At 43.7% G+C, this 347,207-nt stretch carries 312 protein-coding genes, 2 tRNA genes and 11 pseudogenes (1 of these 325 running past the window's edge); 130 read left to right on the top strand and 195 right to left on the bottom strand.

Going from position 1 to position 347,207, the window contains the following annotated elements; translation table 11 throughout:
• Positions 1-265 (top strand): integrase core domain-containing protein (locus L4C44_RS03115; RefSeq protein ID WP_428804342.1); only part of this gene is annotated, 265 nt, incomplete at its 5' end.
• A 36-nt stretch (positions 266-301) separates the two neighbouring features.
• On the opposite strand, the gene L4C44_RS03110 is transcribed toward L4C44_RS03115, so the two are convergent.
• The gene (locus L4C44_RS03110; RefSeq protein ID WP_146489770.1) at positions 302-910 is read right to left on the bottom strand and encodes a riboflavin synthase subunit alpha; all 609 of its coding nucleotides are present in this window, start codon (positions 908-910) and stop codon (positions 302-304) included.
• A 440-nt stretch (positions 911-1,350) separates the two neighbouring features.
• Between L4C44_RS03110 and L4C44_RS03105 the strand changes: the two genes are divergently transcribed.
• Complete coding sequence (locus L4C44_RS03105) at positions 1,351-2,721, top strand: MATE family efflux transporter (RefSeq protein ID WP_061017956.1); 1,371 nt, start codon at positions 1,351-1,353, stop codon at positions 2,719-2,721.
• A 133-nt stretch (positions 2,722-2,854) separates the two neighbouring features.
• Here the strand turns inward: L4C44_RS03105 and L4C44_RS03100 are convergent, their stop codons facing one another.
• A complete protein-coding gene (locus L4C44_RS03100; protein ID WP_146491565.1) occupies positions 2,855-3,697 on the bottom strand; it encodes a DNA ligase in 843 nt (280 codons plus the stop codon).
• 294 nt (positions 3,698-3,991) lie between these two features.
• Here L4C44_RS03100 and L4C44_RS03095 point away from each other — a divergent pair, with 294 nt between their 5' ends.
• The 24 genes and pseudogenes from L4C44_RS03095 (at position 3,992) to L4C44_RS02980 (ending at position 34,017) form a co-directional block, all read left to right on the top strand.
• Complete coding sequence (locus L4C44_RS03095) at positions 3,992-4,321, top strand: STAS domain-containing protein (RefSeq protein WP_086711361.1); 330 nt, start codon at positions 3,992-3,994, stop codon at positions 4,319-4,321.
• Positions 4,322-4,384: 63 nt separating this feature from the next.
• The gene (locus tag L4C44_RS03090; RefSeq protein WP_146491564.1) at positions 4,385-5,218 is read left to right on the top strand and encodes an OmpA family protein; all 834 of its coding nucleotides are present in this window, start codon (positions 4,385-4,387) and stop codon (positions 5,216-5,218) included.
• Positions 5,215-7,314, top strand: a complete 2,100-nt coding sequence (locus L4C44_RS03085) for an SLBB domain-containing protein (RefSeq protein WP_428804341.1) — start codon at positions 5,215-5,217, stop codon at positions 7,312-7,314. Before L4C44_RS03090 ends, L4C44_RS03085 begins: the two co-directional genes overlap by 4 nt.
• Positions 7,314-8,003, top strand: coding sequence for a P-loop NTPase family protein (locus tag L4C44_RS03080; protein ID WP_428804340.1), 690 nt, complete (start codon positions 7,314-7,316; stop codon positions 8,001-8,003). The genes L4C44_RS03085 and L4C44_RS03080 overlap by 1 nt, the downstream gene beginning before the upstream one ends.
• A gap of 46 nt (positions 8,004-8,049) precedes the next feature.
• Positions 8,050-8,877 carry a phosphate/phosphite/phosphonate ABC transporter substrate-binding protein gene (locus L4C44_RS03075; protein WP_428804339.1) on the top strand — a complete coding sequence of 276 codons (828 nt, stop codon included), beginning with the start codon at positions 8,050-8,052 and terminating at the stop codon, positions 8,875-8,877.
• A gap of 42 nt (positions 8,878-8,919) precedes the next feature.
• Positions 8,920-11,292: a response regulator gene (locus L4C44_RS03070; protein ID WP_146491560.1), complete on the top strand. Its 2,373-nt coding sequence runs from the start codon at positions 8,920-8,922 to the stop codon at positions 11,290-11,292.
• A 486-nt stretch (positions 11,293-11,778) separates the two neighbouring features.
• A complete protein-coding gene (locus L4C44_RS03065; protein ID WP_146491559.1) occupies positions 11,779-12,771 on the top strand; it encodes an ABC transporter substrate-binding protein in 993 nt (330 codons plus the stop codon).
• A 179-nt stretch (positions 12,772-12,950) separates the two neighbouring features.
• Positions 12,951-13,850 (top strand): ABC transporter permease, encoded by a 900-nt coding sequence (locus L4C44_RS03060; protein WP_086711345.1) that lies wholly within the window; start codon positions 12,951-12,953, stop codon positions 13,848-13,850.
• Positions 13,843-15,078, top strand: a complete 1,236-nt coding sequence (locus L4C44_RS03055) for a quaternary amine ABC transporter ATP-binding protein (protein WP_146491558.1) — start codon at positions 13,843-13,845, stop codon at positions 15,076-15,078. The genes L4C44_RS03060 and L4C44_RS03055 overlap by 8 nt, the downstream gene beginning before the upstream one ends.
• 346 nt (positions 15,079-15,424) lie before the next feature.
• Positions 15,425-15,847 carry an Hpt domain-containing protein gene (locus L4C44_RS03050; protein WP_409994450.1) on the top strand — a complete coding sequence of 141 codons (423 nt, stop codon included), beginning with the start codon at positions 15,425-15,427 and terminating at the stop codon, positions 15,845-15,847.
• A gap of 213 nt (positions 15,848-16,060) precedes the next feature.
• Positions 16,061-17,351, top strand: a pseudogene (locus L4C44_RS03045) (sigma-54-dependent transcriptional regulator); the annotation flags it as partial.
• Between the two features lie 68 nt (positions 17,352-17,419).
• Positions 17,420-17,611: pseudogene (locus L4C44_RS03040) on the top strand (helix-turn-helix domain-containing protein); the annotation flags it as partial.
• Complete coding sequence (locus tag L4C44_RS03035; protein ID WP_146491556.1) at positions 17,592-18,698, top strand: glycosyltransferase family 4 protein; 1,107 nt, start codon at positions 17,592-17,594, stop codon at positions 18,696-18,698. The pseudogene L4C44_RS03040 and the gene L4C44_RS03035, both read left to right, overlap by 20 nt.
• Before the next feature lie 250 nt (positions 18,699-18,948).
• Complete coding sequence (locus L4C44_RS03030; protein ID WP_146491555.1) at positions 18,949-20,325, top strand: O-antigen ligase family protein; 1,377 nt, start codon at positions 18,949-18,951, stop codon at positions 20,323-20,325.
• Positions 20,326-20,417: 92 nt separating this feature from the next.
• Entirely contained in the window at positions 20,418-21,203 is a 786-nt protein-coding gene (locus L4C44_RS03025) for an acyltransferase (RefSeq protein ID WP_428804338.1), read from the top strand.
• The gene (locus tag L4C44_RS03020) at positions 21,196-22,332 is read left to right on the top strand and encodes a glycosyltransferase (RefSeq protein ID WP_428804337.1); all 1,137 of its coding nucleotides are present in this window, start codon (positions 21,196-21,198) and stop codon (positions 22,330-22,332) included. Before L4C44_RS03025 ends, L4C44_RS03020 begins: the two co-directional genes overlap by 8 nt.
• The gene (locus tag L4C44_RS03015) at positions 22,329-23,753 is read left to right on the top strand and encodes a GumC family protein (RefSeq protein ID WP_146491552.1); all 1,425 of its coding nucleotides are present in this window, start codon (positions 22,329-22,331) and stop codon (positions 23,751-23,753) included. The genes L4C44_RS03020 and L4C44_RS03015 overlap by 4 nt, the downstream gene beginning before the upstream one ends.
• 375 nt (positions 23,754-24,128) lie before the next feature.
• Positions 24,129-25,229 carry a glycosyltransferase gene (locus L4C44_RS03010; RefSeq protein ID WP_428804336.1) on the top strand — a complete coding sequence of 367 codons (1,101 nt, stop codon included), beginning with the start codon at positions 24,129-24,131 and terminating at the stop codon, positions 25,227-25,229.
• Entirely contained in the window at positions 25,226-26,413 is a 1,188-nt protein-coding gene (locus tag L4C44_RS03005) for a glycosyltransferase family 2 protein (protein ID WP_146491550.1), read from the top strand. Before L4C44_RS03010 ends, L4C44_RS03005 begins: the two co-directional genes overlap by 4 nt.
• A 9-nt stretch (positions 26,414-26,422) precedes the next feature.
• The gene (locus L4C44_RS03000) at positions 26,423-27,082 is read left to right on the top strand and encodes a sugar transferase (protein WP_060982013.1); all 660 of its coding nucleotides are present in this window, start codon (positions 26,423-26,425) and stop codon (positions 27,080-27,082) included.
• Between the two features lie 215 nt (positions 27,083-27,297).
• A complete protein-coding gene (locus L4C44_RS02995) occupies positions 27,298-28,176 on the top strand; it encodes a LysR family transcriptional regulator (protein ID WP_428804335.1) in 879 nt (292 codons plus the stop codon).
• Between the two features lie 99 nt (positions 28,177-28,275).
• A complete protein-coding gene (locus L4C44_RS02990; RefSeq protein WP_428804334.1) occupies positions 28,276-29,391 on the top strand; it encodes an efflux RND transporter periplasmic adaptor subunit in 1,116 nt (371 codons plus the stop codon).
• A gap of 7 nt (positions 29,392-29,398) precedes the next feature.
• Positions 29,399-32,521 (top strand): efflux RND transporter permease subunit, encoded by a 3,123-nt coding sequence (locus tag L4C44_RS02985; RefSeq protein WP_428804333.1) that lies wholly within the window; start codon positions 29,399-29,401, stop codon positions 32,519-32,521.
• Between the two features lie 2 nt (positions 32,522-32,523).
• A complete protein-coding gene (locus tag L4C44_RS02980) occupies positions 32,524-34,017 on the top strand; it encodes an efflux transporter outer membrane subunit (protein ID WP_428804332.1) in 1,494 nt (497 codons plus the stop codon).
• Positions 34,018-34,099: 82 nt separating this feature from the next.
• On the opposite strand, the gene L4C44_RS02975 is transcribed toward L4C44_RS02980, so the two are convergent.
• The 17 genes and pseudogenes from L4C44_RS02975 to artP form a co-directional block, all read right to left on the bottom strand.
• Positions 34,100-34,432, bottom strand: coding sequence for a YnfA family protein (locus tag L4C44_RS02975; protein ID WP_004733816.1), 333 nt, complete (start codon positions 34,430-34,432; stop codon positions 34,100-34,102).
• Between the two features lie 71 nt (positions 34,433-34,503).
• A complete protein-coding gene (locus tag L4C44_RS02970) occupies positions 34,504-34,800 on the bottom strand; it encodes a hypothetical protein (RefSeq protein ID WP_146491544.1) in 297 nt (98 codons plus the stop codon).
• A 103-nt stretch (positions 34,801-34,903) separates the two neighbouring features.
• Complete coding sequence (locus L4C44_RS02965; RefSeq protein ID WP_428804331.1) at positions 34,904-35,353, bottom strand: DUF3291 domain-containing protein; 450 nt, start codon at positions 35,351-35,353, stop codon at positions 34,904-34,906.
• 63 nt (positions 35,354-35,416) lie between these two features.
• Entirely contained in the window at positions 35,417-35,698 is a 282-nt protein-coding gene (locus L4C44_RS02960; protein ID WP_146491543.1) for a hypothetical protein, read from the bottom strand.
• A 59-nt stretch (positions 35,699-35,757) separates the two neighbouring features.
• Positions 35,758-36,090, bottom strand: coding sequence for a hypothetical protein (locus L4C44_RS02955; protein ID WP_146491542.1), 333 nt, complete (start codon positions 36,088-36,090; stop codon positions 35,758-35,760).
• Positions 36,091-36,264: 174 nt separating this feature from the next.
• Positions 36,265-36,333, bottom strand: a pseudogene (locus tag L4C44_RS02950) (DUF1801 domain-containing protein); the annotation flags it as partial.
• A 59-nt stretch (positions 36,334-36,392) separates the two neighbouring features.
• The gene (locus tag L4C44_RS02945) at positions 36,393-36,875 is read right to left on the bottom strand and encodes a P-loop nucleotide/nucleoside kinase family protein (protein WP_428804330.1); all 483 of its coding nucleotides are present in this window, start codon (positions 36,873-36,875) and stop codon (positions 36,393-36,395) included.
• Between the two features lie 112 nt (positions 36,876-36,987).
• Complete coding sequence (locus L4C44_RS02940) at positions 36,988-37,533, bottom strand: GNAT family N-acetyltransferase (RefSeq protein ID WP_428804329.1); 546 nt, start codon at positions 37,531-37,533, stop codon at positions 36,988-36,990.
• Positions 37,530-37,727 (bottom strand): hypothetical protein, encoded by a 198-nt coding sequence (locus L4C44_RS02935; protein WP_146491538.1) that lies wholly within the window; start codon positions 37,725-37,727, stop codon positions 37,530-37,532. Before L4C44_RS02935 ends, L4C44_RS02940 begins: the two co-directional genes overlap by 4 nt.
• A 105-nt stretch (positions 37,728-37,832) precedes the next feature.
• Entirely contained in the window at positions 37,833-38,312 is a 480-nt protein-coding gene (locus L4C44_RS02930; protein WP_253656744.1) for a GNAT family N-acetyltransferase, read from the bottom strand.
• A 120-nt stretch (positions 38,313-38,432) separates the two neighbouring features.
• Entirely contained in the window at positions 38,433-38,834 is a 402-nt protein-coding gene (locus L4C44_RS02925; RefSeq protein WP_146491537.1) for a YunG family protein, read from the bottom strand.
• 148 nt (positions 38,835-38,982) lie between these two features.
• Positions 38,983-39,396 carry a hypothetical protein gene (locus L4C44_RS02920; protein ID WP_428804328.1) on the bottom strand — a complete coding sequence of 138 codons (414 nt, stop codon included), beginning with the start codon at positions 39,394-39,396 and terminating at the stop codon, positions 38,983-38,985.
• A 106-nt stretch (positions 39,397-39,502) separates the two neighbouring features.
• On the bottom strand, positions 39,503-40,072 hold the full coding sequence (locus tag L4C44_RS02915) for a hypothetical protein (protein WP_428804327.1): 570 nt from the start codon (positions 40,070-40,072) through the stop codon (positions 39,503-39,505).
• Between the two features lie 312 nt (positions 40,073-40,384).
• Positions 40,385-41,053, bottom strand: a complete 669-nt coding sequence (gene artM, locus L4C44_RS02910; protein WP_428804326.1) for an arginine ABC transporter permease ArtM — start codon at positions 41,051-41,053, stop codon at positions 40,385-40,387.
• The gene (gene artQ / locus L4C44_RS02905; RefSeq protein ID WP_428804325.1) at positions 41,050-41,736 is read right to left on the bottom strand and encodes an arginine ABC transporter permease ArtQ; all 687 of its coding nucleotides are present in this window, start codon (positions 41,734-41,736) and stop codon (positions 41,050-41,052) included. Before artQ ends, artM begins: the two co-directional genes overlap by 4 nt.
• Positions 41,737-41,739: 3 nt before the next feature.
• Positions 41,740-42,471 (bottom strand): lysine/arginine/ornithine ABC transporter substrate-binding protein, encoded by a 732-nt coding sequence (locus L4C44_RS02900; protein WP_123305080.1) that lies wholly within the window; start codon positions 42,469-42,471, stop codon positions 41,740-41,742.
• Between the two features lie 106 nt (positions 42,472-42,577).
• The gene (artP, locus tag L4C44_RS02895) at positions 42,578-43,306 is read right to left on the bottom strand and encodes an arginine ABC transporter ATP-binding protein ArtP (RefSeq protein ID WP_146491526.1); all 729 of its coding nucleotides are present in this window, start codon (positions 43,304-43,306) and stop codon (positions 42,578-42,580) included.
• 548 nt (positions 43,307-43,854) lie between these two features.
• Here artP and L4C44_RS02890 point away from each other — a divergent pair.
• Both L4C44_RS02890 and L4C44_RS02885 read left to right on the top strand, forming a co-directional pair.
• Positions 43,855-45,678, top strand: coding sequence for an ABC transporter ATP-binding protein/permease (locus L4C44_RS02890; protein ID WP_428804324.1), 1,824 nt, complete (start codon positions 43,855-43,857; stop codon positions 45,676-45,678).
• Between the two features lie 131 nt (positions 45,679-45,809).
• Positions 45,810-46,274 (top strand): acyl-CoA thioesterase, encoded by a 465-nt coding sequence (locus L4C44_RS02885; RefSeq protein WP_048658683.1) that lies wholly within the window; start codon positions 45,810-45,812, stop codon positions 46,272-46,274.
• Between the two features lie 159 nt (positions 46,275-46,433).
• On the opposite strand, the gene L4C44_RS02880 is transcribed toward L4C44_RS02885, so the two are convergent.
• Positions 46,434-48,689, bottom strand: a complete 2,256-nt coding sequence (locus L4C44_RS02880) for a peptidase U32 family protein (RefSeq protein WP_146491524.1) — start codon at positions 48,687-48,689, stop codon at positions 46,434-46,436.
• Positions 48,690-48,862: 173 nt separating this feature from the next.
• On the opposite strand from L4C44_RS02880, the gene L4C44_RS02875 reads away from it, so the two are divergent.
• Entirely contained in the window at positions 48,863-49,453 is a 591-nt protein-coding gene (locus tag L4C44_RS02875) for a glutathione S-transferase (protein ID WP_261383460.1), read from the top strand.
• A gap of 203 nt (positions 49,454-49,656) precedes the next feature.
• Here the strand turns inward: L4C44_RS02875 and L4C44_RS02870 are convergent, their stop codons facing one another.
• From L4C44_RS02870 to L4C44_RS02860, 3 genes are read right to left on the bottom strand one after another with little or no spacing between them, the layout of a single operon-like run.
• Positions 49,657-50,106 carry a GyrI-like domain-containing protein gene (locus L4C44_RS02870; protein ID WP_146491522.1) on the bottom strand — a complete coding sequence of 150 codons (450 nt, stop codon included), beginning with the start codon at positions 50,104-50,106 and terminating at the stop codon, positions 49,657-49,659.
• Positions 50,107-50,152: 46 nt separating this feature from the next.
• Positions 50,153-50,386, bottom strand: coding sequence for a hypothetical protein (locus L4C44_RS02865; RefSeq protein ID WP_136980905.1), 234 nt, complete (start codon positions 50,384-50,386; stop codon positions 50,153-50,155).
• Between the two features lie 8 nt (positions 50,387-50,394).
• Positions 50,395-50,646, bottom strand: coding sequence for a Rho-binding antiterminator (locus tag L4C44_RS02860; protein ID WP_146491521.1), 252 nt, complete (start codon positions 50,644-50,646; stop codon positions 50,395-50,397).
• A gap of 205 nt (positions 50,647-50,851) precedes the next feature.
• Here L4C44_RS02860 and L4C44_RS02855 point away from each other — a divergent pair, with 205 nt between their 5' ends.
• Positions 50,852-51,220 (top strand): c-type cytochrome, encoded by a 369-nt coding sequence (locus tag L4C44_RS02855; protein ID WP_285954189.1) that lies wholly within the window; start codon positions 50,852-50,854, stop codon positions 51,218-51,220.
• A gap of 115 nt (positions 51,221-51,335) precedes the next feature.
• The gene (locus L4C44_RS02850; protein ID WP_428804323.1) at positions 51,336-52,514 is read left to right on the top strand and encodes a BamA/TamA family outer membrane protein; all 1,179 of its coding nucleotides are present in this window, start codon (positions 51,336-51,338) and stop codon (positions 52,512-52,514) included.
• Positions 52,515-52,596: 82 nt separating this feature from the next.
• On the opposite strand, the gene catB is transcribed toward L4C44_RS02850, so the two are convergent.
• The 4 genes from catB to L4C44_RS02830 all read right to left on the bottom strand — a co-directional run bounded on the left by catB (position 52,597) and on the right by L4C44_RS02830 (position 55,299).
• Positions 52,597-53,223 (bottom strand): type B chloramphenicol O-acetyltransferase, encoded by a 627-nt coding sequence (catB, locus tag L4C44_RS02845; RefSeq protein WP_428804322.1) that lies wholly within the window; start codon positions 53,221-53,223, stop codon positions 52,597-52,599.
• Positions 53,224-53,344: 121 nt separating this feature from the next.
• A complete protein-coding gene (locus tag L4C44_RS02840; RefSeq protein ID WP_428804321.1) occupies positions 53,345-54,076 on the bottom strand; it encodes a glucose 1-dehydrogenase in 732 nt (243 codons plus the stop codon).
• A 16-nt stretch (positions 54,077-54,092) separates the two neighbouring features.
• Positions 54,093-54,512 (bottom strand): nuclear transport factor 2 family protein, encoded by a 420-nt coding sequence (locus L4C44_RS02835; RefSeq protein WP_428804320.1) that lies wholly within the window; start codon positions 54,510-54,512, stop codon positions 54,093-54,095.
• Between the two features lie 70 nt (positions 54,513-54,582).
• Complete coding sequence (locus L4C44_RS02830; protein ID WP_428804319.1) at positions 54,583-55,299, bottom strand: HAD family hydrolase; 717 nt, start codon at positions 55,297-55,299, stop codon at positions 54,583-54,585.
• Positions 55,300-55,554: 255 nt separating this feature from the next.
• Between L4C44_RS02830 and L4C44_RS02825 the strand changes: the two genes are divergently transcribed.
• On the top strand, positions 55,555-55,887 hold the full coding sequence (locus L4C44_RS02825; RefSeq protein ID WP_017068336.1) for a PBPRA1643 family SWIM/SEC-C metal-binding motif protein: 333 nt from the start codon (positions 55,555-55,557) through the stop codon (positions 55,885-55,887).
• A gap of 104 nt (positions 55,888-55,991) precedes the next feature.
• Here L4C44_RS02825 and L4C44_RS02820 read toward each other — a convergent pair whose 3' ends face one another.
• The 18 genes and pseudogenes from L4C44_RS02820 to L4C44_RS02735 all read right to left on the bottom strand — a co-directional run bounded on the left by L4C44_RS02820 (position 55,992) and on the right by L4C44_RS02735 (position 64,718).
• Positions 55,992-56,234: a hypothetical protein gene (locus L4C44_RS02820; protein ID WP_029235167.1), complete on the bottom strand. Its 243-nt coding sequence runs from the start codon at positions 56,232-56,234 to the stop codon at positions 55,992-55,994.
• Positions 56,235-56,366: 132 nt separating this feature from the next.
• Positions 56,367-56,882, bottom strand: coding sequence for a P-loop NTPase family protein (locus L4C44_RS02815; RefSeq protein WP_428804318.1), 516 nt, complete (start codon positions 56,880-56,882; stop codon positions 56,367-56,369).
• Between the two features lie 259 nt (positions 56,883-57,141).
• Positions 57,142-57,600 carry a DUF302 domain-containing protein gene (locus L4C44_RS02810; protein WP_146491513.1) on the bottom strand — a complete coding sequence of 153 codons (459 nt, stop codon included), beginning with the start codon at positions 57,598-57,600 and terminating at the stop codon, positions 57,142-57,144.
• A gap of 172 nt (positions 57,601-57,772) precedes the next feature.
• Positions 57,773-58,354, bottom strand: coding sequence for an HD domain-containing protein (locus L4C44_RS02805; RefSeq protein WP_146491512.1), 582 nt, complete (start codon positions 58,352-58,354; stop codon positions 57,773-57,775).
• A 73-nt stretch (positions 58,355-58,427) separates the two neighbouring features.
• Positions 58,428-58,550 (bottom strand): annotated as a pseudogene (locus L4C44_RS02800) (GNAT family N-acetyltransferase); the annotation flags it as partial.
• A 1-nt stretch (position 58,551) separates the two neighbouring features.
• On the bottom strand, positions 58,552-58,968 hold the full coding sequence (locus tag L4C44_RS02795; protein ID WP_146491511.1) for a VOC family protein: 417 nt from the start codon (positions 58,966-58,968) through the stop codon (positions 58,552-58,554).
• Between the two features lie 47 nt (positions 58,969-59,015).
• Positions 59,016-59,486, bottom strand: coding sequence for a GNAT family N-acetyltransferase (locus L4C44_RS02790; RefSeq protein WP_146491510.1), 471 nt, complete (start codon positions 59,484-59,486; stop codon positions 59,016-59,018).
• Between the two features lie 35 nt (positions 59,487-59,521).
• The gene (locus L4C44_RS02785; RefSeq protein WP_428804317.1) at positions 59,522-59,878 is read right to left on the bottom strand and encodes a hypothetical protein; all 357 of its coding nucleotides are present in this window, start codon (positions 59,876-59,878) and stop codon (positions 59,522-59,524) included.
• A gap of 89 nt (positions 59,879-59,967) precedes the next feature.
• Positions 59,968-60,387, bottom strand: a complete 420-nt coding sequence (locus tag L4C44_RS02780; RefSeq protein ID WP_146491508.1) for a GNAT family N-acetyltransferase — start codon at positions 60,385-60,387, stop codon at positions 59,968-59,970.
• 32 nt (positions 60,388-60,419) lie between these two features.
• The gene (locus L4C44_RS02775; RefSeq protein ID WP_146491507.1) at positions 60,420-60,827 is read right to left on the bottom strand and encodes a bleomycin resistance protein; all 408 of its coding nucleotides are present in this window, start codon (positions 60,825-60,827) and stop codon (positions 60,420-60,422) included.
• 49 nt (positions 60,828-60,876) lie between these two features.
• Entirely contained in the window at positions 60,877-61,290 is a 414-nt protein-coding gene (locus L4C44_RS02770; protein WP_146491506.1) for a nucleotide triphosphate diphosphatase NUDT15, read from the bottom strand.
• Between the two features lie 25 nt (positions 61,291-61,315).
• Positions 61,316-61,873 (bottom strand): nucleotidyltransferase family protein, encoded by a 558-nt coding sequence (locus tag L4C44_RS02765; protein ID WP_428804316.1) that lies wholly within the window; start codon positions 61,871-61,873, stop codon positions 61,316-61,318.
• Positions 61,874-61,881: 8 nt separating this feature from the next.
• Positions 61,882-61,988 (bottom strand): annotated as a pseudogene (locus L4C44_RS02760) (MBL fold metallo-hydrolase); the annotation flags it as partial.
• Positions 61,985-62,398: a GFA family protein gene (locus L4C44_RS02755; RefSeq protein ID WP_327783856.1), complete on the bottom strand. Its 414-nt coding sequence runs from the start codon at positions 62,396-62,398 to the stop codon at positions 61,985-61,987. The pseudogene L4C44_RS02760 and the gene L4C44_RS02755, both read right to left, overlap by 4 nt.
• A gap of 315 nt (positions 62,399-62,713) precedes the next feature.
• Positions 62,714-63,322 (bottom strand): sugar O-acetyltransferase, encoded by a 609-nt coding sequence (locus L4C44_RS02750; RefSeq protein ID WP_146491503.1) that lies wholly within the window; start codon positions 63,320-63,322, stop codon positions 62,714-62,716.
• A gap of 96 nt (positions 63,323-63,418) precedes the next feature.
• Positions 63,419-63,793 carry a VOC family protein gene (locus L4C44_RS02745; protein ID WP_327783857.1) on the bottom strand — a complete coding sequence of 125 codons (375 nt, stop codon included), beginning with the start codon at positions 63,791-63,793 and terminating at the stop codon, positions 63,419-63,421.
• Between the two features lie 65 nt (positions 63,794-63,858).
• Complete coding sequence (locus tag L4C44_RS02740; protein ID WP_146491501.1) at positions 63,859-64,557, bottom strand: pseudouridine synthase; 699 nt, start codon at positions 64,555-64,557, stop codon at positions 63,859-63,861.
• On the bottom strand, positions 64,557-64,718 hold the full coding sequence (locus L4C44_RS02735) for a hypothetical protein (RefSeq protein ID WP_017059212.1): 162 nt from the start codon (positions 64,716-64,718) through the stop codon (positions 64,557-64,559). The genes L4C44_RS02740 and L4C44_RS02735 overlap by 1 nt, the downstream gene beginning before the upstream one ends.
• A gap of 212 nt (positions 64,719-64,930) precedes the next feature.
• Between L4C44_RS02735 and L4C44_RS02730 the strand changes: the two genes are divergently transcribed.
• Complete coding sequence (locus L4C44_RS02730) at positions 64,931-65,332, top strand: YkgJ family cysteine cluster protein (RefSeq protein ID WP_146491500.1); 402 nt, start codon at positions 64,931-64,933, stop codon at positions 65,330-65,332.
• Between the two features lie 53 nt (positions 65,333-65,385).
• On the opposite strand, the gene L4C44_RS02725 is transcribed toward L4C44_RS02730, so the two are convergent.
• The 12 genes and pseudogenes from L4C44_RS02725 to L4C44_RS02670 form a co-directional block, all read right to left on the bottom strand.
• Positions 65,386-65,787 carry an NUDIX hydrolase gene (locus tag L4C44_RS02725; RefSeq protein ID WP_428804315.1) on the bottom strand — a complete coding sequence of 134 codons (402 nt, stop codon included), beginning with the start codon at positions 65,785-65,787 and terminating at the stop codon, positions 65,386-65,388.
• A gap of 228 nt (positions 65,788-66,015) precedes the next feature.
• Positions 66,016-66,396, bottom strand: a complete 381-nt coding sequence (locus L4C44_RS02720) for a SpoIIAA family protein (protein ID WP_017057365.1) — start codon at positions 66,394-66,396, stop codon at positions 66,016-66,018.
• Between the two features lie 112 nt (positions 66,397-66,508).
• Positions 66,509-67,012 (bottom strand): HAD family hydrolase, encoded by a 504-nt coding sequence (locus tag L4C44_RS02715; protein ID WP_428804314.1) that lies wholly within the window; start codon positions 67,010-67,012, stop codon positions 66,509-66,511.
• Between the two features lie 43 nt (positions 67,013-67,055).
• Positions 67,056-67,556 carry a GNAT family N-acetyltransferase gene (locus tag L4C44_RS02710; RefSeq protein WP_371714967.1) on the bottom strand — a complete coding sequence of 167 codons (501 nt, stop codon included), beginning with the start codon at positions 67,554-67,556 and terminating at the stop codon, positions 67,056-67,058.
• Positions 67,557-67,595: 39 nt separating this feature from the next.
• A pseudogene (locus L4C44_RS02705) lies at positions 67,596-67,730 on the bottom strand (D-2-hydroxyacid dehydrogenase family protein); the annotation flags it as partial.
• A gap of 75 nt (positions 67,731-67,805) precedes the next feature.
• A complete protein-coding gene (locus L4C44_RS02700; RefSeq protein WP_428804353.1) occupies positions 67,806-68,270 on the bottom strand; it encodes an ASCH domain-containing protein in 465 nt (154 codons plus the stop codon).
• A 225-nt stretch (positions 68,271-68,495) separates the two neighbouring features.
• Positions 68,496-69,551: a glycerophosphodiester phosphodiesterase gene (gene glpQ / locus L4C44_RS02695; protein ID WP_428804313.1), complete on the bottom strand. Its 1,056-nt coding sequence runs from the start codon at positions 69,549-69,551 to the stop codon at positions 68,496-68,498.
• A 78-nt stretch (positions 69,552-69,629) separates the two neighbouring features.
• Positions 69,630-71,003: a glycerol-3-phosphate transporter gene (gene glpT, locus L4C44_RS02690; RefSeq protein WP_428804312.1), complete on the bottom strand. Its 1,374-nt coding sequence runs from the start codon at positions 71,001-71,003 to the stop codon at positions 69,630-69,632.
• Positions 71,004-71,508: 505 nt separating this feature from the next.
• Positions 71,509-71,763: a DUF3297 family protein gene (locus L4C44_RS02685; protein WP_017059204.1), complete on the bottom strand. Its 255-nt coding sequence runs from the start codon at positions 71,761-71,763 to the stop codon at positions 71,509-71,511.
• Positions 71,764-72,005: 242 nt separating this feature from the next.
• A pseudogene (locus L4C44_RS02680) lies at positions 72,006-72,077 on the bottom strand (GNAT family N-acetyltransferase); the annotation flags it as partial.
• Positions 72,078-72,104: 27 nt separating this feature from the next.
• Positions 72,105-72,239 (bottom strand): hypothetical protein, encoded by a 135-nt coding sequence (locus tag L4C44_RS02675; protein ID WP_017107965.1) that lies wholly within the window; start codon positions 72,237-72,239, stop codon positions 72,105-72,107.
• A gap of 23 nt (positions 72,240-72,262) precedes the next feature.
• Positions 72,263-73,393: a PcfJ domain-containing protein gene (locus tag L4C44_RS02670; RefSeq protein ID WP_146491494.1), complete on the bottom strand. Its 1,131-nt coding sequence runs from the start codon at positions 73,391-73,393 to the stop codon at positions 72,263-72,265.
• A gap of 235 nt (positions 73,394-73,628) precedes the next feature.
• Here L4C44_RS02670 and L4C44_RS02665 point away from each other — a divergent pair, with 235 nt between their 5' ends.
• From L4C44_RS02665 to L4C44_RS02650, 4 genes are all read left to right on the top strand, one after another.
• Entirely contained in the window at positions 73,629-74,051 is a 423-nt protein-coding gene (locus tag L4C44_RS02665) for a universal stress protein (protein WP_285954168.1), read from the top strand.
• 171 nt (positions 74,052-74,222) lie between these two features.
• Positions 74,223-75,581 (top strand): DASH family cryptochrome, encoded by a 1,359-nt coding sequence (locus L4C44_RS02660; protein WP_428804311.1) that lies wholly within the window; start codon positions 74,223-74,225, stop codon positions 75,579-75,581.
• On the top strand, positions 75,578-77,137 hold the full coding sequence (locus tag L4C44_RS02655; protein ID WP_428804310.1) for a cryptochrome/photolyase family protein: 1,560 nt from the start codon (positions 75,578-75,580) through the stop codon (positions 77,135-77,137). The genes L4C44_RS02660 and L4C44_RS02655 overlap by 4 nt, the downstream gene beginning before the upstream one ends.
• Positions 77,137-77,877, top strand: coding sequence for an SDR family oxidoreductase (locus L4C44_RS02650; protein WP_428804309.1), 741 nt, complete (start codon positions 77,137-77,139; stop codon positions 77,875-77,877). The genes L4C44_RS02655 and L4C44_RS02650 overlap by 1 nt, the downstream gene beginning before the upstream one ends.
• A gap of 166 nt (positions 77,878-78,043) precedes the next feature.
• On the opposite strand, the gene L4C44_RS02645 is transcribed toward L4C44_RS02650, so the two are convergent.
• From L4C44_RS02645 to L4C44_RS02615, 7 genes are all read right to left on the bottom strand, one after another.
• Positions 78,044-78,928: a PA4780 family RIO1-like protein kinase gene (locus L4C44_RS02645; RefSeq protein WP_146491489.1), complete on the bottom strand. Its 885-nt coding sequence runs from the start codon at positions 78,926-78,928 to the stop codon at positions 78,044-78,046.
• Between the two features lie 93 nt (positions 78,929-79,021).
• The gene (locus L4C44_RS02640; RefSeq protein ID WP_004733920.1) at positions 79,022-79,165 is read right to left on the bottom strand and encodes a DUF2256 domain-containing protein; all 144 of its coding nucleotides are present in this window, start codon (positions 79,163-79,165) and stop codon (positions 79,022-79,024) included.
• Between the two features lie 274 nt (positions 79,166-79,439).
• The gene (locus L4C44_RS02635; RefSeq protein WP_428804308.1) at positions 79,440-83,156 is read right to left on the bottom strand and encodes an SbcC/MukB-like Walker B domain-containing protein; all 3,717 of its coding nucleotides are present in this window, start codon (positions 83,154-83,156) and stop codon (positions 79,440-79,442) included.
• A gap of 5 nt (positions 83,157-83,161) precedes the next feature.
• Entirely contained in the window at positions 83,162-84,415 is a 1,254-nt protein-coding gene (sbcD, locus tag L4C44_RS02630) for an exonuclease subunit SbcD (protein ID WP_146491487.1), read from the bottom strand.
• A 213-nt stretch (positions 84,416-84,628) separates the two neighbouring features.
• Positions 84,629-85,198, bottom strand: a complete 570-nt coding sequence (locus L4C44_RS02625) for a porin family protein (RefSeq protein WP_146491486.1) — start codon at positions 85,196-85,198, stop codon at positions 84,629-84,631.
• Positions 85,199-85,658: 460 nt separating this feature from the next.
• A complete protein-coding gene (locus L4C44_RS02620; RefSeq protein WP_146491485.1) occupies positions 85,659-86,315 on the bottom strand; it encodes a glutathione S-transferase family protein in 657 nt (218 codons plus the stop codon).
• A gap of 175 nt (positions 86,316-86,490) precedes the next feature.
• Positions 86,491-87,087: a LysE/ArgO family amino acid transporter gene (locus L4C44_RS02615; protein ID WP_428804307.1), complete on the bottom strand. Its 597-nt coding sequence runs from the start codon at positions 87,085-87,087 to the stop codon at positions 86,491-86,493.
• A gap of 186 nt (positions 87,088-87,273) precedes the next feature.
• On the opposite strand from L4C44_RS02615, the gene L4C44_RS02610 reads away from it, so the two are divergent.
• Both L4C44_RS02610 and L4C44_RS02605 read left to right on the top strand, forming a co-directional pair.
• Positions 87,274-88,629, top strand: coding sequence for a sphingomyelin phosphodiesterase (locus L4C44_RS02610; protein ID WP_428804306.1), 1,356 nt, complete (start codon positions 87,274-87,276; stop codon positions 88,627-88,629).
• A 370-nt stretch (positions 88,630-88,999) separates the two neighbouring features.
• A complete protein-coding gene (locus L4C44_RS02605) occupies positions 89,000-90,718 on the top strand; it encodes a S8 family peptidase (RefSeq protein WP_146491483.1) in 1,719 nt (572 codons plus the stop codon).
• A gap of 174 nt (positions 90,719-90,892) precedes the next feature.
• Here the strand turns inward: L4C44_RS02605 and L4C44_RS02600 are convergent, their stop codons facing one another.
• Positions 90,893-91,417: a GNAT family N-acetyltransferase gene (locus L4C44_RS02600; RefSeq protein ID WP_285954157.1), complete on the bottom strand. Its 525-nt coding sequence runs from the start codon at positions 91,415-91,417 to the stop codon at positions 90,893-90,895.
• Positions 91,418-91,692: 275 nt separating this feature from the next.
• On the opposite strand from L4C44_RS02600, the gene L4C44_RS02595 reads away from it, so the two are divergent.
• Together L4C44_RS02595 and L4C44_RS02590 are read left to right on the top strand one after the other, a co-directional pair.
• The gene (locus L4C44_RS02595; RefSeq protein ID WP_146491481.1) at positions 91,693-92,988 is read left to right on the top strand and encodes a sensor domain-containing diguanylate cyclase; all 1,296 of its coding nucleotides are present in this window, start codon (positions 91,693-91,695) and stop codon (positions 92,986-92,988) included.
• 211 nt (positions 92,989-93,199) lie between these two features.
• Positions 93,200-93,943 (top strand): class I SAM-dependent DNA methyltransferase, encoded by a 744-nt coding sequence (locus L4C44_RS02590; protein ID WP_029235856.1) that lies wholly within the window; start codon positions 93,200-93,202, stop codon positions 93,941-93,943.
• Between the two features lie 247 nt (positions 93,944-94,190).
• Here the strand turns inward: L4C44_RS02590 and L4C44_RS02585 are convergent, their stop codons facing one another.
• The 6 genes from L4C44_RS02585 to L4C44_RS02560 all read right to left on the bottom strand — a co-directional run bounded on the left by L4C44_RS02585 (position 94,191) and on the right by L4C44_RS02560 (position 103,038).
• The gene (locus L4C44_RS02585) at positions 94,191-96,380 is read right to left on the bottom strand and encodes an immunoglobulin-like domain-containing protein (protein WP_428804305.1); all 2,190 of its coding nucleotides are present in this window, start codon (positions 96,378-96,380) and stop codon (positions 94,191-94,193) included.
• A gap of 487 nt (positions 96,381-96,867) precedes the next feature.
• Positions 96,868-97,866, bottom strand: a complete 999-nt coding sequence (locus L4C44_RS02580; protein WP_428804304.1) for a DHH family phosphoesterase — start codon at positions 97,864-97,866, stop codon at positions 96,868-96,870.
• Positions 97,867-98,108: 242 nt separating this feature from the next.
• Positions 98,109-99,833, bottom strand: coding sequence for a methyl-accepting chemotaxis protein (locus tag L4C44_RS02575; RefSeq protein WP_428804352.1), 1,725 nt, complete (start codon positions 99,831-99,833; stop codon positions 98,109-98,111).
• 635 nt (positions 99,834-100,468) lie between these two features.
• Positions 100,469-100,885: a MarR family winged helix-turn-helix transcriptional regulator gene (locus tag L4C44_RS02570; protein ID WP_428804351.1), complete on the bottom strand. Its 417-nt coding sequence runs from the start codon at positions 100,883-100,885 to the stop codon at positions 100,469-100,471.
• Positions 100,863-101,888: a cation diffusion facilitator family transporter gene (locus L4C44_RS02565; RefSeq protein WP_428804303.1), complete on the bottom strand. Its 1,026-nt coding sequence runs from the start codon at positions 101,886-101,888 to the stop codon at positions 100,863-100,865. The genes L4C44_RS02570 and L4C44_RS02565 overlap by 23 nt, the downstream gene beginning before the upstream one ends.
• A gap of 277 nt (positions 101,889-102,165) precedes the next feature.
• Positions 102,166-103,038 carry a LysR family transcriptional regulator gene (locus tag L4C44_RS02560; RefSeq protein ID WP_428804302.1) on the bottom strand — a complete coding sequence of 291 codons (873 nt, stop codon included), beginning with the start codon at positions 103,036-103,038 and terminating at the stop codon, positions 102,166-102,168.
• Positions 103,039-103,253: 215 nt separating this feature from the next.
• Between L4C44_RS02560 and L4C44_RS02555 the strand changes: the two genes are divergently transcribed.
• Positions 103,254-104,513, top strand: a complete 1,260-nt coding sequence (locus L4C44_RS02555; RefSeq protein WP_019826682.1) for an adenylosuccinate synthase — start codon at positions 103,254-103,256, stop codon at positions 104,511-104,513.
• A gap of 70 nt (positions 104,514-104,583) precedes the next feature.
• Here L4C44_RS02555 and L4C44_RS02550 read toward each other — a convergent pair whose 3' ends face one another.
• The 15 genes from L4C44_RS02550 to L4C44_RS02480 form a co-directional block, all read right to left on the bottom strand.
• Complete coding sequence (locus L4C44_RS02550) at positions 104,584-105,525, bottom strand: GGDEF domain-containing protein (protein ID WP_428804301.1); 942 nt, start codon at positions 105,523-105,525, stop codon at positions 104,584-104,586.
• A 130-nt stretch (positions 105,526-105,655) separates the two neighbouring features.
• Positions 105,656-106,294 carry an OmpA family protein gene (locus tag L4C44_RS02545; protein WP_372384246.1) on the bottom strand — a complete coding sequence of 213 codons (639 nt, stop codon included), beginning with the start codon at positions 106,292-106,294 and terminating at the stop codon, positions 105,656-105,658.
• 8 nt (positions 106,295-106,302) lie between these two features.
• The gene (locus tag L4C44_RS02540; protein ID WP_428804350.1) at positions 106,303-107,859 is read right to left on the bottom strand and encodes a TadE/TadG family type IV pilus assembly protein; all 1,557 of its coding nucleotides are present in this window, start codon (positions 107,857-107,859) and stop codon (positions 106,303-106,305) included.
• Between the two features lie 10 nt (positions 107,860-107,869).
• Positions 107,870-108,430 carry a tight adherence pilus pseudopilin TadF gene (gene tadF, locus L4C44_RS02535; protein ID WP_428804300.1) on the bottom strand — a complete coding sequence of 187 codons (561 nt, stop codon included), beginning with the start codon at positions 108,428-108,430 and terminating at the stop codon, positions 107,870-107,872.
• Entirely contained in the window at positions 108,417-108,899 is a 483-nt protein-coding gene (locus L4C44_RS02530) for a TadE family protein (protein ID WP_428804299.1), read from the bottom strand. The genes tadF and L4C44_RS02530 overlap by 14 nt, the downstream gene beginning before the upstream one ends.
• Positions 108,886-109,623, bottom strand: a complete 738-nt coding sequence (locus L4C44_RS02525) for a tetratricopeptide repeat protein (RefSeq protein ID WP_428804298.1) — start codon at positions 109,621-109,623, stop codon at positions 108,886-108,888. The genes L4C44_RS02530 and L4C44_RS02525 overlap by 14 nt, the downstream gene beginning before the upstream one ends.
• A gap of 12 nt (positions 109,624-109,635) precedes the next feature.
• Complete coding sequence (locus L4C44_RS02520) at positions 109,636-110,478, bottom strand: type II secretion system F family protein (protein WP_176681342.1); 843 nt, start codon at positions 110,476-110,478, stop codon at positions 109,636-109,638.
• Entirely contained in the window at positions 110,475-111,377 is a 903-nt protein-coding gene (locus L4C44_RS02515) for a type II secretion system F family protein (RefSeq protein ID WP_327783887.1), read from the bottom strand. The genes L4C44_RS02520 and L4C44_RS02515 overlap by 4 nt, the downstream gene beginning before the upstream one ends.
• Position 111,378: 1 nt before the next feature.
• Positions 111,379-112,650 (bottom strand): TadA family conjugal transfer-associated ATPase, encoded by a 1,272-nt coding sequence (locus tag L4C44_RS02510; RefSeq protein WP_428804297.1) that lies wholly within the window; start codon positions 112,648-112,650, stop codon positions 111,379-111,381.
• Positions 112,647-113,888, bottom strand: a complete 1,242-nt coding sequence (locus L4C44_RS02505) for a CpaE/TadZ family protein (protein WP_428804296.1) — start codon at positions 113,886-113,888, stop codon at positions 112,647-112,649. Before L4C44_RS02505 ends, L4C44_RS02510 begins: the two co-directional genes overlap by 4 nt.
• Positions 113,888-114,367, bottom strand: a complete 480-nt coding sequence (locus L4C44_RS02500; protein ID WP_428804295.1) for a hypothetical protein — start codon at positions 114,365-114,367, stop codon at positions 113,888-113,890. Before L4C44_RS02500 ends, L4C44_RS02505 begins: the two co-directional genes overlap by 1 nt.
• Positions 114,364-115,734: a type II and III secretion system protein family protein gene (locus L4C44_RS02495; protein ID WP_428804349.1), complete on the bottom strand. Its 1,371-nt coding sequence runs from the start codon at positions 115,732-115,734 to the stop codon at positions 114,364-114,366. The genes L4C44_RS02500 and L4C44_RS02495 overlap by 4 nt, the downstream gene beginning before the upstream one ends.
• On the bottom strand, positions 115,734-116,558 hold the full coding sequence (cpaB, locus tag L4C44_RS02490) for a Flp pilus assembly protein CpaB (RefSeq protein WP_428804294.1): 825 nt from the start codon (positions 116,556-116,558) through the stop codon (positions 115,734-115,736). The genes L4C44_RS02495 and cpaB overlap by 1 nt, the downstream gene beginning before the upstream one ends.
• Positions 116,559-116,579: 21 nt before the next feature.
• Positions 116,580-117,032 (bottom strand): A24 family peptidase, encoded by a 453-nt coding sequence (locus L4C44_RS02485; protein ID WP_428804293.1) that lies wholly within the window; start codon positions 117,030-117,032, stop codon positions 116,580-116,582.
• A gap of 144 nt (positions 117,033-117,176) precedes the next feature.
• Entirely contained in the window at positions 117,177-117,383 is a 207-nt protein-coding gene (locus L4C44_RS02480; RefSeq protein ID WP_017080668.1) for a Flp family type IVb pilin, read from the bottom strand.
• A 419-nt stretch (positions 117,384-117,802) separates the two neighbouring features.
• Here L4C44_RS02480 and L4C44_RS02475 point away from each other — a divergent pair, with 419 nt between their 5' ends.
• Complete coding sequence (locus tag L4C44_RS02475; protein ID WP_146491461.1) at positions 117,803-118,696, top strand: LysR family transcriptional regulator; 894 nt, start codon at positions 117,803-117,805, stop codon at positions 118,694-118,696.
• Positions 118,697-119,052: 356 nt separating this feature from the next.
• Here the strand turns inward: L4C44_RS02475 and L4C44_RS02470 are convergent, their stop codons facing one another.
• Complete coding sequence (locus tag L4C44_RS02470) at positions 119,053-119,376, bottom strand: winged helix-turn-helix transcriptional regulator (protein WP_146491460.1); 324 nt, start codon at positions 119,374-119,376, stop codon at positions 119,053-119,055.
• A gap of 150 nt (positions 119,377-119,526) precedes the next feature.
• On the opposite strand from L4C44_RS02470, the gene L4C44_RS02465 reads away from it, so the two are divergent.
• A complete protein-coding gene (locus tag L4C44_RS02465) occupies positions 119,527-119,940 on the top strand; it encodes a YybH family protein (RefSeq protein ID WP_146491459.1) in 414 nt (137 codons plus the stop codon).
• Between the two features lie 119 nt (positions 119,941-120,059).
• Here the strand turns inward: L4C44_RS02465 and L4C44_RS02460 are convergent.
• The 3 genes from L4C44_RS02460 to L4C44_RS02450 form a co-directional block, all read right to left on the bottom strand.
• Positions 120,060-120,136, bottom strand: a tRNA-Val gene (locus L4C44_RS02460).
• Positions 120,137-120,206: 70 nt separating this feature from the next.
• Positions 120,207-120,283, bottom strand: a tRNA-Val gene (locus L4C44_RS02455).
• A 168-nt stretch (positions 120,284-120,451) separates the two neighbouring features.
• On the bottom strand, positions 120,452-121,114 hold the full coding sequence (locus L4C44_RS02450; protein WP_048658548.1) for a DUF2726 domain-containing protein: 663 nt from the start codon (positions 121,112-121,114) through the stop codon (positions 120,452-120,454).
• A gap of 273 nt (positions 121,115-121,387) precedes the next feature.
• On the opposite strand from L4C44_RS02450, the gene L4C44_RS02445 reads away from it, so the two are divergent.
• Positions 121,388-121,573 carry a hypothetical protein gene (locus tag L4C44_RS02445; RefSeq protein WP_048658547.1) on the top strand — a complete coding sequence of 62 codons (186 nt, stop codon included), beginning with the start codon at positions 121,388-121,390 and terminating at the stop codon, positions 121,571-121,573.
• Between the two features lie 129 nt (positions 121,574-121,702).
• Here L4C44_RS02445 and L4C44_RS02440 read toward each other — a convergent pair whose 3' ends face one another.
• On the bottom strand, positions 121,703-123,661 hold the full coding sequence (locus tag L4C44_RS02440; protein ID WP_428804292.1) for a GGDEF domain-containing protein: 1,959 nt from the start codon (positions 123,659-123,661) through the stop codon (positions 121,703-121,705).
• A gap of 258 nt (positions 123,662-123,919) precedes the next feature.
• On the opposite strand from L4C44_RS02440, the gene L4C44_RS02435 reads away from it, so the two are divergent.
• Positions 123,920-125,026, top strand: a complete 1,107-nt coding sequence (locus L4C44_RS02435) for a M20/M25/M40 family metallo-hydrolase (RefSeq protein WP_428804291.1) — start codon at positions 123,920-123,922, stop codon at positions 125,024-125,026.
• A gap of 105 nt (positions 125,027-125,131) precedes the next feature.
• Here L4C44_RS02435 and L4C44_RS02430 read toward each other — a convergent pair whose 3' ends face one another.
• Both L4C44_RS02430 and L4C44_RS02425 read right to left on the bottom strand, forming a co-directional pair.
• Complete coding sequence (locus L4C44_RS02430) at positions 125,132-125,554, bottom strand: DUF3859 domain-containing protein (protein ID WP_428804290.1); 423 nt, start codon at positions 125,552-125,554, stop codon at positions 125,132-125,134.
• A gap of 69 nt (positions 125,555-125,623) precedes the next feature.
• Entirely contained in the window at positions 125,624-125,992 is a 369-nt protein-coding gene (locus tag L4C44_RS02425) for an ATP-binding protein (RefSeq protein WP_428804289.1), read from the bottom strand.
• Positions 125,993-126,267: 275 nt separating this feature from the next.
• On the opposite strand from L4C44_RS02425, the gene metA reads away from it, so the two are divergent.
• Both metA and pilW read left to right on the top strand, forming a co-directional pair.
• On the top strand, positions 126,268-127,209 hold the full coding sequence (metA, locus tag L4C44_RS02420; RefSeq protein WP_060981869.1) for a homoserine O-acetyltransferase MetA: 942 nt from the start codon (positions 126,268-126,270) through the stop codon (positions 127,207-127,209).
• Positions 127,210-127,378: 169 nt separating this feature from the next.
• The gene (gene pilW, locus L4C44_RS02415) at positions 127,379-128,146 is read left to right on the top strand and encodes a type IV pilus biogenesis/stability protein PilW (protein ID WP_428804288.1); all 768 of its coding nucleotides are present in this window, start codon (positions 127,379-127,381) and stop codon (positions 128,144-128,146) included.
• An 89-nt stretch (positions 128,147-128,235) separates the two neighbouring features.
• On the opposite strand, the gene rlmF is transcribed toward pilW, so the two are convergent.
• Both rlmF and L4C44_RS02405 read right to left on the bottom strand, forming a co-directional pair.
• Entirely contained in the window at positions 128,236-129,537 is a 1,302-nt protein-coding gene (gene rlmF, locus L4C44_RS02410) for a 23S rRNA (adenine(1618)-N(6))-methyltransferase RlmF (RefSeq protein WP_428804287.1), read from the bottom strand.
• A 4-nt stretch (positions 129,538-129,541) separates the two neighbouring features.
• On the bottom strand, positions 129,542-130,039 hold the full coding sequence (locus L4C44_RS02405) for a YgjP-like metallopeptidase domain-containing protein (RefSeq protein WP_004734935.1): 498 nt from the start codon (positions 130,037-130,039) through the stop codon (positions 129,542-129,544).
• 153 nt (positions 130,040-130,192) lie between these two features.
• On the opposite strand from L4C44_RS02405, the gene L4C44_RS02400 reads away from it, so the two are divergent.
• On the top strand, positions 130,193-130,429 hold the full coding sequence (locus L4C44_RS02400; RefSeq protein ID WP_016786183.1) for a glutaredoxin family protein: 237 nt from the start codon (positions 130,193-130,195) through the stop codon (positions 130,427-130,429).
• A gap of 89 nt (positions 130,430-130,518) precedes the next feature.
• Here the strand turns inward: L4C44_RS02400 and L4C44_RS02395 are convergent, their stop codons facing one another.
• Positions 130,519-131,391 (bottom strand): LysR family transcriptional regulator, encoded by an 873-nt coding sequence (locus tag L4C44_RS02395; protein ID WP_285954118.1) that lies wholly within the window; start codon positions 131,389-131,391, stop codon positions 130,519-130,521.
• Between the two features lie 110 nt (positions 131,392-131,501).
• On the opposite strand from L4C44_RS02395, the gene L4C44_RS02390 reads away from it, so the two are divergent.
• Together L4C44_RS02390 and L4C44_RS02385 are read left to right on the top strand one after the other, a co-directional pair.
• Positions 131,502-132,701 (top strand): MFS transporter, encoded by a 1,200-nt coding sequence (locus tag L4C44_RS02390; protein ID WP_146491207.1) that lies wholly within the window; start codon positions 131,502-131,504, stop codon positions 132,699-132,701.
• Positions 132,702-132,786: 85 nt separating this feature from the next.
• On the top strand, positions 132,787-133,353 hold the full coding sequence (locus L4C44_RS02385; protein ID WP_372384294.1) for a DUF1415 domain-containing protein: 567 nt from the start codon (positions 132,787-132,789) through the stop codon (positions 133,351-133,353).
• Between the two features lie 16 nt (positions 133,354-133,369).
• Here the strand turns inward: L4C44_RS02385 and L4C44_RS02380 are convergent, their stop codons facing one another.
• The gene (locus tag L4C44_RS02380) at positions 133,370-134,440 is read right to left on the bottom strand and encodes a sensor domain-containing diguanylate cyclase (protein WP_428804286.1); all 1,071 of its coding nucleotides are present in this window, start codon (positions 134,438-134,440) and stop codon (positions 133,370-133,372) included.
• Between the two features lie 213 nt (positions 134,441-134,653).
• Between L4C44_RS02380 and L4C44_RS02375 the strand changes: the two genes are divergently transcribed.
• Positions 134,654-135,229: a nucleoside triphosphate pyrophosphohydrolase family protein gene (locus L4C44_RS02375; RefSeq protein WP_017059167.1), complete on the top strand. Its 576-nt coding sequence runs from the start codon at positions 134,654-134,656 to the stop codon at positions 135,227-135,229.
• Positions 135,230-135,364: 135 nt separating this feature from the next.
• Here the strand turns inward: L4C44_RS02375 and L4C44_RS02370 are convergent, their stop codons facing one another.
• From L4C44_RS02370 to L4C44_RS02315, 12 genes are all read right to left on the bottom strand, one after another.
• Positions 135,365-135,853: a GNAT family N-acetyltransferase gene (locus tag L4C44_RS02370; RefSeq protein ID WP_048658534.1), complete on the bottom strand. Its 489-nt coding sequence runs from the start codon at positions 135,851-135,853 to the stop codon at positions 135,365-135,367.
• Positions 135,854-136,163: 310 nt separating this feature from the next.
• Complete coding sequence (locus L4C44_RS02365) at positions 136,164-136,343, bottom strand: hypothetical protein (protein WP_017095358.1); 180 nt, start codon at positions 136,341-136,343, stop codon at positions 136,164-136,166.
• 370 nt (positions 136,344-136,713) lie between these two features.
• The gene (locus L4C44_RS02360; RefSeq protein ID WP_428804285.1) at positions 136,714-137,073 is read right to left on the bottom strand and encodes a DUF6559 family protein; all 360 of its coding nucleotides are present in this window, start codon (positions 137,071-137,073) and stop codon (positions 136,714-136,716) included.
• A gap of 92 nt (positions 137,074-137,165) precedes the next feature.
• Positions 137,166-137,924 (bottom strand): vitamin B12 ABC transporter ATP-binding protein BtuD, encoded by a 759-nt coding sequence (gene btuD, locus L4C44_RS02355; RefSeq protein ID WP_428804284.1) that lies wholly within the window; start codon positions 137,922-137,924, stop codon positions 137,166-137,168.
• Positions 137,911-138,906, bottom strand: a complete 996-nt coding sequence (gene btuC / locus L4C44_RS02350) for a vitamin B12 ABC transporter permease BtuC (protein ID WP_019824084.1) — start codon at positions 138,904-138,906, stop codon at positions 137,911-137,913. Before btuC ends, btuD begins: the two co-directional genes overlap by 14 nt.
• Before the next feature lie 135 nt (positions 138,907-139,041).
• Positions 139,042-140,070 carry a succinylglutamate desuccinylase gene (locus L4C44_RS02345; protein WP_285954112.1) on the bottom strand — a complete coding sequence of 343 codons (1,029 nt, stop codon included), beginning with the start codon at positions 140,068-140,070 and terminating at the stop codon, positions 139,042-139,044.
• A 278-nt stretch (positions 140,071-140,348) separates the two neighbouring features.
• Positions 140,349-142,145, bottom strand: coding sequence for a M3 family oligoendopeptidase (locus L4C44_RS02340; RefSeq protein ID WP_428804283.1), 1,797 nt, complete (start codon positions 142,143-142,145; stop codon positions 140,349-140,351).
• 152 nt (positions 142,146-142,297) lie between these two features.
• Positions 142,298-142,915 carry an alpha-ribazole phosphatase family protein gene (gene cobC / locus L4C44_RS02335; protein ID WP_327783912.1) on the bottom strand — a complete coding sequence of 206 codons (618 nt, stop codon included), beginning with the start codon at positions 142,913-142,915 and terminating at the stop codon, positions 142,298-142,300.
• Between the two features lie 9 nt (positions 142,916-142,924).
• Positions 142,925-143,518 (bottom strand): bifunctional adenosylcobinamide kinase/adenosylcobinamide-phosphate guanylyltransferase, encoded by a 594-nt coding sequence (cobU, locus tag L4C44_RS02330; RefSeq protein WP_428804282.1) that lies wholly within the window; start codon positions 143,516-143,518, stop codon positions 142,925-142,927.
• A 26-nt stretch (positions 143,519-143,544) separates the two neighbouring features.
• Complete coding sequence (locus tag L4C44_RS02325; protein ID WP_428804281.1) at positions 143,545-144,351, bottom strand: adenosylcobinamide-GDP ribazoletransferase; 807 nt, start codon at positions 144,349-144,351, stop codon at positions 143,545-143,547.
• Positions 144,351-145,397: a nicotinate-nucleotide--dimethylbenzimidazole phosphoribosyltransferase gene (gene cobT / locus L4C44_RS02320; RefSeq protein ID WP_428804280.1), complete on the bottom strand. Its 1,047-nt coding sequence runs from the start codon at positions 145,395-145,397 to the stop codon at positions 144,351-144,353. Before cobT ends, L4C44_RS02325 begins: the two co-directional genes overlap by 1 nt.
• 58 nt (positions 145,398-145,455) lie before the next feature.
• On the bottom strand, positions 145,456-146,067 hold the full coding sequence (locus L4C44_RS02315) for a flavin reductase family protein (RefSeq protein ID WP_428804279.1): 612 nt from the start codon (positions 146,065-146,067) through the stop codon (positions 145,456-145,458).
• Between the two features lie 782 nt (positions 146,068-146,849).
• On the opposite strand from L4C44_RS02315, the gene L4C44_RS02310 reads away from it, so the two are divergent.
• The 3 genes from L4C44_RS02310 (at position 146,850) to L4C44_RS02300 (ending at position 149,817) form a co-directional block, all read left to right on the top strand.
• Complete coding sequence (locus L4C44_RS02310; RefSeq protein WP_428804278.1) at positions 146,850-147,335, top strand: pilus assembly FimT family protein; 486 nt, start codon at positions 146,850-146,852, stop codon at positions 147,333-147,335.
• 227 nt (positions 147,336-147,562) lie between these two features.
• Positions 147,563-148,258, top strand: a complete 696-nt coding sequence (locus L4C44_RS02305) for an NAD-dependent epimerase/dehydratase family protein (protein WP_428804277.1) — start codon at positions 147,563-147,565, stop codon at positions 148,256-148,258.
• 185 nt (positions 148,259-148,443) lie between these two features.
• Positions 148,444-149,817: an L-cystine transporter gene (locus L4C44_RS02300; RefSeq protein ID WP_428804276.1), complete on the top strand. Its 1,374-nt coding sequence runs from the start codon at positions 148,444-148,446 to the stop codon at positions 149,815-149,817.
• Between the two features lie 98 nt (positions 149,818-149,915).
• On the opposite strand, the pseudogene L4C44_RS02295 reads toward L4C44_RS02300, so the two are convergent.
• Positions 149,916-150,017 (bottom strand): annotated as a pseudogene (locus L4C44_RS02295) (heme-binding protein); the annotation flags it as partial.
• Positions 150,018-150,395: 378 nt separating this feature from the next.
• On the opposite strand from L4C44_RS02295, the gene L4C44_RS02290 reads away from it, so the two are divergent.
• From L4C44_RS02290 to L4C44_RS02270, 5 genes are all read left to right on the top strand, one after another.
• Entirely contained in the window at positions 150,396-151,157 is a 762-nt protein-coding gene (locus L4C44_RS02290; protein WP_428804275.1) for a YdcF family protein, read from the top strand.
• Positions 151,158-151,640: 483 nt separating this feature from the next.
• Entirely contained in the window at positions 151,641-153,113 is a 1,473-nt protein-coding gene (locus tag L4C44_RS02285; protein WP_428804274.1) for an aerolysin family beta-barrel pore-forming toxin, read from the top strand.
• Positions 153,114-153,290: 177 nt separating this feature from the next.
• The gene (locus L4C44_RS02280; RefSeq protein WP_428804273.1) at positions 153,291-155,585 is read left to right on the top strand and encodes a hypothetical protein; all 2,295 of its coding nucleotides are present in this window, start codon (positions 153,291-153,293) and stop codon (positions 155,583-155,585) included.
• Complete coding sequence (locus L4C44_RS02275; RefSeq protein WP_428804272.1) at positions 155,575-157,194, top strand: M91 family zinc metallopeptidase; 1,620 nt, start codon at positions 155,575-155,577, stop codon at positions 157,192-157,194. Before L4C44_RS02280 ends, L4C44_RS02275 begins: the two co-directional genes overlap by 11 nt.
• A 167-nt stretch (positions 157,195-157,361) precedes the next feature.
• A complete protein-coding gene (locus L4C44_RS02270; RefSeq protein ID WP_428804271.1) occupies positions 157,362-157,544 on the top strand; it encodes a hypothetical protein in 183 nt (60 codons plus the stop codon).
• A gap of 227 nt (positions 157,545-157,771) precedes the next feature.
• Here L4C44_RS02270 and L4C44_RS02265 read toward each other — a convergent pair whose 3' ends face one another.
• Positions 157,772-158,293, bottom strand: a complete 522-nt coding sequence (locus tag L4C44_RS02265; RefSeq protein WP_048611459.1) for a DUF2058 domain-containing protein — start codon at positions 158,291-158,293, stop codon at positions 157,772-157,774.
• A 402-nt stretch (positions 158,294-158,695) separates the two neighbouring features.
• Between L4C44_RS02265 and L4C44_RS02260 the strand changes: the two genes are divergently transcribed.
• Both L4C44_RS02260 and L4C44_RS02255 read left to right on the top strand, forming a co-directional pair.
• Entirely contained in the window at positions 158,696-160,030 is a 1,335-nt protein-coding gene (locus L4C44_RS02260; RefSeq protein ID WP_428804270.1) for a sphingomyelin phosphodiesterase, read from the top strand.
• A 39-nt stretch (positions 160,031-160,069) separates the two neighbouring features.
• A complete protein-coding gene (locus L4C44_RS02255) occupies positions 160,070-161,020 on the top strand; it encodes a chromosome partitioning protein ParA (protein ID WP_428804348.1) in 951 nt (316 codons plus the stop codon).
• A gap of 4 nt (positions 161,021-161,024) precedes the next feature.
• Here the strand turns inward: L4C44_RS02255 and L4C44_RS02250 are convergent, their stop codons facing one another.
• Positions 161,025-162,059 carry an AraC family transcriptional regulator gene (locus tag L4C44_RS02250; protein WP_428804269.1) on the bottom strand — a complete coding sequence of 345 codons (1,035 nt, stop codon included), beginning with the start codon at positions 162,057-162,059 and terminating at the stop codon, positions 161,025-161,027.
• A gap of 170 nt (positions 162,060-162,229) precedes the next feature.
• Here L4C44_RS02250 and L4C44_RS02245 point away from each other — a divergent pair, with 170 nt between their 5' ends.
• On the top strand, positions 162,230-163,243 hold the full coding sequence (locus tag L4C44_RS02245) for a DUF2804 domain-containing protein (protein ID WP_428804268.1): 1,014 nt from the start codon (positions 162,230-162,232) through the stop codon (positions 163,241-163,243).
• Positions 163,244-163,283: 40 nt separating this feature from the next.
• Positions 163,284-164,132 carry a sterol desaturase family protein gene (locus L4C44_RS02240; protein WP_428804267.1) on the top strand — a complete coding sequence of 283 codons (849 nt, stop codon included), beginning with the start codon at positions 163,284-163,286 and terminating at the stop codon, positions 164,130-164,132.
• A gap of 15 nt (positions 164,133-164,147) precedes the next feature.
• Here the strand turns inward: L4C44_RS02240 and L4C44_RS02235 are convergent, their stop codons facing one another.
• The 4 genes from L4C44_RS02235 to L4C44_RS02220 are packed head-to-tail and all read right to left on the bottom strand — an operon-like array spanning position 164,148 to position 168,261.
• Positions 164,148-166,586: a carboxypeptidase-like regulatory domain-containing protein gene (locus L4C44_RS02235; protein WP_428804266.1), complete on the bottom strand. Its 2,439-nt coding sequence runs from the start codon at positions 166,584-166,586 to the stop codon at positions 164,148-164,150.
• A 47-nt stretch (positions 166,587-166,633) separates the two neighbouring features.
• Positions 166,634-167,344, bottom strand: coding sequence for a fimbrial biogenesis chaperone (locus L4C44_RS02230; protein ID WP_146491234.1), 711 nt, complete (start codon positions 167,342-167,344; stop codon positions 166,634-166,636).
• Complete coding sequence (locus tag L4C44_RS02225; RefSeq protein WP_428804265.1) at positions 167,341-167,778, bottom strand: DUF4402 domain-containing protein; 438 nt, start codon at positions 167,776-167,778, stop codon at positions 167,341-167,343. Before L4C44_RS02225 ends, L4C44_RS02230 begins: the two co-directional genes overlap by 4 nt.
• A gap of 48 nt (positions 167,779-167,826) precedes the next feature.
• Positions 167,827-168,261 (bottom strand): DUF4402 domain-containing protein, encoded by a 435-nt coding sequence (locus L4C44_RS02220; protein ID WP_146491236.1) that lies wholly within the window; start codon positions 168,259-168,261, stop codon positions 167,827-167,829.
• Positions 168,262-169,216: 955 nt separating this feature from the next.
• On the opposite strand from L4C44_RS02220, the gene sbcB reads away from it, so the two are divergent.
• From sbcB to purT, 5 genes are all read left to right on the top strand, one after another.
• Positions 169,217-170,641 carry an exodeoxyribonuclease I gene (gene sbcB / locus L4C44_RS02215; protein WP_146491237.1) on the top strand — a complete coding sequence of 475 codons (1,425 nt, stop codon included), beginning with the start codon at positions 169,217-169,219 and terminating at the stop codon, positions 170,639-170,641.
• Positions 170,642-170,666: 25 nt separating this feature from the next.
• Complete coding sequence (locus L4C44_RS02210; RefSeq protein WP_004734867.1) at positions 170,667-171,038, top strand: CidA/LrgA family protein; 372 nt, start codon at positions 170,667-170,669, stop codon at positions 171,036-171,038.
• 2 nt (positions 171,039-171,040) lie between these two features.
• Complete coding sequence (locus tag L4C44_RS02205; protein WP_004734865.1) at positions 171,041-171,718, top strand: LrgB family protein; 678 nt, start codon at positions 171,041-171,043, stop codon at positions 171,716-171,718.
• A gap of 350 nt (positions 171,719-172,068) precedes the next feature.
• Complete coding sequence (gene cdd, locus L4C44_RS02200; protein ID WP_428804264.1) at positions 172,069-172,956, top strand: cytidine deaminase; 888 nt, start codon at positions 172,069-172,071, stop codon at positions 172,954-172,956.
• 167 nt (positions 172,957-173,123) lie between these two features.
• A complete protein-coding gene (gene purT / locus L4C44_RS02195; RefSeq protein ID WP_428804263.1) occupies positions 173,124-174,299 on the top strand; it encodes a formate-dependent phosphoribosylglycinamide formyltransferase in 1,176 nt (391 codons plus the stop codon).
• A gap of 116 nt (positions 174,300-174,415) precedes the next feature.
• Here purT and L4C44_RS02190 read toward each other — a convergent pair whose 3' ends face one another.
• Entirely contained in the window at positions 174,416-175,069 is a 654-nt protein-coding gene (locus tag L4C44_RS02190; RefSeq protein ID WP_146491239.1) for a thiopurine S-methyltransferase, read from the bottom strand.
• Between the two features lie 324 nt (positions 175,070-175,393).
• On the opposite strand from L4C44_RS02190, the gene L4C44_RS02185 reads away from it, so the two are divergent.
• Positions 175,394-176,173 (top strand): RelA/SpoT domain-containing protein, encoded by a 780-nt coding sequence (locus tag L4C44_RS02185; protein WP_012604146.1) that lies wholly within the window; start codon positions 175,394-175,396, stop codon positions 176,171-176,173.
• Between the two features lie 97 nt (positions 176,174-176,270).
• On the opposite strand, the gene L4C44_RS02180 is transcribed toward L4C44_RS02185, so the two are convergent.
• The 3 genes from L4C44_RS02180 to L4C44_RS02170 form a co-directional block, all read right to left on the bottom strand.
• Positions 176,271-176,651 carry a c-type cytochrome gene (locus L4C44_RS02180; protein ID WP_371714800.1) on the bottom strand — a complete coding sequence of 127 codons (381 nt, stop codon included), beginning with the start codon at positions 176,649-176,651 and terminating at the stop codon, positions 176,271-176,273.
• A gap of 170 nt (positions 176,652-176,821) precedes the next feature.
• Positions 176,822-177,118, bottom strand: a complete 297-nt coding sequence (gene ihfA / locus L4C44_RS02175) for an integration host factor subunit alpha (RefSeq protein WP_004734853.1) — start codon at positions 177,116-177,118, stop codon at positions 176,822-176,824.
• A 447-nt stretch (positions 177,119-177,565) separates the two neighbouring features.
• Positions 177,566-178,297 carry an SDR family NAD(P)-dependent oxidoreductase gene (locus L4C44_RS02170; RefSeq protein WP_146491241.1) on the bottom strand — a complete coding sequence of 244 codons (732 nt, stop codon included), beginning with the start codon at positions 178,295-178,297 and terminating at the stop codon, positions 177,566-177,568.
• 128 nt (positions 178,298-178,425) lie between these two features.
• Here L4C44_RS02170 and L4C44_RS02165 point away from each other — a divergent pair, with 128 nt between their 5' ends.
• Positions 178,426-179,190 (top strand): helix-turn-helix domain-containing protein, encoded by a 765-nt coding sequence (locus L4C44_RS02165; protein ID WP_239717911.1) that lies wholly within the window; start codon positions 178,426-178,428, stop codon positions 179,188-179,190.
• A gap of 42 nt (positions 179,191-179,232) precedes the next feature.
• Here L4C44_RS02165 and L4C44_RS02160 read toward each other — a convergent pair whose 3' ends face one another.
• Complete coding sequence (locus tag L4C44_RS02160) at positions 179,233-180,126, bottom strand: EamA family transporter (protein ID WP_428804262.1); 894 nt, start codon at positions 180,124-180,126, stop codon at positions 179,233-179,235.
• A gap of 103 nt (positions 180,127-180,229) precedes the next feature.
• Here L4C44_RS02160 and L4C44_RS02155 point away from each other — a divergent pair, with 103 nt between their 5' ends.
• Together L4C44_RS02155 and cqsA are read left to right on the top strand one after the other, a co-directional pair.
• Entirely contained in the window at positions 180,230-181,612 is a 1,383-nt protein-coding gene (locus L4C44_RS02155; RefSeq protein ID WP_428804261.1) for an aminotransferase-like domain-containing protein, read from the top strand.
• 268 nt (positions 181,613-181,880) lie between these two features.
• Positions 181,881-183,062, top strand: coding sequence for an alpha-hydroxyketone-type quorum-sensing autoinducer synthase (gene cqsA, locus L4C44_RS02150; protein WP_428804260.1), 1,182 nt, complete (start codon positions 181,881-181,883; stop codon positions 183,060-183,062).
• A 153-nt stretch (positions 183,063-183,215) separates the two neighbouring features.
• Here cqsA and L4C44_RS02145 read toward each other — a convergent pair whose 3' ends face one another.
• From L4C44_RS02145 to L4C44_RS02135, 3 genes are all read right to left on the bottom strand, one after another.
• Positions 183,216-185,264: an ATP-binding response regulator gene (locus L4C44_RS02145; protein ID WP_428804259.1), complete on the bottom strand. Its 2,049-nt coding sequence runs from the start codon at positions 185,262-185,264 to the stop codon at positions 183,216-183,218.
• 257 nt (positions 185,265-185,521) lie between these two features.
• Complete coding sequence (locus tag L4C44_RS02140) at positions 185,522-186,337, bottom strand: TauD/TfdA dioxygenase family protein (protein ID WP_428804347.1); 816 nt, start codon at positions 186,335-186,337, stop codon at positions 185,522-185,524.
• A 464-nt stretch (positions 186,338-186,801) separates the two neighbouring features.
• The gene (locus L4C44_RS02135) at positions 186,802-188,394 is read right to left on the bottom strand and encodes a S8 family peptidase (RefSeq protein WP_428804258.1); all 1,593 of its coding nucleotides are present in this window, start codon (positions 188,392-188,394) and stop codon (positions 186,802-186,804) included.
• A 475-nt stretch (positions 188,395-188,869) separates the two neighbouring features.
• On the opposite strand from L4C44_RS02135, the gene L4C44_RS02130 reads away from it, so the two are divergent.
• The gene (locus L4C44_RS02130; RefSeq protein WP_428804257.1) at positions 188,870-189,271 is read left to right on the top strand and encodes an ACT domain-containing protein; all 402 of its coding nucleotides are present in this window, start codon (positions 188,870-188,872) and stop codon (positions 189,269-189,271) included.
• A 106-nt stretch (positions 189,272-189,377) separates the two neighbouring features.
• Here the strand turns inward: L4C44_RS02130 and L4C44_RS02125 are convergent, their stop codons facing one another.
• Together L4C44_RS02125 and L4C44_RS02120 are read right to left on the bottom strand one after the other, a co-directional pair.
• A complete protein-coding gene (locus L4C44_RS02125; protein ID WP_428804256.1) occupies positions 189,378-191,264 on the bottom strand; it encodes a methyl-accepting chemotaxis protein in 1,887 nt (628 codons plus the stop codon).
• A gap of 589 nt (positions 191,265-191,853) precedes the next feature.
• Positions 191,854-192,315, bottom strand: a complete 462-nt coding sequence (locus tag L4C44_RS02120; RefSeq protein WP_146491252.1) for a cytochrome c — start codon at positions 192,313-192,315, stop codon at positions 191,854-191,856.
• A gap of 178 nt (positions 192,316-192,493) precedes the next feature.
• Here L4C44_RS02120 and L4C44_RS02115 point away from each other — a divergent pair, with 178 nt between their 5' ends.
• The 6 genes and pseudogenes from L4C44_RS02115 to L4C44_RS02090 all read left to right on the top strand — a co-directional run bounded on the left by L4C44_RS02115 (position 192,494) and on the right by L4C44_RS02090 (position 196,471).
• Positions 192,494-193,117, top strand: coding sequence for a cytochrome b/b6 domain-containing protein (locus tag L4C44_RS02115; protein WP_428804255.1), 624 nt, complete (start codon positions 192,494-192,496; stop codon positions 193,115-193,117).
• A gap of 38 nt (positions 193,118-193,155) precedes the next feature.
• Positions 193,156-193,514 (top strand): annotated as a pseudogene (locus L4C44_RS02110) (MarR family winged helix-turn-helix transcriptional regulator).
• 215 nt (positions 193,515-193,729) lie between these two features.
• Complete coding sequence (locus L4C44_RS02105; protein ID WP_428804254.1) at positions 193,730-194,425, top strand: VC0807 family protein; 696 nt, start codon at positions 193,730-193,732, stop codon at positions 194,423-194,425.
• 357 nt (positions 194,426-194,782) lie between these two features.
• Positions 194,783-195,058 carry an HU family DNA-binding protein gene (locus tag L4C44_RS02100; protein WP_017059113.1) on the top strand — a complete coding sequence of 92 codons (276 nt, stop codon included), beginning with the start codon at positions 194,783-194,785 and terminating at the stop codon, positions 195,056-195,058.
• 25 nt (positions 195,059-195,083) lie between these two features.
• A complete protein-coding gene (locus L4C44_RS02095) occupies positions 195,084-195,227 on the top strand; it encodes a hypothetical protein (RefSeq protein ID WP_017059112.1) in 144 nt (47 codons plus the stop codon).
• Positions 195,228-195,571: 344 nt separating this feature from the next.
• The gene (locus L4C44_RS02090) at positions 195,572-196,471 is read left to right on the top strand and encodes a VirK/YbjX family protein (RefSeq protein ID WP_428804253.1); all 900 of its coding nucleotides are present in this window, start codon (positions 195,572-195,574) and stop codon (positions 196,469-196,471) included.
• Positions 196,472-196,681: 210 nt separating this feature from the next.
• On the opposite strand, the gene L4C44_RS02085 is transcribed toward L4C44_RS02090, so the two are convergent.
• On the bottom strand, positions 196,682-198,232 hold the full coding sequence (locus L4C44_RS02085; RefSeq protein WP_146491256.1) for a methyl-accepting chemotaxis protein: 1,551 nt from the start codon (positions 198,230-198,232) through the stop codon (positions 196,682-196,684).
• Positions 198,233-199,401: 1,169 nt separating this feature from the next.
• Here L4C44_RS02085 and L4C44_RS02080 point away from each other — a divergent pair.
• Positions 199,402-199,605 (top strand): hypothetical protein, encoded by a 204-nt coding sequence (locus L4C44_RS02080; protein WP_102530138.1) that lies wholly within the window; start codon positions 199,402-199,404, stop codon positions 199,603-199,605.
• Between the two features lie 42 nt (positions 199,606-199,647).
• Here the strand turns inward: L4C44_RS02080 and L4C44_RS02075 are convergent, their stop codons facing one another.
• Positions 199,648-200,739, bottom strand: coding sequence for a transporter substrate-binding domain-containing protein (locus L4C44_RS02075; protein WP_146491258.1), 1,092 nt, complete (start codon positions 200,737-200,739; stop codon positions 199,648-199,650).
• Positions 200,740-201,275: 536 nt separating this feature from the next.
• On the opposite strand from L4C44_RS02075, the gene L4C44_RS02070 reads away from it, so the two are divergent.
• From L4C44_RS02070 to L4C44_RS02055, 4 genes are all read left to right on the top strand, one after another.
• Complete coding sequence (locus L4C44_RS02070; protein ID WP_146491259.1) at positions 201,276-201,770, top strand: YcxB family protein; 495 nt, start codon at positions 201,276-201,278, stop codon at positions 201,768-201,770.
• A gap of 78 nt (positions 201,771-201,848) precedes the next feature.
• Positions 201,849-202,574 carry a metallophosphoesterase family protein gene (locus L4C44_RS02065; RefSeq protein ID WP_428804252.1) on the top strand — a complete coding sequence of 242 codons (726 nt, stop codon included), beginning with the start codon at positions 201,849-201,851 and terminating at the stop codon, positions 202,572-202,574.
• Between the two features lie 270 nt (positions 202,575-202,844).
• A complete protein-coding gene (locus L4C44_RS02060) occupies positions 202,845-203,933 on the top strand; it encodes an acyltransferase family protein (RefSeq protein WP_285954075.1) in 1,089 nt (362 codons plus the stop codon).
• Positions 203,934-204,110: 177 nt separating this feature from the next.
• Positions 204,111-204,353 carry a hypothetical protein gene (locus L4C44_RS02055; protein ID WP_065205428.1) on the top strand — a complete coding sequence of 81 codons (243 nt, stop codon included), beginning with the start codon at positions 204,111-204,113 and terminating at the stop codon, positions 204,351-204,353.
• A 436-nt stretch (positions 204,354-204,789) separates the two neighbouring features.
• Here the strand turns inward: L4C44_RS02055 and L4C44_RS02050 are convergent, their stop codons facing one another.
• The gene (locus tag L4C44_RS02050; RefSeq protein ID WP_146491263.1) at positions 204,790-205,152 is read right to left on the bottom strand and encodes a NirD/YgiW/YdeI family stress tolerance protein; all 363 of its coding nucleotides are present in this window, start codon (positions 205,150-205,152) and stop codon (positions 204,790-204,792) included.
• A 463-nt stretch (positions 205,153-205,615) separates the two neighbouring features.
• Entirely contained in the window at positions 205,616-207,427 is a 1,812-nt protein-coding gene (locus L4C44_RS02045; protein ID WP_428804251.1) for a PLP-dependent transferase, read from the bottom strand.
• 142 nt (positions 207,428-207,569) lie between these two features.
• On the opposite strand from L4C44_RS02045, the gene L4C44_RS02040 reads away from it, so the two are divergent.
• Positions 207,570-208,025, top strand: coding sequence for an Lrp/AsnC family transcriptional regulator (locus L4C44_RS02040; RefSeq protein WP_060981796.1), 456 nt, complete (start codon positions 207,570-207,572; stop codon positions 208,023-208,025).
• Between the two features lie 497 nt (positions 208,026-208,522).
• Positions 208,523-209,380, top strand: coding sequence for an endo alpha-1,4 polygalactosaminidase (locus L4C44_RS02035; RefSeq protein ID WP_428804250.1), 858 nt, complete (start codon positions 208,523-208,525; stop codon positions 209,378-209,380).
• Between the two features lie 178 nt (positions 209,381-209,558).
• Here the strand turns inward: L4C44_RS02035 and L4C44_RS02030 are convergent, their stop codons facing one another.
• The 4 genes from L4C44_RS02030 to L4C44_RS02015 are packed head-to-tail and all read right to left on the bottom strand — an operon-like array spanning position 209,559 to position 215,560.
• Positions 209,559-211,556: an acetyl/propionyl/methylcrotonyl-CoA carboxylase subunit alpha gene (locus L4C44_RS02030; protein ID WP_428804249.1), complete on the bottom strand. Its 1,998-nt coding sequence runs from the start codon at positions 211,554-211,556 to the stop codon at positions 209,559-209,561.
• Between the two features lie 2 nt (positions 211,557-211,558).
• Positions 211,559-213,163 carry a carboxyl transferase domain-containing protein gene (locus tag L4C44_RS02025; protein WP_060981793.1) on the bottom strand — a complete coding sequence of 535 codons (1,605 nt, stop codon included), beginning with the start codon at positions 213,161-213,163 and terminating at the stop codon, positions 211,559-211,561.
• The gene (locus tag L4C44_RS02020) at positions 213,151-214,344 is read right to left on the bottom strand and encodes an MFS transporter (protein ID WP_060982169.1); all 1,194 of its coding nucleotides are present in this window, start codon (positions 214,342-214,344) and stop codon (positions 213,151-213,153) included. The genes L4C44_RS02025 and L4C44_RS02020 overlap by 13 nt, the downstream gene beginning before the upstream one ends.
• Entirely contained in the window at positions 214,337-215,560 is a 1,224-nt protein-coding gene (locus L4C44_RS02015; RefSeq protein WP_428804248.1) for an aminotransferase class I/II-fold pyridoxal phosphate-dependent enzyme, read from the bottom strand. Before L4C44_RS02015 ends, L4C44_RS02020 begins: the two co-directional genes overlap by 8 nt.
• A gap of 102 nt (positions 215,561-215,662) precedes the next feature.
• Here L4C44_RS02015 and L4C44_RS02010 point away from each other — a divergent pair, with 102 nt between their 5' ends.
• Positions 215,663-216,547: a LysR substrate-binding domain-containing protein gene (locus tag L4C44_RS02010; RefSeq protein WP_060981791.1), complete on the top strand. Its 885-nt coding sequence runs from the start codon at positions 215,663-215,665 to the stop codon at positions 216,545-216,547.
• A gap of 178 nt (positions 216,548-216,725) precedes the next feature.
• On the opposite strand, the gene L4C44_RS02005 is transcribed toward L4C44_RS02010, so the two are convergent.
• The 3 genes from L4C44_RS02005 to L4C44_RS01995 form a co-directional block, all read right to left on the bottom strand.
• Entirely contained in the window at positions 216,726-217,082 is a 357-nt protein-coding gene (locus tag L4C44_RS02005; RefSeq protein ID WP_428804247.1) for a hypothetical protein, read from the bottom strand.
• Positions 217,083-217,138: 56 nt separating this feature from the next.
• A complete protein-coding gene (locus L4C44_RS02000) occupies positions 217,139-218,011 on the bottom strand; it encodes a patatin-like phospholipase family protein (RefSeq protein WP_428804246.1) in 873 nt (290 codons plus the stop codon).
• Between the two features lie 96 nt (positions 218,012-218,107).
• A complete protein-coding gene (locus L4C44_RS01995; RefSeq protein WP_428804245.1) occupies positions 218,108-218,446 on the bottom strand; it encodes a cytosolic protein in 339 nt (112 codons plus the stop codon).
• A gap of 315 nt (positions 218,447-218,761) precedes the next feature.
• Between L4C44_RS01995 and L4C44_RS01990 the strand changes: the two genes are divergently transcribed.
• The 3 genes from L4C44_RS01990 (at position 218,762) to L4C44_RS01980 (ending at position 222,564) form a co-directional block, all read left to right on the top strand.
• Positions 218,762-220,270, top strand: a complete 1,509-nt coding sequence (locus tag L4C44_RS01990) for a DUF3360 domain-containing protein (protein ID WP_016789509.1) — start codon at positions 218,762-218,764, stop codon at positions 220,268-220,270.
• Positions 220,271-220,714: 444 nt separating this feature from the next.
• Positions 220,715-221,917: a YbfB/YjiJ family MFS transporter gene (locus tag L4C44_RS01985; protein ID WP_428804244.1), complete on the top strand. Its 1,203-nt coding sequence runs from the start codon at positions 220,715-220,717 to the stop codon at positions 221,915-221,917.
• Positions 221,918-221,931: 14 nt separating this feature from the next.
• The gene (locus L4C44_RS01980) at positions 221,932-222,564 is read left to right on the top strand and encodes a glutathione S-transferase family protein (protein WP_428804243.1); all 633 of its coding nucleotides are present in this window, start codon (positions 221,932-221,934) and stop codon (positions 222,562-222,564) included.
• Between the two features lie 115 nt (positions 222,565-222,679).
• Here the strand turns inward: L4C44_RS01980 and L4C44_RS01975 are convergent.
• Positions 222,680-223,606: pseudogene (locus L4C44_RS01975) on the bottom strand (hypothetical protein).
• A gap of 300 nt (positions 223,607-223,906) precedes the next feature.
• Positions 223,907-224,038, bottom strand: a pseudogene (locus L4C44_RS01970) (alpha/beta fold hydrolase); the annotation flags it as partial.
• A 73-nt stretch (positions 224,039-224,111) separates the two neighbouring features.
• On the opposite strand from L4C44_RS01970, the gene L4C44_RS01965 reads away from it, so the two are divergent.
• Both L4C44_RS01965 and L4C44_RS01960 read left to right on the top strand, forming a co-directional pair.
• The gene (locus L4C44_RS01965; protein ID WP_428804242.1) at positions 224,112-224,369 is read left to right on the top strand and encodes a hypothetical protein; all 258 of its coding nucleotides are present in this window, start codon (positions 224,112-224,114) and stop codon (positions 224,367-224,369) included.
• 65 nt (positions 224,370-224,434) lie between these two features.
• On the top strand, positions 224,435-224,557 hold the full coding sequence (locus L4C44_RS01960) for a hypothetical protein (RefSeq protein ID WP_261890851.1): 123 nt from the start codon (positions 224,435-224,437) through the stop codon (positions 224,555-224,557).
• A 244-nt stretch (positions 224,558-224,801) separates the two neighbouring features.
• Here L4C44_RS01960 and L4C44_RS01955 read toward each other — a convergent pair whose 3' ends face one another.
• Positions 224,802-225,674 (bottom strand): alpha/beta fold hydrolase, encoded by an 873-nt coding sequence (locus L4C44_RS01955; RefSeq protein WP_428804241.1) that lies wholly within the window; start codon positions 225,672-225,674, stop codon positions 224,802-224,804.
• Between the two features lie 231 nt (positions 225,675-225,905).
• Here L4C44_RS01955 and L4C44_RS01950 point away from each other — a divergent pair, with 231 nt between their 5' ends.
• The 3 genes from L4C44_RS01950 to L4C44_RS01940 are packed head-to-tail and all read left to right on the top strand — an operon-like array spanning position 225,906 to position 228,609.
• The gene (locus tag L4C44_RS01950; protein WP_428804240.1) at positions 225,906-226,388 is read left to right on the top strand and encodes a hypothetical protein; all 483 of its coding nucleotides are present in this window, start codon (positions 225,906-225,908) and stop codon (positions 226,386-226,388) included.
• Positions 226,389-226,391: 3 nt separating this feature from the next.
• Positions 226,392-227,975 carry an AAA family ATPase gene (locus tag L4C44_RS01945; protein WP_428804239.1) on the top strand — a complete coding sequence of 528 codons (1,584 nt, stop codon included), beginning with the start codon at positions 226,392-226,394 and terminating at the stop codon, positions 227,973-227,975.
• Positions 227,968-228,609 (top strand): HNH endonuclease, encoded by a 642-nt coding sequence (locus tag L4C44_RS01940; protein WP_428804238.1) that lies wholly within the window; start codon positions 227,968-227,970, stop codon positions 228,607-228,609. Before L4C44_RS01945 ends, L4C44_RS01940 begins: the two co-directional genes overlap by 8 nt.
• A gap of 104 nt (positions 228,610-228,713) precedes the next feature.
• On the opposite strand, the gene pheT is transcribed toward L4C44_RS01940, so the two are convergent.
• The 7 genes from pheT to L4C44_RS01905 form a co-directional block, all read right to left on the bottom strand.
• Positions 228,714-231,119 carry a phenylalanine--tRNA ligase subunit beta gene (gene pheT, locus L4C44_RS01935; protein ID WP_428804237.1) on the bottom strand — a complete coding sequence of 802 codons (2,406 nt, stop codon included), beginning with the start codon at positions 231,117-231,119 and terminating at the stop codon, positions 228,714-228,716.
• Positions 231,120-231,137: 18 nt separating this feature from the next.
• Complete coding sequence (gene pheS, locus L4C44_RS01930; RefSeq protein ID WP_004734764.1) at positions 231,138-232,121, bottom strand: phenylalanine--tRNA ligase subunit alpha; 984 nt, start codon at positions 232,119-232,121, stop codon at positions 231,138-231,140.
• A gap of 382 nt (positions 232,122-232,503) precedes the next feature.
• Positions 232,504-233,655, bottom strand: a complete 1,152-nt coding sequence (locus tag L4C44_RS01925) for a GGDEF domain-containing protein (RefSeq protein WP_428804236.1) — start codon at positions 233,653-233,655, stop codon at positions 232,504-232,506.
• Positions 233,656-233,814: 159 nt separating this feature from the next.
• Positions 233,815-235,047 carry a hypothetical protein gene (locus tag L4C44_RS01920; RefSeq protein ID WP_428804235.1) on the bottom strand — a complete coding sequence of 411 codons (1,233 nt, stop codon included), beginning with the start codon at positions 235,045-235,047 and terminating at the stop codon, positions 233,815-233,817.
• Between the two features lie 9 nt (positions 235,048-235,056).
• The gene (locus L4C44_RS01915; RefSeq protein ID WP_428804234.1) at positions 235,057-235,878 is read right to left on the bottom strand and encodes an outer membrane lipoprotein-sorting protein; all 822 of its coding nucleotides are present in this window, start codon (positions 235,876-235,878) and stop codon (positions 235,057-235,059) included.
• 44 nt (positions 235,879-235,922) lie between these two features.
• On the bottom strand, positions 235,923-238,397 hold the full coding sequence (locus L4C44_RS01910) for an efflux RND transporter permease subunit (RefSeq protein WP_428804233.1): 2,475 nt from the start codon (positions 238,395-238,397) through the stop codon (positions 235,923-235,925).
• Between the two features lie 170 nt (positions 238,398-238,567).
• Complete coding sequence (locus L4C44_RS01905; protein WP_146491284.1) at positions 238,568-239,353, bottom strand: TetR/AcrR family transcriptional regulator; 786 nt, start codon at positions 239,351-239,353, stop codon at positions 238,568-238,570.
• A 529-nt stretch (positions 239,354-239,882) separates the two neighbouring features.
• Here L4C44_RS01905 and L4C44_RS01900 point away from each other — a divergent pair.
• Positions 239,883-240,674 (top strand): hypothetical protein, encoded by a 792-nt coding sequence (locus L4C44_RS01900; RefSeq protein WP_428804232.1) that lies wholly within the window; start codon positions 239,883-239,885, stop codon positions 240,672-240,674.
• Complete coding sequence (locus L4C44_RS01895) at positions 240,595-241,371, top strand: hypothetical protein (RefSeq protein ID WP_285954220.1); 777 nt, start codon at positions 240,595-240,597, stop codon at positions 241,369-241,371. The genes L4C44_RS01900 and L4C44_RS01895 overlap by 80 nt, the downstream gene beginning before the upstream one ends.
• Before the next feature lie 153 nt (positions 241,372-241,524).
• Here L4C44_RS01895 and L4C44_RS01890 read toward each other — a convergent pair whose 3' ends face one another.
• The 15 genes from L4C44_RS01890 to L4C44_RS01820 form a co-directional block, all read right to left on the bottom strand.
• A complete protein-coding gene (locus L4C44_RS01890) occupies positions 241,525-242,019 on the bottom strand; it encodes an outer membrane beta-barrel protein (RefSeq protein ID WP_146491286.1) in 495 nt (164 codons plus the stop codon).
• Positions 242,020-242,162: 143 nt separating this feature from the next.
• Complete coding sequence (gene hrpA / locus L4C44_RS01885) at positions 242,163-246,197, bottom strand: ATP-dependent RNA helicase HrpA (RefSeq protein WP_428804231.1); 4,035 nt, start codon at positions 246,195-246,197, stop codon at positions 242,163-242,165.
• A 222-nt stretch (positions 246,198-246,419) separates the two neighbouring features.
• A complete protein-coding gene (locus L4C44_RS01880) occupies positions 246,420-248,576 on the bottom strand; it encodes a glycoside hydrolase family 3 N-terminal domain-containing protein (RefSeq protein ID WP_428804230.1) in 2,157 nt (718 codons plus the stop codon).
• A gap of 3 nt (positions 248,577-248,579) precedes the next feature.
• Complete coding sequence (locus L4C44_RS01875) at positions 248,580-249,065, bottom strand: hypothetical protein (RefSeq protein ID WP_428804229.1); 486 nt, start codon at positions 249,063-249,065, stop codon at positions 248,580-248,582.
• Complete coding sequence (locus L4C44_RS01870; RefSeq protein ID WP_102553179.1) at positions 249,065-249,886, bottom strand: carbohydrate ABC transporter permease; 822 nt, start codon at positions 249,884-249,886, stop codon at positions 249,065-249,067. The genes L4C44_RS01875 and L4C44_RS01870 overlap by 1 nt, the downstream gene beginning before the upstream one ends.
• Before the next feature lie 2 nt (positions 249,887-249,888).
• Positions 249,889-250,764, bottom strand: a complete 876-nt coding sequence (locus L4C44_RS01865) for a carbohydrate ABC transporter permease (RefSeq protein ID WP_146491290.1) — start codon at positions 250,762-250,764, stop codon at positions 249,889-249,891.
• A 22-nt stretch (positions 250,765-250,786) separates the two neighbouring features.
• Positions 250,787-252,034: an extracellular solute-binding protein gene (locus L4C44_RS01860; RefSeq protein WP_285954046.1), complete on the bottom strand. Its 1,248-nt coding sequence runs from the start codon at positions 252,032-252,034 to the stop codon at positions 250,787-250,789.
• 7 nt (positions 252,035-252,041) lie between these two features.
• On the bottom strand, positions 252,042-253,031 hold the full coding sequence (locus tag L4C44_RS01855) for a LacI family DNA-binding transcriptional regulator (RefSeq protein ID WP_146491292.1): 990 nt from the start codon (positions 253,029-253,031) through the stop codon (positions 252,042-252,044).
• Between the two features lie 95 nt (positions 253,032-253,126).
• Positions 253,127-256,498 carry a GH36-type glycosyl hydrolase domain-containing protein gene (locus tag L4C44_RS01850; protein WP_428804228.1) on the bottom strand — a complete coding sequence of 1,124 codons (3,372 nt, stop codon included), beginning with the start codon at positions 256,496-256,498 and terminating at the stop codon, positions 253,127-253,129.
• A gap of 17 nt (positions 256,499-256,515) precedes the next feature.
• Complete coding sequence (locus L4C44_RS01845; protein ID WP_428804227.1) at positions 256,516-257,640, bottom strand: ABC transporter ATP-binding protein; 1,125 nt, start codon at positions 257,638-257,640, stop codon at positions 256,516-256,518.
• A 155-nt stretch (positions 257,641-257,795) separates the two neighbouring features.
• The gene (locus L4C44_RS01840; RefSeq protein WP_146491295.1) at positions 257,796-258,776 is read right to left on the bottom strand and encodes a hypothetical protein; all 981 of its coding nucleotides are present in this window, start codon (positions 258,774-258,776) and stop codon (positions 257,796-257,798) included.
• Between the two features lie 15 nt (positions 258,777-258,791).
• The gene (locus tag L4C44_RS01835; RefSeq protein WP_428804226.1) at positions 258,792-260,129 is read right to left on the bottom strand and encodes a hypothetical protein; all 1,338 of its coding nucleotides are present in this window, start codon (positions 260,127-260,129) and stop codon (positions 258,792-258,794) included.
• A gap of 407 nt (positions 260,130-260,536) precedes the next feature.
• Complete coding sequence (locus L4C44_RS01830) at positions 260,537-261,748, bottom strand: L-lactate MFS transporter (RefSeq protein WP_428804225.1); 1,212 nt, start codon at positions 261,746-261,748, stop codon at positions 260,537-260,539.
• Between the two features lie 22 nt (positions 261,749-261,770).
• A complete protein-coding gene (locus L4C44_RS01825) occupies positions 261,771-262,817 on the bottom strand; it encodes an alcohol dehydrogenase catalytic domain-containing protein (RefSeq protein ID WP_008222112.1) in 1,047 nt (348 codons plus the stop codon).
• Positions 262,818-263,246: 429 nt separating this feature from the next.
• A complete protein-coding gene (locus L4C44_RS01820) occupies positions 263,247-264,563 on the bottom strand; it encodes a MipA/OmpV family protein (RefSeq protein WP_428804224.1) in 1,317 nt (438 codons plus the stop codon).
• An 81-nt stretch (positions 264,564-264,644) separates the two neighbouring features.
• Between L4C44_RS01820 and L4C44_RS01815 the strand changes: the two genes are divergently transcribed.
• The 3 genes from L4C44_RS01815 to L4C44_RS01805 all read left to right on the top strand — a co-directional run bounded on the left by L4C44_RS01815 (position 264,645) and on the right by L4C44_RS01805 (position 267,819).
• Positions 264,645-265,205 carry a VC1380 family protein gene (locus L4C44_RS01815; RefSeq protein WP_428804223.1) on the top strand — a complete coding sequence of 187 codons (561 nt, stop codon included), beginning with the start codon at positions 264,645-264,647 and terminating at the stop codon, positions 265,203-265,205.
• A gap of 24 nt (positions 265,206-265,229) precedes the next feature.
• Positions 265,230-267,257, top strand: coding sequence for a metallophosphoesterase family protein (locus L4C44_RS01810; protein WP_428804222.1), 2,028 nt, complete (start codon positions 265,230-265,232; stop codon positions 267,255-267,257).
• Between the two features lie 112 nt (positions 267,258-267,369).
• Positions 267,370-267,819: a tellurite resistance TerB family protein gene (locus L4C44_RS01805; protein WP_008222106.1), complete on the top strand. Its 450-nt coding sequence runs from the start codon at positions 267,370-267,372 to the stop codon at positions 267,817-267,819.
• 116 nt (positions 267,820-267,935) lie between these two features.
• Here the strand turns inward: L4C44_RS01805 and L4C44_RS01800 are convergent, their stop codons facing one another.
• From L4C44_RS01800 to L4C44_RS01785, 4 genes are all read right to left on the bottom strand, one after another.
• Complete coding sequence (locus L4C44_RS01800) at positions 267,936-268,373, bottom strand: hypothetical protein (RefSeq protein WP_146491302.1); 438 nt, start codon at positions 268,371-268,373, stop codon at positions 267,936-267,938.
• Positions 268,363-269,247: a winged helix-turn-helix domain-containing protein gene (locus tag L4C44_RS01795; RefSeq protein ID WP_327783958.1), complete on the bottom strand. Its 885-nt coding sequence runs from the start codon at positions 269,245-269,247 to the stop codon at positions 268,363-268,365. The genes L4C44_RS01800 and L4C44_RS01795 overlap by 11 nt, the downstream gene beginning before the upstream one ends.
• A gap of 65 nt (positions 269,248-269,312) precedes the next feature.
• Entirely contained in the window at positions 269,313-270,008 is a 696-nt protein-coding gene (locus L4C44_RS01790) for a hypothetical protein (RefSeq protein WP_146491304.1), read from the bottom strand.
• A gap of 15 nt (positions 270,009-270,023) precedes the next feature.
• A complete protein-coding gene (locus L4C44_RS01785; RefSeq protein WP_428804221.1) occupies positions 270,024-270,380 on the bottom strand; it encodes an antibiotic biosynthesis monooxygenase family protein in 357 nt (118 codons plus the stop codon).
• A 472-nt stretch (positions 270,381-270,852) separates the two neighbouring features.
• On the opposite strand from L4C44_RS01785, the gene L4C44_RS01780 reads away from it, so the two are divergent.
• Complete coding sequence (locus L4C44_RS01780; protein WP_428804220.1) at positions 270,853-271,386, top strand: hypothetical protein; 534 nt, start codon at positions 270,853-270,855, stop codon at positions 271,384-271,386.
• Positions 271,387-271,396: 10 nt separating this feature from the next.
• Positions 271,397-273,088 (top strand): LruC domain-containing protein, encoded by a 1,692-nt coding sequence (locus tag L4C44_RS01775; RefSeq protein ID WP_428804219.1) that lies wholly within the window; start codon positions 271,397-271,399, stop codon positions 273,086-273,088.
• Positions 273,089-273,231: 143 nt separating this feature from the next.
• Here the strand turns inward: L4C44_RS01775 and L4C44_RS01770 are convergent, their stop codons facing one another.
• Both L4C44_RS01770 and L4C44_RS01765 read right to left on the bottom strand, forming a co-directional pair.
• Positions 273,232-273,762 (bottom strand): 3'-5' exonuclease, encoded by a 531-nt coding sequence (locus L4C44_RS01770; protein ID WP_102321043.1) that lies wholly within the window; start codon positions 273,760-273,762, stop codon positions 273,232-273,234.
• 87 nt (positions 273,763-273,849) lie between these two features.
• Positions 273,850-275,388 (bottom strand): sensor domain-containing diguanylate cyclase, encoded by a 1,539-nt coding sequence (locus L4C44_RS01765; protein ID WP_327783960.1) that lies wholly within the window; start codon positions 275,386-275,388, stop codon positions 273,850-273,852.
• A 348-nt stretch (positions 275,389-275,736) separates the two neighbouring features.
• Between L4C44_RS01765 and L4C44_RS01760 the strand changes: the two genes are divergently transcribed.
• The 3 genes from L4C44_RS01760 to L4C44_RS01750 all read left to right on the top strand — a co-directional run bounded on the left by L4C44_RS01760 (position 275,737) and on the right by L4C44_RS01750 (position 281,338).
• Positions 275,737-276,369 (top strand): DUF2760 domain-containing protein, encoded by a 633-nt coding sequence (locus L4C44_RS01760; protein ID WP_146491307.1) that lies wholly within the window; start codon positions 275,737-275,739, stop codon positions 276,367-276,369.
• Positions 276,369-278,345 (top strand): Hsp70 family protein, encoded by a 1,977-nt coding sequence (locus L4C44_RS01755; RefSeq protein ID WP_428804218.1) that lies wholly within the window; start codon positions 276,369-276,371, stop codon positions 278,343-278,345. The genes L4C44_RS01760 and L4C44_RS01755 overlap by 1 nt, the downstream gene beginning before the upstream one ends.
• A gap of 152 nt (positions 278,346-278,497) precedes the next feature.
• On the top strand, positions 278,498-281,338 hold the full coding sequence (locus tag L4C44_RS01750) for an Hsp70 family protein (RefSeq protein ID WP_428804217.1): 2,841 nt from the start codon (positions 278,498-278,500) through the stop codon (positions 281,336-281,338).
• 155 nt (positions 281,339-281,493) lie between these two features.
• On the opposite strand, the gene L4C44_RS01745 is transcribed toward L4C44_RS01750, so the two are convergent.
• From L4C44_RS01745 to L4C44_RS01710, 8 genes are all read right to left on the bottom strand, one after another.
• Positions 281,494-281,709: a hypothetical protein gene (locus L4C44_RS01745; protein ID WP_012604204.1), complete on the bottom strand. Its 216-nt coding sequence runs from the start codon at positions 281,707-281,709 to the stop codon at positions 281,494-281,496.
• 236 nt (positions 281,710-281,945) lie between these two features.
• On the bottom strand, positions 281,946-282,419 hold the full coding sequence (locus L4C44_RS01740; RefSeq protein WP_048664809.1) for a DUF2947 domain-containing protein: 474 nt from the start codon (positions 282,417-282,419) through the stop codon (positions 281,946-281,948).
• 140 nt (positions 282,420-282,559) lie between these two features.
• Complete coding sequence (rimJ, locus tag L4C44_RS01735; protein WP_428804216.1) at positions 282,560-283,147, bottom strand: ribosomal protein S5-alanine N-acetyltransferase; 588 nt, start codon at positions 283,145-283,147, stop codon at positions 282,560-282,562.
• Between the two features lie 18 nt (positions 283,148-283,165).
• Positions 283,166-284,710: a transcriptional regulator TyrR gene (gene tyrR / locus L4C44_RS01730; RefSeq protein WP_019822554.1), complete on the bottom strand. Its 1,545-nt coding sequence runs from the start codon at positions 284,708-284,710 to the stop codon at positions 283,166-283,168.
• Positions 284,711-284,833: 123 nt separating this feature from the next.
• Positions 284,834-285,886: a YcjF family protein gene (locus L4C44_RS01725; protein ID WP_285954029.1), complete on the bottom strand. Its 1,053-nt coding sequence runs from the start codon at positions 285,884-285,886 to the stop codon at positions 284,834-284,836.
• Between the two features lie 14 nt (positions 285,887-285,900).
• Entirely contained in the window at positions 285,901-287,274 is a 1,374-nt protein-coding gene (locus tag L4C44_RS01720; RefSeq protein ID WP_285954028.1) for a YcjX family GTP-binding protein, read from the bottom strand.
• 211 nt (positions 287,275-287,485) lie between these two features.
• The gene (locus tag L4C44_RS01715) at positions 287,486-287,671 is read right to left on the bottom strand and encodes a hypothetical protein (protein WP_004734731.1); all 186 of its coding nucleotides are present in this window, start codon (positions 287,669-287,671) and stop codon (positions 287,486-287,488) included.
• A gap of 164 nt (positions 287,672-287,835) precedes the next feature.
• Positions 287,836-289,353, bottom strand: a complete 1,518-nt coding sequence (locus L4C44_RS01710; protein WP_428804215.1) for a fumarate hydratase — start codon at positions 289,351-289,353, stop codon at positions 287,836-287,838.
• 254 nt (positions 289,354-289,607) lie between these two features.
• On the opposite strand from L4C44_RS01710, the gene pabB reads away from it, so the two are divergent.
• Entirely contained in the window at positions 289,608-290,987 is a 1,380-nt protein-coding gene (gene pabB / locus L4C44_RS01705) for an aminodeoxychorismate synthase component I (protein ID WP_428804214.1), read from the top strand.
• A gap of 146 nt (positions 290,988-291,133) precedes the next feature.
• Here pabB and L4C44_RS01700 read toward each other — a convergent pair whose 3' ends face one another.
• The gene (locus L4C44_RS01700) at positions 291,134-292,852 is read right to left on the bottom strand and encodes an ATP-binding protein (protein ID WP_428804213.1); all 1,719 of its coding nucleotides are present in this window, start codon (positions 292,850-292,852) and stop codon (positions 291,134-291,136) included.
• A gap of 1 nt (position 292,853) precedes the next feature.
• Positions 292,854-293,396, bottom strand: a complete 543-nt coding sequence (locus tag L4C44_RS01695; RefSeq protein ID WP_146491313.1) for a heme NO-binding domain-containing protein — start codon at positions 293,394-293,396, stop codon at positions 292,854-292,856.
• A 302-nt stretch (positions 293,397-293,698) separates the two neighbouring features.
• Here L4C44_RS01695 and L4C44_RS01690 point away from each other — a divergent pair, with 302 nt between their 5' ends.
• The 3 genes from L4C44_RS01690 to L4C44_RS01680 all read left to right on the top strand — a co-directional run bounded on the left by L4C44_RS01690 (position 293,699) and on the right by L4C44_RS01680 (position 297,343).
• Positions 293,699-294,298 (top strand): CoA pyrophosphatase, encoded by a 600-nt coding sequence (locus tag L4C44_RS01690; protein ID WP_428804212.1) that lies wholly within the window; start codon positions 293,699-293,701, stop codon positions 294,296-294,298.
• 309 nt (positions 294,299-294,607) lie between these two features.
• A complete protein-coding gene (locus L4C44_RS01685; RefSeq protein WP_076652937.1) occupies positions 294,608-295,861 on the top strand; it encodes an aromatic amino acid transport family protein in 1,254 nt (417 codons plus the stop codon).
• Positions 295,862-295,981: 120 nt separating this feature from the next.
• On the top strand, positions 295,982-297,343 hold the full coding sequence (locus L4C44_RS01680) for an L-serine ammonia-lyase (protein WP_060981746.1): 1,362 nt from the start codon (positions 295,982-295,984) through the stop codon (positions 297,341-297,343).
• A 208-nt stretch (positions 297,344-297,551) separates the two neighbouring features.
• On the opposite strand, the gene L4C44_RS01675 is transcribed toward L4C44_RS01680, so the two are convergent.
• Positions 297,552-298,694, bottom strand: a complete 1,143-nt coding sequence (locus L4C44_RS01675; RefSeq protein WP_146491325.1) for an amino acid permease — start codon at positions 298,692-298,694, stop codon at positions 297,552-297,554.
• 717 nt (positions 298,695-299,411) lie between these two features.
• Here L4C44_RS01675 and L4C44_RS01670 point away from each other — a divergent pair.
• Entirely contained in the window at positions 299,412-301,034 is a 1,623-nt protein-coding gene (locus tag L4C44_RS01670) for a methyl-accepting chemotaxis protein (protein ID WP_428804211.1), read from the top strand.
• Positions 301,035-301,164: 130 nt separating this feature from the next.
• On the opposite strand, the gene L4C44_RS01665 is transcribed toward L4C44_RS01670, so the two are convergent.
• Positions 301,165-302,655, bottom strand: a complete 1,491-nt coding sequence (locus tag L4C44_RS01665; RefSeq protein WP_428804210.1) for a SulP family inorganic anion transporter — start codon at positions 302,653-302,655, stop codon at positions 301,165-301,167.
• A 559-nt stretch (positions 302,656-303,214) separates the two neighbouring features.
• Between L4C44_RS01665 and asnS the strand changes: the two genes are divergently transcribed.
• Positions 303,215-304,615: an asparagine--tRNA ligase gene (gene asnS, locus L4C44_RS01660; protein ID WP_017060416.1), complete on the top strand. Its 1,401-nt coding sequence runs from the start codon at positions 303,215-303,217 to the stop codon at positions 304,613-304,615.
• A gap of 134 nt (positions 304,616-304,749) precedes the next feature.
• On the opposite strand, the gene L4C44_RS01655 is transcribed toward asnS, so the two are convergent.
• Both L4C44_RS01655 and L4C44_RS01650 read right to left on the bottom strand, forming a co-directional pair.
• Positions 304,750-304,956 (bottom strand): hypothetical protein, encoded by a 207-nt coding sequence (locus tag L4C44_RS01655; protein ID WP_048668648.1) that lies wholly within the window; start codon positions 304,954-304,956, stop codon positions 304,750-304,752.
• A gap of 127 nt (positions 304,957-305,083) precedes the next feature.
• Positions 305,084-306,487, bottom strand: coding sequence for an aminotransferase-like domain-containing protein (locus L4C44_RS01650; RefSeq protein WP_428804209.1), 1,404 nt, complete (start codon positions 306,485-306,487; stop codon positions 305,084-305,086).
• A 218-nt stretch (positions 306,488-306,705) separates the two neighbouring features.
• Between L4C44_RS01650 and L4C44_RS01645 the strand changes: the two genes are divergently transcribed.
• The 3 genes from L4C44_RS01645 (at position 306,706) to L4C44_RS01635 (ending at position 310,192) form a co-directional block, all read left to right on the top strand.
• Positions 306,706-307,005: a hypothetical protein gene (locus L4C44_RS01645; protein ID WP_017060414.1), complete on the top strand. Its 300-nt coding sequence runs from the start codon at positions 306,706-306,708 to the stop codon at positions 307,003-307,005.
• Between the two features lie 291 nt (positions 307,006-307,296).
• The gene (locus tag L4C44_RS01640) at positions 307,297-308,799 is read left to right on the top strand and encodes an HD-GYP domain-containing protein (RefSeq protein ID WP_428804208.1); all 1,503 of its coding nucleotides are present in this window, start codon (positions 307,297-307,299) and stop codon (positions 308,797-308,799) included.
• 202 nt (positions 308,800-309,001) lie between these two features.
• On the top strand, positions 309,002-310,192 hold the full coding sequence (locus tag L4C44_RS01635) for an amino acid aminotransferase (protein WP_428804207.1): 1,191 nt from the start codon (positions 309,002-309,004) through the stop codon (positions 310,190-310,192).
• Positions 310,193-310,314: 122 nt separating this feature from the next.
• Here L4C44_RS01635 and L4C44_RS01630 read toward each other — a convergent pair whose 3' ends face one another.
• Complete coding sequence (locus L4C44_RS01630) at positions 310,315-310,956, bottom strand: outer membrane beta-barrel protein (protein ID WP_428804206.1); 642 nt, start codon at positions 310,954-310,956, stop codon at positions 310,315-310,317.
• Positions 310,957-311,106: 150 nt separating this feature from the next.
• Between L4C44_RS01630 and L4C44_RS01625 the strand changes: the two genes are divergently transcribed.
• Positions 311,107-312,996, top strand: a complete 1,890-nt coding sequence (locus tag L4C44_RS01625) for a DUF294 nucleotidyltransferase-like domain-containing protein (protein WP_086713110.1) — start codon at positions 311,107-311,109, stop codon at positions 312,994-312,996.
• A 5-nt stretch (positions 312,997-313,001) separates the two neighbouring features.
• A complete protein-coding gene (locus L4C44_RS01620) occupies positions 313,002-313,718 on the top strand; it encodes a 3'-5' exonuclease (protein ID WP_123325961.1) in 717 nt (238 codons plus the stop codon).
• A gap of 81 nt (positions 313,719-313,799) precedes the next feature.
• Here the strand turns inward: L4C44_RS01620 and L4C44_RS01615 are convergent, their stop codons facing one another.
• Complete coding sequence (locus tag L4C44_RS01615; protein ID WP_285954018.1) at positions 313,800-314,492, bottom strand: MOSC domain-containing protein; 693 nt, start codon at positions 314,490-314,492, stop codon at positions 313,800-313,802.
• Positions 314,493-314,628: 136 nt separating this feature from the next.
• On the opposite strand from L4C44_RS01615, the gene L4C44_RS01610 reads away from it, so the two are divergent.
• Entirely contained in the window at positions 314,629-315,438 is an 810-nt protein-coding gene (locus L4C44_RS01610) for an AraC family transcriptional regulator (RefSeq protein WP_428804346.1), read from the top strand.
• A 90-nt stretch (positions 315,439-315,528) separates the two neighbouring features.
• On the opposite strand, the gene serC is transcribed toward L4C44_RS01610, so the two are convergent.
• Together serC and L4C44_RS01600 are read right to left on the bottom strand one after the other, a co-directional pair.
• Complete coding sequence (gene serC, locus L4C44_RS01605) at positions 315,529-316,623, bottom strand: 3-phosphoserine/phosphohydroxythreonine transaminase (protein WP_285954017.1); 1,095 nt, start codon at positions 316,621-316,623, stop codon at positions 315,529-315,531.
• 163 nt (positions 316,624-316,786) lie between these two features.
• Complete coding sequence (locus tag L4C44_RS01600; protein WP_146492357.1) at positions 316,787-318,049, bottom strand: DUF945 family protein; 1,263 nt, start codon at positions 318,047-318,049, stop codon at positions 316,787-316,789.
• A 183-nt stretch (positions 318,050-318,232) separates the two neighbouring features.
• Between L4C44_RS01600 and L4C44_RS01595 the strand changes: the two genes are divergently transcribed.
• From L4C44_RS01595 to L4C44_RS01585, 3 genes are all read left to right on the top strand, one after another.
• Positions 318,233-320,176, top strand: a complete 1,944-nt coding sequence (locus tag L4C44_RS01595) for an ATP-binding protein (RefSeq protein ID WP_372384361.1) — start codon at positions 318,233-318,235, stop codon at positions 320,174-320,176.
• Entirely contained in the window at positions 320,169-320,666 is a 498-nt protein-coding gene (locus tag L4C44_RS01590; RefSeq protein WP_285954015.1) for a response regulator, read from the top strand. Before L4C44_RS01595 ends, L4C44_RS01590 begins: the two co-directional genes overlap by 8 nt.
• Positions 320,667-320,958: 292 nt before the next feature.
• Positions 320,959-321,501: a hypothetical protein gene (locus L4C44_RS01585; RefSeq protein WP_060982739.1), complete on the top strand. Its 543-nt coding sequence runs from the start codon at positions 320,959-320,961 to the stop codon at positions 321,499-321,501.
• A 130-nt stretch (positions 321,502-321,631) separates the two neighbouring features.
• On the opposite strand, the gene L4C44_RS01580 is transcribed toward L4C44_RS01585, so the two are convergent.
• Positions 321,632-322,213, bottom strand: coding sequence for a TfoX/Sxy family DNA transformation protein (locus L4C44_RS01580; protein WP_060982740.1), 582 nt, complete (start codon positions 322,211-322,213; stop codon positions 321,632-321,634).
• A gap of 353 nt (positions 322,214-322,566) precedes the next feature.
• On the opposite strand from L4C44_RS01580, the gene L4C44_RS01575 reads away from it, so the two are divergent.
• The 5 genes from L4C44_RS01575 (at position 322,567) to L4C44_RS01555 (ending at position 328,124) form a co-directional block, all read left to right on the top strand.
• Entirely contained in the window at positions 322,567-323,487 is a 921-nt protein-coding gene (locus tag L4C44_RS01575; RefSeq protein ID WP_285954014.1) for an HDOD domain-containing protein, read from the top strand.
• 54 nt (positions 323,488-323,541) lie between these two features.
• Positions 323,542-324,447 (top strand): LysO family transporter, encoded by a 906-nt coding sequence (locus L4C44_RS01570; RefSeq protein ID WP_146492361.1) that lies wholly within the window; start codon positions 323,542-323,544, stop codon positions 324,445-324,447.
• Positions 324,448-324,621: 174 nt separating this feature from the next.
• Positions 324,622-325,149, top strand: coding sequence for a hypothetical protein (locus L4C44_RS01565; protein WP_428804205.1), 528 nt, complete (start codon positions 324,622-324,624; stop codon positions 325,147-325,149).
• 118 nt (positions 325,150-325,267) lie between these two features.
• The gene (gene panP, locus L4C44_RS01560) at positions 325,268-326,911 is read left to right on the top strand and encodes a pyridoxal-dependent aspartate 1-decarboxylase PanP (RefSeq protein WP_146492363.1); all 1,644 of its coding nucleotides are present in this window, start codon (positions 325,268-325,270) and stop codon (positions 326,909-326,911) included.
• A gap of 358 nt (positions 326,912-327,269) precedes the next feature.
• Positions 327,270-328,124, top strand: a complete 855-nt coding sequence (locus tag L4C44_RS01555; protein WP_004734686.1) for a MurR/RpiR family transcriptional regulator — start codon at positions 327,270-327,272, stop codon at positions 328,122-328,124.
• 109 nt (positions 328,125-328,233) lie between these two features.
• Here L4C44_RS01555 and L4C44_RS01550 read toward each other — a convergent pair whose 3' ends face one another.
• Positions 328,234-329,535 (bottom strand): iron-containing alcohol dehydrogenase, encoded by a 1,302-nt coding sequence (locus tag L4C44_RS01550; protein ID WP_146492364.1) that lies wholly within the window; start codon positions 329,533-329,535, stop codon positions 328,234-328,236.
• 406 nt (positions 329,536-329,941) lie between these two features.
• Between L4C44_RS01550 and L4C44_RS01545 the strand changes: the two genes are divergently transcribed.
• Positions 329,942-330,205 (top strand): GrxA family glutaredoxin, encoded by a 264-nt coding sequence (locus tag L4C44_RS01545; RefSeq protein ID WP_009847069.1) that lies wholly within the window; start codon positions 329,942-329,944, stop codon positions 330,203-330,205.
• A 250-nt stretch (positions 330,206-330,455) separates the two neighbouring features.
• Positions 330,456-332,138, top strand: a complete 1,683-nt coding sequence (locus tag L4C44_RS01540; RefSeq protein ID WP_017630384.1) for an aspartate:alanine antiporter — start codon at positions 330,456-330,458, stop codon at positions 332,136-332,138.
• Positions 332,139-332,421: 283 nt separating this feature from the next.
• Here the strand turns inward: L4C44_RS01540 and fabV are convergent, their stop codons facing one another.
• The 4 genes from fabV to L4C44_RS01520 all read right to left on the bottom strand — a co-directional run bounded on the left by fabV (position 332,422) and on the right by L4C44_RS01520 (position 340,698).
• Positions 332,422-333,624, bottom strand: coding sequence for an enoyl-ACP reductase FabV (fabV, locus tag L4C44_RS01535; RefSeq protein ID WP_132763719.1), 1,203 nt, complete (start codon positions 333,622-333,624; stop codon positions 332,422-332,424).
• Positions 333,625-333,833: 209 nt separating this feature from the next.
• Positions 333,834-336,116 carry an acyl-CoA dehydrogenase gene (locus L4C44_RS01530; RefSeq protein WP_327783967.1) on the bottom strand — a complete coding sequence of 761 codons (2,283 nt, stop codon included), beginning with the start codon at positions 336,114-336,116 and terminating at the stop codon, positions 333,834-333,836.
• A gap of 55 nt (positions 336,117-336,171) precedes the next feature.
• The gene (gene psrA, locus L4C44_RS01525; protein WP_428804204.1) at positions 336,172-336,801 is read right to left on the bottom strand and encodes a TetR family transcriptional repressor PsrA; all 630 of its coding nucleotides are present in this window, start codon (positions 336,799-336,801) and stop codon (positions 336,172-336,174) included.
• 444 nt (positions 336,802-337,245) lie between these two features.
• Positions 337,246-340,698: a VCBS domain-containing protein gene (locus L4C44_RS01520; protein WP_428804203.1), complete on the bottom strand. Its 3,453-nt coding sequence runs from the start codon at positions 340,696-340,698 to the stop codon at positions 337,246-337,248.
• A 301-nt stretch (positions 340,699-340,999) separates the two neighbouring features.
• Between L4C44_RS01520 and L4C44_RS01515 the strand changes: the two genes are divergently transcribed.
• Positions 341,000-342,307 (top strand): TolC family outer membrane protein, encoded by a 1,308-nt coding sequence (locus L4C44_RS01515; RefSeq protein ID WP_060982749.1) that lies wholly within the window; start codon positions 341,000-341,002, stop codon positions 342,305-342,307.
• Positions 342,307-342,918, top strand: coding sequence for an OmpA family protein (locus L4C44_RS01510; RefSeq protein ID WP_060982750.1), 612 nt, complete (start codon positions 342,307-342,309; stop codon positions 342,916-342,918). Before L4C44_RS01515 ends, L4C44_RS01510 begins: the two co-directional genes overlap by 1 nt.
• A gap of 212 nt (positions 342,919-343,130) precedes the next feature.
• On the opposite strand, the gene nhaA is transcribed toward L4C44_RS01510, so the two are convergent.
• From nhaA to L4C44_RS01495, 3 genes are all read right to left on the bottom strand, one after another.
• Positions 343,131-344,294 (bottom strand): Na+/H+ antiporter NhaA, encoded by a 1,164-nt coding sequence (gene nhaA / locus L4C44_RS01505; protein WP_060982751.1) that lies wholly within the window; start codon positions 344,292-344,294, stop codon positions 343,131-343,133.
• 275 nt (positions 344,295-344,569) lie between these two features.
• Complete coding sequence (locus tag L4C44_RS01500) at positions 344,570-345,718, bottom strand: lipocalin-like domain-containing protein (RefSeq protein ID WP_060982752.1); 1,149 nt, start codon at positions 345,716-345,718, stop codon at positions 344,570-344,572.
• A protein-coding gene (locus tag L4C44_RS01495; protein WP_146492368.1) for an ABC transporter permease crosses the window boundary here: on the bottom strand, positions 345,708-347,207 show its 3' portion. It continues 954 nt past the right edge of the window; the window shows 1,500 of its 2,454 coding nt (coding positions 955-2,454); its start codon lies beyond the right edge, outside the window — the gene reads right to left on this strand; it ends in the stop codon at positions 345,708-345,710. The genes L4C44_RS01500 and L4C44_RS01495 overlap by 11 nt, the downstream gene beginning before the upstream one ends.

The raw sequence follows: 347,207 nt of genomic DNA, 5'->3' as shown, positions 1-347,207 counted from the left end.
TGTTCAATACTGCTCTGTGGAATACCAAGAGTTGCATCGGCAGTATGATGTATCTTGCTCAATGACTGATGGCTATGACTGTTATCAGAATGCGTTGGCAGAGAGGATCAACGGAATATTGAAGATGGAGTATCTGTTGAATAAACCGAATGATTTAGATGAAGCAAAGAAAATGGTCGCTGAATCAGTAAAAATCTATAATGAATATAGGCCTCACACAGCTCTAAAATACAAAACGCCCGATGAAATACATCGAGCGTTTTAGTCAATCAAGTGTCAACCCATATCAGGACGGGTCACGTTACTTCTGGTTTGCTAGTACGCGTTCAACGGTATCAACAATAGCCTGTGTTTGAGGATCAAACTCAATGTTTACTTGGTCACCTACTTCACGGCCGCCAAACAGAGTACGATTCAGCGTTTCTGGAATCAGGTGAACAGAGAAACGGTTCTCTTCCACTTCACCGATCGTCAATGAACAACCATCAACGCCGATGTAGCCCTTGCTTAACACATACTTCATTGATTCTTGAGGTAGTTCAAACCAGAGCGTGCGGTTGTTTTCTGTCTTAATCACATCAACCAAGTTAGCCATCAACGTAATGTGACCAGACATGCTATGCCCGCCAATTTCATCACCAAACTTTGCTGCACGCTCAATATTCACTTTGTCACCAACATTCAGTTGGCCCAAGTTCGTCAATCTTAATGTGGCTTGCATTAAATCAAAGGCGATCTGGTTACCTGAAATTTCCGTTACCGTTAAGCAACAACCGTTATGAGCTACTGAAGCACCAATTGCTAATCCCTCAACCATTTCGTCGCTTAGCTCAATGGTATGAGTTTGAAACAACTCTTTTTTATTTATAGCAACCAGTGTTGCCATGCCTTGAACGATACCTGTAAACATAAGATTCCTATTTAGCATTCTAGGGCGTGTTGACCTTTCGTGGTTAAATTTTGTTCGGATGGGGACGCCTAGTCAAAAGCGTTTTAATCGCGGCGAGGGGGAAGTAGCCTAGTCATTCTAAGTAAATCTCCCTCAACAAAGAGTAAAACGCTTTTAGCCGAACCCTTCGGGCAGCGTTTGCTGGTCATTTTTACTACGTTATCGGCTTCTCATGTAGGCTAGCTACACATCGACGCCTCTGCCTTGTATAAATACCCAGCAACTCGCTGCAAAAATCAGCTCGAAAGATCAATACGCCCTAATAACAGTTTTTCATAGCAGTTATTGTGACATTTCTTTATGATTCGTCCAGTGGAAGCTTAAGATCATTGTCTCTGATTCCTTCAGAATGTCCTTTCCTACACTATTATTCTAATTTTCCCTCTTATTTGGAGTTGTTTGTGCATCGTTACAAAGAAGAATCCTCGAATCTAATCAAACTTGCGACTCCTGTATTGATTGCATCTGTCGCACAAACTGGAATGGGTTTTGTTGATACCGTGATGGCAGGTGGCGTAAGTGCTATCGATATGGCGGCGGTTTCTATTGCAGCAAGTATCTGGCTACCATCCATTTTATTTGGTGTCGGTCTATTGATGGCGTTGGTTCCTGTCGTTGCACAACTGAATGGTTCTGGTCGACAAGTCAAAATTCCATTCGAGATTCAACAAGGTGCGTTTTTAGCGCTCGTCATCTCCCTTCCTATCATTGGCGTACTGTTTCAGACACAATTGATATTGGAGTGGATGGACATTGAACAACTCATGGCGGAAAAGACCATCGGCTATATGAATGCGGTGATGTTTGCTGTACCTGCATTTTTGTTGTTCCAAACATTACGAAGCTTTACGGATGGTATGTCTTTAACTAAGCCTGCGATGGTGATTGGTTTTATTGGCTTGCTATTAAACATCCCGCTTAACTGGATGTTCGTATACGGAAAACTTGGAGCTCCTGCTCTGGGTGGTGTTGGCTGTGGCGTTGCAACGGCTATCGTATATTGGGTGATGTTTGCACTGCTGTTTGCTTACGTTTTAACATCAAAGCGTTTGGCGAAAATCAATATCTTCGGTACGTTCCATAAGCCTCAGCTCAAAGCACAAATTCGTCTGTTTAGACTTGGCTTCCCAGTAGCGGCCGCTATCTTCTTCGAGGTAACTCTGTTTGCGGTGGTTTCTCTGTTGGTTGCCCCATTAGGTTCATTGATTGTTGCTGCGCACCAAGTCGCGATCAACTTCTCTTCGCTGGTTTTCATGATTCCAATGAGTATCGGTGCTGCTGTGAGTATTCGTGTTGGCCATAAGTTAGGCGAAAACAACACCGAAGGCGCGAAGATTGCGACACACGTTGGTATCATTGTTGGCTTGGTCACAGCCTTAATGACAGCTGCATTAACTGTATTGTTCAGAGAGCAAGTTTCATTGCTCTATACAGAGAACACGGCGGTAATTACTGTTGCAATGCAATTGCTTTTATTCGCGGCGGTTTATCAATGCACCGACGCCATCCAAGTTATCGCTGCAGGTGCTCTGCGTGGCTACAAAGATATGCGTTCAATCTTCAACATTACCTTTGTTGCTTACTGGTTGCTTGGCCTTCCTATCGGCTACATCTTAGGAATGAAAGATTGGATTGTTGAACCTATGGGCGCGCACGGCTTCTGGATTGGTTTCATTGTTGGTCTAACGTCAGCAGCGATTATGCTGGGTATGCGCTTACACTGGATGCACAAGCAGGACGACGACGTACAGTTAGAATTTAGTTCTCGCTAGATTCGTACTCGTTAAACCGGTGTGTCTGATATCGAATACGAAAAAGAGCGCTGATCTTCAGGGCTCTTTTTCGTTTATTGGCGGGCGTATTATTTAGTCATACTAACTACTGGTCAGATAGATTGTATTTGTCTTAATAGTCACTTTTCTCTCTAACAAAGCGCGCAAACTTGGGTTTCCCATTTTGAGTAAAACCATTGTAGCGAAACGTAATACGACTGCCGATTTCAGGTGGTGCGAGTCTCATTTCGTCACTGAACCCGCTACCAATATAGAACTCAATCCCCTCCTCCGTGTGGACCAATATAGAACCCATCATTCCTTTATACTTTCCTGTCCCGCCTTTATAGCCAATAACCGTAGCTTCAGCATCATGATGCCTTTTAAGCTTTAACAGGTCATTACTTCGCCCTGCTTGATAACGGCTTGTGATCTTTCTTAGCATCAAACCTTCGCCATTACGTTCGTCGATATTATCTAACTGATGGAACAGTGCATCTTCACTATGAATAGGGAAATGCTCTATGTAACTGACATGAGGTTCACCAATCATACTGACCCAGTGCAAAATGTTGTAATAGCGCTTTTGATAATCTCCTGCAGCCCCTGGCATATCAAACAGCATGAAGTCTATTTGGCGCCAAGCTGTATCACTAGGTGTGTGATCGAGAACAGTAGATTGAACTAAGTGAAACTTGCCTCTTCCTGCCCACAACTCTCCTTCAAGATGTACCTTAGGCAAGTTTTCCGTAAACCACTTCGGTGAATAAATGCGATTCCCATTACGAGTATAGAGATGTTTACCATCCCACAGAGCCCGAATCCCATCGAGCTTCTCACTCTTCCAGTATTCAGAAACATCAATGCCTTGTTTATATGTGTTTGCCAGCACCAAGTGATCCGGAGGTAAATAGGATGAATGAGAAGAAAGCGAACACGCCCATAGAGTTGCTATAGCCAGTTTGGTTAGTCTCATCACTTGCTCCGTATTAATAACTCCCTTAATCCTAAGCGTTTCAACGTACAGTTAGACAATCTATGCCAGAAGATGCGACCCACACACCAACCTTATTCATCTTTAGCTTTCATTCACAAAATTAATGGCTTGTAGGTCTCAAAAGTACATCCAATTTTAGTTCTCATATTGAGAAACGACCTTTCTCAATATGAGATAGAGATTAAGAATTGCGTTAACTTGTTGAAAAGTAAGAACATAAAAGTTGGCACATTCAGTGCAATTATTCATACATACTTTAAAGGAGATAACGCTATGGAACTACGTAAGATTGATTTGAATACAACGACGCTAACGCTTTCTATCTTCGGTGATTTAGACGCAGCAGGCAGTCGTGATGCGCAAACTGACATTGATGATGTAATTTCGAACGACGGCCATCAAGAAATCGAAGTCGATTTTAGTCAAGTAGAGTTTTTGGATTCGTCTGGTGTTGGCGCAATAGTCTACATGTTTAAGCGCTTGACCGAGCGTGAACGCAACATGCGACTTGAGAATGTAACCGGGCAGCCACTTGAAATTATGAACCTATTACGAATAGGCCACGCTATCCCGGTAAACTCAAAAAGTCCTACTAATTCATGATGATCCACTAAGCTAGAAGTAACGAAAATAATAATTATAAAAATAAAAACAAAGGACGTTGGCATGAAATTATTCAAAAACTACATAGCCCTCTCTCTGTCTGCTCTGGTTCTGGGGTGTACTAGCTACCCAGAGTCAGGAACAGGAGGTCTCGCTGAAAGTTATGATTCAATAAATTATTTGAATTCCGACTTCTCTCCTGTCATGCCTGATGAGCCACTTGGCCCTGAACACGGTTTACGTTTTGATTGGCAATTAGCAAAACTTCATTTAGATGCGTTAATCCAAGAAGGTGCGCGTTGGTGTTTTCCCGCTGCGGTAGTCCAAGCTATTGAAAAGCAAAATCGTATTGCACGTGAACTACAAGGCGGTTTACTGCTAGATGCAGCCAACGACCTAGTCATCCAAAGAAAACGCCTAAACGAACTTGAAGTCCAGCTAGACTATGTGACATCACAAGCCCGTTGTGAGCCACCAAAAAATGAAAATCAATTTAGAATACAATTGTCGGTTATCGAACAGTTGTATGACCTACTTAATGTTGATAACCAATTCGCAGAAGACTCTATTGAAGTCAATCCCAAGTATATGGGAAGACTTGCCGAAGCGACAGCGCTACTCAAAGAACACAAGTCTTTAGACCTAGTTGTTACAGGCCATGCTGATGCGACTGGGACCGAAGAATATAACGACAAGTTAGCACTTGGACGAGCTAAACAAGTCGAACGCTACCTGACTATTTTTGGCTTGGGTGCTCAACGAATCAAAGCCGTCTCTGTCGGCGAAACCGTTCCTCTTTTTGAGGGCGAATCAGACGGTACGCGTTTAACTAACCGTCGAGTCAGCATAGAAGTTATCTCACCTAAAAACGCCGAGAAAATGGGAGGTGGGCTATGAAATCATTGATCGCTTTTTTCATCACCCTATCGCTATGCTTTGCGAATATCGTGAATGCAAGAGACGAGTTTTCAGAGGCGGTTCAAGTCGGTGATCTTATCCAAGTCAACGTACCCGGAGAAAGTACCTTAAATACTGGGTTCCAAGTTGATAAACGTGGCCGTATTACTCTTCCTGAAGTGGGTACTGTATTTGTGGCAGGTTATGACAGTGAGCAGCTTAACAAGGTCGTTTTAGAATCACTGGCTACCGCTTATAAAGATCTTTCAAACGCTTCCGTATACGTAAAAGAACAGCAAATCATTATTTACGTTCAAGGTTATGTACAACAACCTGGCGAATACACACTCGCATTGGGTTCTAGTATCCAAATGGCGCTTTACGCTGCGGGCGGCTTACGTTCAGGGGCACAACTCGATAAGCTTATTCTTAAGCGAGGCGCTGATAAAATAGAATTCAACTACAAACGTTTCCTAGATTCAGGTGACGAATCAACGCTCCCCGCTTTGCAATCATTGGATTCACTGTTTGTACCTGCTTCCCCATTAGTCGGTAACATCGAGCAAGAGTTTGACGCTGCAAAGCTTGCTAACTCCGGTGACAGTGCTGACTCTCGTAATTCAATCAAAGTGTTTGGTGAAGTAAACGCACCGGGCTCATTCACTTATAAAGAAAACACCGACCTCGTCGACGTATTAATGCGTTCTGGCGGCGTGACTCGTTATGCCAGTGTTGAGCAGATCCGTGTGATCTCAAACAACACCCCAACGCTATTCAACCTTAAACGTTACTTAGATTCTGGTGACGAAAGTTTGCTTCCAATTTTGCGTCCAGGCGCGACGATTTTTGTACCCAAGCAAGAAGAAGAGATCAAGTCTGGTGCTAATATGGTTTACGTAATGGGCGAAGTAGCCTCTCCAGGTGCCTTTGAAGGTAAGAGAGGTGCGACGTTTATGGATATCTTAGCGAACGCTGGCGGCCCGACCCGATTTGCGGAGTCTAGACAAATCCGCGTACTCAAAGCCGACGGCAGAGTAGTTAAATTTGATTTAGCGGCATACACAGAAGGTTTACCTAATTCTAACCCTCCTAGCATCAAAGCGGGAGACGCGATTTTCGTCCCAGAGAAAACAGACATGAACGAGAAATCATGGCTAAAGATCTCACCGGATAGAGCTGTAAATGTTATTGGTGAAGTTGTTCGACCGGGACGTATTGAATGGTCAGATGAAATGGATTTCATGGGCTTACTTGCTCATGTTGGAGGGCCAACACTGCGTGCCGACACCACAAAAATAGAAGTGGTTACAGGTAGAAAGCTAGTGGTTTTCGACTTAGACGAATTTATTAGATCTGGAGCTCCGCGTGACCAACTGCCCTTTATCCGTGCAGGCTCAATTGTGCGCGTACACGACTTACCTCAAGACCCTTCAGACAACAAATCTCAATGGGTGCGTCAAAGCTCAGATGCATCAATTTACGTGTTTGGCCAAGTTCGTTCACCAGGCCGGTACCGATTTACAAAAGACATGCACTTTCTAGACATATTGTCAGCGTCAGATGGACCAACGAAAGACGCCGACATTCACAATATTCGCGTAACCCACAGAGATAAGACCTACTCTAAAGTGAGCAAATTAAACTTATCTCTCTATTTCGAAACTGGTGATGAATCGATCCTACCAAACGTAACTGCCGGCGATACTATTTATATCCCGGAAAAAGATAAAAATTGGTTGGACACACCAAAAGAAAAAACAGTTCGTGTGCTTGGCGCAATTAATAATCCGGGTCGATATGTGTTTAACGACAACATGACGATTTTAGATATCTTGGCAGAGGCATCAGGCCCTACTGAAAATGCTTATGTAGAGAAAATTACCATTGTGAACATGTCTTGCTGCCAAGGCCAAGCTCGTACCTTCGACCTTGTTGAGTTCAGCAAAACGGCCAACATCTACAACTTACCAGTGCTACGTGCCGGTGACACTATTTACATCCCAGATCGACGCGAGAGCTTTATGGAAAAAGCTCGAGTGGGCTTAGAAGACATACTTCGCCTAACGACAACCATTGTCCTAATAGGAGCTTTGTAATGACTATTTCAGCAATTCAAGCAGAAGTAGAACAACTGTATCTAGCTTCTGAACTTAATGGCCAAAAATCAATATGCGTGACCGCCTGCCATTCAGGTGACGGTGTAACATCCATTGCAACGGCATTGGCCGAACGTTTCCTATTGGCGGGTCACTCTACGCTGTATGTTGACCTCAATTTATTTAATCCGGCATTCAAAGATTTACATATGTTGGAAGAAAAGCAACAAGGAAGACTCATTGAACATGTTGAGTCTCAACGCCTTTTTATGGGGGTTCCAGCCCCTCAAGTTACTTCAACTCAACTGGCTTACAAAGACCCAGAAACGCTGACTAAAGTGGTAAGCCAATGGTTAGAAACATACGAAAGAGTGGTTGTCGACACCTCGCCTCTGCTGAATGTTAATAAAGGCAATATACCCGCCCAATCGGTAGCGAGTGCTTGTGATTGCACGTTACTTGTTGTCGCCTATGGAGAAACTTCGACGCACAACTTAACTCAAGCGAAAAAGTTACTTGATGCACAAAATATCTCGCTCCTTGGATGTGTGATGAATATGAAATACACGCCAAGTTTCGCTAATGAATTGATACGCCAAGTAAATAAACTGAAGCTCCTTCCTCGCTCACTACAGGAGAAAATTAAAAGTTGGATATCTAGAAATGAGTTTCTCAATTTAACTCTATAAGCTTCACTAAAAAATTACGATGTCTCTAAGAGAAGGAAGGGAATCTATGAAAAATCTAACGTTGTTAATCTTGGCTTTGCTACCGACATTAACTTATGCAGATACCTTCACATTCGGTATTGTTCCTCAGCAATCTGCAAGTAGACTCGCGCAGCAATGGACCCCAATACTCGCGAAAATAAGTCAAGAAACGGGTCACACCATCATCTTTGAAACCGCGAAAGATATCCCTATGTTTGAGCAGCGTCTTGCTAGCGGTGACTATGATTTTGCGTATATGAATCCATTCCACTTCGTTACTTTCAACAATAGTGTTGGCTATAGTGCGATGGCCAAAGCTAAAGACAAACGCCTAAAAGGCATAATGGTAGTGCGTAAAGATAGCGGGATTACAAGCTTGGAGGAGTTAGACAACACTACCCTTGCCTTCCCCGCTCCTGCAGCGTTTGCGGCAACGTTACTAACACAAGCTGGCCTGAAACAAAGAAACGTTCATTTTGAACCTAACTATGTCTCTTCACATGATTCGGTATACCTTTCTGTGGCCAAGGGCTTTTATCCGTCTGGGGGTGGTATTATCCGAACCTTCAACGCACTAGACCCGGATGTTAGAGACCAGCTTACTCCTATCTACACCTCTAAGGGTTTCACTCCTCATGCTATCGCCAACCACCCGAGAGTTGACTCAGAGGTGGTACAAAAAGTTCAAACCTCCTTTGTTCAATTAGCCCAGAACGAAGAAGGAAAAACGTTACTTTCCCCGCTAAGGATTAAAGCTTTTGAAACTGCGGTTGATGTCGACTGGGATGATGTTCGTGCACTGAATATTAAACAGAAAGACACCATGCCCATGACCGTAAATAAGGATCAATAGTTACGGTAGGTTTGGATAAAGCGCTACGGTAAGGATACGCTGATGACTTTTAGAACAAAAACGATCATTGGGATTGCCTCTATAGAAATAGTGATGCTTATGGCTCTTGTCATAAGTGCAATGTCATTTCTGTCGGATTCTAATGAACAGCAGCTTATCAAACGTGCGCAGGCAACTTCTCAACTGTTTGCTCGTGCAACCAAAGACGCAGTGCTATCCACTGATATCGCAACATTAGATGATATCGTAAAGGAGATCATGACGATCGAAGATATCGTCTATGTCAAAGTAGAGCGTAATGAAGTCTTGCTGAGTAGCGCCGGGTCTACAGACTATTTCAGTAAAGATATTCAGGTTGATACGAACTTATCCAACGTAGATGATGGAATATTCGATACGTATTACCCAATTGAAAGTGATGGACTAAAGTACGGCTCAATTTCAATTGGGTTCACAACCTCTTCGATCAATTCGATGCTTACAGATGCTAAGAAAACCATCAGTTCAATTGCCTTGATAGAGGTTATTCTTGTTGCCATCTGCTCCTTCATTTTAGGTACTTATCTAACTAAACATTTGTATCAGCTTTCGTTTGCGGTAAAAAAAGTGAGAACGCAAGGACCAGGTTTTCAGCTGAAAATAAAAAGTGACGATGAACTTGGTGATGTAGTCAACGCATTTAACGACATGTCTACCTCTTTGTCTAAAAACTACACGGACATCAAACAAGCGAGAGAACAAGCCGAGCAAGCGTCTGAGTCTAAAAGTCGATTTTTGGCCTCTATGTCTCATGAGATTCGAACCCCTATGAACGGTGTTCTTGGCATTTTATCGTTACTTAAAGAGACCAAATTAACAAAGGATCAAAGTCATTTAGTTAATACCGCTTCAACATCGGGCGAACTACTTTTATCTATCATTAATGACATATTGGACTTCTCTCGCATGGAAGCCAATACGCTCATTCTTGAACAAAAAACCTTCTCTCTCCAAGAGTGTATCCATAGCACCATTGATAGCTTTGAGCCGAGTGCCAACGCGAAAAATATCCAGCTTGTTACTCCTTATCAACCTGACCAACCCGTGATGGTGGTCGGCGACGTTCACCGCTTTCAACAAATCTTATTGAATTTGATCGGTAATGCGATCAAGTTTACTTCCGAAGGCAGTGTCATCGTTAATGTTGAGACTAATGAAACAGAAGATAATATGGTAGAGATTACATGCCAAGTTGCCGATTCTGGGATCGGCATTGAATCTAACGCAATGAGCTACCTATTTGAAGAGTTCACCATGGTGGATCAAGGATATTCAAGACGTCGTGACGGTTCAGGGCTCGGCCTCGCCATTTGTAAACACCTAGCAAAACTCATGGATGGCAACATATCAGCAAGCAGTGAGGAAGGTGTAGGCAGTACCTTTACCTTTTCGGTAATGTTGGAAAAAGCATCAAATTCTGGAGAAGACAATCGTTCTGGTTCTTCTTCGGTGACGTTAAATCCTAAAATTTTAAGCAGCCGTATTCTAGTGGCCGAAGATAACAAAGCGAATCAACTCGTTATCGTTAATATGTTTAAAAATGCTGGGATGACTATTGATATCGCGAACGATGGGAATCAAGCTGTCGAAATGGTAAAAAACAATGATTATGACTTCATCTTTATGGATATCTCTATGCCAGAAAAAGATGGCCTGCAAGCATGTTCCGAAATAAGAAGCTTACCTAACACTCAAAAAGCGTCTGTGCCAATCGTTGCGCTGACTGCGCACGCACTTGCCGGAGATAGAGAGCAGTTTTTAAATCAAGGTATGGATGACTACCTTGCAAAACCTATAAGAATGTCACAGATCGCTGATATGTTGCACCTTCACCTTGTTACCAAGCAGGAGCATGCTATTGAGTGCAAACCTAATACAGTGAAGGTATCTGAAAATAGCGAGCCTACAACTTCAGATATTCAGGCAAGCGGTACTTCTGACGAACCATATGCAACAGAGGATTGTGAGGCTCTGGACGATCACAAAAATCAAATAGCCAATCAGGCACTAACGGAAATTCAAGAATCTGATCTGGTTGATGAGCAAATCCTTGAACAAATGGTTGAAGATACCTGTGCCGAAGTGATGCCAATGTTGATCGAACACTATATTGTAGAGTCTGGAAACCGCATAAAACTGATTCAAAAAGCTGTTGTGGAACAAGACCTATCGAACCTAGAGTTTGAAACTCACACCTTGGGCAGTTCCTCGCTCGCACTTGGGAACCGTCGCTTATCTGTGTTAGCGAGGAAAGTCGAAAAACTGTGTTCTGAGCAACAATCTGAGCTGGCGTTTTCTAAAGTCGATGAGCTAGTAGTTCTTGCTAAAGAATCTATGAATGCTATCGAGAAACGAAGAGAGCGAGGTTTCAATTAGGCTATGCGCTGCGGCTTATTGCTCACTACCCCAATCTCTTCTTTCACTCCTCTGCTTACTCCAACCACATACCTGACTATTGCCTCTTTCATTAAGCAGGCAAGGTTTAGTCAATGACGTTCATTACTATTCAATGCATTTTACATGCAAATTGTAGGGTTTAGTGACTTTTCAAAACAAGTAGCACACAAAATAATCACGTTATGTGACTCAGTCTAATAAAGCACATTGTAGATTGAGTCAAAGGTGGAATTCACAAGAATATTCCCTAAGATTATATACAGAGGTGATTTTTGACGAATTTGTAATAGTTTGACAATGTTATCTGATGATTCTGTGTAACACCTTATTTACTGTTATTTAGACTCATCCTCCCCTTTGCTCAAATGGTTTAAATTCAACGGAAAGGATCGCCAAAGAGCAATTTAGATAGTCAACTTACCTTGACTAGCTCAGTTGTATTATTAAAGAGAAAGGAACCTCAATATGAAATACAAGTTAAGCTCCCTATTTTTGTTAGTTGCAGCAGCCAGTGGTAATGCTAACGCAGGAGAATGTGGCAGCGTAACAATCGCAGATATGAACTGGAACTCTGCAACTTTAATCGCCAACATTGACCAATTCATCTTAGAACATGGTTATGGATGTGATGCCGAACTTATCCCTGGCGACACTATGCCAACCGGCACTTCAATGATAGAAAAAGGCCAACCTGATGTTGCTCCAGAACTTTGGAGTAATAGCCTAAAAGACGCTCTCGACAAAGGTGTGCAAGAAAAGCGCCTTCGCTACGCGGGTAAAGCACTTGTTAACGGTGGTGAAGAAGGCTTCTGGGTACCAGCTTACCTAGTGAAGCAATACCCCGAGATGGCGACCATCGAAGGCGTGCGTAAAAACGCAAGTATGTTTAAACACCCTGAAGACCCTGATACATCCGCATTCTACAGCTGCCCAGCAGGTTGGAACTGTCAAATCAGCGCCGGTAACTTGTTTGAAGCACTTAATCTAGAAGACAGCGGTTTCACCATTGTAGATCCTGGTTCGAGTGCCGGTTTATCTGGATCTATCGCGAAAGCTTACGAACGCGAAGAAGCTTGGTTTGGTTATTACTGGGCGCCAACCGCGGTGTTAGGTAAATACGATATGGTCAAAGTTGACTTTGGTAGTGGCGTGAATGAACAGGAGTTTTTGAACTGTACCACTAAGGAAGACTGTGAATCCCCTAAAGCGACCATGTACCCACCTTCACCTGTCCACACAATCACCACTGAAAGTTTTGCATCACGCGCACCTGAAGCGTACGACTACTTCACTAAGCGTGGTTTCACCAACGACAAAATGAATTCTCTGCTTGCATGGATGGAAGACAACCAAGCAGACGGCGAAGAAGCAAGCCTGCATTTCTTGAGTGAATTCCCTGAAGTATGGCACCCATGGGTTTCTCAAGAAGTGGCTAAGAAAGTTGAAGCACAACTGTAACCATTTGGCTTTCAAAGTACTCACGTTTAACAAGTACTTCCGCTTAATAAGTAAGTACGCTTCAACAATAGAACAGAAATAACGTCGCTATACTTGATGTTATTCATGATTCGGTGCCCTTTTTCATTCGCGGTCATCTCATCGCATGAAAATGTGGCTCCGAACTATAAGGATATAAAATGGCTGACAGCAATTGGTTATCAAGCTTTCCAGAAATGGAACGTGCTGATTTACGAACCATAAAAAAGACGCTAGATGGCGCATACCGTGAATTTTCCCGTGAATACGGTGAAATGATTGAATCTCTCTTTGACCCTCTTCTTTCATTCCTTGTCTGGTTTGAAAAGCTCCTTATTTCAACACCTTGGATTATCGTCCTTGCTGTGTGTACAAGCCTTGTTTATGCCGCGAGCCGTTCTTGGAAGCTGGCTTTGGGTTGTGTGGTTTCGTTGCTTCTCATTGGTTACTTTGGCATGTGGGAAGACACTATGCGAACGCTCAGTATCATCACTGTGTGTACCTTGGTTTCAATATTATTAGGCATTCCGATTGGCATTGCGATGGCTCGCTCAAATCGAGCTCAATCTATCGTTACACCGATGCTCGATATCATGCAAACCATGCCAGCGTTCGTTTACTTAATCCCAGTGGTAATGCTACTCGGCATCGGTAAGATTCCGGGGCTGATCGCCGTAGTTATCTACGCTATTCCGCCAGTAATTCGTTTAACCAACCTAGGTATACGCTTAGTCGATAAAGAAGTCCTTGAAGCCGCTACCGCATTTGGTGCCAGCAAGAAACAACGCTTATGGGGTGTTCAACTTCCTCTAGCGATGCCTACAATCATGGCAGGTATCAATCAAACCATCATGATGGCACTGTCTATGGTTGTTATCGCATCAATGATCGGTGTTAAAGGCTTAGGACAACCGGTTCTTAAATCCATCACAAACCAATACTTCACGTTAGGCTTAATGAATGGTTTCGCCATCGTTGCCCTCGCAATTCTTTTTGACCGCGCTTCACAAGCTTACGCGAAAAGAACGAATGCACATTTAGGAGGATTCAAGCATGACTAAACCATTGATTGAGATTAGTGGCCTGTACAAAGTGTTTGGACCAAAACCTTTATCTGTGATGAACCGAGTTCAGAACGGTGAACACAAAGATGACATTCTCGCTGATACCGGGCATACCGTTGGTTTGAAAGAGATTAACCTTGAGATCAACCGTGGTGAGATCTTCGTTATCATGGGGCTTTCTGGTTCGGGTAAATCGACCTTGATTCGACATTTCAACCGTTTGATTGACCCGACACAAGGTAAGATCATGGTTGAAGGCATTGACGTCATGAGCCTCAACACCAAACAGTTGGAAGAATTCCGTCGCCATAAAATGTCGATGGTATTTCAACGCTTTGGATTAATGCCTCACCGCACCGTCGTAGAAAACGTAGCATACGGGTTGGAAGTTCAAGGCATTAAAAAAGAAGACCGTTTAGCGAAAGCCAACGAATGGTTAGAAACGGTGGGTTTGAAAGGTTACGGCAAGCAATACCCTGCCCAACTTTCAGGAGGTCAGCAACAACGTGTCGGCCTTTCTCGCGCTCTGTGTACTAACGCTGAAATATTGTTAATGGATGAAGCCTTTTCTGCGCTTGACCCTTTGATCCGGAGTGAAATGCAAGACCAGCTTATCGAGCTTCAAGAGAAGCTTCATAAGACAATTGTTTTCATCACTCACGATCTGGACGAAGCACTCCGTCTAGGCGATCGAATCGCTATTTTGAAAGACGGCGAGTTAGTACAACAAGGCACACCACACGAGATTCTACTTAACCCTGCAGATGACTACGTAGAAGCCTTCGTTAAAGATGTAAACCGCGCTCGTGCATTGACCGTTGAAACGGTTATGCAGCCTCCTCTCTATCGAATCACCTCAGAAACGATTGAAGGTGCTTTGGCACAAATGAAGATGCTGAAAAATGATTACGCTTATCACGTAACCGATGATGGCTATCAAGGCTTAGTGACTCAAGAGAGCCTGCAAGACGCTGTTGAAGATGCATCGGTACATGACTTCAGCGAAGAGATATACGAAGAGGTTCCTGCCATTTTACCTGATGCCGTGATTGAAGAAGTATTGCCAGAGACTATGTCTTGTGACTACTCCCTTCCTGTTGTCGATGAAGACGGTAATCTAAAAGGTGAACTTGAAAGAAGTGCCGTTGCAGATATCTTCTCTGAGAATAGTGAGGAGGAAGAAGTTAGCGACGACCCAAAGCTAAAAGTTGACAAGGCATCATAGCCAAAGGCGGCTTTTGCGCGTAAGGCTTTTTATAGACAAATTTGAGCCAGTAAGATTCGAGCTAGAAAAAACCGTTGTGAGACTTAGTCACAACGGTTTTTTTGTGCCCTTTTGTGCATCAAAACACATAGCTGGATAATGAAAGCTCCTTTAAATCAGTGAGTTAAATTCCAAACTTCACTCGTTCATTTATAGCTTCACATCTAATTATGTTTTGTATTTTAAGGCAAGCAGTTGAAATTATTCTAAAAAATGACTAAAACTAAATAATAAAGTTAAAGCATTGGTTATAAATATTAGCATCGAGCTAACGTACTCTCCTAACGAGACAATAAAAGGATTTAGTGTGACGAATTCAGCCTTACCCTCAAACACTCCTATAATTGCGAGTACACCAAACAACAGCAAGCAATTTGAAATAGCTCTAGTTGATGAAAGCATCTTAGAACAAATGATTATAGACACGAGTGTCGAGGTCATGCCGATTTTAATTGATCACTATGTGCAAGAGTCACAAAGACGCATTGCTGCAATTAAACAAGCCGCGCTTAGCCAAGATTCTGAAGCACTTGAATTTGAATTGCACATATTAGGAAGTACGGCACTTGCGCTAGGGAACCGACCTCTATCAGATCTATCTCGCGCGCTAGAAAGACAGTGTTTAGAGAGCCAATACGATGCTGCATTTAGCCAAGTTGATGGTTTACTCGTATTAAGCAACCGTTCAATCCAAGCACTGATAGACAGAAAGAACAAAGGGTTTGGCTAGGCCCTTCTATATTTTCTGTGCTGTCTTGATTTACACGTTCAGTATCGGCGGTAGCAATACTCAAAGAGACACCCGAGATGCAACATGAAGACACCAAGCTAGTTTGATAATGGTTGCATGCGGTAGGTAACAATTAAATACAATGAGTATTGATGCAATTTTACCTCCATGCTATTGATTAGTTAGGATAAAGTTTCAAAAAGGAATTTTACAATGCGCCCTAAAGTATTGTTAGTTGAAGACTCCACCTCACTTGCTGTTCTCTACAAACAGTACGTCAAAGATGAACCCTACGATATTTTCCACGTTGAAACCGGCGCGGAAGCTAAGACCTTCATTGAAAGGCATTCACCACAGCTTGTTATTCTCGACCTTAAGCTACCTGACATGCCAGGCGAAGAAGTCTTAGATTGGATTAGTGCGAACGAAATACCAACCGCCGTCATCATTGCAACTGCACATGGCTCTGTAAACATCGCGGTAGACCTAATCCAACGCGGTGCGGAAGACTTCTTAGAAAAACCCATTCAAGCCGATCGACTCAAAACCTCTGTTCGCTTGCATCTAAAAAGAGCGAAACTTGAAAATATTGTCGATAACATGCAAAGCAAGTTCGATCGTGATCGCTTTCATAACTTCATCGGCTCTTGTCTACCCATGCAGGCGGTTTACAAGATCATTGATTCGGTAGCACCAACCACTGCTAGCGTGTTTATTAACGGTGAAAGTGGTACGGGTAAAGAAGTATGTGCAGAGGCTATTCATCAGGAGAGCCAGCGTAACGGCAAGCCCTTCGTTGCCATTAACTGTGGCGCTATCCCTCGAGACCTAATGGAGAGTGAAATCTTCGGTCATGTTAAAGGGGCGTTTACCGGTGCGACAACCGACCGTAAAGGTGCTGCAATGCAAGCGCATGGTGGCACCCTCTTTCTCGATGAGCTTTGTGAAATGGAGCTGGAGATGCAGAAGAAGCTCCTACGATTTTTGCAAACTGGTACGTTTACACCACTCGGTGGTAATCGTGAGATTAAAGTTGATGTCAGAATTATCTGCGCAACCAACCGCGATCCACTAGTTGAAGTAGAAGAAGGACGTTTTAGAGAAGACCTTTACTATCGTGTTCACGTCGTGCCTATTGAGATGCCACCACTTCGTGAAAGAGGAGGTGACATTGTCACTCTATCTAATCACTTCTTAAAGCTCTACGCGAAACAAGACAAAAAGAAGTTCAAATCAATAGACAAAGAAACGCAAAACCTACTTAAACGTTATGCGTGGCCAGGAAACGTGCGTCAGTTGCAGAACATCATCCGTAATATCGTAGTGTTGAATAATGAAACGAGCGTAACCATAGATATGTTGCCCCCTCCGATTAATAAGGTGGATGCAACAATAGATTCGAAATCAGTAACGCCAATTCGAGTACCAACGCCCCAACCTGCTGTAGTAGAAACACCAAAAACTAAGTTGCCACCAATAACCCCAGAAGAGCTTGAGCAAGCTACTACGCCAAACGAGCAATCTGTTACGTTAAATGACCAAGCTGCTTTTTCAGATGGACAAGAGTTAACGACACCGGCCTTCACTACTAGTAACGGTAGTATTCGCCCAATGTGGCAAATAGAGCGCGAAGCCATTCAACACGCCATCAATTATTGCGATGGGAATGTGTTAAACGCTGCTGTGCTGTTAGAGCTTAGCCCTTCTACGGTTTATCGTAAGAAACAGGCTTGGGAATCGGAAGATGAGTACAATCAAGCCTAACCTAGGTGTACTCAACGTAAACCTTCACGAGATTTGGCTGTTAATCGACAGCCAAACTTTTGGAGGTATAGAAACGCATGTTTTAGAACTAGCACAAGGCCTGATATGTGAAAGCACTCAGTATTCAGATGCTGTTCGAATCGTTCTTTTGACTAAATTTGCCCCTGAAGCGATCATTGTTGAAAAGTTGAATGCACTGAACATCCCTTTTAGTTACCTCTCCGATTTAGCCTCATGCTCTGCAGATTTAAGCGGCAATAGCGCGACACAACTTAAACGTGCAGTTCAACATTTTCAGCCAAGACTTATACATGCTCATGGTTACAAAGCCAGTTTAGTCAGCAAGCTAATAAAGCTCCCACCTCGTTTTAACAACACCAAACAAATCACCACTTATCACGCAGGTGAAACCCCAACAGGCAAAGTATGGCTTTATGACTGGCTCGACCGTTACAGCAGCTTTCTTTCTGATCAGTCGCTCGTGGTCAGTGAGAAGATTAAAGCGAAAGTACCGAGTAAGACCTATCAATTGAATAACTTTGTTAAAGTTCCAAACGGATTAACAAGCTCCCCTTCATCAAGCCCATTCCATGTTGGCTTTGTGGGTCGATTAAGCCATGAAAAAGCGCCGGATCGATTTGTCGCATTAGCCAAACAGTTTCCCGATGTTCGGTTTGAGCTTTTTGGTGACGGACCAGAAATGGACGCCTTAACTAAATCACAGCCTGATAATGTTACCTTTCACGGTCATCAAACCAATATGGACGACGTCTGGAGCCAAATCGATCTGTTAATCATCCCTTCACGCTTTGAAGGCTTACCTATGGCGGCATTAGAAGCCATGATTCGTGGCATTCCCGTTCTCGCCAACTCAGTTGGCAACTTACCGCAACTCATCGAGCATCAAGTTAACGGCTACCTTGCCAATTCAAAAGCCGAGCTAGAACAGTTTTTATCTTTGTGGATATCATTGACGAGCGAACAACGTGACTCTCTCAAGAGTAACGCGATAAAAACCGTCAAAAGCCAATACTCACCGCAAGCTGTTGTCCCGCAGTTGTTGGAGATCTATCAACTCGACCGCTAAAACGAGTCGTAGTCAGGAATTGGTCACTTTGGCTTAACGATTTGGGCATCCGAGTCAGTTTTATAGTGATTCTCAAAATGAAAAACCTCAACTCAAAACTAACACCCCTCTGTAATGTAGCTTTAAATCAGTAACTTAAATAAAATGCATAACTGGCACTCGCTTTGCAATATTTAACATCAGGCGTCGCTACGCCTTAAAAAGTTTGCGAGCCGAGTCATGAAGAGTTTATTTGCGAATAGAGGTAACAATGATTAACCCTGAAGCCAATAGATTGCCAGTCATCATTACGATCAGTGCCTTGTGTGTTGGCCTTGGTGTTGTTTGGTACTTTGTGCCTCATCCTGCTGTAATTGTAGCGCTAGCTCTTGTGCCATTAGCCGGATTATTCGTTTTAAACAAGACATTTTGGTTAGTGTTACTGTTCGTTGTCTTTTCATTTTTCCGAATTCACGAAGCCATACCTCAACTCTATTCACTAAAAATACCGCTTATGCTCTCACTAGGCGCTCTATCAGCCCTACTTTGGCATGCATTAATCAGTAAAGAGCTTAAAATTTTCTGGCACCCTTGTTTAAATTGGCTCGCGATATTCTGGGGTTTGGTCTTCATCGGTATTATCTTCGCGTCTAACAGACCTATTGCTTTGGCAGAATTCAAAGGTGTGTATTGGAAAATAATGGTGATGACCCTTGCTATTGTTTGGCTAGTTAACAGCGCAGAGTATTTGGTCAAGACTTCGACCGCTATTATTTGTGCAGGATCATTAGTCGCCGGCATCGCGATTAACAATTCAATCCATGGTATTGGCCTAGTTGAAGGTAGCCGCGTAACAATAGGTCGTGATTTTGGCTCAATGTTAGGCGACCCGAATGACCTCTCTCTAGTTCTTATGTTCCCACTCGCCTTTGCTATCAGCCAAGTGGTCACGACGGGAATTCCACTTTCAAAACGTATCATCAGTGTCGGTGTAACGGTACTTTTACTTGCTGCAGTCATTGCCACACAAAGCCGTGGTGGCCTGCTTGGCTCGCTTGCTGTTATCGGGATATTTGCATTTAAAGTGATTCGTTCAAAATCACTGCTGATTACTTTGGGGGCAATAGGAGCGATTGGTCTTTACTTTGTCGCAGGGATTTCAGATCGAGCATCAGGCGGCGCGGCTGAGCAAGGAGTCGACGAGTCTGCGATGGGGCGGATTTACGCGTGGGAAGCTGCTTTCAAAATGGCACTAGACAACCCATTAACCGGAGTCGGTTTAGATAACTTCTTTTCCAACTACTTCTTCTACAGTCCTCACTGGGATGGTTTAAATCACGCAGTTCACAGTACTTGGTTCGGCGTACTCGCTGAAACTGGATTTCTAGGACTGATCATATTTGTGATACTGATTACCTCGCTGATCAAAACGATACGCTTAACACTCAAACAACTTTCAGAAACCACCAACACAGTAGACCCAAATCTTAATGCTGCTGCTTACGCTGTATATGCAGGGTTAATCGGCACCATCGTCTCTGGTACTTTCCTGACACAAGGCTTCAATTGGCCTATTTATATACTCTCAGCACTGGTTGTTGCTATTGCGAACATCTCTCAAACTGCCTGTCAAAAAGAGAAAATCTAAAGACACATTCGTAACCAATTGAAAATTAGAAACTTATTAAATGGCACAGTATATGAAAGTACTTCTATATAACAAAATTGAGGAGTTTCATTATGACGTCAGTATCTATACATCAATTCAAACATTGGCTTAAGTTTCACCCCAATTCTCGAATTAGAAATGTGTTTTTCATTTTGAAAAATATAAGAAGCGCAGAACTACCAACTCCAAAAGTCTTTAATCGCTGCCTGTACCAAGGTCACAAGCTTGTCGTGAATATGGTGTCTGGCTTTACTCGATTCTTCTACTGGACACCAGCTTTCAAAGGTCGTGTCGCTCAATGTGGCAAACGTCTCTATTTGTATGGAGGCCTCCCTTTCGTTAGCGGCCCAGTACAAATTTCGATTGGCGACAACTGCCGTATCTCAGGCCACACGACATTTTCGGGCTGTACACAGCCACTTGAAGGCTTGGAACATCCATTACTGTCTATCGGTAATAATGTGGACATTGGCTGGCAATCCACGATTGCAGTCGGAGGTAAAGTCATTATCTCTGACAATGTACGTATCGCAGGCGGCGCTTTCTTATTTGGATATTCTGGCCACCCACTTGATGCAAAACGTCGAGCACAAGGTGAAGGCGATGACCCTCAGCAAATAGGCGATATTATTCTTGAACCCGATGTTTGGCTAGGCACCAATGTCACCGTTAAAGGCGGAGTGACCATAGCCGAAGGAACGGTTGTTGCAGCCGGAAGCGTTGTTACCAAAAGCATTCCACCGTTTTCAATCGCTGCAGGTAACCCTGCACGAGTCGTCGGTCACATTAAGTCCGTAGAAATTACCGAATCTGATGTATTCGATTCATTTGAAACTCGCGGAGGTGACCATGCGTGATTTAATCGTATTTGGTGAAGACTTTGGTGGCCTACCTTCATCGACTCAACATTTAGTACGTCACCTAGCTAAACAGCACAAAGTATTATGGGTGAACTCTATCGGCCTAAGACAGCCAAAACTATCATTTAAAGACATCACTCGCGCCTTTAACAAACTGATTGGTAGAAGTAATGCGGTTACTCAAAACATGTTAGATTCCCAAAATACCATTGATACTTCCAACCACGGAAACATCACGGTCATCAATTTAAAGACCATACCTGCGCCTGCTTCTAAGTTATCGAGAAAGCTAGCTCAGCAAATGATGTTACGCCAGTTGAAGCCAATTATTTCTGAATTGAACCTTCATGCCCCCATCTTATGGACTTCGCTTCCGACCGCTGTCGATTTGTGCGGACATTTAGGCGAGTCATCTGTGGTTTACTACTGCGGTGATGATTTTAGCGCCTTGGCTGGTGTCGACCATGACACTGTAGCGCAACACGAATCTAAGTTGATCGATAAAGCGTCTCTTATATTCGCGGCTAGCAAAAAATTGATGGATAAATTTCCAAAACATAAAGCACACTTGCTACCACATGGTGTAGACGTCAACCTATTTTCGACACCAGTACCAAGAGCAAAAGATTTACCAAGCAGCCATCGTCCCATAGCTGGTTTTTATGGAAGCCTATCTAAGTGGCTTGATTACGACATGATTGAGCATGTTGCCACAGCAATGCCGGAATGGGACTTCGTATTCATAGGCCCCAATGAACTTGATACATTATCACTGCCTAAGCTTGAGAACGTTCACTACTTAGGTCCTCGTCCACACCACACGTTGCCAAGTTATTCTCAGCACTGGGATGTTAGCCTATTACCTTTTGTTGATAATGAACAAATCCGCGCATGTAGCCCATTGAAGTTGATGGAATATCTCGCAGCAGGAACGCCAATTGTCACGACCCCTTTCCCTGCAATAGCACCTTATAAAAGTTACGTAACATCAGTAGAGAGCGCTAGGCAGATGATTGAGGCTCTCGATCAAGCTCGTCATTTTGAAAACTCGCCAGTCTCTGTCGTCGCGAAAGACAGCTGGCAGAACCGCGGTAACTTCGTTCATTGGATGCTGGAGCTATTATGAATAATCTGAAATTGCGGTTATTGTCCATCTTGAATGCAATGTGGCGCCAGCGCTACGTAATCGTACTGCCTATTCTAATTTTGCCTTTTGTAGGGTTTGGGGTCAGTAAATTAGCCCCGACCAAGTATGACGCGCATACGAGTATGTTGATTCAAGAAACGGCCAAAATGAATCCATTTTTGGAAGACCTTGCCGTTTCAACCATGCTTAAAGACCGACTCAACGCATTAAGAACACTGCTTCACAGTCGACATGTTCTTTATTCTGTGGCTGACGAACTGCAATTGACCAGGTCAGATATGTCAGAGTTAGAAAAAGAAGAGATTATCACTGACTTATCGCAACGTTTATCTGTGATTCAGCTTGGAAAAGACTTTTTGAAGATCAGTTTAACCTCTCATACTCCAGTTGGTATGGAACAAACCCTTCGCTCGGTTAGTGAGCATTTCATTGAGCAATTGTTGGCGCCTGAGCGTTCTTCGATTGAAGACTCAAGTAACTTTTTGAAAATTCACATCGATAAACGTCATATCGATCTTGAAAAAGCAGAAGAAGCATTGGCTTTATACATGAACGAAAACATGCAATCGACACCAGAGGTACAAAGCCAAAGTCTAAACCGCTTAGCATCACTCAAACAGAATCTCGCTGAAAAAGAGGCTGAATTATCCGGTGTTGAAAAAAGCTTAGGGTCTATCGATCAACAGCTTTCTAAAACCAACCCAGTAATAGGTCGAATAGAAGACCAAATCATAGACATTCGTAGTGAATTGACATTACTGCAAGCAAAATACACAAATAAACACAGTGCTGTACAGGCTAAAGTTCGCGAATTAGACAGGCTTGAGAAAGAGAGAACGACTTTATTAGAAGTGACGCAACCTGCCATGAACAGCGACCAACTTTGGGACATCGCGAGTAGCGCTACACTGAACAAACTATCCAATACTCAACCACTTTTGGTCACCCAGCTACATAGTCTACAGCTGGTTCGTGCTCGCTTCGAATCGTTAACTGAAGAGACAAAAAGCCTTCGTACTATGATCTTTGAGTTAGAACACAAAGCCAATAACTTCGGTGAAAATGCAAAAGAGATGTATCGTCTTAAACGACAAGTTGAAATCAAGCGCCAACTATACGATGAACTGACTGAGCGTTATGAAATGGCTCAATTAACGGGCTCATTGGGCGTGTTCGAACAAAACAAGCGTGTAAAGATTATCGATTTGCCCTTCACTCCGAGTATGAAATCAAACATGCCTACATTTATCTTCATTCTGGCTGGATTCGCTGCAGGTATAGGATTGGGGATTGGCTTAGCTATAGTGTTTGAGCTGTTCGATTCTTCAATCAAGCGCAAAGACGAAATTGAAGATATCTTGGGTGTCCCGGTGATAACAGTGATCCCTAAAATGAGTTAATCAGCCTTTAAAGTAAGACTCTTGCTTAGGTTTACTTCCTAACAACAAACGCTAACACTCGCTTGGCATTTTTCTTTTCTAAAGCTCAGTTACTTCCTGAAATCGGGCCAAACCTGCTCGTTATATGCCATCAATTCTCGATTGTTATTTCCATTTTTATTTTTCCAATACCTAATCATTCATATTTTGTTTTGATTCCCATTTTGAGAAATCAAATACACACATCACAAAATCAAACTAAGCCATTGATAAATAGTGCATATTTAATTGGCACGACTCCTGCTATCTAACTGTGTAGATAAGCGCTTTAACCGAATAGCTTAAAGCGAGGCGTCAGAAAGGAAAAAGAATAGTAACTAAGGCAGGGACCAAATTATGAATAACCAGTTAACGAAGCATGGCAAAAAGATCATACACGTTGTTCAGCACCTTGCTCCAGGAGGCTTAGAAACTTTGACGTTAGATTTGTTGCGCCTTGCTAAACCAACAGACCAAGTGTTGATTGTGAGTTTAGAAGGCACAAAACAAGAGTCGATAAACAACTGGCCTAAATTGGAACAGTACAAAAATCAAATCGTCTTCTTAGATAAAGCTCCAGGCGTACAATTCAATATCATCATCAAACTGATTAAAGCATTTAATGGGATTCGACCTGATGTGGTTCATACCCACCACATTGGCCCTCTACTTTATGCAGGCTATGCAGCTCGCATTACCGGAGTTCCAACTCGAATTCATACTGAACATGATGCTTGGCATTTAAAGAATACCAAACGTCGTCGCTTACAAGCACTAGCGTTACAGGCTGCCCAACCAACATTGGTTGCCGATGCAACACGTGTTTACAATCAACTGCGTTGTGCCTTTTCGTATAAGAACATCATCACAATTAAAAACGGTGTGGATTGTGAGAGGTTCAAACCGATGTCAAAAGCAGACGCGAGAGCAAAGCTCAACCTGCCTACTGACAAACACATCGTAGGTTGTGCTGGGCGTTTAGAGCATGTGAAAGGTCAAGACCAACTGATTAAGGCACTTTCCCTACTTCCGACTAACACCGTTGTCGTATTGGCTGGTGATGGTTCAAAACGCGTTCAACTGGAACAGCTTACTCACCGTTTGAATCTTAGTGATCGTGTGATCTTCCTAGGGCTAGTTGAGGACATGACCTCCTTTTACGGCGCATTAGATACTTTCTGCTTACCTTCTCGTCACGAAGGGTTACCACTTTCAACACTAGAAGCCCAAGCGTGCAATATTCCTACCGTCGCGATGAACGTCGGTGCTGTCGATGAAACCATATGCCCACTCAGTGGCACGCTCGTTAAAAGTGGCAGCGTTGCGGGATTAGCGAGTGCGCTATTAGAAAAACAAAATGAACGCTTTTTGTCACCTCGTCGTTACGTACTCAACAACTTCGACATTGTAAAAATGGTTGCCTCTTATAATGACATATCAAAAGGAGCTTACGCATGATCGATTGGTTGCTAGCGGGACTTTGCTTATTTTCTGGAGCGTTGATTGTATACCATCACGCAGCCTACCCTCTATTGCTGCGTTGGTACGCTAAAAGCCACCCAGCGCGCCACGTTGAAGAGAGCCATCGTTGTTACAAAGACGAACAACAAGATTGCACACTACCAACCATTACCATTCTTATTCCGGCATTTAATGAAGAGCAATGGATAGCGGACAAGGTTCGTAACCTTGCATCATTAGATTACCCAAAAAAGAAACTGCAAGTCATTATCGCTTGTGATGGTTGTACTGATAACACGGTGGAGATTGCACAAATGACCATTCAAGAAGCGATGTGCAGTGATATCCACTTTGAGATACATGACCACAAAGTAAATCGAGGTAAAGTCGCGACTCTCAATGACGAAGTGACACAGATTGCCAGTGACATTACAGCACTAAGTGATGTATCAGCCCTTATTTCACTAGATGCATTACTTATTGCAGCTGCTCATTTTGAAAGTGACAAGGTCGGTGTAGTGAATGCAACTTATCAACTGTGCCCAACAGGAAACGAAGGAGAGAACACTTACTGGCAGTATCAAACCGCAGTTAAAGAGTCAGAGGCTTCATTAGGCTCTAGCTTAGGGTCTCATGGCGCATTCTACTTGTTCAGAACACATCTGTTTGAACCGCTTCCCCTAAACACCATCAACGATGACTTCATACTGCCTATGAAAATTGTCAAACAAGGTTACGTCGCTGAATACGAAACCCAAATGGTGGCATTAGAGTTAGAAGAATCAAACCTAGAAACAGACTTCAAAAGAAGACTCCGTATCTCAGCTGGCAACATGCAACAAGCGATTCGATTATTTGGCTTATTTAGCCCTAAATTCAAAGGTATCGCATTTGCCTTCTTCTCAGGGAAAGGGCTACGCCTACTGACCCCATATCTAATGATCGTGTGCTTAGTGTGCTCAATCTTACTTAGCCACTACCTGGTATTTAAGGGATTACTTTTGGCACAAATTTCCGTTTACACCATTGGCGTACTTGGCTGCATATTGCCAAAACGTTTAGTGAACAAACCTATTTCATTAATCTCATACTTGATTGTTGGACACTACGCCAACTTCATTGGTGGCATTCGTTACCTAGTTGGGCTAGAAAATTCACCTTGGACACGAGCGAATCATTGAGGACTTATTATGATGAACATTGAACAGCTATCTAACCAAAAGCTATACCAATACAAAATCTCAAGAGCTAAACGTACGTTCGATTTCGTAAGTGCTCTGTTAGCTCTAATTCTATTGGCGCCTGTATTTCCTCTAATTGCGATGGCGATTGCACTCACGTCTCGTGGTCCTATTTTCTACCGCCAACTTCGCGTTGGTAAATCAACACCACAGAAAATGGAACTATTTGAAATCATGAAGTTTCGTAGCATGTACGAAGACGCAGAAACTCGCTCAGGTGCAGTTTGGGCAACCGCGAATGACCCACGAATCACACCGGTTGGTCGATTCTTGAGAAAGACTCGTCTCGATGAACTTCCACAACTGTTTAATGTATTAAAAGGTGAAATGTCTCTTATTGGTCCACGCCCTGAGCGCCCTACTTTTTACACCAAACTAGAGAACGAAATCCCTTACTTTGCGGACCGCACTTATGGCGTAATGCCCGGTATTACAGGGCTTGCACAAGTGAACCAAGGTTATGACACCTGCATCGATGATGTACGTCGTAAAGTAGGTTTTGATCACAGCTACGCACTGAGTCTATGTTCTATGAAATCTTGGATTGCCGCTGACCTCGCCATCATTTCTAAAACTATCATCGTAATGGTCGACGGACGAGGCCGCTAAAAAATATGGTCTAAGGTGAAATTACAATCAATCTCGTCCAAGGTGATAAATAGAGCAGTCTGTCCACTGTGAACAAAAAGCCAGCTTTGATAATGAATTATCGGCCGGCTTTTCTCTGTTTGATAACAAGCCAACTAAAAGAACGCTTCGATTTTAAAATCCAATTGATATACGATGCCAACATACTGTTCTAAAAACGATTAAATGCCGTTGTTATGAAAATCGAAGATCTTAAGCTGTTCACCACCGTTGTCGAGCTAGGTAGTTTCACTGCTGCAGCCAATGCTCTTGACCTTCCGCGAGCTAACGTTAGCCGTAGAATTAACGACCTTGAGAAGTCTCTCGGCATTCAATTATTCTTTAGAACGACTCGAAGCCTTTCCTTAACTAAAGCTGGCGAGCTCTATTACAAAGAACTGCTCAATGCATTAAGAGCACTCGACAAAGCAAACCATATTGCTTCCAACCTATCAGAAGTTGCACACGGACAAGTGAAAATAGGCCTGCTGCCTGAAACCAGCGACATCATGCAATCAACTCTATTTAAATTTCAAGATATGTACCCTAAGGTTGAGCTAGATATTCGCAATATTAGCAACGGTTTTGTCGACATGTACCGCCAAGGATTAGACCTGGCCATGCATGGCGGCACATTGAGTGACGCTAACGTAGTTGCACGTAAAGTCATGGATCTCCAACGTATTTTTGTCGCAAGTCCTGAATTTTTAGAGAAAGAAGGCAAGCCTTCAAGCTTAAGAGAACTCGCCAATTACCCATTTGTTTGCTTTAGGTGGCCAAGTGGTGACATCGACAAGCAATGGGACATCAAAGATCACATCATCAAAGTCGAACCTTCGGTGGTGAGTGACAGCATAGGCTTCGTAATCGGCGGTGTAATACGTCACAGAGGCATAGCATTGCTGCCAGAACTCTTGGTACGACAACAACTCAAAGGTGGAGCCTTAATCAACCTATTCCCCAACGAGGAGCTTCAAAAAGAAGAAGCATGGCTACTCTACCCTCAACGCAAAGCGTTAAGTCACTCTGCTCAACTTTTGATTGATTTTCTATTACAAGAGCTTCCAAATCTATAGATATTGTAATGAATATTATGACAGTGTTTCGCGAATAGACTAGATTATCTAAACCTAACTGAAAGATAGAATTACTCCATAAATTGACAGGAGTAATCCATGAAGCCTATTTCTCAACGTTTGTCTATCTTTGAACAGACACCTATCCTTAAACATACGGTCATCGCACTAAGCCTGATCTCTCTTTTTGGCTGTAATGACTCTGAGGCGACGCTCCCTCAGAAGCAAACGCGACCAATTCAAGTGATTCAACTTGAGCTTCTTTCTCATCAGATCGAAAAATCATTCACGGGCAAATTGCAATCATCAGAAACGGCAGGAGTGGCGTTTCGTGTACCTGGTACTATTCAAAATATGATGGTCTCGGTTGGCGATTCAGTAAAGAAAGGCCAACCGTTAGCACAACTCGACCCGCATGATTACCAAGTGGCATTGGAAGAGTTACAAGCTCGTTCTCTTGAAGCAAAATCTGCACACAAGCTAGCTAAGGCTGAACTTGGTCGAGTGAAACAAGCGATTGATGACAACGCGATTGCCGATGTTAATCTGGATCGTGCTATCAGCGGCTATGAAAGAAGTGAAGCCGCGGTTAAAGTGGTTGAACAGAACATACGCCGCGCAAAAGATTCGATTCGTTATACACAACTGCTTGCGCCATTCGACGGCGTTGTAGCGGCATCTAACTTCGATCAGTTCGAACAAGTCCTGCCGGGTATTTCAGTATTCACCATCCACAACCCTGATCAGCTTGAAGTTAAAATCCAAGTCCCAGAAAACTTAATTCATAAATTCCAACCGAATCAGACCGCTGGTATCAACTGGTATGGCTCAGAGGAAAAACTGATTGGGTACGCCACTGAAATTGCCACATCTCCTCACCCTATTAAGCAGACCTACGCAGTGACTTACCATCTAGAGTCAGCCGACAAATCTGTGTTGCCTGGCAAAGCCGTCACACTCACGACTCAACTTGGCGAACCAACCAATAATTTCTGCTTACCGTATTCAGCGATCGTGAATCCATCGGGTATCGAGCAAGTGTTCACCATTCAAAATGAACAAGCTCATGGCGTGACTGTAGACGTGGTTTCAATGTCTCAAAATACCGTGTGTGTAGAATCTATGCTCAACGATGGCGATTTCGTCGTGGTGAGTGGTGCTCAATACGTCATGGAAGGCCAACACTTCTCCGACATTCAAGTTAAGAGTCTATAGGTCAATCATGATAAATCTAGCTGATTTTGCGATCAAACAACGCACCTTTATCCTGTTTTTCACTGCATTGAGTATTATCGCAGGCCTATTTTCTTACTTTGATCTTGGCAAGCTCGAAGATCCAAGTTTCACAATAAAAACGGCTGTCGTAGTAACACTCTATCCTGGCGCTTCAGCGAAAGAAGTGGAACAGCAAGTTACTGATACCGTCGAGACCAAACTGCAAGAAATGGGATCATTAAACCGACTTCGTTCACTGTCTCGCCCTGGCATGTCGATGGTGTTTGTCGACCTCAAAGAGTCGCTTAATTCAAAAGCACTGCCACAAGAATGGGACTTGTTGCGTCGTAAAGTATCTGACATGAAGCTGTTGCTGCCTTCGACGGCACAGATCAGTGTCGTGCAGGATGAGTTTTCTGAAGTCTACGGCATGCTTTTCTCTATCCACAGTAAGGATGCTTCGCCTGCTGAATTACGACGTTACGCAGAAGAATTGCAACGTCGAATCAAAACCGTCGATGGTATCAAGAAGATTGAGTTACACGGTGTTCAACCACGCGTTGTTCACATCGATATCCCAGATGAAAGGCTGGCGCAATACGGTCTATCTATCACACAAGTTTGGTCGCAGCTGAATACGCAAAACATGGCCTTTGATGCCGGTAAGTTTTCAGCAGGAACTGAGCGAATCCGAGTTCAACAGTCGAGTGAGTTTGGTTCATTAGACGACATCAAAAACTTGATGATTAAAGGCGGAGTGAGTGAATTAGGCACCAGCTTAATCCGCTTAGGCGATATTGCAGACGTCACAATGGGCTACCAAGAGCCAATGATGACAGAGAACCGCTTCAACGGCGTGCCTGCAGTCACATTAGCGATGAGCCCAGTCACCGGCGTCAACGTGGTATCACTTGGCGATGAAATCAATCAGATCGTCAGCGATTTTCAATCGACCCTGCCGTTAGGTGTTGATATTGCGACAGTTGCTAACCAGCCGGAAGAAGTTCAGAAATCGATCGACAACTTCGTAAGCAACTTGCTAGAAAGTGTCGCGATTGTATTCATCGTCCTATCGATATTCATGGGACTAAAAAGCGCAACCATTGTCGGCTCAAGCTTGTTGCTGACTATCTTGCTGACGCTTATCTACATGAACATCGCGTCAATTGATTTACACCGAGTTTCGCTAGGTACCTTCATTCTTGCGCTTGGCATGTTGGTGGATAACGCCATTGTCATCACCGATATGATGATTGTGAAAATCAACAAAGGCGTCGACCGAACCAAAGCTGCAATTGATTCTGTTAAAGAGACCGCTACACCACTCTTTGGCGCGACAGTCATTGCTATCATGGGTGCGAGCCCTGTTATCTTTTCAAAAACCGATGCCGCTGAGTTCGCAAGCTCAGTATTCCTAATTATCGCCTCTTCACTGTTGTTGTCATGGTTTGTCGCAATGACGTTCACAGCTTTGATGTGTTGGTTCTTCATCAAGCCAACTAAGCAAGCTGACAACACCAAAGTAAGCTTATATCGTAAGAGCGTAAACTGGACGGTAGATAATCCACTCAAAGCACTGACGGGGCTTATTCCGCTGATCTTGGTCACTGCATTGGCTATCCCGAATATTGCCGTTAACTTTATTCCACAAGCCGACAGACCCATTCTGTTCTTAGATTACTGGTTGCCAAATGGCGCCAAGGTTGAACAGACCTCAGAAGACATGAAGCGTATCGAACAATGGTTGTTAGAGCAGCCGGAAGTCGAGAGTATTTCAACGTACATTGGTGCTGGCGCTCCGCGCTTCTCAGTGACCATTGAGCCAGAACCGTTAGACCCTGCTTACGGTCAGATTTTGATTAATGCGACTGATTTTCCATCACTCAGCCCGCTGATTGCGCGTGGTGACAAATGGTTAATGGAAGAGTTTCCGAATGCCGATCCTCGCTTTAGAAGCTTAAAGCTTGCGACTTCGGATAAATTCAGTGTCGAAGCGCGTTTTTCAGGCCCAGATATCGAGGTACTGCACGGCTTATCTGAACAAGCGAAAGCGATCTTTGCTCGACACCCAGACACCAAGTACGTTCGTGACGACTGGCGTCAAAAGAGCAAAGTGCTAGAACCCGTCATCAACCAAGACAAGATGCGCCTTGCGGGTATTAACCGTGCCGACATTGCATTCGCGATGAAACGCGCGTCAGAAGGCATGCCGCTAGGTCGTATGAACTTAAACGACGAACTGGTGACGATTCAACTGCGTGGTACAGAAAGCTCTATTCAATCGCTAGAAACTTTGCCGGTACGTTCTTTATTGGGCATCCACAGCGTTCCACTAGGTCAAGTCATTGATGGCTTTGAGCTGACCAGTGAAGAGACCATGATTTGGCGTCGTGACCGAGTAAAAACCATCACAGCACAAGCTGGCGTTGGTCGCTACACCACACCTGCAGCAGTGAGAGACTCAGTTAAAGAACAAATAGAATCCATTCACCTTCCACACGGTTACCACTTGGAATGGGGTGGCGAATATTACGACGAGCATAAAGCGGTCAGCGATATTCTTAAACAGCTACCTAAAGCGATGCTGTTGATGGTGATCATCCTAGTTGCGATGTTTAACGGCTTCAAACAGCCAGTGATCATCTTCACCACCCTACCGCTTGCGGCGACGGGTGCAACGTTCAGCTTGTTGCTGTTGGATAAACCATTCGGCTTCATGGCGTTGATTGGCGCGGTAACCTTGACAGGTATGATCATCAAGAACGGCATCGTGTTGATGGACCAGATCGAGCTTGAACGTAAAGACGGTCGTTCACTGTCAGACGCAATTAAAGAAGCCACCGTGAACCGTACTATGGCGATCTCGATGGGAGCACTCACCACAGCACTTGGTATGATCCCGTTGCTTAGTGACCTGCTGTTTGATCAGATGGCGGCGACCATTATCGGTGGCTTGGCTGCGGCAACCGTGTTGTCTCTGTTTGTAATGCCTGCGCTGTACAAGCTTTTCTATCGAACTGAAGAGAAAAAGACTGTGGCTGAAGCCATTGAAGATGCTGTAGTTATGCTCGATGCGACGCCTCAATCTACAAACAGCAGCACTCCAACCTCATTCAACAAGGAGCAATAAACATGTATCCATTAACTAAGTTTAAAGTGGCTCCTATTGCTCTCGCCTTGTTGCTGAGCGGCTGTGCCGTTGGCCCAGATTACGAAGAACCACAAACGACCATGGCTGAGACATTTCTATACAGCCAAGAAGGGGTGAACCAAGACGAACAGCACAATCATTGGTGGGCACAGTTCAATGATCCAACGCTCAATCAATTAGTGGCCGATGTTCAAAACCAGAACATCCCACTTAAACTGGCCGCCGAGCGAATCAACATGGCGAACTCATACAAAAGCGTGGTTGAATCATTCAAGGTTCCGACCATCAATGTCGGCGGCGGTTATTACAACTACCAACTGAGTGAGAACGACTCCCTACTCGGCCCGGTATTTGGCGCCTCTGATGCGGTTGAATCAGCAACGGGGATGTCGTTGCTGGAAGCGCAACACGATGGCGGGTTCTTAGGTGCTAGCATCGCCTGGGAAATGGACTTGTTTGGACGTATCGATAAGCAATCCAACGCGGCGACGATTCGAGTTGAACAAGCCGAGATATTCCAATCCGGTTTGAACACCTTGATCACTGCCGATGTCATTCACAACTACCTGCAATATCGTGGCGCTCAAGAGCGAAAAGCGATCGCACTAGAGAACATTTCCGACCAAAAGCAGACTTTAGAACTGGTCACCAAAGTGGTTCGTAGCGGCTATGGCTCGGAGTTAGATCTTGCTCAAGCCAAAGCCATGCTTGCCGCGACTGAATCCATTGTTCCTCAACTTGAAATCGCAGAGCAAGTTCACAAACAACGTATGGCAGTGTTGTTAGGCGAATCACTTACGAGCGTGAACCAACGTTTAGCGGGTGAATTTACGTTACCGAGAATGAACGATGTTATTCCGACAGGCTTACCTTCTGACTTGTTAGAACAGCGCCCAGACATCCGAATTGCAGAACGAGAAATGGCAGCCATTAACGAAGAACTCGGCGCAAGCATTGCCAATCGCTATCCAAAATTCTTCCTAACGGGTACGCCAGGAGTAACTGCAGGAAGTTTTGATGACTTATTCAGTAGCGATTCATTCGGTTGGGCGGCATCTGCTGGCATAAGTTGGAATGTATTCGATGGTGGTCGAGGCGAAGCCATGGTTGAAATGAACGAAGCAAGGTTCCGTTCTGCAGCGCTAAACTATCAACACTCAGTTGATAGCGCCTTTGCGGAAGTCGATTCAAGCTTGTTTGCCTATGGCCGTAGCCAAGAGAACCAAAAGCGCATCGATGAAGCCACCCTTGCCGTCGATAACGCAGTGAGTAAAGCAAAGTCGCTATACAAAGCGGGCCTAGTCGATTACTTGTCGGTGTTAGACGCACAAAGACAACAAAAAGCGATGCAAGATCGCCAAGTGGCCGCCAAGCTTCAAACCGCCAATACGACGATTGCGGTGTATAAAGCGTTAGGTGGCGATTGGAAAGTCGCTAATGAAACACAGAGTGTCGAATTAGCCCACGTTAACTAATCTTTCTGTTCTCAGCTGAACGATGCAATAAGCCTAATAAAAATACCGCCGTTGATTACGGCGGTATTTTTGTGTAAGCACGTTATGCGTTTCGAGGGCCAAACATAATAATCGCCATACCGAGTAGTGCCACTGAACCACCGACCAAATCCCACGTTGTCGGCTTTTCGCCATCAACAAGCCACAGCCATATTAGGGCAACAGAAATATACACACCGCCATAGGCTGCATAAACACGCCCTGTCGCGGTAGGATGAAGCGTCAATAACCAAGCAAACAACGCGAGGCTTATCGCAGCTGGAATCAATAACCAAATACTCTTATCTTCTCTCAACCAAAGATAAGGTAGATAACACCCTACAATCTCGGCGACCGCCGTAAGTACAAAAAGACCGACCGTTTTAAATTCAATCACAACTTACCTTTATCTGTTTAAATGCAGAATACCCTCTGGCGTCTAGGGCCGACAAACGCAACAACCAGTGACTAGGAATTAGACGCATCGTTGCTGTCTGTATCTACGGTTTTGATCAGAGGACCTGCGCACTCGACAAAATCACCGATATCAAAAGTATCTGGCGCATCCGCTCCCCCCGTCACACCAAAACTGCCTTTCACCGTTGGATCCTTCTCAGTCTTATCTACGTCTAAAATGATCTCTACTTTATACGTGTGACCGTCAGGAAGAAGTTTGGCACACTCTTCCAGTGTTGAAGCGGTAGCACTCATGCTGAAACCGAATAAACACATCGCAAGTACACTACTTTTCATTTTCAACATCATAAAACCTCTCGAATACTATAGATACATCATACCAATAACCGGCTCATCTTCACGGGAATTACCATAAAACGTCTAAAAACATAATGTTGGTTATCTATGAACGCTATTTTGGCGCTTCTGACTCTGTAAAATTGGTTTTGAAAGTGAAGGCATACGGTGTATCACTGATTTCTCTGAGGTGTTCAAGTCGCTCTATTGCTTCTTCGAGTGTGGGAATATGGTCTTCTTCAATCCACCAAAGCACATAAGTATCTTCAGGTAAACGATGAAACCAGTCCCCCTTTCGGCGCATGAAATCACGATGATGCGTGCGGAACATGAAGTTCTTTAACGAATCCACAGAGTCCCACACCGACATGTTCACAATCATATTAGGATCATCGAAAGCTTGGATCTTGGTGGCGTCACCAGATTCATCTTTCAGACGCCAAACGAACCCTTCACTGCTTTCTGCAATTCCATTGACCAACTCTAAGTTATCGACAAACTCTTTTATTTCCGGCGCATCTAACGGGTATTTTGCCAGAGCTATATTTAACTGAGCTAATTTCATAACGTTTCTTCCTTGATAAATTATGAGTAAATTTTCCTAGCAAGCCAACTGACTCTTATAAAACTAAAGAACAGCCACGCCTTCAACTTCAATCACTGAGTTCACATTAGCGCGCTCGATTATCTTGAGCAGCGTCGTTTGGATTAGCTCATTATCTCGGATTTCGCTTTCACAAGAAAAACGTTCTTCTTGAACACCATCGCTCTCACCCAGCATAAATTGAACTGCGACTTCCGTTGCGAGATCTTTGGTCGTTCCGTAATACGCTAACGTGATTTTTGGATATCCGTTGTCGCCTTTTTTAACCTGCTTTGCGATACGTTTTTTAGCTTTATCTAAATTCATACAACTTCCTTTTAAGGCTGAAACTAAAATGAACAAACGTCTGATATTTATTAGCTTTACTATAAAGCATTACCACATTCACGACATGATTTAATGGATGACAATCCACTTTTTCTTCCGTTAGTTTTTCCACAAGAACCACAAAATTTCAAAGAGTGGACATTGTAAATAGACATTAAAGTAACCAGCGGAATCCAGACCAACAATTCTGGCCCATTACCACCAGAGCAATAGATAAAACCAATCGAAAAGATACCGAACATAACAGACTGCAAAGTCCACAATGTTTGTTTGTACTTTGCATCTTTGATAATAAAAAATGTAAAAAGGCCGATTAAACTACTGATAACCCCATAAACCGCAAATCCTATAAAGGCTTCTTGTTGATTCATAACTTTCCCTGTCCACATACCACTTTACGGTCCGAGCAACGTCACTAACCTAAACCATAAGACGTTAAACACTAACCTACATTAAACGAGAAGTGCCAAGCCTTGTAAATCAGTGGCAGGCGTACTTTTTAAATTCTAACCACATTCAGTTAAGCAGCTGACAACACGTAAGAATTACGCGCCAAGAAGCGGTAGATGCTTCCGTTGCTGATAAGTTAAGGCTAGCTCTAAGCACTGCTTGATTGGTCCATTGAACCTCCGATTAAGGAGCTGCTAACTTAAACTATGTTTGACTACATACCTTATTGAGCTTCCTGTTGAACCCAAATAATATTTTCATTTGCAGTTGGAACCTCAAACCAAGACCAAAACAAATCTAACATTGCAGGTGTCATTTCATAAGACTTACCATTCAATTCCGAGTTGCGGCTAAATGCTCTTTGCTTACAAGTCTCAAACGGAACATCAAGGTAGTGAACTTCGCTGTCCACACCTAGGTTTGATGCCCAGCTTGTAAAAGAATCCCGGTCTGATTTACGCCAAAAACCGAAGTCAAAAATCACCGGAACACCCAAGGAAAACAGCTGCATTGTAGAGTCTTTGAATAACCCTTGTAGCGTAGCTAGCCGGCGATCAAAAACTTCACGCTCCATATGCTCGCCATACAAAGGAATCATCCACTCATCGATCGAGAAACGAAAGGCGCCATACTTTTCTGCAAGCGCTTTAGAGTAAGTCGTCTTACCCGAGCCAATAAAGCCACACACGAAATAGATTTTTGTCATGATTCCTCTTTTGCTTCTAGGTAGAGTTGCCGTGTAAAAGCGCTGACACCAAGCTTAAGCACTAACATAAGCTTAGGATGCCAAGTGTCATAATTCATTCTTAAAAGCGTTCTTACTCGGAACTTCTCGTGCATAGTGTCATCATTGTTTCAGACACAGACTGTCCTTCTATAAGATAACAACCTGGGACATCTCCAATCACTTCGAAACCACATTTCAAATACAAATTTTTTGCAGGAAGATTATTCGAGAGAACATTGAGATCTAACCAATCGATACTTGGGCTCTCGTTACAAAACTCAGTCACGCACTTAATCAGTTCTACACCCAACCCTTGCTTTCTTAGACTTGAATCAACACCCATTCCGAGAAGCACACGATGAAACTTATACTCTTCACCGTAATGACGTAGGTCTACATGACCAAACACTCGTTCCTTAGAGTCTTTGATTACCCATAGCTTTCTCCAGCCATTTTCACCAAGGCTTGCCTCAAAACCATTTCGAAACTTGTCTTTAAATTGTTCTGAAACTACACAATTCTCTTTAGAGAGCGGTTGGAAAAGTGGAGAATCATCATCCGCATTTTCAAGAAGCTGCGCTCCTATATACTCGAAGAAAGACTCTAGATCAGACCGACTTGCTTCCACTATTCTCACGCAGTCTCCTTTTTACGCATGATTATCTCTTTTAGAACGGTACCAATACTGCTAACTACAAACGTAAAAGCAGACACCACAATTGACCCATAACAATCAAACGCACCGTCTGTCATAAAAAAGTACTGATAGATCGCAAAACCAGATCCAATACTTACAGCTAACTGCATATTTCTGAATATTAGTTGTTTCATGTTTATTTCCTCGCAGCAAACAACCGAGTAAGTAACGCGACCCTCTACCTAAACTAAAAACACTTAAACTGAAATCAAGCGTTGAGCACCGTTTTAATTGCTTCGTTATGTTAGTACTCTCGACATGATGACAATATCTATTAATTCATCTTCGACGAGTACAGCTTTACGCTTTGTACCTTCGATTTCAAAACCAAAGGATTTGTACAACGCCAGTGCCGCTTTGTTGTTAGCGTGAACTTCTAGTTCAAGGCGAGCTAAATCGAGTTCATTCTCACAATAAGATAACAAGTGCCCCATTAAGAAACGACCAACACCTTTACCTCGTGACGCTTTGGCAACAACAATACCAAAAGACGCTGAATGCTTGAGCCTTGGTTTTTCAGTCGTGATAATAGCCAAGTGCCCAAACACTTCTCCACCGGTTTCAACAGCCACGAAATTGTGCTGGCTACCATTGAACATTAAGTCGAATTCTTCCCGTTTTATATCGGGTGAATAGCGATTGTTGTTAACTACTTCCTTCTCAATATAAATATCATACAAGGCTGATAAATCAGCTGGACTCATTGCTCTAACTTTCATAAACCACCAGAATTATAAACAGAATAAACGCCCTACCAGATAACGAACAACGTTACCAACGCACTCAAACTTACCACCAAAAACAACTGCCAAGCGTTAGAAGTCCATTTGAGCAATTTGTTAGGTAACGACTTCTGCTTCTGCCCGGTAGTTTTCCAACTTACTACGAACCAAGTTTGATAAGTTCAAATACCGGTCAGCTCCATTCTTTGGTGGTTTCTCTGGTCTCTCAAATGAAGAAGGGTCTTTCAGTTCTTCACTTTCCCAGAATTGATCGCCAGTTGAATCAAATGGGGTACCATTAGGTAACTCGTTTGAGTAATGAAAGCCAACTTGTTCTCCACGCAAGAACACCTTCCATAGCACTAGCTTTCCACCAAAATAGTCGTTAATTATTAGTGAAGATATTCCACATTGTCCGCGGCTTGGATTGGATGGAGTCCAGTTTTCAGGTTCCTCAGTGCTTTCTAAGGACCAGCTTTCCTGAAGAGCTTTTAGTACATCATCTATACTTGGTTTCATATGTTCGACTTGCCATTCCTTAGCTACCTAACGCCCGCTTAACTTGCTGCCAACTGCACCGCACTCAAACAGACCACCGTAGCCACATAAGCCTAACCGAACCAAAAATGCCATAGGTTGGCAGTCAGGTTGAAGCGATTGTTATACATCAGCGACGGTACCAGCATTTTTCTGGCTTTTGCCCCAACTGCCAATCAACATAGTCTTTTGGTGGTCGGTCAATGTCTATGACATGTTCAACTCCAAAAGGAATTTCCACACCAAAGCCTAAATAAACATCAACCTCCTCGGGGTCAATGCAAGATGGTTGAAAATCTAAGATACCTATAAACTTGTCCATCACTATTTCTGAAACGATGACATAGCCTCGTTCTGATTCAATATGGACACTACCATTGTCATCTTTACACTCGATTTCTAAGATAACTTTTGCTGCATCACCAACTTGTAGGTCTTTTCGGTTATCGAGTGATGGAATCCAAAATGTTTTAGGATTGTCACGATGACAAATCTCACCGTTTCTTAGCTGCCAATAGTCTTCAGTAAAATTAGCTAGTTGCATGATTATCCTTTTGATGCATAACGCCGCATTAAGGTGTGAGCGGCGCTTGCCTATACTTGAGCGAAGCGAAACTGCCAAGCGTTGCGAATCACTCTTAAATGCTTTGTTATGCTTTGACCCCAATATATTCGGCTAGCAAAGATTCGAAGCCTCTCACAGCAGAAACAATTGTGATTACTTCACTTGGTTCTATATCGAGATCTTCTGGGCTGCGAGGATGCATCAGTCTGTCTCGGACTTTGATTGCCTTCCTCAAGTCACTCCACCAAGTAAGCCCCGCATCAAATGACTTGTCTAGCCGATGAGATTTAGAATATAAATTAAACGCAAATTTGATATTTCTCGTTAAGTTGATGTGCGCACTAACTTCAACAATATTACCCTTATCGTTTAACTGGTGAGAAACTTCAAACGCAAAGTCGATTTCAGCTTGAGATAGTTCAATACCATTTTCAATTGCATCATCAATTGCAGCAACTTTTAGAGAAAAGCTGACTCCTTCGATGTATGCGAAGCCAGCCCTAACAAGTTGGCGAGCGTTAAACTCGTGATCAGCGATAGTGGAACCATCTTCTTGCTTTTCACCTTCATCAATATCTTTTAAGACGTTGGTATAACAGCGCTCAAAATCCTCATTTAAGGTTAAAATTAGTTCACCAGTACTTCTTTCATTCATATTTTCCTCTTAAAAGCATAACAGTTCTTAGACAGAAAAATTCTGCATTTAAATACAGAATCATTCTATCTAGTTTCATATGAGCGGAACTCTACCACAATTAATCACAGTATTTCAGTGACTTAAAACATAGATAGGCTCATTGAATGACAAAATGCAGAATATTTCCATATAGTATGAATTTCGCAAAAAAACCGAGCTACTGGATATAAAACAGTACCCGTGCGCATACCCCAAACACAAAAAAGCCTGCCATCTATGTAAACATAAATGGCAGGCTTTATACGTTAATTAAACTTGTGAGTTACTAGCTTACGCCGCTTCGAATGCGAGGGCTTTCTTCTCTACTTGGCGGAAGATCAGCGTTAGTATGCCGTTTACTGCTAAGTAGAATGCGCCAGCAATGCCGAACACGGTGAGCGTGTCGTAGGTTTGGCCGTTGATACGCTGAGCGTAGCCCATCAAATCCATGATGGTGATGGTGCTTGCCAGTGACGTGCCTTTGAAGACTAAAATCACTTCGTTCGAGTAAGCTGGAACGGCGCGGCGTAGAGCGTATGGCAGTAACACTTTCAGCGTTGCGATTTTGTCCATGCCAAGTGCGCGACATGCTTCCCACTGCCCTGCTGGAATCGCGTTGAATGCGCCTCTGAACAGTAGCGTGCTGTATGCTGCAGTGTTCAACGCTAATGCTAACATTGCACAGAACCAAGGTTGGCTTAACCAAGTCCACATGAAGCTTTCACGAATCCAATCAAACTGACCCGGGCCGTAATACACCAAGAAGATCTGGACCAGTAATGGTGTGCCGGTGAACAGCGTAATGATGCCACGTGTTAACCAGTGAATCGCAGGTATTCTTAGGATTAGCGTTACCGTCATCAGCAGTGACAAGATACAACCAACCAGCAATGAAGCGCCTGTGAGTTGCAGACTGGTCACTAAGCCTTCAAGCATTTGAGAGAGGTGTTGTTGATTCATGCCATTGCCCCTTTGTTACCCAAACCTTGAATAGAGAACTTACCATCAATCACTTTTACTGCTCTTTGCGTAATCAATGTGATGATTAGGTATATAGCTGCTGCCGTTGCGTACCAAGTAAATGCTTCGTGCGTTGCTGCTGATGTTAGTTGTGCTTGTTTCAACAAATCCGTTACGCCAATCAGCGATACTAGCGCGGTGTCTTTCAGTAACACTAACCATTGGTTGGTTAACCCTGGTAGTGCGTGTCTTACCGCTTGAGGTAACACGATACGAAAGAATGCACGAGACTGAGGAATACCAAGCGCGCTTGCTGCTTCTCTCTGCCCTTTGCTTACTGCTTTTAGCGCGCCACGCAAGGTTTGCGAAGCGTAAGAAGCAAAAATAAGTGACAGTGCAACAACACCAGATAAGAACGGGCTCACTTCTATGAAGTCGCCAGTGATCATGAACAGAACTTGTGTCGAACCAAAGTAGATAAACAGTACGACCAGAATTTCTGGTAAACCACGAACAATCGTCACAAATGCAGTCGTTGGCCATTTGATTGCAATACGACGAGACATCTCACCACTCGCAAACAAAACTGCTAGAACCAATCCAACCAATAGGCTTACGAACGCAAGCTGAACAGTTATCCAGCTTGCTTCGACGAGCCCTAAAGAGTAACCCGTTAATTCCATAAATTACTTACCGAAGTACTTGTTGAAGATCTTGTCGTATTCGCCGTTCGCTTTCACCGCTGCAAGTGCAACGTTAAGCTGGTCTACAAGTTCTTGGTTGCTCTTGTTTACTGCGATACCAAAGCCGTTACCGAAGTACTCTTGGTTTGTTACTTGGTCGCCAACGTACGTTAAGTTGTCTTCTTTCTTGAACCATTCAGCTACAACAGCTGTGTCACCAAATACAGAATCGATACGACCGTTTTTCATGTCGATGAATGCATCTTGGTAGCTTGAGTAAGGTACCGCTGTTACGCCAGTCATTTGCTCAAGTAGGAAGCTCTGGTGAGTAGAACCGTTTTGAACACCAACACGCTTACCTTCTAGTGCTGTTTGGTCTGCTACTTTGCCTTCAAAAGAGATGAATGCTGCAGAGTTATCGTAGTAAGCGTTAGAGAAGTTCACTTGTTGAAGACGCGCTTCAGTAATGTCCATTGCTGAGATCGCTGCATCGTAACGTTTGAATTTAAGAGCTGGGATCAAGCTATCGAATGCTTGGTTGTGGAAAGTACATGTCGCTTTCATCTCTTCACAAAGTGCGTTTGCTAGGTCTACGTCAAAACCTTGGATTTGGTTGTTCTCATCCATGTATTCGAACGGTGCGTAAGTCGCTTCCATTGCGAATTTGATTTCTTCTTGAGCTGCTGCATTGAAAGAAGCAAGGCCGATAAGTGAAGCTAGTAGAATCTTTTTCATTTTGTTACTCCGAATACTGTGTAATTGCGGCCTGTGGCCATTCTTATAATTTGAGTGATGTTGTGTTTAGCTAAATCTAGTGAGTTAACTTGTTTTTATGAGTGACTTAGTGAGTCAAATACTCAGCAAACTCAGGTGTCTTAGGATTAACGAATGAATCGCTGGTACCGTGTTCAACTATGTACCCTTTCTCTAGGTACAGAACATGGCTAGCAATCTTCTTCGCGAAATCAACTTCGTGCGTCACTACCACTTGGGTAATGCCCGTCCCGCTCAATTCTTTAATAATGCTCACGACTTGGTTGGTAATTTCAGGATCAAGCGCTGCTGTTGGCTCATCAAACAACAACACATCCGGTTTCATCATCAGCGCACGTGCAATTGCAACACGTTGTTGTTGACCACCAGACAGTTGAAGTGGCCAAGCGTCTGCTTTGTCGGCAAGTTGAAGTGTCTTTAGTACTTCTTGAGCTTGTTTAATCGCTTCTTGCTTATCCAAACCCGCAACTTTTGTTGGTGCTTCAATCAAGTTTTCTATCACTGTCATGTGTGGCCATAAGTTGTATTGCTGGAACACCATGCCGACTTTACGACGAAGTTTAAGCCCCTGCTTCTCTTGGATTTGGCTTGAAAAGTCGAATTGCTCGTTCGCAATGTCTAACTCGCCGTTGTCCGCGATTTCTAGCAGGTTCAATACACGCAGTAATGAACTCTTGCCCGCGCCGCTTGGGCCAAGCAATACCAAGGTTTCGCCACTTTCACAGTCGAAACTGATGTCGTGAAGAACTTGGGTATCACCGTATGATTTGTTGATGCTCTTTACTTGAATACTCATGCCACAATACTGCATTAATTGTCATTTGTTGGTTATTCTATTCAATCCGAGGTYTTATGCAAGAAAAATGTATAAAAAACTACTTTGTTGAATTTTTGTAACAAATATTGCACAAAAAACAGTCGCTATAACTGGTCTTACAACCAAAAGTTGCAAGTCATTGATAAAGTTAATGTCGAGACAAAAAGCAAACGTTTTTCCATCAATTTATAAATCCTAACTCGATTGATAACTTATGAGCACACTCTCCTATCAATGCCAATTTACTTGCATAAAAATTAGAGTTAAATGCCCTATTCCCCTCTCACAATGACTGGATCAGAATGCTTAGTTTTCCTTTAAGGTCGTTTCGAATTATTCACTTAGTGGTGAAGAAATATTGGAAATTGAGTTTCCTAGTGAGCGTCACAGCGCAATAAATGCTTTAATGGGTTCTATTCTCAACAACAATTACTTCCCAGCGAACAACTCGCAGTACAGGTAATAAGTAATAAGTAGTAAGTCACAAGCCATCTATTTTTAAAGCGACAACACATTAAGGCAGTCATATGCAAAACGATGTCTCTTCTACGCTCGACTCAAACCAGCGACAGACTCAAAAAGATCCCGGTGCCAAACCTGAGAAAAAAAGCCTCCGTATTTTGTTTGAGCTGAGTAAATTCATTCAGCCTTATAAAGGTCGTGTTATTGCTGCGTTGATCGCGTTGATCTTCACAGCGAGCTTAACCCTTTCAGTCGGACACGGTATTCGCCTTCTCATCGACCAAGGTTTTAGCCAACAATCACTCTCAGATTTAGGCAGCGCAATTCAGTTCATCATGGTCGTGGTCGTATTGATCTCGATTGGTACTTTCTTCCGCTTCTATTTGGTTTCTTCCGTTGGGGAGCGTGTGAGTGCAGACATTCGCTTATCGGTTTTCAATCATGTTGTGACACTGCATCCAAGTTACTTCGAAACCAATGGCAGTGGCGACATCATGTCACGTATCACCACAGACACGACGCTATTGCAAAGTATCATTGGTTCATCGTTCTCGATGGCGATGCGCAGTGCGTTGATGTGTATTGGTGCAATCATCATGCTGTTTGCGACCAATATTAAGCTGACGCTGATTGTATTGGCCTCGGTGCCGTTTATCTTGATTCCTATTCTTGTGTACGGGCGTCGTGTGAGGGCCCTCTCTCGTCAAAGCCAAGATTCGATGTCTGATGTGGGTTCCTATGCAGGTGAAGCAATTGAGCATATTAAAACGGTTCAAAGCTACAGCCGAGAAGAGCAAGAGAAAGCGTCATTCGCGGTAGAAGTGGAAAAGGCTTACGAGATCGGTCGCCAGCGTGTAAAACAGCGCGCGATTCTTATCTCCGGCGTTATCGTGATTGTATTCAGTGCTATCGCAGGCATGCTTTGGGTTGGCGGCAGTGATGTCATCAACGGCACCATGTCGGCGGGAGATCTGGCTGCGTTTGTGTTCTACGCAATCATGGTTGCCTCGTCATTAGGTACGATTTCAGAAGTGATGGGCGAGCTGCAACGTGCGGCAGGCGCTACCGAACGATTAATCGAGATTCTACAAGTCGAAAGCCACATTGTTGCGCCTGTAGAAAATCCAACATCACTAGATAACGTGACACCAGAAGTCGCTTTTGAAGATGTGACCTTCTGTTACCCATCCAGACCCGACCAACCCGCAACAAGTAACCTCACGTTAACTGCGCATGAAGGCAAAGTGTTGGCGTTAGTTGGTCCATCTGGTGCAGGTAAAACTACCCTGTTCGAACTATTGCAACGTTTCTACGACCCGCAAGTGGGTAAAGTGACGTTAGGCGGTGTTGAACTGAATCAGTTTGATCCTAACGAGCTAAGAAAGCAGATGGCGTTGGTGCCGCAGCAACCCGCACTGTTCAGTAACGATGTGTTCCATAATATTCGCTACGGCAACCCGCAGGCAACAGACGAACAAGTTATCGAGGCGGCTAAAAAAGCACACGCGCACGAGTTTATTCAAAACCTACCTGATGGCTACAACAGTTTTCTTGGTGAACGCGGTGTTAGGCTTTCTGGCGGGCAAAGACAACGCATTGCCATCGCTCGTGCCATCCTAAAAGATCCGAATATTCTATTGTTAGATGAAGCAACCAGTGCGCTAGACAGCGAAAGTGAACATCATGTTCAACAAGCTTTAGAAGAATTAATGCGTGGCAGAACAACCATCATTATCGCGCACCGATTATCAACAATTAAACACGCCGACCAGATTGCAGTGCTCGATAAAGGACAGCTAGTAGACATCGGCGACCACCAGTCTCTCATCAATAGCTGCGAATTGTACCAACGCTTAGTTGAGCTGCAATTCAAACACCTTAATGCCTAGCCATCGAGTGCATGTGTAACTAAGTGACTGACACTGTGTGATTTCAGGCTTCAAAAACTTGAATTACACATGTTGCAGTTTTGTTAAATTAGCGGTAGGGTTTTTATTCCAATAACAATAAGAGAGTTCGCATGGAAGCACTATTATCTGACTATCCGGTAGTAACAGAAATCCCTGTCGCTTGGGGAGAAATGGACGCACTCAATCACGTTAACAACGCCGTATATTTTCGCTATTTCGAAACCGCTCGCTTAGATTTTTTCAAGCACGTTGAGTTGATGGAAGAGATGGCGATTACCAAAGTTGGGCCTGTTCTTGGCGACACTTACTGTAAGTATTTCCGCCCAGTCACGTATCCAGATACGTTGATGATAGGCTCTCGTGTCACCGACATTCAAGACGACCGGTTTACCATGGAATACGCGATTGTCAGTAAGACTCAGCAGAAACTGACGACAATCGGTACCGCGACCATCGTTATGTTTGATTTTGCTTCGAACCAAAAAGCCCTGCTCTCACTCCGCTTAACCAACGAAATCGAAAAGATGAACACGTTGAAAAGCCCATGCTTCAAACAAGAAACAGTCACGGAATAACATATTCACTGATTCAGAATACTCAGATACAAAAAGGCCACTCGATTGAGTGGCCTTTTGTTTATTGGTTCAAAGTGCTTATAAGCGTTTAAGTCTTATAGACCATGAACGATCTTTGTCTTAAAAGCTATAGACCATGAACCCTATAAACCTTGCAGCTTATAGGCCTTGAACGTACTGCGCATTAGTACGAATCTCGACCATCTGCTCCAGGTTCTGTTGTGAACCTTCAACGCCGTTCAGTAGCGCTTCGAAGTGCTTGATAAGCTCTACTTTGTCTTGTACTTCTTTTGAACCTGCACCGATGTTGGTTAGGTCAATAAAGAACTCGTCGAACAGACCTGAGAAGTCAGTTACTGCGTCATGGTTTAAGAACTGCTCGTGGTTGTAAATACTTGGGTAGCCGCCCTTCTGTTTATCAACCGCGAAAGAGATGCCTTTCACGTTGGTAATCGTGGTCGCTTTCTCACACTTCAACATACAACCCGCTTCAATGCTTGGCTTATTACAACCTACAGTTCTTTGGAAGAAACACTGACGGCTGGTCATCATCAAGATTGGGTGGTAGATGCTGTAGAACAGTTTGAAGTTCTCTGGGCGACGAATATGACGAATCTGACCTTTATTGATCTCGTTCGAAATGAATGCGCCAGCACAGTTAAGCTCTTCTTTCAGAGTAACCAATGCGTGAGAGTTGGTTGTGTTCATGAACGGGCCAGCAACCCACTCGATACCCATCTCGTAAGCTTTGTAAGCAATACCCGTGTTGTTTGTCACGATGCGAGCAGGCTTAATTTCTTCAAGAATACGAACGGCTTCGTCGTAATCTTTACCGATCAATACCGCTGGGAACCAAGGAATCAAACGTGGGTTTGCTGCCAAGATGTCGATGTACTTGTTACAACGCTTCTTGAAACTTTCAGGCAGTTTGAAGTACACATCCGCGTCAGTCACATCACATAGGTGTAAGTCTTCTACATCAGCGATAAGCATAGACATAGTCGGCTTCTCGTTCACTTTAGGGTGCTCAGGCAATGCTGGCACTTCAACATGCTTAATCACTTCCACAGAGCCGTTCAGAATGAAGTCGATCTCGTCTTTCAGGTCTGACACTTCTTTTAGAGGAATCAACAAGCCCGCATCCACTTTACTGAAGTCGTGGCTTTCTAGCGTATGAACTGCACTCTTAACATTTTTGAATCGCTTCTCAAGTAGCTCTTGAGTAATAGCCTTCTCTTCAACCGCTTTCAATAGCGATTTAGATTGAAGGGTAAAGTTTTCTTTTGGCGTGTTCACGGTCACCGTAAATGGTTGACCCAATTTTGCGCTGAACGACAGTGCTACTGGTGTCTTGCGAATATCAAGGAACTCGATCTTTTCACGCATCTCGTTACCAAGAACGTCTTTCGCTTGGTGAAGTTCGTTGGTCACCTCTTGAATCTGTACCACTGAGATTTCGTTGTTCTGCTCCGTCGCTTTCTCAACAGCGTAGTTCATGCTGTTGTCGCGCGGGTTATCGATGAACATGTCTTTCGTTAGGTTGCCCTTTAGAAAAGAGTTGGTGAAATCACGGTTGAATACTTTGTGCAGGTTCGAATCGTCTTCGATCAACAAACCACTTTCTACAAAGCTATCAATCTGTTTACGCCATGTGTCTACCACGGTGTAAACGTAGTGTGCGCCTTTAATACGGCCTTCTACTTTCAATGAGTCAACTTTCGCATCAACCAATTCAGGTAGGTCGTAGTAAGCTGAGTTATCTTTCAGGTTGAGTGGGAACTTGTTGCCCGCGTTGGTGATTTCATATTCATCACGACACGCTTGGCTACAACGACCACGGTTACCTGAGTTACCCACACTTACTGAGCTTGAGTAACATTGACCTGAGAATGCGATACACAGAGCACCGTGTACGAACACTTCGGTTAATACATCGTGATCGTGTGCCACTTCCGTCAGCATCTTGATTTCAGGCAGGTTCAACTCACGAGATAAGTTAACGCGTGTTGCGCCAATCTTAGACAAAAACTTAATCTGGCCTTCGTTGTGCGTTGTTAACTGAGTCGACGCGTGAACGTCTAATGATGGGAAATGCTTCTTAACCAGGTTGAATAAACCCAAGTCTTGAACAATGATGCCATCCACTTTGGTGTTCACAAGCTGGTTCAGCAGTTTGGTGATGCTCTTAGTCTCGTGCTCCAGTAGCACAACGTTAAGAGTCAGGAACACTTCACAGCCGTATTCATGAGCAAGGCGAATCACACCATTCAATTCGTCTAACGATAGGTTAGAGGCTCTGTTACGAGCGTTGAATGTGTCTAAACCACAATAAACTGCATTAGCACCCGCTACGATGGCGGCTTTTATCGCTTCTACATCGCCACCTGGGGCTAATAACTCAATTTTTCTGCTCATTTTTGAAGTCGCTCACTTACTTATAATTTTTAAGCCGCGTATTCTACCCACATCACGATCTCTTTACCACCGTACAACACTTTTCAAACTAAATGACCTCAATAATGCCGAACGAATCCGACCTACCTATCCTCTACTCTTTGCGCCGCTGCCCTTATGCAATGCGCGGACGAATGGGCATCGCACTATCACAGCAAAAAGTGTTACTTCGAGAAATCGTTACCAAAGACAAACCTAGCGAACTATTGGCCAGTTCGCCAAAAGGCACTGTTCCTGTATTGGTTTTACCGAATGGACAAATCATTGAACAAAGCATAGAAGTGATGAACTGGGCACTTCAACAAAATGATCCTCAAGATCTTCTACGCTCCAACAATCCAACACTTAGCGAGCAAGTCCAACAGCTGATTAAAACCAACGATGATGACTTTATTGGTCACTTAGAAAAGTACCGTGCGTCTGTTCGTTACCGAAACATCGATGTAGAGCAACGTCGACACGCTTGCGAAGTGTTTATCTCAGAACTAGAAAGTAAACTCGCTCAACACGAGTACCTGTTTGGCGATACACCTAGCCTAGCCGACTTTGCTGTTATGCCGTTTGTTAGCCAGTTCGTACGAGTCGAAAAAAAATGGTTTGTGCAATCTGAATATCAAAACGTAGGACATTGGTTAAGAGCCCACCTAGACAGCAAGCTCTACACCCAAGTTATGAAGCAATACCCTTTGTGGAATGAAACTAAGCAAGATTGTGTTTTTGGGTGACTTAAGGGTATTTGGGGTGCTCTAGGGGAATTCAGGGTTAGATAAAGCGTAAGTATTAAGGTAATTACGTGACACTGTATCTTCTTTGTAATGAACAGATATTCAAAGGCTTAACTGGGTCTCCTCTGTCTCTCTACCGGTAACTACTGTCTCTTAACTAGCCACCACAGTCTAAGCTAAGCCTTTTGTTCATTTTAAATTGATCACTGAATCGCAATCGAAATTTCTACTTCAGTTTCACCTTTGTAAAATTCGAAATCTGTTGTGTAAGTTCGAACATGTGGGCAGTCTGCAGCATTGAAATACGCCCACACTTCACCCCATAGGTCGATCACAGCTTGTGGTAATTGACCCTCAGCAGAAAACGTTAAGTACTTGCCCGCCTCTATTTCGGTTTCTACAAGCGCATCTAAATTCTGATCTGCAAGTGCGTTGGTACACGCGATAACATCAAACTCGCCCGTAAAGTCAGACTGGTAATTGGTGTAGACGCCATACACTTTTGAATCCGGCGTTAATTTCGGAAACGCTTGGTCAAAGAAGCCCTGCCACAATTGGCCTATCTTGGCTGTTGCTGGTTCCATCTCATTGGTATTGGTGGTTCTTACTGAAAAACCATATGCCTTTACGGCTTCAATCATTTGTACTTTCATTTGTTTTTCCTAAGCCAATTGACGCTGTAATTCTGTTAGATCTTAACTAATCTTGTATCTCTTTATGACCACACTTTTCGCAGACAAGATGACGAGAAAACTCATCCATTGACGCGATAAACGGACCGAGGAACCAACCTTTAATCACGCCTGCCCAAAACTCGCTGCGCTTTTGGTTGGGTTTGTCTGCAAATGCACTCGTCTTTCTAACCAACACAACAACGTGTTGTGTGTCTTCTCGGCACGCGGTGCAATAGCATTGCTCTATCGTGTTATTCATTTGACAACCTATGACGTTTTGAATGAAATCTGCTGAAAATGAGGATTATCGACACAGACTTCTAGTGTGGAAAGATCAGTGAGTACGACGAGTTGTTCCGAACCGTGAATACTGACCTTAATACACTCTTCACGGCTGTCATTGCGTTGAGTATCTAACCCGACGCATTCAATCTGCTCGCCAGATTTCAGAGTTAACTTGATTGGGTATCGGTGCATACACACAATCTCAATATAATCGTAATCGTTGCAACTAATCATAATACCCCTCCAATTCATCCACCACGCTAATGCGACACGCCATACTATGCAATATGCATATAATCAATCATTTACCTAAATCACATGATGGTCACCCGTAACCAAACCTGCTTTGAATTCGGGATAATCAAGCTATCTCATTCACGTTTCTTCTACTCACACCTGCTTATTCTTTCATTGTTAAATAATAATCGAGAATAGAACAATGAAAACCATGAACCATATACACGTGTTAGCTTTCTTGGGTTTAGTCGCTTCAATGATAGCCTTTAATGCGAGTGCAGCCTCAGAAGTCGACGCGAGTCACTTCGCCAATGGCAAAACCAAGTATCGACAGCTTTGTCAGGTGTGTCATGGCGACAAAGGTCACGGAAACGGGCCTACTGCCGCTTCGTTACCACACAAGCCCGCTAACATCGCTAATAAACTAAGCGGCTTTTTTACCAGTCCAAGTTCTTTGGCGGATGACATTTTAGAAGGCGATGTAGAACAAGGTATGCCAGCATGGCAAGGCGTTATCACAAAGCAAGATGCTCTGGATATTCTGACGTACGTAGAGCTAATCCAAAAGTAAACGGTGTTCCAATCGCCTTTTGAACAGATATCTCGGTTAATACTCCCCGTTCTATTGCGCTAACTATTTGATTGATTACACTCAATTTAATAGATAGTGAATAATACGGAATGTTATGACCTTTAAACCCCTAGCACTAAGTAGCCTGATACTTGTTTCTACGACGACCCACGCCGTCAGCTTTATCGATGAAATTGATGGTCAACTCGATATGGGAGAATACCTCGCAGAAAATGCCTATGGTTTTCTTCCTGTCCCAATTCTCATTACAGAGCCTGCGGTAGGATATGGTGGCGGCTTCACCGGCATCTTCATGCACGAATCTGACGAACAAAAAAACACGCGTAAACAACTCGCCGAAAAATCCATCGATGGCGGCGCGCAGCTTCTTACCCCTGCAATCACTGCGGTTGGCGGTTTTGCAACAGAGAATGGCACTTGGATGGCGTTTGTTGGTCACAAGCGCAGTTGGAAGGAAGATTCAATACGCTACCTTGGTGGCTTAGGTTATGGCGATATCAACATGACCTTCTATCGACAAAGCTCATCGAATGCTCTGCTTCCACTCGATCCAAACGAAGGTGTTGAGCTAGGACTCAAGGGCATGGGCGGGATACAGAAACTCCAATTTAGAGTACCCGACTCCCAATGGTTACTGGGGTTTTCTCAGCAGTTTTTTGCACCCACTCTTTCACTTAATAACCACCCCAAAGCACAAGAAATCTTAAACAACATTGGCAACACGTCACCGACCTCTTCCGGTTTGGGTCTAATCGCTGAATACGACAGCAAGAACAGCTTCTTGAATCCGACGCAAGGCTACAACTATGTCGCGGAATACCTTTGGTTTGGTGATGCGATTGGCAGTGACTACACCTACCAAACGTTTAATGTGGAAGGGCTGAACTATTGGGAGTTAAACAAGGAGTGGAACCTAGCATTGCGAGGACAGTACAAATCATTGTCGACCAATGAACGAGTGCTTTCTCCTCAATATTACCCAGACATTGAACTGAGAGGTATCGCCCGTAATCGTTATCAAGGTGAACACACCGTCGCGGCAGAAGTTCAAGTAAGCAAACAATGGACACCACGTTGGTCAACCGCGGTGTTTACGGGAATTGGCTATGCAGGTGACAGCGATAAAAACATGTTTGATCAAAGCTCTCACGCGGCTTACGGCGTCGGTTTCCGTTACCTTATCGCAAGACGCTATGGTCTTATTTCAGGCATTGATATTGCGTTCAGTGAAGAAGATACCGCCCTCTACTTCCAAGTCGGTGCGGGTATCTAATTCATTACGCTGTGCTTACCCGATAAATCAAAGCGATAAACCAAAGCAGTAACGATGAGACAAAGCGCTCCGGTCACAATAATTACTTGAATGCTTTCCAATATTGGTAAAGCCCATTGATATCTGAAGAACACATCAACGACATTGCGCCTTTGATCTGTTCTTCGCTCCACGCCCACCATTTCATTGCTAGTAACTGAGCGATTTCAGTTTCATTGAAACGATAACGGATGTGACGCGCTGGGTTTGAACCAACAATCGAGTATGGTGCGACGTCTTTAGTCACAACCGCTCGACTTGCGATGATGGCTCCGTCACCGACCTTAACACCACTCATGATCATGGCTTCTGTGCCAATCCAAACATCGTTACCAATCACGGTATCACCAGAGTGTTCATAGCCGTCTATCGCACCTTCAAACTTCTCGTCGTCTTGATAGAAGAATGGGAAAGTACTCACCCACTGGTTTTGGTGACCTTGGTTGCCGGCCATCATAAACACGGCGCCAGAGCCAATCGAGCAATAACTGCCAATGATCAGTTTATCGATGTCTGATCTATCCGGTAATAGGTAGCGCGCACAGTCATCAAAGCTGTGGTTATGGTAGTAACCCGAGTAATAGCTGTGCTCGCCCACAATAATGTTTGGGTTGGTCACTTGTTCTTTGAGTGACTTACCAACAAACGGACTTTCAAAATAGTTTTTCATGTTTGTACTCTTAGTTTCGTTCTTTTAGTTAGGTACTTTTGTTGCGTATTGCGTATTGCGTATTGCGTATTGCGTATTGCGTATTGTAACTGATTTACCTTAATTTGAAGACCAATACGCCCTATCGACCGCCAGCAATATCAATAAACGAGCCGGTTACATACGAAGCTTCATCAGATAATAACCAAACGATAGAGTTCGCTACTTCTTCTGGTGTGCCACCTCGTTGTAATGGTAGCTGCGAAGCTAGTCTGTCTACGCGATCTGGCTCTCCGCCGTCTGCGTGCATCTCAGTGTAAATACAACCCGGCCTTACACCGTTAACGCGAATATTACGTGCAGCCAGTTCAAGAGATAAGCCTTTGGTCAGTGAATCCATCGCGCCTTTCGATGCTGCGTAATCCACATACTCAAACGGTGCGCCTGTGCGAGAAGCGGCAGACGATACATTCACAATCGAACCTGCACCATCAGCTTGTTTGATAAAGGCTTTACTGCACAGAAAGCAGCTTGATACGTTGGACTTCATCACCTTTTCAAAGCGATCCAATTCGATGTCAACTAATGGTGACTGGGTAAACAAAATCCCGGCATTATTGACCAAGTGGGTCACTGGGCCTAGCTTGTTACGAGCAATCTCGAATAAGGATTTCACATCCGATTCAACAGACACATCCGCACGCACGCTTATCGCGGTTCCGCCCTGCTCACGAATCTCATTCACTAGGTCTTCAGCTCGCGACTCATTGTGTATGAAGTTAACGCATACGGCATAGCCTTTAGTGGCCAACAATCTAGACGTCGCTGCGCCAATGCCTCGGCTTCCGCCGGTTACAATCACTACCTTGCTCAATGAAACCTCCTAATACTTACTTATTCGATGCAACCTGATTATTCGATATAAGCTGATTGCTCGATACTACCTTAACCCACTGCGATCGCCACGCCGGCGCTTCGAATGGGTCTGGCCAAAACTCAGTTTGCTTTTGAATTAAACCATCAACGACCGTGTGAAAGGTGATCACTCGGTCTTTCAATACACTATCTGTAACTGAAACGTCCGTTACTACGGTATCACCTTCACAGACAATCGAATTGAGCGTGAACTCCCAAACACCATTGGCTGGGTATTCAGAGTTGATTGCCTTGAAGTTGGCACGCCCTACCGTCAATTCAGACGACTGGGGCCAATAGCCTTCAAAATCTGCGGCTAGCCATTCACTTGCCTTTGCAAAATCATTACTGCGCATTGCATCCCAAAATCCTAATACCACTTGTTTTGGTGTCATCACTCTTCCTTAAAGTCATTCACGTTTGGTGATTTTTAAGTTTACTGCTTCGTTATGCATACTTGGCTTTCTATGCGTACTTGCTAATGATCGTTAAAAGATCATCGACACTGTTCGCAATGTAATCGGGCTTGGTTTGCCAATTTTCAGGCTCAGATCGGCTATAACCTGCGGCCACGGCAATCACTTTTGCGCTCTTACCCAGTGCAGATTCAATGTTACGAGCAAATTGTGTGTCCGCTTCATGGTCACCGATATACATCAAACAAAGCTCATTAGCTTGTTCTGCTCCAAATATGTTCTCAACACATTTCACACCACCAAACGGGTGTGGTTTTTGGTTGCCATTAGAGACATCGTCATAACCCACTACCGATTTAAACAAATCGCCAATGCCATAACTGTCGAGCACGGCGCGAATGTTCAATTGAGAGTTTTGAGAGCAGATTCCATGAGGAAGATGAGCAAACTGATTGACCACCGTTTCCATGCCGTCAAACAAAGCTACGGCTGTTTGGTTTTTCTCTTGATACTCTGCCCACATTCCACCAGCGATCAACATTTCGTCATGGGATAAGCCGTAGTAGTCGACATATAAGGCTTGCCAGTTTTTAGCGCCGTGGTTGGCTTCATGATAAAGCGCTTCGCTGAGCAGATATTTAGGTAAGTTATCACCTGACAAGTGTGGTGCGACCAAAGAGATAATGTCTTTTGTGATTGCAATATTTTTGGGAACAGAATTGACTAAGGTTCCATCGTAATCCCACAGGATGGCATCTAACTTCATACACTATCTCTTTGTTTAAATTGACGATTTGAATTTATCACTCAAAACCCTATTGAGGGAAACCTTATTGTCTTAAATTTCAAAATTTGTCTAATAGGAACAGAGCTAGAGAACAAATCGTTGCTAGAAAACAAAAACCAAACAGCCTTTACTCACATCACTGCTTTATCAATTGCAATATATGCGTATAATCCCCGCTCCATTGCGCTATCGCCGTTAAAAATAGCGCCATTCAACATTTTTAATGAGTACCCAATGTCGAAACTATTTTTCAAAGGCCGTATCGAAACAAGACAGAACCACGTTCTTGCTGGCTACAACGTAAACCGCGATGTAAAAGCGGGTACTGAAGAATCTCCAATCGCAGTAATGGTTCAAACTGAAGCGCGCAAAGCAGAAGTTGAAGCACTAGCCGCTGAAAATACTATCTTCGTTACCGTTACAGTCGACGCAGACAAAGAAGAGAACACCATCGAGCTTGATACTCTACTAAACAAGCCAAAAACGATGACGTTTGAAAAGACCCCTAACCGTAACGACCCGTGTTCTTGCGGTAGCGGTAAGAAATACAAGAAGTGTTGTGCATAAGGCTTCTTACTCAAACTGCCAATAGCACGATGAGTTAAGCAATACCTAACGGGAAGATCATTGAGGTCTTCCCGTTTTTATTTGCCTAAGCCAAACTCACAAACTCAGTCTAGGTTGTCTGGTGTATTCAGATATGTTCCACACTGGGTACATTTGTAATCACCTGTCGCGCCCGAACCTGTTACACCAAAAGATAGAAACTCCGATAAAATTCGTTGGAGTAAGCTCGGTTCTTTATCTTCAGCTTGTGGTGCCTTTTGCACTTGGCTACTGAACATCGTGTACCTATGCAGTGTAAGTTCCTTACAGTTACAGCAGAACGCTCTCGTCTTCTCACTTCCATACATAATATCTATAGCCTTAACTCAAAGCACAAATTCAACATATGGCAAATATGCCATATGTTGAATTAAATCTAAATATTTTCATGAAGTTATGAGCAAATTAAAGCGTTTCAAAGAAAGGTAAGCTCTCACCTGTTAAGTGACGTTTTGGCGGACAAAGTTATTCAATTCACTCACGCTTCTGATGATGTGAACCTCTTTCTCTTTTGCGCGTAATTCTAACCGTAGTCTAAAGTCGTCATTCCAAAATTTCGGGCACAATTTTAGTGTCTTATAACTTTGTATCGTGCCTTTTATCACTGAACTTCCATCAGGCCAGCCTTCAGGTTTAATGAGCAACCCTTTGAGCATTCTCTTGGTAACAAACCAGTAGCTAATTGGATAAGGAAGGTCGATATAAACCAAAGTATCTGCCGCGTCTAAGCGCTTGTTAAACGAGTCTAGCGGGCCAAAGCCATCGATGATCCAGCTGTCGGAACGCAGTATGCTCTCGTGTGCTTGTTCAAACTCAGCACTGTCAACGAACTCACCATTCGCCTTGTAAACGATGGAGTCTAGCTCGTGAAGCTCTAAGCCAGTCGCAGCTGCGAGTGCCTTACTTACGGTAGATTTGCCACTACCAGGCTTACCAAATACCGCTACTTTCTTCATATAACTTCCTTCTTTGAGATAAAACCCATAAGGCAGATACGAAAAACCCACCTCACGGGTGGGTTCGATAAATAAAACGCATCCAAAAACCCACCATTCCTAAGGAATGATGATAATTCGTTGGTTAGATGGCGCTAAATTCAGTTTCATATAACTACTTTTATATATTGTTGTTTAGTTGTCAACACACTGACTAGTAAGCAATATCATCGTCATATTGCACCCATTAATAAGCTTAATGAGTACTTATTGGACTTTGCTATTTCGCTTTCGCCACTGTCGCTTCTGATAGCTTGCTTAGTACACCAGATATTTTCTTAACTACCTCGTCACAGCCATTAATCGCGTGACGCTCTACCAAGTAATTAGGATCGTTGTAAGACAACCATACTTTCTTATTAGAATCCTCTGTGACTAGCACCTTCTGCGGTAAATCTATCGCGACTTCTTGAGCACATTGCATTAATGGTGTGCCTACTTTTGGATTACCGAAAATAATAACCTCGGTTGGTCTAAGTTCGAGATCAACGTTACTCGCGTTTTTCTGATGGTCAATTCTCGCAAACAATGTCAGGCCTTTGCTTTTCGCTATCTCTTCAAAGCGGTCGGCTGTCTCTTTCACTGAATAATTACTTTGGTACTTTATCAAACCGTCAGAAGCGGCGACTGAAAAGGATGCCGAAAGTAAAATAGCGCATAGGGGTAGTAGTTTTTTCATTGTTACCTCTGAGATTTAACCTAGTAAAGCTTACATTCATAGCGCCACTTATAGAGGAAGCGACGTAACCAACCTCAGTATAGACATGTTCCCATTCTCAGTTTGCAGAGAGGATCACTTTTCTAATGCGTCTTATTATCGCTATGTGTTCTTATTTTATCTCCGAGCAGCTCTACTTGAGTAATCCCTGCTCCGCAGCCCCTTCAAGTTGCACTTCTAGCTCTTTCCATAGAGCACGACTGCCTTTAAAAATACGCTCGCCATTAAAGGTCATTACCTTATCTTTGGATATGTTGTGCTTCTTCCAGCTGTGACCGCCTCCATGGATGTTATGAAGTAAAGGGGGCACTCTATCAATCGCTTTACCAAATCGAGCTTCTGGTGACTCTCCCGCTTCGAATTCAAGCCATAGTTCTAAATACTCGGTTCTTAAATGGCTAGGTAATGACTTAAGCAAGCGCTCAACGCAGCTTCTCTCTTTGAGTTTGTTTTCTTCGGTCTCACTGGCGTAAATGATCGTGTCGCCTGCGTCGATTTCCCCTAGGTCATGAATCAAAAGCATCTTCATCACTCGCGTAATATCGATTTCTTCGTTGGCATAGTCTTTCAACATAAGCGCGCTTAAACAGACGTGCCAACTGTGCTCAGCCGAATTTTCATATCGATCCAATCCAACCGGTTTTGTTTGTCGATAAACATCCTTTAGCTTTTCGATTTCAGCCATGAATTGAAGAATGCCTTTAATGTCTTCCACGATGGTCTTCCTTGAGTTGAGTTGAGTTGATGAGTTTAGATAGGTAAATGGTTAGCGCAATCAGCCAGAGTCATTAACCCCATTGAACCGCCATTTTGTAATAAGAGACACCCGATTTTTCGAATTCACTTCCCTCAATCGCCATCCCAAACCTTCGATAAAAACCTAGAGCAGAGGTTCGAGCGTCACACCAAAATCTACCTGTTAGCCATTGGATGCTCAGGGTTTAACTGAAGTAGATCCCATAAGTTACCGTAAAGGTCTTCAAACACAGCAACGGTACCATAGTCTTGCTCTTTAGGCTCTCGGACAAAGTTAATGCCCAAAGACGTCATACGTTCGTAATCACGCCAGAAATCATCGGTGTTTAAGAAGAGGAATACTCGTCCACCAGCTTGGTTACCAATAAAATCGAGTTGTTCTGGCTTGGATGCTCTAGCAAGTAACAAGCTCACACCGCTTGAATTTGGTGGAGCAACGACAACCCAGCGCTTATCTTCTTCCGGTAGGTAGGTGTCTTCGATGAGATCAAACTTAAGCTTGGTAACATAGAAATCGAGGGCTTCGTCGTAGTCTTTTACGACCAGCGCAATATGGACAATATTCTGTTTCATAACATACCTTGTTGGGGTTTTAACTCAGTGGAAACTGTTTCATGTTACTAAGCAATTCGCCCACACATGATAAATTGCGGACCTGCTGCGCCACCTAAATACTGTTCATTAGTATCTTCGAAGCCACCTTTCTTATAACAGTGAAATGCTGCGGGATTTTTGCAATTCACAGTTAAGTAAATCGACTCATACGCTGAGTAGTTCGCTTTTAAATATGGAAACAAAGCTTTGACCGTGCCTGTTCCTAAACCTTTACCTTGCTGGTTTTTATCAAGCACAAAAGCTCTTAACCCAATGCTTCCTTCAGGGCAAAATTCATAGTGATCCGCGTAAGCGATATCCAGCTTAAAGAAACCAACAACTTCGTTATCAAACTTAATCACATGTAAGTGCGTAGTTTCACTGCCGTCTAATAAAAACTCTGCTGCTGTGCCAGCGAACTTGACCTGTTCATCGGCTAATTGGATGGCCTGAACTAACGCCACATGTGACTCTTCAAGCCTTTCGATAGTTATCATTGTTCTTTCCTCTATATAACACGCACAAAAACCGACTAGAGCTCATCGCTAGTATCTCGAGAACCGTAGTTTGGGAAGTTGATATTAAGAACGTTATCGTCCTCAAGTGTGAATAGAACACTTCCATTCTCTGCGCCAGTTTCGTTCCTATCCGAACAACCTAGAAACAGCTCCCAGTCAAACGAATATTGAAGTCGGTATTGATTCGCATTGATATGTAGAACGTCTTTGATTTTAATACCGTTCACCACATGTGCCATATCATCGATGTATGACAGGTCTGGGATTAACTTTCCTTCGAAATCACTTTTATGCTTGGTCAAGAAGTTGAGCAGAACAGAACATAACTCAGAGCCATGAACCAATGGTTTAGACAGACTAGAAAACAACATTTCTAAATACTCCAAGGATTGTTTTGATATTGGAGTGTACTCGAATGTTTACCATTCTACTCTCCTTGTATATACGGGGTCTTTAATTGCTACTTTTTGACAAGCGACTTGGTAAGAAACGATAGCGAGGAATCTACAGGGTAATTTTCTAACACCATCTGACATTCATACCCTCGTTTCTCATAGAAAGGCTTCGCTTGGAAACTTAATGTATCGACCAGTGACAACGTACAGCCTTGAGACTGTGCGTACTCTTCAATACGTTCAAGCAGCTCACTGCCGACTTGCTTTCCTCTCATCGAATCATCGACCCAGAGGAACTTAATCAGTAACCAGTTTCCCCAAAGGTCAGCGATAATGCCACCGACTTTGTTGCCTTCCTCCATCGCGTAGTACGCAGCTTGAGACTTGGGGATCCCTTCCAGAAACGGTGTGTTGTGTTTGATTAATCCACCTCTGACTTCATTAATGTCGTCATCAGAAGGCTCGATATCTAATTTATATTTCATTGACTTCCTATCTTTGGATTAACAGCTTATATCTAACTAATATCTTGGCAGAACCTAAAGAGATAACCGTCTGGGGTTTGAACAATGAATTGCTTCTGAGTCGCGATCGAGTCTCCACATTGATAAGACTTCGACTCTAACGCTAAGTAAATAGAATCAGCGCCGCTTTCGTTTACTCTCTGATAAAGAGGTTCGATGTCGATAACATCCCATTGAAAGTTAACACCACGCCCTAAAGGTAACTCCAGATCACCCGATAGCCATTTTCGACTTTTGCCCGCAATCCCTTCAAGCATCACATCAACACCATCAAGCGTTAGATACACAAACTCCTCATCTGGGCGCTCATATTTCACTTCAAACCCTAACACATCGACAAAGAAGTATTTGCTCACATTAATATCGAAACAATAAAGCTCTGGAACTATTCGTAACGTCATCATTGATCCTTTAGTCATTCAATTAGAGATATGAGAAGAATCTGTTTTACTAAGCTAGCTTCCCAAGGATGGCCGGATCGCTCAACAGATTCGTCAGAGGAAGAAACAATGGCTCAGGTAACTCATTTAACTTAAACCATTTCCATTGCTTGCATTTATCAGGTTCTGTTATCTGCGGTTCGCCGCTAGCGTCAGAAGCAACAACAAACAGCGTTATATAATGCTTGTTCTCTTTCTCAAAAATATCATTGGTGAAAGACAGCTTCTCAAATGTACTAACAACTAAGCCAGTCTCTTCGAGTGTTTCGCGTTTTGCACACTCTTCAATGCTCTCACCCCATTCAAGGTGTCCGCCCGGGGTTGCCCAAGTATGAGCCCCATGAGAACCAATTCGTTCTCCAAGTAGCACTCGTCCTTCACGTAGAATAACCGCAGCGACACCTACTCTTACTTCCTGACTCACTTAAAACTCCTTAATACTCTATCGTTTAATCCCAAGTGAGCACTTTGACTTGCTGCCATCGAGCCTTATAACCAGCGGTCATTTTGTTATAGTTCACTTCTGTCATTGCTCGCTTATTCGGTTTAATCAACATATCAAACGCATCCTCTACACCGTATGGTGTAAACAACTTGATATCTCCTGAATCATCCAAAGTAAACCCGATAGCAAACGCAGAAAGCCAAGACTCGATACCTTGTTCAACACAATCGTAGGGGTGAATTAAGCAACCGAACTTCTTAGCGTAACGCTCGTGAATGGTCGCTTGGTTCTTTACGTCCACGTCGACACAATGACTTAACCGTGAACGAATGCGGATTTTGAACTCATCTTCAGTAATTACTGAGGCATTATTGAAATAGACTACATCGAAGTCTTTAACTTGCTCTAGAAGCGGTTTGTTTTCGATATCATTCCAGATCATTTGAGTGATAGCGCCGCCTGCAATATAGAAGTTTGGCAAACCCACTCCACGACATACATTGGCTGTTTCAATTAACTCAGGAACTTGTTGAATGAGGTTCTTTAGTTTTTGTTTATTCATCGTGAACTATCAACGTCCAGTAATGGCGCACTTTTACAAGCGTATCGCCACTTCCCATATCGAATGAGATCTTTAGCGCCTCAGTTTCAATATGAAGTGACAGCCCAGTGCTTACTCTCCACTTTCAAAGTGGGCAAATACTTCCGCACCAGTCATATTTTGTGTTTCATTTTTAAATTCGTAGTATTCAGGCTTTTCATCGATGAATATCTGATGTGTTAGCTTGTAGTCATCCTCTGACATCAATAACCCGATAGGAAGGTGGTACTGATTATTTGGTACCAAATAGTAGAACAAATGAGTGCCACATTTGCCGCAGAAGCCTCTTTCCGCCCAATCTGATGACTTATATCTCACTACATTTGACTCACCTGATATTTTAACTGAATCAGCACAATCAATGACTAACATCGGACCGCCAGACCAATTTCTACACATACTACAATGACAAGCCCCTAATTCATTACTGGCGTATTCTACTTCCAACTCAACCGAGCCACATAGACACTTTCCTTTACCTTTCATGAGTCCTCCAATCTTTGCAATGTGTGTAAAATTAATAGCGGATAACGCTTTTTATACCGATGACTTAATAAGAAAGGCTATTTTTTGTTTCCCTTCTCCGACAGATACGCGGCATACTTTTTAGAGATCCATTTATGTATATGAAGCCCTGTTTTACGAACAAGATACCAATCTATAGCAGCTAGAATCACCAGACCGATTACAGTTCCCATTATAAAACCTCCATGCTCATTGAACTGTCACTCTACCAAATTGTTCAAGCCATTGCATAACAATGGCTTATGTCACAGCTAATTTCAGGCGTGTCAAAATTGCTTACTTTAGTTCATCTGGAATGCGGCGTTCTTTGTGATAATACTCTCGGTCGCGTTCGTTGATTTCGCGTACCACACGGCATGGATTACCGACTGCTACTACATTGGCTGGGATGTCTTTAGTGACAATGCTGCCCGCACCTATTACTGAGTTTTCACCGATGGTGACGCCAGGAAGTACAACCGTGTGCGCACCAAGCCATACGTTGTTGCCGATGCGAACAGGAACATTGAACTGCGCGGCTTTTAGCCTGAGTTCCGGGCTGATAGGATGCGTGCCAGTGGCAATGGTCACGTTAGGCGCAATCATCACGTTATCGCCGATGAATACGTCTGTGTCGTCAACAAGAGTGAGGTTGAAGTTCACGTATACGTTGTTGCCTAGGTGCGTGTGACGCCCCCAGTTCGCATGTAACGGTGGTTCTATGTAGCAGCCCTCACCGACTTCGGCGAACAGCTGCTTCATGATTTGTTGGCGTTTGTCACCTTCACTCGGGCGAGTGTGGTTGAAATCGTAAAGCACTTCTAAGCATTGTGTTTGCTCAGCGACCAGATCAACGTCGTCACAATAGTAAACGTCTTGGCTGTGCATTTTAGCCTTTATATCCATGTTTGAACCTATTTGATCATTGCCTTATGTCGGCATAAATAAAGAAACAGATGGATAATTTGAAGTTTTCACTGGCCTTAATACAAGTTGGATGAATTAGTGCGGCCTGATGTTTTCAGCCACACGCCATAGCACACCACTTGGGTCAGTGATACAAAACTCAAGCATTCCCCAAGGCTGCTCAACTACCTCGGAAACGGTAACTTCAAATTCCGACACTACATTAGAGTTTTGGATGTGTTGATACCAACTTTTTACGTCTTCGACCAGCAAGTGCATCATGTAATTGTGACAGTGCGCAGGTTCATAAAAATTTTGTAGAAGGAATGCACAACTGCCGTGTCGCAGATAGGCGATGTCGTGAAATTCAGACATCACTTCAAAGCCAATTGATTGGTAAAATCGCTTAGATAGTTCGAAGTCTTTAGCGGGCACGAAAGACTTAATTTCTGAGACTTTGAGGTTTTCCATCTTACATCCTTATAGTGTTGATGTTCTGGTGCTGACACGCTTAACGCTTTAAGTGGTTACGGCGTTTATTCAGAGCCTTGCTGAAATGAGTCGACTTCGGCTTGGGTTAAATAACGCCACTGACCTGCTTCAACATCTAAACGCACATCACCAATCTGTTCACGGTGAAGACCAACAACTCGGTTACCTACCGCAGCAAACATTCGTTTCACTTGATGAAACTTGCCTTCAGTTATGGTCAACAGCACTTCTTTACTGGTAATCACTTCAAGCTCTGCCGGACGCGTCAGATTTTGTTCGCCCTGCAATTTAACGCCCGCTTTGAACTTGTCAGCGACATCGTCTTTGATATCTCGTGACAATGTCACGCGGTATACCTTCTTACATGACTTGGTTGGCAGCGTGATATTGAATGACCATCGCCCATCATCGGTAATCAAAACTAAGCCTGTAGTGTCTGCATCTAAGCGCCCTGCGATGTGCAGTTCTGATGCTTTGTCTATCTCGATGTAGTTGAACAATGAAGGATAAACTTCATCGATATTAGAGCAGATAGTACCCGCAGGCTTGTGCATTAAGAGGTATCGAAATTCTCGCAACTTAAGCGGAGTGCCATTTAACAAGATGGTGTTGCTTTCATGAACCTGAGTCGATTCATCGGTAACCGTCTCGCTGTTTACGTCGACCTCACCATTTTGTATGCGTTCAATCGCTTCAGGCTTAGTTAGGTCAGTGCTTTTACATAGGTATTTATCAAGGCGCATTAATCGTCGGCACCACATTTAGCACAAGGCTTGTACGTTCGTTCACCTTGTTCGATAACCACATAATCACCAACGCACTTGTCACATAAAGCGAGCTTTGGGTAAGCCTCTTTTTGTTTCTTTGCGTTGATGTTGCCTTCGGTGGTATATACGGTTCTCATTTTGACGCCTTTGTTTGAATAACGTGAGAGGCACAAATTGTATCACCATTTACAGGTTCGATTGGAGTGGTGGTGTATAGATAAATGGATTTTAGTCGCCGCAATTCCTCCAAGTTCCCGCCCCGTAATGACTTAACCATGAACAACAAAGTCAACGTGCCATGCCCAACAGTGGTAAAATGGTAAAAGATCACCAACTTATGAAATCGATAATGAAAGATTGTAATCAATGTGGAAAATGCTGTATCAAATACGGAGATGGTGACCTTGCCGCGACTCAAGAAGAGATCGATTTGTGGGAGCTGTTCAACCCCGACATCTTTGAATATGTTCGCGGAAGCGAGATATGGTTTGACCCAGAAACTGGCGAACGTTTAACTCGATGCCCTTTTCTAGAGCTGGTTACGACAAAAGATACCAAGGCTCAAGCCAAGTACACATGTAGCATTTACTTAGATCGACCAGAAGATTGCCGACACTATCCAAGCCTGATTAATGAGATGGTGCGAGATGAATGTGAAATGATTGAAGTGGTGGACTTGCAAGACACGAAGAAAGCTCAAAGGAAACTCGACCTGTTGATGAAAGACAGTCGCCCTTCAAGCTATTCATAAGCGATGAGCTTTTGAAGATCACTCTTCAGCATTAGCTAATAGTAGCTAAAACCTTAGGCCAAATACTGGTTCGCTTCTAACCAATCAAGCGCAACCAGTGCTGCCAATGAGCATACCGATCTGTCGTTACCATCAACAAACTTAAGTTCTTCGATTTCAGCATCCGGAGACAGTTCTCCATTATAATCAGCAATGTAGCAAGTCAATTGCACCGATACGCCTTCCGCTTTACCATCAGCTTGGCCAGTGAACGTCTCAACGTATTTGATTGAATCCGGCACTAAATCGACTGAGATCTCTTCTTTGATTTCGCGAACCAGTGCTTGTTCATCACTTTCGCCAGCTTCACGTTTACCACCCGGTAGATAGAACAGTTCTTTGCCTTTTGATCTCACCATCAACAACTTGCCATCTTTAATGAATATCCAAGCGAGCTTATCAATTACCTTATTCATGTCGTTAGACCTTATTTCTGTTTTAGTTCTCGTTATTACTGAATCTGGCCACACTATTACTCACGACCAAACAAAGCCTGAGTATGTTACACGCTGGAATGAATATACTCTATTGAATCGAATTGGAAATATCATCGCCAAAACGAAAAATGACAGCGTTTGAGACAATGCTCGTCAACTGTCATTGGCGTTGTTTACGGATTGCTTTCTAGTTGTTCGTAGATAGAATCAATCGACTAACCACTTAAGCGCAGAGTCGTGGTCTTCGAATGACTTAATCTCACCAGACACAAACCAGCTCCCTACTTTTGAAGCGAACTCTTGCCAGCTTTTATCACCATAAATCGCGATTTTGTCTATCTTCGAATTGAGCTCTAATCCCAGTTTGAAATCATCCCAAGCAGCACGTAACTCCCAACCCGTTAAGGTGGAGATGTCGACCAGCATCTTGAGTTTAGATGAATCGAGTTCTTCTAGCGTGGTATTTAGAATTGGCATCATTGCTTGATAGTCATCGTGTGTGAGTTTGCCTTTCGCTTTAAACACAACGATGGTTTCACCGCTAACACGTTCAATTCCAACTGATATTCCGTGACGTTCGATACTCATAACCTAGCCCTCATAGTGGAAACTAGAGTTAGCTTAGAGGATTAAACAACAAAGAGATGAGAGGTCGGCGTCAAAACAGACAAGCGCTTGATCTGGGCTTAATATCAGAGAATTAATTGTGTTTTTTCAACAGTTCGCTTAGAGATTGAACTTGAATGATGCTCGGATGCTCGGACTTGAGCTCAACTCCTTCCGCGTTCAACCACACCGCTTGCAAACCCGCTTCAAGTGCTGGGTAAATGTCTTTCTCTAAAGTGTCGCCTACCATGGTGACGTCTTGTGGTGAAACACCGAGCTTAGAAATAATGGCAGGATAGAACCCCGACTCGAACTTAGAAAAGCCAATACTCGCCTTACAAAAGTAACCCAAGATATATTGAGACAGGCCAACGCGCTCAAAGGCACGAATGATGTCCTCTTTACTGGAGTCGCCTGCGTTGGTGGCAACATAAACTTGATGAGTTTTCGACAATTCCGCTAATAATGCACGAGCACCACTCACTTCTTGTACGGTTTCCCAGTCACACATCTTCCCTTGTGCGTCTGGGAAATCAACCATCAGCGTATTGCCCCAGTCGAATAAGACTATTTCTGTTAATTCGATTAGCTTTTTCATCTTGCCTCCTGCATACGATGAGTTACCTAGCGTTTAAGTGATCCTATAAAAATTTCTCGATAAGGATTTCGTCAAAGTACTGATCGCCAATCTTACCGTGTTTCTTAGCCGTTCCGACGATGTCAAAACCTTGCTTAAGATAAACCGCTAAAGCACGCTCGTTGTCTGCTCGTACATAGGCAAACAGCTTTTCATAACCTTTGGCTTCTGCCGCTTTGAATGTGTAATCAAACAACTGTTTTGCAACGCCCTGTCCACGGCTATTAGCATCAACATAAGTACCAATAATACCAACATGATCAAATGCTTTGGTGTAACTAGCAAATGGTTCTACATTCTGAAAACCAAGCAGCTGGTTTGTCGTTTCGTTGACGGCAACACTAAACACACCGCGCTCAGGGAACGACTCAATAAATGCCTTTTCTTCATTAACAGTAAAAGTCTGATCCAAGATCGTATAACGCGCTTCGATGATGATTGGATTCAATACATCAATAATGCCTTGCGCATCATCTATCGCGACTGCTCTGATTTTTAAGCTCATACTTCTCTACCTTTTTATAACTTGGGGCAGATTCTATCTCTATATGCCATCCCTTTGATAGGACAGAATGTTGTCGAAAGCGATATCAAAGTAGAGTTCGTAGCTATTTTGTTCAACATAGCCTAAATGCGGGGTCGCAGTGACGTTTGCCAAGGACAATTGCGGTTCGGCGTCTAGCTATCTTGCTTTAGTCAGAGATAGCCAAAGTGCCATGTCTCGAGATTCAATATGACACTCAAGGTGGCTTTACTATTGATAAACCACTTTGAAGCGTTCAAGTACGAGTAACATGTCTTCAGTTGGCGCAATTTTGAGCTCTTCACATTCTCGTGAAAAGAAGTTCCAGTGAGCATCTCTCCACCATTCTAGTGTTTTATCACCCTCACCTTCTGCGGCAGCAAACTCAGCGGTCACTTCGTTGTATTTGCACAGCGACACCGAGGTTACCTCGACAAGGCAAACTGGTTTGCCATTCCAATCAGTGACGACTTGCAAATGTCCCACGACAGGCATAACTTCTCCTTCATGGCTGTACCAATATTCAAGGCTGCAAGACGCCTGTTTTTCACCTTTGAGAATTAACTGGGCACATAGGTTGGCATTGTATTCGTCAGCACAGTAATAGTCGGAACTAAAAGAGGTGTATTGCGAAGCAATGTCCGCTGGTAATGTGTTGAGGTAGCTATCGAGGTAAGCTTTGCTTCTTTCTTCCATGATGTGTCCATTTTCAATATTCGTTTCAGCCAGAAGCGCTACATATTGAGCACCTGACTGCATTGCGCGTAACCTATCAAGGAGTGTAAACGGTGTAAACCAAGTAACGATTAAAGTGTGTGCTAAGAGTGTAGATTTAATGCAGGATTGTTAGATCAAAAAAAGAGCTAAAAACACCTTCAGGCAGTGCTTTTAACTCTTTGTATTTTATTGTGGATTAACCAATTAACGGTTTAAGAAGTCGACCGCTTTGTCTGGGAAATCGGTAAACACCCCGTCGACTTTCACTTGGTTATAAAACACATCCAACATGCCATCGAAGTTATCGACATAACCTGGAATTCGGCCTGGATCAGCGCGGAATGTGTATGGGTGAACATCTAAGCCTGCATCTTTGGCAGATTTCATTAATGGTTTAATGATGATGTTCTCTTTGGTCGATGCATCGTCCACCAACATTGGCTTCCAAGGGCCTATTCCTTCTGCATAAGTCGCAACTTTTTCCATACCACCCGCTTCAAACATCCAGTCATAACTGTATGGCGTTGCTTTATCGCCCTTGTAAGTCATGGTTTCGTTCCAGTCTGTATAGGCCATCAACTGAACAAGCTTAAGATCCATCTCCATCGCCGGCATGAGTTCATCATTTATGCGCTGAAGTTCATTAGCATCGAAACACTGTAAATACACTTTGTCATCTTTCGATAGGTAACCATATTGCTGTAATGTGGCTAGTACCGCTTTAGATATGTCTTTGCCTTCATGGCGATGGAACCAAGGTGCTTTAATTTCAGGATAGATACCTACGTCATAACCTAAGGTCTTATTTAACCCTTGGATCAGTTCGATTTCTTCTGCAAAGGTAGCGACACGGAAATCAGACTGCCACATTGGGAAGCGCGTTGGGTACCCTACCACTCTGTTACCTTGTTCATCTAGGTTAAAGCCTTCGGTCACTTTCAGGGATTTGATCTCTGCAAGCGTAAAATCAATTGCGTAGAAGCGACCGTCTGCACGAGCGCGTGTTGGAAAGCGGTCAGCGACATCTGTTACTCGATCTAGATAGTGATCATGTAACACCACCAATTGGTCGTCTTTGGTCATTACGACATCTTGTTCGATGTAATCGGGTTTCATCGCATAAGCCAGCGCTTTGGCGGGTAATGTGTGTTCAGGTAAATAACCAGAAGCACCGCGATGAGCAATCACTAAAGGCTCAGCGAACGCTTGTGCAGATAAGCTTAGTGCTAATAAGGTCAGAGACAGTGACGTTGTTTTCATTATTGTTTCCCTTGATAAAACAGAAGCAGGATATACCTGCCTCTGTCGTTTATTAGTCGATGTGGTTTTGTGAATACACTATTGAGTTAGCGCTTCTTTTTCACGTTCGAGGCTTTTCTCTTTATGGTGCTTACGCTCACCAATAAATGCGTATACCAAACAGATGATTGAAGCGACACAAGCGCCAACCAAGATAGTGAAACCACCATCCCATCCATAATGGTCAACCATGAAGCCAAGTACTGCGTTTGCTGCAACTGCACCACCTAAGTAACCGAATAGACCGGTTAGGCCAGCCGCTGTACCCGCAGCTTTCTTAGGAGCAAGCTCAAGTGCGTAAAGGCCGATTAGCATTACAGGGCCGTAAATTAAGAAACCAATCGCAATTAGAGCCAACATATCAACCGTTGGGTTACCTGCTGGGTTAAACCAGTAAACCAATACTGCGACAGTCACTAGCACCATGAACAAGATACCTGCAGGCGCACGGCGACCTTTGAATAACTTATCTGAGATCCAACCACACAATAGCGTGCCCGGAATACCTGCCCACTCGTATAAGAAGTAAGCCCAAGATGATTTATCTACAGAGAAGTCTTTCGCTTCTTTTAGATAAACAGGAGCCCAATCAAGTACACCATAACGAATCAGGTAAACGAACGCGTTTGCGATAGCGATTGACCACAACAGCTTGTTATTAAAGACATACTTAAAGAAGATCTCTTTTGCTGTCATCTCAGTTTCGTGAGACTTGTCGTAATCATCTGGGTAGTCATTTTTGTGCTCTTCAATTGGAGGTAGACCACAAGACTGAGGCGTATCTCTTACTGTGAACCAAACAAAAATAGCAACGAGAGTGGCAAAAAATGCAGGAACATAAAAAGCGGTTCGCCAATCGTCATTGAAAGCCCATAGACCCAACAGGAACATTGGACCAATTAATCCACCGCCCACGTTGTGAGCAACGTTCCATACTGACACTATCTCGCCACGCTCTTTACGTGACCACCAGTGCACCATGGTTCGTCCACAAGCCGGCCAGCCCATACCTTGGAACCAACCATTCAAGAACAACAGAATAAACATCGCAGTAATGCTGCCTGTAGCCCATGGCATAAAGCCAAAGCAGAACATCACTAGCGCCGACATTAACAAGCCACCGCTGAGGAAATAACGAGGGTTAGAACGGTCAGAAACACTGCCCATTAAGAACTTAGATAAGCCGTAAGCGATAGAAACCGCCGCTAATGCAACCCCTAGTTCTCCGCGGCTAAAACCTTGTTCAATGAGATAAGGCATCGCCAAACTAAAGTTTTTTCGGACTAAGTAGTACCCCGCATAGCCAACGAAGATGCCGAGAAACAGCTGCCATCGTAGTCGTGTGTAGGTGCTATCGATCTTATCTGATGACAAGCGATCGATATGCGCCATAGGTTTGAATATTCCAAACATAGGAACCTCATAATTATTGGGCGAAGGAAGAATTAAAATGCTCGAACGAAAAAATTTAGCGCTCATTCGAAATCAAGGGAATTGTATGTGCTTCAGGATTAATTTCTGTGATAGAGGTAGTCATTAACAAAAAATAACTTTAAATACAGCATATTAGTTTCATTTAATTAGACTACGCTTCATATTTTTGTTTGTATCTGCTTGATTAAACATCAGAACTTTCGAGAGTGAACAAACCAAAAAAGAGCGAGCGAACACAAATCAACCAACAACAAATTTATTATTCCTGCGAATGCATAGTGAATACCGAAAATTTTGGTTAAATCTGTGGAGTTAAAAGGGTGATTTGGGCTATTGGTTAAAGAAATTCACCAAAATCAACGCAAACAAAAAGGGTCTAGATTTCTCTAGACCCTTTTAGGTAATAACACTTGGTGACTTAATGTTGACTGATTAGACAAACATTAGCTAATTACATGAAGTATTAACTAGCCACACGAAGTGATTATGCGTCGATGTAAAAAGCTTCTACAGTGCCTTTTAGAGTAATAAGCATTGGCTGACCAAAACGATCTAGCGCTTTTGGAGAAGGGATCTTAACCCAACCTTCGCTGATGCAGTATTCTTCAACATCAGTACGCTCTTTACCATTTAGACGAATGCCGATTGGGTATTCGAAACACTCAGCAACGTGGTGTGGGCTGCGTGGGTTACCTGCAAGATGATCTGGTAAAGCTGGTCTTGAATTAGTATCGCTCATGTTCATTACCTGTATGTACGTAAATAAAAAAAGTGCGTCATTCTAGTCAATATAGGCTTTGTGCTCAACAACTGCTGCAATAAATCGTATTGATAGGTCTAATCAACAGCTAGTTGTTTGATTTAAAGGCGATATCGGCATGAGTTTCAACGAAAATTTAACAGTTTTATGCGTTATGGATGAAAGGGAGAGCTTCATTACTCGAACGGCAGATAACCTAATATCAGGCTTTTATTCCGAGCTTATCGATTAAGCTCAATACTCATCACTTTATGGTTAGGTTCTGATTCGATATCGACGACTGACCAACCTAGCCTTGGTTTATATCAGTGCAGATAAAGCTACTCTTCTTCTTCGTAACTGTCTGCTGGGTCTTCATTGATTTCTTCGCCACAGCCTAAGCACTCCGCTTGCAAATCCGTTGGCATGACAATAATCAAACCACAATGCGGGCAAAGATCACCTTGTTGAAACATCCTGTATTCCTTCTACTTCATGGCTATTGCTTAGGATACTTTTGCTTACTCGCTTCTAACCAATCATGAATAACTTGGCGAGCGGACTCCGATGGCGGAGCATTTCGCTTTCCGCAGATTTGATCAATTTCAAACGGAAATACTTTGCTCGGAACGCGGCGTAAACCTATGGTTAAACGCTGAGGTTTAAGCATGCGGAACACCACATAACGATCGCTCATGATTCGGTTGTGATACACGCCAATACAGTGCTTCTGCTCTATGCCTTCGTGTTCAAGGTCGTAATAATCCGTGAGCGGGTGAATGTTGCCATTACCGAGTAAAGGAACTGGATAAGGGATGTCTTTATCCATTGGGCGATTCCCCTCCAAACGACGTAATTGTCGTTGCTCCGTCCAGCGATCATGGAGTTGTTCAAACATAGCAAAAGAGTTCTGACTGGTAATGGCTCGCAGTGGGTCATCCATTTCCAAATCTTGCCCTAGCAATATCGCATCTTGGAACATCGCCATCTTCGACGGTGCATTAAGTCTGCCCTCTTCCACCATTGCAATTCCTAATCGACTGCCGGTTAGAAATGGATGAACTTGGTCCAAACGCAGGGCTGTGTATCCAACTTTTGAGTAATGCTTAAATTTAAGAACTCGTCTTTGCAACGGTTCGAGAATACGAACAATGTGGTCAAGCTCATCACCAACATTGTAATGCAATTCTAGCTTGTCGATGAATTTGAGTGTCGCTTTGCTGCTGTCTAAGCCCAACTTGGCAAGGATCTTCTTCTGCCCTAAGCGACTTAGTGCCAATGCTTTCTTGTTGTCGACGCTGTATTTCATGCAGATAAGAGCCAAAATAACAGGCCTTAGTTCAAGTAGCTGTGCAGCTTCGTAAGTGTTCGCAGCTAACCACAACATTTGGTATTGATATTCAGGAAAGTCATCGGTGATTTCACGATAACGAGCAGGCAACGAATCTAGCCAACGACCATTCACATCAAACTGCTCAACGAGGTTTAGGCTAAGTCCAATCCCCCCATCAAGCGGTCGTCTACCATCTTCGAACACATGAAAGCCGACGAGCTTTTGAGACCAATCTAGGATCTCAATATCGTAGTCAAAACCTAATGTTCGAGTGGGAATGGTTAGTAGTGCTGTCATTGATGCCTCTTCGTTATTGGCGCATTGAACTATCAAGCCTATCTAAAAGCATAAGCTAACGCTTCAACAACTATATCAACCTTTTGTAAATTTCTTATCAATCAAAGCGATATAAATACGATGGTCCTTAGAAGAACATTGAATGATGATTTTACGCAATATGAGATCTCTTCGATATCATTTGTGTTAACACGAACTATGCTTGTTACATAACTCACAACAAGAGGCTTTAATTATGGATTACCGACATATTCTGGTCGCACTTGAATTGTCTGACGACACCAAGATTCTCATTGATAGAGCGACCTTCTTCGCTGATAAACTGGAGGCTGGCATTTCATTTGTTTATATCGATGGAACGCATGGGGAGATTTATCCTGAACTCGTTGATATTCAAGGAAATGACGGTGATTTACCCATCAATGAAGATGCCGTTAAGCATTTGAAAGAGTTTGAGGCCTACGCTAAACACCCAATCAAACACATTTTCGTGGGTACCGGCGATTTGAACGATAAGCTCAAAAATGTCATCGAAGCAAACGGCATCGACCTATTGCTATGTGGTCATCACCATGATTTCTGGCATAAGCTCATATCCCATTCTAAACAAATCATCGATACGTCTCCTATCGATATTCTCGTTGTTCCTATGGAATAGCTGCTGCAGCTCGACTCCTAAAATCATCATGCATTGCCAACCTCTATCGGTATTAGTGGTTGGCTTGATATCCCCTTATCCCTGCTATTGTCCACTCAGAGTATCCATTTGTGATCTTGTCAACCTATCAACTCGTAAGCGTCTAATAATTAACAATTCACGAGTGTAAGCATGAAAAAGGTTGGTCTCTATCTTTTTACAAATGACTTAAGAATCAACGACAACACACTACTTCATCGGGCATCGCAGCTCGTCGATGATCTACTATGCGTCGCCATTGAACCAAAGCTTTCTACTTATTCTGTTCGACTTTCACAAGAACAGGAAATCGGAGCGCATCGTCACCTTTTCATTAAGCAAGCTATAGATGATTTAGCCTTGAGTTTGGCGCGTCTTGGACAGCGCCTTTTTGTGTTAGACCAAAATACTAATGAGAACTTAGTTCAAATCATCAAAACTCAGCACGTGACACACGTTTTTGTCAGTTCACATTGTGCCCATGACGAGCGAGAGCTAGTAAAGGATACGCTAACGCAGTGCCCTGATTTACTCATCTCTCAGCAGCATCACACTACTCTGTTTGAGAGTGATATGTTCCCCTTCGAACTTGCCAAGCTACCTCGTTCGTTCACTAAGTTCCGCCTTCAAGTTGAACGGCTAGAGATTGAGATAAAAGAGAGCGTGATAACGTACCTGCCACCATTACCTCAAACCGCGACTGACTCTTATAGAGAGCCGATACTTGAATTGGATGATTCAATAACAGGCGACTATGTAGGCGGCGAAACGGCAGCGTTAACCCACTTAGAAAACTACTTTTCACATGACTATGCTGGAACCTACAAACAGACGCGAAACGCATTAGATGGCATAGAGAACTCAACTAAGTTTTCGCCATGGCTAGCATTAGGGTGTGTTTCGCCAAAAACCATTTACCGCCACTTAAAGCAATTCGAAGCGCATCGTGGCGCGAACGATTCTACCTACTGGATTTATTTTGAGTTGTTGTGGCGTGAATATTTCTACTGGAAGTGTTTAACGCTGGGGACGTCACGTTTTGGTCGAGAATCTAGTGATCTGTCCAATGAACAATTGCTCGATACCACTGCGGGATCAAGCTTCGCCAAATGGAAAAGCGGCAACACCAATTATCCCATCGTTGATGCCTGCATGCGCCAGCTTAACGCAACGGGTTATATGTCTAACAGAGGCAGACAGCTGGTCGCGAGTTGCTTGATTTATGAGCTAGATATTGATTGGCGCCACGGTGCTGCTTATTTCGAAAGCCAACTCATCGATTACGATGTGGCGTCGAATTGGGGTAATTGGGCTTATATCGCTGGAACGTTGAATCCACAGGCTCCCCAGAACGCCAACAAACAATGTGTAACCCACCAATCACAATCTAAATCCCGCCATTTCGATCTCGTTAAGCAGACAGAGATGTATGACCCGGAACATACATTTATCAAAAAATGGCACCGAGAAGACGAGGCTTCAGCGTCAATTCGATATCAGGACGTAATATGAAATACAAAACTGTACGCCTAATTTTAGGTGACCAACTCAATATCCAGCACTCTTGGTTTCAACAGGTTGATGACGAGGTCATTTATATCATCGCTGAACTTGAGCAAGAGACTGACTACGTTACATCGCACATCCAAAAGGTGGCAGCTTTTTTCTGTGCGATGGGTTACTTCGCTGACGAACTGACACAACAAGGTCATCAAGTACTCCACCTTACTCTTGACGATACCACGCAATTTGAAAACCTAGATGCACTCCTAAAGCATTATGTACACGAATGCAGCGCAGAAAAATTCGAATATCAAAGGCCAGATGAATATCGCCTTTTAGAGCAGATGAACAAGCTAAAGCTCACTAATGCGACTAAAGGTTGTTGTGATACGGAACACTTCCTCTTTCCATTCGAAGAGATAGAACAACAGTTTCCGAAAGACAAACACATCATGATGGAACACTTCTATCGCCGAATGAGAAAGCGCTTCGACATTTTGCTAGAAGACGGAAAGCCAGTTGGCGGCAAATGGAATTACGATGCGAGCAATCGAAAGAAACTCAAGAAACAAGACATTGAAATCCTGCCTCAAACTCTGATGTTTACCAATGACATAACAGACATTTTGCAGCGAATAGAACGCCACCAAGTGCAAACCATTGGTCAAGTCGGTAACAAGTTACTATGGCCGGTGAACCGAGCACAAAGCTTGTCTCTGCTCGCTCATTTCTGCCAAGTCTGTTTACCGTTATTTGGGCAGTTTCAAGATGCGATGACTACAGAACACGACTCTAAGTGGAGCCTGTATCACAGTCGCATTTCGTTCTCACTAAATAGCAAACTGCTCAGCCCTAGAGAAGTCATTGATGCGACACTCTCCGCTTATCACGCCTCTTCAAAGCAAGGCGCTACCACTATCGATATCGCACAGGTCGAAGGGTTCGTTCGTCAAATATTGGGTTGGCGAGAGTACATACGCGCCGTCTATTGGGCGAACATGCCTACTTACGCCAACAAAAACCATTATTCAGCAAACAACAACTTGCCCCATTACTTTTGGGACGGACAGACCAAGATGAACTGCATGAAGCATGCGATTGACCAGTCTCTTGAGTTTGCTTACGCGCACCACATACAAAGGTTAATGATCACTGGCAACTTCTGCTTAATCACAGGCATCGACCCTGACCAAGTAGACAGTTGGTACCTTGGTATTTACGTCGACGCGATTGAGTGGGTTGAAATGCCAAATACGCGAGGTATGGCACTGTTTGCGGATGGCGGGATCGTCGGAACCAAACCATACTCTGCCAGCGGTTCTTACATCAACCGCATGAGCGACTACTGCAAAGGCTGTCACTACAAGATAAAAGAACGCAGCGGAGAGCAATCTTGCCCTTTCAATAGCTTGTACTGGCGCTTTATGAACCAGCACCGCGATGCGTTAAACCGTAACCCACGCATGGGCATGTTATATCGCTCTTGGGACAACATGAATGAACAAGACCAACAAGCGATACTCGAGATCGCAGAACAACGAATCACAAACTTGGAGAATTTATAATGGTTGAGCAACTCAGATTACACATTTTGGTGGTCGGTGGGAGTGGCGGCATCGGTTTCGCTGTGGTTAAACACCTATTATCTGAGCTGTCTCGGTTTGATTTTCTTGATGTGCATGTAGACGCGACTTACCACTCTCAACAGCCGGAACTTGAAAACACTCGCTTGAAGTGGCACAAAGTCGACGCCACCAACGAAGCTGATATCAAGTGTTTGAGTTCTGAGTTTGAACAACTTGATTGGTTGATAAACTGCGTGGGTATGCTTCACACTCCAGAGCTTGGTCCGGAAAAGAACCTTGCGTCCATTGACCCTGAGTTTTTCCTAAAAAACATCTCGGTGAATACTCTGCCCAGCTTATTATTGGCAAAACACTTCACGCCGATTCTTAAAACGAGCGACAACCCAAAGTTTGCCGTGGTTTCCGCAAAGGTGGGGAGTATTTCAGATAACCGATTAGGCGGCTGGTATAGCTATCGCTCATCGAAAGCTGCCCTCAACATGTTCATCAAAACCATGTCGATCGAATGGCAACGCACCATTAAGAAAGGTACTGTGTTAGCGCTACACCCAGGCACAACAGATACTGCTCTGTCGAAGCCTTTTCAGACCAATGTCCCTGAAGATAAGTTGTTTGAGTCGAGCTACGTCGCCCATCAATTAGTCGATATCATTCGCACTGCGACACCCGATAAAAGTGGGCACTTCTACGCGTACGATGGCGAGCAGTTGAGTTGGTAGTGAGGAATGCCAATCGCTTGCTTTGATGAATGGTAAAATTTGATGAGTGCTAAAAAAGAAAACCCAACAGAGTGGTGCTCTATTGGGTTATTTTTTAGAAAGAAGGCATCAGTTATTTAAGACGTATGGCTGCTATTTAGCTAACGATCAAAACTGATCATCACGATTACTCAGCCCAGTTGAACTTGCTGTCGTCGACGCCTTCTTTTTCTTCTTTAGCTCGCTCGCGTCGGTGTTGTTCTTCAACTCGCGCAGCGTCAATCTCTTGCATGATTGCATTGATGTCGGCCAAATCGTCGCTTTCTGTAAACTCACCCGTTAGTTTGCTATCGGGCTTTAAGTCGCCTTTCTCGTAAAGCGCCCACATTTCCTTGGCATACTCGGTTTTCGCCAATTCAGGAGCAAACTGAGCGTAATAATCACGGATATTATTGATATCACGAGCCAGCATCCACTCGGCATTGTTGTTCGCCGAAGCATCAACCGCTTGAGGTAAATCTATGATCACCGGACCGTACTCATCGACCAATACGTTGAACTCAGACAAGTCACCATGGATCAAACCAACACACAGCATTTTAACCACATAGGTCATCATCACTGCGTGATCTTCGATCGCTTGCTCTGCCGACATCACGACATCGTTCAAACGTGGTGCTACATAGCCTTCGTCATCAGTAACCAGCTCCATAAGCAGTACGCCATCAAAGCAACCATAAGGCACAGGTACACGAACGCCCGCTTCTGCCAGTTTATACAAGGCATCCACTTCAGCGCTTTGCCAAACCTTTTCTTGTTGCTCACGACCAAAGCCAGAGCCTTTTTCCATCGCTCGAGCACGGCGACTATTTCGGACTTTTCGGCCTTCACGATACGCGGTCGCTTTTTTGAAGCTGCGCTGGCTTATTTCCTTATATACCTTGGCACAGCGGATCGTATCGCCGCAGCGCACAATGTACACTGATGCTTCTTTGCCACTCATTAATTGGCTTGTCACCTCGTCGACTAAACCATCGTCAACTAAGGGCTGTATTCTTTTAGGTATCTTCATGCCGCCTTTATACATTAGTTGTCTTACAGATAGAAATATTAACTTAAGAAATGAATGACGAAACTATTAACGTGTTGTAAAAACGAACAGAAATTACGCCAAAGTTGTCTTATGACGACGGCAACGTTCAGAACAGTAAATCACGTCATCCCAACAACGTTGCCACTTTTTACGCCATGAGAAAGACTTTTGGCAAATAGGACATGTCTTAGTTGGTAAATGAGGCTTCTTGTGCATGGCCGTTTCCTTTTTGACGAGTTCACTTCCCGCGTCTACTAGTGATTCCCTATTACGTTCGTTCCTCACTCTAGGGAATGACGAAGGTAATAAGAACAAATCTAAAGTCCCTACTACGTTCGTAACTCACTTTAGGGAATAGCGGCAGTTACTCTAATCATTCTTTACTGCAGAACGTGACGGCGGAGTGATTGATAACAGCCCCGAAACTCCGTCATCCTCGAGAAGGAAACACGACTGAGTCAGGGGCTGTTTATCCGCATCTATATCAAGACTAAGCAACAACCTTGTACTGCTTCTCCATCTCACTCACACCTAAGCCAGAGTGTTTTGTTACTTTAAGCTGAACAGGCACTCGCTCTTTCAGTGCTTCAACGTGACTAATGACGCCAATCATCTTGCCTGATGCATTCAAATTATCGAGCGCGTTTAGGGCAATGTCCAATGTGTCGCTATCAAGCGTGCCGAAACCTTCATCCAAGAACAAAGAATCAATACTGGTTTTGTAGCTCACAAGATCAGAAAGCGCTAATGCCAACGCCAAGCTCACCAAGAAGCTTTCGCCACCTGATAACGTTTTAGTGTCACGCATAACATCACCCTGCCATGTGTCCAGCACTTGCAGTTCTAAGCCATCATCGGCTTTACGTTTTAGTTCGTAACGACCATGCAAACGCTGCAGCTGCTTGTTCGCAAGGTACACCAAATTTTCCAGCGTTAGACCTTGGGCAAACTTACGGAATTTGTCGCCGTTCTTAGAACCAATAAGTGAATTCAGGCGTGAAATATCATCAAAGTCGACCTGTTGCTCGTCTATTTGCTTGAACAGATCTTGCTGGTTGCTGCGGTTCTGGTTATCCGTTTCAAGATTGGCAGAAATCGCGCCGATCTTTGTCGCATGGCTTTGTTGTGCGTTTTGGCATTCAGTTGTCGCAAGTTCAACTTGCTGTTGGTCTTGCTCTTGCCATGCTTTAGCATTTGCGTGGTTTTGTAGTTCCACTTGCGTCGCTTTAGCTGTATTCAACCTAGCTTGCGCACTGACAATCGCTTCGTCTAAAGACTTCTTCAGGCTTTGAAGTTGAGTTCTAACCTCTTCGTCTAACAACGCTGCTTCAAAATTAGCTTCATCTTCGAATGGGCTCGTTTTCAGCGATTCTAACCAGGCATTCGACGTTTGTGTGTAACTTGACTGCTTGCTGGTCAACTCTTCAGAGAAGCTAATGTGTTTGGTTTGCTCAGTTCGATGTTCAAGTTCGCAACGGTTAAGCACTAACTGCGAGGCATCAAATGCATTTACCGCTTCAGTAACTTTTTGCTTCATCGCATTGCTGGTGGCGTGAATGTCTTTGTCACCAAACAACTCTGCCCTTTCAGCACCAATACGAGTCAGTTCTGACACTAGAGACTCGCTCTCTTGCGTCAGTGTCGCGAGCTCTTTCTCAACACTGTTTAGCTTGTCATCTAAGGTTTTCAATTCGGCGTGTTGAGTGATTAGTTGCTTCTCAATATCGGCCTGTTGCTGTTTAGTTTGCTGCCATGTGCTTGATGCTTGCAATTTCGCAGTAAACCAATCATCGATATATTCCAGCTCAGGCGCTTCGATAGCCGTTTGAACAATATTCTCTTTCAAAGAGCTCCATTGCTGCTCTTTCGCTTGAGCTATCTGAGCCACTTGCTCGTTAGTGCTGTGATTTTGCTTATTCAGATCCGCTAAGCGTTGCTCGGCCAACTCAAGGTTAGATTGCGCTTTGTCAGCCATAACACTCACCGATAAGCGTTGTTTCTCAGCTTCGGCATAGTGCGTTTTAGCATTAGCCAACGCTTTGAGTTGCTGCGATCTCTGATTCAGTTGAAGTTCACACTGCTGAGCAAAGGTCGCAACCGTAGCTTCATTGCCTAAATCGTTAATCGTTAGTATCGCTAGTTCTGGAACCGTGCCAACGAAATCCGATAAGCTCTGTTGAAGTTTGTCGACAACGCCTTGCCAATTCATTTGAGCTTGCTGAATATCCGCTTGCGCACGTTGAATGTCATCGTTAAGTGCCGCAATCATAGGGGCAAGAGAATCTAACTGCTGACGATGCTCTTGGCCTTCTTTTTTGATGGCCGTTAACTCTAGGTTTTCCGTTTCTTTTTGAGCAACCAAATTTGCAATATCTTGCGACTGCTCAATCGAATGGTCTGTTGAACCACACAGTGGGCACTCAGAGCCTGATTCTAGAGCTGCACGGTATTTCGCCAACTCGCCTTCTTGATCAATCAAACGTGTTAATCGCTCAAGCGAAGTCTCTTTCTCTTTATATCGCTCCACCAACACTTCACGTTCTTTCGAAAGCTTGTCGACCAACTGAGTGTTAGTTTGATGTGCCTGCGTTTTTGCATGCAGCTGTTGCTGGGCATTTAGGAAACCACGATTGATCTCAAGTAATGAGTGCGTATGGCGATTCCAAAACTCCAATATATCTTTTTGCGAATTCAACACTTGTTCGCTGGTGTTGCCTTGCAATGCTTCCCACTGTTGCTTTGCACTACTCTCTAGCACAACCAATTCAGCTAAAGTTTTATCTTGCGTTGCTTTAGCTTCTTGCGCAGATTTGATGATCGTTTGCTGTGCATCAACCGCTGACAAAGCTTGCTTCGCTGAGTTCAACTGTTCTGCATGCTGACGCTCTAGAGTACGAACTTGCTCTACCTTTGCTTGCCACTGACCTAGGTATTTTTCCAGATGTTGGTCAGCTTGATGCGTATTTAGGTACTCAGTGCTAAGTTGATCTTGTTGCTTCAGTGCATCTAGTTTTTGGACCAAAACGACCGGTTGATTACGCAGCTGCGCGTGTTGTTCATTCAGCGTATTCGCGGCGTTAACCGCCGAAGCTTTCTTGTCTTTAAGTACCGACATTTGATTGTCGAGTGGGCGGACTTGTTCAATGATCTTCTCTTGATCTTGTTGCTCGGCTTTAACGTTTTCAACCGCTTCGCTACTTTGAGCCAGCTTAGTTTGGGCATCTAACTTCTCGGCCTCGCGTACTGCAAGCAACTTAGTACTGTTATCTAGGTTAATTTGCGTAAGATTGAGCTCATGCTCGCAGCGTTTTAGGTCTTTGTGCAGCGGTCGCAATTTCTCAGCCGGTTCGCTGTTTGCCAAACGCTCTAGTGAAGGTTGATTACGGTCTAGTTCATCTTGAGCTGTTTTGAGATCGTGCTCACTGGTAGCAATAGTTTGCTCAGCTTTAGTCACGTCTTTCCACCAGCTTAGATGCGCTTGCCACTCTTTTAACTGCTCGGCTAAACGTTTCTGTTCAGTTTCTAACGTGTCACGCTCTGTTGTCAGCTCTTGAATCTGCTCATCAGACAATAAACTTACACCTTCGGCTTTCGCTTTCAGGTGGTTAAGTGACTCTTCACTTGACTTAAAATGATCGTATATACGCTCAGAGATCAGGCTATAAACTTCGGTTCCAGTCAGCTCTTCAAGTAGCTCTGCACGGTCGTTAGCATTGGCATTTAAGAAGGCCGCAAACTCACCCTGAGACAACATTATGGATTTAGTGAAACGTGAAAAGTCTAAACCTGTTACCTGCTCCACCAACTTGGTTTTCTTGGTCAACATGGTCTCTAAGACTTTGTCGGTATCAGCATCGGCAAATTCACACGTTGGCGTCTGTAATGCGCCATCGTGTTTTCCGCGCGCTCGCTTTTGATGGAAGTTAGAACGGTACGTTTTGCCCTGCACTTCAAATTCAAGCTCGGCGAAACACTCACCCGTACCGCGAGTCATCAGCTCGTTATTGCCCTTCGCTATGCTTTTCAAACGAGGCGTGCGGTGGAATAGCGCTAAACAAATCGCATCCAGAATTGTGGTCTTACCCGCACCTGTTGGACCCGTAATAGCAAACAGGCCGTTTTCTGCGAACGGCGATTGAGTAAAATCGAGCTTCCAACGCCCTTTCAAAGAGTTCAGGTTTTCAAATTCTAGGCTTAAAATCTTCATACTGGTTACTCTTCTACTTTGTTCGGCGCTTGAGCGCTATCAGACACTTCAACCATCACTTGTTTAAACTTCACCGTCATGCGCTCTAAACGCGCTTTTTCAGAATCGGTTTCAAACTCTTCTAAGGCAATACGCTTGCTAAATACGTCCATCGGGCTCAGTTCAGATAAGGTTTCTGCCGACTCTTGCTCTAATGCTTGATTGCGACGTTCTCTTGCTCGGCGTAATTGAAGTACTTCCACATTCAAACCTTCGGTTAATGCGCGCACACGCTCTTGTAGATCCGACAAGTAATCTTGCGCTTGCACTTCTATCGATAACCACACGTTTTGTTCGCTATCTAAACCTATGTATTGGTTCAGCTGAGATTCAACCTCGCTCAAGTCACCTTTGATTTCGGCTAGGGGTTGGAACGTTGGAACTGGCAATTGAGAAATCGTGCGCTCACCTTCAACAAACTCAACTAGACATACCTGCTTTTGAGATTTAAGTTCATCAAAGCTTAATGGGATTGGAGAGCCTGAATAACGAATGTATTCACGCTTTGCCACCACTTGTGGGCGGTGGATATGACCAAGTGCAATATAATCGGCATCTGGGAAGCCATCAGCGGCGAAACCATCAAGGTTGCCGACATAGATGTCGCGTACCGAGTCCGATTGTTGAACCCCCATCGCCGTTAAATGACCAGTAGCGATGATCGGCATGTGCTCGCTGTTTTCAAACGTCGCACGTTTAGCAACCGCCGCATCATAAACACTTTGGTAGTGCTGTTTGATCGCATCGCCGAGTTGTTTTTGGCGCTCAACGCCGGTGACACCCGCCTGACTGGTCAACACATCGCGTGGGCGAATAAAAGGAATGGCGCAAACCAGCGCTTCTACATCGCCGTTTTTACCTTTTAGTTCGACAACCTGAGTCGCATGATCTTGGTTGGTATTAGGAATCACGTCTGCGCCCATATATTTGAGCAGCTGTTGTGTCTCTTTAAGCACAGACACCGAATCGTGATTTCCACCTAACAACACCAATTGACAGCCGATCTTGTTCGAATCGACCACGAACTTGTTATACATCTCACGAGCGTAACTCGGCGGTGTGCTGGTATCAAAAATATCGCCAGCAACAATGATCGCGTCGATGTCGTTCTCTGTAACTTGCTCAAGTAACCATTGTAAAAACCGTTCATGTTCATTCTTACGGCTTTTATTGTAGAAGTTTTGGCCAAGGTGCCAATCGGACGTGTGAAGAATCTTCATTGCTGCTCACTGGAAGTCTGTAATACCTTTAATCTACCAAAATAGTCGAGATAATTCCCTTTTATAAGCTTGTGAAAACCAACTAATTTCAGGCTTTAGAGCAACTCCGCCCATAGCGTGACCAATCGTTATTTTTGACATAAAAAAACCGCTCAACGTTAGAGCGGTTATAGGTGTCCATGACATTAGCTGTAAGTTATTTCACAGGGGTCATTAAAAATTGTACGAAGCACCCAGAGTTACAGTGCTAAACGCGACATCACGACTTGCCAGTCTATTACCATTAGGGCCGAAGAATTCGATATTTACAGCGTCTGCTTGTGAGATCAAACGTAATGTTAGGTTTTCTACTGGCGTGTATTCAACACCAATACCGAAATGAAAGCCGGCACCAGAATCATCATCAAAAGAGCTAGCGTTGTTTGAGTTCAAATCTACGTAGCTCAAGCCCGCTAGTACAAATGGACGAATTGAGTTATCAAAGGTGTAGCCTAGGTTTGCTGCAACAGAAAGCGATGTTGGTGAAAACACCTTAGTACCAAATGATTCATAGTCAGCATAATCCGTGTAGCCAAGTTCGATACCTACAATGCGGTTAAATTGGTAGCCACCGTAAAGGCTGTACCCCATGCTTTCAGCATCTAGACTGCCTGCGCCGTCAGTGTCTGAGTCTTGATACACACCAAGGCCTGCGCCAATGTATGGACCGCCCTCGATACCAGCAGCAAGTGTAGGAAGTGAAACTAAGCCAATTAGGCCCAATAGAAATGATGATTTAAGCATGAAAATACCCTTTTTAGTTTGTTCCACAGTACCGTTCATCAACTATCAATAGGTTTCCGACACTATTCCAACGGTTGCGATACTGTTTAAAATAAATTATTCAAGCGACTCCTAACAAACAATAAAACACTGTTCATTTGTGAGGTGACAGAGAAATTAACACGATACTTTTTATTCACCAAGCGAATAGTTAAATAATTTATCAGCATCTTATTTATGAGACACAATAAGAAAAACAGATGTAAAACGAAGCGCACCCACTATATTACGACCATTAAAGTCGATTTAAATCAACAGGTTAGAAAGCTATCAATCTTAAAAGTAGCGTTTATATACATCAGCTATACCTTCCTCATAAATAAAAAACTCACGCTATCGATTAATAGGGTGAGTTTTATTTTCCAGAAGACTTATTTAGAACAACCTGCTATTAAAATATATTTAAATTTATTCCATGTTATTAACAAACTTCTGTAAGACTAGCCAAATAGTTATTCGTTAAATAGAAGCCACTGAACTTCTCAATAAAGTCCGCAGGAACAGTTTTATCGGTCAAGCCAGATTCAATCAGCGCCGCTTGCCACTTCTGTACTTTCGGGAAGCCTTCAAGCATGTCAAAACCTGAGCCCTCTTTGATTACTGATGCTCGGTGTAACAGTGGTAGCCAAGCGATGTCAACGTTAGAGATGTAATCGCCTTTAAAGAAGACGCTATCACCCAATTTATTCTCGGCTTTTTGGAAGGATTTTTGAAGAATCGCTAAACGCGTCTCAAAGGTTTCTTTATCTTTACTACCCATCGTTCCGCATTGTGGCATGTAATGTTTGCTTGCCTGATAAGACCAAGCGCGATCTAGTGCTTTTTGCTCGGCAGACACCTCTTCTATTGGCGCATACTTATCATCTAAGTATTCAACAATTGCATCTGATTCAAAAATAACTGTGTCATTTTCTGTAATCAATACTGGCACTTGTCCGTTTGGCGAAATATCTAGGAACCATTGAGGTTTATTATTTAGCTCAATGTATTCAATTTCAAATGGGACATTTTTCATTACTAAAGCACCCATTACACGTTGAACGAATGGGCAGTTTTTAAAGCTAACAAGTTTAATCATGGTTGACTCCGAATTAGGTCATTATTTTCTATTCATACCCCTAAGACGAACGCCAAAACCGAAAGACGAAAAATAATTCCATTTTTGTGGAAATAATTAAATACGAAGGCAACTAAAGGCAGTCACTTTAGGTAGGAACTTTAGATAATATGTTTGAATGCCTAATTACTAGCGGCTAAACGATCAAAGATATTGCAATAGACGCCATGATCATGCCAACGAAAAATTCCAACACCTTCCACGCTCTAGGGTTCTTAAACATTGGAGCCAAGAAACGTGCGCCATATCCAAGTGAAAAGAAGAACACAAACGACGCCGATACTGCACCAGCGCCAAACAACATTTGATTAGGTTGATATTGCGTTGAGATAGAACCCAGCAATACCACAGTATCCAAATACACATGCGGATTAAGCCAAGTAAACGCCAAACACATCGCAATCGCTTTGGTTAACGAGTCTTTGGTTTCAGTAGTGGCTTCTAAGGCGTGGTTTTCGGTAAATGCAGAGCGGAAGCTTAAGAATGAGTAGACACCCAAAAAGATAGCGCCGCCATAACGAGCGAGCTGCTCAATTTGTGGGAACTGTTTAACGATTGCGCCAAAGCCTGTAACGCCGAAGCTAATTAGTAAGGCATCAGAAATGGCACATACAGCACAAACTGCCAATACGTGTTGATTCTTAAGCCCTTGCTTTAAAACAAATGCATTTTGAGAACCGATTGCAAGAATCAGCGAAAGCCCAAGGGAAAAACCAGCAAAATAAGTCGTCATAGAATGTACTTCGAATCGGTTAGAATAATCATAAGTTACTATAAAATAGCGTAATTTTTCATAAAATATACAATATGATCACATACGTGTTACACAGCACAAAACCAAAACCCTCAAATTGCAACTGAGTGCATATCAAGGCTATTTTCTGATTTCGATTTTAGGAATGTAATCAAAGGAAGAAACATGATCAAAAAGCTGTGTTCAACACTGATACTTTGGGCAATAGCCAGCCAAGCACTCGCAACATCACTTTACTATATAAACCGTACCGACAAACCCATATTAATAAACTTTTCTATAGATTCCAGTACGCCCGTAAGTAACGGTTACCAATATAGGCTTACTACAAATAACTTAGTTATTTGGCCTTATCAAAAAGCTAAAGTAGCTGATTTTAATCGATACTATGGGCTTGTTAATGGCGCAACGTATGACTACTTCCTAACAATTTCACGATTAACAAACGAAGGTACTTGGGCACGTAAGCCACAAGAACCTGTAAGTCAACTTAAGTTGGTTGGTCACGGTTCAGGCTCAACGTTGTCTTATGGGTACAAAGATCAAGGGATGGTGACCGACTACAACCCATATATTCTTCATCGATATAACCAAGATGGATATCACTCTGAGTTCGGTGTTAAGGCTATATACACGTCAGGCTTTGACGACGTTGAATTTGTAGTCTCAGAACATACGATCAATGATTTTGATCAAGACCCAAATACCTTGAACGTTGGCTCATATAATCTATGGATGCTCCCCGGTGTATCATCAAACATTACAAGTCGTGCAAGTGTCTTGGACCACACTCTCTCCGGATATGACGTACTCACACTTCAAGAAGCTTTTTCTTCAGACCGAGAGGTCCTATTCAACGCTCTAGCAGAGGAATATGCATTTAGAACAGAGGTGGTAGGAGGTGGCACTAGTGCGATGTACGACGGAGGCGTGGTCACTTTTAGTCGCCATCCAATTATTGAAACCGACAGTATAGTTTTTGAACACTGCTCTGGGACGGATTGTTACGCAGATAAAGGCGTCGTCTATACCAAAATCGACAAAGATGGTCAGATATATCATATATTTAACACGCACCTAGCATCATTCAATACGCCTGCTGCCAAAAGACTAAGACGCTTGCAGCTAGGGCTGATGCGAACCTTTATGCTGACTAAAGGCATACCTTCCAACGAAGCAGTTATCTATGCTGGAGACTTCAATATCGATAAAAATAGCGACTTCGTGGAATACCTGCTAATGCTAGCTACGTTGGATGTTGATCCTCCAGAATTCAAAGGCTACACCAATGCAACCTTTGATCCGACGATTAACCCGTATGCCGCTTATAAGTATTCAGGTGGTGCTGATGTAGAGTATCTGGATTACGTTTTTGTTAGCAGAATGCATAGACGAGCAACAAGTAATAATAATACGGTCAAGCTTCATCAAAGGTTGAGCTCTGACACTTGGGGAAGTTGGCACCTTTCAGACCATTTTGCCGTCAACGGAAACTTTGAATTTGGCTCTCACGACGACTAACGTCCTTGATCTTGGCTCTTTCAAAAGCACTTCAATGCTGAATGAGAGCCAAAACCACCCCCTGCAATTAACAAACTAATCATTTGATTTTAAACGTTTTTAATTCCAACTCTTAATTTTATAAATATTGCTTTTATTAATAGAATTTAGCTCAAACTTTGAGACTTTAAAATCAATCACAGTGAGATCTTCCTACCATTTCATTGATCAAACGAATGATACAAGTCTGATTGCATATTACCTTTTGACTGCTTTTTGAGCGGGCATTTCCCTCTCACAGAACTGACTGCGTGTTTTCATAAAGCTTCGCTGAAGAGTCAGTTCTAGTGGCACAACTATTTAGTCGCACAATGATAAGGATGCAACACACATGAATCACGGACAAAGACTCACCACGCTTGCTTTGGCTATTATGGCTTCGGCTCACGTATCAGCTACAACTCTGAATGAGAGTAGCCCAGAGCCACAACCTGCCAACTCACCTTTCATCCAAGATGTAAAAGGGACAATTGTTGAGGATTACTCGCGAGAAACTATCCAGCCTTCATTTTTCTCGATGAGAATGATGAGCAACGCTGATGAACAACGCGGTGATTGGTTTAACTTAACAGCAAGCTACACAAGAATTCAGGGTGTGGGTTCTGATGTGGTATATGACTACTTGATGCCTCCTCTTCAACCACAACCTGTCATCGTTGCCGTTCTTGATTCGGGTGTCGACGTTGAACACGAAGACCTCAAAAACAAGCTTTGGACCAATGAAGGAGAGATCCCAGACAACGGTATCGATGATGATGGCAATGGCTACATCGATGATGTTCATGGTTGGAATTTTCTTGGTAACTCATTAGGCATTAACGTTGACCAGGACACGCTAGAAGTCACTAGAGAATACAAAAAGTACCTTGAGTTAAAAGAGAACGGACATTGGATTCCGCGTAAGAAACGTAAGTACTATCAAGGTGTTGAATCCGATTACTTGTCATCTCTAAAAGATGACCAAGATGCGTTGAATCGTGTAACAACAGCAACTGACCAAGCCAATGAGTTCAAAGAACAGATTCTTCAGTTCGTCGATCAAAAAGACTTTTCTACTAACGGTTTAAAAACACTATTGGATAGCGAGAACGCTAGCGTTGTAACCGCTGCTGAAGGGCTTTTGAGTCTGTTTGATTCATGGTATTCATTTGAATATCTGGAATCACGTCGTAGCCGTTACCAAGACTCTCTGGATTTCCATCTCAACCTAGATCTCGATACGCGTGCTGACATTGTTTGGGACGACATCAACAATCCTTGGGAAAAAGGCTACGGCAACAACGATGTAAAAGGCCCTGTCGGTTCGCACGGTACACACGTTGCTGGAATCATCGCTGCTGAACGCGGCAATTTTATTGGTATTGATGGTGTGGCGGATCATGCTCAGATCATGGCGGTACGTATGGTGCCAAATGGCGATGAGCGAGACAAAGACATTGCTAACGCAGTGCGCTATGCCGTCGATAATGGTGCTAAGGTCATTAACATGAGCTTCGGTAAAAGCTACTCGCCACGTAAGTACATCGTCGACCACGCGTTTCGCTATGCTGCGCGTAAAGGTGTGCTAATTGTTCACTCTGCGGGGAACAGCCGCAACGATAATGACATCAAACCAAGCTTTCCAAACCGCTACGCTAAGCACTACCGCTCAAAGCCTATTTCAACATGGTTAGATGTGGGTGCATCAGCGAAATACGCCGACGAAACATTAGTGGCGAGCTTCAGTAACTTCGGTCAGAAATCGGTTGATGTATTCGCACCTGGGTACCGCATTTTATCAACCACTCCGGGGAACACTTACGGTTCGAAAAGTGGCACAAGTATGGCTGCACCAGTGGTTTCCGGTGTCGCGGCCTTGGTTTGGTCACGCTACCCTGATTTGTCAGTCAAAGAGCTCAAGGCAATGTTGATGGGCGAATCGAAAGTCTACCCTGAGCTGCTTGTTAACAAACCATCTAGCCCTGAAGATTTGGTTCCGTTCAGTACCCTTTCTATCTCAGGAAGTGTTGTGGATGCTGAAGCCATTTTCGCGGAGCTAGAAACTCGCTAACGCTTTAGCCATTATCGTTACCTATTAAAAAGGTTGCTCAGAGCAACCTTTTTTTTACAACAGCAAAACAGAAGTACAAGTCATCGAGATACACCCCGCCCGTCATTCCCTACAGTGAGGAACGAACGTGATAGGGAATCTTTCTTTTACTCCGATCTACAATTTCGATCGCATCTAACGCAACTCAATACTCATGAACTGGCTGTGCGGGTCCAACACATAATCAGCAAAGGGTTCACAGTATCCAAAGCCAAACTTTTCATACAGGTTACGTGCGGCCTTAAAGTAGTCTTCTGAACCTGTCTCTAAACTGATTGTTTGATACTGGCGAATGGCTGCGGTATCCAATACGTGTTGTAAGAGTTGGCTGGCAACGCCTGACTTTCGAGCAAACTGCGAGGTTCTCATTGATTTGAGTTCAGCGTGTTGTGTATTTAGCTCTTTAATGGCAACACACCCAAGCAGTTGGCTGTCTTTCCAAGCACTGAAAAAGGTAATATCTGGCGACTTCAGCCCTTCCAGATCCAATGCATGAACGCTTTCGGCTGGCGAAGTTGCATACATATCAGCGAGGTGCTCTTCAAGCAACTCAACGACTTCCCCGCCCGATAAGTCATCAAGCTTAATTTCTATCGATGTGCTGCTTTTCAATGCTGTTCCATTTTCCATTGAATCCTGTGCATTTGTTGCTGGCTTCATTGCCTCAACTCTCCTTGTTTGGTTCGCTTATTTAATTTGAGTGATTTGGCGTTAATTACTGGCCTACTTTCCTGAATTGTTTCCTTTTCAAGAACTCGGTTTGAATCAGTAAAATTACTGATTAATCATAAAATTATAAATGTCACACTGGGTTTACCTAGATACCATATTTTTCCTATCTAGTCTCGTCATAAAAGCGTGCCGCAAAGCCCGTAGGTCGCAGCAGCGAGGGAGCAACAGCTGTTTCAGTTTAACGAATAAGTAGTCCGGTCGATATGAGCATTCAAGTAGATTTAACCACCACAACACCCTGCCAGAACTTCGATTCCGCGCAAGGGCATATGACTCTACAAAATCACCGAATTATTGATGTCGACAATGAGATCGCCCGAATCTTTGGTTACCGAAGCCGGGAAGAACTTTTACTGAACGTAGAATTTGTTTATGCATTGGTCCCTGAGAATTACCAAAACCTAGCAAAAAAGCGTTATTTAGAAGCAATAAAAGGTAAGCTCAACAAAGGTAAGTTGTATACAGATATTCCAGCCAATGACCGCAACATCTCTATCTTCTGCCTATCACATATTATTGAACTCAATGGCAAACCCGCGCTCAAAGTGACTATCATTGACATTACATCCGTAGTCGAAGCTCAGCGCAAACGTAACGAAACCGATCGTATGTACCGCAAGCTACTCAGCACATCAAAACAAGGGATCTTGATCCATAGAAACTTCAAGCCTTTAATGGTCAACCAAACATGGGTTGAGCAGCAAGGTGCAGGATCTATAGAACAAGTGCTTGCTATGGACTCTATCATATCCATTGTACCTGAAGATCAGCGCGAAGCTGCGATAAGACGCTGTGGCAATATTCTCGACGGCCATACACCGAACTTTAGTTCCGTGGTATCTAACCAGTGTTTCGATGGCTCCTATAAATACTTCAACCTCTATGACAACGTGATTAACTGGGAAGGTGAAGACGCCATTCAAGTTATCCTTGAGGAAGTCACTGATAAGGTGTTGCTAGAGAAGGAGTTACTGCATCGTGCGATGCATGACGATTTAACACATGTGCTCAATCGACGTGCTATTTACGATTGGTTAAAAAAACCGGTTAATCAGCATATGGTGATGTCATGTATGTTGATTGATATTGATGACTTCAAATCGATTAACGACAGGTTTGGGCACACAGTCGGTGACACGGTCATTAAGCACTTAGCAGACACCATTAAAACTCACGTTGAATTGTTAGGGGGTGTAGTAGGACGATGGGGTGGCGAGGAGTTTATTGTGTTCATTCCAAAAGCGAAGTCCGCGCATACCAAAATCATTGGCGAACGAATCTGCCACACCTTCAATCAACATATCTTTTTTGGATTTAATCGCCACCAATTTACATCGAGCGTGAGTATTGGCGTCACCAACCAGTGCGAGTGCCACTCATCCAACACAATTAACACATTGATTCGCGTGACTGATGAGGCGCTTTATCTTGCGAAAACAAGGGGGAAAAACCAAGTCTCAGTTAACGGCGACACGGTGTGCTATGAAGCACTTTCGTAATCATAGCGACCTCCTCTCATTCATAATCCGGAGATAGTTTAAATATACGTAAAGTCAGTCGACTAACTGCACGAATTGAACTCCACCGTCCACAATTAAAGTACAACCACCAACAATTAAAGCGCTTATATTGATCGATATTTGATTGCGTTCTCTGCATTTCGGTATATGATGCGCCACCCTAATTTTTCAGCTTATGCTGCAGGCAAACATGTCCGCTAACGCACTCTATACCGACCTATCCGGTTACTATGACTTAATGTGTGTAGATATTGACTACCAAGCGCAAAGTAACTGCGTCCGTAGACTCCATCAAATCTTTGGAAATGAAGGAAAAACACACCTCGACTTAGCTTGTGGCACTGGCCCACACGTTCGTCATTTTATTGATTTTGGTTACCAAAGCGGTGGCCTAGATCTTAACAAGCCGATGTTAGACATCGCAGAAGTTCGCTGCCCAGAAGCCAAGTTCTCAGTACAAAACATGAGTAACTTTGAGGTCACTGAACCACTCGATCTTATCACTTGTTTCTTGTATTCCATCCATTACAACGATGGCCTAGAGAAACTTAAAGAGTGTATTGAAAGTGTACATCGCGCATTAAAGCCTGAAGGCATTTTCTGTTTTAACGTGGTGGATAAAGACAAGATCAGTAACGACCTATTTGTTAGACACACAACAAACCAAGACAAAGACGATTTCACGTTCCGTTCTGGTTGGTATTACTCTGGTCAGGGTGATAAGCAAGCGCTAAAGCTTAGTATTGAAAAGACGACCGCGGGTGAAACTCAAGTGTGGAATGATGAACACCCGATGGTGGCATTCTCGTTTAAGGAATTAATCGAAATATTGAAGCCCTACTTCGAGGTTAATATATTCGAGCACGATTACGACAAACTGATACCTTGGGATACTCAATCCGGCAATGCGCTGATCACGTGTGTGAAAATCTAGAGAAGTCGATACGCAGCAAATTAGTCTAAACACATAGATCAACAAAGAACCCATATTTGCCTTTATTTTTATCGCGTATCCAATATCACATTGCGTCATAGTGTTATCTAAGGTGATATAAAGTACCGAGTTTGAGATCAAGACGGTTATCAAAGTTCTAAATCAGAAATGTTTAAACATAAAAAAGAGAGGCACAATGGCCTCTCTTTGATCGTCTACTTTATATTGCTATCGTTAAACTATAAGACTAAAGCTTTGTCCAAGCGTCCTGCCAGTACTGGCTGTCACCAGGAGCATAAGATGCGCTTGCACACCAAGCCGTGTATGGCCAAGGCTTACATTCGTATAGACCATTGTCGCTGCCTACCACAATGTCACCTGCTGCGTAGTTTGTGCCGGCTTCATATGGCGGGTAATCACCTGGAGGTGGCGTTGTACCGCCCTCTTCTTTGATAGCGAATGAATTATCGACCATCACCATTTCACCGTCTGTCGCAGTACCAACCACTTCAAGCTGGTACTGACCTTCTGCAACATCACTCAGCTCCATAGTAATCGTGCGGCTATCAGTTAGATTCACGTTAGTCTGTTCAACAACAGTATCCGAGCTATTGCTCACCGTTGCGGTGACATCAAGCGCTTCGTTTGACGCTAGTGTGAACTGTAAACGTACATTGCCATTATCTAGAATGTATTCCGACTGAAGACCAGATACACTTAGCTCTAAATCACCACCTGGATCAGGGTTGCCGCCACATGAACTGTCTGACGCTTTTTTCCAAACGCCCCACTCACCTGTCGTTCCCGGCTCTTCGCCACGAGTATACCAACCTGCAACCCACGTTGCTCCATCATGCGATACTTGGTCACCTTCAACATAAACGGTGTCGGCATCCCATGCAGCAGCACAGTTAGAACCATCCGTCACAGACACTTTACGGTCAGCGGTTACAGTTTGGTTCGCGCTATCTGTTACGCTATACACAAGCGTGTAGTTACCTATCTCATTCACATCGACACTACCAGTGTGTGTTATTGAACTTGTTAGGTCACCGTCTTCAGCATCATTTGCTGTAACACCCGCCATTGGGTCAAATGAGTTACCAAGCACTACAGTAGTATCCGACACGCCATCGAAAACAGGTTTTTGGCTGTAAACTTCTATCGTTCTTGCCTTGGTTGTTTCATTGTTGTCGCTGTCTTTTACGCGGTAAGTCAGCACATAAGTTCCAATAACACTGGTCTCAACATAGCCTTCAACATCGATAGATGAAGTTAAATCGCCATCTTCTTTATCTGTTGCTGTCACGCCTTCCATTGGGTCAAAAACAGTGCCGTGAAGAACACGTGTATTCTCAACACCTTTCAATACAGGCTCACCTTCAACCGGTGGCGGTGTCACTTGCCCGTGAACAAATGGACCGTAGTCTTTGATGAATTGTTCGTTGTATGCTTGTCCGGCTTTGTTGGTGCCCATATCCCAGTTGATAGACCAAGTCATTACGCCGCGTAAAGGCTGCCCCTGCGCCGTTAGGCTATCAAACGCGTCGTATAAGTCTTGTGGCTCTTGCACAAAACCCGTCGCTGCAGCATCGATACTTGAAGGAATACCGAACACGAGCTTGTCATGTGGGATCTTATGGAAACCACGAGTACCGTTGATTAGAGAATCAGAGATGTAGTAAATGAACTCTTCTTTCAGCTCATCGTTGTTTTGAGCAATCCAGCCTACGCCGTCAACCCAGATGCCGTCGCCACCTTGGTTATAAAACTGCGGGTTGATCCAATCGTAGTAACCTTCCAAGTTATCGATGTAAGGAACATACTTACCACCCGTCGTTAGGTACGGGAACTCTGGCGCCATAGTAATAAGGAAGTTTTTGCCTTCAGCACGGTAGTGATCTTTCACAAGCTTCAGCGCATCTGGAATCACAGTTTGGTTGTTTGCAGCGGTAACGGCCGCTTGCTCGAGGTCGATATCTAGACCATCAAAGCCATAGCGCTCCGTGAGACGAATGATCTCATCAGCAAAGGCTCTTTCATCACCTGTTTCTAACTCTACGTGTGCATCTGCACCACCCAAAGCCAACAGTACAGAGCGACCTTGCTTGTTGAGTTCAGAGATTTGGTCAATAAATTGTTCTTCTGAAAGCCCAACCGTTGGGTCCAGTTTAAAAGTTGGGATTCGACCATCCGCTACATCGTACACTTTCATGAATGATACATTCACGATGTTGTACATTGGGTTCACTTCATCTAGCGTCACACACGGCGCATTACCACCTTGGTAGCCGCCACCGTCACACCAGTTATGCCAATAGCCAACTACGACGCCTGAATCTGGATTCGTCATATCTGAACCATTCGCATAAACAGCGCCAGACATAGCCGCCATGCCGACCGATACTGCTAATTGTAGAGCTTTACGTTTTAACATTAGTCCCACTTCCTTACTTAACAGCTGTGCCAATCACAACCGAACCAATTCATTTTAATCATGAATATTTATAGAGAAGTAATGGAATTTATAGGAAAAGATGACCTTTGATTTAACTTGTGATTTTAAGTCACAGATTGAATATCAGAATCAATATGATTTTGACTTTTCATTCAAATTGAAATGCTAAAATCTGTTATTTTCAACCAAATACATTGACTGAGCAAATATTTAATCAACCTTAATTCACTAAGATAATTAACCAAAAACATAAAAAATAACCAATAGGAAAAAACGAACTTTAAATCGGCAAAAATCACCCCAAACATGCCGTAATCACTGACCTAAGACCAGATACCATTGCGAGTGACATCACTAAAATAGCTTGGATATAATCGTCATACATGTGCTAGAAATACACACGTATAACGGAATATAGGAGTGAAAATTTGTGGAATTTTGGATGTATACCTCAGGAATTTTTCAGTTAACCCTCAGCACAAGATGAATAATATGCGTCCAATAGTGAAATAAAATTCACCTTATCAAGTTCATTAAGTTGATTAATTCCAGCCGCTGCTTTTCTTCCTCCACCAGTTGCAAAACTTGAGCAAATTTCGTCCGCGCCTATTCTGTTTGATAATGGTGCCCGTAAACTCACCGTGTAAGACTTTCCATCTTTGTTTTTCGTTAATACTGCTTGCGCTCGGTTTGGATCTTGATTGACGATTTCATTACCAAATACGCCACTGATGCGCCTTGCCCAAGTCTCACCTGGCAGTTCAAACACACGTGCGACTTCACTTTCATAAACAGGAACAAGGTTTGATAGCTGCTGGCGATCATTTTGATAGGCAGTTCGTAGTCGATAAAACACAGAGTTTTTATCATCCAAAAGATCAAACGGATTCGGGTATTGATAAAGGGTTTGGTAGACCTCAGCTGGCGTGAAATGCAAATCACTGAGTGACGAACCGTAACCGTTGTAGTTAACTAAGGTACCTAGCTCTTCTAAAAACTCTGTTTGCGATTGATCGAATCCATTTTCATCCGCTAGCCGTGTGGCCACAGTTTTTAGATTATCACCAAAGGCAGCCGCGATTGCCCAAGCCACATGCGCACCATTCAGCTTCTGGTTGATCAGCAAGCTCGTGCAGCTCTCTGGCGCGGTATCAATCAGAGTATCCAAATAGCTAGAGTCAGGTACCTCACCAGTTCGATGATGATCGCAATAAAATACATTAATATTGGCGTCTAGCAGTGAGTGCAATGCAGATAAGTTTTTCTCCATCGACACATCTAAAACGGTAACGGATGAAACGTCACCTTGTTTGCCCGGCTCCGTAATTTGAGTAACAACTTGAGAGACCAACTTAATATCACGCTTTACACCAGTAATGAGCACGCTCTCTCTCGGCTCACTTAATCGCAGTTGTAACAACGCGATTATGCCATCTGCATCTCCATTAAATACGTCGTAGTGCATGTTGTTCCTCTTCCTATAGATTTAACCGTTTGCCAGAAACGCGCCAATACGTTCGTTTATTCGATAGTCTGTCATTATTTTAGTTATATTTCACAGATACTTAAGTCTATTTTGGAATGCCTTATTCTTATTTATACCTGTCCATGAACTTGCCTATCCATCAGGTACAAAAAAGGCGCAGATAACCCGCGCCTTTCTATTAAGTTGTTTGGCTGCTCTTCCTTAATGCAACTAGGTTGCTTCTAAGAGGTCTTGAACTGCGCCACCGCTTTATCCATCTCATGGGCTTGCTCTGCGACTTTATCCACTTCAACTAAGCAATGTTGCGCCGAAGCGTTGTTATCACTTGAAATGGTGTTTAACTCGGTGATTGAGTCGCTCACTTGTGCCATAACAGCACCCTGCTCTTCAATCGCTGATGCAATACGCTCAGAGTTGCCCTGGATGCTTTCCATGTCGCTTAAGATAAGCTGCAGGCTTGCATCAAGTTCTTCTGAATCTTTTAGTGTTAATTGACCTTGTTGATTGCACTCACCAATTTCTGTCATCGAAGCATTCATTTGGCTCTGAATTGCCGTTACTACACTGGTAATTTCAGTCGTTGATTGGTGCGTTCTGCTTGCCAGCGCTCGAACTTCATCGGCAACCACCGCAAAACCACGACCTTGTTCACCGGCACGTGCTGCTTCAATTGCAGCGTTCAGTGCCAATAGGTTGGTTTGTTCTGCAATACCTTGGATGATGTTTACTGCATCGCCGATTTGATCAACATGATGGTTCAGTGAACTGATCGAATCTTGGCTGCTTGAAAGGCGTTCAGATAACTGGGTGATGTTGCTGATGGTTTCAACCACCACTTCACGTCCTTTATCGGCATTCACTTTCGCTTGATGTACACCTTCCGCTGCAACCGATGTACTTTCAGAGATCTCGCCAATGGTGAGTACCATCTCTTGCACTGAGGTTGTCATGGTTGAGGTATGGTTAGCTTGCACTTCAAACTGTTTGATTACTGACTCTAGCTCGTCATGCATGTTCGACGTGCTTTGTGTCAGTTGCTGTGACTTAGATTGAGATGCCGCGATCAAGCCTTCTAGCTGATCAAGCAATTGGTTGAAGTATTGGCCTAAAGTGCCGAGTTCGTCTTTGCCATCAAGGTGCGAACGAATAGACACGTCGTTAGAATCAACGATGTTGCGAATCACCGAAAGCAGTGACTCAATCTTGCCGATAATAGAACGGACAATTAACCAACTGAACAGAATGATCGACACGAGTAGCGTGACGCAAAGGATGTTGTTGATCAGCGATAGTTTGTCCATCTCTTGTTGGGTTTCTTGGTCTAATACAGCGGAAAACTCTTTAAACTGAGTTTCGATAGCGTGTGAACCAGAGCGGGCTTCGCCTAGCAGACCTTCGTTGTGCTTCAAGCCAATCACTCGCTTCTGTTCAACCACTTGACGAGCAGCATCTATCAAAGCAGCTGAGCTAATCATATTCGAAGTTATAGAAAGAACACTCGGGTCAAACTTCCCCTTCTCAATTAAGTCATTAAACAGGTAAAGCTCGATTTTTTGTTCAGCACTGGCTGTCGCGCTAATGCTATCGAGCAAAACATGAAACTCGCCTAGCAAGCCTTTGTCTCGCGCTAACCCATAGACTTCACTTGCTTTTACTAAGTTAACAAAGCTTGTGTGGTAGGTTTCGATGTCTTCACGTAGGTGTGTACTGTTGGCTAAACCTAAATCACTGAGCACCGCATTAAGCTCAGATTCAGACGCTAAGAATTTATTGTAGTTTACGTCGAACTTGGCGAGGTACTTCATATCACTACGTAATAGGAAATCTTTCTCGTTACGGCGAAGATTGAGTAGTCGCACTTCAAGTTCTTTGGTGATTTGTTTGGCTTCGCTCATTTGAGCGGTGGTGTCTGCAAATTGCGATGTGGTAAACAACAGTGAAATCATGCCGAAGATGGAGAACATCCCCAACGAATAGAGCTTTTTCTTTATATTCATATACGTGGCTCGTCTTTACTAAATTAACTATGAGTATCTAATTGATCGCATCGAAGCATGGAATACAACTCGTGCGACCTGGTTATTGTTATGGTTATGGTTATGGTTATGGTTATGGTTTTTGTATCAGTAATGAGCACTAAACCTAGCGACTGTTTAGTCCACCAGCAGTGACATTCTCAATGGTATTCAAACAGAGAATGATTCTTCCCACTAAAGATAAATGCATCAATAACACAAATTGAATACATGTACATTAGTTGAATGATAAAAGTGAGAGACAGCTATTTGACGGAGCGTGAAGGCCTGAACACCCCGCTATATAAGACTTTGAATTAAAACACTTTGGACCATTATTGACCGAAGGGTTAGAAATGACGTTTTTTTGGCTCATAAAAGGAGCAAGAGCGAAGCGCAATATTGGAGATTTTGACTTGTTTTTTTAAACTGTGAATCCATCGATTGGTGATTGTACTGTCGAGCGTAAACGACGAGAAAAATGGACCGACTTAATTCGAGTCAGGTCCATTTTTGGATTTCTTAATCAATCGCTTTGCCGCTAATAAGTTAGGGTGCGAACTTAACTAAAACGCTTTTACCATCTTGGTTAGGCACTTCAATAACACCACTTTCTCGTCTTCTTCGATGTCTTGCGTCAACTCATTAACCAAATTCAAGTGGAGTTGGTTATGATGAACGTGGATTTTTTGGCCTTCATTAGTTAAAGCAACCACAATTGCTCGGCGGTCGGTTGGGTGTTGATGGCGTTCAATCAATTCTGCTTTAACCAACTTTTCGATTTGAACGGTAAGTGTACCCGTGGTGATACCCAACTTTTCAGCGAGCTCTTTCATTCTTAACGCGCCATGCATACCAAGTACTTCAATGGTGTGTACTTGAGCCAGGGAGTAACCCGTCTCTTTGACAACAGACTGCTCCCACGAAGACATTTTATCGTAGAACTCAGTCAGTATTTGGTTAAGCTGTTCTATATTTCGCATGGTCATTTGAATGTACTTCAAGAGTAAGATGATTAATCTTATCAAACTTGGCGAGCATTTGTTTATATTCAGAGACGCTTCTGTCGCTGTTTGATTCAAGAGTAATCGCCGCTGAGTAGTGATGCCCACTCACCTTCCACATATGTAAGTCGGTTACGGCTGCATAAGGAGCTAAAGCTTCAGTTATGCCGTTACGGTACTCATCGTCAATATTCTGATCGAGTAAGATTGGACTTGTCTGTTTCATGAGGTTCATTGTCCATTTGGCAATCACAACCGCACCAACCATACCCATTGCGGCATCCAACCAGTTCCAACCGTAAAACTTACCAAATAGCAGAGCAACAATCGCCAACAGAGAAGTCAATGTATCGGCCAAGACGTGCATGTAGGCCGCACGCAAGTTGTGATCGTGATGGTGCCCTTTGTGCTCAGTGTGTTCTTGATGCCCATCATGTTGATGATTGTGGTTGTGTCCCTTATGTTCAGAATGAGAGTGTTCGTGTCCCTTATGTTCAGAATGAGAGTGTTCGTGTCCATGATCATGTCCGTGGTCATGATGATGATCCCCTAGCAAAAACATACTCACGACATTCACTGTCAAACCAATACACGCAACAATAATCGCTTCATTAAACTGAATAGCCTGTGGGTTGAACAAGCGATGTACTGACTCCACCAGCATCAACAACGCCACAATACCCAATGCAATCGCGCTGGTGTACCCGCCTAATACGCTGACTTTGCCCGTACCGAAAGAGAAACGTTCACTGTCAGCATGCTTCTTCGCATAACGGTAGGCGAACAAGGTGATACCAAACGCTGCAGCATGCGTTCCCATGTGCCAACCATCAGCAAGTAACGCCATAGAACCGTAAATAGTACCTGCAATAATCTCGACAACCATGGTGATGATGGTTAACAAGAGAACGTAGAAAGTGCGTTTTTCACCTTGTTGATTGTGTGAAGAGAAGTTGTGTTGATGACGTGTTGGAAAACTCAAAATGGCGTCCTTAGATTGTGTTAGTAGTTAGACGATCTTTCTTATTAAGATAACTTTGATTAACAAGTAATTTGATCATCAAAGTAATTCTTTGAAATTTAGTTTGATAGTCAAACTTTGTCAACGATGAGTTTTGAGGCTCTGATTTACGGAAGGAATGGATGATGAGAGCTTTAAGTTATCTCTATAGCCTACTGCTCTGAGCAAGAACGGTACTTTACCGACACACAAAAGCCCACACGCGGCGGGCCTAGATAGATCTAATTGAGATATGGAATTATTGGTTTTGCAACAGGGTAATCTCATCATTCACCCAGCCTAACAACTGCTTGGTCGCTTTAGATAAGACTTGATTCTGCCTCACGATGTAACCAAGGCTAGTGCTCGAGAAGTTGGTTAATGGTGTCACTTTCGAATTCAAGTGCTGCTTCGTTGAAATCGCAAACTCGGGGACAATAGCCACACCAAAACCCGCTTCTGCCCAGTCGATTTGAGCGTCAACACTCCCTACTTCCATCACCCTATAACTTGGTAGATTAAGGCTTGGTAAACCCTCATCAATGAAATCACGCGTTCTCGTATCGTGGCCAAGTAAAATCAAAGAGAGCTCTGCACCTGAGTCTTGGATATCAAACCCATCGCCAAGCGCACACCAAGAAAGCTCTTGCAGCTTAGTGAAATAGAGTGACTCGTTGTGCTGTTCTTTGGCGATAACAAAACCAATATCCGCTTGTGCATTTTTAACTAAACTCGATGCCTGAGATGAGGTGGTATTCAATAGCGTAAGGTCAATACCGGGATACTGCGCTTTGAACTTCTGGAACGGACGAATCAACAAGAATCGAGAAATGATGTCACTCACAGCAATGGTTAACGTCCCTATTTTAAGGTCGTTGATGGCATTGAGATCGGCCTGACAAATCTGCAGTTCGAGTAGCGTTCTTTGGCTTGTTTCCAATAGCCGCTCACCCGCTTGAGTCAATTGAAATGGGCTTCTCTCTATTAACTTTATACGTGTTTGTTGCTCTAATTGTTTCAGGTGCAAACTCACATTGGGCTGTGTCATATGAAGCGCATTGGCCGCTTTCCCAAAATGCTTGTACTCCGCAAGCGTCACAAACGTCTTCAACAAATTAATATCGAGCATCATGTCCTCTCTCTCGTGTCACTTATATCATTCCCTAAAAATGAAGAATGCCCCTTCCGTCATTCCCTACAGTGAGGGACGAACGTGATAGGGAATCTCGCTTGTCGGTTTAGACTTTAGAGCTATATGAAATCCTTATCAAGATAATAAAGATAATTAATTTCTCTTATCCACCTTGTAGGCCTAACATGATTTCTCAATCAGTCAGGAGAAAAGTTATGCCATCTATCGTTGTTGTGGGCGCAAACTGGGGTGATGAAGGCAAAGGCCGCATCGTCGATTTTTTAGCAGACCAAGCTTCTGCTAGCATTCGCTTTCAAGGCGGAAACAATGCTGGCCATACCGTAGTAAATGACTTCGGTACATTCAAACTGCACCAGCTACCAAGTGGTATTTTTAATCCTGATTGTACGGCGGTTCTTGGCCCAGGTATGGTGATCAGCCCTGCTGCGCTAACTGAAGAGATTGCAGAAGTACAAGCGGCTGGCATCAAAGTGAAAATGGCGATTTCAGACCGTGCGACACTGTGTCTACCTTTACACGCCCTTGAAGATACGCTTGAAGAAGAACGTTTAGGCGATGGTGCTTACGGTTCAACACGTCAAGGTATTGCGCCAGCGTACGGCGACCGTGTAATGAAGAAAGGCATTCTTGTGGGTTGGTTGAATCAACCTGAGATTTTAGAGCAGCGCATTCAGTTCCTGCTTGATTGGAAGATGCCTCAGCTCAAAGCGCTATACCCTCAATGTGACTTCACTCAAACCGCTTCTGAAATGACAGAGTGGCTGCTTGAAGTGACTAAAGCTTGGCGTCCGTTCATTTGCAACGTGACTGAGCCGCTTAAAGCACTTCAATCACAAGACGCAAACTTACTATTTGAAGCTCAATTAGGTGCAGGTCGTGACCTTGTCTACGGTGAATACCCATGGACGACCTCTTCTAATGTAACTGCAGCTTACGCAGGTATCGGTAGTGGCTTACCAGCCCTTCGTCCTGAGCGCGTTATTGCCGTTGCTAAGTCATTCAGCTCATCAGTGGGTACTGGCACGCTTGTTACGGCAATGGAAGAGCAAGACAGCTTCCGCGAAAGCTCTAACGAATACGGTGCAACAACAGGTCGTCCACGTGATATGGGTTACTTCGACGCAGTAGCAACTCGCAACGGTGTTGACCTGCAAGCCGCGACTGAGATCGCACTGACTAAGATTGATTGCTTGTCTGGTTTATCTGAACTTAAGATCTGTACGGCTTACTCAGGTGAACATACAGAGAACCCAATTTGGCCGCAAACTGCCGAGCTAAAACCTGTTTATGAAGATATGGCAGGTTGGGATGAAGACATCACGGGTTGCCGCACGTTTGAGAGCCTTCCTCAAGCAGCACAAGATTACGTAACTCGTATCGAAGAGTTGATGGGCGTGCCAATTGTAATGGTATCGGTAGGTCCTGAACGCGAGCAAATGATCATTCGAGCTTAGTTAAGAAGACGGTACAACATCTACATCAAAGCCCACATTCAGTGGGCTTTTTTACGTCTGTCACAAACGGCTAAATCTTATTTTTTTTATTGAGGTACATGTTTTCATCGGACGACTTTATTAAATTAATGATATTGAAGTTCCGAGAGTCAGCGATACCACAACCATATGAAAAACCGAGTGGCACCTCATCATCACAATGAAAACTTTTAATGAAATCATGAAATTCAGCGTGAATTTTTTTGACCAACTCAGAAGCATAACCCGTCTCTTCTGAGTGTATGACGACGATGAATTCATCACCACCGACTCTGGCCGATATAGTGTTGTACTTTGAATTGTTTTTAATACATGACGCAAAGCCAGATATGTAATCATCACCTTTGAAGTGGCCATACGTATCATTGATATATTTCAGGTTATCCAAATCAAAATACAAACAAACGATCTCTCCATCGCTGATGTTTGCTTTGTTGAATTCATGGAAAAAGCCCCTTCGATTAAGCAGCGTCGTCATGATATCAAAGTGACTGTTTTTGTATAAAATCCTGCTCTCTTCTTTTAACAAAATTTCAGAACGCAATAGAGTAGATATGTTCTCAATCAAGTTAACTTGGCTTTCGGTATACCTTGTTGGGCTTAAATCAAACACCAAGAGCACCGCAAACACTTCTTCATCAATATCCCTAACAGGAACCCCGCAAAAAGACTTATAGGCATCCTTACCATTCGCAGAAACGGAATCACCACCAGCGTGACCACTCAAATAGACCGTGCGATTTTCGTTATGCACATACTCACAAAAGAGGCTAATTTTGCTCTTATGTTGGTTACACGATATGTTTGAGGAGCTCCACACGCTCTCAGAACCAGAGCAACTCAAATCAGAGATCATGATGATGCCCGCATTCGATGCGTCCATTATGTCTCGTATGTTATCCAATATAGATACCCAAGTATCGACATCGATATTTCTTTGCATCCCTTCAGAAGAGAACTTATCAAAAAGCATTTATATTTCTTTAGTATCAGACAGTTAAACTTAATCGAACATTCATTAGTATACGTTGTAACAAAAATCCCGAGAGCTATCATCTAGGGCGGTTATTGCCTACCACTCAGCAACAACCAAGCCCTACATCCTAATTTTCTAATTCAGAAGCATCATTCGTAGAGGCCCAAATTTCTGAGCGTCGATTCTTCGCTCTACCCTCTGGCGTTGCGTTAGACGCGATCGGTTCACTTTCACCAAACGAACGAATCACAAGGCGATTTTTCTCGACACCATCCGCGATTAAACCGTCCGACGTAGTCAGCGCTCTTTGAAGCCCTAACGCTTGGTTGTAACCTGCTTCGCCAGTGCTGTCAGTGTGGCCATCCACCGTAATCGCGCTGCCGTTAGTCTTTAACTCGCCTGCGAGTTGGCTCAATGCTTTACTGCCCATCGGCGTTAAGTTGTGTTGGTCAAAACCAAAATGAAGGCGAGCCAATAAGCCTTGACGCTCTTGGTTACTGATCCAAGTCTTACATCCTGACTGGTTCATACCTAGATTGGATTGACCAGCTAACGCTTGTTTTAGCTCACTGCTGTCAGACGACTGCTCTATTTGTAGAAAGCCCTGCCTGTGTTGTGCGATACCAACGACATCATCAACCGTGACACTGTGTTGATACTCACTGAACAAAGTATCGCAATAAACACTGATGCCTTCTTTTGCATTGGCGATAAGGCTAAATTGCAATGTCGATATGACGATTGAACCGATCATTAACTTTTTCATATTTTCCTCTAGTACAACTTAGTTATTCCGCTTGTTTTTGAGCCTTTACGGATGAGTTCTTCTATCTTTTCAATCAATTCATCTAAGTTAGATACATCGATAATGTCTTCATTTGGGTCGACAACGCAGTCTTGAAAACCACTTTGCTGAGATGCTCGAAAATCAATTCCGATAACACCTATGTATAAGCCTGGTATCTCTTCTCTTGCTTTGTCACACATGCCTCTATCGACTAACCCTTTGAGAATGCCGTTATTTGGGCTTTCCTGCCCATCACTTAAGATCAGCAGCATCTTGATTTTCTTGTTGTAGACTTGCTGCTCTTCTTGATCGGAACTGTTCGGGTCACCGTCATGGAGCACCTGAGAACCTCTCAAAATGCCTTGAAAAGCAGCCGTACCACCATCTGCCCACATCGAATTAATCGGATTCAAATCTGAAAGCTTGTTCGATAAGCGAATGTTGGAAAACTGCGATGAATCGGAAGAGCCATGCGCATTAAATAGCTCTGTTCCACTCACACCATAGAAATCAGGCTTTAACCCCGACTTATCAGTAAACATCGTCGACACTGATGTCGGTAAATCTACATAGTTGTATACGTCAGCAACTCGGTAATTATCTTGATTAATCACATCCTTAATACGTTTGGCGTACTTTTGATTGTCCGCCTTTGGATTATTGCAACGTGACTGTCGATCAGCACATCTGATTACGTCATTTTGAGAGTACGTACGCCAGTAATTCCAGTTAACATCGTTATAGGAATAAGGTGATACGTAGGTTTTATAGTTATCTTTGTAGCTTAATTGGCTGGTTGCGTTGGCTCTATTACCCGAGACGATTTCCCTCGTTCGAACGTTAAATGGCACAAAGCCAACTCGGTTAAGCAGCTTGTCTCCGGTGGTATCTTCTCCGGGCTCATCACAAACGTATTTCCACTCTCCATCGACATAGTCCTGTTTAATCGATGTGCAAAGAATTTTACTGGATATTTCATCGATGGCGGTTTTCAAATCGTCGATTTTTCTGTTTCGATTTGAACCCCATCTGTCGTTCATTGAACCGGAAAAGTCCGACACAAAAACAATGTCGATGTTGTTATCACCAAGATACACCGGATACTTTCTCGCTAACGAACGGCCCGCCAGGTCTTGCTGCTGATCAAAAGACGGGATAAAGCTACTCGCAAACCAAGAGTCGTGTGTCGTCTTGGCATTCACTGTGTATTGGATGTATTCAAGAACCCCAGCACCCTCGTCTTCCGCTTGGTGGAAACGGTCTGCAGAAAGGTTGGTTGATTTGATATCACGCACATAGTTTTCGACATACTTGGTCGCAAGCGCTCGAGCCTGATCCGGTTGATCTTCAATAGTCACTGCGATGGCTGCAGCCTCTGCGGAGTCTCTTAATCGACTGGTCTCTTGAACATAACGTGTGCCTTCCACCGCCCAAAAAGTCATGCCCATGATTGGAACAAGCAATAAGCCCATCCACACTGCGGCAACCCCTTGTTGCCTTTGGAGACTGATATGCTGGCGATTGATATGACGCCCATGCTGCATTTTCATTTCACTATCTCCCTGGCATTGTTGAAGATGAGCCAACCTTGACCGTGGTACTCGTACCACCGTTGAAGAAGGGTTTGAACCAAGAGCTCTCCTCTTCACAAAGACTGATGCGGTACAATGGATACACGACTCCCTTCTCTACGGGCGTCAAATCTGCATGATCTAGAATCGAATCGGTTTGGCAATTTAAGCTTCGATACTTGCTGGTTGAGAATTCAGCGACATTCGTTTTATTGGTCAGTGACTCTATCTTGATGGCCACGTTATCGACTGGTGTATTGAGCATTCGACTTGCCACTTTCGCCATCTCTTCTAACTCTGTATTGGTTACGGGTAGGTTTTGTCCTGCCAACACGTCGGCTTCAAAGTAGCGAGTACGCTCTTTAATGACATTCACCAAAGCAAAGCTGGATCGATCGAGCTTGGCACGCACGAGCAGCTGATAACTCAGGTCTGCAGCAAACAGGTAAACGCCCCATAAGGCCACAAGAATGAAAACTAACTCAATGGTGTAAGAGCCTTGTTGACTACGTTTCGCATACACACCTTGATTACGGAGAATCATCTTCCCACCCCTCGTGTTCTAAGTTCAAAACCATGGTGCTTGAAATATCTCTATCCGCAGCACCGGCCAGCTTAATGACTGTGGTATAGCGGTAGGTCACGGTGATCTCAGCCAAGTCGTAATTGAAGTTCAAGCCTTGATCAGAGTGCCCCCTGTTCGCGATGAAATCGTCATAGGTTTTGAAGTACTGACCTGCGATAGAAAAACGTGAGCTATCAATTAAGAAACTCCAAAGATTGTCATCGTCTTCAATTAACGACCTAAACTTATTCTCGTATTGCTCGTTGATCCCTTTACCTTCATATATTTTGGTGTTCCTGATGGTTTCTCTCAGCGAATACTCGGTCATGTTCACAACGTAAATTTGATAACTCGATTCGAAGATCGCAAAGGTGGCAAAAAACAGAACAAGCGCACCTAGTACAAACTCAATCGCCGTCACGCCCTTCTGCTTATTAAGACGCTTCATCATTAACTCCCAATTGAGTTAGTTCAGCAGCGATGTTCTGGATCTCTTCTGCAGAGAAGTCGCCTTTAAGCAACTTTTTCGCCGAGTCGATTTGCTGGGTTTTCATCAGGGCAATCGCCAGATTCGCTTTAACGGTTTTATTCGCAGGATCTTCTTTTAACACAGGGGCTAATGTTTGAATCGCTTGTTGATACTCACCATTGGCCATTTGAATCATTGCGATATTGTTCTTAACAACGACATCGTCATAACCGCGTAAACGAGCTTGGTTGAGCTCTTTCTGTGCTTCGTCGTATTTCCCAACTTTGGTGTAAGACACACCGAGCAAGACGTGAATTTGCCCTGTTCTGTTTCCAGCATCGATAGAGGCTAAGTAAGCAGAAATGGCACTTTCAATGTCATTTTTTGCATCAAACACTTGGCCTTCTAATTGGTACAAGTTGGGATTTTCGAACCCCTGTTTTTGCAAGTGTTGGACATAAAAGTCAGCCGATTCAATATCCCCTTTGTAGAAATAAGCCCATGCCAATTTTTCTTTAACTTCTGGGGCTTCGGAGCCTTGCTCTAATTCAGCTTTGTAATAGCTAATCAAGCCATCATAGTTGTTCACTTTTTCCATGCTAGTCACGTCGCCAAGCTGCTGGTCTTGTGGTGAAGGGGCCGATTGACAGCCCGCCAACACACTCAACGTGAGCAAAATGAAACCGATGCGTTTTCCAACCATTCGTAGTTCTCCCTAGATGCTCAATGTCATTTGCATGATGCTCGGCGCGAGAATCAGGATAACGATCGGGAACATGATGAAGAGGATCAAAGGCACACTCATCTTCGCAGAAAGCTTGCCCACCTTTTCTTCGACCGTAAGAATCTGGACCTTTCGCATATCTTCTGCGAGATCACTTAACACATGCGCCACGGATGTCCCGTATTGCAAGTTTTGGATTATAGTCAGTACGAAGCTTCGTACTGGTGGCGTCGGGATACGTTCACTCAGATCATTGAGCGCTTTTTCAAGTCCGTGTATTTTCGCAGAATCCGATGTGCGCTTAATTTGGTAACAAAGGTCTGAGTCAAATTCAGCTAACTCTTTGCCCAAATAAACCAGCGCGGCTTCAATCGTCATACCGGTTTGCACACATACCGACATCATGTCGAGCAAATACGGCAGTTGAGCCGAGGTTCTACTGATCAACATCTTGCGTCGCATTTGCAGCAAGGTATCTGGCACAACGATGACAGCAATCAACGAGAAAATAACCACGAGCAGTTTGTTGGTTGATGTCATATCCCCTAATAACACCAACCCTGAAATCAACGCCAATACCAATAACTTGGCTGGGAAGTAGAATTTAGCCCACTCAGTGTTGTAATAGCCGGCCTCAATCATTTTTTGCTCGAGTTCGTGTCGATGTTCTTTACCAAAACGAACAAAAAATCGGTTTACACGTGAAGGTGCACGAACAGCATCGTCTCCAATGTAGAGTGCAACTTTCTTGTGTCGTTGCTCTTTACGAATCGAATCGACGATTAAAAACAATAAAGAGAAAAACAGCACAATAAGGGAAGCCAGTAACATCATGCACGTACTCCTCTTACTAATAACCAAACAATGAACAAGCCAAACAGCTCACTACCCAGTACATAAAACAATACGATTCTTCCCTCAGGGTCATAGAGAACGAAATCCACATTCGCAGGGTTAACGTAGTTAAGAATAATCATAAAAATCAGAGGAATAGCTGCAACGATTTTGGCGGAGATTCGAGCTTCCGAAGTCATCGCCATCTTCTTTTTCTCTAGTGTACGAGAGTCAACCAAAACCCTAATCAATCGTGCTAACACGCCCTTAAGTTGGCCACCTCGAGCAATATTCGCCCGGATAGTCACGGTAAAAAACAGAAACTCTGGATAAGGGTAGTTTTTACACGATCGTTGAAGTACTACTTCTGGAGATTCGCCTAACTTCAGTCGCTCTCCCATTAGCTTAAACTCGCGGCCAATCGGGTTGTGCATGACATCGCCTACATAACTGATAGCTTGCATTAAGCTGTCACCCGCGGTGACGGCACTCATTAGAATATTCAACGCGTCAGGGAACGTATTCTCAAAATCTCGACGCCTTCTTGTTACCAGAAAACGATAGCCGAAGAAGGTAAACATCAAAGAAGAGCCAAGCACCAACCAAAAGTTGGTGATGGAGAGTAGATCGGTAACGATGTACCAAGATGCAATCAGGCTGCCCGTAATATAGAGCGCGATGTATAACGTCGAACGTGGACCCAACACCATTAATGTTGGTGAGATGGAATCTTTGAACTTTTGCCAGCCCTGCTTACGCACTAATGACTTCACGTTAATCGCATTAAAGTTTTCAGCCTCCGCTTCTTCGATATTGAAAAACTGGTAGACCTTTTTGACCTTTGAATCTCGGATCAAAAGCAGCACAAACGCGAACAGGATTAATGAAACCCAAAGCATATTATGCCCCCTTAAACGCGGCGATGAGCTCGTCATAGAGCCCGAAAAATTGCGCTTTTTTGACTAGCTCAGAACGTTGCATGATGCCGTCAGTAACAAATTCGCCTTTAACGTTTTCCCCGTAATGCGCATCGTCATAACGAAAGCGATAGATCTCTTCCATCACTACACTCTCACCTTCAAGGCCGACAATTTCAGAAATGCTCGTGATCTTACGAGACCCATCGCGCATTCTGTTAACCTGAACAATCATTTGAACGGCACTGACGATCGTTCTACGAATCGCATCTAGAGGTTGATTCAAGTTCGCCATCATCACCATGGATTCAACACGAGCAATCGCATCGCGCGGTGTGTTGGCGTGCAATGTAGACATTGAGCCATCGTGTCCCGTATTCATGGCTTGCAGCATTTCAAACGCTTCAGAGCCACGACACTCACCCAGAATAATGCGGTCTGGACGCATACGAAGCGCGTTGATCACCAACTCTCGCTGGGTAACTGCTCCGGTCTGTTCAACACTTGAAGTACGTGTTTCCAGTCGAACTAAGTTGGGTTGCTGGAGACGCAGCTCGGCCGCATCTTCAATCGTGACGATACGTTCATCTTCAGCGATGTATTGAGACAAAGCGTTGAGCAAAGTGGTTTTACCTGAGCCAGTACCGCCAGAGATCAATACATTGATGCGGCAGCGCGAAGCGATCATCAGCACTCGCGCCATGTCAGGAGACATCGACCCAAAGCCAATCAAATCTTCAAAGCCGATGTTCTGCTCTCTGAACTTACGAATAGAAATCGCTGTGCCATCTAAAGCAATCGGAGGGATCACGATGTTCACACGGCTGCCGTCTTCCAACCTGGCATCGACCGTAGGAGAGAGTTCATCGACACGCCTCCCAACGCGTGATGCGATACGCTTGGCAATAGCGAGCAACTGCTCTTCGTTCACAAACGAGACTTCGGATTTTTTGACCTTGCCATGTCGTTCGAAAAAGATGTTGTTTGGCCCGTTCACCATGATGTCGGAGATAGACTGGTCTTCAACCAAAGGCTGTAAAGGACCCAAACCAAATAGCTCATCGATAAGGCTTTTCACCAAGCCTGACTTCATCATCGAAGTGATCGGCCTTTGGTAACTGTTCGCTAGTAGATCAACCGCTGCTTGAATCTGAGATTCGAGGTCTCGGCGGCTCATTTTCTGAACCGCTTCTGCATCTAGGGCTTCAAATATTTGGCCACGAAACGCGAGGTATAAGTCTTTATTAGAACTCATTTAGCACGCACCTTTTTCAGCCAAGAATTCATGCCTTTCTGATCCATAGGTTGACCATTAATCAGCTTCACCAATTGCTCCATAGAACGGCTGATATGGCGGTCATGCTTGTGCCCGCGTTTACCATCAATAATGATGTGCGCTAGCGCTTTACAGTAATCCACTTCTAGATCGACATTGGCACCTAAATACTTAGTCAGGTCGGGCTTTTGTAAAACGTAAGCATTTTCCGGACGGTGATAATTCACCACAGTGATCACGCGCGTACGAGAGGATAACGTAAGCTGCAAGCTAGAGATCTTTTCAAACAGTCGCTTCGCACTTCTTACTGAAGATACCGAAGCATCTAAAATCAGAACCACCACATCAAAGTTTTCTACCAAGAGTTGAGGTTCAACTTTGAAGTCCACACCACCTGAAAAATCTTCAATAATGAAGTTGGCGTTGCGCGCTAACAACTCACACAAAGTTTGGTTGTAATTAAGAACATCGGTTTGGCTCATGTCGCCATCAATAGCCAACAGACGTAAGTTTTTTCGTGCGTTAATTAAGTAACTCAACGCCCCTTCTTCATCCATTTCATGCAATGGCGCAGTAAACTCATCAATGGTTCGCGGTTTAAAGTCTTTGAGGCCGAGCAAGACATCAATATTGGTATCGGCATATTGATGGTCGACAAGAATCGTGTCCGAGCCTTGCGTTGATAACAGTGATCCCAACTCAGTGGTGATAAACGACGCGCCAACGCCGCCTTTGGCACCAACAATTGCTACGCGCTTCGCTTTGCGTTTCTGGCTTACACCAGAGAAAGTTTTAAGGTTCTTGCTAACGTGGTTCAAGAAGTCCGCAAATTCTTGTTTGTTCACTGGCCAGAAAACGTAATAAAAGCCCATGTCTTTAAGCGAACGAAGCGTAGAAATGGCGTCTTCTTTACCAATCACGACCACACCTTTGTGGGTAGGCAGTTTGCTGGCAAAAGATTTAGCGTCTTCAACAACATTGGTCGATTCATTAAGTTCCAGAATAACGATATGGCTACTCTGTTGCTCTGTCAGTTTGGTCAATCCCGCTTTGGCTTTGACGCAAGCTGGATCATTCCACCCTTCAAATCGAAAGACTTCTTGAACAAGGTCTAAACACTCTTGAGATTGATAAAACAAAGTGCACCCCGCAACACCTGTTGTTGCGGTCGGAGTTGGCTTGGCCTTTGTTGTTAATGCTTTAGTCAGGTCAAACATTATTGTTCTCCTACCAATCGAGACTTGTAAGCCACTTGCTTCAAACGCATCGATTCAACAAAACAATCTTGCTGTCTCAACCGAGCGTGAATCTGTGCTGGCTTGCACTCTTGAGTCTTCAAACGCGTTAACGTCACCTGAATATTTAGATCGCTAGGCAACAATTGAGCGTTTCGATACGTCACTCTTTGTGGTGCAATAAGGTGTGAAGGATATTGTTCGAAGATCGCCTGCAACATCTGTTTGCTGCGAGATGATTTGTAATCCACAACATAGGTCGCTTCTTTGTCCATCGACTCAATATCTTGAATCAAGGCTGTAATCTGTTTAGTCGTTTCAGAACGGTTTTTCATCGCAAACTCAAAACTGTGGTGCTCTTTGTACACAAAAGCTTCAGAACCCTGTCCGACAAAATATTGCTCAGAGGCGCAGCCAAAAAGTGACGTGGTAAATAACGCCATCAGTAATAATTTCTTCATTGGATAAACCCTCCTTGCGACAACAGACGAATCGTTGCATCGGAAGACGTCACCGACTTACCATCCCACTTAATGTTTAGCCAACGCGCTAATGTAGAAGTCTTTTTGATGTAAGGCAGTTGAATGTCTTTCGGCTTGATCGGTTCCACAAGATTCACGGTCGCAACGATGATCAATTCAGTTCGTTTTCTTTCTGTGGTCGCTTTTCGGAATGCGGCACCGAGTACTGGTATGTCGCCAACAAAAGGGATTTTTTGCATTTTTTCCAGATCGGCACTGCTCATCAAACCACCAAGGACGAAACTATCGCCATCGGCTAGCTCAACAGTTGTCATGGCGCGTCGTGAAGCCAGTTGCGGAACTTTGATGCCTGCTGCTTCAACATAACCTTCTACTTCACTCACTTCAGGCGCTAGCTGCATTCGAATCTTGTCTTGGCTAAGCACTTTTGCTGTAAGGTCGAGTTTGATGCCGAACTCTTTGAATGAAATGTTTACGTTGCTACTGGTAGAGACGATAACCGGCACTTCGCCACCAACGAGAAAGCTTGCCGACTCACCGGATAACACGGTTAAGTTAGGCTCAGCCAGAACCTCTGCAATCTGGTCATTGCCTAATGCAGTGATTAACGTGCTTAGGTTTGCAGCGTCGAACTGGTCGAAAACAAATTCACCAACACTTGAACCGACGGAACTCCAATCTACACCAACAGTTTGTCCAAATGATTCGGTGACTTGCGCTACTGATATTTTGACGTTCACTTGCTGAGTCGTTGCAACTTCAATGCGTTCGATGATCCCTTCCCACGTCATATTGCGGGCAAACACCATGCTTTCGGGCTCTTCATAATTTGAGCTATCGGACTTAAACTCCAGCTTCACCGTTTTGTCCCATTTCTCTGTTTTTTCTCGTCCAAGCAGAGTGGCAACCAAACGATAGATGTCGTCACGAGTCGCTTCGGAATCAACGAGACCACTCACGGCGACTTGCTCCCCCACAGACTGAACCTTGACTTTGGCATCAGGGAAATGAAATTTGAGTTGTCTTCTAATATCCGTTAAATCCAAATCAACAATAATGCGGTCGGAAAGCAGAACATCACCATCAATGCCGTAGACGATCAGTCGTGCTTGCCCAATAGCATTGGCGAACACAACGATCGTGTTGTCGTTGATTATTTTGTAGTCGACGATGTCAGGGTTATTAATAAACACTTGGCCAATCGGATTTTTTAACTGGATGTGCTGACCATCGTTGAGCGTGATGGAGCGATCGGCGGCAAAAGCGTTTGTTATAGAAAGTAAGCCAATCAGTGGCGCTAGAATGGAAGCAAACAGTACTTGTTTGATTCGATGGTGAATCATCATCACAAAGCCTCTCTCGGATTGTTCTCGTTACCACGTAACTCAGCAATCCCTGTATAGTTATCGATAATATTGCGCACCTCCGCGAACTCGGGTTGCGTGTAGGTTTGGCTTCGGTAAATTTCGATGTGCATTGTTCGTTGTGCTAGCGCAAGTTTTGGTAACTCGTCGGGGCTAACTTCGATGACCACCGTAGTCAGTCCATCCTCTTTACTCGGAGCGCGAGCGGTAATAGAACTGTCGCCAGTGGCGTCATTGCCAATGTTGAGTACTTTGACGTTTTTAAGGAACATTGACGCCTTCACACCTCTAAAGCGCTTCGGCTTATCGATAATTCCGGCTAAGTTATCGTTTGGAGAACTCACAGTGAGGATATCGATGGACGTTCCAGGGCGGATGTAATCGTTGATTAGGTTTTTGTCACTGACTTTAAGTGGGTATAACGTCATGCCTTCCGTGACCAAAAGGTCGATGTATCCGGGCTGGCCTGGCGTCACTTGATATTCAGGCAGTACAACCTCACCTGCGTTAAGGCTGCGATTGAGCAAAATGGAGGGCGAAAAGCTGATTTGTGCATCTTCTCTAACACCCATCGTTAATGCTTCACTAAGAGGGAGTTGTTGTTTTACGACACCTTGCGCATCAATCGCACGTCCTTTTTCATAAGGTTCCGTGGTCATCCAAACGGCAACATGCTCTTCATTTTTTTCTTCCACCACTTCAGTGGTCGTTGTCGGCTGAGGTTCACTCTTCAACAAATCGACAACGCCTAGTGCGCCCACAATTAAGGCAGCAATGGCAACAAATAATACCAGTCGAGATCTCATAATGTTCTCATTCTTGGAGGTTTAAATATGTGGCGTGTTTTGAGTTAAAATTACCAAGTAGAATCCAACGCTAATTGCTATCCCATATGGAATACCTTGTTGGTCGTTCGACGTTTTTCTTGTTAGCTTTTTACTTATCAGCTTGTTCTTTACGAGATAAATAACGGCTACAAAACCGCCAGCAAAAGCCGTCATAACAAACACCCAAAGTAAATCGTTGAGAGGTATAGTAAGTGATAGAACTGCGGCATATTTAATATCACCGGCTCCAATCCAAATCAGGGCGTAAAGAATCAGCCCTCCCCCAAACACCAGTAAAAAACTCATAATTTGAATGTCTAACGGTGACAGAAAACATTGCAAAAAGAGTAATATCAGCAATGCGTGATTTTGTATCTTGCGAAAGAGAAAATCGGTAACCGATACATAGACACACACGATTGCTAAAAGCAGTAAATATACTTCAAAACTCAAAATTGGAAATATTGCCTAAATTTATATGGATTGACGTAAACATGTATTAATTGGTATTTCCAATTAACTGAGCCAGACCAATGAAAACATAGGTCTGGCACAAATATCTTTCGATATATTCTACATTAGCCAATAGGCTTGATGTTAGCTGCTTGCAGTATCGATAGCAGTAGCTACATCTTCAAAAGCACCTTCAAGTTTGCCAATGAAACCATCAGCGCCTACTGCAGTAGTTACTAATACAGCCATTGCTACTGCAATAAGACCATATTCAATTGCAGTTACTCCGCGCTCATCGTTCTTGAATTGTGATAGAAACATGCTTGTTTTAACGTATAGCTTAGTAATCATTATTATGTCTTCCTATAAGGGCTGTTTAAAATTCGTCGCTATTATAATTAGCACCACCAATCTATGGAAAATACCCCCTATCGATTCAATCTATAGGTCGTGTAAAAAATGATCAAAACAAACACCTTAAAAAATACCAACAGAAACACAAAGTCCATATATGACAAACACTTAGATTAATAATCAGCTAAAAAACAAAATGAATATTTAAATTTATAAACTTGAAAAAATAAGACATACGTCAATGTTTAACTTAATCCAAATTTATATAAGCTTTGGAACTAGCTTAATAGATAATTCATCGATCTTTATTACCCCTTATAAAACATGTTGAAATACAATTATCATCACGCTATTGTTCTTCGAATCAACAAACCATAAAAAATATAATTTCTTTGTGTCAAAAGGTTAGTCGAATCATGAAACTACATTTCGAAAATATTGTTTCGTTCATAGCAGTAGTTGAAGAAGGTTCATTTAGCTCTGCTGCACGTAAGCTTGGCAAGTCTCAGTCAACGGTTAGTACCGCTGTGCAAAACCTAGAGTCAGACTTGGGTTTCAATTTATTTAATAGAGAACACTCTAAAGTCTGGTTAACTGAGAAAGGAAAACGCCTATTCCAATTATCTTTACCTGTGGTATCAAAATATCGTGAGTTAATCACTATTGCAGAACAAATGAATCTATCCGACCAGATAGTTTACCGCGTGGGCATCGATCCATTAGTTTTCAACAAAAACGTAAAAAAGGCATTGTTGGCATTTTCAGAGGCTTTTCCTAATGTCGACCTACTTGTTGTGACTAAACCAAGTTTCGTTTTAGGTAATTACGTTAATGAAGGAAAGATAGACTTAGCGTTAGGTAACCCCTATCACAAGACAAATTACGACTTCAACATCGAGGAACTATTCCACGTTAACTGTTGGTGGGTGGCCCATGAAGACTTAGTAACCTTAAAGTCCCAAGCACCATCACAGCGAGTTCTATTAATGGATGGTTGTGAAGAGCTACTTAACTTGTCAAACATCGCAACATATAACCTATGGCGACTCGATGATTTAGGAACCATCATCGATTTATGTAAAGCTCAAAAAGGCATCGCCTTTCTGCCAGGGTTTCTCATCGAAGGTAACATCAAAGAACATAAGCTTAAGGTTATTACCGATCACCCTGACTTTTTTGGTAAACGAGTTATCGCATCACTTTTCTGGCAAATACATTCTGACTTTAGCTTGTTTAACCAATGGATAAAAAAAGAGCTACAAACCACAACTAATTACAAACAAACATTTGTTGCTGATCTAGCTCAATAACGTTCTATTAAAATCATGACGATCACACTCTATTGCACTCTCCAGCTTTGAGTGTGATATTTCAATCCTGATATTTATCCGAATATAAACGCCAAGCAAAGCATATAAAATATATATATTTATTATCAGATGCATCGGCTAATATATGCATTATCATTTACTTCGAGTCTTTCATTACCTACCCGTTCATAAATCTGTAATAAAACCTAGATAGAAACCAGCCTTTAAGATTATTCAGCACTTAACTAATACTTAGTGCGTCACCAAATCTCGAACAACATCTCTCAAGCTATGAACTCAGAAAACCCACAAAAGATAATGGCATTGGTTAAGAGCCTTTCTTTAGATACATCAAACTAATCCCAGCTTTCAGATTTTTTTACTATAATATCAACAATATTCGCAAGTTCTTTTCCTTTTTCTGTCAGACCATAATATACAGTCACAGGAACGGTTTCTTCTTGCCTGCGCCAGATAAAACCTTCTTTGCTAAGTAACTTCAGCCTCTCACTAAGTACTTTACTAGACACTAAAGCCAGTTGCTTTTGAATTTGTCCAAAGCGTATCTCGCTACTCTGACCTAATAACCAAACGATGTGAGCAGTCCACTTCGTAGAGATCAAGGTCAAATATTTATCAGCGTTACAGTAACCTTCAGGTTGCTTACCCTGTTCACTCATATTTACCTCTCAGATTATCAAGATTGTAAAGTTACTCAAAGATAGTTAGTTACCTTAAGGTAATTAGTTACTTTTAGGTAGCTAATTTCTTTTAGTAAGCATCCTATCTATTATGGCCTCAACCCAAAACACAAACAAGCAGGTGGTTCCATGAAGATATTTCTATTCCTAGCTTTAAACTTTATAACTTTCTATTCTTACGCATCAACAGATTACAAAAAACCGCAGTCGCCAACTGAACTGCACCAATTTTTCGCGGAATACTTTTCAAAACAAGACATAGAAGGACTAAGTACTCTGTTCCATGAAGACGCCATATTCGTCCTGGATGCTCAAGGGAACCTTGCTAGAGGACCAAAGGCTATCAAGCCGATATTGAAAGGTTACCTTCAAGGTGACGTTGAAATGCTAACCCATGATGTATCCATCCATATTAACGGCGATACGGCTCTTATAAGGTCTGAATGGGAGATAGTTGGAGGCCCTAAAGGAACCGCTCTGGAAGTGATGAGATATGTAGATGGAGGCTGGTTATACGTAATTGATAACCCGAACGGGTTTTAAATGACCATCGCACTTTAGATCATTGAAGGACGAAGTCTGAAAGCTTTGCTGGCAATAAATTTCAGACACAAAAAAGCCCACACTAGGTGGGCTTTTTGCTTGTTCATGAAGAACGAATTTGGTGCCCGCTACTGGACTCGAACCAGTGACACCTTGCATGTCATGCAAGTACTCTAACCAACTGAGCTAAGCGGGCGATGTTCTAATTTCTTATTACTACCATTGTGACAAACTCAATAGTTATGCAATAAAAACTAAAGAAGGAATGGTGCGTCCGAGTGAACTCGAATCACCGACCCCCGCCATGTCAAGGCGGTACTCTAACCAACTGAGCTACGGACGCATTCCTTTAGAACGAGGAAGATATTAACGACTGATTTATTGCGGCGCAAGTAGAAATTACACTTGAATCAACCGTTTGCTCTTATTCGCACCAATACGTTGAATTTTTAGACGTGAAACGCAAATAAAGTTGAGTTACATCACACTAAGTATTGAGTGTTACTTTACGTTATTCCTCATCTACATCGAACACGACGTTGTAATTCTCGGTATACGTACAGTTAGGCTGGCGGCTACAAGTGAAGAATCGTCGACCTTTGTAATCACCTTGGCTTGCCAGTTTGATGATCATCGGGCTGCCACATTTCTTACAGAATCGAACTTCTTTTGATGGCTCGATCAAATCGATGTGGGCTGCCAGTAGCCTCTTCAAACGGCTCACTTGATAGCTGTGTTTAATAGATGCACCAATCAGTGGCAAGCCTGCTGATTTACAAACGTGAATCAGTAGCTTTTCGCGGTCGACTTTCCCTTTATTGAGCTCTTTACCGTTATCGAGTTCGATGATCACACGGGGTTCTAACGTTCGTGGGTCGCAGACGACAAAATCAAAGTAACTACGTGAGATCTTGTTGTTGGCGATAAACCAATTCTTCTTGTTATTCGTCTTAGCTGGAACAAGCACGTTCGACATGCTGACTTTAGCAAACACTTCCCCATGGTTACCCACAGCAGATTTTAGCGCATTATAGAATGTCGCCTGTTGCGCCGACATCAACGCCCCTTTCTTCTGGTAAGCATGGTCTTTGGTGTCATCGTGTTTCACTACATACTTTTGAATAAAGTAAAAGAACACTACCAGAACAATCACAACGATAAAGATATTAGTCATTTTCCAACACAATCAAGTCTGTATAGGGATTAAGAGAGTGGCTAGCGTATGTAGAAATACATCACCTGGCAAGCAAAAGAGCGAGAGTTACCAACCAAAATCACGACCTTTGAGCGCTGTAATCACCAAGAGCTCGCTCCCGCGCTAGACACATCTCTCCTATTTTGATAATCAAATCATCAATTACACTCTAGATTGATTTAGATCAATTTACTTGAATTTGTGATCAACTAGTCTGAAAAACGTTAGGCAAATGTTAATAAGGAAGTTGATATGGAACTTAAACAAGACCCAAGATGTTATACCGACGTATGTGTAGATGGCAAATGGTTCCACTATGACCACTGCGGAACTCGAGCTTACATGTTAAAAGGTGGCGCTTCCGCTGTGATTGAACTAGCAAGAGAACCTTCTACAGAAGGCGAACTGGTTGAAATGCTTCAAGGTGTCGCTAAATAATTCACCAAATCAAAGTCTGAATTAAGCGAATAAGAGTAGATAGCTGTATTATTTCAGATAAGCACTCTTATCGCTTAGTTATGGAAGTTCAGGTTTCCTGATTACAGGGGATTAACCAAGTTTGGGTTCTCAAACGATAACGACTTTATTACGCCCTGACTGCTTAGCTTGATACAAAGCGTCGTCTGCCGATTTTAAGTGTTTCTTATAGGTACGACTATTTAACTGTTGTTCCGTTAGATGAGTCGTCGCACCAATCGATGTAGTTAATTCTAGTGAGCCAGAATGCGTTTCAATCGGTTGGTCAGCGATCGCTTGCCTTATCAGCTCAAGTTCTTTATCAGGTTCTTGATTCCCAGCAAGCAACAAAACAAACTCTTCCCCACCCCATCTTGCCACAACATCATTTGTTGATAATATTTTCTCCAAACGCTTAGCGACTTCCACCAGCACTTGGTCGCCGATATCATGCCCATAAGTGTCATTAACTTGTTTGAAGCGGTCCAAATCAAGAATAGCGAGCGTATACCCGAATGGCGACAAATGGTGTGGTATTGGCTGAGTTAACAGTTGTTCCAAGTAACGCCTATTGTATAAGCCTGTCAGTTCGCATCTTGTTGATTGCTTGAGTAACTCTTTGTTGGTCTTCTGGATGGAGCGCAACCTTATCAAAAGTAACGCGGCGCTGAACATCACCATGATACCCAACGCGACAACAATTCGATTTCGTAACTGCTGCTTATCTAAGGTCAGCTCACCCAATTCTTTCTCTGCATTTAGCAGTTCATTCTCTTTAGCTAATGATGCCGTAGCAAAATCTTGTTCGAGCAAGAAAATATCGCTCTGACGCTTGTCAAACAACAGTGCCTTGTTACCCTTGTAGTAGAGTTTGAAGTAGCGAAGTGCGTTCTCGCTGTCGCCTCTCGAGTCATAGTATTCTGCAAGTGTTCTTAAACCGAGAACCTTCCAACTTCGAGAGCCAACAATGTCGAACATTGCATACGACCGCTTAAGATCTGCAAAGACAAAATTGTCTCGATTCAGACCAATATTAGCTAAGGCTCTGTTTAAATAACACTGACCCAGTTGAAGTGTGTATCTGTCCACTCTCGGATATCTAAGGCACAGGTTTGCGACTTGCCGTGCTGACTCAAAGTTCTTTTCCGCCAACAACACATCACTCTCTGCTTTTAACAAGATGATTTTGTATCGCTCACTCACGTTATCGCCATTGAGTTTGGCAGCACTTTGATACGCCTCTCGGCCTTTCACTAACTCACCACTGCGCAGATAGGCAAAAGACTCATTCACATGCAACACACCTATGGTAGACGCTTCTAGTAGCCCGCTCTTGTAATAGAGTTTTTTGGCTCTTTGAATCAGCTCTAGCGCTTTAGGCCAATCTTCCAAATAGATATAAAGCAGTGCCATGTTAGACACTAACTTGCTGTTGTAGATGTGATGAGGATACTTCTTGCCCAGATCCAAGCCTTTATGGAAAAAGTATTGAGCTTCAGGAAAGTCATTGCGGATATTGTTGATGACACCAGCCGTGTTATAGGCCTTAATCAACAACTCTTCATAGTGGAGCGATTCTGCGATATCTATCGCTGCTCTGATTTGGATTTCAGACTGCGCTAACTCACCCTTACTGATGTATTCGATCGCCAACTCAACTAGAGATTGGGCCTTTAGCCAACCCATATGTTCGTGTTGTGCGAGTGCTTTAATCTGTCTGACGTATTCGGAAACCGCTTCGGTATCCAGTTTGTGTTGGGCGAGGTTCGACAAAATCATCAATTCGTAAGCACGATAGATGGCTTTATCTTGGTTTGGGAACTTGACTTGCAGAGCTTCGAGTTGTTTGGAAGCTAGATTAGGATCACCACGGGATATATCGAGAATATCAATCAATGCAGATCCATATTGAGAGAGTAATAACTCTTTCTCTGGACTATAAACACTCGGGTTTTCAGGGCGGATATGCTTTAAATCGTCGTCATAAGTTGGATAGAGCAAATACAGCCCAAGCACAACACTCATCAGAATGACGAGAAGGAATGAACCTAACACATTGTTTCTATTCATTTATCTGTGCCATTATTGATTGTATTCCAATTTCATCGAAGTTTTTCAAAGCGGCTAAACATTATACCCGACAGATATACAGATTAAAATCCTGTGCACTGGTAGATCTGAGTAGTGTTTTTCTCATTAAATAGAATAATCAGGTAACTTTCTTGATTTAACTCAGACAATCATCTACCACATTGGCGTTATAGTAATTTTCCTGTTCCTACCTCCGCGGCTTCTTTAGAACAAGCGGAAGCATAATGAGAATTAACAATGACCCAAATTAATGAACAACGTCTTGTAGAACATTTCTGCGATCTAGTGAAAATTGATAGTGAATCTCGTAACGAAAAAGCGATTGCTGAAGCTTTAGCTGAGCAACTCGGTGAACTAGGTTTTGAAGTTCACAAACTGGCGGTTCCTGAAGAAGTGTCTAATGGTTTCAACATTTACGCTCGTCTTGATGGCACTCTTCCAGGCAGCACAGTGTTCAGCTGCCACATGGACACTGTAACGCCAGGCATCGGCATTGAGCCAATCATCGAAGACGGCATCATTCGTTCAAAAGGCAACACAATTCTAGGTGGTGATGATAAGTCTGGTATTGCGGCTATCATGGAAGCAATTCGCGTAATCAAAGCTGAAGGCCAAGCACACAAAACCATTGAAATTGCATTCACAGTATTCGAAGAAGGTGGTCTATTTGGTTCTTTGAACTTCGATATGTCTTACATTAAATCTGAGCACGCTATTGTACTAGATACGGGCGGTCCGATCGGCACTATCGTAAATGCAGCACCTGGCCAACAGAAAATCGTTGCTAAGATTAAAGGTCGCCCTGCTCATGCTGGTCTAGCACCAGAAGAAGGCATCAGCGCGATTCAAGTGGCAGCAGACGCTATCACTAAGATGAACCTGCTTCGTATTGATGAAGAAACAACAGCAAACGTTGGTATTATTGAAGGCGGTCAAGCGACTAACATCGTAATGCCAGAGCTTAAAGTGGTTGCGGAAGCTCGTTCCCTAAACGGCGAAAAGCTAACAGCGCAAGTCGAACACATGATCTCGACATTCGAAGAGAGCGCAAAGCAGTTCGGCGCTGAAGTTGAAATAGAATCGACTCGTGCTTACGATGCATTCGTTATTGCAGACGATCACCCGCATATTCTTTCGATCAAATCAGCGTTCGAAAAGCTTGGCGTAACGGCAAACACCAAACGCACTGGTGGCGGTAGCGATGCAAACAACTTCAATGCTAAAGGTCTAACAACGGTTAACCTTTCTACTGGTATGGCGAAAGTTCACACCACTGAAGAGTACATCGCAGTGAAAGACATGGTTGCTATCACTGAGTTTGTTGTGGCTTACGTAACACAATAATCTTACTTGTGAGCTAGATGGAGACTACCATTTAGCTCATAACGAAAAGCCGAGTCCACATATGACTCGGCTTTTTTGTGTCTGTACTTAGTTGAAAGTTCGAACCTAGAAACCTCTACGTTTCCAAAACTGCCCTTCATCTTTTGCCACTAAGTCGAATGTCTTATCTGCGATGATGCTGCCTTTTAGCTCGACCGTCATACGCCATTTACCGAGTTTGTTCGAGACAGGCGCCCAGATAGTGTCGCCTAAGTAGAAATCCCAATCGTTGTTGCCGACATACTCTTCACCATCAAACGGCTCTAAGACTTCACCTTTGTCTGTCGTGATATCTGGGTGGTAGATGCAGTAACGGATCTTTTCACCCTTGGCCTTTTTGATATTCAAGATATAGCCAAACTCGACGTCAATTTCTGCGTCGACAATAGTGGTGAACTCTTGGATTTTTGGTAGGTCTTTAGATTTTGAATCCCATGTGGAGTAGATACCATAAGAGGTCATGTCGACCACAACAGAGCGCTTTGCCATTTCAATCTTTACCTTGGAGTTATTCTATTAACTTTATGTTATTTGCCATTCAGCCAATCAAGCTCGAGGCTATTCTTGCCAATCTTTCGCCATTCGCTTGCTCACTGAAGGTTCAATATTGTGAATAGTGCCATAGTTCTCTCGGCAAACTTCAATCACCAAGTCAGCGTTGTATTTAAGTGCAAGTTGACGATAAGCCTTCATTTCCCATTGTTTGATGAAGGTATTTGAGACCACGACATCAAGGCCTTGCTTTAGACCATTTTCAGCCGTGTTCTGACACCACTCATGTGCTTGTTGCAGCTGTCTAGGGTCAAAATGGTACTCACCTTGCTCATTCACATAATACATATCGGCTTCAACATGAAATGCATCGTAGGTTTTTGCTTTTGTTGATTTGCCAGAACCGGGCAACCCTCGAATGAGTATTAACTTCATCTGTCACTTTACAGGCTAATTCGAAAACATGAGTTTATCGTAAATAATAAAGAGTTTCTCTGATAACTGCCTTTACTCTGCGTCCGAAAACCAAGTCCTTACACTAGAGTCAGGTAATCACTGAATACTACGAGACTCCCCTCGAAGCCCGTGGATTGCTTCTGATAGAAAACACAAATAATTTACATCTATCCATTTTGCATATCGACAAGCGTATCAAACTACTATAGATTTAGATGTATAGACGTCTACATATCTAGCTTAGGGAGAAAGCTGTGCCTATTCGCATTCCAGACCAATTGCCAGCATCTGATGTTCTTCGTGAAGAAAACATCTTCGTTATGCCGTTATCAAGAGCATCGACACAGGAAATTCGTCCACTTCGAGTCTTGATCCTCAACCTAATGCCGAAAAAGATTGAAACTGAAACTCAATTTTTACGCCTACTATCAAACAGCCCATTGCAAGTGGACGTAGAGCTGCTGCGCATTGATGACCGACCAAGTAAAAACACACCGACTGAACACCTTGATAACTTCTACCGCCAATTTGAAATGGTCAAAGGAAGAAACTTTGATGGATTGATCATCACTGGTGCGCCGCTTGGCTTGGTTCAATTTGAAGATGTTATCTACTGGGATCATTTAAAAACCATCATGGAATGGGCAAACAAACACGTGACTTCAACTCTATACGTATGTTGGGCGGCTCAGGCTGGTTTGAAGTTATTGTATGATTTGCCTAAACGTACTCGTAAAGAGAAGCTGTCTGGTGTTTATAACCACGAGATACATAACCCATACCACCCTATTTTACGTGGCTTCGACGATACATTCTTGGCACCGCACTCTCGCTATGCTGACTTCTCTCAGGAGTACTTAGCTGAGCATACCGACCTTGATGTTCTTGCGACTTCTGATGTTGCGGGTGTATATCTAGCGGCGACCAAAGATAAGCGAAACGTGTTTGTAACAGGTCACCCTGAATACGACTCCCATACACTTCACAATGAATACATTCGTGATTTAGGTGAAGGCATGGAGCCTGTTATACCGATCAACTACTACCCGAACAACAATCCAGACAACAAGCCTGTTGCAAGCTGGCGTAGCCACGGGCACTTGTTGTTCTCTAACTGGCTAAACTACTGCGTTTACCAACAAACGCCTTACGACCTGGATCATTTCAGCGAAGAGAATTTCACTAAAGACGATTAAGTTCTTTGTTCCGATTCAAAAACACATAAAGCCGTGTTCAGTAGATTGTTGATAAAACGACAAATTGGACGCGGTTTTTTTATGGTGGTTGAGTCGCATTCCATAATAGATTTAACACTTCAATGGGTTTGATTTCATATGATGGGTTGGTGTTCATAAGGAGCTTCACATGCCTGCCAAGCCGTCATTCTCAAACCCGATTTCGTCATCCCGACTCCGTCCATTATCAAGCGTGGTTCTACTCGCCTTGATTTCGTTGGTCGGTTGCGTCTCTGTTACTGAGGGGCCACCAAAAATTGAAAGTGACCCTATTGCGATGTCTGAATCTCGAATCGAATTAGGTTTGGGCTATATGGGACAAGGCAATATGGTAAGAGCGCGTGAAAATCTTGAGCTCGCAATTAAACACGCACCTAGCTACTACCGTGCTCGGCTTTCAATGGCGCATTACTACGAACAAGTGGGCGAAGTAGACGAAGCGAGAACCACTTACCGCAAAGCGCTCAGTCTCGATTCAAGAAACGGCAATGTATTGAACAACTACGGTACATTCTTGTGTAAACAAGGCGAATACGAACAAGCCGATAAATACTTTAATCGTGCTATCGACCAGCCCTACTACTACTTGGTGTCTGCAAGTTATGAAAATGCCGCGTTTTGCGCATTTAAGGCTGGCAATACCGACCAAGCGAAGTACTACTTCAGCAGAGCGATTGACCACGATCCAAACCGCGTAAAATCGATACTACAGTTATCAAAAATTGAAGTGAGTGACGCCAATTACAATGACGCTCGACTCCGTTTATTCAAATTCCACCAGCGTTATGGCTATCAAATTCCATCGCTTAAAATCTTGGTCGATCTCGAAAACAAAGCAGGTAACAGAGCTCTAGAACAGAAATATCAGAGTAAGTTAGATGAGTTGCTTTCTGCGTAGATTATATGCAAAATTCAAAAAACGGGCTTGTTGCGTTAACAACAAGCCCGTACGTAATTTCAGCTAAATGTCTTAACTAAGTGCAGCCGTTATTTTAGCGCAATCCACTCTTGTCTTTGTTCATCGTCCATAAAGGTCCATGCGATAAAGCGGCTTACCTTCTGCCCTTGCGACATCTCCACGACTTTTACTTGTTTAGCTCGTAGCTTACCCAGCTCTGAACGAACCATATCAACGTTATCTTTCTTAGAAATCAATGTCGTAAACCACAAGACTTGAGTAGCAAAAAGTTGACTCTCTCTTGCCATCTTCATAATGAAAGCGGCTTCGCCACCCGGGCACCAAAGCTCGGCTTTTTGACCACCAAAGTTTAAGGTTGGTTTATCTTGCTTTGTTGATTTATCTAACTTAACTGGCTTCTTGTTCGTTTCTGGCTTGAATGACTGACCTGCTTTCTTAGCACGGTTTGCCGCTAGATTATCCAGTTTACGTTGTGACCCCTTTTCCGCTTCTTCAAGAGAGCTGTGGAATGGAGGGTTACAAATAGTGACATCGTAACGTTCATTATCTTTAATCACGCCCTTAAAGATAGATTCAGAATCCGCTTGTAGGCGAGCCCGGATCTTACCTTTTAGATTAGGGTTACTTTCCGCAATGAAGTTCGCTGTTTTGATAGAGACTGAGTCGACATCAGTTCCCGTGCAGCGCCACTTATACTCTGTCGCACCAATGATTGGGTAAATACAGTTTGCACCAACACCAATATCTAGCGCTTTCACAGACACGTGGTTATAAGGTTCGCCTTGGCCATCGCTATTAAGGATGTCAGCTACTCTGTGAATGTAGTCTGCACGACCAGGAATTGGCGGACACAAGTAACCTGCAGGAATATCCCAATGTTTAACGCCATAGTGATGCGCCAACAAAGCTTTGTTGAGTAGCTTAACGGCTAATGGATCAGAGAAATTAATGGTGTCTTCACCCACTGGGTTCTTTATCAGATGCTCTTTTAGCTCGGGCAAGGCTGCAACCAACAACTCAAAGTCATAACGACCAGTGTGCTGGTTTCTTGGGTGTAACCCACCTTGAGGTTTTTCAGCCGAACGTCTTTTCTGGGCAGCGTTCTTGTTAAAAGCCGTTTGATTGAAAGAACCCTTGTTCGATGATCCTTTATTTGAACCCGGTTTGCCTTTGCTATCTTTTGCAAAAGGTCGCTTTGCTTTGTTATTGCCCGCACCTTTCGGTGCACTATTCTTGCGGCTTTTATCAGATGTGTTCTTTGTAGAAATACGCTTGTCGCTACCTTCTTTATTTTTATTGTCTTTTGTTTTTACTGATGAAGTGCTGTTTTTCGACAGGCTTAGCGTCGTTCTATTTTGTGATTGGCTCATTGGGCTACTTCTTTAAATCTAAATACATCATGAATAAACGGGCATCCAGCTCAAGTTGATGATATTCCGGCTCCATGTGACAGCATAGTTGGTAAAAGGCTTTGTCGTGCTCTTTCTCTTTGATATGCGCCAGTTCGTGTACCACCAGCATTCTCAGCAAAGGTTCTGGTGCATTTTTAAAAACACTGGCGATACGAATCTCATTCTTTGATTTGATTTTTCCACCATGATTCTTGGCAACGTAAGAATGCAGACCCAACGCATTGTTGATTAGGTGTATCTTACCGTCGTAAATCACTTTGCTGATCGGTGGTGTTTTTTTCATGTAGCGATTTTTTATCTCAATCGCATAGTCAAACAGGGCTTTCTCGCTTTTTATTTCATGATTCTTTGGGTAGCGAGCTTCAAACCACGGCACTAATTTTCCCGACTCAACAAGTTGCGTCACAGGATCAAGTATGTGCTTTGGATAGCCTTGAATATAGCGTAAAGAAGGATGCATGCTGAAAGACCGTACAAGTTACACCACGACAATACGTTGTGGTCTTGAAAATTGAGCCGCATAGTGTAACTGATCACACTTTGCTAATCACCTAGGATTCGTTACACTTTAGTGAGATTCACCAAGAGCTAGACTCAAAAAGAGATTGTAAAAATGAAACGTGTTGTATTGTACGTCGCAGACAAGTGCCCGCACTGTAAAGATGCCCAAAGGTATTTAGACTCTAAGAAAATTGTTTACCGCCTGACGAATGCAAAGATGCAGCGTGGTCGTAAAGAATTACAAGCGATGGGTGCTCGTTCTATCCCCGTGCTTAAGATCGGCGATCAAGTGATGGTCGGCTGGAATCAGAAGAACTTCGATAAGATGTATAACTCAAAGAACACTTAACGTGATTTAAGAGACTTATATTTCTACAAACAAAGCCCGAATGTCCAACCTAGGATGTTCGGGCTTTGTTTTGTCTATGACATTCTAAATCACACATACCGCTTAACGAAATCGATAAAGGTTCGGTCTGCTTTTGACAGATACCCTTCTTTTCTCCACGCCAAAGATAGATTCAGCTTCACAGGGTCTTTAAATGGCACGCCTACTACGTCTTCCTCGTATTCTGTAACCAAACTGAGCAAAGCGGTGATGGCAAACTCTCGCTTCACGATAGAAAGAATCATCGGCAATAAATTGGTTTCGAACGCGATGGTCATATCGAGGTTGTACTTCTTGCAAGTAGCATCGATAAAATCACGGTGGAAGTAGCCTGATTTGAACATGATGAGTTCTTGAGCAAAAAACTCTTCAAAGGTGATGGATGGTTGTGTTGCCAATGGGTGATCTTTGCCAACGACCGCTAGCATTTCTGAGCTTAACAGGTGGTCAGTTTCAAGATCATCAGGGACATTCTCATGGTTGATTACGCCGATATCGAGTTCGCCGTTTAACAACATTTCTCGAATCGATGCGGTGCCGGCATCAATCAAGGTCAACTTTAGGTTTGGGTATTGGCTTTTAAATGCCATCACAACTTGCGGGAAAAAATAACTCCCCATCATGCTTGGAGCGCCTAACCGCACCTCGCCTTTCTCCAACCCCTTTAACTCATTCATCGCAAGCTGCGCATCATCAAACTGCTGGGCGATTCGCTTTGCATGCTCAAACAGTACCTTTCCCTCTTCCGTTAAGGTGACGGATTTATCTCCACGACGAAACAGAATCAACTCAAGCATTTGTTCGAGTTTTTTTATGGAGATACTCAATGCGGGTTGAGCGATATGCAGCGCTTTGGCGGCCTGAGTGAAATTACCAAACTGCGCAACAGCCAGAAAATGTCGAAGTGGTTTTGATTCAAGCATGACGATATATTTAATATATAGAGGTGATATTTTTAATATATTTCTTTAATCACACTTGTGCTGATAACTTGTTCACAAATAGCTTACTAACTCGTGCAGGCACAACGTAAATGTTTGATAAAGGCAGTCCTCAATACAAACGCATCACCCAATCATTAGCGATTGGCTCGTTTATCATTTTCTGTAACCTTTACCTCTTTCAGCCAATCTTGCCGCACATGGCGGAGCACTTCCAAGTATCTGAAACTCAAATCAACTGGCTGTTTGCTGCAACAACACTTGGGCTCTCCATCAGTTTGGTGCCTTGGGCAATCGCTTCTGAAACCTTTGGCCGAAAACCCATCATTCTGTTCAGTCTGTTCGCTATTCCTTTAATTGGATTGAGTATGGTGTTCACAACTACCCTACTACAACTGGTTATTGCTAGAGCACTCATGGGAATTGCTGTTGCGGCATTCGCTGGTGTGGCGGTTGCCTATATGGTCGAGGAGTTATCACCCAAAGCATTCGCAGTCGCGATTGGTGGTTATATTGCGGCTAACTCACTAGGCGGTATCTTCGGGCGTGTATTGGGTGGCTTGATTACGGATTATTTCGATTGGCATGCGACAGTTTTGTTTTTCGTTGTCGGCTCTTTGCTTGGCGCACTCTATATTGCGTATAGCCTGCCTGACCAACAAAACTTCAAACCACAGAAAGGGCTGTTCTTTCACCATAACCGTTCTGTAATGATGCACTTAAGAAACCGTACCTTGTGGCTCGCGATGTTAGTTGGTGGGGCTAACTTTGCCCTGTTCGTAAACCTGTATTCAGTAATGGGCTTTAGGCTAGTATCCGCACCTCATTCAGTGCCTGTGGGTTTAGCATCGCTGATATTCTTATGTTACTTGGCCGGAACAGTGAGTTCTAAGCTCTCAAACAAATGGACACTTCGTTTCGATCCGTTAAACGGTATATTGATGGGCGTGTGCATTAGCCTAATTGGAATGCTGGTTTCTGCCGTCGACAAAGTCCCGTTCATGTTAGCGGGCTTGTTATTGATTAGTGGCGGCGCGTTCTTTGCCCACACTCTAGCCTACTCTTGGGTGAGTCAAAAAGCGCCGAGCGCCAAAGCGACAGCAACGGCACTTTACTTAGTCCACTACTACATCGGCGGCAGTTTAGGTGGTTTCTTACTCTTATATTGCTGGCAACTGTTCGGTTGGAATGGCGTGATTGCAGGCGGCTCGATCTTCTATGTCGCGATATTTGCTTGGGTCTACCAGTTGAAACAGCTACAAGTATCGGCGTCCAAACTCGCACAAGCATAACTACGGCTGAGTTTGTAACTCAATTATTGCTTTTGATTAACGTCCGTTCTGATATCCTACGCAAAATTTCATTTCGGAACCTGTTATGTCGAACACTCAAAGCACAGATCTTCAAACCATCCACGACCAAGTAAAACAGTGGTTAGATGATGTCGTTATTGGTATAAACCTGTGTCCATTCGCAGCCAAGCCACAACGTAACAAACAGATTAAGATCTTTGTGAGTGAAGCGAATACGGAAGAAGCGTTGTTGGAAGACATCATGACGCATTTCGTAGAGTTAGATAACACGCCAGTCGCTGAGTTAGAAACAACGCTGGTTGTCGTGCCAAACATGCTGCAAGATTTCTTCGACTACAACATGTTCATTGATTGGATTGAAGCATTGATCAAGCAAGAAGATTGGGAAGGTGTTTACCAAGTGGCGACCTTCCACCCAGACTATTGCTTTGGTGGCGCGGATCCAGAAGACGATGAAAACCTAACGAACCGTTCTCCGTATCCGGTTTACCATTTGATTCGTGAAGCTAGCATGGAAAAGGTGTTAAAGCATTACCCTAACCCTGAAGCAATTCCAGATACTAACATCGCTCGAGTTGAATCTTTAACGCCAGAAGAACGTCGTAAACTATTCCCTTACCTGTTCAGTTAATCACTAACATGCTGGCTCATATTCCTGAGCGCTCTTGATGATATGGACGAGAAATGAACTGATCTCGTCCATTTTGTTTCGCAATATACAGACATTCATCGGCAACTTTGATTAGCTTATCTAACGCCGACATCCTTTCCCCTTTGGTATCCCCTGTGCTCAACTCAAAATGACACGCACCGATTGATATAGTGACAGGCTTTCTATCCAGTGTGATTTTCTTCATCTCTTGCAAAAGAATCATGAACTTATCTTCAACACAACTTGGTGTTTTATTTGGATACCAAAGAATGAACTCCTCACCACCAAAACGCGCCACAAACTCACCTTCTTGGGTATTATTGTTCAGTACGCTTGCCACTTTCTTTAATACAACATCACCCATTTGGTGACCATAAGTATCATTAACCTGTTTAAAGAAATCGATGTCTACAACTGCCAAGGTTCCCTTCCCTAAAGATCCTTTTAACTGCTCCACTTCTGCGTTCAACGTTTTGAACAAGCAACGTCTATTTGGCAAATGTGTCAGAGGGTCATACAGTGCTTGGTACTCCAATTTCTCATTCAGTTCTTTTAGCTTTCGTTCTTGCTGTCTTCTAACCAGTTCCACTTCGATCCATGAAGCCATTAACCTCATAACGTCGATATCGAACTCTTTAAACTCACGGTGATAAGGGGCTGGGCTTGAGAAGTTTAAGGTGCCATAAAGCTCATCATTAACGAAGATCGGGATGCCAATGTAAGACTCTAAACCAAAAGATTGGTAGGCAGGGTGAGTCGCATACTTATCATGTTTACCGCAATGCTCAATGCAGATAGGACCAATCGATTTACAAGTAATTTCGCAATAGGTAGAACGATAATCGAAGGTATCTCCGCTATTGAGCTCAACCTCTTCAGGTGTTACGCAGTGTTCAACCAAATAAGTATTACCATCGACTTTGGATAAGATTCCAATATCTAGATTGAAGCGTTCAAGCCCCATGATAAGCAGCTGAACGATCTGGCTATCGAAGCCCTTTCGATAATCATTGGTGATTTGATACAAGCGTCGTATCACAATTTCACTTTCACTGGCTTGGTTCATAACTGGGATCCCACTGCTGCCGAGTTTAATGACAACATCAATATTTGGTATATTTAGAAGAGTAAAGGGTAATAAAACATAATAATCAATTGGTTTGTATGCAAAATACCTCATTGGTCCAATGAATAAAAGTCGACTTCTTCGACTTTGCGTTAGCACCCTATTCCCGCCTTTGTTAAAATGCCCCATTAACGAAACAGAATGGATAGGAATATGAACCTTTCTCAACTAAGCCAAGAAATCTACGATCACCTTTACCGCGACATTGAAGAGTTCCGCAGCACTTTTGATCTGCCTGTTGCTGCTCCTGAAACAATGGACGAAAAAGGCGATACGCTACACACCTCTCTAGCGATCGAAGAACTAACAGAACTTGCAGAAGCTGACTCTAAAATCGAACAAGCGGACGCTATTGTAGACAGCGTTTATGTTTTGATGGGACGTTTGGTTCACCTTGGTCAAGCTAAGGTAGAAGACAACCTAGCAATCAGCTACCTGATCGACCTACTGTTGAATGTTTCAAAAAACCGCTCAATCGATTTCCTACCTTGCTGGGATGAAGTGCACTCAAGCAACATGAGTAAAGTGTGCCGTAACGAAACAGAATACGCAGAAACTGAAGCTTTCTATGCTGAGCAGAACATCAAACTGATGGCGGTTCAAAAAGGCGAGTACATCATCGCGAAGTGCGCGGAAGATTTCGTATCTGAAGGCAAAACCGTTCGCCAAGGTAAAGTACTAAAATCTGTACATTACCGTCCTGCGAACCTTGAGCCTCTAACGGCTTAAGCCAGGTTAAGACTGGTTGTTTCATGCGACCAACGGACTAAAATAGCAAACGCCACGTTTAAATAACGTGGCGTTTTATTATCTATTAGGGAACTTTGGCTGTGTTAATTGTAGCCGTGTGTTAGAAGCCGAGCGCTATACCAGTCGCGCCATGTGGTAAGCCGCCACATATTCGCCATTTCTAAAGGCAAACCCAGCAGACTCCCCTTCAATGACAAAACCAAATTTCTTATACAGGCTGATCGCTCTTTCGTTATCGGTATACACCGTTAACTCCATTCGCTTGATGTTAATCCAGTTATCACACAAGTCGATTGCTGTTGCGAGCAGTTGGCTACCGACACCTTTGCCTAATACATCATCTTTAACACCCATACCGAATGAAGCAACATGACGCCTTCTCGGGTTTACACACACTTCCATTCCCAAATTACCAACAATCTCATCGTCGATCATCGCGACATACGAGTACACGTTGTCGGGGATATTAGAGATTCGTTTCTGCCAGCTTTCCAGAGATGGATTTGGGAGTTGCAGCGTACCGGTATAAGCATTAGTGCATTCGTAAACTTCTTTTATTCCCTTTGCATCTGACGGTTCAGACCGTCTCACTATAATACTCATCGCAACTCCTAATATTTCTTCGCTAAATATGAAACACATCCTTAATGTGCACCTAGACACACTATCAAATAGTAAATAATTAACAATAGGTTAGATGAAATTGTTTTTATTGGGGCTGATGTGGGGAATGTATGTGGATGATCTGAAGAAGTACATTTGAGGAATCAAGGTTAGTTAAACTGGAGGTAATTCGATATGGGCACCTCGGGTGTGCCCACACCGACAAATCTATGGTGTTAGTTAGCTTTGGTTCATCATGATCTAACTAATTCTGTTCTGGTTAATCATGAACTAGTTCATCTTGATCTAGTTAATCACGCTCACATTGAACTTGCATGACTTTAAGGTCTGTTGCATTTAGCTTCTCAGCTAGCGCTGCGCCTTCTTCATTACATTGCTCAAGAGTCGTAAATTGGGTGTTAACTTCCATTTCTGCTGTGCTGTCAGCGCCACCCATCATTAGGCTTAGAATCAGTGTTAGTTCGTACATAAAATAATCCTCTTTCGAGCTTTCAAAGCATCCATTCGAATAAGATAAAGTGACTAGAATCCGCCCTAATTCACTTGTTTCGTTTGAGATAATTCTACTCAGACACTTGATTTAAGGCTTACCATTTTACGCCAAGTGACGACAAACTAAGCCTAAAAAAGAGCACTATATCATTGTAGTGCCATTTACATTTATATGAGTATTGACTAAGTCCTAACTAGACCGACGCCGTACCAGTTTATGAAAGTTAGTTGGTGTAGAGAACAACTTCACCACCTAGATAAATCGCAGATGTGCATGAACTGGAAGGAGGTTTATCTAACTGACAAACATGAATTTCACCCAGAAAAGAAATAAGTGGTATCAGGCTTTAATAGCGGCTATTCATGCCCATACGGTGTGACATGTCATCGTCCATGCGACCGCCCTTCCAGCCTCTGCCACCTAAAAGGTTTAGAACGTCGCGTGCGTTGTAGCCTTCACCACTAAAGAAATCGTTAGATACATCATTTCTCAACAATTGAATGGTGGATGCCAGCTCAGCATCGAGATCTTGTGGATCAGCAAACAACGCCAATGCAATTTGTTGTTGGCGCTTGCTCAGCTCTTTAGAACTCGTTTCGACTTGTCCGATAGAGAAGAAGTCACGGCTTCCGTAGCTCTTTACCATCTTTGCAGATAGCAGCTTAATCACCTTTTTGATTCTTCGTCTTTGGATGTATCTAAACATATTTGATCCCTTTACTAGCTCGTCTTTACCCCAATAATCAGCTGAACCAGATGACCTTTTTAGCAAATACTCTTTCTAGCCAAACGCCCTCTCTAACCAAACAGCAGATAGGTTTGATTATCGACTGAGATACTTTTGACTTCGGTATTGAACACCGATTCTAGTTGTTCTGGAGTAAGCACTTGATCAGCTGTACCTGATGCTTGAAGTACGCCTTTATCGAGCAGCAACACCTGGTCGGCGTGTCTTAAGGCGCGATTCAGGTCGTGGTTGGCCATGATCACGGTAATACCCTTCTCCGCCACTCGTTCAATAAGCTTGTACAATAAGGCTTCTTGAGCAATATCCAGCGGAGCTGCGGGTTCATCGAGGATCAATAGCTTTGCGTAAAGATTAAGCGTCGGCCAAATTTGCAAGCACATTCCCGCCAAACGGACGCGTTGCCATTCACCACCAGACAGTGTCTGAATTGAGCGATGAAGTTTGTCTGTGATGTCCAACATCTCGCTTATCTCTTCCAAAGCTACGTTGATTTCAGTATCAAGACCATGCGACGAACTTGGCAGTGACAAAGCAAGATATTGGAACACTTCTAAGTTGAAAGCAGGTCTTGCGCTTTGACACAAGTAAGCGCGATGCAGTGATAAATCTTGTAGAGACAGTTCCGACAAATCCTGCCCGTCGATCTTTATATCGCCTTTATAGCCATCTCCAATGCCAGATATCGCTTCGAGTAAGGTACTCTTACCACTGCCATTAGGCCCAATCACATGAGTCACTTGGCCCGGCTTGAGCTCAAATGATAGGGGTAATAAACGAGCGCCGACGCTCAGGCTCTTAATTTGAATCATGATTTTTAATTAACATCCAAATGAAGATAGGTGCACCGATACTTGTAGTCATCACACCCAAAGGCAGTTCTGCAGAATCGAGTAATGTACGCGCGCAAATATCAGCAAACACCAACAATGCAGCGCCAGCAACGGCAGATAAAGGAAGAAGGTATCGGTTATCGGTACCAATCGCTAAACGCAATAAGTGTGGCACAACCAAGCCAACAAAGCTGATTACGCCGCCTAATGCCACGGCGCAGCCGACTAAAATAGACACAGCGAAGATTAAGCGCCAACGCAGTTTAGGCACGTTCACACCCAGTTGCGCAGCATGAGTCTCGCCAATCATCAACTTATCCAACTTGCTACCTTGCAGGCACAGCCAAATAATCACGGGAATCATGACTAACGTGAGCGAGTGTTGATACCAAGTGACGCCACCCAAGCTGCCCATCAGCCAGTACATCAATAAACGTAGACTGAGGTCATCACTAAAATAGAACGCCCATGTCACCATCGCGCCAGAAAGAATGCCTAACGCTACCCCCACCAGCAGTAATTTAGCCGTGGTGAGTCGCATCGTTTTTACCATGCTCACCAGAATCACGGTGAAACAGAGCGAACCTAAAACGGCGGCAATCATGAAGAGTTCTGGAGTCGGAGCAAACGGCAAGAAGAACAGTACAATCACCATCGCCAAGCTTGCGCCACCAGAAATGCCAAGCACACCAGGTTCTGCTAATACGTTACCCAATAAGACTTGTAAGCTTGCGCCAGATACGGCTAACCCAGCCCCGATAGCAATCGCTGCTAATAATCGAGGTAAGCGTAAATCAATCAGTAGTTTTTGTTCTAACGTGGACAATGTGCCCAGAGGTGAAATGAAAAGATCGCCAACCATTAGGTAAATCGCACTCAGCGCGACAAGCAGTGCTGCCATCAAATAAATGGCTCGGGTCCATTTGCGCTGTTTTTGGTGAAGAAGTTGTTGGAAATCCATATCAAGCTACTTTGAAAATGTTCGCGTAACCTTACCTGTATCCCCAAATAAACTCAAGGCTCACACCGTAATGTGAACCTTGATATTTCAACCAGTTGAGAGGCTGTTTTGAACAAACGAAACAACGTCTAAGTATTAATCGTAAACCAACTGACCATGGTCGAATCGAGTTTCAACTTCGCACACCATTAAGGCAGCTCGTTGACCGATAGCAACGTTTCGATTCGGGAACACCACGGCTTCGTTTTCATTCTTCGCCATTAATGGCTTATCACCATCATGACCGAACACTTCACCGTGTTTGAACGCCGTAAAGTTCTCAACGGCATCAGAGAACATGAAATCAAAGTCATCGTGCAAACGAACTATGGTTCGGCTTACGCGATAAGTAATGGTTTTCTTTGGTAAATGCTCTGGTTCTATTTCAGCAATCAGATTGCGCATCGCCAAATCGAAAGCAGTAAGCTTATCAAGCTGGTTCTCACCAATTCTTGCTACCTGCCCTAACTCCATTGTCAGTGCTTGCGCTTCAAAGTTTTCAGCGCTGTACCAGCTGAAGGTGCTGGTTGGCGCATTCGACAACAACACAGCTTCAACGTGAGCACTGTTGATAAAATCGAACAAGGCCTTGCTACGTACTTCGTGGCGAACCTTAGGGCTCACGGCAAAAGAGTAATGCTTAGATAAACGGATTGCACAGTGCAGGTCTAAATGCCAGCGAGTGGCAGGTACCGTTTCTTTGTAAAACTCCGTAACCAAGTACTTTAGATTCTTCGCGATATCCACTTCTCGATTACTCTCGTGCTGCTTATCATCAAACAGACGATTCATATTCACATCAAGAAAACGAGTATGCGCGTTGGTCGCTTCAGGGTGTGCGATGATGAACAAACATCTTGCTGTCACCACTTGGAAGCCAGTTTCAATATCCTCAATGAGCTTATCAATCAGCTCCATTGGTGAGGTTTCGTCGCCATGAACACCGGTTGAAAAGATGATGTTCTTGGTTTCGGAATTATACTCCGCGGGAATCACTTCCAATACACCGCGTTGATGAAGCTTAATTTGAACACCGTTAGTCAGTACGGTCTGTCCTGCAACCACTTCTTGCTCAAGATCTAGGCTGTCAAAAAGAAATGATTGGCGAAAGAGGGTCTTCGTCATGCGCTACTCCTTAATTACACGGCCGTATGTTAATAAATTGTACATAGAAATTGTGTTGCTAGGATCGCACTTATCAATAGAAACTCCGTTATCACTCACAAATACTACCCATATATTTTTATATTACCTGCTGACTTTACTAACCGACATCTGTTCCAAATAACTTTCTCTATTTAAAGCAACTTTTGGCTGTCTCAGCTTTTCTCAAGTCATGTCAGCAAGATAAGAGCCACGTAAGCTAACACAGCTCTTACCTGCCATGAACAGATTGAGATCAATTAATCTTCCTGATCGAGCAATCTTTCAAATTCATCGATTTGAACTTTGACCATGTCGATGCTTTGTTGCCAAAAATCAGCTTGAGTCAGGTCCATTCCTAAGTGCTTTTGAACGACTTCTTCCGCCATCATGCTGCCCGTATCACGAAGCAACGAAACGTAATCGCCGTAGAATTGCTCACCTTTCGCATCGCGCTGAGCGTAAACACCTTTACTGAACAGATAACCGAACAGGTATGGATAGTTATAAAAGCTCACTTGAGAGATGCTGAAGTGCAGCTTGCTCGCCCAGAAGTAAGGGTCAGCTTCTGTCATTGCCTCGCCGTACCACTCTTTCCAAGTGGTTTCCATCAGGTCACACAGCTGCTGAGCCGTGAGCTCGCCTTTTTCACGCTGCTCGTAGAAGGCTTTTTCAAATTCGAAGCGAACGGGAATATTCACCATTAGTGCCAAAGAAGAAGAAAGCTCTTCCCACAGCATTTCAAGTTTCTCATTACGTGTTTGTGCTTGTTGTAACAAGTGGTCACGAACGATGTTTTCAGCGAAGATTGAAGCGGTTTCTGCTAGTGTCATTGGGTAGCGAGTTTGACACAACGGCATGTCTTTCATTACCCAGTTATGGAATGCGTGGCCCAACTCGTGTGCCAGTGTCATTAAGTCAGAGCGGCTACCACTCCATGTCATGAACACAAGTGGCGTGCGTGTCGCGGCAAACTTAGTGCAGTACGCACCTAAACGTTTGTTGGCAGCTGGTGCGGCATCAATCCAACCGTTCTCAACCATTAATGCGACAAAATCAGACATCTCTGGATTTACTTCAGCGAAAGCGGTTTTGATCACTTCGATCGCTTCATCAAATGGGTAAACCTTAGATTCAGCGTCACCCAGTGGCGGCATTGCAGCTAAGTGATTCCAAGGCTTCATTTCATCTAAGCCGTGAACTCTTGCCATTAATAGACCCGCTTTTTGCCCAACCTCACGATTAGCTTTAGCGACAGACATCATGGTGTCTAACGTTTCTGGCACAATGCGGCTGCCGTGTAGGCTTGGATCAAGGAAATGCACATCGCTAATTTTCGAGCGCTTTTTGTTTTCTGTCAGTCGCCACCCAGCCAATGCGTTTAGGATCGAAGCAAACGACTCTTGATGCGTGTTCATAGCACCTTGAACCGCGCGCCATGCAGGTTCTTGTTTGTCGAATTCGCTGCCATACAACAAGCTCGCCGCTTGTGAAAAACCTAAAACTTCGTCTTCACCTTCCAGCTTTAGCGACAGTTTCAAAGAACCAGTTAAGTTGTCGTACAAACGTCCCCACCCGTCACGGCCATCAACTTTCATCGCAGCTAACAACTGCTCTTCTGCCACACTGAGTCGGCTGCTTGCTAATTTACGTGAGCTCTCAATCGCAAAGCGTTGACCTGTTACGTCCGCACTCTCATGCTCTAATACTGCATCAATAAACTCTGGTTCTGCATGAATTAGTGTGTCTTCGTAAGGGCTAAATGCTTGAGACATTTCAGAGTTCAGTTTGGCAACTCGACCAAGCAGTGCTTTGGCTTCTGTGTGCGTTGCGTCTACCGATGCGTGGCAGTTAGCGAAGGTGTTGATCGTGCTTAGTAGCGTGCCAGCCGCTTCAGAAGTCTGAATCGCGTTTTGCATCGCTAGAATAATGTGACGCTTTTCAACGTGTAGGTTCAACAGCTCAATGCACTGCTGAATGAGTTCAATGTCCTGTTCGATTTTTGCATCATTAAGATCGCTATAAGCAATGCTTAGATCCCAACTTGGTGTTGTCATGACTAAATTCCTTTCACGTAGGTAGTAATACCAATCAGGTATAGCGGCTGTGAACGCCGCTTTATACTTCTATTTATATTTCTGTTTCTATTTCTATTTCTATTTACAGTTCTAATAGATTGTTAATTCTTAAAACTGTGTATTTTTAACACTCAGAGAACAGGCAGGCCTATCGCTTTGACGCTGATAAAGCTCTGTGCAAACTGAGTGACTTGAATATGGGTTATTGATGCATTCTCTATCGATAACTTCGAGTACAAGCTCGGATTTTTCCAATCAATATCAAGGCAATGCGCCAATAACATTCGAATAACGCCACCATGAGTAACCAACAATAGATTGTCACTTGGATTGTTCAAAAGTTGCGACCAAGCTTGAGTTACTCTGTCATGGAAGCTCTGTAAACTTTCCGCACCAGTCAGTTGATGATTTGCGGGATCTTGCCAAAAAGTGTCTAACATCGCCCACTTGTCTTCAAGTTCATCAAATGGGACACCATCAACTTCACCGAAATTCATTTCTTGGAAATCAGGAGCGACTGACAAAGGCACCGACATGCGCTCTGCATACAGGGTTGCCAGGTCACTGCATCGTCTTAATGGTGAGGTAATAACACCATCGAAAGCGATATCATGCTCAGCCAACGCATCACAAATCTGTTGTTGAAGGTTTGGGTTAACCAACACATCAGATAAACCATTCAGTGCAGCTTTTCCTTCAACCTTGCCATGTCTTAGCATATAGATGTTTTTGGTTGTTCCATTGACCATGAGTGCGACCTAGCCTTGAGTATCAAGCAAGTGATTAGATGGTTTTAAGTGCAGCGGCAATCCGGCAGCGACCAGTGTGACGCGTTCAACGACGCAAGCTAGCGCTTGGTTCATTCTCCCTGCATTGTCCACAAACAAGCGCGACACTTTACCCAGTGGCACTACGCCTAAACCGACTTCGTTAGACACCATGATAATTTGCGCAGGGCTTTGCTCGACGCTTTGCACCAATAGTTCCACAACGGCTTCAACCTGTTCATTGGTTGTGTCATCGCCCAGTTCAAAGATGATGTTGTTCAGCCAGAGTGTTAGGCAGTCAATCAGTACTACATCATCTTGATTAAAGGACTGCAGTTTCGTAGCCAATTCGACAGGCACTTCATGCTCAATCCACTGTTTACCGCGACGCTCTTTATGATGGGCGATTCGTTCTCGCATTTCGTCGTCCAAATAAGTGGCCGTCGCAATATAGTTGAGGCGTCCACTTGAACATGCTTCAAGCGCACATAATGCTTGTTGCTCTGCAAAACTCGACTTGCCAGAACGAGCCCCGCCTAAAACAAGATGGCAATGACTCTGATGTGCTTGGTTATTCGTTGTCATGTGTTCTCCTTGAAGTCCTGAATGCGTTACATAAGGCCGTTATAAAAAGCAGCAGCGAACGCAACATAAATCAGCAACTCCATCAACTGTTGAGCCGCACCCAAGCAGTCGCCAGTAAAGCCGCCAATTCGAGCCATTAACCACTTTTTAAAACCCATTCGAAACAGAAAGGCAATAACGGATAAAACAAGCGAGAATGCCAAACCAAACCACAAGCTTGGCAGCACGCCAATAATAAGTAGAAAGACAAGCTCGCCCTTGGTTTGTTTATTGGCTAAAGGCTTACTCTTGCTCGTGTCCAAATCGCTGACATAAGGCATGTCGTAGATAAGGGAAGCCGCGATCGCCCGGCTAAAGGTATAACTCGTGACGATAACCATAAACAGTCCAGTCATGCTTATGAGTTCATTCAATAACACCCATTTACCGAGCAAAGCCATAATCAACGCAGACGCGCCATAGGTGCCGATTCGGCTGTCTTTCATGATGGTTAAACGGCGTTCCAATGTCATGCCGCCACCAATGCCATCCGCCATATCGGTTAAGCCGTCTTCATGGAAGGCACCAGTAAGCATCAAGCTAAAACTCATCATCAAAAAGATCGCAATCGAACTTGGTAATACAGTATCAAGTAACAGGAACAGACCACCACACAAGACACCAAGCAACAAACCGACCATTGAAAAATAACGACCCGAACGGTTCATTCGCTCCGATGAATAGGGTGTATTCTTCGGCATTGGCAAACGAGAAAAGAAGCCCATTGCCAATGAAAACAGTTCCCATTGATAAGTGACTCGACCTTTCAACGATCTTTCTGGCGCATCACTCATTAAACCGTGACTCCAGCACTTTCGAAGCTCGCCATCTTGTTATAGAACTCGGCTGCCGCACGAATAATTGGCATAGCTAACGCAGCACCAGTGCCCTCGCCTAATCTCAATCCAAGATCGAGCAATGGCTCAGCGGCTAGTAACTCTAATAGGATTTTATGGCCAGACTCTTCTGATCGATGAGCGAAGATCATGTAATCACGACAATTCGGCTCTATTAAGGTTGCGGCATACGCAGCGACTGACACGATAAAACCATCGACCAATACAGGGGTTTTGTTTTGATAAGCGCCAAGGAAAGCACCGACCATTTGAACGATTTCATAACCGCCGACCTGAGCTAGTACCTCTTTAGTGTCTTTAACTTCTTTCGCATCTATGCCTTTGCAGCGAGCAACACCTTGCTCAACCACAGCCACTTTTCGCGCAAGTTGATCATTGTTGATGCCGGTTCCTAGGCCAACACATTCAACGGCAGTGCGGTTTGCTAGTGCACTTAAAATCGCTGAAGCGCTGCTGGTATTACCGATGCCCATTTCACCGAACATGATGATATTGGTGCCATTCGAAATGGTTCTAGATACAAGCTCTATACCCAGTTCAATCCCGCGTTCAACCGTTTCTAAACTCATTGCCGCTTCGTTGGCAAAGTTATTGGTTCGCGTACCTAAGCGCTGAGAAATCAACATGTCGCTGTCAGATTCAACAGGCAAAAAAATCCCAGTATCCACCACCGTAATATCAATGTTGTTCACCGCACAAAAGCAATTGATCGCCGCGCCACCATTTAAGAAGTTCAACACCATTTGTTGTGTGACGGCACTTGGAGCAATACTCACGCCTTCATCAGCAATACCATGATCACCTGCAAAAATGATGATACTCGGCTTGTTCAATTCGATGTGTTCAACCGCAGCTTCTTTGCCTTGGCTCTGAATCAATGCCAGTTGATGTGCGACTTTTTCTAGTAGGCCAAGCGCACCGAGTGGCTTGGTTTTTTGGTCAATGCGATGTTGGATGTACTGCGAGTATTGGGTATCTAACATAGTTTTTAAAAACGCTTATTCTGGGTACGTTGATTTAGGGACTGCTACTTAGGGATTGCTACTTAGGGCGTGCGACAGAGAACACATTGGAAAGCGTCGCGTATTCACCGCCACCAAGTCGAGACAAAGGGTCCAATGCCAGCGCGTCAACCTTAAGACGCTCACTCTCTTGATCAATCACATCTTCGGAGATGTACACGGTTTCGACTTGAGCAAAGATGAGGCTTTGTGGCACCTCTCCAACTTCTTTTACTTCGTACAAGGTGCAGCCAAAAGCAACCGCGCACTCTTTTACTCTTGGTAAAGAAAAGCCCTCAAATTCAGCCAACTCAATATTATTAGCGGTGACTTCAGAATCACCGTGATCGAGTGTGGCTGCAGTCGCCGTCATTGTTTCTGCAGAACTTGAAGAAGCAATGTGAATCACCAGCTTACCCGTTTCAAGGGCATTGCGGGTGGTATCTTTGATTTCGCCCGATGGCTTCTTCCCAACCGATAACATCAGTAGCGGCGGATTGCTGGAAACAGGCGTGAAATAAGAGAAAGGCGCTAGGTTGTACTCTTGAGCAGAAGATTCCGTCAATGCCCACGCAATAGGGCGAGGAACAACGGTTTGTGTCATCAGGTGATAAATCTGAGTGGGAGCAAGAGTATCAAGCTTGAGGTTCATAGCACGTCCTTGGTCTATGTGAATTACGATTCAGTTTACGTGTTAAGCAAAGCCGTATCTATGCCTAAGTAACAGAAACCGTAGAGAGTGTTCTTAATTTAAACAGATGTCGCTGATTTTTTATCAAATTGACAATCAAATTGACGAACTCGAAAACACCGACAATACTGATAACAGATTTATCAATAACTTACATTTTGGCATCGTTTATGCTTTGTAAATAATAACTTATTAAACCCTCTCCGTTAGTAAGTTAAGTAAATAACTTGTCGGTCTCTCTCCATCGAGAAGTTAGCAACAAAGCAAGTTCAGTAAGACGTTAACAAAAAGTGACTCCCCTCACTTAGTAACAAAAAAGTAGACTAGTAACACAAAAAGAAACAAAGATTTAGGAGGTGTAATGATTCCGAACTCAAGCAAAAGAAAACCAAATAAATCAAATAAGAAAACGAGTAAAAAGGTAAGGAAAATCCCACTCTCCTTTACCTAGCAAGTAACAAAGTAAGTACCAAGCCCGTCGCCCAACGGGCTTTGTTACTTTAGTAGTCCGAATACGCCCCCCACATACCGCTGTTTAAAACTTATTCAAACAGCTAACAAGTCCAACTAATTAGACATTTGGTACGTAACAAAAGCACTAAGTGAATGAATCGAATGCCTTCAGTACAATTATCGAACAATGTAAATTATCCCTTACATTTTATATATTTACACAAATACCAGCCCAGTTTACATATTCAATCTTATTGATAATACTACCCTGTCAATTACTAAGGGGATTTATGGAAAACAAAGGCTTCACGTTAATTGAAATGGTGGTGGTTATCATCATTTTAGGCATTCTTTCGGTGACTGCGGCACCACGATTCTTAAGCCTGAATTCTGATGCGAGGATAGCCACCCTCGATGGATTCATTGGCGCTTTCAACGCAACCAATGAAATCGTTATGGGAAAAGCGACCATTGAAGGTTTAGAAAAAGAAAAACTGGCGAAGCTACCAGACCAAAATATCTGGATTCGATGGGGAGCCATTGCCCTCGATTCAGACAACGTCGAAAATGCAATGCAAACGGATAACTATCAACTCTTAAGCTATGGAAACCCTCAAACCCCTAGCCTGATTGTTTATACCGGAAAAGAACGAAACCTGAGAGAGCTAAAGGACTATAACTGTTTCGTGCAATTCACTCGTTCATACACGATTGTCGGAAGTGAGATCGTGAATATAGGTGACTTAACCACAAATAAGTTCTATCAGGGATGCTAGTGTAACAATCCGAACTATTACTGAATATGTAAATCTCGACTGCAGTTACCTTCATTAGTTGCCCACAATCGTGGGCTTTTTAATCTCCCTTCTACTGTACAGACTCTTTTTGACTATCATTCGATGCTAATTTGCACACACCTTCACATTAACGACGATGAAATTACGTACATTCGAAAATAAGGTTTAAATTAAAACAATAACTTAGATAAGTGTTAGAGATAATTATGAGCATTTCAGGAGACAAAGCATCAGTCATTGTTGCAGGGGCAACAGGTCTGATAGGTTCACATGTTCTGGATTTGCTCATAGACGAGCCCGCGATCGAGCATATCTATGCTTTGTCCCGAAGAGCACTTGATTCTCACTTTAACTCCAGCAAACTCCACACGCTCATCCACAGTAACCTGCAAGTAACAAGTTGGGACGACACCAAAGCGACACCTAATCTCGGTATTATCTGCTTAGGAACGACTAAGAAAAAGGCAGGATCAAAAGAAGCGCTACGCAAAGTCGATGTAGAATTAGTTAGCCAAGTCGCGCAGTCAATGAAATTTCTTGGGGTTCAACGCGTCGCGGTCGTTTCTAGCTATGGCGCTTCACCAGATTCCTATTCACACTACCTGCGTTGTAAGGGACAAATGGAGCAAAACTTAAAGCGGATAGGCTTCAAACAACTCTTCATCGCACGTCCGGGGCCATTGGTTGGTGAGCGAGAAGAACCAAGAGCCGACGAAAAACTGCTACAAAGCGTGTTTCCTCTGCTATCGCCTTTTATGTTTGGGAAATTCAAAAACCTACGCCCTATTCAATCGAAAGACGTAGCCAAAGCAATGTTGTTCCGATTATTCGAAAATAATTTCCAAAATATTGAAATTTACTCGTCAAGTGACATGCTCAATTTATTGGCAAAATATCGCTAAAAAGCTCACCTATTCATCACAATGTTGAATATCCACCCATCCTATTGAGGGGATATTACCTATTGTTCTATTTAATTACTTTTCCTTATTTTACGTTTTGTTACAGGTCGCTACTGTAGCTAACAGTACTCGCGCCCATATATCCAAGCGCCCTATCGATTTAAAGAAATTCATAAGGAAAACAAATGTCACTTTCAGCTATCGCTGCTTTAGCGGTATTCACTGGTATCCTCTTTTTTCTCTACGGACAGCAGAAAAAAGAGAACACACTTTCTCGCCTCGTTTTACTCGGTTTAGTATTTGGTAGCGCATTTGGTCTTGGTTTACAGCTGTTATTTGGTGAAGGCAATCCGATCATCAATGAGACACTAGACTGGGTAAACATTGTCGGTCGTGGTTACGTTGGCCTACTGAAAATGGTGATCATGCCATTAGTATTGGTTTCAATGATTGCAGCAGTTGTGAAGCTTGAAAAAGGCGGTTCACTAGGCAAAATTTCTGGCATCACCATTTCTGTATTGCTAGCAACAACCGCGATTTCTGCAATCGTTGGTATTGTTGTAACTCAAGCATTTGGTCTGTCTGCTGAAGGCTTAACTGAAGGCGCTCGCGAAACAGCGCGTATCGCAACACTTGAAAGCCGCATCGGCAGCGTTTCAGACTTAACGATTCCACAAATGCTGGTTAGCTTCATTCCAACTAACCCATTTGCAGACCTAACAGGCGCTCGCTCTACGTCTATCATCGCTGTGGTTATCTTTGGTGTACTAACGGGTATTGCTGCTCGTAAAGTGATGGCTGAGAAAGAAGAACTAGAATCTCCAATTCGTACGTTTGTCGAAGCGGCTCAATCTATCGTGATGCGCTTAGTTAAGATGATCATGGCACTAACGCCATACGGAATCGCAGCATTAATGGCGAAAGTAGTAGCAACATCAAGCGCTTCTGACATCTTAAGCCTACTAGGTTTCATCGTCGCTTCTTACGTAGCAATTCTATTGATGTTCGTTGTTCACGGTATGTTGGTTTCTTTTGTTGGTGTAAACCCGAAAGAGTACTTCCAAAAAATCTGGCCTGTTCTAACGTTCGCTTTCACTTCGCGTAGTTCTGCAGCAACGATTCCACTGAACGTTGAAGCTCAAATCACGAAGCTAAACGTGCCACCAGCAATTGCTAACCTATCTGCATCTTTTGGCGCAACAATTGGTCAAAACGGTTGTGCGGGTATCTACCCTGCAATGCTAGCAGTTATGGTTGCACCTACAGTTGGCATCGACCCTATGGACATCAACTTCATTCTGTCTCTGATTGCAATTATCACAGTAAGCTCTTTCGGTATCGCAGGTGTGGGTGGCGGTGCAACGTTCGCAGCACTTATCGTACTTCCAGCTATGGGCCTTCCTGTAACCATTGCAGCACTGCTTATCTCTATCGAACCACTTATCGATATGGCTCGTACGGCGCTTAACGTATCTGGTGCAATGACAGCCGGTACTATTACAAGTCGCCTATTAGGTAAGAAAGACAAGCAACAAGATCTGGAACAAGCGAACGCTTAATTCTGAATCAAACAGCTCGACCAACAAAAAAACCGATGTTCATGCATCGGTTTTTTATTTTCTGTCTTATGTCAGAGCCACTTTCTGAACAGTAGAGCTTAAAGCACTAATCGAATCACTTTCTCAGCTAATGCTTCATCGCCCTCTTCACTCAACCCACTGATACCAACCGCCCCAAGCACCTGCCCTTGATGTTGAATAAAATGTTCATCAGGTTTACTCAGAATTACTTTGATAGCTTGAGTTGAGTTGAGTTGAGTTGAGTTGAGTTGATGAATTTAAAAGATGAGAAGTTGATAAACAAATAAACTAAATAACACGAAATAAGGTTTAAATGACACAAAATAAGATCTAAATAATCCTCCTGATTTATATGCCTATATTTTAAGAGGGATTAATCGAACAATAATGAAGCATTTTAGTTACTACTATCGCGAACATTAATCGCTAATAGAGAGAAATCGTACATTTGTTCAATAATACAATGAGTTAACTATGAATAATCATCATGATTGATATATGATGCAACGCTTCAACATGCTACACCACCTTGGCACCAGTTCGACAACGGGATCCTCATGAGCTTTATTATATTATTACTTCTTCTGCTATTCGTAGGCTTTACACGTTTACTTCAGTGGCGAAAAACCTCTCTGTTTTTATCTCTTGTTCTTATATCGTCATTTGTGTTGATTGGCTCAGGTTTGATCCCTCGTTATTTATTAGACGACCTACAGGCGAATTACGAAAGTAAGCCTGATATCCAATGGTCTGACAATAACGCCATTGTTCTTCTAGGCGCAGGCACGCAGTTAATTAAAAGCACGCAAGAGTTCGAGCCAGCCTTTTTCTCTTTTGGTCGAATCAGCGAAACCGCAAGCCAATATAAAGATTGTGCAAAAGCGCAAACCACATGCAAAGTGATCATCAGTGGTGGTGATGCTCAGAATAACGGCGTTACAGAGGCTGAAGTTTATCAACAGCAACTGCTTAGGCTTGGCGTCCCAATGGCCGACATAATTCAAGAACCGAACAGCGTGAACACGTGGAAAAATGCACAGCTGACCAGCGACCTGATGAAGCATCATAAATTCGACAACATTGTGCTGGTTTCATCTGGCCTGCACATTCGCCGTAGTGAACTCTATTTCAACCACTTCGGGTTGGACGTGATTCCGGTTAGAGCTGATTACATGGCGGCTCAAATCTCATGGCTGCCACTGTGGTACAACTTTGCGGTAACAGACTTTGCTCTGCACGAACAAGTCGGCTTTGCTCGATACAACATCTATAATTTTATGGGCTGGAACAGCAAACGGGAAAAGCCTGGGGATGCTTAATCGCGTTCAATCAAGTTAATTCGAGCGATACAAACAAAAATGCAGCAACAATCGAAAGGTTGTTCGCTGCATTTTTTGATCCTACCTATCACAACATCATTTCTTATTCTGGCTTACGTTCTTACTCACCATCCAGTCAACAATATATCTTTCTAATCAATCTTGCTGACTTATTTTTCCAAACCCATGCCCTAGATAACGAAGTTACAGAAACACAAACGTTCAACAATTAACCGCCCATTAATTGGATGGTTGAAAGTAATTGAAATCACTCAAGATAAGTCTTTATCAAACGACAAGTTGATCAGTACAAGTCTCTGATATTTATGAGTATTTATTTTCAATTCATTTCAGTACTTTTGGCTTTGTTTTATATGACAGAGTACACCCCGCTAGAGACCCTCGGCTAGAAAATACTTATAAAAACACATATAAATCGCATCTAAAAATAATAGCCAAATATTGGCACCTAGGAATTTATTCATGCTCAACGTCAGTAAAACCATGCTATTTAGCACTGCCCTATCATTAATACCTTTGACGGCTCATTCAAAAATATACTCAGACCAAATTGTCTTAGACAAGCTTGGGGAAGATGTTTGTCGCTCGGACTATCGCCCACTTACTCATACCGAAGCACAAGAACACAAAACAGCGCTAATCTCTCGCATGAACGTGTGGGACATAGCAGGCCTTCAAAATGACTGGGGGATCATGGGGTCTGGCTACCACGGGCTCATCAAACAAGGACAACCAAGCGACAATACCTGGTGTTACCCCAATACCCCAGACGCAGGCCTCCCTTACTACGAAGCGCAAGCCATCGAAACGAACAATAACCTTGATGTTCAACGCGCGTTAGTCAGCGACAACACGAACTTTATCAGACCACTGAGTTACTTGGCCCATAACCTGGGTTACGCTTGGGTTGGGGGCGACAACGGGCGTTATGTCGGTCAAGATATGGCAGTCAAACAGCTTAATAATGGTTGGGAGATTAAAGGGGATAGCGATAGAAGCTGCACTGGTGATCGCTGTGACGAAAAAACAAAAATCACAATCGACAACTTCTCTTACACGCTCGATGGCAACGCATTTTGGCATGGTTTAATCACAGAACCAAACCAAGAGCTAATCAAAACCGTTTCTGCCTACGCAATAAACGAAAGTAATGAGCCTAAGCAGATCATCGTTGACCTTCAGTTTGAACAATCAACTCGTTGGCAAAAAAACAATAGCTTTGACCTTGCTGATTCGGTGATCATTTCTGATAACTTTAGTTGGCCACAAGTCGGAAAAACGGACGTAAGAGTGTTGCTAGAGAAAGGCCAACGCTTCTCTGAGAGCAATAATGGCTCTCATTCTGAATCGAGTGAACTGCAAGCTATCATTACGGTTCCCGCGAATTCAGTACTACCCTTTCAAGTCGAGTTCTTACGCTCGACCATCTCTTACCCTTACCGCATAAAAGCCAACATGAGTTATGACGTTAACTTTACTGGCTTCCTTCGCTTTAGCGGCAATGCACTAAGTTCACACCCAACAAACCGACCAACAATCTCACACACCTTCACCATGGGGACTAATAGCGAAGAACAAGCGAACATACGCTATCAATGGGATCACCGTTATATTCCTGGTGAGATGAAATGGTGGGATTGGAGCTGGGCGATTAACGCGAATGGATTGAGCAGCATGCAATATGCAGCAGGAGCAAGTTTGCGTCCGTTCTACACTCATGTATCAGGTCAATTCAGTGCTGAATCTCAATATTCAGGCCTGATCGATATCGGTGAAGAACACTCTGTCGACTCATTTGATGCGATGACCGCACTGAACAATCATAAAAACTACTATGTCGGCGATGTTCAGGTGGTAACTGACTTTGATTCTGAAATCCTCGCGCAGCTGGGATATGAAGATGCTCAACTTATGATTAACCCTATACAGCGATAAACAAGCTCACATTTCCCCCTATCTAAGCTCATCACACTGGTGATGAGCTTTTTTGTTGATGACAAACCCAAAGCACCTATTCGCCACTTATGCCCACACTGATCTCCTTTTTGTCAGTAAAAAGCTAATCGAAAAGTGCTATCCACCTAACCGCGATAAAAAAACTAGTATTTGAATATGACCAAAAAAAACGATCTATGGTGGCTCACAGCTATCGTATATAGTCCTTTATCAGCCGCACTTTGCTTAAGTGACGGAGTTCAAGATACACAATCACTACACACAATAAACAATAATCGGGCCGCTTTATGGTCTCAAAATGAGCTTTATGCAGAGCCAGATTTTGGTACTGCGTTAGGCGAACTTGAACTCATTGCGCACGCGCAATCTTTCGCATCAGCATGGCCACAAACAGAGAAAGCGTTAGCTAATGTCCCGCAGACATTCGAAAGCTCGTTAAGCCAAGAAAGCCTAATAAACCGACTAGGTCAGGCTGGTTCTTCGACGTTGGAAGTATTAGGACCAATCGGAGATGCAGTCGCAGTCGGCTTTTGGGTCGACAACATGGTCCAAACATTCTCTCAGGAATCCTCAACTCGGCTCGATAAAGCGGCCTCTATCTTTTCCTTAGTTCCTCTAGTTGGTGATGAGCTAAACCTATTATCGAATGACATTAAGTACTTCGCAGCCAAAGAAAAAATCACCGAATTTGAAAACCAATCACATTACGTGTTTACCAACCACTCCTCAGAATTTTCTCGTTTCCACCACAAAAAAGAGGACGCAATTTCTCTACTTAACAAATACGACAATCACGTATTACACAGTGCCTCAATGTACGTCGACCACCTGCTTCTTGAAGCAGACACCGAATACCGACGACTCACCTCTGCATACGATAGGCAACTTTCTAAGCAAATGGCTCGAATTGATTTAGAACTGTTGAAGTCAATCGGACACCTTTCCCCTGATTCAAATCTAAACCAACCTCTATGCCAAAACGGTCGATCCTCTTTAACAGAGATCGAACGCTGCATTCGCACTGAAGGACCAGCACGCATTGATGATCTGATTAACAACCTGAACGCAGATAACTATCACGTGCTCGCTTTAAATATACATAGCAAAAAAAGAGAACTTGTTGAAATCGCTTTGCGCCGACTATCCACACACAGAGAGAACATAGTTAAACGGCTCATAGAAAGGCCAAAGCCTCACGTGGCATCGATCATTACACAAAGCAAAATCAACCGAAGTATATTGGAATTTCAAGTAAGGCAAAGTGGATTGAGAGAGTATGCGAAAGAAATGTGGGATATCGATTACCTGAGCGAGGAACAACTCAGTACAGCAACTATAGAAGTCCGTCCCGCAAGAACTTGCTGGGGTGTTCCTTCCATTGCCCCAGGCGGTATTCAAGCTTCTCTAGATGCATGTAAAGACTCTGGCCCATTGTATGATACTTACCATCCTAAAAAAGACGCTGAGTTATCCGAGTTGTTGCTAAAAAAGGTAGAATTTAATGTCGAAAAGCATATTGCATCAAGGATTATTAATGGTTGGCCCACTGGCTTATTTAGAACTCAGCTAATCAACACCGCTAGCGCTTACATATCAGGCCAGTCATCGAATAAACTATTTGAAGAGCTAGTGTCCGAGTTAGCGAACATCCAGATTCTTAGCTACCAAACGCCTTTCAGCGAATACTTAGATAGCAAAGGAATTGACAGCTCTGATCCAAATGTTCGTAAAAGTTGGTATCAGATTAGCCGTTGGTATGAACTGCTGCTAACAGAGCGACCGAGCGGCGGAGTGTTAGATCAAATCAAACAATATGAAATTTTTAAACATTTTATTCAACCTCAATTCAAGCTCGCGATTTCAATGTCTTACATCCGCTCTCTCAACTACTCGTTACCGTATCCAAGTGTATACTCTGCAGCAAACCTTAGGTTTTATGCCCCTGAAATGGCAGACATACTCGATGACGTGATGTCGCAGCCAAGCGCTCACTTTGAACGAAACTTTCAAAGCGCTATTGAAAGCATCATTGAAAAGGCAATGAAGACGACGAATGCCAACCAACTTCAATATTTATTAGGCGACCTTTCGCTCTATCTACAAATCGCACAACATCAGCAGTCAGAAGTCAATGTATCACCTAACAGCAAGCATCAGCTGTTTAACAGTACGCTTTCAACTCCTCACCTAAACTACCTTTCCAATGAGTATCAAGATGAAATGGAACAACAGGTAGCTTATGTAGCTTCGCATGCGCTATGGAGCCAGCTAGCGGACATAAAAATAGCGTTGAACGAAGGAAACCTTGAGTCTGCAATTGACCAACTTGGGCAAATCATTAAACAAGAAGAGCTGACTCTGCTTCCACATATCACCCATTTTCTTCTTGTAGAACTCGAAGATTGGATTGAATTACAAATAGCGTTAGAGGAGTCAGTTTATGAAAAATAGTATTATCCTAGCCCTATCAGGGTTTTTAATGCTTGTTAACTCAATAAATACATACGCAGGAAAAGGGTCAGAATTTGGTCTTTTTTACGATGCTCCGGATGGCGTAAAAGTCATTGCTGGCTACAATTCAGACACCTACGGAAAACTCTATCGCATGTCGAGAAACCTCTATGTACAAACAAAGAGTGACGCCTACCTCTCCGATATGAGCGTATTGATCCGCAAACTGCAGCTATCGCAAACTGGACGAGAAATCTTACGACAAATAGCAACTTACACACCGGTCAATGCGCCGAATGATGGTGTTGCCCCATTAATTGAACACACGATAGGGGTCGAACAGTCTAAAGCTACTATTGTCACTGTGATAAGAGAACCAGAAGGACCAGGAAGACTCTTTGAGACGATACCCTCTATATTTGAAGATCAACAAAAGGCCTCGCTTGCTTGGCAGCGACAATTTAATGGTAAGGGGGTCTCGAATACGGTTTACTTCTCCACCACGGAGATAGTCAATATTCCAGGAACAGAGACACCGTTTGATCAAACCGTCGCATTAGGGCATGAACTCATACACGCGAGAGACTTCTCTTCTGGTGCCGTCCCTCAAGGTAATGCGCCTCTGTCTCACCGACACCCAGACACCAATAAAGCGACAGAGTATGTGATTCCAAATTATGAATATCAGACCACAGGAATTACTCACTACAACAATGCTGAACACGGTCGAGATCCCGTTACGGAAATCAGTAATGCCAGGCAGTCAATCATCAACCTTCGTGAAGAGATGTACTTCCAATGGAAAGCGCTAGGACAAGAAAAACCTAAGGCGTATTTAAAAAATGAAAAGCTCGTGAGTGAATTTCATTTGGCTGACGATTTGGGAAAAGTAAAAAGAAACACCTATTGGCCGAAAGAGCACTACGACTACAAGCCATATACGCTTGAAACAAGACCATCCGCAACACCTCAGCATGCACCGAACTGGGATACTGTAGAAGGGAAAATGGCACATATCGAAATTAGACAAGCACTAAAGAAATCGTTAAGTGAAGGTAACAAACCTGCGATTGTTATCGTTGATGCTACCGAACAACGCTTATCTCAAAGCTTGCAAAATTCACCAGCGCTGACACGCAGAGGACTCGGAAACCAAAGTTCAATTCTGAAATACGCTGCTCAAAACGATATTAAAGTGGTCAATATTTATAGCAAGCAGAATGAGACCCCACTTAGCTCCTTAAAGAAACGTAAAAAGAGCCTTCTTTATCGTTCAATTTCAGGCAAACAGACAGACGCAGACCAGGGTTACAGTGATGTTCAATACAGCAAAAACAATCAAAGCACGTTAGTCTCAGCGCTTGAAGAAAATGATGAAGTTTTGGTCATGGCCTACTCCGATGGAAAAGTGACAACTAATGTAATCGATAGCCTATCTGGTGGCATGGATAAACAAGTGGTTGTATCCAGATACGCTAACTTAGATTACCAACCTTCAAACCTTAGTGCGGAAGAAAGTACTGCATGGAAGGCACTTAGCAACAAAGAGAATGTGAAAATGTTAGGTGGAGGTAGCCGCTCTCGCTTCAATATATGTAGCATCCAGTAGAACTCGAAGCACCTAATATCACTGCTCCTTTCTGTGGCCAAGCACAGCAACAAGTAGCGAGTTTATGACAAATAAACCCGCTACTTGACTTAAAAATGAAATCACAACGAAACAAAAGTTTGAGTTAATGGGGCCGTTTATACACTGGTATTCCATCAGGAGGATCTATGAAACACTGCCCATCTTGTTCAACTGAACTGGTCGCAAGAGACGATGTACAAATTTGCCCGCGCAATGAAATCGGTGACTGCTATTTTGATGGCTATGAGCAATATCAGCTAGAATATCATCAACTTAAACATAGCCAACAAGACTCAACTTTCGACATCACAGACATTGTTGCCGATTAGCAGGCCAAAGCCGTAGTCGATAACCTACCAGTAAAGCGGTCGTAAGTGAGACACTCGCAATGAATTATTTCTCGAACATAGATACATGACTGGTTCAGATGAACCCGTAAATAATTCTATGCAGTTGCCAACATTGAAAAAGCCCCGATGCAAGACACATCGGGGCTTTTTAATACTTCTTCAACGCTACAAGTAATTGACGAATTAAATAGTGGTTTAGTCGAGGACTACCACATTAAATCATCTGGGATCACGAAGTCTTTGTACGGATCATCTTCGTCTACTTCGTCTGTGCTACCTGCCTGCGTATCAACAATAGATTCTTCGTCACGCATGGCAATCTTGTTCGCTACCGCAGTAGGGATAACAACATAGCTTTCGCCTTGACGCGCGATACTTAGGATACCTTTACTTAGTTGCTTTTGAGTCAGCTCTTCTACGTAAAGGTATTTAACTAGCGTACCGTCAGTAAAGTTGTATTTAATCTCACCGTTCTTCTGTTCGAGCTTGTTCATCTCGATCAATTGCTTCACTTGAGCTTTAATTTCTTTGCTCAACTGTTGTTCTTTCAACTGTTGGTTTAGCTCTTTGTCTTTCGCTTGCTGCGCCAGTTTAGTTTCTTCAGCTGCCGCTTTTGCTTCACGAGACTGAACGCGAGACTTTTTAGAGCCTTTCTTCGCCTTCTTTAATTTTTTCTCATTTACCAAGCCAGCTTTAAGCATTTGCTCTTGGAGTGTTAACTTTGCCATGACTTTCCCAGTTCAGGATTAAAAACGACACTATCATACCTGTTTTTGAGGAATCTGTTTACTGAACAATGGCAAAATTTATGCTGATAGAGCAAGGCGGTTAACGTTATCCCTTATCGTGATTCAGAGCATCCATTTCTGGTTATTTCCCGACCTATGATTTCCACGAAAATACACCGCTAGTGACTTACCCTCAAATCCAAATCGTTCCTCTGTTTGTTAACGTGCGCGCGTATCACTTATCATTCCGATAAAGCAATATGTTAATTATCAATGAGTAATCGAATTTATAAAACCATGGCATATATCTAATATTTGGATAATTCTGATAGAGTTATAACTCCAATGTCACAACTCTTTACTACGTTATTCTTTAAACCAATCAGTAAGGATAACGTGAAAATGAAAACTCAATGGACTTGCCTGAGTGCATTACTTGCATCAGCTTCATTCATTTCAACCTCGGCTATTGCAGATACCGATGTGTATCTAACCAACAACACCAACCAAGTGATGACGATTCAAACCAATCATACCGGTACCGACTTACTGCAACTTGGCGATGAGTGGCAACAACACGTTGAGCAGATTGGCCCGTGGGAAACCAAAAAACTGATCAGTTTCAATCGCTGGACAGGCGTAAAGTCCGGTAAGACATACAAGTTTGACACAGTGGTATCAAACTCTATTGGAGAAAGTGTCACGCTCAATCAAACCATGGAAGGACATTGGTATAATTCGACACTGCAACATGGTTTGAGTGCCGCAGACATCAACCTAACTTTGCATGACGATCGTAATATTCATCGCAGCACAACCGATGCTTTTGATGTGAATACTGAACTTGCCTTCAAAGCTGATAACACCGCTCGCTACGATGATATTTACTACACCATCACCCCACAGAAAGTGGATGAGCAACCAGAGCCAGATGCCAACACATTGAAAGTGATGACCTACAACATTTGGGCTCTACCCGCTATCGCTTCGCACATCGGCGATCGTTACGACCTCATCCCTCAATACGTTAAGGGCTACGACGTGTTAGCGCTTCAAGAAGTGTTTGCCAACGGACGAGATGAGTTCTTACGTGAACTAGCGAAAGAGTATCCTTACCAAACCAAGATGCTTGATAAAGATGGCATCAACATCTATGACGGCGGCGTGATCATTGTGAGCCGTTACCCTATCGTCAACGAAGCACAGTACGTGTTCCCTGATTGCACCGGAACGGATTGTTTCGCTGACAAAGGCGTGAATTACGCTGAAGTCATCAAGAATGGTCAGGCTTACCATGTATTTGGTACTCACACCGCATCATTTGATACCGATACCGCTCGTGACTACCGACAGCGTCAATTTAAACAGATGCGTCAGCTTGCTCAATCACTGGAAATACCAACTTCAGAGACGGTTATTTACAGCGGTGACTTTAACGTGAACAAGCTGAAGTTCCCTAGCGACTACCAAGAGATGTTCGCTAACTTGCAGGCCGAAGAGCCACAATATTCAGGTTACACCGCGTCTACTTTTGACCCTCGCATCAACAACTTTGCAGGCGAACCTATGTCGGGTGGCGAGAATGTTGAGTATCTCGATTATGTAGTGGTGAGTTCAGAGTATGCTGCTAAAGCTCATAACGACAATCGTGTGGATGTCCCAAGATCAACAAGCAGTGAGTTATGGAAGCACTACAACCTTTCAGACCACTTCCCTGTTAGCGCCCTCATTAAGTAACTCGGTGAACCCATAATGCATCGAGTCATCTTAATCCTAATGCTCGTCTTAACGACGGGCATTATTGGCTATTCTTGGTCATCAAAATCCACTGAAACACCGCTATCTTCTGCTCAACACACAGAAGCAAAACAGCGGGTTTCTACGACAACTGATGACGACAATTCCACGCCAACTGCAACCGCCAGTTCGGAAAATGCAGCATCGCAGAACAAACAAGCCGAAGCAGAATCATCGGGCGGAGAAACGCATGTTAAAAACTTAAGCGAACTTGAAGGTAAAGCTCTATTCGATGAACTCGATGGGTTCTGGGCGCTTTGCAAACAACGCGATGACTGCACTGAACAACTCGTACGATTGAAATCAGAATTACCGAGCATATGGTTTGAGTTACTGAGCGACTATCCGCAGCTATTCGTCGATTGGCAATTAACCCAAAGTACCATCCCTCTTGAACCCATAGAGACTCTTGAAGAGCGTGTTGCCCTATTCAAACAGTCTGCACGGCAAGTGTGGGGAGAGTTGGCCCACCAGCTATTCGCAGACCAATTTGCTCATCTAGATTTTACGCTTGACGCCAATACCCTTGAAGAGAACGAAGCGAGCCAGTTTTTGGCCAACTATCAAGATTTGCTTAGTGAATGGCAAAACAATACAGCGACATTAAACGCCGAAACACAGCTTCAAAAATATGAACTGGCAGTCTCTTTGATACCCAGCAGCTATAGCCCTGCTGAAATCGCATCAGTCAAAGCCGACCTTCAAGAAACCTACTTAGATGAAACGCAGACCAGCAAAATTACCGCGCGAGAACAACAAATCGCACAACAGCAACAAACCGTGATGACTTATCATGAGCAACTTGATCAGCTCAAAGCGACCTTGGACTCTCAGCGAAGCTCAAGTTATGCCACTTGGACTCAACAAGATTGGGACAGTTACTATCAGCAGCAAGTATCCGATTTCAGGGAGCAGTTTTTTAGCAAGTAACGCTTTAACTTAAACCGTTACGGAACTGAGCAGGCGTTTTATTGAGCCACCCTTTAAACGCCCTTCTGAAATTTGCAGGGTCGCTATAACCAAGCCTTTCACCAATATCATCAATGCTCATGGATGTGCCAAGTAATAGCTCTTTGGCTAGTTCCACTCGAACTTCGGTAAGCAATACTTGATAACTGGAATCATGAGTAACCAGCTCTCTCCTGAGCGTGCGAGAGCTACAACCAAATTCGTCTGCGAGCTGTTCTATATTCGGGAAACAGCCTGCGGTTTGATAAAAAATCGTTTTGATCTGGTTAGTTAGCAAATGTTCCGAGTCCAATGTCTCAACTATCGACTGGCAAGACGCAAGGTAGCGCTTCAGTGTCGCTGCATCATGAGTCAATAAGGTTTGTGACAAAACCGAGGCATCAAAACGCAGTTCACAATGGCTCTGCTCAAAAACTACAGGGCACTGGAAACGCTCGTCATAGAGCTTGGCGTAATTAGTGCGAGCATAAGGCAAAGCCAAAGTGTGAATATCCAACTCATGACCAGTCAGTTCTTTGAACAAAGAGACGATTGAACTCAAGAAATACTCACTGCAGAAAGGAAGCAGATCGCCCACTTCCAAGGTGTTCTCAATCTGAATCACTGCTTGCTCGGAATCTAGAAACAATTTAACCGAGAAGATAGGTCCATTCAGGCGCAAATACTTGAAGCCCGACTTGATGGCCTCCCCGACATTTTGACTGGTCGATAGCGCATAACCCAACACACCAAAGTGGCTCAAGCTAGCGTGCTCCCCCAACCAAAGCCCCAAGCCATCATGAGGAAAACTCTGATTAGCCGCGCTAAACAACGAAAGCTTGTCAGCGTAAGTCAGCTTTCCATTCGGGTCTCGCCAATCCATGGTTTCTAAACCCACATCCATGAGTAGTCTTTCAATATCGACGCCTCGTTGCTCTAGCGTATTTAACAGCAGCGCAATATCTAATGTACCCAACTGATACCGATGTCCGGTTGGCTTATACTCCGCGATAATCTCCAATCGTCTCTCCTTATATCGAGCACATTCCCATAAATATGACTACTCAGCCTCAACAACACATGCTGACAAAATCGTGACTGGTAACGCGCTCTTGTCCGAATATGACCTCCCAATTCTACGCGACTCATCGCACAATGGCTTTAGTTGTTAAATTTATGTGAACCATCGCAATGATAAAAACCAGCCCAGCCCCACACAGTTTGATTGATTCGAATGGTCAGCCGACCATCGGACATTTCGATGGCATCCCTAAACACCTGAACATAGAGAATTTTGACTATCGAAACTCGATGGATGCAAAAGCAAACTCTTGGCAGAAGCACTTCCACTACAAACAATTCCAGTTTGTCAGCATCGTCACCGACACACACATTATCGGCGTCGCTATCGCGGATATTCGTTACTTAGGCTCGGCATTTTGTTATCTGTACGACATAGAAAACAACCATCTGGAAGAGTCATCTTGGTTGAGGCCATTAGGGTTTGATAAGCATGTAACGCCTTCACCATTTGAAGGAAAGACAAGCATTGCAGATCAAAGCATTACTTTCGATATTGAAGGCGGACAATGGCGAGTTCGCTTGAATACCAAACTCATCAAGGCCGATATCGCTTTAGAGCCTGAAACTAATAGCTTGCCCATGGCGATGTGCAGCCCAACCGGTTATTCAGGTTGGACTTACACTCAAAAGCACAATGCTTTGCGCATCACGGGCGACATCCAAATCAAAGAAGAATCACTCGATCTCGAACCAGCTCGTGCTGGGTATGACTTTTCAGCGGGTTACATGAGATGTGAAACCAGTTGGCGCTGGGCAAGTATCAACACGCAATCCAATGGCAGTGATATTGGCCTGAACCTCGCGGCGGGCGTGAACGAAACCGGAGGCTGCGAAAACGTATTATGGGTGAATGGAACCCGGCACTTACTTAACCCAGTACAGTTTACGTTTAGTCGCCAAGACACTAATTTACCTTGGCAGATAACATCGCAAGATGGGCGCATCAACCTGACGTTTACCCCTATTAACCGACGCAGTGAAAAACTCAACTTATGGGTACTTAAAAGTAACTTCCGACAGTTCATCGGCCACTTTTCAGGCTCAATTCAAGACAACGACGGGATCATCCATCAGCTAGAGAATGTGCTTGGTCTTACTGAAGATCATTTCGCACGCTGGTAGCACACCTCGTCGGGAAACAAAAAGAAAAAAGGAACCGGAAATGGATATCGACTCACTGATCAATCACCCAGAATGGCTACTGCTTGTTTTAGCTCCCTTGTTCCTGCTTTGTATGTTGGCCGAGTATTTTATCGGCCAGAAGCAAGGTCGATTACCCGACAACTCGAGTTATAAATTGTCTGAAGTGCTCTGTAACTTTACGTTGGCGGGTATGCACCAGCTCTCCGATTTGTTAACCGGATTACTGATTGTTCAACTGTATCTTTGGTTATTCGGCTGGCACTTAATGGATATCGAAATGGGTGTGCTGAGTTTCATTGTGTTGATGGTGTTACAAGACTTTTTCTATTACTGGTTTCACAGGGCAAGCCACCGCGTTCGCTGGATGTGGGCGGCACACGTGGCACACCACAGTTCAGAACAGATGAACTTTAGTACTGCGTTTCGTCAGAGTTTAATGTACCCATTCGCAGGTATGTGGCTATTTTGGGTACCGTTGGTCATCATAGGTTTTGACCCTAAATGGGTCATCTTTGTGGTGCTTCTGAATCTAGGTTTGCAGTTCTTTGTCCATACACAATGGATACGGAGCTTAGGGCCATTTGAATACATCTTTAACACCCCTTCGCATCATCGAGTACATCACGGTCAAAACCCGCAATACATCGATAAGAACTACGCTGGCGTTCTGATTATTTGGGATAAGTTATTCGGTACGTTCGAGCCAGAAGTTGAAATGGTACGTTACGGCGTCACTAAACCAGTAAACAGTTTTAACCCGATAGTGGTCACCTTTCAAGAATGGAAATCCATATTCAAAGATTTAAACAACCGAGAGTTAACCATGAAACAGAAAGTTCAATTGATACTCTCGCCTCCTTCAGACTAATCAAAGCGATCAGGTCTAATACACCTTATGAAAATCAATGAGGTTGAATGTGAGGTCGCTTACCCAGAAATCTCCGTTCAAGTCGGCACCTTGCACGTATCGCTTATCTCCCATTTCTAAAGTCACAATGTATTTGCCCGCGATGAGCCCCTCTACCATGTAAAAGCCATCGCTCTCAATCTCGCTCGAATACTCAGTACCTTTCTGGATATGTTTAAAGTGGAGATAAGCACTGTTTTCTAGGTCACCTTTTACCGTGCCATCGACGCCAAATGACACCACCATTTCGATATGAGCATGAGTCAGGCCTACCTGTTTAGTATTTACAAACACAGGGTTTTGAATCGGTGTCAGGTTAAGATCGAGTGCCCCTTCATCAATATAGATAGGCAGATTATCTCGAGCTGGAACACTTGAGAATTCAAATCGGCCTTTTGCATCACTGACCGCTCGTTGGTCCAAAATTTGTAGGCTTACGCCTTGTATGGGCTGTTTGTGGTGATCGTAGACAATGCCCGTCAACTTAGAATAGTTGTATCGATTCCACTCAACAAACTCACCAATGCTTTCATCAAAGTAAGTTTTAGCACCGAATTCGGTCGTCATCTCGACACCGTATCGGTCTTCTGTTCCTTCCAGTTTAAAGAGTAAATAAGGATTCACACGAGCTTCTAAAGAGGCAGTAAACGAAACCTCATGCTTTTGATAGCGAGCCGATACGTTCGTCGTGAGCTCTTGAAAAACCTCCAGCGGATCGAGCAGGCACTCTTTACACGCATTCCTTAGGGATAGTTCCGTTCGTTCATGATGACCCGAGCCATCAACAGTTCCTGAGATATTCCACGATGTATCTGAGAACCCACTTTTGGCCAAACCAATGGTATGTAGATAGTCTTCTTGATGAGAAGCTTTGGTGTATCGATAGTCGCCAGCATATGAGACAAACAGATTACGAGCCACTTTCAAGTTGAGCTTAGGTTCAACGCTCAATTCGTCATCATCATCTCTTACCGCTAAAAAGGCTGTTAGGTTTGCAAGCGACAGGTTGTATTTGAAAACATCGTACTCCATTGACTCTAAGTCCAATTCATCGGTTTTATTAAGCTCTATCGATGCCGACTGATCGCCGTTGATCAAGATATCAAACTCCATTGGAAAGCGATTGAACTCTGGTAACCAACCGATATGACCCGCAAACCAGTGCGCTGGTAAATATCGTCCTTGAAAGCCAATCAGATCTTTGCCATGTTGCCTCATAAAGGCGCTACCCACGGTGAAGTAATCGGCAAGCCCATATTCAAGTGACACAGCGCCCGCTCGGTCTGCACCTTCGTTACCCACCACTTGTACGCCCCACTCGTTTCTTGGCAGAAATGCATCTTCTAAACCGGCAACGGTGATCTCTTCTTCCTGCCAGACACCTTTAGATAGGTAGTAGCGAAACTTGATGGTGTCACCGGGGGAAATATTGTCTTCTTCAACAACGAAGCGCCCAAACTCATCAGAGCGATAAGTGGTTTGATAAATGCCATTGACCAAAACATCGATGCTGATGTTTGGTTGAGTAGTTCGTTCGAGTTGAAGGTTGCCGAACTCTGTTTGTCGCTTTCGATTGGTATAATAGAGCCCATCTTCGAGGGTTTGATTCACGGTAAAGACGCTGCCATCTAATAACACATGGCCGACTTCCAGAGAGCCTTCGCCGTCATGAGCTTCTACCTCAATGTTGTAATAAACGATAGGGTTATCTTCTCGTGAATCAATCGACAAGCGAGACGAGGAGTGCTCAGTGCTTAATATGGTGTCTGAGATTGCGTAAACATCACCGCCAATTTCACTGTCATGATAAACCGAAGTCGCTAACCGACTCGCCAAACCCACGGCGTCAACAGGCTCGAAAATTGGCGTGTTTTCTGCTCGCTTGAGATCCTCAGCCTTCTTACGTGATTCATTTTTCATCTTAGAAATAGCGGCTTCCAGTTCAGTCAATGAACTGAATTCTGGAGTAACGGTGAGCCGATAGTCATCAATATCCCAACGCACTTTAGCCGGTATACAAGCTTGTAAGCTATACCAATGGATGTAAGTTTCTGAGTCGACGACTTGATATTTGATCGACTGGATATTGTTGTCATCGCGATAACAGATGGCTTGTTCGGTATCTAAAATGTACGGAGGAGATTCTCTTCCCACATCTTGGGGCAAATACAGTTCACAATATCCGCTCTCATCACACTGACCATTCATTTCGAGCAGATAAAAAGCGGCATTGGATATCGAAATAAAAGGCTCTTCGTAATCATCCATCATGACACGATAAAAGCTATCCCCCACTTTCCCGACTCGAACTTCAACATGGGCTGGATAGAGTTCACTCGCCTCGCTCTCTGCTTTAGATTCCGAATACGCAGCAAAAGGAAACAGTGAAGCGAGTAACAAAAGTCGCCAAAGCATGCGATTGAACACTAGCCTTTAAAGAGTCTGCGACAATGAAACGAGCACTACAGAACACATTCGTACAGAGGCTGTTCGTTCTGAACCAGTGAGATCTTCGACCCTTTTGGGAAAGGCTTAGTTAATTCAGCATTACGAAGTAGCACCACTTTTTCGCTATGCTCGTCGACATTCAATTTCGCAGTAAACTGAAAGTTACCATCGTTGCGAATCTTGATGCTTTGGCTGTCACACGCAAACTTAACATCTTGTACCTGCTCACCTTTCTGAACATAAACAGGTACATAACTGTTGATGTGAAAGTTCAATTGAAAGGCTGAACCATCACTGTTGGTTTTGCTTGAAGACAACGCAATGTCTGATAACTCTATGGCTTTTGCTATTGGGGAAAACCACAAGTAAGCACGATATTCACCATCAGCCATGTCAGCAGGCAGAGCATTCATACGTAAGCGAACCGTGCGTCTTTGATTGGGTTTAAGTTCTCGAATTATTGGTGGTGACACTTTAATCCAACTCGCGATATCTTCCGATTCAGCAATATTAGCGTCAGTTCGAACCAAGCCACTCGCCTTTACAGGGCGATAAATCGGTTTTATCTCCAAGCGAATCGGTTGATCTGAGTTATTTTCGACGACGATTTTTTCAGTCACCGAAGTGTCGGCATCCAAGACAAAACGAGTCGGAGCGATAAGTAGCTGAGCATAGGCTTGTGTTGTGAAGATTAAGCCGAGAACACATGAGATAAACAACTTCATTTATAATTAACCTCAAAAGGGATTGTACCGGTGTAAAGTCCTTCGGGGTGGTTAGCACCGATTTTCACTTTGGCGCCAATACACAATAATTTGCTTCTTCCATTCCCTTTGATTTTGGCTCGACCTCGCTTGGATAAACCGCAACCAAAATAAAACTTTCTAATACGCAGGCGCTTGGATTTACGAGAATGGTTTAGGTATTGCTTAGAAGGGAGGGAAACCACGATTTTTTTACCCGGCTCACCTTCAACATAAAAACGCACCACATAAACCTGACTATTGGCTGGGTTTGAATCCGCATTCTGACCCGATCCAGAGATATACATGCCTGCAAATTTGACTTCCATATTCTCAGGAATAATTTCTAGCGCATGAAAAGGGCTAGAATAAAAAATCAGACCGATATAAATCGCGTATTTGAATAGAATACTCATAGTAAAGACGGCTGCTTTGCAACAGCCGTAATATTATACTGGTTTCATTTATTGGTAAGTAACATCTACTGCAACGTTAGCAGTATATGTACCAGCAACTAATGTCGCACTTGAAGTACGTGCAGTACCACCAATATTAAGATCCGCAGTACCACCCGTAAGGGTAATAGCATTATTAAAGTCAAATTCAGCTGCAATCGTATTTACACCATTCACCAAGTTAGTATCAGAAATACTTACTGTTACTGCATCACCAGCCTCCCCAGAAAGAGTAAATGCCGCAGCTCCTGCATCACCTTGAGCGATAACAACATCTGTTGTGTTGTCTGAAGTGATGATACCGAAGTCCAAATCACTCGTTTTTGTCATTGTAATTGCTTGTTTTACTTCTAGTGTTGCATCAAAAGTGTCACTCACAGCGAAAACATTCGCTGAAGAGATAGAAAGTGCAGAGACAGCAACAACCTTAAAGACTTTATTCATTTCTTTAATCCTTTATATAAAATCGGTTTTATTATTAGGGTTACCTAACAGTCAACCAGAGTTAACAATTAAGTAGCAATAATCCTATTTAGAAAATATATATATTGACACTTATTTATAAAGAAATGGGACGCAGTGAGAATAAGATCACGCAAATTGATAGAAATAACACTAATAAAAATAATGGTATTGGAGCATTTCATCCAACAATATATAAAACTTGTTTTACATCCTAATCAGTTAATTAATCTATTTATTTAATCAAGCACGCCTAATTTTTTAGAACATATTAAAAATACAATACGAGATAAATTTGAAGTCAGACTAAAAAACGAAATATATAGATCAGCATGTTGCAATATAGTCTCAAATTTGAAACAAACTGGAGAAACCTTAACCTTGTAATAAAATTGAAATAATAACTGGCCAGGGGTTAATTATTTAACCTCACTATTGATAGTGTATTAAAAATAAGACATATCAAATCATTATTTATTACGGTGATTAAGACTATTAAATAACGTCCAAAAAGAAGAATAATTTGATATTAATGACTGATTCTGTGATTTGCTCTAATGACCTATTCAGTTTCATTTCTCACGAGCGTTGAATGCAGAAAAGCGCGTGACATTGAAAGCTTGATGTAAGGTAAATACAAGCGGTAACACACTCATTGCTAGACTCAGAGCGCTTTGGCTGTCCAGAGCTTACTCGCCTCTCCAAATTGTGTCCGCTTCGAGTACTTTAACCGCAGCACTTTGTTAGTTCATCTTGCCAAGAAATAATCAATCTAAGGCTCCATTCCCCCGATAGCGGTCTGATTGAATAGGAATGCAGCACTTTCCTGCAATTTATTTGTGATCTGGGTTGCACGCGTACCGCATACTATCAGATACTGAACAAAACTAACCTTCAGCCACAGTAAACGTTCTGCGCTTGCTGTTCAGGAATTTCAATGAGTTCAGATAATCAGCCGACCTACTTCTTTTTCGATTACGAAACGTGGGGCGTTAGCCCAGCAAAAGACCGTCCGAGTCAGTTTGCGGGTGTTCGTACCGACCAAGATTTCAATGTTATTGGAGAGCCTCTGGTTATCTATTGCCAACCTCCTGCTGATTACCTCCCTGCACCTGAAGCAGCACTGATCACCCGTATCACACCACAGAAGGCTGCCTCACAAGGTCTTCCTGAGCCAGAGTTTATCGCTAAGATCCATGCTGAGTTGGCCAAACCAAACACCACAAGCCTTGGCTACAACAGTATTCGATTCGATGACGAAGTAACGCGTTACACCTGTTACCGAAACTTCATTGACCCATATGCGTGGAGCTGGCAGAACGGCAACTCACGTTGGGATCTGTTAGATGTAATGCGCGCTGTTCACGCACTGCGTCCTGAAGGCATTGTTTGGCCAGAGAACGAAGAAGGTTATCCAAGCTTCAAACTGGAACACCTATCTGTGGCAAACGGCATTGAACATGAGAACGCGCACGATGCAATGGCCGATGTTATTGCGACCATCGAGTTAGCGAAGAAGCTGAAAGCAGCACAACCTAAGATGTTCGATTACCTCTACAACATGCGTCATAAGCGTAAGCTGAATGACCTGGTTGATATCGTAAACATGACACCATTGATGCACGTTTCAGGCATGTTTGGCCGAGACTGCAACTACACAAGTTGGGTTGTGCCTATGGCGTGGCACCCAACCAATCAGAATGCCGTTATCGTGGTTGATTTAGCTAAAGATCCAAGCCCGTTATTAGAACTGGATGCTGATGAACTCAGAGACAGGCTCTACACCAAACGCAGTGAACTGGGTGAAGACGAGCTACCCGTACCAATCAAATTGGTCCAACTGAACAAGTGCCCTATTCTTGCGCCAGCCAAAACACTGACGGCTGAAAATGCCGAAACCATCGGTATCGATCGCCAACAATGCTTAAAGAACCTAGCACTGCTTCGTGAACACCCAGAGATCCGCGAAAAACTGATCGGCCTCTACTCGCAAGAGCGTGAGTACGAGAAGAGTGATGATGTTGATACACACCTTTACGACGGTTTCTTTTCACCTGCTGATAAAACAGCAATGAACATCATTCGCGAAACTGACCCAAATAACTTAGCAGCTTTGGATATCACCTTCAGTGACGAACGTATTAAACCGCTACTGTTCCGTTACCGTGCTCGAAATTTCCCATGGACGCTCGACGAAGCTGAACAATTGAAATGGGCGAACCATTGTCGTGAATTTTATGAGAGCCGTTTAGAAGAGTACATGCTCAACCTTGAAAACCTCGCGCACGAACATGAAAGCGACGAGAAGAAAATGGCTATCTTGAAAGCGGTTTATCAATACGTAGAAAAGTTAGCTAGCTAATTCCATTATCAAGAGACGTAACACTTTGAAAGAAAGATTGATCCAACTGGTTTACTGCTTAATCTCCTTCACCTTAATCATAGGTGCTCTTACAGCAGGTAATGCGTTACAGCACTTTTTGGATACCTCAATCCCAGGCAGTATTTTTGGCATGTTGATTCTGTTTGCCGCCATGGTGATTGGTATTGTTCCTTCGCACTGGGTACAGCCCGGTGCAAGCTTGATTATCCGCCTAATGATCTTACTATTTGTTCCGATCAGTGTCGGGTTGATGGATCACTTCGACATGCTCATCGCGAACGCATTGCCAATTATGGCGAGCGCCGTTGGTGGCACATTACTGGTGTTGGTGTCCTTATCATGGTTCTTAGACCGCTTGCTTTCGAGAGGTAATTGATCATGTGGATTCTACTCACCATCGTGGTATTCCTGTTTGCTCGCTGGGTAAGCCAAAAAGTAAACTCGCCGCTGTGTAACCCGCTGCTTATCAGCATTGGTATAATCATTCCGATTCTCACGTTCTTCAAAGTACCGTTTGAGACTTACTATGCTGATAACACCTGGATTACCTACATGCTTCAGCCTGCGGTTGTTGCACTTGCCTACCCGCTTTATGAACAGCTACCTCAAATCAGAGCCAACTGGCGCATCATTACCTTTGCTTGCACGCTAGGCAGTGTAATGTCGATGACAACAACGGCATTAATCGCAGTGGCTTTTAAAGCGGACTTAACTTTGATCGCGAGTTTGTTAGGCAAATCAGTCACCACGCCAATTGCGATGGAAGTATCAAGCCATTTAGGTGGTGAAGCAGCGATTGCGGCAATACTGGTATTGATTGTTGGTCTGTTTGGGGCAATTTTTGCTTATCCAATCTACAATCTCATTGGTATTAAGAGCCCTATCGCCCGTGGTTTAACCATGGGTACTGTGTCTCACGCTTTAGGCACTGCAACCTGTGCTGAAAAGAATCAGGAAGATGCTGCATTCAGTTCTTTGGCTCTTGTACTTTGTGGCGTCATTACCTCAATCATCGCACCGAGTATATTTTCGCTTGTAGTTTGGTTTTATTCTTAACCACCGTGAGTGCAGTTTAAACGCTGATTGTTCATTGGTTACCTGATAGATATAGCTAGTGGTTTAAAGCGTGACAAATATCCAATTAGCCCAAGCAGAACTCTGATTATTTCAGTGTTGGCTTGGGCTTTTTTTCGCATTTAGTCAGCAATAGCAGACAAATCGCGCTCTGTTTAGCGCCAATAAGTGGGATATCAATGGTAGTTTTTGCTCTTGCAATCGATTTCATCTGTGACCTCACTCTAATTATGCAAACCAATGTAACAACAACAGCACAGTAGTGATCGATATCACAGAAAATTCCTGAGCATTGCATAGAATTAAAGCCTAAGGTCAATTAAGGATTCAACATGAACAGTCGTATTACCCTGGCGCTGGAAAGTGCTCCAACAGCAATCAAAGCACTTTTGAGTGACATCGTATTAGCAGACAACTTTGACGCGACATTGTCTCCAGAACAATTTGCTAGCTTACTGCAAGCAAGTGGTTTAGCGGATGACGAGTTACGTATTGCACTACTTCCTTTTGCCGCAGCGTATTCTTACGCTCCGTTATCTGACTTTTATGTTGGTGCAATCGTGCGCGGTTTGACCGGTACTCTGTATTTTGGTGCAAACCTTGAAATCGCTGGTGCTCAACTTGGCCAAACAGTACACGCAGAGCAATCTGCAATCAGCCACGCTTGGATGAAAGGCGAACAAGGTATCTCAGATATCACGATCAACTTCAGTCCTTGTGGTCACTGTCGTCAATTCATGAACGAACTGACAACAGCAAAAGAACTTAAAGTTCAGCTTCCACAACGTGATGAAATGTCTCTTCAAGAGTACCTGCCAGACTCATTCGGCCCTGCTGATTTAGGTGTGACAACTGGCCTAATGACGAAGCTTGATCATAAATACACGACCGAAGAAACAACGCCTATTGTTGTGGAAGCGCTAGCAGCACTAAACCGCAGCCATGCTCCTTACACCAAAAACCTAAGTGGTGTTTCACTACAACTGACGTCAGGTGAGATCTTCACGGGTGCTTATGCAGAAAATGCCGCGTTTAACCCGAGCCTACCCCCTCTGCAAGTGGCGTTGATTCAACTTAAACTGGCTGGCTTCGATTTTGAACAAATTGAAAGTGCTGCTTTGGTTGAAATCGCAGAAGGTAGCATCAGCCACCTTGCGGATACGCAATCTACATTAGAAGCGATTAATCCAGACATTCCAGTGACTTACTTAGCAATCTAAGCACATCTAATTAACAAAAATTTAAATAAGCAGCCCCATTTAACGGGGCTGCTTTTTTTATCCCTGCAATTAACGAAACAGCTCGCGCAAACGTTTGCTTTTATCGTTAAAATAAGTATGATCTCCCCGTTTTCAATCAATCGTTCAAAAGATCGGAAGGAATTTCTATGTTTGGTACTGCTACTCGTGAAAATGCTACTCGTGTACTTCTATTAGGTTCAGGTGAACTCGGCAAAGAAGTTGCTATCGAGTGCCAACGTTTAGGTTTGGAAGTTATTGCTTGTGACCGTTATGCAGACGCACCAGCGATGCAAGTTGCGCATCGTAGCCATGTATTAGACATGTTAGACGGCGATGCACTTCAAGCCATCATTGAACTAGAAAAGCCAGATTATGTGGTTCCTGAAATTGAAGCTATTGCCACCAGCAAATTGGTAGAGCTAGAAGCGCAAGGCTTGAATGTCGTTCCAACAGCTAACGCAACTAAGCTAACGATGAACCGAGAAGGTATCCGTCGCCTAGCCGCAGAAGAGCTAAAACTGAGCACTTCTCCTTACCGCTTTGCAGACACCTTTGAAGACTTCGCTGCCGCGGTTGAATTTGTCGGCATGCCTTGTGTTGTTAAACCAGTAATGAGTTCTTCAGGCAAAGGCCAGAGCGTTATCAAAACCGAAGAAGACATCCAAAAGTCGTGGGACTATGCACAAGAAGGCGGTCGCACTGGCGCTGGGCGTGTAATCGTTGAAGGCTTCATCGACTTTGATTACGAGATCACTCTTCTCACTGTTCGTGCAGTCGACGGTGTTCATTTCTGTGCACCTATCGGCCACCGCCAAGAAGACGGAGACTACCGCGAATCATGGCAGCCTCAGGTTATGTCAGACAACGCGCTTAAAGCCGCACAATACACGGCTGGACAAGTGGTTAATGCTCTAGGTGGTCATGGTATCTTTGGTGTTGAGTTGTTTGTTAAAGGCGACCATGTGATCTTCAACGAAGTATCCCCTCGCCCACACGATACTGGTTTAGTGACATTGATGTCTCAAGACTCATCGGAATTCGCACTGCACGTACGTGCCTTTACTGGTATGCCGATCAAATCAATCACGCAATACGGCCCTTGTGCATCAGCGGTTATTCTAGGCCAAGGCACTTCAACTAACATTCGTTTTGAAGGTCTTACAGAGGCGCTAGACGCACCACAAACGCAAATTCGCTTGTTTGGTAAGCCTGATATCGATGGTCGCCGCCGCCTAGGTGTGGCGCTTACTCGTCGCAACAGCACTGAGACAGCGATTGAAGATGCAATTGAGAGCGCGTCAAAAGTAAAAGTGATTTACTAACCTGCCATTCAATTCTGAACAATCACGAGTTCAAATCTGAACAATAAAAAAAGACGGGCTATCGAGCCCGTCTTTTTTATTGGTGTTATCTGTTGGCTTAACTAAGCAGACTGAACTTAAGCGTCTGACTCAATCAAATACACTTCTTCACAGAAGCGAGACAAACCTTTCTTAACAATCTTCGGATGTTCATCGTCCGCAATATCTTGATTCAACAATGTGATTTTGTACCCAGAGAACAACTGATCGATCTCTAGTTTAGGTACGCTAAACGGAGGCCCTGCCATCTCACTTTGGTCATAATCCAGAGTGACCAGAAGGATCTTTCCACCCGGTTTCAGCAGTTGTTTTAAACGCTCTACGTACTGCACTCGCATCTCTTCAGGCAGTGCGACCAAAGACGCGCGATCATAAATGGTATCAACAGGCTGGATAGGTGCAGTGAAGTAATCGCCTGTATAGATGTTCAGTTCATCAAATTGATACAGCTCGTGCTGACCGCTAATTTGAGTCACAGTCGGCGTGTAAAGGTGCTCTGCAAAAAATGCGCGAACCGCAATCTGGCTTAACTCGACACCTTGAACATCTTCATGCTTTGAAGCTAGCCAAATCAGATCTTCACTTTTGCCACAAAGTGGAACAAACACACTCTTCTCGTAGCTAGTCTCAGTCTTTTCCCAAAATTTAATCAGAAGTGGGTTTACATCTTCGAGGTGGAAACCAATTTGGTTGGCTGCCCATTTATTGTGCCAAAATTCAGGATTATTCATCTTTCGTTCATGTTAAACAGTCATAATGCAAGGGTACAGTATAGAGAGGTAAGAGCAACCTTAGCTTGGTTTAAAGTACCAAATTGGTTTCGGCAGAATCAGAAACTGGCTAAGTTCAAAGTTCTTAAAATTGCGGAACCAACGCTTGAATTATTTGTCTATATGTTCACATTTTAAAGCAATATTAAACGTTAGAGTTGGTTTCTGTCTTAGCTAGCCCCATTTAATATGTAGTGAGTTTAGTTAAGCTGTTTTTACTCTTATGCGTTACTGGTTACCCCTTTTGACTACCCGTTTTTTGTAACCTTGTATTTTGGAGTTTGAATGAGTGTATTTCTCCGTACGACGGCCCTAATGCTTCTAGTATTGAGTCGAGCGCCTGCATTCGCAGCAGCACCTGTTTCAACAAGTTCAACTGATCAATCACGCACAGCGTCATCGCAAAACCAAGTTTCATCAAATGTATTCCGCCATAGCCTAAGCGGCTTGTATGGCATAAAAGCATTCGACTCACGCCCGACTCAGCCTTATACCGACTTCGATATTCTGTACAGCAAAGCGCATCAAGGCCAAGCTGAACTAGAAACTATCTGTAAAAGTACTGCCCTACTCACCAATTCTGAAGCGCTCTTTGCTGGCGTTAAATCTCAAGCTCGTGCAGAAGAAAAAATCGCTCTTGAGCTTGATGGTGACGTAACAAAAATTACCGACTTAGCCCGTGCAACTATCATCGCGAACGATGTCGAGAGCTTGGTTGAAGTTTACGAAGCGCTAAGCCGTGAAGCAGACGTTGTTAAGCTGAAAAACAAGTTTAAATCGCCAGCTGACTCTGGTTACCGTGACCTTAACTTGTTGGTTCGCTTGCCTAAAACCAACATCATTGCAGAGGTTCAACTTCACTTAAAAGCGATTGCTGATGTGAAAAGTGGCCCTGAACACGAGCTGTACGAAATTATCCAAGGTATTGAACGTCACGCAATTGCAGAACATCGCCCAATCAACGATATCGAAGCGGCGCAAATCAATAGCCTAAGACGCCAATCTTTAGAGCTTTACCAACAAGCATGGCAACCTTACATTACCACGCACATCAAAGCGGCTTAACGCGAACCTTACCGCTACTACAAAACAAAAACGAACAAGGGCTGCTCTCGCAGCCCTTTTTAATTTCAGCGTATCTCTTATCAATCATAAGCGAACGCTATTTGTGATAGTACTCCTGAGAGCGTTCATACAAGTCCAACCGCTTTAAGGTGCTATAGAAAACAGCGACATCCTGTAAATCCTTATCAGATAGAGACTTCACGACTGACTGCATGTATAAGTCCTGACGTACATCACTTTTAAAATCACGCAATTGTTTAAGGATGTAGCTGGATTTCTGCCCCTTAATATTCGGGTAAGACTGCACGAAAGGGATGATCTTATCACCGTGACACTGGCTACATAGGTTGTTAACGAGCTTTTCTCCTGCCGTCAAGCTTGGTATGTAAGGTACTGTTTTGTCACTTTGTATTGTCAGTTTTGGCGAAACCTTTTCCACCGTTGCAGTGTTTTCGTCAGTACATGCGGAGAGTGACATTACAGCAAATAGAGCGGTGTATTTAAATTCAATTAGAATTAACTACCGTTCAGGAGAACTGAACGATGATTAGAGATTGTGCGAGAAGATAAAAAGATTGAAAACGAGTGGCAAGAATAAATACGGTGATACAAACAAAAAGACCACGCTAGGCGTGGTCTATTGCTTGGCTACTTCTCGATTTTAATATTTTCGACACGGGCCTTTAGTTTTTGTCCCGGTCTAAAAGTAACAACACGTCGAGCAGAAATTGGAATGTCTTCACCAGTTTTCGGGTTACGACCAGGTCGCTCGTTTTTCTCGCGAAGATCAAAATTACCAAAACCAGACAGTTTTACCTGTTCGCCATTTTCAAGTGCCTTACGAACCTCTTCGAAAAACACTTCAACCGTTTCCTTGGCATCCCGCTTGCTGTATCCGAGTGTCTCAAACAGGTTCTCAGCCAAATCGGCCTTCGTGAGTGCCATAAAACTTTCCTCAAAGCTATGTTATACATTGCTACCATCGCCAGTAGCGCCAAAGCATTTACCCTATCCAATCAATAAGATAAGGCCGTTTACAAGGAAAGTGTATGCCAAGCTTCTGATTTTCGCCAACTTTTTTATCTCAACTATTTAATTATTCTTTCAAATCAGAAAGATAACGCGCTTGTAAATTTACATATATAGCTAAAAAACATCTATTCCCAAGCCACCAATCAGAATTAAACTCCAAAACAAGACAATAAATAAGAATTAAAAACTTTAACGATATAAATAATAAATTTTGAGACTTTTCTCCGATACTCAATAAAATCAGCTACTTGATTTGATATCGAACTCAACAGAGGTTACTAAATGATCAGTATTAAATATGAGATTTGTATCATTTCAGAATTTAATTCGAATCGGCGTGAATAGTTTATACCGACATAGCTAATATTGCACATGAGGCGTTGATGCACCATCAACATACCAGTTAGCTCCCGAGACAAAACTCGCAGCAGGACTAGAAATAAAGGTCACCACGTTGGCTACTTCTTCAGGGGTAGCTAAGCGACCCATTGGATTTCTATCGATAACTTTCTGGAAAGTGTCCGGATCTTCACGCTTACACCGCCCCCATAAACCATCAGCAATATATGTGTCTCCAGGCGAAACAGTATTGACTCTCACCTTAGGAATGTAAGTCAAGGACAAGGATTTCATATAATGGGCTAGCGCGGCCTTCCCTGCTCCATAAGCATTGGCGTTACAAACTGTATATCCACTCGCTTTCGACCCAATATAGGTGATTGCTGCGCAACGCGACTCAAGCAATTTAGGTAAAACTAACGCAATGCCCTGTTGCGTGGCTGCAATGTCTTTTTGCAGAACATCTTCCCATTCATCAGAGAGTGCACTTACATTGGGTACAAAAATATCGATATTCGGAATTGACTCGATCCAAGCTTTCATTTGTGCCAAATCATGGACATCGACCACTTTTCCGACAACTTGCTTTGACGCTTTTCCAAGTTGTTTAAGCAGCTTATCTATCCGATGTTGAGAACGGCCACAGAACCAAACATTCGCCCCTTCGTTAGCAAAGCCTTCAACTATTTTCGCCCCAATTCCACTAGAACCGCCAGTGACAACAACATTTATATTCTCTAACCCTAAATTCATCTTAACCTCTCAAATAGCACCTACTACCGAAAGGAAGTATCAAAAATGATCGCTTATATTTCAAAGAGAATTATAAAAGTGACATTTTGTGCTACCTTAAGTGCATAAAATAGTGACGGTATAGAGTAATGGGCGCACTTGACGACGAAATTTGCACAACAATCAAACGCCATTTAAAAAAGGCGGGTATCTCTTATAAAGAAGTTTCAGAATTCACAGAAGTTTCCGAAATAAGCATTAAACGATTGCTGAACGGCCATCAATCGCTCTCTATTTTGAAGTTACAGAAGATATGTAAATTAATTCAGCTTCCTTTATCAGCCATTATCACAGAAGCAGAAGAAGCATTAGCTTCAGCTTCGGTGTCATTATTTACGGATGAGCAAGACACAGCCTTCTGTAAAGAGCCACCGTTGTTTACGATTTTCCACGAGATTGTCAATGAAGGAGCAAACGCCCAGCAGTTAATGGCCAGTTTTGACTTAAACGAGCCATCACTGTATATCTACCTAAGGAAACTTGAACAGTTAAAACTAATAACAATGTTATTAGGCTTAAAATTCCATGTCATTGTACCTGCCAATATAGCTTTCTCTGAACAAGCGCGATTTAGCGTCATGTTCAAAAACCAAGTCATAGATGCTCTAAAACAGGCCGTGCAATATATCGATGTAAGTAACAAACAAGCTTACTTTATTACGACCAAACTTAGGCTGACCGAAGGCGAATTTAAAGAATATAACACCAAGCTTGAGGAGTTAATGTTCGAAACCCTAAAGATCAGTCAGTCGCATAGCCGAATGACTGAAGGAGTCAACGACTATGCCGTTGTCGACATGGGCGCCAAAGGTATCTTCCACCCAAAACTCAAAGTACCAGTAAACTTAGTTTAGGTATGCCTTAACAGTGCCCATTGTTCTAACAACATTGTGCAATTACTGTTTTACGAGTTTAGTTGCCTTATCGGTTAGAGCCGCACTCGCAGGTTTCACAATCAAACCAATCCCGACAAGAAACAGTATTGATGCAACAACCTGAGCCACAGACAGCACCTCGTCATACATAAAGTAACCACTGATCAATGCAAAGATTGGCACGAGCAAGGTTAACGGTGCGGTAGTGCTTAAAGGGTATTGGATTAGTAATTTGTTCCAAACCCAATAACCAAACAGCGTAGTTGGGTAAGCCTGAAAAAGCACTGCAATCGTCGTGTTCGAATCCCATTGTTCTATGCCCTGCCAGATAATTTGGTCACCGTGTAACATGACGGCAAACAACACTAATGGAACTGGCGCAAACAACATTCCCCACACGTTAAACGCAAAAGCTTGAGTGGTTTTTGAAGCTTTAACAATTACACCCATCAGCGTCCAGCTACATGCCGCAATCATAATCAATATCACGCCGTTAACGGTGACATTACCTGTTGCCGCTGATACCAATACTGCTAAGGCACACATGGCTAACATCGCTCCCATTAATTTGCGCATAGAAGCACTCTCCTTGAACACCCATACGCCAACTGCCATGCCGATTAATACGTTGGTTGACAGTAATACCGATGAAAGCCCAGAAGATAACCCAGCAGTGATCGACCATGAAGCCATACCCCAGATACCGACACCGAACACAAAGCCGTAACTGACTAAATAACGCCAAGCGACATTCGGTCTTGCCACAAAAAATATCACCGGAATAACCGCTAACGAGAAACGCGCAGCCGTTGCCAGCAAAGGGTGAACATTGGTTACGCCCATTTTTATCATCGAGAAATTGAATCCCCAAATTGCCATCACAAATACCGCTAACAACAAATCATTTCTTTTCATACTGACCCCTCCTTTGTTTTAAAAGAGTATCCCTTGAACAATAAAACCAGTACAGATACAATTTTTACAATAAAAACCAGTACAGTTAATAACGGTCGTGATAATGAGCATCTACAGAAAGCTAGCCAATCAGTTTATCGATGAAATAGAAACAGGTAAAAGACCGGAAGGCGGACGCATGCCTTCACTTCGTCAATTGGCTAAGCAGCAGGCCATCAGCATGTCGACCGTGGTGAGCTGTTACCAAGAATTAGAATCGCAGGGTTGGATACACTCGCGACCGCAAGCTGGGTATTTTGTCTCGCCTCACAAGCCTATTCATTCAACGCCTGAGTGGGCACAGTTTGAGAGTAAGGTTTCCAGAGTTAAAGAAACGTCATCGGCTCACAACTCAATCAATGGGCCTTTAGGGGTTTCGAGCACCACCAATGATGAACAATCGATTGTTGAGCTAGAACGCAGTTTCCGCCGTTCAATCAAACGGATGGGAAGCAGACTCAACCATTACCCAGATACACAAGGTGAGCCGATGTTGCGACAAGCATTATCCACTCACTTTGCCAAGCTCGATGTGCACTTTTCACCTGAAGAGATGGTGATCACGGCTGGTTGTATGTCGGCGATTAAGGCTGCACTTGAATCGTGTACCAAAGAAGGCGACACCCTTGCGATTAGCTCACCTTGTTTCAACGGCATTCTGGAGTTGCTCGGAAAGATGTCACGCCAAATCATTGAGATCCCATCTTTGGATGATGGTGTCGACCTACAACAACTGGAAACACATCTGAAAAATAAACGTGTGGATGCTGCTATCTTTTGTACCTCACATATGAATCCTCAAGGGATCAATATGTCGGCCAGTCAAAAACAAAAACTGGCTGAATTGGCGAATCACTATCGAGTACCAATCATTGAAGACGACGTGTATCTAGAGCTCTCATATTCCTCACACACACCACTGCCTGCAAAATACTATGACAAAGGTGGATACGTGCTGTGGTGTGGTTCGGTATCGAAAAGCCTGTCGCCAAGTTACCGTTTAGGCTGGTGCTTACCGGGAAGGTACATTGATGAGTACAAGGCTCAATTTTCTGCCGCGAGCTACGGTGTTGCCTTACCGACTCAGCTTGCGGTTGCTGACTTTATCGAATCTGGCCAATACGCCAAACACGTTAGAAGAAGATGCACTCAGATCCTTTCGTTGCGCCAGCAATACCTCAGTTATTTAGCCCAACATCTTCCTCAAGACGTGAAGATAAGTAACCCACAAGGTGGCATGGTACTTTGGCTGCAAATCCCAAATTTGAACCAACCACTTTTCGCTCAAGCCGTAGCTGAACAGAATCTTGATATCAGGCTCGGACATCTCTTCAGCACACTCGATCTCTACAGCAACTGCTTACGTATCAATATTGGGTATTCGTTAGACGGTGAAGCTAAGCAACAATTGGATGCTTTAATTGAGCTTATCCACATTCACAGCTAACAGACCGTAACTTTTCAGAATAGACTTTTCATAGCCATTCGAACGCCGAATTTTAATAGCCTTTTGTCATAAAAAAGAAGGCTATTATTCCTATCTTGATTCGGTTAAAGCCCCCGAACCGTAAGGAAACCCACTTACCTCAAAACCCTTAAATGCTGAGTTTGCAAGCACCTACAAAAATATGCAACTTGGCTAATGACACATCACTTTTTATTGTCAATATACAGCCGTCAGCGCTGGCGTTTTCCTGTATTTGAAGAGAACTATTATGAGTGATAAAACAAAAAACAAACCACTACCTTCCTTTATCGAAGAGCGCTTGAACTTCTACATTCAAGACCTGATTACCCAGAACCAAAGCCAAAAGCACTTAGTATTGGGTAAACGCCCCCAGCGCAATGCCGTTGTGATGCAGAGCAATGATTACTTAGCCCTGTCACACAACAAACAGATCCAACACGCCCATCAAGCGGCGATCTGTGAGCACGATGACAATGTGGTGATGTCTGCCATTTTCTTACAAGATGATCAGTCTAAACCCGCATTTGAAACCAAACTCGCTAACTATGTCGGAATGGAGAGCTGTTTGCTTTCTCAATCAGGCTGGGCGGCCAATATTGGGTTACTTCAAACTATCTGTCCGCCAGATACGCCGGTGTATATCGACTTTTTTGCACACATGTCGCTATGGGAAGGTATTCGCGCTGCTGGTGCAATCGCCCATCCATTTATGCATAACAATATGAGTCACTTACGTAAGCAACTAGAACGTCATGGCTCTGGTGTGATTGTAGTCGACTCGGTCTACAGCACAATTGGCACCATTGCTCCGTTACGCGACATCTACGAAATGGCGCAAGAGTTTGATTGTGCCGTCATCGTTGATGAATCGCATTCACTGGGAACACATGGGGAAAATGGTGCAGGCTTAGTTCAAGCGTTAGGGCTCACCAACCAAGTCGACTTCATCACCGTTAGCTTGGCAAAAACCTTTGCTTATCGTGCAGGTGCAATCCTTGGCCCTAAGCAACTATCTAGAACCTTGCCGTTTGTCGCATACCCTGCGATTTTTAGCTCAACCGTGTTGCCGCAAGAAGTGATTCGTTTAGAGAAAACCTTGGAGGTAATTAAAGGTGCAGAAGATAAACGAAAAGCATTATTTGAACGCGCTAAATCGCTCACCACAGGCCTCAAGCGGATTGGCTTTAACATCCGTAGCGAATCTCAAATCGTTGCGTTGGAGTGCGGTAATGAGAGGAATACAGAACGAGTACGCGATTTCCTTGAACAGCGTGATGTGTTCGGTGCAGTGTTCTGCCGCCCCGCTACGGGCAAGAACAAGAACATCATCCGATTTTCAGTGAATGCCGACATGACACCACAAGACATTGACCATGTGCTCACGGTTTGTCACGAAGCGTACCATCATCCGGAGTTAGAGTTCGTATAACTCTGTACACACCCATTCTATAACCAACAAAACGGCAGGACTGAATGGACGCTATCATGTCGCGAAACAAAAAGAGCCCAGCAATTCGCTGAGCTCTTTCTTGTGTTTGTGTTCGCTGACAAAATGGCCGTGCGCTTCAACCTATGGCATTCACTAAATCCAGTGAGCAATCTTATCGAACAGTCGGTTTTTATCTGCCGGTTTGACGATAAAGTCTGACATGCCTGACGATTCCATTTTCTCCAAAGTGACGGGGGAACTATCACCTGTGTGAGCAATGATTGGCACCGAAGAGTACGCTTTATTAGCACCTCGAATTCGGCGAGAAGCTTCCACACCATCCATGATGGGCATTTCGATATCCATGAGAATCAAGTCGATCTCGTCGCTATCCAACGCGTCTAATGCTTGTTGGCCATCTTCTTTCTGCACAACATCAAAACCCTGCTTTTCCAGTAACATCGCAGTAAAACGGCGCAAAGACTCGTTGTCATCCACCACCATAATCGTTCGCTTATTTGCAGCCTCTAGCGGTTTTGTAGGCGCAGCTGGCATCACGTAATTGGAATCGAAAAGTAAGCGGTCAATGGTCGCTTTGGTATTCAGTAGCCAAACTTGCGTTTCCACCCAAATAGGCTCGAAAGAGATGTTATGCACACGCTTGATAGGATGACGCTCATACAGGTAAATGATTCGCGCCTCAGTGAACGAAAGTAACGATTCAATCCTATCGAGGCAATTAGCTCTTAAATCCAAGCTCTCCATATCAACGAAAATCAAATCGAACTCAAACTGATATTCCTTATTCTGTAGCGCTGACGCCACATCCAAAATCTCTAGGTCAAAACCCATAAAGCGAGATATTTCAGTCATTTTACTGGAAAGCACTGTCTGATCACTGATCATCAGCACCGTCTTGAGTTTAGTCAGTTCGCTCTTGATTTCCTGTACCGAATTGGAAGACAGAGATGGGAAAATCATCGTGAACTGTGTCCATTGATCCACTTCAGACTGGCATTTAATCTCACCACCAAACGAGCGCATGACCTTCTGACAAAATGGCAAACCTAAACCGTAATTTCCCGATTGGCCCGTGGTATAAAAATCTTGGAAAATGCGTCGAATTACATCACTTGAGATACCCGAACCGTTATCAGTAACCATAATTTGATTGGTCACTTCATCACTGCACATTGTGACATGAATATGGAAATCTTCGGGGCTGCGATGATGGAATGCGTTCTTGAACAAGTTATACATTACGTACTTCAGCAAGGTATCACTACCTAAGAACTCAAAGTTACTCTGTACGTCTAAAGATATCGCTAATTTATCTGTCGCGCGTTTGTAATTAAAGCTGCCTATCGAGTCCTCAACCACTGCTTGCGCTGAATGCTTCTTAAACGTAGAACGAGATACTCGGTTTTCATCGATTGAAGTCAGCAACAGATCAATCGTTTCGTTACCGGAGTGAATGATCTCCATCGCTTCATCACCCACTTCACGCAACTGTATAACTTCTTCACTGCTTAAAGCATATTGCCCTTTGTGATCACCACTTTTAGGGTTCGGTAATATGGATTGCATAACATCAATAGAGGTCAGTAAACCACTTAGAGGGTTTCGCATCTCATGGGCAATGCCAGCCCCAAAAGATTTCGCCAATGATACCTTGTTCTCATGTTCCACCTGATTGCGGAAGTAGAACAAGTTGCCGAATAAGTAGATAAACAAAAAGATTGGCACGTGCGTCCAATCCATTGTGAGTTCGAGGTAGAAGCCTTGTGCAATCCAAGCGCACAAGGTCGCAATCCCAATACCGGCAAAGGTTTGTGCAAACATCACTCTGGTGACGTGCACCAATAAAATGTGGAGGAAAATGGCCGACATGAATGACATAACCCAAACGTTAGACCAATTGTTCATTAGCAGCATGTAGAAAAAGAAACCTGGCAAACAGATAGTTACAGCGACTTGATAATAAGCCGGAAGGTACTTTCGCCATTCAAATGGGACACGATTGCGAAATATAATGCCAAAGAACAATACCGAGCAAAACAAGCGAAGCGCTAAGTTTTCGTAGGGTTGTGGAAACAAAAACTCCCACACAATGTAGTAAATTGGAAAGCCGACAAAGCCCATCCAACCCACGAGGGTTAGATTCGGTTCTGCGTATTGGTAAACTTTACGAATCGCGTTCATACGAAATACTTTGTTCTCTAAGCCCTGACGTTTATTAATTCTATGATTTAGTTTTTATACTTATATTTTGGCGCCAATTATATTACACATCACCTCCGAGCAGTGAGGTTTCAATCAAATATGTACCAACGCATTTGTTTTTATTTTTAAGCGTAGATAAATAATGCACCCTGCCGACACTTAAATTTAAGTACGAGAGTTTGGTTCAAGGGATGGGCATGCACGGTGTTCCTTTGATAACTGTGTTCAGCTTACCGTTATGTCACTGTTACTCGATGCATTTTCCGTGGTGTATCGCCGTAATCAATCACAGCATAATGTTGAGTGACTCTGTTGTCCCATATTGCCATTGAGCCCTTGTTCCATTTGAAACGCACTTGATATTCTGGTTTTCGTGCAATTTCAAACAGCTGGCTAAGTAGCGAATCACTTTCTTCACGCTCAAGCTCATTGATGTAACGGGTAAATTGCTCGTTGATATATAGCGTCTCTTTGCCCGTTTCTGGATGAACTTGTACTAAGGGATGCACCACAGGCGGATTTTCTTGCGCGGTTTTCAGCAGTGACTTATGCCAATCTAGCTCGATTTGATCCGATTCAATACCTTCAAACGCGACTAATGAATGCGTTGCCGATAAGCCTCTTAGCTTATCTTTCATGCTTTCATCTAATGAATCGAACACTGCAGTCATCGAACACCAAATCGTGTCGCCACCGACATCCGGTATATATTGAGCATGTAATAGAGAGGCTTTCGATGGCAATTTGCGCCAGGTTAAATCGGTATGCCAATAACTCTCCATTGGTGCATTGCCTCGAGTGGTTTCTATCACACTGACTTGCGGTACTTGTTCTACACGTGGGAAGAAAGGATGAGCGGGTTCAAGCTCACCAAAACGCTTTGCAAGCACCAAGTGTTGTTCCGGCGAAAGGCTTTGCTTATCTAGGAAAATGACTTGATAAGTAACAAGTGCCTTATACACATCATCAAGTTCGCTTTCACTGCAATCCGCTAGGTTTAATCCATGAATACGAGCGCCAATGTGAGGTGTAATGGGTTCAATTTTCAACATACTTTCGCTTATCGGTGAGGTGATATTAAGGAGGTTCATTTAGCTACTCGTTATTAAACCGGACAGAACCGGTTTTTATTTCCTTACTACTCAACATAAGATGAGGTTATTCGAAAAACAAAAGAAAAGAGCCCCTACACTGGAGCTCTTTTTGTTTGTTGATACTTCCTGTATCCGTAGACAAGTCCAATCTGTAGTACTTTCACCGAAAGCCAGATCATCGATATCTCCAGTTGTGTATCACTACTAAATCTAGCATACAAACTTCAGGTTTTTCTGAGACGTAGTCGAAAGTTCGTTTAAGTAGCGTGAATTCCTGCTTATCAATCTAAGAAAACAACGCCATATCCTTTTGTTGCCTGCTACAAACCCAAAAAGCCCACAACGAGGTGGGCTTTGGCTATCTGGCTTCTAAACTTACCAAACTAGTGAGTAACTTTTGAAACCATCATTAAAACCTAAACTTAAAAGTTTGCTTGGAGCGTCAAACCACTGTAAGCCGAGTATGCATTCAACATAACGTGGTATCTGCCGCTTTGGGTGACATTCACCGTGCACGTCTCGTTGTTGCCCGATCGGTAAGGTCGGCAGTCCCACGTACTAAGCGTTGGTTTATCCCCGAAACGTAGATACAGATCCGCATCGCCTGTGCCACCAATGGTGACCACTGTCAGCTGTTGGCCCTGTTCTAAGTCCATGTAGAAGTAGTCCTTTTGTCCTCGGCTGCCACTCAGTCCATTAACCGGCACGCCAGAAACTAGTTTTCCATCTGGATCTGGTCCAGGTGTTGGACCACCGCAATCCGGTTCACAACCACTATCAGTCAAACTATACAGCAGTTTATTGGTGGTTCCTCTTGTGTCAGAAACCTTATTCTCCGAGGCTCTTGAGTTCAGTAACCCTGCAAGCTGAAGCGGTGTTAAGCCGTTGTTTTCTTGTAAATACAAGGCAGCAACGCCGGCAACATGTGGTGTCGCCATGGAAGTTCCGCTAATCGTTTTATAGCCGCCATCATACCAAGCAGACTTGATTTGAGATCCCGGTGCGAATAGATCAACACAGCTGCCCCAGTTCGAGAAACTTGAACGCGAATCAGAGCTGGTTGTTGAGCCCACCGTCACACCACTTGGTACACGAGCCGGCGATGAATTACACGCATCGGCATTTGAGTTACCCGCCGCCAACATAAAGCTCACTCCGGATTGAATTGCACCTTGTACCGCGCTATCCAATGCAGTTGAACGCCCGCCACCTAAACTCATATTGGCGACTGAAGGCCCTGATGCATTTTGCGCTACCCAATCCACACCAGATATCACGCCAGATGTAGTTCCTGAACCCGAACAGCTAAGTACTCTTACCCCAACAATGTTAACGTTTTTAGCCACACCGTACTGGCTGCCGCCAATCGTTCCTGCAACGTGGGTACCATGCCCATTACAGTCACTCGAATCAGCATCGTTATCTACGAAATCATAGCCAGAAACCGAGCGACCGCCGAATTCCTCATGATTATTATTAACGCCCGTATCAATCACGTAAGCCGTTACGCCAGAACCATCAAAATTGGCATTATAGTTTCGATCCAAAGGAAGACTTCTCTGGTCTATTCGGTCCAAACCCCAAATCGCGTTACTTTGGACGGCTTCATTTGAAACAACAGGATCGATACTGAGTATTTGGTCTTGTTCAATGTATTCAACGCGAGAGTCACGTCTGAGTTGCTTTAATTGAAGTGCGTCTAGATTTGCCACAAAGCCAATAATGGAACTATCAAAAACATCGTCTGTTTTGATTGAAAACGAATTGGCCATCTGACCCACCGTTTGTTGAGTGAACTGCTGTAATCCAACCGCATCATTCATTAGCATCTGCGGTTGTTTCAATACAACAATATAGCGATCGGTGATCGCATCATCTGATGAAGCCAACATCAGTGGAGCAATAGGTTGTTGTGAGTTTTCTATCGAATTTAAAGCAGAACCTTGAGCCAAACTTGATGCGGAGTAAATACCAAATGTGGCTGCAATACAACAACTTAATACTTTCTTTAACATAGCTTGTTCCTTGATATTTTAGGTTTGTTGGTTGTTACCTACGACAAACACGAAAATGCAGACAGCTAGCGTTATACGCTCAATACGTGAAGCAACAGTGTTACAAATTCAACCTAAGACAGTACGAATCAGATTGCTTATTAATTTACATCCATCACATTAAGAACTTCGAGTCGGGACAAACTATTTTGAAAAGCTTATGCAATCACATTTTATATAATTTGATCAAAAGCTCTAATTTTAACAAAAGTCGAATGGTTGGATAAAAATGGTGTATGTAAGAGAAATGATCTTCACTATTGACATATCACACACCAAAAATCCCGCAAAAACTAAAAAATGCAGCATCAAAATCACATACGATTAGTCGTACTTATAGTGAATAAATATTATTAATTGTACTCGCCGACAGCTTATCTCTATCTTGGCTACATTACCCAACACCATAAAACAACGCGATTGCGCAGGGAAAACGATGACCGCCATTACCGATTTAGACATTCTGTTAAAGTCCATGTCACCTGATCTCATTGAAGGTGATTATGTTTTTTGTACGGTAGAGGGAGGACTAGCCGACTATGCCCACCTCAATCCGATGGCGACCTTTCGAGAAAAAGAAGGGTTAACTTTAGTACTAACAAAAGAAGTTGCGACTCAAACGCAGTTAAGTTTCGACGGTGTGTTTAGCATGATCACTTTATCGGTACACTCGAGCCTAGAAGCCGTGGGGCTAACAGCCGCCTTTGCGACTAAACTAGGCTCGTACGGCATCAGTGCCAATGTGATTGCAGGTTATTATCACGATCATATCTTCGTCCAGAAGCACAAAGCTGATGCAGCAATAAGTGCGCTGAAAGAGTTCTCAGAAACAGATTGATAAAGAGTTCTACTACTAACAAATACAAAAAAAGCGACGTAATGTACGTCGCTTTGGCTTATTGCTTAACGCAAGCAGACTGAACAGGCATCAGTCCATTAGACGCTTAAGCAAGCTTAAAAGTAGCCACTTTGTCACTTAAACCAGCGGCTTGGCTTTTAAGTTCGTTTGACTCAGTTAAGCTGTCCTGTGCGCCCACAACCAAGTGGTCAGTGACATCTTTAATGGTCGTAATGTTTTGGGTAATTTCACCCGTCACGTGTGTTTGCTCTTCTGCTGCAGTCGCAATTTGAGTCGCCATGTCGCTAATCAAGGCAACAGACGTATTGATCTCTTCTAGCGCGAGAGAAGCTCGGTCCGCATCTTCTACGGAATGCAGCGCCAGCTTGGAGCTTGTTTCCATCAGTTCTACGGCTTGTGCTGTTGTGCGCTGTAGAACATCGATCGTTGCCTTGATCTCTTCCGTTGAAGAGTGAGTGCGTTGAGAAAGCACACGAACTTCATCAGCTACTACAGCAAAGCCACGACCTTGCTCACCGGCACGAGCGGCTTCAATTGCAGCATTCAAAGCAAGCAAGTTCGTTTGTTCAGCAATGCCTTGAATGGTGGCTAATACAGTCGATATTTCTTGAGCGTGTTTATTCAAATCGCTAATCACACTACCCGCTTCGTTCACTTCATTGGCTAGGTTGTTAATGGAACCTTTAGTGTCGACAACCAATGCATGACCGCTGTTGGTGCTCGCCGCTGAGTCTTGCGCTGCTTTTGCCGTTTGCTCTGCATGCGATGCGATCTCTTGCGTTGCACTCGCCATTTCAGTGACTGCCGTTGCAACCATAGTGATTTCTTGCTGTTGGTGGTTAAGCTCGTCCACAGAACGGTTCGCACGTTGAGCACTTTGCTCTGACTGGCTATTTAACTGTTCTGACTGGCTACGGATATGACCGATTAACTGCTGCAAGCTGCCCACAAAAGTATTAAAGTTATGAGCCAACTCGCCTACTTCGTCTTGATTTTCAACATGAATACGTTGAGTTAAATCACCACTACCGTTAGCGATTTGCGCCAGAGCTTGAGACACATGATTTAGTGGACGGAATAGAATGGTACAAAGTAAGTTAAATAGTACCGTACAAACCACAACCACTAGCAATGTCACCAACACTTGCCCGATAACAGCGTCAAAGAGTGGTGCCACTAAAGAGTCATGATTCAACACGCTAATCGTAATTAGATTGGTTCCATCAATTGCGCGCGCATATAGCACATAGTCGGTACCTTTCAACTCAATAGAGATGTCCTTACCGCTTACCAATGCCTTTTGCACATCTGAAAAATTCAAACCAAGTGAACTGATATCCTTGTTCAACAACTTAGTGTCAGCATGCGTGTAGACCGTACCTTTATTGGTCGCGATGAACATGTAACCTTCACCCGGAAGGATTACTTTTTCAAGGCTATTTAGAATGTCGGTAATTTCAACATCCGCGCCCAATACTACCTGTTGGCCATGCAGTTGCATTGCAGTGCCCAGAGACACTACATTCGCTCCCGTTGCCGCTGCAACCGTAGGGTTATCCATGAAAACCTTACTTGGATTGGCAACCGCATTGGTATACCAGCCCCACAAACGAGGATCATCATTGCCCGGCGGCAGTACTACTCCGTTCGCATTCTTTTGCGAACCATCAGGAAATGCCAAGAAGACATTATCAAAAGAGGCAGAATCACGAACCTGTTTTAGGTGAGTCACCAAGCTTTCTTGCTTAGACTCTTGCGACAAAGAGGTCAGCGCACGTTCTTTGGATAAGATCCAATCCGATACATATTGATTGTAAGAAGCCGATGCGCCCTCTAAACGCTGTTCAACTTCAATATCTAGTCGTTGCAATGAAGCACGAAAAGACAGTGCCTCAACCAAAATCCCCCCCAGGATAATGGCCATACTGGCTGAAATCGCCAGCTTATTTTTAAGCGAGAGTTTCTTGAACATAGGAAACCTATAATTTGGAAATAAAAGTCCGTGGCAACAAGTTTGTTGCCAAAACGGCTTGCAAGCGCGATATATTTTACGCCTTAAAATAAATTAAGAAACCGGCTAACGAATTGAATTATTGATATATGTGAACGAGGGCACGTATAGGGGCACATTCATCGAGTAAATATCATCCCCCTCTACGCCAAATGAGATCAGGCAACCTTTTGGCTGCAGCACTTATTGATTGCGCTCTATTTTCTCGGCATGCTGTAAACCTCAAAATAAAAAGGACTAAACATATGACGTTCAGTCCTTTTTATTTATCTCAAATCTAACTAAATAGAATCTTCACTTCCTCTCAAGTCAATATTTATACTCGAATACTTAGATTGCTGAAATTCTTTAAATTACTGGCCTATAAAAACAGATATTTTTAATGAGTAGACTATTGAACCATCGATTATTTATACAGCACGCTTTATATTTATCAGCCTGTTTTTTGGGGTGTTACCTACGAGAAAAGCCAATCGATAATAAGGCTTAGACGAATAAATGTGTTTGGTTAGCTTAATTCGATTAAGTTAATTGAGCGGTTTAACCTGTGTTACCAACGTGAGCGGTATGAGCGATGACAGCTCTTGCAAGTATCTTGTGCTGCTTCTAATCCTGATTCCGCAAGCGATACATCACCTTGTTGACTGCCTTGGAAAAGCTCCTGAAACCCCTGGTCCATTTGTGTTAACAGACGATGGAATTTTTCAGGTTGCCTCCAAACACTCTCTTTTGCTTTACTCCCCTCGTGACTGCCTTCCGGAAATAACGTCAGCAATGATTGGCTGTGACTCGTTAGCTCTAAGCTCGTTTCTTCTAGTGTCTGCCAATTCGTATCATTGCCATCTAAAGTGTCGCTGGCTTTCTCTACTAAAGTTTCGATTTGCGTAAATGCGTGTTGACGCTGTTCAATTTGGTTTGAGTAATCGGGTAAATCATCGCCTTGTTCAGCGGTAGCATAGGTACTGAGTAGAACTGTTGTAGTACACAGTAGGCCCGTCATTATCTTGTTCATATCTCTCTCCGCTACGTTTAGCTTTTGTTGTCTAGTTTCAATAGTTCGTTTCTATGTAGTGTCTTGCTTTGACGAACCTAATTTACACAACAATAGTTGCGCGTGCAACTATTGTTGTGTAAATTAGTGCAAGTCAAATTGATGCTAAGTAAATAAATACAACAGAGAGAATGACGTTATGAAAATTTGGGATCTATCAACTCGCCTATACCACTGGGCTCAAGCAGCGCTTTTCATCGGGTTAATGGCGTCTGGCATTTCAGGCAATGGTCCACACGTTCAACTAGGGCTAGCACTGATTACCTTAATTATCTGGCGATTAATTTGGGGATGGGTTGGTAGCGAAACGAGCCGATTCAGACAATTTTTGCGATCCCCAAAATCAGTGGTTCGCTATTTACTAGGAAAAGAAAGTGCTAAACCTGGTCATAACCCTGCTGGGGGTTGGATGGTTGTGACGCTACTATCAGCTTTATTCATTCAATGTGTTTCTGGCTTAGCCTTAGCTGGCCTTCTTGATCACTTACCCTATGCAAGTATCTGGTTGAATGATTCAGTTTTTACCTTGCTAGAAAACATCCACCTAGCCATGGTAAAAGTGCTCCCGGCTCTGGTTGCTATACACATCTTTGCCGTTCTATTCTACAAATTACGTTCAAAGCCATTAACTTGGGCAATGATCACTGGTTTTCAAACACGAATGCAATTTGATGGCCGCGTAGCATTTGTTTCGCAATGGCGAGCGTTGTCCGTACTTACTTTAGCTGCAATGCTTACCGTTACTCTGGTTGCATTAGCGTAAATAAAAATAGGTGTAATTTGGTACACCGGAATGAATCAATGACTAAAATATTTGATAGCGAGCACACCGCTTGTTGGTTGATCCATGGAATCGCAAACAGCACAGCAAAGAGATTTGACTTTGAGCTTAAAAAACATGGATTAACTGTCGCGCTTTGCCCCACCTTGATGTGTTTATGGGAACAGGAAGGAATAACTCAACGAGCAATAGCTCAGAAATCCAAGGTAGAAAACTCGACTACAACTCGAGCCTTGAATAAACTCGAACGTCTTGGTTTGATTGAACAACGACCCGCCCCAAGTAGCCGTCGTTCTTTCAATATTTATTTAACATACTAGAGCCGGATGAACGAAAAGAGATGATCCATCTGCTTAAAAAAATAGTATCTCGAATATAGCGCAATTAACCAAAACGCTGCGACACCATGATATTAAGCTGCTAAGAGGCTGATAAATAGGACAAGTAAAGTCCTGAATCGAACGTGAAATAGGCTCATAGATGTCGTTGATGTCACATGTCGTTACACTGCATGATACCTTAAGGCTTTACATCTTGGGCGAGGTAAACAACAATCCCTGAGAATAAATCCATAACATAATGTATTTAGAAATTATGAGTAGTACAGAAAATAAAAAATCGAGTCCTCTTTTCGAAGTCGTCTTTAACGTCCTTCTTCCTTCATTCATCTTAATGAAATTCAGCGGAGATGAGCACCTAGGAACGGGCTTAGCTTTGCTTGTTGCCCTTGCCTTCCCTATTGCTTATGGTGGCATGGAGTTAATCCGCAATAAGAAGTTCAACTTCATCGCTGCGCTCGGCTTTGTCAGCGTGCTATTAACCGGCGGTATTGGTTTCTTCGAACTAGACACTCGTTGGTTAGCACTAAAAGAAGCATTAATTCCTGGTCTAATTGGTTTAGCGGTACTTGGCTCAACGTTCACTCGCTATCCGTTTATCCAAAAAGTTATCTTCACGCCAGCTCTGTTAAATATCTCTCTTATAGAAGAGCGCTTGAAGCAGTTTGGTAAGCAGGCTCAGTTTGATCATTGCCTAATGACATCCAACTACCTATTCGCGAGTACTTTCGCATTTTCTTCAGCTATGAACTACTTCCTAGCGACTTGGATTGTGACAAGCCCTGCTGGCACCGCTGCCTTTAATGAAGAACTTGGCAAGCTGACACTTTACAGCTACCCAGCAATCGCTATCCCAAGCATGCTGATGATGTTAGGTATTTTCTACTACATTTGGCGTCAAGTTCGCACGATGACATCACTAGAAACAGAACAAATTTTTATTACTAAATAGTTCTGAATGAACAAATCGCTCTGACTGCACAACAAAAAGCCCAGCAATTAAGCTGGGCTTCTTTGTTTTTGCTGTTTCGTTTGTCAACGTGATAGATGACAGCCTCAATTTGGATTATGAATCGATCGGGCAACCCTAATGCTCTTTTCTCACGTAAATTTGGGCAACATGTCTATAAACCAATAATAATCAATGAATTGCATTGATTGAACCGACAGATGCTTTTATAGTCAATTCTGTTGGTTACTTTACAAAGCTCTACCCAATCACTGACATTATTTCAGTTGCTGTTGATAAGATCGCATAAGCTAGGTGCTAAAGGTAGACGCCAGCCGTACTCAATAAGGAATATAGATTATGAACAAATCTCAATTAGTTGAACACATCGCGACTTCTGCAGACATCTCAAAAGACCAAGCAGGCACAGCACTAAATGCGCTAGTTGAAGGTATCTCTACTTCGCTTGCTAACGGTGATGACGTATCGATCCTTGGATTTGGTAGCTTTAAAGTTAACTCTCGAGCAGCTCGCACTGGTCGTAACCCGCGAACCGGAGAAGAGATTCAGATTGCTGCATCAAAGACGCCAGCATTTAAAGCGGGCAAGGCACTAAAAGAGACGTGCAACCTGTAACACAGAAAACACAAGGAAGGTTACGATGACGACTAAGGAAAAAGCGAAAACGAGCCGAAGCAAAAAAGCAGGTAAGTCGACTAAAGCGCAAGCCGAAACGCCTAAGACTCGTCAACGCATTGAAGAGCTTCTCGAAGAGCGTGAACTGGCCAAACTGTTAGAACTTTAGTTTATGTAAGTACTATAGTTTATATAAGAACTAAAGTTTAGGTTTAAGCAAAGTGATAGTTTGTTATCGTTCTAATGCCACTGCATATTTGTAGTGGCATTTTTGATTTAGGAGCAAGCGCCTCCAATAAATAACATTGATACCCATACCCCTTCCCACTAAAGCGACAAACACATCTGCCCAAAATCTGAACGCTAAGTAACTGATTGAGTTACATAGCTATACATATCCATACTTACCCAAATCACCTTTTTCACTATCATCATTTTCTTGTTATTGGTGAGATTATTGGAAGGGTTCATGACACGACTGTGTTCGAGCAATCCTTCTTCTTTGAGGTGATTATGAATGTCGTTCGCATGGGGATTGAAGCAAATACCCATAAAAATAAGGGTAAGTACAAAGCGATAGTTAAGTTTACTATTCGAGCCCTGTTTTATTATTCAGCTACTCGAAAAATGAGTGATAATTTCAACTCTGAAGAGAGAAAGTTGTTATTTATCAAGCAACCCAACTTCCTTTCTAAATTTGTCACTCCCTACTTATGTACTGGCTTTAGCAATAAAGAAAAGATCGATATCTTATCCAAACACTACGACTGGTTTGAAAACACCTTCGCAACAGAAGCTAGACACCAAATCTATAACGAAAGGCTCAATCTTTTAAAACTTGAGATAGATGACAACGTTTATCTAGTTAATCTCAGCTTTGAAAGAAACGCGAGAAAAGAAGGTGAACTCACAGTTTCATTGACCAATTCTCAACTCGAAAAAATGTATACCATTTCGTTTACTGTTTTCGACAACAACATCTACATCGGCGGTATACAGGGTGGCGCCAATGACAATGGATTTAGCCGCACATTCACCAAAGCTTTTTACGGTTTAAGACCTAAATCCTTCATGGTAGAAACACTACGACTGCTCGCTATTAACTTGGGTATCGACAATATCTATGCGGTAAAAGAATCTGGTCATGTGTCGAACTCATTACGCTACGGTAAGAAAAACAAAGACATCAGCCTTAAATACAACAGTCTGTGGGAAGAGCACGATGGACAGCCGCATGATGACTATTTTTATCGTATCCCGACAAACCCGAACAGGAAAGATCTTGAAGCTCTAAAACGTCAAAAGCGTAAGTTGTATCGCGAACGTTATGCCTGGCTAGATCAGTATGAACAAGATCTGAAGAACGAAATGAGCCGTCACGCCCAACCCTTCATATGTAGTACCAACAATTGAACTAGCGACGGCCAGTTAATTTAGCGCAGTGACTTAACCCGGCATCTGATCTGGCTGTTAAGATGCCCCATCCAAGTAAGCTCAACCGAACAAAAATATAAAACCTCGCAATTGCGAGGTTTTATATTTGCGAGCAAAGCTAAAACTAGTTCAAATCTGAATTCACAGTTTAGCCTCTCATCAAAGTAGCGAGTCACTCACTCTATGAGTTTAAAATCGAGCCACTCCTTTTCTTAACTCATTCAAGCTAAGTACACTTTGTTCATACTGCTTTTTACTGTCTTCCATTAGTTCGTGTGAAGCTTCAGCTTTACTATGGATGGAAAGAATATTCTGGTTAATCTCTTCTGAGACATTCACTTGCTCTTCAATAGCGACGGCGATCTGGTTATTCCTATCAACTACTCCCTGTACCTTTTCACTCAACAAAGTGAGGCTTTCTAGAGTCGATTTAATCGTTGTTTGAGTGCGTTTCGCTTTTTCAGTGCCATTATTAACGGCCGTTACTGACTGACCACTGCCTGTGCATAGCTTTTCAATAACCGCTTGAATCTCTGTAGTTGCTTCCTGTGTTTTTTGAGCTAGCACTCGTACTTCATCCGCCACTACCGAGAACCCTCTTCCAGAGTCGCCCGCTCGTGCAGCTTCTATCGCGGCATTGAGGGCTAACAAGTTAGTTTGGTCTGCAATCGCGTTAATCATCTCAATAACGGAGCTTATTTGCTGTGTCTCTCTCTCTACAGACAGCGATATTGTCGATATGTTGTCTAATTCATTAGTCAACTCGACAAAGTTTTCTTCTACTTGGTTTAGTTCGTTCTGACAAGATAATAGTTCTTGTTGGGTGCTAAAGGTGGAATCTAGAGTCCCTTGTGCATTTTGAGAGATTTCACTTGAAGCCGCCTGCATTTCATTAATAGCTGTCGCTGCCATATCAATTTCTGTTTTCTGACTTTCAAGATTTTCAGACACCGTTGCGTTCGACTCAGCTGTTTTATTCGCCTGCATTAGGGTTAATTCACATGAATCACTCACCGAAATTCGTATTCTGCCTAATAACGCTTTCGCATATTGTTTCCGCACCTTCATTCCTAAAGCAATTTCGGAGAGATCATCCACCTTACCAAAATAAATATGCTCCATTAGGGGATTATCGAATTCACTTTTCGCTATTTTACAAATACTCTCCAAACGACGCGTGAGAATATAAATTGACACAGTCCCTCCGAAAAAGAGCAATGAGAAACTTTGTAGTACAGTTAGAAATTGGGTAATATGGAGTGCATAAACAACTCCTATTAATAATAAGGATATAAAAGTTTGACGCTGCCAAAGCCTTGTTTTGGGTAATATGAGTTTGAGTGGTGTTTTTCCTTTATTTAAAATTCTATACGCTTTTTCTGCTCGTTCAACATATTCTCTTTTTGGTTTAAACCGAACCGACTGATATTCAACAATCTCGTTGTTTTCTTTTAACGGAGAAGCAAAAGCATCAACCCAGTAATAGCCACCACCTTTTCGTTGGTTTTTTACCATACCCATCCAGTTATTTCCTAACTGAATATGACCCCATAAGTCTTTAAATGCGGCTTTAGGCATATCACCGTGACGAACTACATTGTGATATTCACCTATTAGCTCTCCTTCTTTGTAGCCTGCTACTTCGTTAAAGTGTGGGCTTGCGTACTTGATCTTGCTTGAAGGGTCTGTCACTGAAATTAAATTGTACGACTCTGGGTAATCATACTCTTGCTCTACCATAAAATGCTTCCCTGTTTAAACTAGATAACAATCAACTTGTTGTGCGGCCATCCATATCACACGGTGCTGAAAGTAAAGGCACTTGCTGCTCACCTCATTAACTCAACGGCAATTCGCTATTGAGTCAACGAAATTTTCACTCAAGCAAGACTAATACCACTAACATCAATGCTATCAATTTCATAACGATGTTAGATAAGACTAGCTTATGAAAAGTAAAGCGGGGGGCGTTAAACATCTCCCCCTGCAAGAATGAAGCGTATTTACCTACACACTACCTTGCTCACAAACTTTATCACTAAGAAAGCAGTATCTATGTATAATTAAGCTCTAATATAGCAATAAAATAAATTTTTTTATTTTAACCTTGATATTTCGACAAACTTGAGATTATTTACCTGTTACCCTGAACTCGATCCTTGTAAGATTAATGAAATCAGCCCCAAAATGGTATTAATTATCAATTAGTATTTATATAGGCTCTCATTATGAAATGAGACTATTAAAATTTATAAAAATCACTAAATTAAAAGATTATCAAAATCACCTTGATTATGAACACAATCTATCCTTTACTATGCAACTAGTATCAAAACATATCAAAGGAAACTTATGAATGTATTAGATAAGGATTGCTTATTACAATTAGTCATTGATAACTTTCAAGAAGATGTCGCAAAGTCTGTTGATTTCAACACTGGTGAAGTTGGTATAATGTATACCAACCTTGATCATAACCTCATTTTTTGCATGGACTTATCTATTGTGGAAAAAATATATTCGACGAGATAAATTCCGAATAATCATGAACTCATGAGCAATGTTATCTTTGAAGTTGATAATTTCAAATAAGTTGTATACTTCAAAGATAATAACTTTTTCGTCAATCAATCCCTGCTTTCAATTCGCTGGTAATCTAAGAGACACTGACATAAATATTTTAAACCATTTCCACTCATATACGCTTCGCTTTATAGCTGTATCCGGCAGAACAAACCTCTTCCAAAAACGAAACTTTAGCTTACTGGTTTTAAGCGGATATTGCATTGACGACTATTCTTGAGAAGCGCATGCTTTTGTTTCCGAGCAGAACCGTTCTTGGTCGCATTGATAGTGTCAAATGCCCAAAGCTTGTTCTGTGTAACGCACCTAATAGAATGGCAAGTCACATGAATAAAATTGTAATGTTAGTAATGGGGTTGCTTTTCACAAGTCGATTGTTTGCCAGTATTGTGCCGCATGTAGGCCAACTTGAGCATGATGCTCCTATCTTAATTCGTTCGGCACTTATTGTCGGTGTTGCGGCTTATCTGGTTTGGACAGTATTCAAGTACTTCAAGAAAAATAAAGCCGCTGGTTCTGAGCAACTCTAGCAGAAAGAGCTTAGAAGCCCTGGTGTATCTAATTTACTTAAACTACTTATCCGCAAAGTATTCGACCAGTATTTTGCGCCACTTCCGTGACTCACGAATTTTCAATAGTGCTCGGTTTATCTCTTCTTCGTACTGGTTGTTTTCAGTGATGATAAAGCCATAATTTTGCTTTTCTAACTGATAAGGCAGCACCTCTAAATCCTCAAATTGCCCGCCTACCCTACCATTACCAATCATGTATTTGAGCACCACATCATCAGCGACAATCGCTTCAACCTCGCCATCCTCTAAAGCTGCTAATAGCCTTGGCATATCAATGTAACTCTTGTGTCGAATACCGAAGCTTGTGAGCATCAGAGAAGACGTCGTGGCAACTTTGGCACCCACCTCCACACCCGCAAGATCATTCACACCTTTGATATGGGAAGAGCCTTGGCTTAGAGTCAGTTTACTGGCTAACACAGCAGTAATACTGGCGATAAAAAGCATACTAAATACGCCAATAAACACCGTGGCAATTCGTCCAGTTAGGCTCTTAAACTCAAAGTAATTGAATGGACCTCGAGTGATGAAAAGTAAACCCAGTATGAAGCTTTCTAGCCAACGGCCAGTTCGGCTTTTCATCGAGTAAAGCTTTTCGTTCTCTCCATGCTCCAATAAGTAGAAAAACGCTCCAATCACTCCTGAGATCATCACGATGACTCCAATGATAATCCACAGTGCAGGGTTCAAGAATATAGCGTGTAAGGTATGAAGATAACCCTGCTTCTTCACTGCAATGGCAAGGTGAGTTTCGTAAAAGGAATGGGAAAAATCAGCAAAAATCTCTCGCTCTGGCGTGATTGAAATGCAAGACACGCCGATGTCGATTTGCTCGGTTTCAATCGCATTGAGTAAATCATCCAAGCGGTGGTTTTCTATCGTGTACTCAACGTCCATTTCTTTTGCAATTCTCTCCCAAAGTTCAATACTCAGGCCGTTCCATTCATTTTCCATCGAACTAATCACAAATGGAGGACACGGATAGACACCAACTTTCAGAGGAGAAGCCGACGATAAAGCGCTGAACAAAGGACAAAGAAATATGACTAAAGTTACACAATAACGAAGTGACGATTTGAAGACCAAAAGCATCAGCAATCCTCCAGAAAGAGGCAGCGATGAATTAGATCAAGTAAGAAGCCTAACCTAACAAATGAACGTCAGTGGCTCAGAAGTGAAAAAAATTTATGATGAATTCAGTACTGCCCTAGTATTATTCTTTACTGCTTTAACTATAGAAAACCTCTACTTGTTGTTCAAAAAAATAGAGCAGCAGTTTTAACAATTGAGGAATCAGCCAGAATTAAGTGCAATAGATGACACACAAACTCCACCGCGACCTGGTCGCTATGTGTTTTTGCCTGAAGTCTCGCTACAGGCTTTTTCATTAGCTCTAAACAAAACGACTTCAATCACTGTTTTGCTAATTCAGTATCGCCTTTATGAACATCATTTAGTACCTGTTTAAGCAGCAAGTTAGCGATGGCGAAAGTACATCCATTGGTATTATCGATTTACAAAAGATAACCAAAATAGCTAAAGATAAGCCATGAGAAGCGATACAATACTAACGTTGCAAGAACGCAGCTTAGTAAACCCATTCACAGAAAACATTAAAGTAGCCAGACATGTCTAAAGATCCCGGTTTCACCACAGAATACACCCTCGACAAAACGTTTTTCGCAGAGTGTTATGATCAAACTAGCCTTCCGACTCAATTTCCCAAAGCCTATTTGAAAGGCATACTGTTTCTAATTTTTGGTGTGGTTCTGCTGGAGTTTGAACTATTACCTAACGGTTACGTTGGCTGGTTCTTTATTGTTTTGAGTGTCATTGAAGCGTTCAGTGTGTACTGTAAAAGAACATGGTGGTTATGGCGACAAAGAATCAGCTCTGGCGCTGGCAGCAAAATAGTCTTTCAAGGTGACACGAACGGTGTGAGTTATAAAAACCATAAAGCGACCAACACTATCGCTTGGAGTGACATCGACCAGCTTGAGCAGACCGATCTCGGCTTTATCCTTCATGTCGGCAAACAGCGCCAATACGTCAGTAAATCTTGCTTAAGCGATGAAGCCATTGCCTTCATGATTGAACACCACGCCGCATCAAAAGCTAACTAACACCAATGAATGCCTGCCAATTTGCAGGCATTTTTAATTCACCGTAAACGGTGTGTATGGAATGACCGGACTATAACAATGAACACCGTATACCAAATCAGTGATTGTCACCTTTCAGATAAATCCAGCTATGAGAACCTGCGTCGAGCACTGGAATACGTCAATGAAGACACAAAATGTAAGACCATCTTTCTGACTGGTGACATATGTTGTAATCCAAAACACGGCGACTACGTTCGATTAGAAGCGTTCATTAGGCGACACATTAGCGATAAATCTATTTACGCCATTGCCGGCAACCATGATGACTCTTCACTAATGCGTACAGAGTTAAAAGGATCGACAATTTTCGTCACTGATAAAGCCACTATCTGTGGACGAGAGGTTTTGTTCCTAGACTCAAGCTTCAAGCCGCTCGATGACCAGCATCCACTCGGGTCTGGGCGTATTGATAGCCGTGGTATGGCTCAGCTAAAACAACAGCTAAAAAAGACCAACAACCCTATCGTAGTTGTTCACCACCCTCTCATTCCAGTCGGTGCAGATTGGATGAAAGCCATCCGTCTAGAAAACGATGCCGATGTGATGAACGTGCTGAGAAAATATCGCGTACGTGAGGTTATCTGTGGTCACGGCCATGATGGGATAACGGCTACACAACAGGGCATAACTCAATATATGGCCCCTTCAACAGCCTATGGGTTTAACCACTCTATCAATGAATACAATCGCAGTGAGAAGGTCGGGTTAAATAGAATTTCATTCTCGGCACATTCTATCGACTGCCAAGCTATCTATTTTTAAAATTATCTCGCTTTAATCTTGTTGCTACTTTTACCCTTGTGTTCCCCCATGCTTGTTAGAAAACAAAGACCTAGCGGCATAAAGCTTCAAAATTTACTTTTTAAAGTTTCTTACCACCTGAAGACACAATAACAAAGCTTAAACCTCTACTTCATAATAAAAATTAGGCAGCTCAATTGTGTATGGTCTTAAAATGGCAAGAATAACTTTTAATCAGGTCTATAGTTAAATCAAAGGGAGATCGACGCTAAAATCAAACGGGAAGTTTATATGTTTCTACAATCGATAAGTAATTTTAGAGGAATTACAATAGTTCTAATCGTCATGGGACATTCGTATACTTACGGACTATCGAGCACCGATGAGATTGGAAATATTCTAAAAAACATAATAACTGGAGGTACATCGCTCTTCGTTTTTATATCAGGTTATATGTTTTACCACGTCTTCTACAGCCGCTATGGCTACAGTAAATTCGTTCTTGGGAAATTTAAAAATGTTGGTGTGCCTTACTTAATTCTCGGAAGTATTGCCACCCTCGCTTTCTATTACCTTAATTGGGGTTACTTTAATCCTATTGAGAACATGGTTGATCCGGAAAGTGCATACCGCAATGGTGTATTGTTCGAACAGTCAGATCCAGACATCATCACCGCAATAAAGTATTTGTTTACAGGGCACTTCCTCACTGCCTATTGGTATATCCCCTTTGTTCTTTTGTGCTTCTTATCTGCTCCTATGCACATGCGTTTTATCAAATTAGCGCCTAAGTCACAGCTTATGGTTATTTGTTTCCTTTCGATACTGTCTCTGTTCGTTCATCGAGCGGTTGAAGGGACTAACCCACTCCAGTCTCTGGTGTATTTTACGCCAATATATTTGATAGGGATTAGCGTGTGTATGAATAAAGAGAAGGTCACTGAGTGCTTAAATAATAAGACACTACTTCTGTTGCTATTTATCGTTGTCATGCTGTCTATTTATCAAAATCACACTGGTATCAATGGTAATTCACACAAGCCATTTTTTGAATACGATGGGATAGATGTTGTTTTTATTCAAAAGGTTGCCCTCATCTTTTTACTGTATGGAGCTCTTGAAAAATTGAGTTTTAAATCCAAATATTTAGACACCATTTCAGATACAAGCTTTGCGATTTTTTTCATCCACCCGTGGTTGCTACTGATCCTCGAAATCGCAGACGCTAAATATTTTGGTGGCACCTTAAAAAGCGATTTTAACATTACTCTCTACATAGGAATCTGCAGTGGCATTGTAGTCACATCCGTTTTCTGTGCGAAAATAATGAAGATGGTATTTCGAGGCAGCAAAAAAACAAGATACTTAATCGGCTATTAGACTAAAACGCTCTCTATAGCTCAACCTACAAAGCCCTTTTAAAGGTCGCATTCCTTTGAATTACTGTATTTACACTAGCTTCTTATGGTTAAAATGCCGTATGGTACAAAACATAGAATTCTGAAGACTTGCGGCCTTTGCCACAGAGACTCTCCATTTTAAACGAAAAGACTTACTATGAATTTTGATATCAATGCATTAAAACACCACCAACTGGTCGAAGATGGTCAACTCGAGGGGTGTTACATTCATCAGCCAGTACAGGGCAGTCAGCCAGATGATAAAGCTGTTTTAGCAGAGCGCCAAGCGCTGGAAAATCTGGGGTATAAGGTGGTACAGGTTAAAGCTAAAGGCGGGACAACAACGTTTGCCGAGGCTATGCAAGAGCTTGCAAAGAAGACTGGCCACCAGCCTAAATAGTAAACGAGTGAGCAGAGAGAGTTACAACGCTCTCTAACGACTGCTTTTTGAGTCTCTCTGCCGAGTAATCTCAACATGAGCCATTTCATGCTGACAACCAATGGAGCAGATACTTTTTGCGTCAATGAGTTAGCTCCTGCTCTCACCGTTTTCCCCAAAATGAGTCACCGTTATATTTGCTCCCCAACACAAAAATGGGTTGGTACAGCAGAAATTCAGTCTATTACCTAATAATCTAGCTTTATTAGAGAACGTGACTGTTTACTGAATTAATGTTGGACGGTTATAGCACTTAGCTATGTGTCATGAGCTATGAGCAAGAATACAAAGTAAATACATGTTCTCTATTTGTCATAGTTCTAAAACTTTAAAGGAGCCACAATGAGCTCCTTTGAAGTTTAAGTTATCGCTTCAGTTACTACTGCATTTACTCGATTTAGCTACCAATTGTAATTCTATCAACTTCAATTGTGGCCTCTTCCCAGCTATCTTTTTCAACGTTGCCAACAATCGTTATCTTGTCATTTGGAGCAATCGTCAAACCAGCCCAAGCTTCATCCTCTACTTCGATCACAATTGTGTTTTTGCCATCAGTAAACTTGTACTCGTCATCTCCCAAAGAGTGCACAATGTTACCCGTCACCTGAACTTGGGTATCATCTCTTGCTTCTAGGACTTGAGCAACCGTAACAGGAGCGCTAGCCGTCGGGCCATTAAATCCGCCCGTTGCTGGTAAAGTGTTTGCTGTTGCTAAGCCTGAAGCCAGAACCAGTGTAGTAGCAATAAGTACGTTTTTCATAAGAACCTCTAAAGAGTCATAGTTTGTTTTGATGGGTGTACTATGCAGGAGGCGGTATTAATCACGGATGAAAGTAGCGTTCATAATTCATTCATGTTGAAAATACGTAGAATGACAATACCCAAAAAAAACATAACCATATGATCTTAATGGTGATATTAAACGCTATCTTAATCGAATAATTTTACTTTTTACGAAAATCATTCCTTTTCTCGAGCTCTTGCTCTTTGTTATTCAGTATTAGCCCAGTAACAAGTCATCAACAGAGTCGCTTTCCAAGCACCAATTGAATAGCACTCGATGAAGCTACACAGTGAGAGCTTTCTAAAACTAAAGCCTCGCTCAAGCGCGGCCTTAGTTTTACTATTTAGCGGTTATGACTGTCCTATAACGGTTACAGCTACCCGACTTCACTGACTTTTCTCGCTAACCCTTTATTGCTAGCTTTCATTACTGACCTAAGTCACTGAGTGAGCTGACTGAACTTCGGCAAACTCTTCACAAACCTCTGGTGTACATCCATATAGGTTTGCATATAGATCTCGTCAATACGATCGTTACTCGGGAAACTGGATGAGAAGTCGGCGTGCTTACGGTCAATCGACAATTTGGCGGCCTCGATAATATGAGCAATGAACATGCGAGGATCTTCCAACCCAATCGAGATACGCATAGTCGTCGGCTTGATGCCGGCTTCATTAAGCGCTTCATCACTGAGTTCTGAATGCGTGGTCAGTGCCGGGCACAAGGCCACGGTGTTGGTTTGCCCAAGGCTCACTTGCATGCCGATAGCGGGCTCAAGCATATCGAAGAACTGTTTAAAGCCATCTCGATTGATTGGCGCTCGGTCGCCGTTACCTTCCATGTCGATAGTAAACAGCGCGGCTGGTAGCCCCAAGTACATGTTGTTCTGGCAATGTTCATAGTTATCGCTGTCTGGTAAAGCGGGACACGACACATTGATGTCTGGGTGAGCATCGAAGATCTTCGCCAGAGTCAGAGTATTAATGGTTTTCTGCACCACACGCATCTCATACGTTTTCATACCATTGAGCACTTCAAACGCTTTGTCTGCATCTAAGAATGCGCCTTTGATGTAATACACATTCCAAAACAGCGTTTCGTTCCATGGAATAGTGACCTCATCGCCATTGGGTTTGGTACAGGTGACCTCTTCTCCTTTTGGCACAAACATGGTCTCGTTGCGTCCGATGACTACCCCAGCGGTTGTGGTACCTAAACCCGCCAGTTCTTTGGTGTAGGAGTGAATCACATAATCAGGCCTTTCCATCACATCATCACGTTTGAGTACAGGGTGAAGCAATGGTGTACCCACTGTTGAGTCAACAATCACATCCCAACCACGAGAGTGACCAGCCTTACTGATGTTGGCTACATCTAACACGTACCCGTGTGGGTTACACGGTGACTCTAGGTAAACGTAGATTTTCTTACCTGCAGCCAGGCGGTCTGCGTACTTATCAGCAATCTCATCAAGGCGAGCCGCAAAATCATCACCAGAGTAACCATCCACCCACTCTACCGCGACATTCAGATTCGACGGCTTGCCAAACCAATCTTCCAACAACTGGTAAGAACCTCCGTAGATATTGCGCGAGGCCAAGACAATATCTTCATGACCGAGTAAATGGCTCAACAACCCATCAATGGCCGCCATCCCCGAGTTAAAGTTCCAAGCGAGGTACTCGTTGGCTCTAGAACCCGCCTCAATATCAACCATGTGGTTAGCCAGTGAAATTGAGGTTGGGTTAAGCAATCGAGAATAAATATCGTGCAGCGGTTCTTTACCGTTGAACGCATCCTCAATCCATTCTGTACACGCAAACAAATAGGTCGCAGTGCGAGTAATCACAGGGCTTGCAGAAAAGATAGCCGCCACATTGTCGAAGATTGGATACGCACCTTTAGAGGCAAAATTACCATTGTTGGTGGCAATGGATTGGTAAGTGGCACGCATTGGGTTTTGCAGGTTGTCGAGGATCTTAGCGATCTGGAATGACAAGAAACGTTTCGCGTTAAACCAAGCGATTCGGTCACTCTTATCGAGGTCTGAAAGTCCATCAACCGTTATTGCCCAAAGATCGTGTGTCTTGGTATTGGCTTTGTACAGGGTCGTCGCCAGTTCAATCAGCGTGACGCCGTAATCACTATTTGGGTCGATACCAAAGTGTTTTGCTTGCTCAATGGCAAGAGCTTCTGCTTGTTCGTGTTTGGTGGTTTTACGCAGTGGGCTAAGTTGAGTTGAAGTATTCATAATTCCTAAGTCATTCCATGCTTGTTGTTCCTCCTTTAATTTTAGTTTTAGGCAGATGTTAAAAATTGCTATTTGCGAAGTAAGACATACACTTTGAGCAATAATATTGCCAAATAAACTTCAATATTGATGGGATATGCCAATGGATGAGATCGATAAAAGAATACTGGCTGAACTGCAAAGTAACGCTCGCCTGACCAATCAAGAGTTAGCTGATCGCGTGGCACTATCGCCCTCTCCTTGTTTACGCCGAGTTCGAGCATTAGAGAAGCAAGGAATTATTCGTGGCTATCACGCCAGTGTTGACCAAGAAGCGTGTGGCTTGCCTGTGAATGTGTTTGTATTGGTAAAACTTGAAAAGCCAACTGAAGAGAACATGCGAGACTTTGAGCAACACATTGAAGTGATTGATGAAGTGTTAGAGTGCTTTTTGATGACAGGTAATCACGACTACCTATTACATGTAGTGAGCGAGTCACTCAAAAGCTACGAGCAGTTTATCCGCAAGCAATTAACTCGCCTACCCAATATTGCTTCTATCGAATCCAGCTTCGCCTTCGGTCAGGTAAAAACAAAGACCAAATTGCCAGTTAGGTAAGTAAAAGCACCTCTGTGTAACAGGAGAAGTTATTTAGCCTTCGCTTCGGACATTGCCAAAAGTTGCATCACTTTAAAGTTTATTTGTTCTACAACGCCTTTTACAAACTGGGTCCTTTCGTTGACTGACAGCTCTAAAGCGGCAACCAGGTTTGGGATAGCGCAATGGAGTCTATTAGGTACATGTGATCAAACCACATTTACGCATTCAACACACAAATTACACTGCTCATTACTTGTTTGATCACATAGTGTAATCTCGTAATCGACGTTTTCATTGGCCCTTTTGTATTCAAACACCGTTTTGCTTTCGGTTATTATCGACACATCAAGTAGGTTAGACAACTCATCTAAGATAACTTTGGGGGGCTTCCCCCCTTTCTCGTTTAAGATTTATTAGTATTTTTTCTTGACAACAAATCACCCAGTAGAAAAACAATTATTGATGAATATTAATTTATAAAATACATTCATGAAATCAATTGAATGGAGAGAAGCGTGAAATACTTATTAGTTACCCTTTGTGCTGTCATTCTTTCTGGCTGTAATTCGAGTGATGATGGAGAACAGTCTAATCATACAAACTCTCAAGTTATTCTTGAACCGAATGTAGCCCCTATTTCAGCCGGTTCTTGGTATCGTCCACCTGTTTCAGTCACATGGCAATGGCAGATAGAAGGCAATTTAAACACCTCTTACTCTGTCGCTCTCTATGATGTAGACCTTTTTGATACGAGAAATACGACAATACAAAATTTACAACAATCAGGAATAAAAGTGGTGTGTTACTTTTCAGCCGGCTCTTATGAGGATTATCGAGATGATAAAGACCTCTTCTTGCTAAATACCCTTGGAAGCACGCTTGATGGCTGGGCTGATGAGCGTTGGCTTGATATTCGTTCGGCTAACGTTCATTCAATCATGAAAAAACGTCTGGATATTGCCAAGAACAAAGGTTGTGATGGTGTTGAACCTGATAACATGGATGGGTACACCAATAAATCTGGGTTCAATCTGACGTCTCAAGATCAGCTCGCGTACAATCGATTTATTGCAAACGAGGCGCATAAAAGAGGCCTTGCAGTCGGATTAAAGAATGACCTTGACCAAATAAGTGAACTGGTTGAGTACTTTGATTTTGCTGTTAACGAACAATGTTTTGAGTACAACGAATGTGATGCACTGCTGCCTTTTATTAATCATGGCAAGCCCGTTTTAACAGCGGAGTACTTAGATAAGTATGTCAACAACTCCAATGAGAGAGCTGTAATATGCCAAGAATCTAGGGACAACCTATTTAGCACCCTAATCTTGCCTTTGGATTTAAACGACAGTTTTAGGTTTAGCTGTTTGTAAAGCGTGCATCACTATCATAAAAATAACTGTGCCTGAGCAATCTAGAGAAATTTAGATATAACATTTAGGGAGTTTATTGCCTGGGTCTCCAAGACCATTAAGCTATTACAATTATGTCGGCGACATTTTAATTCCGGAAACGGCTTGAACTGTCGTTCAAGCCATATGAGTGCGGGGATCATACATTGGATTCGGAGGGGATATCACTGATTTCAAGTAAGGTATCACCTTTGTTTACAATGTCTCCGGTGACGGCGTTGAGGTGGGAAACAATCCCCGATTTTTGCGCAAAAATTGTCGTTTCCATTTTCATAGCCTCGATAATGATCAGGGGTTGGCCAAATTCAATGTGTTGCTCATTTTCAACAAAAACCGTAACAATTACGCCCGATATATCTGACTTCGCTGTGTTCGTTTGACAGGTTTGTGAGCCAAACTGATTTGACACAGGTGTGACAATGAAAAAAGTCCCCTCGATTTGAATCAAGTAGCGCCCTTCTTCGATCATGGCTTGCCATGTGATGGAACCGACAGTACCAGTCAACAGGTCATCGTTGCGTAAAAGCTCGGGAGAATAACGGACGTTGAACTCTTCTTGCTCCACACTAATCACAGACTGATTTACGCAGACAGAGATCACACAGGGTTGATACGACGTATTTTCTACTTCAAAGTGCAGTTTTCCGGCGTGTATTTCCCCCAACTGACGTGGTAATGCAGCCTCGGAGTTAGTAACCCAAGGTGTCTGAGTAATATGTTTCAGCGAATTGTTAAGTTGGATGCAAGAGGCAACCGCAACCGCAGAGCGGTCCAGCATGTCACCGGCCTTACTGTCTAAAAATGCTGAGGTAAGACACCGGTCCGTTAAGTCAGTGCTGATGTCATTTCTCACAAAGTCCTGATGAGAAAGAATAAAACGCAAAAAGTCAGTATTCGATTTGACCCCCAGAATTCGAGTTTGTGCGAGAGCAGCTAACAGATCGCGTCTTGCCGTGTTTCGATTGAGGCCATAACTGATGATTTTGCCAAACATCGGGTCATAGTAGCTTGAAATCGAGCCCGTTAGGGAAAACGCATGGTCTACCCGGACCTGACTTGGCCATTGCACATTTAGAACCCTGCCAGGGTCGGGCTTGAAAGCCTGATAAGGATCTTCAGCATAAATCCTCGCCTGAATCGCATGCCCATGGGCACTGACATCTTCTTGTTTCAGCGCAAGTGGCTGATTCGAGGCGATGCTGATTTGCAGCTCAACCAAATCAATCCCCGTGACCTCTTCAGTGACCGTGTGCTCGACCTGAAGACGGGTGTTCATTTCCATGAAGTAGAATTGCTCCTGATCGACTATAAACTCAACAGTCCCCACATTGCTATAGCCTGCACTCTTAACGGCATTGACTGCAGAAATGAGGTATTGATCACGAACATGCTTACTTAAGTGAGTCACTGGTGCTTCTTCTATGATTTTCTGGTGACGCCGTTGAATTGAGCATTCCCGGTCGAATATATGAATAGCATTTCCAAAATGATCACAGGCAATTTGCACTTCAATATGTCGGGGTGACTCTAGATATTTTTCGAGCAATAAACGGCTATCACCAAATGCAGTCATCGCGACTCGAAATGCTTCATCAATCGCTTGTTCAAGAGCGTCTGATTCATTCACTATAGTCATTCCTTTACCTCCGCCACCCATCACCGGTTTGATGATCAAGGGATAACCGATACTCCGGGCGTCAGAGATTAATTGCTCTTTGTTAGATGTACCCTGGAGAGAACCAGGCAACACAGGCAAACCCGCGCGAGCCATGATATCTTTCGCGACCGATTTATTGCCCATGAGGCCAATCATTTCGGAGGTCGGTCCGATCAGCGTGATATTGTGATCTTCTATTGCCCGGGCAAACTCTGCATTTTCGGATAAGAAGCCATAGCCTGGATGTACCGCATCACATTCTGTGTCAATGGCGACTTGGAGGATTTTCTGTATATTCAGATATGTGTCCAGCGCTGCGCTACCGTCCAGATGGACGCGTTGCACTGCATGTTCTAGATATTCACTTCCTTTATCTTCATCGGAATAAAGACCGACATAAGCAATGCCCAGCTTCTGACAGGTTCGAGCAATTCTTTGTGCTATTTCACCCCTGTTTGCAATCAGAATCTTATTAAACATAATTACATCCTAAATATACCAAAGTGAGTGTCTTCAATACTCTGTTGCTTACACAGAGACAGACAGATTGCCAGCCATTCCCGAGTTTGTGCGGGTGAAATGACGGCATCAGTATTCATTCTCGCTCCCACATAGAGGGCCGAACCTTGACGCTCATATGTATCGATAATGGGCTGCATGAATTGTTGCCGTGCTAATTCATCCATTTCTTCAGCCATGCGCTGGCGCTTTTCCTGCTCCATCATGAGCATCACTTTTGCAGCTTGAACCCCGCCGACAACCGAAGTCTTCGCGTTTGGCCACATAGCCATGAAGTCTGGCTCCATGGTACGCCCACACATCGCTAAATTCCCGGCGCCATAACTACCGCCAATCACCAGGCTGATTGTTGGTACCCGCAGGCAAGAAATAGCGTTAACCATTTTAGCACCGTGCTTGGCAATCCCTCCGGCCTCATACTCTTTGCCAACCATAAACCCATTGATGTTATGGATAAAAATAATAGGTAAATTGCGTTTTGCGCAGATGGCCATAAAGTTTGTGGCTTTGATTGCACTTTCAGAAAACAGCACGCCATCATTGATAATAATACTGGCAGCATAGCCACCAATATGACCGGTACCACAAATGATGCTTTTACCAAAATTGGCTTTGTATTCGACAAGTTCGCTGCCATCCAATAGTCTTGCCAAAATTTCACGGGCTAATATTGGCTTTTTAGGATCGCGACTAATGAGATAAGGGATTTCCTTGAGCGAGTACGCGCTGTCACGGGGTTCAATATCTGGGCCGCAATCCGGCTCATTGTGCTGGCACCTGCTGACGAGATCTCTCACCAGGTGAAGAGCATGCGTCTCGTCTTCTGCAAAATGGTCCGCAACTCCGCTGACTTCAGTATGTAGATGTGCTCCGCCGAGGGATTGAGCATCGACTTCAACGCCGGTTGCAGCTTTCACTAGCTGTGGACCACCAAGAAATATCGTACCGTTATCTTTTGTTATAATGGTTTCATCGCACATGGCTGGGATGTAAGCACCACCAGCGGTACAAGAACCCAACACAGCAGAGATTTGAGCAATACCCAAGCTGGACATCTCAGCAATGTTTTTGAAGATTTTGCCAAAGTGGTGTTCACTTGGGAACAAATCGTCCTGTAACGGCAGGAAAACCCCACCCGAGTCAACCAGATAGATGCAAGGCAATTGATGCTTTCGAGCAATATGCTGCATTCTCAGATGTTTTTTCAATGTCACAGGATAATAAGTACCGCCTTTCACCGCAGAGTCGTTGGCAAAAATTGCGCATTTACGACCCTTGACGACCCCTACACCAGTAACAATCGCAGCGCTGGGAAGTGGTTGGTCGTAAACCATGTGTCCAGCAATTTGCCCTACCTCAAAAAATGTTGTACCGGCATCTATTAACTGGGCTATACGCTCACGGGGAGAGAATTTCCCTCGGGATTTTTGCTTGGCACGGCTTGGAATATCGTAAGCGAACGCTTCACTTTGGGCTTCGTAAAAACCCGCCAAAATAGCATTGTAATTATCAAAATTGGCGTTTGCTCCTTCAGACTTTAAGTCCAAAGTGGAAATTAGTTTAGACATGCTTTTTGCTCTTTTCTGGTGAACCCCAGGGCGAAAATACCCACCCCCATAATAGCGATCCAATATGTCCAGCTGTGGCTGTGATCTGCGCTAACCGCCAAGACTGCGGCAACCCCTGCCATTGATTGTTGTAAGAAACCACATAAGGCAATACTGTGCGCGCCGTTATAAGAAGAATTGCTTGCCGCCAGAGACATGCTGTTCGGAAAAATAATAGCTTGGCCAAAAATAATCAGTAGATACAAAAAGATGTAACTACCTACGAGAATTTGGCCTACCAATAATTCACTGAACATCCAGATAACCAGCATGAGCAGCACGCCCGTTAGAAGGATGTATGTACCTCGGTTCATCAGCCGTTGGCTACCGACTTTGGTGACATAGCGTTTTACATACACAGATCCCAAGAAGTAAGTCACGCCAATCGCTAGGCCAAAAAAACCAAAAAGTTGACTGGTGAGTTGCAGGTCATGATCGAAAATAAATGGGCTGACTTCCTGTAATATCACAATCGTGGCAAAACCTAGCCCACCCTGGATACAAGGAATGAGGAATCCCTGATCCTTCACAATCTTCATGTAACTCGCACTTGATTTTGGTTTCTGTTGGTCACTAGGGGGAGGCCCTTGAACTTGCAGCTGAGTGATAGCTAGCAATGAAAAAGCAGCTATGGATGACAAGATTAAAAACCCCATGCGCCAGTCGCTGTATTGGGTGAGCAATGAACCGATAAACTGGCCGATGCCCAGTGCAGCAATAAATGCCATCGATAATAAAGACAGCTTTTGCGTGAGCAAATCGCCATGCCAGTAATCTCTTACGATAATCCGGGCAATGATCGCAGCGCCGCCAGCCCCTGCACCTTGTATAACTCTGGCAATCAGTAAGCTTTCTAGGGACTGGGTAGAATAAAGAACAAGACTGGCGGCAATAAACACGATCAGTGCCATTGTAAGAGAGCTTTTTCGGCCGTATTTTTCTGCAGCATGCCCCCAGTAAATCACAGGAAGCGCCGCGCCAATCACAAAGAGTGAAATAGACAACTCTGCAGAGTGACGGCTTATCCCCAGTTCACTGGCAACTTGAGGTAAGGCCGGTAAATACAGGGTGGTGGCCATCTGTGCCATTAAAACTAACGTACAAGATAGCAGCATGACGAATCGGTTACTTTGACTAAGCATATTTTGCCTCATATTTTTGCTTGAGCTGATTCAGTACCAGTGAAAATTCGCGGATTTCTTCATCCTGCATGTTCGAACGCAACATGATTCTTAAACCGGCTTTTCCGCGTGCAATCACTGGGAAAAAGATCGCTGATGTATAGAAGCCGGAGTCGAGTAAACCACGAGCAATACTGATTGTGGCTTGTTCATCACCCAGCGAGACAAATCGAATCGGTAGGCCATCGGCACGTGCTTGTGTCTCAACAAGTTCATCAAACAAATCGATTTTGGCGGCTAAGGTACTTTGCAACTTATTGATCGTACCGTCTAAGTGAAGTTCAGTGGAGGCAATAATGGCCCCAAGACCCGCAGTGTTGATACGCTGGGACCAAGTGATTGGGCCACCATATCTCGCCAGTAAGTTTCTCACCTTATTATCTGGGTTCTTGCGGAAGAAAACGGCACCGCCAGAGGCTCCGAATCCTTTATTTAGAGAGGCTATAAGTATCGTATTATCATTCAGTTCACCGGCCTCACTTAAAACCATGCCTACACCATTGTGGCCTTTTGTCGATAGACCGTGGGCTTCATCAATCAGCAAAAACAGACCGTATTTCTCCTGTAACTCAAGTAAAGTCTTGATTGGAGCTGCCCCACCAGTGCTGTAGATCGAATCCCCGACAAATGCGACACGACGGTTCTGCTTGCAGATATCCTCCAGAGCTTCGATGTCATTGTGATTAATCGTGATAATTTCCGTTTCATCCGCACAAATTGGCTTCATATAGTTCAAGCAAAAGTGAGCATGCTTATCAAAAACCATGACTGGAGGGATGTTGTCGGTGAATGCGCCTGATGCGAGCAAGGGAAGTACTGCTGCCGCAGCAGCTGCACAGGAGGGCAAAGTTAACACGTCTGAGTTTGTTAACTCACCTAACCGGGATTCTGCTTGGTTTAGTATCTCGTATTGTACTCTAATCCTTGATGTTGAAGAGTTAAGTGCGCCAGTGGACTGAATCCCTTGAATTGCACCTTCGAGGATTTGCGGGTGGCTATCCAGTCCAAGATAGGAATATGAAGACATGTTGATGAAGCGCTGTTGACCTCGAACAGTTTTATGAACGCCATTACCTAAATTTTCACTGATAATATTAGCGAGTCCATTACTGTTAGTGACCTCCCAAAATCCATTACTGATGTCGATTGACTTTTTTATATTTGTATACTTGTTCATAATCACTCCTTGTCAATTGATTGGTGGTGAGTTCTTTATTCTTTTGAATTTATGTTAATCTGACAAACGATTTTTACAGACTTACGGTTAAGGTGAGATTAATTGAAAAATGGAATGCTTCCCTTGCAAGGGTTACTTTATTTTTATAAATCTGCTTCTTTAGGAAGCTTTAAATCGGCAGCTGAAGATTTATTTGTATCGCCAGCTGCCGTCAGCCAACAAATAAGACAACTTGAAACTAACCTTAATACTTGCTTGTTTAAACGAAGCCATAGAAAAGTAGAGCTCACCTCTTGCGGGGAGAGCCTTTATTCAGAAGTGAAGCAAGGATTTAGCCACCTACATGCTGGAATTGATAGATTAATAGGTGATGAATTCCCAAATAAATTAGCAATATCAGCACCAAGTTCATTTGCACACCATTGGCTTATCCCAAGGTTACAAAATTTCAGAGAACAGTATCCCGAAATAACAATATTGATTGAGCCAACCAACCGTCTCGCAGAACCGAGTGATCAAAGTATCGATTTGTGCATAAGGTTCGGAAAAGGACAATATCAAGGCATGCACAGTGAATGGTTAATGAAAGATAGAATTTATCCTGTTTGCCATCCTTATTATCAAGAGCAACATAATATTTATACTATCGATGATTTACATAAAGGAGTATTAATTGAGGATATATTGACTGATATGAGCTGGGAGTTTTGGTTCAATCATAATGGTAAACAAGTGACCAAACCAACCGTTCTGTTTGATGGCTCTCAGTTTGTTGTAGAAAGTGCCTTAGCAATGCAAGGTATTGGGCTTGTTAAACATAGCTTAGCGCAGAGATATATAAAAAACGGAACACTCGTTCGTATTGGAGAGCAAGTCATAGAACCTGACGCATCCTATTTTATATGCTTATCAGAAAAAAACCTTCAACGTCCGAAAGTTAAAGTATTCACTAAATGGCTAAAAGAACAAATACGTACTTTTGATTAGACCTATCATAATTTAGATAATTAAAAATAAGATGAATTTACAATGACTCTGGATTAGGAGTTTTGACTTAAAGAACGTCTGCCCTGCGTTGTTCTACTCGCTTTATAGTATATAGAAAGGCAAAAGCCCATTGTTTCTAGTTTATAGCCGTTATCCAGAAACTACTAGAAGCTAGAGACTAGAAACTACTAAACGACTGAGGAAGGCACTGCTCTTCATCCCAATCTGATAGTTCAATGTTGATTAGCGACTTGCGCAGCTTATTACAAAGTGAAGCGAGATTGATGATAGGCAGTTGGCTGCGAAACTGCGCGGTAAGTATCACCTTTTTACTTTCACTCAGGCTGTTTCGACATTGCGTTAAAATCGCTTCGGTATCTAATTGGTGTGCGTTCTCGATAATCTGAATAGCAACGTTTTTTTTATAGTAACTTGTTAGCCAAGATATAGCCTGCTCTTCCACGCTGGTGAGCACGATGACATCTTTTGTTGCCACCAGATCGTTAAGTTCAAGTTGTTTGAGTTCAGCTTGCATAAATACCCTCTTCGTCAAGTCAGTGACCTACACAATAAAAATCAGCGACCTAACCATTAAAGTCGGTTACCCAGTTTAGTCTGTGCCAAATGGTAGCCTTTATCTATCATCTCTTGTGAGCGATCAAACTCTAAGGTGCCGCAGGCATTACGTGGGATCTCAAGCGTAATATCGGCAGGATAAGCGGCCAGTTTTTGACGAGCAATGGTCGATTGCATCGCATCAAACGCTTGGTTGGCAATGTCGTAGGCAGCAAAATTGAAGCTCATTTTACTTTTTACACTGCTACCGAGATTATCGATAAAGTGAACAACCTTCTCATGCAGGTTACTCTCTTTTGTTGGTAGCGAAACCGGTGTCACTTCCTGCTGAAGCATTTCAGGTTCGCCGCCTAAGTTCACTGCCAGAGTAAAGTCTGTCTTATCACCAAAGGTAGGCGCAATCGGCACAGGGTTAAGTACACCGCCATCAATCAGCTCTTCGCCATTAATAACATGAGGTGTGAAGAACAATGGCAAAGAGATGGAAGCGCGAATGGCATCAAACAGAGAGCCTGATTGCAGCCAAACCTCTTTTTCATCGGCGACGTTGGCAGCGACTGCGGTATAAGGGATAGGCAGATCTTCAATTGAAATCTCGCCGATCAGTCCACGCAGTGTGTCGATGATCTTGTCCCCTTTGAAGATACCACTCGATTGCCATGAAAAGTCCAACATCATAGCCATATCCGATTGATCGATACTGGTGACCCACTCTTCAAATTCATCCAACTTACCCGCTGCGTAAACACCACCAATAAGTGCGCCAATTGAACAGCCAGAGATGGATTTTATCTGATAACCATGTTCAATCAGCCAGCGGATAACGCCAACATGAACTAAGCCTCTAGCGCCACCACTACCAAGTACCAATGAGATCGTTTTTGCCATTGTACTAATCCTTTAATTCATTAGTTCTTTCAAATCTTTGGGTAAAATCCTGTAGCCGTGATACTGATTTGCCCATTTCAACTCACTGAATCACTCTCAGTCCATTCGGGTAATGAAAGTTTGCTCGTCATCCACAAAAGCCACATAGTCGCCGTGATAGATAAACACCCGACCACGCCCTTCAACAATACACGCAAGCTGTGGGTTCAAATCTTCTTCAAGATCTTTACTTTGATACGTGCCGGTATCGGTGATCACACCGCGATGTGTAGGCAAAAATCCATAGCTGCGTTTGGCTTGATCAATCAGGCTCAGCTCGCTGGCGGTAGAAAAGTAAGATGGGATGGGACCAGCATCTTCGATAAACATAGTTTTCAGTTCTTCAAAAGCTGTAATCACCAGCCAGTCGATACCGTTAACGTGATGGATAAACATTGTTTATAAATACCTAATTTCTCGATAATTATGATGCGGAGATTCTATCACTATCAAGTGCAGAACGTGGGAGAAATTAAGGGACTACAAACAACCAGATACATACTATCTACAGAGTCTAATACTAGTCGACTTACTCTACGACTAATGTCTAACCGACTGAGACTATTTGTTTTTTTGGGTTTGGTATAAGGTACTAACAATTAAATGTTAATGAGTTTTTAATAACAAGTTGACGCATTGTTTACGCTTCTGCGTGAGTTAATAACGTTTGTTGGAATAACACACCTTAGAGTGTGAACGAAAGGAATCAACATGAGCAGTACTTTAGAGTCCGTACATATACAAGCAGATAAGCCTCAAGCCAATGAGGATGAACTCACTTATGAACAACAACACAAACCAAGATCGGAATTTGATTCCCGCGAACAATATTTAGAACATGAATTACAAATCATGTCGCCGAAACGCTGGCGTCCCAATTTGCCGTTTAAAGATTATCGATTCGAAATAGAAGACACCATCCCAGCGATGGCAGCCACGATTGGTAAAGTGGTTATGGTGGGCGCGATTGCTGCCACCTTTGCAGGGGCTCTCGGATTAAATGAAGACTTCATTCTAGAAAACGTTCGTTATGAACTCCTCATCGCCTCTGTTTTCATTATTATTTTCTCTGGTTTTTTATTGCCGACCGCGAACCTCGCAGGTACACACGGTCCACTCATTCCTTTAATTCCAATTGTGGTTGCAGCAGGCGGACACCCTATGGCGTTTGGGTTGCTGATTGGCGCTTTTGGCCTAATCTTAGCCATCAGTAAAGGTGGCAGCATGTTGGCCAACCTCACCAGTAAAGGCGTATGTGGTGGCTTATTGCTCTACCTCGGCTTTGTTGGAACCGCCTCTCAAGTGAAAAAGCTGTTCGCTTGGGCAGAGGGAATTGGCATGAGCCATATCGCGTTTGTCGTGATCTTTTGCACCATTATCTTGTACGCGTTATTGGAACATTTCCGTAAGCGTTGGTTAGCTGTGCCTCTTAGTTGCTTACTGGGTGGTACGATTGCATTTGCCATGGGTGCCCCATTTGCTTTCCACACTGAGCCAGGCTTACCTAACATGAACCCTATGTATTGGTGGGGAGAAGATACAGGTTGGATGCTAGGCCTACCGACGATTGAACACTTCATGGTGGTATTGCCGTTTGCGATTCTAGCCGTGGCGATGTGGTCACCAGATTTCTTAGGACATCAAGTATTCCAAAAGATCAGCTATCCAGAACGTACCGAAAAAGTACACATGAACATAGACGACACCATGACCACGGCGTCAATTCGTCAAACGTTCGGTTCTCTGCTCGGTGGTACTAACTTTACGTCTTCATGGGGTACTTATATCGTACCAGCGGCGATTGCTAAACGCCCTATCCCTGCAGGCGCGTTACTAACAGCTCTATTCTGTATCATCGCCGCTGTTTGGGGTTACCCGATGGATCTAGCTATCTGGCAACCTGTGCTTTGTGTTGCGCTCATTGTTGGGGTATTTGTGCCATTGCTAGAAGCTGGAATGGAAATGACGCGTGAAGGGAAAACCACACAATCAGCAGCGATTGTTGTATTTTCTTCAGCGCTCGTTAACCCTGCATTTGGTTGGGCTCTCACCATGCTGTTAGATAACTTAGGCTTAGTCGGTTGTAAAGAACGTAGTAGTGAGCTTAGTAAAATGAGCCGTTGGGTGTTGCCTGGCATTATGTTTATTGTGCTAAGTGGTGTAATGGCGCTGGTTGGCCTTCTACCGGGGATTCCGGCGATTATTCCGAGTTTTCGCTAGACTCGATTAATATTTAGCTTTAGTCGAAATACAAAAAGGCCTCGCAATCGCGAGGCCTTAGTTTTATCTATCGAACAGTTACAACTAATCTTTATCAGCGGCAACGCCCTACTGCACTGACTTCAAAGCTTTCATCAACATTGCGTTGAACGGATCTAGCATCAAAGCCTCTCAAGATCTCTTTAGATTAACGTTCGAGGGGGAGAGCATTCTTTGCCATTGAACATATAGCTATAGTTGTAACGATCGATATTCAGATACTCCCCCTCTCCCATTAGCTTTTACCTATACCAGCTAGAGATTAAAGATGTAAATGACCAATCTGACACTTACAAAAAATGTAAGTTGTCATCAAACCTTAAACATTAGAGCAAAAACTCAGCTTAGATAGTTCAAGTTTAAATGTTAGCGTAATGTTACAGATACATATTAAGGGTACGTGACATGCAGCACGTAAAACTATTGAACCGCAACACCTTCGCAGGGCTCGCAGCAACATTAGTTGGGAACGGCATTGGGCGATTTGCTTATATAGCTTTAATGCCAGTGCTCATTCAAAGTGGGTGGTTCTCAAGCGAAGATGCTTCCATACTTGGCGCTGCGACGCTGATTGGCTATATCTTCGGGGCTCCTGCTTCGAGCTTTTTACAGAGGTATTATTCAACAGGCACACTCATACGCGCCTCTCTGTTGTTAAGTAGCTTTAGTTATCTTGGTTGTGCTTTAAAGTCTGCCCCCTTTGAATGGTTTTTAACGCTTAGAACCATTGCGGGCGTAGCGGGAGCCGTACTTATGGTACTCGCACCACCCGTGATCACCAGCCTTCACCCTCAAGAGATGAAAGCAAGGATCAGTGGCGTCGTGTTTTCAGGCATTGGCCTCGGCGCCATGATTTCAGGAACCATCATACCTTTGCTAATCTACCAAAGTGTTGAAAGTGCATGGTTAGGTATGGGAGCGATCGCTTTCCTCGCAACCGTCCTGACGTGGAACACATGGTCTCTTGAGGTTAAGCCAAACCATTGCGATAAAAGCCCATCGACGTTTAATGCCTTATCTAAGAATGAGCGCATCAGTATTAGTTGCGTACTTTTAGCCTATAGCTTTAGCGCCATCGGTTATTTACCCCACACTCTCTTTTGGGTCGATTATATTGTTAGAGAGCTAGAAATGAGTTTTGCGAGTGGTGGTTTTTATTGGGCTGTGTTTGGCATAGGGGCAGCGATTGGGCCAATAGTAACCGGTATACTAGGTGATAAATTTGGACTTAAAAAAGCACTATTAGCTGCGTTTATTTGTAAAGCTGTGGGGGTTGCTCTTCCGCTATTAAGCACCAGTGAAATAGCACTTTTTGCCTCATCTCTGTTGGTCGGTATGTTTACGCCTGGCACCGTAACACTGGTCTCAACTTATACCTTAGAGATCGTTGGGACACAGCTCCATACGAAATCTTGGGGAGCAATGACAATGGCTTTTGCGATATCGCAAGGAATAGTCGGCTTCGTTATGGCTCATTACGCCCCGCAACTCACCAGTTATAACCTCTTATTTATGATCAGCGCGAGTGCACTCATTTTGTCGGTACTCTGCATTGCGTTTACATCAACCAAACAACAGACTTTAAACACTGCTCAAATAAATTCTTAGCAAAGGAATCGCTCATGAAACTGTATTTAAACGACACCTCCCCATTCTCCAGAGCAGTGTTAGCCACGGCCTATCTGTGTGACGCTCCAATAGTTCTTGAATGGATCGACCCGTGGCAAACGCCCAACACATTGGTCACAATCAATCCATTCAGTACCATTCCGGTTCTAGAAACCAGTGATGAGGTTGCACTCACCGAGAGCTTAACGATCTGCGAGTTTCTTATGCAAGCTTACCCAACTGAAAAACTAGCAGCGACCAAAGCTAGCGACACTCAACGTATGTCGTTATTGGGACTGAGTAAAACGCTGATGGAAGTGGCCTTTCGGTGCGCTGCACTGAGCCGTTTCGAAGCTGAGCAAAACGAGCTAACGATTAGGGGAAAGGAAGGTATTAAAAGAAGCGTTAAAGCGATTATCAGGCAGTTGAATAACAATGATGATTTGCTTAGGCCTGACTTCTCAACATTGTACCTGCATGTCGCATTAGATTACGTTCTATTCAGGCACACTAGTTTGCTTTCACCAGAAGAGCGCGACATCCTCACCACAGCCTTACATAATTCGCCTTTTAAAGACACATTGGCCAAATTTAACCTAGAGTCGCTTTCAAAAAAACTTAGCTATTGCGAATACAAAAATTCTTAATCACTTTGATCAGTGTTGTGTTGAATGAGTCTAGCAAGGCCTCGCACGCGCGAGGCCTTGTTTTATCTAAGTTTCAACGAACGAGCAGCGAAGCAATTGACGATGGTAAACCAAATCAACTAGAGAGCCATTCATCCAGTACTGTGATGAATTTAGGGTTAATGAGATAGCCGATGGAAGCATGCGGATTACTTTTTCCGTTACGAATATTGAGGTTATAGACTGGGTGGATATCTTTCATTCCGCCGGGTATCAGATCCAGTTTCAGCATATCTTTAAAGTCATTTCTAATTTTGCTGTCATGAGAGATAAAATCGTCTTCTGCCGATATGTTTATCCATTGCTGAATGTTTAAGGGATACTTCTTCTCACCTTTCAAGCGGCTCCCTTTTAGCCTGTCTTTTACGTTTTCATCTCCTAACGGTGATCCGAGCGTAAGCAATAAGTTGACCTTCTTGTCTGCTCCATAGTCGTGTCTATACTCTCCGTAATGAGACAGTTTCCACAACACGTCATAGCTGATCATCGACCCGAGACTGTGCGATACAATCATCACATCATCCTGATTATCAAGCGCTTCCTTCAGTTCAACCATTAGCCTATGCCTGACATCGCTGCCAAAATAGGTATCTTCATTCCAATAATGCGTCATATCCGGCGCGACCTTCGTTATAAGTGTCTCAGCCACACCCAGCTTTCCAAATAGCGATGAAAAAGTATCTGCTAACGCCTCTTTCAGAAAACCAATTTTCTATACCTTGTTATACGTTGTTTTATTGAACTGGCTTGTCTTGTACTTTTTGAGTTCAGACAGCGCTTGCTGTCGACTTGCAGGGTCTTCTGTTGGTTTCTCTAACAATGTGTTCGATAGTTCACCGTAATAGACAAACCGTTTATCGACATCTTTAAAAGCTTGTAATGAGCTTGATTCTCCACAATCTCGCTGCAAGCCATGTTCTATAGCCTCGTAACAGAGTGCTTGAAGGTGAGCTTTATCGGGCTTTTGAGCGCGACCATGAATGAATATTATTTTCTTAGCCATAGCAGGACGTCCTAAACACATAGTTGAAGTGATTATCAGTAAAAAGCACCACTAGATTCGGTCAGCCCTTACTAATAACAGTGGCGCTAATTACATATCTAGGGGTGGTTGGTAGAGCATTTATATAACTATGAGGCCGTCGTTAAAGGACCATAAACGAGTGAACGATGCGATCATCACTCGCACATTGGGAATGAAATTAGCTAACAAAACCTCCAACTCACAAAAAGGCTCCGTATACGCGAGGCCTTAGTTTTATCTATCTAACAGGTACAACCATCCTTTAATAACTACAGCGCCCTACTTCGATTTAACCGCTTTCATCAACGTTGCGTTGAACTGCTGTGGTTGCTCTAGCATTGGGAAGTGGCTTGAGCCTTCAATGCTGTAAATGCTGTAGTCTTTGATGTGTTTCTTGTTCGGTTCTGAATCCTCCAACCTAAAAACTTCTTGCTAAAAAGGTAGAAAAGTTTATAGTATTTTTTAGATAAAGTAGAGAATCGATATGTCATTACAAAAAAAACAATCCAAAGTATCACTGAACATCAAAATCTCATCTGACTTAGATGTTCGTCTTAAACGAGCGAGAAAAGCAGCGCGTGAACAGGGCTTAATGTTCAACGTATCTCAAGAAGTTGAAAAGTTTCTTGAGAAGGAAGTAAAGCAAGTTGAACGCCAGCTATCAATCGATGAAGAGATTAAGAATAACCTCGAGGAATTTGGTGGACTTAATATAGATAAAATAATGAAATCAATGGATTAATCATAATACCGACATGTATTGATTCACTTTTAAATGACGAACGATAACTAATTTTGGAGATAACTATGGGCACAATAATCGGACTGTTAATTTTAGCTGGCATCACTGTATTCTTAAAGCGTCAAACGGGACTTCACTTGCATGAGTGGATTGCAAAAAAATATAAAGACTCTCAAGACAAAAAATAAACGGTTCTCATGAGAATGACAGAAGCCATCGTTTACCGATTTGACTTCAGAAGACTTGAACCAAACGTGTAGTGAAATGAGAGCGATCGCTGGTAGCAAAAATCTTTATTGTTACTACTGCCTACCTATTCGAGTTTTGAGAAATGCTAACTCTACAATTATCAAAAAATTAAGGCCTCGCAATCGCGAGGCCTTAATTTTGTCTATCTAAAGGCTATAACTACCCTTTAACAACCACAGCACCCTACTTCAGTGACTTAACCGCTTTCATCAACGTTGTGTTGAACTGCTCAGGTTGCTCAAGCATTGGGAAGTGACCTGAGTCTTCAATGTAGTAAATGCTGTAATCCTTGATATATCTCTTGTTCGCTTCTGAATCCGTTGGCCATAGGCGAGCGTTAACCAATATGACTGGCACATTCACGTTCTCATACACACGGTGGGCTTCGCCTGTTACGTATTGACCTAGATAATGGCGGAACTGGTTTATCGCGATAGCTGGTGGTGCTGATGCCATGTCTTGCGTTACCCAGTAAAGTAAATCCGCGTCTACGTCTTTTGGTAGCGAGTTTTTCACGAACATAGTAATGCCCGCTTGGAAGTCTGCTTCAAACGGTTTGGTCATTGCATCTAGGTCGCTTTGTGAAACCGCTAGTGCGACGTTTTGCGATGTGTCGACACCAATAATGCCCTTCACTCTGTTCGGCATCAATTTAGCAGCTTCTGCGATAACACCACCCGCCATGGAATGCCCAACTAAGATGACTGAATCGAGTTGTTCTTTCTCGATTACGGCTTTGATGTCTTCAGCGAATGCAACCATGGTGTACTCTTCGCGATTAAACGATGAGTTACCGTGCCCTGCTAAGTCCATAGTGATCTCTTGGTACTGCTTTGAAAACTCACCCACTTGGTTTTGCCAAAGCCTGCTGTCTAAGCTCCAGCCGTGAATGAAGATCAACGCTGTATCCCCGCTCCCGCTTTTGCCATACGCAATTTTCTCACCATCGTGAGATATCGCAATACCGTACTTAACCGTTGAATCATGAGCCATGGCATTAATGCTACCAAGAGCCATGAATACCAAGAATGTGATGTTTAGAATTAAACGCTTCATAGTGTCTCTCTACTTACTTTGGAGGGAACACAGAAAGCGCCCCTCTCAATCAATGTAGCCACTATAAAGTGTGAAGTTGTAGACAGGTCAAGGGTGACTTGAGTTATTAAGTGCGTAACAACAGTCTTGAAGATTACGGTGTTCAAAAGGTGTATATAATCTAACTTACTGAATAAAATATGATAATCTATAGAGGCAAAACTGTTAAACGAAACCAAAGGAACTGTCTTAATGCTGGAGCTTAAGAAACTGAATATTTTAGACAATAGCTATTCTGATTTTAATATTTATGAAGAGTTGTTTGTATGTAGTAATAGGTTATTAAATACAAATCATATATTTAAAACTCAAGATGGATGGGCACCACTGGTAGTAAGACGAACAAATGATGATCGCCAACTGCCTGTCATATGGCTCAGCGCAAAAACTGATAACGATGAAGACACCTACATAGAATTAATAAGTGGAAACACTCAAAAATTTTTCGAAAATGAATTTAATTTTGAAGTGACAGAAAATGGTTTTTTAATTTCATTAGGGTCACAGGTTATTTGCGAGGCCGGAGATGCACAGAGCAACAGTCTAGAGATATTTAGCTTAGACCTAAGACCTCTAGGTCTTAATATCTACGGAAGCCATAACAAGCTAAATATCGGTTCAAGTCAAATGTCAAGAAACACTTCTAGTAATTCTGATTGTATGTTTGGTATTTAAATAATGAACATTAGTAGTTTCGAAGTTAACAAGAAGTTAATACATTTCCTCGGGCAGAGCAATTATAGTTCCAAAAACAAGTACAGTGTGTTTCTTGGTGAGAATGGTTCCGGTAAGAGTGAGTTAATTCGTGAATTAATATCTAGCATATTAAGAATGAAGGTTAAGTATATTTCATCTAACTTTGAAGGGAAGCATGGCTATTCTGACCCTTTAGATAATTACTTATCAAATAGCTATAAAGAGGAGAGAAATGAAAGAAGCACTACAACAGAGTTAAAGCTATCACTCGAAAATAATAACAACATAAATCTAAAATTCAGTCGAGTGAACGAAGAAAGAAAGATAAAAAACCATAAGGGTGAATATACTACTGTAACCGAAGATGAATTTCTTTATAAATCACACCTATCAACCAATTCACACCCAGATGATATATACTGGTTACAAGAGCAAATTAAATCAGCAAGCGTAATAGCAATATCTGAAAGTAATCATATAAAGTTTCCTATAATCCAAGATGAATCGCTTCTAAACTATTTCTATCCAGGTTGGTTACAAGAAAGCACAAAGGAAAGTTATTTTGGGTATAGAGCTATCAAAGAAGTACCCTTCAAACAAAAGAGCATACTGCTATCAATATTGAAATCCAGTGATCCTGACAATAGGGCTAAATTACGACTAATTTTTGAACTGCTCAAACTTGACTATAGAGTGAAGATAGATACAACCCTTGCAGACGAACTCCTAAATGATGAAAGCCGCTTGACTGAACACCTATCAAGAAATAATCGTAAGTTCAGCAGCATTGGGGTCAGAAATAAAATAGAGAAAGAAAAAATTAGAGACATAAAAAGGTCACTAGCTTGGTATAAAGCTAACTCTGAGGTAGTTGTTTCAAACGTTTTTTCAAGTAGAAGCACTAAGCTTTCGAGAGGTTTTAATCTTGACTTGAAAAATGAAACTGACAAAGTAAATCACTTATATCGTTTAATTGAAAATAACTTAATTTCAGTTTCCAAGTTATGTTTTCTAAAAAATCAAAACGTCATTCCGTTCAATGAAATGAGCTCCGGTCAGATTTGTTTATTAAGCTCATTTTCTTCAATTTCCGCGAACATAAAAAACAATAGTCTTATTTTTATTGACGAACCTGAGTTGAGCCTACATCCATCTTGGGCATCAAAGTACATTGAACTGCTGCAAACTATATTTTCTAAATTCAACGATTGCCATTTTATTATAGCCACTCACTCTCCGCATATTGTTTCTAGGCTACCTAATGATGATGCATGGGTTATTATTATGAAAGACGATGGCTATACAAAGTGTATTGAATCGAAAAAGTTCAATTTTAAGTCTATTGATTTCCAGTTAGCAGAAATTTTTGACTTCCCAGGCGACAAAAATGAATACTTAGTCAGAATGTTAATGATATTAATTAGTAAGATTTCAAATAATGATAAGCTTTCTAACGATGACTATAATACAATTTCCCGTCTAGAAGGTTATTTATCAAAATTGAAGAGTGATGACCCTGTCAATCACTTGATTAAACAAGTTTCAACGTTGGTTAAGCATGGATAGAGTAACTTTCTCAAAAGCAAGTCAAGATTATATAGACAACTATGACAATCATAATCATAAAGTTTGGAATACGACGAAAGGGATGGTAGCAAAAATACGAAAGGAAGTACGAAACCACTACAAAATTCAGCAACGTTATTTGTGCTGTTATTGTCGTCAACAAACACTGCAAGATCATGGCTTCGTTTGGGATTGTGAACATATACTTCCAAAAGCAATATATCCTAAATTTCTTTTTGAACCACTAAACTTAGCGTTAAGTTGTAAAGCTTGTAACCTAGCTAAAGAAAAGTATAAGCATGAGCTTATTATTAGTGAAAAGGCTCAATATTGCGAAAATAGTAATAATTATAGGATTATACATCCACACTTTGACCTCTATAATAAACACCTAACAATCAAAACTATAGGTGGAACAACTGTCCACGAAGTAAATACCGAAAAAGGAACATTTACCTATAGATGTTGTGATTTGAAACGATTTGATAAAAAATTAGCTGGATACGACACTATTAATGATGATGTCGCTCTAACAGTTTCTAACCTATTGGATTCTGGAATGGATGCCAAACAAGTAGTCGAAGCACTCAGAAATAAAAAAGTTGCTATTGAACGTAACACTGACTTTGCTTAGTAGCCTTAATGATAAGAAACAAAAATTACTGATTAATAGTCTTTGTCTTCACAAAAAAGGCCTCGCAATTGCGAGGCCTTTGGTTTTCTATCTATCAGAAGAAATTAGTCGCGAAGTGCTGCGCCAAATTTCTCTGAGATTGAAGCTACGATAGCATCTACTGAACCAGCGATGTCTGCGTCTTCTAGTGTGCGCTCTACAGACTGAAGAGTCAGTGCGATAGCTAGGCTCTTCTTACCTTCTTCAACGCCTTGACCAACGTATACATCGAACAGTTTAGCGCCTGTTAGGAATTCGCCACCAGCAGCGATACACGCTTCTACGATGTCGCCAGAAGCTACTGCTTCGTCAACAACAACGGCGATATCACGACGGTTTGCAGGGAACTTAGATACTGCTACTGCTTCTGGAAGCACGCGAGTGTTGATAGCTGCCCATTCGATTTCGAATACGATAGTACGGCCGTTAAGACCAAACTTACGCTCTAGTTCTGGGTGAACAGTACCAATGATACCCACTTCTTTGCCGTCTACTACGATAGCCGCAGTTTGACCTGGGTGAAGTGCTGGGTGCTTAGCTGCTTTGAAGCTGTATGCGATTTCGTTTGCTGAAAGCTCAAGAACTGCTTCTAGGTCACCTTTAAGATCGAAGAAATCTACAGTGTTAGTTGCAATGTCCCAGTGCTCTTCGCCACGAGTACCAGAGATAACGCCCGCAAGCATCATTTCTTGGCGCATGCCGTTTTCAGCAGTTGCTTCAGGGATGAAACGTAGGCCTGATTCGAATAGACGAACGCGAGACTGTTGACGCTTCTGGTTGTGAACAACCGTGTTTAGAAGACCTTGGATTAGGCCAAGACGCATTGCTGACATGTCCGCAGAGATTGGGAATGGCAGGATTAGCGGCTCAACACCAGGTACAACAAGTTTTTGCTGTTCTGGTTCTACGAAGCTGTATGTGATTGCTTCGTGGTAGCCACGGTCTACAAGAAGGTCACGAACGCGCTTAAGCGGTTGGTCAGCTTCTTTGTGGTCATTCATTTTAAGTGCCGCTTTAGGCGCTTGGTTTGGAATGTTATCATAACCGTAGATACGACCTACTTCTTCAATTAGGTCTTGCTCGATTGCGATATCAAAACGCCAAGATGGAGACGTTGCCGTCCAACCAGCTTCTGTCGTTTCAACTTCACAACCTAGGCGAGTAAGAATTTCCACTACGTCTGTAGATGGGATTTCGTGACCTAGTAGGCTGTCTAGCTTAGCGCGACGTAGAGCAACTACGTTTGCTTTAGGAAGATCAGCTTCAGATTCGCTGCCGTTTACTGGCGCAACTTCACCACCGCAGATTTCAACTAGAAGCTGTGTTGCACGCTCCATTGCTGCTGCTTGAAGTGTTGAATCAACACCACGCTCGAAACGTAGAGAAGAATCTGTGTGAAGGCCGTAAGCACGCGCGCGACCACGGATGTGATCCGGTGCGAAGAATGCAGCTTCAAGAAGTACGTCTGTTGTTTCAGTAGTAACACCTGAATCTTGACCGCCAAAGATACCAGCGATTGCTAGTGCTTTGTTGTGGTCAGCGATAACAAGTGTGTTGCTGTTTAGTTCAGCTTCGTTGCCATCTAGAAGTGTTAGCTTTTCGCCCTGCTCTGCTAGACGAACCACGATACCGCCTTCGATCTTAGCTAGATCAAATGCGTGCATTGGTTGGCCTTGCTCTAGCATCACGTAGTTTGTGATGTCTACAACTGGGTCGATTGAACGGATACCACAACGGCGCAGTTTTTCTTGCATCCAGATTGGAGATTCCGCTTTCACGTTTACGTTCTTAACCACACGGCCAAGGTAACGTGGACAAGCATCAGTTGCTTTGATTTCAACAGATACTGTGTCTTCAATGCTTGTTGCAACAGCTTCAACTGTTGGCTCTGTAACGTCTGCGCGGTTTAGTACGCCAACTTCACGAGCAAGGCCACGGATGCTGAAGCAGTCTGCGCGGTTTGCTGTTAGGTCTACGTCGATAGTTACGTCGTTAAGCTCAAGAAGCTCACGTACGTCCATACCTAGCGTTGTGCCTTCTGGCAGCTCAAGGATACCGTCAGACTCTACGTCGATACCTAGCTCAGAGAAAGAACAAAGCATACCGTGCGATGGAACGCCACGTAGTTTTGCTTTCTTGATTTTGAAATCACCAGGAAGTACTGCACCAACTGTCGCTACTGCCACAGTTAGGCCAAGACGACAGTTAGATGCACCACAAACGATGTCTAACAGCTGTTTATTTCCATCAAGATCGGCTTCGCCGATATCAATTTTAGTTACTTGTAGTTTGTCTGCGTCTGGGTGCTGACCGCACTCAACCACTTTGCCTACTTTAACGCCGGTGAATTCACCAGCAACAGGTTCTACATCGTCAACTTCCAAACCAGCCATAGTGATTTGGTGAGCTAGCTCTTCGCTGTTAATTGCAGGTTTAACCCACTCGCGTAGCCAAGATTCACTGAATTTCATAGTTTTGACTGCCCCGGATTACTTGAATTGTTTAAGGAAACGAAGGTCGTTCTCGAAGAACGCACGAAGGTCATTTACGCCGTAACGAAGCATCGTTAGACGCTCTACACCCATACCGAATGCAAAACCAGAGTATTTCTCAGGGTCGATGCCAACAGAGCGAAGTACGTTAGGGTGAACCATGCCACAGCCTAAAACTTCTAGCCATTTGCCATCTTTACGTTTCACGTCAACTTCAGCTGAAGGCTCAGTGAACGGGAAGAATGAAGGACGGAAACGCACTTCAACTTCTTCTTCAAAGAAGTTACAAAGGAAATCGTTAAGAATGCCTTTAAGTTGTGCGAAGTTTACGTTCTCATCAACTAACATACCTTCCACTTGGTGGAACATTGGCGTGTGAGTTTGATCGTAGTCGTTACGGTAAACACGACCCGGAGCAATGAAGCGGAATGGCGGTTTGCCGTTTTCCATCGTACGGATTTGAACACCAGAAGTGTGCGTACGTAGCATTAGATCAGGGTTGAAGAAGAAAGTATCGTGATCAGTACGAGCTGGGTGATCGTCTGCGATGTTTAGTGCATCAAAGTTGTGGAATGCATCTTCGATCTCAGGGCCAGACTCAGTGCTAAAGCCAAGCTCACCAAAGAACTGTTCGATACGCTCAACTGTGCGAGTTACTGGGTGAAGACCACCGTTCTCAATGCGACGACCTGGTAGGCTCACATCGATAGTTTCTTCAGCTAGTTTCGCTTCAAGCTCTGCACGTTGTAGTGCGTCTTTGCGAGCTGCGATCGCTTGTTGAACAGCACCTTTCGCTTTGTTGATCTCTTGACCAGCAGTGCGACGCTCTTCAGGTGGAAGTTTACCTAGGCTTTGTAGTTGAAGAGTTAGTTCACCCTTCTTACCTAAATACTGAACTCGCACTTCATCAAGTGCGACTAACGAATCTGCTGTATCAATAGCAGTCGTTGCATTAGCAATGATCTCTTCTAGATGTTGCATCATTTCCTCATCTACCAGTCGGTAGTGTCCGTATCGGATGATTAGTTTTTTTAGATAGCTACACATAGTAATCAAACACGCAACCAATGCCAAATTGAATCGCTAAAAGAACAAGTTATTGCCTAAAAACACGGCAAATTTAACAGGATATTAATGAGGAGTAAGAGGAAGTGGCACAAATACGAGTGCCACTCCTTTGTTTGGAAGTGAATAGCGCTTAAAAACTAAAGTGAAAAGTACTCTCGATTTTAAGTTGCTTGGTTCGAGGTTTTAAGCGAGTAGAGCTCAAAAAATAAAGTGAACTGAGCGCTAAAACTGACAGAGCGATGGTTCTAGGTTTTAAGTGAGTAGAGCTCTCAACTCAAATAAACGCAAACCAGCTCTAAAGCTGAATCGAACAAACGCTGTTTTTGCCTGCGTTTTTCGCTAAATAGACGGACTCATCGGCGGCTTTAATCAACTCGTTCATTGAGCCGAATTCTTCGGTTATTTCAGCGACACCGACACTAATACTGCCAATCCAAGCTTGGTTGCCGGTTTCGACCTCTAATTCAGACACTTTCTGTCGAGCCGTTTCCGCGATGTGCATTCCACCTTTAAGATCGGTGTTAGGGCAAATAACCAAGAACTCATCGCCACCTAACCGGCAAACAATATCATCATTACGAAAGGTGTTTTTCAGTTCACGGGAGAGGGTTTGTAGCACCAAGTCGCCTGCATCATGTCCACTGGTGTCATTAATGCGCTTGAAATTGTCGGCATCAATCATAATGCACACTAAAGGCAAACCAAGCTCTTTGGAGTCTTGCCAATGTAGCGCTAACTGTTTAAAGGCATTACGGCGGTTAGGCAAATTAGTGAGTGAGTCTGTTAACGACAACTCTTCAAGTTTCTTACTCGCTCGTTTCAGTTCTGTAGTCCGTTCCTCGACTTTGTCTTCGAGTAACTGGTTGAAGCGTAACAACTGCTTGTTGCGTTCAGAGACTTGTTCAAACAGGCCATTAAGCGCCGCCAACAAAGGAACAGTCGAAGAATCTTGCTGTTTTTCTTCCGCTTCAAAGGCTTGTAGAGGTGTCGCGCCCTCTTCTATGGCGGTCATTTGTCGCGCCATGTTTTGGTCGATACCGAGGATGTGGTAAGCAAGCCAGTGGATCAAGAAATCAAGTAACTGCCGTGCTGACGACTGATCTTCTTCCAAGATGAAAGCTTGCATACTGTAGATATCTTGCATAAATACACGATGCACTTTGATGTGCTCTTCAATGTGTCGCTCATACACACCACAATCTCTCATCAAAGATTCTTCTTCTTTAAAGTGAAATTCGGCATAGCGCGTGAGATCGAGTAAAGCGATGTTAATATCGTCTATAGAGATAGTATTCTCTGACACAAGATTTCCGTAGTGGTTGATAAAACCAACAAGGTATTGATGTTGTTCATCGACAACACCAATGCCTGTTTCAAAGTTTTTATCCCAATTAAATAAATTCATAGATCCCTTAGGGCCGATACCACCAGCACGATTTACATGCATATTCGGAGGTTATAGATACTCGAAAAATATAACCATCTTACCTGTGGGACTATTCGATTATTTGCTCCTTTTTATAAAAAGACGACGTTAAACATTATAAATATAGCGCGTCTTAAATCTGAGACGCCCCTTTAACAAGAATGCCCCACCAAACCAACATTAGAAATAATATTCCAACGCCATCTCAACAAAGTCGTCCTTACGAGCAAAGAACAACAAGTCTTCTGGGGTTTCGTTCTCAAACAACCACGCGTTCAATCGCCACTTGAGGTTGTTGTTGATACGGCTTGATGCTTCCAGTTTTGCACTGTAGACATCGCTGTTGTCCAAGTCTTGCGTGATGCCTGTAAGTACCTCAGTTCCGTCTTCATCGTTCAAGGCGAAACGCGCCCCAAGGAACACGTCGTTTTGACCGATGGTTTGAGCATTATTGCCTCGGCTGTCATACAGATATTCAGCAATGAAGCCAATGTCCCAATACGATTCGAGTGCCCCCACCCAGGTGTATTCAAAGCCTGTTGCTACGCCTGTGTGGTTGTCGTAGCTGTCGCGATAAATGCTTTCTAGCTTCCATAACCAATCACCGATAATGCCTTGCACATCCAATCCGAAGTGCTGCATTTGCGCGTAATACGGCTTGAGTTCATTGCCCTCTACACGATAATAAGGGTCGCGATTTGTGCCGCCTAAATAGCTTAAACCGACATCCCAATCGCCGTACATTTGGCTATAACGCAGTGCTACATCGACGTGCTTTTCTTCTCTTGAAGATTCGTAAAGCGCATCGTCCGATACAGGTACAGTAGGCCTTAATCGACCGTCTTCACCTGCAAAGGTACGTTCACGAAAATACGGCAGTAACATGGCATCGATGGTTCCCCAGTCTTTAATCGAGGTGAAGTGCACCATCGGCTGACCTAACTTGGATTCACCATCGACCGATTCAATGGCATCAGTTTGGTTTACCACATCTACTAAATGCGCCGATTCGGTCACGCCCCAGAACACTTTGCCAACACCCGCTCGCAGTTCGTAGTCATCCCAATAATTGAGATACAGAGCTTCACGAACGTCGCCATGGGTTCTCTCATCATCTTCGCTGTCTAGGCGATAAAACGGGGTGAAGGTAAAGCTGCCGTTACCCTCCTCTTGCTCCCAGTAAAATTCTGGCTGCAACACCAGTGAGCTTTGTCCTTTGTCTTGCCCTTGCAAACCGTCACTAAAGAACTGCCTGTGTTCAAGGTTCACCTGCCCTGAAAGATCCGGAGTAAGCTTCTCTACTAGATCTGAGCTAACGCTGGCCGCCACACATGGCAGCGACACCTGCATAAGCCCGACTGTCGCCACCAAAGTTAAGGATAATTGGGTTCCTGTTGCCACAATCCTTTTCATATTTCTGCCCTATTTTGCACGTTTCAGTGTGTTCTTTTGGAAATCCTTGTCTTTAAGACCGGTCTGGAAGGCTAAATCTGTCGTGGTTAATACCGTACTTTTGCCTGTTTGATGGTTTTGCATCGACATGGTGTGAGCGCGCCAGTATTGGTTTAGGTATTGTTTGTAGTCTTGGAACGACAGGGTTTTCAGCAATGCACCTTTGCGATCGTAAAATTCCACTTGAACTGGGCGGTAATATTGTTGGTCTAGCCATACTTTCTGCATGGTGTAGCCGGAGTTTTTATCGGTCGGAACTTGCTCTAATACAAAGGTATCCACGCCTTCAATTTTGGCGTCTTCAATGTAGTTGAAGGTGTACTTTCCTAACTCGAACGAGCTCAAGTCTTCGTAAGCAAATTCACTGCCCATAAACGGGCCAGATTTGTTGCGTGAAGAAATGCGTTTTACACGCTTCAAGGCAGGCAAGTACAACCATTGGTCATCCGATTTAGTGATGTGCGAATGGTTTAAGAAAGCCGTGCCTTTTACGTCGCGTGGCTCATCAAAAATGGTCAGCCCTTTATCACCATCGTCATCTACTTCTAACGACTTCAATCGCATTAGGCGTGTGCTGCTTTCGCCCTGTTTATTGCGAAGTAGCATTTCCATGGTTGCGACAGAATCGCCCCACCCGACATCGACCGCTTTACGCTGCTCGGCAATTTCTAAGCCTTTCGCTGGGTCTGCTAATGCTGGGAAAGCCGCGAATGTGCCTATTGTTAACGTGCCGACGCTTAATGAGCTGACAGTAAGTAATGTAGTAACGAATGATTGTTTAACGCTTTTCATAAATTTCTCCTTGAGTCAGCCCACAGCAGCAGGCTGACGATTCCTTATTTAGTCGAAGTAGACAGTTCGCCAGCTGGGTTAGACGGGTTGGATTGCGCTTTAGCGGATGACTTTGGTTGGTACTGGGCTTTATCTGCATAGCGAGTCTGTTTGTCGAAGATCATCAGTAAGCTCGGTAGCAAGATGAAGTCGACCACCAGCGCAATGAAAATCACAATCGCGCTGAGTAAGCCCATGTCGGAATTGAGTCTGAAGCTCGACATCGCTAGTACAGAGAAACCAGCCACAAGTACGACCGTGGTGATCCACAATGCGCGGCCAACGGTGTGGAAAGCATATCGAACCGCTTCTTCCGCTGATTTCCCTTCTAATCGTGCGCGCTGGTATTTACTTAAGAAGTGCACCGCATCATCAACCACGATACCCAGTGTGAGCGTAACCACGACTGACAAACCAAGGTTGATTTCACCAGAGATAAGCGCCCACAAACCAAAGCCGATAATCGCCGGAGCAATGTTTGGCACTAGGCTGATCACCCCTAAGCGAACCGAGCGCAATGCAAAGATCATCAAGCCAGAGATAAGCACTAAGGTGATAGGCAGAGTCGATAACATACTCGCCATGTTGGTTTCGCCAATGTGAGCAAACATCAATGACGGACTGGATGCGACCACTTCATATTGCGGCGCATTAGCGGCAAACCATGAGTAGATGCGCTCTTCGAGTTCAACCAATTCCACACTGCCTAGGTTGTCGACCGTCAGCACCATTTTGATCGATGATTTATCGACGTTGATCTGGTTGTTTAAGTCCAAGCCATAAGGCAGAGACATCTCGTAAAGCAGCAGGTATTGCGCGGCAAGTTCACGGTTAAGTGGCAGTTGGTAGTAGCTATCGTCGTCACCATGCATGTTCTTATTCAAACGCATGTAAACATCGGAAAGTGTGGCGACATGGTCGGTTTCTGGTTGAACGCGTAGCCACTCAGTAAAGTCACCAATCGCTTGCAAAAACACAGGATCGGCAATCGCTTGAGATTCGTTAGTCTTAACAGCAATACTGATGGTGGTCATGCCGCTTACGGTCTCTTCCATGAAATCAGCCGCTTGTCTGAACTCACTTGAGGTATCGAAATACTTCACCGATTCGTCATTCACTTTATTCAATGGAATTAACGCGGCAGCGCCAACAATCACTAAGGTAGAAATCGGCAGCAGAGCTTTACGGTTCGCAACCACAAAATCACCCAGCTTATCCATGAAAGTCACTTTGCTTTCTGCGGCTTCATTGGCTGGTAGAGTCTTTACTGGCAAGAGCTTTAACAGCGCAGGAAGCATAGTCACTGATAGGAAACACGCGATGATCACGCCCAATGCCGACAAGTTACCGAAGTCTCGTAATACTGGAGAGTCCGACATATTCATCATCAAGAAGCCAATCGCGGTGGTGACAGAAGTAATTAAGATCGGCATCGCATTAAGCTTGATGCTGTATTGAATGGCTTGTGCTTTCTCCATCCCACGCTGCATGGCTTGTCTCATGGTCACGATTACGTGAACACAATCAGCAACCGCAAGGGTTAGCACTAAGGTCGGAACGTTGACCGTTGCGGTGCTGAGGAACATCCCTGCCCAGCCAGACAACCCCATGGTGGCAACAATCGAAGAGATAATCACAACTAAGGTCGCCACCACACTAAAGAACGAGCGCAGCATAAAGGTTAGGAACACCAACACCACCAACAGCATTAACGGCACTAGTGTTGAGCTGTCTTCTTGAGCCGACATCATAAATGCGTTGTTCATGGCGATGATGCCCGCTTTATGGAATTCGACATTCGGGTAATCGGCTTGGTACTTGGCGATCATAGTATTGATAGCCGCGATTACTTCTTGCACTTCCGCAGTTTTATCCACTTCAGGCAATTGCACGGTGACGTTCACAATCGTCACATCGCCAGAGGCTGAGACTAATGCGTTTTTAAGCAGAGGTTCATTGAGGGCGATCTGTTTAACTTTGGCGATTCGCTCTGGTGTGTGCTCATATTCTTCATACAGCAGGTCTTCTACCAAGAGGTCATCTTCAACGGCTTCGGTATGCTGATAATTGGCAAGGGAATCTACACGGCTTGAGTACGGGATCTGCCACGCATCGACCGTGAGGTTTTGAATTAGGGTGAGAGTTTCTGGGGTGAAGACATTGCCACCTTCAGGAGCGACAACAATCGCAAGGTTGTCGGTTTTTGCAAAGGTGGTTTGGATTTCATCGAACGCCATCAACTGTTTGTTGGTGCCTTCGAAGAAGATGTTGTAGTCTCCTCTAAAGTAGAGGTTCTTTGCCCCAAAAGCAGAGAGCATGATGATTGAAAAAACCACCAGCAGAACGATAAACGAACGCTTGGTCGGTATTGAGTGCCAACTGTTATTTAGATCAGCGTTTGCGTTATCGACATTACGGTTATCTCGATTTTGCTGATCGAAAGCGGGCTTCTGGCTGTCATGTTTCATCACAGTCTCCATTTGTGACGATTCGTCATATTTGTGTCATAAAAAGCCAGCCGAAGCTGACAAAAGACACAATTCTTAGTCAAACACTCAAGAAACCAAAACTACAGTCGGTTAACCTCAAGTTTGTGACGAATCGTCAAAAATGGTTATTAATAAACCCACATGAGTGGGCTTAATAGAAGCTATCGACCTACTGATTCTAAGTAAGCGATCTCTTCGCTGAACAGTTCTTGTTCTACACGGCGCCAGGTTTTGCGGTAATCCCAATCACTCGAAAGGGGCTGCCAGTTGAGGCCGTCTAAAATCATGTTCGCGTTATGTAATACTGAATACGGGTCTTGTAACCGCTTGATACAATGACTGTTTGAAGCATTCTGAGACAAAGCATTTGAACCAAATGCGATTGACCAGTTAGCGAATACGATGGCATCTGAACCCACGCCAGAAGAGAACTTTAGGTCACCGGCTTCTACTGCTTGATTGACGAGCAGATCCGCTTGTTCGATAACGATCTCTTCTAATTGATTCATCTCGGCCACGCGTGCACTGGAGGCTTTCTCTAGTACCCATGGGCTTTTCGCCATAATCGCGCAAGTTGATAATACCGGTTCCATACGAGCATAAACTCGGTACGCAACGTGCAATGCGACAATCTTTTCGCGTGAGTTGCCTTCAAACTCTCCAGAACGAGCAAACATCAATGCCTCGGTCTTTAAAGAGTGAATACACAAGGCTAAAACGACGTCTTCTTTGCTGCAAAAGTGATTATATATCGTACCTTTAGAATAAGAGCTTGCCGCCGTTAGCCTATCCATCGTCAGGTTTCCGAACCCTTGTTCTCGAACCAGATCTTTTGCTAACAACATCAATTCTACTTCTCGGTCTGCGATAGACTGCTGCTTTTTAGACAACACGCCTTTGCAACCAAAGATACCTTGTTTATCGCCTTTACAACCAAAGCCAAACATAATTTCTCAGTCCGTATATGAGCTTAGCTATTATCTAAGCTTCGCCAGTATTTAAAACGCTCCTGTCCAATATATTAACACGAATAGTAAATTCATGTAGTTAACCATTTTATGACGCTTCGTCATTTCTGACTTATCGTCATAATAGCGCAAATATTGATCATATCAAGGTGTTTTATAAATTAAATACAGTTAATGAATAGATAGGTGGATTGGGAGTCGATAAGACAATCATCAATAGTCGACCTTAAGAGAAGACCCGTATTTTGACCTACAGAATGCAAAAGTGAATTGATCATTCTTAACCTAACAAAGAATATCGTCACTTTAGGCTGCTATGCGCATTCATGCCCAATGATTCCTAGCGTCAACCACAAGAATGAATGACTGTAGGCTCACTTTTTAGGGCAGACCTCTCCTTATGGTCAATATTTGGCTTACTAATGCCGTTTTCTGTTAAGTTGCTATAAATTCGGTAAGGGGTGACTTACAATAGTGACAACGACTTACCTTTTTTGAGAACACAATATTGAGCGCCAAATATTCTTATTTAGCTTGGCAAGTGAATACTTCTAGCCCAGCAGAAAAGCTTGTTTTATTGATGCTTGCAGATGGTGCTGACGAATTCGGCTACACCAATGTATGCCTACAAACAGCAGGTCAACTTTGTGCTCTCTCTACGTTTGGTTTAGCCGACTGTCTTAAGTGTTTAGTCGACCAAGGTTTTCTCGATAAGGTAAAAGTAGATTATCGAGATCAAAAAGAGATTCACGTTTTCAAAATGCTCATTGAGCAAGAGCAAGCTGCGGCTCACGTTGAGGTTCAACCGACCAATAGTATTCCGGTCTACTCTACTGCACCTGCACCTGCACCTGCACCTGCACCTGCACCTGCACCTAAGTTTCAGCCAGCTCCGGCGCCAATGCAAAGCATGCAGCATGCCCCTCGCCCACAAGGCCGAGGCTCAATGAACAGCAACACCGTCTCTACTCATGATCTCAACGAAGAAGAGATACCATCATGGGCAGAACGCGCGTTTAAATTCTCCGGCCTTGCCGGTGACCATAGTTTAGTATGGAAGAAATTTGTCCTCTGGTATAAAGCCAAAGCCAATGAACTAATGCCACTATCTCGCATCGAATCTAAGTTGCAGTATTGGTTAGTTAACGAGAAGCAAAATGAAAGACAACAACAGCAGAAGACCTCTCAATATTCAGGAAATGCAGGACAAGCTCAAGGAAATGGGTATCGACAAAAGCTTAGCCCATCTGAACGCTTCAGGCAGCAGCTCATTCAAAAAGGCAAAAAGCCAACCTTCTGAGCCAGCTCCGGACGTTCAACCTAAAGCTCCACTAGTACCTGAAGTGATTGAAGCACAAAGTACCGATGTGAAAGTAGCGGCGGCACAAGCTGCAGGTTCAGGTGCGTCTCAACAAGTGCCTGTTGTTGATCAAGATCCTGCAGAATTAGAGCTCACAGATTGGTGTGTCCATGTGTTTGGTTCTTTCTTGAGCGTGTACGAAACTCAGTGGGAATACCAATACGGTAGTGAGCCAAGTGGTAAATTCATTGAGTTTGCCAACTCTGTTGATTCAGACGGCCTTAACCGCGTGCTAATGCACTGTCATGAGCGTATTCAACTTGGCAACAGCTGGCCGCCGCAAATGGGTGAACTTTGGATCCTTAAAGATTCACTGACTGAAGAAGAACTGCTGGATAGCCGTATTCGTGTGTTATCGCGTACTGCCGCTAACAAGATTGAAAAGTGGCTTATCCAAAACAAGCTGTATGATTTAAAGCGTACGGCTGAAAACAAGCTTGATGGTCTGTTTAAAAAGTACTACTTGGAAGCAAAGCGTTTAGATGAGAAAGGCATGCTTGAAACAGAATTGCCGCAATTCCTTCTTGCTGCTAACTCAGTGAAAAACCTTAACGACTTGAAGCGCGAAGAGTACGAAAGCCAACACGGCAAAGCGATTAACCCAAGAATCCAGCGTATTCTGAACAGTAAAAAGTAACCCTCCGCTAGCTATCTGTTATAAGAAAACAGAGTGGCGATTACACGGTTAACAGATACAAAAATGCCAGCTATCAAGCTGGCATTTTTTATGAATCCTTACGAACTCTTTAACGACTATCCGACCGATATTTACGATCGTTTCACTGATTAATTACAGTAGGTGGATAGTTGCGTTTAGCGTGAATACGCCAGAGTCGTCATCTTTCATTTTGAAGTTTTGGTAGCTAGCGCCTACAGATAGTGGGCCAAAGATGAAGTATTCAGCGCCGACACCGTACATTACATCTTCTCCTGATTGCTTGAAGCCGTCAGATTTAAGATCGTAAGAGTGAACACCAGCCTTCGCATATACGTGAAGAGGACCGAAGTCGATGCTTGGTTTGATCGCTAGGTAAGCAGTGCTTGCATCTAGGTTTGTAAGGTCACGGTTGCCGTACTTAACGCTGTCGAAAGAACCTAGGTCCCAGTAACCCGCTTCAATACCAATTAGTGGCAGGATGCCTGTACCCACGTGGATACCCATCGCTGTTTCTTCTTCATTGCCTAATGAGTTTTGACCACCCATTACGCCACCGTACAACCAAGAATCAGCCATTGCTGTTGAAGATGCACCTAGCAGTGCTAGTGCCAATAACGTTTTTTTCATATTCGACCTTTTTCGTCCTAGTGGCAGGCCTTGAGTGGTAATAAATTGCCACCAAGTCGCCCTGTATGTAATAACTATTCAATTAGTAATGCAATAAGCAAGATTTATACCTAAACCTTGCTATTGCGTCTAGCTTTATTCCTTTAGCAAGCATCAATCGCGTTTTTAACACGCTTATCTGATACTGGGTAAGGCGTTCCGAGCTGCTGTGCGAAGAAGCTTACACGAAGCTCTTCTATCATCCAACGCACCTCTTTTACATTTTCTGGAACCGCGATCCCTTTTGGAATTTTATTCAGCAGTTCTTTGTAATCATTCATTACTGACTCAACTTTGATCATATGAAGACGATCTTTGTTCGGGTCAATTGGCAGTTTTTCCATGCGGCGTTCAATCGCTCTCATATAGCGTAGAATATCCGGCAGGCGTTTCCACCCACATTCTGTGGCAAAACCCTTAAAAATCAAGCCTTCTACCTGAGCTTTTATATCCGAAAGTGCGAATGCCATAGAAAGATCAACACGGCCTTTTAGCTTCTTACTGATGCTGAATGCCGTGGTTAAGATGGTTTCAACTTGTTGAGCAATCTCAACTACCGTATCACCCAACTCTGCACGTACGTGCTCTTTCAGTGCTTCAAACTGCTCTGGTTCCCAAACCAAACCGCCCTTCTCTTCAATCAGCTTATCAATACCACAAGCGATACAGTCATCGATTAAATCAAGTACCTGTCCGTATGGGTTGAAGTACAAACCAAGTTTCGATTTGTTCGGCAAGTTCGAGTGCAAGTATTTAATCGGTGATGGTACATTCAACAAGATTAAACGACGCTGACCCGATTTCATTGCAGAGATCTGTTCTTGTTCAGTTTCGAACAGTTTGATCTCTACGCTGTCTTTGGTATCCACCAGCGCAGGGAAAGCTTTAACATCGTAGCCGCCACGCTTCTGTTGGTAGACTTTTGGTAGCTCACCAAAGCTCCACGTGTGCAGGTTCTGCTGTTCGATATCATCGTCTGCCACTTTAGAAAGCGTTTCTTGAACTTTGTCTTTCAGGCTCTCTTTCAGCTCATGCAGATCTTTCTGTTCTTTCAGCTTACGCTTGCGATGATCTACAGCGCGGAATGTTACCTTTAAGTGCTCTGGAATCTGGTCTAACTTCCAGTCATCACGTACCACTTCCACGCCTGTCATACGACGTAGCTCTTTCTCAAGAGAATCCAATAGCGGAGCTTCAAGTGGCGTAACACGTGCCAAGAATGCATCGGCGTAGTTTGGTGCAGGCACAAAGTTACGGCGTAGCGTTTTTGGAAGTGACTTAATCAGGCTAATCACCAACTCTTGGCGTAAACCTGGGATCTGCCAATCGAATCCGTTTTGGTCGATCTGGTTCAAGATAGGTAGCGGAATATGGACCGTTACACCATCGTTGTCATCGCCCGGCTCAAATTGGTAACTCAGCTTGAGCTTGATACCGTTTTGGTGCCAGAAGTTCGGGTAATCCAAATCGGTAACGTGGCTTGCATCACCTCTGAACAGCATCGACTTTTCGAAGTTCAGCAGATCGGGGGTTTTCTGACTGGTCTTCTTCCACCATGTATCGAAGTGACGGCCTGAAACAGCCTCTTCGCCAACACGCTGGTCATAGAAATCGAATAGTTCATCATCATCGATCAAGATGTCACGGCGACGCGATTTATGCTCAAGCTCTTCAACTTCTTGTAGTAGCTTGCGGTTCTGCTTGAAGAAGGTGTGTTTGGTTTCCCACTCACCTTCTACTAATGCACTACGCACGAACAACTCGCGGCTGACGGTTGCATCAATCGCACCGTAGTTCACAAGGCGCTTAGGAACAATTGGGATTCCGTAAAGCATCACTTTTTCGTGTGCCATTACCGCCGCTTGTTTCTTCGACCAATGTGGTTCGCTGTAACTGCGTTTAATCAGGTGTTTCGCCAGTGGCTCAATCCATTCAGGTTGAATCTTCGCAATCACACGACCCCAAAGTTTCGAGGTTTCCACCAGCTCAGCAGACATGATCCACTTAGGTTGTTTCTTAAATAGGCCAGACGCTGGGAAGATATGGAAGCGCGCATTACGTGCACCTTGATATTCATTCTTCTCTTGGTCTTTCATGCCGATGTGCGAAAGCAGACCTGATAGTAGTGAGATGTGAATACCATCGTAACTACCCGGCTCTGTATTCAACTTAGTATCCAGTTCACGCATTGCTTGATGAATTTGGAAGTACACATCTTGCCATTCACGGATACGTAAATAGTTCAGGTAATCTTGCTTACACTGTTTGCGGAACTGGTTGCTCGACAGCGCTTTTTGCTGCTGCTTGATGTAATCCCACAGGTTCACAAACGTGATGAAGTCAGACTCTTTATCGAAGAAGCGCTTGTGCTTGTCATCAGACGATTGTTGTTTGTCTGATGGGCGCTCACGCGGATCTTGAATCGACAACGCAGACGCAATCACCATCACTTCGTGTAGACATCGGTTACGTGGCGCTTCAATTACCATACGTGCTAAACGCGGATCGATAGGCAGTTTCGCCAACTTACGACCAATCGCGGTTAGCTTCTTCTTGTCATCGCCGTGGTTCTTGTTTTTATTCGCAGACGGTTCGACTGTCGCGATTGCACCAAGCTCTTCAAGCAGCCTTACACCATCTTGAATGTTGCGCTTATCGGGCGCTTCAACAAATGGGAACGCTTGAATGTCGCCTAAGCCAAGCGCTGTCATCTGAAGAATTACAGAGGCTAAGTTAGTGCGAAGAATCTCCGGGTCAGTAAACTCTGGGCGCGATTCGAAATCTTCCTCTGAGTACAAACGAATACAGATACCTTCAGCAACACGGCCACAACGACCTTTACGTTGGTTGGCACTCGCTTGAGAGACAGGCTCAATCGGTAGGCGTTGTACCTTAGTGCGGTAGCTATAGCGGCTAATACGCGCCGTACCCGGGTCGATAACATACTTGATGCCAGGAACCGTTAACGAGGTTTCTGCCACGTTAGTTGCCAGCACGATGCGTCGACCAGTATGAGACTGGAAGATACGGTTCTGCTCACCTGCCGATAGACGTGCGTAAAGCGGAACAATTTCAGTATCACGAAGGTTACGTTTGCTCAATGCATCTGCGGTATCACGAATCTCTCGCTCACCGTTCATGAAGATCAAGATATCACCAAGGCCTTCATCACACAGCTCATCAACGGCTTCAAAGATACCTTCGATTTGGTCGCGGTCTGAATCACTGTCATCACCACCTAATGGGCGGTAACGCGTATCTACTGGGTAAGTACGGCCAGAGACTTCGATAATTGGTGCATTATTGAAGTGCTTAGAGAAACGCTCTGGATCGATGGTTGCCGACGTGATGATCACTTTCAAATCAGGACGCTTTGGCAGCAACTCTTTCAGGTAACCCATGATGAAATCGATGTTCAGGCTACGTTCGTGCGCTTCATCGATGATGATGGTGTCGTACTGGCTTAAGAAACGATCGTGTTGAATTTCCGCCAGTAGAATACCGTCGGTCATCAATTTGATTTGGGTGTTGTCAGATATTTGATCGTTGAATCGAACCTTATAACCAACGAACTCACCCAGCTGCGTTTCCATCTCTTCAGCAATACGATTCGCAACCGAACGTGCAGCAAGACGACGAGGCTGAGTATGGCCAATTAGGCCAAAGCGGCCGCGGCCAAGCTCAGAACAGATTTTTGGTAGCTGAGTGGTTTTACCCGAACCCGTTTCACCCGCCACGATAACCACTTGGTTTTCAGCGATGGCTTTCGCGATGTCTTCGCGTTTTTGGCTAACAGGGAGAATTTCTGGATATTCAATCGTTGGTTTCTGTGCAGCACGCTGAGTTGCCGTCATCATCGACTTAGCAATGTCTAACGCAATCTCATCAAAGACAGCGTGCTTAGCTTGTTCGTTCTTAATTTTGCTCGCACCAGCAATTCGCTTACTTAGACGGAAGCGGTCGCGCATCATGCACTCATTTAAGGCCTTACGAAGAGAGGCTGGGCTATTTTGAGATGCGCTAGCTTTAGGTGCTTGTTGTTTGTTGTTTTGCTTAGCTTGATCAGCAGCAGAATCCGATGTCGCGTTGGTATTCGTTACATGGTTATTTTTATCTGCTTTTTCCGGAGACGAAGTCACAGCGTGTCCTATTCTTTCTCTTATATAAACTCGCGCGATTGTACCACAAGTGAGCCAGACTATAGAATGGGAAGCCACCCTAGCCTTTTGTTTTAATTATTCAGGTACAGTGTTTAAACATGTACAACATTAGGCAAATACACCACAGCGTATAAACAAAAAGAGATTGGCTCTACCCAATCTCTTTTACTTACCTTCAAAAAATTACGTTAAGTGGAATGTTTACCCAAGATGAACCGTTACTGACTCGGTCGCTAGACTGCTTCCCCCAACATAAACATCAATGTCACCAACCTCATACATAAAACACTCTTGAGAACCATAGAACCTCAGGTCGTCCGCTGAAACCGTCAGTCTAATCGTTTTACGTTCATTCGATTTTAAAAAGCACTTTGTAAATGCTTTTAGCTCTCGTTGAGGGCGAGTCGTCGAAGAGACTTTGCGAGAGATATAGCACTGAACTACTTCTTGCCCTGCAATCGCAGAGGTGTTCTCAACGTCAACCTCAACAATTAGGCTCTCGTTCTCTGTAATTTCAGGCGTTACGGCCGTCAACTTACCATACTCAAACTGAGAATAACTTAAACCGAATCCGAATGAGTAAAGCGGTGTATCTTGCTCATTCTTATATGGCATGTACTCTTGATACGCTCGCATTTTACCAATCGGCTTGCGACCGTAATACATAGGGATTTGCCCTGTGCTTCTTGGTACTGTCATGGTGAGCTTGCCACTCGGATTACTTCGACCAAACAGTAAGTTACCGACCGCATTGCCTGTCTCTGTGCCGCTTTGCCATGCATAAACCAGTGACTGAGCGTATTGCTCAATCTTAGGTGATGGTACGGGCCTGCCAGTGCACTGAACCACAATCAGAGGTTTGCCCGTTTTGCCTATAGCCTCAATCAGCTCTTCTTGGCCCGGTGGCAACACAAGTTCAGCGATGTTACGTGCTTCTCCCGTTCGACGATGACTTTCACCGACACACAGCACAACTACATCACTGCGATGCGCGCACTCCATCATGTCATCACTGAATGCGCTTGAATCAGTAATTATGGTGTTCTCTGGCGCTGCTGCTTGGATGCCATCGGCAATCGTTGCAACGTCGTCGGCATTGCCATCAAGACACCAAGAACCAAGGTGCTGCCTCTGCGAATGAGCATGAGGACCAATCACAGCAATGGTTAAGCCTTGTGAGTCCAACGGTAGTAAATCACCGTCGTTTTTAAGCAGTACCATACTCTCTTCAGCAAGAGCTAACGCTTTACGCTTATGCTCTGCGAGACCCAGCACGCTCTTATGCAGTTCAGGGTCGATGTATGGTCTTTCAAACAGGCCAGCACGGAACTTAGTTAACAGCACACGGTAGACTGCTTCATCTAGATTTTCTTGCAAGCTTGGATTGTTCTTCACCAGCTCTGCAAGGGTATCTTCGTAAGCTTCGTGGGTCATCGCCATATCCACACCCGCATCCAACGCTTTTAACGCCGCTGCCGATGGGTCTTTCGCAACTTGGAAGTATTCCAGATCGGAAATAGAGCCCCAATCACTGACGACCATGCCATCAAACTTATGCTCGCCTTTGAGCCAGTCTCGAATCAATGGACGAGAGCCAGTTACCGGTGTACCACCAAGGTCGTTAAATCCAGACATCATGGTTGCAACACCTGCTTTCACTGCTGCGGCAAACGGCGGCAAGTGCACGTTGTACAAGGTGTTATCGCTCAACTCAGTCGTATCGTAATCACGCCCACCTTCTGAAGCACCATAACCAACAAAGTGTTTAGCACACGCCACCAGCTTATTTGGCTGCGAAGGGTCATCACCTTGAAAACCTTTCACCACCGATTTTGCAAACTGACTGGTTAGGTATGGGTCTTCACCTGAACTCTCAATCACTCGCCCCCAACGCGGGTCTCGAACGATGTCGAGCATTGGCGCAAAGGTCCAGTTAATACCCAACGAGGCCGCCTCAGCTGCAATGCACTCGTAAGCCTCTTCAACCAGTGTTGGGTTCCAAGAACATGCTTGAGCCAGAGGAATGGGCAGCACTGTCTTTTGACCATAAATCACATCGCGAGCGAATATGATTGGAATCCCCAGGCGGCTTTTTTCCATCGCCACCTTTTGGATCTCATTAAGTTGGTGCGGGTCAACCGATTCACCCGGTGCATTACCTGCCCACGCCGTGTCAGCAAGGATGCGTGAGCCATACGCACCCTGCTCTACTTTCATCAAGCACTCTTGCTTATTGTTGTCATAATCCAGCATTGGCGATTGGCAAAGCTGACCCACTTTCTCGGCAAGCGTCATCTGAGACAGTAAATCTTGCGCTCTGGTTCGGTAACTCGCTGAGCTGTCTTTGTATAGAGCCATCGATTAGATCTCTTTCATTTTGTAACGTGGGAAAGCTTCGGCTAGAAACTCGGTCATCTCTTGGTATAACGCATCATTACCAGACTGTTTCGCTAAGCGTCGCAGTTGGTCGGCCGCCGTTGGCACATATCGAGAATCAAGTTGAACGTAGATCTCGATGAACTCCATTAACTGTTGTTCGTTAAGTTGTTCAATGATCAATGAAGGTTTTTCTAATGACTCGTAGTACGCATCTGGCTTAGGACCAAGCGTTGCGTTTCTCCAAGTTTCAATCACCTGCTGGTAGCCACCCAAATACTCGTCTTCAATTCTGAGTTCGAGTTTGTTCATCCCTTTTAACGCAGTCACCAGCTCACCTGTTTCGTATTGCTGCTCTGCGTATGCAAAGTAGTTTTCCGATAGTGAGTAAGCTCTCAACCAAGCGGAGCCATAAGCGATAAATATAACCGAGGCCAGCACTAACAATTTATATCCTGTCGATACTTTCATTACTTAACCCCTACGCCAGTAAATGCCTTGATGAAGTTCTTCTGTAGGCAGAAAAAGACAATCACAACAGGAACCGCAATCATAGTGGTCATCGCCCACAATTGCTCTAGGTTGGTTCCCGGTACTTCAGTTTTAAAGTTATACAGAGCAAGCTGCAGCGTCATCAGAGACTCATCACGAACATAAAGTAGCGGCCCCATAAAGTCATTCCATGCACCCATGAAGGTCAGGATACCGACGGTTGCCAAAGCAGGTCGCATCATAGGCAGAATGATTTTGAAGAAGATACGCATCTCACTTGCACCATCTATGCGAGCCGCTTCCAAGTAAGCGTTGTCTATTTGCTTCATGAATTGCACCATCAAGAAGATGTTGTACGCACTGATCGCCCCCGGGATGATCAGCACGCGATAGGTGTTAATCCAGTTCCACTCGTACATCATCATGTAAGTTGGGATGGTGAAAAGAATCGCCGGAATCATCATCGAACCAAGAATCACTTTCAGCCAAAACTCTCGGCCAGGTAAGTTGGTTTTAACAATCGAATACGCAACCATCGATGAGAACAATGTGTTCAGTACCGTGACAGTGACCGAGATGAAGATGGTGTTGAAGAAAACTCTCCCCAAGTTCACTGAGTCAAACACCTTGATGTAGCCAGCAAACGACCACTCTTTTGGCAGGCTGTTCGGGCTGTGCATAATCTCTGGACCCGTCTTAAATGAGTTGATCACCATGTAAAAGAACGGATACAACACAATAAGGGTGGCAACCAGAAGAGTGCCGTAAATCAGTAGGTTTTTTTTCTTATCAGCATTCATGATTAGTCTTCCTTACTGGTGATTTTTAACTGCATCATCGTCAGCAGGTAAATTACGCAAGCGAGCATTAAGCCAATGGTTGAAGCTTCACCCATCTTCATCTGCTCAAAACCGGTTTGGTAGAGATAAAGCACAGGGGTCAGCGCCGATTGATAAGGGCCACCGTTTAAATCAAAGTTCATGAACACTTCGATAAACATCTGCAGGCCGTTGATGATGTTCATTGTCATCACAAACACGATCTGTGGCATGATCATCGGCAGAGTGATTTTCTTAGTCTTACGCCACCACGACGCGCCATCAATATCAGCAGCTTCGAACAAAGATTTATCGATACTCGCGATACCACCTAGAAAGATGATCATCTGCACACCGAACCACTTCCATGCACTGAACACTGCAATCACAGGCATTGGTAACCACTCTTCAAACTTCCAGAACACCGGCTCTGAAAGAAGATTCGCCCCCACCATAGTGCTTTGAATTGGACCTGAAGGACCTGATACGAAGTCGAAAATGATCATCGCCACAGTGATAGAGGTCACTACTGGAATGAACATGATGGTGCGGAACATGCTCGACAAGAATTTGATCTCATTGAGCAGTAAGGCCAAACCCAGTCCAATCACGAAGCTCAACGACACGAAGATGACTTGGTTAAACACGACATTGAACAATGACTTCCAAAACAAGAAGTCCGTCACCACTGTAATCCAATTGGTTAAACCGATGAACTTAGTGTTCTCCGGCATGAGGATATTGACGCTTAGAAAGCTACTCTCAAATGACAAGAAAAACGGGTAAATCAAAAAGACCGCGAAGTACACAATCCATGGTGCAAGGAACAGGTAGCCGGTTATGAGGTTATCTTTTTTCATAGTTTCACTTAGACCTATCACACTATTCGTTAATGAGTTTTTCAGCTTGTTTCGCCGCCGCTTCTACCGCTTCCTCAGCGGAAACATCTTGCTTAACCACGGCTTTGGAATACTGCTCTAGAATGACTCCAGCCATGTCTGCTGACAGCGCAAAAGGTTCATTCAGTTTTGCGTTTGGTAGTTGCTCAACAAATGGTTTGGCTTCTGATGTATTGTAGTAAGGTCGGTCTTTTAGCGAGATCAGCGTTGGCAGTTGTCCTAGCGCCACATTCGCTTTGTGGTTAAACTCATCTTCCATCATCAGCTCTAAGAACGCCCACGACAGCTGCTCTTTCTCGACGCTATTTTTGAAGATCATTAGCGCGCGACCATCCAGTGTAGAATATGAGGTGTCGCCTTTGTTCAGCGTCGGAATCGGTGCTAATCCAACATCTTCTCCCACCACCATCGGCTTACCAGCCGCTTCAGTTAAGTTTGCTTTCCAGCCAAAGCCAAACTGTGGCCACATACCAATGGTGCGTGAGAAGAAGTTCTTCTCCATGGTCAGTGGAGCATACTGCTGCGCCTTCGCCATGGTTTCAAAGAACAGCGCTAGGTTCGCTTCTTCTCTATCGAAGTTAGGGTTGGTACCGAAACGATTAAGCAAGCCGTATTGGCCGTCGTTGAAGTTGTAGTACATCTGAGCCAGCATGCTCCAGTACCAGCTACCCCAAGACAGTGCTTCGTTCCAGAATACGGTGCCGTACACTGGGCTGCCATCTGCTCTTGGAGGCAGTTGGCTGATCTTTTCTGCCGCGTGTAAAAATTCGTCCCAGGTTTGAGGTGGGTCCTCTGGATCTAAACCCGCTTCAATGAACAGCTCTTTGTTGTAGAGCATCAGCGTCGTTGTTGCATTCCAAGGGATGTAGTAGTTTCGACCGTAATTTTTCTGCATGAATACAGGATCGATCCTGTCCTCCATCGCATTGAACCCTTCGAACTGCTCTAAGTAAGCGAGCTTACCCATCTTGGCGTATTTCGCGGGTTGGTAACCAAACACACCTGCATATAGGTTTGGCACATCGCCTGCTGCCATGCGGGTTTCCAGGTTTTCATCGTTTGATACGACTACATCTACGTTTGGATATCTTTTTTTGAACTCAGGAACTAACTCAGAACGGACAAAGTCCATGTAGTTACCCACTGGGGTCATGACTTCGATACGGGTATTATCTGCGAGTGACACTTGCGAACTCAGCGCAAGCACACATCCAATCAACCACTTTTTCATAACTATCCTACAGAGTTTCACGTAAAATTAATGACGTTGGCAAAATCGTTAATGCTTGTGAGTCTTTAGCTTTTTCATCAAGCGCATTGATAAGCGTTGATGCTGCAAGCTCCCCCATCCCCTCTTTCTCATGGGTAACGGTCGTTAAACTCGGAATCATTAACTCTGCCATTCTTATATTGTCGAAACCGACGAGCTTCATTTCGCTCGGGATGTCTATTTCAAAACGCTTCGCTGCGCGAATTATGCCGATCGCCATTTCATCATTGGCCGCAAATACCGCGTCGGGCCTGCGCCCCTGTTCCAATAACTCCTTCATCTGCTTGTAAGCGGTCTTTTCTGTGAAATCGCTTTTAATCAAATGATGGTTTTTAACTGGTATATTGAAATAGCCCAAAGCTGAGATGTAGCCATCCAGTCGCTTCTTGCTATCGTATGAGTCTTCAGGCCCAGTGAAGAAGTAGATGTCTTTGCAGCCCTTAAGCACCAACTCTTTGGTTGCACTGAATGCGCCACCAAAGTTGTCGATAAGGATGTTATAGATACCGGGAGCACTTATTTCTCGGTCTAGAACCACCATAGGGAAATCTGGGCCTGCGACCGACTTTAGAAACTCGGTATCAAATGAATTGGTTAAAACCACCGCGCCATCAACAACTCGATCTCGAATATACTTGTGAGCCGTAGAGTCTTCATTGCCATACATGCTACAAGCCACGACATCATAGCCACGCTGGTGACAGACCTTCTCGATACCTTTGACAAGCTCGCTGTAAATCGGGCCAAACCAATTGTTTAAAAACAGGCCGATGGCGTAGCTACGACGCTGCTTTAACTGCTTAGCATTGGTGTTAGCGACATAATTCATCTCGTGAGCAATATTGAGAACATGCTGGCGCGTCTTTTCACTGACGCGATTGCAGTCATTCATTGCGTACGAAACGGTTGCGATGGAGACATTCGCTTTTTTAGCTACGTCTTTAATAGTCACTTTCATTTCACTTATTTCCTTTAAGAGCCCAGCTCTTCACACCTTGCATTTTTCTCATACTCAGCCTTTGGGTTGGGCCCATCGCTGAGCCCAACAGATTATTAAAGGGAGATATGAAGGGTGTTTTCTTCACTACTCAATCTCTGAAGTAACCATTCGCGTGAGATCTTCGCACCACCAGAGCGGTAGCGGTTCTCAGTCAGTTCGAATGGCACCGTTTCACTGTTTATCGAGATAGCTTTTGGCGTGTGTGAACCTTCAACCAAGTCGATAACCAAGGTCACTGGCTTCTCATCAAGCTCGAACTGGATCTTCGTTTGACCAACTCGCGGAGAGATAACCGGGTCAAGAATGAGATCGTTGTGCGCGAATCGAACACCAAATACGTTAGAGATAAGTTGGTTCACGTAGATACCTGGGCCACTTGAGTAAATTCTCCAGCCGCCTTTCACTGCAACTTCACCGTTCTTCACTTGGTCAAAGTTGTCGTATGCCGTTGGTCTGTCGTTAAACTTCGCATCTGAACTTGAGAAGTACGCGTTCGACTGACGAAGCTCAGCATTTGGCACGTGGTCTTGAATACCCACTGGAATAATTTTGTACAGGTTGTCGAATACCGCTTCCGCATCGCCCAACTTACATAGCGCTTCGATGAATCGAATATGAGCGTGACAGTATTGAAGGCCTACCTCGCGTCCAAGGTTGGCTGCCAGTTCTGCGCGCTTAAAGTAGCTCTGCTTGCCTGCTTTGTACTCGGCCATTTTGTCCATCAATCGAACACCGTCAGGGTGCACAAGGTTCTGCTTGATGATGTCCATGTGAGAACTTGCCATTTCTGAATCAAACACTTCTGAAATGATTGAGCGGCTTGCTGGCAATAGTCGGTAGTTGATGCCCGTTTTTTGATCCGATGGATGCAGCAAGTGTTCGATTTGCTTAACACTCCCCTCGTCATCGCGATCAAAATGGATAAAGCCTGCAATCACGCCATCTTTAATCAAGTAATGGTGGTAATCGCTTTCCATCTTGTCGGCCAACTCCATCAAAGAAGCAGCGTAGTCTTGATGTTCACTGCCTTGAAGGGCTTGGTACATACCTTTAAGCGCTTGCAGCGTGAGTGGAATTGTCCAACCACTCACCATGTTCTCACGCAGTGATTGATTCGCTGGTTGTAGCGTATCGTCCCAGTCGCCATCACCGTAGCAAGAGAGCGATGTGCCCGGTACGAGGTTATCAAGCATATGCTGAACTTGAGTTTGTACATGGTGCATTAAAGTGAAGCGGCTTTCGCTCTTTACAAAGCCTTCTTCTGCTAGCGTGTATGGCAGTTCAACATCCAGAATACTGATGTCGCCCGTCGTATTTAGGTAGTCAGCTAAAGCTTTGAGCGGCCATACTACGATGTCACCGTGCGCTTCTTCTTGTTGGATAGTCGCATACTGATCGAACATGAACCATTGAGGCCAAGTGCCCGTTTCTTGATACTGGTGGCTGTAGACCTCTTCTAGTAACGCTTTTGCCTTTGCGTATTCCTGCATCGACATAAACAGTTCGAATGGGCCTTGAGACACATCACGCGTACCCCATGCTGCACCTGAGTATTGCTCTAAGCCGTGTGGTGTTGAGTAGTGAACTAAAGCGTTGTGAGTGAACCAGTTCAGACACGTATTGATGCGCTGGCTATTTCCATTGTCTTCACTGAAATCAACATTGAAGCCTTTAGTCAGCGACTGAATACCTTTTTGGTATTGCTCGCGTTCCGCCTCAAACGCGATAAATTGTGCGGTAGTGTCTAGCGCGCCCGTCTTACCACCAATCGCGATAGAGCAATAGCTTTCAAGAGAACCGTTCAGTACCAAGTACTCCACTGAATCAGACTCCGCACGTCCGATCGTTTCCGCCGTTACGTCCATGCCTGACACTGCAAGACCATAGCTCAGCTGCGGCATGAATTGATCAATCAATTCATTTTTGCCTGTCACTGTGAACAATTCGCCATCTCTTGCAATCTCAACACTGCCTTCGCCTTCGTTATTACCGAAAACAAGTTGGTGTGACATTTTGATTGAAAGCGGAGCCTCAATTCCGTGCTTAGTGATATCTAGCTGGATGATTGGGCTTTGCGCACTTGAGAACGAAACGATCTCTAGGTAGCCGCCAAGTAGTTTATAGATCCAACGCGAATAGTTTTGGCCAGTTTCGTAAGCCGAAGGCATGCCCAATACGCGGTAGGTTCCTTCCACTTCAACCCATACCCTTTGCCCTGCATGAGTGAATTGGTTTAACGGGTTTCGGCACACACCCAATAGTTTATTGAATGAGGTATTGCCAAGCGTCAGCTGTGAGTTGAAAACACCGCCGATATAATGTGTCGAGCTCATGATAGCTTGCTGGTAATCTTGATTATTACCCGACGCAATCACATGACCTGTCATACGCTCTAGATGCTTCTCTTTTTCTGGCAGCGTCACGTATTTGTTGTCGCCGTAGAAGAATGAAAGCAGTTCACCGTCTTTAACGTCTGCGAACGTTTGATCATCACCGAAGAACTCTGTGATCTCTTTCTTGCTCAGCGTTTCGCCCTGCAGGTACTCGCCTTTAGGTTGGTGTACACAAGATAAAGGCTCGCGTTCCATCTCTTCAGATAATGTTAGTTGAGCGTGCTTAGCTGTAATCTCTTCCAGTTCAATAGGCTCGCCCGAATTTGATTTCGGGAAATCCACAGTGACAACGCCGTAGAAAACCACTTCCTTAGACGAGTCTGCTGCAAGCGTGACTTCTTCAGTTTGAAGCGCGATGTAGCCCATCTCATATTGATATTTTTTGTTTTCAAGTTGAGGTGCGTTCAATGCTACGGCCTCACCGGTTAACTTGAACTCTTTACCAAAGAACTGGAAACCATCGGTGCTGTAGCCAACGACAGGTGTAAGAGAACCCAATTGAATGCGCGGGTTGCCTGAAGATTGAGGCAAATTCTGACGGCTACAAACCACATAACCCATTTGGTTTTCAAAGATTTGATGGTCAAGGTACTGAGAGCAGTACAGTTCATTGGTTTTAACTGCGCCTTCATCCGCAAGGCCAACATCTTGACCGTAAATCAAGTCATACGTCAGTGGCTGTGAAGAGAGGTTGGTAATGCTCACATCATAGAAAAACGTATGGTCAGCCGTTTTAATCGACACAACGGCTTCAAAGTCTTCCGTTGTTGTTACCCACTGTAATGAACCATCGCTCTGCTTAAACGTTTCAATCTTGTTATTAAAAAAAAGCAGTGATGTGACATTTAATTTACCTTCGCCTTTAACACGAAGAAATACATTCGAGATAGCCATTTCTGAGTCAGGCGTATCGAACAAAGACACCATTAAACGATCACTGCGAATTGCGCCTAGTACGCCATCTGCGTTGAATGTGAGGTTCAGGCTTTCGTTGCCAACGCTCATTTGTGATCCAGGTTGAATGTGGTGCATAAAGCTTTACTCCAAACTTATTTTGATTCTGTGTAGTGGATATTTTCTTGAGAAGCGTCATCAAAGACGTGGCATTTCTCGACTTGAAGTTGAATGTGACAATGAGTGCCGACCTCAGGTGTTTGCTCGGTATCGAGTAATTTGCAAACCACCGGTTTATCGAAGATGGTAACGTGTAAGTAGACTTCTGACCCTAACTCTTCTTTCGCCTCAACTTTTGCCGGTAGCGTGTTTTGATTCGCTTGATTAGAGACCGACAAGTGCTCAGGGCGAATACCAAGGTGAACACGGTGCCCTACCCACTCTTTCGCTTTTTCTTGATGTGCTTGCGACAATTCGATGGTGTGCTCATTGAGTTGAACGCACACTTTACCGCTTTGATCCAATAGAGTGCCTTCAAGCATATTCATGGCTGGGGAGCCAATAAACTCAGCAACAAACTTGTTTTTAGGGTTGTGGTACACATTCATCGGCGTATCGACTTGCATGATGCGACCTTGGTTAAGAATGCAGACGCGGTCTCCCATGGTCATCGCTTCAACCTGATCGTGGGTTACATAGATCATGGTTGCAGGCTTGCCTGATTCTTGAAGTTGGCTGTGCAGACGAATAATTCGGCGACGCATCGACACACGCAATTTTGCATCTAGATTAGATAGCGGTTCATCGAATAAGAACACATCCGGGTTACGTACCATTGCGCGTCCTAAGGCTATACGTTGGCGCTGACCACCTGACATCTGCTTTGGCTTTCTATCGAGCAGGTCGGTGATTTCAAGAAGCTCAGCGGCTTTGGCGACACGCTCTTTGATTTCGGCTTTCGATTTCTTTGCCGTTTCCAAACCAAATGCTAGGTTTTCGTATGCGGTCATGTGGGGGTACAGAGCGTAATTCTGGAATACCATTGCGATGCCACGGTCTTTTGGCGGCAGGTCATTACACTCTCGGTCACCAATCACAATCTGCCCATCGGTAATGCTTTCCAAGCCCGCGACCATTCTCAGCATCGTGGATTTAGCACAGCCCGATGGACCAACAAGCACCATGAATTCACCATCTTTGATGTCTAAACTCACATCGTGAATAGCGTGGAAGCCGTTGTCATAGACTTTGTTTACATTTTGTAGCGTTACTTTCGCCATGATTCTGCATTCCTATTTATAAATGCGTTCACTATTTAGGTCACACCTTCCTTCGCGGTATATCCAAACAATAGTGCAAGTGGTTAAGTGTGGGATTATCAAATTTGCGCCTTTTTGTGGCTAATCAGTAATCCCACGGTAACTAAAGTTGCTTATTAGAACTTCCAAACAATCCCGACTTTGGAGAACCATACCAATTGGTCCCCAGTCCAAGGTGCCGTATCTGCGTGGCGATCTTTAACCTGAATATCAGCCAAGAAGGAAAAATGTTCATTGATTGGAAGATCCGTGTATAGCGCATAAACATCATAGTCATAATGGTCGCGATTACTTGGATCTGAACCCATATCTAACGTACCTCTTTCATAACGCAGCTCTAAGTAATTGCCGTTATCAAAGTTAAATTGTACTAAAGGCTTAACGGCAAACTCGACATAGTTGAAGTCGTTATGCTCTTCAACATAGATGACCTTTGCACCGATATTGATGCCGTTATCTAAGCGGTAAAGGTACAAAGGCTCAGACTCAATGAACGCTCCACGGCTGCCCGGACCTTGCCTTTCATCTTTGTAGCCAAGCTCTGCACTTAAGTGTAAGAAGTGACGGCCAAAGCTTAGGTCAATGCCCGGTTTTGCCATATACTTGTCGTAGTGCCATTCGCCAATTGTTTTTTCATATGACAACATCAGGTTGTAAGCAACATTGTCATTTTGACGCCAGTAAAAACTTGGAATCAGCTCGGAATAATTACTCAATCCAGTACTTTCACCACCTCGGCTATGGTGTATTTCTTTAAATACGTAACCCATGCTGAAGTTATCAGTCACACGGGTAAAACCATCAGCGTAGATATAGTGAAGAAGCTCTTCATTGGGTTGGTTTTCGTTGTCAATATGCTCGTACTCGATACCCGTTAGTGCACGAGTTCTCGGGGCTGCATTACTGCTTTGTGCTGATTCGGTACTTAAAATAAGGTCCCTATACTCATGATCACTCCATAATCCAACTTCTGTTTCTATTTCAGCTTGTTCTTCTGTTACAGGTTCATCAGCATTGGCTGTCAGAGGAATAGCTAGCGCTAACAAAGGAACGAAGCTTGTTAGTTTTATTGCGTTCACTGCTTTTTCAAAGTTCACGGTTCATTCCTCTGTCTATTTATTATTTGGTTCAAAGGTTTCATACATATCAACAATGGCGGCGTAGTAATTTTTGCTGTCTAGGTACTTACGCACATCTTGGTTGATAGCCGGTGAAAGGAAGGCGCCGACAAACATACCTTGGTCTAGAGACAGAATTTTCGTCGAGGTTTCACCTTTGCCGTTTATCGCGTCATACCAGCCATATGGCGTTTCAAGTTGTGGGTAGTAGTCGATCACTGTGTTCAACAGTTTTACGGCTTCAAATGGATTCACCATGTAAGAAAGCGCTAGCGCATGAGGTGTACCGGTATCACCACCAGCGATATCAGTATTGTTAAAACGAACTTTAGATTCTGATAGCTCTGGGACACCGAATGCCGCATAACCATCGTCAACCGTTGCTGCGGACGACACGAAAGGAATTTGATGCTTGATAGCGTGGTACTTTTGGATCTCTGTCATATCTTCGATCATCGAGAAATCTGGGATCAATGAGCGTTCTTCCAACCAAATCATCGAAAGCATGCCTTGGAAATACGCACCATCCCAAGTCAGCATCGGAGAGTATTTCTTGCCATCTAGGTAGTAATCTTGCGTGTATAACTCCATGTTGTTAAACGCAGTTTTTGGCACTGTGTTTTCTGAGTCTTGAGTGATCAGGTGAGCCCAGATTGGCGCGAGTCGGCTTTCATTGGCTTTACGATCAATATGGTAAGTCAGTGGCGCTTGCTTGGTTGTTGACCAGCCCGAGTAAAGTAGCCCGCGGCTCTCATCATAGAGTTCGGCCCAGCCGTCGGTTTGGCTGTTAAGAATAGATTCAACCTTAGCGATGACTTGCTTTTCATCGGCTTGTTTTGAATCCAGATAAGCACCCGCCACACCCGCAAGAGCAAAGGCTAGGTTGGCGTTATCTACCGCAGGAACGATGCCATCTTTATTCGGTTTAAGTTGATCACCCTCGATGTCATAAGGCCAGTAAAATAGTCCTTTCCAAGTCGGAGCACTTGCTAGCGCATCCAAGGTTTCATTAATACGCACTAACGCATCGGCATTGCCATTTTTGTGTGCTTCAACCAGTACGTTTAGGTAAAGACCAATCTCTGTAGTATTGACGTAATACGCGTGTTCAATCTGGCCATCTTTATCGACAAAAATCGTGTCGTATGGAACTTTGGCTTTTTGATCTACACCTACGCCATCAACAAAGAAGTCCAAATTTCTCTGTAAATGTTCTTCAAACCCTACCGGGTAGAGTTGCGGGTTAACGGTAAGTTCAGTGATAGTGACATCAGCGAACGCAGACATGCTAGCCATAAGGGTACAGGTGGCTAAAAGGCTTTTTTTTATCATTTCTCGTATCGACCTTTGTGTATAAACGTTTCACAACGGATATTCCCATCTGAGTAACATTGTCAGCAATGTGGTCATTTACCTTTTGTGATTATGGGATTGTCAGATCGAAACTTACTGCTTAAACCTTTAAGCATTTAAGCTGAAACATGTGAGAGGACTAGCATGTTCTAGCCAGTCTCACAGAATGAACAAGTAGCGAATTACATGGATATGAAGAGGCGGCAACTAGGAAGAGAGTGAACGAACATGGCTAATACATCGCGAGCGATTCACTCCGGTGACAGTATTCTTACCACGTGAACAGAGTATAAAAAATGTTGGCTTAGATTGCCCAAGCCAACATTAGGTGAAAACACGTTACTGGTAGAGACTTTGAAGGCAATAAGGCTTCACTGGTCTCGTGTTTAGTATTCCAGATTAACTTCGTCTTTTAATAGCACAGACTTATCAACGGGTTTCATTAAGTAATTCATTACGGTAATCGAAACCAAAAGCGCAGCGTAAGCCAAATAGGTGTTTTCAGCCGTCCCCGCTACCGAGGCGAGTATTCCTCCGAAGAACCCTGACACACCCCATGCTGAATAGAGTATTCCAAAGTTGGTTCCGTACGTCTTCAAACCATAATCCACCGCTGTTACTGGAGGGAAAACACCGAATAACGCACCATAAGACATAGCGCCTGCGGAGATCCCGATCATGAGAGGAATCGTGGTTTCAATGGTTGTAAAAAACACCATATTGACCGCTTGCAACATGAATATTAAGCCCAGAGTATGAACGCGCCCTATCCTGTCGAATACAACGCCGCCAATGACTCGCCCTGCGGTATTAAAAATCGCTAATAAAATGATACCCAACGCAATTTCTTCAGCGGTTAATCCTATCGATTTACTGACGTTGCCAATAGAGCCGATAAGCATGATGCCTGCTGCTGATGACACCATGAACATTAACCATATCTGGTAAAATTGTGGTGTTTTCAGCATATCTAGCCACTGGATGTTTATGTCTGATCCATATCCTGCAGCCTTTCCTCCGGGAGTTTCTGAAACATATCCTTTGGGTGGATTCACCAACAGTGACGCCATCGGGATCATGAAGAGTAGACCGACACCAAGGATCTTGAACGTATCTAAGATGCCATGGTGTTCGATGAGAACGGTCGATAACGGAGCCAAATACAGTGCCGCCATCGCAAACCCACCAGCGGTTAAGCCACTAACCAACCCTTTTCTGTTCTCTGGCCACCACTTCATGGTGCATGGGCCTATACAGGCATAGGCAAAACCCATCCCCGCACCGACCATGCACCCGAAGGTAACCTGCAATTCCGCTAATGTTGAGGCATAACCGGACGCTAAAAGCCCCGCCCCGACAAGAAACACACCAAGTATTGTGACCTTCCTTGGTCCTATTTTATCTTGCCATACCCCAGCCAAAAATAGACTTACCGAAAATGCGAACACGGAAGTCTGATAAGGCCCATCTACGTCCTTAGGATCAACACCTAGCGCCTCAGCCAAAGGTTCACTGAAAACGCCCCATACATATAGGATACCGATCGATAGGTTCACGATTAAACCTATCACGAGTATTTTAAATGGTTTACTAATCAAGCTAACCTCAACAATTCGCTGTTTATGAACAATCGTTAGAAATGATGACTTTCAACGACTTGTGGTCTGAAGCATGGATAAATGTTGAATAAGCTTCTTCTGACTCTGTTAAATTGAACTGGTGACTAATCAGTTTTTGAGGTTCCAAATAACCCGCTCTAATTTGCTTGATTAACATTGGCGTTGTGTTGGTATGAACCATGCCAGCTGTCATAGTGAAGTTTCGTTTCCACATGTCTTCTAGGTTAATCGTTGCAGATTTTCCGTGAACACCAAGTACTGCAATATTGCCCCCTGGACACACCAACTTCTGAGACATATCCCAACCAGCAGGAATACCGATAGCTTCAATCACCACATCCACACCCACATCGTCGGTCATGTCGAGGATTTGCTGCACGGCACTACCATCTGAGTTATCGATAGCATGAGTCGCGCCTAGCTCTTTAGCCACTTGCAGTCGATGAGGGTTAGTATCGATTGCATAGATTTCGCTTGGAGTGAAGAACTTAGAGGTCATTAGGGCCGCAAGGCCAACAGGTCCACAACCAATGACGGCAACAGAGCAACCCGGCTGAACCTGCCCATCTAATACACCCACTTCGTAACCTGTTGGGAAAATGTCGCTCAATAGAACCAGAGAGTCTGTATCGATGTCATCAGGAACAAGGTGCAGACTTGTATCACCATAAGGAACTCGAACGTATTCCGCTTGGCAGCCATCAATTTCATTACCAAGTAGCCAGCCACCATCTAAACATTGACCAAATTTAGACACTTGACACATTTTGCAGCTACCACATGAAGTAATACATGACACAATCACGCGATCGCCTGGCTTAAACTTACTCACCAACTCACCGCACTCTTCAACGATACCAACCCCTTCATGGCCCATGATTGTGCCTGGCTTAAATGTCGCAACGTTGTTTCTTAATATATGTAAATCCGTACCACAAATTGTGGTTTTCTCGATTCTTACGATGACATCGCTTTGCTTCTCAATTGTAGGGATTGGACGTTCTTCCAATTTCGCGCTGTCTTTTCCATCAAATACATATGCTTTCATTATTCTTCCTAGCTGACGTTGTTGTTATATAAATTCGAGCTCATCATATAGAGGCAATTAAATAATTAACGTGACCAGCACAGCAATTAACAATCGATTAACAGATAACAAACACAGTTAGAGCATCATAAAAATCCAGGATAGCAACATAATATAAGTCATTGTAAATAATATAAAAAAGTTAACAAATAATGAAAGAAAGTTAAATAATTAAATAATTAAATAATTAAATAATTAAATAGTAGTAAAATCCAAAAAGCAGACAGGGAATATTAGATAATCAGAATAAACCCATATATTAGATTTCAGTTAAAGTGACTTTCGAATAATTGATTAGCAGTGGCAAATAGTGATTATCTCTGTTTTCTTTGATAATAAAAAAATGCCGCTCATTGAGAGCAGCATTTTTTATATTGTCGAAATAATGGTTTAGAACTCGTATTGGAAGTAAACCGTGTTGTAGTTACTGCCACCTTTGATACGTCCAAACTGGGACGCGTTTTCAAAGATCGCAGAACGGTGATGTAATGAATAACCGAACCATAAGTTGTTCAAATCATTCTTACCAATCAAATCACCTACGTTAACGTCAAATGAAAAGTCTAAGTAGTTCAACAGGTGGCTGGCTGTGTAATCTTTACGGTCCATCTCTGAGCCTTCGATATAAGTAATCGAATCGATGTAAGACATACCTTCTGCTACACCAAATCGCCATTGTGTTGGCCAGTTAAAGGTGTAGTACGCTTTAATCGCAATGATGTATTCCGTACTACTGGATTGAACCTCTGAACTCCAATGGTGAGCGATACCTGGCGTTAAGTAGATATCCAACGGCAAGCCAAAGATCTCATCAGTTAAAGGGTGGCCATAAAAGAATGATGTAAGTTGGTTATTGTACTCGTCTTTCTCGGTGTTGAATTTCATGATGTCGCCGATATTCGACGGCGTTGCCCAACCGTGCGCGACTCGTAAATAAGGTGCGTTACTTAACTTAGGCTTAGGCGCTTTTGTTTTGTCGTTGAAGAAACCAAAACCAAGGTAAAGCTCGCCTTGGTAACGATCTTCGATAATAGAAGAGTCATAAGCGTTATCATCCAGTCGAGTCACACTGGTTGAACCCAATAAGTACAAGTTCGAAATCACATGGTAACGGGCTTCTACACCAACATTCAGATCAACACCTGCACCAATGGTTTCATTACCAGCTGAGTAATACTCGCTGTTGAAATCAGCGCTTTTATAACGAAGTGTCGCGCTTGGGTAAAATTCCCAGTCTCCGGTTTCATACTTAGCTTTCGCTCGTAAGTTACCGTGAAGGTTAAATTCACTGTCACTCATTAATTCCGTCTCGACAGACCAAGGGCCATCAAGTTGGTAAGTCAGTTGAGCACCAAAATCCGCAGTGTCACCTTCAATTGCATTCTGTTCAGAAGCCGGGATATCAATAAAACGCATGCGAGAGATAGCATTAAAAGACCATTTCTCGTCATCGGTTTGATAGAGGTAGGCTCCCATCTCAGTACCATCAATAAACACATAGTCGTTCTTGAAAAATAGCATTGGAACAAAAGAGCTAACCGTTTGGTCCCCACCTGACGTGTCGTAAGGAATACTGGCGGTACGAAACATCGCCGCAATCCCCCACTCTTGCTCTTCAGTAGCCCACGCCACGCTGTTCGCTAGAAAAGCGTTACTTAGTAGAATTGTCCCATACGAGATGAGCTTCGGTGAAAATTTGCGCTTCATTCTTGTTTAATTACTCTTTGTAATAAGTTTTGTGGTACTGGTTAGACATTTATTGACTATTCTAGCCAACAATTTTTAGGTTTGATCGAGATTGACCGTTACAATAAAGAATATTCTCGGTTAAATGAAAGTATTGTGAAAGTCTCAGAATTACAAAACATTATAGACCACTTACCCAAAGATTCCGATCCAGATATTGTTATGGGTGAAGCGTGGCTACCCGAACGCTTGGTGAATACTAACCTAGACGGCGACATGCTATTCCTTGAATTTGATAATGCCCCTGAAGACAATCAAGGGGATGAAGAAGGCCGCGGTTTTGTTGAACACGAAATCGCGATGATTCGTGAAAAACTGGAGCAGGTGTTAGACGACACATCCGATACCAAGACAAAAGCCGATGCCTTATTGGCAATATTTCTAATGGGCCATGAACTTTCTAGCTCGGAAGTTATCGAAATACTTGAAGCAACTGAGTCTGAAGCAAGAAAGTCTGAAGCAAGAAAGTCTGAGTTATCGGAGCTTGAAATAAGCAAGCCTCAAACAAGAGAATTCGAAGTAATTGAACCTGAAATGCCAGAACTGAAAACATCGGTTTTCGACGCGCATGAAGCGGAAATAAAAGAACACCACGACGACTAGCCACCAACGATTTTAGGTACCGTATTGAAACCCTCTACGACATCATCTCTTCCCCTGTTACTCGCCGGACCCATTTTAAGAAAAACCACCGCGACTGAAGTGGTACTTTGGTTAGCCACCAGCTCGCCTCTTACAGGCAGAGCTGAGCTATATGTTAACGAAACAGATCTCGTTGGAGAAATCGGCCATTCCAACGTAGAGCAAGACCAACCGTTTTATACCTCATCGCTTGAAGAGCATGATTCGATTCAAATCGGTACACATGCGTGGGTAACGCTAATTCGCTTACAAGGTGAGTTTCCAACCAATACGCCCCTTGAATATGATATTCACACAGAAACAGGCTCACTAAAAGAGCTCGCCCCTCACCTTGTTTACAACGGTAAATCTCGCGTTGAGTTTAAGATATCGACCTCGGCTGATTACATTTTGCATGGCTCTTGTCGTAATCCACATCATCCAAGCAAAGACAGTTTAGTCGCAGCCGATAACAAGATTGCCGATCAAAGCATCGTAGAAAGACCCGATATGCTTATGATGAGCGGCGATCAGATCTACGCCGACCATGTGGCAGGCCCGACGCTAGATGCTATTCAGCAAGTGATTCAACGACTTGGTCTTGTTGGTGAGAGCTTACCGACTGACTCGCAAATTAAAAAAATCAACAGCAGTGATGCTCTGTATAACAGTGAATACCACTTATATCAGCGTCATCACTATTTGCCGCACCACACCGCTTCAGAATCCATGCTCGATAAGTTCTTCCCGAATCGTGGCGTGCCGATTTTTAGTTCTACCGATTGTGAAAACCACTTGGTCACGCTGTCCGAGTTTATCGCGATGTACTTGTTGGTTTGGTCTCCAACACTGTGGCAATGCGTCAATCGAGAGCGTTTAATTGAGAATAACTTCACTCAAGGAGGACGCCAATTAACACCGACTGAGCAGCAACAGTGGCGTGATGAAAGCGTCATCATCGATGATTTCATTGCTGGCTTGCCGCAAGTACAACGTCTGTTCGCGCACATTCCGACTTACATGATCTTCGACGATCACGATGTTACTGATGATTGGAACCTTACCGTGGGCTGGGAGCATGCTGTCGATCAAAACCAGTTCGCTACTCAAGTGATTGGTAATGGCCTTGCCGCCTACTGGATGTGCCAGGGTTGGGGTAACAAACCGGAAAGCTTTAACGAAGCGTTCATCGAGCAAGCAAAACAGCTTTTTACTGTTCAAGTGCGTGCCATTACAGAAAGGCATAATGAAGCCGGTAATGCAGTGACTACTCACTCTATTAGCCGAATAGAACCAGACAAGCATCAAGCCTTCATTGAGATACTGAATCGCTTTGAAGAGTGGCATTACACGATAGACACTTCACCCAAAGTCATTGTGTTAGATACTCGAACCCGCCGTTGGCGTTCAGAGTCACGCATGAATAAACCTTCAGGTTTAATGGACTGGGAAGCCTTGATTGAGTTCCAACATCAGTTACTGCATCAAGATAAAGTGGTGATCGTTTCTGCTGCGCCGATGTTTGGCGTGAAGTTTATTGAAACACTGCAAAAGATGGCAACGACCATAGGCAAGCCATTAGTGATCGACGCTGAAAACTGGATGGCACACCCGGGCAGTGCTAATACGCTGATCAGCATCTTTACCCATACCAAAACACCGACCAACTTCGTGGTGCTTTCTGGCGATGTTCACTACTCATTTGCTTACGATATCAAGCTGAGATATCGCCGAAACAGCCCGAACATCTATCAAATCACCTGTAGTGGCATTAAAAATCAATTCCCTGCTCCTCTGCTTAAATTCTGCGATGTATGGGACCGTTTGTTGTACAGCCCTCGCTCAGTCTTGAACTATTTCACTAAGCGTAAACGCTTGAAGATCGAAAAGCGAAGCCCTGACAATCAGACCTTCTATCGCCTTTCAAACCGCAGCGCGATTGGAGAGTTAAGGCTAGATAGCGATGGTAAGCCACAATCGATTACCACTCTAAGCGGCGATGGCAAAGTGACGCGTTTTCCAGAGCCGACCTAGGATATGTTCCTTATTGCTGGCTTATACGTAATGTCAGTTTTAAGTAAAGGGGCTTGCGATCACACTCTGTAGGCCCAATAGTTATAATATTCACTATTACTGGAACGCTCATATGTTTAATTCACTTACATCGTTATTTAAACAGTTGGTCGAAGGCTCTGATTTAGGCAAAACACCTACCGCCTCACCAAACTTAGCTATCGCCAGTTTGTTATGCGAAGTCGCAGGCGCAGACCATGAGATCAACGAATCAGAGCAAGAAGCGAAGTTGAACTTACTGCAACGTCTGTTGGGCATTACAGAAGAAGAGTCGAAAGCCTTGTTACAACAAGCTGAGCCGCAAGTTGAACAATCTGTTTCTTTGTATGATTTCACTTCACAACTGCGCGAATTGTCACAGCCAGTGCGAATCGACCTGATTAAGGCGATGTGGGAAGTAGCACATGCCGACGGAGAGATTGATCCACTTGAAGATTCAGTGATTAGAAAAACCGCTGAACTTCTCTACGTTGACCACAAAGACTTCATCAAGAGCAAACTTGACGTACTTGGCGAAGACTAAGCTAGTCATACAAATGAGCTGCGTTAGGCAATGAACCTAACGCTGCTGTTGATTGTTAGTAACGCCCCATTCCAAAAACCTGTCCTAATTAAGCGCTTAGCTTGTCGCATCACCAATTAGCGCATTGCCTTCCCATAGAGAATGCCGTTGAGCTCTAGGATCGTACCGTCTTTCGTAATGTAAGCGCCTCGTTGATCGGATATCAAAACACTGCGCTTATTGTCATGGTGCTTGATAAACAGATTTTTAACGTTGAAGGTTTGGTCTCCGTGGGCTTGGTGCTGTTCAAGCTGATAGAAGTAATAGTGATTGCCCCAACGTAGGAACACACCAAACAACTGCTTGGTTTGCACGACTCGTCCATTTCGGTCATAGCCGACATAGCGCATTTTTGAGCGTCCATTATTTAGCTCAAGGGTCAAAACCTCCCAACCATAATTCTCGTACTGGCTTTCAAACTGATACGAACCTTTGGTCGCTACTCCAGAGACTAAACCAAACGCCAAGATCACAAATACGGTTACAACAATCGGCAGCCAAAAGTTACGCTTCATCTGCAGTTCCTTCTACCTTTACACCCTCTTTCTGGCCTTGTGAACAGCGCCCAAACTTGAAATCTGCACTAATGTCGTGCCAACCACTTTCGTCTAGCACCACCACTTGCATACCACCACACTCGATACCCATGCGGTGGAGATAGATCGCCTCTACGCCCGGCTTCGCAAGTGAAGTTAAGTCTTCCACCAGCTCTTGTTCTAGCTCGACGCTATCATGGTATACGTCGACACCCTTGATGGAAGCTCTTTCCATAAACAACCCAAGATAAGACAGGATAATAACTATAAACAGACTTACCGCGAGTCCACTAATAAGCGGGATAAACTTAGAAGATGCTTGCTTGCCTTGTGCCTGAACATTCTCTGATAGCCCTTGAGTGTCAGCGACTTCGTTTAAATCAGAAGCTGATTTTGACTCCAGCACAGTGGATTCCGAGCAAGTAGAACCTTCCTGTTCACCCAAACTGGCAGATTGGGGGATGCACTTGTCTTGTTCGGCAAGGTTTTCAGATACAATATTGCGCTCAAGAGCGGTACCGCTATCTGGTTCGACACTGTTCTCCGGAGCAACAAAACAGTAGCCTTCCTTTTGTACAGTAATTACTTTGCAGTCGGACCCTACTTCTTTGAGAGCACTGCGAACATTTTTGATTGCGACATTCAGAGAGCTGTTAGTAACAATGCGCCCCGGCCAACAATGCGTTAAAAGGAATTCACGACCTAAAGTTTGTGAACAGTTGTCCATTAAATGCTTTAAAAGCAGGCACTCAGATGGCGACAATGTCACGACTTTATTCAATGACGGGTTAATCAATGTACGGTCATCAAGTTCAATAACCAAATCATACTCTTGTAATTTATTATTATTCATAAGGTGAGTTAACACTGTTAATAATCTCACCTTAGAATAACACGAGGGTTTACATTAATTCAAAATCACAGGGATAATTTAAAGCCCAATTCACTGACATTGACGCTAGCGAAGCCTAATTTAACGGCGTTAAGTTCACTTGCAATATCAAGAGCATGTTGCTCATCCTTGGCCAGTACCGCGATAGAATATATTGGTCGAATCATCGCTATCTGATTTGGCTTTGACTCGGCAATAGACTGATTTTTTATATAAGCCGAAGTAATCACACCTTGAGTGCTCCAATCGACCACTTTTTGCAAATCAACGCTAATAATTTTATCTACCAGCATTTGATCTTCTGGCTCTTTCCAAGTCAACTCAATCGCGTAGTTTTTAAAAGCAACTTGAGTGTCTAGCCATTTACTTCCGATGTCTCTTACTTCTGTTATTTCAGCTAGCTCTTTAAATTGAAAAGGAAGATTTCCAATAACGCGTCTTACTTCCTCTTCACTATCAGCTTCCATTACAAATTTAATTATTGGAAACTGCTTTTCGCCAATAAAGCTTTCAGAAACAAACATATCGTGAATTAAGCCAGCATCAATTAAATTAGCAAATGCTTTTTTCTGCTGAGGCATCACCTCAAATACCGCTTGAGCATCATCGGTTTTCCAAGCCACTGACACGCCGTATGCCGCAGCATGACTATAGCTAGAGAATAAAATCGCTGAAAATAGAAAGCTAAAAATAGCTAAAAAGGTTCCTTGAATTGTTTTCATTATGTGCTTTCCTAATTAGTCGCGAATAATTTCATACAAGTTAGGGTCAGCAGAAACCCCTTCGATTTTTAAAGGTGGTAGCTCTTTTCTCATCACTTGTATTGCATCATGGAATTGCTTCTTACTCTCCCATTCAGCGACATTGATAAAGCGGTATGTCGCGTCCGAACTTAAAGAGCGGTGCAATTTAGTGGATATATATCCGGGTTGCTTCACCAATACATCTCGCGCATCTTCCCAATACGTTAATGTCGCAGCTTCATGGGCTGGCTCGACTGAAAAAGTGTTTATCAATACAACGGGTTGTGACGAAACCAACGCACTTACGCTTAGCGCCCCCAGTGCCAATCCATACTTAATAATGTTGTTCATCCTATTCTCCTTGTTTTGGGTGAGCTAACGCTACCACCTAGCCCTACCCAATCAAGGCTACAACCTGCGATTTAATATTAATTAAAAAGCTAAATTTCAAACCAATATTATTCACTCGTTAAATAAGCGATGTAACCATTTACTATTGACAAACCACTTGCTATATGAGTTTTCTTTGGATAGTAATTTTCCTCCTCTTCGACACATAAGACGAAATTTAAGTCAGCCCACAAACCGAACCTCGCCCCATTTAACTAATTTTTGAGCCCAACTAACTCAATAGGCTGTCACCCTTGCCCAACTCTTTCGCCATATGGTGTAGTTTGCTCAAATTGATTCTCTTTTTGAAAAAAGACAGATATTTCTGAGTACATGCACCTGATTTTTAAAAAAATAATATTAAATCAGTCACTTAAAAGTGGCACAAGACTTGCTTTTACATTATGCAACTAATTAAATAAGGATATTGAAAATGAAAGCACTGATCCCCTTGATATTAACAATGTCATTAAGTACTTCGTTAACTGGTTGTGGAGGTGGCGGAGGTGGCGGAGGAAGCACCAGTGGTGGAAACTCTTCATCGAGTGAGCAACCAGACCCGGAAACGACTACGGTCAATGACTCTACCTCTCCAGCTACAGTTGATTCATTCAGAGATATAGTGGTACCGGATAACTTTGAATGGAGTAGCGTCGAAACGCTTGAAATTGCAGTAAATGTCGTCAGTAGTTTTTCCACGACCAACGGAGAACCACAAAATATTCGCGGCTCTCACATTATCAAACTGTTTAGCACTTCGAACTCATCGACTGACTCTAACCCTTTCTACACAGGCATCTCAAACAAGGACGGACAACTCGCCAATAAGTTCTCAATCCCTAGTCACTGGCAAAGCATCACCATAATTGCCCTTGTTAAAGACTTAGAATGCACGTCAACATACGATTTAGATGAGCTTACATCAAATCTGTTGGTTTCATGTGACATCAATTTGGATAAAGATTAAGGGTAGAGATATGAATAATATAACAAAGTCACTCATCTTAGTCGGTACATTCGCGGTCAGCTCTTTTTCTCAACTCGTTTTTTCTGCCGCTTCCGAAAACTCTTCTACTACAAATGGCGACGGCTCGATTACCGTCACTCAAAAGATCGACAACAATAGTACATCTCCACACTACAGTGCTCCGAATAACAACAAATATGGGTTTGGCAAATACAGTCGTCACAATCAAGATTACTCATGGCAGCACGATATTACTGTGCCTAGTGGTTCTCAGATCACCGCTGCAACCCTCACCATTTACGCTTATGATGTCGATTCAGAAGCTCACCACGGAGAAAACGGTGAGTATGATAGTGTATCGGTCGACGGAGCAATGTTAACGCCAGGCTTTTTGCAAGGGACGAATGGAAACTGGTCAACGACGGTGTTTGATTTGCCTAGCTCTTCCCTTGATGACGGGCTTGTCGACGTAGACTTAGATATTGATGTCAACAAAGATGGCTGGTATACCACCCTCTCCTATAGCCTAATCAGCGTCACCTACACGGCAATAGCTAACAACCCACCGTATACACCGACCTTAGAAAGAAGCACAGGGCTAGGCGCTGCTCATGATCTTATTGTTAGCGTTACAGGTCCAACGCCCAGCGACCCAGATTCAGATTCTGTCACCTACAGCTACCGCTGGTTTGTCGATGTTGGGCAAGGCTTCTATGTTGATGATGAATTTGTTGGTAAAAACAACAATAGTGACGCAACGTTACCCGCTAGCCAAACTGTTGCTGGTGAGCTGTGGAAGGTTCAAGTTACCGCTATCGACTCAAATGGGTTAATCAGTGATATTGCAGAAATAGCATGGCCGGAAATCGGTGATACGGATGGAGATGGCATTGCTGATATACATGATTATGCGCCGAGCGATCCAACTATCGCGTTTTACAGCCGAACGCCAACTTCTGGTTGGTATACTTTGAGCTTTGAAGACCTATGGCCTTATGAAGGCGACTATGACCTAAATGACTTCGTTACCCACTACGCTTATGGTACTTACACTGATGCGAACAATCAGATCACGCGCTTCGACTACTATGGTCAAGCTATTGCTAGAGGAGCTGCGCAAGATAACAGTTTTGCTATTTCATTATCAGGGTTAGAGGCATCCAATATAGGCACATTGACAAAAACCTATGATGGTTCGACTGAGGATTTAACACCCGAAAATGGACACTCTGGAGAGTTAGTTTTTGTGGTCATTGAAAGCATTAATGAAATGCTACCCAACGCGACAGGGTATGAGTTCTACAATACTGAAACCGGAGACAATAGAGATCTCGTTGAATATAGTGTATCACTGGTCATTGATGGCTCGATTGAAAGTCTCACTGGCAAAAGCTTTAACCCTTTTATATTCAAAGCAAATAGTCGTGATAAAGAAGTTCATTTGATGAACTATCCGAACACAGACCTCGCCAATACGAACATGTTCGGTCAGGGTGATGATGATTCAAGTGTTGATAACAATGAGTACTACCAGACAAGTAACGGTTTACCTTGGGCGTTAGACATACCAGCATCTTGGTCTCACCCTATAGAGAGAAAAGATGCCTGTGCTGCTTACCCTAACATCGTGAACTGGGCGCAATCTGGAGGTGAGCAACACAACAACTGGTTCTCATCCCCTGTACACAGCAAAGTGTGGTAAATACAATTTAAAGAACAACTAACCTTTTAATAATAAAATAAAAAACCTCTATTTACCCAATGGAAAATAGAGGTTTTTTGTCGCTTATTCTTCAGATGATCTACTTGATCGCGGTGTTCAACCTACAATAGAAAAAGCAGGCACTAAAGCATCGTCAGCGCAAGCTTTGCCAAGTTATAAGCATCAACATAACCAGAGTGCTGACGGCCTTCCCACTCAATGTTTTTCGCTTCTTGAGCGGCGCGGTGACCAATGCGTTTGTCTTTCAATCGATTCTGAACTCGATAAAGCGTTGCGATATTCAAGAACTCACTGAACGGAGGCTCGATGCCTTTCTCGATACACTCTTTGTGTAAAATGAGGTCGTCACGTCCCCACGCTGCATAGATTTTTTTTGGACCACCGAAATTTTTAATCATCGACTTGATGACAGACTCTAATGGGCGTCCCTGCTTTTCGATTTTTCGAGGTGTAATGCCCGTTAACTCGGCACAGAATAGAGAGACTTCGTCTTTCTCTGGCTTAACGTAGTATTGTGCTCGCTTCACGATAGTGCCAGATGCTAGATCAATCTCAGCAAGACCTACTTCAATGATCTCACCTGTTGTTCCTACACCGTCTTCGCTCCAACAGCACATTTCCAAATCGAAACACACCACTCGATTGTGATTCATACGTCGCCTAATTCTCTCGTCAAAAATTTCGTGAAATTGTACATGAGCCTAATAAAGAACTCGACCCTAGTCGCACTAAGTGCTCATTTAGCCTGCAATTGTGACGCGATCTCGACCATTTAACTTACTTTGATAGAGCATACTGTCGGTTTTCTGAAGTATCTCTTCAATGTTTTCTGTCGAATGAATAGTTGCGCCAATACTCAACGTACAATTTAACTGTTGGCCTTTGTACTCACAATGAGAGTGGCTCACTGTACGAAGAATACATTCCAGGTATCGAGCTAACGATTCATGGTCTGATATGCTGGAAATGATACTGAATTCATCACCACCGAGACGGAACACATAATCGCCCTCCTTCAAGCTAACGGAGATAAGTTGAATCACATGAATCAACAAAGCATCACCCGCGGGGTGACCAAATTGGTCGTTGATGCCTTTAAATTTATCTACATCAAACCCAATCAAACTAAACGATTGACCAGATTCAGTGACCTTTTCTAACTCCTTGTTAAATGCACGTCGATTATAGACTTCAGTAAGGCTGTCATGGTTAGCTAAGAAGCGAAGTTCTTCGGTTCTTTCATCCAACATTTGATATAGACGTTCTTTTTCACGGATTTGCATATTCACGATATAAGCAAGTAGTAATGAAATGGTTGTACCAACCAACGCGATTCCTGTTAACACGAGATAACCATAAAAAGAGATACAAGAATCTATTTTGTAATCAATTTTCCAATCCCGATTGGTCAATTCAATGGTCTTAGTAATGTGATGCCCTGTCACACCTTCATACCCGGCGGTTTCAAATAGAATTGGGGAATCTTCGGCTTCAAATCCCGTGTCAGTAACACGAATGTAAACATCCATATCACCGACGGCAGAGGCTAACAGGTTCTCAAAGTAGTAAGTTGTGCGAACCACGCCAATCACAACACCAAGTAGGTTATCACTTTCGCCTTCAAACACAGGGTGATAAACCAGCATGCCTGTCTTAGGCGTATCTTGAGTTAGACCATCTTGAATCAGACGTACTTTGTCCGAGATATTCGCTTTACGTGTCTGTTTAATATTGTCTAAAACCAGCTTGAATCGCTCACGAGAGGAGTAGAAACCAAGAACGTTGTCGTTAGCTTCAGTATTGGGGTAGAGGTCACTAGCAATGAACGCTGGCTCGCCATCTAAAATGTAACCAAAGGACTTTGCTTCGTGTTTTGGAATAGTGAACAGTTGATAAGACGGGTATTTTTCTTTCATCTTAGCAGTGTGTTCGGCAATCTCGTCTGCCGGCACTTTTTGCATCCACTGCAAGCCGATTAAGCTTTTTGAGCCGTTTATAGTTTGCTGAGCAAAACGATCAAATTTATCCCAGTTTTCAGGTTCGTTAGAATAGAAAAAATTAGCCCCAGAGCCAATGTAAGCCACATCATTGCCGATAAACGCTTCCAAGCTCAGTGTCTGGTGAGTAGCAAAGCTATCCAGATTCATATTTAGCGCACGGTTTTGGTTGAGTGCGACTAATATAAAACACAACACAGTAATCAAAAAACTGATCGAAAACACGACCAATGGGAGAGTTCGTCTCTTCAACCCTGTTAGTGGGTCGGTGGTGTGAGGCATGTGGCTTCCAAATAGGCTCTGATGAGTTAAAAGTATATAACGGAAGGGAATCATGCTCCATTTAAGTTTGGTTTTAAAAATGACATAAAATAGGCATTGTTTACCGAACCCTTACATCGACGACCAATATTCGAACGAATCTCGACTAAATTTCAAGCTAACACGCCAAAAACCTACTTGATTAAAAACATTAAATACCACTCTTAGGCCTTGAATATGCTAGTATCCATCCATATTTATAGCTTGAAAGTGACCATTTCGGCTTCGTGCCACTGAGTTTCTTTCCAATCTGTATATTCCTTTGAACCGACGAATATACCGTTAAATCAATTTTAAAGAGAAATCACTATGATCGTTGATTTGAACCTAATTCCACAAACGTTTGATATGCTTCACGCAGGCCTAACTGCATCAAGCGTTTTACTACTGCTAATTGCTATTTCTCGTAAATCCAAAGTGGTTGAGAAAATCGTAGAAAAACCAGTAGAAAAGATCGTTGAAGTTGAAAAGCCAGTTGAGAAAATTGTCGAAGTAGAGAAAGTTGTCGAAGTTGAACGTGTTATCGAAAAAGTAGTAGAAGTTGAATCTAAGCTAGCAACAGCACCAACAGATTCAGCAATGCAATTACTGTCTATCATGCAGCAAGAAGCGCGCTTAATCGACTTCCTAAAAGAAGACCTAACGTCATTCTCTGATGAAGAAGTGGGCGCAGCGGCACGTGTTATTCACACTGGCGGCCAAAAAGTATTAGCAGATTACGTAACGCTTTCTCACATCCGCAACGAAGATGAAGAAACTCGTATCACTGTCGCAGAAGGTTTCAACCCACAAGAAATTCGCCTAACAGGCAACGTAACGGGCAATGCACCATTCAACGGCACACTGGTTCACAAAGGTTGGAAAGCAACTGATATGAACCTGCCAAAGCTTGCTGAGAACTACGATGCATCTGTGATTGCACCGGCAGAGGTGGAGCTATAATGGAACACCAAAGTCATTCAGCTCAAGAGCATTCACAAGCACTATCTTCTCAAGAGCAACATCAGGCACCTAAGTTCAGTGTTGGTATCGATTTAGGTACTACACATTGCGTTTTGTCTTACATCGACACAAACAATGAAGACGCTCGTGTAGAGGTGATGCCAATCCCTCAACTGACGGCGCCAGGTACAGTAGAAACTCGCAGCCAACTTGGCTCGTTCCTATACCAACCGCACGAACATGAAATGAATGCGGGCTCTCGCGTTCTTCCTTGGTCTTCTGAGCCTAAAGCTCTAGTGGGTGCAATTGCGCGTAACCTTGGTTCTAAAACCCCTATCCGTTTGGTAGCAAGTGCTAAATCTTGGCTATGCCACGGTGGTGTAAACCGTCGCGATGCATTCCTTCCTGCAGGTAGCCCAGAAGAAGTGGAAAAGGTATCTCCTCTTAAAACGACTGAACTATACCTTGAGCACCTTAAAGACGCATGGAACCACGCTAACCCAGAACACAAACTGGCAGACCAAGATGTTACGATCACGGTTCCGGCTTCGTTTGATCCTGCTGCTCGCGACCTAACAGCTGAAGCTGCACGTAATGTTGGTTTCACTCATCTAACGCTGTTAGAAGAGCCTCAAGCAGCACTTTACAGCTGGATTGATAACAGCAACGACACATGGCGTGATGAAGTAAACGTTGGTGACATCGTTCTTGTTGTCGATATCGGTGGTGGTACTACCGACCTTTCGTTAGTTGAAGTAACGCAAGACGACGGTAACCTGAGCCTGAACCGTATCGCTGTAGGTGAACATATCCTACTTGGCGGTGACAACATGGATTTAGCTCTGGCTTATCGCTTGAAGATGAAACTGGCTCAAGAAGGCAAAGAGCTGGCTCCTTGGCAGGTTCAAGCAATGACTCACGCATGTCGTGATGCGAAAGAAGCACTGCTAAACGATGCTGAACTGCAATCTGTACCAATCGTAGTACCTAGCCGTGGTTCTAAACTGCTTGGCGCGACGCTGAAAACAGAACTGACTCAGCAAGAAGTACAACAGACATTGGTTGATGGCTTCTTCCCTAAAGTTGCTGTAACTGAGCACCCTGTACAAAAGACGCGCGGCGCACTGACTCAAATGGGTCTGCCTTACGCTCAAGATGCAGGTATTACCCGTCACATTGCTGCGTTCCTTTCTAAGCAAGCTAACGCGCTTTCTGGAAACAGCGAAGCCGCTCAACAAGATTTCAACCCGTTTGCAAACATGCCCGGTATGCCCGGTACAGAAGCGCAAGGGTCAGAAGCGCCAGCGGCTGATTTCATCAAGCCAACAGCAATCCTGTTCAACGGTGGTGTTCTAAAATCTAACCTACTTGCTGATCGTCTTTCAGACACGATCAACGAGTGGTTGATCAACGCTGACGCTGAATTTGCGAAGCAACTTTCAGGTTTGGATCTAGACCTTGCGGTTGCAAGTGGTGCTTCTTACTACGGCGCAGTACGTCGTGGTCAAGGTGTTCGTATCCGTGGCGGTATTGCATCTTCTTACTACGTAGGAATTGAAAGCGCGATGCCAGCAATCCCAGGTATGGCTCCTCCAATGGAAGCACTGTGTGTTGCACCGTTTGGTATGGAAGAAGGTTCAAGCGTTCAAGTACCTAGCCAAGAGTTCGGTCTAGTGATTGGTCAGCCTGTTCACTTCCAATTCTTCGGTTCAACAACTCGCCGTGAAGATGAAGCCGGTACACACCTTGATCACTGGGCACCAGAAGAGCTAGACGAGCTTCCTGAAATCCAAGTGACACTGCCTGTTTCTGAAGGCCGTCGCGAAGGTGAAGTGGTTCCGGTTACTTTGGCTTCTCGCGTTACTGAGCTGGGTACTCTATACCTAGAAGCAATTGCCACTGACAACGGTCAGAAATGGCACGTTGAGTTCGACGTTCGTGAAGATTCGAACAACGACTCAAACGAACAAGCATAATGAATCAACGGCACCTTAGCGGGTGCCGTTATTTTATCAATACCGTTCCAACCCAGTTCTGCCTGTTTCTCAGGAACGACGTATACGAATAACAACAATAAGACCAAAGCTATCAACACACTGGTCATCACTCTGGAAGAATAAGGTTTTGTATGGCAACTCCTCGTTTTTTAGTCGGCATTGACTTAGGCACAACGAATACGGTTGTCGCTTACTGTGAAATCAACGACGACCTACAACATGCTCCCGTTTCTCTTTTCGATATTGACCAACTCATCGGCCCCGGTGAAGTGGTTCGCAAGCCTCTACTTCCATCATTTCGTTACCACCCAGCACAAGGTCAAATCTCCCCTTCTGACCTGACGATGCCGTGGGAACCAAGCCCAGTTGAAGGCGATATCAAAAATGTTATCGTCGGTGAATGGGCGCGTGAATTGGGCGCTAAGGTTGAAGGCCGCCAAGTATCAAGTGCGAAGAGTTGGTTATCACACCAAGCGGTTGATCGTAGCTCAGACATCCTCCCTTGGGCTGGCGCAGCTGATGTCGATAAAGTATCGCCGGTTGTCGCGAGTGCGAGCTACCTGAATCACATTCGCCAAGCATGGAACTACCGTAATCCTAGCAATAAGCTTGAAGACCAAGATGTTGTGGTTACCGTTCCCGCTTCATTCGATGAGACAGCACATAAACTAACACTCGAAGCAGCAGAACTAGCAGGCTTAGGTAAGATTCTGTTACTCGAAGAGCCGCAAGCCGTTTGTTATGACTGGTATGCACGTCACCAACAAACCGCAGCAGATGAACTTCAACAGATCCCACTGATTCTAGTGTGTGATGTTGGTGGCGGTACCACCGACTTGAGCTTAATTGAAGCCAAGTTCGATGCGAATAGCGACGGTAATAACGAGCTCGCACTCGACCGTATCGGCGTTGGCGAACACTTGATGCTCGGTGGTGACAACCTCGACTTAGCACTTGCTCACCTTGCTGAGCAACGCTTCAATCAAAACAAAAAGCTGAATGCCTCTAGCCTAACCAAACTGATTCAGCAGACTCGCGCTGCAAAAGAGAGCCTGCTTTCTGCCAATGCACCAGATGATGTGAAGATCACCATGCTAGGTAGCGGTTCTAAACTACTTGGCGGAACTAAGAGTATTGGTTTAACCAAACAAGAAGTTCATCAAATCGCATTGGAAGGTTTCTTCCCGCTTTCTGAGTTTACAGAAGTGCCAGACAAACGCCGCAGTGCTGTTGTTGAATTTGGCCTGCCTTACGTGGCTGACCCTGCGGTGAGTAAGCATGTGGCAGAATTCCTAGCAACTCACCAACAAGTGTCTAAAGCCGCTCTGGAAAACTCAGACTCGATTGAGTTCGATGACACCAAACCTGCAATTCCCGTTGGCGTACTACTCAATGGTGGTGTGTTCAACAGTGAATTGGTCACTGAGCGAATCACTCAGCTACTGGGCAACTGGAACGGTTCTCCAATCACAGTGCTTGATAACCCTCATCCAGATTGGTCTGTTGCCCTTGGCGCGGTTGCCTTTGGTAAAGCCCGCCGTGGCGCGCAACTGAAAATCGGTGGCGGTGCCGCTCGTTCTTACTTCTTGCATCTACAAGAGAAGAACAAGATGGGCAAAGCACTTTGTCTGCTTGCCAAGGGGACTGAGGAAGGACAAGAGATACGCTTAAACAGCCGTCGTTTCTCGCTGACTTTAGGTGAGCCAGTACGATTTAATCTACTGACTTCAACACACGATCAAATTGCTCACGACACCGCCATTCAAAACGGCGTGATGGTCAATGTGGATGCCGATTTGTTCTCTCCTCTTCCACCTTATATTTCGACCTTGGAAGGCTCAGGTACTGCAGAGCTTCAAGCCAACCAAAAAGAACGCGTCGAAGTTTTACTCGCTTGTCAGTTAACAGAAGTCGGCACACTGAAAATGGAGTGTGTAAGTACAGAAGATGACTCTAAGCGTTGGTTGCTCGAGTTTGAAGTGAGAAACAAGCAAGGCGATGAATCTGATGCCTCCACACTTCATCCAAGATTGGAAGAGTGCAAGGAGTTGATTTCTCGCCTCTACAGTGGCAACAAAAAGAGTGCTGAATCGAAAGAGATCAAGACACTATCTAAAGATCTTGAGAAGCGACTAGGTAAACGCGATGAATGGGACTTCACGACCCTTCGTCACCTGTTTGATAGCTTCTCATTAGGTCGTAAGCGTCGCCGCCGCTCAGAAGCACACGAGAAGAACTGGCTGCGTTTGGCGGGATACTCGCTACGTCCTGGCTTTGGCGATCCGACTGACTCATGGCGTATCGAACAAATTTGGGGCCTTTACCAACAGAACATTCAGTTTAAGAACCATCAAGGTTGGACGGACTGGTGGGTATTCTGGCGTCGTGTCGCTGGTGGACTAAACCAAGAGCAGCAAGAAAGTATCTTGGCAGACATCGCTAAGTACCTTCACCCAGGTGCAATGAAGAACCCCAAAACAGCCAAAGATGCGCAAGACAATGGTTATGAAGCTATGGTTCGTTTAGCGGCGTCGCTTGAGCAACTTGAGGTTGAAGACAAAGTACTGCTGGCAAGTTGGTTCTTAAGCAAAGCGATTAATCATAACCAATTTGAACAAGCGCACTGGTGGGCGCTAGGTCGATTAGCATCAAGAACACCTTTGTATGGTAGCCAACACAGCGTGATTCCTAGAGAACAAGCTGAACAGTGGTTACCGAAACTGCTTGAACAGAACTGGCATAAAGAGCAAATGATCGCCTTTGCAGCGGTGATGATTTGTCGTAAAACCGGTGACCGTCAGTTTGATATCTCTGACGACTATCGCAATCAAGTGATTGAGAAGCTCAAGCAAAGCAAGGTGCCAGAGTCTTGGTTAACGCTAGTGAGTGAAGTAACAGAGCTTTCTGAGAACGAGTCTAAGCGTGTGTTTGGTGATGCGTTACCAAGTGGATTAAGCCTGATTAATAACTAGTTTTAAAACTCGTTATTTTGAGTGCTGACTAGTAAAGAAAAAGCCACTTTCGATTCGTTGAAAGTGGCTTTTTTATTGGTAGGTTAAGGCTGGTATGTGTCGTTGATAGTCAGCTTTGGGGTTAAGAGCCTTAGCCGTATTGCAGTTAATCATTGTTAATGTTTAGTTCCAGTTGGGTTGATAGGAAAATCCGTATTCTCATAAATGTCAGATAGTTTTTTCGGTTTCTTCTCTTTAGCTCCTTTATTTGATTGATTATGAGTTTCGCTTAAAAGCCATTCCTCATGCATTTTTGCTGAATCCAAAAACTCTGGATCTTCCATTGCTTCCTTGCGAAGTTTATTTACACGTTCGAGAGTATCCCAAATCATAATACTTCACCTCCACTAAGGCAGTACTATAAATATAGTTAATAGAGACAAAACCTCAACGTTACCAATGAGATAGAGATCTCAATTTTGGAATTTTATTGTTTTAACGCAACTACAGACACCACGAAAAACAAGTTGCAAAACAGATTACGTTATCGACGATCCTCAGCGATCATCAGGCACAAAAAAGCGAGCTCTAGGCTCGCTTTTCTATAGCTTTTAACTCGTTCTACAGCTTATGCTCGGTTCCCGATTTTCACAGTACCGTTTGTTGCAAACCAAAGTGCTTCTGAACGACGGCGACCTAATAAAATTGGGCCGTCATCGTAGAACAAAAAGTTTTTCCAATGCTTCTTGAAAATCGCCCATTTGGTTTCAAGAACATTGTATTTTTCGTAACAAAAATAAACAGTTACATCATCTTGCCAATCGATAAAATTAAGAATCTCTTCTGGCATTTCAGGCTCATCCGCTTCCCAATGCGCCATCCAGCTGATCTCTTCATTCCAGTTCGATGCTTTGCTTGGCCAGTCTTGTGAGCTTAGGCGTTCTGCATCTGGGCTTTGAGGGCTCACGTTCTCTTTCCAGAACTGAGATGCTCTCGCCTGTGTCATTGGTTTAATCTTTTCCAAGTCCTCAGCTGGCAGTGGCATTGACTGGTGAGTAAAAATCCATTTTCTTTGGTATTCGTCCAAAGTTGTGTATGACATCAAAATTCCTCAAATATCTTCTCAGGCTGATGGATCTACCATGCCTATATGTTCTTTTTTGATACAGCGGCGATGTCTTATCGCTTGATATTCGCTGCCTTTAAATTCGTTGTTAGCTTGTGCGCTTAAATACTATTTATTTAAACATTACGTTTGTCTTCCCAGTTTGGGTTAACTAACGCGGTCAGTACATGGTCTTCCCATTTACCGTTAATCTGTAGGTAGTCTTTGGCAAAGCCTTCTCGAACAAAACCAAGATGTTCCAATACGCTCGCACTGCGTTCATTGTGAGGCATATAGCCCGCCATTAAGCGGTGCATGTTCTGCACATCAAACATGTAGTCTTTGGCCATATTCAAGCCTCTGCGCATGTAACCGTGGCCTTGTGCACTTTGAGCCAATGAGTAGCCAACGTTACACGCGTAGAACGGGAAACGGGACAAATTACTGAACGAGATAGTCCCTAACATTTCGTTAGAGTCCGCATTAATCAATAAACAGTAGTAGCCAAGCCCCATTTTATGAAGCTCATTGAGCTTAATTAGGCGCTGCGCCCAGCCTGTTCTATCAAAAAACGCATCTTCGCGAATCGGTTCCCAAGGCTTAAGGTACTCTCGGTTAGTTTGAAAGTACTCGCTGATCATGTTCGCATCGTCTATCTCAGCGGTGCGTAGAATCAGGTTTCCATCACGCTTATAAATGCGTTCTGGTGTGCTCAAATCTTCCATAATCTTGTTCTTATTTGATCAGTTCTTTCTGATACCGTAATCGCGCAGTTTGTTGGCAATTGAGGTGTGAGAAACATTCAAGCGTTTTGCTAGTTTACGGCTTGATGGGAAGGACTGATAAAGCTTCTCTAGAATCTGAGATTCATAGTCTTTCATGATCTCATCTAGAGAACCATCTAAGCTTAAGTTCGCCATTCCTGCTGTCATGGTTTCAAGCTGTGGTAAGTGGAATTGCTCAACCGTTAGCGTGTCTGAATCTAACTCTGTTAGTGCTCGTAGAACCATGTTATCTAACTGACGAATGTTGCCCGGCCATTGGTAATTACCAAGCTGGTCGATTAACTCTTGAGTCAGTTTTGGTTTTAACATGCCTAACTGCTGCGCGTATTTCGCAACGAACAGTTCCAACAGCGGCGCTACGTCGTTAGATCGTTCACGCAGTGCTGGAATAGACAAAGTCAGTACATTCAAGCGATAGAACAAATCTTCACGGAACGAACCCGAGTCTGCTAATTCAGAAAGACGATGACGCGTTGATGCAATAATACGAACATCAGCGTGCATCTCTTCTTCTTCACCAACACGACGGAATGAACCATCTTGCAAGAAACGCAGCAGTTTGATTTGTAGATGCGGGCTCATTTCGCCAATTTCATCTAAGAATACGGTACCGCCATTCGCTTGCTCGAAAATACCTTTATGTCCTTGCTCATGGTTAAATGAACCCGGCGCATGACCAAACAATTCCGTTTCCGCTACGTCATCAGGCATCGATGCACAGCTTAGAATCAAGAAAGGGAAAGACGATCGATTTGAACGGTTATGACACGCTTTCGCCAACATCTCTTTGCCTGTACCTGTATCGCCTTCAATTAATAGAGGCTGATCCAGCATAGCCAATTTCTTAGCTTGGCTGATCAAGGCTTTATGGCGATTAGAGACACCAACAAAGTGTTCGAAACCTAGGTTGTTCTGTTCTGGGATTGAATCTGGCGAGTTCATCTCTTGGTTACAAGAACGAATCGTCATTACTGCGCTCGCCAGTACCGCTTCGTTGACATCACCACCAAGGTAAATCGGCAGGATCTCAATAGAGAAATCTAAACCATCCAACACGACAACTTCACGATGGCGCGTTACATCACCTTCGATCCAGCGAGCAAAGTTAAAGCTAGGAACAAACGTCGCTAGTGGTTCACCGATCACTTCGTCTTCTTGCTTGTTGAAGAGGTTCAACGCAGCGTGGTTAGCCATATCGACTGAGCCTTTAAGGTCAATCGCAATAACAGGGTCAGGTAGGTTTGCCAGCAGAGCAATCAGCTCGGTATTATGCCTTTCGCTTGGCATAAATTGGATTTTACGTACATCCTTCACACCTGAAATTCGGCGAATTTCAGCCATAAGTTCACTAAAAGCATCAAAATCGATATCAGGGCAGTTTAGGTAGATAATGCCTTTAACATCAATTTCGATTCCTCTTAAATCAATGCTTTTTGAGGCCAAGATATCGAGCAACTCACGCGTTAAGCCGAGTCTGTCTTCACACAATACTTCAAGACGCACAAATAGTCCTATTATAGGTGTCAGGATAAGTTGACAGTAGTGTGGATTAAGCTCTGAGTTCAGTCAAGAAGAAGAGTAAACATATGTTTACTCTTCTTCTCAAACTATTGAGCTTTCAATGCTTTATTTGAGAGTAATACGCTTTATTTCTAAAAGAACGGCTTTGCGGAGGTCTGCCAGTTTTACTTTTCGCTCGTTATGCCAAGGCATTGGGCGAAGCAATGTCATGGCTTTTAACCCTAATCGAGCAGTCAGAATACCGACACCTAAGCCCTGACCTGCTCGAGCTGAGACTTTACCAGCTAAGTCCATCGAGACGAGATCCATACTTGCGTCTATCGCGAGTTCACTCGCCCCTGCTGCTGCCATGTTGATTAATACCAACTTAAACAGCTTAATGCGAGACCAGTAGCCAAGCTCAATGCCATACACATCAGCAAGCTTATCTATCATAGTGAAATTACGCCACGCCACCAGCAACATATCAGCCGCCGCCAATGGACTCACTGCAACCAAAGCAGCCGATTCGGTTGAAAACTTAGTGACAATTTGAGTCGCCACTTTGTCTTGCTGGGCGACAACCAGAGCATCGTACATATCCAACACTTCAGCATCGCTGTGTGCTGGGTTAATGCTGTTTCGCCATTTATCGTAAGCTGGAGACTCAGCAATAATGCCGCCCTGCTTTGCGATGTTTTCACAGAACGCTTTACCCTTGCCGACACTTTGGCTTTGCAAGAGCTCTTCACTCTGCTCTTGCACACTAAAGTGATCTTTAAGCGAGCGCAGTTTCCATAGCTCTTTGCCTATTGCGCCTAAACCCAATGAAGCAATGGCAGCAATAAAGCCAGCCCAACCCAACGCAAGCCAATCGGCAGTTTGAATCGCGATTATGACCGAATCAATTGCCTGCCATCCAACTAGGCCAGAAAAAGCGACCAGTAAGCCCGTTCCAAACCACTTCTTCGTTTTGTTCGGTCGAATCACCTGTTCCAATTGCTGCTCAGCTTCACCATCAAGGTCAGTTTCCACTTGTGGTGCGACAGGTACAAATTTTTCTTGCTCTGTGAACAGTTGTTGAGCGCCTAAATCCGGGCCAACTTCGTTCTTATCTTGCTCATCAAAAGAGGTCTTCAACGGTTCATTAAAGACCTGCTTTGTTTTTAATTCACTCATTTTGATTGCCTCAATTACTTCAACTTGTCGCCAATGAGATACTCTAAAACCTTGTCGACTCTTAGGTGTTGGCAAGGCTCATCGGAATGTTGCTCCATCGGCCTAAAGCTCGTGAAATCAAACTGGTTGCTTTCCCAATACTGTTTATTGGGCAACTTACGCGGCACTTCTCCCGGATACATGGTTTGAGAGACATTATCCAAAGTCACACCTTGCAACGCCGGAACATTGTCTGAGCCCGACGAGATATAACCCGCACTGGTCGCTTGAATAGACGCGATACTCATACAACTCATGTCTATGTGTTCAAACGCCGCTTGTTGCCAAGCCGGATGCACCATCTGTTGTAACAGTGACACCAAGTTCGGATGTTGATCCGGTGTCACGTGGTCAGCTTTAGTGGCTGCAAACAAGATCTTGTCGATCTTCGGCGCGAATAAGCGTCTTAAGATATTGCTTCGACCGTACTTAAAGCTCTTCAATAACTGTTCAAGTGCACCACGCATATCCATAAAAGAGTCATAGCCCGCATTAAGTGGTTGCAAGCAATCCACCAACACGATTTGTCTGTCGAACGTCGCGAAGTGATTCTTGTAGAACGCTTTCACTACCTTCTGTTGATACTCTTCATAACGCGCTTTCAGTACCGCATAGTTACTTGTTTTTGAGAACTTACCCTCAGGTGCGATACACGGGAAGAATTGCAGCACAGGCGCGCCTTCAAGCTCACCGGGTAATACGAATCGACCCGGCTGTACCCAATGCAGTCCGTTACTTTTACAAGTATGAAGGTACTGGGTGTAGCTATCGGCAATCGCGACCAGTTTCTTTTCGTCCGCTTCTGCTAGCAAGTCGATATCACCACGCATTACGTTCCACTCTTGCGAGTAGGTTTCTCTATCCCCTTTCAACGCAGCGAATTGAGAATGACTCCAGGTTTCAAAATCCATATCCAGTAAGGGTAAATCAAGCAGCCATTCGCCTGGGTAATCGACAATATCGAGATAAAGGGTGCTGTTTTTACTCAGTAGTTTTTTTGCGCCCTTCGCTGGCTTATATTTGATAGCTAGACGAATCTCACTGACATCACGCGTTGGCACAGGCCATTCTGGTGGCTGTGCATTCAACGACTCCATCGCTTCATCATATGAGAAACGTGGAATCATCATGTTGTGTTGAGGGATCCGCTTTGCACCAATAATTCTTCCATCTCTCGCCGATGCAAGCAGTGGTAGGTTTTTATGGGTAGACGTATGAAGAAGCTGATTGACCAGCGAAGTAATGAATGCTGTCTTACCCGCACGAGAAAGCCCCGTGACCGCTACTCGAATATGAGAATCCGTTCCTCTGCTTATAAAGTCACTCATTTCTTGAGTTAGGTGTTTCATTTGAACGACTCCGTGATAATTAGGCTAGCTGATTATGATAATAGCGAGGCAAGCCTATGTTCTTTCCCAGATGGGATAGATTGTATGCTTATGCTTATACTTATACTTATGGTGATTAGTATGCAATACACATTCTTAATGCTAGATGAATAAAAGCCCCTGACTACATTCATAATCAGGGGCTTTAAAATTTTTGCACGATATCCGACGTTTAATCGTCTTCAATCAACTTGTAGATAACAAACAGTGCAATCTCTGCAATTAGCCAAAGCGCACAAGTAATCGTCACGTATTTATTATCAAAGATACTAATCCCTTTCAAGATCAGGTCGTAGCCAACAAAAGCACCAATCACCACTGCCAAGATAATCTGTAGGATCTGAATAAAACGAGGCATTCCTCTCTCCTATGTTCTTATATCAAACTATGTGTTTATCACTATATCATTGATAATATGACAAAAGTGCAGATAATGCTGCACTTTTGTCTTCAACTTTCTGTCAAAAATTGCAATTCAAACGCTGAAGTTAGCGACAATTACGATTTTTTGGCTTCGGTTAATTACGCCTTCTCAGCTTCAGCAATCTTCACTTTCCACGTGTCAGGGCCGATCTGGTGTGCGTTCACGCCGTTAGAGTCAACTGCTACCGTTACTGGCATATCTTCAACTTCAAACTCGTAAATCGCTTCCATACCGAGATCTTCAAACGCAACTACGCGTGCTTTTTTAATTGCTTTCGCGACTAAATAAGCTGCACCACCAACCGCCATTAGGTACACCGCTTTGTGTTCTTTGATTGATTCAACCGTTGCAGGACCACGTTCCGCTTTACCGATCATACCCATAATGCCAGTTTCGTTCAGCATCATGTCAGTGAACTTATCCATACGAGTAGACGTTGTTGGGCCAGCAGGACCTACCGCTTCATCACCTACTGCATCAACAGGGCCTACGTAGTAAATGAACTTACCTTTCAGGTCGACGCCTTCTGGTAAGCCTTCACCACTTTCTAGCATGCCTTGAATACGTTTATGAGCAGCATCACGACCTGTTAAGATCTTGCCAGATAGAAGAACCGTTTCGCCGGTCTTCCACTCTTGTACGTCTTCTTTAGTCACTTCATCAAGATTAACACGGCGTGTATTTGCGCCCGCTTCCCAAGTGATGTCTGGCCACTCTTCTAGCTTAGGTGGTGTTAGCTCTGCAGGGCCGCTACCGTCTAGTGTGAAGTGAACGTGACGCGTTGCTGCACAGTTCGGGATCAAACATACTGGTTTAGAGGCTGCATGCGTTGGCGCTGTTTTGATTTTGACGTCAACCACAGTCGTTAGACCGCCAAGACCTTGTGCACCAATACCCAGTTTGTTTACACGGTTGAAGATGTCTAAACGAAGCTCTTCTTCTGCGTTCTCTGGACCTTTCTCGATAAGCTCTTGGATATCGATGTGTTCCATCAAAGATTCTTTCGCTAGCACTGCTGCTTTCTCAGCTGTACCTCCGATGCCTATACCAAGCATACCCGGTGGACACCAGCCAGCGCCCATTGTTGGTAGCGTCTTCTCTACCCACTCTGCAATATCATCAGAAGGGTTCAGCATAACCATCTTGGTTTTGTTCTCAGAACCGCCGCCCTTTGCCGCGATTTGAATTTCAACTTTGTTGCCTGGAACCATATTAATGTGGACAACCGCTGGTGTGTTGTCTTTTGTATTAATACGCTTACCTGCAGGGTCCATTAGGACAGATGCACGCAATGGGTTATCTGGGTTGTTGTAAGCTTGACGAACGCCTTCATCAACCATCTGTTGTACTGTTTGATCCGTTTCCCACCTAACATCCATACCGATGTTCACGAAACAAGTAACAATACCCGTATCCTGACAAATTGGACGATGGCCTTCCGCAGACATGCGCGAGTTAATAAGAATCTGAGCGATAGCATCTTTTGCTGCTTGGCTCTCTTCTTTCTCGTACGCTTTTTCTAGGGCTTGGACAAAGTCTAAAGGGTGATAATAAGAAATGTACTGAAGTGCGTCAGCGACACTGCTGATCACATCTTGCTTACGAATAACCGTCATTGCATGCCTCTTTATTGTTCTGGTTCCATGTGGGTTCACAGCTTGGCTATATATGCCAAATCGAATTAGGTGGTTTAGCTTTTTATTGTGTTGAGCTGTATTTAGTTGCTTTAGCAATCGCTTGCATAGCTTTAAACTAAACCACTTGGATTACTCCGTTCTAATCAAGAACCCATTTTATTTTCAATTTATGATACTCTTGCTTCCTCTCACACGCCATGCAGTGATCGAACTCTTTGTCACAAATTAAACAAATGAATAACAACGAATTTCGCTCTACCCAAATCAAGCCGCTTGAATATCAATCAACTTTAGCTAAACAGCTGTTTTCCCATATTGAAAACCTGCCGTGGGCTATGCTATTACGCTCCGCTTCAGAAAGCCACGTTGATAGTCGATACGATATTTTAGTTGCTCAACCCATCGCCACCTTCGAGACAATCGGTGCAGAAACAACCGTTAATGTTAATGAAACGTGCGAGGTTTCAGACTCTGATCCTTTCGAACTACTCGACCAATATCAGCAACAGTTATTACCTGCGACTAAAGAGCACGCTGAGTTGCCATTTGTTGGCGGCGCTTTAGGCTACTTTAGTTATGATTTAGGGCGCAGAGTAGAGACACTTCCTTCACTCGCAAAGCGTGATATTGAAGCACCTGACATGGCGGTTGGCTTGTATGAATGGGCAGTGATCGTTGACCACAAATTGAAAACGGCGTGTATTGTCGGCAGCAATATCGATGAACATCATGATTGGCTGATGCAGAAAATGGCTCAATCAAACGTAACACATGCGCCCTTTGGATTAACCGCGCCGTGGCAATCCAATATGAGTGAAGAGCGCTACGCGACCAAGTTCGATAGTGTTCAAGAGTACCTGTTATCCGGTGACTGCTATCAGATTAATTTGGCTCAGCGCTTCAATGCCCAATACCAAGGCAGTGAATGGCTGGCTTACGAAAAGCTTGAGCAGTACAACTCAGCGCCCTTTTCTGGCTTTATCCGTTTGGCCGACTGCGCAATCATCAGCGTTTCGCCAGAGCGTTTCTTAGAACTCAAAGACAATGTGATTGAAACCAAGCCAATCAAAGGCACACGACCTCGTTCTGACGACCACGTGATTGATGACGCTAACGCGCAGGACCTAGCAAGCGCCGATAAAGATCAGGCAGAGAACTTGATGATCGTCGATCTTCTTCGCAACGATATTGGCCGAGTGGCAAAACCGGGCACGGTTCATGTGCCAAAGCTGTTCGATATTGAGAGCTTCCCTGCTGTGCATCACTTGGTTAGCACGATACGAGCTGACCTTGATGACCAATATTCAGCGACTGACCTTCTGAGAGCTTGTTTTCCTGGCGGGTCAATTACCGGCGCACCAAAGGTTCGCGCTATGCAGATCATTGAGGAATTAGAGCCGCATCGACGTTCAGCGTATTGCGGCAGTATTGGTTACATCAGCCGAAATGGCAGAATGGACACAAGCATTACTATTCGTACTTTGGTGGCAGAGAACAATACGCTTTATGCTTGGGCTGGCGGTGGTGTGGTATTTGATAGTGATTGTGCTTCTGAATACCAAGAAACACTGGATAAGCTGAGTCGAATTCTACCGATACTTAAAGATTGCTAAGCATAGCGTCATTAATCGCCATTCCGCAGCTTTGCAACTAGCAAAAACTCGATATAACAAGAAACCGAAGGATCGCAAAATCACTTCGGTTTTTTTAGTTTCTAAATCAGGGGGGTTCACAATTAATCACTCGTTATTAGCGTGGCTTAAACGACCTTCACAGCAGAAGCACCCCACTTCTTGAGCATTTCTTTAAGGTCGATAGCTGTATAAGGCTTACTAAGAATGTCGTCCATCCCACACTGAATACAACGTTCGCGCTCTTCTAGCGTCGTTCCGGCGGTGAGTGCCACAATAGATTTAACGTAACCCTTCTCTCTAAGCTTCTCTGTCGCTTCAAAACCGTCCATGACTGGCATTCTGCAATCCATAAACACTATGTCATATTCATTACCTGAAGCAAGCTCTAGCCCTTCGACTCCATTGCTGGCAATAGCAGGCTCTATCTTGTGCTTACGCAACATCTGTTGGATGATGATCTGGTTCATCTTAATATCATCAACCACCAGCACTTTTAATAAAGACAAGCCGACATCTGATTCAGTATTTTGCGACACTCGACTGTTTTCATCAGAAACATCGATTACCTGCAAAGGCAGCGCAATAGTAAAAGTCGTCCCACTTCCCACGATGCTGGTCACGCTAATATCACCATGCATCAATCCAACTAGCTTACGACAAATAGCCAGACCTAGCCCTGTGCCTTCATAATTTCGGCTACTTGAATTATCGGCCTGAGTAAAAGGTTCAAACAGTGTTTTATAAGCGGACTCAGCAATACCGACTCCGGTATCTTCTACAGAGAAAACGAAGTGCTGGTCACGCCATTCGATATCAACGTTTACATGTCCTTCCTCGGTAAACTTAATCGCATTACCGATTAAGTTTACAAATAACTGAGTGATACGCTCTAAATCGCCTTTGAAGTGAGAAGGAACATTGGTTGCCACACTGATATTAAATTCAAGCTGCTTCTCTTTGGCTCGATTAATAAAGATGCTTTCAATGGTATTTCTTAAATCAAGCAGTGCAAACTTCTTTGGAATCAACTCGAGCATTCCCGCATTGATTTTACTGTAATCCAGTAGGTCATTAATGATGGTTCTGAGAAACTCTCCAGATTGGCTCAGGTTATTCACTATCTCACGCTGAGATCCACTTAATTCTGTATCACTGATCAGTTCAGCACTACCGAGTAAGCCATTAAGAGGGGTTCTTAATTCGTGATTAATCATCGCGACAAAATCACGGGTTGCCCTTTCGGACTCCTCTGCTCGTTTACGCGATTCAACATTTCGATTAATAGCAAGCTGATGAGTTAATGCACTACAGATAAGATCAGTCACCAACACCAGTTGACTCTGTATAAATTCATAGTCTTGATCTAACAACCTGACCTTCACTATTAACGCACCGACTATCACCTTTTCTACCTCTAACGGCACGGTAAGTAGGCAGCCTTGCCAATGAGGCTCTTGAATATCTTGATCTAGTACCTCGACAGCTTCATCGCCATAGTCGTAGGTTTTTAGCTGAGGAAGTAATTTTGGAGGCAATATCAAGCGACTGCCTTCAATCAAATAACTGTTGGTCACATTCGCCGTCAACTGTGACAACATGACATCGTCTAGATCATTCATAAGAAATGTACGACCGAAATCAATCAACAGGTTATCAATCTGTTCTTGGAATTCAATCCGACGTAAATTTGCGTTGGAGCGCTTTTCTAACTGACGCAGCGCAAGCTCAAGTTGTTGGTTTGCCTCAAACAGTTCGAGACTTTTTTGTTCCAACAATGCTTCGGCCACTTTCCGTGAAGCAATTTGACGTTTAAGCTTTTTCTCTAGGGCTGATACCAGATCCATATCACTTTTCTACTTTGAGATTAAACCTAACCACGCTTTGGTCATCATTTTGTGGCGTCATTTCTACCACAATAGATTCACCATGGTATTCAGCACACCCTTCGATAAGCCCTAAACAAACGTGAGACATACACCTTGCGCTTTTGTAGTCAAAAACAAGTTGTGCTTCGGTCGTAGTAATAAAACTGAATTCAGGTGGCTCAGCATCCGGATAGAGCTTCTTCACTTCAACGTGAATGTAGCGCTCTACGTGCTGAATAAATTGAAAGGTGGTATTGCTATGAGCAAGGCTCGCTTTATTAGGTAAAGAGGCGAGTAAGTTCTTAAATACAGACTGCCCGAAAACGCGTTGCAAGCTTGCAGCATCGATATCCGTTTTTTTGCTCAAGTTAATGATGAGCTTAACCAGATCTCTGTGATCATAACTACCAACGGACGTGTAGATCCCTTCATCTTCTGACATTTCTAGAACTTCTTCCAAAAGCTCTAAACCAAACTTGTCTTCAACAAGCTCTAAAAATTCGGTGAATATGATTCCTTTCATCTCATACCTTTTCCTCTATTTCTTTTTAGAATGGGCCACTAAGTTATTGTTATCAAATTCTTAAACGAAAAATCTACGTTTCGTCACCCAATTTTATGACATGGATAACGCTTGCTCGCCTGTATACACATATTGAATATAGCAAAAATCGTCATTTCGAGGAGATTCATCGGTAAACAACCCCTCATGACGCCCAATTCATAATTAAAGAGGGAAAGTAAATGAAGAAAAACTCAGTATTGGTAATCAACCCACTGTTATGTCTATACTTAAAATCATAACAATCAATATATTGGCTTGATATGAATAAAGAAAACTTCCTTCAACAATTCCAACTTAACCCTACCGTTGGCTATCACCCAGAGTCAGTAGAGCGTGTTTCGCATATCAATGGCGATCAATTACGTAAAGCGGCGGTGGTGGTAGGTTTAGTTGAAAGAGAAGATGGTTTACATGTCATTTTTACTAAAAGAGCCGCTCATTTAAAGCATCACCCCGGCCAAGTCAGCTTTCCTGGAGGTAAACACGAACTTTCTGACCCTTCTATGCAATTTACTGCACTCAGAGAGCTCCATGAAGAGGTGGGAATTCGATCGGATCAAGTTAAAATTGTTGGGCAATTACCTGCATTGAGTACTATTAGTAAATTTTCTGTGACACCGATTGTTGCCATGGTCGATCCTGACTATAAAGCCATCATTGATGAAAACGAAGTTGCCTCAATTTTTGAGGTACCCGCTACCTATGTTTTAGACCAAGCCAAGTTACACAGCCACACTGTTAACTTCAAACAAATCAAGCATCGTGTTTTTGCGATGCCCTTCCAAGAGCACCTAATTTGGGGCGTTACGGCGCAAATCATTCAATCACTGCAGCGACATGTAGTGCAACAAATCACATAGAAACTACGTTTTGTTTAATCTCTGTTAACAAAAAGCAGTCTTTCCATGGAACAGATTTATTAATGCAATTTTACGCAAACGTTTCCCTGGTATAAATCTATACAACACCTCCTTTCGCATTAATAAAACTAATACCAGGCATAAGCATAAATCACCTGTGGCACGCTATTTTCGTGATCAAAAATCCGTTTTTCGCATATCATGTGACACGCCGTTTCATTACATGATTTAGATCTATTTTTTGTAGAAGAAAATTCTGCAGAATTAGCCCCGACTTATTTCCTGTTCCCAAAAAATGAGTAATTTAACATGAACACAACAACTTCTTCGGCAAATGCCGTTAAAGATTCAAGCAAGTTTAACTACAAAGATTTTACCTGGTGTTTATCACTATTCGGTACAGCAGTTGGTGCTGGCGTACTATTCCTTCCAATCAAAGCTGGTGCGGGTGGTTTTTGGCCATTAGTTATCCTAGCTTTAATCGCGGCACCAATGACTTGGTTCGCACACAAATCTCTAGCTCGTTTCGTACTGTCTGCTAAAAACCCTGAAGCTGATATTACAGACACAGTTGAAGAGCACTTCGGTAAGACTGGCGCAAACATTATTACTTTTGCTTACTTCTTCGCTATCTACCCGATCGTTCTTATCTACGGTGTTGGTATCACAAACACAGTTGACTCTTTCCTAGTAAACCAAATGGGTATGGAATCAATTCCACGTCCTCTTCTTTCTGGTGCACTTATCCTTGCTATGACAGCAGGTGTTGTATTCGGTAAAGAGCTGATGCTTAAAGCAACTTCAGCGATGGTTTACCCACTAGTATTCATCCTACTAGCACTATCTTTCTACCTAGTTCCTGACTGGAACACTTCAATGATGGATGTAAGCCCAGAATGGTCAACAATGCCTTCTATTATCTGGCTTGCTATTCCAATCATCGTGTTCTCTTTCAACCACAGCCCAATCATTTCACAGTTCTCTAAAGAGCAACGTCGTGTATACGGTGAAGACGCAGTTAAGAAAACTGACCAAATTACTGGCGGCGCAGCAATGATGCTGATGGGCTTTGTAATGTTCTTCGTATTCTCTGTAGTACTTTCTCTATCTCCAGAGCAACTAGCAACAGCACAAGCACAGAACATCTCTGTTCTTTCTTACCTAGCTAACGTTCACGAGTCTCCACTTATCTCTTACATGGGTCCTCTAGTAGCGTTCGCGGCAATTACTTCAAGCTACTTTGGTCACTTCCTTGGTGCTCACGAAGGTCTTGTTGGTCTAATCAAATCTCGCTCTGGTTCTTCAGTAAGCAAGATTGAAAAAGCATCTCTAGCGTTCATCGTTATTACAACTTGGATTGTTGCGGTAGTTAACCCAAGCATCCTAGGTATGATTGAAACAATGGGTGCTCCAATGATTGCAGCTATCCTGTTCCTAATGCCTGTATTCGCAATGAACAAAGTACCAGCAATGGCTAAGTACAAAACTTCAGCGCCTGTACAAATCTTTACAGCTTTATGTGGTCTAGCGGCTATTAGTTCTGTAATCTACGGCGCTCTTTAATCTCAAGCCCTTTTTATAAGATGTGCTTCATCTTATATCGCGAGATTAGACACAAAATATAATGATAATAAATGAGCCTCCCTACTCCCCTTGGGAGGCTCTCTTTTTGAGGTAATCGCTATGATTAGTGTATTTGATATCTATAAAATCGGTGTTGGTCCATCGAGCTCACACACAGTTGGACCAATGAAAGCGGGTAAAGAATTTATTGATGACCTACGTTCAATGGGAAAATTGCGCGACATCACTAAAATCACCGTGGACGTATATGGATCACTATCACTGACAGGGAAAGGTCACCACACAGATATCGCAATCATCATGGGTCTTGCTGGCAATACTCCTGAGCGTGTTGATATCGATTCTATTGCTGGCTTCATTGCTCGCGTAGAAGAAACTGAGCGCCTTCCTGTTGGCATGCACTGTCATACAGTATCGTTCCCACGCGATGGCGGTATGAACTTCCATACTAGCAACCTTTCTCTACACGAGAACGGCATGAGCATTCACGCTTGGATTGGTGATGAAGTTGCATACTCAAAAACGTACTACTCAATTGGTGGCGGTTTCATCGTTGACGAAGAGAACTTCGGCAAAGAAGAAGAAAACCCAATTAAAGCACCTTACGAATTCACAACAGCTGAAGAGCTGGTTAATCAGTGTAAAGAAAGCGGCCTTTCTATCAGTACACTGGTTATGAAAAACCAAGCGGCTTTCCACTCAGACGAAGAGTCTCGTACTTACTTCGCGAACATCTGGAAAACGATGCGTGAATGTATGGATCGCGGTATGAATACTGAAGGTATCCTGCCTGGTCCACTACGTGTTCCTCGCCGTGCAGCAGCACTTCGCCAACAGCTAATGACTTCAGAAAAAACAACCAATGATCCAATGTCGGTTGTTGACTGGGTAAACATGTTTGCTTTCGCAGTAAACGAAGAAAATGCAGCTGGCGGTCGTGTAGTAACGGCACCAACAAACGGCGCATGTGGCATTATCCCTGCTGTATTGGCTTACTACGATAAGTTCATCCAAACAGTGACAGAGAAAGATTACATCCGTTACTTCGCAGCTTCTGGCGCGATCGGTGGTCTTTACAAGCGTAACGCTTCTATCTCTGGTGCTGAAGTCGGCTGCCAGGGTGAAGTTGGTGTGGCATGTTCTATGGCTGCTGCTGGTCTTGCTGAACTTATGGGTGGTAGCCCTGAGCAAGTATGTATGGCTGCAGAAATCGGTATGGAGCACAACCTAGGTCTAACGTGTGACCCAGTTGCTGGCCAAGTACAAGTACCATGTATCGAGCGTAACGGTATTGCTGCAGTTAAAGCAATCAACTCGACTCGTATGGCACTTCGTCGTTCTTCTGCTCCTACTGTTTCTCTAGATAAAGTTATCGAAACGATGCTAGAAACAGGTAAAGACATGAACGCTAAATACCGTGAGACTTCTCAAGGTGGTTTGGCTGTTAAGGTTGTTTGTTAATTAGCATTCGTTTGTTAGTTAACGTTGGTTTGCTAGTCCGTATTCGTTTATTGGCCAGCATAAGTTAACAAGCCAACACTTAACAGAGCTTGCTTGGTAACGAGCAGATAATAAAAAGGAACGCCGATGCGTTCCTTTTTTTGTATCTGAATTCCGGTCACTTATATCTAAGATGCTCGATTCGCATCTTAGATAATGGACCACAGAACTAGATCACTTGCGAGATAAGCAAGAAGCAACCAAACAGCAATGAGAACAACATCATTGCGCTGCCACCTTCTGCTCGGTATCGGTCATCAGCTACTTTCATAAAACGCTGCTTGTGAACCATAACCAAAGGAACAAACACGGCTAAGAATACTAAGATGATGCCAGCATAGTTCAGCACTTGTAGGAACTTGTCTGCTGCAAGCAATGAACCCGCTAGTGGCAAGATAAAGCTAATGCAGTAAGTCACCGCCGTGTTCTGGTTGAACATGTCTTTGTTCTGGTTGAACAGCGCCATTGCCACACCAAAGAAAGAAGTCAGCAAGGCTAAACCTGTGAAGGTAGAAAGCACGTTACCTACCCAAGGAGATTGAGCCTCAAACGCCGCCATCAAATCTGATACGTTCTTGAAGCTTCTGAATTGCTCTTCACTCAAGTTACCTACCACAGCAAATAACCAACACAAGTAACACACTAATGGGATCAGAGAGCCGACGATCACCATGTTACGCAGCTGTTTGTCTGTCGCTTCGTGGTTGTAAGAAACCAAGGTTGGAATCACAACCATAAAGCCAAAGCTTGTAAACAGGATGGCACTGGTTTTGATTAGATCAACGTGGTCATGGCTGGTCACCTGCATCAAGTTTTCTTGAGTCATGCTCGGCGCTAAGAACGCCATGGTTGCAAACAAGCTAGCAAGCATCACGAAGAACAATGCACGGTTAAGTTTATCAATAACACCAGTGCCACTTGCGACTATAGCGCCAGCAACCAAGGTGAATCCGATTTGGCTTGCCGTAGCGGTGACCTCAATACCAAAGTTAGACAGTAGCTTACTCAGCAAATCACCTGCGCCCAGAATGTAAGCCATTAGCAGGCAAATCAATAACGCGTATAGCAAGCCGTTAGTAAGCAACTGACCTTGTTTACCCAAGGTTTTTCGGGCAATTGAGTTTAGTCCTAAACCGCCACCCGCTTTGATGGTCGCTTCTAGAAGTAGTAATGCTGCGTAAGTCGTACCGAAGCAGATCAATACCATCAGCAGTGTGCCGTAAAGCAATCCGAATTGAGCTAATACCATTGGGATTGCAAGCATACCAGCACCGAGAGCGGTACCAGCGATAATTAGGGAGCTACCCATCATTTTAATATTCATTGTCTTTAACTTATTTATTTTGTTTTTAATAGGTGTAGTTCTCTGTCATCAACCAAGATGCAAAGAAAAATCGAAAGAAGTTAAGCTTTAAAACGAATATCGATAGGAGCGATAAGCGGAGTTAAATCGCGAAAAGGCAGTAGAAAACGAGTAGTACAAGCGAGAGTATAGAGAGGTGTGATCAGACAAAGAAGCCGTCTTCTGATGTGGTGACCCTTCTGTGGGTTCGATGATCGGTGATGTAATCTTGAATTTCATGTATGTGTCCAATATCAATAAGTCACATTCCATAGTATTTGAAGCAGCGTATCCGTTGCTGCCCTACCTCTATCATAGAGGTCTTTTCATCTTATCGAATGAGCCTCGAAACACAACGCTATAACCACAATTTTTGCTATTAAATTGAACAAAATAGCCATTTGGATACAAATTAACCACTAAGTCGTCTAAAACAATAGTCTTTATTGATAAAAGACAAGCTGATAAATACATCTAGCTCATAGCATCCGAGACTCTCTTCTCTAATTAGAATCAAATTCACAACTCAACGTTATATTTTGGCATAACACATAATACAAACTTGCTACATCACAGAAACATAACCACAACCGGAGTATGGTCACACAATTAGCCATACCCCATAGGTGGTAGTGGTTCTTACACGTACAGTATGCGCGTCATTAAAAAATAAAAAATTGATACCTTATGCGCTCAACTATAACCTTCAAAATTCTAGTGGCCCTCGCTATTGTGTTCACTTTTTTGCTAGCAATATCGACCTACTTTCAATATTCGCAGCAAAAACAGCTTGTTAACTCTGTATTGAGTGAACAGCTTCACAATAAGGCAAGTAACTATTTCGATAGCCTCAATATGATGATGCTGACTGGCACAATGGCGCAAAAAGAGACCTTGCGTCAAAAAGCGTTAGCACAAGAAGGCATTGAAGACGTTCGTGTTTTGCGCGCTGACGCTGTAAGCAAGTTATACGGTCCCGGTAATGACAATCAAAGACCTGTTGATGATATCGACAAGCGAGCACTAGCAGGTGAAACGGTTATCGAACCCTTTTCTGCCGATTGGGGTAAAGGCTTAGTCATTGCCCTACCAATGAAATCCAGTGAAAACTACCGTGGCACCAATTGCGTGGCATGCCATATGGCGCCTGAAGGCGAAATATTAGGTGCGATTCGCCTCGAATATAACCTTAGTCATGTCAATTCGTTAATCAACACTCAAACCATAACCGCTATTGGCATTATGGCGGTGATCTCGTTTGCAGGATTCGTTCTTACAATGGGGCTCATTCGTAAGATTATCGTTCGTCCGCTGCAACAAACTTCTCGCTTTATGACCCAAGTCAGCAACGATAAAAACCTATCCACTCGGCTGCCTGAGCAAAGTAAAGATGAGATCGGTACGCTCGCGAACTCCATCAACTCATTCATGGGTACCGTTTCTCACAGCTTAGAGAAGGTACAAGACACCTCTCACAAATTGAATGCGTCTGCCAACCAGCTGACCAGCGTTGCACAAATTACCGAGCAAGCCGCCAGCGATCAGCAAAATGAAACCGCTGAAGTACAACACAATGTTGAAGGTATCCAAGCGCAACAAGTCAATGTAGAGCAAGCCACTTTAACCGCGTCGGAGCTCATTAATCACACCGCCGATGTGGCGTGCAAGAGTGCTAACCAAGCACATGAGGCAAGCGGTGAGATAAAAAACCTCGTCACCAGCATAGAAGAGGTGAAACACAAAATACTGACACTCAACGAGCAGACTGGAGAAGTCTCTTCAATATTGAGCGTGATTCGTGGTATTGCCGACCAAACCAACCTTCTGGCCTTGAATGCAGCAATTGAAGCGGCACGTGCGGGAGAACAAGGGCGTGGGTTTGCGGTAGTGGCTGATGAAGTTCGTCATCTTGCATCACGAACCGCAGAAGCAACAGGCAGCATTGAGTCAATCATTCATCAATTCCAGCAAGGCAGTGAAGAATCGCTAGCTTCTGCTGATCGCGTTTGCGAACAAGCGCATCAAAGCTCAACAGATATCGATGCACTTTCAATTGAAATGAATGGTGTTGTAAAAGAGATGAAACAAGTGCTAGCTCATGCACAAAATATTCAACAACAGACACAATCGACCACACACGCTACCCAAGATGTGCAGCAAAAAGTTGAGACCATTACCTCTCATGCCGATAATACGTCGCGCTCTGCTGGTGAAACTCGTGGGATCAGTAATGACTTGGAAGAACTGTCCGATCACCTTGAGTCACTGATTAATCAATTTACTTTGTCGAGTACCAAGAAGAAGTCATAGATCGTCTATTCTCTGTTAATAGAACAGCATATAAATAGACTTTCAATCGCCAACAAAAAGCGCTCAACAATGAGCGCTTTATCTTCCTAGCAATGTCTAGTTCAGGCTTTCAAAGAACCTTAGACAATGATTAATGCGTAATGGAAACCGCGGTTAAGTCTTTATGCTTGTGATACATCGCGTGTTTGAATATGAGATTCGCACTCACAGTATCCATTCCGGAAACCTCCACATAAGCTCCCTTTTTACGGAACTTAAACACGACCTTATCAAGCGCCTCTACCGATGTATTATCGAGAAACGATACATCAGATATGTCGATGGTCACTAAAGAGGTCGCGTTGTCGTAATCGAATAGGTCAACAAACGCATCTGAAGACGCAAAAAAGACATGGCCTTTTACTCGGTGAATAGTGTGCATTTCGTTGGTCACGACTTCATCAGATATAAAGACCATGGATTTGCTGGCATGTGCGTAAAACAGAGCCGATAAAACCACGCCAACCGCAACCCCAATCGCTAAGTTATGAGTAAACACCACAACCGCCACGGTCGCTAACATGGTTACGTTAGTTGGAAGTGTATGGTCTTTAAGTTCAACAATAGAGCGCCACGAGAACGTACCGATTGAAACCATAATCATCACAGACACTAAAGCCGCCATCGGTATCAACTTCAACCAATCCGAAACAAACACTACCATTAATAACAAAACAACCCCGGCGATCATGCTAGATAATCGGGTTAAGCCGCCTGATTTGATGTTTATGATCGACTGACCGATCATCGCACACCCCGCCATTCCACCAAATAATGAGGCAACGATGTTCGCAACGCCCTGCCCTTTGCACTCATTGTTTTTATTACTTTCAGTATCTGTCAGGTCATCAACAATTGTCGCCGTCATCAATGATTCCAATAAGCCAACCAGAGACAGAGCGATAGAATATGGAAGGATGGTCGCAAGCGTATCAAACGTGAATGGAATATTAGGGATCAAAAACACAGGCAGTGAATCAGGAAGCTTACCCATATCGCCAATCGTTCTGACATCTAACCCAAACAACAAACTAATGATTGTCAGAGTAACAATCGCGACCAATGGAGAAGGTATTGCACGACCAAACTTGGGAAAATAAGGAAGCAGATAAATAATGGCTAAACCAAGAGCGACTAATACGTAAACACTTGAAGGGACATTGATCAATTCAGGGAGCTGGGCCATGAAGATTAGGATGGCGAGCGCGTTAACAAATCCAGTAATCACCGATTTGGAAACGAAATTCATCAGGTTACCAAGCTTGAGATACCCAGCCGCGATTTGAATGACGCCAGCTAGGAATGAAGCTGCGAGTAGGTACTCTAGTCCGTGCTCTCTCACTAATGTGACCATTAAGAGCGCCATAGCGCCTGTTGCACCGGAAATCATCCCCGGACGACTGCCAACCAAAGCGGTGACAACACAGATACAAAAAGATGCATAGAGCCCTACCTTAGGGTCGACGCCTGCGATAATTGAAAATGCGATGGCTTCAGGGATCAATGCGAGTGCAACCACAATCCCAGATAATGAATCTCCTTTAACGTTTGATAACCAGTGTTTTTTTAAATAATTAAGCATGTAATTCTCTTTTACTTGTACAGCCAGTCCTGCCTTGTTCAGACATAATTTGATCGACTGTTTTTCTTGAATGAGCGAGCGCTCGAAAAGTGCGGGGGTAGAGAGAATGCAGGGGCTAAGGCGGCGTAATTAACACGTAAATATTAAACTCCTCTTGTTGCTTTAGTGGGAAATTAAGAACGTGATCAAGTCCAATATGACTGAATCCGCGCCAATATAGAGCGAGTCTCAACACAATCACACTCCCATTATTGAAAACAAAGGTTTCGATTACGCCTTGCTCGTTCAACGACTGACATTGGGCTGAAAGGTAAGGTGCAGGCTAAGATCGAACAAAAAACACACCCTCAAACGTATTTATGGTCAGTAGACACAATATTTCTTTCACCAAGCAAGAATAAAGGTTGAAGCTGTCGGTATGACAGGTAATATGTTCAATCGATTTAAAAAGTTTATACAACTTAATGTTTCGGCTAATTATTGTGCAAATGTATGTTTATATGCAGCAATGCCAGAGACTTTGAGTTGAATTTGTCCCTCAATGGAGAATGAAATCAACATGACTTACGCGCCTGTAACAGACGTACTTGGCGGCAAGCTAGCGGTAGACAGTGAAGTAACTGTTCGCGGCTGGATCCGTTCACGTCGTGATTCCAAAGCTGGAATCTCTTTCCTTGCCATTTATGACGGCTCTTGTTTCGACCCGATTCAGGCCGTGGTTCCTAATAATCTTAATAATTACGAAAACGAAGTATTAAAGCTAACGACTGGCTGCTCTGTTGAAGTAACAGGTAAGATTGTTGAGTCTCCTGCGAAAGGTCAAGACTTCGAACTAGCAGCAACTGACGTTAAAGTTGTAGGCTGGGTTGAAGACGCTGACACTTACCCAATGGCTAAGACACGTCACTCTATCGAATACCTTCGTGAAGTTGCTCACCTACGTCCACGTACAAACGTGATTGGCGCAGTAGCACGTGTACGTAACTGTCTATCTCAAGCGATTCACCGTTTCTACCACGAGCAAGGCTTCTTCTGGACTTCTGCTCCGCTTATTACTGCATCTGATGCAGAAGGCGCAGGTGAAATGTTCCGCGTTTCTACGCTAGACATGGAAAACCTACCACGCACTGAAAAAGGCGACGTAGACTTCAACGAAGATTTCTTCGGTAAAGAGACGTTCCTAACAGTATCTGGCCAACTTAATGCTGAAGCTTACGCTTGTGCACTAAGCAAGGTTTACACGTTCGGTCCTACGTTCCGTGCTGAAAACTCAAACACAAGCCGCCACCTAGCTGAGTTCTGGATGGTTGAGCCTGAAGTTGCGTTTGCAGACCTTAACGATGTAGCGAAACTGGCTGAAGACATGCTTAAGTACGTTTTCGCTGCTGTTCTTGAAGAGCGCCGCGACGACCTAGAGTTCTTCGCTTCTCGCATCGACAAGCAAGCAATTACTCGTCTAGAGCAATTCGTTGACGCTGACTTCGCACAAGTTGACTACACTGACGCAATCCAAATCCTACTAGACTCTGGTAAGAAGTTTGAGTTTGACGTTGAGTGGGGCATCGACATGTCTTCTGAGCATGAACGTTACCTAGCTGAAGAGCACTTCAAAGCACCTGTTATCGTTAAGAACTACCCGAAAGACATCAAAGCTTTCTACATGCGCTTAAACGACGACGGCAAAACAGTTGCGGCAATGGACGTACTTGCACCAGGCATCGGTGAAATCATCGGTGGTGCACAACGTGAAGAGCGTCTAGACATTCTAGACGAGCGTATGATTGCTATGGGTATCGACCCTGAGCACATGAGCTGGTACCGCGACCTACGTAAATACGGCACAGTGCCACACGCTGGTTTCGGTCTTGGTTTCGAGCGTCTAGTATCTTACGTAACAGGTATGGGCAACGTTCGTGACGTGATTCCATTCCCACGTACACCACGCTCTGCAAACTTCTAATTCGAGCCTAAATCGAATTTAAAAGTTAAGAACAAATAAAAACCTCCGCACTAGCGGAGGTTTTTTTATGTTCGGAATAAAACGAGACGATGGCTGTTTCTGCGTACTACCATCTGAGACTCGTTATTCAAAAGCTAATCCACGTCTTGGTCGATAGCGTATTTTATTGCGAGACCGCAGATTGCCATCATAACGAATGGGATCGCGGCAGTGGTGTATTCCGCCCACGCCATATCAGCGAATGCTTTTGCCAGCAGTACGTGGCCAAGAATAAGCAGAAGCGCACACACAATCGCGACGACAATCAGCTTAACTTCATTTCCCATAGTCATTTTCAACATAACGGTATCTCCAATATTTGGTCTACCGTTATTGAATCACAACTCTCTGGTCAATTAGGCGTACAGTTACGCCAGAAACAACCCGTACAGTTGCAATCATTTTCTGTTTTATGAGCGACTTAAGGTTTTACGAGTGCGTAAGTTGATGTGCAAGCTTGCCTAGTAAGATCAGGGCTTGCTCTTTCTCTTCGGTAAGATCGTAAGAGAAATTCAACCGAATCGCGTTGTCTACCCTGCCCTGCTCACTAAACAAATCTCCCGATGCGACACTGATACCTTGGGAGATCGCTAATTGATGAAATTGCTGACTGTCGAATTTTTCAGAGAAACGAACCCAAACGAAATATCCACCAGCAGGCTCTTCAATCTCGATGGAATGCGGGAAGTACTGTTTAATCACACCAATAAAGCGCTCTTTTCTCAGTAAAAGGTTTTTACGCAGTTTACGAAGGTGATTATCGTAGCTTTCATGAGTAAGGAAGTGCGCAACCCCTAGCTGGACGGGTGCACTGCTTGATAACGTAGAAAGAAGTTGAAGCTTTTGAATGGCATCGTTAAAACGCGTGTTCACAACCCATCCGACTCGATAGCCCGGACATAAACTTTTTGAGTATGAACCACAAAGCAACACAGAGTCTGTCTTATCGAAAGCCTTTAGTGGTTTCGGCTTATGCCCTTCGTAATAAAGGTCACCATACACATCATCTTCAATAATGTAGGTTTCATGTTGTTCTGCAATCTCTACCACACGGCGCTTTGCCTGTTCCGACAAACTGGTTCCCGTCGGGTTTTGAAAAGTCGTCATCAGCCAACACGCTTTTACCTGTTGGCTTTTAAGTGCTTCTACAAATTGCTCAATGTTCAAACCATCAATCGGGCAAACATCGACCTCAATAGGGATTAGACCTAGCCTCTCTACCGCCTGTAACGCGCCATAGAATGCAGGAGACTCAATCACAACGTAGTCACCTGGCTTGGTTACAGTTTGAAGGCTCAAGTTAAGCGCTTCCATTGCACCAGACGTAATCACGATGTCTTGATGATTAACCGTAATGCCTTGCTGCAGATAACGCTGTGCGATTTGCCTTCTTAAAGACTCACTTCCAGGTGGCAAATTGTTAATCACACTGGTACCCGTCATCTTCCTGCCAGCACTGGCTAGATTTCGAGTCAAGGTAGGTAATGGGAAAAGATCAGGATCTGGGAATGCAGAGCCGAAAGGAATCACACCCTCGGCTGAACTCGACTTCAAGAAATCGAATAAGCGGTCATTAATGGCTTTCTTTTCACGAACGAATGGCTCTACGTAATCAACGCCGTCCAGTCTCGGCGCGACAAAGTAGCCCGACTGAGGTTTAGCGATGATCCATCCTTCACTTTCTAGCAACTGGTAGGCTTGTAAGACAGTACTATTGCTGACGTTGTAATTGCGACAACTCATGCGTACCGAAGGGATCTTCTCTCCGGATCGCCACGTATTGTTGGCTATCTGAATCCGAATATCCTTTGCAAGCTCTTCATAACGCGCCATCTAATTGTACTACCTAGAGAAATTCTGTAAGCCGGTGATTTTATCACTTACGCCAACAACTATTGCTGCTATCCATATGATCGCACCTAATTTCCACAATAGTGTGAATTACTTCACAGATAACTTTGTAAGCTTTGCTAAGTTTGTACCCAAGGTAGGAGCTAAGTTGGCTTTCTACCTCAATAATTTGATGTAACCCAAAAACATGCGAGATAACAATGAAAAAAATAGAAGCAGACCAATTAAGTTATAAAGGAGAGTCAAACGGTGTTCACAGTTGGACAACACCGAGCGGCCAGCCATATTACTGGCACCCAGATTGGCTCCATATTGCTGAAGATGCGACAGGCTCACATCCAAAGCAAAAGATCGATGTTGAACAAGACCAAGCACCAACGGAAAAACACGCAGTGTCTGCTATTCTGAAACACATCAACCAATGGGCTGCAGACAAACTAGCGTCTCACCCTGAGATTGAAACAGGCTCTATTGAAGCTGAAATCAATCTGAAAAAGTAATTTGATTTAGAGTCGGTCGCGAACTCAATCACTCGCGACTTAAGTCAAATATACCGACTGAATAGCCTCGAACCTCGACCGAGGCTATTCAAGTATCTTCATAAAAATGCTGCAATAACCCTCACCTAGCTAACAAATATCTAACACAAACCAGTTTCTTGTATCAATCCACGAAAGCTATCGATAGAATTTTCGGTCTTATTCACGTCAATTATGCTAATCATTCATAACTCTAAAGTCGTGAATCAATGAATACGTAAATCTAATAAGAATGAGAACAAAGGCTTATCGATGGATACTTCAAATTACAATCAATCGCTAACGACTAAGTTATACGTCATTGCTGGCGTGCTGTTTGGCACCTACGGCAGTCGGGTGTGCCCAATGCTCGAAAGCTTAACGACGTTAGAGATTTTCACACAAGTCAGTATTGTGTTTGTCTTATTATGGCTGGTGCGTTATTACTTATTGGCGCAACATTCCTTAGTCAAACAAGGCCGATTCGCCCAGCTAGATACCCTGCTATTTTTTGCTGCAAGTGTGCCTTTCGCGCTCTACTACAACTTAAGCTATGAATTCACCATAGATAGCAATTTGAAGGTGTTGTTTGGCATGAGCCTATTCGGCTTCTTTACTGGTACCATTCTTCAACTGAGCGCCCAACTCAGCCAAATGGATAAAATGGAGGCGACTGGCCAATTTGACTTCCAACTGATTGGCGAAAGGAGTTCGCTGGTTAAGCAAATGATTGGTTTGGTTATCGTACTTCTGGTAACACTGACGACTATGTTGACGATGATTGCCGTCAAGGACATCTTTTGGCTAGAACATAACCCTGACCGCTTATTGGATGGCACCGGCAAGATCAGCGTGATCAAAGAGTTTACTTATTTGGCTGTGGTACTGGGTGGATACGCAATCACCATCATGACACTGTGGAGCAAACTGATTAAACGTATTCTCCTTAGCCAAGAGTGCGCATTGAACAAGGTAACCAATGGCGAGCAAGGCGTTCGCTTACCGATATTCGGCTACAACGAGCTTGGTTCAATGGCATCAATGACCAATACCATGCTTGATAGCCTCGAAAACGCGCAAAACGAAGTCAAAACAACACGTGACGTTGCTATTGTGAGCCTATCTGCGCTGGCAGAATCTCGAGACAATGAAACGGGTGCCCATATCCTAAGAACTCAAGAGTACGTAAAGGTACTCGCGCAAGAGCTCAGCAAGTCAGAAACTCACTCAAGCTTGTTAACACCCAACTACATCGAGCTGCTCTACAAATCTGCTCCACTACACGATGTAGGCAAAGTAGGCGTTCCTGATAGCGTGTTATTGAAACCGGGCAAATTGACGGACGAAGAGTTTGAGATAATGAAAGGTCACCCTGCTATTGGCGCCGAAGCGTTATCTATTGCAGAAAGACAATTAGGAAGCAGCTCTTTCTTAAAAGTCGCGAAAGAGATTTCTCTCACTCACCACGAGAAATGGAACGGCAGCGGTTATCCAAAGCAACTGTCTGGTGAAGAGATTCCACTGTCGGGTCGTTTAATGGCATTAGCTGATGTTTATGATGCGCTAATATCAAAACGCGTTTACAAGCCAGCCTTTACTCACGAACAAGCTAAACAGATCATCTTAGAGGGCAATGGGACGCACTTTGATCCGCAAGTTGTCCAAGCTTTTCTGGCCGTCGAACAGGAGTTCGTTTCAATTGCCGCGCTCTACAAAGATGGCAAAAATGTACCCAGTGAACTTGAGCGTGAAAGCTTTATTGCTCAACCTGCTTAATCTATTCAAAAACCACTAACTTCTTGCACCCTATAGGTTAATCCGTAGGGTGTTTTGTTATCAAATACCCTCTTTAATCAATAAATCTGATTGAAATGGATTTTTTTTGTCCTTTCTGTTCACTTCGTATTGTCTTAAAAATTCCATACAGGTATAACTACCCATAGATACTATCCCCTCTCAATTGACATGGATGAAGATTATGTTTGAAAAAGTGTTAGCTGCTCCCGCCGATCCTATCCTCGGCCTTACTGAAGAGTTTAAAAAAGACTCTCGTGCAGAGAAAATCAACCTTGGTGTTGGCATCTACAAAAATGAAGATGGTCAAACACCTGTACTTAAAACAGTAAAGAAAGCAGAAGCTGCACTTCTTGAAAACGAAAAAACCAAATCTTACCTAACGATTGAAGGCACAGCTGAATACGGTCTAGCGGTTCAAAAACTTCTTTTCGGTTCAGACGCAGAGATCGTAACGTCTCAACGCGCTAAAACAGCACAAGCTCCAGGTGGTACAGGTGCACTTCGCGTAGCGGGTGAATTCATCAAGCGCCAACTGGGCGACGTAAAAATCTGGATCAGTAACCCAACTTGGGCTAACCACAACGGCGTTTTCGCTGCTGCGGGTATCGAAACGGCTCAATACAGCTACTACAACGCTGAAACTAAAGACAAAGACTTCGCTGGCATGGTAGCTGACCTAGAAAAAGCTTCTGAAGGCGACATCGTTCTTCTTCACGGCTGCTGTCACAACCCAACAGGTATCGACCCAACTGCTGATGAATGGGAAGTACTGGCTAAGTTGGTTGCCGAGAAGAAACTACTGCCTCTATTCGATTTTGCTTACCAAGGTTTTGCAAAAGGCGTTGAAGAAGATGCGGCTGGCCTACGTGTTTTTGCTAAGTACAACAAAGAGATCCTTGTTGCTAGCTCGTTCTCTAAGAACTTCGGTTTGTACAACGAGCGTGTAGGTGCATTCACTCTGGTTGCAGAATCTGCAGACGTAGCAACGACAGCGTTCTCTCAAGTTAAGAGCATTATCCGCTCTATCTACTCTAACCCACCAGCGCACGGCAGTGCTGTAGTCACTCACATCCTTGGTGATGCTGATCTACGTGCTGAATGGGAAGCAGAAGTAGCAGAAATGCGCGACCGTATCCAAGAGATGCGTGAGCTATTCGTAACAACACTGAAATCTGAAGGTGTTGATGCAGACTTCACATTCATCGAACGTCAAAATGGTATGTTCTCTTTCTCTGGCCTAAGCAAAGAGCAAGTAACTCGCCTGAAAGATGAATTCGCAATCTACATTGTTGGTTCTGGCCGTATCAGTGTAGCTGGTATGACTAAATCAAACATGGGCCCTCTATGTAAAGGCATCGCTGCGGTTCTTTAATTGTAAAGTTAAAACTGTATTTGCAGACCGATAGATATACAAAAGCCAGCAATTAAGCTGGCTTTTTTGTGTCTGAACATTGATGTATCAACTGTTGACGCACTTAGTCTCAATATCACTAACTAATATTCTAAGAAAAACTCCACTCCCAGCTCATTGGTTCGTTCGCTACGAATCTTGCCTTCTCCATCTCGATGTTGGTATGAGCCACCAATCGCAAACTTATTGGTCACGAGATAGCGTAAACCTAAGTGATAAATCTCTTCATCAAACAGATCACTTCGATTCAATTGCACACTCCCGTTAGCTACCCAACGTTTTGCAAAACCATAGTTAAGTTCGGCTTTTACCCCTTGGATGAACTCAGTGTCTGAAGATTCAGTTCGGTTGGTGTCATTATCTTCAACCTTACCTTTCGTGATACCAAGCAGGTAGTAAGCCACTATATCTAAATCTTTCTTAATGCTGTAACGGTAACCAACACCTAGCATCAGCGTATCAATTCGAGTTGTGGTGTCATCAGGATGAATAAAGCGTGCGCTGTAGTCTCCCAGCAACAACCAATCATCCGTCATCGCGTAACTGACGCCTAATCCATACGACGAGGCATTGTTATTACTGCCTGCATCTTCATTTAAACTGCCCGAATGCGCCGTGGCATAAATATGGTCGTAATCCAAAATATCCACTGCGTTAGTGTCCGCCCACAAACTTGGAGAAAACATAAAAACCGCAGATACAAAACTAAGCTTCCACTTCGACATTCCTATCATCCTCAAACTGTCACTCCATTAATTGAAAGGTTAGTCTATCCATAAGACTTTAAAAAGGTTTTGGCTCACAGATTGATTTGTGACGGCAAAATAATATCAAATGTTGTACCATGAAATCATACAAACCAATGGATGATCATTATGGATGCTGAGTTATTAGAGATTCAAAACTTTCTGGCGCAATACCCCCCTTTCACAGAACTCCCTGAGGAGATGTTGGCGAAAGTGACCAGTAGCGTGGAAATTTCTTATTACCGCCAAGATACCCCGATCATTCACTTTGGTGATCAAATTCATGACTTATACATCGTTCGAAGTGGCGAAGTCGAAGTCTACCGTCGTAAAGGCGAACTCTATAACCGCCTTGATGAAGGCCACTTATTCGGTCAAATGGGCCTACTGACCAACAACAAGGTGCGTTTCCCAGTTAAAGCGACCGAAGACACCCTGCTCTACTGCATTCCTGAGCCTATCTTCCAAGAGCTCTACGACAACTACGACTCCTTTGCCGATTTCGTAGAAGTAGAAGATAACGCGCGACTACGCCAAGCCAACTCAGACAGTAACGACGCGAACGACCTAACGACATCCAAAGTAAAAACGCTGCTGACCAGCGAAGCGCCAATGATCGAAAAAACGCGCACTATTCAGCAAGCTGCAACCATGATGGCACAAGATAATGTGTCCTCTTTGCTTATCATCGACCCAGATATCGTTGAAGATGATGAAGATGACTCAACACCAGTGATCGGCATCATCACTGACCGAGATTTATGTACGCGTGTACTCGCCGAAGGTCTAGACCCATCGGACGAGGTATCCAGTGTGATGACGCCAGAGGTTATCTCACTCGACCACAATGCCTACGTATACGAAGCCATGATGACCATGCTTCGCTACAACGTGCATCACTTGCCGGTGCTTAAAGATAAGAAGCCTATCGGTATTATCGAAGCGACTGATATTGTCCGTTACGAGTCTCAAAACTCACTATTGCTTGTGAGCAGTATCTTCCAGCAACAGAGTATTGAAGACCTGAAGGTGCTTTCTGAACAAGTAAAAGACAGCTTTGTGCGCTTGGTTAACGAAGATGCCAACGCCCACATGGTGGGTACTGCAATGTCGGTAATTGGTCGTAGCTTTAAGCAACGTATTATCGAACTGGGTGAAGAGAAATTAGGTAAGGCTCCTATTCCTTATTGTTTCCTCGCACTCGGCTCGATGGGGCGTGATGAGCAGTTGCTCGTTACTGACCAAGATAACGCAATTATTCTTGACGATACCTACGACGAGAAAAAGCACGGTAAGTACTTTGAAGAGCTCTCAAAATTCATTTGTGACGGCTTAGACCAATGTGGCTATGTGTACTGTACAGGTGACATCATGGCGACTAACCCAACATGGCGTATGACTCGTAGAGAATGGGAAGAGTGCTTTGCCGATTGGATTGATGACCCGAACCCGAAAGCACTGTTGAATGCTTCAATCTTCTTCGACCTGGATGGCGTTTATGGCCGCCTGAAGTGGGCTGAGCAATTAAACAGCTTTATCGTTCGACGCGCACGTAAAAACAACCGCTTCTTAGCCTGTCTTGCACGTAACGCACTCAACCGTACGCCGCCACTTGGTTTCTTTAAAGACTTCGTGATGGAGAAAGATGGCCGTCATAACAACTCCATCAACCTTAAGCGCCGTGGTACTGCGCCATTAGCAGATTTGATTCGTGTTCATTCATTGGCAGTGGGCTCTCGTTCTAAGAACTCATTCGAACGTTTAGATGACATTATCGACGCAGGTATTCTGCCAAAAGGTCGAGCTCAAGATTTGAAAGATGCGATGGAGTTTATCTCTCTGGTTCGTATTCGCCACCAAGCACACGATGTTGATAATAATGTCGAGCCTGATAACAACATCGAACCAGAGAACCTGTCTGACTTCGAGCGACGTAACCTTAAGGATGCATTCCAAATATTAAGTAATGCGCAAAACTTCCTTAAGTTCCGTTATCAAGCCAGCAATAAGTTTAAGTAGGGCCTATGAACAAACTATTCAGATCACCTGCGGTCGATTGGCCATTTAAGTTTGCTCAGAAGCTAGAAAGAGCGAGAGATGAGCGCTTAAAGCACTTTTATAGCCAACCTCTTCCCGCGCCTGATACGCCAATTTCAGAAGTGATGTTCTTAGCGGTCGACTTTGAGACAACAGGCTTAAATCCAAACAAAGATGGCATCATCACCATTGGCCTTGTCCCGTTTACGCTCAATCGTATTTACTTGCGACAAGCCAGGCACTGGACACTGCGGCCAAAGCAGAAGTTGGAAGAAGATTCTGTGGTAATTCATGGCATCACTCACAACGACATCATTGATGCGCCAGATCTTAGCGAAGTGTTGGATGAGATATTAGAAGCGATGGGGGGACATATCCCAGTGGTTCATTATCGCCGTATCGAACGGGACTTCTTGGATAATGCATTGAAAGTGAGATTAGGTGAAGGGATCGAATTTCCAGTCCTCGACACGCTCGAGATTGAATCTCAAATCCAGAACAAGCTAGCCGGTGGCCTGTGGAACAAGCTCAAAGGTAAGAAACCAGCCTCAGTAAGACTTGGCCAAAGTCGTCGTCGATACCACCTACCCGACTACACACCGCATCATGCATTAACTGACGCGATTGCGACTGCTGAGCTACTCCAAGCGCAGATTGCTCATCACTTTGATGCTGAGATGCCTTTGAAGAGTTTCTGGTTATAGCCACACTGAAAGTGAAAATTTGTCACTATTAAAAAACCCGCTATGTGCAATTAGCGGGCTTTCTTAATTTCACTACTGGCTTTATACCGCAGTAGGCCCAACCAAGCGCATTTCCCAGTCTTCGACTTTTCCTGTTTCAAGGCGACGTGCAACAAGCGCTCCCCATGATTCAACCAATGGCAGTTCAGCCATCTGACTTAGCTCTTCTTTATCTAAACTACCTGTGAAAACAGCCCCCATGATACGAGCGAGCGACCAATCTGGGTATGGCCTTTCACACAGAATAATCTCGTCACCTGCGCCAATATCGCCCTCTTCCAATACACGGAAATACCAGCCTGTTCGAAGCGTGTCTTGCAGTCTTCTCGCCATATCGTTCTGCTCGAATCGCACATTGAGTTTCCAACAAGGCATACGCCCTTGTGAGACTTCCAATAATGTTGATCCGATACGAACCTTATCTTTCAAACAAATAGATTGTTCCGTGATGCCACTTGAGCTTAGGTTCTCACCAAATGCACCTGAAGATTGAAAGATACCTTTGTCACCTAACTCTTTCTGCCAAACTGAATAGTGCTCGCTTGGGTAGATATGAAGGGCTTTTTGAATGCCGCCATGGAAACGCGGATCACCTTGTTCATCGTTGGTAAAACCAAGCTCTGTCGCGTATTGGCGCTCTGATAAAACTTGCTTATCAATAGCACTTTTTGCTCCGTGTGCGAAGGCGACAATTTTTCCTACCAATACACTATTTACTACGCCTAACTTCTTCATATCCCTTCCTTCTTACTGAAAACATACTTGCTGAACTGCGTGAAATAAAACGACACTGCTACTCAACTTCATTCTCTTTGCCGAGCATGATAGCCTAGGGTCGCCCGTCTAGGTAGGGATATAAGGACACTTAACCATTATAACCCGCCAAATTGATTCTCGTACCGGAGTTGTCACCTCCAATAGGATGATGGTCGCTAATCCAAATTCGCCCGCGCTCGTTAAGACTATCGACATGCCGAAAGGTTACATCGATGCGATGCACCAGCACACATGGCATCAAGTGATCTTTCCACTCAAAGGTTTGCTACAGACTCAAACAGAACACTATCAACACCTTGTGCCGCACACATCGGCTTTATTTGTACCTGCCGGTATTTCACATGAGTCTATCGCATTGAGCCATACCACGTTTGTTGGTATTTACCTTAACCCAGCCTTTGGAAAGGAGTATGAGCCCGAAGTTCGAACCATCACACTTACTCCCTTTCTAAATGAGCTATTACAAGAAATTCGAAGACAGTGTGAGGGCTTGGTGAGCGATGAAGAAGTGTCTCGCCTACTGTCCGTATTGCACGACCAAATAATGAAAGACAACGTGCAAACATTTCAGCTGTTATTGCCACAAGACAGGCGTTTGAAGTTGATATTTGAAGCCCTCACTGATGAGCCAAATTTAGACTTGTCACTCAAAGAATGGGGAGAAAAAGTCGGAGCATCGGAACGAACATTATCGCGATTATTCTCAAAAGAATTCAACACGTCATTTCAGCTGTGGCGACAACAAATTCGACTGATTTATTCATTATCTTTGCTTGATGAAGAACTCTCGATTCAACGAATTGCTGACCTGGTTGGTTATCAAAACGACTCATCGTACATCAAGACGTTTAGAGCATATTTTAACGTCACGCCGCAGCAATTTCGTTTAAACAGCAAAAAATAGTTAGTGTTACTGGGAAGTGGTTGAAGGGCTAAAAAAGAAAAAGAGGAGCTAATAGCTCCTCTTTGAATGGTTTAATCTCGTGTGACCAGATTAAGCGTACTTCTCTTCGAAATCTTTCATGAAGCTTACAAGCGCTTGCACACCTTCTAGAGACATCGCATTGTAAAGCGATGCTCTCATGCCACCTACAGCTCTATGGCCTTTTAGTGATTTCAGACCCGCAGCGTCAGCCAATTCTAAGAACTTGCCATCTAGCTCAGGTTTCGCAAGTTGGAACGGTACGTTCATTCTTGAACGGTTTGCAGTGTGAACATCGTTTTTGTAGAAAACTGAGCTATCGATAGCATTGTAAAGCAACGCTGCTTTCTCTTTGTTCACCAATTCCATCGCTTCAACACCACCTTGAGCTTTCAGCCACTTGAACACAAGGCCTGATAGGTACCAAGCGTACGTTGGTGGTGTGTTGAACATTGAGTCTTTTTCAGCAAGTACTTTGTAGTTCAGAATACTCGGCAACACGTCATTTGCAAGATCTAGCAAATCATCACGTACGATAGCGATGCAGATACCAGCCGGACCGATATTCTTTTGCGCGCCCGCGTAGATAACACCGTACTGAGACACATCGATCTTACGAGACAGAATGTTAGATGACATGTCCGCCACGATTGGCTTATCAGTTTGAGGAAGCTCGCTGATTTCAATACCATCGATGGTTTCGTTTGGACAGAAATGTACGTACGCGGCTTCTGGATCGATTTTCCAATCTTTAGCGGGAACAACCGCTGCTTTTCCATCAATTGACGTCTTCGCGTTGAATACATCGATCTCACAGTACTTGCTTGCTTCAGTTACCGCACTTTCCGCCCAGTAACCTGCATCGATGTAAGTCGCTTTCGTCGCATCACCTAAAAGGTTTAGAGGAACAGCAGCGAATTGAGCACGAGCGCCCCCCTGACAGAAAAGAACTTTGTAATTGTCTGGGATGTTCAGAAGATCACGTAAGTCCTGTTCGGACTCGTCAGCAACTTGAATAAATTCCTTGCTGCGATGGCTAATTTCCATCACGGAAGTCCCTAAACCATTCCAATCAATAAAGTCTGCTTGCGCTTGTTTCATTACAGGTTTAGGCAGTGCGGCTGGACCTGCACTGAAGTTGAATACGTTATCTAATGTAAGTTCCATGGGGATGATTGCTCCTGCTAAATAATAACTATGCAAGTAATACCATGTTTTACCCAACATAAAAACAACAAAAGAGGTCTTAAGACCTCTTTTGTTTTGTACCGTATAAAATGTTTAAGCTTAACCTGCTAAATCACCCTATCAGTATCAAAGCTAGCTCAGTTTATTGAACAAAAACTGGCATAAGTAGAGCGATTAGCGGAATTTCTTGTCCATTTTCGAACACTAGGTTTCCATTTTCTAAGTCAGCACTGATTTCATAACCACTTTCTGTTTGCTTGATCATTTCCATCACAAGCAATTCATCGATACCTTCACGGATGAATGGGTATTCTTCAACAAGCTCATTTGAGAAGCTAGAGTGAACGTTGCCCGTTAATGCAGGCATGATCATCGAAGGGTTGCTGCTGATATTTTCTGTCCCTTCCGGTACGCTCACCAACCACTTAGATTCGAATTGACCCTTGCCTAGTTCTAGCGACATGTTGTTCATTGAAAGGTCAAAGCCTTTAGCAAACAGGATATCGATAAATGGAATGATCTCTGCGATGTCTTCTTGCGTCAGCACTGGATTAGATTGGTAAATCTCAAAGATTTTCTCGAATGATTCGCTATCTAATTTCGATATTTCAAAATCAACGTTTAAGTTGTTCAACTGACCTTCACTGGTCTCGATATTTGCGATATCCAGTTTAAGATTGCTGCGCAGGCGCTTAGTCGCTTCATCTAGGTGCGATTCAAAATCGTACTTAGAGTTTTCAATGGTCATGAATGGCTGCATTGCAGAATCTGAAACCAAGAAGCTATCGATAGTGAAATTCTGGGTTCCTAGCCAGTAGCCTTTCGCTTGTTGGCCTGAACCAACACCTTTCAAGTTAGACAGCGTTACCTCTTCACCGGTTTCGAAATCAATTTGAACTGAAGGAATAGAAAGCTCGTAATCAACCTGCCCTAAAACAGTAGCATGGCCAGAAAGATTCGATTTAGTGATCGATACCGAAGTACCATTCTCATCAGAGCCTTGATGATTGAACTGGCTTAACTCGAAGTTAAAGTCAGTGTTGCCGTTTAGCTCAGTGCTAGTTGTCAGAGTTAGAGGCAGAATATCAGTATTCTCAAACGTCGACAGTGCATTTAGGCTCACCAAACCGTGGCTAACCGCACTATTGATGACAAACTCACTCGGCAGGCCATCGATCGCAAGTTGCTCTTTCAGGTTTTCATCCGTCACAGTTAGACGAGTGGTTACGTTGGAAGACAAGTAACCTCTATCGTATTCTACGATCTCAGCTTGAATGCTTGAATTGTTAAGCTTTGCAACGCCATCGGTAATCGCATTTTGTCCAATTTGTCCAACCGCTAGCGGCCAGCAAAGTGCTAATGAGATTGCTCCGCCAATTGCACCAATTTTTCTTAACTGTTCCATGAGTTCTCTTTCTACACTAGTCTGTTTTTTTTAGTCTAACCCATCAGTAGCAAACAAGAAACATTGAGTTAAATCAGTCTATTGCTCGATACTTCAATTGCCTCAGTAAATTAAAGGCTAGCTCTCATCCTTACTGAGCAGTTCTTGCTAGGCTAGAAGCGTCGCTACTACTAAGGTTGAACTGTGAATCAATACGCTGTTATCTGCTTGGACAATAATCCGGTTAGCATTGAAAGAATACGTTCGGAGCTGGCTCCCTTAGCTTCTGTATTCGATATTTATACTGCCGAGAACATAGAAGACGCGCACCAAGCATTAGAAGATATCCATGATCACCACCAAACCGTTGCCTTGGTGATCACCCATCATCATTCTGAATTTAATGGCGTGCAATTTCTTATTGAACTGGAACAGCTGCCCCATAGTAATACCGCAAGAACGATATTAGTCAGCGCCTCGTCAGACATTCAATCCATTCTGACCGCAGTGAATGAAGGCCGACTCAACCACTGTCTAACCAAACCAGTTCAAGATCAGGTTCTGTTCAAATCAGCGCAAAAAGAGCTAACGTCTTTCGTTATCCAATACGACTCCGAAAACCTGTTGTCTTACAGCGGCGCATTGGATCAACAGCGCTTACTCAGAGCCCACATCGAGCAAAAGATTCACTCTTTTCAATCGGGTTTTATTCACGACTACCACCAGCTTTCTGATCATGCACTTGCAGAACGTGTCGTTAGCGCCTTACAAGATGTATTTTCAAAAGATGACAAAAACAAGGCTATCCGTAACTACTCCCCTGAACATCTACTCACTGTTGAAGGTGAAGACAATCGCTTTTTATGGCTAATCATTGAGGGGGAAGCTGCGCTCTACAAGAAAGATGAGTTGGGGCAACAGCGAGAAGTGGTACGTCACTCCAAGGGGAACATTGTCGGCGGGATGTCATTCGTGACCGGTGAGCCCTCCTTTTCTACCGCGATAACCCTAACGCAAACACGCGTTATCAAGCTGGATAAAGATAGCTTTGCTCAGGTGATGCATTCCAACAATACCTTGCTGCCGCTATTTACTAATCTATTGCTTCGTCACTTTAACCGGCGCCTACAAAGAAGTATCACCAATAAGATCAAACTGCAGCAAACGTTGGAATCACTCGAGTCTGCTCATCAACAACTGATAGAGAAGGAAAAAATGGCAATGCTAGGTCAGCTTGTCGCGGGAGTCGCACATGAGCTGAATAACCCGATTGCAGCAATATTGAGAAGCATCGAAACTCTGTCAGAACATCTTGACCAGATATTGGCAAACCTATCCGTCCCAGAGTCCAATAAAGGGACTGACGTACTTGCACATTCAAAGTTAGCTAAGCCACTGTCGACGGCTCAAGAAAGACAGCTCGTAAAACATCTTACATCAACTATTGATGACCGAGCTTTAGCAAAAAAGGCAGTGAGACTAAACCTAAGTCAAGATTCTTCGGTACTAGACACCTTGAAAGAGTCCCCTGTCGCAGGCAAAGAACTGCTTAATGACTTAGAGCATTACCACTATGTTGGAAACTCTATCCGCTCAATTCAAGTGTGCAGCAAGCGTATTGCCGACATGGTCAAAAGCCTAAAAAGCTATGCCCGGGAAGATGAAGAAGTTCGCCACTACACAGATATCCACGAAGGGCTTGAAGATACCTTAGTGATCTTTGAAAACAGGCTCAAACATCACCAACTGGAAAAGCATTACGACACTGACTTACCGCCTTTATTGTGCCAGTCGCTCTCGCTGCAACAAGTGTGGACGAACCTCATCTCCAATGCACTTGACGCCCTTTCCGAACGAGGAAAAGTGTCCATTACTACCTCTCAACAGACAAAAGGCGACGACACGTTTCTTGTGGTGCAAATATCCGATACTGGCCACGGGATTGCCAAAGAAGACATCAACACCATTTTCAACCCAAATTTCACGACCAAAAAAGAAGGCAACTTTGGTTTAGGGATTGGGTTATCCATTTCACAACAAATCGTTTCGGCTCATCAAGGGTTTATTTTGGTTGAGTCTGAGGTAGGTAGCCATACTCACATGCAAGTGTGGCTTCCATTCAAACAAGAAGGAGCACCTCATGAATAAGTACTTACTTTTATGTGTCGATGATGAACCTGAGGTCCTCAACAGTGTCCTTCAAGACTTAGCTGTATTTGAAGAGGACTTTATCGTGGAAGGTGCAGAATCGGTTGCCGAAGCTAAACAAGTCATTAAAGAAATGGGACAAGATGGTATTAAGCTCGCTTTGATCTTGTGTGACCACATCATGCCAGAAAAGACAGGCATCGATTTTCTGATCGAACTCAACCAACACGACGCGACTAAGCCAACACGTAAACTGCTGCTCACCGGGCAAGCTGGGCTGGAAGATACCGTCACAGCCATTAATAACGCTGCACTTGATTTCTATATTTCAAAACCTTGGCAAGGTGACCAACTCAGAGACACGATTACTCAACAATTGACTGACTATGTCATTGCCAACGACAAGCAATTGCTTAACTGGACTTCCATCTTAGATACCGAGCGCATACTGACTTCAATGGCGGATAAACGCACCAGCTTTGGTGAATAGCACTGAATAGTTAATAGACACTGAGAAAAGCAGCATCCGATATAAGAACCGTCCAAATACATATAAATTTTGGATAATTTGCTCGTCTATTTTCCTTATTCGCCCTAAAACATGAGATCTCCGTTGCAGACTGATCCTTAATTTGCTTATTTTTTAACTAAATGAGTAAGGATTTACATTTTAAAGGATTACTTTTCCGTGAGTTAGATTAAACTGTCTCAATGTTTATGGTTTGCCGATTTGTCTCAAACCAAAGGAATTAACACTAACTATATATAGGTTTACGGTCGTTATGCGCAAAATTCTACTTACTACCGCTATGCTATTGGCTTCTGGTCAAGCACTAGCTGTTGATGAACAACCACAAGTAATGAGCAACTTTAACTATGATTACTTTGAAGCACGTATCGGTGCTAGCCCAGTAACATTTGGTGGCGCGTTCAGTAAGTCAATTCACCCGAACGCTCACGCTATAGCTCGTATCGACTCTGAATTTGAAGGTGATTACGACTCTGCTGTAGGTCTTGGTTTCCACGCTCCGTTAAATAACTGGGCAGACCTAACAGGTGAAATGCTAGCTCGTATCGTTCAGCCTGAGAACTCAAGCTCTACTGATATCGGTATGGAAATCAACATTGGTGTTCGTCAATGGCTTGGTCCACAACTAGAAGTTGGTGGTAAAGGTGGTTACGTTTCTATCGATGACAACGATGATTGGACAGGTTCTGTTTACGCGCGTTTCCACTCTACAGAGCTATTCTCTCTAGGCGCTGAAGCTCGTATTAACGACTTCTACGGTGACCAACTTATGTTCACTGCTCGCTTCAAGTACTAATACTTAAAGCCCAGCTAGCTCTTAATGAGCACTTAGCCTCTCAAACTAGCTAAGACAAAAACAAAAAACCGAGGACATTCCTCGGTTTTTATTTATTAACAGTAATCTTAAGCATATAAGGCAAACTTCTTTAGTGGCAGCTCTTTAGTAATTGCTGCTTGCGTGGCTCTTGTAATAGTTTCCAGTGAATACCATCAATTGCACCCGCAAATTTCCAAAGTAGTTTTAGGTCAACATCGTTTCCGTACGCTTCGCGAACCTTATTAAACACTTCAGGCGCGCCCAACTGCATAAACATTGAAACATCATCCACGCCCGCCTTTTTAACCATGCGCTCTAATGTAAGTTGCATGTTTGGTAGATCTCTTAATCTACGGCTAGCTGATGACTTCTTGAAGCTACGCTGCTGAATTGAATTATCGATTGAAGTACGAATAATACAATCCAATTCAGGATGTTCACAGGTAAACAGATCAGTAATATCGTAGTAGTTTACGGTTGCTGTTGTCTGTTTTTTTACATGACGATACTTTTCACAATCAAGATCGGTCAGTTTCTTATCTAATGACTTTCCACCTCTAATGAATAAACAACCTTCACTCAATAAAGCGAACATAGCGTCATTTTGAAAGAGGCCAATACCTCCAAACATAGAACGTTTTTGATGCTCACCAAATTGATTCACGTAATTAATAAATGCTGTCTCGGTCATATCCGTTGATCCTTAATCAAATTACCCCGATTAGGTTGATCACCAGACAAGCAGCTTTTTATGCGAAAAATTTTTATCTATTTATTGTTTAGGTGAATATTATGATTTCGTTTTTCACCTTGAAATAAATCATACTTCGAAAAGAAAAATAAGTCTGGACTTAGTTCACATCAATCAATTGAGCATTCTGGTTTTTCATGATTCACATCACACTAAACTATCAAACCATGCTTGAATTTTGACACTCACTGATACACCGCTTCAAATTATTAAAGGTTATGTCGTCGGATGAGTATTGCCTCCCAGCATCCTGGCTTGTAAAATGGAAGAACATACATGTTTTTACTTTTTATATGAATCATTTATCGTTTTTCTGGCTACCACAAAATAAGGCTCTTCTCCTAAAGGGTCTAGAATCAGAGTTTGCCCAACTTGTTGGCCATTCTATCTCAGCGGGAAAAATAACACTTCCTCCTATCCCTAACGTTGTACTGAAAATTCAAAAGCTTTGTACCCTAGACTCAACCGGAATTGCCGAAGTTGCCGAGTGCTTACTCGAAGATCCAGGCCTCACAGCTATCGTCATTCGCGTAGCTAACTCCGTTGTTTTCAACAGGCGCAACATTACTTGTGTCGATATTATGACGGCCGTATCACGCCTTGGTATATTAAGAGTGCGTGACATCGTTACGGCTCAGGCTATTGAACAACTCAAGCATTCAGTCAACCTAAGTAAAGAGTGTAATGAGTTATTGGTTCAGAGTGCTTCTGTGTCAAAAGAGCTAGGCGCAACCATGGTATTAGTTACCAACGGCTTCAAAGAGCTCTCCCCTATTGAATACCGCTACCTTGAACATGAGAAGTCACTGCTTGTTGGATTACTCGCTGACATTGGCTTGTTCTGCTTGGTTAGCGAATACCACCTTTACCTTGAGAACGGCAATTACCTAGACCACAATATCGCCCTACAAATATTCCAAGGCCAGTGCTCTGCGACCAGTAAATTGGTACTTAACCGTTGGGGTTTCGACAGCGACTTTATTGATGTGTGTAGCAATACCATCAATAGCCATGAACAGCGTGAAGTGTCTTACTTGGATATCGCTCGAATCGCTAACCACCTGCTGATGTTCAGAAACAAGGACGAGAACATCGATGATCACGAAGTTGAACTTAACGTGACGGGTGCAGAGGTGCTTTATAAATTAAGCAACTTGAGCAAACGTGATTTTAATGCAAAGCTAAGCGACGTGATCAATACTAGCGGCTTCTAAGTCACTGTTAAATTACAAGTAAATGTAATATGAAATAAATGCAACGAGGAAAGCATGTTTACAGGGATGATCTTTATATTTGCGCCACTCGTCGTGGGGTATCTTTTTTCTATTTCAAACACTCAAACGCTCGAATTCATCAACCGCTCAACATCGCGGTTGATCTACGTGATTCTCGCATTAATGGGGTTAAGCTTAGCCGCTCTTGATAATCTGGGCAGTAACCTGCAGACAATCCTTCTTTATACCGCTACTTTCTTTGTCTGCTTAAGCGTTTGTAACCTGATGGCTCTGCCCGCTATTGATAAGTTACTGCCACTCAAGACTGACAGCAGTAACAAGAAACTGCCCCTATCTTCTATGGCAATGGAGTCTGCCAAGCTGATCCTTGTGGTGGGTTCAGGCCTTATCGCTGGTTTAGTAATGCCTATTAGCCTTGATTGGGTTGATACCGCAAGCGAATGGATTCTGTTTGTTCTTCTCTTCTTTATCGGTATTCAACTGCGTAATAGCGGGCTGACACTTCGTCAGATCCTGCTCAACAAACATGGCATGTTCATCGCAATCACGATTATCACTACCTCAATGTTAGGCGGTGTGATCGCGGCTTACATTCTTGATATTCCTCTTTTCAAAGCCCTAGCTATGTCTTCTGGATTTGGCTGGTACTCTCTGGCAGGTATCTTGATGGGTGACGCCTTTGGCCCAGTCTATGGCGGCGCATCTTTCATGCTTGAGCTATTAAGAGAGTTGGTTGCCTTGGTACTGATTCCAGTACTGATTCGCAGCTATCCATGCACTTCCATTGGTTATGCTGGTGCTACGGCGATGGACTTCACCCTACCGGTCATTCAAACAACAGGTGGCGTCCGATGTGTGCCTATCGCTATCGTCAGTGGCTTTATCCTAAGCTTGCTTGTTCCGATATTGATGTTGTTCTTTGTATCTCTTGCTAACTAGATCGCAGGAATAGCGTTTGTTTTAGATTAGAATGCAACTCGAATACCAATGCCCAAGACACCGATACAGTTATCGAAATAAAAAGACACTAAGTGTCATTGCTCAACAAATAACGATCACGGTAACCTGTAACGACAAAGTTATAAAAAGAATAAACTTACAAAAGGAACCACTATGAAACGCCTTTGCGTCGCATTACTGCTAGCTTCAACTTCTACTTTCTCTTTTGCAGCAGATTCAATGTCTGAGACAAACCAGTGCCAAGCAAAAAAATATGATGCGTACATCAACGCTTCTTTGAATTGGTATGCCGACCTTGCTGCATTAACCTCTGAGCAATATCCAGAACTAACAGAAGTCAGTGAGTGGTTCCTAGAAGGCCGTAAGCACCACTTCGAGCTTAATCGTGCTGCGGTTAACTACTACCTTGTGAACGATTCAAGTAAAGTGGCAACAGAGCAACCTGTAGAAGGTTGGTTGCAACTAGAACAGCACGATATTAAAACGCTATCCACACGTGATGATGAGCTTGGTAAAATCGCGAAAACAACGTTCGACGACCGCCAATCAACGCCTCACGCTCAAAACTACGAGCTACGTTCGGCCTTTGCAGAGCTGCTTAGTCACCCTAAACAAATCGACTCAGCGCTGCAGCGCTACAACCAGTCGATTAGTAAACTAGAAGCGATTAAGTGTAAATAACCCCTCATTTAATAGGCTTTTTTGAGAAGTTGGATTTCATAATTAAGACGGGACATTGTTCCCGTTTTCGTTTAGATTGTCCCGCTCGCGTCAATATTAGAAAAATAACTCGCTTGCTATGGTTACGGAACAAAAAACAGCAGATGTTAGCTTCGACAGTCTTCTACGTATCTTCACGGTACCTGAAGGCCCAGATTCAACACTCACTCAAATTGAAGACAAACTTTCACGAAACCTGAATCAATTCTTACGTGAACACATTGTGGCTGAAGAAAAGCCACTGCGTGAAATTGAGAAAGATTTTTCAAATGCTCATATCCCAGAGCAGCCTGAGTTTGTTTCTGAACATACTGAGCATCTCCTCGATTCTCTTGTGTCTCATTCGGTTCACACGTCTTCGCCAAGTTTCATTGGCCACATGACCTCTGCTTTGCCGTACTTCCTGATGCCGCTTTCTAAAATCATGATTGCGTTGAATCAGAATCTAGTAAAAATCGAGACTTCAAAAGCTTTCACTCCCCTAGAACGTCAAGTTCTGGGTATGTTACATCGCCTGATTTATCAAGATAGTGACCAGTTTTATTCACGTTGGATGCACAGTGCAAACCACTCTTTAGGTGCGTTTTGTTCTGGTGGTACCATCGCGAACATTACTGCGCTTTGGGTTGCACGTAACAACGCACTAAAAGCGCAAGGTTCGTTCAAAGGTGTGGAAAAAGAAGGCTTGTTTAAAGCCATGAAGCACTACGACTACGAAGGCCTAGCCATCTTAGTCTCTGAACGTGGTCACTACTCTCTGAAAAAAGCCGCGGATGTCCTTGGTATTGGTCAAGAAGGTCTAGTGTCTGTTAAAACGGATAACGACAACCGTATTTGTACGGATGATCTCCGACTCAAGATTGAGCAGCTCAAACAGAACAAGATCAAACCTTTCGCCGTCATTGGTGTAGCTGGTACAACCGAAACCGGTAATATCGACCCGCTAAGAGACATTGCTGAGGTGTGTGCCGAATCAGATTGTCACTTCCATGTGGATGCTGCTTGGGGCGGTGCAACCTTGATGTCTAACAATCATCGTCATCTGCTTGATGGTATCGAATTGGCTGACTCTGTCACCATCGATGCGCACAAACAGCTTTACATCCCTATGGGTGCAGGAATGGTTCTATTTAAGAAGCCAGATGCGATGACAGCGATTGAGCATCATGCTCAATACATCCTACGTAAAGGTTCTAAAGACTTAGGTAGTCATACATTAGAAGGCTCACGTTCAGGCATGGCGATGTTGGTTTACGCAGCTATGCACATCATTAGCCGCCCAGGTTATGAGCTGTTGATCGACCAAAGCATCAACAAAGCGCGTTACTTTGCCGATCTGATTAAACAGCAAAGCGATTTTGAGTTAGTATCAGAGCCAGAGCTTTGCCTGCTGACTTATCGTTATGTACCTGAATCAGTTAAAGCTGCGCTACTTAAAGCCGAGCCTGAACAACGCATGCAGCTGAACGAGTTGCTTAACGAACTTACTAAGTTTATTCAGAAGAAGCAGCGTGAAACCGGCAAATCTTTTGTGTCACGTACTCGCTTAAATCCTGAAACATGGGCACACCAGCCAATCATTGTTTTCCGCGTGGTGTTAGCTAACCCACTAACAGGCAATGAGATACTTTCTTCAGTGCTTGAAGAACAACGCGAAATCTCTAAACTAGCGCCTAACTTGATGGGTAAAATCACCAAGTTGGTTACGCAAATCAACGCATAGCCATTCAATTTTAGTTGCATCAAATTGAAAATTTCTTTCTTTTTGATGTAACTAAGCTGTCAGTTCATACTCAATTTGCATTCTTTTTGCTCAAACCCTCTTCCAATTCTGTACTTTTCTAAAATTTTGTTGAGGTTTGTCATATTCTTAAGCATTCATGCCGTGTTTTTGTATTAGTAAATAGTATGTTGGGTTTATACTGACTCTATGGTGCTAGTTAGCTTGATATCTATTTGAAGCAGCAGTATTTACGATACTGAATTAAGTTTGGTTTTGTGATTATTGATATTTGTTTCAGCCATACCCCCTGGTAAAAGATATTAACTGGCAAGTTGTTCTCTATACCCTTGTGAACACTATGAATACATTAGAAAAAATACAAAAAAACCTGGAAAATTTCAGCAAGTCTGAGCGTAAGGTAGCCGAAGTAATCATGGCTTCCCCTCAAACTGCAATCCATTCTAGCATTGCTACCTTAGCTAAGATGGCTGACGTAAGTGAGCCTACAGTTAACCGCTTCTGTCGTCGTTTAGACACTAAGGGCTTCCCTGACTTCAAACTTCACCTAGCTCAAAGCTTGGCGAACGGTACACCTTACGTGAACCGTAACGTTGAAGAAGACGATGGTCCAGATGCTTATACGCATAAGATTTTCGAATCGACTATGGCATGTCTAGACGTTGCTAAAAACAGTCTAGATGCGATGCAAGTAAACCGTGCGGTCGACTTGCTGACTCAAGCAAAACGCATCTCGTTCTTCGGACTGGGTGCCTCTTCTGCCGTAGCAAAAGACGCTCAAAACAAGTTTATTCGTTTTAATATCCCAATCACTTGTTTCGAAGACATCGTGATGCAACGAATGAGCTGCATTAACTGCAGTGATAACGACGTTATCGTTCTTATCTCTCACACTGGTCGCACTAAGAGCCAAGTTGAGATTGCGAACCTAGCTCGTGAAAACGGCGCAACCGTTATTGCTATCACAGCGAAGGACTCTCCATTAGATAAAGCAAGCTCGCTTTCTATCTCATTGGATGTACCGGAAGACACTGACGTTTATATGCCAATGGCAAGCCGTGTTGTTCAAATGACGGTTATTGATGTGTTAGCGACTGGCTTTACACTGCGTCGCGGTTCTGGTTTCAGAGAGAACCTAAAACGAGTGAAAGAGTCGCTTCGTGATTCACGTTACGAAAAATACTCTCAGTTCTAGGAAAAATACTCTCAGTTCTAGTCTGTTAAGACATGACCAGGAAAAATTGAATTAGAAAACGGAGCCTAGCGCTCCGTTTTTATTTGTCTTTTGATACGATTGAATACAGCTAGATAGTCCAACTATTTCCCTTCTCAACCACACTGTTCTCAGAGGCATAAGAGTTGATAATGGTAAAACTCGATTCCGCAGTTTGAGGCTGGTTGATAAGTTCATCCTGATTCAGTAGCGCTATCTCACGGTAATCACTGCCGCAACTGCACTCTTGACAAACCTGCTCTAAAATATGAACTAGCCTCTCTTGATTCAACGGTAGAGGGTTTCCTTTTATCGCAACTGACTTCAACGCATCTGCAGATACCTCATCAAACTGGGCTTCACAAACACCAAATCCCAACAAGTTGGGTAACTTAAGTGTATCTAACACTTCAGATAACCAAGAAATTGCCTCTTCTTCTTTCGCCTTGACGTTCCCCGTGACTATCTGAGCGATTCGTTGATAACGCACTAGGATATCGCTTCTTTGGTGCTCTTTCGCTACCGCTATGTTCTCTAACATCACAAATGGCGCTAAACGCGCGGTAATCACACTGTGAGGCGCAGAAATCTTACCGCCTAATGCAGAAGCTAATCCGTGTGCAGCACCAAGCTTTGCATTAGTGATTGCCATTCCACCAAGCATTGAAGCAAAAGCGAGATCAGAACGCGCTTGAGGTTCATTATAAATACACGCCTGAATTACCGAACTACTCAGCTTACGTAATCCTTCTTCGCAGATCATATCGGTCAGTGGGTTCGGTTCGCCACACACGTAGGCTTCCATTAGATGAGTAAAGGCATCCATCGCACCTCGCCCAGATAAATACAGATTAGTTCCATGAGTTAGGGTTGGGTCGACAATCGCAACGTCAGCCAACATATCTGGACTTCTAAGGCTGATCTTAACTTGGTCTTGGCCTGATTTAAGCACCGCATTTTTAGTTACCTCGGCGCCGGTACTGGCCGTGGTAGGAATAGCGATGAATGGAAGCGGTTTAGTTTTAAGAGGAACATTACGTCCGACAACTTCAACATAATCGTATAAGTTGCCTTGGTTAGGTAAAACAGCAGCTAGCGCTTTCCCCATATCGATGGCACTGCCGCCGCCCATTGCGACCACCATATCTGGCTTAAATCGACGTGCAGACGTGGCAGCCTCCTCGACCATTTTGATATTGGGTTCGCCCGATACGGCAATGTGCTGATAACGCATGCTCTGTGCATCTAGATAGTCAGTAACAATTGAGGTGCGCTCCAATGTATTACCAGTAACCAATAGCACGCTGTAGCCATATTGATTAAAGAGAGACAATGAAGCGGAAAGTGCTCCATCACCAAAGATGATCTTTGTAGATGTCATAAATTGAAACATGGTGCCTCCTGCGCCTATGACCGAACAAAACTGCGAACTCTTGGTTGTTGGAATTTAGCCTTTATATCGTGCATCAGTATTAAGATGCCTCGTTCTGTATGAGCTTTTTTTGACGAGGTGCAACTTGTCGCATTAAAGATGAATTAAAGTCGTATTCTTAGGGGTAATTCACACTCTTAAATTAAGGGTAATCAATCTAGATACCCATCAGAAATCAGCATGGATCCTTTTTGTGACCATTATTTGCTCTGATAGGCAAAACCTATTGTATTAAGAGGCAATTCCATCTTTATTTCCCCATGGCATTGAGGCATAGTTGGTTTTAAGAAATTTTGAGTGGCATTCATAAAAGAATAGTTAACATAAATGAGTTAACGAGCCTCATCCCGTATTTAGGAGAAATTAAATGTTTGTAGTTATTTTTGGTCGCCCTGCTTGCCCATTCTGTGTTCGTGCAAAAGAGCATGCTGAAACTCTTAAAGCTAAACGTGATGACTTCAACTACCGTTACGTTGACATTCACGCTGAAGGTATCAGCAAAGCTGACCTAGAGAAAACAGTGGGTAAGCCAGTAGACACAGTTCCACAAATCTTCATCGATCAAGACCACATCGGCGGCTGCACAGAATTTGAAGCATACGCAAAAGAAAACCTAGGTCTTTTCGACTAAGCGAAGATTTCTCTTAAGAGATCTAAGGTTATAGCCTTAAACAGCTGACCAATTTTAGCGTTAGACTGTACGACTTATAAGAAGCCCGCTCACTGTAGCGGGCTTTTTTTATGACCAGTTTTCGTACGGAATAGGAATAAGGTCAAAATCAAGTAAAATAGCAAAATATCGCTTATAATTTATTTATATTTAGATACAATTCACCTCTCAAACTTACCCTGTGTTTCACGCCAATTATTGAGCGACCACTGTGAATATCGACGTTGTTTTTCTGTTAGAACAAAACCCCATTCTCCTCATCTTTGTTGTTTTATCGATTGGATTAGCCATTGGTAAAATTCGTTTCGGTAGTCTCCAACTCGGCAATTCAATCGGTGTTCTGATTACTTCCCTCGTTATGGGACATCTTGGCTTTTCCTTTAACGCAGATGCGCTAACCATTGGTTTCATGCTGTTTATCTACTGTGTTGGCATTGAGGCTGGGCCGAACTTCTTCGGTATTTTCTTTAGAGACGGTAAGCACTACCTCATTCTGAGCCTTGTGGTACTTTCTACAGCTATTGCCCTCACCTATTTCAGCAGTCATTACCTTGGCCTTGGCTTCGGCTTATCTGCCGGCATGATGGCAGGTGCGCTTACAGCAACGCCAATCTTGGTAGGTGCACAAGACGCTCTTAATTCTGGGCTTGCTGAAGTGCCAAGAAACATGGACTTGAGCCTGATTATCGAGAACCTATCGGTGGGTTACGCGATGGCTTACTTGGTTGGCTTAATCAGCATGATCATGTTTGCTCGCCTGATTCCAAAACTTCAGAAAGTAAACCTACACGACTCGGCCGAGCAGATAGCTCAAGAACGTGGTTTGGGTGCTTCTGGCCAACGTAAGGTTTATCTGCCTATTATTCGTGCTTATCGTGTGGGCCCAGAGCTTATCTCTTGGACTGATGGTAAGAACCTACGTGAACTGGGCATCTATCGCCAAACAGGCTGTTACATCGAACGTATTCGACGTAATGGTATTCTTGCCCACCCAGATGGTGATGCAATTCTACAAGAAGGCGATGAAATCGCATTGGTTGGCTTCCCAGACAGCCACGCTCGTCTAGACCCAAGCTTCCGTAACGGTAAAGAGGTTTTCGACCGTAACCTACTCGATCTACGTATCGTGGAAGAAGAGATTGTCGTCAAAAGTGACAGCATCGCAGGTAAACGCTTATCTGACTTAAACCTGTCTGAATACGGCTGTTTCCTTAACCGCGTAGTACGTGCTCAGATTGAAATGCCGATGGACTTAAACATCGTGCTTTCTAAAGGTGATGTACTGCAAGTGAGTGGCGAAAAGAGTCGTGTCCACGGCCTAGCAGAGAAAATTGGTTTCATCTCAATCCACAGTCAAATGGCAGATTTGATGGCCTTCTGTAGCTTCTTCATTCTGGGTATTTTGTTTGGTTTGATCACCATGACATTCGGTCAGGTTTCGTTTGGACTAGGTAACGCAGTAGGCCTTCTTCTTTCAGGCATCATGCTTGGTTTCCTACGAGCGAACCACCCTACTTTCGGTTATGTACCTCAGGGTGCGTTGAATATGGTCAAAGACCTCGGTTTGATGTTCTTTATGGTCGGTATCGGCTTAAGCGCCGGTGGTAAGATATTTGAGCACTTAACCCAAGTTGGCCCACAGGTCATTGGTATTGCTCTGGTGGTGAGTGTGCTACCGGTATTCTTCGCTTACTTAGTTGGCGCTTACGTGCTGAAAATGAACCGCGCGCTGCTGTTTGGTGCGATCATCGGTGCACGAACCTGTGCTCCAGCAATGGACATCGTAAACGACCATGCTCGCTCAACCATTCCGGCTCTGGGTTATGCAGGTACCTATGCGATAGCCAATATATTAATGACCTTAGCTGGTACTTTTATCATCATCATTAGCTAGTTTATTCAGCGTTATAGCGCTTTAGATTAGATATTTTAAATGCACTAATTCATCTTTGGGTTAGTGCATTTTTTATGGCCTGTTTTAAGCAATTCAAGCCTTCTTCCCCGCTCTTGCTCTTAACTCTCTTCGTATCTCGAATTTCGTCACTCGTATCTGCTCTCAATCTCTTCGCATCTCTCTACTCGTATCCCGTATCTGCTCTTAATCTCTTTAATCAAATAGCAGACAAAAAAATAGGCGCTCAATGAGCGCCTATTTCGTTTAGATTCGATAACTTGAATTAGATGTCAGCAACATCAAATTCAACAGCTGGGTTAACGTCAGCTTCGTAATCAACACCTTCAACACCGAAACCAAATAGCTTCAAGAACTCTTCTTTGTACTCTACGTAGTCAGTCAGTTCTTTTAAGTTCTCAGTTGTGATTTGAGGCCATAGGTTACGACAGTGATCTTGGATGTCTTCGCGAAGCTCAAGATCATCTAGACGTAGACGGTTCACTTCATCTACTTCTGGAGCGCTGCCGTCTTCTTTGTATAGACGTTGGCTGAACATACGGAAGATCTGTTCCATACAACCTTCGTGAATACCTTCTTCACGCATCTTCTTGAACACCATAGCGATGTAAAGAGGCATAACAGGGATTGCAGAACTTGCTTGAGTCACAACAGACTTAAGAACAGCAACGTTTGCAGTGCCGCCAGTTTGGCCTAGTTTCTCGTTCAGTGCTGATGCTGCACGGTCTAGATCCATCTTAGCTTTACCTAGTGCGCCATCCCAGTAGATTGGCCACGTTAGTTCAGTGCCGATGTAGCTGTAAGCAACAGTCTTACAACCGTCAGCTAGAACACCCGCTTCAGAAAGAGCGTTGATCCAAAGTTCCCAATCTTCACCGCCCATTACTGTAACAGTGTCTTTGATTTCTTCTTCAGATGCAGGCTCAACACTTGCTTCGATGATCATGTCTTTGTTTGTATCAACCGCAGTTGATGTGTACGTTTCACCGATAGGTTTTAGAGCTGAACGAATCACTTCGCCAGTCTCTGGCATTTTACGCACTGGAGACGCCAGTGAGTACACAACCATATCGATTTGACCTAGATCTTCTTTGATCAGATCAATTGTTTTCTGTTTCGCTTCGTTAGAGAAAGCATCGCCGTTCAGGCTTTTTGAATACAGGCCTTCTTCTTTAGCTAGCTTGTCGAACGCTGCTGAGTTGTAGAAACCAGCTGTGCCCGGCTTTTTCTCAGTACCGGCTTTCTCGAAGAAAACACCGATAGTTGAAGCGCCGCCACCAAATGCAGCCGCAATACGTGAAGACAAGCCGTAGCCACTTGAAGAGCCAACAACTAGTACACGTTTAGGTGCGTTTGCGATTGGGCCTTGAGCTTTTGTGTAAGCAATTTGTTCTTTTACATTAGCTTCACAACCGACTGGATGTGTTGTAGTACAGATGAATCCGCGAATTCGAGGTTTGATGATCATATTCAACTTCCTTAAAAAATCAGGTTAAGGATAAAAGTTTCGTACGCAAATGGCATCTAATTTCTGTAAAAATGTGGTGAAAATGCAAGTGGTTGGAGCACTCAGTGAATATTTGCTGACTAAGTCACCATTTATTAACGCGTCTATTGCGACTTCTACGACAAAAACAAAAAAGGCACCTGATTAGGTGCCTTTTATCATTCCGTTATCTAAGCAACGCTATTTAGCTTAGGTTTTAACTCTTTTCGCGTCAAAGTTTCACTAAAGTCATGACTGAAGTGGTCGACTTGAATCGCAGCGTAACGCAGCTTATCGGCAGCCACAATCTGGTCAACTTCTTCTTGCGTTAGTACATCAGCAGCAAGTGCTTGAGCAAGTTTATCTTCTAACAAACCTTTACGAGCAACTTTGCCCTCTTTCACCGCTTTGAAGATCTTACGCTCAAGAGGCTTAATGCTGTACATCGCATTGAACGCGTTCTCCATCAGGCCAACGCTATCCTCTTCTTCTTTACCGATGTAGCAAAGATGAGTCAGACGTTCACGGTGTGCACCCGGAGTCATCAAGCTTTCAGCCAGTTGTACCGTTAGGTTATCACTTGGTTTTTCAAAGTGGTTACCTACAGGGAAAACGAGACCTTTAAGTACTTTACCAACCATCTTGTTCGGGAAGTTTCTGTACGCTTCTTGTAGAGATTTCGCCGCGTTATGGAAACAGTGTTGAACCGCGTAATGTACGTAGTCTAGGTCAGCTTGTTGACGACCTTCGTCTTCATACTTCTTAAGCGCTGCAGACGCCATGTATAAGTAACTTAGACCATCACCTAGACGTGCAGAGATAAGCTCTTTGCGTTTAAGTTCGCCGCCTAGTGTAAGCATTGCGAAATCCGCACTTACAGCAAGCGCACGGCTCAAGCGAGTCAGGTCTTGGTAGTAAGGCTTCGTTGGGCCGCTCATATCTGCTTTAATGAACTTAGAGCCTGTTAATGCCGCACCGAACGCACCAAACGTGTTCTTAGTCGCGTGACCAATATGCTTGAACAACAAGTTATCGAAGTCCTTCGCACCTTGCTTCTCATCTGGGTTTGCTGCCGCTTCCATTTCGCTTAACACGTATGGGTGACAACGTGTCGCACCTTGACCGAAGATCATCAGGTTGCGAGTCAGGATGTTCGCACCTTCTACTGTGATAGCAACCGGAATACCTAGGTACGGCGCTGCCAAGTAGTTCATCGGGCCATCTTGAATTGCGCGACCCGAGTGGATATCCATCGAATCATTCAGAATCGTACGCGCCATTTCTGTCATGTGATATTTCGCGATAGCCGTTACGATACCCGGCTTCTCTTTCATATCAAGTGAAGTGGTTGTCAGTGTACGAGTTGCTTCAAGTAGGTATGTTAAGCCACCAATACGGCCTAGGCTCTCAGCAACACCTTCAAATTTACCAATCGACATACCAAACTGCTTACGAACATAAGCGTACGCACCGGTAGTTTTCGCTGTTAGGTGGCCCATCGCCGTGCCAAGCGCTGGTAATGAGATACCACGCCCCGCAGACAGACATTCCACCAGCATACGCCAGCCTTTACCTGCGTAATCTGCGCCACCGATTAGCCATTCCATAGGAATAAATACATCGTGACCACGTGTTGGACCATTCATGAATGCAAGACCAAGTGGGTCATGACGCTCACCAATCACAACACCTTCATGATCAGCTGGGATTAATGCACAAGTGATACCAATGTCTTCCTTGTCACCAAGTAGTTTCTCAGGATCGTGCAGTTTGAAAGCCAGACCAAGAACAGTCGCTACTGGTGCTAGTGTAATGTAGCGTTTGTTCCAGTTAAGCTTAATACCTAACGTCTCTTTACCTTCGTGCATTCCCATACACACAGTGCCGACATCAGGGATACCACCCGCATCAGAACCGGCTTCAGGGCCTGTTAATGCAAAACATGGGATATCGGTACCGTCAGCAAGACGTGGTAGCCAGTAGTCTTTTTGGTCTTGAGTACCGTAGTGAGACAGCAGCTCACCTGGACCAAGAGAGTTTGGAACCATGACTGAAACCGCAGTACTGATACTACGAGTCGCAATCTTAGTTACGATAGTCGAGTTCGCGTGTGCTGAAAATTCACGACCGCCGTACTCTTTCGCAATAATTAGCGAGAAGAAACGCTCTTTACGTAAGAAGTTCCAAACCTCCTCAGGAAGGTCTCGGTCTTCTTTTACGATTTGGTGATCGTCAAGCATAGCAAGCAGAGTTTCAAGTTCATTATCCATGAACGATTGCTCTTCTGCTGTCAGCTGAGGTTTTGGATATTGGTGCAGCTTTGTGAAATCTGGTTTACCAGAAAACAGCTCTCCGTCCCACCAAACACTACCCGCTTCCATCGCTTCTTTCTCGGTGCTAGATAGTGGTGGTAGTACTTTTTTAAAGAGTTTAAAAGCTGGGTCACTTACCCATTTTTGTCTTAGAGAGCTCATAGTTCAGATCCTTTTGTTCACTATTTTGGTTGTGAATGTTTCGCTTTTTATTGTTTTATTCTTCTGCTGACATGCCAGCGGCCAGGTATGGAATAAGAATATCGACCACTGTTTTGGCATCTATTCGCTTACCGTAATCATTCTCTGCGATTTCAACGAGAGCCTGACTGGAAGCCATGGTGAAAACACAAGTCCCTAAGGTGAAGTGCAATCGCCAAAATAACTGTTCTTGAGTGAGGTTAGGGTTGGCTTTCATTACTGAACTGGTAAACAGAGTCAGTACTTCGCTGTAGCGAGTTGTAATGAACCAACGCAAGTGACCTTGCACATCCGTATACCCTCGACCGATGAGTAACATAAATCGACTCGTACCATTTGGCCTTACATCGTTAAGTGCTCTTAGTGGCTGTCTTAAAGACTCAAACACATCACTCATAGAATACGTTTCGTTCAAGTTTAAGTTCACTAAAGCATCTTGCAGCGCAGGCATAAACGCTTCCAAGTATCGATTTAATACGGCACGAACCAGAGTCTTCTTATCGCCAAAGTGGTAGTTCACTGAAGCAAGATTGACATTGGCTTTACCCGTAATAGTGCGTAAAGAGGTGTCATTAAAACCGTGCTCAGCAAATAAGCCTTCAGCCACATCTAAGATTTTGTCTTTGGTTGTACTTCTTGGTGCCATTTCAATCACTCGTATTAAACAACTGTTTGAAATATACGCTTAGTACATTTATTTAACAAGCAAGCAACATCACATTTTCACAAATTGGTCGTACCAGTTAATGAAAATCTGCACTAACCGATTGAATCGACGTGTGTTTACAAAAAAAGGAAAAATTAATGAATTTTCTGGGAACTGAAATTGAAAAGGAGGGTCATAAATTAAGTAGAAAACAGAGTATTTAGAAGTTTAACAGGCCGTCAAACTTGTTTTTCTCCCTGCTTTCTTAATTACTGCATTTTCCTTATTAACTCCTATACTTGTATCCGCCCAAACCACGTTGGTTTGGGCTTTTTTTTGTGTGTTGTTCCGATACCTTTTCTTTGGCTGGTACTCGACACAAAAAAGCCCCCGAAATCGAGGGCTTTTCTTACGTTAAGCGTTAGAGCCTTTCACTTTATCTAATTAAGCAGCATCATTTTTTATCAGTTCTCCTAGCACAGCTAAGTCATTACCTAGGTCAACCGAACCAGCCAGTTCAGTCGCAATCCCCTCAACAACGATAGTTTGAACATCATCCCCTCCATTGATTGGAATGGACAACGCAATATCTTCTCCGTCGACAGAGACCTCTATCGCATCAAGTAGCTCTGCCATTTGAGTCTCATCTTGAGGGTCTTCGACCAAATCATTGAGGTTGATCAGGTCCCCAGAACCACCTGTATAAAGCTCGAAATCTTTAATAATGTCAGTACCGTTGTCGAGCGTAGAGTCTAGCCAAGTGAAAATGTTGTCTCCGCTATCTCCAATCAGCAAATCGTTACCTGACTCGGCATACAAGGGTTCATTACTCGCCGCACTAATAACGTTATATTGCTGCGGAGCTTCGATATCTATGGTGACCGTCTCTACCGTGCTTTCTGCACCATTAGAGTCGACCGCGACATAATCAAACTGCGGGTCTTCAGTTACCGCCTCGTTACCTTGAACATAGCGTAACTCCCAACTGCCCCCTGTCGATGACAGCTCCATCCCAACAATCGGATTGTCTGGTGAAGAATAACTAAAATCATACAGAATTTGGCTATTCCCCGTATCTCCTGGATCTTTTTGATATTGCTCAGTCTGAGTCGTGCCATCAGCAAAGGTATAGAGCACTTCAACATAGACATTACTATTAGTGTTAAATGAACCGCCCAAGCCATCTAAACCAAAATCGACAACATCTAATGGATTATCAGTAAAATCCAATATCAACGTCTCCTGCTTGTTCATACCTCTACCATCAGTGTCGCCAATACCAAAACCAACATGAGGCTGCTCACCTTGATACTGCTTAAGTGGCTTATCGTTGTTGTCCTCAATACTGAGGGTAATAGTATTACCGTTGTCCAGGGTAATTAGTCTTTCGGTTGGTGAAACTTCTACACCCCAATTATAGAAACCATCAACAAGATCTGGTATATCCTCAGGATCACCACTGAAGCCCATTTCAAACATCTCTCCAGGCCCAGCTACAAAACTGATATTGTTCGGAACAAACAACACACCGTTATCGACATCAGACTGCATGATTTCTCTCGTGACGCCATTTTCATCGGTATACAAAAGGCTGCCGTTGGTTGGTAAACTTTCTATCCGAATATTAAGTGGAATGTCGTCATGGTCATCTTCTACATCTGAGATGTAATCTGGCATACCACCATCTTCAGAATCGAAGAGGATAGGTATGACCGCGTCCTGATCATTAACGACCGTGAAGCTGGTCGCTTCAGGTGCGTCATTGACACCATTGATTGTTATCTCGATAACATGCTCTACACCATCAATAGCGGTTACCACATATCGCTCAATAACCACGTCATCATCATTCAAGTATTGAACCGCATCGTTATCAACGACATAACTCCATGCCCCCTCAGGAGTAATAGTTAACATGCCCAGAGCAAGTGCATAAGTAGACCCAATAGGGGTAAACACACCATTAGGTTTAAAGGCGGGCATATCGCTGGTATCGACATCAGTAATCGTTAAAGTACCTGAAACTGAAAGTTCGTTGGTATCAGGATCGACATCGACATCTTCCGTCACCTCACCCATATCAGAATCACCTTCACCAACGGTAATCTCGGATGGATCATCGGCACCGTTTATGGTGATGGTTACTTCACTGGTGGTCCCGTCAATCGCAGTAACTGTGTAAACCTCGGTAACGAACTCATCGTCATCAAGATATTGCACATCATCGTTGTCCACGACGTAAGTCCATTCACCATCGTCGGTAATGGTCAACATACCCAACGCAGTATCATTGGTTGAGCCTTCTGGATTAAACGTTCCGTTAGGTTGAAAAGCCGCGACATCGTTAGCATCAACATCGGTAATCGTCAGTGTTCCCGTCGCCATCAAGTCGTTACTCTCCGGATCAACATCGACATCTTCCGTCACCTCACCCATGTCAGAATCACCTTCACCAACGGTGATCTCAGACGGATCATCGGCACCGTTTATGGTGATGGTCACTTCACTTGTGGTTCCGTCAATCGCAGTAACCGTGTAAACCTCGGTAACGAACTCATCGTCATCAAGATATTGCACATCATCGTTGTCCACGACGTAAGTCCATTCACCATCGTCGGTAATCGTCAACATACCCAACGCAGTATCATTGGTTGAGCCTTCTGGGTTAAACGTACCGTTTGGTTGAAAAGCAGCGACATCGTTATCGTCGACATCGGTGATGGTTAGTGTCCCAGAAGTTATTAAGTTGTTGCTCTCTAGGTCAACATCCATATCCTCAGTCACTTCACCTGTGTCTGAATCACCTTCGCCAACGGTTATATCAGATGGATCATCTGCACCATTAATAGTAATGGTCACTTCGCTCGTGGTACCGTCACTTGCTGTCACGGTATAAACCTCGGTTACGAACTCATCGTCATCCAAGTACTGAACATCATCGTTGTTAACTACGTAAGTCCACACGCCGTCAGGGTCGATGCTCAATATGCCTAGCTGTGAATCGTTTGTTGAACCTACGAGGTTAAACTCACCATCAGCTGAAAAGGTGGGAGTGTCGCTGTCTACATCTGTAATCACGATCTGACCAGACGTTACCAATTGATTGGTGATGTCATCGACATCAATGTCCTCGGTCACACTGCCTGAGTCATCAGTGGCAACAGCCGCATCATCAGTACCAATTATCGTTACAGTGATGACTTGTTCGCCTCCATCAGAGGTTTGTACTGTCGTCGTATCTTGAATTTGCTCGCCATCGGCAAGCTCATCATAAGGGCTATTGGCCACGAAGGTCCAAGTACCATCTTCGTTTACAACAAAGGTCCCGAGCTCATTATCTCCAGCGACCTCTTTGCCAATAAAGGTAACGTCCGGATCATCGCTGGTTAAAGCGCCACCTGTCTCAATTGGTTCATCCTGCTCAAACTCAATAACATTAGTTTCACCTGAAATAAGCGCAAAAGCGATGATATCAAAAAGAGCAATACTTTGAGTTTCTGACAATCCTTGAGACTCAAACCCTTCAGTTTCAAAATTCGTGGCAGCTTGAGTTTCAGCCCCAGTACGTTCAATCCTACCGCTGTTGGTCAAACTCGAGCCTTCCTCACCAGCAGCAGTATCAAACTCATCTCCTAGTTCTGTTGGATCAAATCCTTCTTCAATAGCACGCTGAACTTGAGCGACCGCGTCATCAGTATCTAGCACATTTTGTTGGCCCTGGTTATCTACAAAACGTGCAGAAACACTTGGCACACTCTCTTCACTAGTATCAAAACTGATAATTACGTCGCTAGCGGCTGGTTGTTCGCCCGGAGACAAACGTCTAACTTGGCCTTGAGCGTCGAGCACTACACTCCCGCTAGCAAGACCTAGTATATTTAGGTTGATATTTCCCATATCCATATTCCCACTTCTACCCAGAACACACCAAACGCGGCTCCAATACCACTCTGCGCTGTGGCTATTTCCTACAATAAATTTAGTAGTAGCACTATTGATAATCAACTCACTAAAGTAGTACAGCCAAAGCGCTTTTCAAATTAGTCAATGGCAATAGCGACTTACATTCAAAAAAAAACCAACAAACTTCGCATTTTTTTGCAAATGTCCTAAGCTTCGTTTAATACCATTCACTCAATTCAGCGGTAAACGTAGGTTGGGAAATGGATGAAACATTGAAAGTAGAAGGAGAGCTACTTTGAAATTGTTCAAATTATCCATCATGTGTTGCTTAGTTGCTGCAACACCACTCGCCGCTCAAACTCTGGAACAGTCGGTGGCTATTACTTTGGCAACCAATCCAGAGATAAAAAGCATCTTTAACGAATATGTGAGCGTGAAAAAGCGTAACGATGCATCTGGAGGTGCATACAAGCCCAGTATCGATCTTGACGCCGGTATTGGTTACGAAGGCATAAACCCTGCACCAAACAACGGTCCAGATACCGATCTAACAAGAAAGGAAGCGACGATTTCCCTCACGCAATTGCTTTGGGATGGTTCCGCGACTCTGTACGACATTGATCGTACCGCCGCAGAAGCCGAGTCGGTTCGTTTACAATTGATTGCAGATGCCGAAGACAAAGCGCTGGAGGTCACTCAAATCTATTTAGATGCAGTGAAAGCCACTGAAGTGCTGGCACTGTCAGAAAGTAATCTTTCGATACACAAGAAAATCTACAAAGACATAAAGAAACGAGCTAATTCAGGCATAGGTTCAACCGCGGATGTATCTCAGGTAGAAGCTAGGATTGCAAAAGCTCATGGTAACTTGTTGGCCGCACAGAATAATTTGATCGATACACACACACAGTTCAGACGAGTAGTTGGCCAAGAACCCCTAGGCTTAATTTACCCACGAGCCGATATTTCGAGGATTCCTTTGTCGTTAACGGACGCCATTGTTGATGCCTTGGACAAACACCCCGTTATAAAAATCGCAACGGCTGATGTCGACGCAGCACATTTTCAATACAAACAATCGAAAGGCGTGAACTACCCTACGTTCTCTATTGAAGCATCACAGTCGTGGCGTGATGATGCGGGAGGCGATGAAGGCTCTAGTCAAGAGACCCTCGCGATGCTACGCATGCGATATAACTTGTACAACGGCGGAACAGACAGTGCTAATTCCGAAGCAGCTGCTTACCAATTGAATAAAGCAAAAGATCTGAGAGATCGCGCTTATCGCCAAGTGGAAGAAGGCCTTCGCCTTTCATGGAGTGCCTTAGATTTAACACTGCAACAAAAAAACTTTCTATCTGACCATGTTGATTCAGCTTCGGAGACCGTTATCGCTTATGAAAAACAATACCGAATAGGCAAACGTACTCTGCTTGACTTGCTCAACACAGAGAACGAACTATTTGAAGCCCGTAAAGACTATCTAGATGCGCATTACTCTGAGCAGTACGCTAAGTACCGTGTGATGAACGCAACCGGTTCTTTATTGAACGCTCTACTGGTCGACATACCAGAAGAGTGGACAACGGCCGTGGAGTATTAATGATGAAAATAACTTACTTATTACTTCCCGTATTAACGATGACTCTATTCGCCTGCTCTAGTCAACAGGAAGAGGCCTACATCGAGACACCTGAAGCGGAGCAGATTGCAGACCTGCAAGATGATGACAAAGATGGTGTGGTAAACGCACGCGATACCTGCCCAGGAACGCCTGAAGCATCACAAGTCGATAATGATGGCTGTGGTGAAACGATTCGTGCAGAAGAAGTCAGACAGCTAAAGATACTCTTTGCTCATGACTCATTTGAAGTGAACCCAATATTTTCTGATCAAATCAGCACGATGGCAGAGTTCCTTGAAACCTACAAAAGTGCTTCTATCGAAATCCAAGGTTACGCGAGTAAAGTGGGTTCCAATGAGTACAACTTAGATTTGTCAAAGAAACGAGCGAATAATGTGCAAGACGAGTTGTTGTCGAATGGTATAGAACCAGAGCGTGTCAGAATTGTTGGCTATGGCGAAGAACGCTTAGAAAGCGATGGTGATGACCCTACTTCACACGCACTGAACCGAAAGGTAACGGCGACCGTAGTTGGGTTAAGTGAGCAGATCGTTGAAGAGTGGACTATTTTTACCACACTAGAAAAGTAGCGTGACATTGTCACCGTACTTGCAAAACAAGCTATCTTACAAATAGTAGCTTAGCAAGATGATCAATAAAGCCGTGATAGGGTTACCTATCACGGCTTTTTGTTCTTTGTCGTCACATAAATCGTGTGGATGACTCTGTGACTCTTCTTGCTACTCAGAAATTGACTTGTTGCTCAGGAATTGGTTCGATGGTTAATCGAACCAATTACCGATTATAGTTTTACTTCTTGATGCTTAGTTTTCGGTAGAGAAATACTTAGCAGGAAGTAACCTAAGATAGCTGCAGTTGTTGAGCCCATCAGGATACCTAATCGAGCAAGCGTATCAAAATCTGCGTTCGTTGGACCAAATGCCAGTGACGAGATGAAGATAGACATAGTAAAGCCAATGCCACACAACACAGATACCGCGAAGATGTTCATGAAGTTCACACCTTCAGGAAGCTTAGCTACACCCGTTTTCACAGCGCCCCAGCTGAATAGGAAGATACCCAGGGGCTTACCAACCAATAGACCCATAGCAATACCAAGCGGTAGCATGCCTGTAAGGTTTGAAAGTGATATTCCTTCCAGTGAGATACCTGCGTTTGCAAATGCAAAGATTGGCAAAATAGCAAAAGCTACATATGGGTGCAGTGCATGTTCTAGGTGTTTCAGCGGAGAATGTTCTCCTTTATTACCTTTTAGTGGGATAGCAAAACCAATGACTACACCAGCCAATGTTGCGTGAACACCAGACTTCAATACAGCGAACCACAGGATCGCACCAACAATTAAGTACACGCTCAGCTTAGTTACATGCTTGTTATTTAACATGAACAACACACCAGTCGCGATGAAGCCAACCGTCAGAGCAAGCGTTGATAGGTCGCCTGAGTAGAACAGTGCAATGATAACAACAACACCTAAATCATCGATAATTGCCAACGCTAATAAGAATACCTTCAAGCTTACCGGTACACGGTTACCAAGAAGAGCCATGATGCCCAATGCGAATGCGATATCCGTTGCAGCAGGGATAGCCCAACCTTGAAGCGCTTCAGGGTTACTTGAGTTAAATAGCACGTAAATAAGTGCAGGAGCTAGCATACCGCCCACAGCAGCGATAGCTGGGAAGATTGCCGTCTCTTTAGACTTTAATGCGCCTTCTAAAAGTTCGCGCTTAACTTCTAAGCCGATTAGAAGGAAGAAGACAGCCATTAAGCCATCGTTAATCCAGTGAGACACAGACATACCAAGAACGTAACTATGAAGTACACCTTGGTACATTTCGTTCAGTGGTGAGTTTGCTACAAACATTGCGATCGCCGCAGCGATGACTAGGATGATGCCGCCAGCAGATTCCAATTTAAAGAAGTCACGGATGACGTCGGTCATGATTTCGCCCTTATATTTATTATTTAAATAAACGAATAACAAAGAATAACCCAGAGTTTATATCCAAGCTTTATCGATAGATAATCACTTCTTCGGATGTTTAACTTCGGTTTTTCCTACAAATACTAAACAATACGTCGTATATTCCATAATATTATTATGCGCCATAAAATAAGTATAGATGAGATCACCAAGGCTGTATGCACAAATAATTCGAGTCTGGTAGGAATCGCAAACATAAAAAAAGGCTATCAAATGATAGCCTTAGGTGTTTTTTAGTAGCCTGTTAACTGCATAAAGCCTGTTGCTTCATGGCTTCCGCTCGCCATAATTGGCCCTTCCCAATAGGGTATGACAAAAGGCAGCCACATATCCCTGCGCTTGATACGCGTCGTGAGGTTGATATTGTGTTGTGGCACATTAATAATCCATTGCAGTGGCATTCTTCTGCCATTCAGTAGCGTCGTATTCTGTAAAGGCTTAATAGAAATATCGGAGTCCGTGAGCTGGTACACTTTACCTGAGCGAGTGGCCAATGTTCCGAAAACATAAGGCAACTGTTGATTATGGCGGTAGCGGTTAATGCTCAGTGCTGTACCATCATCAAGATTAAACACGAACCAATCCCAGCCTTGCTGGCCCACTCCGAGTAAGCCACTACCCCACTCTTTATGTACCCAAGCAGTGCCTTCAACTTCCTTGGCAACACCGTCCAAATTTAACACGCCACTTAGAGACAGGAACGGAGCGCTGAAGTTATAAGACGCAACAGGTAATAAATCGTGCTTTTTCTGATAGCCGTTATCGCCGTTGAGCACGTATGGGCCTTTCGCTATAGTGTCGAGTTCAAGGCCAAACGTATCAGTTTGCACTTGAAGTCGACCTGGGAATGGTGTGCTACCGAGTGCGCGCCAGTTCCAGTTATCAATCCAAATTCTAAACGGACGACTGGTCATTCCCGCCTGGCCTATGCCACCACGCGCTAAACGTTGCTCTTTCCAAACTTTGGAATCAGAGGAGATCACAACATTTGAAATATAGACCTGAGGACTTTGCCACCCTGGAGTCTCACGTTCATCAGTGGCTATACGGAAGAAGCTCCACTGCACTGAGTACTTTTTACCGTCATCCCCTTTTAGAGATGCAAAGTAATGCCACCACTCGTGTTGGAATTCTGGGTGGAACTGAAAGTCACGAGGCAATGAAACGCTGCGGTCAGGTAGCACAGGCTCAAACACATTGAAGTGTTCGCTAACAAGTACTGAGTTAACCTCGTTAACCCCCTTTTCACCAACGTCAACAAAATAAGAATAGTACGCCCAGATACCTAAAATAGTGCCAAAGAAACCAATCAGTAATAGAGAGGAAATAAATCGGTGTCTGAGTTTCGTTGAGCCGTTTCGTTGAAGCATATTAAAGCGCATCCCTCAATGATTTCATCGGGGTATTCCGAATCATTCTCATCACTGGCAAAGCACCAGCCAACATCAATGCAGCCATGGCCCATGCAAATGTCTGTAAATAGTCCCAAGGAATCACTTGTAACTCGAGAGACCAGCCAAAAGACTGCTTAATAACGATATCAACAATCAAGCTTGCTAACGCTAAACCGAGCGGAATCGCAATCAAGGAGGAAATAAGCCCAAACACAAACAACTGTAAGCTACCTGTCAGAATCAGCTCCTTCGCCGATACACCTAAACAGCGCTGCAGCGAGATATGCCTTTGTCGAGACACTTCACCAGCAACGGTTGCGAAGAAGATACCAAAGACTGCGATAACCAATGTGATGTTACCCAACGTATCAGCGATCGCGAACGTTCTATCAAACACACGCATTGCTTGACTGTGAATATTGTTGTTATCAAAAACTCGCTCAGAACCAAGCCTGAATACACTTTCCAGTCGGCTGCGAAGTCCTACTGAATTGACATCATCTTTGAGTATCACGCCAAGGCCCACATTGCCGCGCCCTGCAAATCCATAGAGCCAGTTTCGATGTGACATCATGACCTGATGGTAAGGGTTTCCATAGTCGTAGTAAACACCGACAACCTGCCAACCGGAACCGAGGTTGTCATAAAGGTCTATGTAGTCGCCTGGGCGAATCCCCAACTTAAGAGACATCGACTCACTGATCAACACACCTTTCGAGTGATGTAAGTGATACCAGTAGTTCGGAATACCTAATTTGATGGTCAGAGCTTCTAGTTCGCCTTCAGAAGGACCAGTACTGACCACTTGAATACTACCCACTGGAGAAGCTACGTCTTTTTCCCAACGCCACCAAACTGAGTCCACTTCTGGTTGGCCTGACAGCCAGTTACTCATGCGAGCAGCGGCATTGTTGGTTGGGTAGATGTAAAGATCTGCAGCCAAACGCTGTGTTAGCCATTTATCAGTGGTATCCCTAAAGCTACCTACCATGGTTTCTACACCAATGTTTGCAGTCAGCGCCAACATAAACGCCATTGTTGCTACGCCACGGTAGCTCATACTTGACGCAGCATCAGCAAAGAACCAACGAGCACGAACCCAGCGCAATGAATAAGAGAGGCTATTAAATAGCTTCCACATCAAGAATGGCGTAAACAGAGCCACACTGACGAGCATCAACGCGATAATCGCAAAACCAGACTCTTGAGTCTGAGGGGCTTGATACACAGCGACAGCTGCAACCAAGAAGCCACACCCAATCAATGCTTGCCATGTGAATTCCGTACCCGCAAAGCGCATCAAAGATAATCGAGAGGTCAAACGAATAGGTTGTGATCTAAGCAAACGAACCAGCGGCCAAGCACACGCTAAGAAGGCACCAAGTAGTGCCATTAACAAGCTGTAACCGCTCCATCGCCAATTCCAGTCAATCGTTAAACCAACATTGGCGTCATATAGGTCACCTAAGCTTGAAGA

It is taken from the genome of Vibrio satsumensis (assembly GCF_050337435.1).
Lineage (GTDB): Bacteria > Pseudomonadota > Gammaproteobacteria > Enterobacterales > Vibrionaceae > Vibrio > Vibrio satsumensis.
This window is presented reverse-complemented; position numbering and strand designations above follow the sequence as displayed.

Excerpts from the sequence above, each read along its gene's own strand:
- L4C44_RS03110 (WP_146489770.1), bottom strand. The coding sequence starts at position 910 with ATGTTTACAGGTATCGTTCAAGGCATGGCAACACTGGTTGCTATAAAT.
- L4C44_RS03100 (WP_146491565.1), bottom strand. The coding sequence starts at position 3,697 with ATGAGACTAACCAAACTGGCTATAGCAACTCTATGGGCGTGTTCGCTT.
- L4C44_RS03095 (WP_086711361.1), top strand. The coding sequence starts at position 3,992 with ATGGAACTACGTAAGATTGATTTGAATACAACGACGCTAACGCTTTCT.
- L4C44_RS03090 (WP_146491564.1), top strand. The coding sequence starts at position 4,385 with ATGAAATTATTCAAAAACTACATAGCCCTCTCTCTGTCTGCTCTGGTT.
- L4C44_RS03085 (WP_428804341.1), top strand. The coding sequence starts at position 5,215 with ATGAAATCATTGATCGCTTTTTTCATCACCCTATCGCTATGCTTTGCG.
- L4C44_RS03080 (WP_428804340.1), top strand. The coding sequence starts at position 7,314 with ATGACTATTTCAGCAATTCAAGCAGAAGTAGAACAACTGTATCTAGCT.
- L4C44_RS03075 (WP_428804339.1), top strand. The coding sequence starts at position 8,050 with ATGAAAAATCTAACGTTGTTAATCTTGGCTTTGCTACCGACATTAACT.
- L4C44_RS03070 (WP_146491560.1), top strand. The coding sequence starts at position 8,920 with ATGACTTTTAGAACAAAAACGATCATTGGGATTGCCTCTATAGAAATA.
- L4C44_RS03065 (WP_146491559.1), top strand. The coding sequence starts at position 11,779 with ATGAAATACAAGTTAAGCTCCCTATTTTTGTTAGTTGCAGCAGCCAGT.
- L4C44_RS03060 (WP_086711345.1), top strand. The coding sequence starts at position 12,951 with ATGGCTGACAGCAATTGGTTATCAAGCTTTCCAGAAATGGAACGTGCT.
- L4C44_RS03055 (WP_146491558.1), top strand. The coding sequence starts at position 13,843 with ATGACTAAACCATTGATTGAGATTAGTGGCCTGTACAAAGTGTTTGGA.
- L4C44_RS03035 (WP_146491556.1), top strand. The coding sequence starts at position 17,592 with ATGAGTACAATCAAGCCTAACCTAGGTGTACTCAACGTAAACCTTCAC.
- L4C44_RS03030 (WP_146491555.1), top strand. The coding sequence starts at position 18,949 with ATGATTAACCCTGAAGCCAATAGATTGCCAGTCATCATTACGATCAGT.
- L4C44_RS03025 (WP_428804338.1), top strand. The coding sequence starts at position 20,418 with ATGACGTCAGTATCTATACATCAATTCAAACATTGGCTTAAGTTTCAC.
- L4C44_RS03020 (WP_428804337.1), top strand. The coding sequence starts at position 21,196 with ATGCGTGATTTAATCGTATTTGGTGAAGACTTTGGTGGCCTACCTTCA.
- L4C44_RS03015 (WP_146491552.1), top strand. The coding sequence starts at position 22,329 with ATGAATAATCTGAAATTGCGGTTATTGTCCATCTTGAATGCAATGTGG.
- L4C44_RS03010 (WP_428804336.1), top strand. The coding sequence starts at position 24,129 with ATGAATAACCAGTTAACGAAGCATGGCAAAAAGATCATACACGTTGTT.
- L4C44_RS03005 (WP_146491550.1), top strand. The coding sequence starts at position 25,226 with ATGATCGATTGGTTGCTAGCGGGACTTTGCTTATTTTCTGGAGCGTTG.
- L4C44_RS03000 (WP_060982013.1), top strand. The coding sequence starts at position 26,423 with ATGATGAACATTGAACAGCTATCTAACCAAAAGCTATACCAATACAAA.
- L4C44_RS02995 (WP_428804335.1), top strand. The coding sequence starts at position 27,298 with ATGAAAATCGAAGATCTTAAGCTGTTCACCACCGTTGTCGAGCTAGGT.
- L4C44_RS02990 (WP_428804334.1), top strand. The coding sequence starts at position 28,276 with ATGAAGCCTATTTCTCAACGTTTGTCTATCTTTGAACAGACACCTATC.
- L4C44_RS02985 (WP_428804333.1), top strand. The coding sequence starts at position 29,399 with ATGATAAATCTAGCTGATTTTGCGATCAAACAACGCACCTTTATCCTG.
- L4C44_RS02980 (WP_428804332.1), top strand. The coding sequence starts at position 32,524 with ATGTATCCATTAACTAAGTTTAAAGTGGCTCCTATTGCTCTCGCCTTG.
- L4C44_RS02970 (WP_146491544.1), bottom strand. The coding sequence starts at position 34,800 with ATGATGTTGAAAATGAAAAGTAGTGTACTTGCGATGTGTTTATTCGGT.
- L4C44_RS02965 (WP_428804331.1), bottom strand. The coding sequence starts at position 35,353 with ATGAAATTAGCTCAGTTAAATATAGCTCTGGCAAAATACCCGTTAGAT.
- L4C44_RS02960 (WP_146491543.1), bottom strand. The coding sequence starts at position 35,698 with ATGAATTTAGATAAAGCTAAAAAACGTATCGCAAAGCAGGTTAAAAAA.
- L4C44_RS02955 (WP_146491542.1), bottom strand. The coding sequence starts at position 36,090 with ATGAATCAACAAGAAGCCTTTATAGGATTTGCGGTTTATGGGGTTATC.
- L4C44_RS02945 (WP_428804330.1), bottom strand. The coding sequence starts at position 36,875 with ATGACAAAAATCTATTTCGTGTGTGGCTTTATTGGCTCGGGTAAGACG.
- L4C44_RS02935 (WP_146491538.1), bottom strand. The coding sequence starts at position 37,727 with ATGAAACAACTAATATTCAGAAATATGCAGTTAGCTGTAAGTATTGGA.
- L4C44_RS02930 (WP_253656744.1), bottom strand. The coding sequence starts at position 38,312 with ATGAAAGTTAGAGCAATGAGTCCAGCTGATTTATCAGCCTTGTATGAT.
- L4C44_RS02925 (WP_146491537.1), bottom strand. The coding sequence starts at position 38,834 with ATGAAACCAAGTATAGATGATGTACTAAAAGCTCTTCAGGAAAGCTGG.
- L4C44_RS02920 (WP_428804328.1), bottom strand. The coding sequence starts at position 39,396 with ATGCAACTAGCTAATTTTACTGAAGACTATTGGCAGCTAAGAAACGGT.
- L4C44_RS02915 (WP_428804327.1), bottom strand. The coding sequence starts at position 40,072 with ATGAATGAAAGAAGTACTGGTGAACTAATTTTAACCTTAAATGAGGAT.
- artM (WP_428804326.1), bottom strand. The coding sequence starts at position 41,053 with ATGAATCAACAACACCTCTCTCAAATGCTTGAAGGCTTAGTGACCAGT.
- artQ (WP_428804325.1), bottom strand. The coding sequence starts at position 41,736 with ATGGAATTAACGGGTTACTCTTTAGGGCTCGTCGAAGCAAGCTGGATA.
- L4C44_RS02900 (WP_123305080.1), bottom strand. The coding sequence starts at position 42,471 with ATGAAAAAGATTCTACTAGCTTCACTTATCGGCCTTGCTTCTTTCAAT.
- artP (WP_146491526.1), bottom strand. The coding sequence starts at position 43,306 with ATGAGTATTCAAGTAAAGAGCATCAACAAATCATACGGTGATACCCAA.
- L4C44_RS02890 (WP_428804324.1), top strand. The coding sequence starts at position 43,855 with ATGCAAAACGATGTCTCTTCTACGCTCGACTCAAACCAGCGACAGACT.
- L4C44_RS02885 (WP_048658683.1), top strand. The coding sequence starts at position 45,810 with ATGGAAGCACTATTATCTGACTATCCGGTAGTAACAGAAATCCCTGTC.
- L4C44_RS02880 (WP_146491524.1), bottom strand. The coding sequence starts at position 48,689 with ATGAGCAGAAAAATTGAGTTATTAGCCCCAGGTGGCGATGTAGAAGCG.
- L4C44_RS02875 (WP_261383460.1), top strand. The coding sequence starts at position 48,863 with ATGGGCATCGCACTATCACAGCAAAAAGTGTTACTTCGAGAAATCGTT.
- L4C44_RS02870 (WP_146491522.1), bottom strand. The coding sequence starts at position 50,106 with ATGAAAGTACAAATGATTGAAGCCGTAAAGGCATATGGTTTTTCAGTA.
- L4C44_RS02865 (WP_136980905.1), bottom strand. The coding sequence starts at position 50,386 with ATGAATAACACGATAGAGCAATGCTATTGCACCGCGTGCCGAGAAGAC.
- L4C44_RS02860 (WP_146491521.1), bottom strand. The coding sequence starts at position 50,646 with ATGATTAGTTGCAACGATTACGATTATATTGAGATTGTGTGTATGCAC.
- L4C44_RS02855 (WP_285954189.1), top strand. The coding sequence starts at position 50,852 with ATGAAAACCATGAACCATATACACGTGTTAGCTTTCTTGGGTTTAGTC.
- L4C44_RS02850 (WP_428804323.1), top strand. The coding sequence starts at position 51,336 with ATGACCTTTAAACCCCTAGCACTAAGTAGCCTGATACTTGTTTCTACG.
- catB (WP_428804322.1), bottom strand. The coding sequence starts at position 53,223 with ATGAAAAACTATTTTGAAAGTCCGTTTGTTGGTAAGTCACTCAAAGAA.
- L4C44_RS02835 (WP_428804320.1), bottom strand. The coding sequence starts at position 54,512 with ATGACACCAAAACAAGTGGTATTAGGATTTTGGGATGCAATGCGCAGT.
- L4C44_RS02830 (WP_428804319.1), bottom strand. The coding sequence starts at position 55,299 with ATGAAGTTAGATGCCATCCTGTGGGATTACGATGGAACCTTAGTCAAT.
- L4C44_RS02825 (WP_017068336.1), top strand. The coding sequence starts at position 55,555 with ATGTCGAAACTATTTTTCAAAGGCCGTATCGAAACAAGACAGAACCAC.
- L4C44_RS02820 (WP_029235167.1), bottom strand. The coding sequence starts at position 56,234 with ATGTATGGAAGTGAGAAGACGAGAGCGTTCTGCTGTAACTGTAAGGAA.
- L4C44_RS02815 (WP_428804318.1), bottom strand. The coding sequence starts at position 56,882 with ATGAAGAAAGTAGCGGTATTTGGTAAGCCTGGTAGTGGCAAATCTACC.
- L4C44_RS02810 (WP_146491513.1), bottom strand. The coding sequence starts at position 57,600 with ATGAAAAAACTACTACCCCTATGCGCTATTTTACTTTCGGCATCCTTT.
- L4C44_RS02795 (WP_146491511.1), bottom strand. The coding sequence starts at position 58,968 with ATGAAACAGAATATTGTCCATATTGCGCTGGTCGTAAAAGACTACGAC.
- L4C44_RS02790 (WP_146491510.1), bottom strand. The coding sequence starts at position 59,486 with ATGATAACTATCGAAAGGCTTGAAGAGTCACATGTGGCGTTAGTTCAG.
- L4C44_RS02785 (WP_428804317.1), bottom strand. The coding sequence starts at position 59,878 with ATGTTGTTTTCTAGTCTGTCTAAACCATTGGTTCATGGCTCTGAGTTA.
- L4C44_RS02780 (WP_146491508.1), bottom strand. The coding sequence starts at position 60,387 with ATGAAATATAAATTAGATATCGAGCCTTCTGATGACGACATTAATGAA.
- L4C44_RS02775 (WP_146491507.1), bottom strand. The coding sequence starts at position 60,827 with ATGACGTTACGAATAGTTCCAGAGCTTTATTGTTTCGATATTAATGTG.
- L4C44_RS02765 (WP_428804316.1), bottom strand. The coding sequence starts at position 61,873 with ATGAATAAACAAAAACTAAAGAACCTCATTCAACAAGTTCCTGAGTTA.
- L4C44_RS02755 (WP_327783856.1), bottom strand. The coding sequence starts at position 62,398 with ATGAAAGGTAAAGGAAAGTGTCTATGTGGCTCGGTTGAGTTGGAAGTA.
- L4C44_RS02750 (WP_146491503.1), bottom strand. The coding sequence starts at position 63,322 with ATGGATATAAAGGCTAAAATGCACAGCCAAGACGTTTACTATTGTGAC.
- L4C44_RS02745 (WP_327783857.1), bottom strand. The coding sequence starts at position 63,793 with ATGGAAAACCTCAAAGTCTCAGAAATTAAGTCTTTCGTGCCCGCTAAA.
- L4C44_RS02740 (WP_146491501.1), bottom strand. The coding sequence starts at position 64,557 with ATGCGCCTTGATAAATACCTATGTAAAAGCACTGACCTAACTAAGCCT.
- L4C44_RS02735 (WP_017059212.1), bottom strand. The coding sequence starts at position 64,718 with ATGAGAACCGTATATACCACCGAAGGCAACATCAACGCAAAGAAACAA.
- L4C44_RS02730 (WP_146491500.1), top strand. The coding sequence starts at position 64,931 with ATGAAAGATTGTAATCAATGTGGAAAATGCTGTATCAAATACGGAGAT.
- L4C44_RS02725 (WP_428804315.1), bottom strand. The coding sequence starts at position 65,787 with ATGAATAAGGTAATTGATAAGCTCGCTTGGATATTCATTAAAGATGGC.
- L4C44_RS02720 (WP_017057365.1), bottom strand. The coding sequence starts at position 66,396 with ATGAGTATCGAACGTCACGGAATATCAGTTGGAATTGAACGTGTTAGC.
- L4C44_RS02715 (WP_428804314.1), bottom strand. The coding sequence starts at position 67,012 with ATGAAAAAGCTAATCGAATTAACAGAAATAGTCTTATTCGACTGGGGC.
- L4C44_RS02710 (WP_371714967.1), bottom strand. The coding sequence starts at position 67,556 with ATGAGCTTAAAAATCAGAGCAGTCGCGATAGATGATGCGCAAGGCATT.
- L4C44_RS02700 (WP_428804353.1), bottom strand. The coding sequence starts at position 68,270 with ATGGAAGAAAGAAGCAAAGCTTACCTCGATAGCTACCTCAACACATTA.
- glpQ (WP_428804313.1), bottom strand. The coding sequence starts at position 69,551 with ATGAAAACAACGTCACTGTCTCTGACCTTATTAGCACTAAGCTTATCT.
- glpT (WP_428804312.1), bottom strand. The coding sequence starts at position 71,003 with ATGTTTGGAATATTCAAACCTATGGCGCATATCGATCGCTTGTCATCA.
- L4C44_RS02685 (WP_017059204.1), bottom strand. The coding sequence starts at position 71,763 with ATGAGCGATACTAATTCAAGACCAGCTTTACCAGATCATCTTGCAGGT.
- L4C44_RS02675 (WP_017107965.1), bottom strand. The coding sequence starts at position 72,239 with ATGTTTCAACAAGGTGATCTTTGCCCGCATTGTGGTTTGATTATTGTC.
- L4C44_RS02670 (WP_146491494.1), bottom strand. The coding sequence starts at position 73,393 with ATGACAGCACTACTAACCATTCCCACTCGAACATTAGGTTTTGACTAC.
- L4C44_RS02665 (WP_285954168.1), top strand. The coding sequence starts at position 73,629 with ATGGATTACCGACATATTCTGGTCGCACTTGAATTGTCTGACGACACC.
- L4C44_RS02660 (WP_428804311.1), top strand. The coding sequence starts at position 74,223 with ATGAAAAAGGTTGGTCTCTATCTTTTTACAAATGACTTAAGAATCAAC.
- L4C44_RS02655 (WP_428804310.1), top strand. The coding sequence starts at position 75,578 with ATGAAATACAAAACTGTACGCCTAATTTTAGGTGACCAACTCAATATC.
- L4C44_RS02650 (WP_428804309.1), top strand. The coding sequence starts at position 77,137 with ATGGTTGAGCAACTCAGATTACACATTTTGGTGGTCGGTGGGAGTGGC.
- L4C44_RS02645 (WP_146491489.1), bottom strand. The coding sequence starts at position 78,928 with ATGAAGATACCTAAAAGAATACAGCCCTTAGTTGACGATGGTTTAGTC.
- L4C44_RS02640 (WP_004733920.1), bottom strand. The coding sequence starts at position 79,165 with ATGCACAAGAAGCCTCATTTACCAACTAAGACATGTCCTATTTGCCAA.
- L4C44_RS02635 (WP_428804308.1), bottom strand. The coding sequence starts at position 83,156 with ATGAAGATTTTAAGCCTAGAATTTGAAAACCTGAACTCTTTGAAAGGG.
- sbcD (WP_146491487.1), bottom strand. The coding sequence starts at position 84,415 with ATGAAGATTCTTCACACGTCCGATTGGCACCTTGGCCAAAACTTCTAC.
- L4C44_RS02625 (WP_146491486.1), bottom strand. The coding sequence starts at position 85,198 with ATGCTTAAATCATCATTTCTATTGGGCCTAATTGGCTTAGTTTCACTT.
- L4C44_RS02620 (WP_146491485.1), bottom strand. The coding sequence starts at position 86,315 with ATGATTAAACTTGTTAGCTTTAAAAACTGCCCATTCGTTCAACGTGTA.
- L4C44_RS02615 (WP_428804307.1), bottom strand. The coding sequence starts at position 87,087 with ATGACGACTTATTTTGCTGGTTTTTCCCTTGGGCTTTCGCTGATTCTT.
- L4C44_RS02610 (WP_428804306.1), top strand. The coding sequence starts at position 87,274 with ATGATCAAAAAGCTGTGTTCAACACTGATACTTTGGGCAATAGCCAGC.
- L4C44_RS02605 (WP_146491483.1), top strand. The coding sequence starts at position 89,000 with ATGAATCACGGACAAAGACTCACCACGCTTGCTTTGGCTATTATGGCT.
- L4C44_RS02600 (WP_285954157.1), bottom strand. The coding sequence starts at position 91,417 with ATGAAGCCAGCAACAAATGCACAGGATTCAATGGAAAATGGAACAGCA.
- L4C44_RS02595 (WP_146491481.1), top strand. The coding sequence starts at position 91,693 with ATGAGCATTCAAGTAGATTTAACCACCACAACACCCTGCCAGAACTTC.
- L4C44_RS02590 (WP_029235856.1), top strand. The coding sequence starts at position 93,200 with ATGTCCGCTAACGCACTCTATACCGACCTATCCGGTTACTATGACTTA.
- L4C44_RS02585 (WP_428804305.1), bottom strand. The coding sequence starts at position 96,380 with ATGTTAAAACGTAAAGCTCTACAATTAGCAGTATCGGTCGGCATGGCG.
- L4C44_RS02580 (WP_428804304.1), bottom strand. The coding sequence starts at position 97,866 with ATGCACTACGACGTATTTAATGGAGATGCAGATGGCATAATCGCGTTG.
- L4C44_RS02575 (WP_428804352.1), bottom strand. The coding sequence starts at position 99,833 with ATGATTTCACTGTTGTTTACCACATCGCAATTTGCAGACACCACCGCT.
- L4C44_RS02570 (WP_428804351.1), bottom strand. The coding sequence starts at position 100,885 with ATGCGAAATATAGAACAGCTTAACCAAATACTGACTGAGTTCTACGAT.
- L4C44_RS02560 (WP_428804302.1), bottom strand. The coding sequence starts at position 103,038 with ATGATGCTCGATATTAATTTGTTGAAGACGTTTGTGACGCTTGCGGAG.
- L4C44_RS02555 (WP_019826682.1), top strand. The coding sequence starts at position 103,254 with ATGCCATCTATCGTTGTTGTGGGCGCAAACTGGGGTGATGAAGGCAAA.
- L4C44_RS02550 (WP_428804301.1), bottom strand. The coding sequence starts at position 105,525 with ATGCTTTTTGATAAGTTCTCTTCTGAAGGGATGCAAAGAAATATCGAT.
- L4C44_RS02545 (WP_372384246.1), bottom strand. The coding sequence starts at position 106,294 with ATGAAAAAGTTAATGATCGGTTCAATCGTCATATCGACATTGCAATTT.
- L4C44_RS02540 (WP_428804350.1), bottom strand. The coding sequence starts at position 107,859 with ATGCAGCATGGGCGTCATATCAATCGCCAGCATATCAGTCTCCAAAGG.
- tadF (WP_428804300.1), bottom strand. The coding sequence starts at position 108,430 with ATGATTCTCCGTAATCAAGGTGTGTATGCGAAACGTAGTCAACAAGGC.
- L4C44_RS02530 (WP_428804299.1), bottom strand. The coding sequence starts at position 108,899 with ATGAAGCGTCTTAATAAGCAGAAGGGCGTGACGGCGATTGAGTTTGTA.
- L4C44_RS02525 (WP_428804298.1), bottom strand. The coding sequence starts at position 109,623 with ATGGTTGGAAAACGCATCGGTTTCATTTTGCTCACGTTGAGTGTGTTG.
- L4C44_RS02520 (WP_176681342.1), bottom strand. The coding sequence starts at position 110,478 with ATGATGTTACTGGCTTCCCTTATTGTGCTGTTTTTCTCTTTATTGTTT.
- L4C44_RS02515 (WP_327783887.1), bottom strand. The coding sequence starts at position 111,377 with ATGCTTTGGGTTTCATTAATCCTGTTCGCGTTTGTGCTGCTTTTGATC.
- L4C44_RS02510 (WP_428804297.1), bottom strand. The coding sequence starts at position 112,650 with ATGAGTTCTAATAAAGACTTATACCTCGCGTTTCGTGGCCAAATATTT.
- L4C44_RS02505 (WP_428804296.1), bottom strand. The coding sequence starts at position 113,888 with ATGTTTGACCTGACTAAAGCATTAACAACAAAGGCCAAGCCAACTCCG.
- L4C44_RS02500 (WP_428804295.1), bottom strand. The coding sequence starts at position 114,367 with ATGAAGAAATTATTACTGATGGCGTTATTTACCACGTCACTTTTTGGC.
- L4C44_RS02495 (WP_428804349.1), bottom strand. The coding sequence starts at position 115,734 with ATGATGATTCACCATCGAATCAAACAAGTACTGTTTGCTTCCATTCTA.
- cpaB (WP_428804294.1), bottom strand. The coding sequence starts at position 116,558 with ATGAGATCTCGACTGGTATTATTTGTTGCCATTGCTGCCTTAATTGTG.
- L4C44_RS02480 (WP_017080668.1), bottom strand. The coding sequence starts at position 117,383 with ATGATTACTAAGCTATACGTTAAAACAAGCATGTTTCTATCACAATTC.
- L4C44_RS02475 (WP_146491461.1), top strand. The coding sequence starts at position 117,803 with ATGAAACTACATTTCGAAAATATTGTTTCGTTCATAGCAGTAGTTGAA.
- L4C44_RS02470 (WP_146491460.1), bottom strand. The coding sequence starts at position 119,376 with ATGAGTGAACAGGGTAAGCAACCTGAAGGTTACTGTAACGCTGATAAA.
- L4C44_RS02465 (WP_146491459.1), top strand. The coding sequence starts at position 119,527 with ATGAAGATATTTCTATTCCTAGCTTTAAACTTTATAACTTTCTATTCT.
- L4C44_RS02450 (WP_048658548.1), bottom strand. The coding sequence starts at position 121,114 with ATGACTAATATCTTTATCGTTGTGATTGTTCTGGTAGTGTTCTTTTAC.
- L4C44_RS02445 (WP_048658547.1), top strand. The coding sequence starts at position 121,388 with ATGGAACTTAAACAAGACCCAAGATGTTATACCGACGTATGTGTAGAT.
- L4C44_RS02440 (WP_428804292.1), bottom strand. The coding sequence starts at position 123,661 with ATGAATAGAAACAATGTGTTAGGTTCATTCCTTCTCGTCATTCTGATG.
- L4C44_RS02435 (WP_428804291.1), top strand. The coding sequence starts at position 123,920 with ATGACCCAAATTAATGAACAACGTCTTGTAGAACATTTCTGCGATCTA.
- L4C44_RS02430 (WP_428804290.1), bottom strand. The coding sequence starts at position 125,554 with ATGGCAAAGCGCTCTGTTGTGGTCGACATGACCTCTTATGGTATCTAC.
- L4C44_RS02425 (WP_428804289.1), bottom strand. The coding sequence starts at position 125,992 with ATGAAGTTAATACTCATTCGAGGGTTGCCCGGTTCTGGCAAATCAACA.
- pilW (WP_428804288.1), top strand. The coding sequence starts at position 127,379 with ATGCCTGCCAAGCCGTCATTCTCAAACCCGATTTCGTCATCCCGACTC.
- rlmF (WP_428804287.1), bottom strand. The coding sequence starts at position 129,537 with ATGAGCCAATCACAAAATAGAACGACGCTAAGCCTGTCGAAAAACAGC.
- L4C44_RS02405 (WP_004734935.1), bottom strand. The coding sequence starts at position 130,039 with ATGCATCCTTCTTTACGCTATATTCAAGGCTATCCAAAGCACATACTT.
- L4C44_RS02400 (WP_016786183.1), top strand. The coding sequence starts at position 130,193 with ATGAAACGTGTTGTATTGTACGTCGCAGACAAGTGCCCGCACTGTAAA.
- L4C44_RS02395 (WP_285954118.1), bottom strand. The coding sequence starts at position 131,391 with ATGCTTGAATCAAAACCACTTCGACATTTTCTGGCTGTTGCGCAGTTT.
- L4C44_RS02390 (WP_146491207.1), top strand. The coding sequence starts at position 131,502 with ATGTTTGATAAAGGCAGTCCTCAATACAAACGCATCACCCAATCATTA.
- L4C44_RS02385 (WP_372384294.1), top strand. The coding sequence starts at position 132,787 with ATGTCGAACACTCAAAGCACAGATCTTCAAACCATCCACGACCAAGTA.
- L4C44_RS02380 (WP_428804286.1), bottom strand. The coding sequence starts at position 134,440 with ATGAACCAAGCCAGTGAAAGTGAAATTGTGATACGACGCTTGTATCAA.
- L4C44_RS02375 (WP_017059167.1), top strand. The coding sequence starts at position 134,654 with ATGAACCTTTCTCAACTAAGCCAAGAAATCTACGATCACCTTTACCGC.
- L4C44_RS02370 (WP_048658534.1), bottom strand. The coding sequence starts at position 135,853 with ATGAGTATTATAGTGAGACGGTCTGAACCGTCAGATGCAAAGGGAATA.
- L4C44_RS02365 (WP_017095358.1), bottom strand. The coding sequence starts at position 136,343 with ATGTACGAACTAACACTGATTCTAAGCCTAATGATGGGTGGCGCTGAC.
- L4C44_RS02360 (WP_428804285.1), bottom strand. The coding sequence starts at position 137,073 with ATGTTTAGATACATCCAAAGACGAAGAATCAAAAAGGTGATTAAGCTG.
- btuD (WP_428804284.1), bottom strand. The coding sequence starts at position 137,924 with ATGATTCAAATTAAGAGCCTGAGCGTCGGCGCTCGTTTATTACCCCTA.
- btuC (WP_019824084.1), bottom strand. The coding sequence starts at position 138,906 with ATGGATTTCCAACAACTTCTTCACCAAAAACAGCGCAAATGGACCCGA.
- L4C44_RS02345 (WP_285954112.1), bottom strand. The coding sequence starts at position 140,070 with ATGACGAAGACCCTCTTTCGCCAATCATTTCTTTTTGACAGCCTAGAT.
- L4C44_RS02340 (WP_428804283.1), bottom strand. The coding sequence starts at position 142,145 with ATGACAACACCAAGTTGGGATCTAAGCATTGCTTATAGCGATCTTAAT.
- cobC (WP_327783912.1), bottom strand. The coding sequence starts at position 142,915 with ATGGTCAATGGAACAACCAAAAACATCTATATGCTAAGACATGGCAAG.
- cobU (WP_428804282.1), bottom strand. The coding sequence starts at position 143,518 with ATGACAACGAATAACCAAGCACATCAGAGTCATTGCCATCTTGTTTTA.
- L4C44_RS02325 (WP_428804281.1), bottom strand. The coding sequence starts at position 144,351 with ATGAGTGATGCGCCAGAAAGATCGTTGAAAGGTCGAGTCACTTATCAA.
- cobT (WP_428804280.1), bottom strand. The coding sequence starts at position 145,397 with ATGTTAGATACCCAATACTCGCAGTACATCCAACATCGCATTGACCAA.
- L4C44_RS02315 (WP_428804279.1), bottom strand. The coding sequence starts at position 146,067 with ATGAACCTCAAGCTTGATACTCTTGCTCCCACTCAGATTTATCACCTG.
- L4C44_RS02310 (WP_428804278.1), top strand. The coding sequence starts at position 146,850 with ATGGAAAACAAAGGCTTCACGTTAATTGAAATGGTGGTGGTTATCATC.
- L4C44_RS02305 (WP_428804277.1), top strand. The coding sequence starts at position 147,563 with ATGAGCATTTCAGGAGACAAAGCATCAGTCATTGTTGCAGGGGCAACA.
- L4C44_RS02300 (WP_428804276.1), top strand. The coding sequence starts at position 148,444 with ATGTCACTTTCAGCTATCGCTGCTTTAGCGGTATTCACTGGTATCCTC.
- L4C44_RS02290 (WP_428804275.1), top strand. The coding sequence starts at position 150,396 with ATGAGCTTTATTATATTATTACTTCTTCTGCTATTCGTAGGCTTTACA.
- L4C44_RS02285 (WP_428804274.1), top strand. The coding sequence starts at position 151,641 with ATGCTCAACGTCAGTAAAACCATGCTATTTAGCACTGCCCTATCATTA.
- L4C44_RS02280 (WP_428804273.1), top strand. The coding sequence starts at position 153,291 with ATGACCAAAAAAAACGATCTATGGTGGCTCACAGCTATCGTATATAGT.
- L4C44_RS02275 (WP_428804272.1), top strand. The coding sequence starts at position 155,575 with ATGAAAAATAGTATTATCCTAGCCCTATCAGGGTTTTTAATGCTTGTT.
- L4C44_RS02270 (WP_428804271.1), top strand. The coding sequence starts at position 157,362 with ATGAAACACTGCCCATCTTGTTCAACTGAACTGGTCGCAAGAGACGAT.
- L4C44_RS02265 (WP_048611459.1), bottom strand. The coding sequence starts at position 158,293 with ATGGCAAAGTTAACACTCCAAGAGCAAATGCTTAAAGCTGGCTTGGTA.
- L4C44_RS02260 (WP_428804270.1), top strand. The coding sequence starts at position 158,696 with ATGAAAACTCAATGGACTTGCCTGAGTGCATTACTTGCATCAGCTTCA.
- L4C44_RS02255 (WP_428804348.1), top strand. The coding sequence starts at position 160,070 with ATGCTCGTCTTAACGACGGGCATTATTGGCTATTCTTGGTCATCAAAA.
- L4C44_RS02245 (WP_428804268.1), top strand. The coding sequence starts at position 162,230 with ATGATAAAAACCAGCCCAGCCCCACACAGTTTGATTGATTCGAATGGT.
- L4C44_RS02240 (WP_428804267.1), top strand. The coding sequence starts at position 163,284 with ATGGATATCGACTCACTGATCAATCACCCAGAATGGCTACTGCTTGTT.
- L4C44_RS02235 (WP_428804266.1), bottom strand. The coding sequence starts at position 166,586 with ATGCTTTGGCGACTTTTGTTACTCGCTTCACTGTTTCCTTTTGCTGCG.
- L4C44_RS02230 (WP_146491234.1), bottom strand. The coding sequence starts at position 167,344 with ATGAAGTTGTTTATCTCATGTGTTCTCGGCTTAATCTTCACAACACAA.
- L4C44_RS02225 (WP_428804265.1), bottom strand. The coding sequence starts at position 167,778 with ATGAGTATTCTATTCAAATACGCGATTTATATCGGTCTGATTTTTTAT.
- L4C44_RS02220 (WP_146491236.1), bottom strand. The coding sequence starts at position 168,261 with ATGAATAAAGTCTTTAAGGTTGTTGCTGTCTCTGCACTTTCTATCTCT.
- sbcB (WP_146491237.1), top strand. The coding sequence starts at position 169,217 with ATGAGTTCAGATAATCAGCCGACCTACTTCTTTTTCGATTACGAAACG.
- L4C44_RS02205 (WP_004734865.1), top strand. The coding sequence starts at position 171,041 with ATGTGGATTCTACTCACCATCGTGGTATTCCTGTTTGCTCGCTGGGTA.
- cdd (WP_428804264.1), top strand. The coding sequence starts at position 172,069 with ATGAACAGTCGTATTACCCTGGCGCTGGAAAGTGCTCCAACAGCAATC.
- purT (WP_428804263.1), top strand. The coding sequence starts at position 173,124 with ATGTTTGGTACTGCTACTCGTGAAAATGCTACTCGTGTACTTCTATTA.
- L4C44_RS02190 (WP_146491239.1), bottom strand. The coding sequence starts at position 175,069 with ATGAATAATCCTGAATTTTGGCACAATAAATGGGCAGCCAACCAAATT.
- L4C44_RS02185 (WP_012604146.1), top strand. The coding sequence starts at position 175,394 with ATGAGTGTATTTCTCCGTACGACGGCCCTAATGCTTCTAGTATTGAGT.
- L4C44_RS02180 (WP_371714800.1), bottom strand. The coding sequence starts at position 176,651 with ATGTCACTCTCCGCATGTACTGACGAAAACACTGCAACGGTGGAAAAG.
- ihfA (WP_004734853.1), bottom strand. The coding sequence starts at position 177,118 with ATGGCACTCACGAAGGCCGATTTGGCTGAGAACCTGTTTGAGACACTC.
- L4C44_RS02170 (WP_146491241.1), bottom strand. The coding sequence starts at position 178,297 with ATGAATTTAGGGTTAGAGAATATAAATGTTGTTGTCACTGGCGGTTCT.
- L4C44_RS02165 (WP_239717911.1), top strand. The coding sequence starts at position 178,426 with ATGGGCGCACTTGACGACGAAATTTGCACAACAATCAAACGCCATTTA.
- L4C44_RS02160 (WP_428804262.1), bottom strand. The coding sequence starts at position 180,126 with ATGAAAAGAAATGATTTGTTGTTAGCGGTATTTGTGATGGCAATTTGG.
- L4C44_RS02155 (WP_428804261.1), top strand. The coding sequence starts at position 180,230 with ATGAGCATCTACAGAAAGCTAGCCAATCAGTTTATCGATGAAATAGAA.
- cqsA (WP_428804260.1), top strand. The coding sequence starts at position 181,881 with ATGAGTGATAAAACAAAAAACAAACCACTACCTTCCTTTATCGAAGAG.
- L4C44_RS02145 (WP_428804259.1), bottom strand. The coding sequence starts at position 185,264 with ATGAACGCGATTCGTAAAGTTTACCAATACGCAGAACCGAATCTAACC.
- L4C44_RS02140 (WP_428804347.1), bottom strand. The coding sequence starts at position 186,337 with ATGTTGAAAATTGAACCCATTACACCTCACATTGGCGCTCGTATTCAT.
- L4C44_RS02135 (WP_428804258.1), bottom strand. The coding sequence starts at position 188,394 with ATGTTAAAGAAAGTATTAAGTTGTTGTATTGCAGCCACATTTGGTATT.
- L4C44_RS02130 (WP_428804257.1), top strand. The coding sequence starts at position 188,870 with ATGACCGCCATTACCGATTTAGACATTCTGTTAAAGTCCATGTCACCT.
- L4C44_RS02125 (WP_428804256.1), bottom strand. The coding sequence starts at position 191,264 with ATGTTCAAGAAACTCTCGCTTAAAAATAAGCTGGCGATTTCAGCCAGT.
- L4C44_RS02120 (WP_146491252.1), bottom strand. The coding sequence starts at position 192,315 with ATGAACAAGATAATGACGGGCCTACTGTGTACTACAACAGTTCTACTC.
- L4C44_RS02115 (WP_428804255.1), top strand. The coding sequence starts at position 192,494 with ATGAAAATTTGGGATCTATCAACTCGCCTATACCACTGGGCTCAAGCA.
- L4C44_RS02105 (WP_428804254.1), top strand. The coding sequence starts at position 193,730 with ATGAGTAGTACAGAAAATAAAAAATCGAGTCCTCTTTTCGAAGTCGTC.
- L4C44_RS02100 (WP_017059113.1), top strand. The coding sequence starts at position 194,783 with ATGAACAAATCTCAATTAGTTGAACACATCGCGACTTCTGCAGACATC.
- L4C44_RS02095 (WP_017059112.1), top strand. The coding sequence starts at position 195,084 with ATGACGACTAAGGAAAAAGCGAAAACGAGCCGAAGCAAAAAAGCAGGT.
- L4C44_RS02090 (WP_428804253.1), top strand. The coding sequence starts at position 195,572 with ATGAATGTCGTTCGCATGGGGATTGAAGCAAATACCCATAAAAATAAG.
- L4C44_RS02085 (WP_146491256.1), bottom strand. The coding sequence starts at position 198,232 with ATGGTAGAGCAAGAGTATGATTACCCAGAGTCGTACAATTTAATTTCA.
- L4C44_RS02080 (WP_102530138.1), top strand. The coding sequence starts at position 199,402 with ATGAATAAAATTGTAATGTTAGTAATGGGGTTGCTTTTCACAAGTCGA.
- L4C44_RS02075 (WP_146491258.1), bottom strand. The coding sequence starts at position 200,739 with ATGCTTTTGGTCTTCAAATCGTCACTTCGTTATTGTGTAACTTTAGTC.
- L4C44_RS02070 (WP_146491259.1), top strand. The coding sequence starts at position 201,276 with ATGTCTAAAGATCCCGGTTTCACCACAGAATACACCCTCGACAAAACG.
- L4C44_RS02065 (WP_428804252.1), top strand. The coding sequence starts at position 201,849 with ATGAACACCGTATACCAAATCAGTGATTGTCACCTTTCAGATAAATCC.
- L4C44_RS02060 (WP_285954075.1), top strand. The coding sequence starts at position 202,845 with ATGTTTCTACAATCGATAAGTAATTTTAGAGGAATTACAATAGTTCTA.
- L4C44_RS02055 (WP_065205428.1), top strand. The coding sequence starts at position 204,111 with ATGAATTTTGATATCAATGCATTAAAACACCACCAACTGGTCGAAGAT.
- L4C44_RS02050 (WP_146491263.1), bottom strand. The coding sequence starts at position 205,152 with ATGAAAAACGTACTTATTGCTACTACACTGGTTCTGGCTTCAGGCTTA.
- L4C44_RS02045 (WP_428804251.1), bottom strand. The coding sequence starts at position 207,427 with ATGAATACTTCAACTCAACTTAGCCCACTGCGTAAAACCACCAAACAC.
- L4C44_RS02040 (WP_060981796.1), top strand. The coding sequence starts at position 207,570 with ATGGATGAGATCGATAAAAGAATACTGGCTGAACTGCAAAGTAACGCT.
- L4C44_RS02030 (WP_428804249.1), bottom strand. The coding sequence starts at position 211,556 with ATGTTTAATAAGATTCTGATTGCAAACAGGGGTGAAATAGCACAAAGA.
- L4C44_RS02025 (WP_060981793.1), bottom strand. The coding sequence starts at position 213,163 with ATGTCTAAACTAATTTCCACTTTGGACTTAAAGTCTGAAGGAGCAAAC.
- L4C44_RS02020 (WP_060982169.1), bottom strand. The coding sequence starts at position 214,344 with ATGCTTAGTCAAAGTAACCGATTCGTCATGCTGCTATCTTGTACGTTA.
- L4C44_RS02015 (WP_428804248.1), bottom strand. The coding sequence starts at position 215,560 with ATGAACAAGTATACAAATATAAAAAAGTCAATCGACATCAGTAATGGA.
- L4C44_RS02005 (WP_428804247.1), bottom strand. The coding sequence starts at position 217,082 with ATGCAAGCTGAACTCAAACAACTTGAACTTAACGATCTGGTGGCAACA.
- L4C44_RS02000 (WP_428804246.1), bottom strand. The coding sequence starts at position 218,011 with ATGGCAAAAACGATCTCATTGGTACTTGGTAGTGGTGGCGCTAGAGGC.
- L4C44_RS01995 (WP_428804245.1), bottom strand. The coding sequence starts at position 218,446 with ATGTTTATCCATCACGTTAACGGTATCGACTGGCTGGTGATTACAGCT.
- L4C44_RS01990 (WP_016789509.1), top strand. The coding sequence starts at position 218,762 with ATGAGCAGTACTTTAGAGTCCGTACATATACAAGCAGATAAGCCTCAA.
- L4C44_RS01985 (WP_428804244.1), top strand. The coding sequence starts at position 220,715 with ATGCAGCACGTAAAACTATTGAACCGCAACACCTTCGCAGGGCTCGCA.
- L4C44_RS01980 (WP_428804243.1), top strand. The coding sequence starts at position 221,932 with ATGAAACTGTATTTAAACGACACCTCCCCATTCTCCAGAGCAGTGTTA.
- L4C44_RS01965 (WP_428804242.1), top strand. The coding sequence starts at position 224,112 with ATGTCATTACAAAAAAAACAATCCAAAGTATCACTGAACATCAAAATC.
- L4C44_RS01960 (WP_261890851.1), top strand. The coding sequence starts at position 224,435 with ATGGGCACAATAATCGGACTGTTAATTTTAGCTGGCATCACTGTATTC.
- L4C44_RS01955 (WP_428804241.1), bottom strand. The coding sequence starts at position 225,674 with ATGAAGCGTTTAATTCTAAACATCACATTCTTGGTATTCATGGCTCTT.
- L4C44_RS01950 (WP_428804240.1), top strand. The coding sequence starts at position 225,906 with ATGCTGGAGCTTAAGAAACTGAATATTTTAGACAATAGCTATTCTGAT.
- L4C44_RS01945 (WP_428804239.1), top strand. The coding sequence starts at position 226,392 with ATGAACATTAGTAGTTTCGAAGTTAACAAGAAGTTAATACATTTCCTC.
- L4C44_RS01940 (WP_428804238.1), top strand. The coding sequence starts at position 227,968 with ATGGATAGAGTAACTTTCTCAAAAGCAAGTCAAGATTATATAGACAAC.
- pheT (WP_428804237.1), bottom strand. The coding sequence starts at position 231,119 with ATGAAATTCAGTGAATCTTGGCTACGCGAGTGGGTTAAACCTGCAATT.
- pheS (WP_004734764.1), bottom strand. The coding sequence starts at position 232,121 with ATGCAACATCTAGAAGAGATCATTGCTAATGCAACGACTGCTATTGAT.
- L4C44_RS01925 (WP_428804236.1), bottom strand. The coding sequence starts at position 233,655 with ATGCATGTAAATCGTGCTGGTGGTATCGGCCCTAAGGGATCTATGAAT.
- L4C44_RS01920 (WP_428804235.1), bottom strand. The coding sequence starts at position 235,047 with ATGAAAAGGATTGTGGCAACAGGAACCCAATTATCCTTAACTTTGGTG.
- L4C44_RS01915 (WP_428804234.1), bottom strand. The coding sequence starts at position 235,878 with ATGAAAAGCGTTAAACAATCATTCGTTACTACATTACTTACTGTCAGC.
- L4C44_RS01910 (WP_428804233.1), bottom strand. The coding sequence starts at position 238,397 with ATGGAGACTGTGATGAAACATGACAGCCAGAAGCCCGCTTTCGATCAG.
- L4C44_RS01905 (WP_146491284.1), bottom strand. The coding sequence starts at position 239,353 with ATGTTTGGCTTTGGTTGTAAAGGCGATAAACAAGGTATCTTTGGTTGC.
- L4C44_RS01895 (WP_285954220.1), top strand. The coding sequence starts at position 240,595 with ATGGGTATCGACAAAAGCTTAGCCCATCTGAACGCTTCAGGCAGCAGC.
- L4C44_RS01890 (WP_146491286.1), bottom strand. The coding sequence starts at position 242,019 with ATGAAAAAAACGTTATTGGCACTAGCACTGCTAGGTGCATCTTCAACA.
- L4C44_RS01880 (WP_428804230.1), bottom strand. The coding sequence starts at position 248,576 with ATGGCTCTATACAAAGACAGCTCAGCGAGTTACCGAACCAGAGCGCAA.
- L4C44_RS01875 (WP_428804229.1), bottom strand. The coding sequence starts at position 249,065 with ATGAAAGTATCGACAGGATATAAATTGTTAGTGCTGGCCTCGGTTATA.
- L4C44_RS01870 (WP_102553179.1), bottom strand. The coding sequence starts at position 249,886 with ATGAATGCTGATAAGAAAAAAAACCTACTGATTTACGGCACTCTTCTG.
- L4C44_RS01865 (WP_146491290.1), bottom strand. The coding sequence starts at position 250,764 with ATGAAAAAAGATAACCTCATAACCGGCTACCTGTTCCTTGCACCATGG.
- L4C44_RS01860 (WP_285954046.1), bottom strand. The coding sequence starts at position 252,034 with ATGAAAAAGTGGTTGATTGGATGTGTGCTTGCGCTGAGTTCGCAAGTG.
- L4C44_RS01855 (WP_146491292.1), bottom strand. The coding sequence starts at position 253,031 with ATGAAAGTGACTATTAAAGACGTAGCTAAAAAAGCGAATGTCTCCATC.
- L4C44_RS01850 (WP_428804228.1), bottom strand. The coding sequence starts at position 256,498 with ATGCACCACATTCAACCTGGATCACAAATGAGCGTTGGCAACGAAAGC.
- L4C44_RS01845 (WP_428804227.1), bottom strand. The coding sequence starts at position 257,640 with ATGGCGAAAGTAACGCTACAAAATGTAAACAAAGTCTATGACAACGGC.
- L4C44_RS01835 (WP_428804226.1), bottom strand. The coding sequence starts at position 260,129 with ATGATAAAAAAAAGCCTTTTAGCCACCTGTACCCTTATGGCTAGCATG.
- L4C44_RS01825 (WP_008222112.1), bottom strand. The coding sequence starts at position 262,817 with ATGAAAGCATATGTATTTGATGGAAAAGACAGCGCGAAATTGGAAGAA.
- L4C44_RS01820 (WP_428804224.1), bottom strand. The coding sequence starts at position 264,563 with ATGAAGCGCAAATTTTCACCGAAGCTCATCTCGTATGGGACAATTCTA.
- L4C44_RS01805 (WP_008222106.1), top strand. The coding sequence starts at position 267,370 with ATGTTTAATTCACTTACATCGTTATTTAAACAGTTGGTCGAAGGCTCT.
- L4C44_RS01800 (WP_146491302.1), bottom strand. The coding sequence starts at position 268,373 with ATGAAGCGTAACTTTTGGCTGCCGATTGTTGTAACCGTATTTGTGATC.
- L4C44_RS01795 (WP_327783958.1), bottom strand. The coding sequence starts at position 269,247 with ATGAATAATAATAAATTACAAGAGTATGATTTGGTTATTGAACTTGAT.
- L4C44_RS01790 (WP_146491304.1), bottom strand. The coding sequence starts at position 270,008 with ATGAAAACAATTCAAGGAACCTTTTTAGCTATTTTTAGCTTTCTATTT.
- L4C44_RS01785 (WP_428804221.1), bottom strand. The coding sequence starts at position 270,380 with ATGAACAACATTATTAAGTATGGATTGGCACTGGGGGCGCTAAGCGTA.
- L4C44_RS01780 (WP_428804220.1), top strand. The coding sequence starts at position 270,853 with ATGAAAGCACTGATCCCCTTGATATTAACAATGTCATTAAGTACTTCG.
- L4C44_RS01775 (WP_428804219.1), top strand. The coding sequence starts at position 271,397 with ATGAATAATATAACAAAGTCACTCATCTTAGTCGGTACATTCGCGGTC.
- L4C44_RS01770 (WP_102321043.1), bottom strand. The coding sequence starts at position 273,762 with ATGAATCACAATCGAGTGGTGTGTTTCGATTTGGAAATGTGCTGTTGG.
- L4C44_RS01765 (WP_327783960.1), bottom strand. The coding sequence starts at position 275,388 with ATGCCTCACACCACCGACCCACTAACAGGGTTGAAGAGACGAACTCTC.
- L4C44_RS01760 (WP_146491307.1), top strand. The coding sequence starts at position 275,737 with ATGATCGTTGATTTGAACCTAATTCCACAAACGTTTGATATGCTTCAC.
- L4C44_RS01755 (WP_428804218.1), top strand. The coding sequence starts at position 276,369 with ATGGAACACCAAAGTCATTCAGCTCAAGAGCATTCACAAGCACTATCT.
- L4C44_RS01750 (WP_428804217.1), top strand. The coding sequence starts at position 278,498 with ATGGCAACTCCTCGTTTTTTAGTCGGCATTGACTTAGGCACAACGAAT.
- L4C44_RS01745 (WP_012604204.1), bottom strand. The coding sequence starts at position 281,709 with ATGATTTGGGATACTCTCGAACGTGTAAATAAACTTCGCAAGGAAGCA.
- L4C44_RS01740 (WP_048664809.1), bottom strand. The coding sequence starts at position 282,419 with ATGTCATACACAACTTTGGACGAATACCAAAGAAAATGGATTTTTACT.
- rimJ (WP_428804216.1), bottom strand. The coding sequence starts at position 283,147 with ATGGAAGATTTGAGCACACCAGAACGCATTTATAAGCGTGATGGAAAC.
- L4C44_RS01725 (WP_285954029.1), bottom strand. The coding sequence starts at position 285,886 with ATGAGTGAATTAAAAACAAAGCAGGTCTTTAATGAACCGTTGAAGACC.
- L4C44_RS01720 (WP_285954028.1), bottom strand. The coding sequence starts at position 287,274 with ATGAAACACCTAACTCAAGAAATGAGTGACTTTATAAGCAGAGGAACG.
- L4C44_RS01715 (WP_004734731.1), bottom strand. The coding sequence starts at position 287,671 with ATGCCTCGTTTTATTCAGATCCTACAGATTATCTTGGCAGTGGTGATT.
- L4C44_RS01710 (WP_428804215.1), bottom strand. The coding sequence starts at position 289,353 with ATGACGGTTATTCGTAAGCAAGATGTGATCAGCAGTGTCGCTGACGCA.
- pabB (WP_428804214.1), top strand. The coding sequence starts at position 289,608 with ATGAATAACAACGAATTTCGCTCTACCCAAATCAAGCCGCTTGAATAT.
- L4C44_RS01700 (WP_428804213.1), bottom strand. The coding sequence starts at position 292,852 with ATGGATCTGGTATCAGCCCTAGAGAAAAAGCTTAAACGTCAAATTGCT.
- L4C44_RS01695 (WP_146491313.1), bottom strand. The coding sequence starts at position 293,396 with ATGAAAGGAATCATATTCACCGAATTTTTAGAGCTTGTTGAAGACAAG.
- L4C44_RS01690 (WP_428804212.1), top strand. The coding sequence starts at position 293,699 with ATGAATAAAGAAAACTTCCTTCAACAATTCCAACTTAACCCTACCGTT.
- L4C44_RS01685 (WP_076652937.1), top strand. The coding sequence starts at position 294,608 with ATGAACACAACAACTTCTTCGGCAAATGCCGTTAAAGATTCAAGCAAG.
- L4C44_RS01680 (WP_060981746.1), top strand. The coding sequence starts at position 295,982 with ATGATTAGTGTATTTGATATCTATAAAATCGGTGTTGGTCCATCGAGC.
- L4C44_RS01675 (WP_146491325.1), bottom strand. The coding sequence starts at position 298,694 with ATGATGGGTAGCTCCCTAATTATCGCTGGTACCGCTCTCGGTGCTGGT.
- L4C44_RS01670 (WP_428804211.1), top strand. The coding sequence starts at position 299,412 with ATGCGCTCAACTATAACCTTCAAAATTCTAGTGGCCCTCGCTATTGTG.
- L4C44_RS01665 (WP_428804210.1), bottom strand. The coding sequence starts at position 302,655 with ATGCTTAATTATTTAAAAAAACACTGGTTATCAAACGTTAAAGGAGAT.
- asnS (WP_017060416.1), top strand. The coding sequence starts at position 303,215 with ATGACTTACGCGCCTGTAACAGACGTACTTGGCGGCAAGCTAGCGGTA.
- L4C44_RS01655 (WP_048668648.1), bottom strand. The coding sequence starts at position 304,956 with ATGTTGAAAATGACTATGGGAAATGAAGTTAAGCTGATTGTCGTCGCG.
- L4C44_RS01650 (WP_428804209.1), bottom strand. The coding sequence starts at position 306,487 with ATGGCGCGTTATGAAGAGCTTGCAAAGGATATTCGGATTCAGATAGCC.
- L4C44_RS01645 (WP_017060414.1), top strand. The coding sequence starts at position 306,706 with ATGAAAAAAATAGAAGCAGACCAATTAAGTTATAAAGGAGAGTCAAAC.
- L4C44_RS01640 (WP_428804208.1), top strand. The coding sequence starts at position 307,297 with ATGGATACTTCAAATTACAATCAATCGCTAACGACTAAGTTATACGTC.
- L4C44_RS01635 (WP_428804207.1), top strand. The coding sequence starts at position 309,002 with ATGTTTGAAAAAGTGTTAGCTGCTCCCGCCGATCCTATCCTCGGCCTT.
- L4C44_RS01630 (WP_428804206.1), bottom strand. The coding sequence starts at position 310,956 with ATGTCGAAGTGGAAGCTTAGTTTTGTATCTGCGGTTTTTATGTTTTCT.
- L4C44_RS01625 (WP_086713110.1), top strand. The coding sequence starts at position 311,107 with ATGGATGCTGAGTTATTAGAGATTCAAAACTTTCTGGCGCAATACCCC.
- L4C44_RS01620 (WP_123325961.1), top strand. The coding sequence starts at position 313,002 with ATGAACAAACTATTCAGATCACCTGCGGTCGATTGGCCATTTAAGTTT.
- L4C44_RS01615 (WP_285954018.1), bottom strand. The coding sequence starts at position 314,492 with ATGAAGAAGTTAGGCGTAGTAAATAGTGTATTGGTAGGAAAAATTGTC.
- serC (WP_285954017.1), bottom strand. The coding sequence starts at position 316,623 with ATGGAACTTACATTAGATAACGTATTCAACTTCAGTGCAGGTCCAGCC.
- L4C44_RS01600 (WP_146492357.1), bottom strand. The coding sequence starts at position 318,049 with ATGGAACAGTTAAGAAAAATTGGTGCAATTGGCGGAGCAATCTCATTA.
- L4C44_RS01590 (WP_285954015.1), top strand. The coding sequence starts at position 320,169 with ATGAATAAGTACTTACTTTTATGTGTCGATGATGAACCTGAGGTCCTC.
- L4C44_RS01585 (WP_060982739.1), top strand. The coding sequence starts at position 320,959 with ATGCGCAAAATTCTACTTACTACCGCTATGCTATTGGCTTCTGGTCAA.
- L4C44_RS01580 (WP_060982740.1), bottom strand. The coding sequence starts at position 322,213 with ATGACCGAGACAGCATTTATTAATTACGTGAATCAATTTGGTGAGCAT.
- L4C44_RS01575 (WP_285954014.1), top strand. The coding sequence starts at position 322,567 with ATGAATCATTTATCGTTTTTCTGGCTACCACAAAATAAGGCTCTTCTC.
- L4C44_RS01570 (WP_146492361.1), top strand. The coding sequence starts at position 323,542 with ATGTTTACAGGGATGATCTTTATATTTGCGCCACTCGTCGTGGGGTAT.
- L4C44_RS01565 (WP_428804205.1), top strand. The coding sequence starts at position 324,622 with ATGAAACGCCTTTGCGTCGCATTACTGCTAGCTTCAACTTCTACTTTC.
- panP (WP_146492363.1), top strand. The coding sequence starts at position 325,268 with ATGGTTACGGAACAAAAAACAGCAGATGTTAGCTTCGACAGTCTTCTA.
- L4C44_RS01555 (WP_004734686.1), top strand. The coding sequence starts at position 327,270 with ATGAATACATTAGAAAAAATACAAAAAAACCTGGAAAATTTCAGCAAG.
- L4C44_RS01550 (WP_146492364.1), bottom strand. The coding sequence starts at position 329,535 with ATGTTTCAATTTATGACATCTACAAAGATCATCTTTGGTGATGGAGCA.
- L4C44_RS01545 (WP_009847069.1), top strand. The coding sequence starts at position 329,942 with ATGTTTGTAGTTATTTTTGGTCGCCCTGCTTGCCCATTCTGTGTTCGT.
- fabV (WP_132763719.1), bottom strand. The coding sequence starts at position 333,624 with ATGATCATCAAACCTCGAATTCGCGGATTCATCTGTACTACAACACAT.
- L4C44_RS01530 (WP_327783967.1), bottom strand. The coding sequence starts at position 336,116 with ATGAGCTCTCTAAGACAAAAATGGGTAAGTGACCCAGCTTTTAAACTC.
- psrA (WP_428804204.1), bottom strand. The coding sequence starts at position 336,801 with ATGGCACCAAGAAGTACAACCAAAGACAAAATCTTAGATGTGGCTGAA.
- L4C44_RS01520 (WP_428804203.1), bottom strand. The coding sequence starts at position 340,698 with ATGGGAAATATCAACCTAAATATACTAGGTCTTGCTAGCGGGAGTGTA.
- L4C44_RS01510 (WP_060982750.1), top strand. The coding sequence starts at position 342,307 with ATGATGAAAATAACTTACTTATTACTTCCCGTATTAACGATGACTCTA.
- nhaA (WP_060982751.1), bottom strand. The coding sequence starts at position 344,294 with ATGACCGACGTCATCCGTGACTTCTTTAAATTGGAATCTGCTGGCGGC.
- L4C44_RS01500 (WP_060982752.1), bottom strand. The coding sequence starts at position 345,718 with ATGCGCTTTAATATGCTTCAACGAAACGGCTCAACGAAACTCAGACAC.